The sequence below is a fragment of the Paeniclostridium hominis genome (assembly GCF_014306135.1).
Taxonomy (GTDB): domain Bacteria; phylum Bacillota; class Clostridia; order Peptostreptococcales; family Peptostreptococcaceae; genus Paraclostridium; species Paraclostridium hominis.
The window spans coordinates 403,700-865,072 of record NZ_JACRWD010000001.1 but is presented as its reverse complement, the minus strand read 5'-3'; the positions used below and the strand labels follow the sequence as shown (position 1 = coordinate 865,072).

Below are 461,373 nucleotides of genomic sequence, written 5' to 3'. Positions count from 1 at the left end.
TTAGCTTTTAGATTAAGCATTGCATATCCTAATATATCCCTGGCTATAGCTTGTACAATATTTTCTACCAACTTTCCTCCATAGGTAGTTAACCTTGTTTGTTTTTTACTTACAGAATCTACTCCTTCGTAAGTTATAACGTATTTGTTAAAAGAGTTGTTAAAGTCTACCCTTGGTCTTATGTAAGAAAGTCTTCTTCCTGATGGTAGTTTTATAAAAAGTATGTTTCCTTCATATATAAAACTTATATTTTTATCTATATTTACAACAGTTTTATCTTTGACAGCTTTTATAAAAGCTCTTTCTACTTTTTTCCATAACTTAACAATATTTATATTAGAACTTCTAAAAGCTTTTACAATTTCTATAAGATCTTCTTCACATAAATTCATATTATAAGCACCCATACTAACAAGTGCTCCTACTCCACCTTGATACCCCAAAGCTAATTCTGCAATTTTACCTTTTTGCCTTAGTTCACTTTCTTTTGTTATTTCATTAATATCTACATTAAACATTTTAGATGCACTAGCTTCATAAATCTTTCCATGAGTGTTAAATACATCTAATCTCCATTTTTCATTTGAAAGATAAGCTATTATTCTTGCTTCTATTGCACTAAAGTCTGCTATTATAAATCTGTGATTTTCCTTTGGTATAAAAGTTGTTCTTATTAATTGAGATAATATATTTGAAATGTCTTCGTTATATTTATTATATTTATCTCTACTAGGTAATTTACTTTTATAATCATTACTTATAATACTTCTTACTTCTTCTAAATTACTAAGCTTATTTTGTGGAAGATTTTGAACTTGTACCAATCTTCCTGCCCATCGTCCAGTTCTGTTTGCTCCATAAAATTGAAATAACCCTCTTATTCTTCCATCACTACAAACACATCTTTTCATTGCTTCGTATTTTTTAGTAGAAGTTTTATTTAATTTACTTCGTAAGTTTAAAACTTCTTTTATTTCTTCAAACTTAGGATTATTTAATACTTCTTCACTTTTTAATAGTTGTTCTACACTTTCTTTATTAAGTGAACTAATTTTTAGTCCTAAACTTTTAAGATATAACTTTATTTGATTATTACTCTTTGGATTTTCTACTTTAGTTATAGCTTTAAGTTTTTTTATCAAAGCTTCTTTAAACTCACTATCATATATACAAGCATTTTCTAATAATTTTTTATCTACTAATACTCCTCTATCATTTATCTCTTGATCTAGTTGCCAAAGCTTATTTTCTATTTCTGGAATTTTAACTTTTTCTAAAACTTTTTTTATACTTCTTTCAACTACTACATCATTTATACAGTACTTTTTAAATTCTTCGTATTTTTTAAGTACTTCTAACTTTTCTTTACTATTTTCTTTTGAATTTATTAAAGCTACATTTTTTTCATTCATAAAAAATCTTATTAAGTTTTTGCCTTCTTCTAGTTTTTGTTCTTTTAGTCTTAGAGTTTTAGCCACATTATCAAGTCCATGAGGTAATCCTAAGTATAGAGCGTGAACTTGTGTGCATCTAAACATTTTGGGGCTTAAATTTTTGTTGAAATACTTAGATAAACATACTCTTTCAAAGTTAGCATTGAAAGCTGTTTTTATTATACTTTCATCAAATAAATCTTTTTTAAATTGTGGTGGTATTTTTTCTCCATTTTTTAAGTCTATAATTTTAACTTCTTCATCATTATAGGCATAAGCAATAAGTAGTATTTCAAAGTCTTCTTCAATATATTTATAGACCCCACTTTTGGTAAGGTCTATTTTTGAATAAGTTTCTATGTCAATTGATATAGTTGTCATTATATTAAAATCCCATCATCTTCTACTATGTCAAAATCATCTGCTGCACTACTTCTGTTACTTATTCTTTGCCCATCTCTTAGCTTTTGGATGTTTAAAAGTCCAGCAGCAATACCACAATTTCCACTTTCTATGTGGTTATATGGATAAAAGTTTATACTTACTCTTCCATAGCAGCCGTTATAAAGTTCTTCTGGATTGATAATTTCTTTTAATTCTCGATTAACTACTTGAGGTTTGTATTTAGAATTAGTATTTATATAGAAGTGATTTTTGTATTCTGGTCTTTCTAGTAGATCTCCATCTTTTAAACAAGTTATTAAATCCTCTGGAACTTGTCCACCCCATATATTAAGTCCATTTTTTGTAGCATTAGACATGCCTGTATAAATTTTGCCCATAGTTTCACTATTTTCTTTTGGTATAAGTATAGTTAACCCAAACTTTGGTTCTGAGTCTAGATCGTTTGCTCTAGCTTCAGTTGTATTTACATAATTAAATCTTACTTCCCCTGTTACCACTTTAGTAATAAATTTCATATTTTATCCCCCTTTTAACTTTTTGTTACCTATGGTAACACTTTATATGAATAATTTATTTATAGGTTCATCTTTTAAAGCTCCCCTTATAGCTTTACAAGTTTTCATTCCAGCTTTCATATTTTTATTTAATATTTTAGTAACACTAGTGTGGCAAATTCCAGCCATCCTTGCAAATTCCCTATTTGTAATATCCTTTCTAATTAATACTTCCCTAAAATACTCAACGTTTAACTCCATTTACCCTATCTCCTTAATTAGTTTCTTTACTGATTTTTTTATTAAACAAGTTTATTAATTTTTGTTACCAATTGGTAACATTATATTATCATCTTGGTGATTATTCAGTCAATAGGAATACCTTTTTTTGTCAAATCGTTGAATATAATCACCACTTTGAGTATAATTAACTTATCGTAAATATATGATAATATCATACTTTTATACGTATATACGGAATTTTAGAAATGAGGGCTTTATATTATGATAGGAGAATACTTAAAAACTTTAAGGCTTGAGCGTAAATTATCTCAAAGAGCTTTGGCTGAAAAATCTGGTGTTAGTAATGCTGAAATAAGTAGGATTGAATCGGGCGAAAGAAAAAAACCATCTGAAGAAGTTTTAAGAGCTTTAGCTTTCGTACTTGAAGTAGATTTTAATGATCTTTTAGAAAAGTCTTGTTATTTAAATCTTGAGCCTTCCTTTTATAACGCCAATCTTATAGATAAAACAAATTTCAATATTTATAAAGAACAATGTGAAGATAGATTTATTAGTATTATAACTCCTAGAATTCTTAAAGAAGGATTTAATATGAAATTATCTAAGAAAACTTTTTTAGGTAATATTATAGCTACTAAGGATAATTATATTTGGAGGATTAGATTTATTCCTATCCATGAAAATATAGGAGCTATGGCTAATCGTTATTTAATGGATGTTTATGGATATCTAGCTTGTTATGATGAGTTTAATATTTCTAAATTTACTATTGCTACTAATAATGAAGATGCTTTTAAAAAATTTATAAAGAAAAACCCTGTTAATTTAAATATTTTAATTTCTGTAATGCTTGTTGATTTGGAAAATAATGAAATTGTTGATGAATATATATTTGAAAAAACACCCCTTGTGTTAGACTATCACTCTTAGGGGTGTTTTTTTTATTTACATGGATTAGCTATTTGATGCAGACGTTGCTGAAACCGCAGCCATAGTTGCAACCATACAAGCTATTTCTATTGCTATAATTATGTCTAAGAATATATTATTACTTATAGTATCTACGTTACTTTCTTCTTTTAAATAATCTGCATAAGCCGATGCTACTATAGCCGAGCTTATCATATTTCTATTATTTTTTCCTAATGTCCAGTTACCAAACCCTTTTACTTCCTTTAAACTATCTGATACTTTCTTTATTTGACTTACTAATGTATCTTCATTGCAATCTAATAATGATATAGCTCCTATTAAAGGATATCCGTAGCTATCCATCTTGCAATTTTCTTTAGCCATTAAGTCTTTAAGTCTTATAATTTTATATATGCTTTCATCATTTCTATATTTATCAAAACACATTATATGAGATAAGGCTTGAAGATTATTTGATGGATAAAATCCATTTGATTTAAGATTTTCATAACACTTTTCTATGTAGTTTAAGTCTTTGTCTATATCTTTTGAGTTTATAGCTATAAGTGCTATTCTACAATAATCATCACTTGAAGTTAAAAATGGATGATGCTTTTTCATAAACTCATATACATACTTCATATTATCGATACAGGTATTTATATCTATTTTATTTTTATTTTCATATAATATTATTGCTACAAATGGTAGATAAGTATCATTCCAAAAGCTTTTATTTTTTAATTGTTTATATATATCTAAGATTTCTCTAAAATCATTTTCTGAATTAGTTTTAGTTGATAATAATGTAGCTGTATAGTACATGCTATAACCCCTAAAGTTTGAAAAAATTCCTGTGTTGTCTTTTATTATTTTTAGATTTTCTTCTATCTTTTCTTTATTTGCATGTTGATTTTTAATTGTTAGAGATAAAGCACAGCTATATTGTATCATCCCCATACTCCATGCGCCTTTAACCTCTTTTATTTGTTGGTAGTTTTCTATAAATTGTTCTAGTTTATTAGTTATTATATATTCTTTCATAAGTTCACCCCTTATAATAATTGAATTTTATATTACTTTACCTCTTTAAATACCCCAAATCATTTATTAGAAATATTATTCTTTCTCATTATTTAACAATTATAAACAATATAACAAATAAATTCTACATAAATCAAAATAAAGGAACGAACTAAATCATAAATTTTTTAACTTTTATAAAAAAAGCACTTATACATAATTGTATAAATGCTTTTTTAATTTTTATATACTATATATATCTGAAAATTCTATATCACATCGTTCTACATGCTTAAATTTTCTATCAACATCATATACATTATCATTATCTTCTTTTTTTATCTTAATTGGAATACTAAATACAAATTCTGAGCCTTTATTAACTTCACTATTTACATGTATTTCTCCTCCATGTATTTCTACTAAGTTTTTCACTAGTGATAGTCCAATACCACTACCTTCACATTTTCTATTAAACGAATCATCTACTTGCCCAAATCTATCAAATATAACATCTAGTTTATCCTTTGGTATCCCTACTCCACTGTCTTTTACAGAAACTATTATTTCATCTTTTGTAGAATTAATTTTAACTTTTATAAAACCATTCTCTGGTGTATATTTTATCGCATTAGATAAAAGATTTAACATTATTCTTTCTATTTTATCTGGATCACAATATGTAATAACTTCTTCATCGTTTGTATCAAATATAAGATTAATTTTATTATTTTTTGTATAATCTGCTACAGATAGAGTTATATCCTCAATAATATTTATAATATTTTGATTAGAACATCTAAGCTCATACACTCCTATATCCATTTTACTTATATCTATTAGATTATTTACTAACCTTAATAATCTATATGAGTTTTGTTTTATATAGTTAGTATGTTTCTTTAAATCATTTATTTGTATATTATTTTTCTCTATATTTTTATTAATCACTTGCATAGTCCCCAGTATAATATTTATTGGCGTTCTAAATTCATGAGATATATTTGAAAAGAATTCATTTTTTACAACTTCTACCTTGACAGCTTCTTCTAACGTTCTTTTTTCTTTTTCTATTTCTATATTTCTTGTAATATCTCTTGCCGTTGTAACATATATTTCTTCATCCCCTATATACTCACTACTCCATTCAAGATAAATATATTTTCCATTCTTATGCCTGAATCGAATAATATTTCTAGTAATTTTACATTCTCTAGGATCTAATTTATTTTTCTGTCTAAAGTTTTCTAAATCTTTAGGGTGAATAATATCCACAATTGACATTGATAATAATTCTTCTTCTGTCCATCCTAAAACATCACACCAATTAGGACTTAGTCTTTTAAAATGTTTATCCTTTCCTACTATAGATACTAAATCAACTGAAATATTTAAATACCTTTCTAACTCTTTTTCTGTATATTTACGCTTTTTATTTTCAATAGATACCTCATTTGAAAGTCTGATATTTTTAATTATCATCGCTATTTTATTACATATATATTTCATATACTCGTCGCTATTAAATTTAGGAGCATTACCCTTACTATAGCTTAAACATATCATCCCAATAAATTCATCATATAAATCTATTATATAATTACCACAATAATCCAATTTATCTATACATATATAATCTATGTTTGATAAATTATCTATTTTATCTTTTTTAAATATACAATTAAAATAACTTCTATATTTATCTAAATATACATCGAATTTTTTTAGTGGAATAAATTCTACATTTTCAAGATGTATATTAGAATTTTTTAATTTTATAATAGGTATTAAACCTTCTTTATCACTATCATAAAGTAACATAGAAACACCATCTGCTTTTGTATACTTAAGTATATGTTCTCCAATATTTTTTAATATTTCATTTAAATCTACATTCTTCTTACTACTGCCACTAAAGTCATTTTCAATTGTTACTCTATTATAGTTTTTATATAACTCTTCTGATGTGATTTTTAATAAATCAATATTTTTAGATTTTGCTACAATATATTTAGGTTTTTTATTTTCATCAAATATTGGAGCTTTGTAACTTTCATACCAATGAATATTATCATCATATACTAATTTCTCATTAAATATCTTTGGACTTTTACTTTCAAAAACTTCTCTATTATTTTTTTCAAATTCATTATAAGTATTATATTCCCAATTATCACTGCTATAACTTCCAATAATATCTTCTCTTTTTTTGTCTATCATTTCAGCAAAAGGCTTATTTACGTATAAATACTTTCCATCATCATCTATAACAAATGCGCAAACATTAATATTATCTAAAAGATCCTCTAATATTTCCATCGTATATTGTTTTGACTCTACTTCTTTACCTATAATAAAAATACTTTTATCGTTGTTAAAATTTTCTATGATTATATTTGAATTGATTTTGACTAGTTCATTTGACTTTGAATAAAATTCTAAAGTTTTGTTTATTTCGCCAAATTTTTTTAACTCATTATTAATATTATTATTTTCGCTTATTATTTTACCTATATTTAAGTTTAATATTTCTTCATGATTATAATTTAATCGCTTTAAAAAGCTTTCATTACAAAAAACTATTTCCCCCATACAATTTAACACTATTATATAGTCACTAACCTTATTATATATAGATACCATTTTTATTCCCTTCTTACCCACTTATAAATAATTTACTCCAACCCCTTTATTACATATTTTACCATAATATCCGAGCATATTCTATATATTCTAATTGTTCTCAATTTTAATATTTTCAAATTTTGATACCTTTTTTATACAGTTATCATCTTTTAAAAAGAAGGTATTAGGACGCTGTAATCAATGCATATAAAAATGGAACGCAAATTAATGACGTTCCATTTTTTATCCAATTATGTAAATGGTATTATATAGTATTCTGTTCCTTTACTTTTTTATTTTTATAATTTATTAGAACACTTCGGACAATAAGTAAAGTCTTCTGTAGTTTGGTATCCACATACAGAGCAAACTTTTACACTGTTTTCATAACATCCAAAGTCTAGGTTTTCTGTATCAATGTTTACAGCTTGTCCTTTTTCAATTTTTTTGCCAATTTCTTCGTCTATCTTAGCTATTTTGTTACAGCAGGTAGTTTTGACGTAGTATTCTTTGTTCCATTTTATAATAGGAATAAAGAAGAACATGAAGTACCAGTAAGTCATGTATACTTCAATGTTTGAATATTTGCCGCAGCATTTGCATATGTTAAGTTGTTTGTAGTCTAGTTTCTTTTGACTTTGACTAACTCCCATTATGAAAAACATAATTTATCCTCCTCTTTAAAAAAATCTCCTTACTAATGATTAGAAGGAGATTACTTTTTTATTAACTAATAATAATATCTAAATTTATAATCAAGCCTATTGTTAACTTGCCAAAAATTATATTTATTACTTTATTATAACCCAACATATATATACTTTAAATATAATTAATAATTAAAATTCATATTTCACTCCATAATATCTCAATCTTAATCCAAATTTTAACTTTATTCTTCTTTAAATGTTAAAATCATTTTTAATATTTAAATATTAATACATTTTATCTAAGGGAGGATTTTATGAGATTTGTTGCTTTTCTGTTTTTTGCTTATGGACTATTTTGTATAATCTTAGCTATATCACAACTAAGATACTTTTATAAAAATAAATCTGATAAAAAATTTATAAACTTAAAAAAATATACAAAATCTATGGTTTCTTTATTTTTAATAACAAGTGTTTTATCTATTTCATTAAGCTTTTTAATGTTTTTCAAATCATTCCCTATAACTATTGCTAGTGGATGTTTTATATTAATTTTATCTTATTACACATTTACCCTAGGTCGTATTAATAAAAAATATGGCTTATCTAAAAACAAATAAAAATGAAAAAACAACGAAGAACAAGTTTTATGTTTATAGCGATCTGACAAAACGTTAAAGCCTGCACTTTAGGCTTTACAGTGAAAGAAGATGCTATAAACATAAAACTCCCACTATATCTTGTTCATTAGCTTCTCTCCCATATAATTAATGCCCTTAAAATCCAAATAAATGAATTCTAAGAGCTTTTTAACAGATATTTTAAAATAAAATTTATTGTTCATTTTCTAATATTGACATTACTATCAATGATTCATAATTTCCCTTATAAAGAATACACTCCCTAAGAATTCCTTCTTCTTTGAAACCTTGAGATTTATAAACATTTTGAGCTCTTTTGTTTTTATATCTTACATCTAACCATAATCTATGTGCTCTTAATTCATTAAATGAATATTCTTTAATTAATCTTAACGTCTCTTTTCCAAAACCTTTGCCCTTATCACAAATGACAAATCTTTTAAATTCAATGTTATGGTTAGGATTGTCTAAGCCAGCCATGATTATGTAACCTATAGGTTTTCCTTTTTTACTATCTTCAATTATCAGATGTAATATATCAGAATTCGAAAGTGATTCTAAATGTTGAGTTTTAGACCAATTCCCTATATACTGAGCATTTTCAGATTCATTTTCTGCACCAATTACAAACTCTAAATCGTCATATTGTGTTAATCTCAACTTAATTAAATCAGATTCTTTAATAACTTTTTTCATAAATTCCCCCCTTATATGAAATAGTAATCTATAAACTATAAAAAATCTAATAAATTTTAATTTTAATTTAACAATCCTTAAATTTTTGGTTTATGAGTTAGTTAAATTTCTCAATAAACTCTTTATATGCTTTATACCATTGAAATTTCGAGTATAAAATTACTACAAAACTTCCAAGTGATAGCGTCATATGAAAATAATCTTTTTTAATAAGTAAAAAAACAATACAAATTAAAAATATTATAATTACAACATTTGATAATAAAAATAATCGTTTAAATGATCTAGTTATTTTCTTCAAGTAATCACCCTCTAACTAAAACAATCATGAGTAATTTTTAACACCATGTTATCATATTTGATATTTTCTAAATTTAGATATTTTATTTACCAAGTTTACGTATAATACTTATTTTATATACCCGAGTTATATGCAATAACATATAGCATAGCAAGTGTTATATACATGGTTGCTAATAAACAATAATGAACTACCATATTTATTTTTTTATTTTTTATCCAATATACGCCTGATAAAAAGCAATATATTAAAAATACACCTGCTACAATTATAGGGATATTATATGGGTAATCATAAACTGTTACCGTTGTAGAAAGCTTATATAAATTGTGTTCAAGAATCCAATCGGGTATTTCTACAAAAGATATACCTACAAATCCTACTATAATCCAATCTATCATCTTCCAGTCCTTATACTTACTCATTTGTAAATTCACTCCATTCAAGTTAGTTTATAATCTATATAAATATTTTAGTAGTACTACCATTGGTTAAGTAATAATGTCTATCTGCATATCTAACCACTTGTCATTTGATTTTTAAGATTAGTTAGTAATTATACAAAATTAAATACAAAAAAAGTTGAAAATGGATTAAGATGTGTTTATTTTGGAGTAAAATATAAAATGTTAAATACTATGATTAATTTGGTAAAAATAAAAAATAAGGCTTAATTTAAGCCTTATTCTTTATTTTTATATAGTACTTCTTTATCCATATGTATATATATGGGATTATAAAAACAATATATGGAATTAAAGTTTCTAATGGTGTTAACTTATCTTTTATAATAAAAAATACTCCTGAAAATATTAATAATATACTAATCATACAAACTATGTTGTTTTGGGTTTTTATATAGTCTTCCATTGAAGTTATATTAAACATTTTAGAAATGTAATTCGGTTTCATATTATTTAATAATAAATATTTAATTATATGAAAAATACCAAATGTAATAAGAAATATTCCATAAGTTTTATATGTGAACATATTCTCATCTACTTCCTACTTATAATGTTTCCATATTATTCACAGGATTCACTGTATTTATAGTAGGCTTTATAACAGATACTCCAACTAATGCTATAGCTATACTTCTACTTACGTTTTTCTTTAAATCCATAAAATAGTCCCCCTTTGGTAACTGACTAGTAATTATAGTCTCATACTTAGCCCCTATAGTTTGCCGTCCTTTAATTTATTAAAGTTTGGATTTTTCAAATTGTTAATTAAATTATATTAGGAAAACATTTACATAAAAAGCCTTTAATTTACAGAATTTTTATGTTATTCTAAAAATAACAACATCATTTTAAATTTTACTTTATGGACTAGTTATATAAAAGACAGAATATTATAAAGGAGGAAAAAAATGTTACAATTTAATTTAATGATAATAACATTACTTATATGTAGTGTAATTTTATTAAGTGGAGTAAAAATAATGTTTAACCCTAGATATGCTCAAGTAATAATGTTTATATTTATAACATATAGTCCATTTTCAGATTTAATAGAAGGATATAAACTAGGATACACAGGTATTAGTAGCATAATAATATTTAGTATAGTATTTTTATTAATATTTATTTGGGGATATAGAAAAAATAAACACATATACTCAATACATAATGTTAAAAAAACGGATGTAATAAATATTATTGAGGAATATTTAAAGATAAAAAATATAAAATATGAAGTAAGAGAAGATGAAATATATTTACCAGAGTTTTATAAAACTATATTTATTGATAGTTTAATGAGTATAAGTTTAGATTTTAAAGATATAAAGGATATTGATTTTTACAATGATTTAGTAAAGAAAATTAAATCTGGAATTAAAGAATTAAAACTAAGATATTTTCCCATAGAAGGTATGTTTTATTTAATTTTTACTGGAATTTTGTATTGGATTAAAACTGATTTTTTAGTTAATTTTTTAAAATAATATATTTACTATCTAAACTGTACAAAAAACACCACCTAAAACTAAAAATTGAAGCCCTATCAAAGGGCTTCAAAGACACTTACATAACAAACTAAACTTGTAATGCAAAACGGCAAAGGGTAAAGTTGAAGTTTATATAGCAATCTACCAAAATTACAGATTGCAATCAGAAATCTAGTCACTTAATTTTAGTTCATAAACATATACTATATGCTCTTTTTCTCCAAATTTAATATTTGACTCTTTCACTTTGTTATATCCTAGTGATTTCCAGAATTTATGAGCTAAAATATTTTCTTCAAGAACACCAATACTAAAATAATCTACCCCTATACTTAAAGCATATTTTTTTAAATCATTATGAACTAGACTACCTAACTTGTTTCCCCTTTTATTCGGTGCTAGTAATAATAAACCAATTGACCATGTATTAATCTTAGGATAGTTTTTAAATATATCAATTAATCCGATAAGTTCACTTGATTCATAAATTCCTAAAGTTAAAGAATCTTCAATTGTTTTCTTATCTGTATAAGTAAATAGATCTTTTATATCTTGTTCATTAGCTTCTCTACCGCTACAAATTATATGATAATCTGAACATAAATTATATAACTTTTCTATTTGGGCACTTTGTTCTAAAGATATTTGTTTAATAATATATTTATTATCTAAATTTATTATCATTTAAATTCCCCTCTCTCCCATATAATTAATGCCCTTAAAATCCAAACAAATGAATTCTAAGAGCTTTTTTAACAGATATTTTAAAATAAAGTTAAAACCTTTAGAGTATAAATATATTTTAGGGATTAGTTATTTACTCTAATTAAAATTATAAGTTTACTACAATTAGAATTGTTAAAAACAAAACTATTAATATAGTTAAAATTAATGCAATTATATTAAGTACTTTATTCATTTTTTGATTTGATTTAAATAATTTGCTAATAAAATAATAAATTGCAATACCAACGACTCCGCCAAATGTATTGCCTATTAAATCTGTTATATCAAATGCTCCTATTGCAAATATAAATTGTAATACTTCATATGACAAACTAACCCCAGCTATAGATAGAATTTTTTTCAAAACACTCCACTTATCAGTTATCATACATACATAAATTCCAAAAGGAATAAATACAATCATATTATAAATTATTTCTTTAATATCAATTCTATCATTGACAATCGTAGAATCACCAAACGGTATCAAATTAATACTTCTTGGACTTACTAAATCTTCAAATGAAAAATTCATTTTAAATAATATAATCCATGTTAGTACTAGAAAGTACACAATAAATAATCCAATCGTAAGTTTCCTTTGTTTATTATTTTTTACTTGTTCTATTTTAATCTCCTCCTTACAAAACATTGTTCTTCAATTTATTATAATCTTAATAAAATTGTAAGTCTAATAAAAATATATATTTTAGTGTACATTTGATTAGTTTCATATTCTGATATAATTAAATTATTAAAACATTAGATTATACAGGAGGCAAATTGAAATGGATAATTTATTTAATAATTTTAAGCAAATCGATATAGGTAACTATATAATTAGGAGTATTAATGAAAATGATTATAAAGATATTTATAGTATTTATGGAGATCCAGAGGTTATGAAATATGATATGAATAATTTATTAAAATCGTTAGATGATGCTAAAAATAATATTAAAATAATACATAGAGCTATTTTGAATAAATGGTTTATAAGATTGGCTATTATAGATAAGTACACAAATGAGTTTATTGGAACTATAGCACTTCATCATTTTGAATTTGATAAGAATAAAGTTCAAATAGGTTATAATTTGAAAAAGAATTATTGGGGAAAAGGTATAATGAGTGATGTTTTAAAGTCAACAATTGATTACTTACACTTAAATTCATCATTAAAAGAAATTGAAGCATCTATTTATACTGAAAATATAGCCTCATTAAAATTAGCCAAAAAATTAGGTTTTAAATTAAATAATAGAGAAAGTAATAAATTAATTTTCACAAAAAAAATTAAATAACATTATATACATTTTTTTCATTTTAAATATAATTTCTTAAACTTCAAAAATTAGTCACTAAAACCAAATATATCAAACATTCTTAAAGTACTTTTATATATTAAATAAGAAACCTCTGATACCATATAGTAAACAAAATAAAGGAGGTAACCTATGAAATTCTACTTAGACTTTGGTCATGGTGGCAAAGACCCCGGAGCTCTTGGCAAAAACAACACTAAAGAAAGTGACATAGTCTTAAAAATAGGACTAATAATAAAAGAAATCCTTGAAAAATCAAACGAAAAAGTAATAACAACTCGTGAAAACAACACCTACTACACTCTTTCACAAAGATGCACCAAAGCCAACAAAGAAAACTGCGACTACTTTATAAGCCTTCACATGAATTCATCCACCAACACATCAGCAAAAGGCACAGAAACTTGGGTTTATAATCTAAACAGCAAAATCTCCACACTAGGTAAAAATCTAACTTCAAATATATCAAAAAACTTAAACACACCAAATCGTGGAGTAAAAGAATCAAAAAAGTTCTCAGTCCTAAAAAACACAAAAATGCCAGCAATAATAATAGAAGTAGACTTTATATCTAACCAAGAAATAGAAGACTTATGTAAAAAAGAAGACTACCTACAAAAAGTAGCTAAAACCATAGCTTCTACCCTACTTAACTTTATCAACAAAGAAACACCACCCAAAACTCCACTTTACAAAGTAACCATAGGTGCATTTAAGGATAAAAATAATGCCCTAAAACTAAAAAACGAAGCCATATCAAAAGGCTTCAAAGACACTTACATAACAAACTAAATTTATAATAAAGGCGAATGGTAAAGTTTTAGTTTATATAGCAATCTGACGAAACGTTAAAGCCTTTAATTTTAGGCTTTACAGTGAAGGAAGATGCTATATAAACTAAACTTACCCAAAGCCACCTAGCTTAAAGGAGGAAATTTAAATGAACTCAGAAATTCAATCTCTAATAGCCAATGTAGGATTTCCAATAGCAATCAGTATGTATCTACTGATAAGAATCGAAGGAAAACTTCAAAGCCTAACAGAGAGTATAAATGAACTTAGTAAAAATATAATATCCATGAAAAAATAAAATATTATACTACAACTTTAAAAAGAGCTAGTGAAATTACTAGCTCTTTTAATTACTCTTATTATTTACTTTTCCTATTATTTTTAACAATTTTAACTATGGCTATTAGTATAACCCAAATTTCAAGTCTACCTAATAGCATTCCTATAATTTCTGTCCACAAAATAATTGATGGTGCATTTAATGATGTTATTCCCACTGATAATCCAACGGTTCCTAAAGCTGATGCAAATTCAAACATTGCATCTTGTAGTGGGTAATTATATACTAACATAATAAATACCCCTAAAATAAATACCATTAAATATATAAACGCATAGTTATATACTTCTAAAATATCTGATTTATTTATAAATATTTTACCATCTGCCTTATATACATAATTTCTATATACTTGATGTTTCGGCAAAAACTTATCTTTTATATTCCATATTAACTTTTTAATAATTAAGTAAATTCTATAAAGCTTTATCCCTCCAGATGTAGACCCTGCTCCCCCACCTATAAGCATTGCCACTATCATTATAAGTATTGCAAAAGATGGCCAGTTATTATATGTTACAGTTGAAAATCCTGTAGTTGATAAAGCCGATACAACCTCAAATAATCCAACCCTAATCCCTTTATATAAACTTGTATACAAATCTTTTAAAGAAACAAAAGTAACAAGTGGTATAAAGATTCCTAAAACTAAAAACATAAATCTTATTTCGCCTAATTTTAAAATTTCCTTAAACTTACCTTTAACAAGTAATAAATGAGTTGCAAAACTTGTTGTACCTAATATCATTAATATAATAGTTATCAATTCTATAAAAACATTATCATAATATCCAATACTATTAGCTCTTACAGAAAATCCACCAGTAGATAAAGCTGCAATAGAATGATTTATTGCATCAAATACAGGCATACCAAATATAACATATAGTATTGTTCCAGAAACCACATAACCTAAATATATAGAAATTATAACTCTAGAAGATTTAATTAAGTTTGGAAGAAGTTTATCTGTATGGCCTTCTGAGTTATAAAGTTTCATTCCAAATGTAGATGATAATGCTGATAGCATTACTAAAACAATTCCTACTCCTCCAAAAAATTGCATTATACTTCTATGAATTAAAAATATATGGGGAGCTGATTCTACATCTATAACTGATAGACCAGTTGTTGTCCACCCACTTACAGCTTCAAAATATGCTTGTGTAAAATTTAAATTTTGTCCAATAATAAATGGTATTGCAGAAAATACTGTTGCTAATATCCATCCACTTACTACAATTACTGCATCTTCTCCAACCGATAAAGTTCTTTCTTTATATCCTTTAAATTTTTTTGCTAAAATTAAACCTAAAACTATAGAAATAAACGCTGGAATTAAAAAACTAGGAGCATAAATTAATTCATCTATATAGAATATAATACTTATTAATGGTAATAATAATATAAACCCAGATATTGATGTAAAAATTCCTATATAATAAATAGTACTTCCCCATTGATTAAATCTTTTACATTCCATAAGATTTACCACTTTCTAATACTTTGTCTAATACTTCTCTTTGAACATTTACATCACATAATATTATAAGTTTATCATTAACCATTATTTGTGTATTTCCATTAGGAATAATACTATTATTACCTCTTATTATGCACCCAATTATAGATTTATCTGATAAGTTTAAATCCTTTATATATTTTCCACATAAATTTGAATTATCTTTAACTATTATATCTAGTAGTCTAATTTGTCCATTTTCAATTGGTACAAATTCATAAATATCATTTATTGTAGCCATTTGTTCTATAACATCAGATACTATATAAGTTGCACTTATTGCTCCGTTTATTCCTAAAGCTTTAAAAACTTCTACATTTTTAGGATTTGTAACTGTGGCAAATGTTTTGTCTATGTTATAAATTTTTTTAGCTAATTGGCAAATAGCTAAATTACTAGAATCCTTAGAAGTCATTGCAATTATTATATCTGCATTTTTAGCTCCAGCTTCTTCTAAAATATAATTTTTACATCCATCACCACAAATAATACTACATTCATATATCTCACTTAATTCTTTACAATATTTATAATCTTTATTTACAAAGGTAACTTTATGATTTTTATTTAATAATGACTTTAATAAAAACTCTGCTTTTTTTCTTCCACCTACAATTAAAATATTCATTAATATGCACCTACTTTTCTTATAAAACTACTTATTTTATCATTTTTTATTGATTTAAATGAATTATTATTTTTATTGCTTGTTTCTTTTATACAAAGCAATCTTTCAAATTCATTAATAGTTAAACTAGTAGGTCTAAGAAGTGTTATATTAAAGTCTTTATATACAACTTCCTTGTCATCATCATATAGTCTTGATATAACTTTTTTAGTATTAAAAATAACCTTAGATATCTGAGATATCATAATATTTACATCATCATCATTAGTTGCTGCTACTAGCATAGTAGCTTTATTAATTCCTGCATTTATTAATACATCTATATCAGTTGCATCACCTATAAGTTTAAATCCGCTATATTCTTGTGAAAGTTTTCTAAATGAATCTTCATCTAAATCTATTATAATAACATCTTTTCCACTTAAAGATAATACATTTGCTATGTTAGCTCCAAATCTACTACACCCCGCAATAATTACATACTCTAAATCATCCTTTTTCATTTTCTTACTCCTTAACATAAATATTTATTTCTTATTTTTATGTTAATTATATTAAATAGGGTATAAAGATTGTGTTAAGATAATTATAAATGCATAAAGATTTCATTAATATATTATTCAGCTATAAGTTTATATCCTACACCTATTTCTGTTTTTATATATTCTGGCTGAGCAGGGTCTTTCTCTATTTTACGCCTTATACTTGCCATAAACACTCTAAGTGATGATTGTGTCTCAGTTTCTAAATAATTACCCCAAATTTTACTTATTATAAATTTATGAGTTAAAACTTTTCCAGCATTTTGACATAACAACTCCATAATTTTATATTCTATAGGAGTTAAATGAATATTATTTTTATCAACACTTACCTCATACTTTTCAAAGTCTACTTTTAAGCCTCTTACTTCAAAAACATTATCTTTTTCTTTTGTATTTATAGATAAATTATTTTTATTTCTTAAAGAAACTCTTATTCTAGCTAATAATTCTGGTACACTAAATGGTTTTGTTAAATAATCGTCAGCTCCACTATCTAGAGCATATACCTTCTCCCTTTCATGTTCTCTTGCAGATACTACAATTATTTTTGCACAACTTACTTCTCTAACCCTCTTTATTACTTCTATTCCATCAATATCTGGTAATCCTAAATCCAAAATTATTACATCTGGATTCATAGAATAAACTATAGATACTGCATTAATTCCATTATCTGTTTCTATACATTCATATCCCTGTGTCTCAAGTGATACTTTTATAAACTTGCTAATTGGTTTTTCATCTTCTATTATTAATATTAACGGCTTTAAACTCATATTCTACTCCTTTGTATATGGGATTTTAAATCTAAATGTTGCTCCTCCCATTTTATTATTAAATGCTTTTATATCTCCCTTATGTGCTTCAACAATTGATTTACATATAGCTAGTCCAAGACCTATACCTCGTTTTTCCAAAGATTTTCCCTTACTCTTTGTATAAAATCTATCAAATATATGAGGTAAATCTTCTTCTTTTAATCCACTTCCTTGATCCTCTACTTCAAATTGTATATAATTTTCTACTTTACTAACCTTTACTTTTATTTCTAAGTTTTCTGGTGTATGTCTTATTGAATTATCAATTAAGTTCATAATTACTTGCTCTATTAATAATCCATCTACATTTACGATAATAACTTCATCTGGAAGTTCTACAATTATTTTTCGTTTATTTGAAAACCTCTTTACTCTATGTATAGCTTCTCCCACTATTTCTTCTACTACTTCTAAGCTTTTCTTAATTTCTAATCTATCTTCATCTACCCTAGTTATACTTATTACATTTTCAATAGATCTAGAAAGCCAACTTGCATCGTCATAAATATTATTTATAAGTTCTTTTTTAATTTCTTCATCAATATCTTTATAATTTTCTAAGATTACAGAAGAAGATCCTATTATACCTGTAATAGGAGTTCTTAAATCATGAGAAATTGATCTTAGTAAATTACTTCTTAATCTTTCAGTTTCAGCATTTAAATTTGCTATTCTTGTTTTTTCAAACAAATTTTCTCTTTCAATTGCAAGAGCAACTTGAGTAGCTATTGATTCTAATAAAATTTTTTCATTTTCATCTAATGCTATACCATCAGAACAAGCTACTCCTATTACCCCTAAAATAGAATTTTGACCTTTTATAGGATAATTAAAAACTTTTGTATCTTGGTAAATGTCAGTATTTATACCAGTTTCCCTACCCAAATCAAAGGCTTTTTTAAATGCCTCTATCTCTAATGTAGATTTAAATAATTTATTATCATCTTCATCTTTATAAATATTTACTACTTGATTATTCAAGTTACCATCCAAATCTGATATTGAAGTAGCTATTGATTTGTTTAATATATTCATCAAACTTATATTACATATATCTACTATTTCATTTTTATTTCGTGATTTTAATAAATTCTTTATATTTTTATATAAAATAATTATCCTTTGTTCTCTCATATTAGATAACATAACTTCTTTTTTTATCTTTGAAGTTAGTGTACTTGTTATTATAGATGATATAAGCATAATAATAAATGTTATAGGATAATCAGCCCTATAAGCTAAAAATGTATAATAAGGTTCTGTAAAAAAGAAATTAAATGATAATACTCCTATTATTGAAGCTAATATTCCATATAAGTATCCTTCTGATTTAATAGAAGAAAATAATACTCCTAATAAAAAGATTAAAATTATATTGGATTCATTTAAATCTATTTTCTTAAAAAATAAAGCTACTATAGTAGCTATACACATTATACAAACTATCTTAAATATATTTTTTAAAATTTCTTTTTTTGTATATTTATTTTTACTGTAATTTATAGAAAATATATCATCCTTTATTTTCTCACAACTCATTTTATCCCCCCTTTTAGTAATTTATTATACTAAATTATAAAAGTAATTATATTAAAATACAATATTTGTATTTTTGCATAAAAAAACATTTAAAATAAATATGCACTCTACTTATTTTAAATGTTTTTAATATATCATACTTTAACTAATCTCCCTATATTATTTTTATCATAAACTAAATTATAATTTATTTTATCATTTAAGTTAATTTTATCTCCATAGTCAATATCTTCTGAATTGTAAAAGAAACTACTTATTCTTTCTAAATTTTTACTAGCAGCTTTAAATGTTGGATCTAATGCATATGATGCTCTATAATGTCTTCTTGCTAAATTTAGATTATCTTGTAACTCATACATAATTCCTAAAAGGTTATGCCCTTCTGGCTTAGAGAAATCTTTTATAATAATATTTTGTATATGTTTTTTAGCTGATATATAATCATATATTTTTAAATAATAGATTGCTTTATTCATTTCTTCTTTGTAATAATCAGATTCACAATTAATAGCTAACATATACAACCCTCCTTATCAACTTTTTTATAATTATTAGTATAAGAATTTTCATATTAATATGGTATTAAGATATACAACTAAAAATAAAGATTTTGTTAATTTATATATCACAAAACTGCAATTAAAATGTAAATTAATATAATTACAAAAAAAGAGTTAGTAAAATTACTAGCTCTTTTTTTGTTTAAATGTCATAGTAGCTATAATAAAGCCTATTTATATACTAATTTGTAAAACGAAATTATTTATCTTCTAAAGGGAATTTTTTAATTTTACAAGAATTCTTTATATGATTGTAAATTTTAATATTATTGGGGGGTTTTTATGTTATTAAAGAAAAAAGCGTCAATATTTCTAAGTACTATGTTTATATGTAGTTTAGTTTTAACGGGTTGCAGTTCTACAAATGAAGAAACTAAATCTTCTAAAAAAGCAGATCCTTTTAAAGTCCTTGAAAATGAAGATGCCAGAAAAGCTATAGCTTTAGCTATAGACAAAGAACAAATGACAAATATAATACTTAATGATGGGTCAAAACCTGTTGATAAATTTGTTCCTGATAATCTAGCTTTTAATGAAAAGGGTGAAGATTACAGAAATGTAGCAGGAGAAATGGGTTATTCTCATAATGATGAAGAAGCTAAAAAAGTTTGGGAAAAAGTAAAAAAAGAAATTGGTTTTGATTCTGTAGAATTTGAATTTTTAACTAGTGATACAGAACAAAGTGGAAAAATAGCTGAATTTATTCAAGCAGAGCTTCAAGATGCTTTAGAAGGAGTTACTGTAAAAATTCAGCAACTACCTACTAAATTAAAAACTGAAAAAGGTTCTAATGGAGATTTCCAATTATCAATTGCAGGTTGGGGAGCTGATTACCCAGACCCACTTACTTTCTTAGAAATATATTATCCTGAAGTTGGAAGATATGCTATAAATGTAGGATATAAAGATACAGAATATAAAGATTTAATAACAAAAGCAAAAGGATCTACTACAATAGATGAAAGCTGGGAAAGTTATTCAAAGGCTGAAAAAATATTATTAGATAGTGCTTTTATTACTCCTTTATACCAAAAAGGTGGAGCTTATTTAGAAAAAGAATATTTAAAAGATGTGGTTAATTATTCATTTGGTCCACAAACTTCATATAAATGGGCTAAGTTAAGTAATGGTAAAAAAGAAGTAAATACTACTTCTAGTTCTGATATATCTTCTATGGATACTGCTAAAGCTTCAGATTCTACATCTTTTGAAGCTATAAACAACGTTATGGAGGGATTGGTAAGAGTTGACAGTAAAAATGAATTAATTCCAGGTATGGCTGAAAGTTGGGAAAAATCAAGTGATTCAAAAACTTGGACTTTTAAAATAAGAAAAGATGCTAAGTGGTCTAATGGTGATCCTTTAACTGCTAAAGACTTTGAATATTCATTTATAAGAAATTTAACTCCTGAAACTGCTTGTGAGTATGCTTATGTTATGTATGATATACAAGGAGCTGAAGATTTTAACTTAGGTAAAAATTCAGATTCAAGTACTGTAGGTGTAAAAGCAATAGATGATTATACTTTAGAAATAAAATTAAATAGACCAGTAAATTATTTTGATCAACTTATGGCATTTCCTGTATTCTTCCCTGTAAATAAAAACATGGTTGAAACTTATGGAGACAATTACGGAACTGATAAAGATAAATTAGCTTTTAATGGACCTTTCGTTATGGATAGTTGGAAAATGGAAGATCAATATGGCTTAAAGAAAAATGAAAATTACTGGGATAATAAAACTGTTAATTTAGATAAAGTTAATTTTAAAATAGTAAAAGATATTAATGCAGCTGTAAACTTATATGAAACTGGAGAAGTAGACAAAGTTGCTATAGCTTCAGAACATGTTGATAAATATAAAGATAGTAAAGAGTTTAAAACTATAAAATATGCAACTTGTAATTTCCTTATGGTAAACGGTGGAAACCCTCCTAAAAATAAAAAATAAAAATATTAAAAAGGACTATGATTTTTAATCATAGTCCTTTAAATATATTTTCCCCGACTTCTTCTTCAAACTGCTTAACATATAATGAATAATAATATTTCTTTTGTTTTAATAGTTCTTTATGACTTCCCTTTTCTACTATCTTACCATCTCTAACAACCAATATAATATCTGCTTTTCTTATAGTAGATAATCTATGAGCAACTAAAAAAGATGTTCTATCCTTAAGTAAGTGAGAAATAGCATTTTGAATAATTTGTTCTGTTTCAGTATCTATAGATGAAGTGGCTTCATCAAGTACAAATATTCTAGGATTTGCAAGAACTGCTCTAGCAAAAGATATAAGTTGCTTTTCTCCTGTTGATAAATTAGAACCACCTTCTCCTACCTGAGAATCATAACCTTTTTCCATATTCATAATTATCTTATGAGCTGATACTATTTTAGCTGCATTTTCTACTTCTTCATCAGTTGCATCAAGCTTTCCATAACGTATATTTTCTTTTATAGTTCCTGAAAATAAATGTGGATTTTGAAGAACATAACCAATATTATTGTGTAACCATAACTGAGATCTTTCTCTATAATCTTTTCCATCTATTAATACTTTTCCTTTAGTAGGTTCAAAAAATCTACAAGCTAAGTTTACCAAAGTACTTTTACCTGAACCAGTTTCACCAACTAATGCTAGCGTAGTTCCTGCTGGTATTTTAAGATTAAAGTTTTCATAGATATATTCATCTCCATCAGGATATTTAAAATATACATCTTTAAATTCTATATCACCTTTAATTTCTTCCCAATTTTCTTTTTTAGGATTAAATGAATCTCCATACTTTTTAATTACTTCTTCACTATCAACTATATCCGGAGTTTTTTCCAACAATCCAAAAACTCTTTCTATATTTGCTTGAGTAGCTATAAATTCTGATATGTTTTTAGCTAATTGTTGAATTGGTTCAAATATACTTATTGCATAAGATATAAATGCTGATAATGTACCTATTTCCATTAAATCGTTTATAACTAAGTTACCACCTCTATCAAGAACAAATGCCACAGCTAGTGAACTAAAAAATAGTATAATTGGCATATATATAGCATTTAATTTTGTAGCTCTTATACTTGTTTTATACATTTTATCTGTTATTTTAGAAAAATCCTCTAGGTTTTTATCTTCTATTACAAGTGTTTTAGAAGTAATAGAGCCTGTTATTCCTTCGTTAAATGCTCCCGTTATTTTTGAGTTTATTTTTCTTACATCTCTATTTACATTTAGTATTTTATTTTGAAAGTAAACTGTAAGTATTGCTATAAATGGTACTATTGCTATTACATACATAGCTAGTTTTGCATTTAGCATAAACATTGCTATAAATACTCCTAATACATAAGTAATAGACCAAAACAAATCCACAAGTCCCCATGCTACCATAGACCCGATTTTATTAGTATCACTCATTACTCTAGCTATTATATATCCTACTGGTGTAGTGTTATAATATGAAAATGAAAGTTTTTGCAAATGCATAAAGGTAGCTCTTTTTAAATCCTTACCTATGTTCATTTCTAAATACATTGAAAGCCTTGTAAATATTATTACAAATATTACTTGTAAAACTATGGCTAGTATATATACAATTACAAAATTATTTATTCCTTTTGTACTCATAGGAGTTATAAAATTATCTATTGCATACTTTTGAAATATTGGAAACATTACGTCTACAAATGCAACAAATAAGTTTGCTAATATAGCACATATAAAATGTAATTTGTATTGTTTTAAAAACGGATTTAGCTTTTTCCATATATTTATAGAAAAACTTCTTTTATATTCTTCTTCATCAAAACTCATTATTTTTCACCTCCTGTATCTTCATTTAAGGTGTCTATTACTTCATTTTCTACACTTGATTGCATATCGTAAACTTTTTTGTATAATCCATTTGTTTTTATTAGAGATTCGTGATTGCCACTTTCTATTACTTTTCCATCATCTAAAACTATAATATTATCACAACTAATAAGCGTAGTTATACGATGAGATATTATTATTACCGTACTGTCTTTTACATGTTTTTTTAGTTCATGTCTAATTTTTGCATCTGTTTCTGTATCTACTGCAGATAGTGAGTCGTCAAATACTATTACTGGACTATTTTTTATTAATGTTCTAGCTATGGCTACTCTTTGCTTTTGTCCACCAGATAAAGTTACTCCTCTTTCTCCTACTATAGTGTCATAGCCTTTACTAAAACCTAGTATATTCTCATGAACATGTGAAACTTGAGAAACGTGTTTTATAGATTCAAAGTTTTCAATTTCATCTATTTTAGATGCTATATTTATATTTTGTTTTATAGTTTTTGAAAATAAGAAAGGCTCTTGTAGCACTACTCCTATGTTATGTCTTAAATAATCAAGCTTTATATTTTTTATATTTACTCCATTTATTAATATTTCCCCACAATTTTCATCTAAATTGTATAATCTGTTTAATAAATGTACTATTGTAGATTTTCCAGAACCAGTACCTCCTAAAATACCAAAGGTACTTCCTTTTTTTATTTTAAATGAAACATCTTTAAGTACAGGTTTAGTACCGTAGTAATCAAATTTTACATTTTTAAATTCTATATCACCATTTATATCTGGAGTAATAGCATCTTCATTATCTTTTTCTTCCTCTGCATCTAAAATTTCTTTAATACGATTTATAGATACTCCTGCTTTACCCATTTCTGAAATAATTCTTCCAAGAGACCTTACTGGCCAAACTAGCATAGAGTTATAGAATATAAATGCTAAAAGTTCTCCTAATGTTAATGCTCCTGAAACTGTTTCAAAGCATCCAAATACAACTATAGACATAACTTGAAGTCCTGAAAATAAATCGCCTATACCCCAATAAAAACTTAGTACGTGACCAAGCTTAATCCATAGTCTTGAAAATCCTATATTTTTTTCATCAAATCTTTCAATTTCATAAGACTGTCTACCAAAAGCTCTTACAACTCTTACTCCTGTAAAGTTTTCTTGTACAAGTGTTGATAGCTCACCTTCTGCTTCATCTGCAACCTTAAACTTTTTTTGTATAAGGCTATAAAATATTACAGAATAAGCTATTACTATTAATATAAAAACTACTGCTATTAAGGACAGTTTTACATTCATAGAAAACATTAATGTAAGAGAAATTGTTATTAGAAAAATTATTCTTATAAATTCTAGTAATTGGATTCCTAGAAAGCTTTTTACTACTTCCATATCAGATGTACATCTTTGGATTATATCTCCTGTTGGATTTTTCATATGCCAGCTAAATGGAAGTCTACTTATATGATTGTATAATTTATCTCTTAAGTTTTTTATAGTACCATCTGATGCTTTTGCCATATATACCTTGTAAAAGTAGTTACATATTCCAGATAAAACTGAAAATACTACTCCTATCGTTGCAGGTATATATAAATTTTGTCTTAAAAATTCTCTTCCGCCTAAATTATCTATTGTATTTAACATGTAACTAGGTAAATTAAATGGTGTATTTCCAATTATAGAATCCACTGTAATTCTTATTACTTGTGGAGTAAGGTAGTTAAATATTATTCCTAATATAGTGGTTATTACTGCTATAACAAAATACTTTTTAAGTCCATTTGTATATTCTATTATCATTTTTACTTTGCTTTTATTTTCTTTCATGTGTATCCTCCTTTCTTAATCAAATAAGTTATTGTTATATCTTTAAGTCAATAATAATATATATATAATATTTTATTTCTATATGTAGAAAAAAATACCTTTCTACTCTCTTTTAGGGTAATTTTTATTATAATTTGAATATATTTTAAATAATTATCTAAATTTATTAAACATGAGAAGATATAATATTAAACATTTGTTACAAAAAAAATTTAACCACAATAATCATATAATTTTAATTATTGTGGTTAAACTTTCTAATACTTATATTTAAACTTTTTAATTAGTTTACTCCAACTTCATTCCATGCAGCTTGAACATCATTAGCTTCTTTATCTCCATAAAGGTCTTTTGCTGATTGAATTAAAGCATGGCTAGCATCTGAGAAATTTGATTGTCTTGTTAAATATTTAGTAAGAGCTCTGTAATAAATTTTTTCAGCTTTTTCTTTTCCTAATTTAGTTATAGTATTATATGCTGCTTTATTAGGAATACCACTATTTATATGAACTCCTCCATTATCAAAATCCATACCATAATTTCTATATTCACTCATATGTTCTGGTTGATTATATTTTTTAGGGTCTTTTAAATCTCTTATAGCTGTATTAGGTGTTTTGTATAAATCTTCACCCATTGTCCAGTCATCACTATCTACAAAATATCCAAATACATCTGAAAAAGACTCATTTAAAGCTCCTGGTTGATACTTATAAACTAAGTTAGCTGTTGCTGATGTAACTCCATGTGTAATTTCATGAGCAACAACATCATCTGCTGCTGAGAAATAATTTTCATCAGCTTGGTTACCATCTCCATAAATCATCTCTGTTCCAATCCAAGCAGCATTACTCCAACTTTCACCTGTCTGTGGGTCTGGTACATGTACATAAGAGTATATATCTGACCCTTTATCATCATAACTTTCTCTATTATGAACATCTTTATAATATTTATAAACTTTATCTGCAAAGTAGTGAGCATCTACAGCTGCTTTGTCTTTTTCACCATCAAAATGATTTTTTATATTAGAGATAATACTTCCTACTATGCCATCATTATTAAAGCCTTCAAATGCTGCAGTAGCTATTTTACCTTTATGAGTAGTATCTATTAAATAGTACTTACCTCCATCTTCTGTTATGTTTAAAGGTGATCTAACTTGTCCATTTGCTCCTACTCCAGTTCCTGTTGTTTGAGTTGCATTTTCTATGATATTTTGTTTTTCAACTATATTTCCATTTTCTGCATCTACTTTAATATTCCAATGAGCTGGTTCTGGTACAGTATATGCTATATCTAAACTGTAAATTGCTCTATTGCTTTGTTCATCAACAGCAATTTTAGCTTCTTGCACAACATCTTTTCCTGATAAATTTTTAACTTCATCACGTGATTTTCCTATTGCTTTAAAAGCTAATTCAATAGCTTTATCTTTATCTATTTTAGTTTGGTTTTTGACTTCCAATTTACCTTGATCTAAATCCCCATTTACAAAAACAACTTTACCTGACTTATCAGTATGTATTTTAACTTCTGCTGCGTCGGCAAAATATCCATTAGCTTTAGGCTTTAAAGTATAGTGAGTAAAGCCTAATTCATCTTTTTGTGTATCTACTAATTGATACTGATCAGAGTTATTTTTTATGCTATATTCATCTGATACATTTTTTAAAACATCTTTTAAATCTTTGTCTGATTTCACATTATATGCTTGTGGTAAATCTTCTTTTGTTTGACTATCTGCATAACTTACTGAAGGTGCTAAAAAACTAAGAGTTAATCCTGCTACTGTTAAAATTGCTATATTTTTTTTAATCATTTAAATCCATCTCCCTTGTTAAGTTTTTATTTAGTCAACATTTGATATCAATTCTGTACTTAAGTAATGGCAACTTGTTTCGTTTGTAAATATTAATTAAGTCTTCAGATTGATATTTTTTTACTTTTAATTATAAAAAATAAGATAAATATTTCACAATTAAAAGTAAATTTTAATACAAATATTTTTTATATTAATTGTTTAAACAACAAATTAATACTTTTTAAATTGTATATTTTTATTTATCTTACTTGTAAAAATTGAAAATTAAAGATTTGTTTCAGATTTAAAAGATTTTGTATACAAAATTTTTATTTTGTTACTTAAAACATAATTATGTTGGTTCTTACAATATAAATACTATAAAGAGATAGTTAGATTGTCAACTTTTTTCATAAGTAAATATTTAGAATGCTAACATTTGTATAGATATAATCTATACAAATGTTAGCATTCTAAATATATAATATTAATTCTAGTTATATAGTAAAAACCGTATCAATTACTTGTGATACGGTTTTTCACTCCCCCTACAATATAGGTTGATTATATTTAATTTTTTTATATATAATAAATACTTTTTTGACTTTTGTATTTATTTTTTCTATCGAATAATTTCATCAAAAATAATTAAAAATCGACAATTTATTATATTTTCTATTTATAATAAAGTACTTTTAATTGCTACTTTTAACCTCTTTTACATATTCCCAAGTTTTGCCCTTATCTTTAGATTTATAAAGTAAACTACTATTTCCATTGTAGTCTCCATCAGCTCCTTGCTCTACATTTACATATAAAACTCCATCTTTTTCATAAGGAACCTTAGGAAAATCAAAAGGACTAATAGAATCTCCATTATCTAACTTAACTGATTTATTTTCAAACTCTATCTTATTAAAAGATTTTCCTCCATCTTCCGTACGATATAACTCACCTTCTGAGCCACCATTTCTAGATGCTCCTATAAACCCTATATTTTCATCAATAAAGTATATTCCAGAAGCCTCTCCAGTAGGTCCATTAAATGGATTATCATTTAAAACAAACCAGTTACTACCTCCATCAGTAGTTTGTTGCAATGAATAGAAAAAGCTACCCGTTGCCTTATCTTCTACATTTAACTTATATCTAACTCCATCATACAAATAAAATTCATCATTACTATTTGAATTTCCAGTTGCAATATCAAACTCTTTTTTATTCTCTTTTAACTCATCTTCTTTTTTAGTATTTTGGAACTTAAACCAATATGAATCAATTAATAAATTATATCTAACAGGAGTTATTTCATTTTCTTTTCCTGGGACATATATTGAAACTGTATATCCAACTAGTTTATCTCCAGCTAACTCTATAGGTACTTCATTTCCATTTTTATTAATTAAAACTATCCCTTCTCTATTACTTTCCCAGTTTCTTTTTCCTTTATAAATTAATCCAAACTCACTTGCATTCCATTTGTTAACTGTATTTTTTATAGAAATATACTCAACTGTTTCAAATAAAGGATCAAGCAATTTATCATTGCTATAAGTAGCATTTACAACACCGTTTAATATAAGTTTAATATCTTTTGATTTATTTTTATCATAAGATATTAAATAATTTACTTCTTTTCCATCCTTATCTTTACCATAAATAAAGGTTTCAAAATACGTAATTGTACCATCTTTTTTAAATTTAACACTTAAATCATCTGATATGTATAATTTTTTAGGTAATTCATATCTTTTACTTATATCTTCAAAAATACCTTTTACTCCATATTTATAGATATTATTTTTTTCGAATTTAATATCTCTTTCACTTTGTAATCTTTTTATAACCCATGCAAGTTTCCCACCATAGTTAGTTGCACTTTTATAGATTTTTAATCCATAAAATGAAGTTATTATAATAATGATTATAATCGAAATACATTTCCATGTTTTTGAACTTACTAATTTAGATTTATATTCTTTATTTTTCCTCGCTCTTATTATATAAAAAACAATCATAGTTATAAAAAATACTGCACATGCCACTGTAATATAAATATTATTATTATATCTTCCATACATGCACAAAGTAGTTAGTTCATAACAAAAAATCCAGTATACAATTAATATTATCGGATTAGTTATAAACGACATAGTTATTCTTTTTAATTTATACTTCAATCTATTCCCCCCTAGTTGAATTTATTATGATATATTTTAATTTATTCTATAATAATATATCATAATATTGGAAAATTTGATATAAATTGGCTATTTGAAAACAACTATTAAAAACAAAAGAACCCAACAATTTAACTCATTGGATTCTTTATTAATTTAGAATATATTAATATTTATTTTGATAATTTATTACATATTATTTATTATTTATTATTTTTTATTTGCTTTTGAATTTTCTTAAGTGCCTTTTTAGAACCTCTTTGAATATCTTTTTCTAACTTTCTATCTTCATAGGAAGTAAACAAACTATTAATATCATACCCTTGAGGATATAACTCTTGAGCTTTTAAATGTAATTCTGTTCTTTTTACATTTACTTTTATAAATTCATTTTTATATAAAACTTCAACATTATTAAATTTATCAACTTCTTTATAAACTATTGCAAAATCATCTTTATCTAATAACTTAACTTTATCTCCAACTTGGTAATTAACTATCTCTTTAGTCTCTTCAACAACTTCGTTTTTACCTTCAATCTTACTTCTTTTAACCAATTCTAAATTATAGTTTTTATCCTTCATATAAGCACTAGCTCTTTTTAATACTTTATCTCTTATACCCATCTTTTTAGATATAAATAAAGCATTACTATCTTCTGATTTTCCAATAACAAGCTTGTATAAAGGTTCTAAAGTATCCTTGTCAAACATCATGCCTGCATTTTCAAATTCTTCATGCATATTTGCAAAATTCTTTATCTCACCATAATGAGTAGATGCAATTGTTATACATCCCATTTGATAAAATTCTTCTAGTATTGCAATTGCCAAAGACGCTCCCTCATTTGGTTCTGTTCCACTTCCTATTTCATCAAATATCACTAAAGTTGATTTATTGCTAGCATTCATTATTTCAGCTATGTTTTTTATATGTGAAGAAAATGTACTTAGTGCATTTTCAATACTTTGATTATCACCTATATCTACAAATATATTTTCAAATACGCTTATTTCTGTGTTTTCATCTGCACATATATCAAATCCACATTGAACCATTAATGTTAATAGCCCAACAGTTTTTAATGATAAAGTTTTTCCTCCTGCATTAGGCCCTGTTATTATTAAGCTTCTATATGTTTTTCCTATTTCAAAGTTAAGTGGCACTACACTTCCCTTTAGTAATGGGTGTTTTCCATTTACTATTTTAGTGTATCCTCGACTATTGACCTTAGGAGTTATGCAATGATTATTTAAACTATATTTAGCCTTAGCAAAAACCATATCATATTCAGATATTATTTCTAAATTAAGTTTAATTTGAGCTATTTTTTCAAATATTAGTTCAGTTAAATAAGAAAGTATTTTATATTCTTCTATACTTTCCTCTGATTTTAAACTAACAAGCTCTATGCTAAATTTAGATACATTGGCCGGTTCTATAAAAACTGTGTTTCCTTTTGATGAAGTATCTAAAACAGTTCCATCAACTTCATTTTTGTAAGAAGATTTAATAGGTATTACATACCTATCTCCTCTTTTACTTATTATAAATTCTTGTATATATTTTTTATTGGTACTTGAAGTTATAAATTTATTTAATCTCTCTTTTATCTTAGCTTCACAAACTTCAATATTTTTTCTTATCTTTTTAAGTTCTTTAGAAGCATTTGAATCAACTTTATTATTTTTTATGATATAATTTATTTCACTTTCTATAAAATCGCATTCAGTTATATTTAGTGCATATGAACTTAAATTTGGAGCATAAAATTCCTTATCCAACATAAAGTTTTTTACTTTTTTACATCCTCTTAAAAAGTCTTGAACCTTTGTAAGTTCTGTAGGATCTAAAATCATACCTTTATCTACTTTTTCTATTATAGAATTTATATTAAATAAACCTTCTAATGGTATATGGTTGCTATTTGATAATACATTTCTAGCTTCTTTATTTTCCATTAGCCTTCTTTTTACTACACTTAAATGTTTACTAGGACTTAGTTTATCTATTAGTTCTTTTCCAAGTGAGCTTACACAATGTATTTTTACTAGTTCTTTAAATTCACTTAATTGTAATTTTTCAAAAGTTGTATTATTCATTTGTAAGCCCTCCTAAGTCTAGTGCATTAGTATTTTCAATGGTTTCTTTTTTTATTTTAGATATAATTTTTCTTATGCTAGACTCTGATAAATTATATATACTTACTATCTCTTCTATTGAATATCCATTTGCATATAAATTAAATATATCTTTATTTCTTGTGTAAATAGCTTTTCTTGCTCCATTTTTTGCTCCCCAAGGTATTTTCTCCCCTTTTAACTTTGGTATATATATAACATCCCCTTGGATATATTCTTGCACTTTTTGTAGTAATTCATTTGGTAATAAGTTTTTAGCATTTTTATATTTCAATTTTTTATTCTCCTTTATTTTTAAGTTGTATATTTACAAACTTAACAAATAAGGAGTTATTTTATTTTGTAACTCCTTATTTGTTAAGAAGTACAACTCCCAGCTCTTTATAATTAGTTTTTTTCATAAACTACACTCCTTTTTATATTTTCTTTAATTTATATTATTTCATATAAGTTTTGTTTATTCAATGGCGAAAACTATTATAATTGTTTTTTCCAAATATAAATAAAACACCTGACTTATGCAGGTGTTTTTGTAAACTAAAATATGTATTAAATATTTTAATCTTATTTTTTTATTGGATTTTCAAATGATGGTGGATTGATATCAATCTTTGTATCATGATTAGGTCCTGGGCTTGATAAATCAAAATATAATTTAGAGTCTTCAGTAACTCCGAAATCTCTATTTGAACCTGTATCTTTAATTTTATTTAATGCCTCTCTAAATAAAGCATTATGAGCTTCTTCTCTATTAAGTAAGAAATCTATTGTCTCTCTTACATATTTATCTTCAATTTGTCTGTATAAATATTCATATACAACCTTTGCTCTTTGTTCTGATGCTATGTTTGATAATAAATCTGCAACTAAATCACCTGTTACAGTAACATAATCAGCAGTCCAAGGTGCTCCTGATGAATTTATTAAAAATGGCGATAATCCAGATAATACATGAGTTTCTATTTCTCCAGATTCAACTGAATTGTAGTCAACGTCATGACCATTTAATAAGTTTATTGTTTGGGCTACCATTTCCATATGGCTAAGCTCTTCTGCTGCAATGTCAAGGAATAAATCTTTTATCTCTTTGTCTTTTATTCTAAAACTTTGAGATAAATATTGCATTGCTGCTTTTAATTCACCATTTCCTCCACCTAATTGTTCTTGCATTAAAACAGCATATTGTGGATTAGGTCTTTCTACTTTTACTTCTTTTAGTAAAGCTTTATCATGTTTAAACAAAATGATTACCTCCTTAAACTTTTCTGAAATTATTATTTGTGTAAAAATACTTTTTTATTCTATATGGAATTATTAATTTCTAGATTAGTTTAGAGGTTTATCTTTTCATTTAATATCTAACGATATTCTAAAACATTTTGTAAATATATATAAACATACAAAATATATCTAGTATTAATAATGTAAATGCTATTAAACTAAATTTATATGATAAATTCATAATCATAAATAATATAAATATATTTAAATACCCCATTCCCATTATTATACTTGCTTTATTTATTTCTTTTTTAGTTTTATTTTTTAGTTTATTTTCATCTACTAATGAAATTAAGTTTAATCTTTTTTTAATTCCAATTGAGTAAGCCATACTTAAAATAATTATAGATATAATAATACAAATTATAAATTTAAGCATAATATCCCCCATAGCTACTTCTATATTTTCATAAGCTCTTCTAATTTATCATGTTCACTATCATATTCTATAAATCTTTTTAAATTTTTTATCTTAACATAAAATAAACTTACAATAAAACAAGCAGAAAAAGTCATAATTAATACAACCCTAACTGGCATTAAATCTCCTAAAATTCCTGCTATCAATTGACCAATTGGTGCTAATCCCATACTTATAGTTGAAGTTATAGCCATAACCTTACCTCTTATATTTGCTGGCACAATAATCATACTAGTAGTTGAAAAAATAGTATTCATAATAACATTAAAGAAAAAACTAAAAAATAAACACATAACCAAAACTATATAACTATTAGTAATCATACTTAATAAAAATAATGAAGTACATGCTAAAAGTGAAAAAATAAACACCCTAAATTTTTGTTCTCTTTTTATATTTTTAATTGATAATAATATACTTCCACTAACCATACCCATAGATAAAAACATCATAGCAAAGCCATATCTCTCTGTTCCTAAAAATTTAGTTTCATTAAAATATGGAATTAACAGTATCATACCTGCATTTGCAAAAAAATTTATCATAGAAGAACATATAAACATTTTCTTATATACTTTAAAATCTTTTATAAAATTAAGTCCTATCTTAAAATCTTCTTTAAAAGTTATTTCTTTTTCTTCTCTTTTTAATTTTGGAATAGTTATAAACATTTCAGTAAAAGCTGAAAATAAATATGAAAGCCCATTAAATAAAAACATATAAGGAGCTCCTATTAATACGTAAAGTACTCCTCCTGCTGCATATCCTATCATATCTATTCCAGCTTGTGCTAAACTCGTTACAGAATTAGCTTTTATAAGCTTATCTTCTGGTACTATATCTGGTTTACTAGAATTTATTGCAGGATTAAAAAATGCTGAACATAATCCATTAATAATTCCTACAACAAAAACCATCCAAACTTGAATAAATCCTATTACCCCAGCTATCCCTACAAAGGTTACAACAATACCTCTTATTAAATCAGTTAAAACAATTACTTTTTTTCTATCCCACTTATCTATAAATACACCTGCAAAAGGTCCTAAAATTATCCTTGGCATCATTGTTATTGCACTTAAAAGTCCCATAAGTGATTTAGAACCTGTCATTTCTAAAATCCAAAAATCTAGTGCCATAATGTATAAAACATCGCCTAGCACTGATACTAATTGCCCTTGCCAAAGTAGAAAAAAGTTTTTGTTCCATAATTTACTTTCTAACTTTTTCGTAGTATCCAAGCTATCCCCCCTTGATTATTTTTTCAATATTTTTAAAATTCTTTCATTAAATATATATTCGTTAAATAATATTTACATAACAATTAATAATTTTAATCAATACAAAAATAGTAGATAACATCAATTACTGATACTATCTACTACTTTTATTTATTCTTTGATCTACAATTTTAAATTTTACTTATTTTTAAATATATAATAACATCAACCATATTATTTGAAATATCACCACTAGCTTCACTTGGTTTTACAAAATTATTTCCTAAAGCTATTCCATGTGTAACTCTATCTTTTCCTGTACTAAAAGATGCTATTGCTAAATTCTTACCAATCTCTATTTTATGCGCTCTTTCAGAAGCATTTTCAAGCATATTCCATGTAACTCCAATATTTCCTCCATTGAATTTAGATAAATTTAGTCCTTGTGATGTTGAAGCCATAAATTCATCTTTATTATTTTGACTAATATCAAATGTTAAAATATCCTTATCAGTCTTATTAATACCAATATTTAAATTATCTTTATTATTTTTTATCTCCATTTCACTAGTTAATATATTACTAGATTCTTTCAACTTACCATCATTATATGTTTCTGAAGTAATACTAACTTTGTACTTTCCTTTTTCTAAGTTATTTACATCATAAATTCCTATTGAATTTCCTGTTAACCGCTCTTTTATTTGTTCTTTTGAGTTTTCAGTATCCTTGTTTATAGTGATTTCTTGTTTGTTTGTGCAACCTCCTAGCCCTAATGTCCCTATCATGGCAAATATTATAAAAAGCTTCTTCACAATTTATCCTCCTCAAATTTATGCTAATTTATTTTCTATAAAATTCGACTTATATCTCTAAATATCCTTTTATATTGCAATAAAAAAGATGTAATCTTGTAAATCTACAAAACTACATCTTTTTATTTTTATAAATTTTTACATATTACTTGTAGACTTCTTTTTATTTATTTTTGAAGTTTTTATTAATTTTAATATAAAATAGCTACCAAATAATATCGTATATAAAGTTAATTTTAACATATCAATTTCTTTTCCATTTAAAATTGAAAGTACTATATGTATATAAACTAGTAAATAAAATGGATATGCCCATCTTTGCAATTTCTTCCACTGTGCAAATTTCATTTTACTTCTATACTTTTTAAGTGATGTTTTAAATAGTGGTATCATTATTATAAATGCTATTAACCCAACTATTAAATAAACCACATAAAGTGTTGTTATAGGTTTATGATTTGATAATTTCACCATAAAACGAACTAAATACATTATTACATGTGGGAATATAAGTATAGACCCTAGTATTGCAGATTCTGCTCTTATACTTAATAACTTTTTAGTTATCTTCCATTTAGGATTTAATGCTCCTGCAAACATAACTAATATGAAAAATGCTATTGAAAAGTTTCCTTTCATAGATGCTTTTTCAAATTCACCTATAAATCCGTGTAACTTTACATTTGTTAATAACCTATATATTTCATAGATTATTGTTCCTGCTCCAATTATTGAAGCAATTGTATAAAAAATCTTAGAGTGTTTCTTTATGCTTGATGTAAAAACTAGTGATAAAGCCACTATAAATATTAATGAATAAACTAATCGCATATAAATTCTCCTTTTTTTATTTTTATATTAATTATCATTTTCTAATGATAATTAATATCATTAATTCTATTATATTGTTTTCTTGTTGTCAACACTTCCTTAGAAAATAATTTTAATTAAAATTTTTATAGAAATTTTTAAGCATTTATAATATAATAAGTTGGTAAATAAAATCGGCGATGGAGTTCGCCATTAAACGCACTAGATGCTAATGACTCCTACTCTTATTAAAAATTTAAGAGTAGGAGTCTATTTTTTTGAAGAAAATATATTAGGAGGACAAAACGTGAACGAATTAAAAAAACACATTAAAGAAAGTGAACTAATATCAATCGTATTTTTAAGATGGTTTTTACTAGCATCTATATCAGGAGTTGCAGTTGGAGTTGTAATATCATTTTTCCTAAAAAGCTTACAATGGGCAACTAGTACTAGAGAAGCTAATTCATGGCTATTATACATGCTACCACTAGGTGGAGCTTTTGTAAGTTATTTATACTCTAAATACGGAAAAGATTCAGCAAAAGGAAACAACTTAATAATTGAAAGAATTAATGAAGGTGAAGGTAGAATTCCTTTTAGAATGGCACCTCTTGTATTTTTTGGTACATTTATAACTCATTTATTCGGAGGATCTGCTGGTAGAGAAGGTACTGGAGTTCAAATAGGAGCTAGTTTATCTTCAAAAATAGGTGAGCTTTTAAAATTAAAAGGACTAGATTATACAATACTCATAATAAGTGGTGTAAGTAGTGGTTTTGGTGTTGTCTTTGGAACTCCAATTGCAGGAACAATATTTGGTCTTGAGGTTACTACTATTGGTAAAATGAGATATGAAGCAATAATACCTTGTTTTATATCAAGTTACATAGGAAATTTTATCGCAGAGCTTTTTAAAGTTCAACATAGCCATTATAGTATGGGGGCATCTTTAAATGGAGTTGATATATTTTTTAAAGTTATCTTTTGTGCTGTTTTATTTGGACTTACTAGCAAACTTTTTGCAGAACTTACTCATTCCTTAAAAAAGTTTTTTGCAGCTAAAATACCTAACACATCATTAAAAAGCTTTGTAGGTGGAGTTATAATAATTATAATAGTTTTAATTCTTGGAACTAGAATTTACCTTGGATTAAGTTTGGACTTATTAAGTAATGCATTTAACCAACCAGTTCCTAAAGAATCATTTATGATAAAATTACTTTTAACATCACTTACTCTTTCTGTAGGATTTCAAGGTGGTGAAGTTACTCCATTATTTGTAATTGGAGCAACTTTAGGAAACTTGCTTGCAGGGATGCTTGGGCTTCCTATTGAATTTTTAGCAGGTCTTGGAATGATAGGTGTATTTGCAGGAGCAACAAAAACCCCTATAACATCTTTTGTAATGGGACTTGAATTATTTGGATCAGCTAATATTGGCTTTATATTTATTGCATGTGTGATAAGTTATGTGTTTGCAGGAAAAAGTACTATATATACATCTCAAGATAGAAGCCTGTTAGATTGTAAATAGAATATAAATTTAAAAAGACACAAACTAATTAATAAAGTTTGTGTCTTTTTAAATTTATCTAAGTCCCTAATCTTAGACCCTAATTTTTATAATAAAAAAGAAAACTATACAAATCAAACTTAGATTTTGTATAATATTAATCGTCTTTGACAAAGTCTCATTATCTAGCATGTGAGCTTTCAAAGTATTCTTTTCTCCTTAAGGAGATCTGTTTTAAATCTTAAAGTTGATTTGTTTAGTTTTCCATAATATATATATACCTCGTTTTTCAAAACTTAAACACAATTATATAAATTTTTTTAATTGAGTTCACTAGCGTAGTTAGCGAATGGAAAATATATAAGTTGCAGTGACATTTGAAAGCATATTTTCAGCTTTCATGGAGCAAAACTTATATATTTTCCATAATCACTCACGCTATATAACTCTATTAAAGTTGTTTATTTATTAGTTTTATCAGTAGACCCAAATCCACCTTTTCTTATTTCACCAGTTTCAAAGTCATCTCCATCAGCTAAAAGTATTGGCATAAATATAGCTTGTCCTATACCATCTCCTACTTTAACTTCCCAAGCTTTTTTACCTCTATTAACTAATTTTATAAAGTAATGACCTTCATTAGCTTCACAGTTATAGTAATCTCCATCACCTATACCTACTGTATTTGCTAATTGTATTTGATATTTAAATCCCATACCACTTCTTGGATATAATGCTAACATTTCTCCAACTTGCATATAAGCTTTAAATCCTGTTGGTATAACTATATCTTCACCTGGTTGTAATGTAAAGTTTAATGTACTTTTTATATCATACCCAGCAGCAAACTTAGTTGCTCTTTTAGGTAGAGTTAACTCTTCATATGCTATATGTGCATTTGCTTTTTCAAATTCTTCTTTGCTTACTAATTCAAATCCTCTTATTTTCATTTATGTATCTCCTTTAAAAATATCTTTAATATATAATACCATAATCATTTTTTTATAACAAATTAAAAAAGCCAACTAAAAGTTTATAACTTAAAATTGGCTTTAAAACTTAATTATTTATATTAAATTTTAATATATATTTTCTATTAATTGACTACATTCTTTTTCTATATCTTCTATATACTCATGTATATATATTCCATTTCCACAAGCGTATATATTATTTCTTGAAGTCATAAATTTATCATCAACTTCTGGTCCTGTAGTCTTTGGATTTAGTTTAATACCACTTCTCATAGCTACCAATCCATCTGAAAGCATAGGATTTGCAAATATTAAAGTATCACACTTAACTATTTCTTCTTTATCATCTTTAGCTAACTTAACACTACTTATTCTTCCATCTCCATATATAGCTTCTATACTGTAGTTATCATATATTTTATCAGTTAGACCATAAGTATTAATATCTTTATCTTTAGCTATTATACCTACTACATTTATATTTTTATTTTTTAATTCATCTTTTATCATATATAAAGTTGAATTTCCAGCTATTAAAATATTTTTACCTGGTATCATATTATCCATGCTAAATATCTTCTTAGTCATTCCAACAGTAAGTATTCCAGAACATCTATCTCCTACCATATTTACAGCTTTTCTTGCTCCTTCTTTACCACCATTTGCTAATATTATATTTTTAGCTTTTATCTTTTCTATTCCATTTGTAGGACTTGTACAAAGTACTTCATTATTTTCTTCTATTTTTAATACCATAGTATTTAATTTTATATCTATATTACATTTATCTAGTTCTTTTAATAAAGTTATTTTGTACTCTTTACCTGTTATATTCTTTTCTTTTCCTATGTTATAATTTCCTAGATTTAAAGCTCCACCTAATACAGGATCCTTTTCTATTAATAAAATATTTTCTATTCCTTTTTTATAAGCATCTATAGAACATAAAATCCCTGCTGCTCCACCACCAACTATAATTAAATCATAATCTCTCATGTCATTAATCCTCCTTAAATCCAACAACTGTAGAAGATTTAGAATTTTTATTTACTTCACTTATATCTATTCCTAGTTCTTTACTTAATATCATACTTATAGGTATAATACATCCACCACCTTGGCATCCACCCATCATAGCACGAGTTCTTCTTTTAACTCCATCTATTGTAGTTGCTCCTAATGGTCTTTTTATAGAATCTATAATCTCACCTTCTGTTACAAACTCACACTTACATACCATTTTTCCGTAAGATGGATTTTTAGCTATTAACTTATTTTTTTCTTCTATACTTAATTCACTCATTCTAACCATTTTAGTTCTAGTTTCTTTAAAGTTTTCTTTTTCATTTAAATTAATATTATTAGAAACTAAATTGACTACATACTTAGCAATAGCAGGTGCTGCTGTTAACCCTGGAGAGTCTATTCCTATTACATTTATAAAGTTTTTAGCATCTTTAGCTTCTTCTATTATAAAATCTCCTCCACTAACTTTAGGTCTTAATCCACTAAAAGTATTTAAAACTCTATCTACAGGTATATCTTTCATAGTTTTTTTACTTTTATCTAGTATCTCATCTATACCTTCTCTTGAAGTTTCTATACTTTTACTAGATTTTGCATTTGGACCTACTAAAAGATTTCCATCTACTGTTGGCGTAACTAAAACACCTTTACTTAGTTCACTTGGAACTTGAAATAAAGTTTTTTCGCATAATGTACCTGCTACTTTATCAAATAAGCAGTACTCTCCTTTTACAGGATTTATCTCGTATTTTACTTTACTTACTAAATTATTTAAAAATCCTCCACCTAGACCAGCTGCATTTATAATTATTTTACTTTTTAAAGCAGTTCCATCTTCTAGGCTTATTTCATATACTTCATTTTCCTTTTTTATATCTATAACCCCTTGTCCTAGTATAAATTCAACACCATTTTCAACTGCATTTTCACCAAATGCTAAAGTCATTTCATAAGGACTTACTATGCCAGAACTTTTTACGTATAAAGCTCCTAATACATCTTTGTTTATATTTTTCTCTAAGTTTAATACTTCTTCTTTGTTTAAAATTTCTAGACCTTTAACTCCAATTTCTTCTCCATTGGTTTTAAGTTCTTTTACTCTTTTTAATTCATCTTCACTAAAAGCTAAAACTAAAGCACCATTTCTTTTAAAAGGAAATTGTAACTTACTAGCTAACTCATCCATCATTTCATTTCCTTCTAAGTTAAGCTTAGCTTTTAAAGTTCCTTTTTTCTCGTTATATCCACCATGTATAATACCACTGTTTGCTTTTGATATGCCTTCTGCTATATCTTCATTTTTATCAATTACAGCTATATCTAAATCATATCTTGATAATTCTCTAGCTATAGCACATCCTACTACTCCTGCTCCTATTACAGTAATGTCTTTCATATTAATTCCTCCTTTTGTAAAGAGCTTATCTATAATAAATTGTTAATTTTTTCTTTTTATTTATGTATTCATTATACTCCTTGAATAATCATAAGTAAAATTTATAATTTCAATAATATCAATTAATATTTTTAATAATAAAAATTCGCTTCGCTCATGTCGCCAACGACTTCGTCCGTTGCTCAAAATTTTTTTACGCTTAAAACATAGTACATTGGTGTAACTACTTTTCATAGATTATCTACAAGTTTTTAGTAAGTGTAATTTCCTTAAGCGTAAAAAACCAGCCTAAACTTTATAGTTTATAGCTGGTTTTATTTAAATTATATTTATGCTGTTTTTTTCTTTCCTAATAATTTTGAACCTATTAATATTAAAACTATACTTATAACTATTAATAAACCTAGTTTTAATATATCTAAATCCTTAAAATTTACAGTTAATAAATTATATATTTTAACCATTATACCATCATGCTTTGTGGTATGAAGTGATAATACTGCTATTGCATTATTTAAAAAGTGCATTATCATAGGTATAAATATACATCTACTCTTATAAACTGAATATCCAAGTGCAATACCAAGTATACTTGTAAGTATAACTCTTATAAAGTCTATATGCATAAATCCAAACATTACACCACTAAATATTACTGCCCATATTTGAGCTTTCTTTTCTTTATTATGACTAAGTGATGTAAATAAAAATCCTCTAAAGAATATTTCCTCACATATAGCTGGCATTACTGCTATAGCTAATAGGTTTAAGAAGCCATTATCTATTTTTAAAACATCATTTAAATTTTCAACAATTTGCATATTTTGTGGGAATAAATAAAGTATTAATTGTGTCACAAGGTTAACTATTATAAAAGTTCCAACCCAAAGAATTATCCCACCTAATACTTGTGATATATTAGGTGCTTTTATATTAAGTACATTTTTAAAGTCACATTTAATATACCATCCAAATATTAAAGGTAATGCTATAATCATAACTTGAGTAAGCATTAATCCAGTCATTCCAAACTTAATTTGAATTAGAGTTCCTACATATATTAATAACACTACACCCAAAGCGTATAAAGTAATTCCATCCCCTATTCCAGGCATTGTACCTTTTTTGATGTTACTTCTTTTTTCTAGTAATGAAAAACTCTTACTACTTCCAAATAATATCTCTTCAGAATTAAACATCTTAGAAAGTATTAAAACTGATATTATAACAAATACAAGATTTGATATTAAAACCAAAGCTATTAAACTTATATTACTATTAAATGTTAAAACACTTTTAATAAGTAATGATATATTAACTACTGGTATAGTAGCTGTAAAACTATTTAATGTTATATTAGGTATCATAGATACATAAGAAGGTATCATAACTAATAAAGTTACTGGTGTTATATAGTTTTGAGCATCTTTAAAACTTTTAGCAAGTGAACATACACACATACTTACAGCTGAAACTACCATTGCAAATAAGCATACACATATTAAAGTTATTATACCTGGAATTATCATTTGAGATATATCTATATTAATCATTCCCATTTCACTTGCCATACCTTGGCTAGTTAATAAAAATGCTATAGTTATAAATATAGATAAAATATTTAATATAGCCGAAGCTACTGCACAAAGAGATACTGCCATATATTTACCCATAACTAATTCTAAATTTGTTATAGGAAGAGTAAATAATGTTTCTAATGTACCTCTTTCTTTTTCTCCTGCCATAACATCTATTGCTGGATATATAGCACCCATAAGCAATCCTATTATTAATACAAAAGGAAGTATTTGACCTAGTAAATGACCTGCTAATTCTTCATTTTTAGCTACATCTACAGTTTTATAACTAATAGGTTCTAGAGTTGTTTTAACATCTAATCCACTTTCAGATACTTTTTCTTTAACTAATTCTTCCTTATATTCTTTTAATACATCATCTATTTTATCTTGTGCCATAGATGCTGACTCTTCAGATGAGTCTATATATACTTTAAACTCCTTAATTCCATTTTTTTCAGTCATATCAATATATGCAGCTATTTTACCATCATTTAAATCCTTTTTATAATCTGTAGATTTTACGATTTTAAAATCTCCAGCTTCACTATTATCTTTTTTTCTAGATTTATTGCTATCATCTATAACTTTTGAAAGTATTTTATCTGGTGATTTATTAAAAGCTATATTTATATTTTCTTTTTCCATACTATTCATCGACATCATCATAACTTGAGTCATACCTACCATAAGTATTGGATATAAAAGTATAGGTAATATTATCATCATAAATATAGTCTTTTTATCTCTTAATATATCTAATATTTCCTTTTTAAATATCTGCTTTACTATTTTAGTCCTCAAATAAATCACCTCTTTCACTTGCAAGAGTTATAAATACATCTCTTAAATTGTTAGTATTAGTTTTTTCTTTTAATTCTTTAGGAGTTCCCATTGCTATTACCTCACCTTTGTGAATCATCATTATTCTATCACATAAAGTTTCGGCTTCTTCCATATAGTGAGTTGAGTATAAAACAGTTTTTCCTTTTTCTTTTTCATTTTTCATAAAATCTATTATAGATTTACTACTTATTACATCTAGCCCCAGTGTTGGCTCATCAAATATGTATACTTTAGGTGAATGAATCAAACATCTTGCTATTGAAGTTCTTTGAGTTTGACCTGTAGATAAATTTTCTATTCTATTGTCTATAAAACTTTCCATATCCATTATATCTATTACTTGTTTTATAGATTTTTCAATTTCTTCTTTAGGCATTTCATATAGATTTGCAAAAGTAGTTAATAATTCTCTTGGTGAAAGGCGATTATAAAGCTTTGTATTTCCTGATAAATATCCAATTTCTTTTTTAGCTGCATTTTTATCAATTGAGTAATCATATCCATCTACATTTATACTTCCTGATGTTGGTGTTAAAATTCCACCAAGCATTCTAAGTAATGTAGTTTTACCTGCTCCATTTGGACCTAGTATCCCTAATATTTCTCCTTCTTTTGCTTTGAAAGTAACATTGTTTACTGCTAAAAAATCTTCTTTTTTAGTTTTTAGCTTCGTCAGTCTTTTCTTTTTCTTTGAAGACTCATCTTTTACGACTCTTGTAAAGACTTTACACAAGTTGTTTACTTCTATCATAAACTTCCTCCCCTTGTATTCATTAAAAAAAGTTAAATAAATTTTATATCAACTATATACTTATTGACATTAATTTATAAATATAACTTTTACATTAATACATTATTTTCCTTTATTAATTAACATCTTATCATAAATAAATTTATAAATATAGAATATGGAATGAAATACGATTTATTTGGAGTAAAATAAACAAAAAAGCACTTAATAAATTTATTAAGTGCTTTTTATACTTTATATATAAATGCTTTATTTAAATAAATAATGCTTTTTCACAAGTTTAACTATTTCTTTAGCTTCTTGAGCTTGAGCTCTTGGAACTTTAAATGAAATAGGTGCGTTATATGGTATCCCGTTTTGTCCTATAGTTGTATTACCATCTACTCCAATTTTTATATCTACGTCTAAATCAAATGTAGATGCAGATTCAAAAGATATACTTTTTACATTCTTAGAAGGGAAAAATTTTACTTCTACTTTTTTTCCACTAACCCCTTGAACATCTACTAAATATATTCCATAGTTGCTTAATATTATGGAATCTCTTATAAATGTAAATGCTTGTATTATTTCTTCACCATCAAGTAAGTAATCTTTTATTTTATCCCCTGCTGAATTATCTATTGATCCGTATCCTGCTAACTTATTAAAAAAAGCCATTTTTTAAATCTCCTCCAAAATTAATTATTTGTATATACACAGTATCATAATTTCTTAAAATTTACAATATTTTTAATATTTACTGTTATAAGTTGAAATTCATTGTAAAATCAATCCTTTTTCAATAAAAAACAATCCAATTTTTTTAATTTTTACTAAACTCTAATCTATACAACTTATTTAAAATTTCTTTTACTCATAATTATCTTATATTTTTTAGATATCCAACTTTCTTTTTCTATTATACAATTTCCCGTATTTAATAATCTCATATGATAAGAATATATAGCATATTCACCTAATTTATCTACCAATTTATGATTTACATAAGCTCCCACAAAAGCTCCTATACCTGGAACTAATTGAAGAAGTTTGGCTAAATCTATGTAATCTCTATATTCTTGTTGAAAATTTCTCCAATCAAATTCATTTATATCATCTGATAAAGTATCTTTAAATTCATCAAAATTCTCCATTTTTTTAAATATAGTATTTACATGATTTTGACTTGAAAAAGCTAATTGAAAAATGTTTAATATATATAATCTTTCTTTATAATCTTTTGTATCAAATCCATATATACTAGCAATTTCATAAATAAGTTTTATCTTTATGCTAAGAAGCAATGGAAAATCAGCAAGACCTATTAAAATTCCTCCAGCACCAGTTCCAGCTCCTTCTAACATAGCTGTTTTTTTATATAATTTAATTTTTTCATAAGCAAGTTCATCTCTTTCTTCTAATGAAAGATTTTTTATTGGAGGTTTTGTAGTATATTTAGATCCAAATAAAACTACTTTAGTCATATTTTTTATAGCTGTTGTTACTATGTTGTGATATTTCTCAGGTAATATAGAATTTATTTTATTTTGAGTTTCTTTAGATACTTTATTTATAATAGATGGTTTTTTTCTCATTTTTTCTTTCCATATTTCTAATTCTTTTAATTTTACATGGTTATAGTCATTCATTTTATCACCTATCTTTAATTATCAAAGTTAATTTCAAAATTTTAATATAGTTTATTATACACTTAAATCTTATGAATTTATTATTTAAATATATTAAAAATATATACAAAAATTAAATTTTTAGTTTAGCATTAAAACTCAAGGGGTAATTAACTAAATAGATAATCACAAATTTAAAAGAAAGAAGATGATTTTATGGATATGAATTTCCTAAAAGCTATTCAAAAAAGCACAAAAAAATTACATAGTATGGCTGAGAATACAGGATTCATAAAAAGATTAGTTAGTGGAGATGCTACTACACAAACTTATGGAGAGTATATCTACAATCTTTATTTTGTTTACAAGGCAATAGAGGAAAATCTAGAAAAACACAAGGATAATGAAGTTTTAAAAGAATTTATAATTCCTGAAATTTTTAGAGCAGAGTCTTTATTAAAAGATTCAAAATTTCTATTGGGTGACAACCTTGATTCTATAGAACTTTGTGATTCAACAAAAGTTTTTGTTGCTAGATTAAATGAAATATCTAATATAGATCCAAACTTATTAGTTGCTCATGCTTATACTAGATATTTAGCTGATTTATTTGGTGGTAGAACAATATTTGAGATAATAAAAGGTAAATATAATATAGAAGATGATGGTCTTAACTATTATATGTTTGATAAAATACCTGATTTAAAAGCATTCGTAATGGAATATCATCAAAGACTTGATTTAATAAAATTAAATGATGAAGAAAAAGAAAAATTCTTAAATGAAATTTCTCTTTCATATATTTTCAACATAAGTATTTCTAATGAACTAGAATATATTAGATTTTAGTTTATAAACTTATATTACGACGTACATTATTTTTTAAATTTCAAATTGATAAATTTATAAAAGGATGATTCTAAATTTAGAATCATCCTTTTTAATTTATTTATTATTTATTATCTTACCTGGTATTCCAACTACTGTACTATTTTCAGGTACATTTTTTAAAACTACAGAATTTGCACCAATTTTTGAATTATCACCTATTGTTATCGGACCTAATACCTTAGCTCCAGCGCCAATTATAACATCATTACCAACTGTCGGATGTCTTTTTCCAATTTCTTTTCCTGTTCCACCTAAAGTTGTTCCATGATATATAGTTACTCGATTTCCAATAACTGCAGTTTCACCTATAACAACACCCATTCCATGGTCTATTAATATAGCACTACCAATTTTTGCTCCTGGATGAATTTCTATACCTGTTATAAATCTATTTATTTGTGATATTAATCTAGCTATAAAAAACATTTTGTGTTTATAAAAACAGTGTGCTATTCTATGTGAAATTAATGCATGAACTGATGGATAAAGAAAAAAAACTTCTATCTTAGACCTTGCAGCCGGATCATTTTCAAGTATATATTCAATGTCATCATTTATCTTTTTAAACATATTATCCTCCAATTTTTAGTTTATATTTAAAGTTCAACTAAAATATGTTCATAGATAAATACTTTTCTATTCCATCAGGAGCTATAGTTACTATTTTCTTATCTTTATTTTCTTTTGCTATTTTAATACTTGCAAATATATTCGCTCCAGATGATATACCTACTAACACGCCTTCTTTTTCACCTATTAATTTAACAGTGTTTATAGCATCTTCATCACTTACAGTTACTATCTCATCAATAACACTCATATCTAAGTTCTTAGGTATAAAATTAGCTCCTATACCTTGTATTTTATGAGCTCCACTATAACCTTTTGATATTAAAGGAGAACTTTCTGGCTCCACACCAATGACTTTTATATTTTTATTCATTTCTTTTAAGTATCTAGCAACACCACTTATAGTTCCACCTGTTCCTATACCACATACAAATATATCTATATCCTTAACATCTTCATATATTTCTACAGCTGTTGTTTTGTAGTGTTTATTAGGATTACTTTCATTTTCAAATTGTTTTAATGATTTATAATTATCGTTTGAATTTACAAGTTCTAATGCTTTATCTATTGATGCTTGCATTCCACCTTCGCCTGTAAGTACTATATCTGCTCCATAAGCTTTCATTAAATCTCTACGCTCTTTACTCATAGAACTTGGCATAACTATTATTATATTAAGCCCTTTTATTTTTCCAATCATAGATAAAGCAATTCCTGTATTACCACTAGTTGCTTCTACTATTGTATCTCCTTTTTTAATTTCTCCTTTTTCCATAAGGTCTTCAATCATACCTAAAACTGCTCTATCTTTTATACTTCCACCTATATTGTATTTTTCAAGTTTTAAATATATATTATTTTCTATATTGTTTAATTTAAGTAATGGAGTTTTTCCTATAAGTTCTAAAATATTATTGTATATCATATTGCCCTCCTATGTTTTAGTAATTACATAAAATTTATATTTATAATAAATAGTATTAGCTAATTTTTAAAATTGTTAGAATTTATTTTTATAATATTACTAAACCAATCGACAATTTTCAACAAATATAGAATATTTCTATATTAATATATATTCAAATAGAAATATTCTATATTTTCAATATATTTAGATATTACAAAATATAAAATAAAAAAAGTGTAACCATCTAATATTTATTAGATAACTACACTTTTTTTATTTAGTCATCAAGTTTTATTTGTCCATATTGATCATCATGAGTATCTTTTACTTTAATTTTTTCGTGACTAAATTCTTTTATATCTCCAGTTTTTGCATCTACTTCTATTTCATATTTTGTATCACCTTTTACAAGTTTTCCTTTGTATTCAGGATTATTTCCATCTTTATCTAAATTAAAGCTTTCGATTGTTGCTTTAGGAACTTTATTAAGCATTATATCCATTGCTTTATCTTGACTTATTAATTTGTCTGAACTTTTGTTTCCACTATCTTCTTTTAAAACATTTTGTTCAAACTCAATTACATCTCCTGTTTGAGCATCCACTTCAACTTCATATTTTATATTGTCTTTTACAACTTTAGAATCGTATTTAGGTGAAGAATCTTCATTATCATAAACAAATTCTAATATTTTACCATCTGGCACTTTTTCTAATATAATAGTTTTTGCTTGTTCTTCTGTTAAATATTCAGCTTTATCATGTTTTGCTAAAGAATAACTTACCCCTACTCCACATATAACTACTATCCCTATTCCTATTATTACTGACTTGCTAAACTTCATTGTACTCACTCCTGATAATTAATTTTAATATTAATTTATATACCATTTATTTACATATTTAAACATAATTGTAACTAATGTTTCATAACAATATAACTAATATTGTTTAAAGTGTATTTTTAATATCTTATACAATAGATTAACCCAACTTATATCTATCATTAAAATTTTTATATAAAATAATAAACCAAAGCTTTAAAAGATTAACATTTTTAAAGCTTTGGTTTTATTTTAATTATTGTATTATAAATCCCCTATTTCATCTTCTATTTCTAAATTAAAATCAGATAAATAAGATATATATGTATAAAAAGCTTCCTTAAATCAGTATTATAAAATATTTTCAAGTTCTAAAACTTTTTTTATACAATTATCATCTCTAAAATCTTCAGTTCTTTGATAATCTTTTATTTCAAAATCTGGAGTAGTTTTAAACTCTTCATCGCATATCCCATCTTTATTTAAATACATACAACTTGCCATTCTAGCTATTAAATTACTGTTTTTTAATTTAAATAATACAGGATCTATGCCGCCTCCATCTCCACCAGTAGTTTGCCCTATTATAGTTGCAAACTTATTGTCTTTACAAAACATAGCAAATGATTCAGATGATGAATAAACTTTTTCATCTACAAGTAAATATATATTCCCATTAAACTTTAAATTATTATCTGCTTTTATAGTATAAGATACTTTTTCAAAATTACTAAAATTTTTAAATATTTCTTTTGGTGCATTTTTCTTTACTTCATTTGGTAGATTTTTTATAGGCTCTAATTTTATATTTTTTTTATTTATATAGTTTTTAACTATTTTACTATCATTTCTAAAAATCCTATATCCATTTACATTTATATCACTTTTAATAAGCTTAGATACTATACCTTTCCAATATGTATCACTTCCACCTTTATTTTCCCTTATATCAATAATTAAAGCTTTATAATTTCCTAAAGTTTTAATATAATCTTCAATCATTTTTAAATCTTTTTTTATGGATCCATTTCTTGATGCCATTGATGGCAAGTACATATATCCAACTTCATCTTTAACTACATCTTTTAAAGTTAGCTCCTTTTTTACAAAAATACCTTTTGGTATTTCAATTTTAGAACCAATTAAATTATATCTGTCTACAATTTTTTTATCATCAAGGAAATCGTACCAATTGTTTTTTGAATATGCTTTCTTAAAAGTTTCATATCGTTTTTTATTATCTATTAATTCAGTATGTCTATTGTTTAAGTCAGATATTATTAATGACATTTCTTCTATAAATTCTTCATCATTTTTAGTTTCTTTAATTCTTTTTATATATTTATCTTTATTTTTTAACCAATCTATATTATTAATTCTTTTATTTACATCTAAGTATGGATATCCATCTTTTATAGTATTATATACATACTCAAAATCTCCTACCTTTTTTTTCATTGATAGTTGATTATTATTATAACTACAAGCACTTAATATAAAAACTGTTATAAATATAATTATCAATGGTAATACTTTCTTTTTCATATACTTCACCTCCTTTATAATTTTAGTATTTATTTAATTATTTTATATACAATTATTAATATTACTTTATTTTATATGTTATTTTTAAATATTATAATATAATTATAATTAAATAAAAAGAGTTGAAGTAAGATCTAACTTTGCTCAAACTTCAACTCTTTATTTATCATTTTATTTTTTAATTTAAGTCATTTTTACCTGATAACTTTTTGCTTATAATAGTTAAACTTATAACTGTTATAAATATAAGTATTCCTGGAAATACAGCTAGGTACAATTTATCAAACATATACTTTTGTGCATCTTGTAGCATATTCCCCCATGATGCAAGTGGTAACTGCACCCCTAATCCTAAAAAACTAAGAGCAGATTCAGTTAATATTGCACTTGCTATATTTAAAGACCCTGCAACTAGTATTATATCTTTTAGATTTGGAATTATATGTCTAATTACTATATTTTTATTTTTTATACCCAGTGCCTTTGCAGCAAGACAATATTCATTTTGCTTTATTTTAATAGTTTCTCCCCTAACAACTCTAGCTACATCCATCCAACTTAAAAGTCCTATTATTATAATAATAGTGCTAACACTCGGCCTTAAGAAGCTATTTAAAACTATTAAAACTAAAAAGCTTGGAATACTCATAAGTATATCTATAATTCTCATTATAAAATTATCTATTTTTCCACCTAAATATCCACTAGTTACTCCTACTATCGTTCCGATGATTATAGAAATTATCATGGCAACTATACCTACACTTAAAGAAATTCTTCCCCCATAAAGTGCCCTCGCGAAATAATCCCTACCTAATTCATCCGTACCAAATATATGCTTAATACTAGGAGAACTAAGTTTTTGAGTAGTATCAATTACATTTGGATCTATATTTAAAACAAATGAAAGAGTTACCATAATTACTATTATGCTTAAGATTATTATAGCAAAACCAAAGGATTTATCTTGTTTCATGCTCTTTATTAATTCTTTCATCATATTAAAATCCTCCTTTGTTTGCCCTAACCTTAGGATCAACTACTATATATAATATATCTGCAATTAAGTTTCCTAATATTAAAAACAGTGCAGACATCATAGTTATAGCCATTATCATAGGATAATCTCTAGAAAATATTGAATCTATCATAAGTCTTCCCATTCCCGGCCATGCAAAAACAACTTCAGTAACAAATGCCCCTGTAACAAGTCTTTGAATACTCATACCTAGTATAGTTATTATAGATGTTAATGAGTTTATCAATACATGCTTAAAAAGAACAACTCCTTGTGAAAAACCTTTTGCTCTTGCTGTTATTACATATTGTTTTTTTAATTCTTGTGATACACTAGTCTCAACATAATTAGTAAAAACAGCTATATTGTATAAACTAATAGTTATTACTGGTAAAACTAAGTGTTTAGCCAAATCTAAAAAAGAATCATTTCCTATGCTATGCATACCTCCAGTTGGAAACATTCCTAAATTTACGGAAAATATTCCAATTAATATCATACCTATCCAAAAGGAAGGTATAGATACCCCTATATTGTTTATAATTGCTCCAATTTTACTTATTATTGAATTTTTCTTTACAGCAAATAAAATTCCCATTGGTATAGAAATTGCAATTGATACAATTAAAGAAGTTCCCATCAGTACTAAAGTGTTTTCAAATTTCTCCATTACTTGTTCTGCTACAGGTGCATGATTTATATAAGAAACACCTAAATCACCTGTTAATGTATTTTTCACCCAATTTATATATCTTACATAAACAGGTTTATCTAACCCCATATTACTTTTTATATTTTCAATTTCTTCATAACTCATAAGTGGTGTTATATAAGCATCTGAAGGATCTCCAGGTGCTAATTCTAAAAGTCCAAAAGAAATTATAGATATAATTACTAACATAGGTATTAGTGTCTTAAATCTTTTAAGTATTAACTTAAACATAACCCCTCCAAAATTTTAATAAATTAAAAAAGGAGGTAACCCTCCTTTTTACTATTTTTTAATAATAATTAATCTACATATACTTTTGACCAATCTTCAAACATAAGTACACTCTTAGGTTTTGCTTCCTTCATACCTTTTAACCCTTTTTGTGCTACCATTAAATTTTGTTCATAGTCTATAGTGTAAACAGGAGCATCTTGAGATACTAAAGATTGTATTTTTTCATATATTTCTTGACGCTTTTCTTTATTTAATTCTTTAGCCCCTTCATTCCATAATTTATCAACTTCTGGATTTGAGTAGTTAGTTTGATTGTGGTAAGTACCTGTCTCAAACATACCTCTATATGGGTTAGGCTCTAATCCCCAAGCATATCCATTTACATACATATCACACTCTTTACTATCACTAAATAATACATCAAAGAATGCTTTACTTTCATAAGGAACGATCTCAGCTTCTATTCCTAATTCTTTTAATTGTTGTTGTGCAACTAATGCATAGTTTTTATGTCCAAATCTAGCATTGTTATATCCTATTTTAACTTTATCAACAGTTACTCCACTTTCGCTTAGTAAATTTTTTGCCTTTTCTAAATCATGATCATATCCTTCTACATCTTTTTCTGTATAAAAATCAGCTTCTGGAACTAATATCGATTTAGCTGGTTTAGACTTTTCTTCTCCATATGCAGAATCTATCATTTCATTTCTATCAAATGCATAAGATATAGCCTGTCTAACCTTTTTATTTTTCATACTATCTATATTTTGATTAAATACAATATAATTTAATCTATTTTCGCTATGTGTATAAGTTTGTAATTTATCATTATCTTTAGCTTTTTTGAAAGTTTCTGGGTTAGCTTTCATTAAAGTTAATTCTCCATTATTCATAGCAGCTTCTTGACTTGCTTCATTAGGAACTATTTTTAAAGCTACCGTATCAGCCTTAGGCTCTCCTCCAAAGTAATCTTCATTTTTCTCAAATATTAAGCTTTCCCCTTTATTCCACTCTTTAAATTTGAAAGCACCTGATCCTACTGGAGTATTATTTTTCTCAGATTTAGCTATATCAGCTTCTCCTTCAAATACATGCTTTGGTATTGGTGATACCCTAGACATATTATATAAAAATGCCTCACTTGCAGTTGGTAACTTTATCTTTACAGTTAAATCATCAACCTTTTCAGCCACTACAGGCTCTTCTTCTATAAGTAAATATTGTCTAGCTGGTGAATTTTGTTTTTCATCTAGAACTGTATTTATTGTAAATACTATATCATCAGCTGTTATAGGTTTACCATCATGCCATTTTAAATCTTTCTTTAAAGTTATATTTAATTCCTTACTATCTTTGAAATCTACTTTATCTGCTAAATAATAAGTTAAATCACCTTTTTCGTATGTATATAGTGGTGAATATAATAAATGAGCAGCTAAACTTGCCTCTTTAACGTTTGCAAATGCAGTATTTAAAACATCTGGATCACTTGCTAACGGTAGTACTATTGTTCCCCCAGTTGATTTATCACTTGCTTGTTTATTTTCTCCCCCATTACTACATCCAGTAAATGCTAACATAGTAATTCCTACTAATACCATAGATGCGACTTTCTTAAATTTCATTTTTCCTCCTAATAAACCTTTTTTAAATTATTTTTTGTTATTTTTGTGCATTTTTCCCCTCAATGCTTCTTAATATTACTAAATTTACCATATATCTTTCAATATATATAGAAAAATACTATATACATTTAAATATTCATAGTATTTTTCTATATTTTCCCTTTTTTCATTGATTTTAGAATTTTTTAAAAATAAAATAATTAGATGATATAGTTTTTATTTAAGAAAGGAAATTATCATAATATGAATAGACCATTTGTGGAGTTTAAAAATCTAAAAACTTACTTTCATACTAATAAAGGGGTAGTTAAAAGTGTAAATGATGTAAGTTTTGAAATAAAAAAAGGTGAAACTGTAGGAATTGTAGGAGAATCTGGATGCGGTAAGTCAGTTACTGCCTTATCTCTTATGAGACTTTTACCCTCACCTCAGGGGAAAATAGAAGGTGGAGATATACTATTTGAGGGAAATAGTATACTTTCCATGAGTGAAAAAGAGTTAAGAAAAATTAGAGGTAATGATATATCCATGATATTTCAAGAGCCTATGACTTCTTTAAATCCAGCTTTAACTATAGGTAAACAAATATCAGAAGGAATAATTCTTCATCAAAAAACATCTAAAAGTGAAGCTCAAAAAAAAGCTATTGAGATGATAAAATTAGTTGATATTCCTAGACCTGATGAAATATATAACTCATATCCTCATGAATTATCAGGAGGTATGAGACAAAGAATTATGATTGCTATAGCTCTTTCTTGTAATCCAAAGCTACTAATAGCAGATGAACCAACTACAGCCTTAGATGTAACTATTCAATCTCAGATTCTACAACTTATGAAAGATATAAAAGATAAATTTAACACATCTATAATGCTCATAACTCACGACCTAGGTGTAGTTGCTGAAATGTGTGATAAAGTCGTTGTTATGTATGCCGGTAAAGTAGTCGAAATAGGAAGTGTTTTAGATATATTTAAAAACCCTAAACATCCTTATACTAAAGGTCTTTTAAAATCAAAACCTAGCCTTTTACAAAGCAGTAATAAGTTATATTCTATACCTGGACAAGTTCCAAATCCTATAGAGATTCCTGAATGCTGTTATTTTAGTGATAGATGTGAAAAATCATTTGATAGGTGTAAATCTAGTATACCTTCACTCAAAACTTTAGAAAATAATCAAAAGGTTGCCTGTTGGATTTATGAGGGGGATAATAATGTTAAAAGTTAAAAATTTAAAGAAGTATTTTGAAATAAATCAAGGATTTTTTAATAAAGAAAAAAAATATATAAAAGCTGTTGATGATATATCTTTTGAGTTAAAAAAAGGAGAAACCCTTGCAATAGTTGGTGAATCTGGATGTGGAAAATCAACTACTGGTAAAACAATACTTAGATTACATGAAAAAACAAGTGGTGATGTAATTTTTAATAAAATACATATACATGATATAAGTAAAGAAGAACTTAGACAATTAAGGCCTAAGATGCAAATGATTTTTCAAGACCCTTTTAGCTCTCTAAATCCTAGAATGAATGTTGAAAAAATAATAGGAGAAGCTCTACTTGAACATAAATTAGTTTCAACTAATGAAATTAAAGATGAAGTTTTAGAAGTTGCAAATAGCTGTGGGCTTTCAAGTTATCATTTGCAAAAAAAGCTTAGTGAATTTTCAGGAGGACAAAGACAAAGAATTGGAATAGCAAGAGCTTTAGCTTTAAATCCAGAATTAATAGTTTGTGATGAACCAGTATCTGCACTTGATGTTTCTATTCAATCTCAAATTATAAATTTATTAATGGAATCTCAAGAAAAGTATAACTTATCTTATTTGTTTATATCTCATGATTTAAGTGTTGTCAAACATATTGCAAATAGAGTTGCTGTAATGTATTTAGGTTCTATGGTAGAAATTGCTCCAAAAGATGAGCTTTATAAAAATCCTGTTCATCCATATACAAAAGCTTTGTTATCTGCTATTCCTATACCTGATCCAACAATAAAAAAAGATCGTATTATACTTAAAGGTGATATTCCATCTCCTAGTAATCCCCCTAATGGATGTAAATTTCATACTAGATGTCCTTATTCTATGAAAGTTTGTAAAGAAATAGCTCCTACGTACAAATCAATTGGAGATAATCATCTAGTTGCTTGTCACTTAGTTTAATACTTAAATCATAAAAAATCTAAATAAAAAAGAGCACTCACTTAATCTAAATTATTTTGCTGCTCTTTTTTATTTAATCTATTCAGTTAAAGCTTTTTTAACTCTTCTAATTTCCTCTTTTATATCACTTACAGTATACTCTAAGCATATAAAAGGATTTACTTTATCTTTTTTAAATACATTATGTAATTAAACCTATCATCATTAAAATATAAATGTACATATTCTATATAGTCTTTTAAACCTATTATTCATTTTTCTAAATCTATATTAAAATAAGCTTTTTACAGTGCTTCTTTGATTTAAATCAAAAGATGATTCATGTAATGAGATTATATTATTTAAATTTTTCAACTTAATATCTTCTATTATTTCATAAACAACTTAGAAATTTATCATTACTTTTAGTCTAAATAAAGTAAATCATACTATTATATATAATAATACATACTATATTCTACATAACTCTAATATAGTAATTTTTTGTGCAACCTTCTACTTTACTTTATAAAAATTATGTAAACTTGTTAATAGTATGGATTACTGCTATGAATATGTTAATGATCTATAAAATACTTATTAAAATAGCTCCTTTTGAAGCATATGTACCCATAACTGAGCCTACTTCACTTATAGTTACATCTTTAAAATTATTTTCTTTAACCATAATTTCTTTAACCTTTAAAGCTTTTTCTAAACAATTAGCATGGCCTATTGCCAACACTTTATTTTTATTTTCTCCAACTGATTTTAAAATATTTTCAATTACCTTTTTGATAGAATTATTATCTCCTCTTGCCTTATCAACAGGCTTAACTACTCCATCAATAACCTGTATTATAACTTTAAAATTTAATGCATTTATAAGCTTTCCTGCTAATGGATTTATTCTTCCACCTTTGATTGCATTTTCTAAAGTTTCAAGTGCTCCAAAAAATACTATATCTTTTTTTAATTTTTCAATCTCATTAGCTATTTCATCCAAAGACATTCCTTTTTCTGCTAACTGAGCAGCTTTAACTACTAAAAGTCCTTGACCTATTGATCCACTTTCACTATCTATTATTTTTATATTTTTATTAGAATTTTCTTCTAAAAACATATTTTTAGCAAGTACTGCAGTTGAGTATGTAGCTGATAGCTTAGATGTTATAGTAATTACTAAAACTTCATCTTCATCACAATTATAAGCTTTTGTAAATTTATCAGGTGATGGGCAAGATGTTTTAGGAAGTTCTTTTTCATTAGCCATTCTTTTATAAAAATCTTCATTACTTATTTCTCCATCAACATAAGTATCTTTTCCAAAAGATACATTAAGACCAACTACACCTATGTTATATCTTTCAACTATATCTTTATTTAAATCACACGAACTGTCTGTTATTATTTTTATTTTACTCATATTCTCCCTCTCTTTGCATAAACATATTATCTATTTTATTTTTATCTTATGATTAATTATCAGATTCAATTTTTCAGTCAGTCAGTCGACCGATATTTATTTTAATTGTATCTTCACTTTTACGAAAAGTCAATAACTAAAAATTCTGTAAATTGTTTAGTATTGATAATTACCTTTGTTGACAACATTTTCTTATGCGCTTATAATTGTTTTATTAAAAATAGCAAGTTTTTTACGAAAGGTTGATTCTATGAAACTAAATAATATGTAAGACAATATCTTATTAAACACAACTGAATTAATTATTAAAAACACCAATCTAGCAAATATTACAAAGCCTATAGTATTATTCAAAAGATCAAATTATTAATCTTACATTAGATAAATAGTATAAAATATAAGTAATTTTTATATTTTAAATCAACTTTATATTAAGTAATAATTTATGCTAAAGTTTTAATTCAAATTATATAATATAAAAATATTAAAAAGGAGTGACAACTATGAATAATATAAACTTTTTATATGTATTCTTTGGTATAGCTGCATTTATATTTGGATTTATTCAAATAAAATTTAGTAATTATATTTTTAAAGAAGAGTATTTTGAAAGATTATCAAAAAGACTTGGCAAAATAGACAGAAAAAAAACTATTCAATTTGAGGCCTTAACTATAGTATTAATGGGTGTAGTGTTCTTAATAGGTGGGATACTAAATTTATCAGTTAATACTTTAATAATAGGCATAGGAATAATAGCCATATTATATGCTTTACTTAGAAAAAATTATATAACTATACATTAGTAATATTTTATATGTGGTATTTGATTACATTTATAAGAATTTCTCAAAAATGATTTCTTAATAATACCACATATAAATTTAATTTTACTTATTCTAACTCACCAACTTATCTATTACCTTTTTAATCTTAAATTTCAAACAATTTTTTAATCATTATTCTTCATATCAAAATTATTTTTATACATATATAGTAAATACAAATTAATTAATCATATAATAAATTTTAATATTTAAAATAACTACAATATTTTTACAATTTACAGAACTGTAATAATAATGTTATTTCCAAATTATAGTAAGTTTTTTAACTAAGTGTTATAATTGATTTGCAAATATGACATTAATGTATATTAAATATAAATTTAAAACAGCTGTTCTTGATAATTTTAATTTCAATATTGAAAAATTTAATACCTATTAAATTTAAATAAAGGTGGTAGATTTTGAATGAATAAACAATTTAATATTTTCAAAAAAAGTATTTTAAAAACTATATTAGTTTTTTCATTTATTGGAGTTTCCACTATAGGAGCTTATGCAGCAGAAAAAGCAACAACAACAACAGATTTAAATATGAGACAAAATAAAAACACTAATAGTAAAGTACTAACTATAATACCTAAAGGTGCCGATGTAAATATTTTAGATTTTGATGGTTATTGGTATAAGGTAGAATATAATGGTAAAGAAGGGTACTCTTATAAAAAATTCATAAAAGAATATAAAACACAAGATGATAATTTTAACTTAAATCTAAAAGTGACTGTAGATAAAGGCAGTAATTTAAATATTAGAAGTGGACCTTCAACAAATTATAAAATAATAGGAAAGGCTACAAATGGACAAATACTAAAAACTACAGGAAAAGTTGGATCTTGGTACAAAGTTAACTATAACGGACAAATAGCTTATCTAAACGAAAACTTTGTGCAAGTTTTAAATTCAAAAAATGAAAATAATACTAATAATAAAGATAATGTAGTAATTGATAAAAATTCTGGTATAGTTACTGTATCTGAGCTTAATGTTAGAACTGGTCCTAGCACTAATTACTCTGTTATTTCTCAAGTTAAAAAAGGAGATATTTTAAATATAATTGCAAAAGATACTTCTACTGGTTGGCTTAAGATTCAATTTAAAAATAGTTCTACTGGTTGGGTTTCTGGAAAGTATGTAAACACTACAAACAGTAACAATATAGCTGATAAAAATAATTTATATAATAAATCGAGTATAGAAACTGCTAGTGGGCCAGTATCAGTAAATGCTATTAAACTTAATGTAAGAACCGGTCCTGGTACTAGTTACCCTGTTATTTCTCAAGTAAAAATGGACGATAGCTTAAATGTAATTGCTAAAGATATAGATAATGGATGGCTTAAAGTCCAAGTTAAAAATAGTTCTACTGGTTGGGTTTCTGGAAAGTATGTAACTATTGCTACTAATGATACAGTAAATATTACTTCCAAAGATGTAGTGGTTGCAGATGGTCCAGCACAAGTAACTGTCTCTAAACTTAATGTAAGAAGTGGACCTGGTACTAATTACTCTGTTATTTCTCAAGTAAAAAAAGGAGATATTTTAGCTGTCATTGCATCTGTCACTTCTAATGATTGGCTTAAAATTCAATTTAAAGATGGATATACTGGTTGGGTTTCTGGAAAGTATGTAACTTTACCTGACTTAGAAGCTCTAAATTTAGATATTAATGATCCTATTTTTAAATAGTTGAAATTTATATAAAAAGCGAGATTTTGATATATGCCTTACTTATATTATTAATGGGCATATATCAGTATCTCGCTTTTTATATAGCTTACTTTTTCAATTTAGATAAAGCCTCAGCAAAAGGATTATTAAAACTCTCTTCTTTTTTATTCTGATTTTTTAAATACTTATTAATATCTTTTCTAGAAGCTTTATTACTTTCTTCTTTTTTTCTTTTATTAAAACTGCTTAACTTCTCACGATGACCACAACTACAAACAAAAGTCTTAGCTTCACCTTCACCACGAAGTTCTAACCTCTTATGACAAACAGGACATCTAGCATTAGTAGTCATTGAAACTGTTTTTCTAGTGTTACAATCTCTATCTTGACAGACTAACATCTTTCCTCTTTTACCATTAACTTCAAGCATATATTTGCCACACTCAGGACACTTATTTCTAGTTAAATTATCATGTCTAAAAGTTGCATCACTATTTTTAATATCTTTTACAATATCTTTTGTATAATTTTTCATCTCATTAACAAAAACGTCTTTTTTAAGCTTTCCACTAGATATATCGTTAAGCTTTTTCTCCCATGAAGCTGTAAGTTCCGCTGATTTTAACTCACTAGGAACTAAATCTAATAATTGCTTACCTTTAGAAGTTATAAATATATCTTTTCCTCTTTTTTCAACTAAGAAAGAATTAAATATCTTTTCTATTATATCTGCACGAGTTGCAACAGTACCAAGTCCTTCTTTTTCCATTTGAGCTAGTAAACTAGCTTCATTTAACGGTTTTGGAGGTTGGGTTTTACCACTTGTCATACTAGATTTAGTTATTTTTATAATATCACCTTTATTTAAACTTGGAAGATTTTGATTATCATCATCTTCATCAACATTAGTGTAATTTTCTTTCCATCCAAGCTTTATAACCTTTTTGCCCTTAGCTACAAAAGTCTCATCTTCTATAACTGCTTTAATAGAAGTTTGCTCATATTCAAAAGGTTCACTTAAAACACTTAAAAATCTTTTTACAACTAAATCATATATTTTTATTTCTTTATCACTTAAATCACTTAAAAATACTCTTTCTTCAGTAGGTATTATAGCATGGTGGTCTGTAACTTTAGAGTTATCAACAAATGACTTATTTGTATTTATTTTATTTTTTAATATCTTAGTACAAACTCTTGTATAATCACCTACACTAACGGCTTTAACTCTATCTTTTAAAGTATCAACTATATCCGTACTTATGTACTTAGAATCTGTTCTAGGATAAGTAAGTACCTTATGATGTTCATATAGTTTTTGCATTATAGATAAAGTTTCCTTAGCTGAGAAATTAAATATTTTGTTAGCATCTCTTTGAAGCTCTGTTAAATCATATAGTCCTGGTGAATATTTTTTCTTGTATGATTTATTAACTTCTACTATTTTAGCATTTTTATTTTCTATCTTTTTTAATATGTTTTCTATCTTTTCTTTATTAAAACTATTTTGACTATTATTTTTACTATCTACCCAAGCTAATTTAAACATAGGAGCTTGTAAGCTTATTCCATAGTATTCCTTTGGTTTAAACTTTTGAATTTCTTCTTCTCTTTTATAAATCATATTTACAGCAGGAGTTTGAACTCTTCCACAAGAAAGCTGAGCATTATATTTTGTAGTAAGTGCACGAGTTGCATTTATACCTACTAACCAATCAGCCTCTGCTCTTGCCACAGCTGATTTATATAAGTTTTCATATGACTTACCATCTTTTAAGTTTTTAAATCCTTCTTTTATAGCTTTATCTGTACTAGATGATATCCATAAACGCTTTATAGGCTTTTTAACTTGCGATTTTTCTATTATCCATCTTGCTACAAGTTCACCTTCTCTACCTGCATCTGTGGCTATAACAATACTATCAACATCATTTCTGTTTAACTGTGCTTTTACTGTGTTAAATTGTTTTGATGTTTTTTTAATAACTATAGTTTTTAAATACTTAGGAAGTATAGGTAAATCATTTATATCCCAATTTTTATATTTATTTGAATAACTTTCAGTCTCAGCAAGAGTCACTAAATGTCCAAGTGCCCAAGTTACTATATAATTACTTCCTTCTATATATCCATTTTTCTCTTGTTTACAATTTAATACTCTAGCTAAATCTCTTCCTACAGAAGGTTTTTCAGCTAGTACTAGTGTTTTTCCCATTATTTTTTATTTCCTTTCATAAGTGCTTTAGTATATAATACCATAATTTTATATCATATGTTTAGTGTATAACTATTGTTGTAGTATCTGGAATATTTTCATATATCCACTTAGCATTATTAACATCTAATCTTATACATCCATGGCTTAAAGCTTCTCCAAGTCTTCCATCTATTATATAACTTCCTGTTGAATCATAAAGTATAGAATGATAATAATACCCATCTTTTATTCTAGTTGCATATTTGACCCTGTACTCATCAGTTCCAAAGTATGGTTTTCTTCCATTTACAAAAAATACTCCTGTTATAGTAGGTGTACTTGGTTTTCCTACAGTACTTTCCCATTTATATAAATTAACCCAATTGCCATCATCTTTTTTAAAAACATAAGTGTATTTATTTTTCACATCAGTTACTAACAAATAATCTGTAGGACTCTTAATTTTATTTTCATTAACAAAATCAGTCATATTTTTATAAAAATTAGTATAATCTAACATATTAGGATCATTACCATCATCTGATAAAAAATAATTAAAAACATATCCTGTTTTATCATTGTATATAACTTTGCTCCAATCTCCTAAATTTTCAATAATTTCTACTCTGGATTTTTTAGGTATTGTAGTTAAAATTTTCGAATTAATATTAGCTTTTTCTCTAAGATTTAAATTGCTCCATGGATGCTTGCTAATTGATAATAAATCATTGTGTGCATATCCCAGTTTAGAATTATAACTAATTTTACTCCACTCATCATCAGCTTCAATAACTTCTACCTTAGAATTTTTCGGTATAACTTCTAAAACTTCAGAACTAGTTGATTTATTTTTTCTTAAATTAGTATTTTTAAGCGTATATTTATACAATGGTAACATATCTATTTGAACCAATCTTTTATATATTTCCAAAATAAACCCTTCCTTTTCATCTTTTTATACTAATTTATGTAATTTTATGTATATGTGTTAATTTTATTATATTAAAAAAGCTATATTAAAATAGTAGTTAATTACTTTTTTAATATAGCCTGTATATATCTATTTATTTATAATAAATTCCTTCCAATCCCCTTCTTTAATAGGTAATAACAAATCATTTTTATTAACTTCAGAGTTTTTATTATATTCATAGTAGTAAGCTTTTTCTACACTTCCATCTAAAAGTGTAACTTCAACTTCGCATCTATTATACTCGTTGTTATCTTTATTTGGTATATAATTTTCCATTTCATCAAGTTCAGCTAAAGTAGCTTCAAAATCATAAAGCTCCATTAATTCCCCTAATATTTTATTATCACCTTTTACAACTGCTGGATATCCTTTATTTTCTATGTGTGATAACTCTCCTTTTATATAACCTTTTTTAGAACTAGAAACTTTGCCATCTAAATGTATTTTATAATTAAACATGTCACTTCTTAAACTACCATATACAAATATCTTTTTAATTAACATATTTCTCCACCTATAGCTTTTATATCTTCATTGTATATAGTACAAGCTTCTATAGCAAGCTCTAAGCCTTTAACTATTTCACCTAAACTCATATATGGAGTATTTTTCTTATCTACAACTTGTGCAGTCATATAAGGTATGTGTATAAATCCACCTTTTATATTAGGATATTTCTTGTCTATCATGTATAATATACCATACATTACATGGTTACAAACGAAAGTTCCTGCCGTATTTGAAACTGATGCTGGTATTCCATTTTCATTCATATGTTTAACCATACCTTTTATTGGTAAATTTGAGAAATATGCAGCTTGTCCATCTTCTTTAATTATTTCATCAACTACTTGATTTCCTTCATTATCTTTTATTCTAAAATCATCTAAGTTTATAGCTACTCTTTCTGGAGTGATATCAAATCTTCCTCCTGCTTGACCTACGGATATAACTATATCTGGATTATGTTTTTCTATTGCTTTTTCTATAGCTTCTACTGATTTTGTTCTAACTGTAGGTATAGTTAATTTTATAACCTCAGCTCCATTTATATTATCTCTAACTCTTTTTACAGCTTCTTCAGCTGGATTTATTTGCTCTCCTCCAAATGGATCAAATCCTGTTATTAAAACTTTCATATTATATCCTCCTTTAACTCTATACTTTATATAAATTTGTAGATTAATTATTTATAACCCACTCCTAGTTAGCTAATTAAAATGCAAATGTATACATTACGAATATGTGTAAAGCTAATAATACTATAGCAACTGGTGCTTGATATTTTATTACACTATATTGATCTTTAGATTCTAAAAGTGCAGCTGGTACTATATTAAAGTTTGCAGCCATTGGTGTAAGTAATGTTCCACAATATCCTGCTGTAAGTGCTAATGCTCCTACTATTGCAGGATTTGCTCCTTGTGCTAATACAAAAGGTATTCCTATCCCTGCTGTTATAACAGAGAATGCTGCAAATGCATTACCCATTATCATTGTAAATACTGCCATACCTAAAACGTATGCAACAACTCCAAAGAATCTACTGTCTGCTGGTACTACTCCTGATATCATATTTGATATTACATCTCCAACTCCTGCATTAGTAAATAATACTCCTAGTGCAACAAGTAATTGAGGTAACATACTTGTAGGTCCCATTTGTTGAAGTAATCTTGCTCCATCTTCAGCTGCTTCTTTTGGCTTTGCTTTAGTTATTATAAATGCACTTACAAGTGCAACTACTGCTCCTGCTCCTATTGCAAATTGAGATGAACTTCCATATGCTGAAAGTGACATTGCAACTGCAACTGCAGCAAATGCTAATATTAATGATGGTAAAAATATCTTACTCTTTATTTTTTCTGATTGAGCTTGACTAAATTCTTCACTTGCAACTTCATATTTTGCAAATACAACTTGCTTAGTCAAAGTTAATAAACTTAATAATACTAATATACCTCCAACTAATGCTGATGGTAAAATCTTTCCAAACATAAAAGGTATACTCAATAATGTCCAGAATGCAAATGTTCCATATTTTTTATTATCTCCAATCGTTTTCAATGATTTAAATGCTATAACTAACATTAATACACCCATTAAAACATAAAACGATTCTAGTCCTATATTTATAAAGTTTTGCACTTATGTCTTCCTCCTATTTGCTATATTTTTTGCTTAGTTTTTTATCGAATAAGTAATTTTGTATAGCTGATACTAAAAATGCTATAACAGCCATTATTATACTTGCTTTAGCTATATCTAGCTCGCTTACAGTATAACCAAAACCAGTTAATGTAGATGCTATTAATAATACTCCTGAACTTCCAGAGAATAAATTTTGTCCATAGAAGTTACCATAATTTTCGCTAGCAGCTGATAAAGCTTTTATAGCTTCTTCATCTTTCACATCAACTTTTTTATACTTACTCTTAGCCGCAGCCTGTGCCATTGGCTCAACTAAAGGTCTAACAAATTGAGGATGTCCACTTATTCTTATAGAAAGAGCACCTGCTATTTGTCTAATTATCATATATATAGAAAATACCCCACCTGTTGTTAATTTACCAAGTTTTTGTATTAAGTAAACTGCTCTTTGTTTTAATCCATATCTTTCAAGTATTCCTATTACTGGTAAAGTCATAATAAATAATGATACCGCTCTGTTGTCTACAAACGATTGCCCCAATGTGTTAAGAATTTCAACTATATCCATTCCTGCTACTAATCCTGTTGCTATACCAGCTACTAAAACTGTAAATAAAGTTTCTATTTTTAATACAAACCCTAATATAACAACTAAAATACCGATTAATTTTATCATCTTCTATTTCCTTTCTTTTGTCTTAGATATTTATTGTTGAATTAAATTATATTTACATTTTTTGCATATGTCAATTCTTTTTCGACATTTTTTAAAATTTTTAGATAATTTTTATTATTTTTTATGAATGTTAGTTTTCTAATATTAGTATCATTTTCCCAATTTTAAAATATTATTTTATTTATGAATAATATATTTTTAATTATTCATTTTAATTTTTACAATTAAAATCTAAATATAAAAAAGGCTTATAAATTTTTTATATTATACAAAAACTTATAAGCCTTTAATTTTATAATTCTTCTTCTAGTTCTTTTATTTTTTTGTCAATTTCTTTTATTCTTGCTTTTAACTCATAGCATTTGTTATCTACCTTCATAGCCGAAGTATAGTTCATCTCATTACTATGATACTTTCTCCATAACTCTTCATACTTGCTATGGTGTTTGCTAAATTCTTTCTCTAAGCATTCTCTTTCAATTTTTAATTCGCTTATTTGAGCTTTTATTTTCTTTTTGTTACCTTTAAAAAAATCGAAAAAAAACATAGCCATATATCCCTTCTATTTATGATTAAGTTTATAACTTTCTTTATTTATGTTAACTTTATACCTCATTTTAATTATATGAGTACTATATTTAATATTATAACTGTTTATTATACAGTATTACAAGTAATTTAAATAAGTATAAAGTTTATCAATTCTCAATTATAGTACATGATCTTTTTAATTTTAGACTTTATCCCTTATGAAAAATATAAGCTTGTCATATTTTCTTAACCCTTATTTATCCCTATTTATATATTATATCAATAATTAATTAATTGTTTCTTTAAAATATTGTCATTTATTAAGTATAAATTTGGGTATATTATGTATATTACATAGTAAAGGATGTGTTTTTATGATTATAAATATTAGTAACCCTGCTAAGGAAGAACTTAACAATATGTTTAAAGAATATAATATAAATAACAAATATCTAAGAGTTTATATAAGAGAACTAAGTGCTTGATACGGACCTATATTTAGTATAGCTCTGGATGAGCCTACAGAAAATGATATAGTATTTGAGTCTGATGATTTTAAAATCGTTATTAATAAAGAATTATGTGATAAAATAAGCGTTATCAATATATACTATAAATCAGCTATATCTAGTGATATTTTTAGAGTTTCTACTGATTTGTTGTGGAAAGAAGAATATTATGAAGCTCCTTGGGCTAAACCTTGGTAGATATAAGCTAGTTGTAAATTTAAAATATAAAAAGGATAAAAGTTATAATATAACTATTTATCCTTTCTTATTTTATACATCTAAATATTCTTTTAAAGTATTAATATCATTAAATGGTTTATTACAACTATTACCTTCACATAAATAATAAGTAGTTAAATCATTTATACTTTTATAATCCTTTAAGTACTTACTTACACTACTTAAATTACCTTCTTTTTTTACAACTACATTAAGATTAGGTAAATAATTATTAGTTAATATATTTTGTAAATCTTTTAAATCTTCATCTTCTTTAATTACACAAATTAATTCTTTTGAGTGATATAATTCATACATAAGTGCTAACATAAAAAAACTATATCCTGTTGGTGAATCTATAACACTACTACCATAAATATTTATTTGTTTATAAGCAATATCTTCTAGTTTCTCATCTTTAGTCATTCTAGCTAATTTAATTAAATTATAAGTAGCTACTGAATTTCCTGAAGGTTTAGCTCCATCATATAAATCTTTAGGTCTTGCTATTAAATTTTCTCCATCTTTTCCATATATAAAAAATCCATGATTTTCATTGTCCCAGAAAAGTTCTATAGTTTGATTATTTAAATAAACAGCTTCTTCTAAGTATTTTTCATCAAAAGTAGCTTCATACATGCTTATATATGCCCATGTTAAAAATGTATAATCTTCTAAATAAGCTAAGTGATCTGCATGTTTATCTCTATATCTAGCCAATAATCTACCTTCATCATTAATAAGATTATTTTTAATAAAATTTAAAGCTTTATTTGAATAATCTAAATATTTATCATCTCTTAAAACTTCATATGCATTAGCTAAAGCCACTATCATAAGTCCATTCCAAGAAGTTAATATCTTATCATCTTTATGAAGACTAGTTCTTTTTAGTCGATAATCAAATACTTTTTTTCTTAAATTATTTATTTTTTCATTTTCCTTATGGTAATCTTTGTTATTTATGAGATTTGGTATACTTTTACCTTCAAAGTTTCCATTTTTAGTTATATTATAATATTCATTAAAATACTTTCCATCTTCTTCTCCTAGTATTTTAATTATTTCTATTTGGTTAAATACATAAAACTTACCTTCTTCTCTTTCGCTATCTGCATCTTGTGCACAGTAAAATCCACCCAGTTCATCAGTTAACTCTCTTAATACATAATCTATAGTTTTAATAGCTATATTTTTATATAAATCATTTTTAGTTATTTTGTAAGCTTCTAGATATACTATAATAAGCATAGAATTATCATAAAGCATTTTTTCAAAGTGAGGAACTAACCACTTATTATCGGTTGAATATCTAGAAAAGCCATAACCAATGTGGTCAAATAAACCACCTTTATACATTCCTTTTAATGTAGTTTCTACTATATCAAGAGATTGTTCATCATCTTCTAAATTATAATATTTCATTAAAAACATAAGATTTTGAGGAGATGGAAATTTTGGTGCTCTTCCAAAACCACCATACTTATTATCAAAAGATAATTTAAAAACTTCAATTGCTTTTTCTATTATATCTTTATCTAATTCATCTTCACTTTTATTTATCTCAAAATCTGCTTTTAAAACATTTAATATATTTTCACTTGATTTAAGCAAAGTTTCTTTTTCATTTTTCCATTTAAAATCTATTTGTTCTAATAAATCTATTAAACCTATTCTATTGTATTTTTGATACTTTGGAAAATAAGTCCCGCAAAAGAAAGGTTTTTTATCTGGAGTCATTATTACAGTAAGTGGCCATCCTCCACTGCCTGTCATAGCTTGGCAAAAAGTCATATATACACTATCTACATCAGGTCTTTCTTCTCTATCTACTTTTATACATATATAATTTTTATTTAATATATTAGCTACCTCTTCATCTTCAAAAGATTCATGTTCCATTACATGACACCAATGACATGTGGAGTATCCTATTGAAAGAAATATAGGTTTATCTTCAGCTCTAGCTATTTCAAATGCTTTATCACTCCAACTATACCAATTTACAGGATTATAAGCATGCTGTAATAAATATGGGCTTTTTTCATTTATTAATTCATTAGGTTTTTTATTGATCGACATACAAATCACCTACTTTATAAATTCGTTTTTTATCTCCTTAAGCACATTTTACTGTTATTATGTTTATAAAATATTGATATTATACAAATTAGAAATGATAATATATTTAATTTAAATTTATATCAAATTTGTAACTTTAAAATTTATCTGTGTAAATTTACTTTTTATGGGAATATACTATTATATACATTTATTTAGAAATAACTTGTATAATTATGTACAAAATAATAAAGCAATTATTTTATTTTTTGCTTTATTGAAAGGAGTTTCATTTATGAAAAGAGTATCTTTATTTATAATAGTTAATGCTATCTCTTTATATTTAGTATCTTTATTAATGAATAGCATGTATATAGGTTCATTTGGTGCTTTAATCATTTTAACTATTATATTTGGTGCTTTAAACTTAACAGTTAAACCAATACTTGAGTTTTTATCACTTCCTATAACGTTTTTAACTCTAGGTTTATTTTTATTAATTATAAACGCTATTGTATTAAAATTAGCTTTTGGACTAGTTCCTGGAGTTTACTTATATGGATTTGTCAATGCTATAGGAGCTTCAATATTACTATCTATAGTAAATACTATTATATATAAAATATTAGATTAAAAAAGAAGAGGTAATCCTCTTCTTTTTACATTGCATATTCTTTATTTTCAATTTTAACTTTTTTAATTTTCTTCTTCATAGTATGGTGAGTAAACATAGTAAATATACCACTACCTATTAATACCGCATAATATACAAATCCTCCGTATAAAAATACTGCATACCCCATAAGAGGTTGAGGAAATACACTTTTAAATATAGTGAAAAATGCCAATTCACTTGCTCCAACATTTCCTGGTGTTGGCGCTGGTGATATAGCCATATATAAAAATGCTTGTAATGTCACCATGTATATATATGTGTATCCTGTTAAGTTAAATGCTTTATATATCCAAAATGAAATACTAAAGTAAACACTTAACTGAACTGTAGTTATCACTAAAGTTAATATTAATGCTTTTTTATTTTTTATAAATAAATTTACAGAATAACTATATTCATCTGCAAATTTTTCTATCTTATATATTTTATTTTCTAAAAACTTAAATATCTTAAATCTTGCTAATGCTTTTATAATATACTTTGTTACACTTTTTACTTTTTGTGGATTATATACAACTAGCATTGACATTATTAACCCAAATGAATTAACAGCTATACCAAGTAATATTAAAGGCATAACAGGTTTCATTCCTTTTAGTATAGTTGTATTAAGTATAACTAAAACTGAACAGTAAATAGTAACCACAACTTGATATATTATAGATTTATTCATTATAACTGCTGTTGCTTTACTAACAGGCATTTTACATTTATTTAATACATATATTTGCATAGGTTGACTTCCTGATGCAAATGGAGTTATTAAGTTATAATAAAATCCCATAGTAGCTAACTTAAATCCTATAAACTTTGTATTTACTTTGTGTATACTATCTATTACAATTTTTAAAACTACACCTTCTAAAAGCATATGAACAATTACTGCACACATTCCAAGAAATATAAACTTTTTATCTACCATTTTTACAACTTCACCAAGCATATTTATATCTAAAGTTTTATAAACTAAATAACTTGTTATCCCTAGTATAAACAATAAAAGCCCATATTGTAGTATATTTTTATTTAACGTCTTTTTTTTCTTCATAGGCAACCTCCATCCTTTTAAGTGCCAATTATTTATTCTACTCATTTACTTTTTTACTTAACAACACTATTATACAATATATTTAGTTTATATAGTATTACATATTTATTACTTTTTTGTAATAATAAACAAAAACCTATCTTAAATATAGTTATAACCATATTTAAGATAGGTTTTATATAAATCTTAATTATAATATATTAGATTTTAATACTTCATTCATTGTAGCATTTTCAGACATTAAATTCATTACTTTAACATTTTTACTTAAATCATTTATAAATATAGCTCCTACTAATAAATCATCTTCGAAAAATAACTTCTTATAATTTTCCTTATTATTTAAACTTATACATCCATCATTATCTTTTATATTTCCTATACTAAATATTTTAGTTTCAAATACATCAAGTCCTACTGGATAATTATCTATTTTAAACTCTAATTTATCACCACATGCATTAGCTCCAGCTATTTTACCCATATCTATAGCTGCTGGCCATATAGCCCAAACTATAGAATCTATTTCAGCTACATCTCCACATGCATATATATCCTTTGATGATGTATTCATATATTTATCTACTAATATACCTCTATTAGTTTTTATATCTGTATCTTTAACTATTTGTATATTAGATCTAACCCCTATAGAGAATATAACCATATCAGCTTCTAGTAAACTTCCATCCTTAAATACAACATTTGTTACTTTATTTTCTCCTTTTATAGATTCTACACATTTATCAACTAATAAGTTTAATCCTTTATTTTTTAATATATTTTCTAATTTTATACTTCCTTCTTTATCTAATTGTCTAGATAATAAATTTGGCATAGCTTCTACAACTGTTACATCTTTATTGGCTAGTTTTATTTCATAAGCTGCTTCAAGTCCTAATAATCCACCACCTATTACTACTACTTTATTGGATTTTTGTAAATTATTTTTTATATTATCTAAATCTTTTTTATTTCTTAAAGTATATACTCCATCTAAATCATATCCTTTTATAGGTGGAATGAAATTTGAGCTTCCGTTAGCTAATATTAACTTATCATATTTTATTATATTATCATTGTCTAATTTAATTTCTTTAGCTTTTTCATTTACTTTATCTACATTAACTTCAAGTACTACATCTATATTATTTTCCTTATACCAACCTTCATCTACAATATAAAAATCTTCTTTTTTAATATCTTCATTTATAAAATCAGAAAGCGCTGGTCTATAATAAGTTAATTCATTTTCATTAGTTAGCATAGTTATTTTACAAGTTTTGTTTCTTTTTCTTATAGCATCTGCTGCATAAAATCCTGCTGCACCATTTCCAACTATTACAAAGTTTTCTTTTGTATCATTTCTAAATATAACATTTTCTTCTATAACTTCTACAAATTGATCATGCTTAGCTCCACAAACTGGGCATACATCTGGAGCTTCATCTCCATCAAATATTTCAGAACATATTACACATTTCCATTTTTTAGTTCCTTCTTTTCTAGTATAGGCTCTTATAGTTTTTTCTACAAATCTTTTACCTAAATTTTGAGCTTCATATAAATCTTTTTCAGTTGGCTTAAAGTTTACAACCAAAGGATCCATTGTTTTCATACGAAGTTGAGTTAATCTTTCCATAACATTTGGTATACCTTCTCCACTCCACCCATATGATCCAAAAGCAGTAGCTACCTTAGTTCCATGTACTATAGGATTTAAGTTTACTAGTATATCCCATATAGGCTTTAGTGCATCTCCATTTATTGTAGGTGTTCCAAATAATACACCTTGTGAATATGTTATAGAATTTAATATTTCATCCATAGTATGATTTATAACATCATACATTTTTACGTTGTAATCACTATTTTCTTCTATTCCTTTTTTTATGTTTTCAGCTATTTCTTTAGTATATCCATAAGCACTTACATAACATATAGTTATATCTTTTTTAGGAACTATAATTTCTTTACTACTCCATTTTTCATATATATCAACTATTTCTCTTGGATTTTCAATTAGTACTGGACCATGTCCTGGGCATATCATATCTAATTTTAAATCTCTTATTTTATCTATAGCTTTTAATACATATGGTTTAAACGGTCCCATTATACAGTCGTAATAATATCTTAGTGCATCCATATAATGTTCTTTATTTTCTATTTTAGTGTTTACTACTCCATCACAACTGTAATGACTTCCAAATGAGTCACAAGTAATTAACGTGTTATCTTCTTTTATATATGTGTATATGGTATCTGGCCAGTGAAGTAGTGGAACTGAATAAAATTTTAAAGTTTTGTTTTCTATTTTTATTTCATCATTATCTTCTACTAATATATAATCAAAATCTCCATTAACAATTTCTTTTAAATAGTTAACTGCATTTTGTGACGCTATAACTTTAGCATTTGGAAAAAGTTTTAGTATTCTCTCTACACTACCTGCATGATCTGGTTCTGTATGACTTACAACTATATAATCTATTTTTTCTAAATCTATATTTAAATCTTTAAGTCTTTCTAAATAATTATCAAAGTGTTTAGCTTTTACAGTTTCAAATAGTATAGTTTTATCCCCAGCTTTTAAAACATATGAATTGTAAGTTGTTCCATATGGTGTATACATTATTATATCAAATACTCTTAAGTTATGGTCTAGTGAGCCTACCCAGTATAAATCATTTTTTAATTTAAGTGATTTTAATTTCATAATACCCCTCCATTATTTACTTATTTGTTTATTTATTATTTAACTTATATTGGATATATACCTTCTACTAATGTATTTAAACAACTATTTTAAATATTCTATAAATATTTAAAAATAAAAAAATAGCTTGTATTATTAAAAATAATACAAGCTATTTTTTTATTAATTATAATTTAAATTTGTTATTTATTTAAAATATTAACATATATATAAAGTGTGCTGATATACCTGCAAATAAACCACCTATTGTATGTGATATTATAGCTTTACTTGTAAGTTCTCTTGCATTTAATGCATCCATCATACCTACATGTGTACTTAAGTATCCACTCCAACACATACCCATAGCAGTAAATACAGCTATATCATTTGGTGTTATAACACCTTCAGTTATAAATCTTGGAACTAAAGACATTGCAGCTCCAACGGCACCTAAAGAAGTTATAGGAAATGCCATAGCCTGAGGATCAGTAAATCCAAATAATGGTCCTAATATAAACATTAATTTATCACCTAATGCTGGAAGTAAACCTATACCCTCATAAGCTGCTCCTGTATAAACTTCTGCTCCTGTTTTAGGATCTACTGATGGCCCAAATGTTAATAGCATAACCAATGTACATACAACTAAAACTCCTGGGATTATTGCCATACCTAAGTCAACACCATTTTTACCACCTTCTAGCATTGAGTCTAATATTCTTTGAAATAAGCTACCCTCTCTTATTTCTCTATATTCCATAGCCTCCACTTTTCCAGATGTCTTAACTTCACTCTTTGGATCATAATTATAATACTTTTTAGTAAATGTAAGCATTATTCTTACACTTATTATACTACCTATAATTGCTGCAACATTTCCTATTATTGCAGGACCAACATACTCAGCACCTTGAGTCATCATAAATGTTGTAACTATAAGTCCCATACCGAAAGATGTACCTAAATTACATAGTGCTGGTATTTGATATTTTTTAAAATACTTTGTAAAACTTTTATCATTTGCAAATGCTATTATAGCTGGATTATCTGATAAATAAGTTGTTACTGCTCCTGCTATACTTGCCCCTGGCATATTGTATAGCGGTTTCATAAACATCGCAAATACTTTGTTTAATAAAGATGTTACTCCAAATTCAGAAAGTAATGCACTTAATGCTCCTGCAAGTACGGCTAATGCCATTATTAAAAACACTGTGTTTAATAATAAATCATGAGCTGTATTCATAATAGATTTAAACATTATACCAAGCCCCATTTTACTACCAACAAATCCAAATCCTATTAGCAATACTGCTATGAATACAAATGTTTCTGTACTTACAGCCTTGACTTTTCTTTTTTTACTAGAAATTTCTTCATTAATTATGTCCAATTCCCTATTATTTCCAATCTCCATTTTATTCCCTCCTTAAATCATATAAAAATAATAAAATAATTTTTAAAATAAAATTTTAAATTTGTTTTATATTTAACAAACAGATATAAACAAATTTTTAATAATCTTTTTTTAATTGTACTATATTTTACTATTTATTTCAACTTTTTTGAATTTTTTATTATTTATATGATTTTCTGAAATTTTAAAATTTAGAAAAGGATATATTAAAAATATATAAATTATTATTTTCAACATATCCTTTGATATTATTAAATTAATCCATATATAATTGTACTTATTACTGTCATTATAAAACCTACTATAATCTCATAAGGTATTAATTTAAACCTTTCTCTAATATTCATATTTATACCGCCTGCACTTGAATGAAATAGTGATCCATGAGGTAGTTGTTCAAAAACACTAGATCCTGCATTTATCATAGCTCCTCCACCTACAGGAGTTATACCTACTTTCATTATAGTATCTGCAAATGTTGCTGATGCTATAGTAGCCCCTGCTGTTGAGGATGCTGTTGATAAAGACATAAGTATTCCTGATATTGGTGCTAGTAAAAACTCTGGCATACTAAGCATATTCATAATTTGTATAGTTGTTTGTTGAAGTTCAGAGTTTTTTATTATTCCAGCTAAAGTTCCAGTCCCTAGTAAAAGTATCGCTACTCCAGACATCTTACTTAATCCATAGCCCATATATTCATTAAAGTATTTTAACTTATTCATAAAAACTAACCCTATAAATCCTCCCAAAGGAAGTGCTATTAGTGGATCTACATTTATTTTTGTAAATGTTTGAAGCGATAATAAAAATATAGCACTTAAAGGCCCTATTATAGATGCAAAAAAGCTTGGTAAATCTTCTCTTTGATTTTGCAAATCTTCTTCTTTTATATTTTCACCTTTATTAATTAACATATTTGATAATATTATAGTTATGATAATACCAACAATAGCTGGAATTATATTTGCAAACATTAATTTAGCTAAATCTACATTAAAATTTTCTGAAACAGCAATTGTATTTGGATTAGGAGATATTATATTGCCTGCTTTTCCACCACCTACCATAGCTAATAATATAGACAATTTAGAATAATTTAATTTTTTTCCTATAGATAATGCTATTGGTGATACTGTAATTATTGCTACATCTAAATTTACTCCTACTCCAGCTAAAATCATAGCAGATAAAGCTAGTGCTAACATAGCATGCTTTTTACCTAATATCCTTATTATTTCTTCAGATATCTTATCAACAGCACCTGTTTTTATAAGAACTCCTGCCAATACCCCAGATGTTAATACTCTAAGTATAGAAGGAGATATATCTTTTGCTCCATCCATCATTAAATCTACAGTTTGAACTAAATCAAGTCCTCCTACTATTCCTCCTATAAGTGCCCCTAACATTAAGCTATATACAGGTTGAATTTTTCTAATAATTAATATTATTGCTAAAAACAATCCAATAATAGCTCCAAAAGTACTTACCCTAATGTCCATTTTAATTCCCCCAATTTCCAATTTATGTTAAATATATTTTAATTTTGTTAAATATAATATAACAACATTACCATTTTGTGTCAATCATATTTTTTTGATATAATCTAAATATACTAAACTGTTAAGAAAGGATTTATAAATGGATAATATAGATGTAGGTCAAAAAATTTCCCATATAAGAAAAGAAAAGAATTTAAGTATAAGAGATTTAGCAAAATTAGCAGATGTAACACCTTCTCTACTTAGTCAATTAGAAAGAGGGTTATCAAATCCATCTTTAAACACTATAAAAGCTATATCTAAAGCGTTAGATGTACCTTTATTTACATTTTTTATTGATGAAGTTGATAATAAAGATCTTATAGTAAGAAAAGATAATAGAAAAAAAGTAATTTTCCCAAAAAATAATGATATCGTATTTGAGATTTTATCTCCAGAATCTGCAAATTCAGTAGAATTTGCAATAGTAAACTTAGTAAAAAATTCTACTATTTCAAATGAACTTATGTCTCATAAATCAATAGAATTAGCTTATGTTTTAGAAGGAAAAATTAAAATTTATATAGAAAAAGATGAGTTTATACTAGAGGTCGGAGATAGTGTAACTATACCACCTGGAACTAATCATAGATGGGAAAATCCATTTAACAAACCTGCTAAAATTATTTTTACTATAAATTTTAAATAAAATTATTTTATAAAAATAAAAAGGATTGTATCAAAATAGATTTTTAAATAATCTATTTCGATAAATCCTTTTTTATTATTCTTTACCTGCAGATACTGCAATACTTGATATAAATTTCTTTTGGAATATACTAAATATTATAACCATAGGAATTATAGAAAGTACTGCTCCTGCCATCATTCTAGGATAATGTGTTCCATATTGTCCTACAAATACTCTTAATCCTGCAGCTAATGTTAATTTCTCAGGTGTAGAGTTTACTATTAAAGGCCATAAGAAACTATTCCATGCCCCAAGACCTCCAAGTATAGCTACTGTTCCAAGTGCTGGTCTAACTATTGGTACCATTAGTTTAAAAAATATTGTAAACTGTGAAGCTCCATCTATTATTGCAGCTTCTTCCATATCTCTTGGAATAGATTTAAAATGCTGGCGTAATAAGAATGTATAATATATACTAAAAATTCCTGGTAAAACTATAGCTGTTAATGTATTTAAAAGTCCCATATCTTGTATAATTTGATATTGTGGTATTAAATACATTTGACCAGGAACCATCATAGCTGCCATAAGAATTAAAAATATTGCCTCTTTAAATTTAAAATCAAGTCTAGCAAATGCATATGCTGCTGGAGTTATTATAATTAATTGAAATACTACAGAAGCAACTGTAACTATTATAGTATTTATATAATACTTTGCAAAAGGGAATTCCTTAAATATTTGAGTATAGTTTTCTATTCTTATAGATTCTGGAAATATTTTAGGCGGAATAGCTTCTGCTTCTGCTAATGTTTTTATAGACGTTAATATCATCCATATAAATGGTAATGCTATAAATGCTGCCATAAGTATAAGCCCTACATGTGTTAGTATCTTGGCACTTTTTTTCATTTCCATATTACTCTACCTCCCAAGTCTTATTCATCTGAATAATGAACCCATTTATTTTGTAATTTAAATTGGATTATCGTTACCGTCATTATAATCAAGAATAATATTACGGCTACTGCAGATGCATATCCTTTATCTCCTAATGTAAATCCTAAATCATAGAAATATCTTGTCATAGTTATTGTAGACTCATAAGCTGGACTTCCTTGCTTTATGAGCATAAACACTACATCAAATAATTGGAATGATCCAATTAATGACCATATAACAATAAAGAATATACTAGGCGTTAAAAGCGGTATTGTTATATGAGTAAATTGTTTAAATGATGAAGCTCCATCTATGGATGCTGCCTCATAGTAAGATTCTGGTATAGATTGAAGTCCTCCTAAAAATATCATTATTTTATATCCAAGTCCACTCCATATTATAAATACTATTATTACAACTCTAGCTAAGTTTGGATCTGTAAACCATAACTGACCTTCAAGTCCTATACCTTCTAAGAATTGATTAACTAATCCAAATCTTGAGTTAAACATCCATTGAAATACTAATGTAGAAGCTGATGCCATAGTTACAACTGGTAAAAAGTATATAGTTCTATATATTCCTTTTCCTTTTATGTTTTTGTTAAGTAAGTTTGCTATACATACAGATATTATTACCATAGGTGGTACTGTTATAATAACATATAAAAATGTGTTACCTACAGCTTTATAAAACAATGGATCTTTAAAAATTCTTGAGAAGTTTTCACCTCCTACAAAATTCCAACCTCCAAAAGCATTTAAATCAGTTAAGCTATAAAATAAGTTAAGCATAAATGGTATAAAGTTAAATACTAAAACACCTATAAGTAGTGGAAGTATAAACATATATCCAGTCATATTACGTTTTAAAGCTCTTTTTTTCTTATTTTTTACTTTTTTACTTTCGGGCTTTTCTTTATAAACTTCTGTTTGCAAATTAAATCCCCCCATTTATGTATTTCAAGAGGATGCCTAATTACTTTCAGACATCCTCTTTTAGTTTCTATTTTTTCTCTTTATCTAATACAGACTGCATTTCATTTTGAGAATTTTCAAGTGCTTTATCTAAAGATATTTCATCTTGCATAAACTTAGTCATATTATCCATTATCACTTTATCCCATTTTGATGTTTCAAAACTATTAGGAAGTGGCATAGCATTTTCAGCAACTTTAGACATAACTGCAGTATCTATACCAGTTTTTTCTTTCATAACTTTTCCAAACAATTCTTGGACATTTTTATGTGCTTGTGGAACTAATGCTAATTCAGTATATTTTTTCATGGATTCTTCACTTGATATATAATTTATAAAATCAAATGCTTCTTCTGGATGTTTAGAGTTTGAAGATATAACGTTTCCTAAACCATGTATTACAGTCTTAGATTTATTACCTTCTTTTATAGTTGGTATTTCATATAATTTAAAGTTTCCAGCAACCTTTGCTTGTTCTTTATCGGAATATGGTAATAATCCATATGAACCAGCTTGTAAAACTAATGCTTTTTCTGATTTAAATAATGTTCCAGCTCCAACTTCTAAAGTTACATCACTTGGACTGTGTAAATCACTTTTAACTAAGTCAAAATACTTTTTAAATCCTTCTTTAGTTTCTGTTGTAGTTAGCATCGCCTTTGTTTTATCATCGCTTATTACCTTACCTCCAGCTGATGCAACTTCGTTAAATACTCCTGATTGAGTACTTTCTGTTGGATATGAAGTAAATGGATAAATATCTTTTGGTAACTTAGTTTTAGCATCTTTTAGCCATGCTATCATTTCATCCCAGTTCCATCCTTCTTTTGGCTCAGGTATATTATACTCTTTCATAAGTTTAGTGTTTATCATTAATATGTTGTTATCCCAGAAAGTTGGCATGCCGTATTGCTCACCTTTATAATTATATAAACTACTTATACTTTCTAGATATTGACTCATATCGACATTTTTATCTTTTATATAATCCTTCATGCTAACTAGCATTCCATTATCTGCATATTTATTAAAGTTTACAGCATTCATCCAGTATATATCTGGTGCTGATCCTCCTGCTGCTGCTGTTTCCATTTTAGTCCAGTAATCTGCAAAAGAATATTGTTCTACCTTGATGTCTATATTTGGATTTTTTTCTTCATATTCATCTATTAATGTTTCAACTGCTTCCATATGAGTTTTATCCCATATAGCATACCTTAATTCGATCTTTCCATTTGCACTATCTCCCCCAGATGAGCTGCATCCCGTTAACCCTAATACTAAAGTTAAAATTGCTCCTGTTATGATTCCCCTTTTTAAAAACATAACAATCCCCTTCCATAGTTAAAATACGTCCTTAAAAACGTTTTTTTGAATATTTTACGATTTTCTTAATAATATAGTATAACAAACTAATTTGATTTGTATTTGTAATTTTATCCACTTTTTTTACAATTTTGTGTATTAAGATTTTTTCTAAGCTTTAACTTGCAATTTTTCGATAGCTTCATTCCAGAACTTATCTATATTAACTACTTCTTTATTTAGCCTAGAGTGTTCAGCTGCAAATGCCATTATATGGCTTTCAACAGATTTTGTAGCACTAGTTCTACCTTCTCCACCATTTTCAGCTACTAGCTTAACAAAATCTTGCATTATTCCATAGTCTCCTCCACCATGGCCCCCTTCAACTTCTTCTGGTGTTATAGTTTCTATAGTATTTTTACCAAATTGTTCAAACTTTTTAACTTCTATAGTATTTTTAACATGGTTTCCTCCAACTTCACCATGAGTAAACATTAGCTTTATAGTTCTGTTGCATTCTTCAGTAAATGCAGATAAATTAAATGTAGCTGTTATATCATCTTCAAACTCAAGTATAGTTACCATGTGATCAACTACATTATTATCACACTTATATACACATCTTCCGTATGGACCTGTTCTTAAAGCTTCTTCTAAATTTTCTTTAGTTGGAACTGGATGTACAACCTTTGCAAATATAGGTTTATCTGATAAGTATAATTTTTTAGCAGAATATGGACATTTCTCTTCAACCTTACAATCTAAACATCTATCTGCCATACCTTCTTTAAAATTTTCATCTCTCATATGAGTTAAATGTCCAAATGCTGATATATTGTTACATTTCTTTCCAGTCAACCATAGTAATATATCCATATCATGACAGCTCTTAGCTAATATTAATGGACTTGTCTCATCACTATTTCTCCAGTTTCCTCTAGTAAAAGAATGTGCAAAGTGCCAGTATCCTATATTTTCATTGTGTTGTATACTTACTAGTTCCCCTAATTCTTTACTGTCTACTATTTCTTTTAATTTAGAGAAGAATGTTGTATATCTAAGTACATGACATATCATAAATACTTGGTTAGGATATTTTTTTGCTAATTCTCCTAATTTTACTATATCTTCTAACTTATTTGACATCGGTTTTTCAAGTAATACATGATACCCTTTTTCAAGAGCTATTTTAGTCGGTTCATAATGAGATTCATCATTATTAGCTATTATTATCGCATCTGCTAATCTATCTTTTTCTAATAACTCTTCCCATGTTTTAAATACATTTTCAGAATCTATATTATGTTCTTTAACACATATATCTCTTCTTATATCATGAGGTTCTGCTACAGCAACTACTTTTCCTAACTCCTCATGTTGTTTAAAATATGGTGCATAAGCATGCATACCTCTTGCTCCAGCTCCAATTATTGCAACTGTAATCTTTTTCATTAATTAATACCCCCTTGAATTTAACCCCTCTATACTTTGTTTAATTATATTTTAATACTTTATATAGTATATGTATTTGCACTTTTGTATAAAAGTTTTATACTTTTATACATCGAATTTAGATTAAAATTGTAATTAGTTTTTGATTTTTAATAAATTTTTTTGTAAAATAATATTAGGAAATAGATTTCATAGTTTTAGGGGGATTATACATTGTTTAAACAAACTACTTGTTTATCTTTTGAAAAATACGGAACAATTTTAACTGACCTACCTAATGATATAATTATTTGCGAAAAAAAATCATCACTTGATCTTTTAAATAAGTCAGTTAATAAATTATATTTTTCAAATACTGATTTGCATATTAAATTAAGAGGTGGGGTAGTTCTTATTTTAGTTTCTAATGATTCTAATTTCGGTAACATAGAATCATTTATTTTAAATAGTAAAATAAAACTTAAAAAAGGTATTTATTATAACTTTATACCTATATCTAATAATTGTAGTGTTGATTTATTTGGAGAAAATCCATTTTTAAAATCTATAAATTTAAGCCAACCATATACATATAAAGAAATAGTTCCTACTTTTTCTATAAATAAAATCTATACTAAATTTTATCAAGAAAAACCTATAAATTATTTATTTAAAGGAGAAAAACACGACTTTTGGGAACTTACTTATGTTGATAGGGGAATTCTTTATACCAAAGTTAATGGAGTAGAATATAAATTATCTCAAGGTGATTTATTTTTTTATTCTCCTAATGATTATCATAGTCAGTATACAGACAATAAAAAGTCTTGTTCTTATTTAACTGTAAGCTTTGATATGGATTTTAACGATATTTCATTGATTTCTAATAAAGTATTTTCCCCTACTAAAGAAATCCACACTATAATAAGCAAACTTATGAAAGAACTTAATTCTACTCATCTTTACTGTGATGAGCTTTCAATATGTTACTTAAAAGAGTTGGTTCTTAAAATTCTTAGTATGGATTTTGAAAGTACAATAATAAAACCTGTTAACAAAGTTCAGCAATATTATGATGATACTCTTTTAAATAATATATTACAATTTATAAATGATAGTTTATATGATTACCTAGATATAAAAACAATTTGTGATAAATTTAATATAAGTAGTTCTAAACTTCATTTGTTATTTAAAAAGAACTTAGATACTACAGTTAAACTATATATCAATGATTTAAAATTAAAAAAGAGTAAAGAACTTATAAAAGAATCTAATTATACTATTAGCGAAATATCTGAGATACTTGGATTTAACTCTATACATTATTTTTCAAATAAATTTAAAAAAGTTTATGGATTTTCACCTACTGAATATTTAAGATCTATAAACAAAAATTATTAAAGACTAGGGAATACCCTAGTCTTTAAATTTATATCATTAAGCTGTAGCTTCCTCATCATCACTACCTATCATAGCAGTTAACTTTTTATTGAATCCAAGTAATATGAAAGTACCAACTATTAATATTACAGGTATAGAAATGAATGTTTGCATAAGTCCCATTTTCTCTATTATCATTTGAACATATCCAGCTGCTTTATTTGCAAAGAAAGTAGCACATGCCCAAACCCCCATAAGTAAAGATAAATATTTAGCTGGTGCTATTTTACTTACTAGTGAGTTACCTAATGGTGAGAAACACATTTCTCCTATAGTTTGGAATAAAACGAATAACATTAACCAAATAACACTAGTTTTTACAGTAGAAGGTGCTCCTACTCCTCTTGAAAGTTCAGCAGCTATTACAAATCCAAATGCTACTGCTAAAAATACATATCCTAGTGCTATTTTTTGAGCCATACTTAAGTCACCTTTTTCTCTTTTAGATAACATAGTCCATATAGCTGCCATTATTGGTCCTAAAACTACACATAAAAATCCATTTAATGCAGTTTCTATCCACATTACAGGTATCTCAAAGCTTCCTACATGCATGTTTACATAATCTTTCATATATAAAGTTAATGAAGAACCTGCTTGGTTATAAAATACCCAGAAGAAAATTGAGAAGAATGATAATATGAATATTACTTTTACTCTGTCTTTTTCTTTCTTAGTTAAAGGTCTATCTGGTGATTTTTCTCCTTTAGTGTCACCAGCTTGTTTATCAAGCATTTTTTGAGGATATTTACCAGCTTCTCCTAAGAATTTCATAGTGCAAGTAAATAATAATCCGCCAAGTAACGTAACTATTGCAGCTAACATGAAACATTGTCTAAATCCATATTCAATAACTTGTCCATTTTCTATAACTGCAAAAGTTTTAGTATATAATATACCTATAGTTAATGATCCTATAAATGATCCTAAGTTAACAAATGTATATAATAAAGAAAAGGCTGCATCTTTTCTAGTATTATCATCGTATAATTCCCCAACTAACGCATTTAAATTTCCTTTAAAGAAACCAGTACCTATTGATATTAAAATTATCATTGCATGAACCCACATTACACTTGTTGCAAAATAACCTAATGCATATCCTGCTGCCATTATAACTGATCCTATAATTACACAATATCTAGCTCCTATCCATCTATCACATATCATACCACCAAATATTGGTGCTAAGTAAGTGAATGCTGCTAGGTTTGCTGCTATAGCTGCTGCATCGGCGTTGTTTATTCCTAACCCACCCTGAGATATTGAGTACGATAAGAATAGTAATAATAACGTTTTAGATCCATAGTATGCGAATCTTTCAAACGTAAATGTTAACCCACAAACATATAATCCTTTAGGATGCTTTGTAGGTGCAGATGTTGTTTTTGACATTTATCAAGTCCCCCTTAAATAATATTTAGTTTTATATTAAAGTAGCTTTGCATATACAAAGCTACTTTAGTATACCCTTAGATTAAATTTCTCTAGTATATTCCTTTAACCAATCACACTCTTCTTTAGTTAAGAAAGGTGACACTTTATCATAAACTAATTTATGATAGTTATTTAAGTAATCTCTTTCTTCTCTATTTAACTCATTTACATCTATTGCATCTATGTCTATTGGTGCAAATGTCACAACTTCAAATTCCATGAATTGCCCATATTCATTTTTCTCTGCTTTTTTTGTTATAAGTTCATTTTCTATTCTTATTCCATGAGAACCTTCTATATATATACCTGGTTCATTAGTTGTTACCATTCCTTCTTCAAGAGTTGCTGTTTCTAATCTTTGAGGAACTATTCTCCATCTAAACCCATTAGGTGATTCATGTATTGTTCCTAAAAATCCTACCCCATGTCCTGTACCACATTTATAATCTATTCCTAAATTCCACATTGGTCTTCTTGCTAATATATCTAAATTATATCCTTTAACTCCATATAAGAATTTTGCCATTGATAAATTTATCATACCTCTAACTACAGCTGTAAAATGTTTTTTTAACTCATCACTAATTTCTCCTAACGCTATAGTTCTAGTTATATCTGTTGTACCATCAAAATATTGCCCACCTGAGTCTATTAAAAATAAATCACTTGGTTCTAACTTATAATCTGTTTCAGGTGTCGCACTATAGTGCATCATAGCAGCATGTTCTTTATATCCTGCTATCGTAGCAAAACTTGGTTCTATAAATCCATCTTGTTCACGTCTTAAACTTTCTAATTTTTCAGCTGCACTTATTTCAGATATCTCTACTTTACCTACACTATTTTTTAACCAATACATAAACTTAGTAAAAGCTATCCCATCTTTTAAGTGGCTGTTTCTTATATTTTCTAGTTCAATACTATTTTTTACTGCTTTAAAGTTCATAGTTGGATTAAGTCCATTTATCTTTTTAACTTCATTTGGTAAATTATTATATATTGAATAGTTAACCTTTTCATCATCTAATAATACATTTTCTTTTTCATCTATAGTTTTAACAAATTCATATATATCATTGTAAGGCTTTATTATAACATTCTCTTTATTTAACTCACTTATTATTTCGTCATTTAATTTATTATCATCTATAAATAAATAAACTTTATCCATAGTTATTAATGAATACGAAAGAACAACTGGAGTATATTTAACATCTCTTCCTCTTATATTGAATAACCAAGCTATATCATCAAGAGTTGTTATAATATGAGTTGTAGCACCTTTAATCTTCATTTCATTTCTAAGTCTTATAAGTTTTGAACTAAATGTTTCTCCTGCATATTTTTCATCTAGTAAAAAAGCTTTTTCTGTTGATAGTAATGGTCTATATTCCCAAACTTTATCAACTAAATCATATTCATATTTTATATTTATGTTTTTATCTTTTAAAGCTTCTTGTAGTGCTTTTCCTTCATTTGCAGATATTAACCTACCATCAAATCCTAAGGTAGAGTTATTAGCCATTTTATCACATAAATATTCTTTTGTAGTAGGTACCCCTTCTTCTCCCATTTTAAATAGCTTAATACCTGTGTTTTTTAATTGATTTTCAGCTTGTATAAAATATCTTCCATCCGTCCAAAGTCCTGCTTCTTCCATAGTTACTAGTAAAGTTCCTGCAGAACCTGTAAATCCTGATATATAAGCTCTAGATTTAAAATACTCTCCTACATATTCACTTTGGTGACTATCTGAAGATGGTATTATATATGCATCTATACCATATTCTTTCATACAATTTCTTAATTTCTCCAAATTTCCCCTTAACATAATAAGCCCCCTTATTATTCTACATAATCTTTTTACACTTTTTATTCAATTATATCTTATCATTTCATGAGATCGTTTTCAATATATTCGTATTATTTTTCTTATTTTTTAAAATTTTTATTAAATAGAGAAAATTTACTTGATTTTTTTGTTATTGTTCAAGAGATTTTATAATAAATCAAATAAAAAATAGGTATATAATTTATACAAATTATATACCTATTTAAATTAAATATTTTATGTTATATCTCTCTAGTATATTCTTTTAACCATTCTTTTTCTTCAATAGTTAAGAATGGTGATATTTTATCATAAACCAACTTATGATAACAATTTAAATATTCTCTTTCTTCTCTATTCATTTCTTTCACATCTATAATATCTAAATCTATTGGAGCCAATGTAACAACTTCAAATTCCATAAATTGACCATATTCATTTTTCTCTGCTTTTCTAACAAATAATTCATTTTCCACTCTTATACCATGAGAACCTTCTATGTATATACCTGGTTCATTAGTTGTTACCATTCCTTCTTCAAGTACTGCACTATCAAATCTTTCAGGAACTATTCTCCATCTAAATCCATTTGGAGCTTCATGGACATTTAATAAAAATCCTATACCATGACCTGTTCCACACTTATAATCTATTCCCATATTCCACATCGGTCTTCTTGCTAATATATCTAAGTTATATCCTCTTACCCCATGTAAAAACTTAGCCATTGATAAGTTTATCATACCTCTAACTACAGCTGTAAAATGTTTTTTAAGTTCATCATTAACTTCACCTAATGCCATAGTTCTAGTTATATCTGTAGTTCCATCATAATACTGTCCACCTGAATCTATTAAGAATAAATCTCTTGGTTCTAATTTATAATCTGTTTCAGGTGTTGCACTATAGTGCATCATAGCAGCATGTTCTCTATATCCTGCTATAGTTCCAAAGCTTGGTTCTATAAATCCATCTTGTTCTCTTCTTAAATCTTCTAATTTCTTAGATGCGCTTAACTCAGATATTTCTATCTTACCAACATTATTTTTTAACCAGTACATAAACTTAGTAAAAGCTACACCATCTTTTATATGACTGTTTCTTATATTTTCTAACTCAACCTTATTTTTTTGAGCTTTCATAAACATAGTTGGGTTAAATTCATCTACTTTAATAACTTCATTAGGTATGTTATTTAATATAGCATAGTTTATTTTTGTTGAATCTAATAGTATCTTTTCATCTTTGTCTAAAGTTTTTATAAATTCATAAATATCATTATATGGTTTTATGCATACATCTTCTTTATTTAATTCATTTAATATTTCTTCATTTAACTTAGTTTCATCTACAAATAAATAGACTTTATCTAAAGTTATTAATGCATAAGATAAAACTACTGGATTGAATTTAACATCTCCACCTCTTATGTTAAATAACCAAGCTATATCATCAAGAGTTGTTATAACATGAGCTGTTACATTTTTCTCTCTCATGGCATTTCTAAGTCTTTCTAATTTTGAGCTAAATGTTTCTCCTGCAAATTTTACATCTAGTAAAAATGCTTTTTCAGTTGATAGAGAAGGTCTATCTTCCCATACCTTTCCAACTAAATCATATTCATAAACTATTTTTATATTTTTTTGTGCTAATTTATCTTCTAAATTTGAACCTTCTTTTGCACAGATAACTCTACCATCAAAACCTAATACTCCACCTTCTTTTATATTGTTATATAAGTATTCATCAGTAGTGGGTACCCCTTCTTCTCCCATCTTAAATAACTTTATAGTACTTCCTTTTAATTCATTTTCTGCTTGTATAAAGTATCTTCCATCAGTCCATAGACCTGCTTCTTCCATAGTTACTACTACAGTACCTGCAGAACCTGTAAATCCTGATATAAATTCTCTGCATTTAAAGTAATCTCCAACATACTCACTTTGATGATTGTCTGAAGATGGTATTATATATGCATCTATATTTTTTTCATTCATATACTTTCTAAGCATGGATAATCTTTCTTTTATCATAATAAATCCTCCCCAATTATATTTGATATTTTTAAATGGAATTAAATATTTCTTAAGTTGTATCTAACAATTTGTTATTTATTTGTTTGTATAAATTTTACCACTTTGAGATATCGTTTTCAACAAATTCCAAACTAATTTTTTAATATATATAATTTTTTTATTTATAGTGAAATTTAATTGTCAAAAAGATATAATAGTATAAATATATTTGAAAGGATTGAAATTTTGGATGATTATATAATAAAAAAAGCAAAATCTGAAGATATTGAAAAAATAATAAATTTAATATATTCTACAGAACCTAATCCTACTTATGAATGGGGATATGGTAGTGAAATTGAACAAAAAGAAAAATTAAAAAAGCTCTTAAACTTAAATAATTGTAGATTTAAATTAGATAATATATTGGTTTGTAAATATAATAATGAGTTTTGTGGTATATTACTTTCTTTAGGAGGAAAGCGTATAAAAAAAGAAACACTTATAGCAGATTTACAGTTAATTCAATATGAAAAATCTATATGCCATAAAATCTTATTTACTTTTAATACTTTTTTATATTTATTCTATAAAGAATGTTCACAAAATGATTATTATATATCTAATATAGCTTTACTAAAAAAATTTAGAGGTATTGGATTGTCTGAAAAATTATTAAATACTGCTTATAAATTAGCAAAAGAAGAAGGCTATAATAGAATTTGTCTTCATGCTAATAATGATAAGCTTGTTAACTATTATAAAACCTTAGGATTTTCATTAATTAATTCTAAAACAAAAAAAATGACTAAAGATTTATTATAATCTTTAGTCATTTTTTAATTATTTAATATCAATTTTATTTATATTCTATAATTCCTTTTTCCAAATTATATATATGTTTAAAACCTTCCATTTCAAGTAAATTACACGCAATTATACTTCTATGGCCACTTCTGCAATAAATTATAACACTTTTATCTTTGTAATCTATAATCTCATCTATATCCTGCATCAAGTTTTGTAGAGGTATATTTATAGCTCCATCTATATTTTTTTCATCAAATTCTTCTTTTGTTCTTATATCTATTAATAACGTATCTTTCTCATTTATCATTTCTTTTAATTTTTCATTATCTATATTTATATAATTCATAATTTTCCTCCATAATGTATATAATTTTTATATACCCATAAATTAATTTAATAAAACTAAAAAGAGTAGTAATAATTACTACTCCTTAAATTTCAAGTTAAATCCCATTCTGTCTGTTCCTATTATAGTATTTTCAAATATATCTGTAGCATTATCAATATAGATATTAGGATCTTTTATTATAGGACTAAAATGAGTTAATACTAAAGTTTCTACATTTGCATTTTTTGCAATATTAGCGCTTTCCCTAAAAATCATATGCTTATTTTTAATAGCTTTTTCTATATCATTATCATCTCCATACATTCCTTCACATATTAATAAATCACTATTATCAACAAATTTTATAATATCATCATTAGGTCTTGTATCTGTTACAAAACTTATTTTTATACCCTTTCTAGGCTGTCCCATTACCATATCTTTTGTATATAATTTGCCATCTAATTTTATATCTCTACCATTTTGAAGTTTACTCCAAAGAATTTTAGGTACATCATTTGAAATAGCTTTATTTATATCAAATTTAGCTTTTCTTTTTATATAAAAACTATAAGCTATGCATGGTGATGAATGATCTACTTCTACAGTAGATATTATTATATCTTTACTTATATAATTATTATTTACTATTATGTCTTCTTTAGGTGCTTCTATAATTTTTATTTCATATGGAAGTTCTTTTACTATAACTCTAAAGACTTCTACAGCTTCTTTTATTCCAACTGGACCTATTATAGTTAATGGTTCTAACCTTCCACTATTACCTATAGTTGATAATATACCAGGAAGTCCTATTATATGATCTCCATGTATATGAGTTATACATATATAGTCTATTGACTTAAATCCAGAGTTCGCTATTTTCATAGAAACTTGAGTACCCTCACCACAGTCTATAAGTATTTTTCTTCCTCTGTAATTTATAAGTAGTGATGAAAGATATCTATCAGGAATTGGCATACCTCCACCACATCCTAATAATTTTATATCTATCATAATATATCGCCTCTTTAATATTTTAATTTATGCTATAATATTTTTATTGCTATCACTATAGTATGCATTTTTTACTATGTGATGATAATTTGCTAATGTCTGATTTTTATATGGATTAATCCATATAGATGCTAATTTAAATGTAAATATATCTAATATTAACCAAGGTATAAAACTCAAAGTCAAAATAATATACTCTCCTAATCTTCCTCTCATCATAAGCATACTGTCTCGTAAAACTTCAGTTCCTTTTAATTCTTCATTACATACCATTATATAATATATTTGAGAAAGATAAGTTTGTAATATAAATGATGGTATAAATATTATAATAGCCATTATTATTGGAATTAATGCTTGATTTGGCTTAATTATCATAATTATAGTAGTAGTTAAAGTTACTAAAGATGAAGTCATTAAATATGTTATAAAAGTTCTAACTATATATACTATACCTTGGCGAAATAATTTAACTTTATAACCATAAAATAAATCTAATATGCCTACATTACGTCCTTCTATAGTACAGTTGTAGTGAATATATGCTATACCTAGAAATAATGGTTGAACTATTGTCATCATTATAAACTTTGTAATAGAATTTAATTCATTATTAGATATTAGTTGTATTATAGGTATAATCATTGTAAGTATACTAAATATTAAGTTCGAAAATATTAATATACTAGTTTTACCTTTCATCTGTGATTTTGCCAAGTTTTTTAGTTTAGCTGTCTCCAAAACCTTTTCCTCCCCTGTAAAATATATTGTCCTTATAATTTTAGTGTGTATTTAAATTATATTATATATTTTACTTTTTATCTACTTATCTTTTTTTAAATTGTTATTTTTTTACAAATAGTCAAAATTTTTTCACTTAAAGTACATTTTAAAATTATTTTATCTATATCGAATTAAAATTATTTTCTCCCTTACTTATAGAGAATATTCTAAATTTTTACTAATATACTATTAATAACTTGTTTTTCAAACCAATAAAACGAGGTGAGGTTTTAATGAAAGATTTAACAGTTGGAAGTGAAAGTAAATGCATATTTAACTTTGCACTCCCCATGCTAATTGGTAGTTTATTTCAACAACTTTATAACACTGCTGACAGCGTAATTGTAGGAAGGTTTGTTGGTAAAGATGCAATGGCTGCCGTATCTGGTGCAAATCCTATAATGTTTTTATTAACTTCATTTTTAATGGGTATAACATTGGGATTTTCCATATTAATATCACAATATTATGGATCTAAAAATATTTCCAAAGTTAAAGCCACCATAGATACAACCTATATATTTATATTTATAGCTTCATTTTTTATAACTTTAATAGGAGTTTGTTTTAGCGAAAATATTCTTAAAATCATGAACACACCTAATGAAATATTTGAATTATCTAAAGGATATTTAATAATAATCTTTGCAGGTACTTTGTTTTCTACTGGATACAATTCTGTTTGTGCAATATTAAGGGGTCTTGGAGATTCTACAAATCCTTTATATTTTCTTATAATATCCACTATTTTAAATATAATTTTAGATATAGTTTTTATAATATATTTTAACTTGGGTGTAAATGGAGTTGCATTAGCTACCATAATTGCTCAAGCAGTAGCTTTTATATTTAGTGTTGTCTATCTTAATAAAAACCATGATGTTTTAAAAATAAAAATTAAAAATTTAAAGTATGATTCTGAAATTTTTAAAACTGGACTAAAACTTGGATTACCTTCAGCAATTCAACAAACACTTTTCTCTGTAGGTAATATAACACTACAATCATTAGTTAATAGCTATGGAACTGCTGCTATGGCTGCATTTGGTGCAGGATCTAAAATAGAAACATTTATATCACTTCCTATAATGAATTTAGGTAGTGCAGTATCTACTTTCGTTGCACAAAATATGGGAGCTGGAAAAGTTGAAAGAGTAAAAAAAGGTGTTAAATCTTCAATTATTATGGCTTTGTCTATATCAATATTAGTTATAGTAATATTTTTCTTATTTAAAGAAAATTTAATAAAACTTTTTAATAAAGATTTAGAAGTTGTTGCTATCGGATCTAGATACTTACTTACTATAGGACCATTTTTCGTTTTTATAGGAACTTCATTTATGTTAACTAGTGCTATACGTGGTGCTGGTGCCTCAATATTTGCTATGATAAGTTCTATGATTTCTCTGTGGATAGCCAGAATACCTGCTTCATATTTACTAGCTTCTTTTTATGGAGTAAATGGAATATGGATGGGTATACCTATAGGTTGGTTCGTTGGATTGATAGTTACTGGTATTTATTACAAAAAAGGATATTGGAAAAACAAGGCGGTTGTTAGTATTAATGATAAAGTTGATATTTCGCATAATAAAATTCTAGAAACTGAATTTGCTTCAACTAAATCTGATTAATTTTTAATACTATTTTTAAATATAAATATCTCTTAATTTTAAATTAAGAGATATTTATATTTTCTATATGTATATTTTCTTCTCACTATAATAAGTATATATCAATCAATTTTATTTATATATTAAAATTTGTCAGCTTTTATTTCGAAAAATGCTTTTGGATGAGCACATACTGGACATACGTCTAAAGCTTCATTTCCTTTATGTATATATCCACAGTTTTGACATCTCCACTCTACTACTTCTTCTTTTTTTAAAAATTTATCAGCTTGTAAAGTTTCAAGTAATTCACTATATCTTTCTTGGTGGTACTTTTCTATAGCTCCAACTTCTCTTAATAAAAATGCTATATGATCAAAACCTTCTTCTTCAGCTTCTTTTGCAAACTTTTCATACATAGTTGTCCATTCATAATGTTCGCCAGCCGCTGCATCTTTTAAATTTTCTTCTGTTGTTCCAATCCCATCATGAAGTAATTTAAACCACATTTTAGCATGTGCCATTTCATTATGTGCAGTTTCTTCAAAGAAATCAGCTATTTTATTATAACCTTCTTTTCTAGCTTTTAAAGCGTAGTAAGTATATTTATTTCTAGCTTCGGACTCTCCTGCAAATGCATTCATTAGGTTTACTTCTGTTTTTGTTCCCTTTATGTCCATACTAATCCTCCAAATATTAAAGATATTTATTGGGCAGTGCTTTTTTATCCCTATATATACGGTATTATATACTATCAAATATACCCCGTCAATATAGTAAGCTTTCTTACTACATTATTGTTATTTTCTGTATTTTATGTTTATTTTTGAATATCGAAAAATAAAATCTATTTTAAATAATCAAACAAATTTTATAATTCGAAAAAATCCTCTCCAAATAAAGCAAAACTTTGTAAAGTCATAAATGCTTTAATGTCTATTTTTATATCTTCATTAATTAATTTTTTTGCTTCCTCTTTATTAACTAACATAGGTGTTATATCTTCATCTTCTTCAAGGTATTTAGTACTTAATTCACCTTCACAAGTGCAATAAACTAAACTTGCGCTTTCTTCCGTCATACCAGGAGATAAGTACAGTTGTTTATTACCCAATTTTTTATTAATTTCTAAAACTTTAAGACCAGTTTCTTCTTTTAATTCTCTTTTTACTGCTAATTCTGCTTTTTCATTATTATCAACTAAACCTGCAGGAAGCTCATAAACATAATCATTTAAAGGTACTCTAAATTGTTTAACTAACACTAGACTTTTGCTTTCTTTATGAAAAGCAGCTATCACAACAGCATCTATTTCATCTTTCTTGTTATTAAAATATTTGTCAGATAAAATATCATATCCTTTTCTAGAAGCTATCATCCAATGTTTTTCATTTCCTATCTTATTTTCATATCTTGCATCATAAATACTTAAAAACTTAGTTTGTGCAAGTGGTTTTAGATCTTTGATTTTATTATCTTTCATAATATCAACCTCTTTAAGTATTAATTTACCTATAATTATATATGTTTATTTTTTAAAGTAAACTGCATTTTTAGGATTTATTGTTATTTTTACATCTTCTCCTACTTCATATAAACTATTATTAGAACTTATTTTTATTAAAGTATCATTAATAGAAACATCATAATAAGTGATATCTCCTGCATATACTTTTTTTAATACCTTAGCTTCTAATCCTTCTATATGATTAAAGTTGTGTATATTAATATCTTCTTTTGATATCATGAACTCTATATTTTTCTCATTTTCATTATTATTTAAATCTATACTTATTAAATCGGATTTATATATTCCATCAATTATATTTCCATTTATATAATTTCTTTGGCCAAATATATTTGCAACTTCTTTTGATATTGGTTTTTCATATAAATTTTTAGGTGTATCAAATTGTGCTATTTCTCCATTTATCATAACAGCTATCTTATCACTCATCATTAAAGCTTCTTCTTTATCATGAGTAACCAATATAGTAGTTATATTTAAACTTTTTTGTAGGTTTAATACAAATTCTCTCATTTCGCTTCTTAAATTTATATCTAAACTCGAAAAAGGTTCATCAAGCAATAATATCTTAGGATTTACAGCTAATGTTCTAGCAATGGCAACCCTTTGTTTTTGTCCCCCTGAAAGTTGACTTGGATATTTTTTTTCAAAATCTTCTAATTTAACTAAATTTAAAAGTTCTTTAACTTTATTTTTTCTAGTATTTTTATTTATTTTTTTTATTTTAAGACCAAACTCTATATTCTCAAACACATTCATATGTGGAAATAATGAATAGTCTTGAAATACTATTACTGCTTCCCTATTTTGAGTTTTTGTATTTAAAACTGATTTTTCATCAAATAATATATCTCCACTATCAGGATTTACAAGTCCTGCTATTAACTTTAAAGTTGTACTCTTTCCGCATCCTGATTTCCCTAAAAGTGTTACAAATTCTCCTTGATTTATATCAATATTTATATTTTTAAGTATCTCTATATTATTAAAACTCTTCGTCAAGTTAACAATTTTAACTGATGACATTTTTTTTCTCCTTATCTTTTAAGTAATAACTCTCTAGTGATTTTTCCATCAATACAACTATAACCAAACTTATTATAATAAACACTATACTATATAGAGATGATAGTGTTCTATCTCCACTTTGAATATATGGAAACATTACTAGTGGATAAGTTATTACACTACCTCCACCTATTATTAATGTTAAAAAATACTGACTAAAAGAAATAATAAAACACATACTAGATGCTCCTATTATTCCAGGTAATATTAAAGGAAATGTTACATGCCTTAATATATCTACCTTATTAGCTCCTAGCATACTTGCTTGTATTTCATATTTGTTTCCTATTATTTTATATACATCAGTTATTATCGTTATTCCATACGGTAAGCATGGTAATATATTTATAATTATAACCCCAAATACAGTGTTTGCCATGCCAAGTCTTATAAAGGTTAATTGTATTCCCATAGCTACAGCTATCATAGGAATTATTATTGGAGATAAAATCAATAATTCAACTAATTTTTTCCCTCTAAACTCATATAATGCTATAGCTTTAGCTGCTGGTATACTTATTATTATAGTCAATACTACTACTGCTAACGATATTAATAAGCTATTTAATAATATCTTTATATTTTCAAAGCTTAATATATATTCAAATCCTCTTATAGAAAAGTTAACAGGTATAATTTCAGGAAATACCCAAGAAGATGTTATCGCCCATATAAAAAGTATCGAAAGTGGTAGTATTAATGATAATAAAATGATATTTGTTATTAATCTTCTTAAATTTTTATTCATAACTTCACCTATGATTTGTATTTATATAATTTTTTGAATATATAATCATAAATAATTAAAAGTACAAAACTTATGCTAGCTAATATAGTATTCATAGCCATAGCTATTGGTCTTTGATTTAAGTCCAAACTAATATAGCTTATATATGCATTAACTGGAAGTGCTTTCGGATTTGTTGCTCCTATCAAATAGGGTACTTCAAAAGATCCAAAAGAAAATGCAAATATTATTATAAATGATGAAAGTATAGTAGGCATTATCTGAGGAAGTATTATAAATCTAAATGTTTGATATTTATTTGATCCTAAATTTTTTGATACTTCTTCTAATTTATTATCTATACTTTTTAAAATGTTAAACGTTGTCATAGCAATAAATGGTATACCTTTATATATATACACAAGCATTATACCTATTCCATTTTTATCATTTACCAAGCTTATAAATTCACTAGAGTCTTTTATTATATTCAAATTATATAATACTCTAGACAATATACCAGTTTTTGAAAATATAGCAAAAATTAATAGTACCACTACTATGTGTGGCACTATTATTGGTAAATTTAATAAAAAATATCTAAATTTTGAGAATCTATCTTTAGACATGAAATAAGCTAACACTACACCTGCAATAACAGCTATTATAGAAGATATTAAAGATGTCTTTAAACTTAAAAATAAAGAATCTAAAAACTGCTTATTATTTAGTATAGTTTTATAATAATTTAATGTTATATCTTCTAATCCTATTTGTGGAAAATATCCTAAACTTTGAGATATACAAGTCATTATTCCTATACCCATTATGAAAATCATTAATAAAGTTGCAGGTGCTATAAGTAAATATGGCTTTAACTTATTCATTCTTATTAGCTACCTCATCCATCCAAATTTTCTCTATTATAGGAACTAAACTAGCTTTTATCTCTGGTACTGGATTTTTAATCTTTACTGGAGCATAAAATTTAGATCTATCTTCACTAGGTACTTTGTTTAAATCTAATATAGTCATATCACCCCAGTTTTTAGGATTACTTTTAGAAGCTTGAGCATCTATACTTGTTAGGTAATTTATCAATACCATAGCTCCTTCTTTATTTTGTGCATTTTCAGGTATAGCTAAGAAATGAGTATTAGATATATTCCCTTTATCAAAGTTTATAAATTCACTAGTTTTGCTAAATTCACCTGACTTAATTTTACCTGCAACTTCATTAGGTGAATAACTCATAGTAAAGTAAACTTCATTATCTGAATACATATTATTTAATTGTGGTGTATTTGCAGGATAAGTTTTCCCTTTATTCCATAAATAAGGTTTTATTTCATTTAAGTAATCCATAGCAGGCTTTATAACCTCTTTAACTTTAGCTTCATCTTCTGGTAAATTAGCTACTTTTTCATAACCTACTATATCGTAAATTATATTTCTTACAAAAGCACTACCTGTAAAATCTGGAGGTGCAGGATATGTAAATTTACCTGGATTATTAATTATAGCTTCTTTTAAAGAACTAGTATTTACTATATTTGAATTTACTTTAGCTGAATCCTTTACTACAGTAAATGTTGCTTTCCCCCAAGGTGCTTCCATATTATCTACAGGTGTTCCGAAATCCGTAGTTATATCTTTAGAATTTTTATCTACATATTTATCATAATTTACTATTTTTTCTAAAAATGGACCAAATAAAAGTTTATTATCTTTTGCTGTTTTAAAATTTTCTCCATTTAACCAAACTACATCTATAGTTCCTTTAGAATTTTGAGCTTGCTTTTCTGATATTAATTTATTAAGTATAGTATCTATATCCATACCTACTCTTTTAACAGTTATATTATATTTTTCTTTCATATTAGGTACAACATAATTGTCAAACCACTTATTTAAAACTTCATTTCCTCCCCATCCGTAAAAATTAACAGTAGTTCCTTTAGCACTTTGTGCTATTTCTTCATAACTTTTACTTAAAATTGCATCTTCTGATTTTTTACTACTATTGCTGTTATTACATCCTACTAAAAATACAAGTGACATTGTTATTACCAAGGCAATAATTTTTTTCATGTCAATCCTCCTTTGTTGTTTTTATTATAAATAATATAACCTCCCAGCCAAAATTTATTAAGCTAGGAGGTTATATTTTATTTAACTAATTTATAATCATGTTCTTCAACGCCATCTTCAGCATTGTAAACTTTTTTAAATCCGTTCTTTTCTAATATTTTTGCAGCTTTTTCACTCCTATTTCCAGTTTTACAATAAAGTAAAACTGTTTTATCTTTATAGTCATCTAATTTGCTTAAATTATCATTAAACTCATTATAGTCTATATGCATAGCTCTATCAATATGCCCCATATCATACTCATCTTTACTTCTAACATCTACAACTACTATGTCATCCCCACTAGCTAATAAATCTTCTGTCTCTTTAGCATTTATATTTTCATAACCACTAGCTGCTTTGTTTTCTTCATTAGATTTTTCTTTTGAAGAACATCCAACTAGACTACTTATAGTTAAAGCTAGTACAATACCCATAGTAAAGATTTTAGATTTTTTAGTAAATTTCATATATATACTCCCCTTTTATGTCTTTTTACAAATATTTGTAAATTTCTTAATTTCACAATCAATTATACCAAATTTATACAAGCATTTGTATTGAAAATTCCTATATATAACATAACTATTATAGATATATTCTATAATAAATAAAAAAATCCATTAGCCTAAGCTAATGGATTTAATTACATTTTAAAGTTATACTTACTATTTCTGGTTTACAATTAAATCTTATCAATACTTTCGAGCCACCTAAGCCTTTACTTAATATCATTGTAGTATCATTTTTTTCATATTTACCAAAATCATATTTCGGAAAAAATTCTCTATTAGGAGAAAGTACTCCACCTATTAAAGGCAGCCTTATTATACCACCATGTACATGCCCTGACAAAACTAAATCCGCTCCATAATTTTCATAATCATCAAAGAAAAATGGAGTATGCGCAAGCATTAAATTATAATCAGATTTATCTAACTTACCTAAAGAAGTATCTATAAATTCACATCCGAGCCTTTTTTTCCTATTTTTATAATTTTTAAAGAAATAAGGATAATAATCTAAAGGAACTATAAATCCATAAACGTTTATCTTTGAATTACCCTTATTTAAAGTAACCTTCTCATTGTTTAAGTTTATAATAGGTTTTTTATCTAATTCTTTAAAATAATCTTTATATTCATTTTTATATTTTTTAATTAAAGATTTTTGTTCATGATTACCTATTATGTGATAAACCTTATGCTTTTTAGCTAATTCATCAATAAAATTTAAAGCTACATGAAAGTTTTTATTATCACCTTCAACTAAATCTCCAGTTATAACTACTATATCTGGATTTTCATTTTCAATTTTATTTAATAGTTTTTTATTATTTTTACCAAAACTTTTATTGTGAAGATCACTTACTTGAACTATTTTAAAATTATCAAACTCTTTTGGTATTTTACTATTTTTAACTTCATACCTTGTTGTTTCTAAAGTTTCAGTTTCATATTTATAAAGTAAAGCACTTCCTAAAACTATAGTTGAGCCTATCAAAAATTGAGTAAACATACTATTCCCTCTCTAAATTTATATTAAAATGCATTTTCTAATAATTTAAAATACTTTTTTTCTAATGATTTATATAGTGGTACAGCTATTATAGTTATAACTACAAATTGACCAAATCCTACTTGTAACATTGCTAATATAAGTGGCATTCCAACGAATATATTTAACATAGCTCCTATTATAATTGCATTTATAACTGTTGGCCAAAATGATGCTACTAGTAATGCATATTTATTTCCTTTCATTATTTTACTAGTTAAATAAACTGCATATACACTTAAAAATGTTGCAGTTGTTCCAAGTATTATATCTGGAGCTCCATATGGACCTATTATATTAGCTAAAAAACAACCTATAGTAAGTCCCCATATATAATCCTTTCTTATAAACGGAAGTAATACCATAATTTCTGATATTCTAAACTGTATCGGTCCATAACTTATGGCACCTAAAACTAAAGTTAAAGTTGCATATATAGCTGCAACTAATGCTGTAGTAACTATCTTCTTCGTATTTTTAGTCATATATATTCTCCTTATTGTCTTAAAATTTAAAAAACCGTAGAAAAAAACTACGGTTTTACATCAAAATAATAATATAAAATACTACATTTTAAGACTTAACCATAGTTTTATTTAAAGACAGGAGGCTTTCGAACTGTCTTTTTAAGTTTTAAAGTAATTTATATATTATCAAATAATTTTATTTTTTTCAACTAACTATAATTAATTAAAAGTTTCATTTACTTCTTTTAACATTTCTATTATTTTTATGTGCTGAGGACATACAGCTTCACATTTTCCGCATCCTACACATTTAGAAGCATCGCTTTTTTCATTTATTATATACTTATACATATTATTTTTAACATATTCTATTTCATTAAACATACTAGCATTATTTAGTGCTTCAAAGCAACTTGGGATATTTACTCCCATAGGACATGGAAGACAGTATTTACAGGCTGTGCAATTTACTTTTATCTTAGATTTAAAAGCATTTTTTAGATCCATTAAAATCTTTTTTTCATTTTCAGTGATAGAATTTGATTTTCCATGTTCATCACAAATTTTAAGATTTTCTACTACTTGTTCCATGGTAGACATACCACTAAGAACTATTCCTATTTCTTCTTTATCATATAAAAACTTAAATGCCCATTCAGCTGGAGTTTTCTTAGGTTTTGCTTTATCTATTATTTCTTTTATTTCATCTGATAAGTTATTTACTAACTTTCCACCACGAAGAGGCTCCATTATTATAATTCCCATTCCTTTTTTATGAGCATATTCAATTCCTTTTGTCCCTGCTTGATAATCTTCATCTATATAGTTATATTGTATTTGTGTAAAATCCCAATCATATGAATCTACTATTTTTTCAAATACATTATATTTATCATGAAATGAAAAACCTAAATATTTAACTTTTCCACTTCTTTTTATATCATCTAGAAATTCAAATATATTATTTTTAACTAAATTTTGCCAAAGCTTTTCATCTAAAGCATGAATTAAATAAAAATCTATATAATCAGTTTGTAATTTTTCTAATTGTTTATTTAAATAATTATCCATATCCTCTCTTGAAGTTATATTCCAAGATGGTAATTTAGTAGCTAATTTAACTTTTTCTCTATATCCATGTTTTAATATTTTACCTACTACTATTTCACTTTCTCCATTATGATATGGATATGCTGTGTCTATATAATTAAGTCCATTATCAATTGCATATCTAATCATCTTTGTAGTTTCCTCTGCATCAATTTCATTATCTATTTGAGGAAATCTCATACATCCAAATCCTAATATTGATATTTCTTCATTTGTATTTCCAAATTTTCTATACTGCATATCTATCCCCTCCTAAACTTACTATAATTAAATTATATACTAAAATTTTTATTTAGATGTATTAATTATTGTTTGCTGCATTTATATTTTTAATATTTAATAAATTTAATGTAGTATTTTGTTGTATTAAAACTCAATTTATGATATTATTTAATTACATGACCGCTTAAGCAGTAATGCCGATGTGGTCTTTTTTACTAATTATAAATAAAAGGAGTGATATTAAAAATGGACAGTATTCCATTGCGGATATGTTTGTTTGTTAAATCACTTAGTATAACTTAATAATTGCTTAAATACCTTTATTCAATTATATGTTTAAGCAATTATGTAGATAATACTTAAGTGATTGCTTTTAAAACTGAATAAAGGAGTGATCAAATGATAAGATACTACAAAACAATTGACTCTAAATTAGAGAAATTAAAATCATTTGAAAATGGTTGTTGGGTTAATTTAGTTGAACCTACTACATCTGAGATACTTGAAGTGTCTGCTAATCTTAATTTAGATATAGAAAGTATTAAAGCAGCACTTGATGAAGAGGAACGTTCAAGAATTGATATTGAAGATAATCATATATTAATACTTATAGATATTCCAATAGACGAAAGTGATGCTTCATCTGCGCATTACTCTACTATTCCATTAGGTATAATAATTTTAGATAATACCATAGTTACTGTTTGTACAGCTCAAACTAAAATATTAAATGATTTTATAGTAGGGCATGTTAAGAATTTTTTCACTTACAAAAAAACTAGATTTATTCTTCAAATACTTTATAAAAATGCCAGTTATTATCTTCATTATCTTAGAAGAATAAATAAAATGACGATAGCTATAGAAAAAGAAATTTATAAATCTATGAAAAATAAAGAATTAGTTCAACTTTTAGAATTAGAAAAATCCCTTATATATTTTTCTACATCCTTAAAAGCCAATGAACTTGTTCTTAATAAAATGCTTAGAACTGAGTCTATAAAAAAATATTCAGAAGATGAGGATTTACTTGAAGATGTTATTATAGAAAATAAACAGGCCTTAGAAATGGCTACTATATATGGTGACATTTTAAGTAGGATAATGGATGCATTTAGTGCTATAGTTAGTAATAACCAAAATACAGTTATGCAATTTTTAACATCTATTACACTTATAATGTCAATACCAACCATTGTATCAGGTTTTTTTGGTATGAATGTTGAAGGTTTGCCTTTTTCAACTCATCCAAGTGGATTTTGGATAGTCATCGTAATTACATGTGTTATGTGTTTAATACTTACATTTATCATGTCTAGAAATAAATTATTATAGTTTAGTTGACTTTTTACAAAATTTACATATAATTAAATTATAAAACTAAATTCCCTAGAAGGGGAGTAGCTTACACATTGGTGTTAATTAATCGTCATATCAGTGTTTATCACTCGGTTAATTAGCAAGATTTATCTTGTTAGCAAGACCTTCTAAATGAGTAGAAATTTTCTACTCATTTAGAAGGTCTTTTTTATTTATACTTTAAATTAAAAGGAGATATTGTATGGTTTATTTATTCTTACTACTTGGTTTTTTATTTTTAGTAAAAGGGGCAGATTATTTTGTTGATGGTTCATCTAGTATAGCTACATCACTTAAAATACCATCTTTAGTTATAGGTCTTACTATAGTTGCTTTTGGAACTAGCGCTCCTGAAGCAGCTGTTAGTATTACAGCATCAATTCAAGGTCAAAACGAGATTGCACTTGGAAATATTATCGGCTCTAATATATTTAACCTTTTATGTGTGGCAGGTATGTCAGCTTTTATAAAACCTTTATCTGTAAAAAAGTCTATACTTATAAAGGAATTTCCTTTTCTCGTATTATCATCAATTTTATTATTAGTTTTATCTGATGATTTAATTTTTCAGCAAACACAAAATTCTATATTGTCAACTGGTGATGGATTAGTATTTTTAATGTTCTTTTGTATATTTATGTATTACTTATTAGAGGTTTCTCTAAATTCTAAAAATGAAGCCTTAAATTCTAATAATAATTATGATACTAATATTTATAAGTCTACTATGCCTTTATCTAAATCTGTTGTTTTTTCCGTGGTTGGAATATTAGGTATAGTAATTGGTGGTAAGTTAGTTGTTGACTGCTCTTCTATAATAGCTCTTAATTTTGGAGTAAGCGAAAAAATTATTGGTATAACTATAGTATCTATAGGAACATCATTACCTGAATTTGTAACTTCTGTAGTAGCTGCTAGTAAAGGTGAAAGTGATATAGCTTTAGGAAACGTCATAGGATCTAACATATTTAATATTTTATTCATACTTGGTATATCATCTGTAATTAATCCTATATCTATAGATAATAATCTCTTTTTAGATATATTTATAATGATAATTGTCACAATAATTACTTATATCTTCTCAATTAGAAAAAAAGATATAAATAAGTTTGAAGGAATCATATTGATAATAGCTTATATAGCTTATATGATTTTAGTTATATTTAAAAATTAGTTAAATAAAAAGATATAGGATTTTATCCTATATCTTTTTATTTAAGCAGCTGGCACTGCTTGCTGTTCTGTTGATGGTTGTTGCGTTGCCGGTGGTTGTGTTGCCGGCGGCTGTGTTACTGGTGGTTGTGTTGCCGGTGGCTGTGTTGCTGGTGGTTGTGTTGCCGGCGGTTGTTGTTCAGGTGTTTCTGATGGCGTTTCCGGCGTTATTGGTTGTTGCTGCTCTGGCGTTTCTGATGGTTGTTCTGGTGTTTCCGGTTGATTTTGCTCAGTTTGTTCTGTAGGTTGTTCTTCTTCAGGTTTTGATTCTTCAGGCTTTGGACTTGCACTCATTCCCTGACTATAATTAACATCAACTCCTGAAAATGGTCCTACTTTATCAAAACTTCTTCCGTCTAAATCACTATGTATAGGATTCATAACATCCTTCCATAAAGCCGCCGCTATTTGACTTCCTTTTGCTAGTGATTGATTTCTATCATTTCCTATCCAAACTGATGCTGTGTAGTATGGTGTAAATCCACAGAACCATGCATCAAAATTCCTATTAGTTGTTCCTGTTTTACCTGCTACTGCCATATTAGACATTCTAGCTGATTTTCCTGTTCCACTATTAACTGCACCTTCTAACATTTTAGTCATATAATAAGCTGTATTTTGTGAGTAAACTCTTTTCTTTTCAGGTTTATTTTCAAGTAATACATCACCATTTGATAATTCTATTTTAGTAAATGTTATAGGTTCTACATACACGCCACCATTTGCTATAGTAGCATATGCAGCTGTCATTTCAAGTGGAGAAACACCTGTATCCATACCTCCAAGTGTTGCCGAATAGTGTCTAGCTTCTTTAGCAGTTGTTATACCTACATCCTTTAATGCTTTTTGAACCACTTCCATAGCTTCTTTTTCATTATTTCCTAGCATTGCTGCGCCTTGAACTACTGCAGCATTATATGAATGCTTAAGTGCTTCACTCATTCCTACTCTTCCATGATATGATCCCCCTGCATTTTTAGGACCTGGTTTTCCTTTCCCAAAGTAATTTGGTATAGGAGCATCATTCATTAAAGACTGTGGTGTCATACCTAACTTTTCCATAAGTGGTAAATAAACTGCAAGTGGCTTTATAGATGACCCTGGTTGTCTTGGTTTTATAGCTCTATTATATAAACTATCTCCACCTATACCACGTCCACCTATCATAGCTTTAATTTGACCATTATTATTATCCATAATAACCATAGCAGATTGAGGTTGTAAATTACCATGTTCATCCCTATATGTTCCTGGGAAATTTGAATCATCATTGTATTCTTTTTCAACTAAATCTTGCATAGAAGAGTCTATCGTTGAGTATATTCTAAGACCTCCATTGTATAACATATCTTCTGCTTCATCTTTAGTGTATCCTTCTTTTATTAAAGCTTTTATAACATCTTTTTTAACTAAAGTATTAAAGTATGAAGAATTTTTATTATCTACCTTATCACCTAATTTTATTTTTATTTCTTGTTTTATCGCATCATCATATTCACTCTTTGTTATATATCCAAGTTCTAACATCCTAGACAGTACAACTTCTTGTCTTTTTTTAGATTCGCTATTAAATTCAGCTTTGTATATTACATTTCTTCCTTTTTTTAATGCATCATACGTAAGACTATCAATTTTTCCATCTTCTAATAATTTTTTATACATTTTCATATCATCATCAGTTGGAACATAGTCTTGTGGATATATTATTATTTGAGCATTTTCAATGTCATCAGCTAGTGTTAATGGTGATGTCTTATATGCAGCATATTTACTTGGATATTTAGTTATACCTGCTAACAGAGCACATTCTGCTAAATTTAATTCAGATATATCTTTATCAAAATATTTAGCTGCTGCAGCTTTTACACCCCTAGTACCTTGTCCTAAAGACATTGTATTTAAATAAGCCAATAATATTTCATCTTTACTTAAAGATTTTTCTAACTTAAGTGCATAGTAAAGTTCTTTTATTTTTCTTTTATAAGTCTTTTCATTAGTTAAATATAAATTTTTAGCTAATTGTTGTGTAATTGTACTAGCACCCTGTGCCTTATATCCTAATTTAAAATTTTGTACGACCGCACCAATTGTTCTTTTAAGATTTATACCACCATGTTCATAAAAAGTATGATCTTCTATAGCAAGAACTGCATTTTTCATATTTTGTGGCATCTCATTTGCATCTTTTACTACATATCTAGATTCTTCACCTTGAGTCTTTTCTGTTATTTTTTTATTTGAATCATATATGATAGAGTTTTCTGAAAATATCATATTTTTTGGATCTACATCTGGAGTATTAATTAGTATACCTATAATAAATATACTTACAGCTGCCACTCCACATCCAAATAAAACTAAAAAAGTTGTTGCTATTTTTTTAATTAGGCTACTTTTTTTCTTTTTCTTGTCACTCATATTTTTGTTATTGCCCCCCATCTTAAGTTTTAATATGGGTTTTTAACCCTATAATATAAAACATATTATTTATATTATATACAAAATTTAAATTTCCTTTATATTCTCCCAAATTTTTTTACATATACTACTTATATCTTTACTTTTTCGAGCAATTTTATTTGGGTACCATTGACTTGTAAATAACTTTTTACATGTGCTCTGAGAGTATATATGATATATAAGCATTATAATACCTTTATCTTTATTTGTTCTTATACACCTGAGCACAGCTTGCAATACTTTTATTATCCCTGGATAAGTATATGCATAATCAAATCCATTATGACTCTTACTATCAAAATGCTTTTTTATAATATCTCTATCAACTCCTATTTGAGGCATTCCACTACCTATAACTATAACTCCTAGTAACTTGTCATTAGTAAGATCAACTCCTTCTGAAAAGCGACCTCCTAATACACAAAATCCTACATGAGTATTTTTATTATTTTGAGAGAAATTGCTTAAAAATATTTCCTTACTTTCATTACTCATGTCTTTTGTTTAAACTTGTATTTTATATGTTGATACTTTTTACTCATCATTTTATAAACTAAATCCACATAATTATATTATAAAAAAATACCATGTAATTTCCATGTTTACTTTCAACACATTTCTTGATATATTCTACTATATCCTCACAAGTTTCATATCGTCTATTATAAGTGGTATTTATATTATTTGCAAATATTAACTTTTTTTAATACTTTACTAATATATTAAAATTGTAATTTAATTAAAGCTTTTAAGTTCTTAATTAATACTATGCTCTCTTAAATTTATCTATATATTATTATATAATAATATTAATTATATTTCTATTAACTACCATATTTTGCTAAATACAATTTATTATTTATGGGAATACTAATTGTATAAAATTATATAGGAGGTATTTTTATGAATAATAGCTATTTAAAAAGAAAGGCTATTGAAGAAGCTAAGTATATATATGAAGATTATTTTACAGCATCTAAAACATTAGATACATTCAATTCTGTTCCTGGCATAGAGGTCTATAATGTGCCTAAATATTATCATAGTACATGTTGTCGTTGTCTTAATCCACATCCTCATAATGAAAAAAACTATTTCCCTAATGAAGGTTTCGTATGTGATGATTGCTTAAACAATCAAACTCTTTCTTAAAAATTTAGAGTCCTTGTTAAATTTACTTTTTTAAATTATTATTATATAATTAAATAAATTTGACCAAGGAGATTTGACATGAATATACAAATATATGATTCTGCTAAAAAAGAACTTAATAAATTGATATGTAATAATGAAGATAAAAAATATATAAGAATATTTATAAGAACAATAAGTTTTTGGTCTGATGCTAGAATTCATTTAGCTTTAGACGATTTAAAAGATGACGACCAGTTATTTGTTGTAGATGGATATAATATAGTTATAAATAAAAGATTAGCATCTCAAATGAATAATATATATATATCTTTTGGAGGATTATTAAGTCCAAACGAGTTTAATGTAGATTGCGATTTTAATGAATATTATTAAAAAGAGTGTCAATTGACACTCTTTTAATAATTTAATTAATCTTTTACCATATCTATAAAATTTTCTAATTTATGATAATTACCTAACTTATTTTTATCTTTCACTACATCTATATCTTCAATATCTAATTCTTTAATTTTATTTTTGCCTAGATACCCTCCATTTATAATTAAATACAAAGGGTCATTAGAAACTATATAATTTTTAACTATATTATTATAATTTTTAAAATCACTTTTTTTAAATCTATAATTATTTATATCCACAAATCCTTTATACTCTATACTCTTATTTAAAAAGCTAGTTATATATGATGCATCTATAATATAATCTTCATTTTTTTTAGGTATTAAATTCATATATGCTACTATATAATCTTTTATTAAACTATTCTTTATAATAGGTGGTGCATATTTACCTTTTATATGCTTTGGATTAAGTGTATTAGCCGAATTAAAAGTAACAGTTTTTACATTTTTATAACCTTTATTAACTAAATCATATGTTGCATATTGAGCTAATAATCCACCTAAAGAATGCCCACTTATATATACTTTTGTATCATTATTTACTAATGGTTTTATAAATTCTATAGCATAATCTCTTTGCGGATGCGGCATAAATTGAGTTGTAAAGTTTCCAATCCAATCCATATAGCTTCTAGTTGGCTTATATGAAACTATTAAAGAATTTCCACATCTAAGTGCTATTCCTCCAAAACCTCTTTCTCCATTTTCATATCTAATTACTTTAAAATCTTTTATAGATTTATACTTATCTTTAAAAATCTCTCCTATAGTTTTTCCTATAGGATTTTTTTCAATTATTTTACTTGCAAGATCAGCACTTTCAAATAACATATACTCACTTACATATATATTTTTATTTGATTTAAAGTCATCAATTATATACTCATTACTCAATTCATACTTTAAACTTCTATTATAGTCTTTATATAAAGGATTTGAACCTCTTTTTAACTCTTCTTCATCGCTTAATTTATCATTATCACTATCTTTATTATATTTATCAGTTTTTAATATTTCTTCAAAAGCATCTGGAAGACCATCTTCATCACTATCTATATGCCATTTTGGATTATTTTCATCTAATAAATTTAAAGTATCTAATTTGTTAAACCCTAATGTAAAAAAAAGTAATGGTAATATTAAAAATAATTTATAAATTTTCATAACTACTTATCTATATTACTTTCACTCTTATCTTTTTCATTGTTTAGCATATAGTCTATATTTGATATATAACCTATCTTATGATTATAAATTAAACTTGATCTAACTCCTCCAATTAATTTTCCATCTTGTATAACAGGTGAACCACTCATTCCTCCAATTACTCCACCTCTATATTCTTTAAGCTCTTTATCTTTTACTTTTATTTTTGCCCCATCTTCATATGTTTTTAATATTTCTATTTGATGTAATTTTTTTTCATTAGTAATTGGAGATTTACAATATATATATGCAATTCCTTTTTTAGGCTTAGCTATATCCATAGATTTCTTATCTTCAAATTTATTTTCTTTTAACTTACCTTCTACTCCATAATCACTATATTTACCTATATCTCCTATATAATTTAACTTCCCATCTTCATTTTCTTTTATATGTGGCTTTAATCCTCCAGAATTAAAAAGTGTAGCTTTTATAGAATGTACATATGTTGTTTCAAATACTTGAGTGCTATCAGCAACTTCTGATCCTTTTATATTATGACTAAGTCCTACAAAAGAACCATCTTCTTTAACTGCTGTTATAGTCCCATAAAATTGTTGAGTAAAACTTAAATATATTCCTCTAAAATCTTTACTTGTAAAAATTTGTGAATATTCTTTTTTATCTCTTATAAATCTTACTAACACTTTTTCATTTTCTGATTTGTATAAATCTGTTAAATCATTTAAATTATATCTAAGTTTTTTGTTAATTGAAATTGCAGATAAAATTATATCTTCTTCTTTAAAATCAGTATCTTTGTTCAAAACCATCTGAACTATAGGATATTTTAAATTAAGGTTTACAAAAACTACATCTGCAGATGGCATTAATTTTTCTGCTTTACTTTGCGCAAAACCTAAATTTGTTGATAAAAGTATAGCTATAGCTGTTAATGATATTAGTTTTTTAAATTGTCTCATAGCTTATCCTTTCTTAAACCATTTTAAATTCTTATATTATTTTTATATAAATATGAACTTTTTATTATACTTTTATCTAATTAGGAATATATTTTATTATTTACTAAATATAGGTGGTGATTTTTATTATATTTTCGCCTAATAATCTAAAAGTAAACTTTATTTATCCTAATTCTAAAAAAAGTATTTTAAATAATAGAAAATATACACTTACTTATAATACAGATACTAATCTTTTACAATTAGATATAGGTAATTTTTATAATTATAAAAAAGTTGATTTCGACTTAAGAAATGAAATTTTGGGTGAGTGGATTTTAGTTGGCAAAAATAAATATAATTTATGTTTTTATATTTATATAAAAGGTTATAATCCATATGAAATAAAACAGAAATATAATATGTCTAAACAAAATTTAAGATTAGCAATTGAATATATACTATATACGGATAAAATTTTTTTACAAGAAAATAAATATCTTTTAAACAGTAGTATAATTGTTAAATTCTTTTCTTCATATTTTATGTTTAATTCTTCTGAATACTATGGTTTAGTGAGTGATTATATTAAAAATTTATAAAAAGTGATTTTTTAGGTTTATATTATAAACTAAAGGTTATAATAATCTTACAACTTAATAGAAAATATAATGTCACATCAATAGGTAGGCTAATTCTATGCTAACTTCATTTTGTTTAATTTGACTGTTAATATTCATAGTCTTTTCCATATTACCTCGTAAATTGAAATTTGTATTTTCTATAAGTTTATCTATAATATCAAAAACAATTTGTTTAATTTTTCTTGTTTTGATATTAGTATCTAGCTACAGTTTATTAATTTAAAATTTTGTTAGATACAAAAAGTGGCTTCATTTTTAGTGAAGCCACTTTTAATATAAAAGTTTATTTATACCATGTTGTTTTTAATAATATTGTCAATTACTTTATCTAAAGTCAAATCTTCAGTATCTATATTTTCTAATTCCAATATATAGTCTTCAAATTCAACTTCTACAAATCTATCACCTTTATTATCTGAGTTTATATAATCAATAACTTTATAATCTTTAATTTCTTCTTGTAAATACTCTTTAAGCTCATTATATTCTTCTTCACTTATTTTATTTTTATTGCATCTACAATTAGGACATCCCATAATACTTCCTCCTTTTATTTTTGTATTTCATCTAAATTCATGGTAAGTTGTTCAAATAAAATATTATCTTTTGACTTTTTATTAGTACTTTTTTCTTTTTCTATTAAATTCATCTTTATAAGTAATTTTTTTAAAGAATTTACACTGTCTATAGATATACTTTCATTATTAACAATCATAGCATATCCTACTCCAGTTTTTTTAATACTTAAATTAGGATTATATATCTTTATAGATATTACTTTAGAATTTATATATTCTACAGAAAATGTATTTTTCTTTTTTGAAAATAGTTCTACTAAATTATCTTTTATATTTTTTACTTCTTTATTTTTTACTTTTTTAGCTTTTATAACACCCATTTTTATAAGCAAAGGCTCTAAAGACTTAATATCATTTAAAAATATAGGTCCTCCCTTTAAATTTAAGCAGTAGCCTTTACTAGAGGCTTCTATTTTTATATCCTTTTCATTTATATATATAGATGTTATCTTACCATTAGTGTACTTAACTTCATAAGATTTCTCTATTTTGGCTAATACATTTGTGATTTTATTTGGTAAATACATACAAAATCCTCTTTTATTTTAGTTTTTAAATAAAATATATCATTTATTTTATTTAATTACAATAAAAAGATGATTGTGTATACAATCATCTTTTTATTAATATGTATTAGTTATTTTTTAATTCTAAATAGAAATTAGTTGCTGTTATTTGATAATATGGAACAAGCCATAAAAATCCTATACCAAATGTTAAAATAGATAATATAAACCATCCTACAAAACTTAAGTACAATACAAAATATTCAAATTTATATCCTTTCATCATCCTGATACTTTCTTTTAAACATTCTATAGATGATTTTTCTGGATTTTCAGCTAATATGTAATTTGCTTGTGAAAACATAAAAATTAATATAATACCTGGTATTATAAATAATATCATACCTATACTAATACATATCATTATTATTAAATTCATAAGTAATGATTTTAAAAACACATCAAATCCAGAAAATAAATCTTTAAATTTTGCACTTGAATCGCCTTTACTTAAATTTAAAGAAAATCTGCATATACCAATCTGTACAGGCCCATAAAGTAATATTCCTAATATATTTAAAGCAATACCAAAATTTGATACTTCTACAGATTTAGTAAATTCAACGTTTACTAATTGTAATATAAGAGAATAACAAACAAATGTTATTATAGCTAATATCCAATTATTTTTTAACTGGCTTTTAGCTCTTGTTTTTAGTTCTAGTCTTGAAACCATAACATGCCTCCGTTTTTACTGTATACTATTTTTATAAATCTATAATAACATAATTTTATACCTAATGATATTTATGTAAATTAATTTTATTATTACTATACATATTTTTTTATAAAGATATAGATTATATTTATTATTGCTTATGAAATACATAGTATACTTAATTTTCTATAGTTATATATTTAAATTGTTTATTTTATTTTCTATTTACCCCTTAATTAATTTAAATAAACAAAAATAGGCCTACAATAGACCTATTTTTGTTTATTTAATATATTTTTATTTAAATTTAATGATGTCCGCAACCGTCGTGTGAGCAAGTGTGATTACTTGGAAATTCATTTAATTTATTTTCATTAAATAAATCTATATTTTCTTCAATAGTATCAGCTTGAGCTTTATATACTTTTATTCCCATAGAGTTTAACTTAGATATAGCACCTTGTCCTATACCTCCTACTATAACAGCATCAACAACATTACCTGATAATGCCCTTATAGGTTGACACTTACCATGTTCATGTCCTAAATCACCATTGCTTATTTGAGATAACTCTTTACTTTCTAAATCATAAACTAAAAACATAGGAGCTGATCCAAAATGTCCAAATGGTTTACTTTTTAATCCTTCATTTACTTCTACTGGTATACAAACTTTCATTCTTAAATCTCCCTTCTTTTACAACATTTTTTAATTGATTTACAATTTTTTGTACAATCTGTGCTTATTAAATTTATATTTGAAATTTCTAAAATATTACTATTAATATTTTCTATTGAATTAAAGAAAGCTATACAATCATCAAATACATTTTTGTTTACATGATAAAATACATAATATCCTTCTTTATATCCAGTTATTATCTCAGCTTCTTTTAAAATTTTTATATGTTGTGAAACTGATGAATCAGTTATTCCCAAATACTTAGATATTCCTTTTTGGCATATATCTCGCTTTGAAACTAATAAAAGAACTTTAAGTCTTGTTTCATCACTTAGTGCTTTAAATACTTTAGCTAATTTATTCATATTTACCTCTTTTGATTAAGTAATTACTTAATTAGATTATAATACTCTTAAGTAATTTTTTCAAGGTATCTTTTAAATTTATTAACTTTTTTAGACTTTATATCAAAACTAATATGATTAAATTTAACATTTTGTGGTATATTTTAACATATATGACATAATAAAAAGGAGTGTTAGTTTTGTTAAATTTTAGAGACTTTGGTGGATGTAAATCATCTGATGGAAGATTTGTAAAAAAAGGATTATTTTTTAGATCTGGTAATTTATCTAATTTAAGTAAAGAAGATATACAAATGCTAAAAGATTTAAAAATAAAGGTAGTATTTGATTATAGAGATGATGCAGAAAGCTTAGCTAGCCCATCTCAAGTAGTAGAAAATATAAAATATATAAGAGTTCCAGCTATTCTTACTCCAAATCCAAATGAAGTTAAATTTGGATCAGTTGAGGATATGATATCAAAAATGTTTGATAATAATGAAGCTTTTAATATGTTAAAAGAAACATACTATAACTTGCCAGTTAATAATAAATCTTATAAAAAATTAGTAGAACTTATACAAGACGAATCTAACTTGCCAATTCTTACTCACTGTACAGCAGGTAAAGATAGAACAGGTGTAGGATGTGCAATAATTTTAATGATACTAGGAGTTTCAAAAGAAGAAATAATTAAAGATTATCTAAAAAGTAATCAATCATCAAGTGAAGGTATAAGTGAAATAATGACTGCAAGACCAGAATTACAAAGTATTCCAAAAGAAAAATTAAAATATATATTTGGAGTAAATGAAGAATATATAAATGAAGTTTTCAGAAGAATTACTGATGATTATGAAACTATAGAAAATTACTTATATAAAGAATTTAATTTAACACAAAATGATTTAAAAAATTTAAGAGATAAGTATTTATGTTAAAAAAATTTTAATAAAATAAATAAAGAACCTGTATTTAGCTTAAAATACTTTATGCTAAACACAAGTTCTTTATATTTATAAATTTATCTAATTATAAGTAATTTTAATTTTTTTATTCTTAATATCAACATCTTTAATAAATAGAGAAATATTTCTTTTAGCTATTTCTTCATTTACATAATCAATTCTATTCATTTCTTTATTGTTTTTATATATAACTTTTAAAGGACTATATATATCACACTTAATATCTCTTAATATTTCCTTTAAAGTTTCCATTTTCCAAGACTTAAAATCTTTATTTATATTTTTAATTACATAATCTTTATCAACTCTTTGTATTTTGATATTATGTAAATCCCTTTGAAGTTTATTTATCGTTGAATTATTGCTACCCACATCAAGTATTATAAAATATCCATAATCATATTTACTTCTTATTAACCTTCCATAGGCTTGTTTTGCTTTTATACTTAATTGAGGATAATTAACATCTTCATAAGATAATTTTTTAAAATTTCTTATGGATGAATATAATGGATCATCAATACTTTTATTTGGAAGTTTATCTAATATTACACAAGTTAATCCTTCTCCTTGTATATCAACCCCCTCAAAACAACTTTTAGATGCTAATACTACACATTTTTTACTTAAATCTCTTAATTTATTGATAGAAGTTTTATCTTTAAAAAGCTCTATATTATTTATGTTTAATTTATGAATTAGTTTATCATAGACCTTATCTAATCTATTTTTACTAGTAAACAAAGCTAGTACATGTCCATTGCTATTTATACATATTTTTTCTATTAAATCTGCTGTTTGATTTATAAATTCATCATTTAAAGCATTATACTTAGGAAATTTATCCATAGCTAATATTTTAGTTTTACTTTCATAATCATATATAGATTCTATTGTTCTATCCATAGTTTTATGTTTATTTAAACCTAATATGTTTTTAAAATTATTCATATTATTATTTATATTTAAGGTTGCAGATAAAAATATAACAGTGTTTACCGTACTTAAAAACATACTTTCAAACATTTCAGCTATATCAATAGGAATAACTCTTACATTAAAATACTTATATTCATAATTTATATCTATTATTCTACAATAATTATCTAAATCTTCTTCTATGAAGTTTTCAATAGTAGTTATTGTGCTATCTATATCTGTTGATTTAGCTTTTATTGTATTAAATAAATAAGTATCATCTTCTCCTTCTTTTTCACATTGATCTATTATATAATTTAAATTTTTTAGTATTTTTTTTAAATTAATAATTATATTTTTAAGTTCCTGTCTTATAAAACTTTTTATATCTAATTTATTTTTTAACTCAATATATTTAAGTGGTGCTTTTTGTCTATTTATTTCCCAAGAATGATCATATAAGTCATTTTTAAGAGTTTTACTACATTCATACAATATATTATTTATACTTTTTTTAACAAAAAATATTTTTTCTTGAAGTTTTTTTCTTATGTTTATATCTAACTGCAATTTTCCTGAAACACTTATATAAAACTTATCCATTGTACTAATATTTTTATAGTTTATATCATCGTGAGGATATAATTCATCTACGAGTTTTTCTAATTGTATACTATTAGATTCTAATGTAAAAAAATCATAACTTTTTTCCATTAAATTATGACCTTCATCTATTATTAAGTATTCTAGCTGTTTTTGTTCTTTATATGGCCACTTAGCAAGCAAGGAATGATTGATAACTGTTATATGTTCTTTTGGAAGTTCTTTTATACGATTTTTATAAAAACACTTTTCTATACACTTTTCTGGATAACATATATCAGATTCACATCTTAAATCAATTATCAAATCATTTATATCTTTAAATACTTCTTTTACATTTTTAGGTATTTCTTCTATATCTCCGTACTCACCACTTTGTATAAGTCTTTCAATATATATAAACTGTAATAGCTCATTTTTAGTTTTAAATATTTTATCTTTTTTATATTCATATAACCTTTTATTACATAAATAATTATTTTTACCTTTCATACAACCATAGTTTATTTTATCATATAAATTTAAAGATTTTAAAACTGTTGGTATATCTTTATTTATAAGTTGCATCTGAAGATTTTTAGTATCTGTTGATATTACTATTTTTTTATCATTATAAAAAGATTCCATGATAGCAGGTATTAAGTATCCAACGCTTTTTCCAATTCCTGTTGGAGCTTCTATACATCCTATTTTAGGTGAGTTATTTTCACCTTGAAATACCTCTTTTATAAACTTTGTAAATTCATATTGTTTCGGTCTAAATATATAACTAAAGTTATTAGATGATGTCCATAATTCACTTATTTTTAATAAATTTTCATATGAATTTTTATAATTTGATAAATTAAAATTATGTTTGTTAGAATTATTGCTATATTTAATTTCATAATTTACATATTCTCCATATTCCTTTTCATTATCTATTTCTTTTAAATACTTACTCCATTCCCATTTAGGTAAGTTTGCAGTTTGAAAGTATTGATCTAAATTAAAATATAATTTGTCTAATCTTGATTCTTCATTTTTAAATAACCTTAAAAGTAATGAATTTATTATATTAATGTTTAATATACAATCATATAATGCCCTATTTTGTTTGACCTTGTTTAACTTAGTTATATTTTCTAAAAGATAGTTTATACTATAATCTTTATGATATGGCTCTAAAATCATGGCTAATTGCATAGAGTCTAATAATTCATTTTTATAATTATTGCCTGTGAATATATATTTTTCCATAAAAATTTTTTGAAAATTCAAATCATAAAAAATTATAGGGTAATCTTCTATAAATTCTATCAATTTATTTTTTATTTGATATATAGTTGGCGATTTATCTAACTCTTCCATTTTTAAGTTTTTGCACATACCAAATACACTAGCAGAAACTTCTTCAAATGGCTTTATTAAAGTACTAAATTTTGATATTTTACCATCAGTTACTTTTATAGCTGCTATTTCTATTATTTCAGAGGAATTGGGATTAAATCCAGTTGTTATTAAATTTAAATAAATTACATCTTTTAATATGCTTTTCATTTACATCCTCCTGTTTTTTAGTAAACTAATTATATCACTTTAAATAGTTTACTAAAAGTATCCTAAATTTTAAACTAAAAAAATCCACTTTTAACTATCTTGAATTCAAAACAGTTGAAAATGGATTTTTAACTATTATAAATTAATATATACTTAGTGCATCATACCTATCATAGCACCTATTATATATGGTATTAACCAAATACACCATACAAATATACTGAATTTATGAAATACTTTTTGTTTTTCTTTGTCATCTTTATAAAGTACCCATGTAGCCCATACAGCATGAAATAACATAAGTAAAATAGCAATTGTTCCTGTTATACCATGTATTGTTTGAGCAGTTGATGAAATAGCTATAGTTCCTGATTTAGCTATTTGTCTCATAAGAAAAGTTCCTGTTGTATCACATATTAAACCTAAATAAAATATTATTACATGATTTTTCTTTAATACTTTAGCCTTTCTTTCACTAAATACACCTACTGTATAAAATACTAAAGCTAGTGTTATAGCAGTTATAGCTAATACTAATTTTAAACTCATGTTGTCTCCTCCTTTTAGTTTGTACGCAAACTATTTTTATTTAATCATTATATACCCACTTCAATAAATTGTGAAACAATTATTTTATTTTTTCTTTTATTAATATTAAAGACTTAACAATATCTTCTTTTTCTTCTTCAGTTAAATTATCAAATAAATTTTCAAAGGCTGATTCTATTTTTAGTCTAAAATCTTTTGCAAACTTTAATCCTTTTTCTGAAAATTCTATATATGTATTTCTCTTATCAGATTCATATTTAATTTTTTTTATATATCCTGCTTGTTCAAGCCTATTTACAATCCCTGATACCGTTCCTTTTGATAAATACATTTCCTTGCATAATTGGCTTATATTAATTTTTTTATTGTGTGCAACAAACTTTAACACTATTATTTGTTGATGTGTAAGTCCACTTCCTAATAAACTTGATTCTATTTTATTAATAGATTTTGAATGTATCTCTCTTATTAACATTAATATTTTAAATGAATCTATCATAACTGCCTCCATATTTATTTTTCTTATAAATTATATTAAATACCTTTAGCTATATATTGTAAATAATGTTATAATAAGTTATTAAAAATAAGTAGAGGATTTTAAATATGGAAAATTACATTAAGACTCAAAAAACTTTAACTGACAAAAAAAGATTTACTTTAACTCCAAATTTATCTTCACCGTTTATTTCTCCTGATACTATAATACATATTGGTGAAATAGCAAAAAAATATGGTGGAGTTTTAAAATTAGGATCCAATCAAAAAATTTCAATTATTAATTTGAAAGAAGATTGTTTAAAAGAAATCTCAAAAGAACTACAACTTGATTTAGTTCCTAAGAGTAAATCTTTATTAACTAATATAACATTATGTACTTCTAACTTTTGTAGAATGTCTAAATATCCAACTATAGGTATCTATATGAAATTAGTAAAAAAATTTTATAAAATGGAGCTACCTGCAAAAACTAAAATAGGTATATCTAGTTGTAAAAATTCATGTAATAGTGCTTATACTAAAGATATTGGTATAGTAGTAGATAAAGATGGTAAATTTTTTATAACTATGGGTGGACGTGCTGGTACTAACCCTAAAGCAGGATATACTATTGCTTCTGGATTAAATGAAAATCAAACAATCTTAATACTTAAAACTGCTATTACATATTATAAAACTAATGCTAATAACAAAGAAAAGTTAAGAGATTTTATAGATAGAATAGGTTTAGATTCATTTATAGAAACTTGTGTTAGATAATAAAAATACTGTATTAATTCTAATTTTTATAATTAGAATTTGTATACAGTATTTTTTTTAAAATTTTATCTACTTTAAAGAGTTTCTTCTAATAATATCTAATTCTTCTTCTGTAAAAATCTTGTTTGAAAAAAGCATTAAATATTCTTCGCTAACACTAGAATCAAATACTATTAAATCATCAGTATTTATGCTTATATTTATCCCTTTATCAAATAATTTTTTTATAGGATGATTTTTTATATCATCTATAGCTTTTAAGTATATATTACTAGTTGGACATATATTAAGTCTTATATTTCTATCTTTTATCATATCTAATACATAGTCATCTTCAATTGCTCTAAATCCATGTTGAAGTTCATCTAAATTTAAAGTATTTATAGCATCTTTAACATTACTAGATCCTAAAAATTCACCTGCATGAGCTTTTAACTTAAGGCCCTTGCTTTTTCCATATTCATAATACTTTTTATATCTTTCAAATCCAATTAGTTCTTCATCTCCATATAAATCCATTGACTTAAATATATTACTATCTATAAGTGCTGGTATTATATTTTCTAAATTTTCATCAGTTATACTCTTTGCTATTCCTATTTCAGGTCTAAAATCTATATTTTCTTTATATTTTTCAACTATATTTTTTATACTACTAAAAAATTCTTTACTATCTTCAAATCTAAGTACATCATGACAATCTATACTAGCTTCTAACAAACTTACTCCATCTTCAATAGCGTTTTTTACTGTTTCTTCTATCGTCCATAAAAAATCATCTTTAGTTTTTATATGATTTATATACTCATTAAATATAAAGTCATCTAATCCTTTTATTCCATACATATCTTTAGATGGACTTTTTATTTTCCCATTAGTATATTTATATATATTTTTAAATCTCATTCCTAATCCACCATGATTATGTAGTTCACCTTTAGGTATAGTCTTTAATCCATCTATATCTTTATTCATTAGGTATTCTTTAAATTTTTTGCTGTTTTCCATTTATATCTTCCTCTCATTTACATATATTTTTTCATTATACCATACAATATTTCTCTAGTAAAAAACATGTTGATATTAATAAAAAATATAAAAAACTTAGTGGTACAAATTCTCGCAAATTTTAATATTATAAAATATGCTAGTTAAATCATAGGGGGTGGCATCATGCAACCAATAGTAGATGTAAAAAATCTTACCAAAAATTTCTACAATAAAGAGGGTGAGGTAGAAGTCTTAAAAAACATTAATTTTTCTTTAAATGAGGGTGAAATATTGACAATACTTGGACCATCTGGAAGTGGTAAGTCTACTATTTTAAACATACTTACAAAACTATTAGAACCTACTTCAGGTGAAGTAAATATAAAAGGAAACATTGGATATATGTTTCAAAGGGACCATTTACTAGAATGGAGAAATATTATGGATAATATAACTATAGGCCTTGAAATTCAACATCAAAAAACACCTCAAGCTATATCTAAAATTGAAAATTTATTAAAAACTTATGGTCTATGGGATTTTAGAAATATGTATCCAAAGGAGCTTTCTGGAGGAATGAGACAACGTGTTGCATTAATTCGTACTTTGGCTGTAAATCCAGACATATTACTTCTTGATGAACCTTTCTCTGCACTTGATTATCAGACAAGAATTTTAGTTAGTGATGATATATATAAAATAATTAAAAATGAAAATAAATCAACTATTTTAGTTACACATGATATATCAGAAGCTATTTCAATGTCAGATAAAATTGCCGTACTTTCAAAACGCCCTGCAACTGTTAAAAATATATATGACATAAATTTAAAAATAACAGAAAAAAGAACTCCTATAGTTTCTCGTAGTGCTGAGAATTTTAAGGACTACTTTAACATCTTATGGAAGGAGATTGATTCAAGTGAAACAAAATAACATCTCCAAAAGCCACAGCGAATATTTAAATTCCATAAAAAAAGAAAAACAACTAATTTTCTTATCTCAATTACTGTTACTAGCAGGGTTTATAGCTATATGGGAAATTCTTGCTAGATTAAATATAATAGATGTATTTTTATTTAGTAAGCCAAGCGATATATATAACTTATTTATTAAATATATTCAAAATGGAGAACTATTTAAACACGTACTAATATCTAGTTATGAAACTATAGTAGGTTTAATAATAGGTACAGTACTTGGAATACTAGTAGCCATTTTACTTTGGTGGTCAGAAAGACTTTCTAAAGTATTAGACCCATTTTTAGTAGTATTAAATGCACTTCCTAAAACTGCATTAGCTCCTATCTTAATAGTATGGGCTGGAGCTGGAGTAAATGGCATTATAGTTATAGCTATTACTATATCTGTGGTTGTAACTATATTATCTGCATATAACTACTTTATAAGCGTAGATGAGGAAAAAGTTAAAATGCTTAGAAGCTTCGGCGCTACAAAATTTCAAATACTAACTAAATTAATATTTCCTTCAAATATAGGTAATTTAATAAATCTTACTAAAATAAACATAGGTATGGCTTGGGTTGGAGTTATAGTAGGAGAGTTTTTAGTATCTAGATATGGACTTGGATACTTGATAGTTTATGGTGGTCAAGTATTTAAATTAGATTTAGTGATGATGGGAGTAATAGTTTTAGCTTTATGTGCTCTAGTTATGTATCAAATATTAAATATAATCGAAAAAATTTATAGAATCAGAAGATAATATTTAATATCTATTTGCTTTAATATTCATAATATAACTGAGTTCTTTATTTATTTTCTTTAGTTTGACACTAAATATTATTAATAAATTTGAGCTCAGTTATATTATTTTTAATTTTATAATCTACAAAAAAGTTTATTATATATTACAATACCCTACTATCTCATAGTCATTTGGTATTTTATAATCTTTATTTACATTTCCAAGAGTCCATTTTAAGTCAAACATAGTAGTGTCAATTATTACTCCAAAATATAACATAACTATACCAACATCAATTTTGCCTTCATATTCATTTGCAAACTCATCTTTTCTAACTGCAAGAATTACCATCCCTCCATCAATTATAAATCTCCATGGTTGTCTATTTAATGTAGAAGGTGCCATTCTAGCAAAACTAAATGCATCTAACAATCCTCTTTCCTCTAATATTTCTATACTTGCATCTTTTCCCCATTCATCAAGATATACTATTTTATCTACACCTAATCTATATGAATCTGTATTAGATGATTTAGATTTTACAGCTTCTCCATAACCTAAAGCTATAATTGCTGTAACATCTTTATCCGATACAATTTCAAGTTTTTCTTTTATACAATTACTGTCTTCAAATGTAACCCAACATGAGTCTATTCCTAAATCTCTAGCTTTTAATATTAAATTTTCACCTATGTATCCTGAGTTTTCTATATAACCTCTATTTACTTCTGATAAAATAATAATATAATTTGGCGCTTCTATCATATGTCCATTATATCCTGCTATTTTTTTAAGTTTTTGATATACTTTATCTTTACTAAATACTTTAATATCAATCTTTATTTCTGGTAAAAGCTTCTTAGAATTGTGTATATATTCTTTCATTATTTTAAAATCAGATTCTTTTATTTCTTGGTTTTTAAATTCCCTTACAGATCTTTTATTTGATATAAGATATTTATAATTCATAATATCACCCCTTAATAAAATATACTTACCTTTATCTTATAAGTTTTATACCCATAAAAAATGTAAGTAAACATTTTCATAACATTTATCTTATTTCTTAAATTCTAGTTAATATTTAAATTGTAATACTTATATCACCAATTAACTAAAATTTTAATATTATGTAGTATCTTTAAATTTTAAGGGGTGGTTTTAATGTTTAAAAAATTAACAGCTTTTATATCCTTAGTTACTGGCCTCTCTTTAGCTATGGTTGGATGTACTAGCAGTACTACATCAAATAATAAGTCTAAAGAATTGACTAAACTAACAGTTGCAGAAGTAACCCATTCAATATTTTATGCTCCACAATATGCAGCTATAACTCAAGGTTTTTTTGAAGATGAAGGAATAGAAATAGACCTTATAAATACTCAAGGAGCTGATAAAACTATGGCAGCTCTACTTTCTGGTGAAGCTGATATAGGCCTTATGGGCCCTGAAGCTTCTATTTATGTATACAATAAAGGTAATTCTAATTATGCTGTAAATTTTGCTCAATTAACTCAAAAAGATGGAAGTTTTTTAGTTGCTCGTGAAGGTAGTGATAAATTCTCTTTTGAAGATTTAAAAGGTAAAGAAATCTTAGGCGGTAGAAAAGGTGGAGTTCCTGAAATGACATTGGAATATGTTCTAAAGAAAAATGGTTTAGTTTTAGGTACTAACGCTAAAAACGGAGAAGTAAACGTAAGAACTGATGTACAATTTAATGTTTTAAGTGGCGCTTTCGCTGGAGGTGAAGGAGACTATGTTGCATTGTTTGAACCTACAGCACTAGAACTTGAAAAACAAGGTAAAGGAAGTGTTGTAGCTTCTATAGGTGAAGAATCTGGGCTTATACCTTATACTGCTTATTCTGCACCAGTAGATTATATAAAAGATAACAAAGATTTAATACAAAGATTTACAAATGCAGTATATAAAGGTCAACTTTGGATTCAAAATAATTCTTCTCAAGATATAGCTAATGCTATAAAGCCATTTTTTACAGACTTTAATGAAGATGATTTAGTAGCAGTAATTGAAAGATATAAATCTATAGATGCTTGGTCTCATACTCCATTGCTTGAAGAAAGTAGTTTAAATCTTTTAATGGATGTTATGGAAGAAGCTAAGGAACTTGATAAAAGAGCTCCTTATAATAAGATAGTAAATACTGATTTTGCTAATGAAAGTATAAAATCTTTAAAATAAATTAATTTTTAGTAACATATTTAGTATTTAATTAATATAATTTAGTATATACTAATAATATAGTATATATTGGATTCGACCTTACTATAATAATTACTACTCCGATTTATTATATGGCGGATACCTTTAAAGGAAAAAGATTATCTATTTTAGATAAACTTTTTCCTTTTTTAATTTATTTTAAGTATAAATTTATTATAATATTAAAAAAGGGGGAAATTATTATGAAAAGGATAGATGAAAGGGATATTATATTTTCAAGAGTTAATTATAAAAAAGGCACATCATCATATGAAGATTACTATAATAAAAATCCAGATAAAAAGCTAATCGACGATAGTATAAGATCTAGACCAAACCTTTGTAGTGAAGGCTCTATGACATATAATGAAATTAATTCACCTATGGCATCTTCGGCATTTGAATTTTTATCTGATATTAAACATCTTTGTGAAGGAGAAATTAATAAAACTAAAATAAATGTTGATAAAAATATAATAACTAAAAGGATAAAAGGTTTTGCTCATCATTATGGTGCCAATTTAGTAGGTATTACAAAACTTAAGGATTATCATTTTTATACTAATAGAGGTAGACATGAGGAAAATTATGGAGAAGAAATCAATCCAAATCATAAATATGCTATAGCATTTGCAGTTCCTATGAATAAAGACATGATAAATAGAGGGCCTATGCTTTCTGAAGTTATTGAAACTAGTAAAGCTTATGTAGATGCTTCTATTATAGGTATGATACTTAGCTACTACATAAGGAGTTTAGGATATGACGCTAGAAATCATATGGATTCTAATTATCTTTTAATGCCTGTTTTAATTGCTAAAGATGCAGGACTTGGGAGTATTGGAAGAAATACAATACTTACTACTAAAGATTATGGATCGTGTATTAGATTAGGCGTTGTAACTACTACTTTAGACCTTAAAGAGGACAATCCTATAGACTTTGGTTTAGATGATTTTTGTAGTGTATGTAAAAAATGTGCTTATAATTGCCCTTCTATGTCTTTATCTAAAGATATAGAAAAAAAATCTAATGGAAACTATAATTGGACTATAGATTCAGAATCTTGTTATATAAAATGGAGATATTTAGGTACAGATTGTGGAATATGTATAGCAGTTTGTCCCTTTTCTCAACAATTAGATTCTATAAAGAATGTAGACACTTTTAAAAATAATCTACCTTTAATAACTGAAGTTCTTAAAGAATATAATAAAAAATTTGGCAAACGCCCATTTATACCAGGTAATCCTTCTTGGATGAGATAAGCTTAGCCGTCTAAATAATATATTCAAATATTATTTGACGGCTATATAAATTAATTCTTTTATATCTTCACCACTTTGCAAAATGATTTTCACACCACCCTATTGTATTTTTAAAATCTACTTTTTTATTTTTATGCTTTATGTGTCCATTAATATACCCTATAATTTGTTTTAATTTAGATTTAAAAATTATAATATTGTTAACTTTTGTATGATTTAATATGGGTTTAAATTCTAAATTAACTTCATCACTTTTTAAAGATTTTATATTTATAACTTGATTTTCTTTATTATAATAAAATTTAACATCACTCTTTAATTTATAAATTCTATCATTTATTTTTATAGAATTTTCATTTAATCCTGTTCCATCTGTATACTTAGCTCCTAAATTTACAGATATATAGTCATTATTATCATCTACAAATCCACTAATTAGCCAGTCCCATTCGCACGTTCGCTTCCAAATTCCTCTTCCATAATCTATAAAGCAAGTAGATTTATTTAAGTCATACATATTACTACCTATTCTCAATATTCCATGAGTCTTTAGATTCATATGTTTTGATGTATAATGAAAATAATTATAATCCCATGGAATAAGTACATTTAGTGATTCATAATCTAAATATATACTAGCTGTAATATCTATATTATCCCATTTAAAATCTATACTTAAATTATTGGAGTTTCTTAAAACATTTATAAATTTATGTTTACCTTTATAATATGCATATGAATTAATTCTATCATCTATCATAATAGATTTATTAAATAGATATCTACAAATTATATTTACTCTTTTTTTCCCATTTATTTCATAAAAATCTGAATATATTATAGCTGCATAACCTACATCAACTATAGCAAAGTTAAATATAAATTCATTATTCATCCACATATAGTGATTCCAAGATTTCTTTTTAAAAAAACTTGTATTTATTGTACAATCTTTAAATGGTATGTTGTTCCATCCTACAGCATACCCATTTACAAATCCTTTATTATTACATATAGCCCTGCTATCTTTTACTTGATCCACAAAATTCCCCCTTTATATAAATATAATTATTAAATTAATATATTATTAATTTATATAATTTGTTACAAATTTTTAAATAAAAAAAGACCTATTATAGGTCTTAATAAACTATGCATCTTTATACATATATAAGGCTTCAATTCTAGTAGCATATACATCTTTTTTATCACAGCCAATATATTTTGCATACTTTTCTATTTTTTCCTTTTCTAAATCAACTTCATAACTTAAATTTTGTCCTATATCATTTACATACTTATCCATTAAAGATTCTTTATATCTTTTAAGATCATATCCTAAGAAATTCGCTAATCTATCTATTTCTTTATTAAAATCTCCATCTTCTTTTATAAAAAATTCATATATATCCTGTCTATATGGGTTTAAAGTTATTATTTGGTTTATAACATAGCACTCATTAGTTTTATCTATAAATCCATCTTTATAATTATTAAAAAGTGCATTTGCTTTAACTACATTTTCTTCTTTTATATAACTTGAAACGATATCTACTCCATTATCTAAAAGAGCATCTACTACTGCATAGTGAATATTAAAGCAATTTTTATAAATACAATCTGCTAATTCTATTATTCTCTTTTTATTTTCAATAGATTTTTGAGCTAAACTAATTTTTTTATTTTTATTTTGATATGAATAGTCTTTTGATAGATTTTTAAATACCTCAGAGTAATTTAAATATTTTAGGCAATAATTTTGTGTGAAAAGATGTACATCAATTGTTATAATCCCGTAATTTACTACTATCTCAACACCTTTTTTTATACAATTTCTTATATATTCCTTTCCTAAATTAAGTCCTATTTCATTTATATCTTTTGATATGTAGTTTTTTGAAAATTCTTTTTTAAATTGATTTTTATATATGTCTGCTTGAGTTAAAAATTCCTTTCTAATATTATTGTACCTTACATTTTCCTCAGGAAATCTTATTATAGCTCCATTTATATCAAATTCTTCAACCAAAGAGACCCCTCCTATTTTATATCATTAAAACTAAGATTATATATACTTTGATAAACTATACTATTTTTCCTTCTTAATATTTAAACTTATGCTATTTTTTTATAAATTTTAAACATTTTTTCATTTGCACAGCATACTATAATTATCAACTTTAGACTTTTTATTGATATTTATAAAATAAAGTACTTAATAAATAAAAGAATAAAAAAAGGATGTGCTTAATATCTAGATATCAGCACATCCTTTTTTTATTTAATTATTTTACAGCTTCTAATGCTTTTTCATAATTAGGCTCATTAGTTATTTCGTCTAAGTATTCTACATATATAACCTTATTATTCTCATCTACAACTATAACAGCTCTTGAAACAAGACCTAATTCTTTTATATATAACCCATAAGCTTTAGAAAATTCTCTATCTTTATAATCCGATGCAGTTACTACATTTTCTATACCTGCATTTCCACACCATCTAGCTTGCGCAAATGGTAAATCCATTGATATAGTGTAAACCTTAACATCATTTAATTTAGATGCTTCTTGATTAAATTTTCTAACTTCCATATCACATACTGGTGTATCTATTGATGGAACTGCAACTAATATTTTTTTCCCTTTTATATCACTAAATTTTATAGGGTTTAAATCATTTCCTACTACAGTAAAATCTGGTGCTAAATCTCCTACTTTAACTTGTGTTCCTTCTAATGTTAATGGTGCTCCTTGAAATGTAACTTTCATATTTATATCCTCCTAAGTATTTTTCAACTTTATTTTTTATCTTTATTTAATATTTTATGCAAAATAAAAAGGGCATAAAATATTATACTATTTTTATACCCATACATAGTTTCACTAAACTTTAATAATTATCTATTACTAACTTATTTTTCAATATAATTAACTATATTTGCATTCTCATCTATAACTCCTTCTATTAAAGAAGTTTTACTAACCATAATAGTAGTAACTCCAGGTCCATGACCTAATGTTACACAATCACTGTGAACTATAATGCCTATACTAACAGCACCTTTTAAATATCCTCTTCCATATGTATTATCACAATCTTCAAGTAATACTATATCTCCAAATCTTAACTTATCAAGACCGAGCCTTTTAATTTCCTCAAAATCAGCTGTCATTATATCATAATCACCAGTATATGCATTACTTGATCCTATACCTGAACCCATTAAATATGGTGGTATTTTAGCAACAACTGGAACTTGTATCTTACCATTTTTTTCATATATACCTATTTTCTCAAATAAATTAGGATCTATACTCATTACATGTATATCATCATATCCCTCTAATTTTAACCCTTGTCCATATGCCTTTATCATTATCTTATCATCTATAGCTAAATTTTCTATTGTTTCATCATCAAAATGAACAAGTACATGTTCTATACCCCCATGCATTCCTGTAACATATCCCTTAGCACCTTTAGCATCTCCACTAACAACTTTTGCTTCATTTCCTATACATGAAAAAGTCATCAACGCATTACTCTCTCTATTATCCTCATTTCTTATAGATACCCCTGGTTCTATATGATCTCCAGCTAATCCATATACACAATCTCCTACTTTAACATTATATGATATCCCACCTGTTGATGGAAGTATAACTGGCTTTCCCTCGTGAGTTACTTTATAACTTGATGCTAATGGATGATGTATCTTGCCTTGTACTGACCATTTAACAACCTTATCTTTATTAGTTTGTATCATGTAAAATCCCCCTTATGTTTTTCGTAATCAATATTTTTATTATATAAATTAAAGACCGTCTAATAATATATTATTAAACGGTCTTTAATTTATGCTAATTATTATGTTTAGTTTCAATTTTAGAGTTTATTTTTCTTCCTACTAAAAAAGAAGTTAATACTAATAATGACACAAATATAATTTTCATAGGACTATGGATAAATCCTATTAAATCATTTCCAATATAACTAGCAACTAAAAACATTACTATTCTTCCACTTGTCATTGCAGGTACAAAACTTGTAGCATCTTTACCTGATATACCACAAGCTATAGTGACTAAACATCCTGGTATAAATGGGCAAGAATAAGCAATAAACAAAGTAGCAAATCCTTGTTCTTTTACCCATTTTATAACTTTATCAGTTTTATTATTTTCTATCTTTTTAAACAGTTTAAAATGTCCGCACTTATTTGATAATAAGAAAAGCAGATAAGTTCCTCCGCAAGATCCTATAGTAGATGCTAAAAGCCCAAATCCCCATCCTAACATCATGCTATTTGCAACAACAATCCCCATAAGAGGAAGAGCTGGTATAAAGCTTTCTAGAAAACTTGCAAAAGTGCCTATTATAAATACTAATATGTAATTGTCTCTAGCTAATGTAAATAATGCTTCTATATGTTCCATACCACAATCTCCTTAAGTTGTAAGCAAATTTTAAATTTTACTTAAGTTAAGTTATAAGTTAATATCATTTTACTCCTAATACTTTTTTATATCAATATATATTACATAATTGTAATGTAACTATACTAATTAAATTTATTTAATATGTTTAAGCTTATTTGCTTTTTTAAATATACTTGAATAAAGTTATTATAATGAATATGATATAAATTTTATTTTAAGTCAATCACATAATTAAACCAAACTATATTTTAAGTATCTAGAATAAAAATAAGTTACATCTAAAATAGATAAATAAAAAGTGACAACTCAATTGAGTTGTCACTTTTTATTTACTATATCATAAATATATATTTCACTTTCATTATAATTAGTTCCTGGTATAAAATATGCTAATTTATTTTTATCATTCATGTCTACATATGGAATTCCTCTAATCATAGGTATACTTCCTAATTTGTAAAAATCTATAGAACCATTATAAAAATTTATATCATAAATATCTATAGTACTCTCATTATTTCCAGTATAATAAACTGTTATTAACTTACGTTTATCTTTACTTAAGTACATTTCATCTAGATGTATACCACTAATTGTTTTTTTAGTATTATCTTTTAAATTATATAAAAGCAAACTCTTATCTGATGAATTAATAGTCTCAACTATTAAATGTTCATCATCGATAACCTCAAAATCATATATAAATTTTATGGATTTTATCTTTTTAATTAGCTTACTATTTAAATCATATATACATATTTCATCTTTAGGTATGCTTAATGTATATAATTTTGTTCCATCTTGTGAAAAAGCAATTTTATCTATATATCCATAATTTTTCAAATCAAATTTTTTAGTAATTTTTTGTTCATCTATGTTATATAAAAATAATTTATCTTTTTTATATCCATAAAAACCACTACTATCTGGCATCCATCCTAATAAATTAAAATAATAATCTAAAGTTACTCTACTACCATCTTCTATGTTATATATAACACTATTTAATTTATCTGGTTTTTTACTATCAACAGTATCATAAACTATTATTTCCCTCGAAGGTGATATACTTCCACTATTATACATAGCAAAACCATTACCATTTAAAGTATATAAATTTGTAATACTTTTATCAGCTATATCTATATTATATACATTGATACCTCTTTTATCATTTGATATATGATCACTTATTGCTACTAAATTATCTCCATCAAACTTCATATCTAAAATATAATCTTTTACAGGTATTACAGATTTTAATTTTATAGTTTCATTTTTATTTATATCTTTACTTTTTTTGTAATTATACGTTTCTATATCTAAGTTTACATTTTTAGTGTATTCTTTGTTTGAGTATACACTCATATATATAATAAGCGAAAGAATTCCTACAATAAAAAGTAAAAGTGTTATATTCTTTATATCTTGCTTTACATTTTTTAGCATTACATATATCTCCTTAACTTATTGTAGGAAGTTTTATAGAAACTTTAGTTCCTTTATTAACTTCACTTTTTATATCTATCTTGCCATTGTAACTATCTACTATAGATTTTACAATAGCAAGACCTAAACCAGTGCTACCTAATTCTCTTGATTCACTTTTAGATACTCTATAAAAAGGTGATAATATATTGGCTATTTCATTTTCTTCAATTCCCTCACCACTATCTGTGACAGAAATATCAACATACTTACTATTTACATGAGCCCTAACATATATAGTAGAGTTTACCTGTCCATACTTTATAGAATTATCTATTAAATTTATTATAATTTCTTTTATTTTATCTTCATTTGCTATTATTTTTATCTTTTCTTCTACATCTACATCTATACTCATATTATACTTTTTGGCTTTGTGAGTCATATCTTCGCACATATTTATAATAATATTAGATAAATTTAATTTTTTTAGTTCATAATCAAAATCCTTATTAGTATTTTTTGATATATCTAATAATTGAACTATCATTCTATTTAATCTATTAGATTCTGATATTATTCTATTTATACCTTTATTAAAAAATTCTTCATCACTAAATTGATTATCTTTTATTATTTCACTATATCCAATTATGGTAGTCATAGGAGTTTTTAATTCATGTGTAACATTATCAAAAAATTTCTTTTGCTTTTCTGATAATTCACGTAAATTATCTCTATCATTTTCTATAGTTTTTATCTGCATCTTTATAGTTTCTACCATATTATTAAAATCCGAAGCAAGTATTCCTAATTCATCTTCAGACTTTATATTTATATCAACATCAAAATTTCCATTTGTAATTTCTTTAGTTTTATTTGCTAATTTTTTTATAGGCATAGTTATTTGCTTTGATATTATATATGCAATAATGATGCTTACAGCAAATATAATTATAGAAAATACTAATATTTTTCTAACAAATGATTTAGTTTGTTCAAAAAATGGAGTATAATCACTTACAAATCTTATCATACCTATAAACTTATCATCTTTTAAAATAGGGTAAGAAACATAAACTAACGCTTTATCGTCTTTATACTCTATAGTGTATGATAGTTCTCCATTTCTAGCATTATTTACATCTTTAGTTAATTTAGGAATTTTATGTTTTCCTGCTTTTGGATATACCAATCGGCATCTATTATTATATATATATACAGTTTTATCCAATCTATAAGTTAAATCCCTAGATATATCATTGCTTTCTGCAACAAAAGCAACTTTATTAAATTCCATCTTATTTAACTTAAAATATTGATCTAAATATAAATTTATACTTTTTGTAGTTTCTTTTATTTCATTGTCTATTAAATATTCTACTATTTTATTAAGCGAAGAATTACTATACATTACTATAGAAAATATAACAAAGAATATTATAACCAAGAAAAACATCATAATTTTGTTAGTTATGGATTTATTCATATTTATATTTTATTACTAGACAATTTATAGCCTGTTCCTATTACTGTTTCTATACAATTATACTTTCCAAGCTTTTTTCTAAGCCTTTGAATATGTGTATCTACCGTCCTACTTTCACATTCAAAACTTATTCCCCATATATTATCAAGTAATTGGGCTCTTGTTAGTACTGTGTTTATGTTATCAACAAAATATAAAAGGAGTTCATATTCTTTACTAGTTAAATGTATAATTTCATTATCTACTCTTACTTTCATTTCTTTTTTATTCACTTCTAAACCATTATCTAACTTTACTATCTCTATATCAGTTTTAATATTATCCGATAATAAATTTATTCTTCTAAATATAGATTTAACTCTTGCTATTACTTCCCTTATGTTAAAGGGCTTTGTTATATAATCATCTGCTCCTAATTCTAAACCTAAAACTTTGTCTATAGTATCTGATTTTGCAGTTAGCATTATTATAGGTATAGAATACATAGTTGTAATATCTTTGCATATATCAAGTCCATTCATATCAGGTAGCATTAAATCTAGTATTATTAAGTTAGGTTTAAAACTTGAAATTAATTCAAGTGCTTTTTTACCTGTATCTGCAATTTTAGTTTCATACCCTTCTTTTTTTAAAGAATATGAAAGTATATCTGATATATTTTCTTCATCTTCAACTATTAATATTCTTTTCACTTTTATATCCTTCTTTCATTTATAAAGAATCTACACTAATTCCTTCTATAAATATTTGATGCCATAAACAGAATACAAATATTGTCCAAACTTTTCTTGAGTTATCTTTATCTCCTCTTATATGTTCATCTAGTAAATTTATAGCATATTCCTTGTTTATAATATCATCTGTTTTTGATGTATTTATAACATTTCTTACATATTTTCCTAAGTCATCTTTTAACCATACTCTTATAGGTGTAGGGAATCCTAATTTTTTCTTTTCTACCATATGAGGTGGTACAATATCTTTAAAAGCTTCTCTTAATAGAACTTTTGTATTTTTACTGCTTATTTTTTGATCTAATCTTAAATTTTTAGCAACTTCAAATACTTCTTTATCTAAAAATGGAACTCTAAGTTCTATAGATGATGCCATTGACATTTTATCTCCTTTTAATAAAATGTCGCCTTCTAACCAAGTGTTTATATCAATATCTTGCATTGTTGTTACATAATCATAGTTTTTCTTTTTGCAATCTGCATATAGTGGTTTTAATAAATTGCTATATGTATTATTTTCATCATAACTATGGATTATATTCTTAACTTCTTTATTTTCAAATATTTTAGCATTTCCTATATATCTTTTCTCTAACGGAGTTGTTGCTCTTAATAAATAGTTTTTACCTCTTAATTCTGGCATTTTTGCAAATATTTTATTTAAAGCACGATTCATTCCAGAAGGTAATCCTAAAAATGGTTTAACACTATTATATTCTTTATATATATTGTATCCTGCGAAAAATTCATCTGCACCTTCTCCAGATAAAACAACAGTTACATGTTTTCTAGCTTCTTTTGATAAGAAATATATACCTACACAAGATGGATCTGCTAATGGATCATCTAAGTTATATATAACTTGAGGTAATGCTTTTATATAATCTTTTTGCGTTACTCTTATTTGTATGTTTTCTATATTTAATGCATCTGCTGTTTTTTTAGCTACTTTTAATTCATTATATCCATCTACTTCAAATCCTACAGAGAAAGATTTTATTTTAGGATTTATTTTAGATGCTAAACTAGCTATTATAGTTGAATCGATACCTCCTGATAAAAATGTACCAACTTCAACATTAGATATCATATGATGCTTTACAGAATCATTTAATATATTGTATACATCTTCTTTTGTAACTTCTCTTTTATTTGTAAAATTAGCTTCAAAGTACTTTTCAAATTTTATTTTATTATTTTCTATAGTAAAGCAAGTACCATTAGGAACTTTTTTTATACTTTCCATCATAGTTTTATAATTTGGAACATATTGGAAAGATAAATAATTTTGTAAACTCTTATTGTCTACACTTTTATCTTTTACTATTGGCATTAATGCTTTATATTCAGAAGAAAATGCTATATAATCTTCATTTTCAGTATAGTATAACGGTTTTATACCAAAATGGTCTCTTGCTCCAAATATAGTGTTTGTAGTCTCATCATATATTACAAATGCAAACATACCTCTTAAGTCTTTAACTGCATTTTTACCATTTTCTATATATGAAGTTAATAAAACCTCAGTATCTGAACCTGTTGAAAATTCATATCCTTTTTTTATAAGATCTTCTCTTAATGACTCGTGATTGTATATTTCCCCATTAAATATTATAGTTCTTTCTTTTTTATTAAATGGCTGATGCCCATGAGCTAAATCTATTATACTTAATCTTTTAAATCCAAATCCTACATTATCTTTTACAAAATACCCCGTATCATCTGGTCCTCTATGATGTATTTTTTGATTCATTTCCTCTAATAAATTTTTATCTACTTTTCCTTTTTTATTGTATATAAATACGTGCCCACACATAAACTATCTCCTTTTGTCGTAAATATCCGTAATTCTACTTTTTTCTCGTTTATACCCTAAATTAATTCTATCATAATTGTGTAACAAAATCGTCACATAAATGTAACAATAATGAAAAAACAAATACTTTCAATAAAAAAACTAGAGAATATTCTCTAGTTTTATTTCTTAATTGTGTTTTATATATAAACTCAATTATTCTGCTATAGTTACGTTAGCAGCTTGAGGTCCTCTTGCTCCTTCAACTATTTCAAAGTTAACTGTTTGACCTTCTTCTAAAGATTTGAATCCTTCTTTTTGTATAGCTGAGAAATGTACGAATACATCATCTCCACCTTCTACAGATATAAATCCAAACCCTTTCTCATTGTTGAACCATTTAACTATTCCATTCATCATTTCGGAATCCTCCTAAAACCTTGTTACTAAATTTAACATTTATTAATGTTAAATTTAGTGTAACACACTTATATCTACATTACAATATTTTTATCTGCTATTTTTTAACAAACTTCTTCACTTTCTTCAAATTGGCTATTATATAAAGATGCATAAAATCCTCCATCTTTTAATAACTCTTCATGACTACCTTGTTCTACTATATCTCCATCTTTCATTACTAATATTAAATCTGCATCTCTTATAGTTGAAAGTCTATGTGCTATTATAAAGCTTGTTCTACCTTCCATAAGATTTTCCATAGCTTTTTGTATAAGAACTTCTGTACGAGTATCAACTGAACTTGTAGCTTCATCAAGTATAAGTATCTTAGGATCTGCTAAAATTGCACGGGCAATAGTTAAAAGTTGCTTTTGACCTTGAGATACATTACTAGCCTCTTCATTTAACTGCATATTGTACCCATCTGGAAGAGTTTTTACAAAGTGATGAACATGTGCAGATTTAGCTGCTTCTATAACTTCCTCATCACTTGCATCAAGTTTTGAATATCTTATATTTTCCATTATACTTCCATTAAATAACCAAGTATCTTGTAACACCATACCAAATAAGCTACGTAAATCACTTCTATTAAAATCTTTTATATTGTTTCCATCTATTAATATATCTCCGTCATTTACATCATAAAAACGCATTAATAGTTTAACTATAGTAGTTTTTCCTGCACCTGTTGGACCTACTATTGCTACTTTTTGCCCTGCTTTAATATTAGTTGTAAAATCATTTATTATAATTTTATCTTCACTATATCCAAATTTCACATTTTCAAAACTTACATCACCTTTAATATTTTCAACACTTACAGGTTTATCAATATTTTGTACTTCTTCTTCCTCATCTAAAAACTCAAATGCTCTTTCCGCAGCTGCTGCCATAGATTGCATAATATTAGCAACTTGAGCAGCTTGTGCTATTGGTTGGTTAAAGCTTCTTACATATTGTATAAAAGATAATATATCTCCAACTTCTATAGTTTTTTTAATTGTAAAATATCCCCCTAATATAGATACTAAAACATATCCTATATTTCCTATAAATGTCATCATCGGCATCATCATACCTGATAAAAATTGTGACTTCCAAGCTGAATTATATAATTGATCATTTAATTGATTAAATTCATTTATTGCTGCATTTTCTCCGTTAAAAGCTTTTACTATATTATGTCCACCATATATCTCTTCTACTTGCCCATTTACATGCCCTAAATATTCTTGTTGAGATTTAAAGTGTTTTTGAGATTTTTTAATAATAAATGAAATTATTATCATTGACATAGGAAGCACTAATAATGACACTATAGTCATTTGCCAACTTATAGATAACATCATTATAAGAACTCCTATTACAGTAGTTACTGATGTTATTATCTGAGTCATCGTTTGATTTAAGTTTTGGCTTAATGTGTCTATATCATTTGTTATTCTAGATAAAACTTCTCCATGAGTTCTTTTATCAAAGTAATTAAGTGGCATACGATTTATTTTTTCTGATATTTCTTTTCTTAATCTATAAGATACTTTTTGTGATATACCAGATGTTATAAATGATTGAACATATGAGAAAAGTGCACTAACTACATAAAGTACTAGTAACCCTGTAAGTACCTTACCTATATAGTTAAAGTTAATTCCGCCATTTCCTTCTCCACTAATTTTTCTTACTATTCCTTCAAATAATTCAGTAGTAGCATTTCCTAAAATCTTAGGCCCTACTATTGAAAACGCAGAACTTCCTATTGCAAATACTATAACTATTAGTATCGATAATCTATAAGGCTTTAGATAATCAAAAAGTTTTTTCATAGTGCCTTTAAAATCTTTTGCTTTTTCTGTTCCTCTCATACCACCCATAGGTCCACCGCTTCGACCTTTTGGCATGCTTTTGCTTTCATTACCCATTTGCAAGTTCCTCCTTTGAAAGTTGTGATAGGGCTATCTCATTGTATACTTCACAAGTTTTAAGAAGCTCTTCATGTTTTCCTATTCCAACAACCTTACCTTGGTCTAAAACTATAATTTGATCTGCATTTAATATAGTACTTATTCTTTGAGCAACAATAAGTACTGTTGAATTTCCTGTTTCTTCTCTTAAAGATTTTCTAAGTGCTGCATCAGTTTTTAAATCTAGTGCAGAGAAACTATCATCAAATATATATATTTCAGGATTTTTAGCTATAGCTCTAGCTATAGAAAGTCTTTGTTTTTGACCTCCTGATACATTTGTTCCGCCTTGGGCTATTTCACTTTCAAAACCTTTAGGCTTAACATTTATAAATTCACTTGCTTGAGCTATTTCAGCTGCTTTTTTAATTTCTTCTTCAGTTGCATCTTTTCTACCATATCTTAAGTTGGAATCTATTGTTCCAGAGAATAAAACTCCTTTTTGAGGAACATATCCTATTTTTTCTCTTAGTTTATGTTGATTTGCATCTTTAACATTTATTCCATCTACTAATATTTCACCTTCTGTTACATCATAAAAACGAGGAATTAAATTTATAAGTGTAGATTTACCTGAACCCGTACTACCTATAAATGCAGTAGTTTTTCCTGGTCTAGCTGTAAATGTTATATTACTTAAAACATCTTCTTCTGCATTTGGGTATCTAAAACTTACGTTTTTAAATTCAACTATACCTTTTTTATTTTCATTAAATTCTTTTGCATCTTTTTTATCTTTTATAGATAAATCAGTATTTATTACCTCATCTATACGATCCATAGAAACAACTGCACGTGGTAACATTACTGATACCATTGATATAAGTAAAAATGCCATTATGATTTGCATAGTATATTGTATAAATGCCATCATATCTCCAACTTGCATATTTCCTGAATCTATACTATGACCACCATTCCAAACAATGACAACAGTAATAACATTCATTATAAGCATCATAGTCGGCATCATCATAGACATTGCTCTATTTACAAATAAATTGGTTTTCATTAAATCAGTATTTGCTTTGTCAAATCTTTTTTCTTCATGTTTTTCTGTGCTAAATGCTCTTATTACTAACATTCCAGTAAGCATCTCACGAGTTACTAAGTTAACTCTATCTACAAGTTTTTGTACAGATTTAAACTTAGGCATAACTAATCCAAATAAAAGCAGTACTACAGATACTATTGCAAGAACTGCTACTCCGATTATCCATGCCATTGATGTATTTGTATTTAATACCTTTATAACTCCACCTATAGCAAGTATCGGTGCATAAAATACTATTCTAAGTAACATTACCATAAGCATTTGTACTTGTTGAATATCATTAGTACTACGAGTTATTAAAGACGCTGTAGAGAATTCATCCATTTCTTTATTTGAAAATGATACAACTTTTTCAAATACTTGCTTTCTTAAATTTCTACCAAGTTTTGCTGCTACTCTAGCCCCTAAATATCCTACTGCAACTGTAGCTACCATACTTATAAGAGCTATTCCTAGCATTATTGCTCCAGTTTTAAATATATAATTTGTCTGTAATTTATTTACATTAATACCAATAGCTTTATATTCAGCTTTTACATATCTAATTGCACTTTGACTTATCATGCTCTCTGGCATTTTATCAACTTTTTCCTCAAATCCTGATTTCATTTGATCTAAAGTTTTAGCAGGCATTGCTTTTAGTACTGATATTATATTTGTGTTAGGATCCACTGGTACTCCTGGTGGCATCATCTTTTTTAATATTTGTTCTTTATTTTGCTCAACACCAGAAAGCATTAACATTGATTTTCCCATTATAGGATCTAATTTATTAATTACTTCCTTATTTTTAGTGTTAAGTTCATAAAGTTTTTCGTTAATTTTACTATCTTTATATTCGCCTTTATTTAGTAATTTATAATTTCTCATTACTTCATTTTTATCTTTTTCGCTCATAAACATAGTAATTTTGTTCATTTCACTTTCTCTTATAACTTTTGGAACTGCATTTTTTATTCCACTTTGTTGTATACCAACATTTACTATATCAGATGTATAATCTGGTAAAGATAGGTCGCATGTGGCCTGAATCGCTAAAAGCACGATAATAAGCAACACTGAGCCTATTGAGTTTCTTAAATGTTTAATTAACTTAATCATTTTGCTCGTTCTCCCTTTTTGATATTAATTAGTTATGTTTTTATAATAATTATATTTTTATAATAATTATAAGTCAATAACTTTTTTAAATTGTATAAAGCATTATTTTAGTTTATAATAATAATATAATTATATATTCAAAGGAGTTTTTTTGTATGAGTAATATAGATTTAACTAAGATATCGGATGACTTATTCACTTTACTAATGCAATTAAATAGCAAAGTTTTTAATCAAGATAAAATGGTTAGATGTTCTCCCCTTCCTCAATCTCATGTAAAGGTTATATTCCATCTTTTTAATAATGGTTCATCTTCTATATCTGATATAGCTTCTAAACTTGAAATTTCAAAACCTAATATGACACCTGTTATAGACAAGCTTTTAAGTGAAGGTTTAGTATACAGAAAAGAAGATCCTAATGATAGAAGAATAGTTAGAATAGATTTAACTCAAAAAGCTCATGATATGGCTGTAGAGCATAAAAAAAGACTTAAAGATATACTTTTATCTAAATTGATGACACTTTCAGATGAAGATTTAGTTTCAATGGAAGATTTAGTTTCTAATCTTGCAAAGATAATATCAAAAATAAAATAAAAAGAGAACTCATATGAGTTCTCTTTTTATTTTATTGAATGTGTTTTAATTATTTCTCTTCCTAAGCTTACTTCGCTAACTTCTTTGTTATTAAATATACTAAGCCTAAACTCTAAACTAAATTCTTCAAATTTGCATCTGTATTTATCTAATTGCCATTGCCCACAAGAATTACTTCCAAGTCCATTTTGTTTATAATCTATATTTAATACTATATAATCTCTTTTTACTAAATCTATAGTGTGCTTAGCATACTCTAAATCATTTGATTCATAATAAGATGCACTAAAGTCAAACTTATCATTAGCTACAGCCATAAGACTTATTCCTCTATCATTTCTTAAACTAACCCATGAACAGTCACTTCTATTTCCATTTTCTTGAGGCTTTACATAATTTGTAAATAACTTATCTATATTACTTTCATATACTCCAAATAAATTAGCTTCTTTACTATCAGGATATGATTCTCCTGGACCTCTTCCTTTATACGTTACGATTTCTAAATCTTTATTTATATTCATTTTTACACCTATTCTAGGTATCATATTAGGTGCATTTTCTATTTTACCACTAGGTATACCACTAACTTTAATTAATATATCTCCACTTCCAAATACTTTATATTCATATTTAGATTTATAATGCCAAGATGAGTTCGTTGTACCATTTATAACATCTACATTAAATGTCAATACATTATTTTTTACACTGTATTTAACATCTCTTACAACTTCATGCATTAAGTGCATAAAATATTTTTCTTTATAATCTTTTAATATATGCATGTCATTGTCTATGGGTGCTCTCCAAAAATTAAGCTTTGGACCTTTCTCAACTATTTTATAATTATCTTTGACAATTTCTATAATATTTCCTTTTACCAGATCAAATACAACTTTAAATTCGTCCCCTTTTGCTATTAATTTATAATTATCTTTAATTATTTCTAAACTTGAATTTGGATATATTTTTAATTTTTCTATTTTTATAGGCAATTCAAATTGAGCTGTTGCTAATTCATAATTAGCCTTTGCCCAATTCAAATCATTTTTTAATACATAAGATATATTTAAATAGTAAGTTGCTCCACTAATTTTCTTAAAATCTAAATTATAAGGTATTTTTATTTGTTTAGATTTTTTTCCTGGAATATCAGGCATACTCAATCTACCACTTTTTATGACTTTATTATCTTCTTTTATATTGTATATTAAATCTAGTGTATTTAAATTTTTAAAATCATATCTATTTATAACTTTAATTATTCCATTTTCTAAATCTATACTAATAGTTTCTACAGGCTCTATTACCTTTTTATATTCTAAAAGCCCTGGTGATATACTTCTATCTGGCATTAAAAGCCCATCTATACAAAAATTTGTGTTGTTTGGATCATCGTTAAAATCTCCACCATATTTATAGTAAATTTCTCCTTTCTCATTTACACTTTGTATACCATGATCAAACCATTCCCATACAAATCCACCTTGTAACTTATCATATTTATAAAATAAATTTTGATATTCTTTTAAATTACCTGGTCCATTTCCCATTGCATGTGCATATTCACATAGTATGTGTGGTTTTTTTATATCATTTATTATCTTGTCCATTAATTTATTATCTTCATGTTCTATCCAAGTGTACATAGTACTATAAACCTCAGATACTGGACCGCATTTATCATCTATTTTAAAATCGCCTTCATAGTGTATTATTCTGGTAGGATCTAGTTCTTTGCACTTTTTTGCCATAGACCTAAAATTACATCCAAAAGATGATTCATTTCCAAGTGACCACATCAATATACAAGGATGATTTTTATCTCTTTTAATCATACGTTCAATTCTACTTACATAAGCTAGCTCCCAATTTTTATCATCACTTATCCAAGAGTAATTATCTGTTAATTCAAAACCATGACACTCTAAGTCAGCTTCATCTATTACATACATTCCATATTCATCACATAATTCATAAAAATACTCAGAATTTGGGTAATGTGATGTTCTTATAGCATTTATATTATGTTGCTTCATTAATATTATATCTTTTTCAATCTCATCTTTAGCTACAACCCTTCCATTTTTAGGGTTGTAATCATGCCTATTAACTCCTTTAAGTTTAATTATAACTCCATTTACAGTAAATACTTCGCCTTTTATCTCTATTTTCCTAAATCCAACTTTTTGAGGTATAACTTGAATTAATTTTTTATTTTTATCATATACACTTATAATTAATGTATATAAATTCGGATCTTCAGCTGTCCATTTCAATGGATTTTTAACGATTTTACTAAAACTTAATTTATTTTTTGTATCTAAAATATCTTTAAAAACAGTATTTTTATTTTTATCTAATAATTCAAATTCTAAATTTTGACTGTCAAACATTCTAAATTTTAGATTTACATTTAATATTGCATCTTCATAACTATCATCTAACTCTGTATTTATAGTTAAATCTTCAATTCCATATAAAGGTTCTGTAAAAATTTCTACATCTCTAAATATTCCACTTAACCACCACATATCTTGATCTTCTAAGTAAGTTCCATCACTCCACTGATAAACTCTTACAGTACATTCATTTTCTCCAAGTCTAATATAATTATTAATATCAAATTCAGACTGTATCCTAGCTCCTTTACTGTATCCTACTTCTTTCCCATTTATCCATACATTATACGCCGAATCTACTCCATTAAATTTAATAATTATTCTTTCATTCATCCAAGATTTATCTATATTAAATTTCCTTTTATATATACCTGTTGGATTTTCAGTCGGAACATATGGAGGGTTTATAGGAAAATTATAACAAAGATCTGAATAATGCATGTTACCATATCCTTGTAGTTGCCAATTACCAGGCACTACAATTTCATCCCATGAATCTGTATTAAAATCTTCTTTATAAAAATCTTTTGGTGAATATTCTGGCGCGCCTAAAAACAAAAATTTCCAATTTCCATTTAAACTTTTAAAATTGTAAGTATATTTTTTATCTCCTATTAAAGCTAACTCCTTTGATGGAAAACTTAAAAAATGAGCCCTTGATTCTAATCTATTAATTCCATCTATATGTATATTCTCCCACAATTTCATTTAAATCCCCCTAACTACTAATAAAATTTATCTATATGTTTATAATATTATTTCTATTTAATTTATATATTAATTTGATATAACCTTCATATAAGTTCATTTTTTTCTAAACTTATATTTTTTGTAAAAAAAAATGTCTATAAGTTTTACTTATAGACACTCTTATTATGTTTTATATATCTATTCTACTGTTATAGCACTTACAGGACATCCTTCTTGTGCTTCTACTGCACTTTCTTCTAATTCAGCTGATATTTCTGTATCTACAGCAACTGCTAATCCATCATCATCCATTTCAAATACTTCTGGGCATATTCCTGCACATGCTCCACATCCGATACATATATTTTTATCTACAAATGCTTTCATCTTTAGTTCCTCCAAAATTTTTAGTCAATTATTTTTAATATATTTATTATTTACCTCAAAATAGTTAGTTTTAAACATAAAATATTTTTAGCATTTCTATACACACTATTTAGATTAATTGACAATAAATTTACATAATATTATAATATTACTTAATTTAAAGGTATTATAAGGAAAGGTAAATTATATGAAGCAATCAAATAATATGAAACAAACTATTTTATTAGCTGCATCTGAACTTATAACTAAAAACGGAATTAAAAATACAAGTCTTGCCGATATATCTAAATTTGTAGGCATAAGCAAAGGTACACTCTATTATTATTACTCTTCAAAAAATGATTTAATATATGATATCGCTGATATGCATTTATCTGTAATAACTAGTTCAGTATTAGACTGTGTTCAAAATATCGAATCTACTCATTCAAAGGAAGACTTAATCAGTTCAATAATGGATAAAATATCTACCATAGGCGGAAGAGGTAGAATACATATGTATATTCTTTGTGAAGCTATAACTTCTAATGAAGATCTTAGACATAGAATACGAAATAATTATATAAAATGGAGAGATACCTTAAAGTCAGAAATAGAAAAAACAAATGCTAAAAATTCAGATTCATTGTCTTTTTTATTAGTCTCTATAGTCGATGGATTAGTAGTTCAAAGCCTTCTTAAAACTGAAAAAATCCCTTTTGAAAATATAGCTTCATTTTTAGTAAATCATTGGTATTAAAAAAACTCTAAATATGTATTTAGGGTTTTTTTGTCTTAATTTCTCGAACAAACTTTTTATTATTTTCATATTATATGTAGTACCTAAAGTACAAATATGTTTTATGGAGGTTAATATGGCTAAAAAAGTTTTTATAGATCCAGGTCATGGTGGCAACGATAATGGAGCTTCTGGAGTTAATAATCTATTAGAAAAAAATATAAACTTAGCTGTTTCAAAAAAAGTGTTCAATTTACTAAAAGTTCAAGGTTTAGATGTTTTATTAAGTAGAGATAATGATTCTACACTTTCACTAGATTCTAGAACTAATGCTGCTAATAAATGGGATGCAGATTGTTATATTGCTATACACTGTAACTCATTTGATGGTAATTCTAAAGGTTTAGAAACATATAGTTACACAACTAAAACTAATGATTTAGCAAGTTATATTCATGATGAAATATTAAAATCTAAGTCCTACACTCAAAATAGAGGAGTTAAAACTGCTAATTTCCATGTTTTAAGAAACAGTAATATGCGTTCTTGCTTAGTAGAACTTGCATTTATCGACAATGAATTAGACGCTAAATTATTAAAAGAAAATCAAAATGAATTTGCAGTCGCAATTGCAAGAGGTATATGTAATTACTTAGGTGTAAAATATGATTCTTCAAATCCTGTTCCCTCAGAGAAATCAAATGTTCCAGTTGAAAACTCAAATACATTTTATAGAGTAGTTTGTGGTTCTTTTAATAACCGAATTTATGCAGAAGAAATGGTTGAATCCTTAAAATCCAAAGGTTATAATGATGTATTTATAGATGTATTTGTAAAAAAATAATTTTAATATGAAAAGGGTATCTAATTAGATACCCTTTGGCTTTTTATATAAATTCTATATCTATAGGAACTTGTATTATTATTTGTTTTCTTTGATTCCAAATTTTATAATCTTTTATAATATTCCCTTTTATCTTTTTATACACTGGTCTTACTTTTGTCTTTGATTTGTTAAGTGCATCTTCTTCACTTACTTTTTTATATCCATTTAAATTAATCTTGACATTATAATTTATTAAGTCTATTTCATCTTTTGATAGTACTAAATTATAATTAGTTTTATATTTAATATTATCATGTAAAGTTTCATAATTCCCTTTTACTATATTTTCACTTATTTTTTCAAAATATAAATCATAATAATCAAGTGAATTTATATTTATACTAAATATTACTATTATAACCATACTTACTATAAATATTTTTATAAATTTAAACATACTTTCACCTCTAAAGATAAATTTATCTTTATTGTTTGTAGTTTAATAGTTATTATTTGTATTTTTTTTGTTTAAATTTAAAATCTTTCTCTATTAATTTTAACACTATAAAATCAGATGCTTCTAAAACTATAAGTATTAAAAATAATTTTGGTTTGTTTATAAGTGTTAATATGTATAGTATAGGCGTAGTTACTATAGTAAATAACCCTAGTTTAGCTAAATCACTAAACTTATCATCTATATCTTCATATGATTTTAAAAGGTTATCAAATAATTCATCTATGTTTATATTTTTAGCTATTATCAATAAGTTTATGAAACGATCTATTATTACTACTATCCAAAATATATGACCTAAATAATCGTATAATATAGTATATATAGGTATATATAAAACCTCTCTCCATAAAATTAATTTTAATAAAATTTCATCACCTTTGTTGCCCATACGCTTATGCTCCTTTTTAAATTTCATAAAGTATATTATAGTACAACTTTATATAATAATTCAAATTTATTTACTCTTTATTAATACTTTTGAATTATATCTGATTTAGTGTTATACTATAAATCTAATTTAGTAATAATATATAAAAAAGGAGTAAAAAATGAACAAACTTAAAGACATAAATTTAGATTCAAATTTAGTTAAAGCATTACAAAAACAAGGCATAAACAATTTAAATAAAGTCCAATCTCTTGTTTTTGAAGATATAAAAAATCATAAAGATTTAATAGTACAATCCCAAACAGGAAGTGGTAAAACTCTAGCTTATTTACTTCCTTTATTTGAAAAAATAGATACTACTAAAAGAGAAACTCAAGTTATTGTTTTAGCTCCAACACATGAACTTGTTATGCAAATAGTAAGTCAAGTTAAGTTACTTTCTCAAAATTCTAACATGAATGTTACTACATTACCTTTAATGGGTGAAGTTAATATACAAAAACAAATAAAAAATATAAAAGATATTAAACCTCATATAGTAGTTGGTACTACTGGAAGAATACTTGATTTAATAAAACAGAGAAAATTAAAGGTACATACTGTGAAAACTATAGTTTTAGATGAAGCAGATAATTTACTTGTTGGAAAAAATACAAATACTGTTAAAGATATCATTAAATGTACTCTAAGAGATAGACAATTATTAGCATTTTCTGCTAGTACTAATTCTAAATGCATTGATACATTAAAAGAAATAATGAAAGATCCTAAAGTATTAAATACTACACCTAATACAATAGTTAATAAAAATATAAATCATATGTATTTATTGGTTGATAAAAGAGATAAATTTAAACTTCTTAGAAAATCATTAGCTGCTGTAAATCCTAAAAAAGCCATAGTATTTGTAAATAATGAAGAAAGCATAGAAACTATAAATGAAAAACTAAATTTTCATAATAGAAACTCAGTTTGTATATACGGAAAAATGACTAAAGAAGATAGAAAAAATGCTTTATATAAATTTAAGACAGGTAAAGCTAAGGTCTTAGTTTCATCAGACTTATCAGCTAGAGGACTTGATATTAAAGATGTGACTCATGTGTTTAATTTAGACTTCCCAGTTAGTAGTAGTGAGTATATTCATAGATGCGGAAGAACTGCTAGAGGAAATAACAAAGGAGATACAATATCTATAGTCACTCATAAAGAATTAGGTGCTATAAGAGTATTATCAAAAGAATTTAATATAAATATAAAACACAAAGACTTATTTGAAGGTAAGTTAATAGACTTTAAAAAATAAAAACCCTCTTTATTGAGGGTTTTTATTTTTTATTCTTTTTCATATGTTGATATGCTTTTAAAGTTCCCATTTTAGAGTGTTCAAATGTAAGTCCACCTTGGAAATAAACATTATATGGAGGCTTTATTGGTGCATCTGCACTTAACTCTATAGATGAACCTTGTATAAATGCACCTGCTGCCATTATAACTTCACTATCATATCCAGGCATAGCCCATGGCTCTGGTTTTACATATGAGTCAACTGGTGCAGCTGCTTGTACTCCTTGACAAAATGCTATAACTTCTTCTGCATTATTTAATCTTACACATTGTATTATATCACTTCTTAAATCATCATATTTAGGAAGAACATCATATCCTAATTTTTCAAACATTCTAGAACAGAATATTGCACCCATTAAAGCTTGAGAAACTATATATGGTGCTAGAAAAAATCCTTGTAAAACTGTTCTACTAGTTCCAAATGTAAGTCCACATTCTTTCCCTATTCCTGGAGATGTAAGTCTATATGATATAAGTTCTACTAGTTCTTTTTTCCCAACTATATATCCACCAGTTAAAGCAAGTCCTCCACCTGGATTTTTTATTAATGAACCTGCCATTATATCAGCACCTACATCTGTTGGTTCTTTAGTTTCTATAAACTCACCATAACAATTATCAACCATTACTATAACTTCTGGTTTTATATTTTTTACAGTATCTATAATTTCTTTTATATCAGCTATTGTTAAAGATTTTCTCCAAGAATACCCTTTAGATCTTTGTATCATAACTAATTTAGTTTTATCATTTATTTTTTCTTTTATTCCTTTTAAATCAACTTCTCCATTTTCTAAAAAGTCAACTTGATTATATGTAACTCCAAACTCTTTTAAAGATCCTTTTTCTTCTCTTATCCCTATAACACCTTCTAATGTATCATACGGTTTACCTGTAACTGATAAAATTTCATCCCCAGGTCTTACTATACCTTGTAAACAAAGTGTTAAAGCATGAGTTCCATTAACTATTATAGGTCTTACTATAGCATCTTCTGTATTAAATACTTTTGAGTATATTTCTTCTATTTTTTCACGGCCTATATCATTGTACCCATACCCTGTAGTCCAGTTAAAATGATTATCACTTAAATTAGCTTCTTGCATGGCCTTTAAAACTTTGTATTGATTATATTCTCTTACTTCTTTTATTTCTTCAAATCTGTCTTTTATATCATCCATAACTTCATTAGACAGATTAAATATTTCATCATCTAATTCATAGAAATTTTTTAGTAAATCTTTAGTTTCATTAAGCATTTTATCACCTGTTTCTTATAGTATTAAATTAACATTTGAATTTTATCATATATGTAATATTAGTGCAAGTTTAGCGTATTTCTTACAATAAAATAAGGCCTTTAACTGGCCTTATCTTTATTTTACAAATTGATTTATAAAATTTATCATCATTAATTTAAATATTCCACTATAATCAACTACTTGTGCTATTTTTTGATTATTAGCTGCTTCATGATTAAAATTAGCTATCTTAAAACCTAAATATTCATTATTTTTTTCAATAATATATCCAAAATCTCTTACCTGAGAAATTTCTAAATCTCCCATATCTATGTTTATATCTTTAACCACTTCTTTATTTGCACATAAAATTTCTTCAGTAGATGAACTTGATTCTAATCCAAATACAGTATATAAGCTATTTTTCTCTAGTGCATTTAATAAAGTTTTTTCATTTAGATCACAATTATTTAAAGTTTGATTATCTTCTTTTACAAAAAGTCTATCTGTAAGTGTGCTTTTTCTCATAACTAAAGGAATTAAACTAGAATCTAATTCATCATCTAAATTTTCTCTAGTTGTTTCTATAAATGATTTTAAATCAAACTTTTTAGCTTCTATTTTTAATATATTTAAATTTTCTATATTTTCCTTTGGTATATATTTTACTACATTTTGAAATACATCGTATATATCACATATTTCATATCCTCTTTTTATATAACTTGATTTTACACCATATTCTTCATCAAAATCATTTAAAAGTTTATTTAACTCTTCTTTAGTTTCAACATCTTTTATACTAGTTACTAATGGTATAATCTTATTTGGTTTCATTAAAAACGTTTCAAGAGGTTTTATAATTTCATTAGCTTCATTTATATCTTCTTGTTCAAATGCACATTCTATACCATCTTCAAGAAAAGCTACTTCAACTTCCATTTCATATTCTTCTTCATTTATAGTATTTGAACCAACTGGACATAGTACTATAAGTTTACTTTTATCGTATACATACCCAAACGAATATGATATCTCTAAATTCCTACTCATCTTGCTTCTCCTTAATTTTGTCTAATTTTATATTATTAATTTTCTTATTAATTCTATATTAACAATCTATCTTATTTATTATATCATCTAGTATTATTTATTAAAACCTTAATATGTTTCTTAATTTATTATACATTTATAGGTATTTCATAAATTTATAATATACTTATCTTAAATAATAAAATAGGAATATTTTAATTAAAAAGGTAATGCTGATTCATTTAATGCAACTTTATCATCATTTTTAAATATATCTATTCCATTAAACTGATTCTTGCCCTGTTTTAATAAGTTTATATTATAAGTAATAACTTTAGCTATGTATTTATTTTTACCTTCTTTATCTTTATATTCATCTATTCTAAGTTCTCCTGTAAGAGAAATTAAACTTCCTTTTTTTAATTTATTTATACAAATTTCAACAGCTTCTTTCCACGCTTCAATTTTTATAAAATCTGTTTTTTGATATTTACTATCCTTTTTTATCTTTCTATCAACTGCTAGTATAAAATTAGCAACTGGAATTCCTTTTTCTCCTATATATTTTATCTCTGGGTCTTTAGTTAATCTTCCTACTAAAATAATACTATTCAATACATTCCCTCCTTTATATTATATAAATTTAATTATAGACAGTCATTAGTTCACTTATACAAATATTTTTTAATACAATATTTATATGATATAATCTAAAATATACAAAACTTTGAAGGGTGATTTTTATGAATAAAAAAAATAATTTGTTATCTAAAGTGTTAAATCTACTTGGAATATCTAAAAATCAAATATCTGATGAGATTAGAGTAGCACCTAAAGAATTACCTATAGCTTATATAGATGTTTTAAATGTAGGTATTATAGAGGCTGAACTTTATCCTCATATAGCCCCAAATACAGTAAACAATTTTATTCATCTAGCTAATAGTAATTTTTATAATGGCTTAACATTTCATAGAGTTGTTAAAAACTTTGTTATACAAGGTGGATGTCCTGAAGGATCAGGTATGGGTGGTCCTGGATATACAATAGAAGGTGAGTTTACTAAAAACAAATTTAAAAATGATTTAAAACATACAGAAGGGGTTTTATCAATGGCTAGAAGTCAGTATAAAAATAGTGCTGGTAGCCAATTTTTTATTGTAACTAAATCATCACCCCACCTTAATGGTAAATATGCTGGTTTTGGAAAAGTAATAAAAAACCTTGATTTAGTACATAAAATAGAAGATTTAGGCTCTAAAGGGGAAACATTTATAATAAATTCTATAAAAGTTGATACTAAAGGTATAACTTATAATGAGCCTATAAAATACAAAAAATAAAAAAGCCACAATTTGTGACTTTTTTTATTTTTATATATCTAATTTATTTTTCTTCTTTTTTAAAATATTCAAACCATATATTAACTATTTCTGAAGTTTTTAAACTCTCTAATTTTTTTCTAGTTATTGGATGTCTCCTTACGTTTACAGAATGTAAATCTCTTATTAATTGGCTTTTCATAAAATTTCCCCCCTTAGTTAAATATAAATCTTTTATTAATATATATGTACTTGTGAAAAATTTTATGACTAAATTTATTAAAATAAAAAGAGTCTGTTTTTACAGACTCTTTAATATTACTTAACTATTTCTACTCTACCACTTTCAAAAGCCTTAACAGGTCCTTCTACAACTTTTATAGATTCATTAGATTCTAAATTTGTAAATATAACTGGACTTATTGATGATTTAGCATTGGCTTCTATAAATGGTAAATCCATTTTAACCAATTTATCTCCAGCCTTAACTTCATCACCTACATTTACAAATACTTCAAATCCTTCTCCTTTTAAATTTACAGTATCTATACCTAAATGTATAAGTACTTCTTTCCCCTCTTTAGATTCTATTATTACAGCATGCTTTGTTTCAAAGATTACTCCCACTTTACCGTCTACAGGAGATACTATAATACCATCAGTTGATTTTATAGCAAAACCATCACCCATCATCTTAGTTGAAAATACCTCATCTGGAACTTTAGTTATTTCTAATAATTCTCCATTTGTAGGTGATACTATCCCTTTAGATTCTTCTTGTTTTGACTTTTTAAATATATCAAATATGCCCATAATGTACACTCCTTAGTATTAGATTACGTTTTCATGAACAAAATAAAATTAAATTTAATTACATATATTATTATATAATTATTTTTTTGTAGAATCAAGTAATTTTAATTAATATATGATAACTTTTTCTCAACTTATTTTTAGTAATTAATTGAATATATATTCTTTTATTTTTTAATGCAAAGATATAAAACACTTGACTTTTTTAATTAGTTTTCTTACTTTATTGCAATTTATTTTTCTTATTATTCATTTTTTAAACAATAGATAACATTTTCCTAAACTTTAGATATTGTTTTATGTGTTGATTTATTTTCTTTTTTATTATATAATTTTTAAAAATGAATTTTATTTATATCATAATTTCTTTTTTAAGAATTTAATAAATTATATTTACTTAGGAGGGATTAATTTGAATATTTTTAACAACATAGTTTTATCATTAAATAATTTTTTATGGTCCTATGTTTTAATTGTCTTATTATTAACATTAGGTATTTATTTTACATTTAAAAGTAAATTTGTTCAATTTAGATACTTTAAGGAAATGATAAGGCTTTTAGGTGCACCTTCAGCTTCTGATAAGGAAAAAGGTCAGGTATCTTCTTTCCAAGCCTTTTGTATAAGTACAGCATCTAGAGTTGGTACAGGAAACATTGCAGGTATTGCAATTGCGATTACATTAGGTGGGCCTGGTTCTGTATTTTGGATGTGGTTAGTAGCTTTAATAGGTGGAGCCTCAAGCTTTGTCGAGTCTACACTTGCTCAAATATACAAAGTTAAGGATGAAGAAGGGTTCAGAGGTGGACCTGCTTACTATATAGATAAAGGACTTAATAATAAATTTTTAAGTATTGCTTTTTCTATACTTATAACAATAAGCTTTGGATTTGTTTTTAATGCAATACAGTCAAATACAGTCACAGAAGCTTTTAGAGCTGCCTTTGGTGTTGATAAAATACTTATAGGTGTAATACTTTCGGTATTAACAACTCTTGTAATATTCGGAGGGGTACATAGAGTTGCTAAAATATCTGAAGTTATAGTTCCTATATTTGCAGTAGGTTATATATTAGTTTCACTATTTGTAATAGCTATTAATATAGATAAATTACCTGATATTTTTAAACTTATTATAGAAAATGCCTTTGGATTAAAAGCTATAGCTGGTGGTGGTATAGGTACAACTATAATTATGGGTGTAAAAAGAGGTTTATTCTCTAATGAAGCTGGTATGGGTAGTGCACCTAACGCTGCTGCTGCTGCAACAACATCTCACCCAGTTAAGCAAGGTCTTGTTCAAGCCCTTGGAGTATTTACAGATACTCTAGTTATATGCAGTTGTACGGCATTTATAATATTATGTAGTGATTATGCATCTGCTAATTTATCTGGAATTCAATTAACTCAATTTGCCCTATCTTCTCAAATAGGAGTTATAGGAAATTACTTTATAGCTATTTGTACATTCTTATTTGCATTTAGTTCTATAGTAGGTAACTATTACTACGGTCAATCAAATATAGAGTTTATAAGTACAAGTAAAACTATATTAACATCATATAGAGTATTAGTTGTAGCTATGGTTATATTTGGTTCTTTAACTGCAGTTGATATAGTTTGGAACCTTGGAGATTTATTTATGGGATTTATGGCAATTATAAATCTTTACGCTATAGCTAGACTTAGCAAATTTGCTTTCTTAGCTTTAAAAGATTATACTAATCAAAAAAAATCAGGTATTAAAGAACCTGTATTTAAATCATCATCTATAGATGGATTATCTGGTACTGAGTGCTGGGAAGATTAGAATTTAATTATAAATGAATCTAAAAAAGGATTAACACTAATATATCAGTGTTAATCCTTTTTTATTTAACTTAATTTAAAGATTCTTTTACCAAACCTTTTCGATATGCTAAAAGAAGTAATTTCAAATCATTTATGCTTTCAAGAATATCCTTACCTATATCTGTATCTCTTATATATTTTCTATTTATATTTCTTTCTACAATAGATGTTGTAGATAATATATCTCTTTCTTCAAGTATTACTTGCTCTGTAGTTGTAAAATGTTGATGTGATACTAATTGAAGACTATATGAGTTATATATTAATGTATATCCAGAGATACCAGTTTTTTGTTGATAAGCCCTTGAAAATCCACCATCAATAGCTATTAATTTTCCATTTGCTTTTATTGGATTTTCACCTTTTTTGCATTCAACAGGTACATGTCCATTTATTATATGTGATTCTTTTTTATCTAATTCAAATTCTTCAAATATCATATTGCACATATTTTCAGTATCTCTTAGCTTAAAATATGTATTTTTATTTTCTTTATGAGTCTCTTTTTCATTAATAAAATAGCGTTCAAATGTAGTCATATCATCTTTTCCAAATAAAGGAGATGCACACCCTGTCCATAAATACCACATTATATCCATTCCATACTCTTTTTGTTTATTCCCTTCTCTATAAAGATATCCTTCTCTAGCTAGTGAATCAAATTTATCCATTAAAGATTTCCCGCTATATTCAACATTATCTATTACAAACTTTTTAAAACTTCCATCTTCATTTAAAGGAATACATCCATGGAATAATAAATTAGAATTACATTTAAGATATATACTTCCTTTTGAGAATAAGAATGAAGTATGTTTTTGAAGTTTTTCACTATTTACGAAAGATGATTTTAATTTTTCTATAACAATTTCTTCTTCTTTAGTCAACTTACAAGGATCTTTAGGATCTATAGTTGGGAAATTACTATCTTTAAGTTTATATTCTTTTCCATTTATATTTATAGTAGACGTTTCATAATTTATTTTGTTTAATAAACATCTATGATCCATTTCAAATTCAGGTCTTCTTTTTATTACTTCATTTTCCAATTTGAACTGAATTATAGATATAGCTTTATGCATTTTTGCTATTAAAGATATTTCATTTTTGTTATACTCACCCTCTGATATTTTAGGTAAAAAAGCTTTACATGGATCATCTTTATATACATTTAAAGCAAATGTAGCAAGCGGTAAAATATTTATTCCATAGATATCTTCAACTATATCTAAATTAGCATACCTAGCTGATATTCTAAGAGCATTTGCGATACATACCTTTTGTCCAGCTGCTGCCCCCATCCATAAAATATCATGATTTCCCCATTGAATATCCACACTATGATAATCCATAAGAGTGTCTATTATTATATCAGGTCTTGGTCCTCTATCATAAATATCTCCAATTATATGTAATCTATCTATAACTAATCTTTGAATCAATTTCGATATAGCTATTATAAATTCTTTAGATCTATCTATTTCAATTATAGTATTTATAATTTGTTGGTAGTATTTTTTCTTATGACCAATGTTACAATCTGTGTTTAAAAGTTCTTCTATTATATATGCAAACTCTTTAGGAAGATACTTTCTAACCTTATCCTTAGTATATTTAGTAGACGCATATCTGCATAAATCTACTATTCTATGAAGAGTAACTCTATACCAATCATTTATATTCTTCTCTTCCTTTAATACTATATCTAATTTCTGTTCTGGGTAATAAACTAAAGTTGCTAAAGTTTTTTTCTCACTTTCCATAAGTGAATCCCCAAATAATTCTTCTATTTTTCTTTTAACTACACCTGAACCATTTTTTAATACATGAACAAATGGCTCACTTTCTCCATGTATATCTGATAGAAAATGTTCTGTACCCTTAGGTAGATTTAATATTGATTCTAACTTAATTATTTCTGTTGATGCCTGAGATATAGTAGGATACTGTTTAGAAAGTAAATTTAAATACTTTATGTTATCTCTGCATATTTTTTCTGATATTTCCGCGCTCATTTTTTCACCCCTAAATCTTAACTATTTATTATGTATTTAATTATACCATAGACTTGTTTAGTTATATAAAACTAAAAAGCAAGATTTTTTTATCTCGCTTTTTTTATAAAATTAACAAATCTATTTTTTATTTGTTCTATACCTTCTTTAATTTCAGTAATATTTAATAAAATACTTAATATTAAATAAATAACTGCTCCTACTAAACTACATACAATTAATCCTATTAATATTAAATATTTTTCCTTATGTATAAAATTCTCTCCTATTATAAAAATAAAATCGTATAAATATTTTACAATTACACCCATAATTATAGATGCTATTAAAGTTTTTAAAAATGTATTTATACTACTTTTAATACCCAGTCTGCCTACTTTACGTCTTAAAGATATTATAAGTAAAATAGCCCCAAATATAACAGATATAGAGGATGATAATGCAAGCCCACCTATTCCCATTTTTTTAATTAGTATAATTGAAAAAATTATATCAATAAATACTGCTGCCATGGCATTTTTTACAGGTGTCTTTGTATCTTGTAAAGAATAAAATCCTCTTGAAACTATATCTCTTATTCCAAAAGCCACCATACCAAAAGAATAAAACATTAATGAAGTTGATGTTAAATATGTATCTTTTGCATCAAATGATCCACCTTCAAATAAAAAACTAACTGTAGGTGTTGAAAATATAATCATTCCTATCATAACAGGTACCATTACAATTATAACTATATTTATACATCTTATTAAACTCCACTTAAAAGCCTTTATATTATTTTGACTAGCAAATTTAGAAAGCATAGGATACATAACAGTAGAAATAGATATAACAAGTACTCCTACAGCAAATATATTTAATTTATTAGCATAATTAAGAGCTGTTATACTCCCTGTATCTAATGTAGAAGCTAGTGTTCTATTTATAACACTATTTATTTGATTTACATATGATCCTAAAAACACAGGTAAAATTAAATAAATTATATTTTTTACATTTTCATCTTTTATGTCAACATTTAATTTATGCTTATAACCACTTTTTTTAAGAAATGGTATTTGAAATAAAAGTTGAGCTGCATACGCAAGTAAAGTTATCCATACCATTACATATGAATTCGTAAAACTTCCTATTATTATAGCCAGTATACATATTATATTAAATGGAATTGTAACTAATCCTGATATATAAAACCTTCCATTTGCTAATAAATAAGATGATACTAATCCATTAGTTGCTATAAAAATTATAGAGATTATAAGTATTTTAGAAAATCTAGTTGTAATTTCTAATTCTTCACCCTTAAATCCCATAGCAAAAATTTTCACTATATACGGTGTAAATATACTTCCTATAATTATTGTAAATATACTTAAAATTATTACTATATTTAAAACATTACTTGTAAATTTATTTACTTCGTCCTGTCCCTTTTCTGTTTTTATTTTAAAAAACATCGGAATATAAGTTGTCCCTAATGATGCACTTATTCCTGTAAATAGTACAACTGGTATATTAAGTGCAGTTATATAAGCATCAGTTATAATACTTGCTCCAAAGCTTTTTGCCAATATTATATCTCTAAGAAATCCTGTTACTTTTGATATCAATGTTATAATCATTAATATTACTGCTGATTTTTTAGCCTTTGACATATACTGTTTCCTTCTTTCTTTTATATAGAGCTTTAAATTATAATAAGGGATGCATAAAGCATCCCCTTTATTATACATTTTTTATAATTTTTTTACCACAACATCCACAAAAGTTTGAATCATAGTCTATATCACTTAAGCAGAATTCACATTTTATTGTATCTTTATTTTCTTCTATTTTTTTGCCACACTTGCAACAAAAATTACTATCAACATCTAATACATTCCCACATTCACAAATTTTTTCTTTTTTTAAATCTATATTGCTAACTTCCATAGTAGATTCATATATAGTTTTATCTATTTCAGGTATATTTTTAAATAATTCAACTAAATCTTTTTCAACTATTTCATCTTTCCTTACTTTTTCATAAATATACATTCCTGCATTTATAAAAATTTTAAGTTTATCATTTTGAGCTTTGTTTATAATTTTATTTAATTTATTTATTTCTCTTATATTTTCAACTTTTTCTTTACTTTTATTTATTGCATTTTTTATATTGTTCATGCTAACTCTCCCATTTAAAGCTTTTATTCTTTATTAAGCTTATATCCTAAATATAATATTGCGTAGCTGTATAAAAAAGATATAACAATCCCCACAACGACACTAGAACCTATATATGAATATCCTCCATAATTTTGAACTTCTAATAACGATAAACTACCACTTGTATCTATTTTACTTAAGTAAATCGTGCATCCTATAACAATGGAATATACTAAACTAAAATATTTTATAACACCTTTATTTTTAAATTTATTTTTAATATCATATCCAGATACTATAAGTATTACTAACGTTAATAGTATTATAGCATATATAAATAATTTCATACTTTCATGAACATACAAACTTACATCCCCTATATTAAATATAGATATAATTGTATTTGATATGACTATAGGTACAAAATTAACTAGCTGTAATAAATAAATAGATAACTGTGTTAATTTAATAAAAATAGCTAAATCTTTATTGTCTCCAAATATATTAGTTGAAAATAAACTTATTGTTAAAAATACCAATACTATTAAATACAATACTCCTATTGTCTTTAACGCCTTATTTATAACTTTTAATTTGTTATTTTTAGGTTTTAATTTGTTAAATAAAACCATATATGTAGGTAAAAAGGATATTATTATTCCGTTTAATATACTTTTTATAAAGCTATATTTTATAGCTATAGACATACTATAATATTCACTAATAGGCGACATTATGTATTTTCTCCCTAATATTGAAACAATCCCTAAAATTAATCCGTATATAATACTTAATATAATTGAATCTTTAATTATATTTTCTTTATCTATACAATCTTTTTTTATAAATATAGTACTAGACAAAACTACACAAAGTATAGGAACTATCGAATATATAATAATCCCCATACTTATATTGATATTTGCTACTCCCATAAAAGAATTTACTAATACATTAATAGGTATCAAATTAAGTCCTAATGCTATACTAAACGGATTTAAATACTCATTAATATCTAATCCCATTGCTCCTATCATAATTTTTACAAACCCAGATATAACTATTAATAATATAATAGAACCCATAGCTGTTAATAATTTATTTCTGATATTTATTTTTTCTAAATATCTCTTTATATTCAATTTTATATTCACATCTTTTTCTACACTATTTAAGTTATTATCTGTATATTCCTTAACTTTTGTTATATTAGTTAAATCATTTCCACAACTTTTACAATATATACTATTTTTATTTTCTGATTCACCACATTTAGAACATGTTTTTTTATTTCCAAATTCTATATTAATATTTTCTAAATTAGTTAAATCTCGTCCATCTAATTTACAATAATTTTTACAGCCAAAATTATTTAAACCGCAATTTTCACAACTCATATCTTTCCTCCATAGTTTAAAAATAGCCTTAAGATAATCTTAAGGCTATTATTTATAACTATATTATATCAAAAGGATTTAAATTTACATCACTTTTTACAATATCTATATCAAAATTTTCGTTTATATAGTTAAACATTATATCTGCAAAGACTTTTTCGGTATCAAAATGTCCGCAATCTATAACCTTCATCCCCATATCTAATGTATCTTGTGCATCATGATATTTCATATCTCCAGTTATAAGTACATCACATCCAGCTTTATAAGCTTTTTTTACCATATCAGCTCCAGAGCCTGTAACTATAGCAATTTTAGATACCTCATCATTTAAATTTCCAACCACTCTTAGATATTTCATATCTAATTTATCTTTAAGTATCATGCCTAAACTTTTAAAAGTAATATTTTCTTTTAATTTTCCATATCTTCCAAGCCCTAAAGATTCCCCTTTATTTTCTAACTTATATAAATCATATGCTACTTCTTCATAAGGATGAGCTTTTATCATAGAACTAATTACTTTATCTAAAATTTTTTGAGGAACTATAGTTTCTATTTTTACCTCATGAACACTTTCTAAAGCTCCTTCTTGTCCTATATAAGGATTAGCACCCTCACAAGGTTTAAATCTACCTTCTCCTTCTGTGGTAAACGAACAATCTTTATAATTTCCTAAATGTCCAGCTCCTGAATTTCCTAAAGCTATTCTTACATTATCTATATGAGTTTTAGGAACATATACAGCTAATTTATATAAAGTTTCACTTTTAGTTTTATCTAGTATTTTGACATTTTTAAGTTCTAACATATCTACAAAATAATCATTTAACCCATCAAATGCAATATCAAAATTAGTATGCATAGAATATATAGATATATCATTTTTTATTAATTTATGTATTAATCTTCCCTTTAAATCAGAAGTATTAACTTTATTAATTTTAGAAAAAATAAATGGATGATGAGTTATTATTAAATCCATATTTTTATTTATAGCTTCATCTACTACACTTTCATTTGCTTCTAATACAACCATTACTTTTTTTATATCTCTATCATAATCTCCAACTATAAGACCTACATTATCCCAATCATATGCTAAATTAAGAGGATATTTTTCTTCTATCTTTTTTATAAAAGTCTTAAGTTTCATTATATCAACCCCTTAAGTTTTTTTATAGTATTTATAGTACTATTTCTTTTAGCTTCTATTGAAGATCCATTTTTACCTTCTAATTTGCTTATTATACCTTCATAAGAATTAATCTTTTTATTTATAAACTCATTTAAAAGTTTATCATTATTTTCTATTAACTTACTACCAATTTCATAATATATATCATCACTAACTTCAGTATTTTTCCCTGTGTATTTAGCCACAATTATTTCATATATTCTAAAATCTTCTTTTACTAAAACTTCGTTTAATATTTCATATCCATTATTATAAAGATACTTTCTAAGTTCATTTTGTGCTTGCATCGGTTGAAGTATAAGTTTTTCTACAGTTTGAGAAACACTTTTTTTAGCTTCTAAAAGTTCACTTATTAAAATTCCACCCATACCAGCTATTATAACTTCATCTACCTCATTTTGATTTAAAACTTCAAGCCCTGAACCTAATCTTAAGTCTACTTTATCATCTAATTTATTATGTCTAACTTCTTTTTTTGCATTCTCTAAAGGTCCTTTATTAACATCAGCTAATATTGCATAGTCTATTTTATTATTATTTAAAAGATAAACAGGTATATATCCATGATCAGTTCCTATATCTGCTATTTTTTTCCCTTCATCCACAAGGCTTGCTATTTTTAATAATCTATCTGTTAATTTCAATTTTTATTGTCCTTTCATATATATTTTTGTATATATAAAAATTCGCCTATTATAGACGAATTTTTATATTAATCTAAGTAATCTCTAAGTTTTTTAGATCTACTTGGATGTCTTAATTTTCTTAAAGCCTTAGCTTCTATTTGTCTTATTCTTTCTCTTGTTACATCAAACTCTTTACCGACTTCTTCAAGAGTTCTAGCACGTCCATCTTCAAGTCCAAATCTTAATTTTAAAACTTTTTGTTCTCTTTCATTTAATGAACCTAAAACTTCTTCAATTTGCTCTTTTAATAAAGAATAAGCTGCTGCTTCTGCAGGTGCTGGAGCGTCATCATCTGGTATAAAATCTCCTAAATGACTGTCTTCTTCTTCTCCTATAGGAGTTTCTAATGAAACAGGATCTTGAGCAATTTTCATAATTTCTCTAACTTTATCTTCAGTCATATCCATTTCTTTTGCGATTTCTTCAGGTTTTGGATCTCTACCTAATTCTTGTAGTAATTGTCTTGATACTCTTATTAATTTATTTATAGTTTCAACCATATGAACAGGTATTCTTATTGTTCTTGCTTGGTCTGCTATTGCACGAGTTATGGCTTGTCTTATCCACCAAGTCGCATAAGTACTAAACTTAAATCCTTTTGTATAGTCAAATTTTTCTACAGCTTTTATAAGACCTAAGTTACCTTCTTGTATTAAGTCAAGAAATAACATGCCTCTTCCAACATATCTCTTAGCTATACTTACAACTAATCTTAAGTTTGCCTCAACTAATCTTTGCTTAGCTATTTCATCACCTTCATGCATTCTTCTTGCAAGTTCCGCTTCTTCATGAGGCTTAAGTAAAGGTATTTTACCTATTTCTTTTAGATACATTCTCACTGGATCATCTATACTTATACCTTTAGGTAAAGTTAAATCTATTTGCTCTATTTCCATAGTGTTTTCTTCTTTAGACATATCATCATCGATACTATCATCTATATCTATATCCATATCATCTGAACTAAACTCTATATCTACATCAGCTTTTTCTTCTTTTTTCTGTATTACTTCTATACCTAAGTTTCCTAATGTTTCATATAAATTTTCAACTTGATCTTTATCAAGTTCAGTTTCTGAGAAAGCTTCCATTATCTCCATAAGGGTAAGACTTCCTTGTTTTTTACCTTTTTCTATAAGTGATTTTGCTGTTACTCTTTTAGACTCTTTTTTTGGCGCTTTATTTTCCATGCTCAATCCTCCCTTCATCTATATTTTTTGCAATATTTTTCTTAATTCAACTATTTTTATAGCAATTTCCATAACCTGTACATCTACCTCTTTCGCATTTGAATTATCATTAATTTTATTTGATTCCAATTCTTTTTGCTTCTTTAATAAATTATCTATATCATTTTGAAGCTTGTTTCTTTTCACTTTTTTTATTATCTCTTCTATACTTTTATCATCATTTAAATTTATATTTTCTAATTTTAAAGAATATAAATTGTTAAGATATTCTTCGGATAAGTTTAAACTTTTCAATTTGTCAATAGTTATTTTATCCAATTCTTCATTTTTAATTATAAATTTTAAAATTTCTTTATTTTCTTTTAAAATAAAATTATCTTCATCCAACTTAAGGCCTAATAATTTTCTTACTTCTTTACTTTCAAGCAGCACTCTTATTAAAGTTTTTTCTATAAGTTCATTACCATTATTTATTATTTTAGGTCTTTTATAAGCATTTTCATCTCTTTTTATATTTCTATCATTTTTATATTTTTCATTATATTTAGGTTTATAATTTTTACCGTATATTTCTTGTTTTAAAGATTCTACACTAATTTTACTTTCTGAACTTAAAAAATTTATATAATAGTCTATATCTACAGGACTTTTTAAAGTTTTTATTATTTTACTAGACTCTTTAGTGAACTTTAATCTTTCTTCATCTTTTGATATATCATAATTTTTTTTACATTTAATAATTTTATATCTTATATAATGAATAGCCTCTTTTATAGATCTTTGATATTCACTCAATCCATATTTCCTTATAAATTCATCTGGATCTTTGACATCTTTTAAGTCTAATATTTTTACATTTATACCCGAACTAGTTAATATATCTATAGCTCTTAATGTGGCTTTAACACCTGCATCATCTGAGTCATAAGAAATTATAACTGTATCTACATATCTTTTTAATAAATTCCCTTGTTCTAAAGTAAGGGCAGTTCCAAGTGTAGCACAAACATTTCTTACTCCATATTGATATAAAGATATTAAATCCATGTATCCTTCTACAAGTATCATGGTTCTATCTGATATATTTTTTCTAGCAAAGTTAAGTCCATATAAATTATACTTTTTATTAAAGGCTAGTGTATCAGGTGAATTTAAATATTTAGGAAGAGAATCATCAAGAACTCTTCCTCCAAATCCTATAACATTTCCTCTATAGTCAAATATAGGGAAAATTACTCTATTAATAAATCTGTCATAATATTTATTTCCATCTTTTTTATATGTAACAAGCCCACATTCAACAAGTGTCTCTTTATCATAACCTTTATCGATTAAATAATCCATAAGATTAGTCCATGCCTTAGGTGCATATCCTAATCCAAATTTTTTTATTATTTTATCGTCGAGACCTCTTTTTCTTAAATATTCATACCCATAATTCTTTTGTTTAATTAAGTTTGAAAAATAATATCTAGCAGCTTCTGTATTTAGATCTTGAAACTTCTTTATTTTTTCCATCCTGATTTTAGATTGCTCATCCATATTTGTGTTTATTTCTACTCCACAATCTTTAGCTAATAACTTGACTGCATCCATAAATTCAAGATTTTCAATTTTCATAATGAAGTTTATTACATCTCCACCTTCACCACATCCAAAACACTTATATATTTGTTTTGATGTGTTTATATAAAATGAAGGTGTTTTTTCTCCATGAAACGGGCATAATCCTTTGTAATTTGCTCCCGATTGCTGTACTTTAATGTAGTCTGATATCACCTTAACTATATCAGATCTAGACTTTATTTCTTCTATTTTATCTTTTATATCATTCATATTATCACCTTCTGGTGTAATTTTTTTAACATTACTATTTTACAATATATTAGAAATTTGTCAAATGTTCATTATACATAATTCGACTTTTTTTATCCAATTCCTTCTTTTTTTATAAAAATTTTTTTAAATTTTAATGTTTTATCAAAGTTTTTCTATATAAAAGTGTTACTTTAATATTTTGTATAATATTTATAATTTCAATACTACATTTTAAAATTATTTATTTTCAAAAAATAAAAGAGGCAATAAGCCTCTTAAAATTTTATAATTTTTTTATACTATTCATTAAATCCTCAAATTCTTCAAAATGAAGTGATTGACCTCCATCTGATAAAGCTTCATTTGGATTTGGATGAACTTCAACCATTATTCCATCAGCACCTGCTGCAAATGATGCAATAGACATTGGTTTAACTAGATACCTTACCCCAGTTGCATGACTTGGATCTACTATTATGGGTAAATTAGTTTCTTTTTTTATTATAGGAACTGCAGCTATATCTAAAGTATTTCTTGTGTAATCATTATAAGTTCTTATACCTCTTTCGCACATAATTATATTACTATTTCCGCCTATAGCAATATACTCAGCAGCTCCTATCCATTCTGATATAGTAGAACTTATCCCTCTTTTTAACATTACAGGTTTATCTTGCTTTCCAACTTCACTTAAAAGAGTAAAGTTTTGCATATTTCTAGATCCTATTTGTATTATATCCGCAACTTCGTATACTTTTTCTAAATCTCTAGCATCCATAAGTTCTGTTATAACAGGTAAATTAGTTTCTTTCTTTACAGCTTTTAATATTTCAAGCCCTTCTTCTTTTAGCCCTTGAAATGAATTTGGTGAAGTTCTTGGTTTATATGCTCCACCTCTTAATACATTTGCACCTTTTTGTTTTACAAATTTTGCAGTTTCTAAAAGTTGATCATAACTTTCTATAGCACAAGGCCCTGCCATTATGATTTTATCTTTTGGCATTTCTAAATTTTTAGTTATTTTTATATTTAAATTCTTATCAAATAAGTTTTTTTTCATTACCTATAAACTCCTTTACTTCTTCTCTTTCCTCAGTCGTCAAAGATTTTAGGTACTCATTTATACTTACATTATCTATTTTTAATTTATCATTTAAATCTATAAGTGGTATTAATACAAATGCTCTTTCCTTAATTCTTGGATGAGGAATTTCTAGATTTTCTTCTTGTAAAATTATATCATTAAAAAATAATATATCAACATCTATAGTCCTTGGCCCCCATCTTATTTTTCTTTCTCTATTTAGTTTTTTTTCTACATCTTGGCATACATGTAAAAGATCTTTTGGATTTAGGTCAGTTTCTATCTCTACGCACATATTTAAAAAATCTGCTTGCTCAGTATATCCCCAAGCCTTAGTTTCATATAACTTAGACTTTTTGGATATTTTTATATTGCTATGAGAGTTTAATATGTTTAAAGCTTGATTTAAATAGTTTAATCTATCACCTATATTAGTTCCTAGACCTAAATAAGATTTATTCATTTCTCTTTCTCCTTATTTCTACACCAAAATAATCGTATATGCCAGGCACTGGAGCTTCAGGTTTTTTTACTCTAACCATAACTTCTTGTATTAAAGTAAATTTTTCAAAAACTTCTATAGCTATATTTTCAACTAGTGCTTCTAATAGATTAAACCTCTTATTTTCAACTATATCCTTAACTACTTCATAAACTTCTCCATAACTTACTGATTTGTTCATATCATCAGTTATTCCAGCTTCTCTAGTATCTAAGTATAACTCCATATCAATAAAAAACTTTTGACCTAATATACCTTCTTCTTTAAAAACTCCATGATATCCATAAAACCCCATATTATTTAATAGTATCTTATCCATAATAACCCTACTTTCTATATATAGCATCTGCAACCTTAATAGCTCTTAAATTTTCTAATACATCATGAACTCTTACTATATCTACACCATCTTTTATTCCTATAACCGTAGTAGCTATAGTTCCTTCAACTCTGTCTTTAGGTTCTAAGTTCAGTATATTTCCTATCATAGATTTTCTAGATGTTCCCAAAAGTATAGGATATCCTAATTCTTTTAATTCACCCAGTCTAGACATAACCTCTATATTTTGTTCAAATGTTTTTCCAAACCCTATACCTGGATCTAGTATAATTTTTTCATCACCTATACCAGCATCTTTTGCTATTTTTATACTTTCTATTAAAAATTCTTTTATAGATTCCATTATATCTTTATCATAATCAGTTCCATCTTGGTTATGCATTATACAAACATATGCATTATATTTTGCTATAGTACTTGCCATTTTAGGATCTTTTCTAAGACCCCATACATCATTTATTAAATCAGCTCCAAGTTTTAAACTTTCATTTGCAACCTCAGCTTTATAAGTATCAATAGATACTTTCACATTTAAATTTTCCTTTAAAGCTTTTACAACAGGTAAAACTCTTTTTAATTCTTCATCTGCATCTACTTTTTTATGACCTGGTCTAGTAGATTCTCCTCCTAAATCAATTATATCTGCACCTTCATCTATCATCTTTTTAGCATGATTTAATGCAGTTTCTAAATCAGTATAACTTCCTCCATCAGAAAAACTATCTGGAGTTACATTTAAAATACCCATTACATAAGTTTTTTTACCATAATCAAACATGTAATCTCTCCTATCTCATATTTATTAAACTCATAGCCTCCGCTCTTGCTGCTATATCTTTTTCAAATATACCTCGTACTGCTGAAGTTATAGTTTTTGAACCAGGTTTTTTAACACCTCTCATAGTCATACACATATGCTCAGCTTCTAAAACTACAATTACTCCATATGGTTTTAATTCTTTCATTATTATATCTGCAGTCTCTTTAGTTATTCTTTCTTGAAGTTGTGGTCTCTTTGCCAAATCTTCTATCACTCTAGCAAGTTTAGAAAGACCTGTTAATCTACCCTCTTTTGGTAAGTAAGCAATATGTGCTTTACCAAAGAAAGGAACTATATGATGCTCACAACATGAATAAAATGGTATATCCTTAACTAATACCAATTCTTCATGCTCTTCAGATTGAAAAAGTGTTTTTAAATGTTCACTAGGATCTTTATGTATTCCCGAAAATATTTCTTCATACATTTTTGCAACTCTACTTGGAGTATCTACTAATCCTTCTCTATTCGGATCTTCCCCTATAGCTTCTAATATATCTTTTACAGCATTTTCTATCTTTTTTTTATCTACATTATACATATAACCAGCCCCCCTAATTTAATATTTTGTATTTTAAAGTTTATACTGCTAAAAAAATACATATTCATATACTTTTTTAAGATTATTGTATTCATAACCTTTATAAACATCTTTTGCCAATCTAAATAAGTCTTTTTCATTTTCACTTAAATATTTAAACAATTTTTTGTCTTTAGGTATCCATTTTCCATTTTTAATAAAGTATCCTCTTATTATATCTTTTAGATATATATTAGTCAAAAATTCATATTCATAATTTTCAAAATCAGTTTTATTATGTAACCTAGATATATTGTCATATATAGTATTTTTTAATACTAACATTTCATCTTTAGATATTTTTTCAGGACCTTCATAATACTTAAGTTTTGATGAATTTATAAGTTCATATGCTATATTTTTTTTATCATATATAATTTTTGCATCTTTCATTTCTTTTATAAAAAAATACTCTTTATTTTCTATCATCATTTTTGCATATTCTATAGAAAATTTATTTATATCAAATTCAATTCCATTTAATATCTTTATATCTCTTATTTGATTTTCTATTTGGTGTGAAATTATAAATAAATCAATATCTTTTATTTTCAAATCTTCATTTTCAAAATTAATGTTTTTACTAGATCCAACTAAGAATAAAGCAATGACATCTTCATTATTGATAATAGAATTTAATTGTTCTTTATATATATTTGAAAAATTTTTTATCATTTTAAGTTTCTCCACAAAATATCAAAAACATTATTATAATCATCAAACTTAATATCATTTATATGTGTAACTTTCATAGCACCCATTAAACTATTACTTACAAAACAAAAATCGAAATTGCTAATATTATTTATTTTTATATCAGATTCTACTATATTAATTTCTAATTCTTCACACAACTTCTTAATCCTTCTTTTCATTATCCCATTTAATATTGGTAATTCTTTATTTGGTGTATATATTTGTCTATCTTTTATAAAAAATATATTACTCATAGAACATTCTAGTATTGTATTTTCAGTATCTAAAAATATTGCATCATCGAATCCATTTTTTACTGCATATTGTTTTGTATATATATTTTCAAAATAATTCGTTGTTTTATGTTTATATAAAATACTGTCTCCACGTTTTATTGGAGATATTGATAATTTAAAACCTTTTTCATGCATATTTTCATCATATATTATATCTCTTGTAGATATGTTGTAACCTTCATCAAATAAAGTTAATCTTAATGCTTTATTGTCTATGTTATTTTCTTTTATATACTCCAATAATATTGTTTTTATATTATCTTTTTCTTCTTTTATATTTATATTTAAATCTTTTATAGATTTATATATTCTGTCTAAGTGCATATCTAAATACTTAGGTACACCTTGTTCAATTTTTATAGTTTCAAATAATCCCATACCAAATTTGCTTAATTCACTTTCAAAAGATACTTTATTCTTCATAATAACCTCTTAAAGCTTTCATTATTGATTTTGCTTTATCTAATGTCTCTTGATATTCATCCTCTGGATTTGAATCCCAAGTTATCCCTCCACCTACTTGAAAATATATATCTTCATCTTTTTTTATTAAAGTTCTTATGGCTATATTTAAATCCATATCTCCATTAAAACCTATATAACCTATAGATCCTGTATATACGTTTCTTTGAGTAGGCTCTAATTCATCTATTATTTCCATAGCTCTTATTTTAGGAGCTCCTGTTATAGATCCTCCTGGAAATGTTGCTTTTATCAAATCTATACAATCCAAAGAGTCTTTTAACTCTCCTGTAACTGTGGATACTAAATGACTTACATTAGCATATGGTTCTATAACGAATAATTCTGGAACTTTAACAGTGCCTATTTTTGATACTTTTCCTAAATCATTTCTCTCTAAATCAACTATCATAAGTAACTCAGATTTATCTTTTTCACTATTTCTTAGTTCTTCTTGTAAAGCAATGTCTTCTTCTATAGTGTTTCCTCTCGGTCTTGTTCCTTTTATTGGTCTTGTTTCTATCTTTTTATCTATACACTTTATGAATCTTTCTGGCGAATTTGATAGTATTTGATATCCTTCAAAATTTAAAAATGCAGCAAAAGGCGCTTTGCTGACATCTCTTAATCGCTTATACAGATTATAACTTGATAAATTTGTTTTTCCACTAAATCTCTGAGTTAAATTTGCTTGATATATATCACCTTGTCTTATATATTCTCTTACTTTGTCAATAGATTTTATATATTCTTGTTTTTTAAAGTTAGATGTTAATTTTATTATATTTGCTTCTTCATCACTGTCCTTACTATCTTTTTTAGCGCTAAGTATAATGCATTCTATTTCATTTATAATATTTTTCTCTTTTTCTTTATCTATATCTGGTGTTGCTATGTAAGTTTTATTTTCTAAATGATCTATTACTATAACAAAATTATAAAATCCAAAATACAAATCATATACATTAGTATCATCTATAGCCGTTCTAGGCAAGTTCTCAATATAATTACCTATGTCATAAGACAAATACCCTACAGCTCCTCCTATAAACGGCAAATCTGTTTTATTTTCAACTTTATATTTAGATAATTTTTCTTTTAAATCATCTAATGGATTATTCTTAGTATTTTTCAATTTTACAATATCAAATGGTCTAGAGCTTATAAAGGAATATCTACCTAATTTTTTTTCATCCATGCCACTATCTAATATAAAACTATTTTCTTCATCTTTAAATAAAGTATATATTTCAAATGCATCTAAATTAGTATGTATCTGTTTTAGCATATATTTTCCTCCTTACATTCTCTAGATTTATTTATAAAGTTTTTAAGTATATCATGTCCTTGTTCTGATAATATAGCTTCTGGATGAAATTGTACACCTTCTATATTATAGTTTTTACACTTTATACCCATAATTTCATCATCTATAGTTTTTGCCGTAATTTCAATTTCATCAGGTAAAGTTTTTTCATCTATTATAAGTGAATGATATCTAGTTACATTTAATGGATTATTAAGATTTTTAAATACACCTTTATTTGTATGTTTTATTGAGTGAACTTTACCGTGTACTGGTTGGTTTGCCTTTACTATACTTGCTCCAAATGCATGTCCTATTATTTGATGTCCTAAGCATATACCAAGTATAGGTTTCTTGCCTTTAAAATTATTAACAATGTCTACACATATCCCTGATTCTTTTGGAGAACATGGACCTGGTGATAAAACAATAATTTCAGGATTAATACTTTCAATTTCTTCTATAGTTATTTCATCATTTCTTTTTACTAATATTTCTTCTCCTAATTCTCCTAAAAATTGGACTAAATTATAAACAAAAGAATCATAATTATCTATCATTAATATCATAAAATACCCCCTCTACATTAATAAATTACATACTGATTTATTTTTAATAACATTTATTTTACTACAATTTAATTATATATTTCTTAAGAAATCAATGTCAATATGTACGTTTTTGATGAAATTATCAACAATATGCTATGTATATTTATTAGTATTAAACAAACACTATTATTGAGCATATTATCTATTACTTTATGTATTTTTAGGAGGTTATAATATGAATAAATATATTATAGTAAGATCCGATACAAAATCTATATCATCTCCAATGTCTAAAAAAGAAGCCTTAAAAACCCTTAAGTATTATGGTAGACAAGGCATATCTTACTTGATAATATCTGAAAATAAATTTACAAATTATAATGTCTTAAAAAATTAAATATATAAAAAAGGAGCTAATTAGCTCCTTTTCATCCATCTATACCCTACATTATAATACTTTTCTTTTTTTCCTTTTTTGCTTCTAACATCTATAAGTTCATTTATTTTTTCAATATAACTTTCATCATTTGTAAGCCTTATTAAACTAGTTAAATAATATGCATTTGTACTTTTGGGTATTTTTTTGTTTATGACTAAGTCTATAGCTTTTTTAGCTGCATCAAAGTGTTTTAGATGTGTATGCCCTTTTTCAAACTCTTTTTTCGTATTGTAAGCTATATAACCTTCTTTAACCTGAAATATTATAAACTCTTTTCTTTCATATATTTTATTATACATACACTTCATCCTTTTTAGAAATAGTCTTATTATATAATATTAAATTTTTGAAAAAAGTTTATATATTTACTAATAATTTTTATTTTAATTATAAAGTTCTGATACTGTTACAAATTTATAACCTCTTTTTTGCATTTCTGGTATAAATATATCCAATGCTTCTACAGTATTATTTGTTGCATAGTCATGAAGCAAAATTATATCTCCATTTTTAACATTATCAATTATAGTATTTGCTATGTTTGAAGCACCAGGATTTTTCCAATCTTTTGCATCTACAGTAGTCCATAATACTACTTTATATCCATGTTTTTTAGCTATATTTGCTAAATCACTTTCCTTGTAACTTCCATATGGAGGCCTAAATAATTCAGGTTTTTTTCCTGTTAATTTAATTATTACTTCTTCACATTTTATTATTTCATTTTCTAATTGAGATGTGCTTAAATTTGATATATCCGGGTGATTAAAGGTATGATTTCCTATCTCATGACCTTCTTTGCTAGCTCTAACAAGTGGTTTGCTATACCAATTAGCATGCTTTCCAGCTATAAAAAAAGTTGCTTTTACATTATGTTTTTTTAATACATCTAAAACTTCTTCAGTTTCTTTTGGATGTGGTCCATCATCAAAAGTTATAGCTAAATATTTTTTATCTCTTGGACCATTTTTTAGGAAAATTTGCTCATTTTTGGTGCAAAATGTTTTCGTTGGGATAGCTACTATAAAAAATACAATTATTAAAATTACTGAATATAACTTATACTTTGTAATTTTCATATTTATACTTCCTTTCATGATGTCAATTTATTCACTGTAAAAATTTTGAGTATAATATATATTATAATGCCCACCAAAACTTACTCCTACTCCTAGATTCTCATAATCTCCTAAAATATTTTTTCTATGACCTAAAGAGTTCATCCAAGCTTCATGAGCATATATAGCGCTTATTTGTCCTGCTGCTATATTCTCACCAGCTAAACTGTATATTATATTTTGTTTTTTCATTCTATCAAATGGAGTTTCATTTTTTTTATTAACATGGTCAAAATAATTTTTATCCCTCATGTCTATACTATGCATTAATGAACTTTTACTAGCTTTTTCACTAAATTCTAATCTAGTTAACCCTTCTCTATCTCTTACACTGTTTGTAAGATCGATTATTTGTTTTTCAAAACTTAACTTAAGTTCTTCACTGTATTTTGGATATATATCCTTTACTTTTTCTTCTATTCTTTTATCTATAATTTGATAAGATGTAACTTTATTATCGCAATGTAAATCGTAAAATACAGTTATATATTTATTATCTTTTATAAAAATATCGAATTGATTTTTAGATTCTATTATAAACCTAGTATTTCCCTTTTTTTTATATTCTATAGGTTTATAATTTTCTCGTACATATTTTAATTTATCTTCTAATTTAATATCTCCCATTTCAATAGAATTTATCGAATTGCTATATAATCCAACAACTTTATCATCTTCTATTCCAACCATAACAAAATTATTTTTAAACCTATTATAAACATACCATGTAAAACCATACTCACTATAATCTTTTCTATCAGGTGGTCCAATTTTATTTATTACACTTGATTGACTATCTCCAATTTTTATGTCATAGTATTTTTTTATATTTTGATTTTGTATCATTATAGTTTCCTTAGATTTATTTAAATTTAATTTTTCACTATCTTTATATACCATAATATGTGTCGTTATTAGTAATATAAATATTAATAAATATAATATTTTTTTCAATTTATCACTTCCTTATTACAAATTGACTTTTTATAGCTTTTTAAATTATATACATTTATTAATACTTATATTCTTATAGAGAACTATAAATTTACACAATAAAATAGACCAATCTAAGTAAGATATGGTCTATTTTATACCTGATATAATCTCATCTAAACTTTTATTAAATATAATGGGTTTATCAAACTTCCAATTACCTTGATAGCATATATCATTTTCTATGTAGAAAGTTCCATAACCATGTTTTTTACCATGTCTAAATTCACCTACATATTTTTTATTGTCTGCCCATATGTATATGCCTTTACCATGTGGTAGGTTATTTTTAAACTCTCCTTCATATATAATTCTCCCATTTTCATCATAGCAAGTTCCTATACCATCCATTTTACCATGTTTAAATTCACCTATATACATTCCTCTATTTTTCCACGTATACATACCATGACCTTCTTTTTTGCCATGTTTCCAATGTCCTAAATACTCATCATCACTAACGTAGTGCATCTTTCCTATTCCATCCATTAAATCTTCTTTCCATTGACCTGTATACACACATCCATTAGGCAATTCACATGTACCATTTCCATCTTTCATATCATTTTTAAAGTGACCTACATATTCTAATTCTTTTCCACTTTCTTGAAAAAATTTATAAGTTCCTTTCCCTTCCATTTTCCCATCTATAATTTTTCCTATATATTCATCTCCATTATAAAATGTGTGTATTCTACCTGAAGGTTTTTTATTTGAATTATTTATATTTGAAACACTTATAACTTGTCCACCCTCTAGTGCTAATGATTCTTGTTGGCAGTGTGATGATCTCTTTGATATAAATTTATTAAAAAGACTTATACGTTTTATTTCTTTTTCTATGCTATATATAGTTTTTCTATATGTTTCTATTAAATCCTTATTATTTTGTTCTGTATTCATATAACTACCCCACTACTTTCAAATTATACACTTATATATTACTATTATATATTAAATTTCTACTTTTTTTCCATAATTTCAATAAATTTTAAGATTTTTATATGTCTAATTATAACAATAAAGCATACTAGAAATCTAGTATGCTTTATTGTTATAATTGTTTTTCACGATTCACATTAATCAATACGTTCCGCTCCAAGTAAATAATGCGTACATTATAATAATTTTTATTTTAGACTATAGAGAGGTTTTTGTAATCTATGTATACTATAGCCAATCCGATAGTTAAGTAAATCTAAATATGATATATAAATATATCATATTTAATATTTTATCTATAAAATTATTTTTTATTCATGTTTATAGAAATTTTTCTTTAAATCCTCTACCCTTAACTTCATTTACATCATTTACAGATATAAATGATTTTTTATCATGTCTTAATGCAATCTCTTTTATTTTAGGTATTTCACTAGATGCAACTATACAATATATTATTTTTTTCTTTTCATGAGTATATGCACCTTCTGCTTCAATTAATGTAACACCTCTTATTAATTCTTTCATTATACTCTTTGATATTTCTTCACTTTTATTAGATATTAGCATTACAGATTTCTGAGAATTCATAGCATCTTTAACTATATTCATAGAATATAAGTTAAAAAACATCCCTATTAATGTATAAAGCCCTAATTCTAATCCAAATAATGAAGATCCTAGACATACAATTAAAAAATTCATAAAAAGTCCAGTATCCTTCATAGGTATATTTTTTTTAATCTTAAGTATTGCTGCTATTATATCTGTACCACCTAACGAAGATTTTGCCTTAAACACCATACCTAAGCCTATTCCACCTAGTATACCACCATAAACTGTTTGTAGCAATAAATCATCTACAGCTATATAATCTCCAACATTTTGAGTAAAACCTAAAATAGTTGAAAATAAAACCATATTTATTAAACTTGTTATACAAAATTGTTTTTCTAAAAATATGAATCCTAAAATAAATATAGGGATATTTATTAAAAATGATAAAACCCCAATATTTATATTGCTAACATAGTTTAATGCAACAGATAAACCTGCAACTCCTCCTCCTAATAGATGTGCTGGCTTTAAAAATCCATTAATACCTATCGATGATATAGTAATACCGACTATTATAAATAAGTACCTTAGTAGTATATTCTCTTCTAAAGTATTTCTTACCTCACTCATTATAGTTCTCCCTTCAAAAACAATTATTTAACTTTATTATTTTATAAAGTTTATTAATATAGGTATTAAAATTACAGTTATTGTACCTGATATACCTATAGCTAATCCACTCATAGCACCTTCAATTTCACCTAACTCTAAAGCTTTTGTTGTTCCTAATGCATGTGATGCTGTTCCAAGTGCAATACCTTTTGATACGGGGTGTTTTGTATTTATAATTTTAAAAAGAGGTATTGCTATCATTCCACCTATTATTCCTGTTAATATTATTGCCACTATTGTTACGGATTCTATCCCTCCTAAAGTAGATGTTAATGATATTCCCATAGGTGTTGTTATTGATTTTCCTAATAAAGAATCCATTATCAATTTATCAGATCCAATTAGTTTACTTATAACTACAATACTTGAAAAAGAAACTAAAACTCCAGTCGTTATACCTATTATAATTTCATAGAAATGTTTTTTTAGTAAATTATATTGCTTATATAAAGGTAATGCTAATACTATAGTTACAGGTCCTAAGAAAAAGTTTATAGAATCTCCCCCTAATTTATAGCTATTATATGGTATATTGCATACTTTTAAAAATACTATTATTCCTAAAATAGCTATTAGCAATGGATTAAATATAGCCATTTTAGTTTTATTTTGAATATATGAACCAATACTGAAAAATAATATAGTAATTACTATTCCAAATATAGGTGTTTGTAATACGTTATACATGCCACTAACCTCTCTTACTCTTTATTTTTATCATCTGTTCAACAACTATAGCTGTTACAATCATTACTAAAGTAGTACTTATTAATATTGTTGCAGCTAAAACTAATATATTTGAGCTAATTAAACCTAAAGAACTTATAAGTGAAACCCCTGCAGGGACAAAAAATATAGCCATGTTATCTAGAAAAAAATTGCTAAGTTCTTCTATTGAATCGACTTTTACAACTTTAGATTTTAATAATACAAATAATATAATCATACCTATTATACTTCCAGGTATAATAATTATATTACTTAAAAACGAACTAATGTATTCTCCTATGGCCCATATTGTAAAGATTAAGGCCAGCTGTCTTAATAATTTCATCTACTTTTCTCCTAAATTTATTTTTTTATTTTTTGCAAAATTAAAGGGATATTTTTAATCCCCTTTAACTTCCTTATATATATTACTACTATATCCTTGTTTTTTCAAACTTAATTTTCCTAAATTTATAGCTTAATTTATTAAAATATCTCCATTTTTATCTATGTAGTTATTATTATCTCCATCAATTATCTGTGCATACCCATTTTCAAAATCCGAAACCGATTTCAACGTTGGCAATATTTTTATTTTTCCTTCTTTATTTAAAAATCCCCATAATCCACCTTTTGGCACACACATCCCCCTAGTTAATGAACTCGAACCTATATTAAACCTAGCTAATCCATCATTAAATTCGCAAGCATAATCAAATATCGGTTCAATTACTATTTCACCAAAAGTATTTATGTATCCCCACTTTTCATTTATACATACTGGTGCTAATCCTTCACTAAAAGATTTCGCTCTATCAAATTTAAAATCGATAATCCTATCTCCATTTACATTTATATATCCCCACTTATCATTAACTCTTATTCCTGCTATACCTTGTGAAAAATCAGTTGCTATATCAAACTCAGGTTTTATAACGAAATCTCCATTTTTATTTATATATCCATATTTATTTTTGTTTTCAACTAATGCTAATCCTTCATTAAATTTATTAACATAACTAAATTTAGGCTCTATTGCTATATGTCCATCTTTATTTACATATCCCCATTTTTTATTTAACTTAACTCCAGCCATTCCTTCATTAAAATTTGCAGCTGATTCATATTTAGCATTTATTACTTCATTTAAATTTTTATCTAAAAAACCATATTTCCCATTAATTTTAATCCTTGATAATCCTTCACTAAAATCTGATGCACTATCTAAATGCAAAAATATATTATTATATCCATGTTCATCTAAATATCCAAAGACCCATCTTACAGATTTGTTTATACGTTTTATATATGTTACAACACAATATCCATCTCTAAATCTCTCAGATACATATTTAAACTTAGGTTTTATTTTTATGTTATTATTTTCATCAATAAATCCATATTTTCCATTTCTTAATATAGGGAGAAATAACTTTTTATCTACCATCTCTGACCTCCTTTTTATAAAATTATTAACATCTTTACTAATAATTAATATTATATTTTTCTATTTCCTATACTAATTTTTAAATATAAATTTATATGCACATAAAAAAAGAGCATAAAATGCTCTTTTATCTTTCTTTTAATATAGATTCTACTTTTGAGTTGTTGTACATACTATCTGGATCTTCAGCCCTTAAACTATAAAATGTCTTTTGAGCTTTATCTAAATCGCCTTCTTTATAGTAAATCATTCCAATATTATAATAACTATCATCATAATAATTATCTGATGGTTTATAAGTATTTATATATTTACTATAATACTTTATGGCTTCTTCATTATTATTTTCTTTTTCGTTTATTAAACCTAATTGATATATAGCTTCAGATATATATTTCTTTGTTTTACCATTTTTAAGTACTAATTTTAAATATTTTATAGCTTCTTTGTTATTTCCATCTTCTTTAAATTCCATAGCTTTATTAAATAAATCTTCTTCGTCCCCTACTATAATCTCATCTTTTTTATTATCTTCTTTTTGTGTTTTAGCTTGTTCTAACTCATCTTTAGTCTTATCTAATTTCTCACTAGTTTTATCAAGTTCTTTATTTTTTTCTGTAACCTGACTTGCAAGATGATTTAACTTTTTCTTATTATTTATATATAAAGCTCCTATTGCTATTACTAAAACTACTATTAAAGCATATAATGGAATATGATTTTTAGTTTTTTTACTTGCCTCTTTAGTTTTTTCATCATTAGTAATTTTACTTACTTCTTTTTCAAATAGACTGTTATCTTTATCTACAGCTTGTAATTTATCTAAATATTCATTAGCTTTTTCATTATCACCTAATTTTTCATATATCAAATGCAATAACAAATAAGGTTCTATAAGTTCTGGTTCTTCATTTATTATGTTTTCAAGTATTTGTATACTCTCTTGGTTTAAATCATTATTTACAAATCTTATAGCATGATTATATCTACTTAAAAATATACTAAATTCTTCTGAACTTAATAAATCTACATATTTTCTAGCTAATTGATTGTTATTGTAACATAAACTTTTATAGAAACTTTCAAAAGACTCATCAAAATTACATTTTAAAAATTTTAATAAACCTCTTAAATTTAGTATATCTACATCTTTTGGATTTAACTCTAATGCCTCTTCTACAATTTCAGTAGCACTAGTAATAAAGTTTCTATCTATCATATTTAAAGCTTCATTATACTTTTTGTAAGACTCTAATTTTAAAGCTCTAGTATCTTTAACCTGTCTCTTTGTCTTATGTTTTAAGTTAAGTATAGTTTCATCTTTACTATTAGCTGTTATGTAAGTCTTTTTAAGTGTTTTTAAAGTTTCATTTATCTCTTCATCATCTATATTAAAAAAAGTAGTATCATTGCTATCTTCTTCTATAAGTGATATGTCTATTATTTTTTTATGTAAGCTTTTTATATCACTTTTTATATATAACCTTAATATAGTAATCACCCTCTCTTTTTACTTTATCTATATAATAAAATACCATATTAAATTAATTTAGTCAAAATTATACATATTATAAAAAAATCTTACTTAATTTTTAAGTAAGATTTTTAAAATGCTATTTATTGATTAGTTTCTATTTGCAATTGCTGTTGATTAAATTGCTATTGTTGTACTTGTGACTGATTTACTTCATTTGAAATATCTTGTGTAATAGTTTGATCAGATACAACTTCTGTATTACTATCGCTAGAAGAATTATTTTCTGGTACAAATTGTTGTAGTTTTATTTCTGTATATTGAACTGCATCCATTGTGCCCATAGCTATTACACCTTGTTTTTTAGGATAATAGGATTTGGTTACTTTTTCTCTTTTTTCTAAATTTCCATTATTGTCTTTATATATCCTATATGTAGATACTACATATCCATCTCTTTCTTTTTCTAAAGTAGGATCATCGACTTTTTTTACAGAAGCAACTGAAACTTGATCTTTATTAGTTACTATTTCAATATTTTTTATCTTTTAAACTTCCATAAATCTCACATTTTATTGTATTTCCATAAACAGTATTTTTTGTGTAAATTAGATATTTTAAATTATTTTTAAATACAAAATCTATACTATCATCTGCTACAGCTGCATCTCTTCCCTTAGGTTAATATGACGATGGTATTGTTCTAAATATTCTAATCCTGCATATAATGTAGCATTATATAGTGTTGTAGATACCTGACATCCCCCGCTTCCTACACCTTCTTGAACTACCCCTTGAACTATAACAGGTGCATTTTTATACCCATTATTTAAAGTTCTTTTTTTGTATTTTCATTATACGAGAATGTTTCTCCTGGCATTAAAAGAATATAACTAGTTCTATTAGCAGCTAGTTTTATATTTTGATTTCTTCACGATACACCTTTATCAAACTTAGTTGAATAACTACCAAGAACTGTATCTATATTTTCTAGTTGAGATTTAGTTATCTTAGGATTTTCTTTATTAGTTATAATTTTACAATTTAAATTATGTTTTAATAAATTTCTTTTTATTTCTTTTGAAGTTTTTGATATCTCTATAGTTGCATCTTTAGATTCTCTATTTATATCTTTTGATATTTGATTTAATATTTTTGTTAATTTATTTTTATCATAATATACATCAATGCTAAGTACATTTTTCTTACCACATATAGATTTTAAAGTTTCTAGTAAGTTTTTAAATATATTAGCCTTTTTATTTAATAAAAAAGCATCTTCCACAGTTTTATCTATTTTATAATTAAAGTCTAATTTTTTAGGTTCGATCTTCCATGTTTTATCTTCAAAACTTAAAATTATATTTTTTTCTTTAAATTTGTTTTTTAGTTTATCTTTTGCATCTAATTTAGATAATTTTCCTATATCTAAATTCTATATATATACATTTTTCATTATTTTGTCACTTTTGCTTTCTATAAAATGCAAAAGTGATAACCCCCAACATAATAAGTAAAATTGTAATTCCAACAATATTTAATTACCTTTGCCTAGCTTTCATTATTATATATATCTCCTTAAATTATATTAAAAATAAAAGCGTGCTTTCACACGCTTTCGTTAAATCTTACTAATCTTATCTTCTAATACTTTGTATATTTGCTTTGTATATGGATTTATTAAATAGACTTGCTTAGATTTGAAAAATCCCCTATTTACAACAGCATAATAATAAATATCATTATTTTTTCCTATAAACTTATCTAAAACTTCTTTATCATATAAATATCTTAAAACTTTGTCTCTATCTTCAATCGTTACATGCTTATAACTTTCATCAAGTTCTTTTAATTTTTTCTCTAGTAAACTTTCTGCTGTACTTTTGCTTATAGTAAATTCCACATTACCATCTTTTGTAGCTCTCCAATGTCCATCTCCATAATTATTATTGTATGATTTTTTTGTATCTAAATACGAATATATATTTTTACTTCTAGGATCTATTAAAAATTCATCTATTTTATCTTTTCCTAAAAAAGTTTCTGCATAATAATATTTATGTCCATGAATCATTTGTTGGAATATATTAGCCCTTATATCATTTTTATCCATACCACTTTTTTTGGCTATCAATGCAGTTATTTCATCATTGGTCATAGAATATGTTTCTAGATCTTTTTCAAATTTAGCTGATAATTCATCTAAAGTATCGTCATTTAAATAATATTGTTTTAAATACTCTATGTTTTCTAAAGCCTCTTTGTAATTGCCAGTTTCATTCTCAGTTTTTGCTTTTTCTATATAATAATCATACATATCTTCAATACATTCTTCTTTTTTATCTTGAGCTAAATCATAATATTTTTTATCTTCTGATAGAACTTTATCATAATTTTGTATTGCTTCTTTATACATTTTTTTATTTTGATACTCAACACCTATGTTATAAACTTTTCTAGAGTCTTCTATTACGTCTATTTTTTTTGAATATACATAAATTTCATTTTTCGATATTTTAAGTGTAGATACAGCTTGTATATATCCAATAGCTGTTTTATAATTTATTTTTTCTTGTAGATATAAATCATTTACTCTTTTTGCTTGGTCTATTATATTATCTGCATCTATATAAACTGTATTTAATTCATTTATTATGTTTATAAGAGAAATAAAATAATCTTTACCTATTTCTCCTTTTATATATCTATCCCCATAGTTTATAAGGATTTTATTGACTTTTTTCGATAAATTTTTGCTAAATCTATTCATTTTATTTTCAGAAAACTCTTCTTTAACTTTATTATAATAAGATATTGCCTCAGAATAATTTCTATTTTCTATATACCCTATAAGTTTATTGCTTTCGCTACTTACACTAAAGCTATTTGCACCAAATATTATAAATATTCCTAATAAAATAATTCCTAAAATTGTTAAACAAATTTTTATTATTATCTTATTATTTTTATCTATAGTTTCTATTATTTTTTCAAAAAAAACTTTCATAATCATTCGCTTACCTTCCTTAAACAGTAATATAAATGTTTTATGCTTTATTATATCATATATAATAGGATTATTAACCATATTTTGTAATTCAACTCAAAAAAACAACATTTATCTAATGTTGTTTATAATATAAAAATAATACTAATATCATCTTTGCTCTTGTTTATTGTAAGATATTGTAAATATTTTTTATATTGTATATCTATATTATATCTAGTAAATACATTTTTTCGATATTCCCTTATAGTATTTGTTAAACTTTTATTCAACTCATCATAATTGTTAAAGCTGTTGGTAAACCCATCAGAAAATAACACAATTGAATCTAATTTTTCTAAATTGTTAAAGCTAATTTTTAAATCTATATATTTATATGCATCATCTAGATACATTGAATTTAAAACTCCATTTACTTTGTTTTCCTTATTATAATCTACAATATTAAATTCATTTAAATATTCAACTATATTTCCATCTCCAATTTGTAAATAAAGTTTTATTTTATTTGTAATTAGTACGCCTATAAGAGTAGTTCCATAAAGCACATAATCTATTTTATATACATTAGGTACTTTTTTTCTAAAATGATTTATAACGTACTTTCTCCATCTATTTTGTATAGACACTTGTATATAGTTTTCTTTACTAATATTTTTAATTAAATTATTTAATTCCTCTTCATCAAAATTTGCTATTTCATCATATAAATCAGTTAATATATCAATACATGCATCACAAGCAAACTCTGATCCTTTGTGACTATATTTACACCTATCTATTCCGTGTCCATCTCCTATTGCACAAATAATTCCATTTTCCAATTTTTTATACTTTAAATAATCTTGAGATCCTTTATTTTTAATTTTATTCTTATATCCTACTACACTACTACAAAAAACATCGTAGTTCATATAATCCCTCCTCTACCCTATTATTAATTATATTAAGATAAAGAAAAAAAAGTACAACATACGCCGTACTTTTTAAGATATTTTTCTTCTTCTAATTGTTTCTTTATTTCTTTGTGACCTTTTAGTTGCTGGTCTAATTTTCTTAGATCTATAAACTTTTTTACCAAAAATTCTTTTACAGTCACATAAGACCCAACATGGTGTCAATGTAATAATCATTCCTAAAGCTAATGCAATATAATATCTAAATCCTATGAATACTCCTGTTATTGAGTTTACTACTAATAATACACTCGTAATACTTAGGGATATTACAGATGATAACACAAGTATTCTTAAAATATCCGAAAATGTTTTAACAAATCTTGGCACCTTTTTATTTTTTTGGCTTTTTTTCATGTTTTTGCCCCCTAATATCAACAAATCATACATATATTCTAATATAATAAATATACCAAATTTGTATTAAAATAGCAATTCTTATTAGTAACATTCCTATAAGTTAGTTAATAAATTAAATTAAAACTAACTTTTAAAGGAGTGATTTATTTGCCTTGTCTTCCTAGCTTAGGCTCTAAAGCGCCTAATTTTAGTGCTAATACAACAAGCGGACCAATAAAATTATCTGATTACAAAGGAAAATGGGTTGTACTTTTTTCTCACCCTGGAGATTTTACACCTGTATGTACTACAGAATTTTTATGTTTTGCAAAATACTATTCAAATTTTCAAAAAAGAAATACAGAATTAATAGGACTTAGTGTTGATAGTAACAGTTCTCATTTGTCTTGGCTTGACAACATATATAGAAATACTGGAATCAAAATTCCATTTCCTATAATAGATGATAGAAAAATGGAAATAGCTCAATTATATGGAATGATCTCTGAACCTATGAGTGATTCAGTTACAGTTAGGTCAGTTTTTATAATTGACCCTAATCAGATATTAAGAACTATATTATATTATCCATTGACTACTGGAAGAAATATTCCTGAAATAATAAGAATTATAGATGCACTACAAACATCTGATGAACAAAATATTGTAACACCTGCAAATTGGCTTCCTGGTATGCCTGTTATACTTCCACCTCCAAAAACATACAAGGAATTAACTCAACGCATTAATAGTTGTTCTGAAAATGAAGATTTTATAGACTGGTATCTTTGCTTTATACCAGATAAAAACCCTAATTCAAAAAATTCTAATTTATATGAACCTATGAATTATAAGAAAAAAGTATGTAAATCTAAATCTAGACCTCAAATTTCAGCTCCATCTAGTAATATTGCAGAAAATCCTAACTGTCCAGATTTAGTTAGATTAGTAGGCACATATGTATTAGGTGATCCTTCAAATGTTGATGCTTTTTTACTTGATTTTGTTATTTATGCATTTGCTGAAATAAGACCTGATGGTACTTTATTCATTCCAACTCCTAAATATTTACGACAATTGCTAGCTTTAAGAAAAGATAATCCAGATTTAAATGTTATAGTTGCTATCGGTGGATGGGGGCAAGATGGATTTTCAGATGCTTCATTAACACCAACTTCTAGATATAACTTTGCAAGAGAAGTAAATGCACTTATTAATCAATATGACTTAGATGGTATTGATATTGATTGGGAATATCCTGCAAATAGTGCCGCTGGAATTAAATCTAGACCTGAAGATAAAGAAAACTTTACACTTCTTTTAACTGCTATTAGAGATATTATAGGTCCTGATAAATGGCTAAGTGTGGCTGGTACAGGTGATAGAGCATATATAAATAGAAGTGTTGAAATAGCTAAAATTGCACCTTTAATAAATCACTTTAACTTAATGAGTTATGACTTTACTGCTGGTGAAACAGGCCCTAATGCTCAAAAACATCAATCAAATCTATATGACTCTAATTTATCAATACCTGGTTATAGTGTAGATGCTATGGTTCAAAATTTAACTAATGCTGGAATGCCTTCACAAAAAATAATGCTTGGAGTTCCTTTTTACGGACGTTTAGGAGCTACAATTACAAGATCTTATGATCAACTTAGAAGAGATTATATTAATAAAAATGGATATGAATTCAGATTTGATAAAGATGCTCAAGTTCCATATCTAGTAAAAGATGGGGAATTTGCTATGTCATATGATGATATTCTTTCTATATATATAAAATCTCAATATGTCGTAGATAACTGTTTAGGTGGTATATTCTCTTGGATGTCTCCATATGACAAAGCTAATATACTTGCTAGAGCAATGAATCAAGGTATTAATGATCCTAATGAATTAAGAAGAGAAATAGAAGAAACTTACGGTCCTAACTTTTTAAACTAAAAAATAGTATATCAAATGATAGACTGTTTTTTATATTTTTAAAATTTTAATTTTTATTTTAATTAATATTTACATTTTTATTTTATATGATATAATAAATTTATTAAATAAACAGAATATAACTAATGGTAGAGGTCGCATTATTAAATATTACTATTATTGAGGAAAAGCACCTGTGAGATAATAGGAAAGGTAATAATGCCGAAATATATAAGTTTTGCTTTGAGCTTATATGTTGGGGTTATGTATAATATGCATAACACTGTCACTTTATGTGGAGAGCTATCTTTAGATTACGTTATTATATTTATATAATAATCTCAGGTCTAGAAGTATCTCTTTGTCTTCTAGACCTTTTTTAGTACTATGCTCCATTTTAAGTTATATTCTTATAAATTATTGGAGGTTATTATGTTAAAAAGAGAGAAAAGACAAGCTTCATTGGGCGATTCACTTTTATGCATAGGTGTTTTAGTATTTTTATTATGCATATCATTAACTAAATTAGGTGTTTCCGCTCATATACCATTAGCTTTAGGCGGAATATTTAGTGGTTTTATAGCTGTTTTTAAGCTAGGATTCACATGGAAAGAAATTGAAGAAGGTATATTATCTACTATAAATTCTACGATGCAAGCTATAATTATTCTTTTAATTGTAGGTATGTTAATTGGTACATGGATATTATCTGGTGTTGTTCCAAGCATGATTTATTGGGGATTAAATATATTATCACCAGGAATATTCTTAGTTGCTACAACTATAATATGTTCTATAGTTTCTATATCAACAGGTTCTTCTTGGACTACTGCAGGTACTATAGGTATTGCACTTTTAGGTATAGGTAGTGCACTTGGAATTCCTAAAGAAATAATAGCTGGTGCTATAATTTCTGGAGCATACTTTGGGGATAAGATGTCTCCTCTTTCAGATACTACAAATTTAGCTCCAGCTATGGCAGGAACTGATTTATTTACTCATATAAAGCATATGTTATATTCAACAATTCCTGCATATTTAATAGCGCTTATTATATATGCAGTTATAGGTTTTAAATATGCAGGTCAAGCTATAGATAGTAGTCAAATTACACAAATTCAACAAGCATTATCAGCAAGTTATAATACATTATCACCATTATTATTATTAATTCCAGCAGCTGTTATAATAATGGTAATTTTAAAAGTACCTGCTGTTCCAGGTCTTATAATAGGTACACTACTTGGTGGATTAGTAGCTATAGTTTTCCAAGGAGCTTCTTTTAAAGAAGTATTAGAGGTTGCTCAAGTTGGTTATACATCTAATAGTGGTATGGTCTTTGTCGATGAATTATTATCTCGTGGTGGACTTAATAGTATGTTAGGTACAGTATCACTTATGTTATGTGCTTTAGCTACTGGTGGTATACTTGAAAAAACTGGTATGTTAGAAGCTTTAGCTACTGCAATATTAAAGTTTGCAAAAGGAACTTTAGGGTTGGTTGCTGCAACTATATTTACTTGTATAGGAACTAATCTAGCAGTTGCTGATCAATATTTAGCTATAGTAATGCCTGGAAGTATGTATAGAGAAGCCTTCAAAAAACAAGGTTTAGCTCCTGAAAATTTATCACGTGCATTAGAGGATAGTGCCACTATAACTTCTCCACTTATTCCTTGGAATACATGTGGAGCTTACATGAGTGCTACTCTTGCAGTTGGATCATTTGCATTTTTACCATACGCATTTTTTAACTTGATATGTCCTATAATATCATTAACTTTAGCTGCTACGGGAATTGGTATAACAAAATTATCAAACCAATCAGATGTAAAGGTTGAAAAAGAAGAGTCAATTGCATAATAAAAGGATGGTTTTAACCATCCTTTTATTTTTTATATCCTATAATAGCTGCCCCTAATGCTCCTATTATTTGAGTATCCTCAGCTATATATATTTTCTTATTTAAACTCTCTTCAATCATATTTACAAGCACACTACATTTTGCTACCCCGCCTGTAAATGCAATTTCATCTAATATATCAATTCTAGATAACATTGATTTTGACCTATTTGCTATAGATTGTAATATACCTGCTGCTATAGATTCTTTAGATACACTTTTTGCTAATAGACTTATTATCTCTGATTCTGCAAAAACTGTACACATACTTGATATTATTTCAGGCTCAGCTCCTTTTGCTAAATCATCTATACTGCCAACATCGGTTCCTAACAAATTAGATGTCACTTGTAGAAATCTACCAGTTCCAGCTGCACATTTATCATTCATTATAAAATTAGATACATTTCCATCATTATCTAAATTTATTACCTTACTATCTTGTCCACCTATATCTAAAATAGTTTTTATGTTGTTGTTTAAAAAATGGATTCCCTTAGCATGACATGTTATTTCGGTTACTTTTTTATCTACAAAATCCATACTAACTCTTCCATATCCAGTTCCTATAACTTTTTTTATATCACTTTTTTCAATATCTTTAGTTAGTTTATTATAAACTTCGAGTGATGCACACTTAGGGCTCCATCCTGTTGGTATTATAATTTTTTTTATTATATTATTACCATCAAACAAAACTCCTTTAGTTGCTACAGAACCTGAATCTATACCTACACTGTACATAAAGTCCCCCTAATTTTAATCTATCATTTCTATAAATGCTTCAAATCTTGTTCTTAGTTGCTCTGTATCTGATTTTGAATAATCAGTTTCTATAGCCATATATGGCTTATTTTTAACTTCATTTACAAATTTTTTAATTCTATAGCTCTCTACATTAAATGTATGACATGCTTGTAATACAACATCTATTACTCCATCTATTTTATATTCATCTATTAACCTATTTAAAAGATCTATTCTTGCATCATTATTAACTATGCATGAACATGCTATATTTATGTATTTTTTAGCTATAGCATCTATCGGATCAGGATTATTTTCATCTACTAATTCATCATTAGATCTTATCCCTCCACAAGTTTCAAATGCAACTACAACTGCTCCACTATCTTCTATAGTTTTTACTATTTTTTCACTTACTCCACCTATTGGACATCCAGTTATTAGGATTCTTGGCTTATCCTCACTTACTGGTCTTTCTCCTTTTTCATATTTGTCTTTTATTGATACTATCATATCTTTTATACTATTTTTTAGTTCATCTCTATCAAATTTAAATCCAGAGTTATATAATACTTGGTGCATATCATATCCATTCATTGGTGGTGGAACTAACTTACCTAATTCATAAAACTCTTTTAATAATTTTCTTTCTTCATTTTTATCTTTTATAGCTTCTTTTAAATCTTCATCAGTTATTTTTACTGAGAATCTGTTTTCTAAATCTTCTTTTAAAACTTTAATTTCATTTTTCCAAAGTTCATATGCATATTTGCCATTTCTACTATTTGGAAGTTGCATTAAATGTAAATCTTTTATTTTTGCTAATTCTTCATACATTTTTTTCTTTCCATCACATGTTGTTTCTCCTATTAGTAAATCTGAAAAATAAAAGTATGGGCAAGTATCTGTTATAGCATGTCCAAAACTAGATTTAATAAGTGGACAAAGATTTCTCGGTAAAACCTTTTCAGCTTCTGGTATTGGCTCTTCACTTACTCCGCATACACCCACAGTTACAGCTTTAGCAGCCATAGGTATTTCAACTGGCGTAAATGCACAAAATACACCTACTAACTTTTTACCACTTTCTTTTAACTCTTTTGCTCTTATAAATCCATTTCTTCTAGCTTCACTAAATTCTTCGAATTTTTCTGGTAATGATATCATTGTCTTTCCCCCAATAACTATAATGATTTACAATGAAATTTTAACATATACCCTCTTTTTATGTACAATAGTAAAAAACTATACATTTTATATTAATTATAGCTTTTTACTATATATTTATCTTCTTATTATTATAAATACCATATATCCTATATAAATTAAACCTAGTATAATTCCTTCAATCTTATTCACTTCTTTTTTAGTAGTAGCAAATATATAAGTTATTATAGATATTATAAACATTATAAACATATCTATAAATACTACAGGATGAACTGCTATAGGGTTAATAAAAGCTGATATTCCCAATACAAATAATATATTAAAAATATTTGATCCTACTATATTTCCCATTGCTATATCACTCTCACCTTTTTTAGCTGCAACTACACTAGTTACTAACTCTGGCAAAGATGTTCCTACAGCGACTATTGTAAGTCCTACTAAATTTTCGCTCATTCCAAAAGCTAATGCTATATTAGTTGCACTCTTAACAACTAGATTTCCACCTAAAATAATTCCTATTATACCAATTAAACTTATTAATACACTCTTTAGTATAGATGATTTAGAATCTCCTTGTTCTACTTTCATTTCTTCTTTTGAAGTTATAGCCATTTCTAAAAGATAATACATAAATATTGAAAATAGTGCAAGTAACATAAGTCCATCTGACTTAGTTAATTCATTTTCACTATATCCTTGAAACCTCACATCGTGAGACAATATTAAAAGAACTAATGACGATAATAAAATAAAAGGAAATTCTTTTAATATTGTGGTCTTTTGAACTTTGACAGGTCTTATTATAGATGCAATACCAACTACAGCTAACAAGTTAAATATATTAGATCCAACTACATTGGCTATGGCAATATCATTATTTCCACTTAATGCAGCTGTTACACTTACTGCAGCCTCTGGGGCACTAGTTCCAAATGCTACAATAGTAAGTCCTATTACTATTGTCGGTATTTTTAAAGATTTTGCTATTGAAGATGTTCCACTAACAAAAAAATCTGCACATTTTATAAGTACTATAAATCCAATTATAAGCAGTAAAAAACTCATATAAATTCTCCTTTTTTATATTTTAGATTTATATTAACCATATATATATTTATTTATAACTTTATTTAAAATCATATAATAAATTGTACTAATACAATTTTTTTATTTTGTATAAATATGTTAAATATAATATTTCCATAGTAATATATAATTATAAATTTTATTAATGGAGGTTTTTGTATGATAAAAAAAGTTGCTGCTATTCATGATTTATCTGGAATTGGAAGATGTTCTTTAACTGTTGCAATTCCCATATTATCAGCTTTAAAAATACAATGTTGTCCTTTTCCAACAGCTATATTATCAAGTCAAACAGGCTATCCAAAATATTCATTTTTAGATTTAACATCTGAAATGGTTTCTTATAAAAAAGTCTGGAATGAACTTAACGTAGATTTTGATTGTATATATAGTGGATTTTTAGGATCTGAAGATCAGATTGACATAGTATCTGACTTTATAAATGATAATAAAAATTCATTAGTTATAGTAGATCCAGTAATGGGTGATAATGGATATCTATATCCAATATTTAACAAAACCATGTGTAATAAAATAAAAAATTTAGTTAAACACTCAAATATAGTTACCCCTAATATAACTGAAGCTCTGATATTAACAGAATCAGACTATACTCAAATTAACCTTTGTAAAGATGAACTTATATCATTAGCCAAGAAGGTATCTGATTTAGGTCCTAGTAAAGTTGTTATAACCGGTATAATTTTAGATAATAAAATTCATAATTTAGCATTTGATAAAAATTCAAATGAAGTTTATTTTACATCTACTGATTTTAACAATATATCTTATAGTGGTACAGGTGATTTATTTACGTCTATACTAACTGGCATGATATTAAATGGTCATTCCTTAAAATATAGCGTTGATATTGCCAGCCAATTTATACATAAATCTATTTTATATACATCAAAATTTAATGTCGACAGAAATGATGGTGTTATGTTTGAAATGTTTTTAAGTGATTTAATATCTCATATTTAATATTTAGGTATCTTCAAATAATTTTTTTATTTAAGATACCTAATTTTTATATACTTTATAAATTTAGTAGGCTTTTTTTAAAAAATCATAATTAACTGTTAATTTAAATTTATTATTATTTATTATTATTTTATATCCTCTTAAATAAATTTTTTTTAAATCTCTTACTATATTTGGTTTATTATCTATAAAATTAAATTTATGATTATTTATATCATCATAACTGTATATATTATTTAAAATATTTAACTCTGACTTTAGATTTTGTTTAGTCTGAAGATTTTTAACATTCTTTTCATACATATTATCAAATTGTGTTTGGTATAAATCTAAATATCTTTCATTATATAATATAAATTTATCTATTATAGTTTCTTTTAAACTTTTATCTTCTATACTTTTATAATTGTAATTTAAATAAAGTAATATATATCTTGAGTCAACTTTATTTTCTATAAATCGATTTAATTTATTATCTATATAGTAATCATCACAATACCCATTTATATCAATATTGCTATATAAAATAACAAGTAACAATATTAATAATATTTTTTTCATTTTCTTCTCCTTTCTATCTTTAAATACTTGTTTATATATTGTCTAAAAATTTACTTTTGTATCCTATTTTTTCATAGATTATATTTATATAAATTGTAAAAAATATATTTAACGTTTAATAAATAGAGGTGATAATATGAATAATGCACATAAAAGAAATTCTTTTTTTATCATTGCTATATTTATAATAGCTGGTTTTTTAATAAGTGGAGAGTTTGACATATTTGATAAAATAAAAACCCAAATATTAAATCCTAGTTCAAATACAACCGAATACAACTGGTATTTTAATCCTAGAGAAGATAAAAAACAACCAACACCTATTAAAGAAGCTTCTTTCTTTAAAAAATATGGTGCCTATTATGTGGGGGATCCCAATGAAAAAGTAATATACCTAACTTTTGACGCAGGTTATGAAAGTGGTAATACAGAAAAAATATTAGATACTTTAAAAAAACATAATGCACCTGCAGCTTTCTTTGTTGTAGACCATTATTTAAAAACAAATCCAGAATTAATAAAAAGAATGGCTAAAGAAGGACATTTAGTTTGTAATCATTCAAAAAGTCATCCATCAATGGCTGGCATAACTGATTTTGAAAAATTCAAAACAGAAATAATATCAGTTGAAGAAAGATATAAAGAGATAACTGGTAAAGATATGCCAAAATTCTTCAGACCTCCTATGGGAAAATTTAGTGAGCAATCACTTAAATATACTCAAGATTTAGGATACAATACTATATTCTGGAGCTTTGCATATGTAGATTGGTATGAAGATAAACAACCTTCTCATAACGATGCTAAAGAAAAAATATTCTCAAGAACACATCCAGGAGCTATAGTTTTACTTCATCCTAATTCTAAGACAAACACAGATATATTAGATGAAGTTATAACTCATTGGAAAAAAGAAGGCTATACTCTAAAAAGTTTAGATAACCTTACAAAGAAAAATAATTCTATAAATAATAATTCAAAATCTATAAAAAGTAATTAAAATAAAAAAGCAGATATAAAATTTTATATCTGCTTTTTTATTTTATGCATCTAATAAAACTAACTTTCCGTTATAAGTTCCTATCCAGTATGGTTTATATATGCTTTTAATATCTATAACTTTTATATCGTGAATATGTCCCTTATTATTAATAATTATGTTTTTAAGTAATTTTAGTATTTCATTTTTCATACTTTCTAGCATACTATCTTCATCCATGTTAGATTTTTTTATATATTTTTTAGATATATTTATCCTAGATGTTTTAGGAATTTTAGTTATAGATTCTGAAAATCCCGTATGAGTATTTACTAACATAGTAATTTTATTACTACTTTTATCTTGTTTAAATATATGTTTTCCCTTACTCTTAAGAGTTACATCATATGTAATAACTTTATATTCTATATATTGAAGCTTTGTATTTTTTATTCTAGGATTTAATTGAACTACCTTGCTCATTAAAGGTACTTTATCTCTTTCAATTTTTTTCATATCACTTTTTTGTACTTTAACTTCAATAGCATCAATTAACATGATTTTCCTCCCACAGATATATTTTAGTCTTTATATATTATATTAAAGTCTTTATATATTTAATATATATGTAATCTAAAATCTATATAAATATATAAATTAAAATTTCCTTTTTTATAGTATTATTTAATTTTTATTTAAATTGCTAATATTACTGTGTTAATTTTTACATTTTTAATATACTTTATTAATAAGTTTTATATTTTTTTGAATTATTTAACACGAATTTTGTAATGAATTTTGATAAATATAATAATTAAATAATATGTAAAGGATTGATTGTCATGAGATTTTTTAAACATATATTTACAGTACTAATAATAGTTATTTTTATAACTCCATATAGCTATTGCTTAAATAATACAAGTTCTAAGTTGCCTAAAATAACTATTGTTTCACCATATAATGCTCAACAATATATAATTTCTAAGCCAACTATAAAAGCTACATTTAGCAGTAATGATATAGATAAAAATTCTATTAAACTGTATTTAAACTATAAAGATGTTACTAAAGATTGTTTAATAAATAATAATTCTATATCTTATAAACCTAAAAAGAAATTAAAAAGAGGTACTCAAATAGTAAAAATACAAGTCAATGATTTAGAGAAAAATAAATCAAGTTTAGAGTGGTATTTTAATGTAGGTACACCTAATTACAATCATTATTATGGACTGATTCATTCTCATACATCAAATAGTGATGGTCATGGTAGTTTTGAAGATGCTTATTATAGTGCTAAATTTAATGCAAAATTAGACTTTTTTGCTATAACTGAACACTCTAATATGCTAGATAATGACGTAAATTCTAAATTAAATGATGCTTCTAATAGTAAAAAATGGAATAATTTAACTAAAGTAGCTAATGATTATAATTCTAATGGTAAATTTCTAGCTATTAAGGGATTTGAAATGACTTATCCATATGAAAATATAAAAAATCCTATAGGTCATATAAATATATTTAATACTCCAGGTTTTATATCCACAAATAATAGTTTATATTCTGATTTAAATAATTTTTATAAAGCTATTTCTAAAGAGGATAATATTATAGCTCAATTTAATCATCCATGTGATACATTTGGAAGGTTTAACAACTTTAAATATGATTTAGATGCTGATAATGTTATCTCTTTGATAGAGGTAGGTAATGGATATAAAAAAGATATTAATAAAAATAGATTAGCATTTGATGAATATCAAAAAGCTTTAGATCTAGGCTGGCATCTAGGACCTACTGCCAATCAAGATAATCATATAACAAATTGGGGAGTTGCAAATGAATTTAGAACCGTAGTTTTATGTACAGATTTAAATGAAGGCGCATTTTATAATTCTTTAAAAAATATGAGAGTTTATGCAACTCAAGATAAAAATATAAAAATAGATTATACTATAAACGATGAAATTATGGGCTCAACTATAAAAAATTCATCTAATTTATACTTTAATATTAGTGTAATAGATAATGATATTAAAGATAAGATAAAAAAAATTGATGTCATATCTAACAACGGCAAAATTATAGCATCTAAAGATTTTAATTCTAATTTAGCTAAACTAGAATTTAAACTAAATAACTTAAAAAATTCTTATTATTACATTAAAGTTTATCAAAATGATAATAAAATTTCAGTAACTGCTCCTATTTGGATTGAATTTAATAAAAAGTAATGATGAAAGATTATCCTTTCATCATTACTTTTATATAAACGCCTACGCCATTGGTAGTATCAGTTGTTATTACATGTGATAATGCACCTATTATTTTTTTATTTTGAACTATAGGTGATCCACTCATACCTTGTACTATTCCACCATATTTTTTTAATAATTTTTTATCTATTATTTTAAAATTAAAACTTTCAATATTTCCATTATCATTTTTATTGACTTTAGTTATTTTAATTTTATATCTTTTATTTTTTTCGTTCTGATTGTGTTTCATAATAACATATGCAGGACCTTCTTTAATATCTTTTTCATCTGCAACCTTATATGTTTTTTTCTCTTTTAAATCTGAATTAAAATTTACTTTACCACTAATTCCATATTCATCTATTTTAAATATATTACCTTTTGATTTTGGTATTTTATTTCCATTTATATTTCCAACATATTTTTTTGCAGATTTATTTATAGATACTATATTTGAATCGTAAATTTCACCTTTATTATTTAATATAGTTTTATTATTATAAAATTCTATATTATGTCCTACAGCCTTAAATTTATAATCATTAGGATTTATATATGTTAACGTAGCTGTGTAAGGAATTTTATCTATTAAATTAATAGGATTTATTTGATACTTGTCTAAGTTTACAGTAATTAAATTATCATTTCTCAATAAATTTAATTTAATTTTGTCTTTTTCTTTCATAGTAATTAGTAACTGTATTAAATCTTGTTTAGATCTTATTTTAACATTTTCTTGATTAAACATTTTTCTCACTATATCTCCACTTACACTTTCTACTAAATCATAATTTTTAAGCAAAGAATCCTTGCTAACTCCAAATATTATTACTTTGTTAGTATTTAACTCAAGATGTAAAAGTTCTCCTCCTATAATAACTTCCTTAGGTATTTTTTCATTTTTTTGCATTGAATAAGCATCATTTGGTAATAATATTATTAACATAGTTATAATAAAAAAAATAAAAAATTTAATGTCCTTAGATGATTTCATATAGTGTCACCTTCTTAAGTCAATTTAGTGTTTGTAATGTTATTATTAGCTTAAATATAGTTTTATATAATGGTTACTATTTTACATAATTCCCATAGTTATATTTACCTACTAAAAATAAAAAGCCATCTTAATTTTAAGATAGCTTTTACATTATATTATATCTAAGTGTCCATAATTATTTTCTATAACTATGCCTTTACTTTTGAAATCTATACTATTTTTAAATAAAGGTCCATCAATTACAAATGTATGATATTCGCCATTTTCTCCACAAGCATCAGCACCAGTAGATTTTATTTCTTCAACCACACTTTTAGTAAGTTTTTTTCCTAATAAATCTTTACTTAGATATTTTAAGTTTACAGTCTTTATTATAGTTGTAAAACCACTATCTATAAATTCATAAACCAATGATTCTCTGTTTTCTTGCCATAATGGAAATTCTGCTTTAAGGCCTGCTTTTTCACATCTTTCTATATCCCATTTTTTATGATTTTGTATATCTATATCTCCAAATGCACAAATTTGGGCTCCCATTTTTTTTGCTTTTAAAAGTGCCTTTTCAAATTCTTCCTCATACTCACATACGTCACATTCTACTTTCAAAAGTGGTATTTCTAAACTCTCACTAACTTTTTCTAGTAATTTATTAGTTATTCCATGAGTCCATGATTTATCAATGTCTTTTTTTATTGTTGTTAAAAGTGCTAATGGTTTATATCCTTTTTTTATCATTCTATATAATGCTAATGTGCTGTCTTTTCCTCCACTAAATGACATAATAAATTTATTATTCATCTGTTAAACCTCTCTTAATATGTATTTTAGTTTTATTTTATCATATATGCTTATTTTGCCAAATATATATCTTAGATATATATTAACTTACTATAAAAAATGTTCCTATAAACAATAATATCGCACCTATATACTTATATAAATGCATAGATTGTTCTTTTAAAACTACTATATCCATAAAAAAACCTATAAGAATTTGAGAAACTACGATAACAATTAATGTATTAGATAATCCTAATCCTGGTATAGCTTTAGTTGTAAAATATATTATAAATCCTCCAAATATACCTCCCAGTAAAAACTTAGGACTTATAGAACTTAAATCTAACAATGAATTCGTATTACCTGTTAAAAAAATACTTATTAAAAAAAATATTGCACCTACAACCAAGCTTATAAATGTAGCTATAAGTGGAGATGTGTTTTTTCCTAATTCTCCATTTATAAAAGATTCTAATGCAGTTGATCCACCTGCTAATACAGCAAATAATATAGCAACTATCTGTGACAAATAACTCCCTCCTTTGTATAATAAAATTTTATGATACAAGTCCTTTTTGCATTACAAATTTATATAAAATTTAAATAAACTATTTTATACTTATTAAATTTTTGTTATAATCACTTTAATAATTAAAGAGGTGATAGATATGAATATAAATTTTAGCTTTAATAGCTTTAATAAAAAAGAAAATGCAAATAACTTTATAATTTTAGGAATAATTCTGTTAGTAGTTGGAACTATATCTTTATTATTTAGAAGTGTAGGTATTAAATTATTATCATTTGGTTTAGGTGCTATTACTTTATTTTTAGCATATTTAAATCTAAAAACTATAAATGAGCTTAAAAGATATGAATCAAAGGAAAATATAAAACCGTATATAGATAAGCAAATAATACTTCTAATTGTAGCTATACTATTTTTTGTATTCCCTCAAAAAGTACAAGGATTTTTTTCTTCTATACTTGGTGCATTTCTTGTTGTAAATCAACTTATGCTACTAATTAAAGGAAAAAATAATCCTTATATAAAATTCAATGGATTTAATGGATTTTTATTAATCTGCGGATTACTATTAATAGTATCTCCCTTATTTTTATCTGGATTTATAGCTACATTCTTATCATTAATATTGGTTTTAATTGGTTTCCAATTATTATCTATTGGAAATAGATTAAAAAAATTATAAAAGTGGTACCTTATATTAAGGTACTATTTTTTATTTTTTAAATAATTACTGATTTGTGCATAAATATTTTTTATGATAATATTGTATAGTAAATTTAATAATAACTAAAGAAAAGGTGATTAACTTGACAAATTTTAAATATGCCTTTGATAATAAAAGGTATCATACATGGAATTATTACCTTAGAAATACTTTCGGAGAAAAAGTGTTTAAGGTATCTATAAATGCTGGTTTTTCTTGCCCTAATATAGATGGGACTATTGCTTATGGAGGATGTACTTATTGTAGTAAACAAGGATCTGGAGATTTTGCTGGAAACCCAAATGACAATTTAATTAAGCAATTTGAAGATATAAAACAAATGATGCACAAAAAATGGCCTAATGCAAAGTATATTGGTTATTTTCAAGCCTTTACGAATACACACGCTCCTGTAAATGTATTAAAAGATAAATATGAAACAATACTTAATTTAGAAGACGTTATAGGATTATCTATATCTACTAGACCTGATTGTCTTCCTGATGATGTTTTAGAGTACTTAGCTGAACTTAATAAAAAGACTAATCTTTGGGTTGAGTTAGGACTGCAAACTATCCATGATAAAACATCTAAAATTATAAATAGGGGTCATGATTATAATACATTTTTAGAAGGTGTTGAAAAATTAAAAAAACATAATATAAAAACAGTTGTTCACATTATAAACGGACTTCCTGGTGAAGATTATAATATGATGATGGAAACAGCTAAAGCTGTAGCTGACCTTGGAGTTCATGGAATAAAAATTCATTTACTTCATGTTTTAAAAGGAACTCCTATGGAAAAAATGATTGATAATAATACACTTACATTAATGGAAAAAGATGATTATATAAATTTAGTTTGTGACCAACTAGAAATACTTCCTCCTGAAATGATTGTTCATAGACTCACTGGTGATGGTAAAAGAGATGAAATGGTGGGTCCTATGTGGAGTTTAAAAAAATGGGAAGTTTTAAACGCAATAGACGATACTATGCGTGATAGAGATTCTTACCAAGGAATTAAATATAAAAAGGCTTAATAATTAATTATTAAGCCTTTTTATTTATACTCTTACTGGTTCTAACTCATTCTCATTTACACTATGTTTAATTTTTTTGGATTTAGGTTTTTTAATTGCTATTAATGCTGATAATACCATAAATATAACCCCTATTAATTTTCCAACAGAAAATGATTCACCTAAAATTGTCCATCCTATAATTACTGATACTATTAACTCTGTTGAAGCTAAAATTCCAGCAATTGATAAATCTATTCCTGTTGATATTCCATTTAAATAAAATATATATGCAGCAGCTGCTGGTATAATACCTAACCCTAACATAATAGTAAGTACACCCATATCATTTGCATATGAAATTAATTCAAAAGGTTTTGCTAGAGGTATCATTAATATAGATCCAATTAAAAATCCATATATTAATAATGTTATACCTTCACATTCTTTAAGTGCACCTTTGCTTATTATAGACATACAAGCATATGTTATAGCAGACATTATTCCTAGTAAAATACCATTCATATTAAGTTGACCTAAATTTAAACTTCCACCTGTAACAGCCAATATTGCTCCCATAAAACAAACAGCCAGTGATATTATTTTAATTTTATTAAGTCTTTCCTTGTATATTACTATAGATAAAAAAGTTAAAAATAAAGGTGAAGTGTATAAAAGTACTGCAGATGCTGATACTCCTATAGAATCTATAGAATTAAAATAACACATATTAAACCCTGCTTGACTTACTATACCTACCATTATACAATAAGCTAAACCTTTTTTGCTTATTTTAAGTGCACTTGGCATTTTAAAACAACTATAAATAAATAATACCAAAAATCCTAAAAATAATCTTAAAAATGCTACCTGTTCTGGAGTTAATCCATATCCTAATAAAGAATTTGCAAATAATCCGATAGTAGCCCAACAAACTCCTGCAACTACTACAAATAAATACCCTTTACTTTTTTGATTCATTTTCTTACCCCCTTTTATTAAGTTATTCTACTTTTTTATTAAAGCAATTCTCATGCCAATATAAATTCACTTTATATACGTTGAAATCTCATATAAGTTCAATACTCTAAATATATAATAAGTCTAATTTGACTTATATATCAATTTAATTCAAGTTGATTTCGACTTATATATTTATAAATCCACAAATCTCAATTAGATATTAAGTTGATTTTGACTTATCACTATACTATAATAAAGTTAATTTATACATAATAGTAATTTTGGGGGTATTTGAAATTGATATATGATAATGACTTCTTTGAAAAAATACTTGAAGCTTCACATGATGAGATATTTGTATGTGATAAAGATGGATATATGGTTTATTGCAATAAAGCATTTGAATCTAATTATGGAATTAATAGACACGAAATGATAGGTAAAACCGCTATGTTTTTAAACGAAGCTGGTTACTCAAATCAAACACCAATTCCTTATGTAGTTAAACATGGAAAAAAAGTATCTATGGAGCAAAAAACTATAACTGGAAAATCACTTATAATAACTGCAACGCCTGTATTTAACAAAAATGGTGATATAGAATTTATAGTTGAAAATTCTAGAGATATAAGTGAATTAAATGCCATAAAAAATAGTCTTAAACATACTAAACATCAGCTTAAAGAATATAAAAACAAAATAGATTCTTTAAGTAATTCTCAATCATTAATATATAATGATACTACTATAAAGGGAAATAGTATGAAATCAATTTTAGAGATATCTAAAAATGTAGCTAAAACTAATGTTAACGTTTTATTACTCGGTGAATCTGGATGTGGAAAAACAACACTAGCTAAGCATATCCACTTAAATAGCCCTAGAGCTAATAAACCATTTATAACTATAAACTGCTCTACTATATCTCCAAATTTACTTGAATCTGAATTATTTGGATATGAATCAGGAGCCTTTACTGGAGCCAATTCAAAAGGTAAATTAGGACTTGTTGAATTAGCTAATGGAGGTACATTATTTTTAGATGAAATAGGCGATATTCCATCTGAATTACAATCAAAATTTTTACAACTTATACAAGATAAAACTTTTATATCTGTTGGAGGAGTAAAAACTAAAAAAGTAGATATAAGATTTATATCTGCTACTAATGTAAATTTATTAGATTGTGTAAATCAAAAAAAATTTAGAGAAGACTTGTATTATCGTATAAATGTTGTAGAACTAAAAATTCCTCCACTTAGAAATCGTAAAGAAGATTTATTAGAACTTATTTTTCATTTTTTTAAAAAATACTCTAAATCTTTTAATTTAAATAAAACTATGTCTACAAAAGTTATAAATACTTTATTAAATTATGATTATCCTGGTAACATAAGAGAACTTGAAAATATAATTCAAAATATATTAGTTACTTCAAATTCTGATACAATAGATATAGATAATTTGCCAAAATCAGTTTTAAGTCATGATAGTTTAATAAAAAATGATGATAACAGTTCATTAGATATATTAATGAATAACTATGAAAAAATATTAATAGAAAAAGCCTATGAAAATCATCCTAGTTCTTATAAACTTGCTACAGCTCTAAATATATCTCAATCTAGGGCAAGTAGACTTATTCGAAAACATATAAATAAAGAAATAAAGTAGGTTTAAATTCAAACCTACTTTATTTCTTTATTTACAACTATTATAGAAATTTACCATCATATCTTCTTTAATTTCCATATATTTATCTTCATAACCTAATTTTTTAAGTATACTTAAAGAAAATTCTATAGCTGTAGCTGGCCCTCTACTAGTTATTATATTACTATCTTCAACAACTACTTTATCTTCTATATAATCTAATTTATTTTTATCTTTTATAAATCCAGGATATGATGTGCATTTTTTATTTTCTAATATACCAAAGCTTTCTAATGCTTCAGGAGCTGCACATATAGCTGCTATTATTTTTTTATCTTCATTAAAATTTTGAACAAGTTCTTTTACCTTTTGATTATCACGTAAATTATATGCTCCTGGCAATCCTCCTGGTAAAACTACACCATCATATTCACTTATATCTATAGTATTTATATTTACATCAGCTTTAACTTGTATATTATGTGTTCCTTTTACATAATCATTATCCATTGAACACATATCACATTTTACATCTGCCCTTCTTAATACATCTACAACTGTCAAAGCTTCTATTTCTTCAAATCCATCAGCTAATAAAACTAATATTTTTTTCATAAATTCCTCCTATTTGTTAAATTTCTTTATTTATATATTTTATTTTTGTAATAGCATCACTTACAGAGTTAGCAATATAGTTAGCACTTTCTTTAACTTGTTTTCTAGAGTTTATCATTGCAAAACTATATTTTGTAGTTTTAAGCATACTTATATCATTTGGAGAATCTCCAATTGTAGCTACTTCATCTAGACTTGCTCCTAATATTTTACATACCTTTTTTATAGCTTCATGTTTTGACACTCCTTTAGGTACTAAATTTAGAGTATGCTCTGATGAAAAATATATATCTAAAACTTCATCAAATTCTTCTTTTAAAAATAACTCTAGTCTATATAACTCTTCTATATCTTGAGAAACTATTCCTATATTTCCTACTAAATTATCGTAAGTATCTTTATTTGAAAATTCTTTATCTACTATATACTCATTCGTATAAATTTTAAAGAAATCATTTTCTTCTAATAAAACAACTTTTCCATTAAACTTAAAATACATAGTTGCTATATCTGAATCAAACTCAGCTATTACTTTTTTTACTATATTATCATCTATAGTTCCCTTAAAAACTAAATTATGATTACTATCATATATATATGAACCATTTTCACATATATAATATCCATTCATATTTATATCATTATTTGTCATTCTTACAGCTTGAGAAAATATCCTTCCTGTAGCTATATTAAATACAATGCCTTCATTTTCAATATTTTCTATAGAATTAGCATCTTCTCTTGATATTCCATTGTGGTATAATGTTCCATCTAAATCACAAAATATATATTTTATCATTTGTCTACTCCTTTTACTTTAAAAGTTCTAATCTAAGTAAATTTAATGCTTCATTAGTGGCTCTACTTCTTATTTTATCTCTACTTCCTGAAAAATTACATTTTTTAACTTTAACATCTCCATTTATGTAAATACCTATATATACTAATCCAACTGGTTTTTCATCAGTACCGCCTCCTGGTCCTGCAACTCCTGTTGTAGAAAGTCCAATATTTGTATTTAAGTTTTTAGCTATACCTACAGCCATCTCTATGGCTGTTTCACTACTAACTGCTCCATATTTATCTAGAGTTTCTTTTTTAACACCTAATCTATTCATTTTGGCCTCATTAGAATATGTTACACATCCTTCAATAAAACTTTGTGATATACCTGGATAATCGATAAGTTTTGATGAAACCATACCTCCAGTACAAGATTCACTTACAGCTATAGTCATATTATTTTTAACTAATAACTTAGCTACAGTTTCTTCTAAAGTAGTATCGTCATATCCATATATATATTTACCAACTCTATCTTTAATTTTTTCCTCTATAGATTTTATTAAATCATTTGCTTTTTCATCATCTTTAGACTTAGCAGTTATTCTAAGAGTAACTTCATTTTCTTTAGCATATGGGGATATAGTTGGATTACTTTGACTATTAATAATATCAATTAATTTCTCTTCTAATTCAGATTCTCCTATACCAATAAATCTTAAAGTTTTAGATACTAGTTTGTAGTCAGTTAAACTTTGTAAATAACTTTTAACACTATTATTAAACATAGGAATCATTTCTTTTGGTGGTCCTGGAAGTAATATTATCATTTTATTTTCTTTTTTTAATATTACACCTGGAGCTGTTCCATTTGGATTATCTAGTATAATACAATCTTTCGGGAAGTAAGCTTGCTTTTTATTATTTTCAGTTGGTTTTAGTCCTAATTTTTCAAAATAGGATTTTATATTTTCCCATAAATCACTATAAAAAACTAATTCTTGGTTAAAATATTTAGCTGCAATTTCTTTTGTTATATCATCATTAGTAGGTCCTAATCCACCAGTAGTTATTACTATATCACTTCTTTTAAAAGCTTCTTCTAATAAATTTAATAATCTAGTTTCATTGTCTCCTACTGTTTCTTGATAATAAACTTCTACTCCAATACTAGCTAACTCTTTTGCTAAAAATTGAGAATTTGTATTAACAATATCCCCTAATAATATCTCAGTTCCTACTGTTATAATTTCTGCTTTCATATCTTCACCTTTTTCTAAATAGATTTATACCCTAATATTAACATATTTAAATTAATATTGTCTTATACTTTTATTTAAGATATTTATATAAATTTTATTTTATTTATATAAAAAATTATATACTTTATTAAAAATATTAAAACTCATTATACTCTTATTTCCAAGGAAATCAGCTAATTAAACTATACTTTATAGGTATCTATATAAAATTTTATTTTTACATTTTTTCTACTGCATATGCTAAATTTATGTATAAATAAAAAATTGAGGAGTTTAAACTCCTCAATTTTTTATTTATACAAACTTATATTCTAAATTATTAACCATGTTATTTATAATATTTTCACTTATATTTTCATTGCTTAATTTATATGCTAATAAACAAGATCCCATATCAGGGCCTAGTATAGGCTTTATAAATTTTATATTATATTCATTTAAATGTTTTTTAAGTGGCGATAATATTAAATCTCCACTTTTAAATACTCCTCCTGAATATGAAACTAATATATCACCATCAAATTCTAATTCATTTATTATCATTTTAACAAGTAAACTAAGCTCATAGCCTGCTTCATTAAATATACTTAATGCATTTTTATCATTTAAAATTGCACTTTCAAAACATAATTTAGAAAACTGTGCAATTTGAGTTCTATCTTTTTTAATATCATTTAAAACATAATCAATTATATCAAAATCATCATTTATGTTTAATTTTTCTTTTATATTTTTATAAATCAAACCTCTTTCAATTCTTTTATCAGCTTCTTTTGAAAACATCTCAATAGTTTTTTTACCTATCCAATATGCAGAACCTTCATCACCAATATAATCTCCCCAGCCTCCACATCTAATAGTCTTACCTTTTGAATCTTTACCAAGAGCAATAGATCCTGTCCCACTTACTATATTTATTCCTTCTTTACCTGCTAAAGATCCAGCTAAACCTACTTCTACATCATTTCCTACTTTAAACTTTATCTCTTTTAATATTTTTTTTACAATATTATCTATATTTGTTGCTACACTTTTTACTTCACCATATCCTGGTAATCCTAGAAAAACACTTTCTATATCATCTTTTGATACATTTGATATTTCTAAAATTTTATTAAATCCCTCATTTAGTACATCTTCAACTCCAGTAAATCCTATTTGTTCATAGTGTGTTGTTTTAGTTTTATACTGTGCTATTTTATAACCTTTTTTATCTATCATAGTAAAGGTCGTTTTAGTTCCGCCTCCATCTACACCGATATAATACATAGATTCTCCCCCTATATTTGTATATTAAACATTACAAACATACTCATATACTTTGATTTCATCTATAAACTTATTTATATCTTCTAAATTTACATCTCCTGTTGATATATGCATTGCATTTGACATCCCACAGGCATTTGATAGCTTTAAAGTATCTTTTAAATCATATCCTTTTAAAGTGCCTAATGAGAAACCAGCTATACTAGAATCTCCACTTCCAACAGGGTTTACAATTTTTATATTAGGTATTTCTACTTTGTATACAAAATCTTTATTTACTAAAACCATTCCATCCTTGCCCATAGATACACAAACATTTTCCACACCTTTAAGTAATATACTCCTAGATATATTTATAATATCATCTACATTTTTTATTTTAACTTTACTTAAATTTTCAAGTTCATCAATGTTTGGTTTAATAAGATAAGGTTTCGAATTAATACCTAATTTTAGGCTTTCTCCGCTACTATCTAATATAAATTTTATATTTTTTTGCCTACATAAATTTCCTATTCTTAAGTAATAGTCCTTAGGTAACCCTTTAGCTAAACTTCCTGATGCAACTAGTATTTCAGTTTCTTCTAAAACTTCACTCAAATAATTTTCAAATTCATCAATTTCTTCTTTAGTTATATTTGGCCCACTTTCTAAAATCTCAGTACTTTTATTATTTGAATCTATTATATTTAAACAGATTCTAGATTCTTCTTTTATTTGTGTGAAATTATTTTTAATTCCTATTTTATCTAACTCTGATTTTATATATTTGCCGTTAAATCCACCTAAAAAACCTATACAATTTACATCTTCCCCAAGTTTTTTTAAAACTTTAGCTACATTTAATCCTTTTCCGCCTGCTGTTGGATTAACAAAATTGGCTCTTTGCACAGAGCCAATTTCAAATTTATCTAATTTATATAATCTATCTATAGATGGATTAAATGTTATAACTGTTATCATTTGCTTTATTTTCACTCTTACACATTTTTATTTTTTCAACTACTACATCATACATAGCATGTTTTGCAGGTACTAAATATTGTCTTGGATCTGAGGCATTAGGATTTTCATTAAAATATTCTTTTATAGCATTTGAAAAAGGTATTTTAAGTTCTGTAGCTATATTAACTTTACAAATTCCTTTTTCTATCGCAGTTTGAACTGCTTCATATGGAACCCCTGATGCCCCATGAAGCACAAGCGGAACATCAACTAAACTTTTTATTTTTTCCAATCTTTCAAAATCTAATTTAGGTTCACTCTTGTATAAACCATGTGCAGTACCTATAGCTACTGCTAATGAATCTACTCCAGTTAATTTAACAAATTCATAAGCTTCATTTGGATCCGTTAAAAATGAATCTTTTTCATCTACTTTTAAATCATCTTCAACTCCACCTAACTTTCCAAGTTCTGCTTCAACTGTGGCCCCGTACTCATGTGCAAAATCAACTACATCTTTAACAATATCAACATTTTTCCTAAATTCATATTTTGATGCATCAATCATAACAGACTTACAACCAAGTTTTATTATATTTTTTATATCTTCGACATTTTCATGATGATCTAGGTGAAATGTTAAAGGTATATCATTTAACTTACTCCCTTTTTCTATTATAGATAAAAGGTAATTTTCATTTGCATACTTAACTGTCGATGGAGTCGCTGCTAATATCACAGGTGATTTTAAATCACTAGCTGCTTGAAGCACTACTTGTATAGTTTCTAAATTGTGTATATTAAATGCAGGTATTGCATAACCTTCTCTTTGAGCTTTTAATAACATTTCTTTAGTTGATATTAAACTCATATTATTTCCTCCTTCTTATAAATTATAAATTACTACACCTTGAACAACCCTATTAACCTCACCTGTTGGACATGGATTATCCGGCGTTATTCCTAAGTTTTCTGATTTTAAAAATGATAATATCTGTCCAAAGACAATTTGCTGAAGTGGAAGTAATGCTTCATTACCTACTGTATAATTTATTTTTTCTAAATCAAATGCATAATCTGCTTTTTCTTTTAAACTATTTTCTATATCACACCCTACCAGTACAACTTTGTCACCTTTTCTATGTGCTAAAATTTCTTTAGCTAAATCTATATCATATAATCTAGTATATTTATCATTTGATATATAAATTGTAGTTATGCTTTTATCATTTATAACAGATTTTGGTCCATGCCTAAAACCTAAAGGTGTATCATAACTTGCATTAACTATTCCAGCTGTTAATTCTAAAACCTTTAAAGCACTTTCTCTAGCTATACCTTTACTAGTTCCTGATCCTAAATAAATTATTCTTTCAAAATCTTCATCTGTTAAATTAGATATTTTATCTATATTATTTTCTATAAATCTTTCAACAGATGCTGATAAATTTTCAACATCTTTAGTAAAATCATTTATATTGTTTATGTTAAAAATTCCTATACAGCTTAGTACCATAGTCGTAAAGCTGCTAGTCATAGCAAATCCTAAGTCATTAGTTTGTGGTGGCATAAGAAGCAATAAACTTTTTTCATCTTCTCTAGTATTTAATGCTAACTTGCCATTTTCATTACAAGTTATTACAACTTGATAAAGCTCATCTACAAGTTCATTGGCTAAATTAACAGCATGAACACTTTCTGGGGAATTACCAGACCTTGCAAAAGATATTAAAAGTGTTGGTATATCTTTTATAAAATAATTTTTGGGGCTTGCTACTAAATCTGTTGTAGCTATAGCTTCTACTTTTTTATTTAATATCTTAGTTAAGTAAGGTTCACATGTTTCTCCTGCAAATGCAGATGTACCTGCTCCAGTTAATATAATTCTATAATTATCTTTAGATAAAAATTCTTCTAAAAATATTTTTATATTATTTTTATTATTGTATAAATTTTTTACAGCTTCTCTCCATGTACTGGGTTGTTGAACTATTTCTTTTGCTGTATTTATCCCACTACAATCTTCTAATCTTTTTAATTCCATTCCTAAAAGTTTTTTAGACATAGTTTATAATCATACCCCTTCTTATTGATTATTTATACTAATATTGTATTGTTTTACATTTAATATGTATTTGTAATTTTGTACTCACGTTTTGTACTTTTGTATGTTTGTTAATATGTTTTATACAAATTTTTTTATTATATACATATTTATTGAATAATTAATAAAATACTAGTCAATCATTTTAATAATATTAATTTAGGAGGACTTTTATGCTATATTTATTAACCTCAGGTAAAGCAAATAGACAAGATAAAAATTATATTGTCGGTAACGAACTGTTGAAAAAAATTGATTTTATATTAAATAATTCTTCAAATATTAATAATGCTAATAATAATTTTAATACAATAAATAATAACCTTTCTAAGAATATATATAAAAAAAATAAGAGTTAGATTACAAAAAATAATCTAACTCTTATTTTTTTACTTATATTATAATATTACTAGGAGGATTGTTATGAAATTTTTAACACTTTATTTTATTATTATGTCTATTATAACTTTTTTACTTATGTACATAGATAAAAACAGAGCAATTAAAGGTCAATGGAGGATACCAGAAGCTACACTTATAAACTTTTCTATTTTAGGAGGTGGGATAGGTACATATATGGGAATGTACATTTTTAGGCATAAAACTAGACATCCTAAGTTTACTATATCTATACCTATAACAATAATACTTAACTTATTTTTATACTATATATTGTTAAAATTTATAATATAAAAAGGATATGAAATTAATCATATCCTTTCTATACCTTATCCAAATAAACTTAATAGTATACCTGCTGCAACAGCAGATCCTATAACTCCTGCTACATTAGGAGCCATAGCATGCATAAGTAAGAAGTTACTTGGATTTTCTTCTTGAGCAACCTTATGAGCAACTCTAGCTGCCATAGGTACTGCCGAAACACCTGCTCCACCTATAAGTGGATTAATTTTATCTTTAGTGAACTTATTCATTAACTTAGCACAAACTACCCCTGATCCTGTTCCTATACTAAATGCCACTATTCCAAGAGCAAATATTTTTATAGTTTGACCACTTAAAAATATTTCCGCTTCTGCTGATGCTCCAACAGATAACCCTAAAAATATAGTAACTATATTCATAAGTGCATTAGTTGCAGTATCTGATAATCTATCTGTAACTGTACATTCCTTAAGTAAATTCCCAAACATAAGAAGACCTATTAATGTAGCTGCCGATGGTAGTAATAATGATACAACAATTGTTACTACTATTGGAAATATTATTTTAACTTTTTTAGATACTGGTTTTGATTGTGTCATTACTATACTTCTTTCCTCTTTAGTTGTTAGTGCTTTCATTATTGGTGGCTGTATAATTGGAACTAATGCCATATATGAATATGCTGCAACTGCTATAGGTGCTAATAAATGTGGAGCTAATTTTGTTGTTAAATAAATTGCAGTAGGTCCATCTGCTCCACCTATTATTCCTATAGAAGAAGCTTCAAGACCTGTAAATCCTAAAACTAATGCTCCTATAAATGTAAAAAATATACCAAATTGAGCTGCTGCTCCTAATAATATACTCTTTGGATTCGATATCATAGGTCCAAAATCGGTCATAGCTCCAACACCTAAAAATATTAGTGGTGGAAATATACCAAGCTTACATCCTTGATATAAATAATATAGTAACCCCCCTGGAGATTTTGTCGCAATTGATCCATTAATTGAATCAGTTGTTAGCGAAAGATCACTTATTGAGGATACTGGTGTATTCATAGCACCTGCTAATGGAAGATTTGTAAGTAACATACCAAAAGCTATAGGCACTAATAGTAAAGGTTCAAATCCTTTTGCTATTGCTAAATATAATAATACACAAGCGATTAAAATCATTACAATTTGTCGCCAGTCCATATTAACAATACCCATTGATTGAATAAAATTATTAATAACTTCTCCCACGGGTAAGTCCCCCTTTTAAAATTTTCTAGTTTAACCTATAGTTATTAAAACATCTCCTACACTAACAGATGCTCCTTTTGATATATTAACGGATTTAACTGTTCCATCAGAATTTGCCATTATTTCATTTTCCATCTTCATAGCTTCAAGTATAAGTAATACTTGACCTTTTTTTATATTATCTCCGACTTTAACACGAACATCATTTATAGTTCCTGGCATTGGTGCTAAAATACTTCCACCTGAAACTGCTCCTGCTTGTGGATTATGTTGTTGTTTTGGCGCTGTTTGTGGTTTTGGTTGTATTGTTTGATTATTTGCTTGAGGTCTTGTAGTTGATACTTCTATTCCTAACTCCTCAACCTCTACTTCATATGTATTTCCATTGACAGTTATATTATATTTTTTTATCATAGTAAATTTCCCCCTGTTTTACTTACTTAGTAGTATTTTTGGCCATTCTTTCCCAACTTGTTTTAGTATTATTACTTCTTTGTATTTTTCTAACTACTATATTATTAGTGCTATTTCCTGTTGTTGCTGCTATTGCAGCTGTTATTACAGATACTAATTCCCCTAAATCTTCATTATTATTAACGTCTTTTATTTCATCTTCTTTCTGTTTTATAAGTTCTATATTATCTTCTTTAACTTTTTTACTTCCATCTCTTTGTAATATAGTTATAATTAAAGCTATTACAACTAAAACAATAAAAACTACTGCCATTGAAAGTACTGCAACACTAACACCTGCTAATAACTTTTCGCCCATTGAAAGTGTTGATGAAGGATCTTTTACCGCTTCTAGTAATTGGCTAATATTCATAATTATTCACCTTCCTATAAAGGTATATTTCCATGCTTTTTAATCGGTCTATCTTCACGCTTTGATGCTAATGTATCTATTGCATCTGATATTCTTATTCTAGATAATGAAGGCTCTATTACATCATCTATATATCCTCTTTCAGCTGCTTTGTACGGAGTTGCAAATTCATCTGTATATTCTTTTATTTTTAATTCTCTCATTTCTTTAGGATCTTTAGCATTTTTAATATCATTTTTAAATATTATATTAGCCGCGCCACTTGGTCCCATAACTGCAACTTCTGCAGTTGGCCATGCTAAAACCATATCTGCGCCTAAATCTTTTGAACACATCGCAAGATAAGATCCTCCATATGCTTTTCTTGTTATTAATGTTATTTTTGGTACAGTGGCTTCACTATATGCATAAAGCATTTTAGCACCATGACGAATTATACCTCCATATTCTTGAGAAGTTCCTGGTAAAAATCCTGGAACATCTACTAAGCTAAGTATTGGTATATTAAAGGCATCGCATGTTCTTATAAATCTTGATGATTTATCTGAAGCATTTATATCAAGTGAACCTCCCATTACTTTAGGTTGATTTGCAATTATTCCTACACTTTCACCATTTATCCTAGCAAATCCTGTTATTATATTTTGAGCAAAGAATGGTTGCACTTCATAAAAATCTCCATTATCTATTATTTCATATATTATTTCTTTCATATCATAAGGCTTATTAGAAGCTTCAGGTATTATATTATTTAAAATGTCATTTTTTCTATTTGGATTATCTTCACACTCAACTATAGGTGCTTTTTCTGAGTTGTTTGAAGGTAGGAATGATAATAGTTTTCTTATTTGATTTATACAAGCTTCATCATTTGAAGCTATAAAGTGAGCTACTCCAGAAGTTGTATTATGAGTTGAAGCTCCTCCTAGTTCTTCAGCAGTTACTTCTTCCCCTGTAACAGTTTTAATAACTTGTGGTCCTGTTATAAACATTTGACTTGTTTGATCTACCATGTATATAAAATCAGTTAATGCCGGTGAATAAACAGCTCCCCCTGCACAAGGTCCCATTATTGCAGATATTTGTGGAACTACACCTGACGCTATTGTATTTTTATAAAATATTTCTCCGTATCCAGCTAATGCATCGACCCCCTCTTGTATTCTGGCTCCTCCTGAGTCATTAAGACCTACTACAGGTGCCCCTAGTTTTAATGCAGTATCCATAACCTTTCCGATTTTTTTAGCATGCATCTCCCCTAATGATCCTCCAAGTACTGTAAAGTCTTGAGCAAATGCACATACTAATCTTCCATCAACTTTTCCATATCCTGTAACTACCCCTTCTCCTGGTATTTCTTGTTTTTCCATACCAAAATTTATACATCTATGTTTAACGAAAGCATCTAGTTCTACAAAAGAATTTTCATCAAATAATTTGTTTAATCTTTCTCTTGCTGTTAATTTTCCTGATGCATGTTGTTTATCTATTCTCTTTTGTCCTCCCCCTTCTTCTATTTTTCGTCTTTTTTCATAAAGTAAATTCAATTTTTCTTGTGACATAAAACCACCCCCAAAGATTTTATTTTCTAGTTATTTTCTTTCACTTAATTCTAATAATACCCCATCAGTTCCCTTTGGATGGCAAAATGCTATTTTTGCATTTCCAGCTCCATATCTTGGCTTTTCATCGATCATTTTATATCCTTTCTCTTTAACATCTTCTATAGCTTTTTCTATATCATCAACTCTAACAGCTACATGCTGTATGCCTCCACGTCCACCGTTTTTAGCTATGAATTTAGCTATTGGTCCATCCTCACAAGTAGATTCTAACAACTCAAGTTCTGTATCTCCAACTGGTAAAAACGCAACTTTAACTTTTTGATCTTCAACAACTTCCGTACCTTCACATTTAAGTCCTAAAACATCTTCATAAAATTTTAAAGTTTCTTCTAAATTATTTACAGCTATTCCCACATGATCAACTCTTAATATATTCATACTACTTCCCCCTTAAATTATCTTGTAATTTTTTCAAATAACATATTGCTTATAGAATATGGGTCTGTTTCTTTAGTTATAGTCTTATATAATAATTCGTCAACTTCTTTTGTGTATTCTAAGTTTTTAACTAATTTATATACTTTTTTTTGTACTAATTCTTTGACCTCCATTCTATTTCTTTCTAATCTGTTTTCATTTAATTTACTACTTTCCTCTAAAAAACTTTTATGTTTTAATATATTTTCAAAAGTCTCTTCTATTCCATCCCCACTTTCAGCTATAGCTAAACTTACAGGTGGTCTAAAATCCCAATTTTTTTTAAAATCTAGCATCATCTCTATTTCTAAAGAAGTTTTTTTCGCACCATCTTTATCAGCTTTATTTATAACAAATACATCAGCAATCTCCATAACCCCAGCTTTTATAGCTTGTATATCATCACCTAGTCCTGGAACCATTACCATAAGTGTTGTATCTGCAGTTTTTACTATATCAATTTCCGATTGACCTACACCTACAGTTTCTATGAATATGTAATCACATCCATAAGCATCAAGCACTTTTATGGCTGCATGAGTTGCATTTGAAAGCCCGCCTAAACTTCCTCTAGTACCCATAGATCTTATAAATACATCTTTATCTGTATTTAAATCATTCATTCTTATCCTATCTCCAAGTATAGCTCCTTTAGTAAAAGGACTAGTTGGATCTATTGCTATGATACCTACTTTTTTATTTTCTTTTCTTATTAATTTTACTAACTTATCAGTTAGAGTAGATTTACCTGCACCAGGAGGACCTGTTATACCTATAACATAAGCCCTTCCAGTGTGTTTATATATGTCTTTTAAAGCCTCTTCATATCCCGGTTGTTCATTTTCTACAATAGTGATAAGTCTAGCACAATCTCTTTTTTTACCTTCTAGTACCCTTCTCACTATATCTTTCATAACTTCTCCTTTTTAAGCTAATGCTCTTTTAAGATTTTCTTTTATAAACTCGATAGTTACTGATGTTGGAGTTCCTGGAGTAAATATTTCAGCAATTCCTTTTTCCTTTAAGTAAGGAATATCATCTTCTGGTATTACGCCTCCTCCAATTACTAATATGTCATCAGCTTCTTCATTTATTAATAATTCTACAACCTTTGGTAATAAATGATTATGAGCTCCTGATAATATACTCATAGCAACTACATCTACATCTTCTTGTATAGCAGCTGCTACTATTTGTTCTGGAGTTTGACGAAGTCCTGTATATATAACTTCCATACCAGCATCTCTTAATGCTCTAGCTATTACTTTAGCACCTCTATCGTGGCCATCTAATCCAGGCTTTGCAACTAATACTCTTATTGGTCTCATATAAATTTCCTCCTTATATCATAACCGCTTGTTTGTATTCACCAAATTCTTCTCTCATAACACCACATACTTCTCCTAATGTAGCATATTCTCTTACTGCATCTAATATATATGGCATTATATTCTCATCAGAATTACAAGCTTTTCTTAAAGCTTCTAAAGTCTCTTTAACTTTATCATTATCTCTTCTTTGTTTAAGTTCTTTTATCTTTTCTTTTTGTCTTTCTCCAACCATAGGATCAACTTTTAATAGACCTTTTGGCGCTTCTTCTTCTATTTCAAACTTGTTAACTCCAACTATTATTCTATCTTTATTTTCTATTTCTTTTTGATATTTATATGCACTATCCATTATTTCTTGTTGTATAAATCCTTTTTCTATTGCTTGTGGAGCTCCACCTAATTCATCTATCTTTTCTATTAATCTTAAAGCTTCTTTTTCTATCTGATTAGTTAAACTTTCTACATAATAAGAACCTGCTAGTGGGTCTATGCTATCTGCTACACCGCTTTCGTGTGCTACTATTTGTTGTGTTCTAAGTGCTACTCTTACTGAATCTTCTGTTGGAAGTGCTAGTGCTTCGTCTTTTGAATTTGTGTGTAGTGATTGAGTACCTCCAAGTACTGCTGCTAATGTTTGAATTGCAACTCTAACTATGTTGTTTTCAGGCTGTTGAGCTGTTAATGTACATCCTGCTGTTTGAGTGTGGAATTTAAGTGCCCATGATTTCGGATTGGTTGATTTAAATCTTTCTTTCATAACTTTTGCCCATATTCTTCTTGCTGCTCTAAATTTAGCAACTTCTTCTAATAAATTGTTGTGTGCATTAAAGAAAAATGATAATCTTGGAGCAAAGTCATCAACATTTAAACCTGCTTGTATGGCTGCATTGACATAAGCTATACCATCAGCCAATGTAAATGCTACTTCTTGAACTGCATTAGAACCTGCTTCTCTTATATGGTAACCTGATATACTTATAGTGTTCCATTTTGGTACATTTTTCGAACAGTATTCAAATATATCAGTTATTAATCTCATTGATGGTTTTACTGGAAATATGTAAGTACCTCTTGCTACGTATTCTTTTAATATATCATTTTGTATAGTTCCTCTTAATTTATCAGGAGTTACCCCTTGTTTTTCGGCTACTGCTATATACATAGCTAAAAGTACTGATGCTGGTGCATTTATAGTCATCGATGTTGATACCTTATCTAGTGGTATTCCATCAAATAATATCTCCATATCTGCTAGTGAATCTATACAAACACCAACCTTTCCTACTTCACCTTCAGATATAGCATCATTTGAATCATACCCCATTTGTGTTGGAAGATCAAATGCTACTGAAAGCCCCATAGATCCTTGATCTATTAAATATTTATATCTTTTATTTGATTCTTCTGCTGTAGCAAATCCAGCATACATTCTCATAGTCCAAAACTTACCCCTATACATAGTAGGTTGAACTCCTCTTGTAAATGGGTATTGTCCTGGATAACCTAAGTCATTTTCATAATCAAAATCTACATCTAATGGTGTATATAATCTTTTCATCTCTTGTCCTGTATCAAATTCAAATCTTTCTTTTCTTTCTGGAAATCTAGATATAGATTTACTAACCTTACTTTCTTCCCATTTTTCAAATCCAGCTTGAATTTCTTCTTTTTTACTAGACATTTTAAATCCCCCTATTCTTTTATCTCTAAAGTAATTTTAAAATAATTTTCATTAGAGATTCTATACATTAATTAATATAAATTTTAAAGTAAATTTATAAGCTTTTTATATATTTACTTCAAAATAACTAAAAAAATTCCCCTTTTAAATATCTCTCCACTAAAATTATTACATATATATCATATACATTGCAATCGTTTTTACCAACCTTTTACACCCTATGCATAATGGGCTTTAAAATTTGAAATTTTCAAAATTTAATCTTTCATACTGTTAAAATATAATTTATCAAATACTTGTTAAATCAACTTGTAAGTTATGATTTTTTACTAATTGATTTATATATCATGCAACTATTTCTTATTTTTTTTCATTGATTACTAAAAATTTTTTTAATTATTTTTTATTCTTATTAATACTTTATTATTTAATATTCATATTCTATTGAATAAAAGTATCATCTTGATATACAATATATCTAAAAAACTAAAATATAAGGTGATGACATGTTTAAAAATTTAACTAAAGTTGAAATATTAGATTTATTTAAAGATTCTAAATATACAATAAAAAATTATGATAAAGAAAGCATAATTGCACTTGAAGGTCATCCATGTACATCTATTGGCTTGGTGCTTAAAGGTGGTGTTGATATTAAAAGATTTTTACCTGGAGATAAAGTAATACTGATTTCATCATTTTCTGTGGGTAATTTATTTGGAGAAGTCATAACTTTTTCTGATGTAAATATCTATCCTGCTACAGTTGTTTCTAACTCTAAAAGTGAAGTTATGTTTATAGATAAATATGATTTTATAGATTTTTGCTCTAACCATAAAGAAATATTAGTTTCTTTTTTAAATGATATAACTAATAAGATAATAGAACTTAATAAAGCTGTTAAAACTGTTTCTTTTACAAGTATTAGACAAAAAATCGCAAGTTTTTTATTGGATGAATATACATCTCAAAAAAGTAATTTTATAAAAATGCCTAAAACTAAAACAAAATTGGCTGAAAGCTTAGGCGTTCCTAGACCATCTTTATCTAGAGAATTTATTAATATGAAAAATGATAATTTAATTGAATATACTAATGATTACGTAAAGTTACTTGATATAGATAAACTTAAAAATATATTAATAGAGTAGGAAATTCCTACTCTATTTTTTATTTCAATATATTTTCAATTTTCATAGATGCGTAATTTAAAACTGATTCAACATTTCCATTATCTTTTCCCCCACCTTGGGCTAAAACTTTACTTCCTCCTCCCCTTCCATCTACTAATTTTATAGAATCTTTTAATAAATCATTCATATTTAATTTGTTAAGATTTTTAGATGATGCAAATATAAAACTTGATTTATCATCAGCTTTGACTCCCATTAAAGCTATAGTATTATCATTTTCTACTAACTTAGAAACTACTTTTGATACATATTTTACATTTTCATTTTCATAAATCTTTCTAACTAAAGAAACTTCACCTAATTTATCTGCAGAATCTGTCATTTCCTTAACTTGATAATTAGATATTTTATCTTCTATCTTTTTATTTTTATATATGACTTCATTTAATTTATCATTTAAGCTTTGAATTCCTTTTATAGCTTCTTTATCACTACAACTTAAATATCTACATATTTCATTTAAATATCTATCTTTTTCTATGCTGTAATCTATAGCTCTTTTGCCAGCTAAATACTCTATTCTTATAGCATCTCTACACTTTTCAAATCTTTTTATTTTTATCATTCTAAGAGATAATGTTGATCTTGGATGAACTCCACAACATGCATTTATATCTAAATCTCCTATTTTTACAACTCTTATTTGTTCATTTGTTTTAGGTAAATCTCTTCTTAATCCCATTTTTTTAAGTTCTTTTCTATCTGGAGTTAAAAATTCCACCATTATGTCCTTTTCAATTATTTCATTTGCAAATTCTTCAGCTTTTCTTATTTGTTCTTCAGTCAACATCCCTTGTATATCTACAGTGCTAAATTCTTTTCCCAAATGAAACCCTACAGTATTTGCATTAAATAGTTTAAAAAAACATCCAGAAAGTACATGTTGTCCAAAATGTTGATTCATCCCATCTTCTCTTTTTTCCCAATCTATACTACACTTTACTTTATGTATCTTTATAGGCTTAGTTTTTGTAACATGATAAACTATACCATTTTCTTCATATACATCTATAACTTCATGATTGTCAATTTTTCCACTATCACAAAATTGTCCTCCTCCACCCGGGAAAAATGCAGTTTTATCTAATTGTATATGAAAATTTGAATCTTTTTCCTTTATATCGATTATTTCTGCTGTAAATTCCTTTATATATTGATCTTTATAATATAATTTTTCCATATTTATCTCCTTTTTCTAAAGTTAAACCATAATTTCTATCATAAGTATAAACTAAAATCCACATATGTATCAATGTGGATTTTAGTAATATAACTATTCAATTCCTAATATTTGAATTCCTTGTTTATCACATTTTATATGCAAAGGAAAATTTGGTCCTCTTTCACCATCTATATCTGTTACTATGTCTTCTTCACAGTTTATATAAAGCTCATCAGTTTTAAAGTATATTATTTCATTATACTTATCTATAGGTGCACCTTTTATAATATCTAAAATAAGCGGAATAGTCTTTGGTATTGGCATAGCTTTAAATATTATAACATCTAATAAACCATCATCTAGCATAGCATAATGTGCTAAACTTATATTTCCTGCAGTTCTCCCATTTAGTATTAATATTAAATACATATCCCCTTCATATTCTAACTCTTTTGATTTTACACTTACACTAAATTTTCTAAGATGAAGTGCATCTTCTATTCCTTTTATAATATATGATACTCTTCCTATTGAATTTTTTAAATTTTCATCTACCCTTTGTGACACATCCGTAAACATACCAGTACTTGCTATATTTACAAAATAATCTTTATTTATTATACCTAAATCTATAGACTTAGGCTTAGAATTTATTATTTTATCTATTGCTAAATTAATATCTAGTGGTATATTAAGTACATTAGCAAAATCATTTGCTGTTCCTGTTGGAAGTATTGCTATAGGTAAATTGATATTATTTTTTTTCATATAATTTACTAATCTATCTATACTTCCATCTCCTCCAGCCACTAAAATATATTCATAATTATCATTTATATCTTCTAGTCCATTTTCCATTGTATTATTTTTAGATATTCTATATGGAACCACTATATATCCATTATCCTGAAATTTTGATATTATATCATCTAGCTTATAGATTATTTTTTTATCTCCTGAATTTGGATTGTATATAAATTTTATTTTTTTCATCTACATCACCACTTTTCAATATGTATGTTATCTAGTCTTATATCTATTTTAATATTATGTTTCTTTATAATCAAATATATTATATAAATATGTTTCTTATTCTTTAATAATTTCAAGTGTCACATTTATATTTTAATCATATATTATAATTATAAAGGAGGTACTATGCCTAAAAAAACAAATTATTATAATAATTGTAATACTTTTGCAAATCAATATATGATTTTAGTAGCTATATTTGCATCAATAATATCTCAAGAAATAGATGAAGATGAAAACTTAGGAATATTAGGATCATTTTTAGTAGCTCTTGGTGAAGAATTAGCTTTAGCTTCTGAAATAAGGATATCTTGTAAGGCTAAGTTAGAAGAAGAAAATAATACAGAATCTAAAATTTTAGATACATTTGATAGATCTTACATAAAAAAAAGAAAAAAAATTAAAAGAAAAGTTTTAAAAAAATAAGATGTGGTTAAATAAAGCTACATCTTATTTTTATTTAAAATTCCTATATAATCTAAAAACTGTTATAATAGTTTAGTAAATTAAAATAACAATAAGGGTGGTAACATGAATTTAATTACATTAGAAAATATAACAAAGAGTTACTCTGAAAAAATACTAGTTAATAATATATCTTTAGGAATAAATGAAGGTGACAAAATAGGTTTAATCGGTGTAAACGGTACTGGTAAATCTACTTTGCTTAAAATAATAGCAGGTGTAGAAGAAACAGATAGTGGAAATATAACAAAACCAAATAAAGTTAGGATAGAATATCTTCCTCAAAATCCATATTACGACGAAAGTGCCACAGTTTTAGAACAAGTCTTTAAAGGAACTTCAAGTGAAATGAGGCTTCTTTGTGATTATCAAAAAGTATTAGATAAATTAAGTTTAGAATATAATGATTCTTTAAATAATGAATTGATAAAATTACAAGATAAAATTGACAGCCTTAAACTATGGGATTTAGAAAGTGAAGCAAAAACTGTATTAACAAAACTTGGTGTTAATAATTTTAATCAAAAAGTAGCTGAACTATCAGGCGGTCAAAGAAAAAGAATTTCATTAGCTTCTGCTCTTATAACTCCATGTGAGTTATTAATATTAGATGAGCCTACAAACCATCTAGATAATGATACGATAAATTGGTTAGAAGAATATTTAAATAATAAAAATATTTCACTACTTATGATAACTCACGATAGATACTTTTTAGATAGAGTTACTAATAGAATAATAGAACTTGATAGAGGTAAACTTTTTAGTTATGATGGCAACTACTCAGTTTTTCTTGAGAAAAAAATAGAGAGATTAGCCTTAGAATCAAGTATGGAGCAAAAAAGACAAAATTTAATAAGAACTGAACTTGCATGGGTAAGACGAGGCGCTCGTGCTCGTACAACAAAACAAAAAGCTAGACTTCAAAGATTTGATGAACTTGTAAATGATGTACCTACTTATAGAAAAGATAATTTAGAAATTTCTACTGCATCTAGTAGATTAGGTAAAAAGATAATAGAAATTCATAACATATCTAAATCTTTCGGTGATAAAAAAATTATAAATAATTTAGAATATGCTCTTTCTCGTACTGATAGAATAGGTATTATTGGTAAAAATGGTATGGGTAAATCTACTTTAATAAATATATTAAATGGTAAACTTAAACCTGATAGTGGTCATATTGAAATAGGAGAAACTGTAAAAATAGGATGCTTCTCACAAGATGATTCTCATATGAATCTTGATATGCGCGCTATTGACTATGTAAAGGAAGTAAGTGATTATATAGAAACTTCTGATGGACAAAAAATAACTGCATCTCAAATGTGTGAAAGATTTTTATTTGATGGAGCTATGCAATATACTCATATAAGAAAACTTTCAGGTGGAGAAAGACGTAGACTTCATCTTCTTAGAACATTAATGAGTGCACCTAATGTTCTTCTTTTAGACGAGCCTACCAATGATTTAGATATTGAAACTCTAAATAGATTAGAAGATTATTTAGATGAGTTTCCTGGTGTTGTTATATGTGTTTCTCATGATAGATATTTCTTAGATAGAATATGTAATAAGATATTTGCTTATGAAGGTCTTGGAAATATTAATATATACACAGGAAATTACAGTGAGTACCTAGTGTATAAAGAAAGTCAACCTATTCAGATAGAAAATATTGAGGTTAAACCATCTTCTAACTCTGTAAAGAAAGAAAAACCTAAAAATAATAAAAAACTAAAATTTACTTTTAATGAACAAAGAGAGTTTGATACTATAGATGATGATATAGCTTTACTTGAAGATAAAATACAATCTATTGATGATAATTTAGATAAGTATTCAACTGATTTTACAAAGCTTCAAGAAATGCTTGATGAAAAAGCTTCTTTAGAAAAAGATCTTGAATATAAATATGAAAGATGGGAATATTTAAATAATTTAGCCGATGAGATAGAAAAATTAAAAAATAATAATTAATATAAAAAACTATATGTTTAGATTTTTTAAACATATAGTTTTTTATATTATATACTTAAAATATTGAAACTATTAAACATCTTATCTATTACATTTTTATACTGTTCTTCCAAAAATTCATCTACATTTATTTTAAATTCATATATTCCATTTTTACCAACTGTCATTAAAGTATAACTTATTATGCCATCTAGAGCTCTTGTTTTTACAATCTTTCCACTAATTTTTTCATTTTCGTATTCTATAATTTCATCTATATTCAATATATGATTTATGATTGAATCTATAGAAATTAAATCTACACATTCACTTGGTATTTCTATTAAAAATCCTTGAGTTTTTATATTATATAACTCAAAATTTTCATCTTTTTCTAAAGTTATGGTATCAAAACACTTATCATTTATAGTATCTATTTTCTTAAAATGATTTGGTATTTCAACTTCATATCCCAAATTGCTTTTTATAATATCATACTTAAAATCATTTGTATTTTTAATAAAATTGTTTTGTTCATTTCTTATTTTTCTTAAGTAATATGATGATTTTTTAAATCCTTCTTCATATGCTTTTAAAAAATATTGCTTTGATTTTTCAATTTCTTTATTTTCTAAAAGTTCAACTGCTTTTTCATAATTAATAGACAAAAACATCCCTCCAAAACATATGATTATTACCATTATATACTATGCTTTATTTTTTATTAAAATTCTTTTAGATTAATTTTCTTTAAATTCTTAAAACTTTTTATAAATTTTTTATTGACAATATCTATATTTTCTATTACGATAATATAAACTAAATATTAAAAATTCTGTGAAAAAGAGAGTAGCTTAAGTGAATTTTATAGAGAGTTAAGGATGGTGGAAGCTTAACATTGAAATTTAAGTGAAGAGAGCTTTGGAGAATATAGTTTGAAACTAAGTATGACTATAGGTTTTCTCGCCTTAAGAGATTAAGTGGATAGAATTTTATATTTATTCTATCAACCAGAGTGGTACCGCGGAAAATATTCGTCTCTTGGCTTTTAGCCAAGGGACTTTTTTAATTTTAAATATAAGTGCATTTATATTAAATTTACAATTTAAATACTTAAAAGGAGATATTGTTTTATGGAGAAAAATATTGATATTTACAATGAAAATAAATCAAGTAGTTTTTTAAAGTTTTTAATACCATCATTAATTGGGTTACTTTTATTTGTAATACCACTTCCCTATGGTAAATTTGTACCTATTGAAGGTATATCTTCTATAAATATAGGTATTGGATTTTTAGCTGAACTTCTTAAAATTTCATTTGCAAATTATCTAGATCATATAGCACTTGTAGTAATTGTTTGTTCTGCTATACTATCTATTTTAAGTAAATTCATAAATATAAAAAATGATTTTTTAAAAAGTGTTTTAGATGTGCCTTTATTTTGGTTATCATTTAGAATATTAGGGGCTTTATTTATTTCTATGACAGTGCTTGGTTTTGGTCCAGAATTTATTAAATCTGAAGTTACTGGTCAAACTATATTAGGTGTTTTACCTAGCCTTTTAGCTATATTTTTAGTTTCTGGATTCTTATTACCTTTAGTTGTTGATTTTGGACTTATGGATTTTGTAGGAACTTTAATATCTAAGTTTATGTATAAAATTTTTAAAGTTCCTGGACGCGCTGCAGTAGATGCTATCTCATCTTGGTTAGGAGATGGTACTTTAGGTATTATGATAACTAATACACAATATAAACAAGGTTTTTATACTGCAAAAGAAGCCTGTATAATATCTGTTTGTTTCTCATTAGTATCATTACCATTTTCTACAGTTATAGCTGATCAATTAGGACTTATGAATCTCTTTGTTCCATTTTATGGAACTGTGTGTATAGCATCATTAGCTTGTGCTATTATAATGCCTCGTATATATCCTCTAGCAAAAATTAAGGATGAAACATATCAAAATGTAGATCATCTAAAAGAAGATTTAATACCTGAAGGTGAAAACGTAATAGATTTTGCTTTATCTAAAGCTTTAAATAGAGCAGAAAATGCTCCTTCTTTAGAAGTAATAATAAAAAATGGATTTAAAACTGTTATAGATATGTATTTAGCTTTACTTCCTCTTGTTATGGCATGGGGAACTTTAGCACTTGTTGTTGCTGAATTTACTCCAATATTTAATTGGATATCTTTCCCTGTAGTATTTATACTAAAACTGCTACAAATACCTAATGCTGTAGAAGCTGCTCCAGCTGTTTTAGTTGGATTTGCAGATATGTTCCTTCCATCTATAATGGTTTCAGCAGATACTTTTGATATATTAACTAAATTTATAATAGGGGCTTTATCTATAACTCAACTTATATATTTAACAGAGACTGGTGCAGTTATACTAAAGTCAGATATACCTTTTAACTTAAAAGATTTATTTATAGTATTTTTAACTAGAACTTTAATATCACTACCAATTATAACATTATTAGCTAGACTTATATTAGCATAAAAAAATGGTCCTACATGGACTATTTTTTTATGCTAATATATTAAATTAATTTGGTTATAATTACTATATAATATTAATTCTGTATTACATATTTTAACTTTAATATTGACTTTTAACTTTAAAAACATTATAATTTAAATTCATTAGAATTCTTACTTTTGGAGGTGAATATTATATTGAGAAATATACTTGGTATATTCAAAAAAGACGTAAAGGATATATTTACTAACTATGCAATGCTTATTGTTGTAGGAGCACTTTGTATATTACCATCTTTATATGCATGGTTTAATATAAAAGCATCTTGGGATCCATATGGTAGTACTAGTAATATATCAGTAGCTGTTGTAAATAATGATAAAGGTACTACCGTAAAAGATAAGCACATTAATATAGGAGATGAGCTTGAAAAAAACTTAAGAGAAAATAGTGATTTAGGATGGAAGTTCGTTAGTAAAAAGAAAGCACTAGATGGTGTTAAGGATGGTTCATACTATGCTTCAATAGAAATTCCAAGTGACTTTTCAAAAGATTTAACTTCTCTTATAACTTCAGATGTTAAAAAAGGAAAGTTAATTTATACAGTTAATGAAAAAATAAATGCTATAGCTCCTAAAATCACTGATAAGGGAGCTTCAACAATACAACTACAAATAAATCAAACTGTTGTTGAAACTGTAAGTCAAATTTTATTTGAAGCCTCTAATGAATTAGGTATAGAACTTGAAGGTCAAATTCCAAAATTAACTGATATAGAAAACTCTTTAGTTGAGATTCAAAGCAAATTTGGTGATGTAAATAAAACATTAGATTTAGCATCTGATGGAGCTAATAAAGTTCAAGATTTAGTTAAAGACATAAAAAAGGATATTCCTTTAATAAAAGAAACTTTAAATAAATCTAAAAGTTTATCATCTGATGTTAAAGAGTTTCTGAAAAACTCTCAAAGTAGTATAAATAGCATTACTCCAATAATAAAAAATGATATATCTGTAATTAATGATATAGCTAATTCTGTTGTTAATACTGCAAATACATTAAATAATTCTATTAGTAATGGTACTGATGATGCTCTAACTTTAGCAGATAGTTTATCTACTAAGTTAAATAATTTATCAAATGTAAATAAATCATTAATAGAATTTTTAAATAAGTTAAATTCACTTACACCAAATCATCCTTTAACTAATACTATAAACAAGTTAAAAGATATAGATTCAAGTGTGACACAAGGAGTTAACTCTTTAAATAGTTTAAAAGGTCAACTTCAAAGTGGTCAAACACCTGCATCTGGTGCACTTGATAAAGTTTTAAAAGTAGGAAATGATATAAAAGGTATTACATCTAATTTATCTAATAATTTTGATTCTGCAATTTCTGCTCCTATAAATAATATCTTTGAAAAAGGATATTCAGTTAGTGATAATGTAATCAAAACTTTAGAAGATGCTGAGTCTAAATTACCTAAAGCTGAAAGTATATTAGATACGGCTTTTTCACTGTCTGACAAAGGTATTGAAGGAATAAATTATGCAAAAGAGAAATTGCCTAAAGTAGAAAATATAGTAGACGAACTTACAGATGCTATAAAGAAAGTTAATAATCAAGAAGACTTAAATGATTTAGTAAAATTACTTAAAAACGACATAGTAAAAGAAAAGAACTTCTTAAAAGAACCTGTTACTGTTAATCAAAATAAATTATACCCTATAGAAAACTATGGTTCTGCTATGACTCCATTTTACACTGTTTTATCTTTATGGGTTGGTTTACTTTTATTATCTTCACTTTTATCAGCTGAAGTTCATGGAGATTATAAACCATATCAAGTATACTTAGGTAGAGGTCTTACTTTTACCACTATTGCTGTAATTCAAGCACTAATAGTAAGTTTAGGAGACATATATATACTTGGTGTTCAATCTGTAAATCCAGTTCTTCTTGTATTAGGTTCTGTATTTACAAGTATTGTATTTACTTTTATAGTATATTCTCTTTTATCTGTGTTTGGAAATATGGGTAAAGCTATGGGAATAATACTTTTAGTTATTCAAGTAGCTGGTTCAGGTGGGACATTCCCAATTGAAGTTACTCCTAAGTTTTTCCAAATGGTAAATCCATATTTACCGTTTACTTATGCAATATCTATGTTAAGAGAATCAATAGGTGGGATTTATTATCCTGTATTATATAAAGATATAAGCATCTTATGTATATATATAATAGTTTCATTATTAATTGCATTACCACTAAAGAAACCTATAAATAAAATTTATAAGGTATTTAATGGTAAATTTAGTGAAAGTGGTCTTTCAGAACACTAAAAAAGAGATAGGATTAATCCTATCTCTTTTTTAATAATCATATTCAGTTGTATTTTCGCACATAATTATATTTATCTTTTTATTTAGTATATTCTTGTAAGATAATAAAAGTTCATTTAATTCTGCATCAACTAAATTTATTTTACCCTTACTTATTAGGATTACTTGTTCTTGATCTATTATTACTTTTATATCATTATGGTCGTTTTTTATATATGTCTCTACACAAGCCTTTGGTTTTATTTTTTGACTATATTTATCATAAAATCCTATACTATTTTTTATATCATCAAAATTCGAATTATTTATTTCATTAAAATCTATATTATTATAATCTATACCAAAGTTTTTTAACTGGCTATCTATTTCAGACGAGTCCATTCCATATCTCTCCATAAATTTCTTTTGAATATTAATAAATTTTTCTTGAGATATATTATTTTCCTTCATATAATCCATTATCTTTTTAGAAAATTCAACCATACTTAATTTTCCTGACATAACAGAACTATAAAGACTATATATATATTGTTCAAATTTATCAACATCAGAATCTTTTACTTTGTTCTTCAGTTTATTAAAATCTATTATTCTATCATCTGACATATCGATACCTCCTGATTAACATTTAGCTTTTAACCTTATTACTATTATATTCTAATAAAGTTTACATGTCTACAGTCTGAAATTTAGTGTATATTATATTCTTATATTAGTCTAAATAAAATTTATATAATAAATTAATATATAAAAAATAGCGAGAAAAAGCTCGCTATTTTTCACTTATATTAATTTATTATTAGAATTCTGCATTTCTTGGAGTTCTTGGGAATGGTATAACGTCTCTTATGTTTGCCATACCAGTCATATACATTATAATTCTTTCAAATCCTAATCCAAATCCTGAGTGAGTAGCTGTTCCGAACTTTCTAAGTTCTAAGTACCACCAGTAATCTTCTTCATTAAGATTCATTTCTTTTATTCTTTCTAATAATACATCGTATCTTTCTTCTCTTTGAGAACCACCAACTATTTCTCCAACACCTGGAACTAAAAGGTCCATAGCTCTTACTGTTTTTCCATCTTCATTCATTCTCATGTAAAATGCTTTTATATCCTTTGGATAATCAGTAACAAATACTGGTGCTTTAAACACTTGTTCTGTTAAGTATCTTTCATGTTCTGTTTGAAGGTCATCTCCCCATTTTACTGGGTATTCAAATTCATGTCCTGATTCTTGTAACATTTCAACAGCTTTAGTATAAGTTATTCTAGTAAATTCAGAATTTACAACATTATTTAATCTATCTATTAATCCCTTATCTATAAAGCTATTGAAGAATTCCATTTCTTCTGGAGCATTTTCCATAACATAGTTTATTACATATTTTATCATATCTTCTGCAAGTTCCATGTTATCTTCTAAATCTGCAAATGCTATTTCAGGTTCTATCATCCAGAATTCTGATGCATGTCTTTGTGTAAATGAATTTTCAGCTCTAAAAGTTGGTCCAAAAGTATAAACATTTCTAAATGCAAGAGCCATTATCTCAGCATTTAATTGACCACTAACTGTTAAATTAGCTTCTTTTCCAAAGAAGTCTTTAGAATAATCTATCGCACCTTCTTCATTTTTAGGTATATTATTTAAATCCATAGTTGTTATTCTAAACATTTCTCCTGCACCTTCACAGTCACTTCCTGTTATGATTGGTGAATGTGCATACACAAAGTTTCTATCTTGGAAGAATTTGTGTATAGCATATGCAGCTAAACTTCTTACTCTAAATACTGCAGAGAAAGTGTTACTTCTTGGTCTTAAATGAGCTATAGTTCTTAAGTACTCTAAAGTATGTCTTTTCTTTTGAAGTGGGTATGAACTATCTGATTCACCTTCTATTTCTATTTTAGTAGCTTGTATTTCTACTGGTTGTTTAGCACCTTCTGTAGATACTAATTCACCTTCTACTAATATAGATGAACTTATTGGAAGTTTTGTTATTTCTTTAAAGTTTTCTAACTTATCTTCAGCTATTACAATTTGCATATTTTTAAAGAAACTTCCATCATTTAATTCTATGAATCCAAAGTTTTTAGAAGCTCTAGATGTTCTTATCCATCCAGCTACTTTTACAGTTTTTCCGATATATTCTTCTTTATTTCTGTAAAGTTGTTTAATTTCAGTAAATTCTCTTTGCATTTTATATCCTCCTATAAATTTTATTTTAAATATAAAAAAGCCCTTCATCCCTAAAAGGGACGAAAGACTATTACTCTCGCGGTACCACCCTAATTGCCTAAATAGGCCACTTAGCTAAGCTTTGCTTAATGGTCTATAACGGGACCTTCCGTCTAAGCCTACTCTTTAATTAATTTCGGTTAGAGACTCCGAGATGTTCTTCAACATAAATTTCGTATTGAGCTCTCACCATCCTCAACTCGCTTTAACTACCTTTTATATTTACTCTTCTCTTCAATGTCTTTATAGTTATTATTTGAATTATTTACTAAGATTATACCAACTTATATTTTTTAAGTCAACGATTTATTTTTTATAAAATTTATATATTTTAAAATTTTTTATCAAATATGTTTAATTTATATTTTTTTATTAATAATTTTAATTAGGAGGTGTTTTTTTGAAATACTTATTAATTTTTGTATTAGTATTATTATTTATAGGTCCAAGTGCTAATGAGTGTACCTCTTTTTCTCAAGCTTTAAAATCAGGTATTTACAACTATATAACTTGTTTAGATACTTCCGTTGATTATTTAGTTAAAAATGTATCTATTTTTAATAAAATTTCTGAAATTCCATATAAAAATGCCTATGATAAAATTATGGATAATAGACATCTTGTAAAACACTTTGTTGAATATGGCCAAAATTTAGATGATATAATTAAATCTTATAATACTAATATAGAAAATATCGAAGATTTTAGAAAAGTTGTGTATAAGAAAAATCCTGATATAGTATCTAAGGATTATAAATTAAAGTCAGGTGAATATATACTTATTCCAAGTGAATAAAATGATTCATAAAAATAGATACCTAATAATTTTTATAAAATTTTAGGTATCTATTTTAAATTATAATCTACTTCCGTTGTCAACCCAGTCTTTAGCTTCTTCTACATTTCTTAGTGAAGGAATTGATACATTGCTTTCTGCCCTTAAATCTTCAGTTCCAGACCAAGCAGCAGTATATTCATTTTTTACTGGTCTATTAGATTTTAATCTTTTGTTATCTGACCCATTTAATGCTTTACATTTTTCATTTTCCAAGATAATTCACCTCTTTTCTTTTGTATTAGTTTTTACATTCTAAGTTATAAAATACACATTATTCAAAATTATTTGCAATTGCTGTAATAGTATCTTTTAAATTTAAAATTCCATATCCTTGAGATATGTTTGGATAAGTATATATATCCTTTTTCGTGGCTCCAAGCATTAGATAGGTTTTTAATTGTTGTGTATATAAAGACCCTTGATAAAACTCATATTGATCTTTTATATACTGAATAATTAGTGCTAAAACTCCACTAACTATAGAGGCACTAACTCCCGTTCCTATTGATGTATTATAACTATTATTTTTATAAGGAGCTATTATATCCACTCCTGCTGCAACTATGTCTGGTTTTATTCCTCTTTTCTTTATAGGACCTTTTGATGATCCTATCCATATGCTATCAGTTTTATCATTGTAAGCTCCTATGGTTATCACGTTTTCCGGAGCTGCATACATCGTTATTGTAGACGTAGAAGCTGGGTCTGAAAATCTAGTTTCCTGTGACATTATATTTTTATTTGGTAAATAAACATCATATATTCCTTCTATAATAAATTCTGGAATTAATCTTAAAGTCCATATACCTGGTTTAATGTCGTATAGATTTATATTTAATTCTTGATATCCAGATTCTAGCCAAGGATATACAAATCGCATCTCATAAGTTGTATTTTCTAAATTAAATCGTCCTTTATATACATAATAATCTGGAGAATACATAATTTGATAGCTAAGCTCTCCTGATGGTGAGATTATTAATGCACCTATTTTATCTGGTCCACTAGTTACTAAATTTATATCTAAATTTATTTGTTCTCCTACTTGAATTATTATATCTTGCTTTTGATTTACATTTGATAATACGCCTTCATAATGAATATCTGTATTTCCTTCATTTCCAGCCCCACTAACTACAATAATTCCTGATTCTACTATTTCGTTAAATGTTTCTAGCATTGTTAATTCTATTATAGACTTTGATGCTAAACCTATAGTTAGATTTATTATAATAAATTTACGCTCCCTTTTAGCTACATCTAAAACATACTTTATTCCAGCTAAAAAATCTGATTTTTGATAATTTATTTTTCCTGATGCATAAGTATCTCTATATTCTCTTAATTTCACAACTACCAATTCACTATCAATAGCAACACCTTTATATTGAGAATTTAATTTTCCCTTGCCTGATGATATTCCTGCAGCTATAGTACCAGTTCCAATTTTATCTTCACTTAATGTGTTATCATTTTCAGATATAGCTTTATTTATATCTTCTCTAGTAAATTCACTTCCAAATATTAATCCATCTGGAGGTGTTTTTTTGTCACTTTCTTGATCCCATATTGATACTATTTTAGTCGTATTATCATCATTTCTAAAATCTGGATGCAAATAATCTATGCCTGAATCTATTATTGCTATTAATACATCTTTTCCAGTAGTTGTTATATATGGGTTTTTATATATATAATCCGTTCCTGATGAATCCGTTACACTTACACCTTGTTCTATATCATTGGTTACCTCAATTAGAGAACTCATAGGTACTGACCTTTGCCACCATGCAATACTTATAATTTCATTTAGTGTATTTTCATAAAAATCAATAGGAACATATATAACTAATAAATTATCATTTAATATCATAAATCTTTCTATTGAATTATTTCTTAAATCATTAGTTACATCTTCTATACTTCCTTGGTAAATTATAAGATAGGATTTCTCCAAAATAAAAATTCCTCCTATTTATATATTATTTTAGTTGATCAAAGGATCCTCTTATATCTAACTCTCCATAACCATAAATTTCATTTGGATATGTTATTCCTTGAATTCTTCTAGCTCCCCCATGAAGGTAAGTTCTAACCATGGTAGTAAATGCCTTTTGAGTGTAATACCTATCGGCTAAAGTATACTGAAAATATAAAGCTACTGCTCCTGTAACATGAGCGGCTGCTACTGCTGTTCCTGTTATGGTTGCATAACTATTTCCAGGATACGTTGAAATTATATTTACCCCAGGTGCAACTATATCTGGCCTTAATAATCCATTTATAGTAGGACCCCTCGATGAAGAAGGCCATATACTATTATCAATAATATTGTATGCACCTACAGAAATTACATCATTATATGTTGATGGATAATTTACAGTTTGAGAAGGGATTGAATCTCTAAATTTTGTTCCAGGATTTATTAATGCTTTATTTGGTAGATAAGCATTGTATATTCCATTGGTTATATATTCACCTCTTAATCTTATTTTCCATATACCTTTAGTTGCATTTTTTAATGTTATTGTTACTTGCTGCTGACCTGAGTAAGCAGTTGGATATCTATAAGTTATCACATACCAAGTTGCTTCTAAATCAAATATACCTGTTATCTCATTGAAATTTGATACTTTTATAAATTTACTTATTTCTCCACTTGGTGATATAACTGCCACACTCGCTTTATCAGGCTTATTCATCCATATATTAATATCTAATAAATCTTCATCTTCAAATATTTCTAATTCTATATCTTGTTCTTCTCCTATAAAGTTAAGTCTTCCTGATGTATGTGTTTGAGTATTTCCTTCATTTCCCACTGGAGAAACTAAGCATAAACCTCTTGTAAATAGTGGAGTGTCTCTTAAAATACGCTCAGTAGCACCTACTAAATTATTACTTCCTAAAGATATATTTATTACTAAAGGTATTTTTAATTCGTAAGCTTTTTCATATGCATATTGTATAGCAGCTTCTAATATTGCGTTATTATAATTTCCATTTATTTTTTTTAATTTTACGACTATAAGTTCTGCATCTGGTGCTATTCCAGCATATTGACTATTTATATTTCCAAGACCTGCACATATACCACTTAACATTGTTCCAATACCATCTTCATCTTTTGATAAAGTAGTGTCATTATTTGCTATAGCTTGATTTATATCTTCTCTAGTATACTCAGTTCCAAATTTATACCCACTAGGTGGATTTTCATCCTTAGTTTGATCCCATAAAAATACTATTTTAGAAGTTTTATCTGGATATATAAAATCTTCATGTAAATAATCTATTCCTGAATCTATTATTGCTATTAATACACCTTTCCCAGTAACAGATATGTTTAAATTATTTTGTAAAAAATTTGCACCTATTTCCTCTCTAGCTATAATACCATTTTCAGTACCCCTTGTTATAGTGCTTAATTGATTCATAACTGCAGTCAACTCAAAAAATTGTATTGATTTTACTGGAATTAATTTTCTAAATTTTTGGTTATCTCTAGTATGTAATCCTAAAATTGATTCATTATCACTAATTTCATAATAAGTATATTCTAATCCAATAGATTCAAGTTCTTCTTTAAAATTTGGTCCATGTACTACTTGGAATAAGGTTATTAAATCGTATGGTAATTCTAATCTTAAATTTCTAGTTTTTTTTTTCTCTTTTTTCTATAAATTAAATCATAGCTTTGATTGAATTGACCCATGTTGACTAGGTTAACATTAGATAGGTCTAACATTCCAAATCCCATAGAATTATTTGGATATGTATATAAAGCATTTCTTTTAGCTTCTTTTATTAAAAATGCTCTTATTTTTTGAGAATAAAAAAATAAATCATTTCTATTAACAATTCCCCACTCCATTAAAAGTGCAACTACACCTGTAACATGTGGTGTAGCCATACTAGTTCCACTTAAAGCTCCTACACTACCTCCTGGAAGTACTGATAATATATCTTCTCCTGGTGCTAATAAATCTGGTTTAAGCACATTTTTGCTAATATCTCCTTCTCCAGAAAATATAGATACTATATCCGTTCTTGAATTAAAACTTCCAACAGTTATTACCTTACTTGCAGTTCCTGGTACAGTTACTGTTAGATTTTTATTTGCTTCTAAAAATCTTGTATCTCTACTTATACCTTCCGATGTAGGTAGATATATATTAACATTTCCCATTACTATATTTATTGGAGTAAAAACTAACTTCCATATACCTGGGCTAATATTATTATCTGAACTCATTTGAATTGTAAGTCTTCTAACAAGTGAGTATGGTGAAATTGGATAAAAATACCCTCTTATCCTAGTACCTCCTAGTACATTTCTAATCTCACCTGATGTTAAGGATATCTCTTGACTTCTTAAGTTAGAAGGATTAACTATATATAAACTAAATTCATCTGTAAAATCTGGCCATACATTTACATTTAATATTTTCTCATTTTCTCCAACTACAAATTCTACTTCTACCTGTTGATTATCTAATTGTATATTTCTATGACCACCTTTATCAGCATTATTTCCTGCTGCTACAACTATATTATTTTTCCAAAATGATGTCATATCATCTATATATTGTTCAAATAATGATAACCCTCTATGTGAGCCTTCATTACTTCCATAGCTTATGTTTATGGCTACTGGCATGTTTAACTCTAGTGCTTTATCCAATATGAATTTAATAGCTCTCATAAATTCTGTACTTCTTGAAAATACATCTGTTTGAATACTTCCAACTCTTACAACTATTAAATTAGCTTCATTTGCTACTTGGCATGCAATACCTGATACATGTGTACCATGTGTACTAGTTGGAGATATAGGTATGTTAATTTCTCTTTTAATAGCTTTGTTTATATCTTCATTTGTATATAAGGTTCCATGTGTAAATCCTTCGGGTGGATTTCCTGGAAATGATTGATCCCAGTAATAAAGTATCTTTGAATTACCTTGTTCGTCTTTAAATATATCTAAATTATAATCTATACCAGAATCTATAATTCCAATTATAGTTCCTTTTCCAGTTAATCCATTTGTATTTTTAAATCTTGATATTCCTGTTCTTGAAAAACTTTGAACATCTTGTGTAGTTAAAATAAATGGTCTTTCTACGTATTCAATTTGAGGATAATTGACCAAGTTATCAATTGATTCAATACTATCTGAAGTTATTATTGCATAGTTATATCCTAATAATTCTACAGATACACCTAACTCGCTTGCAACTATAGAAATATCTCCATTATATCTAACTATTACTTCATACTCTATAAAAAACACCCCCTTAAAAATTAAAGACGATTTTAATCAAATTTATTTAACATTTGTTTCCATTATTATATATATTCATAATACTTTTATTGTATAATACATATATTGATTTAATTTTTATTAAAGGGGTGTGTGTATTTGAAAGATAAAAAGATTAATTTAGGAATTGTTTTTACTATTTTTGTATCTTATATACTTATAAAACTTATAGATAACTATAAATACTTTTTAGATATATTCAAATTATTAGTATCACTGCTTAATCCATTTATTATAGCTTTTATACTAGCTTATATTTTTATACCTATTGTTGTTTTTTTAGAATCTAAATTAAAAATAAAAAGAATTTATGCATTGATTATAACTTATGTGTGTTTAATACTTATAATAGCTTCATTCATATTCTTTACTATTCCAATTATAGTAAATAGTTTAGCTGATATAATTGATAAACTACCTATTTATTCAGCAAAAACTCAAGATTTCTTAATTCATCTTGGCAATAACTTAGAAAATATAGACCCTAATAAATTAAAAGAAATTGGAGATAAAGCATTCTCTTTTATGCCTAAAGTCAGTAATTTATTTATTGGATATTTAGGTCAAATATTTGCAACTACTTTTTCTATTTCTAAATTTATTGTACAGTTTGTGTTAGCCTTTATAATTTGTTTTTATATTATACTTGAAAAAGAAATCTTTTTCTCTTTTTATAAAAAAGTATTATATATTACCTTTGGTAAAAAACATGCTAATTTTGTGTTAAACTTTGGTCATACTTTAAATAATAATATTGGAAAATACTTTACAGGAAAAATGTTAGACTCTTTTATAGTAGGAATTTTATCAAGTATAGGACTTTATTTTATTGGATCTCAATATTCTTTACTCTTTGGTATCTTAATAGTTTTTATGAATATGATTCCTTACTTTGGACCTGCAATAAGCATGACTACTATTGTTTTAATTAATTTATTTTACAACCCTAGTATAGCTTTATTTTCATTAATTTATTTAATACTAGTTCAACAAATTGAAATTGCATTTATAGAACCTAAAATAGTTGGTGGTCAACTTGGTCTTAATCCATTTTTAACTATATTAGCAGTCACTATTGGCGGAGGATTCTTTGGAATCCCTGGAATGATACTTTCAGCTCCTTTTATGGGAGTTTTAAAAATATATTTAGGTAACTATATAGATTATAAATATAAATCGATAAATAAGTAAAAAAGCATGTTTTAAACATGCTTTTTTATTACAATTTAGTAACCTTAAGTAACAAGCCTGTAACTGTTATAATATAAAGAATTTATGGTAATATTTATATATAAATAATTTATATATTTGAAAAGAGGTAATGATATGAAAAAGTTAGTTGTTGTTTTATTTGTATTATGTAGTGTGTTATTTATAACTAATCCTATTTTAAAATCTTCATTTGCAAACAATGAATCAAAATTAAATAATAAGGTCACATCTAGTAATGATGATAATTTAGATAAAACTAAACCTCCTAAGACATTAGAAACTAATTTAATCAGCACTAATGAAAAATCTAATATAGAAGATATTAAAGTAAAAGAAAATAATACTTCTAATGATATAAGTTCTAAAGATACAACTAATAATAATTTAGAAGAAACAAAAGATACAACTAATAATTTAGATAATACTAATGAACAAAGTTTTGATTCTAAAGAATCTAATTCTAACGAACAAATTAATGTACCTAAAGAAGATAATTCAAATGAATGTGTTACTAAAGCTGAAGAAACTGTTTCTAATGAACAAATTTCTGCTTCACAACCTTTAACTATGGACGAAGCTTTAAAATTATTAATGGATATGAACCCAAACTTAGTATATGAATACAAAGGTGATGAAAATAAATTTACAGTATTAAAAAATAAAGGTTTATCTGGATATGTTTTTCTTCCTAAAATAGATACTGATTTAGGATATTTCGTTGATAAAAATACATCTAGTATATACTATTTCCATCCAAGTGGATATTTAGAAAAAATAAAATAATAAAAAATCCTGAGAATATGGTAATTAACCTAATTCTCAGGATTTTTTATTTATAATTCTTCTTCTGGTTTTGTCTCTTGTTTTATATTTGTTACGTTTAATATATCACTATTTTGACTAGCTCCTTGTGATGAATTTGCTACAACATATATATCTAAATCTACATCTTCACCTTCATTTAGAGGAATTGTAATTTTATTATCACTTATTCCATATTGATATAAAGTAAACCCTCCATCTTTTGATGTTTTATTGTTTCTTATATAAATACTGTATGTGCAGTCAAACTTATCTAGTTTATTCCATGAAATACTTATACTATTGTCTTGATTTATACCTCCATTTAAATTTTCAACTTTATAATTTTCTATTTTATCTAGATTTTTATATTTTTCTCTGATTTTTACAATCTTACTCTTTTGTGTATATTTTCCATCACTCTTTCCTATCACATATAAATCTATACTAGGATCTTGTATATCTTTTAGATTTATTGTTATAGTAGTTTTCACTTTCTTAGATTCATTTAATTCTTCTTTATTTACATTAATTGATTTAAATAAATTAAAATCATTATCTCCATTAGAGTTATTTTTTAGATATACTTCATACTCTGATACATCTTCTAAATAATCCCATGTAAGAGTTATTTCTAAGTTATCTCCAACTATATTAGAATATGATTGTAAGTTTTTAATTTCTTTAAATTCAGTTTCTTCTTTTAAAACATTTATTGTTATTATTTTACTTTTATTTCCACATGTAACTTTAATTTTTTCAGTTCCTTCTCTAAGCCCTAATATTGTTCCATCACTAGTAGGTATAGTTATTGATCTAGATATCGGTAATTTAAATCCTAATAATTCATATTTTACCTTAGGATGTTTTAGATTTTTAGGAGATGTTTCAACATTTACATCAATTTTTTTCTCCTCATTTATGCTTATATTAATGTTGTTATTTGCATATATGTTTGAAACTTTCGCTTGTATATTAAATTTATACTCTTTTACTTTATCTCCTGATTTTATGTATAACTTAGAACTACCTACTCCTATAGCTTTTAAAGTATTATTTTCTACCTTTAAAACATCCTCATTTGATATTTCATATGTATATTTTTCTTTTTCTTTAAAATCAAAATCAACATCAACACTTACATCAATAGAAGTGCTATCTCCTACATATTTAAGCTCGCCTATATCTACATCTAACTTTTCTACTTTAGGTTTAACTACTCTTATAGTAGTTTTTCTTATTATTCTGCCATCTTTAGTTATCATAAGAGCAGAATATCCTTCTTTAATACCAGTTATTGTATTTCCTTTTATAGATAAAACATCATTATTTGATGCTTGGTATCCAATTTTAGGTTTTGATGCATATGGTGGTATAATTATATAATCTCCACTATTTACTTTTATAGAATTACCTAATTTAATTACATATTCATCTATATTTTGAATATAGTTTCCTTTTGATATTCTTAATTCTACTCCTTTTACTAGTGGACTTATTATTCCATATTTGAAAAGAAAATACTGACCTGTAAGTGTTATAAAAATAGCTACAACAATAAAGTATATTCTATTTTTTTTCTCCCTCCAAAAATTCATAAAGCCACTTCCTTATTAATTTAAAGGACTGCCTATATTTGACAGTCCTTTATTGTTTATTTCTTATTAAAATTATATACTATAATACATAATTTTAAAACTATTTAGAAATATTTTCTATTTTATTGTCATTAACTAACTTTATTATCTATATTTAATAACTGCCTATCATTCATTTTATCATTAAAATAAGATATTATATCACTTCTTTTTATTATTCCTATAAATATATTTTGATCATCTACTACGGGAATAAAATTTTGGTTTATAGCTAAACTTATTATATTTTCCATATCAGAATTTATAGATACCGTTTTATAATCATTATATTTATCAATGTTTTTTATATCTATATTCTCTAGTGATTTTAAGTTAATATCATCTTGCTTATCTTCAAATCTACTTTTAATTTTCCAAAGTAAATCTCCTTCTGTTATAGTAGCTACATACTCTCCTTTTTTATTTATTATTGGTATTGAGGTATACCTATGGTACTCCATTTTTTCCATCGCTTGTCTTATTGTGTAATAATCATATACGTACTCAACTTCAACTTTAGGGGTAATAAAAAATAATATATTCAATTTTTTCCCTCCATTTTGCATAACTGTATTATTCAAATAAATTATATAAATCATTTGTGAATACAATATGAATTTTTAAAGAAATTTTTCTAATATTATAAAAGCCCACAGTAACTATTCACTGTGAGCTTAAAAATTATACTATGCACTAACTTTACTTGATATTAAAAGTTCATTTGCAACATATGCTACTAAATCAACTGTTCTACATGAATATCCCCATTCATTATCATACCAAGCTACAACCTTAACCATATTTCCATCATTAACCATTGTTGATAGCCCATCTATTATAGAAGACTCTGAAGTTTGCTTATAATCTATAGAAACAAGTGGCAAATCTGAATATCCTAATATTCCATATAACTCTTTTTTAGAAGCTTTTTCTAAAGCATTATTTATTTCTTCTGCTGTAACATCTCGACTTACTTCACAAACTAAGTCAACTAATGATACACTAGGACTTGGAACTCTAACAGCAAACCCATTTAACTTACCTTGTAAATTAGGTAAAACTTTAGCCACTGCTTTTGCTGCCCCTGTTGTTGTAGGTATCATAGAAACACCAGCACTTCTTGCTCTTCTAAGATCTTTATGTGTTTTATCTAGTATTTGTTGATCATTTGTGTAAGCATGTATAGTTGTCATTAAGCCTTTTTTTATTCCAAACTCTTTATCTAAAACTTTAACTACTGGAGCTATACAATTTGTAGTACAAGAAGCATTAGATATTATGTGGTGTATGTTATTATCATATTCATTTTCATTAACACCCATAACTATAGTCTTGTCTTCATTTTTTCCTGGTGCTGTTATTATTACTTTTTTTGCTCCTGCCTTAATATGCTTTTGAGCATCTTCTCTTTTAGTAAATTTTCCAGTAGATTCTATAACTATATCTATGTTTAAATCTTTCCACGGTAGGTTTTCTGGATCATTTTCCTTTAACACCTTTATCTTACTTCCATTTATTATAATATTTTCTTTTTCATCCGTTTTTACTTCTCCTCTAAATACTCCATAAGATGAATCATAAGTAAATAAATGAGCTAACGTTTTAGCATCACTTCTAGCATTTATAGCTACTATTTCAATGTTGTTAAAATCATTTTCCTTAATTATTCTTAAAACCATTCTTCCTATTCTTCCAAATCCATTAATTGCAACTCTAGTTTTCATTATTGAGTCCTCCTAATTTATATATCAATTTATAGTATGTTTTATTATTTTATTTAGTGTATACTTTTTATCACTTTATATTAATATATATAACACTTTTTATGTGTATAGGTCAATACTTTTACATAAAATATGTATAAAATGACAAAAAAGGATTGCTTGATTTTTATCAAGCAATCCTTTTACTTAGAATTTTCTTCAATTTTTTTATTTAGTCTAGCTAGCATATTTTTTGAAAATTTAGCAGTATCTTCTGGTACTCCAAGACTTGTTGCAAGTATCGTATAACACTGTATAGCCCTTTTATAATCTTTTTTACCTGTATAGGATTTAAATGCTTCTTCTGATAAGCCTTTACATGCTTTTTTCATTCTTTCATATCTTCTTTTCAAATCTATTCCTCCTATGAAAATAGTATATATTTATATATATGTTTAGCTATGTACTATTTCCACTAAAAATAGATTTTAATTATTTCATGATATCTTCTAAGCAATCATAAAATGTATCTACAATATTTTTAGCATAGGCCTTTAAATCTTTCTCTGAGTAACTAAAGGTATATGAATTACTGTATTTCTCAAACATACTTAAATCATTCCAAGAATCCCCTATAACAAATACATTATCTTCTTTTACTCCATAACGCTCTAATACTTTAGAAATACCACTTCCTTTAGATGTATTTCTAGGAACTATATCTATAAAAGATAAATTTCTATATACAGATACTTTATCTGAAAATTTATTTTTTATATCTATTTTTTTATTTTCAGCTTTATTTATACATTCATCTTTTATATCAATCCCTACTATATTTGCACAGTATTTATTTTTATAAAAATCTTCTTCTTTTAACTTAATAATATTCATTTTATTAGATATATCTGATGAACTTATAACAGGATGTGTATTATATCCATCTATTATGTACAAATTTTCTTCATTTGCAAAATAAAAGTTATATAAACTATTGTCCCTTGCTTCTTCAAATAATAACTTTATAGTATCATCATCCATATATTCATTATGTAATGGATTAAAGTCTTTGTCTAAAACTATAGAACCATTACAAAGTACAAATTCATCTACTTCCATATCATACTCATCAAATAAATGCTTTATTCCCCCTAAATTACGACCTGTGCATAATAAAAATATATTTCCTTCTTCCCTAAATCTCTTTATATATTCTATACTTTTTTTATTTATCTCTTTATTTACATAAAGAGTTCCATCCACATCGGATGCTAGTAATTTTTTCATATATCCTCCCCATAATTTTTATTTATTTAAATAATACTCCATTACATTTTTAACTTTAATAGCAGGTATATGACTTCCTCCTCTGTCTTTTACATTTTCTATAATCATTGATATTGCTAATTTCCCTTTTTCAGTATCAACTGCTGCAAACCATCCATTTTCAGTTCCATTAGTATCATCTTTACTTTTCTTTATTTCTGCTGTTCCAGTTTTTCCAGCTATATTAATTCCATTAATTTTAGCAATATGACCTGTTCCATCTTCATCATTTATTACTGATGAAAAACAATCTATAAGCGTCGGTAAATTTTCTTTTTTTATAGCTGATTTATATACTTTTGCTTCATATGGCTTAGTTATATCAAGTTTTGGCATCATTATTTTACCATCATTACCTAAGGTAGAATATATCATAGTCATATCTAAAGGTGTTATTAAAACTTGTCCTTGACCATACCCTGTATCAGCAAGTAATGATTTATTACTTAACTTTCCATCATTAGATATTTGTGATTTTTGTATAGGATATCCAAATTTTATATTCTCTCCTATTCCAAAATTTTTAGCTCCTTTTACAAAATTTTCTCCACCTATTTCAACTGCAGCTTTAGCAAAATATATATTATCTGATAATTTAGTTGCATCTTTTAAATTCACTGGTCTACCTGGATCTGTTACCCTTGTTACATTATATTCATTCCATGTCTTACCTTTTATATCTATAGCTTTACTAGGATCTATTACTTTATCATCAAGTCCTATAGATGCAGTTACAAGTTTCATTGTTGAACCTGGAGAATATGCATTTTTAAATCTTCTCTCTAATTGCGCATTTGAATTTGCTTCCCATTTAGCTTTCTCACTTTTAGTTATATATGTAATATAACTATTTGGGTCAAATGAAGGCGAACTTACCATAGCCAATACCTCTCCAGTTTTAGGATCTGTAGCTACACTTGCACCTTTTTCTCCATCCATTTGTTCATATATCTTCTTTTGTAAATCAAGGTCTATAGATAATTTTATATCTTGGCCATTTTTTGCTTTTTTTTCTGCTATAACATCTTTTTTACCATTAGCTCTTAAGATATATATTTTACCTCCATCTATGGCTCTTAATTTATTTTCATATACTTCTTCTATTCCACCTACACCTATTTTACTATGCTCATTATATCCTTTATCTTTATTTTTACTAAGTTGTTCTGAAGTTATATTACTTGTATAGCCTATCAAACTACCTATAGCTTCTCCTCCATTATATATCCTTTGATTATTAATTGTTATAATTTGAATTCCCGGTATCTTTAATAATTTATCTATTTTCTCAGTATCTGAACTTAATAAATCCACTATACACACAGCATGCTCTGGATTTTTATTTTTAGATATCTTATTTTCAATATTTTCTTTACTTATATCAAGTATTTTTGCCATTTCTTCTATTTTACTAGCTTCGTTTGAATCATTGAATTTTTTTATACTTATTTGTACTTGTTTTAATTGACCCTCACCTGCTAATACATTCCCATTCCTATCATATATAGTTCCTCTTTTTCCTTTATAGGCATCACTTTCAATCCCTATTTTATCTCCTTTTTTAAGTTGAGGTAAAATTAAGCTATAATTCCATACAACTTTATATTCTCCATCTTCTTTTACAAATTTAATTAGTGCATCTGTTGAATCTATTTCACCTCCAATAGTATCCATACTAACTTTTATATTAAAATCTTTACCTTCTTCTATACCTTCATCAGTTTTAGATATTTTTATATTATTAGCTTTTATAAGATTATAATCTTTTTTATATTCATTTATAAAGTCTTCTTTATTTATATCTTTTTTAGATTGTTTTGACAACATAGAATACATTTTCCCAAAATCTTTATTCTCCCATGATTTAGTATAATTATTAAATGCACTTTCTAATTTAGATTTAGATGTACATCCAACCATAAATACAATACTTAATAGTATTATTAAATTTGTAATTATTAATTTTTTATTGATTGTTTTCAATATTATTCCCCCATCCAATTAATATTATTGTTTATATTATAACATATTTTTCCATACCGAAATTATATGCATGAATAATATATACCCATATAAATGCATATAAAAAGAAGTACTTAAAATTAAGTACTTCTTTTCTAATTATATTAATACAGATTCATTTTCCTCATTCTTATCTTCATCATTATATATTAAACTTATTATTTTTCCACTTATAGTTACAGCTATAAGGGAAAATAATATTTGTTTAAAATCTAAATACACTAAAGATAGTAGTAAAACTATACAATCACTTATTAAATATATATGGTTAACTTTAAGTGGAGTAAATTTATTTCCTATAAGTGCAATAACATCATCTCCTCCAGATGCTCCTCCACCTCTTATAACTAGACCTACTCCTATTCCTACTCCTATTCCTGCTAATACACTTGCCATTAACATATTATTTTCAAAACTAGGGATTAAAAATCCAATACTTTCCCATAAATTGTATGTTGTTGAAAATGTAATTGTAGATAGTACTGAATATAATAAAAATTTTTTCCCAAAAAACTTTGTTCCTAATGCAAATAAAGATAAATCAATTATCAAACTTGAAAATGATGGTGATATATCAAATACATTTTTTATTAATAATAATAAACCTAAAACTCCACCTTCTGTTATATTATTTTGATAATTGAAATTATAGCTTCCAAATGCTAATATAGTTGCTCCCAACATAATAATTCCAATACGTTTTAACTCTGACCGCAAAGTATCACTCCTATTTATTTCTAAATTTATATTCTTATATACATTATATATATTTATACACTATAATTCACTTATTTTTATATAATTTAATATAAAAGAAAAAGGATATAAAAATTATCATTATTTCTATATCCTTTTCTTTTTAATTTTTTTCCTTTTAACTTTTTTTCTTTTTTTATGTCTTAATGGTCCAGATTCTAAGGAAACATCCACAGCTTCATTAGCTTCTGCTTCCTCTAAAATTTCTTCTTCACCTACTACCTGACTACCTTTTACTGCTATTTGTTCATATCCCCTCTTAGTTCTTAATAATGCTAAATCCCCTGATACCTGTGTCAAAAACACAATAAAAAAATCTAAATCCTCATCAGTCAGTTCACATGAGATAGCATAAGCTAAAGTAGAAGACAGAATTACAAAGTCTGCATATGTATAGTTTGATAATCCCAAATTCAATTTATTATTTTGACATATGGATTGGCTACATTTATTAATATTTGCTACTTTATTTTGATTCTTATCCATAAATCACCTCTTTAAAGCAACTTATAATATTATAGATATGCGCAACTTTGTATATTTATTAATGTATAATTTAAATACTCAATTTTTTATTTAGCTAGTATTTCAATTCCTTCTTCAGTAACTAAAATCATATGTTCCCATTGAGCTGAAAGTGAACCATCATCAGTATATGCAGTCCACTCATTTTCTGCATCTATATATAAATCATATCCACCTTCATTTATCATTGGCTCTATAGTAAATATCATTCCTGGTACTAATATCATTCCCTCATTTTTAGCTCCATAGTGGAATACAAACGGATCTTCATGGAATTGAAGCCCTATACCATGTCCGCCAAAATCTCTAACTACTGAATATCCATTCTTTTCTGCATGTTCTTGTATAGCTGCTCCTATATCACCTATATGCCCCCAAGGCTTAACAGCTTTCATACCTTCTTCTAGGCATTCTTTAGTAACCTCGACTAATCTTTTAGCATTTTCACTTACATTTCCTATCATAAACATTCTAGATGCATCTGAATAATACCCATTATATATAGTTGATACATCTACATTTATTATATCTCCATCCTTTAATACTATATCTTCGCTAGGTATCCCATGACATATTTCAGAGTTTATAGATGTACATACACTCTTTGGAAATCCTCCATATCCAAGTGGAGCTGGAATAGCACCTTGAGATATAGTATAGTCATGAACTATTTTATTTATATCTTCTGTAGTCATTCCTGCTTTTATATTTTTTTCAACTTCGTCTAATACTGCATTATTTATTTTAGCACTTTCTTTTATTTTCTCTATTTGTTCTTTATTTTTTATAATATCATGTGTTGGAACTTCATAACCTAATTTTTTTAATTCATTTAATTTATTATCAAATTCCATATGGCATTTTTTATATTTTTTTCCACTTTTGCACCAACAATCATCATTTCTATTTAAATTCATAAAATCATCTCCTTACTTATTCTATACTTGATTATACTACGTTAAGTTAATAAATGCTAATATATTTAAAATAAAAAATATCCTATAATATATTTACTTATAGGATATTTTTTATACTATTATCTTATTTAGATATTATTTTTACTATATTATAATTATTATCACCACTTATCTTACTTTTTTCCTTATGGTAATCTTTATATATTATAGCTATAGTAAAGAAAATACATCCAAATACTAATTTATATATTAAAGTTCTTTGATTGAGATTTATTGATACAAAGTCTCCAATTAGTATACCAATTATGGCAAGTATTATAGGTTGTATAATATTTATATATATTAATTTTATAGCTTTTATTTTTTTAAATTCTACACATACTTCTTGCCCAATCTTTGCATCTATATTATTATTAGCAGTTATTATTTTTTGATTATTACAGTAAAATTTACTTTCTTTGCTATCATTTAGTTTTATACTAGCACTATTTTCATTTGAATCTATAACAAATCCTATTTTTTTCATAAATATTCCCCCAATTTTGGCTAGTGCTTTGCCTTTATTATATTTTATGATAGATTAATAGAACTTGTTACTTTATAAAACAAAATAGCGTACATAGTACGCTATTTTATAGTTATTTATCTTTGAAAACTATTTTATTAACCATAATAATTAAAAATGGTATTACTATATATAACATAGTTGTTGCTGCTGAAACTACTCCAGAGTCATTTACAAGTAAAGTTACTATAGCTCCTGCACACATAGATATTAATGCTTTTTTTGCATATACACATTCATCCATTAATCCTTTAAATACTTTAGAATATAATATTTTAATTATTATTATACTTAAAATACCTATATATATTATATTCACCCAATCACTATTTTGCATAAGTTGAATATTCATAGATATTTTTCTTGTAAAAGTTTCTATTATGGCACTAGGTCCATTAGTTAATATTTGATTAACAAATAAAGATAAATGAGATTCAGATCCACTTAGTATATCTAAAGCTGCAAATCCTAAAACTACTGTTCCTGCACCAACTAGTATAAATATTGATTTTTTTAAGTCTATTTTTATATCAAATATAAGCATTGTAAATAGTATTAATGCAACACTCTCAGATATAGCTGCTCCAACATTTGCGCCCATAGATGGTGATGCACTTAAAAATAATATTATACATGAAATTATAGGAACCATTATCTTTGAAAGTTTATTATTTACAAGGAGTATTGTCATAGATATTATAGACGAACCTATTATTATTCCTTGATATTCATTTCCTATACCATAGTATCTAGCTCCTACTATCGCATCGTATGATAGTATACTATTTTTCATTAAATAAGACCCTAAAAGTGCATCTAATGTTATAGCTATTATTGATATAGTAGCGTAAAATCCTACTTGTTTATTATCTTCTTTAAATATTAATTTTCCTAAAACATATATCACTATAGATATAGCTATTATTGATATATATATACCTAACTGAGTATTAAAATTAAGTATAGGTGCCAATAAAAATGCTAGTGGTAGTATAAGTCCAAACTTAATTAATTCTTTTAATATATTAAACATTTTATTATACTTTTCTTTAAATTTTCTTTTAATTGGTTTTTTAAATACTAATAAACCTATAATTAATATTAGTATTATAGACATAGAATTTATAAAAGAATGTATTATATTTCCTCTTACATCAGATATACTTACTATTTTTTTATACTCATTTTCTATAAAGCTTTTATTATCTTTCATTTTAATTGTTTCTAATGGTCTACCAACTATATTCTTAGATGATAAATTATAATCTGCAAGTATACCAGCTGCAATATCTATATTACCAATTATACCATCTCTTCTAGTTGTAGCTGATGTTAATAACCCTTTACCACTACCATCAAATTTTACAACCGGGGATAATCTTCGTTTATTTTTATAATCTATATCTTTAGGAAAAGCACTTATTATATATACTTTATCATTTTTGCTTATACTATTAAAAAGCTCTTTTAAGTACGAACTAATATTTTTATGTATTTTACTTTCCATTTTTGCATAAGTATTTTCATTTAAGTATTTTTTATATAAATCTAATCTATATGTATCTCCTAACTCTACAAATAATACATCACTTTCATTGTAATATTTTTTAGTTTCATTTTCTAACTTCTTATAATCAGTACTTATTCCAAATGGCATTTCATCATTTTTTTTATTTATTTTATCAACATTTCCAATATCTACTCTTCCATAGTTGTCCATAGCCATAGCTGCTATATTTCTATTTAGGTCTTTAGGCTCTATTCCTGTATCAGCATTTCCTAAAACTGAAACCTTTTTATTTTTATCACTTAGAGTTTGTCCTAACTCTCCTAATATAGATCCATATTTTCCATTTTCTAAGTTGTCATTTATAGATAAATTTATATCTGTATCATTTACACCTTTAGCTTTTTTGCCTGTGGCACTTTCATATAAAACTCGATTTTCTTTATCTACATCTTTAAATCCTTTAAAATCATCACTATAAGTATTTACTCTTCCTCCAGCCCCTATAGTTGCATATGACCTTTTATCATCCGTACCTTGGTCACCTCTTACATTCATTAAGGCGATATATCCTCGATTTTTCAGTTCATTTTTTAGCGCTGGTATTTCTAAAAAGTCAGAAAGATTGCTTCTATTCATATTTATAACAATAGTTTTATGATTACTATTTGCAAATGCATTTATTGGCGTCATACAAAGTATCATTATACAAACTAAAACTAAAGATGATATTTTTTTCTTCACGTCTCCACCTCCAAATATATATAAATTAATTATAAATTATATTTAAGTTTTACACTATAGTATTACCTTAAATAAATAAAAAATTCTATGTTAAATTTGTGTAAAATAATTATAGGGAGATATTTTTATTTTAAATATCTCCCTATACCTTAATATCTATAAAACTCTTTTAGCTTTTACAAAAGTTTTTTGCCAATATGATGAATTCGCGTTAGTAACTTTTACAACGTCTCCTTCTTGCGGCGCATGTATCATTTGTCCATTTCCTATATATATACCTACATGTGTAACTCTACCACTACCATCAGTACTTGAGAATATTAAATCTCCAGGTTGTAATTGTGATTGACTTATAGTTGTACCTACATTAGCTTGTTCTCTTGATGTTCTTGGCATTTTTATTCCATTTTGTCCATATACATAACATATTAATCCTGAACAGTCAAAAGTATTTGGTCCTTCTGCTCCCCATACATATGGTTTACCAAGTTGAGCACGAGCTGTGTTTACTATAGCTTGAGCTTTATTAGTATTTGTAGATTCATTACTTGAGTTTCCATTGTTTGTAGATCCACTATTTGAATTTCCTGATGTACTTATATACTGAGAACTAGCCCATCCTACTTGTCCATTTGATAATTTAATTTTATACCATCCATTTGAATTATCTAATATTTCCACAGTATTTCCTTTATATACTTTTCCTATTATACCATTACTAGTTGATGGTCCACTTCTTACATTTAATGCACTTGCTGTTACTGTTGCTTTTTTTCCACTTGATGGAGTTTCTGTGTTTGTATTATTATTTGTATCCCCTGATAAGCTTAAATATTTACCACTTACCCATCCTATTTTTCCATTTGATAACTTAACTTTATGCCATCCACCTGAACTTTGTATTATCTCTACAGTATTTCCTTTGTAAGCTGTTCCTATTACACCATCATTCGTAGATGGTCCACTTCTTACATTTAGTGCACTTGCTGTTACTGTTGCTTTTTTTCCACTTGATGGAGTTTCTGTATTTGTATTATTGTTTGATCCAGAATTATTTGATCCACCTGATAAACTGATAAATTCAGCACTTGACCAACCAACATGTCCACTTGGAGTTTTTACTTTATGCCATCCATTTGAACTTTCTAATATATTTACAGTTTGTCCTCTATATACCTTAGTTACCTTACTGTGATTTGTTGATGGTCCTGTTCTTACATGTAGTGCATCTGCTGTTACTGTTCCTGACTTACTTGTTGATGAAGTATTAGAATTTGATTCTCCTGATACATTTATATATTTACCGCTTCCCCATCCTATTTTTCCATTTGATAACTTAACCTTATACCATCCATTTGATGTTTCTAATATTTGTAAAGTATCTCCTTTATATACATTTCCTACTATTGAATAACTAGTAGATGGTCCACTTCTTATATTTAATGCACTTGCCGTTACTGTTCCTGTTTTTGTATCAGCAAATACCGATGTTCCTGATAGTACTATACCTAAAGATGTTACTGATATAGCTGTTGCAATCTTTCTATCAAACATACTTGATCTCCCTTCATTAACTATACTAACTTTTAATAAATTTTCAAAATTTGTATTTTTTTTGTAACCTTTAAGTCATATAAAACTCATATATTTACATTATATATGTATATTATACCTTTAATATGAATTTTTTGTGAATTTATGAATATTTTTCTATATTTTATATGAATTTCCGATTCTATTATATATTATAACTTACTTTTAAAGTATTTTTAACACATATGTTAAATTTTTACATAAAAAAAATAAACAGTGCTAGATAAATTTGATCTAGCACTGTTTATTTTAAGCTTTTATAGTACTTTTAATTGTATTATTACTTCTAATTTCTTTAGGCATTAAATTCCATATGTAAACTGATAATCCAAAATCCAGCATACTATGAATTATAGTTCCTATTCCAACTAAACCTAAAACTGATATCATAAACCCTTGTTCATAGTATCCATTTGACAATCCATCCCCAAAATAAAATGGTACTACTATTAAAACTTCACCAACTGCATGTATAAGTCCCAAAATAAATGAACATAATAATGACGATTTTACACTTTTTATAACTTCATTATTTTTCTTTAAATATATTGATCCTATACTTACAAACCCTAAATGACTAAGTGCTCTAAGCACAACAACAACTGGAAATCCTCCTAATAAAAATCCTATTGTCGTTCCTAATGTAACAAATATTGCAGTAGATGGCGAAATAAACATAGCTATAAATATGGCAATATGGCTAGCCAATGTAAATGATGCAGGTTCTAATATTATTTTAATTGGCGAAAACATAGGTATTATAATCCCCAATGCACATAATAAAGCTGATATGACAATAGATTTAGTACTTGACTTACGATTCATAATAAATTCCCCCATACAATTATAATTATAAGTGTCTTTACACTCTTAATTACAATTGTATAGTTAGTAATTATTTATGTCAACTCTATAAAGCATAACCTTTTTCTTTCAAATTATTTAAAACACTATTTAATATATCTTCATTTTCACACTTTATAGTATGTAAATGTATTCCATCAGTTAATTGTGACAACGGATTAACTGAATTTTCATTTAAACTTTTCATAAACTCACGAACATCTCTTCTTGATGATAAATGTAAATCTCCTGTTAGTTGACCATAAACACTATGTTCAACTATAACATTTACAACTGTAGCACCTTCGTCAACTATTAAGTTTAATTCATCTTCTGTACAATCCCTTGAATGTTTACATGCTATTGTTTTAACTATATATCTATCATCTAAATTTTTGTTAAGTATATATCCTTTTGGTGTAGATATTATATCTATTCCTGATGCTCTAATTAGTGCAACATCTGAAACTATAACTTGTCTACTTACTCCTAATTCTTTAGATAGTTGTGATCCATTAACTGCCTGTGTTGAATTTTTTAAAATATCTAAAATTTGATTCCTTCTATCTTTGGCATTCATAATATAAAACCTCCTTATTCAATTATATTTTATATTATATAGTAATTTATATATCATTAAAAACATAAATAAAAAAGCCTCTAATATTTGTTTATATCCGAGACTTTTTAATCATCAATTAAATTTTTAATTATATTATCTATGTATTCTTCATCTTTATCTATCATATATTCTCTTATTAATGGTTCTATATCTCTTTTTATAACTTGCCTATACCAACTATACACTTGATATTCGTCTACTTTCTCATTAATCATAAAATAGCTTTGACCTATTTTGTATCTCTTTCCAAGTTTATTATCTTCTTCTATAGTTTTATTTAAATACATCATCTTACATACTACTTTATCTGCCATCTCAACACCTATATAATTTCCAAGATAGTTTCTTAAATCCATATTTTCAAAAACAGGATCTATATCAATAAATCCAAATCTTCTTCTTAGTGGGTATGATATATCTTTTAGTGTATTATCTGATGTATTTAAAGTTCCTATAATATATACATTTTCAGGTATATAAAAGCTTTCATCACACTCACTGTATAAAAGCTTTATAGAATTTTCTTTTCCTCTTTTATTATTTTCTATTAGCATAGTTAATTCCCCGAAAATTTTATTTAAATTACCTCTATTTATTTCATCTATTATAAAGTAATGCTTATGTTCTGGATATGTTTGTGCTTTTTTTATAAAATCATAAAATATACCATTTTTTATATAATCTTCTCCATTTTTCCCTCGCCTATATCCTCTTACAAACTCTTCATATGTATAATATTCATGAAACTGTACCATTTCAATATTGGAGTTATCTCTATTACCTTGATGAAAATAGCAAATTCTTTTTGCAATGAATGTTTTTCCAACTCCCGAAGGCCCTTGTAATATTATATTTTTCTTTTGTTCTAAATTAAATATTATATCATCTAAAACTTCTTCATCCATAAATACTTCTCTTAGAAGTTCTGTCTTAGTATATCCAAAATTACCAGTAAAATTAAATATTGCATCTACATACTTTTCAACTATTTTCTCTATAGATGATTTAAACTTCAAAAATGCATGAAAATATAATTTTCTATATTCCATAAGTTCACTAAAATTATCTACATCTATTTCAAAACCCATTCTAACCCAATCTTTATTTTGTTTTCTTTCACTTATACCTATTTCATAACCTATTTTTCTTGATATAGATTCATTTTTTTCATAATATATATCTTTTATAAATTGGGCCCCTTCAGAATCTCTTGATTCTATATATATACCTAATTGTTGCTCTTTTCTAAAATATTTAAATACATAGTATATGGGTTGGCCTAGTATTTTACCACTAGAAAAGTAATCTCTTTGTTGGCTATAACTTATATCTACATTAGCTTTATTTTCTATATCTAAAGATAATTTTGTTAAAAAATCTATAACTATGTCCTTAGCCATATTAATCACTCCTCCCAATTTATATATTATACCTTACTAAAATATATGATTAGTTTATTACATATATGATTATGTTTACCACTAATTTTTATAATAACATCTTTAGATTATTTTATATTATAATTAATACATAATATTATATATTTTTTTGGAGGGTTTATGCTTATAATAATTTTTCTTTGCTTTGGAGGATTTTTAGCTGCTTTTATTGATTCGATAGCTGGAGGTGGAGGTCTTATAAGTATGCCCGTACTTTTAATGTCTGGACTTTCTCCTCATTTAGCACTTGGAACTAATAAGTTTGCTGGTGCTTTTGGGTGTTTTTCTAGCGCTTATAGATACAAAAAATCTGGGAAAACTAATAATGAATTACTAAAAAAACTTATTCCATTTACAATTTTGGGGTGTATATTAGGTGTTAAATGTGTTTTATCTATAAGTGATACTATTTTAAACATATTAGTCTTTATAATGATTTTAGCAGTTGCAATATATACATATTTTAAAAAAGACCTTGGATCTGAAAACACATTTGAATCACTTACTAGTAAAAATATTAAATTAGGAATAATCATGGCATTTTCATTAGGATTTTATGATGGATTCTTTGGTCCTGGTACAGGAACCTTTTTAGTATTTGCTCTTATTAAAATATATGGATTTGATTTTTTACATGCATCAGCTAATACTAAAATATTAAATTTTACTAGCAATTTTACAGCACTTATATTGTTTATGTTTAATGGTCAAATACTTTATAATATAGCTATATTTTATGCAATATCTATGGTTATTGGTGGATATGTAGGTGCTAAAGTTGCTATAAAAAAAGGCTCAACTTTAATAAAGCCTATATTTTTAGTTATGGCTATTGGAGTAGCTATAAAGTTGATATATCAATCTGTATAAATAAAAAATAAGCTATATAGTAATTTACTATATAGCTTATTTTTTATTTATATATTTATTTTACTTCTATTATATATACTTGAGTCTGAGGTGGTATACTCATAGTCATTGCATTAGAATGATAAGCTATAACTTTATCTCCGATATTTAAATCTTTAATAGTTAATTCATTATATTCACAATCAAGTATTAAAGTTTGGTCACTATAAATTAACCTAGTAAATGTATATATATCACACGGATTTGTTGCTATAGTTATAAACTTATATGGTTGACCTTTAATGTCTTGTATATCTACTATATTTCCTATTTTATAAGATGCATACTTCATATCAATCCCTCCTTGGGTTTAATCATCTTTTATATAATATGTTCCTTATATTTATTTGTTAATGCTGATATCTATATAAATATTTTTTTCAATCTTTTATTAAATAAAAAACAGGTGTAATGATTAAATCATTACACCTGTTTTTTATTTAATAAGTTCCTTTTTTACCTATCTTATCATATAACTTCTCATCTCTAGTTTTAGTTGAACCTGAATTTCTAGCTCCTATTTTTTTACCATCTACTATTCCTATTTCAGAACCATGTTCAAATAATATCTTTCTTTTTTCTGCATTAGTTTTTTTTCTATCTTTGTGTCTGTTTTTATTATTATCCATAATAAATCCTCCTAGATGATAAATATATTTCATATTTAATTTGTCCAAAAACTAAATTGATATTCTAATTATAAATTAATTCTTTATTTTTAATATACCTAGTTATCTTCATATTATTTTTTTCATCTACTTCAAATCCATATTTTCTGTATATTTTATTTAGATTCTCTTGACTTATTATAGGCTTATAAGGTATTGCGACCCCTTCTATTTTTTTTATATAGTTAAATGTATAATCTTCAAAATAATGATTATACAAATCTAATTTCATATTTATTTTATTAGCTATATAATCTAAATTTTTTAGTAATATACTTCCGTATCCATGGTTTGGCTTCCCTGAAGAAAATTCTTTTATATACAAAACACCTTCATCGTTCATATTGTAGTAAGCACAGTCCATATATGTATCTCTTGTATTTCCAGTAATTACTCGTATATCTATTTTCATAAATATTTCTATTTCACTTTTTGTTAATTTTATCATCAAACAAATTAATCTATTGTATATATCTTTTCTAGTTTCAAATATTATATCTTCATCTGTATTTATATATTTTTTAACTCTTTTAGTTAATTTTACATAATAATTATATGTATTAACAATTTGTGAATTTTCATTATTAATATCTTTTGTGGATATAGTCTTAAATTTACTACTTTTTATAGATTTTATATCTTTTTGTTGTAAATTTTTTTTCATTTCATCTATTTTAGATAATAAACTTTTCATAAACCCTCCACATATAAAAATTTCTTTATTAGTTTTTATATGTGAAAAGTGATACTTTATTACTAATTTTATTATATATTTATATATATTATTAAACTTATTATATTTAGTAAATAAAGAATTATTATAAATCCAATTAAAGTCATACATTCTGTATTTATTTTACTATCTAGTGATATATTTAAATAAAAGTAGCTACCTTTAATAAAGATAGCTACTTTTATTTTTTTATAATATTTTTATAACCTTGCATGGATTTCCTACAGCAACACAGTTAGCTGGTATATCTTTTGTTACAACACTTCCAGAGCCTATAACTACATTATCCCCTATGGTTACTCCCGGGTTTATTATGGCTCCTCCTCCAATCCATACGTTATCTCCTATAGTTACAGAAGCTCCATACTCAATACCTGAATTTCTAAGTTTTGCATCTATTGGATGATATGCCGTATAAATTTGAACATTTGGTGCTAACATAACATTTTTTCCGATTTTAATTTCACAAACATCTAGCATTATACAATTAAAGTTAGCATAAAAATTATCTCCTATATAAATATTAGATCCATAGTCACATTTAAAACTTGGCTCTATATAAATATTTTCTCCAGTAGCTCCAAATAGATTTTTTAATAAAACCACTCTCTCTTCATCATCTTCTTCTGTAGTTTGATTAAATAATCGAGTTATTTTTCTAGCATATTTTCTTTCTCTAACAAGTTCTTCATCTGATGCTATATAGGCTTTTCCACTTAACATCTTCTCTTTTTCAGTCATATAATCCCCCTTTTATTAAATTTTGTACATTCTGCATTCCCAAGGTTTTAGCTCAAGCCTATTTGTTATTTCATGTTTTTTCACTTCTAAATTAGATATTACTAAATTCTCATACTTTAATTTAATATCTTTATAATTATACATAACTTTTTCATTAGACATATTTGTAATTATTATAAATTCGTCACTTCCTAAAACTCTTTTGTATGCATATATATTTTTATCATCTTCTAATATTAACTTATATTCACCATAAATTAATGCTTCATTTGACTTTCTTATCTTTATCATAGCTTTATAAAAGTTAAGAATTGAATTTTCATCATTTATTTGATTTCTGACATTTATAGTTTTATAATTTGGATTTACATTTATCCATGGATTGTTTTTGCTAAATCCACCAAAATCACTATCATCCCATTGCATAGGAGTTCTTGAATTATCCCTTGATAATCTCCAAGCTCTTTTTATAAGATTTTCATGACTTTCTCCAGATTCTAACCCTAAATAATAATTATTTTTAGTTTTTACATCATCATAGTCTTCTATATTTTCAAATTCAACATTAGTCATACCAATTTCTTGTCCTTGATATATAAAAGGAGTACCTTCTTGCATAAAGTACATAAGACCTAAGCATGTTGAACTTTCATACCAATATTTTTCATCATTTCCTAACATAGATACAATTCTAGGTATATCATGATTTTCTATAAATAAAGCATTCCACCCTATATTGTGTAAATTGTTTTGCCACTTAGATAATACTTTCTTAAACTTAACTAAATCTAAAGATTTATCCATATTGTTATTCCATAAATCTAAATGTTCAAATTGAAACACCATGTTAAATTTACCTTCCTCTTCAGATACCCACAGGTGAGCATCCTCTGGAGTTACTCCATTAGCTTCTCCAACCGTCATTACATCATATTTACCATAAGTATTATCTTTTATATCTTTTAAATATTCATGTATACCCTCTACATTCATATGCTTATCAAAAGAAGAAACATACTTTAGATTATTAGGATTTGGCATATCTAAAAGACCTTCCTCTTTATTTATATGGCTTATGGCATCAACTCTAAATCCATCTATTCCCTTATCTAACCACCAGTTCATCATCTCATAAATAGCACTTCTCATATCTTTATTCTTCCAGTTTAAATCTGGTTGTTTTTTAGTAAATAAATGTAGGTAGTATTGATTAGTTTTTTCATCTTTTACCCAAGCTGATCCTCCAAATATACTTTCCCAGTTATTTGGTTCTTTATCTTCTTTACCATCTCTCCATATATACCAATCTCTTTTTGGATTATCTTTTGAAGATCTTGATTCTATAAACCAAGGATGTTCATCACTAGTATGATTTATTACTAAATCAATTATTAATCTCATACCTCTTTTATGAACTTCTTCTAATAAGTCATCAAAATCTTTCATATTCCCGAACTCTTTCATTATATCCTTATAATCACTTATATCATATCCATTGTCATCATTTGGAGATTTATAAAAAGGAGATACCCATATAATGTCTATTCCTAATTCTTTTATATAATCTAATTTTTCTATTATTCCCCTTAAATCTCCAATTCCATCATTATTTGAATCGTAAAAGCTTCTTGGGTATACTTGATAAGCTACAGCTTCTTTCCACCAAACTTTTTTCATATATGTCAACCTCCATAACTTATATTTTTAATTTATATTTATACACACTTCTACTCCGTAATGATCTGATACTACTTTTTTATTTATCCCATTAAATATAACATTAGAACTTTCAACATCAATTTTTTTATTAGAAAGTATTAAGTCTAATCTTAAGTCAAGTTTATTTTCCTCCCATCCTGCAATTTTACCTTTAACTGTAATTCCTTCATCTTTAACTTTAGAAATCTTATATGTATCAAAAAATTCATTGCATAGATAATCATAACCTTCGCCTTTTATATTTGCATTATTATTAAAATCTCCCATTAAAAAAACTAATCTTTCATCTTTAGTTTCATTAATAAGTTTTTTTACTTGTTCCTTAAAAGATTCCTCCTCATCATTCCACCATCCTAAATGGCAAGATAAAAATCTAATTTCTTTTGATTTATAAATAACATCTATCCCTACTATTTTTCTTGTTTTCCAAAAATCAAGTTTTGCTGAATTTGTAACATAAAAGCTTTCTTTATTAACTATAGGAAGCTTTGTCATAAGACAAAGCCCCTCTTCATAAATATCATATCCTATATGTGCTACATCCCAATAAAATTCATACTGATTATTACCTAATTTTTTTAATTCATTTTGTAATAGCAATGCAAAATTGTCACTTTTAACATTATCATATACTTTATCTTTTTCTATTAATTGGCTTACCTCTTGTAAAGCTATTACATCATAATCTTTTTCATTAATAGTGTTTGCTATATATTTTATTTTTTCAATTTGATTTTCTTCTTGCCATGAATGGCAATTTAATGTTAAAAGTCTCAATTTTCTACGCCCCCAACATGTCTAGTATATTTGATTTTAAAACATCCGCCTTAGGTCCATATATAGCTTGAACCCCTCTATCTTTAACAATTAATCCTAAAGCTCCTAATGCTTTCCATTCTTTTTCATTTCCAACTAAACTAACATCTTTTACTGTTACTCTTAAACGTGTCATACACGCATCTACATCTTCTATGTTGTCTGCTCCCCCAAGTAAATTAATTATTTTACTTGATAAAACATCTTGTGCCATATTTGTATCAACTTTTTTATTATCCTCTTCATTACCTTCTTCTATATAATTACCTCTACGTCCTGGTGTTGCAATATTAAACTTCTTGATTAAGAAATTGAATATTCCAAAGTTTAATAAGAAAAATACTGCACATGATATAAAGAAGTTAACTAAATCCATAGTAAGTCCTGCTTTTATCATCATTGGAGTACGAGTTAAAAATTCTATAAACCCAAATGCATGAACCCTTAAGTTGATTATATCTGCAAGTGCAAATCCAAGTCCAGTAAGTACTGCGTATACTAAATATAAAACTGGTGATATAAACATAAACATAAATTCAATTGGTTCTGTTACTCCTGTTAGGAAACACGCTAACATAGCTGAAATAAATATAGGTTTATATTTTTTTGCTTTATCTTTATCTACATTTTTATACATTGCAAAAGATATACCTGCAAGTGATGCAGTTGATAATATAACTTGACCTGCTTTAAAACGAGCTGGAGTTATACTTGTTAATAAATGATTGTATGCTGAAGTATCTCCCGAAGCTTTTAAATTTATTAAATCTGTTATCCATGCAAGCCATAATGGATCTTGACCTGCAACAGTAGTTCCAGCAGCCGCTCCTGTTGCTATTTGATATACTCCACCTAATTCCGTATAATTCATAGGAACTGTTATCATGTGGTGAAGTCCAAATGGTAACAATAGTCTCTCAAGAGTTCCATATACAAAAGGTGCTAATACTGGAGCTGTATCTTTAGAAGATGCAATCCACATACCAAATGCATTTAATGCACTTTGTGCAAATGGCCAAACTATAGCTAAAACAATAGCCCCCACTACTGACCCTAAAATTACAACAAATGGTACAAAACGTTTTCCGTTGAAAAATGCTAAAGCTTTAGGCAGTTTATCAAAGTTATAGAATTTGTTGTAAAGAACTGCTCCCATAAAACCTGAAATTATACCTACAAAGACCCCCATATTAAGAGCTGGTGCACCTAGTATAGATGTAAAATAATCTTTTACTAAAAGTGTAGATCCTGTTAATGATGTTACTGTTGCATTTGGATCTAATAGCATATCTGATGTAACACCTAGTATAACTCCAGTTATACGATTTATTAATATAAAAGCAATTACTGCTGCAAAAGCTCCCCCTGCACGCTCTTTCGCCCAAGATCCTCCTATTGCTACTGCAAATAATATATGTAGGTTACCAATAATTCCCCAACCTATGTCTTCTACAACTTTTGCAGTTGTCATTATAAAATGGGCATCTGATGACATACCTATAAGTTTACCTATAGAAACCATAAGCCCCGCAGCTGGCATTACTGCTATAACTACTAAAAGTGCTTTTCCTAGCTTTTGCCAGAAATCAAAAGATATTAGTTTAGTTTTACTACTCATTATAAATCCCCTTTCTTTTATGCAACCGATTGCATTATTTTTTAAAAAAATATATTACTTCACTTCGCTAAATTAATTTTTATGTGTTTATTATACCACTTTATGAAAATGTTTTCAAGAATTTCACCCTATTTATTTTTATACTTTCAAACTTTAGGCAATCGATTGCATATAATAAGCCACATATGCACATATGTGGTTTATTATATAAATGATTCTCTTTCAATAAATTCAGTTTTTACAATATAGTGGTTGTTTATAGCGCTATTATTCTCTAACTTATCAATCAAAAGTTTAGTTGCATAATATCCTAATTCATCTGCATTAATATTTACCGATGCTAGCGGTGGATTTTGATATTTATCTAATTTCGTATCATTAAATCCAACTAAAGATATATTTTTTATATTTTTTTCATTTAATAATTTTCTAACTCCAAATGCTAATAAATCATCAGTAGTTATGATTGCACTTAAGTTATTATTTATAAATAATTTTTCCATACAAATATAGCCTTCTTCTTCAGTAAAATCTTTGCCATGTATTATAAGGTTTTCATTTAAATTTATTCCGTTTATTTCTAGAGCCATAGTATAACCTTTTAGCCTGTCTTTAGACATATTTAAATTTTCAATAGCTCCAATAAAACCTATATTTCTATGTCCCCTTTGAACAAGTTTGTTTACAATATTGTAAGTAGCTTGAAAATTATCATTATCCACCCATAATACATCATTAGAATCTTCTGGTCTTCCAATTACTGAAAAAGGAAAATTAATTTTTTTTAAGTAATTTATACTTTTATCATTTTCCTCTGATCTTAATAGTATTATTCCATCTATTAATTTTGCATCAATAATATCTATTATGCTATCTAACTCTTTTTTATTTTCTTTTGTAAAGACGTAAGTTATATAATATCCCTTACTTTGTGCATAAATACTTATTCCCTTCATTGCATTTAGAAAAAATGAATTATCAAGAAATTCTTGTGCTTCATTTGGCAAAATTACACCTAAAATTCTAGTTTTATTATTTGCTAAACTTCTAGCTATAGCACTTGGTTTATAATTTAATTTTTTTATTGCCTTATGTACTTTTTCTTTCGTTTCATCACTTATTTTTGAATTATTTGATAGAACTCTAGATACAGTAGACGTCGCTACCCCAGCTTCCTTTGCCACATCTTTTATTGTAACTTTCATAACGTTAAATTTCCTTTATATTTTTATTTACCCTTTTTTATTTTCTTTTATTATATCACATTAAATTTATAATCCTATAATTTCATTATATAATTATAGCCTTAAACTATATAGTTTAAGGCTAATTAAAACTTAATGAATTATTTCAGCTTCTATACTTATTCTCTTTAATCTTTTCCATATATTATGTATTTTAGTGTCATTGTAAAGTTTTGAAACTTTTATTAATGCTGTGTAACAATCATATACATCATATTGTATATAACTTCCAAAATTATCTTTTATAGTTATTATTTCATTTTCTTCATCTAAAAATCCATCTTTGATATCGATTTCATAATCAAAATTCTCTTTTAATATTTCATCTACCTCTAATAGTAATTCATATGATTCTTTTAATAACTCCAACTTATTCCCCAATGTTATAAATCTCCTTTCAAGATGTCTTTTATGTAGATATTATAACTCAGAATCATTGTCGTTTTTTGTCATTTCGTGTTTGTACCAATATTTACATATTAAATAATAAAGGGAGTATACCACTCCCTTTTAATAACTATTTACCCTTAATATTTTCTTTAACCTTCTTACCTACATTAACCCCTGTACTTATAGTTTCTTTAGCAATATTTCCTACGCCATTTAATACATCTTTTCCTACATTTAATCCAGTATTTATAGTTTCTTTACTAATATTACCTGCTCCATTTATTACTTCTTTTCCTACATCTGTTACAGGTTTAGTAACTTTTTTAATATTTTCTTCAACTTTTTTCTTTCCCATTATATACATCTCCTGTACTAGTATATAAGTAGAATATTCTACTTATATACTAGTATGTAGTATTTTGAAGTTTGGTTACAAATTTAAAATATATAAAACCTTTTATTTTAATATGAAAGAATTTCTATTTAAATAAATCTATCAACTCTTCTTTACTCAACTTATTTAGTGTTTTGGAATTAGAAAGCTTATCATCAATTATATCTTCTATAAGTTCTTTTTTACTTTCTTGTAAATTTATAATTTTTTCTTCTATAGTATCTTTTGATATTAATTTTATAACTTCAACTACATTTTCTTGTCCTAATCTGTGAGCTCTATCACTTGCTTGATTTTCAACAGCTATATTCCACCATGGATCAAAATGTATAACCATATCTGCACTAGTTAAATTAAGACCTGTTCCTCCTGCTTTTAATGATATTAAAAATACTTTAATTTCATTATTTTTATTAAATTCATTTACTAATTTTATTCTATCTTCAGATTTTGTTTTACCATCTAAATACATATATTTTATATTATTTTTTTCTATTTCATGTGCTATAAGTTTTAAGATACTAGTAAATTGCGAAAACAAAAGTATCTTTCTATTGTTTTCTATAGCATCTTTTAATATATCTATACAAATATCAATTTTAGAGCTTTTTCCACTGTAATCTTTTAGTAAAATTCTAGGATGAAGACATAATTGTCTTAGCTTTGTTAAATAAGAAAATATAGTTATTTTATCATTTTCATCTTTGTTATTTTTAATTTTTTCTAATACACTTTTGTTATAGATATCATATATTTTCTTTTGTTCTTTATTTAACTCTACAATAAATTTCTTTTCTATTTTATCAGGTAATTCTTTAATAACCTCTTTTTTAGTTCTTCTCAATATGAATGGTTTAATTAAATTTTTTAATTTATTTGTATTATCAGAGTTAATAAATCTATTTTTAAATTCTGTCTTATCATATAAGTATCCTGGCATAATAAAGTCAAATATAGACCATAACTCTAATAAATTATTTTCTATTGGTGTTCCCGTTAGTGCAAATCTTACCTTAGAATTTATACACTTAATAGTTTTAGTTATTATTGCATCTGGATTTTTTATATTTTGAGCCTCATCTATTATACAATAATCAAATATTTTATTTTTATATTTTTCTAAATCATTTCTTATTGTTGAATATGTAGTTAATATAACATCATATTTATTTGATTTGTCAATTATTTCTTCTCTTTTTTTCTTATCCCCATGAACTATTCCCAATTTTATATTAGGTGCGAATTTATCAAATTCACTTTTCCAGTTATATATAAGTGAAGTTGGAGTTATTATTATACTCTTTGAATTTTTGTTGTTCATAATAAAAGCTATCGTTTGGAGAGTTTTTCCAAGTCCCATCTCATCAGCTAATATTCCCCCGAATTTATAATAACTTATATTATTAAACCAATTAACACCTTCTTTTTGATAATATCTTAATATGTCTTTTAATTCATTAGGTATATTAAATTCATATTTTTTATCATTATCAAATTTACTTGTTATTCTTTCTATATATTCTTTTCCAGTTATAAAATTTATATTATTTTCCTTTATATAATTATCTATGTATATAGCTTTGTTACTTTCAATCTTAATGTTATCAATTTCATCTGATGTTTTAATTATATCTATTAATTCTAGAATGTCTTTAATATCTTTATTATGCAAATCTAAATATGTTGATTCTTTTATCTTATATAGTCGTTTATTTTCCTTGAATGCATTGTATATATCAATATATCTAGATTTATTAAAATTACCTATTTTAAAAGAAAAGTTTAGATTATTATTTTTGTCATTATATATGCTTGCACTAATTTTTACATCTACATAATTTATTTCGTTAGCATTAAATTTAGGTGCTTTAGCATTTTTTTGTAACTTATTTTTTGCTAAATCGTCTATACATTTAAAAACTGTAGCTACCATATGCTTGCATATAAATGTATTATTTTCACTACTTTTACTCAACCAATCATTGCAGTCACAACTTGTATTTACAAGCCTATGTGTCTTATCATTAACCACAACCAGCGTAGTATTTAGCTCATTATAAAAGTCATTAGCTACTGTAGCATAAAAATTTATATTGTCATTTTCTTTTTTTATATAACTATTGCTGACTAAATTATTTTTATACATCATAACTCCAGCATTATGCCTATTTTTTTCAGTATTATTTTCGATAATTGTTTTTAAAGTGCTTATTTTCAAAATTATCACCTCCATTTATATTATAAAATATATAAGACCTGTATATATACAGGTCTTATATGTTTTATCTAACTTATCTATTTTTTATATGTTTTTTTATTTTATCTAAATTTAAATATAAATATAAATTCTTAGATGCATTATCTGATTCTCCACTTATTGTATCTAGGTTATTTAAAAATAAATTATTATATACCTCATATTTTAATGAATTTGTATTATGTTTTTTATTTTTATTTTCCATAAATACAACCCTTTCATATTATCGAGTATTTTATAATTTATTTTACGCTATAGCATCAATAATATACAATTTGTAAAAACTTACTTTACATTTATATTTAGTTTTTAATAGTTTAGAATTAATGTAAATTTTTTACAAACGAAAAAAGCACCTAAATAATAGGTACTTTACTAACTGGCGGAGAGGGTGGGATTCGAACCCACGGCCCCTTTCGGAGTCACTGGTTTTCAAGACCAGCTCCTTAAACCACTCGGACACCTCTCCGTATTCCATTAACTTATGTATATAATATATCATATATTAGTGTTTTTTGTAAATACTTTTTTATAATTTTATTATTAATTTATTTAAAAAGCGAATACTTTAATTAGTATCCGCTTTTAATTATATTTGCTCTACATTAGATTCTACATATTTATTTTCATCTTCTATATTAGGATTTACAGGAAGTATTATTACAAAATTACTACCTTCTCCAACTTTACTTTCTACATAGATTTCACCTTTATGAAGTTTAATTATATGATTAGTTATAGTAAGGCCTAATCCACTACCACCTTTAACTTCATTGTTTAAATCCACGACTTGACTAAATCTATCAAATATAACTTTATGATATTTTTCATCTATTCCAATTCCAGTATCTAAAACACTAATCATGACTTTATCTTCTAAATCTTTAATCGTTATAGTTATATTTCCACCTTCTGGTGTAAATTTAGCCGCATTTCCAACTAAATTAACAATACACCTTTCTATTTCATGACTATCACACATTATTGTTTTTTCTTCTATTTCTGGATCTATTATTAAATGTATTCCTTTTGTCTTTACATAATCTATTAAAGTTAAAGCAGTTTCTTCAACTAAATATACTATATCGGTTTCTTTTAAAGAAATAACATACATATCATTTTGCAACTTAGTACTATCTACTATATTGTTTATAAGATTTAATAATCGTTTACAATTTCGCTGTGATACATCTATATAGTGACCCAAGTTTTGTTTTTTTATATCTCCATCTTTTCTTATCAATCCATTTATTAATTGATTAGTACTACTTATAACATTTAATGGTGTTCTTAATTCATGAGATAAATTCACAAAATAACTATTTTTATTTCTCTCTAGTTTTATATTTTTATTTAATAAAATTGTGTTTCTTTCCATTTCTTCTCTTAGCCTTAAAGTTTTCTTTTGTACTAATCTATCTAATCTTTTAACTTTATTTTTATGATTTATTATAAATATAATTATTGCTAATATATATATAACACAAGCATATCCACTTAACCAAAATGGAGGTTTTATAGTAAACTCAACTTGTTTTTCATCACTTATATTTCCACTTGAATCTATAGCTTTAACTTTAAATGTATATTTTCCTGGCGGTAAATCATTATATGTAACATGATTATCCTTAGTTCTTACAACATTTTTGCTTGTTCCTTCTAGACTATATTCATATGTTGTATTTTGAAAACTTGAATAGTTTGATGTAAAGAATTTGATAGTTATAATATCAGTATTTTCATTAAATTTCATTTTATCTATATTACAATACTCTTTGTTATTTATAATAAATCTATCAAATATTAAGTTAGGCTTTTCTCCTGATTTTATTATTTTATCTGGATAAAATGAATTTAGTCCGTTTACTCCTCCAAAGAAAAACTCTCCTTTATTATTTTTATAAGCAGCATTACCATTAAACTCATTTGATTGAAGCCCATCTATTACACCTAAATTTTGTACCTTATTATTAGTTGTATCTATTTTAGATATTCCTTTATTAGTACTTATCCAAATATTATCTTTATTGTCTACTAATATACCATATATAGTGTTATTTGCTATTCCATCTTTTGTTGTATACCTTTTGAACTTTTTAGTTTTTTTATCAAATTTGTTTAGTCCATAACTTGTACCTACCCAAATGTTTCCTTTACTATCTTCATTTATATATCTTACATGGTTATTACTTATACTATTTTTATCGCTTTTGCTATATTTATAATTTTTAATAGTTTTATCTTTTGTATTAATAACACTTAATCCTTGTTGTTCTAAAAAGCCTAAGTAATAATTTCCTTCGCTATCTTCATATATATGCCTGACGTACCTGTTTGGAGCTTGACCATTATTTATAAATTCATTTATATCTATAAATTCTTCAGTTTTTGGATTTAATATATTTACTCCATCGGGAGTACCTAACCATATATAGCCTTTACTATCTACTAATATATCTGTTACTTTTTCATCTAATAATCCATCTTCTACATTATAATGTTTTAAAACATTGTTAGATTTGTCAAGTTTTATAAGCCCATCATCAGTTGCTATATAAATTATATTACCTTTTCCAGTTATATCATTTATAGAATCACTTATAAACTCTTCATTTGTAGTTGAATTTATAAATTTAGATTTATTATGTTTTTTATCTATTATATTTACACCTTTTGAATTAGTTCCTACCCACAAATATCCATCATCATCTTCATATATACCATGAACTATATTTTCATTTAATAAATAATCCTTATCTAAACCAGCCTTATAATGTTTAATTTTACTTTCTGTATCAAACATACTTATACCTGAGTATGTTCCTACCCATATAATCCCTTCACTATCTTCCATTAAACTTTTTATATTATTATTAATTAAACTATTTTTATCATATACTTTATGTTGATATGTATAAAAATTATCTTCTTTTTTATTGTATTTTGCAAGACCATTAGAAGTTCCAATCCATATATTACCTTTGCTATCTTTTGTTATTGCCCCTATACTAGAACTAGGTAAAGACTTTGAATCAGATGAACTGTGTTTATACTTGGTTATTTCATTAGTTTTCATATTTATCTTTGATAAACCTGAATTAGCATTTCCAACCCATACATATCCATCTTCATCATCACAATATATGTTATATACATCGCCTTCTCCTACAGAATTCTTTTTGCCATTTGCAGGATAACTGTTAAGTATTTTAAAGTCTTTAGATACTTTAATAACTCCTTTTTTAGTTCCAATCCATATATTCCCTAAATTGTCTTCGTCTATTGAATACATAAACTTACATATTAAATCTTTTTCTTGACCTAGTACTTGTTTGAATTTATTTTCTTTTTCATTATAAACGTTTAATCCATTAGATGTTGCAACTATTATTTTATTATCTTTACTAAGTATTACTTCTGTAGCATTATCACTAGATATTAAATTATTTTCTTCTGTATAATTTATAATTTCATCAGTGTCGGGATTTAGTTTATTAACTCCCTTAGACGTGGTTATCCATATATTTCCATAGTTATCTTCAGCTATGTCTGTTATATGGCTATTACTTATACTATTTTTCTCTTCTTCATAATTATAAACTTTAAAATCATATCCATTGAATTTATTTAATCCATCATTAGTCCCTAGCCATACATAACCCTTACTATCTTGAAATATTACATCTATAGTCGATTGACTTATACCTTGTTCTATATTTGCATTGTTAAAATTTATATGCTCAAAATCTGCATATATATTAACTCTTGAATACAAAAAAACAATAATATTAATCACAATAAACACATTAAATCTTTTTAATAAACTAAATTTGCCCATACACTTTCCTTTCAACCCAAATCCCAATTAATCTAATTCATTGTAATATAATAAGATATTAATTTCAAATTTATTTTAAAATTTAACCTTAGTATATTAATATAATTCATATATATCTGAAAATTCTAATTCAATTTTTTGAACATCAACTTTATAATCTTTACTTTCATCTTCTACTGTATCCCCTAATAATTTCTTATTTGGTAACAAAATTTCAAATTCAGTCCCGTTTTTACCATCACTTTCTAGATATATTTCTCCCCCATTTAACTCTATTATAGACTTAACTATGCTAAGTCCAATTCCACTTCCTTCATTCATTCTATTTAAAGACTTATCTGCTTGTACAAATCGTTCAAATACTAAATCTTGCATATGTAGTGGTATACCTATACCATTATCTTCAACTATTATTTGTACCCACTCTTTATTCACATGTATATCTACAAATACATGACCATTTGGTTTTGTAAATTTTATAGAGTTAGATAATAAATTTAACATTACCCTTTCTATCATCTCAGGATCACATTTAATTATAAGCTCTTCTATGTCTGTATCAAATAATATATTTATATCTTTTTGCTTTGCATAACTTATAACAGACATTGTTATTTCCTCTATTAATCTTACAATATCACAATTTACTATATTAGGTTTTGTACAACCCACATCTATTTTAGTTATATCTACTATATTGTTTATAAGTCTTAACATTCTTTGACAATTTACCTTTAGACTTTGTCTATATTTACCATAATATTTTCTAAAATCTTCTTCATCATTACATATTTTTAAATCTAATAATTGCACAATTGAATAAAATATATTTAAAGGAGTTCTTAATTCATGACTTATATTCGCGAAAAATTCATTTTTCACTTTCTCATGATTTTTCATCTTTTCATATTCCATAATATATTTTTCCATTCTATGTTCTTCAGTTACATCCGTAAATGTTACTACCAATTTTACAGATTTGCCTTCTATATCTTGTTCATTAGAATCACCTATAATTTGTGTACTATTATCTAGTACAGTTTGTGCACTACAATCAATTATATTTTTTCCTGAATTTAATTCTATTTTTCCATTCCAGCACCCTTCATTTTTCATGCTTAGCTTGATATTTTCTAAAACTTCTTCGTTTATAGTTGAAATGCTATATTTTATTTTATCTGTTAATTTTTCTTTATCATACTCTTCATCTTTAAAAAAGTATGATTTAATTTTTTTATTAGAATAAATTATATTCCCTTCCAAATCACATATATATATACAACTTTGCTTATTTTCCTCTACTAAATTATAAAATATTTTTATTTCCTCTTTTAATTCTCTTTTTTTCTTTACACTTATTATAAGCTCTAAAAATAAACCTACTATAATTGTTATGAATGCCATATATGTTATAGATGTAGATATAAGTTTTATATCTATTATAGGTTTATTAGCTCCTGTAATGGCATATATAGCTTTAATCCAAAGCATTAATATACTAGCACCTATTACTGAATATGTATAATCATTTTCTTTAATGCCTTTTCTTAAAAATATAAAACTTGTTATTGTGTATATAATAACTAATAAAAGATTATATCCTATAAAGAAATTAGTATCTTTATTCATAGGAAATATAATGCTTTCACGGTCTAAATATCCAAAACATATTGCACCTACGAAAACTAAATTTATAACTAAAAGTTTATTATCCATTATAAGCTTTCTAGTTTTTTTAAATGGAAAAGCTGTTATTAAAATTATAACTATTCTCATTATAGATGTAGATATTGCAATATACCCTTTCATACTCATAATAGTATTTTCTAATGTTAAATTATCAAATATCCCTAAAACAATATCTACAAAAAATATAATGTACATTAACGATATTATAAAAAGTTCTTCTTTCTTACTACTACTATAGCAAAGTAAGCAACTTGTAATTGCTAAAAAAGAAAGTAATATATTAAAAAATCTTATAAAATATTCTGGTTTTATACTGTTGTTTAAATCAAATTTAAATAAAAATATCAAAACAAACATATATAATAAGACTAGACATGCTGACATACTTATAGTTAGTACAGTTGCCAGTTTATTTTTATCATTAATCTTAAGTTTTTGATTTACTCCTACCATATTTATCTCCCCTATCAATTATTATTACAAACTATATCATTATTATTTAAAATAGTCTATATTTTCGACAATAAAAGACAGACTCTTACAAGTCTGCCTTTTAAAAATTTATTTATATATTTGATCTTATTGCCTTTGATAATTGATCAGGACAAGAAGTAGATTTTGTTCCACAAGGTATTCCTTTTAACTTTTTAGCTACTTCATCAGCTTTTTTACCTATAACTAATGATCTTATTCCAATTAAATTTCCCGCACATCCTCCAACAAATTCAACATCTTTTATTATATTATTTTCATCTATTTCTAAATTAATTTGTTTACAACAACACCCTGAAGTTTTATAGCTTATTTTCATGTTCATTCTCCTTAATGTACAAATATAAGTCTTTCAAATATATTATATTAATCTGGTGTTGTTTTTGTTACTATTTGTATTATTTATCACTTTTACTTTTTTCTAAAAGTTCTTCTACTTCATAATGGTTTGGATGTATAAAAGAGTATGGTGTTTCATCTGTTAATTCTTCTATAGCTCCTCCTTCAAATAATTCTTCATATGGTGTATTTTTTGGTATAAATAATTTTTCATATGAATTTGTTTCAATTTTTTTATATTCTTTATCTTGTTTTTTCATGATATTACCTCACTTTTTCGTTTGTTGCAATTATTTTACTCATATTTTTATTATATATAACTTTTACCCATTATTCTTGTTTATAATAATAAAAAAGCTATAAAACTAAAAAAAATTTAAGTTTTATAGCTTTATTTAATATTATATACTAACTAACTTGATTAAGTTCCATAGCATCGTCCTTACTTAATCCCGCCTTAAACATAGTTACTGCTGTATAACTTACAACAGCTACTACTAGCCATTTTAACCAATATACTGGCATATTAGTAACAAATAAAAGTGCTAAAATAGATCCTACTACACCACCTATAGTTATTCCCATAGATATTTCTCTTTCATAAGCTTGTTCTTTTACAAATTTAATACTAGCTATTGGTCCAACAAATGCACAAGCTCCCATCATTATAGGAAATGCTGCCTTTGGATTCATTCCTAATAATGCAACCATAGCCATACATGGAGCATATAAACCTATACCAGCTGTCATAAGTGCTCCTAATACGAAGTTTCCAGCTATTCCTATTGCTAATTTAACTCCACTAAGTCCCATAGCATCTCCACCTGATGGCATCAATTCGAATTGTCCTAATACTATTAATATAGCTGTACCTACTAAAGCAATTCCCATAGTTAGCTGAACTTTCTTTTCTGGTAGTTTAGATATTATGCCAGCTCCTACCCAAGAGCCAACCACAGCAGCTATTATCATGCTTATTAAAGTTAATAAATCAACTTCTATTGAATTTAATGACATAAATGCTTGAACAATCATTGGTAATGTATGTGCAACATTTAATGTTCCTGGTAATACTTTATCTGGGACATGTATATTTTTATTTAATTTTAAAATTCCTGTAGTTGTTGCAAAAGATCCTACCCCTATAGCATCTAAAAAATCTGTTATAAATCCTATAAATATACCTGTTTTAAGTATACCTTGTTTGTTTTTGTCTTGGTTTTTTCTAAAATCCTTTACATAAACTGTTGAAAAACCTGCTGTTATTACTGCTAATAATCCTAAAATTGCCTTTACCATTTTGCCTCTCCCTTTTAAAAATTTATTATGACTATCAAAGTATAACACGCTAGGATAACATTTTCCACACTTTTTTCACTATTATTTAATATTTTTATAAATATGAAATTAATCTAATATTTTATTAATAGTTTTTAAATATCTATAAATTTCTAGATATTTGTATAAATGTATTTCTTAAATTTAATACTCCATATCCTTGAGATACATTAGGAAAATCATAAATTTCACTTTTAATTGCCCCAAGCATTAAATATGTTCTTAAAGGGTCTGTAAATAATGATAGTTTTGGTACACCACTTTCCTCTTCTAAATATTGCATAATAAGTGCAAGTACTCCGCATACAATAGAACTACTTACTCCTGTACCTGTAGCAGTATTGTAATCTCCATTTGCATAAGTTGATATAATATCAACTCCAGGAGCTATTATATCAGGATTTATACGATTTCCACGTATACTTCCTTTTGATGATCCTATCCATAAACTGTTAGTTTTATCATTATATGCTCCAATTGTTATAACTTTCCTAGATAAAGCAAATTCTGTTATGGTTCCCATAGAAGTTGAATCTGTAAATCTGGTATTTGCGGATATTATATTTTTATTAGGAAGATATAAGTGATATTCTCCGCTTATTATAAATTCAGGCTTTAGCCTAATATTCCAAACACCTGGTTTTATATCTGTTAAAGTTATTTCTAATGCTTGTGCACCTGTTTCTAACCATGGAAATCTGTATACTACTCTATATCCAGTTTTTTCTATAAAGAATCTTCCCGTATATATTTGATCATCTGGAGAATATACTATAGTTTGACTTACATCTCCAGACGGAGATATTATTTGTAGTGATATTTTATCTGGCCCTGTACCTCTTAACACAATATCTAAGTTAGTATTTTCTCCATTTTGAATTACTACATCTATATAATCTTGAACATTCTTAAGGTTATTATAATAATGTATGTCTGTGTTTCCTTCATTTCCAGCGCCGCTTACTAATATAATGCCTGATCTGTCTAGCTCTTCAAATATTTCTAATATAGATGCTTCTACTCTAATACCTGATTTTGTACCTACTGTTAAATTTATTATCATATGTTTTTTCTCTTTTTTTGCTATGTCAAGAACATATTTAATAGCTGCTAAAAAATCAGATACTGTATAACTTATTTTTCCTGGATAATAAATCCCTTCATATCCTCTTAATTTTACAACTACCAAATCTGCGTCTTTTGCAATTCCTCTATATTCAGGATTTACATTTCCTCTTCCTACTAAAATTCCACAAGCCATAGTACCCGTTCCAGTATTATCTACACTTAATGTAGCATCATTTTCTATTATTGCATTATTTATATCTTCTCTTGTAAATTCACTTCCAAATATCATACCTTCTGGAGGTCTTTTAGTATCATTTTCTTGATCCCATAGATAAAGTATTTTGCTTGTATTATTTTCATCTATTAAATCTCTATGCAAGTAATCTACTCCGGAATCTATAACAGCTATTAATATATCTTTTCCAGAAATATTAATATATGGATTTGTTTCTATATAACTAGTTCCTGCTGCATCTGAAATGCTTTCTCCATTTTCTACATTATTAGTTATCTGCATAAGAGAACTCATAGGGTCAGATCCACTCCACCATTTAATTTCTCTTATATTACTTAGTACAGTTTCATCAAAATCAAGAGGGACATATATAGCTGAAAGCTTATCATTTAAAATAATATATTTTTCTATATTATTTCTACTAAATGCACTTATTATATCTCCTTTATAAATTAAGTAAAAAGACTTTTCTGTTTTATCCACATCTTTGCCTCCTATTTTAATTGATCAAACATTCCCTTAAAATTTAGTAAGCCGTAACCAGTAATATTGTTTGGATATATTGCATCTCCAATGCTAACTGCTCCGCCTTGCATAAATGTTCTTATCATTTGCATAAACCCTTTATTTGGATATCTATTTTGGCCAATAATATATTCAAAAAATAATGCTATAGCACCTGATGCATGTGCTGCCGCTGCTGAACTTCCAGTTATTGTTGCATAACTATTATTAAGATGTGGACCTATTATATTTACTCCTGGTGCTACAACATCCGGTTTTTGCCTATTTTCCATATTAGGTCCTCTTGATGAAGATGGCCAAAGACTTCTAGTTATAGAGTTATATGTTCCTATAGTTATAACATCATCTTGTACAGAAGGATATGTTATTGTAAAATTTGGATTAGATTCATTAAATTTTGTACCCTCATTTAAAAATACGCGATTCTCTAAATATACATTATACTGTCCTCCAGTTATATAAGCACCTTCTAATCTTAATCTCCATATCCCTCTTTTTGCATTTGTAAGATAAATTGTTGTATGTTCTTGACCTGAATAACTTGTTGGATATGAATATCTTATGGAATAACCCGTTGCTTCTAAATCAAATATTCCACTTACTAAGTCATAGTTTGATAAATCTACTATTTTACTTTCTTCTCCACTTGGAGATATTATAAGTAAATTTACTCTGTCTGGTCTACTAAGCCATACTTCTATCATTAAACTTTTTTCTTCTTCTTCAATTTGTATTCCTATGTCGGTTGTCTCTCCTTGTCTTGTTAAAATCCCAGATACATGTGTTTGTGTATTCCCTTCATTTCCTGCACCAGTTACTATACATATTCCATTTGAAAAATATGTATCTCTACTATTTACTCTACTTGCATATCCAGCTAAACCAGTACTTCCCATTGACACATGTACAACTGTTGGTAAATTTAGTTCATCTGATTTTTTATATACATATTGAAGTGCAGTAAATAACATTGCACTATTATAATATCCATTTATTTTCCCAATTTTAACAACTATAAGTTCAGCTCCTGGTGCTATACCTTCATATTCTCTATTTATATTTCCTAATCCTGCACATATTCCGCTAATCATAGTCCCCTGTCCTTCTTCATCTATAGATAAGGTACCGTCTTTTTCTTGTATAGCTTTATTTATATCTTCCCTTGTATATTCTGTACCTATAAAAAATCCTTCTGGTGGATTTCCTTCTTTTGATTGATCCCATAAATAAAGTATTTTACTAGTTCCATCTGGATATATAAAATCTTCATGCAAATAATCTATTCCTGTATCTATTACAGCTATTACTGTACCTTGACCTGTTAATTGTACATTAGGATTATTTTTAAAAAAATTAACTCCTATTTCTTCTTGTGCCGTTATTCCATTTTCGGTTCCTCTTGTTATAGTTGATAAAGATGCAACTCTTACAACATTTTCAATAATTAGGACAGAATCTAATTGTAAAATTGCCTCTACATTTGCTTTAGTTAAAGCTGTAAATAACATAAGAGTTCTAGTTGTACTTAATCTTATCATTTCATAATCTATTGTTAAGTTTTCTACCTCTTGAGCAAAAGCTTCAGTATGTGTTACGAATATAGAATTTGATATGCTTTTGTCTGTTTGTATATCTCTATTTAAATTAAAGTTCTCATATTCTATAATACTCACCCCTTATAAAATTTTAAAACTGTAGATATTACTAGTATATTATTCAACTATGGCTGTGTATGTATATCGTTTTAACTATATCCATATCACAAATTCTTGATAAAAAAATATAATAAACTAGACATTATATTTAGGATGTGATTTTATTGGCTAATTTAAGTTTATCGAAAGTTAATTTAAGTATAGAAAAACCTTACACAGCTACTGAGCCTGTAAGGTTTAGAAGATATACTATAACTCACTTAGAAGATCCTGCAATAGTAGATTTATCTATTTCACCTTACTTTTATAATCTTGATTTATTTACTACAAGTACAGATTTAGTTTATGCTCAATGGTATTGGTTTTTTGGAGATATATATCAACTTACATTTTTTGTTTTTATAGGCAACTACCCTTATGATGTAGCAAAATATAGATATGAAAAGTATTTAGAGTTATTACCACTATCTATTAGCGCAGTAGTCAATGGCGATAGAGCATTTTTAAATAATAGAAAAATATTATTTGCTACTCCTATATTTGTAAGGTTTATATCTTCTTATCCAGCTTTTAATAAAACTGTACCTTATGGATTTGTTAAAGATTATGTTAATGATAATGTGGAAGTTATAACAAAAAAAGGTGTATAAATTTATACACCTTTTTTTGTTATTTGAATATACAAGTAGCTCTATCTAATATACCTGTAAAGTATGCTATAACCATTCCATAATTAGTTATAGGTATATTTTTTTCCTTGCATATATTTATTTTATTTAATACACTTTTTCTATTTACCATACATGCTCCACAGTGAATAATAAGGTCATAATCTTCTATGTTTTCCTTAAAATCATAAGAAATACTATATTCAATATTAAGTTCTCCACCTGCTATTTTCCTTAGCATATTAGGGATTTTCACTCTACCTATATCTTCATGAGATACATTATGAGTACAGCTTTCACATATAAGTATTTTATCTCCTGGCTTTAGAGTGTTTAATTTCTTAGTTCCTTCTAAGAAATCATTAAGTTCACCCTTTTGTCTTGCAAATAATATTGAAAAGCTAGTTAAATTCATATCTTTAGGAATAATAGATTCTACTTCTTTAAAAGCTTGTGAATCTGTTATCACTAAGTCTATATTTTTTATATCATTAAGTGCGTCTTCAAGTTCTGTATCTCTTACTACATAAGTTTTTATGCCATGATCTAAACAATCTCTTATAACTTGAACTTGTGGTAGTATAATTCTCCCCTTTGGAGCTTCTGAGTCTATCGGAACTACTAAAATCACTTTAGAACCATAAGGTAATAAATCTCCAACTATAGGTTTATCTTCTTCCTCTTGTTCTAAGTATTTTATGAGTTCTTTTTTTAAATCATCTATACCTTTATTTTCTTTAACTGATATAAATATCGGACTTTCAAATAATTTTTTTATATTATTAACTTCTTCTTCATTTAATATATCTAATTTATTAACAACTACTACATGATTAACATTATACTTATTTGATTCTTTTTTCCAAGCTTTATATGTATTAATATCTATATTATTACCATCAACTACATATATAGCAAAATCTATTCTTTTTAAATATTCATAACTTTTTTTAACTCTAACTTCTCCAAGTTCACTATTATCTTCAAGACCTGCTGTATCTATTAATAATATAGGACCAAATGGTATTAATTCCATAGCCTTTTGAACTGGATCTGTAGTTGTACCTTCAATACTTGATACTAACGATATTTCTTGACCCAATATAGCATTCATCAATGAAGATTTACCACTATTTGTATTTCCGTATATACCAATTTGTTTTCTATTTGCATTTGGAGTAGTGTTCATATATACCTCCTATAAGTAGAAATCTCTTTCTCCTTTTTTCATTTTTTCCATACTTTCTTTAGTGTATGTTTTTAAATCTTCTCTTTGAATTTTTTCTGTTTCATTTTTTATTACTTCTTGAGCTTTGTTGTATAATTCTTTATCTCCATAATCTAGAGTAAATTCATGTAATGTCATAAGCGCATTTGGCTCACAAACATATTTTATATTACCAGATTTAGCAAGTTGCATAAATCTATCTCCAGTTCTTCCTTTTCTATAACAAGCTGTACAGTAACTTGGTATATATCCATCATCTAATAACTCTTTTAAAATCTCTATAGGACTTCTTTCATCACTAGTTTTAAATTGTTTACTTTCATTTCCTGCTTCTCTTTCTTTATATCCTCCAACACCAGTTGATGATCCTGCTGATATTTGACTTACTCCATATTTTAATAATTCTTTTCTCATAGCTGGTGTTTCTCTAGTTGATAAGATAAGCCCTGTAAATGGTACAGCAATTCTTAAAATTGCTACTATCTTTTTAAACATTTTATCATCTAATAAATGTGGATAGTTTTCTAAAGTTACGCCTGTTGCAGGTTGAAGTCTTGGAACTGATATTGTATGGAATCCCACTCCATATTTTTCTTCTAAATGAGCATTATGCATCATAAGACCTAAAACTTCAAATCTAGGATCGGCTAATCCAAATAAAACTCCCGCTCCAACGTCATCAATTCCAGCTTCCATAGCTCTATCAAAAGCAGTTAAATGATATTCATAATCTCCTTTTAGTGATTTTGGATGCATTTTTTCATAAGTTGGTTTATGATAAGTTTCTTGGAATAATATATAAGTTCCTATTCCTTTTTCATGTAATTTTTTATAATTTTCAACTGTTGTTGCAGCTATATTTACATTAACTCTTCTTATTTCTCCATTAGCATTTTGAGTTTTATATATAGTATCTAAACATTCTAAAACATAATCTATAGGAGCATTGCTTGGGTCTTCTCCAAGTTCAAGTGCTAATCTCTTATGTCCCATTTGCTCTAGTATTCTAACTTCTTCTGCTACTTCTTCCATTGTTAATCTTCTTCTACAGAAGTTATTATCTCTTCTATATCCGCAGTAAACACAGTTGTTTACACAGTAATCACTTACATAAAGTGGTGCAAATACAACTATTCTTTTTCCATATATATCTCTTTTTATTTCACCTGCTAAAGAATATATTTCTTCTAAATCTTTTTCATCTTCTGCTTGTAATAATATAGCTATATCTTTATATGATAATCCTTCTTTTTTCTTTGCTCTATTTAAAACTTCTTTTATTTCTTCATTTGAAGGATTTTTTGTTTCTTCTAAAATATTATATATTTCTTCATGATTTATAAACATAACTTAATCTCCTTTATTATTTTCTAAACTCAGGATTATCTCCTCTACTTACTTCTACTTCATATCCTGCTTCATTTATCTTTTGTTCTATCATAGTTCTATACTCTGCATCTTCATCTAATATATATGCTTTATTATCATATAGAGAATATTTTTTTCTAACTGACATTGGCGATAAATTCGGCATTATGACATTTCCTCCAGCTTTTAACCCTTCTTCTCTTCCTTTTGGGTCTATACTTGAAAGTGCAGTTGTAGCTGGTAGCAATACTTTTGGAAGTAATAATCTAACAATAGCCAAACATATAACTGTTTTTTCTAAACTACCGTGTTCATAATTTCTAAGAGGTGTATCTTTATGAGGTATAAAAGGACCTATTCCACACATTGCAGGCTCAAATTCTTTAACGAACCTTAAATCATTAACTAAATCTTCATTAGTTTGTCCTGGTATACCTACCATAAATCCAGCACCTGATTGATATCCTATGTCTTTTAAATTCTTTAAGCAGTTTCTTCTTTTTTCAAAAGGCTCACCTGGGTGTATACTTTCATAAAGTTCTTTACTAGCACTTTCATGTCTTAGTAAATATCTATCTGCTCCTGCATCATACATTTTTTTATAAGAATCATAACTTCTTTCTCCTAGTGAAAGAGTTATTGCATTATCTGGAAACTCACTTTTGATGGCTTTAATTATCTCTACCATCTTATCATCTGTAAAGTATTCATCTTCACCACCTTGTAATACAAAAGTTTTATATCCTAGCTTATCACCTTTTCTAACACACTCTAGTATTTCATCTAGTGTTAGTCTGTATCTATCTGCATTTTTATTGTGTCGTCTAAGTCCACAGTACAAACAATTCTTTTTACAAAAACTTGTAAGCTCTATAAGACCTCTCATATAAACTTTATTTTTATAATATTTTTTTCTGGTTTCATTAGCTCTTTTAATTAATAATTCTTTTGAATTTTCATCTATATTGTCTAATAAATACAATAATTCTTCCTTACTTGCATCATTTGTTTTATATAATTTTTCTATAATATTTATAACATCCATATATTCACCTCGATTTTAATGGTTGTATAATTAATACCCAAATATAATATTTAAAATATTTTAAATATTATATTTGATTATTAATTTTTAATAATAATTAAATTTATTCATCTTTATATATTTTTATTAATGAAATAGATTTTTATTATCTAAGGTAAAGTAGTTATAACATTTTTTGTAAATATTATAACTACTTTACCTTTAGATTAAATAAGCATATCTTAACCTATATCACTTAAATTACTATCTTTATCTAGTCCTAACATATCATGTTTAGATTCAAAACTAGTATGTAAAAGCTCATGTGATAAATGAGATAACGGTTCTTTAAAGAATTCTTTATATACATTTATTACATCTGGGTTTTCATAACTACATTTTATTTTTATAGTTTTATCTTTATCGTATAATCCTTCTATACGTTTTAATCTCATTTCATTTGTAATTCTAGCTTTCATTTTAGGTTGTCCAGCTCCACCTATACATCCACCTTTACAAGTCATCACTTCAACAAAGTCATATTCAACTTCTCCTGCTTTTAGCTTTTCTATTAAAGTTCTAGCATTTGCAGTTTCTTGTACAGCTGCTAATCTAAGAGTTTTATCTCCTATAGTAACAGTAGCTTCTTTAACTCCTTCAAGTCCTCTAACTGGAGTAAAGTGTAAAAACTCTTTATGTGGATTTTCATGAGTTAGTATATTGTATACAGTTCTAACCGCAGCTTCCATAACTCCACCACTATTACCAAAGATTAAACCAGCTCCACTTCCAAGACCTAATATATTATCAAATTTTGAACCTTCTAAAGCATCAAAATCTATGTTTTCTTCTCTTAACCATTTAGCAAGTTCTTTAGTTGTTAATATTATGTCATTATCTCTCATATCTTCAACATTATTAAATTTAGCTGAACTGTTCATTTCAGGTCTAAGTATTTCATATTTTTTAGAAGTACATGGTGTTATAGTAACATTTACTATTTTTGATGGATCTATATTAGCTTTTTTTGCAAAATATGTTTTTATAACAGTACCTTGTATACCTATTGGACTTTTAGTTGTAGATAAGTTTGGTATTAATTCTGGGTAGAATGTTTCTGCAAACTTAACCCAAGAAGGACAACAGCTTGTAAACTGTGGTAATTTGCTATTACCATTTATAATACGACTTACTAATTCACTAGCTTCTTCCATTATTGTCATATCAGCACCAAAAGTTACATCAAATACATAATCTCCACCAAGCTCTCTTAAAGATTGCACCATTTTGTCTTCAACATATGAACCTTCTTCCATGTTAAATTCTTCACCAAGTGCTACACGAACAGCTGGTGCAGTACTAAATACTACAATTTTGTCAGGATCATTTATAGCTTCTTTAACTCTGTCTATATCTTCAACTTGTGTTATAGCTTTTTTAGGACATGCTTGCACACATTGCCCACAATTTATACATATTGCTATATCTCCAGTTTTTTCTAAATCAAAGTAGCCTGCAACTCCTATTTCATTTGCACAAACCCTCTTACATAATCCACATTTTATACATTTGTCATAATCTATTTGTATAGATGGATTATCTAACTCTACTGGGACTACCTTTTCTGTAAATAAGTGTTTCATGTTAATTGCTCCTTTATTGTGATTTAATTCATAAAGTATTAAAGAAACATTTAATTGTAATTTTCGACAATCAAACGCTTAATATGCTTATACCCATTTTTTTAACTTTGTATCATATTTTAAACATTATTTTTTATAAAAAAATACCGCTTACTCCTAAACTCATTGGAATAAGCGGTATCCTTAAATATAATTTTTTTATTATTTATTTTCTTCTATTAATTTTTCTATAGTTTCTCTACATCTTGCACCTTGACATGGTCCTGTTGTTGCTCCTGTTGCATCTTTAACTTTTTCTACAGTATTTGCTCCATTTTTTATAGCATCTACTATAGTTTCTTTTGTTATTCCTTTACATAAACATACTTTCTCTGACATAATAAACCTCCTACTAAATATGTATCATATTTTCCTTTTTTATATTATACCCAATTATTTTAACTTTAAATATTTTTATATTATAAAAATTAATAAAGTATGAACATATTTACTATAAGTTTCATAATTTACTATAAGTTAAAGTTTGTAAATAAGGGGGAAATATATATGGATTGCTTTAAAACTAAGGAAGGTAATTCTATAGTTAGAGTTTTTCATGCATCACCTAATGCACCAACAGTTGATATTTATATAAATGGGGATATTTTCGCACCAGAACTAGGTTTTACAGGTATGTCTGATTATTCATATCTTGAGGAAGGAATGCATACAATAGAAATTCGTTCTATGGGAGATTCTACTACAACTATACTAACTAAAATGATAGACGTTCCTGATGATAGAATATTTACTATAGCTATTGTTGGCAATTTAGATAATTTAGAATTTATACTAATAGAAGATGATATAGATGAAATTCCTTCTCCTAAAGAATCTACTGTTAGAGCAATTCATTTATCTCCTGATTCACCTAATGTTAATGTATTTGCTAATGGAAATTCTTTATTTGAGAATTTAGAGTTTAAAGGAAATTCAGATTATACTAAAGTTCCTTCTGGTGCTTATTCTATGGATGTTACTTCAAGTAATACAGGAGATATAGTTTTATCAGGAAACTTAAACCTTAAAGCTAATAGAATATATACAATATATGTTATAGGTAATCCACCTAGCTTAGGTTTAATTCAATCAGTAGATGTAAATTCTTATCTTTGTAGATGATAAAAAGGGTATCAATCCCCTTTTTATCTTAAACTTTTAATTACTAAGTTAATTAATTCTATAATATTTTTAGATATATATAAATCTTGTTTTGAAGCCCAAATTAAGTATATTTTTAATTCTTCCCATTTTAAATTTTTATCTATATTTACTTTATATATATTATAGATTTCATTTATTTTATCTAAAACTTCATGTTTTTTATCTTCACTCATATTTTTATTCTGTAACAAAATTTCTTCTATATTTTTTATAAAACTATCTATGGTAATACTATTATATATATACTCATTTATTATTTCATCTCTTTTAACTATAAGTTTATCAGTTATATTTTCAAGATCTTTTTTACTATAGTTCCATACTCTATCATTTTCTATAGCTATATTATCTATTTTGTCATTATACTTATCAATAATTTCCTCTAGTACTATAACTATTTCTAAGTAATTATTCATTCTTAAGACTTCTTCACATCTTTTTATATCTGAATTTAGATTTATTAATAATTCACTCAAATTTTTTCCTTCTTTCTACATAGAATTTAATTTATATTATATCATTATTATAGTTTTAATTATTAAGTTATATTAATATTATATTAATGATTATTTTAAGGGGGATTTATATGAGTAAATGTAAATTAGCTGTTATACAAATGCATATAGAAGATAAAAAATCTACAAATCTCAAAACTTTAAATAGTATTTTACATAATGCTTTAAAAGAAGATGTAGATATGGTTTTATTGCCTGAAATGTTTTGCTGTCCTTATGTTACAAGTAAATTTCCTTTATATGCTGAGCCTGAAGGTGGAAATACTTATAGATACTTATCTAATTTAGCAAAAGTTAATAATATATATTTAGTTGCTGGATCTATGCCTGAAATTGATTTAGATGGAAAAATTTATAATACTTCTTATGTATTTGATAGAAATGGAGATTTGATTGGAAAGCATAGAAAAATACATCTATTTGATATGCAAATAGGAGATACTTATGTAAATGAATCTAATACTGTTAGTCCTGGTGAAAATATAACTGTATTTGATACTGAATTTGGAAGATTTGGTTTATGTATTTGCTATGATTTAAGATTTCCTGAAATATTTCGTATGATGGTAGACAGTGGTGCTAAAGCTATCATGGTTCCTGCTGCTTTTAATATGAAAACAGGTCCTTCTCACTGGGAATTATTATTTAGATGTAGGGCTGTTGATAATCAGGTTTATACTATAGGCTGTGCTCCTTCTACAAACTACAATGATACGTATATATCCTATGGAAATTCTATAGCTGTTTCACCTTGGGGAGACATTATTAATAAGTTAAATGGTGATGAAGGTTATTTTGTTTGTTATATAGACTTTGAATATATAAATAATTTAAGAAAGGAACTTCCTTTACTTGAACATAGAAGATGCAATTTATATAAATAAAAACTACTTAAAATTTTGATTTTAAGTAGTTTTTATTTTAATTTTTAATTTTCTTTATACTCTGCTCCAGCACCTACTTTAGTTACTTGAACTGCAATCATTTCACTATCTCCATTAGTTATTTCATGCCATTGCCCAGCCTTTACAAATACGCTATTTCCTACAGTAACATCAGTAACATCATCTTCCACAGTCATTTTTCCACTGCCTTTAAAAAAGAAAAATATTTGCTCTCCATGTGGATGTCTATGAGCTTTTAATACTTGAAAAGGTTTAAAAAAGTAAACTTCAGATGTTATATCTTCACCTTCAAATACTGGTATTTTAGGTACAACATTATCATTGTACTCTTCTAAACTTCCATCTAAAAAATGTTTTTTATTTTCCATACAAAAACCTCCTTTATATATCATAATCTTATTTATATTTCCTTTTTTAGTGATATAATATTCATTAGATAATATTTGTTAAATTAGTGTAAACACCTATTTAAAGTAAAAATAAAATATTTAAATATTTTAATATATTTATTGAAATTTTTTGGAGGAATTATGGAAAAATCACATACTATGCCTATATATCAAAAAATTGCTCTTGATATAGCTAATAATATATATGTTGGGAATATAGCTGAAGGCACTACACTTCGTGGTCGTTCAGCTCTTGCTGCTAAATATAATGTTTCACCTGAAACTATCAGACGTTCTGTAAAACTTCTTGAAGATATTCAAGTTGTTCAAAGCATTAAAGGAAAAGGTATAATTGTTTTATCTTCTAGTAATGCTGAGTCTTTTTTAAAAAAATACCAAAATATAACTAATATATCTTCTTATAGGTCTGATTTATCTTTTCTTCTTAACAGTAGAGCTAAGTTAGAAGCTCAAATATTGGAAACTATGAACAAGATAGTAGATTACTCAAGTAGATTATCTACCATCAATCCACTAGTTCCTTTTGAATTTGAAATAAAATCTAATTGTAAGTTTATTGGTATGACTGCTGGGCAAACTAATTTTTGGCAAAATACTGGTGGTACTATAGTTGCAGTTAAACGTAATGGTGAACTTATACTTTCCCCTGGACCTTATATTGAGTTTATAGAAAATGATGTTCTTATGGTTATTGGAGATGTTAATATACATACTTCTGTTCCAATGTTTTTATATGGAGATGAAGAATATAAAGATTAATTAAAAATTTACTTTAATAACTACTTAATTTCAAAATATATAAGAAAAAAAAGGGGGGGATATTTTTTATGTATACATACATTTATGTTAAGTCAAAGGCTAGTTCAGTTTTTAGAATCTCTGACCATAGAGAATTAATAGATAAGTATAGTAGAGAAGGTTGGAGATTTGTTAGTGCTATTCCAAGTGATTTTGAACTTAATGGAAAGATAAATGAATTTGACTTAGTCTTTGAGAAAAAAGTTAAAAAATAATATTTTTATAAATTTAATAAACAAAAAGAGTATCTTAAATTTAAGATACTCTTTTTATATTAATAAACTTCTTTTTTTCTTGGTATTATAGGTTGTTTATATTTTTTTTCAACTCTATATTCTTTATCTATTGCTTTTTTTATTATTTTAGCTTTTTCTTCTTCTAATTTAACTTCTTCTTTCAATGCTTTTGTTATAGAAACTATACTTATTAGCATTATTATTGCAAAAGGAAAAGCTGATACTATTGATACTGTTTGTAATGTTTCTAACCCTCCTGATATTAATAACACTACTGCTAATAGAGCTTGTATAACTCCCCATGTTATTTTCTTTTTATTGCTTGGGTTTAAATCTCCATCAGAGGTAAACATCCCAAGTACATATGTTGCTGAATCCGCAGATGATACGAAGAATGTACATAGTAAAATCATAGCTACTACTGATAGTACTTTACCAAATGGATAATTTAAAAAGACTTTAAATAATGCTGTTTCAGTTACCATTGTTGCACCTTTTGCAAAGTCTAATCCTAAATTCATTCCTAATGTTCCAAATACAGCAAACCATATTATACAAGCTAATGCTGGAGCTAGTGTTACTCCTATTATAAATTCTCTTATTGTTCTACCTTTTGATATTCTCGCTATAAATATTCCAACAAATGGTATCCATGCTATCCACATTGCCCAGTAAAATACTCTCCACTGTGCTACCCATTTACCTGATTGGTCAATATATAAACTTTGAGATATAAAATTTTCTAAGTATAATCCTATTCCGTTTGATAAGTTTGATACCATATCCATAGTTGGTCCTATGATTATGGCTCCTAATAAAAGTGAAAATGCTAAAGTTAAGTTTATATTAGATAGTAGTTTTATTCCTTTGTCTAAACCACTAGTTGAACTTTTGATATATAGTATTGTTGCTATAGCTATTATAAGCATTTGTACATATATAGTATTTTTTATACCAAACATATACTCAAGACCACCTGCTATTTGCATTGTTCCCATACCTAGAGATGTTGCTATTCCTGTTACAGTTGTAAATACCGCTAATATATCTATTGTCTTACCTATTTTACCTTTTACTCCTTCTTCTCCTAATATAGGTAAAAACACACTACTTATAAGCCCTGGTGCATCTTTTCTAAACTGAAAATACGCAAGTGATAATCCCATTATTGCATATGCTGCCCATGGAGTTAATCCCCAGTGCATAAATGATTGTTGCATTGCAAAATTTATAGATTCTTGACTTCCAGGCGTTAATCCTATAGGTGATACCATATGTTTTAATGGCTCTACTGCACCAAAAAATACTAATCCTATTCCCATTCCTGCTCCAAATAACATTGAAAACCATGATAAGTTACTAAATTCCGGTCTATCTGTATCTTTACCAAGTCTTATGTTTCCATATTTACTAAAAGCTAAAAATACTGCAAATATTACTAAGGCAAGCATTACTAATAAGTATACCCAGTTAAAATTGCTTACTATTAAGTTAAATCCTTTATTTGATACTTCTTTAAACATGTCTGGTGATATTAATCCAAATATCACCACCATACTGGTCAGTACTAATGATATTTTAAATACGATATTATTTTTCATATTATTCCTCCTATTTTATTATTTATATTTTCAAATCAAAGTAACAACTTTGTTAATGCATTAAGTTTTTTCTTGAAGCAACTTGATTGTAACATAGAGTTGTTTCTTTTGCAAATCGAAGTCCTTATTTATCTCCTCTAAATTAAAGATTTTTTACTTAAAACAATAAAAAAAGCTATCTTATTTTTTAATAGTAAAAAGGTATTCAAAAGCAGATGATATCAATGTATACATTCTACCTTTTAGTTTATTTTTACTATTTTTAAGATAGCTTTTTAAATATTTTTTATTTTTATTAAATTTTATTAATAAAAGCTTAGTACAGATGTATAATTAGGATCACTGTATAAATGATCAAAGTATCTGTGAGTTGAAGTATATCCTATTCCAAATCTTTGCTCTTTTTCATTTACAATTTTGTATTGATCAATAGCTTTTTTAGACTTATCTTTTTCTTCTTTAGTCTCTGATTTGTAAATATCTCTTTTGTCTTTAGGTATATATTCTAAATATTCAGGTTTGATAAAATATCTAGCATCTGCTACTTTATGTTCATCACTAAGCTTTTTTAGAACTTGACCATTTTTTCTATGCATTATATGATTATCATATCTATAGTGATGGGCTACTTGAGTAACATCTCCTAGTTCTTTTTCAAATTTTAATATAGTTTTTTCCATAAGGTCATAATGAGTACCTGGTTTTTCAGCTTCATCTGCAAGTATTACTATATTACTGTCTTTAACACCTAATTCATGTAAAGCAGCTTTAAATTCATTGTTTCTAAGAATTTCTTTTTCTTTTCTAGTTATACCTTTAAATCTAGGTATTTGATTAAAAACATTAACGCCTGATCCATCTGAAACTAGTACAACATATACATTATTAGCACCACATTGTTTTACTGCGTCTGAAATAGCACTCACACCCCATAAAATTTCATCATCTTGATGTTGAGGGTAAAATACAACATGATCTTTAAATCTTTTGCGTAATGTTTTTTCACTTTGAGTATTTTGAGTGTTTAAAGTCTTAATTGTAATTCCTACAACCAAAATTAAAAGTATGCTAAAAATTATTTTAATGTTTTTATTTTTCAAATTGTCACCACCTAGTATTTTATTTTTTGTCGAAAACGGTCATATTTTTGTACTAAGTGTATATATTAGCATAATTTTCTATATAAATACAGACTGTAGATAATTTTGACACAAATTTGTTACATTTTACTTTAAAAATCTCTAATTAAAGAAGTTTTATAGCTTTAGTTGTCTTTACTTTTCTTTCTAGTGATTCTTTGAATTTTTGTTTAACTACTTGTGTATATACAAGATCTATTATAAAAAACTGAGCTAACTTAGATGATATAGATCCAGTTTCAAGTAAAGTTTCTTGAGATATATAACCTAAATTGACATCTGATATACTTTTTAAATTTGATTCTTTATTTTCTGTTATAGAAATTACATCTACATTATTTTCTTTAGCCATATTAACAGCTTTTATAATTTCTTTCGTCTCACCTGAGTGAGATATAGCTATTACTAAATCACCTTTTTCCATAATAGATGCCATCATTATCATAGTATGGCTACTATCAAAACTACTACAATTTAAACCTATTCTCATAAATTTGTAATTAGAATCCTGTGCTATTATTCCTGAATATCCAATTCCTATAAAATATATTCTTCTAGCATTAATTATTAAATCTGCACATTTACATATATCTTCATTTTGTATTATATCTACAGTTTTACTTAGTATATTTATATTTGAACTTAATAACTTCTTAGCTGTTTCAGAAACTGGTTCATCATTCTCTATATTATTATTTATAATATTTTCTTTTTTATTACTAATTGTAGATACTTCTTTAGTAAGAGTTACTTTAAAATCTTGAAGACTTGAAAATCCCATCTTTCTTGCAAACCTTGTTATAGTTGATTCTCCTAGGTTACTTTCTTTTGCTATTTGTGAAATAGGCTTATAAGAAAAGTTATCTAAATTATTTTTTATATAATCTATAAGTAGTTTATCCGATTTTGTGGCTTTAAAATCTGGTGTTTCTAATTTTTCTAATATATTCATAATATCATTCTACCTTATCCCTTTTTTGTAAAAAGTTGTATAATGCACCTAACATACCTGCATCATTTTTTTGTTTTGCAAACTCTAATTTCGTATTTTTATATATACTTTCTATTAATGTATTTTTAAGTTCTTTTTCTATTTTAGGCTTTAAAAATTCTTCTTGTGCCATTATTCCTCCACCTAGTATTACTACTTGAGGATTTATTATATAACATATATTTGATATTCCAATTGCTAAATCTTTTACCATGTTATCTATTTCTTCTAAACAATCTTTGTCATTTTCTTTTGCTAATTCAAATACTATTTTACCATTTAAATCCATATAGTTCATGTTCTTTTTCTTTGCTATCCTCTTAATTAAGCTACTAGTAGATGCTCTATCTTGAAAACTTTTTCCATTTATATATATATATCCGACTTCTCCTGCACTATTGCTAAAACCTGGTATTAGTTTGTTATCTATTATTATACAACCTCCAATTCCAGTTCCAATAGTTAAGCACACTGAAGAATTAGAGCCTTTTCCAGCTCCTAGCCACATTTCTCCAAGGCCTGCACAGTTTACATCATTTTCAACTTCACACAATATATTAAATTCTTTTTCAACTTCTTTTTTTATTTCAATTCCAGTATAATTTGGTATTAAATCTTCAAGTGCATATAATATTTTACCTTCTTTTGAGTCTACCATTCCTGCCGTAGATATTGCAATTCCACTTATATCATAGTCTTTTTTATATTCTCTTATTATTGATTTTATCTTTTGAAGTATTCCAGTTCCACCTTTTTGAATAGCTTCTGTAGGCATACTATTTTTAGTTATTATATTTCCATCTTCTTTTATAACTGAATATTTTATAGATGTTCCTCCTACATCTATGCAAATAAAGTTTTTCATGTTAATTCCCCCAATTGTCGTTAAATTTATATGTAATCATTTTGTAATTTTTCTAATTTATATATATATTCTCTGTATTTTTCTAAGTCTATAGTATCTTTTAATTCTATATCTTTTTTATTATCATTGTATTTTAAAATATTATCACTTAAATCTCTTCCTAATATATTTAAACCTATTTGAGAGTAATGAACATCATCTATAGTTAGATTTTCATCATGAAAAGTCATTGCTCTATTACTTCCTAAGCTTAAAATATCACACTCTTTACATGCTATAAATTGAGCTGCTGCTATTTTTTTTGTTCTAGTAAAGTAATCTTTGTGACCTAGCCAATAACCTGTTAAACTTACAAACATTTTATCAATATTACATTCATCTTTTAATCTATTGGCAATATCTTTTAAATTTTCTTTGTAATATATTGGGTCACTTCCGTATTTTGCATCACTTTCTCCTTGTATCCATATTACATATTTGTTTTTTATTTCATATTTTTCACTTATTAACTTAACACCTTTGTTAAATTTAATTATAGCATCATCTAAAAACTTATTTGCATCATGATTCCAATTTTTTATTCTTGATCCATCTTTAGCTTCATGAATAAAGCACACTTTATTTTTTGTAACTTCATTCCATCTATTAGAAAAAGCAGGTGCTATAGTTCCACATCCTTCAGATTTTTCAAGTTCACATCTCATTTTTATAATTTCATTATTACCTAAATACTCAAAGCAGTTTTCATTTGGGATTTCACTATCATCTTTATCTCCAACTCCCCTTGCATTACTTTGACCTATTAATAAAAATACATCTATATTTTGCATATATCCTCCTAAAAAATTAAGGAGAATAGAAAACTATTCTCCTTTTTTACCTATCTAATTATTACTTTAAAGATAGCTTTCTTTATATTTTGTGGTTTATCAACTTCTATTGCTGTCATATGAGCATCTTCTGGAAAACAAATAAGAAAATCTCCTTTGTCTAAATCAACGTATGAATTATTTTTACCTTCAAGAGGTAGAAAATCTCTTTCTTCTTCATATTCCTTTTGATTTAAGTTCTCTATAAAGTTTAAATCTATTCTTTCACATCCATCTAACATAAGATGAATATCTATATACTTTTTATGAGCTTCCCAAAATCTATCTTCTCTTTTACAAGTTTCGTATTCTACTATATTTACAAATATATCTTCACCATCAATTTCATAGCTTCCTTTATCATAATCTAAAAGATTATTATCTTTTGCATATTCAAAACATCTAATTATATCTTTATTCAAATTTGAATAGGTTTTTACATGATTTACATTACCAAATATCATATTATTTCCCCCTAAGCTTCATAGTGTACTGTTGCTTCTTCTGTAACCTTTTCTTTTACATTGCTTACTTTTATTTGAATTAAACTAACTATTTGACCAACAACCACAGATGTAGTTATTGTTATTAGTGAGTATGCCCAAGAAGTTACGTCTGGTACATTGTACTTTAAGAATACTACAAGTATAGCTGATACTATAAACCCTACATATGCACCTAATTTAGTAGCTTTTTTACTAAATGCTCCAAGTACAAATATTCCAGCTAAAACTCCAAGCACTAATCCCATAAAACTATTAAACCATTCATATGCTGATTTTATTTCTCCATTTGCAAGTATCATAGAAACTCCTATAGCTACAATACCTACTCCTAAAGATATATATTGTGCTATTTTAGTTTGCTTTTCAAAGCTCATATCTTTAGATATAAGTGTTTGTATATCTAATGTCCAACTTGTTGCTACTGAGTTTAGTCCAGTTGATAATGTTGATTGACTTGCTGCATATATTGCTGCTAATAATATACCTGTAATACCTACTGGTAATTGATATGCTATATATGATGCAAATATTTGGTCTTGCTTAACAGTTTGAGCTAGTTCTGGATTTTGAGTGTAAAATACAAATAAACAAGTTCCTATTAAATAAAATACTGTTGCAAGTCCCATAGATAGTATTCCGTTTCCATAAGTCATTTTCTTTAATTGTTTTACATCTGTTGTTGTAGTAAATCTTTGAACTATATCTTGACTTGATATATATGATGAGAATGTATTAAGTCCAGCACCAACAAATATTATAAATGCACTTGTTGAAAATATATTTGGATTAAACATTACTTCATTATTAGCTAAGAATTTTTTTCCATCTGTAAGAGTTGACATAACTTCCCCAAATCCTCCATTAATATTACTAATTAAGAAGAATAGTGTTCCTGTAACCCCTACTATAAGTACAACTCCTTGTATAAAATCTGTCCACAAAACTGATTTTAAACCACCTGTATATGAATAAATTATTGCAATTACTCCCATTACTATTATAAGTACATTTACCGAAATCCCTGTAAGGTCTGCTAAAACTACTGATGGCAAGTACATGATGATTGACATACGACCTATTTGATATATTATAAACATTAAAGCTCCTAAAACTCTAAGACCTTTACTTTTATATCTTATTTCTAAGTATTGATATGCTGTATCTAAATCAAGTCTTGCATATAATGGTAAGAAATATCTTATTGTTAAAGGTATTGCTATAAACATTCCAAGTTGTGCAAACCATAATATCCAAGTTCCACCATATGAGTTACCTGCAAGTGATAAAAAAGATATTGGACTTAGTAATGTAGCAAATATAGATACTGAAGTTACCCACCAAGGAATTGTTCCATCACCTTTGAAGAACTCTTTTCCCTTCATTTCCTTCTTTGAGAAGAATAGTCCAGCTAGTAACACTGCTAATAGATAAATTGCTAGTACGGCAAAATCGATGCCTGTAAACCCTACCATATTCATGTCCCCCTTATATTTAAGGCTATCAAAATTTAATTGATAGCCCATTATTAATATTGTTAAACACTAAGCATTTACTTTATCTAATTCTTTTACAAAATATTTATTATACATTTCTTTAGCTTTTTGTTTCATTTCTTCAGTTGCTTCTTTCATAGGTTGTCTACAATATCCTGCTTCTACCCCTTGTTCTTCAAGTATTAATTTTATAGTTTGATATAATCCATTTCCTAATATATCAGTTATTAAATCATTTGTTATGTGTTGTATTTCTCTAGCTTCTTCTATTTTATTATTTTTAGCTAGTTCAAATATTTGCTTAGCTCTAACACCATTTACATTAAATGTTGAACCTATAGCACCATCTACTCCTAAAACAACTGCTGGTAACATCATTTCATCAAATCCTGCATATATTAACTTGTCTGGGAATCTCTTTCTCATTCTTTCTAGTAAGTAGAAATCTGCTGCTGTAAATTTAACCCCTATTATTTTTTCATTTTCAAATAACTCAGCAAACTGGTCTAAACTCATATTTACACCAGTTAAAAATGGTATAGAATATATTATCATTTTATTATCTACTGAATTTACTATTGTTTCATAGTAGTGTTTGATTTCCTCAAAATCAAATTTATAATAAAAAGGTGTAACAGCACTTAATGAATCATATCCTAATTCTGTAGCAAATTTAGCAAGTTCAACTGCTTCTTTTAAGTTAACTGATCCTACTTGTGCTATTAATTTAATATCGTTTTTAGCTTCATCTTTAGCTATTTCAAATATTCTTTTCTTTTCATCAGTTGATAACATAAAGTTTTCACCTGTTGAACCACCTACATATAGACCATCTACCTTACAAACGTCTATATTATGTCTTACTATTTGTCTTAACCCCTTTTCGTTTATATTTCCATTTTCATCAAATGATACTAATAAAGCTGAATAAATCCCTTTCATGTTCTTATCCTCCCATATTTTATTTTGATTTTTAATATTTTTAATTTTTAGCTATTGCTTTTGTAAACTTTTCTGTTATAAGTTGTGGTCTTGTAATAGCTGAACCTACTACTGCTGAATATGCCCCTATACTTAATGCTTTAGCCAATTCTTCAGGAGTATTTATTCTTCCTTCTGCTATTATAGGTATATCTAGTTCTTTTACTAATTTTTCTATTAAATCAAAATCTGGTCCTTCTAATTTTTTTGTATATGGTGTGTATCCTGATAAAGTAGTTGATATACAGTCTACTCCATATTCATAAGCTTTAATTGCTTCTTCATAATTTGATATATCTGCCATAACTAATACATTATTTGATTTTATGTAATTTATAAGTTCTTTTAGATTTTCATTATTTGGTCTATTTCTATTTGTAGCATCTATTGCTATCATCTCACAGTTTGTATTTAGTAGTTCATCTATTTCTTTTTTTGTTGGTGTTATATATATTGGTGAGTCTTCATAATTTCTTTTTATAATCCCTATTACTGGTAAATTTGTTACTTTTTTTATTTCTATAATATCTTCTACTCCTTGTGCTCTTATAGCAACTGCACCTCCTATTTTAGCTGCATTTGCCATTTTACCCATTATGAAAGAACTATGTAGTGGTTCATCTTCTAGAGCTTGACAAGATACTATTAGTTTATCTTTTATAATATCTAGCATTTATTTTCTCCCACCCTTTATGAAATTTATTTTCTTTGTTTATATTTTTATAATACACGAAAACGTTATCCATTGCAATAAATTTTCATTTTATTTTTATATATTTTTTTATTTTTATGGATTTTTTATAGAAAAAAAGAATGATTTGTCCTTATTTTGGTGTGTTTAATTTGAGATTTAATGATATTCAGAAAATTTATTTCATAATTTTACCAAATAAATTTTCTGAATATGGTAATTTTATTTCATTTATATTTATTGACTTTTATTTTTTCTTATCTTTATTTATATAGTTAACTCTATTTTGTTTTTTTCTACTTATTTTGCTCCATTGATTCTTTCTTTTTTTATAGCCTATAAAACCAGTTATTCTATACCAAGAACACAACTGCCTGTATCCAAAGCTTTCAAGTACCGCAAAAAGCATTAATTTTAGTAATGTAGCTAGACTTGGTATATGTTTAAACATATAATTTTCTAGAATTATTGATGTTATAGATATTATAACACTATAAAAAATGTATACTATTAAGAAAACAACTAAAAACTCCATATTAAGAAGTCCCGCAAAATAAGATACAAGTATTAAAATCAACCCAAATACATCTATAATACAAGAGAATAGTTCATACACTACAAAGTATAAAAAGGAAAATATACCGACTATCCCATACTTTGGATTTAAAAATATATATTTATGATTTTTCAAACTTGTAATAAGTCCTATATGCCAACGCCTTCTTTGTCCGCTTAAATCCTTTAAGGTTTCTGGTACTTGTGACCAACATATAGCTTCATGTTCGTATTTTATATTGTAAGGTATTTGATTTTTTCTATAAAAAGAATGTAGTTTTACTACAAGGTCCATATCTTCTCCAACTGTATCTGTATCGTATCCTCCTATATTTAAAACTGAATTTTTCTTAAAAAGTCCAAAAGCTCCAGATATTATTAAATTCCCATTAAAACTATTGAACCAAACTCTAGTAGTCAAAAATACTCTATAGTATTCAATAGTTTGAAATATTGTAATAAATTTTTTTGGAGGTAATACTTTTATTATCTTACCTTTATCTAAAACAACTTGATTAGCAACCTTTATATTTCCTCCAACAGCAATTGTCGTATCATCTTCCATAAATGGCATTACAATATTACTTAACGAATCGGTTTGAAGAATGGAGTCTGCATCTAGTGATGTAAATAGTGGATATTTAGATATATTGATGCCCATGTTTAGTGCATCAGCTTTACCTCCATTTTCTTTTTTTACTAATGTAAGCTTTATTTTATCGTTTATTGTACCTTCATATATATACTCTTCTTTTTTACATTTTACTAGAGTCCTTATAGGTCTTGGAACTCTTTTTAAATTAAAATCCTCTATTACAACTTTAGATGTATTATCCTTAGAACCATCATCTATTACTATTATTTCATATTCCGGGTAATCTAAATATGACAGTGATTTTATACAGTCAATGATCATCTTATCTTCATTGTATGCAGGTACTAGTATAGATACAGGTATATAGTTGTCATCACTTTTTAGAGATAGCTCATTTAAGTATTGTTTTCTACGTTTTTCTTCATTTAATTCTAATACAGCAAATATAGTAGATATGAAAAACAATATAGCATATATCAATACATAGTACATAAAAAACATATTCATATAGTCTATTATTAATTTTAACATTGATATTCTACCTCTGCCTTTCCTGATCTTCTTAGATATTCATCATAAGATATCTTATTGTTTACAAACATGGCATAAAAAAGTATGTCTTTTACATATTCATCACTTTCTAATAATAAATCATATATTAAGTTGTAATCAGCAAACCTAAGTATAGTCATCGCTGAATTATATCTTACATACCAGTCTTTATCGTTTATACTTTTTACTAATGCATTTTTACTTTCTTCACATTTGTAATTTTTAAGAGCTGTTGCACAAACAGCTCTATATTCCCAGTCTTTACTGTTTAAAAGTTCTATTATTTTATCTTTAGCTTTTTCATACTTTATACTAGAAAAATATCTTATTATACTTATATTTACTTCTTTGCTTATATCTTTATCTAAATAATTTAGTAATTTGTATTTAGCAAATTCGGTTTTATTATTTTTAAAATGATCCACGATTACCTTTTGTACATCTTCATTAAATGTTTCAAACTTGGATATTAAATATTTGTCTAAGGAGAACTTGTCATTCCCAAATTGATTTAATATATCTGTAAAAACTTTATTATTTGTATATTTACCTTCCTTAGAAATATACTCAATTGCACTTCCAAAGGTCTTTATATTTCCTATTTTAGCTATTGATTCTAAGGACAAAACTCTTAAATACATAGATTTAGTATTTAAGCAACTAAGTAAAAATTCACTTATTTCATAATTACTAATTCTATACTCTCCAAGAAGTTTAGCTAAATAAGCTTTTAGTGTTTTATCTTTTCTTTTGTACCTTTTGATACTTTTTATAATAATATCTTCAAAGTTTTCCATGTATATTTTTGTGTATTTATGATTTTCTTTATCTTTATTAAATTCCTCTAAGGTATCATTAAAAACTCTATTGTAAGATTTTTTGTTTAATTTTTCTCTAATATAAGCTATATCCATTTTAGATATAGCTTCATTAGATTTTACATAATTTAGTTGTTTTAAAACCTCAGCTTTAAATGCTGGTCTTATTTTTTCTAACTTTTTATTAAATCTGAGATTAATCCTATTTTTCACTATCATATACATAATAGAACAGAAACTTATATACATGAAAAAGCTTAATATTATATATATATTAGCTATATTTTTCATAATATTTCCCTCTTTATTTTTTATTTAACTCATCTTTTACTATATAGTAAGATTGTTTTAATCTCTCATGGTATTTAGGCATCATCCATCCATCTAAATTATAAGTTACACTATTTAATCTACTTAATGTTTTCTCTTCTTCTTTTAGTGTAACTCCAACCTTTATATCATCTATCTTTAAAGGCTTGGTTTTAAATTCTTTGTAAAAATCATCTTCTATTTGTTTAGTTGAAGGATCCATAAAATTTAAAAGCCCCCATGGTATACGAACTTCTACATAGTTATCTCCTATATAATAATCCGCAACCGAGTTAAAGTCTTTGCTATTTGGATTTGCGTTTCCTTTAACTAGTTTTCCAGTTTCATAAGTTAATTTTTCTTGTGTTTGTTTTAAAGACTCAACATACATTTTAGGTCTTGTTGCTATAAATATAGGTGAAAAATAATCCATATTTGGCGTATGATCCATTAAGTCCGGTCTTTGTTCATATAAAGTTTTATTTTCATAAAAATTAAATCCATTATAATATTCATGAACTGCCACCATGGAATTATTTAAATCATTTATTCTTATAATAAAATCTACAGGATTATTAAAGTTTAAGTTATACTGTGTACTTTTAGTTGATCCTGATTTAGGTGTTGCATCTAAGTCTATATATATATCATCTTTTTTTAAGTCTATTTTATTTTTTGATTTAACCATGAAATATAAATATTTTTCATCACTTTTTAAAGATAAGCTTAAATCATTGTTTTTACTTACAACATCTTTTTCTTCCCAATCATTTAAACTATCATCTGGATAAGGTGTAGTTTTTAACTTCCCTGGTTCAAATGTCATAAGCCCAAAGTTTTGGCTATAAGTTTGTGCATCACTCCAGTAAGCTGATCTATCTAATATCTTAGAATCTCTTGTGTTCCATGATGATGCATACCAACTATCTTGAAACTCAAATATAAAACAACCCGCTATCCCTGATGATTTTATAGCTTTATATACTTCTACCAAAGCTTCCCCTTGTTCCTTTTCAGTTATATAGCCTTTATTTATATCCTTATTAAAATCTCCTCCAGATCTACTAGAAGGTATTCCAAATTCGCCTATTATTACAGGTATTTTATGATAATCTCTTATCTTTTTAAAATACTCACCAATATTATCTTGATATTCTTTTACATCTGTGTATGATGGATATATATTGTAAGTAGCTATTACACCAGTTTTTAATGATCTTTTAGATTTTATATTCTCAACATTAAAATAATCTTTTATACCATGATCTGTAGTGTCTTTAGTTGATAATATACTTTTATTAATACTATTTGTACTACTACTTGATATATAATGGGCAGCTGATCCTATAAAACTTATTAAACTTTGCTTTTTATAAGTTTTAAATTCATAGCTTACTGCATAATCTCCCATTTTTGCCATATAAGATTCAAATGAGGATGCCTTATAATTTGTATATAAATATTTACCGTTATATGGAACCTTCTTATTCATAAGTTCTGTGTATATTAAGTCATGCTTTGCAAACTCTATACCTAAGGTATATCCTATTACATACTTTGAAACATCAGTTGTATATCCTTGAAATATATCTTGTTTATTAAGGTTATATGGATTTCCATGTACAGAATCTATAACAGTCTTTATATTATCTTTAAAAGATACTTTTATTTTTTTACCTTGAGGGTCTTGTCCGTTTTTTAGTAAAGTTTCATTAAAGTATATACCTTGCATTAAATATATAGGAGTTTCTTTATCTTTGTTAAACTCTTCTAAAGCACTATAAAAGTTTTCATTCATTAAATTTGGAACCTTTATACAGTTTGCTCCCATATCATAGATATCTTTTATCCATCTTTTATATTCTTCTTCAGCTACTTTATTTTCATTTGGAAACGCTCCGGGTTTAGTTGAGTTTAAATCTACTCCTACTATTTCTAACTTTTCCCACTCATTATTTTTAACTATATAGATATCTTTTCCTTGGGTCTTAGTAAAGTAGGTGTTATCATCTGGTGTAGATTTATTTGAAATACTATTTCCTATTGAATTTATAATTAATATAAATATTACTATACAAATAGCTAAAAATCTCTTCATATCATTTCACTCCTATTAACTTGCCCATTTACTAAGACTATCTATATTTTGATCCATCCACTTGCCTCTATTTATAATAAATTTTTTCATTAAATCTATTTCTTTATCATAAGATTTAGCTTTACCGTGGGTAGATTTTATTAAGTGTTTATTTTTTTCAAGGAAGTCTTTGTATTTACTACTATCAGAAGAATATTCTCTTGATATCGACTCATTTTCTTCAAATACCGAAGCTTGATTAGCTAGGCTTATAGGCCATTTACTAAAGTTTCTATCAACTGAATCTCCTAATATATTTGTAGCTTTATCTATTTCTTCTATTAAGTATTTATCACTTAAGTAAGTTTTTCTTAATTCCTTATATCTTCTAACTACTTTGTCAGCAAACTTTTTATCTTCCATTAATTTATCAAACCAAGGTCTTTGATTCATAAAAAAGCCTTCGTATTCAAATGGATCACCAATATCTTCTGTATGGTTTCCTAGTGATTGGTTAAAGTCCCATACTGGTCCTGCTTTCATTTTGTCATTGTAATCCTTATAAAAATAAGTACTATATATTCCTGCATCTGTATTTTTGAAAAACTCATTTATAATGTAAAAGTCTACGAATGAATTTGTATCAATATATTTTTCATATCCTACAAGTGGGTCATTAAACTTATCTGAGTAAAGCATTCTTTCAAATTCATTTATATAGTTTTGAATATATTCATATTTTTTAGGTGTTAAATCCTTTTTAGGATATTCTATATTAATACCATTATTGTAGATATATGTTTCTTTTCCATATGTGTCTATTGGTATATCTCCAGGTTTTTGTCTATCTTTTGCAAGTATAAAGCTTGTTTCATCTCTATTTTCTAATGTTTTAGTTATATCTACTCTATCTTCTCCCCTGTTGATTTTTTCAATCATCATATAAACACCTTGGTAGTCTTCTTTTTTTATATTATTACTACCATCATCTAATACAAATACTTCACAAAATCTTACCTTAGGGGCATATCCCATTATATGACTTGAAGCATTTAAGGTTATATAATTTCTCATAAGCGATTTATCTGCAAAAGGTGCATTTAAAACCCAACTAGCATCTTTTGGCATTCCTAAAATACTTTCTTCTTTTTCTTTGCCTTTTTTATTTAAAAGTTTTATACTAAACTGCTTTTTAGGATACTTACTAGTACTGTTTCCCCTTACTTTAAAGCTAGCATAACTTACAGTTTGAGGTTCCATTTTTAAATTATTTAACCCATTTTTATTATCATATATTTGAATCTTTCCAGTAGTTTCTTCACCTTTTTTAATAGTATTTTTATTTGTATCTATAACTACTATTGGAAGATTATAATTTTTATTTAGTAAGTTGCCTTCGTAGTAATTTGTAAGTGGATTTACTTTTTTATGTTCTTTTTTTAATAATTCTTTTTGGTTGCTTGAATACGCTACAACTACTAATGCTAAAAATAAAAACATAACTGCTACAAGACTTCTAAATATATCTTTTATCATAAAGTATCACCTAACCTATAGTTTCTCCGTTTTGTGCTACTATGTTTACCGTATTTACACCTTCTATGTTGTATAAGTCATTTATTATATTTTTATCTTGATTGTTTTTTATTTTTATTTGATAAATTATTTCCATATTATTTCCTACAGAGTTTTTAGCTCTTAATTGACTTCCTTTAAAAGAGCTAAATACACATCTCATTATCTCTTCTTCTTTATCTCTTAATCCCCTTATAATAAGAATATATCTATCTTCTTTTCCAAATCCACTAAAGCTAAACATAAGAAGTACGAAGAATAAAAATAGCGAACCAACTATTGCTATCATATAGTTTGCACTACCTACACTAAGCCCTATTACTATACACCAAAATATATATCCAGTATCCCTTGGGTCTTTTATAGCTGTTCTAAAACGAACTATGGATAAAGCCCCAACCATACCTAAAGATAGTGCTATGTCACTACCTATAACTATCATAACCATTGTAGTTACTAGTGTTATCATAACTAATGATACGTTAAATTTTCTGTTATACATTACTCCACTAAAAGTTATTTTATATGTCCAAAATACTACCATAGATAGTATTAGTGCTATAAACATTGTTTCTACTGCACTACTTGCAGTTATAGTCCCACTTTGGGATGTTAAATATTTATATAATGTTTCTTTCATTCTGTCACTTCCTTATAACATATAATTTTCAAAGAATCGTCTTGAACTACAATACTTACTAAGAGATTGATTAGTTGTATCAAGTCCAGTTAAAGCTTGTGATATCCAACAAAATAGCTCTCCATCAAATTTAACCTCAAGTAGTGCATTGTAGTAATCAACTATTGGACTCATTACTACATCTTCACTAAACATATCAAAATCAAATTCATTAGATTTTATATCACTATCTAAAGTAACTCTTATATTGTTTTCATTGTGTATATAAGCTCTTCTTGTGTAATCTACAAGTACTACTGGCTGATATTGGCCTATAGTCATAATATTATAAGCTGATTTAGCTGTATCATTATCATATTTAAGCAATACGCTGTAATCTTTGTTTATAAGTGCTATAGCATCTTCTTTAGTTATTGTAGTAGTTTCTTTTCTTTGATTTATATTCATTTTTCTTTTTATTTCAAGTTTTACTGAATTTGTTTTAGTATCATATATCCTTAGACGAATTTTCTTTCTTATTTCTTCTCCGTTCATCTTCGCAAAATAATCATCATTATCAATACTATCAAAATATAAGCTTCTTATTCTATATCCGTATTCTTTATTGTTAGGGTCAGGGGTCAATACGTTTTTGAACAATTCGTTTACTTTATAATAATCCATTTCACCTATTGGATATTTAAGTTCTCTTCTGTTAACTATCAATATATTACCCTCCTTTTTTAGTGATTATATTTTTACAAAATATATATATATATATATTTTAGCACAATTGTCATTTAAATTTCGACAGTTTCAGACATTTAGCAATATATTACCATATAAAAAAAGATATACCATAATTAACAAATTTATTGTTATGTGTGGTATATCTTTATATTTCATTTCATTTATAAATTTATCTTTTTATATATTGTTCTATCTTATATGGAATAAAAGGTTTTTTACCATATAAAATTGCATTTGTAGGACATCTGTGAATACATTTTTCACACCCTATACATTTATTAAAAAACTCTATTTTTTTATTATTCATATATATGTTTTTAGTTGGACATTCATTTTCACATATCTTACAGTTTATACATTTTTTTTCATCTACTGAAAAGTTTCTCTTTGCATATTTTCTAGCATAAATTAAAAATCCATCATATACCATTTTAAAGGCAATTGTGCTTTTTTTATAATTTATATCGCTTCTTTTGTCATTTATAAAATCTTTTACTATTTCATCTACTCTATTTGGAGCTAATTTTAATACATTTAAAATTTCTTCATCTTTTTCCCTTTTAAAAAATCTATGGTAATAATTATTTGGCATTTTTATAGATGTATTTATAACTACATCTAAGCCTTTTTTCTTAAGTAATTTAGCTAAGTATATTCTACTTGGACTATGCTTATCCCCTGCTAATGTGTGATATACTATACATTTTTTAGGTTCATTGGGAATATTTTTTATTACCCAATCTGTAAGTATTTTAGGTACCATTTCAGCGTGAATTGGTCCTCCAAATATGTAAAAATCATATTCTTTATTGAGCTTTTCTGTCTTTTGTATATCTATAATTTCTATATTTATATTTTCTTTGTTGAATCTTTCTTTAAAAAGCTTAGCTACATACTTTGTGTTTCCTGTTCCTGAAAAAAATATAACAGCTCCATTTTTTAGCATTTTATCACTTCCTATTTATTTTAAATACTATTTTATTAATTTAAGTAAAAAGAGTATTGATTTAATCAATACTCTTTTATTGTATATCCAATTGAAGTTTGACTAAATGCGTCATACAAATGTAGTACTTAACTATATTTATCATATTGTTTATCAAATACTTTATAAACATCGGTGGTGAAAGCAGTATAAGTGTAGATATTGAATTTACTATAACCTCATACATATATAGCCTCCAAATTATATGTTTATAAATTATATGAAAACTTTAATCTAAATATTTAACTTGTTTATAAATTTTCACTAAAATTTAATAAGCTTACTTTAATTTCTTCAACTCTTCTATTTTCAATTTTGGCTACTGTGAATTTAACATCTTCTAATATTACTACCTCATTTTCATTTGGTATCTTTCCTAAAGTTGTTATTAAATATCCATTTAATGTGTCATAATCTCCAGGTTCTATATCCATGTTAAATCTATCGTTAAAGTCATTTACACTTAAATAACCTTTAACTATATAGTTTTCTTCATCTATTTGACTTATATCTTCATCTATATCATACTCATCTTCAATGTCTCCCATTATTTCTTCTACTAAATCTTCCATAGTAACTATACCAGAAAATCCGCCATACTCATCAAATAATACTGCTAGATGAATTTTAGCTTCTTTTAAAACCTTAAATAAATCATTAGTTCTTTTGGTTTCTGGAACGAAATATGGTTTGTGAAGTATGCTTTCTATGTTTATATTATCAAAGCCTACTTCTCTAGCTTTTGCTAATAAATCTCTTACGTATAATATACCGATAATATTATCTATATCGTCTTTATAGACTGGTATTCTTGAATAATTTAATTCTAGTATTTTATCTAATACATCTTTAAAATCATCATCTATATCTATTAAGAAAGTATCACTTCTTGAAGTCATAATTTCCTTTGCTAGTCTATCATTAAATTCAAATACTTTACATAACATTTCTTTTTCATCGTCATCTATTAAACCATCTTCTGTAGACCTGTGTATTAATGCTTTTATTTCCTCTTCTGATACAGTATCTTCTATATCAGAATCATTATTTCCAGTTAACTTCAATACAAGTCCTGTTGATAGTGAAAGTATTTTTATAAATGGTTTAGCTATTATAGATATAAAATATATTGGTTTTACAGAATGTAGTGCTATACTTTCTGATTTTTTAAGTGCTATTCGCTTTGGAACTAACTCACCAAATACTAGTGTGAAATATGAAAGTATTATAGTTATAACTACCATTGATATTTCATTAGTATATGGTATATTTAGTGGCCTTAAAATATTTGCTATATAAGTTGATAAACCAGTAGCTGCAGATGCACTTGAGAAAAATCCAGCTAGTGTTATACCTATTTGTATAGTTGATAAGAAATTACTTGGCTCTTTAATAAGCTTATATAATAATTTTGCATTTTTATTACCTTCCTCACTTAAAGCCTTTACCTTTGACTTATTAACTGATACTATTGCCATTTCTGCAGATGCAAAAAAAGCATTTATAGCTGTTAGTATAGCTATTAGAATTAATTTCGAGAGTATACCCCCGGGGTCTGAATCTAAATTATCCATATTTTCCTCCTTAAATTTTTTTCTTTATATTATATATATTTTAAGAGTGTAGATTATGTCTACACTCTTATTAAAATTTATTTAATTAGTTTCTTTTTATAAGTTTGCTAGCTTCCATTAATAAAGTAGAAGTTACTGCTAAACCAAGTGATATCATTAAATTTGTAAAGTTAAAGCTATCTGGCATTGTAAATACTTCTCTCATAAATGGTAGCAATGTTAATGAAAACATTCCTAAACATACTATTACTGCACCTAATACATACTTGTTGCTCTTAAATCCTAATTCAAACACTGTTTCTGAATTTGATCTTGCTGCAAATGTTTGAAGTATTCTAGATAATGTAAGTGTAGCAAATGCCATTGATACACCAAGTTCTGCTGAATGTTTCATACCGATTAGTTGAGCTGCTATTGTAACTAAACCTATTATAAATCCTCTAGTTGTAACAAATCTTATAGCATCTTTTGAGAATATATTTTCATCTTTATCTCTTGGAGGATTTTTCATAACACCTTTTTCAGGTTTTTCAAGGCCAAGTGCTATTGCTGGTAGTGAGTCTGTTACTAAGTTTATAAATAATAATTGTATTGTTGTAAATGGATTGGGGAGTCCTGCAAATACTGCAAATAATATAGCTATTATTCCTCCTAAGTTTCCTGAGAATAAATACATTATTGATTTTTTAATGTTTGTATAAACTGTTCTACCTACTTCTACTGCTTTAACTATTGTTGCAAAGTTATCATCTACTAATACCATATCTGATGCATCTTTTGCAACTTCTGTTCCACTTCCCATACCTATACCGATATCTGCTTGTTTTAGTGCTGGTGCATCATTAACTCCATCACCTGTCATTGCACAAACTTTACCTTTATTTTGCCAAGCTTTTACTATTCTTATTTTGTTTTCTGGTGAAACTCTTGCATATACTGATATGTGTTCTAGATTTTTATCTAGTTCTTCTTCACTTAAAGCATCTAATTCGCTGCCCGTAAGTGCCATATCGCCTTCTTCAAATATACCTATGTCTGTTGCTATTGCTTTTGCTGTTGTTTTATGATCTCCTGTTATCATAACAGTTTTAATACCAGATTTTTTTGCATTTTCAACTGCTTCATAAACCTCTTCTCTTGGTGGGTCTATCATTGCAGTAAGTCCGATTAACGTTAAATTATCTTCATCTTCAATTGAAGGTACAAAGCTTTCATCCTTAACTTTTTTAGTTGCAAATGCTAAAACCCTTAAAGCTTTATTTGAAAAATCTTCGTTCATTTTCTTGTATTCATTTATTATTTCATCATTTACTTTAACTACTTCATCACCAACTAATGCATATTTACATCTACTAAATATTACATCTGGTGCTCCTTTAGTAAACATTACTACTTCATCTTCTACTTTGTTAATAGTTGACATTAATTTTCTATCACTATCAAATGGTAATTCATTTAATCTAGGATTTATTTCTCTTATTTCTTTGTAATCAAATCCTTTTTTGTTAGCGTAGTGCATAAGTGCTACTTCTGTAGGATCTCCTATTTCAATACCTTCATTTGTCAAATCTGAGTCATTACAAAGTGAACAACCTAATATTAAATAACTTTCTTGAAGTGATATTGCTTTTGCTGCTGCAACTTCTTCATATTCATTATTTGCTAAAGCTGTTTTTGGGTTGTATATATAAGTATCTACAACAGTCATTTTATTTTGAGTTAATGTTCCAGTTTTGTCTGTACATATAACACTTGTAGAACCTAGTGTTTCAACTGCTGGTAACTTTCTTATTATAGCTTGTTTTTTAGCCATAGAGTTTGTTCCAACTGCTAAAACTATTGTAACTATTGAAGATAGAGCTTCTGGTATTGCTGCAACTGCTATTGCTATTGCAAACATAAATGAATTTACTAAATCTCCACCTCTAATAACTTCTACACCAAATATTAATGCCGCTAATATTACTATCCATATACCTAGCTTTTTACTAAATTCGTCTAATTTAACTTGAAGTGGTGTTTGTTTACTTTCTGCATTTTCTAGTAAATTTGCTATTTTACCCATCTCTGTATCCATAGCAGTTTTTGTTACTACATATACAGCTCTTCCGTAAACTACCATTGAACCACTAAATACTAAGTTCTTTTGATCTCCAAGTGCTACTTCTTCATTTATTACATCTTCATGTTTTAATACTGGTTCTGCTTCTCCAGTAAGCATACCTTCTACTACTTTAAGATTTTGCGATTCTATTACTCTACCATCTGCCGGTACATAATCTCCTGCTTCTAATATTACTATATCACCAGGAACTATATCTCTTGAAGGGATTGTAACCTTTATGCCATCTCTTATAATTTTTGCATTTGGAACTGATAATTTTTTAAGACTTTCAAGTGATCCTTCTGCTTTTTTAGTTTGAACTACTGATAATACAGAATTTAGTGTTATAACTGCAAATATTATTAAACTTTCTGTACCTTCTCCTAAAAATGCTTGAACTAACGCTGCTATTAATAAAATAATTACTAATGGATCTTTAAAAGTTTCTAAAAATAATTTCCAAGTTGGAGTTTTATCCTTTTCTTTTAGTTCATTGTATCCATGTTTTGTTAGTAAGTCTTTTGCTGTGTCTGAGCTTAAACCATCTAAACTAGTCTTTAATTGATTTAGCGTTTCATCGATACTTTTTTTATAAAACATACTTAACCTCCGATAAAATTTTATTTAAATAAAATAGACCTCCAAGCAAACTTTATTATAAGTAAAATTTGCTTGAAGGTCTTGCTAACAAGGTTTTATCTCGCTAATCAACCGGGATTTAATATCCGAAATTGACGATTGATTATCGCTTAAAAGCGAAAGCTACTCCCCTTCAAGGAGCACTTATTTATTTATACAATTATTATATACTTTTAATTGATTTTTGCAACACTTTTTTAATTCATTTAACTTATATTTAACATTTCTAACTAATTTCTAAATTGGAATATATTTTCATAATTTACACATAATACTTAATAAATCTTAAAAGGTAGGTATTTTTTATGGATAATAAAAAAGTTAATATATTTAAGTGGTTACTTTATATTACATATATAGCTTCTATAATTTATTTTTTATTTACAGGTGAAAAAGGTAAAGCTTTTATAAGCTTTATTAGCTTAGTTATAGCTTTTATTTTAAGTAAATTATACTTTAAAAACTTTTTAGTTATAGATAAGCCTTTATATATATTTGGTAATTTATTTATTGTTGCATCTTTTTTAATAGGCTCTTGCTATAGAATGTATGATTTTTTTAAACCTTATGATAGTTGCCTTCACTTTTTATCTGGTTTTATAACTGTTAAAATATGTTGGAATATATTTAAAGTTATAATGGTTGCAATGCCAAGAAATATAGTTGACAAATTGTTGTTTTTTACTGTTATATTTTTCTTTGCAATGGGAGTTTCAGGAGTTTGTGAAATAGCTGAATACTTACTTGATGTATTCTTTAAAATGGGAACTCAATCTGGTGGACTTAAAGATACTATGCAAGATATGCTTTATGCTTTAGCTAGTGTTTTACTTATGATGATTTATTATTTTAGAAAATATAATAAAAATATAAAAAGACTATAAAACTCACCGTAAAAAAGAAAAAAGAATGCCTACGTAAGCTTAGTGAAGGCATTCTTTTTTAATATATGATTATTCATTTATTGGTTTTTTAAGTACTGCTAAAAGTATCATTCCAATTACAGAACCTACTAATATTGCTCCTAAGTATGCTAGAGGATGACCAACAACTGGAACAACAAATATTCCTCCGTGTGGTGCTCTTAAAGTTACATTAAACATCATACTTAGTGCTCCTGCTACTGCTGAACCTACAACACAAGCTGGTATAACTTTTATAGGGTCTGCTGCTGCAAATGGTATAGCCCCTTCTGTAATAAATGATAATCCCATTACATAGTTAACTTTACCTGATTCTTGTTCTTCTTTAGTAAATCTATTTTTAAAGAAAGTTGTAGCAAGTGCTATAGCTAAAGGAGGTACCATACCACCTGCCATAACTGCTGCCATTATTTCATATTGTCCTGACTGAAGTGATGCAACACCAAATACATAAGCTGCCTTATTTATTGGTCCACCCATGTCTATTGCCATCATACCACCTAATATTAACCCAAGTATTAATTTAGAACTTGTTCCAAGTCCATTTAAGAAACTAGTTATACCTAAGTTTATTGCTGCTACTGGAGGTATTACCACAAAATTCATTATAATACCTATTAAAAGTGTACCAAATAAAGGATATAATAAAACTGGTTTTATACCATCTAGTGATGCTGGTAATACACTAAATACTTTTTTAAGTCCAACTACTAAATATCCTGCTAAGAAACCTGCAAGTAATGCTCCTAAAAATCCTGAACCACTTGCATTTGCCATAGCACCACCTACAAAACCTACTACTAAAGCTGGTCTATCAGCTATACTATATGCAATGTATCCTGCAAGTACTGGTAACATAAATCCAAAAGCAACGTCCCCTATAGATTTAAAGAATGCAGCTATTGGTGTATTTGAACCAAAGTTTGCTGGGTTTATAGAGTAATTATCTAGTAAAAATGCTAGTGCTATTAATATCCCTCCACTTACAACGAATGGTAGCATATTTGATACACCGTTCATTAAGTGTTTGTATACTTTTCTAAGTGCTGTTTCATCATTTGATTCTTCACTTGATTCTGTGTTTCCACTATGATTGTATATTGGTGCATCTCCATTTTGTGCTTTAGTTATCAACTCTTCTGCTTTGTGTATTCCGTTAGCAACTTTAGTTATTATAACTTTTTTTCCGTTAAATCTAGCCATATCAACTTTTTTATCAGCTGCTACTATTATACATGTTGCATTTTCTATTTCTTCTTTAGTTAAAACATTTTTAGCACCAGATGAACCATTAGTTTCTACCTTTATGCTAACTCCCATTTTTTCAGCTTGTTTATTTAAACTTTCTGCTGCCATAAAAGTATGTGCTATTCCTGTTGGACAAGCTGTAACAGCTAGTACTGTTGGATATTTTGAAGAACTACTTTCTTTAACTTCTACAACTTCTTCTTTTTCTTCTTCTGGAAACTTTTCCTTTTCTTTGTAATCTATTAGGTTTAAAAACTCATCTACATTTTGAGCATTCATTAATTTTTCTCTAAACTTTTCGTCCATAAGTATTGTAGATAATCTTGATAATACTTCAAGATGAGTATTGTTAGCTCCTTCTGGTGCTGCTATCATAAAGAATAAATGTGATAGACTTCCATCAAAAGATTCATAATCTACACCTTTTTTTGAAACTGCTGCACCTAAACAAGCATTTTTAACTGCTTTAGTTTTAGCATGAGGTATAGCTATTCCTTCACCTATACCTGTTGTACTTTGATTTTCACGAGCTATTATAGCTTCTTTGTATTCTAATCTATCATTTAAATTTCCACTATTATTTACTAAATCTACTAATTTATCTATAGCATCCATTTTATCTTTTGCTTTTAAGTCAAGACTTATAGATCTTTTATCTATTAAATCAACTATTCTCATAATTTATCTCCTTTCTATTTTTATTTCATCTATTAACTTATATATATCTTCTTTTGTTGCTAAATCATTTGAAAATGCTGTTGCTCCTCCACTAGCTGCTCCTAATTTTAAAGCTTTTTCATAATTATTTGAATTTAAGTATCCAGCTATAAACCCTGCTACCATAGAATCTCCTGCTCCTACTGAGTTTTTAACTTCTCCTTTTGCTACATTACTTGTAAAAACTTCTCCATCTTCATTTATTAGTAATGCCCCATCTTTTCCCATAGATACTAATACATTTTTAGCACCCATTTCTTTTAGCTTTTTAGCATAAGTTATTATGTCATCAATATTTTTAAGCTTAACATTAAATAATTCTTCTAATTCATGATTATTAGGCTTTATTAAAAATGGCTTATGCTTTAACACATTCATTAATAAATCTTTAGTAGCATCTACTACTATTTTTACATTTTTATTTTCTAACCTTTTCATTATATTTTCATAAAGACTAGAGTCTAGTGTTTTAGGTATACTTCCTGCTAAAACTAATATATCGTTTTCTTTTAGACTATCAAGTTTTTCATATAATTTATTTAAAGATTTGTCATCTATATTTGGTCCTTGACCGTTTATTTCTGTTTCTTCATTACTTTTAACTTTAACGTTTATTCTAGTAAATCCATTTTCTAGATTTATAAAATCTTCTTCTAATCCTTTATTTATTAAAGTATCTTTTATATATGCTCCAGTAAATCCACTTACAAAACCTAGTGCTCTACTTTTATATCCTAATTCTTTTAATATTAATGATACGTTTATTCCTTTGCCTCCTGGATATACGTATTCTTCATTTGTTCTATTAACTTCACCGTTTTTTAAGTTATTTAATTTTATTACATAATCTATAGACGGGTTAAGTGTTACTGTGTAAATCATGTTATCACCTCGTTAGTGTTATCTTATATTCTTATAATACCTTTGAATACATTTTCCTAAAAGTCAAAAAATTTCTCTTAGTTAAAAGAGAAATTTATCGATTATATTTATTTAGTTATTTAAACATAGCTATAAACTTATCATATTTTTTAGATTCACATATGCTTATTACTTTTGCTATTGAGTCTATTCTTTTATATATATTTGAAAATAAATCTTCATAATTTATAATGCTTTCCTTTTGAAGACAAAGCATTATAACTAATCTTACATCTCCAATTTCCCATGGTATGCTTTTTTTAAGTATACCTATTGCTATAGCATTTTTATAAACTTGTCCAGTTGCTCCATGAGGAATTGCTACCATATTTCCGATTTCTGTTGTAGCTATATTTTCTCTTTCTATATAAGATTTTTTCATTTCTTTATCTATATACTTTTTTTCAATTAACTTTTCTGACATATATTCTATTACATCGTATTTATTATCAAAATCTAGGTCAGTAAAAAATAAATCTCTATCAAATATTTCAGATAAATTTATGTTGTAATATATGTTTCCTGTATCTAAAAACTTTTCTATTATCTTTATTTCTTTATCATCTAAAAATGGTGATACATTTATTACAGGAACATTATCAACTTTTATAGGTACAGTAGCTATTATAAAATCTACGTCTAATAATCCAACATAATCTATCAAATATGATGGTATAACTTTTAGTATTTCTAATCTTTTATCAAATTTTGCTTCAAGTTTTGCTTTTATAAGCATAGAAGTTCCAACACCTGATGCACATACTATTATAGCTTTTGATATTTTTTTATTTTCTTTATAATTTGTTCTTTGTAGTGCTCCACCTATATGTATTGCTATATTTGCAGTTTCATTTTCATCTATTTCTAAATTTAATTCTTTTTCTAAAGTGTTTTTAGCTATATTTGCTAAATCAAATGCTAGTGGATACTTCATTTTTATATCATTTGCTATAATACTTTTATTATTTATATTAAGTTCTTTTTTTATACAAAAATTACTTATATGCTTATATAAAAATTCTTTAAATATATCATCATTACTTAAATCTATAGATGTAGCTAATTTTAAATTTTTAGTAAATTTATCTATAGAATTTAATATTTTATTTTTATAATCCTTATTTTCTTCTTTACTAAATTTATCTTTATAATATTTTATATAATTTTTTATGTACTCTTTATAATTTATATTATCTTCTAAGGATAAGGATATTAATATGTAGTTAAAAATATTATTAAATTCATAATCTGTAAATATAATGTTCTCTTTTTCTAAGTTATATAATATTTCTGATCTTATTAAAGGTATGCTCTCCTTTATATAATCACTAAAAAAGTCTTCAAGTTTTATATCATTATAATTTAAACTAACTTCTAAAATACATTTTTTAAAATTATTTATATCACCATCAATACCTATACCAAGTTTATGCTTTGATACTATTTTTAAATTATATTTTTCAAGTATGGATTTAACTTCTTTTAAATCATTTTTTATAGTAGATAAGCTAACATACATTTCATTTGCTAGACTTTCTATTTTTAAAGTTTTATTTTTGTATAATAATAATACACGCTTTAATATATAACTTACTCTATTAACATCACTATTTAATTCATCTTTTATTTCTTTTATAGATTTTATATCTCCAACTAATTTATATCCAATACCTCTTATTGAGTCTATTTTTACTTTTTCAAGTGTAGAATTTATATTTTTCACTTCTACTTGTATCGTTTTTGTAGAACAACCTATTTCTTTAGCTAGTGCTTTACTACTTATAGGTTGTGTACTATTTTTTAGTATATCAATTATTTTAGCTTGTCTTTTATTTAAAATATATTCCAAAATTATCAACCCTTATCTAAATTGTTTATAATTTTTATTTTACTATATACACTGTTATTCTTTCAATTATTAAAGCCTTTAAGTTAAATTTATTAAAATATTACAAATTTTTAAGTTTTAAATTTTAATATTTAATGGTATACTCATTAAATATTAATCAAACCAAAAATTTAAAGGAGGATACATGAAAAAATATTTAGATGAATTTTCAAAATCCATAAGATATATAATTCCTGTTGTAGTGTTTTTTATAGGATTTATTATCTATCAAAATTTCAATAATATATTGAAATTTATTACAACTAATGTCCAAATAATTTCTGGGGTTTTAACTCCATTTGTTATTGGTTTTTTAATTGCTTACATACTTAATAAACCTATGGTTTATCTTCAAAAAAAGTTTAAACTTGGTCGTGGTGTTAGTGTAGCAATAATTTATGGAATATTATTGGCTATGTTAGTTTTTGTATGGATATATATAGTTCCAATTATTCAAAAAAATATAGCAGATTTATATTCATTTATGCCTCATGATATGAAAGAAGTTGAAAGTATAATTAATTCTACACTTTCAAAATTTAAAATAAATGTAAAAAATCCTACTTCTGCTTTACAAGTAAAAGATTTTATGTCAAATTCAGTAATCCCAACAGTTACATCTATTGCAGGACTACTTAGTCAAACACTTTTAGAGTTAATAGGTTTAATAGTAACTTATACTGTAAATATATTCTTAGGAATAGTAATTTCTATATATTTACTATTATCTAAGGAAAAAAGCATTAAAATAGCTGATGATTTATGCGAGTGTATTTTCGGTAAGTTTTACTTAAAATCAAAAGAATTCGGTAGAATTCTTGATAAGAATATAGGTTCTTATATAATTGCCAAGTTTTTAGATTCTTTAATTTATGGTACTGTTTGTACTATAATACTTGTTTTATTAAATTCTCATTATCCAGTATTTGTGGGGATAATAGTTGGTATAACAAATATGATTCCATTCTTTGGGCCAATTATAGGTACTATAGTTGCAACTTTTATAAATCTATTCTTCTCTTTTGAAAAAGCGGTTATAGTTTTAATTGTTATGATTGTCGTTCAACAATTAGAAAGTGCAATACTTGAACCTCATTTTGTTGGAAAACAAGTTGGAGTACCACCTATACTTACAATACTTGCAGTAACACTTGCAGGACAATATACAGGTTTTCTTGGAATGATGTTATCTGTTCCTATTATGGGAGTTGTTATAATCTATGTTAATAGATTTATCGAAAAGAAAAAATCAAATATTATACAATCTGAAAAATAAATAAATTAAAAAGAGCCTTTATATAAGGCTCTTTTTTAATTTAATCCATTTATAAGCAACTTGTATGCTCTAGATTTTACATCTTCAATTATTTTTTTATCTTCATTTTTAATACATATTGTGTGCCCAAATCCAACAACTACACTTTCAAACACCATAATTTGATAATCTTTATCTTCTTGCTCTTTTATGATATTTTCTGATACTCCAATTAATAATAATTCGTTTATAACTTTTTTTAATAAATCATATCTTTTATTAATATAATCTTTATTTTTTTCTAATATTTCCTTAAATTCATAATGACTTAAATTGGAAAATAGTATATTGCTAAAAGAACTATAATCTGTTGTGCTTTTTTCAACTATATCTAATATAATATAAAATTTATCTTTAAAGTTATCTCCAAATTTTATTTTTTCTATGTTTTCATAAAGCTCTATATCCATATTATAAAGAAAGGCTTTTTCTAAAATTTCTTCTTTAGATTTAAAGTAATCATAAATAGTTCCTTTTCCAATTCCAGCTTCTTTTGCAATATCAGCTACTTTTACTGTGTGAAGCTTAATCCCTTCATGTAAAAGTTTATTTACTGCATTAAAAATTAATATTTCTTTTTCAGAGTGAGTGTTATTTGCCACTACATCTCCTCCTCATCAATTATGTTTGGTTTTAATTCTTTTTTATTAAGTATATCATACATAGCAGGAACTACAAATAATGTTAAAACTGTTGCATAGCTAAGTCCACCTATTGTAACTATTGCCATTGGCTGAATCATATCAGCTCCTGTACCTATTCCCATTGCTAAAGTTAAAAGTCCAAGTATTGTTGTAAGTGCTGTCATAAGTATTGGTCTTATTCTAGTTTTTCCAGCTAATATTAATGCACTTTTTTTGTCAATCCCATTAAGTCTTAACTGGTTAACATAGTCAATAAAGACTATACCATTATTAACAACTACTCCTGCAAGCATTAAAAATCCTAGCATTGATATCATACTTAGTTCAAAATTTGTTATTAAAAGACCTAAAAATCCTCCTGTAAATGCAAGTGGAATTGTAAATAATACTATAAATGGTGATAACAATGACTGAAATTGTGCAACCATTATTAAGTAAATAAATACTATTGCCAGAGAAATCATTTTTATTAAATCACCAAAAGCACTATCCATAGATTCTTTTTCTCCACCCATTTCTATACTATATCCATCAGGTAATTTGTAATCCTTTAATTTAGATTCAATTTCTTTACTTACAAGTCCTATATTATGCTTATCATCTATTGATGATGTTACTGAAATATTTCTCACTTGATTTTCACGATTTATTGAGTTAAGACTTTCTACTTCTTCAATACTTGCTATATCACTTAACTTAACTTCAACTTCTTTATTGTCTTTTGTTCCTTTTATTTTATAATTACTTAAACTCTCTCTACTTAATGTATCTTTTTTATCATCTACTACAATTACTGGATATTCATTTGAACCAACATTTAATGTAGTTGAAGTATTTTCATTTTTTAATTTGTTTGATACTTCTTGATAAACTTGTGCAACTGTTAAAGAGTAATTCATAGCTTTTTGTTTATCAACTATAATTTTTGTTTCTTTATTGTTTTCTCCTAGACCATTATTTACTTCAGTTGTACCTTCTGTTTTTTCTAATATTTTAGCTACATCTTTAGCTATATTTTTTAATTTATCTAAGTTATCTCCTTTTACTATTATATTTATCCCCGAACCACCTAATGCTGACATATCCATATTTGAGGAATTAACTTTTATTTTTGCATTTAAATCTTTTGTTTTTTCAATTATTATATTTGCAACTTCTTTACTTGATAATTTCTTATCTTCTTTTAACAATACATAAAAAGATACATTGTTTTTGCCTTGACTAAACATAAAGCTTTCTCCACTACTTTGAAGTGCTCCTACAGTTTCTACATCTTTTATTTCTGTAATTTTATCAATTATGGTTTCACTCATATCTCTTGTATCTTTTTTTGTTGATTTTTTTGGCATTTCTAAACTTACAGATAGCTGTGTACTATCAATTTCAGGCATTAATATAGTTCCTTTAGATATAATTAAAAATCCACTTCCTAAAAATAATACTAATGACCCAAATAATACTATAAACTTATGTTTAAGACTTACTTTAAGTAATTTTTCATATAAATTAACGAATTTATCAAATAATTTATGTTCTTTTTTAGTGTTTACATTAAGCATTTTTGATGACATTGCTGGAACTAATGTAAGTGCTACTATTAAACTTGCCAGTAATGAGTAGGCAATAGTAAGTCCCATATCCTCAAACAATTGACGAGATAGTCCATGTGTAAATACTATTGGTAAAAATACACATACTGTTGTAAGTGTAGATGCAAATATTGCTCCTGCAACTTGGTTTGCACCTATTACTGATGCTTTTTTAGCACTCATTCCTTCATTTCTTAGTCTATATATATTTTCAATAACAACTATACTATTATCAACCAACATTCCAACTCCTAATGCTAGTCCTGATAAAGATATAATATTCATTGTTACATTACTAAAATACATCATAGTAATTGCAAATAAAACACTTATAGGTATACTAAATGCTATTACTATAGTTGGTTTAATACTTTTTAAGAATACAAATAATATAACTATTGAAAGTATTCCACCTAATATAAGATTACTTAAAACCGATTGTATAACTATATCAATATAAACACCTTGATCTTGTAAAGGCGTTATATGCATATCTTTATTTTGATTAGTCAGTTCTTTTATAGTTTCATTTATTTTCTTTGAAACTTCTGATGTTGATGCTGTACTTTGTTTTTGGAAAGATAATATTATTCCATCATTTCCATTTATTTTTGCATAAATTTTATCTTTATTATTTGCAAGTTCAACATTTGCTACATCTTCAACTTTTACTTTTCCTAATCCATCAATATTAAGTAGTTCTAAGTCTTTTAAATCTTCTATACTACTTACTTTATCACCTATTTTAACTATGTATTGTTCTTCACCTTCATTTATGTAACCTGCTGGCATAGCAAAGTTTTGAGCAGATAAAATTTTACTTAAATTTTCTTTTGTTATGTTTTTACCTAAATCTGCATTTTTATAAGCTTCTTCTTTTGCTTTTTCAAGTTCTTTAGATGATTTTTCAATTTCAGCTTCACTACTTGAAAGTGATTGTGATGCTTTGTTTAGTTCTGAATTTAGTGTAGCTTTTCCAGCTTCTAATTGTTTTTCTTTATCATTTAATTCTTTTAATTGGTTATTTAAAGATGACTCCTGATTATTAATTTCACTAAGCTTTTCATCAAAAGTTTTAATACCAGATTCAAGTAAAGTTAAACCTTCTTTTTGCTCATCACTTACTGGTATATTGTTTTCCTCTTGATTTTTAATCATTTGTTCTAGTTCATCTTTTTTGTTTAATAATTCACTTTTTTGATTTTCTAATTCATTTTTTCCACTTGATAATTGACTAATTGCACTTTGAAGTTGTGATTTTCCTGTTTTTATAGCACTACTTCCTTCATTAAGTTCTTTATTTTTTTCTTCACTTTGCTTTTTAAGCTCAGCTTTTCCTTTTGCTATTTCAGCTTTTGCTTTATTTAATTCATCTTGTGAAGATTTCATTTTTGAATCAATAGAGCTTTTTAACTTATTATTAAGTTTTTCAATTTTACTATCATCTAAAGTCATTTTTATGCTTTCTTCTAATATTCCCATTGTATCGACTGAAGCTACTCCATCAATTCTTTCAAAGCTTGGAATTACTTCTTTTTTTACTATTTTAGATGCTTCTTTTATGTCTTTGTTATTAATATCGATACTAGCTACCATTATAGGCATCATATCTGGATTCATTTTCATAAGTGTTGGTGTAGATACTTCATCGGCTAATTGACCTTTTACTAAGTCTACTTTTCCACTTAAATCAATCATTGCACTGTCCATATTCATGTCTTGACTAAATTCAAGCATAATCATACTTGAGTTTTCACTTGATACACTATTAATATTTTCAATCCCATTAGATGTTGCTAAAACCTTTTCCAAAGGTTTAGTAACAGATTCTTCTACTTTTTCTGGACTTGCTCCTGGATATGTTGTCATTACTATAACATAAGGCAAGTCTATTTTTGGAAGTAAATCTGTTGTCATTTCTGTAAAGGATACTCCCCCTAAAATAATTACTAGTATTACAGATACAAAAACTGTAAATGGCCTTTTTACACTAAATTTTGAAAACATATATATTTCTCCCCATATTTATAATGACCGACCAGTCGGTCGGCAATTTAAAGTGTAGCATTTACAACTACTTTTCGCAATATTTTTAATTTTTTATTTTAAAATAAAAAAGCAAAAATTAATTAATATAATTTTATAACAAATTAAAAGTAGGTGTGAACCTAATCACACCTACTTTTGATTTATCTATTAGTATGGAATGTTCTATTTATAATGTCTAATTGTTGTTCTCTTGTAAGCTTTGTAAAATGTACTGCATAACCAGAAACTCTTATTGTTAATCGAGGATATTCTTCTGGTCTTTCCATTGCATCTTCAAGCATAGCTCTATCAAATACGTTTACATTTAAGTGATGTGCTCCTTGTCCAAAATATCCATCTAACATTGCAGTTAGGTTGAAAACTCTCTCCTCTGCATCCTTTCCTAAAGCTGCTGGAATTATAGAGAAAGTATTAGATATTCCGTCTTGAGAATACTCATACGGCAATTTAGCAACAGATGATAATGAAGCCAATGCACCACTAATATCTCTTCCATGCATAGGGTTAGCTCCTGGTGCAAATGGCTCTCCAGCTTTTCTACCATCAGGAGTATTTCCAGTTTTCTTTCCATAAACAACATTAGAAGTAATTGTTAATATTGATTGAGTAGGATATGAATTTCTATAAGTCTTATTTTGTTTTAATTTATTCATAAAGTTTTTCACTAAATCTATAGCTATATCATCTACTCTATCATCATTATTACCATACTTAGGGTAATCTCCTTCTACTTCAAAATCTACAGCAATACCTTGCTCATTTCTTATTGGCTTAACTTTTGCATATTTAATTGCTGATAGAGAGTCAACACATACAGATAACCCTGCTATTCCACAAGCCATAGTTCTAAATACATCTCTATCGTGTAATGCCATTTGTAAAGCTTCATATGAATATTTATCATGCATATAGTGAATTACATTAAGAGTGTTTATATATAAATTAGCTAACCAATCAGTAAACAAGTCAAACTTTTCAATTACTTCTTCATAATCTAGATACTCTGAAGTTATCGGTTCAAATTTAGGACCCACTTGAGTACCTAATTTTTCATCAACTCCACCATTTATTGAATAAAGAAGTGTTTTCGCTAAGTTCACTCTAGCTCCAAAGAATTGCATTTGCTTTCCTATTCTCATGGCAGAAACACAACATGCTATTCCATAATCGTCACCCCAATATGGTCTCATAAGATCGTCATTTTCATATTGTATAGAGCTTGTATCTATTGAAACTTTAGCACAGAAATCTTTAAATCCTTTTGGTAAAGAATTTGACCATAAAACAGTTAAGTTTGGCTCTGGAGATGGTCCTAGAGTATATAATGTGTGTAAAACTCTAAAAGAGTTTTTTGTAACTAATGTTCTACCATCTATTCCCATACCTCCTATTGATTCTGTTACCCATGTTGGGTCACCTGAAAATAAATCATTGTACTCTGGAGTTCTAAGAAACTTAACCATTCTTAGCTTCATTACAAAATGATCCATTAATTCTTGAACTTCTTCTTCTGTTATTTCACCATTTTTTAAATCTCTCTCAAAATATATATCTAAGAATGTACTAGTTCTACCTAAACTCATTGCCGCTCCATTTTGATCTTTTATAGCTCCTAGATAAGCAAAATATAACCACTGAACTGCTTCTCTAGAGTTCTTTGCAGGTTTAGATATATCAAATCCATAACTTTCAGCCATTGTTTTTAAAGCTTCTAATGCTTTTATTTGATCTGAAATTTCTTCTCTTAATCTTATAGTGTCCTCATCTATTACATTTACATCTAAACTATTTTTTTGACAAATTTTATCTTCAATTAATCTATCAACTCCATATAATGCAACTCTTCTATAATCTCCTATTATTCTACCTCTTCCGTATGCATCTGGTAATCCAGTTATAATACCTGATCTTCTTGCTGCTCTCATTTCATCAGTATAGGCATCAAATACACCTTGGTTATGTGTTTTTCTATATTTAGTAAAAATTTCTTTTACATCTTTATCTAACTCAAAGCCATAAGCCTTACAAGATGATTCTACCATTCTTATTCCACCATAAGGCATTATAGCTCTTTTTAAAGGTTCATCAGTTTGAAATCCTACAACAACCTCTTTTTCTTTATCCATATAGCCTGGTTTATAAGCATCTATTGCTGATACAGTTTTCGTATCTACGTCTAAAGTTCCTCCATTATCTCTCTCTTTCTTAAATAAATCCATCATCTCATCTATTAATGAGTTTGTGTTTTCTGTTGCTTTAGCTAAAAAAGAATCATCGCCTTCATATGGAGTATAGTTTAATTGTATAAAGCTTCTAACATCTATTTCCTTAATCCATTTACCTTCTTTAAAGTTTTTCCAAGCTGTATTGTTCATTTAGTTACCTCCTATATAGATTTCATATATCTTATAAACTCATTTACTTTATTACTTACCGTTATAATAGAATTTATACTGTACATATTTATTTTGGAATAATTTGATTGTTTTATCCTGTCAATTATTAATATAATTGGTCATTTTTAACCAACCTATTAGATACAAATTTTCATAATTTATTTTGTTTTTAAAAATAAATAAAGCAAGGTATTTTCCATTAATATTTGAAAAATACCTTGCTTTAATTTATATTTTAATCTAACAATACTAACTTAATTGATGACTTTCTTCTTTTAATTTTTTAACTTTCATTGTAAATAATATAGTAAATAATATTGCTACTAATACTCCTATAATATTTGATATTCCTGCATGTAATCTAAATCCTTCTGGTGCTTGCATTATATATGAAACTGTTACTGCTGTCATAAATATTGCAGGTACTGTACTTATAAAGTGATTTTTGTTTTCTTTTGCTAAATATGCTGACCCTGTCCATAACATTATCATTGCTAATGTTTGGTTAGCCCAAGAGAAGTATCTCCATATTATGTTAAAATCTATAAATGTTAATGCAACACCAACTATAAATAGTGGTATAGATATCATAAATCTATTTTTTATACTACTTTGATCTATCTTCATAGCATCTGCTATTGTAAGTCTTGCACTTCTAAATGCTGTATCTCCACTTGTTATAGGACAAACTACAACTCCAAGTACTGCAAGGAATCCACCTATTGGTCCCATTAAAGTATTAGATATTGTATTTACTACTGTTGCAGGTCCTCCTGCTGATAAAATTACATCAAGTTGTGGTACTCCACCAAAGAATGCCATAGCTGCTGCTGCCCATATTAAAGCTATTATACCTTCTGCAACCATTGAACCATAAAATACTCTTCTAGTTTCACTTTCTTTTTCAACACATCTAGCCATCATAGGTGATTGTGTAGCATGGAATCCTGATATTGCTCCACATGCTATTGTTATAAATAAAAATGGGAAAAGTGGTTGACCTTCTGGGTGTAGATTTTGAAGAGTTATATCTGGTATATGATAACCTTGGAAAATAAGTCCTCCTGCAACCCCTAATGCCATTATTAAAAGTGCTGCTCCAAATAATGGATATATTTTACCTATAACTGTATCTACTGGTAAAACTGTTGCTGCTATATAATAAATTACTATTATTGCAACCCAAACTTTTGCATCTAATGATGTTAATGTTGTAAGTAATGCTGCTGGACCTGTCATAAATACAGTACCAACTAATACTAAAAGTACAACAGTAAATACTCTCATTACTGTTTTTGTTGAATTTCCTAAATATCTACCAACTAATTCTGATGCTGAATCCCCTTTGTTTTTCATTGATAAATATCCTGATAAGAAGTCATGAACTCCTCCTGCAAAGATACATCCAAATACTATCCATAAAAATGCTGCTGGTCCAAATAGTGCTCCTTGTATAGCACCAAATATCGGTCCAAGTCCTGCTATATTTAGAAATTGTATTAGAAATATCTTTCTCCATTTCATTGGAACATAGTCTACACCATCTTCCATAGTAATAGCTGGAGTTTGTATTTCATCGTTTATTCCAAACGTTTTTTCTACAAACTTCCCATAAGTATAATACCCAATTATAAGTAATGCTATTGACCCTAAGAAACTTACCATATCAGTCTCACTCCCTTTAATTAAATATAGATGATTACTTTTTATATTATTCTTTCTACTTTAATAATAGACCTTATCGACATTTTTTTGTTTCTTATTGAACTAAATGTATATATTTATGAATAAAATGCATAAATTCATACATCAAATGCATTTTTATTAATTTAATAAAAAAAGGAACTATCATTTTCTAGATAGTTCCTTTTTAATATTACTATACTTCTTTTGCTATGGATTTTGATATAAACTTAGAATTAATTATATTTTCTTTTAGTTCAATAACATCTACTAATATCAACTTACTAAGTTTATCTTCTAATTTATCAAAATAATTTTTAATATCTTCCTTAGAATTTTCTTTATTCATTAGTAAATCAATATCATAAAATAGTTTTAGTTTATCTTTAGCTGTTTTATTATATTCTCTAAAATTATTTGTTAAAAATCTTATCTCATTCATAAATATACGTTGATTGTATAAAAAGTCATTTATATCACTAGATAATAAAGTAGAATTATTTACATTTATTTTTTTGTTAATAAACTCATTTACAACCAACAGCTCTTTTAATTCATCATCTGATTTTATATTTCTTACTCCTAAATCATATAACTTATTAACTATTTTTTCATTAAATTTAATTGATTTTTCAATATCACATTTTGTAACACTACTCATTTTATATGGTAATATAACTTTGTTTGCATATAAAGCTATTACTGTACCTAATACCACAAAAGTTATTCTTTGAATAGATAAATCAGTTATATCAGTTCCTATTGATGCTGCTCCTAGTGCAGATATAGTTGTACATATCATTTGATATTTATATTTACTTTGGTAATTACTAATATATCCAACTAAAAGAATAATAATAGCTCTCCCTGAAGTATTAGTTATTATAGAAAATACAATTTCAAATATAATAAGACCTACTATAGTTCCTAAAATTCTTTCTTTTCCTTTAGTTTTGCTAGATTCAAGATATGGTTGAACAATAGAAGATAAACTAAAAACTAGCCATTTACCATGTTCTATATTAAATGCACTAACTATAAATACACCTATACTTGTAACTATTGCTCCTCTAAGTGCAAATGTAAACTTAAGAGATTCTTTGTTCATATTTAATTTTAAATCATTTAATCTATCCATTATATTTGCAACAAAATAATTATTATATATTTGTTTAACACTATTTTCTTTTGTATCTTTTAAATCTTTTGCTAATAAACTTACTGCATCTTGTAGTTCAAGTATTAAATAATAATTCGAATCAATATGTTTATCTTTATATGAAAAGTTTTCTAGATTTTTTAATATTTCATCAGTGGTTATTTTTTCATCTACAAAGTCATTTATACTTTTTAATTTATCTAAAATTTCATTTAAAACTTTGTTGTATCCACTATTTGAGCTTTTATCATCATTTATTTTTCTAAGAGTTAAATTTATACTTTCTAAAAATTCACTTATAAATAAAGCTTGTATAATTTTTATAGGAAGCTCTATATTTTTATCTATTCTTTTATAAATATCAGTTGATAAGTTTTTAACGTTATTATATATTTTTGTGTTTAAATTAATTATTTCATCTGATTTTTTATTATTTATTACTAATGATATTTCTTCATTTATAGATTCTATAGAACTTTTTATAATACTTTTAGATTGCTTTTGTAGCTTATTTTTATTTACTAACATTTGTAATGCCATTATTGATAATCCACAAACTGCAAATGCTAGTAATCTAGTTGGTAATTCGTTTATACTTATAGGTGTATATAACATAAATAAATACGCTAGTGTAAAAGCTATATATGTAGGTTTTTTAGTATTGTATGTAAATTCATATAGTACAAAGAATATAACAATAAAAGTTATTATAAGCCCTAGTAATGAATTTGTTGATGCTATATATGAAAAAGTTCCTATTCCTACTTCAATTCCTACAAAATATATTGTGTTTTTTATTGGATTTATTGTGTAATCTGTTCCTAGTAAAGATAATGCTGCTGTAACTCCTACTACTCCAACTAATGTGTTTTCATCTCCAAATATAGATTTAAATGCTATTATTATAGAAACTATAGCTAAAAACATTATGGTTGTAGGTATTATTTTTTTCTTGTCCATAATAAAATCTCCTTTAATATTTTGTTAAATTCCAATATTAAATTTCATACCACTTTCATAGCTTTTTAAACTTAAGTAAAGTAATACCTTAAATTTTGTATATAATAATAAAAAAAGGAGTAACTTTTCGTTACTCCTTTTTATCATAAGTTATTATTTTTTCTTTTTAGATTTTATTTTCTTAAAAACTCCTACACCAGCTACACATCCAGCTCCTAAAACTCCAAAACCTATTACTGAATCTTTTTTGCTTTGTTTTTTACCTTCATCGTATTTTGCTTGTATTTCAGATTTTATTAGTTCAAACTTTTTATCAATACTTAACTCTTTATTTTCATGACCCTGGTCAAAACTTGCTTGTAAGATGTCATTTCTATCTTCATTACCCTTTTTGTAACCTTCTTCATAACTAGATTTATATGATGATTCTATATTATTATTAGGTTTATTTAATAAACCATCATTATATCCTTTAGTTTTATATTCTTCGTTTTTAAGTTGTGTATATTTTTCTTCATAAGCTTTTTTATAAGCATCTATGTAAATAGAATCTGTGTTTTCTTCGAATTTTCTGTCTTTTTTATTTTCTTCACAATCTTTTATTGCAAGATTAGTATATTGTTTTATTTTGTTTTCTTTGTATTCTTCATTTCCTTTTTCAAAGTTTTCTTCATATGATTTTACTACTGTTTCTTGTTTGTATATATTATCATGCTTGTTTTCTTTTCCGTCTTTGTATCCTTTTTCTTGTGCTTGTTGTATTTCTTGTTCTATTTTAAGTTTCCCTTTTTCAAAGGCGTAATTATAAGCTTGTCTATATTCTGATTCATAGCTACCAGAGTAGTTATATTCATTGTTGTTTTTCATATTGTAACCGTCACTATAACCTGCATTTGAGCCTTTTTCTATTATACTTTGTTTTGATGGTCCACTAGGTACTGACTTTTTTTGTGAAGCGCTTGAACTTTGAGAAGTACTTGAGCTTTGAGTTGATGAAGATGAAGTTGAACTTCCTCCTTGATATGGACAACCGTTAGTGTGTAGATGTGCTGGGTGTCCTCCACAATGATAGTGATATGGTCCTAATCCTGACTTATTTTTATTGTCTCTATGACCTCCAGATGCGTCCGTTCTTCCTGGATGTGCATCTACTATTAGTGCTTGAGAACATATCATAAGTGCTGATGCAAATATTATAAATCTTTTTTTCATGTGTTGCTAAATCCTTTCTTGTTTTTTGCCTCAATCATTTTACCATTTTTTGGTTATAAATTTAAGTATTTTTATTCTGCATTTTTCGACATAAAAAAGAGCAGCTTTATATCTGCTCTTTTTTATCTAAAGTTTTCTTGTGTATTTATATTTTGGGTAATTGCTACATCCAAGAAAATCTCCATATTGTCCTTTTCTTTCAATTTTTTTCTAAGTTTCCCTAAAAAATTAGCATTCCAAACAAGGTCGCTAGTACAAGGGCTATAACTACTCTTTCGAACCATATTATGACCATATCTTTTATCTTAAAAGGTATATCAGTAGATAGCATACAAGGAATAGATGCTGAGAAAAATAATATAGATGATATAGAAATAACACCCACTACATATCTAGTTAATAAATTTAAACTTTCACCTATTAAAGTAGCTGGTAAAAACATTTCTACTAAACTAAGTGTACATGCTTTAGCTACTAATACTGGACTTTCAATACCTAATAAGCTAAGTAAATAAGTTACAGGATATAATACATATCCAAGTACATCAAATATAGGTGTGTACTCTGCAAGAACTAAACCTATAAGACCTACACTTAATATAGTAGGTAGTATACCCGTAGTCATCATAACTCCGTCTATTAGATTAGACTTTATACAACTTAATAATCTAGGTGCATTTTCTGCTACCTCCATACCTTCTTGTATAGCATGCTTAAGTCTATCAGATTTTATTTCTTCTTCTTTTTTACATATTCCATTATAATACTCATCTTTTATTTTTGAAGTAGGACCAATACGTATAATTATTGCAGTAGTTATAAAGGTTATTACTAGCGTAGACCAAAAATACATATTCCACATATCCATAAGTCCTAAAGTTTTTGCTACTATAATCATAAAACTAGCCGATACAGTAGAGAATCCTGTAGCTATTATGAATGCTTCTTTTGCACTATACTTACCTTCTTTATATACCCTATTAGTTATTAAAAGTGCTAATGAATAACTTCCTACAAAAGATGCAACAGCATCAATTGCTGATTTACCAGGTGTTTTAAATATTGGTCTCATAACAGGTTGCATTAATACTCCAATAAACTCTAATAGCCCATAGCCTATTAAGAAAGATAAAAACATAGCCCCTATTGGTACAACCAAGCCTACAGGTACAGTTAGCTTATGATATAAAAATGGAATAATACTAGGCTTCATAATAGATTGTGGACCTATGTTAAATACTGCCATTATAGCTACAAATATACCAAGAAACTTTAATATTGAAAATGTAAAAGTTATCTTATCTTTATTATATGTCTTTTTTATAAATGGTAAAAGTCCTCCAGCAATTACTATTGCAAATATATAGAATGTAGTAAACGTTGGAAAATAATCCTTTATTATATTTACCATATGATCTAATGGTATAGTTTTCTTTCCCATTAGCTCTACTGGTATGAAAAACATAGAAATACCGATTAGACTAAATACTATCAATTTAAGTATATTTACAGGTTTATATGATTTTATTTCCTGCATTTTTAATCTTATCTCCTTCACTTTATATTTCTACATTATATTAGTGATAAATAAAAAATAGACTGTCTAAATAAATACATACTATTTTTTATATGTATTTATTTATGGTTTATATCCAAACTGACCTAAAAAAAGAGTAGCTTATGCTACTCTTTATCTGTGTTTTAGGTAAACTAGATGTTTTTCTATTTTTTCATTGTTTTTTATTGTTACTTCGTATTCGTTGTAGTGTGCGTTGTGTGGTTTTGTGTATTTACATTCTAGTACGTTTTCATTGTCTTCTAGTTGTAGTAGTTCTGTGTCTTTTAGAAATTTTCTATTTATTAATCTCATTAATTCTTCCAATGTAATCCCCCTTTTCTAATTAATAAGCACTCTGTTTCTTCATATTCAGTTCCATCTGAAATAACAGATAATAACTCTAAGATAGATTATCTAAAAAATATTTATAACGAATAGTCAAATAAAATGATTAAATTTTTATAAATCAGTTGATTTAGATGGTATACTATCTATAGCTCAACTTGTATATAAAAAGCTCATAATATACTTATTTGCACATGATGCTTCTAATACACTTAATTCTTTTCTTAAGTGTATTACTAGAACAAAGATATTTTATAATTCATGGCTATTACCTATTGCTTTGATAAATATTCTTACATCAATTTTGGCTATGTTAATTGAAGATAATAGTGATTTTTAATAAAATATGAACAGGAGATGAGGATAAATATATGGAACCTACAAACATACTAGATAAAATTTCTGATGGGAAATTATATGATATTGAAGATATAGTAAAAGCAGACACATGTGGTTGTGATGGATGTAATGACTGTTGCTTAGATGTTGGAGATCTAGTGGTTCTTACACCTTTTGATGTATATGAAATAGTAAATTATTTAGGTGTTAAATTTGATGATTTATTAGGAGATAAGATTGAACTTATCCAAAATAATAAAATTTCACTACCATATTTAAAGATGCAAGATAATAATAAATGTAGTTTTTTAAATGAAAATGGCAGATGCATAATCCATTCTAAACGACCAAATATTTGTCGTATGTTTCCTCTTGGAAGAGTGTACCAAGATAATGATTTTAAATACTTTTTACAAATAGGCAATTGTCCTAAAGAGGATTTAAAAGATGTTAAGGTCAGCGATTGGATCGGAATTGAAAACTATCATGAAAATAAAAGATTTATTTTAGAGTGGTATAAACTTACTAAGGCATTAGCTTTTCGTTTAAAGTTTGTGAGAGATGAAAAAGAAATTGAGGAAATTAATCAAATTCTATTAGATAGCTGTTATCGTATTAATATAGAAGAAGAAGAGAATTTTTATTCTGTATTTCTACAGTGTTTACCTGATATAAAAAAGAGATTAGGAATTATTTAAATTTTTAATACCCCCTACCTCGTAAAACACGAGAGGGTTATATAGGGTATAGTGTTTCACTATACCCTCTTATTAATAAATTATCCTTCATTAAAATATAATACGATTTAATTATAAATCTTAAAGCTTATCATGTCCATTTAACTATATATCTCTAAAATGACTATTTTTTCAATAACATGGTAGTTATTTATAAATATTTTAGAATACAGTGAGAACAATACTTTAGATAAAGGAAATGAAAGAAAGTTATATAATGATAGATTTGATGATAATTTAATTTTGAAAAAAAACTTAGTAATAAAAAATGAGTTTATATAACATATAAACTCATTTTTTATTTAACTAATTCATTTCATATGATTTTAATATATATTTTTGGACTTCATCTAATTGCTTCATATCTGTAAATCTTATTTCTAAATTTCCAGTTCCATAGTGTCCTATATTTGTTACATCTCTTGTAAATCCATTTACTAATTTTATATCATTTAAATTTGCTTTAGTATATATAAGTACTAAATCAGATTTAGGGTGTATTTCTACACATGCAAAGTTTTTAATTCTTTTAAATCCAAAATAGTTTTTAAGCTTCTTTTCTTGAACATCATCACCAAGGCTCATTATAAAGTCTTTTAATATATAGTATCTATTTTTCAACTCACTATTGGCATCTTCTAAATAGTCTTCCACTGTTTTATATTTATATTTAGTTGAATTATCTGTATTTACTATAGGTTTATAATCATCACTTACAGTGTTTGTATGTACCATCTCTAGTAAAAGTAATTCTTCTTTGTAGTTTTTATATTTTATAAGATCTATATTTCTATTTATTTGTTTTACTGCATGAATATCATACTTAGTAAAATCATTTGCTATACATATAAGTCTTGGGCTTGACCATTCAATATTTTCACGATATTTTGATCCTAGTTTTTCCATAACTAACAGCTTGAACTCTGCTTTATGATCTAGTAACCAATCTAGGTAGTATAGACCTTGATTTATTACATTTTCATTTATAGATCTTTTGTATTCTATAATGACAGGACAGTTATTTTCATCTATTCCTAATGAATCGATTCTTCCGTTATGTACTTTTCCTGTTGAGTATTCTGTTGCTAAGAATTTTACTCCTAAAAATACTTCCATGTTTTCTTCTATAATATTTTGTAGATGTTTTTCAAGTTGCATAGAAGTTCCTTCTATTTCTTCTACTTCATCTTTTATTTTAAATAATTTTATATCACCCATACTTGCTCCTTTAGTAACTAGCTAAAAATATTCATAAAGCTTTTATCCTAGCTGTTCTATCCATTTTTCTATACTATTATCTATTTCTTCTATTGATCTATCTATTCTAATAAATAATCTATCCAATGCAAATTTTGCTCTTTTTTCTTCATACTTATACAAATATATAATATTATGAAATTCGCAAGCTAAGCTTTGAAACATACTTAAAAATTTATCAAAATCTTTTGTTCTAGATTTGCCGAAGTTTGTGAAATTATTATATATTTGATTAATATCATTATTATGATTATCTACAATATTTTTAAATTTTTTAAAGTCCATACATATAAAACTATCCTTTATTTCTCTATATATGGATTTTAAATTTTTAAATTCTATATTATTATCATTTAAAAGCTTACTATCTTCTTCAAACACATTTTTATCATACCACTCTCTATTGAAGTTCACTCCTTTAGTATAATGCCAGTAAATATTATCTTTTTCTAAAGTTCCGATAGGCATTGGTCTATTTTTTTCATCAAGATTTGCATTGATCCATTGTGCTCTAACTGTCCAATTGCTCATAATAGTATCTTCTTCACTTGAAGAAACAAATACCCAGATAACATCATATTCATCCTGTTGATCATATATAACATCATAGACAATTTCTTTTATTTTCTGTATAGCAATCCTATCTTTTAATTCAATCTTAATACTAATTCTCTTAGCTAGTGCGTGTGAAACATCATCTTTTTCAATTACTGAATAAAGTTCTTTCTTATTGTAATTTTTTTCTTTATATGTTTCTCTTATATAACTTGCAAAGCTTGGAAGTTCAGGATATATAGTAGATTTATTTATATTATAAGCAATATCTAATTCTTCTTTAATCTTTTCTTTATATTCAAATGGAATTCTTATTATACAACTCGCTTCATCTTTATCAATATTTTGTATACTTTTTTCTATCTTTCCATCATGTATATTGTTACTACATATTATAAAAGTTCCTTTTTGTTCGTATAGCCTTTCATTTGTATTACTTAATTCTTGATTAAATTTTATAAATCTATTTTCTTTTATTATTTTGTTTATTTCAGTATCCGTAATTTGATTTTTATAAATTTCTTCATATTTTTTAGATATATTTTTGATATCATAATTATCTATAATAGATAATAGCGATAAAACATTAGCCTCTTTACTATATAAATCATATGATTCTTTTTCAAATACAAAAACCTCTGCATCTTGCTTGTTGTTTGTATCTTCAATAGCAAAATATAAAGCTATAAATGGATCTATTGTAATATCTATTAACCTAGTTGGTATTCCGTAATGTTGCATTTTAGATAACTGTTCTACTGGATATTTATACCCTTCAAATTCTTTTTGCTTGATTTTCAAAGTTTTTTTTATTATTAGATTTTCATTATTAACATATCCATGATCTCTTGAAAGACTACAACTTATATTATATGTTTTATCTGCTTGCCCTCTATAAAAAACCCTCTCTTTATTTTTAAAATTTTCTATCATCGTTTTATATTCATCAAAACTAACTATTTCATGCTCTCTCTTAACCATAACATATCACCCCTATATAACAAACCAGTTCCTAATTTTTCCAATTATTCTATTTAATTTTATCATTTATTGTAGTTTATTTAAATATGTAGTTATATTATAGACATCATCAAAGTCAAAATAAAAATTCTTATGTTTATAGAAATAGACTTTATATCAAATGCAATTTCTTTATCAATACTAAAATCTAAAATAAAAAAGAGTAAGAATTCATTCTTACTCTTTCAATAAATAAAGTATCTTTTAATTAACTTCTTCTATTATTAAATTACTATCCCATTTTTCTTCATAACTACATTTAAATTTAGGCGTTATTTTTCTACATACAAAGTCAAACTTATTATTATTTTCATTATACTCATAAGTTATTAATATATATTCTTTAGCTTTAGATATATACTCTGGTAACTTCTGTTTAAGAATAACTTTAGCTTCACTTTTATCTTTTTCATTAACTGATCCTAGCATTTGTATTAAATGTAAATTTTTTCTCTTTTTATCTTTTTTAACTTCTTGGTATCTACTTTCTCTCATAACAAAATATAATCTTTGATCATATGTATTATATACCACTATTTGATTCCAATATCCTCTCTTTACCAATAGTGTTTTATATATATCTTCTTTAAAATTATCATCTATATTTGTATTTATAAAATCCCACCTTATACCTGGATCTCCATTTCTAGTTGTTAATCTATAATGATTATGAAAATCTATCATATCTTTATGATATGCTTTTTTTACACTTTTTGTTATAAGACTTATATCAACTTTTCTTCTATCCATAAACTTCCCCCTATTTATATTAATATATTTATTATATTTTTATATAAATAGATAGGTTACTTGTACTTTTAAGTTTTTATATAAAAAGGAGAGTGATATTTCACTCTCCTTTTACAAGTTTTATAATTCTCCATTAAATGCTTTTTGCATAAGTGAATTAAAGTTATTTTCTAATTCTTTTAAACTACTTTCCATTTTAAATTTCAATTTGTCCACTTGGTGAATAAATGCTGTAAACTCCTTTTGAATTTCAATTGGTGGAATTATTAATTCTAATTTTTCTATTTGTTGTTTCGTGATAGCTTCTCTCGTTGCCCCTCCACTTGTTGCAATATCCCACAATAATCTTTGATAACTTATATTTGTAAGTTGATATGATAAAAAATTTGGAAGTATTTTTTCATTTTTGCAACGTATTATAGCAACATGTTGATTCACTCTTGCGGGTATATATTCATTAGGTACAATACAGCATCTTGCTACAGATGCCCCAGTAATATTTAAAAGCACATCATTTTCTTCTATAGTTACATTTTTTAGTTTTTCTGCCTGTTCATCATCTATAAATGCTAAATCCTTATCTATAAATTTATTATTATGAACATTCATACTTCTAATTAAAGAAATACCTTCTTCTTTATAGCTAGAATTACCACCTTTTGGTGTTGCTCCTGAACCTATCTTTAAAGTAATATCTCTGCAAAGTAATTTTTGCCATCCTTTAGAGTTTAAAACTGGATCACCAAATATCTCGATAAATCTTGATTTAACTAATTCATCTAATGATTCTACTTGATATTTTCTTTTATCTATTAACTCCTGTGCTTTATCTAAAATATTAGCTATTTCTTCTTGTTTTTCTAAACTAGGTACTGGTACTTTTAGCTCCCTTAAGTTTTTTAATGAAACAAAAGACTGTGTCCCTCCTCTTTTATATCGTTCTAATTGTCTTATTACATAACTAGATTTTAATAAATAATAAAAATACTTGCCATCTACTAAATCATTATTTGACAACTTAAATAAAGCTACATTTTTTATAGCAAATTTAATATTAGTATCTACTAATACTGGGTTTCCTACTGTTCCTATCATAGGCATAAGTATATCTCCATTATCAACAGATGACCTTTTATTTATATTTTCAAAATCTTCTTTTGATATATAGCTTATATTTTCAAAATCTATTTTATTATTCTTTATATTTTTAGATGTAATTAATGGATAGCCTCTATCTATGTACTTTGGGGAATCATGAGTTCCATCTCTTACATCTATAATTTCCGAACACTTTATATTATTAAATATCATTGTATTTCTCCTTATAAATTGTTATTTAAAATTCCCATATCAAGTAATATCAACTTAGCGAAGTGATATAATAGTTGACTGACGAAACACTTAAGATATGCAATATTTCGTGTGAAGGAAACAACTATTATATCGCGAGCGACCATCGTCTAACGAAGTATCCCCCTAAGCTCAGAAAGACCTCTGCTAATCTCTTCCTCAAGCTTTTCAAGCTTCTCCATTATTACCTCTGGATCTTCATAAACAACTTCTTCATACTCTATCTCTTTATACTTATTAATACTTAAATCATATCCATTATCAACTATCTCTTTCTTATCAACAAAGAACCACTTATCTTCCTTACTTGGCTCTAAGTTTTTATCATCCATACACTTTTTAAAGCTCTCTATAATATCAGGTATATCATTAGCTTCTATCTCATTTCTCTTATCATCTAAGCTATACCCATCAGCTTGCATATCATATAACCATACCTTATCAGTTTCTCCACCTTTAGTAAATATAAGTATTCCCGTAGAAACCCCAGCATAAGGTTTAAACACACCACTCGGCATAGATATAACAGCTTTTAATTCACATTCTTCTATAATCTTTTTTCTAACATCCTTATGAGCTTTAGAAGAACCAAATAACACTCCATCAGGAACTATTACAGCACCTCTACCACCCATATCAAGGATTCTATCTATAAGTGCTAAGAATAATAATTCTGTCTTTTTAGTTTTTACAACACTTCTTAAACTTTTGTTTATATCTTGCTCATCTATACTTCCTTTAAAAGGAGGGTTAGCAAGCACTAAAGAATATTTATCTTCTTCATCATATTGACTAGATAAAGCATCAACTTGAGTTATTTGAGGATTTTCTATACCATGAAGCATTAAGTTCATAGCCGCTATTCTAAACATAGATGGGTCAAATTCTGTTGCATTAAACATTTTATTTCTATAATGATCCCATCCTCTTTCATCTATTAAATCACCTATTTTATCGTGTAAAATTCCTTCTTCATCAGTAAATACACTTTCTTTATCTGTATATTTTCTAAGTATGTACTCACTAGAACTAACTAAAAATCCTGCTGTACCACAAGATGGGTCTGTTATAACATCTTCTATAGTAGGATCCATTAGTTCAACCATCATATTTATTATGTGTCTTGGAGTTCTAAACTGACCATTAACTCCTGCTGTTGCTAGTTTTGATAATAGATATTCGTATAGATCTCCGTTTGTATCATTATCATCTAAGTTTATACTATTTATTAACTGAACTGCTTCGTATAATAAAGTTGGTTTTTGAATTAAAAACACAGCATCTTTCATTTGATTTGCAAATATACTATCTTCATCTGAATATGTTTTTAAAAATGTAAATACTTTATCTTGCATATTTTTAAACATTTCTTCTGAATTGTAGTTTGCAAATTCTGACCATCTTAAATTATCTGGTTTTACATCTAATCTATTTCTATCATTTTCATCCATATTTTCTACATATCTTTCAAATACTGTTTTATATGGTCTTCTTATTCTTGCTGCTTTCTTTTCTTTTGCAATTTCCGCATCATCTAGTTTTTTTATAAATAATAGATATGATATTTGCTCTACGACAGTTAGGGGGTTAGATATCCCCCCTGACCAAAAGCTATCCCATAATCTGTCTATTTTACTTCTTATTTCTGAATTAAGCATGTACTTCCTCTCTTTCTAATTATGCATATATATTGTCTTCTGCTTCTGTTTTATATGGCTCTATCAGGTCAAATACTTCATCTTCAAGCTTTCCTGTAAATATACCACTTATGCCATCTTTACTTAAAGTAGTATACTTGCCTTCAAATAAAGATGCAAATGAAATTCCTTTATTTTTAAGTATATCATCTTTTATCATTTTAATCATATTCATTTGTTTAACACTAATTTTTGAGTGATGTTCATTTATAAACTCGTCAAATTTAGCTGTTAATTCTTCTTCATCAACACCTACAAACTTTCTAATTATACCTACTAAATCTTCTTTACTTACCTTAGATTTTTCGGCTAATTCATCTATACTAAATTCTAACTTTCCAGAGTTAAATATATCATAAATCATATCTAATTCCTTACTTGTTATACTTTTTCCTTTTCTTATTTTTTGAATAACAAGGTTCATATTCATTTCTTTTTCTAAGGCAGCTTTTACTCTTTCTACATATGCATCAACATTTACCTTAGCATAATCATCACTTGTATCAATATCTTTTATAATTAATTCACTATCTTTTATATCTAGCTCTACAAATGTTTTTTGATTTTTAGATTTATATTTCATTAAATCTCTTAAAAGAACTCTTATTTCTTCTATCTCTTTATAATTTAAATCATTCCATTTTTCAATTTTTAACAACTGTTTTATATAATCTCTAGTTGAATTAAATTGATTCATATTTGTATTAAGTCTAGATAAATTGTCAATTACCTTAGCTACATGAGAAATTATATTTACATCATCATTAAGTTTTAATATTTGCATTTTATACATAGCATTATCAAATAGTATAGCTTCTCTTTGACCATCTGTATCTATCCATCCCATAAGAGGAGCTATGTTTTTCATTAACTTATCAATTAAGTTTTTATTTATATTTTCCCATACATTATAAGGTTTTAATGAATCTATAAGTTTTTTATTTTTTCTTATTTCTACTGATCTTTCTGGTAATGCATTTATATCATCTCTTATTAATTTTACTAGATCTTTAACCTCTTCTTCTAGACTTTTATTTTTTAATATTTCAAGAAGTTTTACTCTATACTCAAATCTAATTTGCTGTGATGATTTACTTTCAACAGGAATTATACCATCTGGTTTCTCATCAAAGAATTCAAAGTTTTGCCAATGGTCAAATATGTAAAACTCTTTTTTGTCCATTCCTTCTCCGAATAAGTTAGGACATAATCTTGTTCCTCTTCCTATCATCTGTAAGAACTTAACTTTTGAGTATATTGGTTTTGCAAATACTAAGTTCACTACTTCTGGAACATCTATTCCTGTATCTAGCATATCTACTGATATAGCAATTCTTGGTCTATCTTCTTCTTTAAATCTTTTAAGTACTTCATCTTTATTTGTTACAGCAGAATGTATTATACAAGCTAAATTTCCGTTATATTGAGGATACATTTCATCAAATAGTTTTTGAAGTAATGTTGCATGATTTTTATTTTTTGCAAATATTATACTCTTTCCTATATCATCTTTTACTTTAATACCATTATCCATTAAGTTTTTTAGTATTTTTCTATTTGTATCCTTATTAGTAACAAACTCTTCTAGTGCATTTTTATCAAAGTCTACTTTTTCCTCATCTAATCCATCTTCTTCTAATTCTCTTTTTTGCTTTTCACTTAAATTATTCCACTTTATACCTTTTCTTAAAAATTCTGTAGTAGCATCTTTAGCTTTGTATTTTAAAAGATATGGTGGTTTATGAGTTACAGCTTCCTCATATCCATAAGAGAATGTAGGATCTGTATCATCACAATCAAATAGTTTAAATGTATTTCTATTTATAAATCCTACTGGTGTTGCAGTAAGTCCAACTAAATAAGCATCAAAGTAGTTTAAGATATCTCTATATACCTTATATATACTTCTATGAGATTCGTCACATATTATAAGGTCAAAAAATCCTACGCTAAAAGCATGATAATAATTTATCATGGTTTGATAAGTTGAAAAATATAAAACTGATTCTCTATCTTCACTTGTTTTTGCAGTTAGCCTTATCTGTGGAGTATTTGGCATAAATGTTTTAAAACTACTTTTATCTTTCATAGCTTGATTTACAAGTTCATCTCTATCTGCTAAGAATAATACTCTTTTTGCATAGTTTGCTTCTATCATCCCTTTTGTAAGTCCTATTACAGTCCTTGTTTTTCCGCATCCTGTAGCCATTACAATTAGTGCTTTTCTATGACCATTTTCAAATTTTTCAAATACACTTTTTATACCTTCTATTTGATAGCTTCTTCCACTTATATTTGTATCAATCTCTACGCTACTAAGTGATTTTCTATTTTTATGCTTAAACATTTCATATTCTAAATCTTCTAATGTATAAAATCCCCAAACCTGTCTTGGAGCACTGTATTTATCATCCCACATATATGTTTCATATCCATTTGTATAATATATTATAGGTCTTATGCCTTTCATTTTCTCTATTCCATCAGCATAAGCTTTAGCCTGTTCTTTTCCTACATGTGGATCTACTATAGTCTTTTTAGCTTCTATTACTGCTATAGGATTATCTTTTTTATCAAGTAGTACATAATCAGCAAATCCTACTTTGCCATCTATCCCTTTATAATTTTCTATTTTATACTCTTTTACTACACTGCTTCCATTTACTTTCCATCCAGCTTGTTCTAATAGTACATCTATTAATTTCTTTCTAGTTTCAGCTTCATCTAAGTCTAACATATCTTCTACTTGTTTAAGCTCTGTATAATTACTTATAATAGAAGTTTGTTTTGTCTCTTCTTTTACTTTTATTACTTCTTCTTCATTTACTAGTTGTACTTTTTCTATTTCTTGTTGATAATCTTCTAGTTTATATACCTTTTTAGCTTTAGTTGTTGGCATTTTAAATTTTAAAGGTAATATAGACTTATCTTTAGTAACATTTATATAAAACCAAGCACTCACTTTGTGCATTGCTATTAAAGCTTCTTTAGCTTTTTGTTTATCATCCATAGCCTCATGCATTGCTTTATTACCATGAAGTCTTACTATATTAAACCAATCTGGTATAGATGTGTTTATATTTAAAGTTCTAAGTTTTTTTATTTTATCATCTTGATTTGCAAATCTATCCATTTCTACTTTTAAAACAACTAACAATAAATCCATTAGTTGTTCCCCTAACATTCTAGTTTTTAACATTGTAGCGTTAGGATCAGTAAGTATGTATCTTTCCGCTTGCTCACCTAACTTTTTTAAATTAGGCCATTTTTCTAAAAAATTAAAGTTTGACACTCGTAACCCCTCCATAATTAAAATTATTAAATAATAAATATAATATACGTCCTTTTATTATTTTATTTTACATTATTTTCCACAAAATTATAATATTTACTATGTAAAATATGTATCTAATAGAGTTGATTATATATTTTTAAAATATGAACATCGAGTCATAATACTTCAAATAAATTTTTCAAATACTAAAGCCCCTAAAAAATCCTGCAATTACTTTATAAGTACTCATATGTACTGATCAGAACAATAAACTGCAAAAAGGGTAATTTAAAAATAAATTAAATGCCGTAAAAGTAAAAAATGAAGCCTATCAAAAGGCTTCAAAGATACATTTATAATATAAACCTATACATCGTATTTTACAAGGTATTGGGTTTCAATTTTTTAATATATATTATTCTAGATATCAACATAAATAGGCATATGTAAATATATAATCCACACTGATATATTTTATTTTGTTTCAAACCAATCCGTAGTCACAACTACACTATTAGCGCCATCCTTATAAGGCATCATCTCTAATTTTTGCTTAGCACCAGGACTAAAGTTGTCTAGTATTACATAATCGTCGCCTATAACAATTCCATCATCATCTTTATACTGTACTTTATATGACACTGATTTATAATCTATTTTAGAAGTATTTTCTACTATTCCTGAAAATACAGTTTCTCCAAATCCATCAGTAGATTTTTCAAAAACTGTCTCTCTAGCTAATTTATCTGCAAATACTTGTGCCTCATTCTCCTTATTTATAACTGTAGCTTGTTCTTTAAAATCTTTATACGTTTGTTGATGTGCATCTTTCACTTTTATTTTATAATCATCAACCATAGATATTAATGCTGGCTTTCTTAATTTATCAGATTCTTTCAAGTACTTATCCATTAACTCTATATCGTTTGTTTTGTTTGCTTCTATTTGTTTTTTAACTCCATTTATATAATCATTGCCTAATTTCTTTAAATCTTTATCTTCAACATTTTCAAGATTAGTTTTCATAATATTTATCTCTTCTTCCAAGATTTTTGTAGTCTCTTTAACATACTGTTCTTCTGTATAGTTCATACTATTTGTAGCTTTCTTTTCTAGTTTATCTTGTTCATCCCATCTTTTATTTATAGCTTTTTCAAAATCTGCTATAAAAGAATCATCTGTTTTTACAACAGTATTTTGTTTACCACTAGTTTCTTGGTTATTGCATCCCACAATTCCTAATGTTATTGTACTTATTAATATTAGACCTAAAACCTTATTTTTTAACCCCATTGAACTTCCCCCCATAAATTTCACTATATATTTAATTTTAATAACTATTACTGATTTTATCCACTATAATTTATATACTTATTGGTAATTTTTTATAACCTCCATATTAGTGTATAAATTTTTTAAAAATATTAGAATTAAAGATCTTGGTAAATGTTTCAACTGTAAAAAAGAAACACATTACTAAGATATTTTAAATAATCGATGTGTATGTAGTGAAGAATGCTATAACCTGTTAAGTAATGCCTATGCTAACAAAGTAAACAAAATTATGAATAATGTTTCAGATACAATAGATAAAAGAATTGAACTTAGACAAACTTTTACTAAAGAATTTAGATTTACTATAAAAGAAAAACTAAAATTTGGGATAGAATATATGTTACTTATTCCACAATAAGTTCTAGATTGTATTAAAAAGAAAAGCAAAAAATGATTTATACATAATAAATAACTCCTTATATATATCCTTCCTACTTTTATTATTTATTATTTATAAATTTTTAAATTTATAATGAGCCCTTATATTTATATTAAGAGCTCATATATTAGTGTATTAATAATTTTAATTTTTATGTATTTTATATTTGTGAGTATATAATTATATATTTTACTTAATTCGTACTCTTATATTAGAGAATATTATAATTAATTTATTGGATATTTTCTCTAATATAATTAGTATCAAAGTATCTTCCATTGTCAGTTAGCATATTGTTCATATCTAATACAGCATGAACACTTGAACTTGGTCTTTCTACTGTTATATCAATTGTAGATATATCTGATTTAATATTATCTAAACACCAATCTGTATATGCGCCTATTGCATTTTCTTCTGCATCCACATATGGATGATCTTTGTCCTCTTTTATATTTATAACTAATGTAGATCCATTTTTACTTACATTAACAATAGAGCTGTCCTCAACCTTTGATACATCATTTTTAACAGTCTCTACATCTGTAGCTCCTTTAGTTTCTTCTAACGATTCTCCCTTAGGTAAATCTATTGGCTCTTCTAAGTTGTTAACAAACTTAAAGCTACTATAATCTCCTGGATTAATATTTATTGCATCTGCTAATTCTCCATTAGGAGCATATAAAACAGATCCCATATCGTATCCTTTGCCTATATGCTCTTTATCTGTATAAAAACCAATAGTTAATGCATTAACTTTATGGTCTTTTGTATATTTTAAAGCTTCTTTTTGAGCTATTTTGTATAATTTGTCTAGTGAACAATTTTCATCAACGACAATGTGCATAGTTTCTCTTACTGTGTTGCCTATATTCGTATCATCTATAAGCTCTATGCTATAATTCCCTAAATCTTCATCGCTTGTTTTTTGTTTTTCTTCAACACTAGATACATTTGTTTCTTCTACTTTCGTAATATCTGTTTTTTGTGCTTCTTTTTTAGAACATCCTATCATTCCTATGCTAAGTGATGCTATTAATAATGTTAATATTTTTTTGTTTAACTTCATACATTTACCTTTCTTACTATAATTTAATTCTATTTTTCTTGTTTTCAGTATATACAGCAAAATATATTATACATCTTTACTTTGTCGAATTTTGTAATTTATTGCATTTTAAGTTTATATATTCCAAACAAAGAGAAGGTATAGTGAAACACTATCCCCTCTAAAATACCTTCAAATTTACTTTTTTATAAATACTGCTACATCTATAATATTTTTTTCAAATACTGTATTATCCAACTTCACACCTCCTATGCTAATATTTCCTAAAAAATAAATTCTAGGAGGTAACCTTATGAAATGGTATTTAGATTTTGGCCATGGAGGCAAAGATCCTGGTGCTTTAGGATCTAAAAACACAAAAGAAAGCGACACAGTATTAAAAATAGGTATGCTAGTTAAATCTAAACTTGAAAAACACTTTGAAAAAGTAATAACAACTCGTGAATCAGACACCTTCTATTCCTTAGAATACAGAACCAATAAAGCTAACAAAAATTCATGTGACTACTTTATTAGCATCCACATGAACTCATCTACAAATAAAACTGCCAAAGGAACAGAAACTTGGGTATATGACTCAAACAGTAAAATATATAATTTAGCTCAAAACCTATCATCAAATTTATCAACTAATCTAAAAACACCTAATCGTAATGTAAAAGAATCTAAAAAATTCTTCGTACTTAAAAATACTAAAATGCCAGCACTAATTATAGAAATAGACTTTATATCTAACCCAGAAATAGAAAGCCTATGTGTTAATGAATCTTATATAAAAAATGTAGCTGATACAATAGCTTCTACACTACTTTCATTTATAGGAAAAGATGACTATTTAGTAACAGACGATACAGAAAGTTCGAATTTTTATAAAGTATGTATAGGTGCCTTTAAGGATAAAAACAATGCCATTCGCCTTAAAAATGAAGCTATTTCAAAAGGCTTTAAAGATACCTATATAATTTAATCAAATAACTCCTTAAAATATTTTTTCAAATACTTTCTTTGAAGGCTCAAACACCTATCCCCTATAATTATCTTAACAATACAAAAGGAGGTGAAACACATGGCTGTTAGTGAAACTAAAAATCCATCTGCTTTAAAAATAAAGCTAGATTGTGGGCTTAATGATGATGGTAAAACTATTGTAAAATCTAAAACTTACTCTAACTTAAAATCAGATACATCAGCTCAAGATACATTAGATGTTGCAAGAGCTATTTTATCTTTACAAGTTCATGATGAACTTGAGATAAATAAGCAAGATAATACTATCTTGAATTAGTTATCTAATAAATTTATGTGAAAGGAGGTGTTTTCATGGAAACTACAAAGAAATTAGTAATGTCTTTTAAAAGTACTTTAGGGAGAGTTGTTTCTATATCAGTTGATGATCCTAGGGAAGATGTAACTGAAGCTGAGATAAAAACAGTTATGGATATGATAGTTGAAAAGAATATATTTGCTCCTAATGGAGCTGATATAGTAGAAACTGTTGAAGCTAAGATAGTTGTAACAGATACTACTGAATATGACTTAGTTGTCTAATCTTAAAGGAGGGTGTTTATTCATCCTCCTTTTATCATATCTTGAAAGGAGGTATTTTTTATGAATTCAGAAATCCAAACACTAATTGCTAATGTTGGCTTTCCTATTGCTATTAGTATGTATTTACTTATTCGTATAGAGGCTAAGCTTTCTGCTCTTAGTGATAGTATTAATGAATTGAGTAAAAATATTAATATCATGAGTATTAAATGAGATAGTATATACTAACTATAATATCTTTTGTAGTCTAGTTATTTATGAATACATAAATAACAAAAGGTGGGACTTTATATCCTACCTTTTAACTAACAAATACTTATAGTTATATAACATTACCTGACCTTATATCTCTTATTTTGTGATTTGTAAGGTTTATAATATCTATAGCTTTCTTATTTTCTTCAATGTCACTTTTAAGTTCCTCTGAAATATCGTTTAATACATCTAATGAAGAATTATAATAATTTGTTAACTGTAAACTAAGACTATTAAATACTTCTTTTTTCATATCTTCTAAAGTCTCAAGTATCTCTTGTTTTTTACCTTGTAATTCCTTAAATTTTTTCTCTTCATTAAATCTTGAAATAATATTTTCTAATATTTCTATAGCTGAAAATATTACAGGTATTACTTTAACAAGCTTCGATACGTTTCCGGCCATCTTTGCAGCTTGCCATGGTTTAAATTTGTATCCAACTTTTTTACCTAATCCATATATTGCTTTATGGTATACTTCTTTTCCTATATTAGTTGGAATAGGTATCTTATTAATTACTCCTATATTTAAAATATTAGATTCTTTTATTTTTACATCATTTAAATCTACATCCATACTACTACCATTATATGAATCTATATAATCATATGAATTCATTCTTATTTTTTTCTCTATATTTCTATATTCCTTTTCAATTGATTTGTAAAAATATGACTCTTCTTGTTCATTTTTTACTTTCTCTATATTAGCTTTGTATAACTCTTTAAAATCAAGTATATTTTTTTCTATAGATGAGTCATAAAACTCACCTATAACTGTATCTATATTTTCTTCTGATAAAATAGATAATTTATCTGTTTCAGCTGGTGAATTAACATTATTTACAATTCTTATGAAGTTATCTTCAAACATATCATTTACTTTTTTTCTTTCACTAGATATTAAAGTATTACATCTTAATGTCATATTTTCAACTATATCACTATACTGTAATGATATATTATTGTTTAATTCATTTAAATTCTCATAATATGCTTTAATATCTATTAAATCATTTTTAACTATATCAATATATTCGTTTATTCTATCATATAGTCCTAGGTAATTAGTCCCTTGCTCACATTTACTTATAAAATAATCAAATATATTCTCAAAATTTTCAAAATAGCTTAATTCTTTACAATATTCTTCCTCCCAAAATTGCTTAGCTACTTCAATATCTACTCCATCTCCAACTGAATATGGGTCTGCACTTATTGCTACCATTGGTATATCTCTTTCTACACCAAGTTCATTTAATATACGCTTAACCTCTGCAAACTTAATATTACATATGTCATTATATTCTTCTTCTAACTCTATACTTCTTCCCGTTTGATCTAATCTATTGATTACTACTATAAATCTTTCTTCCTTATTTAAATCTTTTAATAGTTTCTTTATTATAGGTCTATGGTTTTCAAGTATTAATCTATCTGCTTCACATACCCATACTACAAGGTCTGATTTACTCATATAATTTTCAGTTATGCTATCATGTTGATTTTGAGTAGATTTCAATCCTGGTGTATCAATTATATCAATTCTATTCCACTCTACTTTATGTATATCTGCAGTCATTGGATTTGCATCAGTCTCTAAATTAATCCCAGTAAGCCTCTTAATTATTGTAGATTTTCCTGAACTAAAAGTTCCCAAGAATGACACAGTAAGCTTTTTATCTGCTTTTAATAAAACTTCTGCACTTTCAATTTCAACCTTTAAATTGTATACAGATTCTAAGTTTAGTCCTTTAGTGATATTCACTATTTCTTTGCTTCTTTCCACATATTGGATTATTTTTTCTTTCATTATAATATTACACCCCAAGTTCTATATTGTAATTATATTTTATTTGTAAAGCTATTTTTATTTCGTCTAAGTTAACTTGACTATAATTATAACTTTTATTTATATAAATCTTTAAAACGTCTCTTTCATCATCAATCGATATCGTGTTGACAGTAACTAATTTTTGGGTAGCATTTTCAATAATATTTTTTATATATACTTCTTTATCGTCATTATCTAGTATAAAATATGTGTATTCATCTTGAAGTATATGGTCTATTCTACATCTCATATTTTCTAAATTTTTGATATCTTCTTCACTCTTACATCCTACTATAGCGTAACGTCCTGGTTTTCTAATTACAGAATTAACTTTTATAGACTTATCTGATATTAAATCAATAACTTCTTGATATAATTTCCTATCTACTTCAAACTTTATATCACTCATTTCTGTACAGAACTTCTTTAAAATTACACTTCCATTTTCTGATGATTTATACATTTCTTCTAATGGATTAGCGATCTGGTTTCTTATATTATCTAATATATCTTTAAATCCTGTTAAAACTTCATTTTTATTTTTATCTTTATATCCATTCCAAAGTTTTCTTTGTATTTCTTTCTCTATACTATTGCATTTTTTTGTAAGCAATTCTATAGCTTCTTTTCTCTTCTGATTTCTTTTCATATTATTTTCAGTTGTCGTATCTCTAGATTTTCCTAATAGTTTCGATAAAAACGTTTTCGCAACAGCTATAGCAAATCCTAAAAACACATTAACTCTAACTGCAATTCCTTCTATAATCGTAGCTATAGTTTCAAATGCAAATATAAGATTGCTCTTAAACTTATTATTTTTAAATTCTTCTAGAGCATTTTTTATTAACTCTGTTATATCCTCAACATTTATAAATCCCTTAAGTTCAAGTTCCATACTCTTCTCAAATTCATCTAATTGATTTCTAAGCCTCTCTTCCACTTCTTTTGAAATTTTAGGAATTATATCTTTTGAAATTTTAAAATTGAATTCATTGAATAATTCTTTAAGTTCAGTATCTATTTCTTTACTATTATTAGCAAACGCTCTGTCTATTATTTTTATACCCTCATTTTTTAATGATTGTACACATCCTAAGTTCGATTGTATTATATATCTTACTTCTTCTCCTTTTTTACCATATTCTCTAGTTTCTCCAAATTCATACTTTATACTTTTAAGTCTCTTTTTTAAGAATTCTTTACTTTCATAAAAAGAATTCTTATTTTTATTTGATTCTATTATAACGTTATATAGATAAATAGATAGAGATTCATATATATTCTTAGTTTTTAGTATATTACATTCATTCTTTATAATAGCATTTATATTGTATTCTAACTCTTTAAAATTACTATATTCTAATATATTTTCTAAATTTTTAAATTTTTTCAAACTCGAACTTTTACTCTTATGTAAATCTTCTCTAGATTCATCTATATCATTGTTTTTTCCAAAAAACGCAAGTTGGGCATTTATAGCTACTATTTTAAAGTTTTTTAACTTTAAATCATTTTTTAATATGTTCTCTGCATAATCAATTATTTTTTGTGTTGGTTTAAAATCTTTTATATTAGTAATGTTAGGAGGAGCACTTTTTTGATTTATAACTAATATAAATGGTAAGTTATTCTCCTTTACCCATTCTGCAATTTTTTCAACTTCTGATATCTCAGGTGGCTTATTTGCACAGACAAATATAGCTAAATCAGTTTTTTTGATTTCTTCTTTAGCCAATATCTCAAACTCCTCTCCACCTTCAAATCCTGGTGTATCTAGTATTCTTAATCTTCCAAAATTTGATGATGTAACAACCTTAGTTGTATTCTGCTTTCCAGTTCCTATACTATTACCCCTATTAGAGTTAGTAAAAGTTTCTATTATAGTGCTTTTCCCTGCATTTGTTATCCCAAAAAATGATATTGTAAAATATTGGATATTTTCTTCTTTTGCTCCTTTTATCGAAGTTATATCTGTTTGAAAATTATTTTTTAATTTATATATCATATTTGTAAATTCATCAATTTGATCTTTTATCTTGCTACGTTCTTTTAATTCCTTATTATTATTATCCTCATAATTTTTTTTTAATTTTTTTACGTCAGATTCTGTATATTTAAATAAACTTTCAATTTTATTTATAATTGAACTAAAATCTTCTATGAATTTTATATTTTGTTTATATGATATATCCAATGCTTTTTTTATTTCACTATCCACCATTAACCTCCATTTTTTAATATTTAATGACTATATGTTATATAACTATATTATATAACAAAATAATCCAATTTCATCACTCAAAAACTAAAATATACTAACTTGTTTAATAATTATTACATTTTTCTCATATAATATAAATTTAATATTATTTTTATTAGTTAGATATCTTTTACTCATTTCAATCATACTTCTGCCATTCACTAGTATCTAACATATTTTCAACGCGCTTTTATAATTTTGTAGTAACAGAAAAATTATGGACATAATTCTAATGCAATTTATAATTATGCTATTTTTTAAGAGAACAGGTCTTCCCCTGTTCATTTTTTTATCCATAAATCCTATAATTCATCTTCCTACCCTTCATTTTTACCAAATAATCCTTACTCATCTCAATTAACCTACTCCCAATAGCCTCATCACCAACAACTACAAAAGTCATATCACGACATCTATCACACCTATAGCTTTGTGTTTTCCTCAAGGAACTTTCTAAACTCTTCAAGTTCTTCTTCTGTTGGCTTTCTATACAAACCTTGCTCCTCTTTATCAACACTTCTCTTATAGTATCCATTGCTTTAAAATCCCATTAACATAACCCATATTACATGATCCATTATTTGTATCAATTTCTATAGCTCTTTTAAATAATCTAACATCTATCGTTTCATTAACTCCCACTAACCAATCACAAGCAATACCATTAATAAGATCTATATTTTCTTCAAAAATTTTAGCATAATCACCTATATTATTTTTTACATACATACCTACAGTATTTTTTTCATCTTATTCTTTTTCTTTTTGTTTTTCTTTTTCTTTTTATTTTTATTTTTCTTTTTCTTTTTCCCCATAGTGGTCCTTCAAATTAGAATCAACTACAGGTATGGGTATAGATACACTATCTATAGTTGTATCAAAATTTAAACTTCAGTATCTATACTGTATCCATACATATCACAAATAGTATCTTCACAATAAACAATCTTTACATACTCCTCAAATCTTAAAATAAAAAGGTTATACCTTAGAAGAAATGGCAAAGGATTTAAATACCACTAAGGTTACACTTTCTAGATATGAAAATGGTACAAGAGAGCCTAAAAGCGAGACTCTTAACCAATTATCAGATTATTTTAATGTTTCAATAGATTATTTATCCGGAAAAACTGATGCAAAAACACCTAAGACTAAGGATGAAATTATAGATGTAAAAAAGGCAATTGAAGAAATAAAAGATGAACTTGAAAATAGTAATTCTTTAATGTTTGAAGGGGAATGTTTAAGTGAATAATTTTATTTTGGGTATTTAAAAGGTGTCTAGTATTTAGACACCTTGCTTTTTAGAGAAAAACGACCTTATATGGTTATTTATGATTTTCTTAGTTTTATTGCCTTTTATTATAATTTAATATACATTTACCAATCACAATTAACTTATATTAAATTATATCTTTGTAATAATTCTTCAATTACAGTTCCTGAAATTTCTTTCTTAACTATATCTAATTTAATTTTATCTAATAATGGTAACTTAATATCTTTTAGTTTTTTACCATCTAGCATCTTAGAAGTTGAATCAAGCAACACCCTAATATCATAACAAGAATTAAATACCTCAGGAACTCCACGATCAACATCAAGTAGTGTATATACAGCCTCCATAGCAGTTCTTACAGAATACTCTGTTGTAAATACAGTATCACGAACAGTATCTGCAAATTGACCAATAAATGCAAAGTTAACAGCTTTATCTGGTACTACTTTTGGTCTATCTCCAGCTGTTCTTGGCATAAAGAATGAAGTAATGTATGGCATCATACATGGAATACAATGAGCAGAATTTTTTGCCATCTCAGGAATTTCATCTACTGGAACTCCTAAATGATATAGCCATTCTTGAGTAATTTCATAACCTGTACATTCTTTCATTGGTTTTTTTATGAAATCTCCATCTACATCAGTAAATAATCCATAAACCCATACAACAAGCTCATTATCTGGTTGTGATTTAAAATGTGGTTGTCTATTTAAAGTATAACTCATTAGCCAAGATGAATCTTTAACTGTAACAATTCCTCCTGTAACAACTTTTCCACTAAATGGATTACGTTTACATATTTTTTCTATATATGGTGGAATCTTATTATCTAAAGTAGTTATAGTAGCAGATTCCCAATTAGTTTTATTTATATCAGTACAGAATTTATCAGGTCTACCAAAAGAAGAATCTTGTGCTGCTATATTTCTCCAAAGTCTCCAGCACCCTCCTTCAGTAGTATTTAAAACTGGTACATGATTATCATCACCTAAAGATGAATTTTCTGTACAGCTACCATTTGTAATAAATACTAAGTCATCTTCTACTAAATCAATAGTTTCTTCTTTTCCATCCTTAATGCAAACAATTTGTTTTGCTATCTTTTTATCTTTTGTTATTTCAAATTTCACATTTGTAACAGTTGTATTATATTGAAAATGAACTCCATTAGATTCTAGGTATTTAACCATTGGTAAAATTAATGATTCATATTGATTATATTTTGTAAATTTTAAAGCTGTAAAATCAGGAAGTCCACCAATATGATGAATAAATCTTTGAATATATCTTCTCATTTCAAGGGCACTATGCCACTCTTCAAAGGCAAACATAGTTCTCCAATATAGCCAAAAGTTTGATTCATAGAATTCTTTTGTAAATACATCTTCAATTTTTTTATCATATAAGTCTTCTTCTTTTGCCATAAATAATTTTATTATTTCCATAGATGCTTTTTCTGTTAATCCAAATTTTCCATCTGTGTGAGCATCTTCTCCACGGTTAACTGTAGCCCTCATTAAAGAATAATTTGGGTCTTTTTTATTTAACCAATAAAATTCATCTAATACAGAAACTCCTTCAGTTTCTATTGAAGGTATTGATCTAAATAAATCCCATAAGCATTCAAAGTGATTTTCCATTTCACGTCCACCACGAATAATAAATCCTTTCTCAGGATCATTAATTCCGTCACAAGCACCACCTGCTATGTCCATTTCTTCTAATATATGAATATGTTCGCCTTTCATTTGTCCATCACGAACTAAAAAACATGCAGCAGCTAAAGATGCTAACCCAGCTCCAACTAAATATGCTGATTTTCTATCCACACCTTCAGGTTTTTGTGGACGTGCAAATGCTTCGTAATTCCCATTACTATAATACATATAAATCATCCCCTATACTTTTTAAAGCTTATTTATTGTAAAAGCTTTAGTAATTTATTTATTAATATCATATTCCCATTTAAGATTTTATTATATAGACAATATTTAAGCTTTGTAAAAATTTTAAACATAACTATAAATCTGTAAAAAAATTAGACAAATAATAATATTTGTCTAGTTTATATTTTCTATTTATTTTTGTACTAATCCCATTTATCTGTTCTGTATCGCTCTAAAGCCTCTTCTATATTTCCACAAATCAATGTATTCAATCGCCTAATAATATCTTTAGGGTTTTCTTTCATTCCTTTTTTAATCCATTCAAGGACAAGGCCTACAAATGCATACTTATAAAAATCTGCAATAAATTCTTTATCTTTTTCCCTAACTACCATATCTTTTGCCTTTTCTTCTACTACTCCCATAAGAAGTAACTGTACTTCATTATATAAGTAACGTTCTAGATGTTCTCTACTTACAGAGTTGAATGTATTTAATACAAAAGATTTATTCTCTAGTATGTAGTCAAATATATGTTCAAATCCCTGTTGCCAAGTATCATATGTCTTTTTCCCATCTAAGGCTCTTGTTGCTTCATATGTGTAAACCCAATCTAGTAAATCGTAAATATCCTTGAAATGATAATAAAAGGTCTGCCTATTTACTCCACAATCTTCTGTTATATCTATTACTTTTATTTTTTCCAATGATTTTTGGGCTAACATTTTTTTCAAAGATGCAGCAAATGATTTTTTAGTCATTTGAGACATATGTATCCCCTCCATTATTTTAAACTTATAAAATTTCTATTTATACATCCTTCTTATCAAATATTTCTTACACTTTAATTATTTTTCATTAGAATATATAGTTCCACCAATTAATTTTTCTTCTTTTTCTAAATAAGCTCCAAATCTTGGATTTATTGCTTTGAAAAATAGATTTATAAAATTTAATAATACAAAGAATACTACATATGTTGCTATAAATATTTCTATATTTCCTAATAATTCAAATACATTTCCTATTATTTTATAACCTATTTTTCCAAAATATGTTGATAATTTAAAAGCTGCTAATGTTGCAATTGCTAATGGGAATGTAAATGCTGCATATGTTGGTTTAAATCCTTCTTTGAAAAGTTTTAGTATATATCCGTATACAACTACTAAAAGTATTAATCCAGTTATTATTAACCAAGTTAGCATATATATATTTGGATTTGGATCTATAGTTAATATCCCAACTATTCCAAGTGGAGCTGGTGAGCAAATTATACCAACAGTAGGTAATTTTTTATCATCTAGTATCTCACTTTTAAATACTATATAAAGAACTACTGGTAATAATAATGTGTAAAATATAAATCCAAACATAAGCATAAAGTTTGCTATTGGTGGAATTATTCCTCCCATTCCTTTACTTGCCACACTTCCTGTTATCATACCTGTATATATGATAAAACAAGTTGGCATTATATTATTAAAGTTCTTTTCTTTAATTCTTATTATTGTATAATATACTACAATAGCATAATGATATACTACTGCTCCTAACCATAAAGCACTACATACAGTTGGAAATTGTGGATAGAAAAATCCAGAAACTAACCAAGTTACCATGCCCATAGTTGGATAAAATGTTCCTGTAACCGGATCTCTTAATTCTTTTAACATTACTTTTGGAAATCTTATAACTCTCATTAACATTAACGAAAGCATTATTATTGCTATAGTTATTGCAATTGGTTTTAGATAACCGATATCTTTAATTAACCAGCAATTACTAAGTGTTATAAATGCCAAACATGTGCCACTTATTCCTATGTGTAAATTTTCAAGCTTATCTAAATATCTAGTCATACTAACCACCCTCTAATTTGTTATTGATCTATTTTTAATATTTATTTAAATATTTTTTATATTTATCTATGCTGCTATAAAGTAAAATTCTTCCATAGCTCCTAATTTAATTAATTCCCTCTATAAATCACTTTGAAACAGTTCATATTTAAAATATTTTTCAAATACTTTCTTTAAAGGGTTGGCTTCGGGATAAGTAGTTAGAGTTGTTTCATTCACACAAAGACCAAAGAGCGGTCTTTAAGTGTTTCTTCAACAATCTCTAACTACTTCCCCTTCGCCTTTTGTGTGCTACTTTTTTTGGAGATTGTAAGAGATGAGGTATTTTTATGAATTCTTAAATCTAAATACTAATATCAATAGGAAAGCTTCAGACTTTATCTTATAGTATTAATGAACTTAGTAAAAATGAGAGTTAAATAAAAAGTTATTTATATAATCACTAATAAAAAAAGACAGGCTTTCGTAACCTGTCTTTTTTATATGTTAATTAAACAATATATTATTTAATTAACTATTTTTTCTTAAATTCCTTGTTATCTAAGATAATAACTCCTGATTTATCTTCCTTTGCTACCTTTTTTGTGTGATTTACAAGTTCTACAATGTCCTTGTATGATTGTTTTGCTCCTTTTACAAGCAATGGTACTCCTATAAAATCAATTTTTAACCACCTAGAAAACAATCCACCAAAGGTCATTGGTAATGGAACCGTTGGGGATGTATTTGAAAATATAATTTTTTCATTTAATACCTTTTGTTTATGAAGCATAGATGCTAAGTTATATAATCCTGGAATCAAAACCTTTGAACGTCCCCTTCCTACAGTATATACTTCGTTTCCATCTTTATCTCTTCCATGATAAAAAAGTTCTCCACGATTTCCATATACTAACTTATTAAAGTTAGATAAATTCAATATTTCATCCTTAGTTGGTTCTCGAGTTGCATCCAGTATTTCTAAGTGATAAGCACTTGCTAAAATAGATGAGTGGGTTCCTCCATAACAATTATATATGTATATCATTAAAATCACCTAATTTCTTATTTTTGCTTTATTTTAATAATTGTAGTATATACATTAATCATTGGAGTTAAACAACATCTTATACTAATATTTAAAATCTAAAAGCTTATTTTTTAATTGATTTTCAATATTTCTTAATTCTGCTTCAGCTTCCATACGTTTTTGACGTCCTTGTGTTTGTATATTAAGTATTTCATCAAGAGTTGAAATTAATGACTCATTAGTAGCTTTAAGTGTTTCAATATCAACAATTCCTCTTTCAGATTCTTTTGCAGTTTCTATAGTTGAAGTTTTTAATATTTCTGCATTTTTACGTAAAAGTTCATTTGTCATATCTGTTACTTCTCTTTGAACTTTTGCAGCATTAGCAGCGTGAGCAACTCCAAGTGCTAAAACCATTTGATTTTTCCAAAGCGGAATAGTATTTATAATTGTAGATTGTATTTTTTCAGACATTAATGAATCATTATTTTGAATTAAACGAATTTGAGGAGCCATTTGTAAAGAAATCATTTTAGTTAATTCTAAATCGTGAATTTTCTTTTCAAATCTATTGCAAAGAGCCACAAAATCATTTAATTCTTGAGCATCCTGAGGATTTCCACTATTTCTTGCTTTTTCTTGTAATCTAGGAAGTTCTTCCTTTTCTAGTTTTTGAAGTTTCTTTTTCCCAGCTAATATATACATAGAAAGCTCTTTAAAATATACTTTATTTATTTCATACATTTTATCTAGCATGGCAATATCTTTTAAAAGCTGTATTTGATGCGATTCAAGAATGTTACACATTTTACCAATATTATTTTCTACATTCTCATATTTTATTTTCATTTGGGAAATCTTATCCTTCCCTTTTTTAAAGAAACCTAAAATTCCTTTTTTCTCTTCGGATTCTTCAAAGTTCTTTAATTCATAAACTACACTAGATAGTACTTCCCCAATTTCACCTAAATCTTTAGTTTTTACATTATTAAGTGCTGACTGTGAAAAATCAGAAATTTTCTTTTGAGCACCTACCCCATATTGTAAAATAGAATTTGAATTATTTATATCTATTTTATCTACAAATTGATCAACCATCTTTTTTTCTTCTTCTGTAAGTTGGATTTCATCAATTATTTTTTCTTCTTTCTTTTCTTCTTTTACTCCTAAATCAAGAACTTCCTCTTGAAATGGTTGAAAAGTTAATTCTGGTTTTATATCAATAGACCCTTCTTTAAATTCATCACTCATTTTTTATGCCTCCCTTTTGTTTAAAACTTACTTTTTAAAATCATTTTCTGCTAGCCCCTCTTGTTTAAATAATGTTTTAAGAACAGAAATATCTGTAGAAATATCTAAAACAACATCTTCAAATAAATCATCTAATAAATTTTCAAAAGCGCTATTAATAAGGTCAATACTCTTTTCAATTTCAATCTTAGCATTTTCTATATTCTCGCCTTGAACTAATTGATTATTCATATCTTTGTATGAATTAATTAATTTTATAGTAATAGGAAGATAATGATTTATAAATTTATTAACTTCTTGTATCTTATTAGGGTTTTTTTCAACCTGAATTAAGATTTGGTTTGAAATATTTCCTAATTTATCTAACTTTATAGCTATTTCTTCTTTATAAAGATCATTTCTTATACTTTTTATTTGTTCAATATAATTTCTTCCTATTTTAATAGTAGATTCTACTTCATCTTTTTCTAAATTTTCTATTTCTTCATTTAATTTTTCATTATCAATTTCTTTAGCTATTTGTTGCTTTTTTAAATTTAAATAGTCATTATAAACTTCATCATTTAACATAAAATAAGTTTTTTCTTCATCTATATGACCTTCTAAGAACATACCTAAATTAATCATTTTACTTAGGTCTTTAACAACAAAACTATCTTTCTCTTTAGCAAATTTTGCTAGGTCATTAATTAAGAAATAATTATTGTCCTCAATAAATCTTACATACTTCTTAAAACGTTTTACTCTTTTTCTTAAAGTTATTCCCCTTAATAATAAACCTAAACTTACTACAAAGAATAAAAATGCAACTCCCAAAATAATATTGCTACCTATGATACCAAATAATAGTTTAAATATTAAAAATATAAGCGCTGAAGAAGCAAAAGTTAAACATCCAATCGCGCCAAATATTATATAAAGTATTCCCGATATACTTCCAGCTGGTTTTTTACTAATATATTTTGATATATCATTTTTAGCTTTTTTATTTAAACGCATATACTTTTCACTATATCCATTAAACTTTGATTTAAATTGGTTTAAGGTATCCTCAGTTTTATCGTTAATATCTTTTTTCAAATTAGCAAAATCTATTGCTTTAATTGCATTGCTAACTGTAGACATAATTTGATCTTCTAAATTAGAAAAATCTTTTTTATCCATTATCTTGCCTCCAGATTATTTTTCTTATAATTAACATAACTCTAGATATATACTACCCCGTTATTTTAATATTTTAAATCTATTATATCTTATAATTTAGCTAATTGTAACTACTAACTTAAAAATACACTTTTAGTATTAAAGTCAAATATTATATAAAAAATAGCCCTAGGCAATCTATATAAGATTTATTAGTTCTGTTAGGTTTTTCCATTGTGATTCCTTTGAATCAAGATAATAAAAGTTTTTTGTTCCTTCTTTGCGTACATTTACAATTTCTGCTTCTTTAAGTATCTGCCTTTCGTTTATTTGTTTAAACTATTATAGGATTTAAATATTTTAAAATTTCATTGGGAAAGAATTTGTTTACCATTAAATTTTTATTAATAAAAATGGTTTTATTATATACTCAATTTATCTTAACACAATATGTATTTAAAATAAAAAAGGATTAAGTTGATACCCACTTAATCCTTTTTTATATGATAATTATTTTAATAGTGAAATTTTTGTATCAATTACTTCTGGCTCTCTTTTAAATAAGAATTCACCTTTTCTAACAGAACAATTAACTCCAACTCTTTCTAATATTGCATCAAATTCATCTTTTGCATTTAATACTATGAAGTTAGCATCTTTACCTTCTGCTATACCGTATTTATCTTGTATATGAAGAGTTTTAGCACCATTTACTGTAATTAGGTCTAGGGCATTTTTAATTTCTTCAAATGACATCATTTGGCAAATATGAATTCCTGCATCAAGAATGTTCATTAAGTTTCCATTTCCAAGTGGATACCAAGGGTCTGAAATTGAATCTTGTGCAAAACAAACATTGATACCAGCATCATTTAATTCTTTAACTCTTGTAAGTCCTCTTCTCTTTGGATATGTGTCATATCTTCCTTGTAAATGAATATTTTCAGTTGGGCATGATATAAAATTAAGTTTTGATAATGCTAGAAGTTTAAATAGTTTAAAAGTATATGCATTATTATAAGAGCCCATAGCACAAGCATGACTTGCTGTTGTAAGTTCTCCTATTCCATTCATATAGGCTTCAGCAGCTAATAGTTCAAGGAATCTTGATTGTTCATCATCTGTTTCGTCACAGTGAATATCAATTAACTTGTTATATTTCATAGCAAGTTCTACAGTTTTTTTGACAGATTTTTCTCCCATTTCTCTTGTAAATTCAAAGTGAGGTATAGCCCCTACTACATCAGCACCCATTTTTAATGCTTCTTCTACTAATTTATCCCCATCTTTGTATGAATACATTCCCTCTTGAGGAAATGCTATGATTTGTATATCAACTAAATCTTTTACTTCTTCTTTTAATTCCATAATTGCTTTTAAACAAGTAAGCTTTGGATCTGTTACATCTACATGTGTTCTAAGATATTGAGTTCCATATAAAATCTCTTTTTTTAGTGCAATTTTTGCTCTGTCTTTTATTTCATCTTTTGTCATCTTTGATTTTGTCTCAGACCATCTTTGAATTCCTTCAAATAAAGTTCCTGTTCCATTAGTTGCACCATCCATACGAGCTGTATATACATAATCTAGGTGAATATGTGGGTCAACATAAGGTGGAACAACTAGATTTCCTTCTAAATCATAAGTCTCTACATCTTTATATTTTTGTAAAAGATTTGGACCTATCTCTTTGTATTTTCCATTTTCAACAAGTAAATCAACTAATGTTTCATTCCCTTTTAATCTAGCATTTTTAAATAATTTTGCTTTCATTTTAATAATCTCCCTCCTATTATTTTTAATATTTTCTTAGTTACATCCAAAGTCTAACATGAAAATATACACTAGTCATTGTACTAATCATCCAATAATCTTTTAATATGACTGTGCACATAAAGACCATATTTTTATATATTTATTTGTATTTTTTGCACATTGTATTATAATATTTCCTGAGTATATACTAATAGTGCAATGAAGCTTCTCGAAAATAAAAAAAGTTCATTGTATAAAAGCCTTAATAAAAACTTTTCAACTAAAAAGGGGGACGTTATTATGTACGAAAAATTTAAAATGAGAAACATGACATGGCAAGAATTTGCTAAGAAAAAAGATGATGTAATTATATTACCAATAGGTGCTACAGAGCAACATGGTCCTCATCTACCTACTTGTGTAGATGCTGTATTAGCAGAGGAGTTTGCTTATCGTATAGCTGAAAAAATTAATGGTGTAGTTGCTCCAACTCTTTCATATGGATATAAATCAAAACCATTAAGTGGTGGAGGCCCATTATTCCCAGGAACTATTGATTTAAACGGAGCTACATTACAAGCTTTAGTAATGGATATAATTGATGAGTTTGTTCGTGATGGATTTACAAAAATATTTATATTAAGTGCTCACTTTGAAAATGAAGCATTTATTGTGGAAGCTATGGACTTATGTTCTGCAAAATATGGAGATAAAGTAAAACTTCTTCTTACTAACTGGTGGGATCCAATGTCACCTGATGTAATCGATAAAGTATTTGATGAAGTCCCATTCCCAGGATGGGCTCTAGAACATGCTGCTGTTACAGAAACATCATTAATGATGTATTTTGCACCAGAACTTGTTAGAGAGGACAAAATATTAGATACAGAAAATGCTACTCCAGCAACTTACTTTAGATATCCTATACAAAAAGATATCGTTCCTGAAACTGGAATACTTGCATCAGCTAAATCATCTTCAGCTCAAAGAGGTAAAATAATTGTAGATGACGTTGTTCCAAATATCGTAAAAATAGTTGAAGAGGCATTTAAGTAAATCATTTAGAAAGAGATAGGTACATTTATGAAATTAAAAGGAATAGTACTAACAATGCTATCCTCTATTACCTTTGGTTTTGCCTTTACATTAGGCCCTATGACCTATGGTGCTGGAGGAAGTAATCCTGTAACATTAACTTTTTTAAGAAACTTTTTAAGTTTACCCTTTTTATTACTAATAGTTTTATTTTTAAAAATTGATTTAAAAGTAACAAAAAGTCAACTTAAAAACTTAATCATATTAGGATTTGTAGGAAATGCAATAACAACATTAATGCTAAATATAGCTTTTGCTCATGTGGATGTAGGAATAGTTACTCCAATTCACTTTACTTACCCTGTATTTGTAACACTTGGATGTGTACTATTCTTTAATGAAAAACTAAGCAAACAAAAGATTATAGCATTAGTTATAGCTATGTGTGGTATAGGATGTTTCTTTATTCAATCATTAAATTCTGCTTCTTTTAGTTCATCTACATTGCTTGGATTAATTTTAGCAGTAGCTTCAGGAGCATTTTATGCATTCTATATTATATTTATGGATAAAAGTGGTCTAAAAGGTGAATCTCCATTTAAAATAACATTCTATGTAGCAATCGCTTCAAGTATAGGTATGTTTTTCTATGGTATTTCTACCAATGAACTTGTTTTATCTTCTCTTACAACTAAATCATGGATTATATCTTCAGTATTTGCATTTTTATGTACAGTTGTTGCCCTATCACTGTTACAAGTTGGTATAAAATATATTGGAGCAAGTGAGGCAGCTGTTATAAGTACTTTTGAACCTATAACAAGTGTAATATTTGGAGTGTTATTATTAGGTGAAAAAGTAACACCTCTAAAAATTATTGCCTGCATATTAATTTTTGCAGGAGTATTAATATTATCTTTTGCAAAAGAAAATACAAAAGATGACCCACCAGAACCTAATATAGAATTAGAAGTTTAAAAATAAAAAATCCCTATGTATTTATAGGGATTTTTTATTTTTAAGATTAATAAATTCATAAATTAATATACTATTAAAAAGTTCTAAATCTATCATTGCATCATCTAAATCTATGTTCAAAAGTTCCTTGATTGTTGATAATCTATAAATCAATGTATTTCTATGTATAAAAAGTTCTTGAGAAGTCTTTAATAAATGTCTATTATTTTGGAAATAACATTTTAAAGTTCCCATTAAATCCATTCCATGATTTTTATCATATTCTAAAATAGGACCCAAGTTTTCATAACAATACCTTTGAATTTCTTTAATATCAGAAAGTTCTACTAACCACCTAATAATTCCTAATTCCTTATACTTAATAATTTTTAAGTCCTTATGGTATATATCAATCATAGATAAAGCTTTAAAAGCTTCTTTATAACTTATTTTTATATCAGAATTTGACTGTCTTATACGACTAAAGCTTAAGCTATTTTCAACTTCTGGATATTTAGAACTTACAAGGTTAAAAACAGCTTCTACTGCTTCTATTGATTTTTCACCTTCATTATAATCATTGGTAAATATTAAAAACATTAAGTTATTTGCGTATTCCATAGGAATTAAAGTTTGATTTTCTGTATTTATTGCTTCTTCTAATGAATGAATTATATGTTTGTTAATTTGTTCTAAATCATAGGAAACATTGGATGGCTTTTGCATTTTAAATATACATACATAGTGAAAAGGCCTTAATTTTATATTATAAAATTCTGCTAAAGCATGTATATCTTCTTGTAGATGATCTTGAGAAAATATAATTGATTCTAAAAAACGCTTTGCATTCTTTTTTTCTTCTTGCTTTTGTTCTAATTTAAATAAGATTTCTTGTGTAATATCTATTAATTTAATATTCCAAGGCATTACAATTACAGGAAAATCCTCTTCATTTGCCTTATCTATTACATTCTTAGGTATACTGTCTATATCTTTGTCATCAATTAAAATTACAATTCCAGAAAGCTTTTTATGAATACATTCTTCTATTAATGATAAAAAACTATCATCATCTTGTCTTATATCTGTGTAAATAACAAATATCAACTCTTCACCATAAAGCCACTGTGAAATAGACTCTGTAGTTCTTACGTAAGGCCAAGAAATTTCACGGTTTAATCCCTTTTCCCCAGCCAGTAATTTTGCTTTTGAAAAATTTTTAAGTTGAAATAAATCCCTGCAACAAATAGCCATAAACCCCATTCCCTCTTTCTTGATTTAAAAATAACTGTCTTTTAAATTATATTATAAATTTTAAACTGATACAATTTATAATGTTTTATTATTGAGATTTTATAAGAAAAAATCCAATTTTAAATAATTGAAATTAGCCTTAAAAAATGTTATGCTATCAAAAGAAATTAAAAAAATGTCGTTACTGTATATACTATCAATTATAAAATTGAGATTGATTATATATTAAAGAGCTTATTTTTATAGGCTCTTTTTATATCTTATTAAGAATCAGACCTTTAGGTCGTTGGCGACGTGAAGTAATTTACAGACACGTAGCTTAAGCAAAACGAATTTTTTTAAATGATAAAGAGAGGTAATTATATGATAAAAATTGACAACTTGTCCTACTCGCTTCCACAAAAAGACCTATATAATAAGGTTTCATTTACATTAGAAGAGGGGCAACATTGTGCTTTTATAGGAGCAAGTGGTAGCGGAAAAAGCACACTTATAGATATAATAATGGATCCCGAAAAATATGTATTTGATGGTAAATTAGAAATGAATCCAAATTTAAGAATTGGATATGTAAGTCAGTTCTCACAACTAGACAAACTAAAAGAAACTACAGTTTTTGAATATATAGCACAAGAGTTTATCAAGCTACAAGATGAAATAGCATCTATTTGCAGTGAAATGGAAAACTCTTCTGATATTGATACTTTACTAGAAAAGTACCAAGAAGCTTTAGATGCATTTGATGCAATTGATGGTGATGATTATGAAAGCAACATTAATAAGAAACTAAATCTTGCAAATTTAACTAAGCATAAAGATAAAATGATATCTGAACTTAGTGGTGGAGAATTTAAACTTATTCAAGTTATTAAAGAAATGCTTAATAACCCAGATTTAATGATTATGGATGAGCCAGATGTGTTCTTAGATTTTGAGAATCTTAACGCTCTTAAAGATTTAATTAATTCTCATAAGAAAACACTTTTAGTTATTACACACAACAGATATTTATTAAATCATTGTTTTAATAAAATTATCCATCTTGAAAATACAGAGCTACAAGAATTTGATGGCAGATATATTGATTACAACTTCTCTCTTCTTCAAACTAAAATCGAGTTACAAGAAATGGCTATTGCTGATGAAGAAGAAATTGCAAGAAATGAAGCTTTAATCGAAATATTAAGAGAAAAAGCAACCTATAATGCTGAAGCTTCTAGAGGTAGAGCTCTAAAAGCTAGAGTTAAAATCCAAGAAAGATTAGAAGCCAAAAGAATTAAAGCACCATTTGTAGATATTAAACAACCATATATCAATTTAGAGACAAATAATGAAATTGAAGAAACTATTGCCCTAGAAGCTTGTGATTTTTCTATATCATTTGATGAAGTTCTTTTAGAAAATGTTAACTTCGAGATAAAATCTACTGATAAAGTAGCTATTGTTGGTACAAACGGTGTAGGAAAAACTACTTTATTAAAAGAAATATTTAAAAATAATAATGAATCTATTAAAATAAATGAAAACATTAAGCTAGCTTACTTATCACAAATGCAAAGTGAGGTAGTAAATGAGTCTAATACAATACTTCAAGAGTTCTATGATGTTGGATTTGAGACTTATGGTGAAATTAGAAAATATGTTTCAAGATATGGTTTTGATTCAGATATACTTACACAAAAGATTGAATCTTTATCTGGTGGAGAAAAAAATATACTTCAATTGGCGAAGGTTTCTGCTAGTAAAGCAAATATGTTACTAATGGATGAACCTACAAGCCACTTAGATATTTATTCTCAAATGGCTCTAGAAAAAGCCATAGCTAATTACAAAGGTGCTATTTTAATGATTTCTCATGATTATCATTTTATAGTTAACTGTGCGGATTATGTTTTACTTATTGAAGATAAGACAGTTAGAAAAATGAGCATGCGTAAATTTAGAAAGATGATTTATGCTAATCATTTTGACAAAGATTATCTGCAAATTGAAGAAAAGAAAAAGTCAGTTGAGATGGAAATAGCTTCTGCTTTAAAGGATACTGATTTTGAACGTGCAAAAACTTTATCTACAAAGTTAGAAGAGTTAATTAAATTACTTTAAATAAATAACCCCCTTAGAATTGATAGGCTTGTCAATTTTAAGGGGGTTATTTTTTTAATTAAAAGCTATATCTCACTAAACTCCGTTATTTATGATACGATTCTCCATAACTTCCTCTATAGAGAATAATTTTTATTTATACTTTATACTGTAACAATTTAAATATATTACTTTACGAAGCATTATTTTTACTTCATATATGTATTAACCAATTCATAACATCTTTCTTTCGTAAGTCTAGCTAATGAACCATTATAAACTACATAATACAATGAACCTCCTCTATTTTCACTTGCTTCATTTTCTGCTGTTTTATCTCTATATTCTATCCAACTACGTTGTTTACTTTTTAGCTCATTCATTTCACTTTCTGTAAGTTGAGTCTTCAATAAACTATAAATCTCATTTAACATATTATCCCATCTCTTTAATCTTGTATATTCTGCTTCTACCAACTCTCCATTTGTACCATTTTTATATAGATAATCTAAGTCACTCATTCCTTTTTCTGTTGAGTTAAGCTTATTTATATATTCATCCTTATAGCTATGTTTTACTGTTTCTACATCCTTTGTTGTATCTTTATTTTTATCTTTTTTAGCTATATCCTTGGTTGCATCTTTATTTTCATCTTTTTTAGCTATATCCTTGGTTGTATCTTTATTTTCATCTTTTTTCTCTATATCCTTGATTGTATCTTTATTTTTATCTTTTTTAGCTATATCCTTGATTGTATCTTTATTTTCATCTTTTTTAGCTATATCCTTGGTTGTATCTTTATTTTCATCTTTTTTCTCTATATCCTTGATTGTATCTTTATTTTTATCTTTTTTAGCTATATCCTTGATTGTATCTTTATTTTCATCTTTTTTAGCTATATCCTTGGTTGTATCTTTATTTTCATCTTTTTTCTCTATATCCTTGATTGTATCTTTATTTTTATCTTTTTTAGCTATATCCTTGATTGTATCTTTATTTTCATCTTTTTTCTCTATATCTTTCTTCTTATCCTTTGATATTTCAGGTTTTTCAGTTAACCACGTTGCTTCTTTTCCACAGTTTGAGCAAAGCTTTGTTTCTTCTTTTGACTCTTTACCACAATTGTTACAATATGCTGCAGTTGCAACTTTTTTACTCTGTTTTTTTTCATCTTTAGCACATCCAGTTAGCACTAGTGCCATTATTAAACCTATTGATATAATTACCTTTTTCATTTTTTATCTCACCTCTTAGTTATTATGCTTTACTTTTTATTTAATGTGTTATATACACCTAATTCAGTTATTATTATAATATTTTCTATTTGTTACTTTTCGCAATTTAAATAAACGTTTTCTATATAAACCCCAACAAATATAGCACCCTAATAATTAATACAACAAAATCTAGTAGGATTACTATCTATTAGAACTTAATAATTTTTTATATTCAGAAGTCTGAAAATCTAACGGATTTATTTATAAATATTATTGTAATTTTCATAACTTACAATAATAAGTAAATTATTAAAATACCTAAAATTCACTATCTCAAAGACAATATTAACATCACTTTTACTAACACTTACCTTAAACAAGTCATCAATCAAAATAACCTTAGCATTTTTATACCTATCCTAACTCAATAGTATCATTTAACTCATTTATTTCATTTTTATCTTTTTTATTTAATTTATCTATATCTATCTCTTTTATTGATTTTTTTGCTTCATCATATTTTTTCTCTTTTATTAACTCTTTTATATGTACTATTTCTTTATCTATTTTATCATGTTGATTTATTTTAGCTTTTAAATTATCTATATCATTTTTCATAGAATCTTCTATAGTTTCCTCGTCTATTTGATTCATAATTTTATTAGCATCATCTATATTGCCTTTTTCAAATTCATCATTTGCTTTTTTATAATTGTCTATTAAAGCTGTTAATCTTTTTGCTTCTTCATTACTACTTTCTTTGTCTAATGCACTTTTAAATGAAGCTAAGGCTTTATCATATTCTTTATTAGCCATTTCCATTTTACCTTGTTCTATTGCCTTTTTAGATTTACTATTTTCACAACCTACTAAGCTTATCACTAATAATATTAAAGTTAAAATTATCCCTATTTTCTTCATTTAAGTTCACCCCTTTTTACTTTTATTAAATTCTAGCCTATTTATATATTTACCACATTTTTCAAATTATCAATCTTAAAAATTTTATATATGATAAATATTAAAATATATAAGAGGGCATAGTAAAATACTATACCCTCTTAATAACTAGTTCTCTATATTTTTTATGTAATTTATATTATTATTTTTCTTTCCTTCTTTTGATCCATGTGTATATCCAATAACCTCAAAGTGTTTAGCAAATTCTTTAGCAAACTCTTCATAATGACTACATCTACCTCTTATACAAGTTGATATATGCATCACTTCAACATCTGCTTTTTTAAGCTTTTCAATCTTTACATCTAAGCTTCCTACTGGATCTTTATCGCATCCATTACAAGTATTAAAAGCTACTAACTTACTTCCATCTTCCTTATATCTTTCAAAAGAATCTTCACTTGAATTAAAAGTTCTTAAGCATCCATTAGCAGTACACTTTCTAGAAACTTCCCCACATACGTATATTGCAATATTTTTCATTTATTTCCTCCTGTGCACCAATTTCAAACATTGTATCTCTCACTATATATTTTTCATAATGATATAATTTCCTATCTATTATAGTATAATTTAACTAAATATTGCGTATCATAGGGTACGCTTTTTTAATATTTTTTAAATTTATAATTATCTTAAATAATAGTTTATTCTACTTGCATTTATAGATATTTTGACTAAAATATCACAAGAGTGATACAATATTCAGTGTAAACGTTTTTAAGGGTAAAAAGGATGGTGATGGGAATTGATTTTAAAAAACAAGAAATACAAATACTTTTTCGAACTTATCATTTTAGCACTAGGATGCTTTATAATGTCCGTTGGGCTTAACATGTTCTTAGAACCATACATGATAGCATCAGGTGGACTTACTGGTCTAGCAATAGTCCTTAAAAATCTTTTTAATACTCCTTTGTGGTTTATAAACTTAGTTTTTAACATACCTTTATTTATATTTGGTATTAAAATACTTGGTAAAAAAGATGCTATAAAAACATTAATAGGGATTTTATTACTTACATTTTTCTTAAAAGTCACAGAACCACTAACTTCAGCTTTTCAAACTACTGATATACTACTATCTTCAATTGCAGGTGGTATAGTTGTTGGTATAAGTCTTGGAATGTTATTTAGGGTAGATGCATCTACTGGTGGAACAGAGCTTGCTTGTCTTATCTTAAATAAGATATTTCCTTTTATATCTATTTCTGTGTTTATGTTTATAATAGATGGTGTTGTAATAGCTTTAGCAGGTATTGTTTCTAAAAATATTCAAATAGCTTTATATGCTATAATTTCTTTATACGTTTCAGTAAAAATTTGTGATACCATTGTTGAAGGCTTTGATTTTTCTAAATCTTTTATAATTGTAACAAATCATCCTGATGAAATTTCTGATTCAATTATGAAAAACTTAGAAAGAGGAGTTACTTTCTTGGAAGGTCGTGGAGGATATTCAAAACAAAGAAAAGATGTTTTATTAGTAGTAGTTTCTAGACGTGAGGAAGTTCTTTTAAGAAAACTTGTCAATGAAATAGACCCTCTAGCCTTTGTTATAATAAACAATGCTTATGAGGTACTTGGAGAAGGATTTACTAGAAAAGTTTAAAATTTATATAAAAAATCAAGGCTATCATCTTTATAATAGCCTTGATTTTTTTATAAATTAAATTATATTATTTGTCTGCTTATTTCACTTATTTCTTTCACTAAATCAATCTCAAGAATTTTTACCATATCTTCTTCAAAGAAAACATCCTTATAAGACTTGCAACCTACTACAAAAGGTATTCCTAATTTTCTAAATAAAAATATTTTAGACTCTTCATTATATAATTCATTAAAACCATTATTTATTACCGATACAACTTGTTTTAATTCTTCCATAGTTATAACAGATTTAATTAAGTACTTTTCTATTATACTTAGTATTAATAGTTCCTTTTTCCCTATTAACTTAGCTTTAGTGATTTGTTCAAAAACATTTTTAGTACTTTCACATATTGCATTCTTTGCCATAATTATATCTATATCAAATTTTTTATCACTATCAGATTTAGCAAACATATTTGCCATGTCATCTAAAGATATTTCATCCTTCATTGATAGTATATATTCTATTCTCTCTAATATCTTATCCTTAGGTAGGTAAGTTTCTTGACCTGTAAAACTTGATTTTTTTATAAACCACTCTTCAGGTATAATTTTTTTTCTTTTCCATCTATATAATTGTCCATAAGAAATATTAGTAACTTCTAGTAATTCCTTTTTAGATATTAAATTTTCTTCCATAATTCCTCCTTAAACTCTACTACTACTTACTACTGTAGAATCAGATGAAACTTCTAATACGTCATTATATTCTACATTATCAACATTACATTTATTAATCAACTTAATTTCCTTACCTCTTATATTTTTCACATTAGATTTTTCTAAATATATAATATCTCCTTCTATTAAGTTACAGCTTAAAGTCCCCATTTTATCAAATAAAGTAACAGGCTTAAAAATTCCTTTAGGCTTTTTCATAACTTCTATAATACTTGCTCCAATTTCATTACACTTACATCTTCCCCTTGGAGTTATAATTACTACTTCTGCATTTAATAATCCATTGCAAACAATCTTTCCATATACATTTAGATTTTCTGATTCTATATTTTTATCTACTTTTAAATCTCCATAAGATTTTATATACTTAGCATTTATACTTTCTTTGCAACTTAGAGAGCCTTTAATTGTAACATTGTTACACTCCATATTATAAAAAGACTCCATTTCTCCAGTTACAACTAAATCTTTTATTTTACAAGTTCCTTTTACAACTAAGTCACCCATTACCTTAACACTATCACAAATTAAATCTCCATCTATCCTAACACTACCCATTACTTTAAAATCCTTACATTTTAGAACACCTTTTGTCTCAAAATTTCCAGTTACTTTTAAACTTTCAAAATCTAAATTACCATCAAAATTGCAATCCCCAAGTATTTTCACTTTATTTGCAACTATGTTACCTTCAGATTTTCCATCTCCTATAATCTTTATATCGTTATATTCACCTTCACAGATAAATCCATCACCTAACAGCTTTATATTTGCTTTTTCCATTTTTTCCTCCTATATTTTATCTACATTATCAATTTTAGATAATTCATTTATATCAATGCTTTCGCTATATTCTACTTTATTTATTTTACAGTTTTCACCTATTATAATATTTTTACCTCTTACTATATCAACATCACAGTTTGATAACTTTATATTGTCACCTTCAATTACTTTAATATATGCGTGGTTGTTTTTAATTCTTTTAGGTATAAATATTTTAAATATATTTTTTGATTTTTTTTCACCACATATTTCTATATTAGTTGCTCCTATTTCACCGATTCTTGATTCTCCTTCTGTAAATAAGTAAAAATCTTCACAATTTATAAGACCATCACATATAATATTTCCTTGTAAATCTATCTTTTCACTTTCAATATCTTCTTTTACCTTTATGCAACCTTCTCCAGAAATCTTATGAGATTTTATATTTTTTTCAATAGTTGCAACTCCTGCTACATTTATATCTTGTGCTTTTAATGATTCACTACTTTTTAATACACCTGATACTTTAAATTCTTCACACTGTATATTTTTACTATTTTTTAATACACCTGATACATCAAGCTTATTGCATATTATATCTCCTTTTAATGAATATACTCCTGATATATTCATATCTTCAAACTTTCCACCACCGCTACTTCCTACTCCATCTAAATTTATAGAATGTAATTTATTATCCATATTAACTCCTTTCAAAATACTATCTATTTATATTTTAACTTTGTAACAATGTTTTATTTAATATATTCATACTATCAAAACAATGTTACACTGTCAATCATAATAAATCTTATATATATCTTATGACGTTTTACATTTATAAAAAACACATTGATAAAATTATCAATGTGTTTTCATAAATTTTAATTTATAATCTCTATAGCTTTTTCTAAAAGTTCATCTCTACCTTCTTTTACTCCCTGTATAGTAGGCTCTATATAAATATCTGGTTTTATTCCTACTCTTTGAGTTTGTGATTTATCTGGATTATAAATTCCAACTCCTGTGATAAGAGTATTTATACCACCTGGTAAACTAAAACTAGTTACATTTCCATCTGTACCAATAGAATCACTACCTATCACCTTAGCATTAGGTGCATTTCTTAGGGACATAACTGTAAACTCTGATTGACTTTGGCTACGTTCATTCATAAGTATCATCACTTTACCTTTGTAATAATTTTTATTATTTGAACCAACTTTTAAATCTTCATATAGTATAAATTCTCCTGGAACTGATTGATTAGGCACTGATGTTTTTGCAAAAGTAACTTCTTTAGGCATAAGATATTTACCTAGACTATATACAATAAAATCAGATGGATAATATCTTAAATCTACAATAAGACCTTTTGTATCCATAAACTTATCCATTATTTTATCAATTTCACCTTCTTCTAATTCCCCTGGGTTAATATATCCTATATTTTTATCTATTAGTTTGTGTGAATCTTCATCTATATCAAACATATTTATATCAGGGTAGCACTTAACATTTTGTGTTATCTTATTATCATCTCTTTTAATAGTAAGGTTCATACTATCTTTTGAGGTTGCAAATAATTCATACTGTAATCTATTTACTATTGCTGATTTCTTTGAAAGTGATGCATATTTAGATTTTTCTTTTATTACTTCAAATATATCTTTATCATTAATTTTTAATACAATATCCCCTTTTTTAAGCTTACATTCCTTTTCATACTTAGGTAATACATTTTTTATAACAATCTGATTTTCTATTAATCCAAATTCTATTGGTGCATATTTATCTCCCCTATATTTATCTAAAGTACCATTAGTATCAGAAACCATTGCATGTGGGTCGTGTATTTTTGTTGCAAGTCCTTCTACTGCTAGCTTATATTCTAATTCATCTTTAGTTTCTATAAATTTAGGTATAAATTCAGTTAAAACACTATCCCAATTTTCTTCTATTATATCTTTGTACGGATAATAATACTCAATTATATTCCAATATCTAAATAAGCTAAGTAATTTATAACCACTATCATCATATTTCATATTATTATATGCTTTTTCATTTTTAAAATCTGAGAAAGGAGAGTCTTTAGAATAAGAAACATAAGCTTTAGCTCGTTTGGATATATTAGTATTTGATATTTTAATTAATAAATCACCTAAATTTTTATCTATATACTTTTCATCTTTTATCCAAGCTAAATCTCTTTTTAGCATAACTTCCTTATCTTTATCATTTTCTGCGTTTTCTTTTACTTTTCCTAATTTCATAATCCAATAATATAATATTTTATCTGTATCATTTGAGTTTTTTGAAGCTAATATATCTGGAGTTATTCTAAACAGTTCATAATCCCAATTTACTGACCCAGAAACTACTTTTGGATGATAGTATTTTACAAGTCCCCAAACTTTACATAATTTCTTTAGATTTTCAACTTGATTTTTATTTAAGTTTTCAATTTTTATATTGCTTCCATTATCAAATTCTCTATCAAAATCTCTTTTGTCCATAGCTGAAAATATAAGTGCTATTATAATAAAAATACCTATTACAATTGGCATTAATGTTTTGATTTTTGAATTTTTTATTTTTTCTTTATCCATGCTTTATCCCCTTTATTTTCTAGGTTATTTGAAATACTTGCAAAAAAATTATATACTTTAACAACTTACATATACTTTTCATTTTAAATTACTAGATTGTATATCTTATTTGATATATTAACATTTCGATATTTTTCAATATAATCCTCTAAAATTTTGTTATTTTCCAATTATATCTTTACTAAAGATGTCGTATTTAAGTTAGAGGATATGCTTAATAAAATTTAACTAGGCTTTAGTGATGGTATAGCGAAATACTATACCATCTTTTATTTTTAAAATTTCAGTCATAAGATAAAAATCAATGTGATATATATGTAATATAGAGATATAAATATATCACATTAACGGAGGGATTTATTTATGAAATGGGTAAACAAGTATTCATTTTTATTTGCTTTATTTGGCTTTTTTGGCTTTAAAGAATTAAATGGTGAACCACTAGGTCTCATAAATTTTGCTTTCTTTGGATATTTTTCTCACATTTGGTGGTATAAGCTAGGTGATGTTGAAGATGAACGCTTAATTTATAATAAACATAAAGCAGGTTCTATAGCATTTTATACAGGCTTTGTCCTAGCAGTTGTATCAAGTGTATTAATTAATCTATATACAGTAGATTTATTAACACTTTATAGATTGCAAATATTAATACTAGCACTTACTTTTGCAATATCAATGAATTTATGGGCATTTTTAACTTACAAATTTGATACAGGGAACTAAAAATTATGACAAAGTTTATTAGTAATTTAAAGAAATATCGTCAATTTAATGAATTAACTCAAGAAGAATTAGCTACTAGAGTTAATGTACGAAGAGAAACTATAGCTCGTTTAGAAAATGCTAAATACAATCCTTCACTTGAATTAGCTGTAAGAATTTCAAAGGAGTTAAATACTCCCATTGAAAAATTATTTATTTTTGAATTTTAAATATCGCAATATATTAATCAGTTATAAATTAAAGCAAACTGTTATTCCAGCAAATGAAAATCCAGGATTTTCAGCTCCAGGTACAGCATCTCCATATTGTTATCAAATTGTCTTTGAGAAAAAATGCCCTTAAAGTCCAAATACATGGATTTTAAGGGCATTGATTTTATTTTTCTAAATGTATTTTTAGAAAAGAGTTTATTTTATATATTTAACCAGTATCTATTAAATTCTACTCCATTAGAATCAATTTCTTTAGACTCTAAAACTCCACCATTATTTAATATTATTTTATTAGACCCTATGTTGCTTTCATCACATGTAATCAAAATTCTATCTAGGTTAATATCTTTGCAAAATCCTATAACTTGCTCTAACATTTTTGTTCCAATACCTTTTTTTCTTTGGCTGGGACATACATAACATCCTATATGTCCAACTCTAAATTTTAAATAATCATTAAGCTCATGTTTTACACTCATCTGCCCAACTATATTATTTGTATTAGTATCTACAGCATAAAATATAGTATATGGAACAAAACCTTTTGGTAAATTTATTCCATTTGAATAATTCTCATATTCTTGTACTGTTTTATTAAAATCATTGTCTATTAATTTAAATACTTCAGGTAAATCTTGAGATTCAAGCAAGAAATCCCTTAATTTAATCTCCATACTATTGCTTAGTTTTACTAACTTTATTCCCATATAACCCCTCCTTTCTAATAAGACTAATTTAATTTTTCATTAAATTCAATCTAAAATTAAGCTAGTAGTTAAATTTTTATTTTGAAGATAGTTATATAAAACTTGTACTTTTTTAAAGTTTAAGTAGTATTTTATAAAGTAAATTTGAAATTTCTTTCTGCTGTATAGATAATCCATTTTCTAGCCATTCTACTAACACTCCTACAATTCCAGAAACTATAAATGTGGATTCAATTTTATTTAATTCAGAAACCTCTTCGCATAAACAACTTTCTAAAACTTTTTTATTAAAAAAGGACTTAACTTTTTTACCATTAGAATCTTGCTGTATTAAAAATAAAAAAATATCTTTATTTGCCTCAACATACTCTGTAATATTTTCTAATATTATCTTAAGGTTTGTTGGATCACAACTCGGGTATGACCTATCAAACATTTCCTCAAGTTCATTGTACAATTCTTCTTCTATATGCTCATATAAATCATATACATCCTTATAGTGTAAGTAAAATGTCCCTCTTCCTAATTCTGCTTTTCTAGATATTTCAGCTACGGTTATTTGATTTAAATTTTTTTCTTTTATAAGGGATATAAAGGCATTTCGAATAGACCTTTGAGTTTTAATTACTCTTTTATCTTTCATATTTTATAAATTCCTCCTTGATACTGAACACATTTTACTTAAGTGTCTAATATTAAACACTTAAGATAATATCGCACATAGAATTAATGACTATTTTAAATTATAATGAACATGTGAATTTAAATCAACACGTGTTCATTAAGAGTTAAAGTTTTAAAAATATATTTAAGGAGATATGATTATGATTTTATATTTTACTGGAACAGGTAATAGTCGATATGTAGCCCGTAAAATTGCCGAAGAAATAAATGATGAAGTTGTATCAATAAATCAACTTATAAAACAAGAAAGTACAGATGAATTAATATCTAAAAATAAACCATTTATATTTGTATGTCCTACTTACGCATGGAGATTACCAAAAGTGGTTACAGAGTTCATTAGAAAAACGAAATTCTCTGGAAATAATAAAGTTTACTTTATAATGACTTGTGGTGAAGATACAGCAAAAGCAATAAACTATATTCAAAAGCTATGTGATGATAAAGGATGGGAACTAAAAGGTATGGCAGAAATTAAAATGCCAGAAAATTATATAGCTTTATTTCCTGTACCAGATAAGGAAACAGCAAAACAAATAATTGAAGAAGCAGATAAACTAATATATAAAATTGCATCCGATATACGTAATGAAAATAATTTTAATATTGTTGCCCCTAGTGGTTTAAATGGAACAATAAAAAGCGGTATAACAAATATAGCCTTTTATAAATTTATTGTTCATGCAAAAGGATTTTACTCTACTAATCAATGTATTGGATGTGGGAAATGTGTAAATTTATGCCCACTAAATAATATTATCTTAAAAAATGAAAAACCAACTTGGAAAAATAAGTGTACTCATTGTATGGCATGTATTTCTGGTTGTCCTACTAAAGCTATTGAATATAAAAATAAAACACAAAATAAAGAAAGATATTACTTAAAATAATACCTTTAATTTTTTAAGATTTACATTCAATTGACTATAATAGAAAGAATCTAAAAAAGTGATTGAAGTGTTACTAAATGAAATTAATTATAACTATTCATTAAATTTTCATTTACGTTATATTAACAAATAAAAATAGTGTATCTATTGAAATTACTTACTTTTACTAGATACACTATTTTTTAAATTTAACTGAAACAAATAATACTTATATTAATTTAATTGTCCTAAATCTATTGTAAATTCATCTCCAATTTTTTTAAAATCATCATTCATTTTGCCACTTTTATCATCTTGTTTTGCCGCATACAAACCTAACTTTAATTTTGTTGCTTTCTTATCTAAATTTTTCTCTAAATTATTAAATATAAATACACCTTCATTTTCATCTGTTCTTTTTAGATAAAACCCAACATCATTACCTAAATCATCATGTCCAACTAATTTTAAATCATAATCTACATACTTTTTATTATGAATATCTCTATCATAAATTATTTTAGTACCTAAATCGTTAGTTCTATATTCTTTTAATTTTATGGTCTCATCCTTACCTAACTTAAAAGATTGATTTAATTTTATAGTTTTAGTATTAGCAGCAAGTTCATCTCCGTTTGTTTTAAATTCAAATACCCATTTTCCATTTATTGTTTTCTCTTTATTATTTTCAATATAAAATGGATTAGAATAAACTATTTTTACATCTAAGTCACCTTTTAACTCAGAGCCTATATTATATGTCATTACTTCTTCCACAGTATTTTTATCAATCCCAATAGCACTACCACTTCCACCTTCTATTTTAAGTTCACCATTTATATAAATCTTTGGAATACTTAAAATACTAGCATTTTCAAGTTCTTTTTTATATTCATATCTAGTAGATAGTGTAAGTTCATCTCCATCGATTATAACTTCATTTAAAGTTATTGTAAGTCCATTCTTAGTAATAGACTTCCCTACTACAGTTTTGTAATTGTCTAAATTTGATTCTATTCCTAATGTATTTTTTATATCATATATTGCTTTATGCATACTTGCATAAACAGGTCGGTTAAATACCAATAATCCACCAACTACAACTAACCCAGATAATCCTGCAACTAATATTTTTTTCTTAGATTTTTTTCTATTATTTAATTTAGATTTAACTTTTGACTTTATTAATTCTTTATCTACTTTAACTTCTTCATAATTATCTATATCAAATTTTACATCATTAAATATTTTATATTCATTCATATAATTTAATCCCCCTTATTTACCCATACTTTCTCTAATTTTTTTCCTACCTCTAGATAATCTACTATATAAGCTAGATATAGTTATATTGTTTTCTTTGGCTATTTCTTGAGGATCTTCTTCTCTTAAATAATATTTTTTAAAGATATCTTTATCTTTTTCATTTAAATGTTTAAAAATATCTTCCAAATCTTGTTTTATTTCAAGACTAAGTAAATTCTTATCTATGTAATAAGTATCTTCGTTTATTTCAGATGTATTAGCTGTTGATAAGTATTTCTTTTTATAATTAATAGCTTTATATTTAGCTATAACGCAAATCCAATTTTTAAAAGTATTTTTATCTTTTTCAAAATACTCAATATTATCCCAAATAGCTAAAAACACATCACTTACACATTCTTCTTCATAGTTTTTTAATTTACCTAAATTAGTTCTTACAATAGATGCTATAAGTCCACTATATTTATCTATTAGCATCTCTATTCCCTCTTGCTTTCTCTTTTTTATATATTTAATAATCAATTTATCTTGCAAGTTACTCCCCCCCCTATTTAAATCCATTTACTACTTGTAAAAGCTTTTACATTTACAAATACAATTTTAAAAGTAAAAACCTTGCACTTTTATGAAAATTTATTTAAATTTTTAAAACTTATATAAAAAACCCCTAGAATTTACTTCTTTAAATTCTAAGGGCTTTAATTTTACTATAAATATTTATAAAGTAAAATAACTAATTAATTTAATATATTTACTTTATTAAGAAACAAGCATCCAGTTATACAAGAAAAACTCTCCTAAAACAGCTAATGTAAGATATATAATAGCTTCATTTTTAGATATAGAAATAGTCATTTTATTTGTATTAATAGTAGTTTCACTTTTAGATATAAAAGCATATTTTTCACTTATACTATTAAATAAACTACTTACACATACCCATATGAAATACCCCAAAACAGCACCTAAAGAGTTCATCATTAAATCATCAATATCCGTAGCTCTATGATTGAATAATTGACAAATCTCAATTGCTAATGAAAAACCTAATCCAGTATAAAATACTTTAACAGTATTTCTAAACTTTTCCCAAATCAAAGGAAGTAAAAATCCTAAAGGCATAAACATAATAATATTTAAAATATACGTCCTAATACCCTCTGAGTTAAATGGTATTAATTTTATTTCTTCTATTCTAATAATTCCACCATATTGCCCTATATCCCATACACTACCAATTCCAGCTACACTAAATGCTAAGTAAATATAAATTAAGAAAATATAGACCCATATTAAATGTGGTATTAAATATGTTTTTTCTTTTAAATCTTCTGATTTTACAGCTATTATTTGATATATTAAACAAGGTATGATTACACAAAGAAGTGGATAAATTATCGACATAATCATAATTTCTCTCCTTTTAAATTTAATTTGTTTTCTACTATGATAATAGCATTATTTTAGCTTTATAAATCTTAAGATTTTCTTACTTTTTCTAAAGTTAAAATAACAAAATAAAAAACCATTAAAATCAAATTTAACGGTTTTCATTAAATAATATATAAATTATTAGTTTAAGTATAAAATAAGTTAGAGTTTTGATGTATTATCCAAACTATAAGGGGAGCATACATAAAAAGGCACAGTAATCGTTGCCATAGACCTTCTAATGCAAATACTGTATTTTTAAACTTAGGCTTTTCTCCTATAACAAAAAAAATTAAAGAAATTAAACTCAAAATAAAAAATACAGATAAAATATGTCCAAGTAAAAGCTCTCCCCTTTTAAATTCTAAAATTGCAATAAACATTGGTGCAAATTGAAGCGCTAAAAATCCTATAACCGAACCTATACCATGTATTTTAGATGAAAAAGTAATATCTTCTTTTTCTCATTTAATGGGAAAATACCTGATATTATAGCATCACAAATTCCATACAATAAAATTAATATAAATACAGTGATTGCTAATACAAAATTTTCATTACTATAATATAAAAAAACATTGTATCCCAATAAGCAAATACCTATCCCCGAAATTATCATCCAAAAATTATATACAGTTCCCAAAGGGCTATTTTTACAACCTAATATACTCATTACCATTTTACTATGACTATATCCTTTATAAGGAATAGCAATGAAATACGGTATAATTAAATCCATAATCATAATAATTAAAAATAATATATTATTCAAAATATCCCCCCTGACAAAATACACTAATTATTAAGTTAATTATAGCAGAACTTTAAAATTAAAAATGTCGATTAAAACAGATCTTTTAATTAATCAAAAAAGTAATAATCTAATTTTAAAACTGTATCAAAATTGTAAATCAACAAACAATAAAAATAAATTAATTAAAAATACAATGTGATGAGAGGTAAAATAATGTTTAAGCCTAAAAGAGTTATATTTGAAAAAGGAACATTAGACACAGATATTGGTAAAAATATTTATAACAAAGTAAAAAACAACCCAAATATTGAAATTATAAATACTAGTTCTAATAAAATTAAAAGTAATATTCCTGGAGATAACTTATATGAACAGTATAGGTCTGGAAAAGAAACATTAGTTGTGGGTTTTCGGAAAGGTTTAAAATTTCAAACATGTAAACCATCAGCAAACTATCAATTACCATTAGTTAGTGGATGTATGGGAAGATGTGAGTATTGTTACTTAAATACACAATTAGGCGACAAACCTTTTGTAAAAGTATTTGTTAATACAGATGATATTTTAAAAAAAGCAAAACAATATATAGATGAAAGATTGCCAGCCATAACTATATTTGAAGGCGCCGCAACATCAGACCCTGTTCCACTTGAACCTTATACTAATTCTCTAAAACAAACTATAGAATTTTTCGGTAAAGAGGAAAAAGGAAGATTTAGATTTGTAACTAAATATAATGATATAGATAGCTTACTAGATTTAAATCACAATAATCATACTGAGATTAGATTTAGTATAAATACACCTAGAATAATCTCCACTCATGAACATCATACAGCATCTGCTGGTAAAAGAATTGAAGCTGCTATTAAGCTTGCAAAAGCTGGATATAAGATAGGTTTTATAATAGCTCCTGTATTTCTTTATGAAAATTGGCAGGATGAATATAGAGAGTTAATTAAAAGTATAAAGGAAAAGTTGCCTAAAGACTTTAATGAACAAATTATATTTGAAGTTATATCACACAGATACACAACTAAGGCAAAAAATAGAATACTTGAAATATTCCCTGAAACTACTTTACCTATGGAAGATGAGGATAGAAAATTTAAATATGGTCAATTTGGATATGGAAAGTATGTTTATAATAAAGAACAATTAGCTCAAATGAAGGACTTTTTCCTTTTAGAAATAAAACATGTATTTCCTAATAGCATTATAAAGTATGTAATCTAATAATTATTAATTTAAAATAAAAAGAGTAATAATTTAAATGATTTCGCACTAAAATTATTACTCTTTTTATTTTTCTAACAATAGTTATTATTAAGTAAATATCCTTAAATATAATTTATAATACATCTAAATTAATTATAATTTTATTACATTTTTCACATCTAAGACATTTTATACGTGGATTACTACTTAGCTTTTTCATAATACTAATATAAAAATTTGCGTTTTTTCTTATTAATAACAAATCCCTCTATAAAAAGACCTACAAAGAATATAAGAAATACTATTACTAATACTTTAAAAGATAAATGAAAAAACAATTTATCTAAAGTTGAAAATACTCCAAAAATAATTAAAGTAATTCCATTTACAAGTTGCATCTTATAAAATAAATCTATATACCCATCTTTATCTTTTACATTTCTCTCTGGATCCCAACCCATATAATTTATTTTCTTAGTTTTTTTAATTTTTTCCCCGAATTTATAATCCAAATTCCCGTTAAAATTCCTAAAATATCCATTTATATTTCCTCCCTTAATATAATTCATATTATATCAAATATATAAATTAACATTTTAAATTTGGACTAAAATCTATAATTTATGGACTAAAATATAATTATTTTAAAGTATTCCTAAAATCTTTTTTCCAATCATCTAAACCTTCTTTATCATAAATTAAATTATATAATAAATAAAATTAAAGGTCTTAACTCAATTTAAGACCTTTTTTCATTATCTTCTTACTATAAGGTATATATAAAATTGCACCTATTAAACATGTTGTTACTTCTGTTATTGTAAGAGACCAAACTAATCCATGAAGTCCAAAGTAATAATGAAGTACTATAACCATAGGTATGTATAAACAACCTTGACTAATAGCCATTATACCTGTTGCCATACCTTCTCCTGATGCTTGGTATATTGTCATAAATAAAGTTGTCATACCATTAAATAGTGCTGATACTAACATTGCTACTAATATATATGCTCCTATTGAAAGAACAGATGGATCATCTGAAAATGCTTGTATAACTTGTCCTCTAAATATATAAACAATTCCTACAAATACTACTGCTATTGAAATTATAAATATAGAAGAATATTTTATCCCTTCTTTTAAACGAGTTATATTTTTATTAGAAAAATTATAAGCTATAAGTGGCATAACTCCTAAAACTATACCCATAGAGAAAAACTCTGGTAACTGAACTATTCTAACAGCTATACCAAAGCTTGCAACTACACTATCTCCATACTCCATAGCAAAATTATTTAATAATAAAGTAGTTACAATCATAAATGCACACTGAATTAATTCATATACACCTATTTTATATATTTCAATTTGATCTTTTATACTTATTTTAAAATGATACAAAAATCCTTTCAAATTTTCACTCTTAGTATTTAAATACCAAACATAATAAGCACTAGATGCAATGTTTGCAATTACCATAGATAAAGCAGCTCCATATACATGAAGGTCAAGCACTAGTATAAATAATATATCAAGTATAATACTAAATACTACACTTACAAACATCCCATACATAGATTCTTTAGAAGCACCTTCTGACCTTACTATTTGCTCAAGTGCAAAATTTAATATAAGCGCAAATCCACCAATAAACAATGTAGTTGAATATTGTCTTGTATAATTTAATGTGTTTGAATCTGCTCCTAATAATTTAACAATTGGATTCATTAATAAACAAGCAACTACTGCTATTAATATACCTAAAATAATACTTCCATAGAAAGTATATCCTGCTACTTTTTTAGCTCTATCTACTTCATTTTGCGCAACCAACCTTGTTACAAAAGTTCCTCCACCTACACCAAACATATTTCCAAATGCCATTAAAACTGTAAATATAGGAAGTCCTAAAGTTATTGCACTAAGCATTGCTGTATCATGTACTAAGCCTATAAAATATGCATTTATAACATTGTAAATTGTTCCTGCTGACATACCTATCATCATAGGTATTGATAAATGAGCTATTGCCTTTTTTATTGGCTCATCTTTTAAATACTTCATATTTGATTGTGTATTTTCCATGTTTACCTCCCTTACACAAATGTATAATATCTAATTATTAGAGTTTTAACATTTTGAATATAAAATTACACACTACAACTAAACCTAATATTAGTTTTGTAGTATGTTGAAATATATGTTTTTTAGTTTAATTATATACATTCATATTGTTTCATATTTAATTATTAGAGTTCTAACTGTTTAATTTATTATATTCCTATCATACATCTATGTCAACTATTTAATAAAATTTTTCATACCAATATAAAAATAAAAGTAGTGATTTATCTAAAAATCACTACTTTTATTTTAAGTTATTATTAACTTTTATAAGTATATTTTTAAATGATTCTTTTTCTTCATCAGTAAGACAATCAGTAATATCGTTTTCAATTTCAATAAACATCTTATCAAATGTTTCTATAAGATTTACTCCCTTTTCTTCTACATAAATATTTTTTTGTCTTTCGTTATTAGATGGAATCTCTCTTCTTATATACCCCTTTTTTTCAAGTCCTTTTAACATACTAGTAATACTAGCAGTAGTTCTTCCAAAAGTATCTGCTAAATCTCTTTGAATTAGACCTTTATCTTGATGTTCATAAATATATTTAATTATTCTACCTTGTTGTGCATTTAAGCCTAATTTATTTATTTTTTTATCTGATGAAAACATTAATTTTCTTGCTATTGTACTAATCAAATTTGTAAAAATAGTATTTTCATTCACTCTTATCACCTCATTTTATATATCATATTAACAATTAGAATTCTAATTGTCAACATGACAGTTATTTTTCATCAATTGTATTTCTAGTATTATCTTTCAAATCAAATAGCTTAACATAATTTTTTTAGTTTTAACGCAGAATAAGTTTTTAGATTTGTATAAATTAGATTAGTGAAGGTATAGTGAAATACTATACCCTCTTTAATTTTATTAATTTCGAAATTATAACTTATATATAGAAAAATAAGGCTTAAATAAGCCTTGTTTCTAAAAATTTTTATTAATTACTTGTCCAATAAAATAAAAAAGAAATTCTATAAAATTAAACTCTTTAATTTCATAGAATTTCTTCTTTATTAAAAATTACACTTGAAATCCTAAGTATATTTCAAATATAGCAGAAACTATAAAGTATATACCTATGATATATGGTGATGCAAGTAATGTTAATATAGGATTTGCTAAAATAAATAATCCTAATAAAACAAGTATTATATAATATAGAGTTTTAAGATTAAATCCAATCTCTTTTCTTTTAATTGAAATTATTATTAAGTAAATACCTCTTATTACTGCCCATATTCCATAGAATAATATTAATGTTTCAGTTGTTGCTATAGGTGTTAACCAAACAATTAACCCAAATACTATGTTTATAATACCAGTAAATATGTAATATCCTTTGTCAGCAGATTTAAAGGCTCTAACTATATCGAATATACCTATTATAACTATTAAAATACCTGCTATAGTTGTAAAGCTAAAATATGATTCTATAGGATTTATAAAAAATAAAACCCCAATAATCCCAAATAGAATTCCTTGTAAAATTAATGTTGATTCTAACTTTGATTGATTCATAATTCTCATCTCCTTGTAAAAATATATTCCCTAAAAATAATCAAATAAACACAAAAAACTAATTTTTTAACTTTATAATCATTTAATTTTAAAATATATATCATAAAAAAAATTTATGCATAAAGCATTTTTAAATTTATTATTTTAGTGATAATTCAGATAATAAAAAGAGTGTATTCTTTGAAATTACTTTATTTCAAGAATACACTCTTTTTATTTTTCAAACTCATTATAAATCTTTTTACACGCCAATCTACAAATAACTAATTTATACTTCTCATTAATCAGCTTTTAACTTAGAGATATATTAAATTTTTATAATTTATCTATAACAATATATTTTTTTCTAATAAAATAATATAAAATAAGCATTCCAACTATCATCGAAATTAAACATACTAACGCAATATCTTTATCTTTTATTAATAGCCCTGTAACAATAAATATTAATCCTAAGACTGTAGTGTATATATTATCTAATTTAATTATTTTCGCTCTATCTATATTTCCAAATTTCTTCTCTAATTTATTAAAATATTTTTCACTATAAGAACATTTAAATATCAATCTAGCAAATCCCCCTACTAAATTAACTATTCCTATCATTATACAAGTAAAATTCCAATAATCCATATTTTGTCTCCTCTACTTATTATAATAATCTATTTTCAACAATTGTAATACTATAAAAAAATATACTATGTAAATACATTATCTCCTCTTATAATTAGAATCATTTCTAATCTACAACTTAAATAAAGGATTTTAAAACTTAAAATCTAATTACTTCAATAAAAAGGAAATGTGAATATGAAAATTAATGAATGTGTATTTTGCAAAATAATAAAAAAAGAAGCTCCTTCGCATATTATTTATGAAGACAAAGAAATATGTTGCTTTTTAGATATAGACCCAATAAACGAAGGTCATGTACTGATAGTTCCTAAAAAACATATACATAACATAGATGAAGTAGATGATAAAATACTACTTAAGATTCTAAATCTTTCAAAAAAGCTTACAAAAGTATTTAAAAAAACTTACAACTGTGACGGCTATACCATTATGCAAAATGGCGGAATCTTTACTGACTTTGGACACTACCACATGCACATATTCCCAAGATACAAAAATGATAAATTTGGATGGACTTGCAAAGAACTTACAAACCCTGAAAGTCTTGAAAATGTAAAAGAAAAACTACAAGTAGAGTTAAAATCAATAAAATAGAAAAATAGTTATATAATTTATATTAAATTAATAACTATTTTTTTAGATATTATAAAAGCACCTATACTACTTCAAGATGCTTTTATAATAGTATTAATTTGTTGTAATATATTTATCATCTGGAACAAATTTTACAGTAACACGACTTAAATCTATTTTAGTTCCTTCTTTTAATTCTACATTTTGTTGCTCTCTTTGATAGAAATTCGAATCTCCAATAGTTCCCATTATTAAATTTACCTTAAAATTTGAAGATTGAACATTTCCTCCACCTTTTACAGCAAATAAGTCATATACTCCTTCTGGAATATCTGTACCTACCAAATAAGTGCCATTACCCAATGTAACACTTTTTGCATCTAATTCAGCTTGTCTTTTCTCTTCTTCTTGATTTTTCTTTTCTTGAGCTAATCTTTCTTGTTCTATTTTATTCTCTTCTTCTTTTTTAGCCGTTTCTATTTTCATAGCCTCTTTTTCCGCCTCATTCATCTTAAAATATGGTTCAGCAGAAGCAAGTTTTGTATTTAAACTCTCTATTTCTGCCTCTTTATCTTTTACATCATTCTCTAATTTTAAAATCTTATCCTCCAGTCCATCATGTTCTCTAACTGCACACATTGGTACTATTAAGTTTGCTAAAAATATACCTATTGCTACTACAATAATTGATTTAAATTTCATAAATCCTCCTAAATTTTATAAATGTATAATATCAAAACCCATTATATATTATGTCTTTTGTCGAATTTAGCAATATTGTGCAATTTTTGTAATTTTTCTTATTTTATTGTATATTCTTAAATAAAAATAATTATTTTAATAAAAAAGTATACCTAATGTAATTATTTCAATAGGTACACTCTTTTTATTATCCTAACTATTATTATTTTTGATGAACTAATATAAAATTTTTCGTTTTTTCTTATTAATCAGTATTGCCTCTATAAAAATAAATATCTTTATAGTCTAAAATTTAATCTAGGTTTTAATCCACTGCAATTATTAACTTTTTAACTTATTTGATTAAAAGGGCGAAGGCATGAGATTTAGAGTTTGTTGAAGTAACACTTAAAAATCAACCTTTGGTCTTTGTGTGGATGAAATGATTCTAAATCTCATACCGAAGCCCCTTTTAAACAGCCTTATCATTAAACAAACTTATTCCTGATAACAAACATATTGCCCCGGAAAGAAATAATTTTAGCCAATTCATAGAAAGCCAAAACTCACCCCCAAGTACTACATCAGGAGACGTATTAAATTCATCAACATAAATTGCTAAATTCCAAAATAGTTTAAGCGATATTATTAAGCAAATAAAACTTAATACAAATATACTTATTTTTAAAGTTTTTTCTTTCATATTCTCTACCCCATTTCATTTATAAATTAGATTTTTAAAAATGCCCTACAATAATTATAAATTATAAGAGCATATAATTTAAAGAAAATTCCAAAAAAAGGAGGAATTTTAACTATATACAAAGAATAAAAACCATTAAAGCTCTATAAAAATACAAAAATGGGGGATGAAAAATTGTATAAACTAGACATTCGTGAAGATTTTTACCTAAATGATGAAAAGGTAAAAATAATATCAGGTGCTCTACACTACTTTAGAGTAGTACCTGAATACTGGGCTGATAGACTTGAAAAGCTAAAAGCCCTTGGATGTAACACAGTAGAAACCTACATACCATGGAACTTCCACGAAGTAAAAGAAGGTGTATTTGAATTTGAAGGTGCAAAAGACATAGCAAAATTTACTAAACTAGCTGGAGACCTTGGACTTTATGTAATTTTAAGACCTAGCCCATATATCTGTGCAGAATGGGAATTTGGTGGACTTCCAGCATGGCTTTTAAAACACCCTAATATTCGTGTTAGAAGTAACTGCGAAATTTTCTTAAATGCTGTCGACAAATACTACAAAGAATTATTTAAAATTATCTATCCGTTACAATCAACTCAAGGTGGACCTGTCATAATGATGCAAATTGAAAACGAATACGGCTCCTTTGGAAATAACAAAACTTATTTAAAAAACTTAAAAAATATGATGATTAAATATGGCTGTGAAGTACCTTTATTTACATCTGATGGTGCTTGGAGAGAAGTTTTAGAAGCAGGAACTATACTAGATGAAGACATTTTACCAACAGTAAACTTTGGCTCTCGTACAAAGGAACAATTTGGTTATTTTTCAGAATTTTTAAAACAAAAAAATATAAAAAGACCTTTAATGTGTATGGAATTTTGGCTTGGTTGGTTTAGTAACTGGGGAGATGAATTTAAAAGAAGAGATGCAGATGATGCAGCTAATGAATTAAAACAAATACTTGATATGGGTCATGTTAACTTTTATATGTATCATGGTGGAACAAACTTTGGATTTTACAATGGTTGTTGCTATCGTGATGAAATACGTCCACAAACTACAAACTATGACTATGATGCTTTGTTAAATGAACATGGTGAATTTACTGATAAATATTATAAATTTAAAGAAGTAATAAAAAATTACACTGACATCCCTGAAGTTAAGTTTAGCACAGTTATAAATAAAGTTTCTTACAATGATATAAAACTTAAAAACAAAGTTAGCTTATTCTCTACTTTAGACAAACTTGCAAAACCTATATACAGCGAAGAAACATTAAATATGGAAGCTCTTGACCAAAATTACGGTTATATACTATACCGTTCTAATATTGGTAAAAGAAATGACTTAGAAAGATTTAAATTAGTTGGAATGGATGATAGAGCTCAAGTATTTATAAATGAAAATTATCACTCTACTTTATACAAAGAAAAGTTTGTAAGCCAAAATCAAACTCTATCTTTAGATAAAGAAGATGATAACATACTAGATATTTTAGTTGAAAATGTTGGAAGAATAAATTATAGCCCTAACTTGCTTTCACCAACTCAAAGAAAAGGTATAAAAGGTGGAGTTATGATTGATATACATCTTCATATGGGATGGGATCATTACTGCTTAGAACTTGATAACATAGATAAGGTTGATTTTAGTGGATACTATAAAGAAAACACTCCAGCCTTTTATGAATATGAATTTGAAGCAAACGAAATTGGAGATACATTCTTAAATACAGAAGGCTTTGGAAAAGGTGTTGCATTTATAAACAACTTTAACTTAGGAAGATTTTGGGATATAGGTCCTACTAATTATTTATATATACCTGCTCCACTAATTAAACCTGGCTTAAATAAAATAGTTATCTTTGAAACAGAAGGAAAATACAAAGATACTATATCACTAGATGATAAACCTAATTATTTATAATTTAAGTTTATATTAATTTATTATTTTGGGAGGAGATTTGCAATGGTTTTAAAGAAGTTTATGAAAAAATCAATTTTAGCAAGTACTTTAATTACATCAATGTTTGCATTTACAGGGTGTAGTTCATCAGGGGATGGGGATAGTGATAAAATTTCACTAAGATACTCAATATGGGATAACACTCATAAAAAAGCAATTGAAACTTTAATAGCAAACTATGAAAAAGAAAATCCAAATGTGGATATACAACTAGAAATAATTTCAAATGGTGATTATTGGACTAAGATGGAAACTGCTGCTGCTGGTGGTTCTGCTCCTGATATATTTTGGGTTGATGCTAGAAGATTTGGAACATATGCAAAATCAGGTATGCTTGTAGGAATGGATGATTATATAAAACAAAATAAAATTGACATGAGCCAATACTTAGAAAGTATAACAGGAATATATAATTTTGATGGAAAACAATATGCAATGCCAAGTTTCTGGGATGATAATGTACTTTTATTGAACACAAAAATGATGGAAAAATACGGTATAGAGAAACCTAAGAAAGATTGGAACTGGCAAGAAATGCTAACTTGGTTAGAAGGTGCAAAAGCTAAATTACCAAAAGATATTTATCCATTTACTTCAAGTACAGTAGAATATACTCAACTTGGAATATTTAACGGTGTAGCTTTAGCTGGAGGACAAATTATAAATGAAGATAAAACTAAAGCTTTAATAGATACTCCAGAAACTAAAAATGGATATAAAACTTATCTTGATTTAGTAAAAAGCGACTTACACAGTCCATTTGATGTAACTGTTGAAACAGGTGCAGGTACTTTATTTAAATCAGAAAAAGCCTTAGCTTACCAAGCAGGTTCATATTCACTTTTAACATTCTCAGATAAAGAACAAGCACAAGTTGCAGGAAACTTTGAAATATATCCAGTTCCTACTATAAAAGAAGGTGTTAAAACTAAGTCTGTAATACATGGTGTTGGAAATGTTATATCTGCTAACTCTAAACACCCAGATGAAGCATTTAAATTTATAAACTATATGTCTAGTGAAGAATCTATGAAAACTTATACAGAATTAGCTTTAGTTTCTCAATCTCATAAAAATGTTCAAGATTTATATGGTAAAGTAATGAAGGAAAAAACTGGTCTTGATGTAAGTGTAGTATATGATGTTGCAAAAGATGCAATGCCACTTCCAAATAGTGTTGATACAGCTAAATGGGATAAGATTATAGTTGATAATATAAGTTCATATGTTCAAGATAAACAATCTTTTGATGATATGATAAAAAATACTCAAAAAGGTATGCAAGAAGTTTTAGATAAAGAAAATCAAGGTAAATAATATTAATAAAAAATCCAGTAGAGTTAATCTTTACTGGATTTTTTTAAACTTGCAAAACTGTAACTTTATCGTAAGCCAAATCGATAGTTTCTAAACTTAACCTAATATAAAATAAAAATATATAAACAGTAATTATTTTATAATTATATAAGGGAGATGACAAAATGAAAATTTCAAAAAATAAGATAATATCATTAGTTCTAGGAGTTACAGTTTTAGCAGGTGGTTTCTTTTCATTTAAAGCTTTTATGGGTGAAAACTATCCATATAGACTGGTTTATATATCAGAACAAGGAAATCCTAATGAAAAATTACAAAAAGAAGCTATCAATAAAGTTTTTAAAGGTACAGATATGAAAGAAACTAACTTTGATATGCTTGAAGTAGATGATAAAGGTACTGTGGTTATTGACCAAACAGAGTACAATAAATTAGCTAAAGAGAAAAACCTTAAGGAAGTAAATCTTACAGATGATGAAACAATGATTATACCTAGATATGACGGTTTAAAGAACAAGAAATACTTAGATGAACAAAAAGAAAAAAAGGAATTTAAAGTAAAAGATATGACTTTAAAGGTAAAAGGCGTTCTTAATAATAAAATCCTAATTACAGGCCTTTTTAAGAATCAACTTGTAGTTAGCGACAAAACTTATGATAAAATATCTAAAAACAGTAAAACACTAGACATAAGTGGGTATAACTACGAAGCTAATCCAGATATTAAAAATAAAGTTGCAAGCTTATTTAAAAATAAGTTATTCTCAATAAGTGAAGGAGATAGATTATTTTATCTAATTGGAAAAGATAATTTAATAGAAAACTAATTGATATAAAAATTAATAAATAACTGTACTTTAAAGTACAGTTATTTTTATATTTATAATAAAATTTTATTTCACTTTGTATTTATTATATATAATTTTATAATTTAAAATCAAAGCAACTATCATAAATGGTACAAGTATTGCTAAAGTCAGACTTCCAAAATCTTCTTCTAATATTGGAATTAGTAAAAAAGATAACCCATAACAAATCCACATAATTCCATTAGCTTTATTGTATGCCTTAACATCACTTATTTCTTCACTACTTACAGTACTTCCCGCCCAAAAATACATAGGAGTTTTTCTTTTTAATGAATATATACCTAAACAAATAAAAATAAAAGTTACTGGCATAATACTTGTGTATACAATTAGTTTATCTTTAGGTTCATATAAAAATTTTTCCTCATTAACTTTTAAATTTTCTTTAATATTATATTTATTTATTAAATCATTATGAGTTTTTACTGTTTCATTGCTTTCTTTATCATTGTATATAACCATCTTTCCTTTACTTATAATTTTTATATATGGTTTACTTTTGTTGTAAACATATACAGATGCTTTTTTATCTGTATCTACCTGACAAATTGCTCTTGTATAAGTAAAAGTATTAGTTCCATTAATTTTATTTCCAATATTAACATCTTCTAAAAGCTTAACACTTTCAATATCTTCTATTTTTATTGACTCTCCATTAATTGTTATTTTATCTTCTTTAAACTTCATTTTATGACCTGTAGTATCTATATTTAAAAATACTACCAAAAATACAGTCATAACTATCATAATGCCTACTACTATTTTTTCAGCCTTATTCATATAGTATCTCCCTTTATATAATATTTTTAGTATATTATATCAGTTTGACTTTAATGTATATGTCGTTTTGTGTATTATATATAATAAAAAAATGAGGAACCTATTTATTCCTCATTTTTCATATATCTTTTTAGTTTATAATTTTTCAACTACAGAAAGATATAAATTAGCAAATTCTCTTTCATCTATAATTTCATAGTCAATATGCTTACCTAGTTCTTTAATCATATTTTCTTTACTTTTTTCAACAGCTTCAATTAACTCCTCTGTTAAAGTTCCAAGCATAACTAAATAAACAGTATTACTACTGTATTCTCTTAAACATCTTTCTAAATCTCTTATTGTATCTTCTACATTGATCTCTTCGCTATAATTTTTACAAATTACAGGAATTTCTATTGGTCTAGAATTTAATATAGGATTTTTAATTTCTAGTAACATATCCCAATCATCTTCAATTTCTCTAATTATAACATCAGCTCCATCTATAGCACTAAATACCTTTGAAACTAATATATCAAAATCTTTTGATTTCCAATCGTTAGCCAGCAATTTTACAACATCAGATACTAATTTTTCACGTGTTCTTTCAAGTTCTATTTGTAAAATAGATTTCACATTAAAATCTGGTTCTTCCCAAATTTTATGAACTATAAAATAATTTATTTCTTCTATAGTATCTTCATTGTATATTTCATAATGACTTCCTCTTTTTGTCATATCATGTTTAAATATTTTACTATTGTAATTTGAATCTATATTCACTTCATTGTTTGTTATAGGTTTACAATAAATTATATGATTAAAGTCATCTTGTTCTCCATCAAAATCATATATACTACCATTAACTTCAACTACTTTTACCACCATAAATTTACGAAGTGGTCTTTCTAATTGAACTATTAATATATCATCTTTTTTAAGTTTTTCTAGGATAAACTTAGCCTTTCTCCATGCTATTTTTTCTTCATCTGTTTTTTCTTCTTTATTTGCTAAAACTCTTAAATCATTCCCTTTTTTGCTCCATCCAAATCTCAATCTACCCTGTCTGATTTCATCAATCATCCAGTCTTTTTTACCACTGTTTAAAGCTAATATTTTGTAGTAATTTCCCATATCCATATCCCCTTTTATATGTATTTCTATTTACTTATAATAATATCACTTTATATTGATTTGAATATGGTTTTTAAAAATGTTCATTTTTTCAAAATTTTTTTATTATTATAATGATTCTCTATATATTTTTTAACAAGCTCCTTAGTTAAACTATTCTTAGTTAATATAACTTTTTATACAGTATCTATAATTATCTGTCTTCCTTGATTTTAACACTCTAATCTCTTTATACTATATCCCTTATTTTCTAAATTCTTTAAAATACTATACTTTCCAAAAAAGTGATATGTACCAATAGCTGCAGCATACCTTTTATTTTCCTTAGCAAGCTTATCTATCTTATCTGCAATATTTCTATTTCTTTCTTTGTTTATTTCGTTTTCTCCAATTGCTTCAGTTTCTAAAAAATAAGTTTCATCTCCTTTAATATAAGCGTCTACAATATTATTAAAGTGGTTTGTAGAATTTTTAAAAATAACATCCTTACTTTCAAAATTATTTACAAAAGATTTTAAATCTTTTTCATCAGATTCCAATACCATTGATTGTATTTTATGATTTTCTAATTCTATTACAACTTTACCCTTGGATTTATAATTGTTAATCAAAAAACCTTCCGTGCCTAATGTTTCCATGTTTGCTTCATTAGCAATCATTGCATTTACAACGTCTGAAAATCCTGAAGGAGTAAGATTTTTTACATCACCATAATTTATATCTAGTTCTTTAAGTATCTTATCAAACTTTTCTTTTTCTTTATTTGATAATAAATCTTTTATCTCCCCTTCTTTTAAATACATTTTTTCTTTTGCATCTTTAACTACTTCCTTTTCATTATTTTTATCTGTTACATCTACTTCAACCGCTAATGCCTCTGTTTCATTCATAATTTTATTTAATGTTTTATTCTCATAATTTACTCCACTTTTTCCAGGGTGTAGTGTTCCTATTAAATATATAGACTTTTTATCCTTACTAGCTTCCCATATAAATCCCTTAACTTTATTAGTACTTATAGCATTATAAAGTATAAATATAATAGCCAAACCTAACCCTATGCTAATAAATCTTTTTTTCATATCTCTTTATTTCCCCCCTATTTCTTCTTATTAAATTATAAATCAAAAGAAATAGATTCTCTATAAAAAAGTAAAATTAAAAACCCTAGGAAGTACTTTTATACCTAGGGTTTTTATATATTTTAACTAAGCTTCTTCTGATGATGAATCATCCTCATCCTCAACAAGACTACTTAACTTCTTATCAAATATGAATAATGCTGCAGCTGCAACAAACATTATAATTGGAATTGTAGTATAAACTTTAATCATATTAAATTGAAGAGTAAAGTCATAAATATATCCATATCCTTTACCAGCTAAGAAAGTGGCAAATGTCCATACTCCCATTAAAACAGCTAACATCTTTTTAGGTGCATACTTACTTACAAATGAATTTCCAAGTGGTGAGAAAAACATCTCTCCTAAACTTAAAAGCACTGCAAATCCAATTAACCAACCTATACTAGCTTTAAATGCCTCTGAAGCTCCTATTCCTCTTGAAAACTCGGCTCCAACAAGCATGAAAAATGAAAATCCTAAAAATATTAATCCAAAGGCAGTCTTTTTAAATAAACTCATATCCCCTTGCGGTCTTTTAGAAAGTTTTAACCAAAGTCCAGCAAGAACTGGTCCTAATGCTATACAAACTAAACCATTTAAAGAGTCAAACCAAACGATAGGAACTTCAAATCCTCCAATATTTAAATCCACATATAATTTACCATAATCATAAACTGCAAGATAAGCTAAATACCAAAATACCCAGAAAAGTACAGAAAATACAGATACAAGTATTATAGCCCAAACTCTTTTTTTCTCAATAATTGTTAAAGGAGTTTTGTCTTTAGTTTCAACTTTCTCAGCAACTACTCCTTCTTTGAATGGTCTTTTTCCTGCATTGCCTAAAAATCTCCATCCTATAATAAACCATATCCCACCTATTACACATAAAATTGATGCAACTAAAAAACATTGAGAAAATCCAAGCACTCCATTATGAGCAAATGTTTTCGCATATAATATACCAACTGCTGTAGTTCCTACAAAAGATCCTATATTAACAAAAGAATATTGTACTGAAAAGGCTGCATCTAGTTGTTCTTTATCATCAAATAATTGTCCAGCTACAGCTGAAACGTTGCCTTTAAAAAATGCAGTCCCAATTGAAACTAAAGCTATCATAATACCTATCATTAAAGTTGAATCAGCTATTGAACCTAAGTAATAGCCTATCGCCATAATAAACATTCCAAAAGGTATAGTATATCTAGCTCCTATCCATCTATCTGATATATACCCCCCAATTATTGGTGAAAGATATGTAAATGCAACAAGATCAGCTTGCATCTTTGCAGCTTCTCCTCTACTTATACCAAGACCTCCTGTTAGTACAGTTGCAGTAAGAAATGCATAAATTAAAAACTTTGAAGAATAATATGCTGCTCTCTCAAATGAGAAAGTTGTCGCACAAAAATAAAATCCTAAAGGAAATTTATTCTTCTTCTTTTCTACTGTTGTACTCATAACCCTAAACCCCTTTCGATTGTGATAGTAATTTTTATGTATATCATTATCCAAACTCTTTCTTGTGAAAGATATGGTGATATTTCTATAAATCGTTTTCTTTAAATATTTATATCCCTCTTTTTTATTTCTTCCCTCAAGGTAAATGGTAGCACAACGCATATTCACACGCAATACATTTTTAGAGTAATTTCGATATTATATGTTTTATTTCTACGAATTTTTACATAAACTTTATATTATAAAATAAAAAAATCTGTACCAAATTATATTTGATACAGATTATATATTTTAACTTAATTATCTATTATACCTCTGAGTAATTATACATTCTTTCATAAGCTAGTGCTAAAGTTATCATTATTTTAGGATATAATGCCATAATTACTGGTGTCATAATACCTAATAATATTAATATCATAGTATAATTTAGCGCATTAACTGCATGGTAAAAAATCAAAACTCCAAATAGTAATAATACTCCTTGTGGAATAAATCCAAACATTAACTTAAATGATTTAATTCTATTTTTTTTCATGACAGCCCTGTAAGTTTTAAATATATCTTTCTTATTAAAATTATTTTGATTATCTAATGCAATAAATGGAAGTATGAATGTTTCTGAGAAGATAATAACATTTATACTAAATATGAAAAATACAAGAAAAACAGTAGATATCAACATAAAGTAAAATTGTACTTTAAAAGAAGCACTACCACTATTACTTGAAATCTCTGCTAATAAACTAAATGCTCCCACAAAAACTATTGCAGAGATTAAGATTCTTATTAAATTTAAAACTATATACCATAAAGATTGAATTGCAAAACTTATCAATTTAGCAACTAAATATTTATCTATTAAGTTAAGTCTAGATTTTATTGATTCTTTATTAAAAGGTTCATTTCTTATCAAATCTAGCGATAAAGAGCACAATATAAAATCAGAAAATACAGTAACAATCATCAAACTTATTCCTATACTCATAATATCTAACAATTGCCTATATCCCATATATTCCCCACCATCTAACTTAATAGATTTCATTATAATGCCTACAATATTTTTTATTATTGGATTTAGTATAATAAATAATATTGCCATAAAAATCATCGTTATAAAAAATGTTTTATTTACTACATTTTTATTATTTTTTATTACTTCTTTCCCCTTTAAGCGTAATTCTTTATTTCCCATTTAAATCCCCCTCTAATTTACATTTATAATATATATAAATTATACCATTGCTTAATGTAAATTTATATTGGTATACATATTATCTACTCTTGGAGCTATAAAAATCACTTACAAAGAGAGCTTGACAAAAAATAATTTAGTTGTTAGTGTTATAATCACATTATATAAAATATTCAAAAATGGGGGAAATAATTGTGAAATTAACTAATATAGCAATTATAATAGGGATGCTACTTTTAAGTTCAACAGGCTGTACTCAAAGTAATCAACTTGGTGATAAATCAAAAGTAACTATATCTGATAATACTAGAAAAACTGTAAAAAAAGATATACAAGTTCTAGAGGTTAAAGTTGACTTAAAGCAACAAAATAAAAAAGATTCAAATACTACCTCTTATTTGCAAGAAGAAGTTAAAGGTGGTTTAGATTTAGGTACAAAAAAGACTTTTAATATAGATTTAAAAAAAGGAGAGTCTTTAAGAATTGATACAAAAATAGAATATCCAATTACAGTTATGTTAAAAGATAATTCTACAGGAGAATATGTATATAATAATACCCAAACACCTAAAGAAAATTCTATATTTATTGATAGTGTTGATAATGACGGTAATTATGAATTAATGGTAGACTTTAATGAAATAAAGAAATTTAATTTTAGTTTGTATATAGTTAATTAATAAAAAAAGAAATATTAATCTTTAATACTTCTTTTTTCATTAATTAAATTTAAAACAGGCACTAAAATACTTAAATTATGGACTAAGATTATTTAATATTAATCCATTAATATCTCTAAAAACTTTTCTTTATTATTTAAAAATGAATGTGTAATTTGATAATGTTCTGTTTCTTCATATTCAACTTCATTTATTCTATCATCCTTTATTTCATAGATAACCGCATCAGGATATGCCATTAAAATAGGTGAATGAGTAGCTATTATAAACTGACAATTTAAATCTACCAACTCTTTAATCCTTGTTAGCATAGCCATTTGTCTTGATGGAGATAATGCCGCCTCAGGTTCATCTAAAATATAAATACCTCTTTCTCCAAACTTATTTAAAAATATAGAAAAAAATGACTCTCCATGTGATTGTTCATGAAGAGATACACCTCCATAAGAATCTATAATTCTCCTTCCAAGTACCTCTTTATCTAGCTCGTCTATATTTGATGCCAAATTATAAGTAGTTTCTGCTCTTAAGAAAAATCCATCTCTTGGCTTTTTAATTCCCTTTACCACATTTATGTATTCATTTAAATTTGAATGACTATCCTTAGTTGAAAAATTAAAGTTTTTAGTCCCTCCCTCTGGGTTAAATCCATAAGCAACTGCGACAGCTTCTAACAAAGTAGACTTACCTGTTCCATTTTCCCCAACTATAAAAGTTACATTATTATGAAAATCTAATTTATTTAATCCTTTCATAACAGGTAAATCAAATGGATACTGATTTGTATTCGTAATACTCTCTCTATCTAAAGTTATATATCTTATGTACTGATTTATTTTATCACCGTTCATATATCCTACCTCCTAATTTACCCTATATAATATTATTATATATACATATTATAATCCATAGTAATGTATTGTATAATTATATTAGAGTAAATGATTCAAAATCAAAGACATTTAAACTAGAAAACTAATATTTTTTATATATAAAGGGGTGTATAAAATGGGAAATAGTGAAACTTGTCCAAAATGTGGTTGTACAGAAATAGCAGAAGGCAAACAAAATGGTTATGCAAGAATATATCCAGTGGATAATATATTTGGAATGGGCTCAAATGTAATATATGAGATATGTACTAATTGTGGTTATATATTATGTATGCGAGTTGAAAAACCTGGCAGATTTAAATAAAACTAAGAAAAGTCTACTAATTTAATTAGTAGACTTTCACTATAAAGTTTCTACATTTATTTAAAACAAAGTAAAAATGCTAACCGAAGTTAGCGAAGGATGAATATATAAGTTGAAGCGACATTTACAAGCATCTTTTTAGCTTGTATGGAGCAAAACTTATATATTCATCCAAGCGCCCCTCAATTAGCATTATATACAATGTTTTAATTCATGATCATATCCATCATTTAAATTTAAACTTTCCATAGATTTTGCACTAACAACATCAACACCAGTTCCTAAAACATCCTTAACAATAACATCTCCAACACTAACTGGAGCATTAACCTCAACATTATCTAAAAGCTTCATAATATCAAACATAAGCTCCTTAGGAACAGAATCATTAGTCTTAACAGGAAGTAAATTTAAATAACCTCCATTTAACTTAACAGTAGTAGTTATAACCCTTCTAGGATTTGTAACTTCCTCTACTCCATATTTAGCTCCTCTTTTACAAGTATTTCCTTCAACTTTATATTCACCATCAACTTTACTAACAACTAAAGAACATCCCATTGGACAAACAGTACAAGTAATATTTCTCATGACTAAGCCTCCTCAACACTTACAGTTATATTTCCTTTAATATCCTTAAATAAATCTTTACTAATTTTTATATTTTCCATCTCTGAAGGTATCATATGAAGTCTTTTCTTTTCTAAAATTACCTTGTCATCACTTCTTACAACTAACTTTTTATTTTTATAAATTTGTCTAACTCTCATAAATAAGTTAACATCTTCATTATTATCCACGTTTACACTTTGTGGAACTATATATATAATTCCTTCTCCTGCAACAGTTTTTACTTCATTACCTTTATTTAGCTTATTTAAAGAATAAAGTGCTGCATTTTTACCTGCTATTTTACTTTCTTTAGTAACAAAGTCTACTAAATCATGAACATGAACAACATTACCACAAGCAAACACTCCATCTACATTAGTAGCCATAGAATTATTAACTATAGGTCCACTAGTTTTTTTATCTAAATTAACACCAGCTTCAACACTTAACTCATTTTCTGGTATAAGTCCTACTGATAAAAGCACTGTATCGCAACTTATGTATTCTTCTGTTCCTTTTATAGGATTTCTATTTTCATCTAACTTACAAAGAGTAACTCCTTTAACTCTTTCTTTTCCATCTATGTGAGTTATTCCAGTGCTTAGCATTAAAGGTATATCAAAATCATCTAAACACTGAACTATATTTCTAGTTAAACCACTTGAATGTGGATTTATTTCAACTACAGCTTTTACCTTAGCTCCTTCAAGTGTCATACGTCTTGCCATTATAAGACCTATATCACCAGAACCATATATAACTATTTCTTTTCCTACCATATAACCTTCCATATTAGAAAGTCTTTGAGCTGCACCTGCATTATAAACTCCTGCTGGTCTATACCCTGGTATGTCTATTGCTCCTCTTGTTCTTTCTCTACATCCCATAGCTAAAACTATTGCATCTGCTTTTATATTTATAATTCCTTCTTCACCTAAAGCTTCTATAGTCTTATCTTCACTTATATTTAAAACCATTGTATTTAACATATAGTCTATTTTTTCTTCTTTAACCATTTCAATAAATTTATGAGCATACTCAGGTCCTGTTAATTCTTCTTTAAATTCATGTAATCCAAAACCATTGTGTATACATTGGTTAAGTATACCGCCTAGTTCTCTATCCCTTTCTATTATAAGTACATCTTTTGCACCATTTCTCTTAGCTTCAACTGCTGCACCTAAACCTGCAGGTCCTCCTCCAACAACTACAACATTATATTTCAACTAACTCACCTCTTAATTCTTTTGATTTTCCTACTACTGCATTAGAGTTTTCATAGTCTTTTAATACATCTTCAACATCTATATTAAGTTCCCTAGCTAATATTTCTATTACCTTAGGTCCACAAAATCCACCTTGGCATCTTCCCATACCTGGTCTTACTCTTCTTTTAACTCCATCAACTGTTCTAGCTCCACATAGTGAATTTATTGCATCTACAATTTCACCTTCTGTTACGCTTTCACATCTACAAACTATTTTTTTGTATCTTGGGTCTTTTTTCATTATTTCTTCTTTTTCTTGTGGGCTCATTTTTATAAAAGGTTTGTTTTTCTTTCTTTTTGGTTTAAAGTTTAATTTTTCATTTAAATTTAAACCTTCTTCTTTAAGAATTTCTACAACGTATTTTGCAACTGCTGGTGCTGATGCAAGACCTGGTGATTCTATACCACCGACGTTTATAAAGTTTTTACATTTATCTGAAGCAAATATCATGAAATCCCCTGTATTTGGAGTTGCTCTAAGACCTGCAAAACTTGTTATTGTTTTTCTAAAATCTATATTTTCTATAGTTTTTCTTGAACTGTTTACTATTTCACTTATTCCTTCTCTTGATGTTGATATATCTTCTTTGTCATCAACAACTGTAGCGTTTGGTCCAACTAATAAATTTCCATGTACAGTTTGAGTAACTAAAACACCTTTTCCTTTTTCACTTGGACATTGGAATAAAACATGATTTGCAATTTTACCTTCACTCTTATCTAATATCTTATATTCACCTTTTCTAGGTATTATAAAGTATTCATCTCCACCTATCATGTTATTTATTTTATCAGCATACACTCCTGCTGCATTTATAACGTACTTAGCTTTTATATCATCTTTATTTTTTATTTTTATATTAAAATAATCATCTATCTTTTCTATATCTACAACTTCTGATTCTAGTTTTAAATCTACTCCGTTTAACATAGCGTTTTCCATAAGCGCTATATTTAAATTGAAAGGACAAACAATTCCTGCACTTTCACAAAGTAGAGCCCCAACCACATCTTTATTAACATTAGGTTCAATCTCTATTACTTCTTCACGGTTTAATATTTTAAGTCCTGTTGCTTTATTTTCAAGTCCTCTTTCATATAAAGCTTTTACATGTTCCATTTCTTCATCATCAAATGCTAAAACTAAAGAACCTATTTGTTTAAAATCTACATCTAAATCATCACATAAATCTTTGTATAAACTATTTCCTTTAACATTTAGTTTAGCTTTTAAGCTACCAACTTTCGCATCATATCCACCATGTACTATAGCACTGTTTGATTTAGTAGTTCCTTGGCAAACTTCAACACCTTTTTCTATTACTACAGTTTTCAAATTATATTTTGATAATTCCCTTGCTATAGAACTACCACTTATACCTGCACCGATTATTGCTATATCATACATAATTTTGCCTCCTTGAAAAAAAATAGAGAGACCCCCCCTATACATTGTATAGAAGGCTCTCTCATCTCTTAGCCATAATATTTCATTTTTAATCTTTTTAAATCGTTTTCCTAACTTGTAACTCTATTGTATCATAAACAATTTTATTTGTCATTAATTTTTTACACTTGCTAATTCTTTTTCAAATTCTTCATCTTCTTTAGCCCATAAAAGTGATCTTTCTACTGCCCTTTTCCATCCTTTATATAGTACTTTTCTCTTTTCTTCACTCATATGTGGTTCAAATTCTCTTTCTATTGTTACAGATTTCTTTATATCTTCCTTATCTTTATAAAATCCTACAGCAAGTCCTGCAAGATATGCTGCTCCCATTGCAGTAGTTTCAAGTACTTTAGGTCTATTTATGTTAACATTTAGTATATCTGATTGAAATTGCATCAAGAAGTTATTAGCACTAGCTCCACCATCAACTTTAAGATTTTTTAAGTTAAGACCTGAATCTTCTTGCATAGCATTTAATACATCTTTAACTTGATATGCAATTGACTCTAATGTAGCACGAACTAAGTGAGCTCTATTTGCCCCACGAGTAAGACCCATAATACATCCTCTAGCATACATATCCCAATAAGGAGCTCCAAGTCCTGCAAAAGCTGGTACTACATATACACCATTAGTATCTCCTATACTTTGAGAATAAAACTCACTTTGCTGAGCATCAAATAAAATTCTAAGTTCATCTCTTAACCATTGTATAGCTGCTCCTCCTATGAATATACTACCTTCAAGTGCATACTCAACTTTTCCATCTACACCCCAAGCTATAGTTGTTAATAATCCATTTTTAGATTCAACTATTTTTTCTCCTGTATTCATAAGCATAAAGCAACCTGTTCCGTAAGTGTTTTTAGCACACCCTTCTTCAAAACAAGTTTGACCAAATAAGGCAGCTTGTTGGTCTCCTGCACATCCTGCTATAGGAATTTGAGCTCCTGCTAACATATGTTCATCAGTATGTCCATATATATAACTAGATGGTTTTACATCTGGTAACATACTCTTTGGTATATCTAGTATTTCTAATATTTCATCATCCCATTTTAATTCTTTTATGTTGTATAACATAGTTCTTGCTGCATTTGAATAATCAGTTACATGGACTTTACCACGAGTTAAATTCCATATTAACCAAGTATCTACTGTTCCAAATAATAACTCTCCATTTTCAGCTTTTTCTCTGGCACCTTCAACATTATCAAGTATCCATTTTATTTTAGTTCCTGAAAAATACGCATCAAGTATTAATCCTGTTTTTTCTTTTATTTTTTCTTTATATCCCTTAGCTTCTAACTCATCACATATTTGAGATGTTCTTCTGCATTGCCAAACAATTGCATTATATACTGGTTTTCCTGTACTTTTTTCCCAAACTATAGTTGTCTCTCTTTGATTTGTTATACCAATTCCACAAACTTGTTCTGGCTTTATACCGTTAGTTTCTAAAACTTCTCTCATTACACCACTTTGACTACCCCATATTTCCATAGGATTGTGTTCTACCCATCCTGGTTTTGGATAAAATTGAGTAAACTCTTTTTGTGATGTTGCAACTAAATTACCTTCCTTGTCAAATAATATAGCTCTTGAACTTGTAGTTCCTTGATCTAATGCCATCATATATTCTTTCATATTGTTTGCCTCCAATGATTATTTATTTAAACTTTGATGATATATATTCTATTTCATGTATCTTTTTATTCCTTTATCAAATACAAAACCTGCTAAAACTGCTCCTATTATCGGTCCAACTATTGGTACCCAAAAATACATATTAGGTCCTAGTGCACCACTTTTCCAACCTGCTATAACTGCAAATAATTTTGGTCCAAAGTCTCTTGCTGGGTTCATAGCAAATCCTGTTAAAACTCCAAAGCTAGCTCCTATTATAGCTATAGTTATACCTATAAAAACTGGTGCTAAATTTGACATAGGTTTATTTGAGTTTTTCTCTTCTCCTACTGCTAGTATTACAATTACCAATAGCATAGTTATAAACGTTTCTACAAGTAGTGCATCAAATGAATTTAATGCTGCATTTGGATATGTAGAAAATATTGAAGCTGTTTTAAGTCCATCTGCACCTGCTCTTACTATGTTATGAGTGCTTTCAAATGATGTAAACAACTTATTAAACAATAAATAAACTGTTGCTGCTCCTGCAAAACAACCTAATATTTGAGATATGATATATGGAATTATCTTATTTTTTGGAAAATCCCTATGTACTGCTAATGCAATAGTTACAGCTGGATTTATATGAGTTCCTGATACAGCTCCAGTTACATATATGGCTATTGTAACTGCTAGTCCCCAAATTATACCTATTTCCCACTGTGAAACACTTGCTCCACTTAAAACCATAGATGCTACTGCTCCACATCCTATAAATATTAATATCCATGATCCAATAAATTCAGATATACACTCTCCTAGTAGTGTCTTCTTCAACTCAAATTCCCCCTTTGATATTTACCTTTAGCTAATTAGTTAAAAAAACAGAGAGCACCTATAGTTTTATAGGGCTCTCTTGTCTCTAGCCAGTATTAATTTAATTAAATGCTATCACGAAAACATTTTCCAGTCAATAAGATAACTTGTTAGATATTTAATAAACTAATTTTTTATAATATTTAATTTTTATTATGTTTTTAAATTACCATATATCAACATCTGTAGTAGATATAGCCATTGCTCCTGACGCTAATCCATTTATTATTTCTTCTTTGCTATCTATAAGTCCACCGCATATTATAGGTATGTTTGGATATGTTTTATTCATTTTTTTAATTACTTTTTGAATTACTCCAGGCATGACTTCAATTGCATCAGGTTTTACCTTTCTTAAACTTTCAATTGCATTTTCAAGTGACATTGAATCTATAAAGAAAAATCTTTGGACAACTTTTAAATCTAGCTCTATTGCTCTTTTTACTATATTTGTCTTAGTAGTTATAATTCCATCTAAGTTTAATTCTTTTTTCATATAATCTACAGCTATAGGACTTGATGATATTCCCGTAATCATATCAATATGTACAAATACTTTTTTATTATGCTTATGTAAAAATTCTATTTTATCCTTTAAACTAAGAATATCTTCATTTAATAAAAATACAATATCTCCATCCGAATTTGCAACATCTTCAAGGTGCTCATCATTTTTTATTGCACAAATTATAGGATTTAATTCTAATAAGTCTTTCATATATGCCTCCACCTTTTGCTTTTTTAAATTAATTATATCACTTTTTTTAAGTAAACTAAAATCGATTTCATTGTTATATTTTTGCCATAGTGCATATTTAAAGTTATTACAAATATTTCACATTAATTTGTTATTTTTTTATTTATTTAATTTATCATAAAATTATTAACTAAATATTAATAATAATTTTAAAATAAAATCAATTTAAATATAGATTAATCTTAAGCTATAAGTTAAAATAAAAAGAAATTTAATAATTTAAAAATAAGATATATAAAGGGGATAAACTATATGAAAATTTTTAAATTTAAGGTAATATTACCATTAATAATAATTGTATTATCATTAGGATTTGTTGGGTGTGAAAAAACTGAAAATTCTAAAGAAGATTCTAATGAATCAAAAATAAGTGTGGATAAACTTTTAGAGTATAAAGATTCTTATGTAGGAAATAACTCAGCTATAGGTAATATTATTTCAAACTTACCTGCTAATATATACAATAAAAAATTTGAGTTACAAACAAAGTCAAAACCTTATGAAATAAACATAGATTATAAAGACTTTGAAGATACATATGTTAAATTTGAAGATAATACATCTATAACAATTCCTTTTTCTGAAGCAATTAAAAAAAATGCTATGATTTTACTTTCACTTGTTAAAAATGTAGATATAATTAATTTTAATTTTGATAATGGAACAGGTATTACATATAAAAGAGATGAGTTAATCGATGCTCATAAGAATGAGTATGGAGTTAATTTAGAAAAAATAACACAGGATAAATCATCATTAGAAAACTTTATAAAAAGCGATATAAATTAATATAAGCCACTATGTAAAAATAGTGGCTTATTACTATTTTACTAAATCAAATTTCATTTGTTGGTCATATAATAAATTCATACTATTATCTGTATATGTTGATACTTTTTTTATATATTTTATTTTAGAAGTATTTTTTTTAGAATTTCCTATATCAAATATAGTTGTATGTCTACCTGTATGTCTATCTAAAGATTCTTTTAAATGTATATCAAATTGTATTTCCTTATCATTTTCGTCAAAGAAATATAAATGAGGGTAACCTCGTACTACACCATCTTTATAATAAGTGTATCTTATTTCTTTATCTGTAATTTTAATATCTTCTATAACTACTTTTCCATATTTGCTAGTTTCAAATACTATTGGCAAATTGTCTATACCTTGAGTTTTTAACATCTTATCTTTTGTATTCTCATCATAAGATATAGGTACTAAAGTCAATGATTTTGTATCTTTGTCTGCTTTTAAGAATTCGTATGAATTAGTTGCTATTCCAGTTCTAGGGTCAACTCCAGTCTCTCCTTTATCTAATACATCTAAAGCTTTGCCATTTTCATCAAATAATGCAAACCTATTTCCCATAATAGGTTCCCAGTATTCAAAAGATTTATTAATTTTTTCATTAATTAATATCTTATTAGCTAATGGAGATATAATCACTTTTTCTATATTTACTTTATGTTTTACATTTATCTTCTTACCCTCATAATCAAGAGTTTCCTTAAATTTAAAATTCTTATTTACTTTATAATTATGAGTTTTAGAAATAGATTTTGTTTTATCTATTTTAGTAGATATTTTCCAATTACCCTCTTCTTCAAATATTTCGTTTACATGAAATTCAATTTCTTCATTATTTTTTATATCTGTATAACTTACATCTATTTTTTGAATTCCTTTTAACTCCTTATCTGATATATAGGTTGCTTCTTTCTCTATAAATCCGTCTGGTATTATATTCTTACCACCTATATATGCAGTGCATATAGTTGGACTTGCAAAGTAAGGTTCTTTATAATGTTCATTTATTTCTTTTATATTTTTATCACTTTTTACAGTATAAAATACAGTTATGTAATTATCATCAACAGATACACTATCTATTGTAAATTCTATTCCTTTATCATTTACAGTTAAGTTTAAATCCTTGCCTAAGTTTTCTAAATCAGCTTTGTCAGATTTGTATAAAGATTTTTCATTATGACTAAAATAATCTACTATTTCTTGTATCATAGGTATTGAATCCGCTATAGCAGGATTTGTTAAACTTACTCCGATTACCCCTGTCCCAATTATTAAACTTGTAAATGATGCAATCATTATCTTTTTATACTTTCTTTTCTTCTTATAATCTATACCTTTTTTTATTGCCTTCTTAGTTAATTCATCTATACTCTCTGGAATCTTTATCTCATCAAATTTACTCATTATTTTTCCTCCTTCAATATATCATATAACTTTTTCTTAGCTCTTCTTATATATGATTTAGCTGTATTTTCATTACATTCCATAATTTGTGCAATTTGCGATATAGTCAAGTCTTGAAAGTATTGAAGTATTACTGGAGTTTTATATTTTTCTTCTAAAGAATCTATTGCATCATATAAATCTATATTTTCTTCTATATTTGAATAAGAAATTTCTCCTATAAAATCTTCTACTTGTTCATCTTGAAACTTACTATAATGTCTATGTTTTATATTTACATTGTTAATAAGTATCTTTGTTAGCCAAGTTTTAAAGAAATTGGGATTTCTTACCTTTGAAATATTTATGTATGCCTTATATACTGTTTCTTGATAAATATCAAGTGCATCATGTTCATTTTTAACATATAAAAATGCAGTTTTATAAAGGTATTCCTTATATGTATTTATAAGTTTTCCAAAAGATTCATCGCACCCCTCTTGTGCTTTATTCACTAATTCATATTCCCTATATTCTTCTTTCTTTTTATTTAAAAATCTTATTTTCTTAATAGCTATGTTTTCAATCATTTTATCCTCCCCCATAACCACGATTACATATATTAGATTCATAAAGCACTTATATAGTTGCAAAGTTTTATTATTTTTTTACATAAAAATAAACTCTATTTAAATAGAGTTCATTTTTATCTTTGGCTATACAATTTTAATAAAGTTTTATAAATTCTTCAAGTAATGTGCTAGCATTTTTTGCTGCTATTGGTAAAAACTCTTCATATGATAAATCAGCTTCTCCATTAGCTTTATCTGATATTGAACGAAGTATTACAAAAGGTACTTTATTTAAATAAGCAACTTGTGCCATTGAAGCTCCTTCCATTTCAACTGCTGCTACATCACCAAAGTTTTTCTTAATTTTTTTAGCTACTTCACCACCAGCTACAAACTGATCCCCTGAAGCAACACGGCCTTTAGTTATATGTATATCAGAAACATTTTCAGCTGCCTTTTTAGCAGTATCTATCATATTCTTATCTGCTTTAAAGAATGTAACCCCAAGTCTTGAAATCTCTCCTAATGGATCTCCAAAAACTGTTGTGTCAAAGTCATGTTGAACTGCATCCGTAGATATTACTATATCCCCTTGATTTAGCTTTGAATCCATAGTTCCCGCAACACCTGAGTTTACAAGAGCATCTACATTAAACTTATCTATTAATATTTGAGTACATGCTGCCATGTTTACTTTTCCAACTCCTGAACGAACTAATACTATGTTTTTACCATCCATTGTACCATTATAAAATTCCATCCCAGCAACATTTACTGTTTCTTTTATATCCATTTTCTTTTTTAGTATTTCTACTTCTTCTTCCATCGCCCCGATTACACCTAATACTTTTTCGTCTTTTACCTGTGCTTTTGATTCACACGCCACAAGCATTGTAACTGATAATCCCAATACCGCACACATCACTAATAATTTTTTCATAATATGAAACCACCTTCTTGTCAATTAACGAACATTAATCCGTCTTCTTTATTTTTCGTACCTTACATTAACATTTATATCATATGCGTTCGTATATATCAATAACATTTTTTAATTTTTTTATATTTTAGTTCGTATTTTATGTGAAATTATAATATCTTGTATTATATTTTTAATTACGTATATCCTATTTTATAAACCCAATAAATGAAATGATGTATTCTATGAGTAAATTAATAAATCAAAATGCAAAACAAGCTTTAAATATGCTAAAGATGGAAATTGCCAATGAACAAGGATACAACTATAATCCAGTTAGTGATAAAATTGAAAGTAACGCTCCTCAAAATACGCTAGAAGGAATATCAAAAAATGTTCTTGCTGGGGAGCAGGTTGGAGGAGCTATGACTAAATCGTTAGTTTCTAAAGGTGAAGAAATTCTTTTACAAATGTATAATAATAAATAAATTTACTTTTAAATTTATACAATTTGCAATCACCAGTACAAAAATGATTAAACTACCTATTATAATCATTACATCCTAGATTCTTACTTTAAAATAATACTTAAGAAAAGTTACTTATACCCAATAAATTGCTATAATCCAATTTAATAAAATAAAAAACAGGAACAGCTATTGCTGTTCCTGTCCTTAACAGAAAACAAACTCAACACAGAAAGGAATCTGTATTAAAATTTGTTTTTAGTATATCATAATAATCTTGAATTTTCAATTATATTCCATAAATGTAATCACTAAAAAAATGCTATATTTTTAATTACTAAAATATAAATCTCAATGACAATATTTCTTTCTATAGTAAAAGTAGAATAAAATTTATACTAATTGTCAAAGTTTAGGTAATATGGAATTTTTTTATTTTGATATAATATTTAATATAAAATACATACTAACTTTATAAAAGGAGGAAATATAATTGAACGATATTTTTAAAAAGGAATACAAAATAAATATTTTTAATGTTGACTCTGAACATAAATGCAAATTTTCATCCTTAGTTGATTTCTTGTGGGATGTAGTTATATCTCAATCTGATTATTTAGGAGAAACTAAAGGAGGATTTGTTCAAAATCAATGTATTTGGGTACTTTTAAAGTATGATATAACTATATATGAATACCCTAAATTTAGAGATACAATAACTGTTGATACCAAAGTATTAGGTTCAAAAAAGTTTTATGGTTATAGACAAAATACTATAAGAAATTCTGAAGGAAAAGTTATAGGTGAAGCTTTTTCAACAGCTATACTAATAGACTTTGAAAAAAGACGTCCTATGAGAATATCCTCTACTCAAAGTGAAATATACGGACTTAATGGAGAATTAGCTGAAGTACCTACTTTAGATGATCTACCTAAAATTCAAAAAGAGGATTATAAAAAATATTATCCTGTTAGATATAGTGATATAGATTCTAATGGTCATGTTAATAATGTAAAATACATGGAAATGGCAGTAGATACTTTACCAAGATATATTTTAAATGAATATAATTTATTTAATATTAAAGTACTATTTAAAAAAGAAACAACTGATGGAGATACATTACATATTTCATCTGAAGTAATTGATAATGAAAGTGGTGATATTACTACAATTCATAATATTACAAGTAACAATGGAAATCTTCTTACAAAATTGCAATTTATATGGAAGAAAAAATAAAAAAGTTTTATCTACTAAATTAAAAATATAATTATATATTTAATTAACAGTGATAAAAGAAATCGCTGTTAAACTTTCTTGTGATAGATAAAACTAAAGTGTACCTATAACAAATCCAACTAACATATATTATTTATTAATTATTGGTTAAAATAAAATAAGTATTAAATATTTTGGATAAAGGAGATATTGTATATGGAATTCTTACATGGTCAAGAAACTCTTAGCATAATTGGCTGGATACTTCGTGCTGTCATTGCTTTTTTCTTTTTGCTAGCTATTGCAAAACTATTAGGGCAACGTTCCATTTCTCAACTAAGACTACTTGATTTTGCTATTACTTTAGTAATTGGAAATATTATTGCCCATCCGTTATCTGATGAAAAACTTGGATTAGAAGGATCAATAATTACAACTCTTGTATTAGTTGTACTATATGTTAGTGGAGTATTTATCATTTTTAAATTTCCATCCCTTAGAAAACTTGTTAGTAATTCTCCAATTACAGTTATTCAAAATGGTGAAATACTTTATAATGGTTTAAAAAAAGCAAGAATATCAATTGATGTGTTATTAGAAGAGTTACGCGAAGAAAAAGTAGATGATGTGAAAAAGGTAGCATTAGCAACATGGGAACCTGATGGTAAGATTTCTGTTTTCCTACATCCAGAATATGAACCAATTACTCCTTCATCTTTGGGTATAAAAATAGAACCTTTTGACTTTTCAAAAACAATTATTAAAGAAGGTAAAATTAATTTCAATGAACTAAAAGCACTTCATAAAGATGAAAGTTGGGTTATTTCCAAATTAGAAAATTTATATCAAACCGAGGTAAGAAACGTCTTGCTTGCCACACTTGATAGTAAAGATAACATAAAAGTTTTTTTATATAAATAATTCATCGAGGCATAAACATATCTACTTGTGTAAAGATTAGTTTAAGCCTCTTTTATTCTAAAATTCACTTTAAATTATTCAAGGCTAATCACTTAAAATATATTCTTTGGTTGGCTTTTTAGCAAAATTATAATTATTTACGAGTTAATTTCCTTTTGTAAAAATAAGCTAACTTCTTTTGGATTTTTCAATACTACTATCTTATCTTTAAATTCTTGTTCTATGTTTTTATAATGATTACTCTTTTCTTTAGTACGCCCTTCATGAAGAATCCACCAAATAAATTCTAAATCCATTTTCTCTATACATCCCTTAGCCATATCTTCACGAGTTGTGTTTTTATTCTTAAAATATCTTTTTAATGCTCTATACATGCAAATTCTCCGTGGAAAATTAAGAAAAATTATTTTATCAGCTTGTTCTAATCTTTCTCTTTGATAAAATCCACTATAATTTCCATCAATTACCCAGGAGTCATTTTTCATAAAATCCCAAACTATCAAACGACCTTCATCTTTATCACGCATAACCCAATTAGGTAAAAAATTCACTGTATCAAGAAATAAAACGGGTATATTATAATGTTTTGCAAGTTGTCTAGAAAGTGTTGATTTTCCACTTCCGCTATATCCAATTATTGCAATCTTCATTTTAACCCCCTCCATATTAATCTAATCAGATTTAATTATCTATATATAATCTTATTAATAAAGTAGTTACTATTATCATAACGCCTATACTATATATAGTAATTCAATTACCTCTTTAATACATCTATATAAATACCTATCGATAAAAATAGCCTCAAAATTAACTATAACAGTTATCTTGAGACTATTTTTTTATCTTATAAAGATATTACCATATTCATAAGTTTATTGTTTCTCTTTATAAACTCATCTAATTCCTTAGCATCTAATTCTTTATTAGCAAGTAAAGCTATATCTACTATTTGATTACAAATTAAAGATAATTCTTCTTTTTTACTTTCATCATCTTTTAAATTAATAAGCTTTTTAATTATTGGACTATTGTCATTTATAACTAAAGTTTTTTCTTCTTCAAAACTCATTCCAAAGTCCATTCCAGCAAATTGAGACTTCATTTCAGACATTCTTCTTGATTGTTCTGATACTAAAATTATAGCTGTAGTATCTTCACTTTTTAAACTCTCTACTGAGTATGCTTTAACTTTATCTTTAACTAAATCTTTAAATAAGTTTTCTATAGCAGTTTTTTCTTCTTTGTTTTCATCATCTTTTTTATCTTTTAAAACATCAGATAAATCAGCATCTATTCTATTGAAAGTAACTCCCTGGTTTTTAAATTCAATAAATGATACAAAGTGATTATCTATACTAGAATCTAGTACCACTGCATCAAGTCCATAATCTTTAAATAGTTTTATATATTGAGATTGTTGCTCTTCATCACTTACATAGAACACTTTATTTTCATGTTTTTCTTTACAGTTTTCTAAATAATCATTAAGAGTTACATATTCATTATTTATAGTTTTAAATAATATAATATCTTTTATTTTATCATAGAATCCTTCATCTTTTAAGCATCCAAATTTAATGAATACTTGTATGTCATCCCAGAATTTTTCATAGTTTTCTTTTTCATTTTTGTATAGTGATTTTAATTTATCTGCAACTTTTTTAACTATATGCTTAGAAATTTTACTTACATCTTTATCATTTTGTAAGAAACTTCTAGATACATTTAATGGTAAGTCTGGGCAGTCTATTACACCTTTAAGTAATAGTAAAAACTCTGGTATAACTTCTTTTATATTATCTGCAACGAATACTTGGTTGTTATATAATTTCACCTTACCTTCTATAAGCTCAAACTCATTTTTTAGTTTAGGGAAGTATAATATTCCTTTTAAGTTAAATGGATAATCTACATTTAGATGTATCCAAAATAGTGGTTCATCAAATGTTTTAAATACTTTTTTATAAAACTCTTTGTATTCTTCATCAGTACAATCTTTTGGTGATTTTAACCATAAAGGTTTTGTATCATTTAAAGGTTTTATATCTTCATCTTTTTCTTCTTTATCACTAACTTTTAAGTATATATCTACTGGTAAGAATGAACAGTATTTGTCTATTGTATCTCTTACTGTATACTCACCTAAGAACTCTTTGCTTTCATCATCTAAAAATAGAGTTATAGTTGTTCCTCTTGTTTTTCTTGTATCACTTAAACCTATTTCATACTCTGTTTGACCTTCACTTATCCATCTTACAGCATCATTATTTTCTTTGTATGATAGTGTGTCAATTTGAACTTTTTTAGCTACCATGAAAGCTGAGTAAAACCCTAGTCCAAAGTGTCCTATTATATCACTTTCTTCACTTATTTTGTCTTTATATTTATTAACAAAATCTTCAGCTCCCGAAAAAGCTACTTGGTTTATATATTTTTGAACTTCTTCTTCAGTCATACCTATACCATTATCTTCAAATATAAGTGCTGAGTTTTCTTTATCTATAGTTACAGTTATTTTATATTCTTGATCTTTATTATTTTCTATTTCCCCTAAAGAAACTAATTTCTTGTATTTGTTTATTGCATCACAGCCATTACTTATAAGTTCTCTTATAAATATATCTTTATCAGAATATAACCATTTTTTTATTATTGGAAATATATTTTCTGTATGTATTGATATGTTTCCTTTTTTATTTTCCATTTTATCTCCTCCTAAGTTTACCTTTTTAAAATAGATATCGGGATAAAATTGTCCCCCATATTTATTATTGTAGCACCTTCATTAGCACTGTCAAGGTTAGAGTGCTAATTTAATTATTTTTTCTTTCTATTTATAAATAATCCTACCAATGAAGCTAGTCCTATTCCCATATAACCTAAAACTCCAGTATCTCCTGTTATTGGATTTAAGTAATTCTTATTTGATTGTTCTAAAGTCTCATTACTATTTAAGTTATTATTTTCATTGTTACTACTACTGTTATTACCTATATTATTATTTTCATTGTTACTGCTACTGTTATTATCTACATTATTATTTTCACTGTTACTACTACTGTTATTATCTGCATTATTGTTTTCATTGTTACTGCTACTGTTATTATCTGCATTATTGTTTTCATTGTTACTGCTACTGTTATTATCTACATTATTATTTTCATTGTTACTACTACTGTTATTATCTGCATTATTGTTTTCACCGTTACCACTACTGTTATTACCTACATTATTGTTTTCATCGTTATCACTACTGTTATTATCTACATTATTATTTTCACTGTTGCTACTACTGTTATTTATACTTTCATTATGTTGATGTTTTTCAATTACATTTAATATCAATTTTTTAGTAGTTGTTTTACCTTGTGAATCTGTCAATGAATATATTACTTCATACTTTCCTGCTTCACTTATATTTGTTTCACTACTTCCATTCATATTTTTTATAGTGTATTTTACATCACTTATATTTAAACTTTTGTCTTCTTTGTCTTCCGCTTTAGATACAAAGTCTAATAAATTTACTTTTTCTCCACTATTTATAGTTGCGTCATTTGTTTTTAATTCTAATATTGGAGCATCATTTAATATAGATTCTTTTTGATTTACTATTACTGTTCTTTTTACTGTGGTCGTATTTCCATCTTTATCTGTTACTGTATATGTTAATTCATATTTTCCTGGCTTATTTGTATCTACAGTACCTGTAACTTTGATATCTTTAGTTATATTTCCATCTTCAGTATCAGTAGCAGTTACTCCTTTCATTGGGTCGAACTTAGTTCCTTCTGTTATACTTATATTGTTTGCTCCACTTATTACTGGTTTGTCGTTACTTTTTACATTTACAGTTATAGTTTTTGTTACTTTTGCTCCTTGACTATCTATTACTTCATATACTACTTTATATGTCCCCACTTTATTTGTATTTACTGTATCTTCTATCACTTTTATCTTGTCTGTTATGTTCCCATCCTCTTTATCTGTTGCCGTTACACCTTCCATTGGATTAAATTTTTCTCCAACTTTTATTGTCTTATCGCTTGCATTTATTTTTGGAACACTATTTATATCTACCCATTTTATATTTACTATTACTATTCTTTTTACTGTGGTCGTATTTCCATCTTTATCTGTTACTGTATATGTTAATTCATATTTTCCTGGCTTATTTGTATCTACAGTACCTGTAACTTTGATATCTTTAGTTATATTTCCATCTTCAGTGTCAGTAGCTGTTACACCTTTCATTGGGTCAAACTTAGTTCCTTCTATTATACTTACATTATTTGCTCCACTTATTACTGGTTTGTCGTTACTTTTTACATTTACAGTAATAGTTTTTACTACTTTTGCTCCTTGACTATCTGTTACTTCATATACTACTTTATATGTCCCCACTTTATTTGTATTTACTGTATCTTCTATAATTTTTATCTTATCTGTTATATTCCCATCCTCTTTATCTGTTGCCGTTACACCTTCCATTGGATTAAACTTTTCTCCAACTTTTATTGTCTTATCGCTTGCATTTATTTTTGGAACACTATTTATATCTACCCATTTCATATTTACTATTACTATTCTTTTTACTGTGGTCGTATTTCCATCTTTATCTGTTACTGTATATGTTAATTCATATTTTCCTGCCTTATTTGTATCTACAGTACCTGTAACTTTGATATCTTTGGTTATATTTCCATCTTCAGTATCAGTAGCTGTTACACCTTTCATTGGGTCAAACTTAGTTCCTCCTATTATACTTACATTATTTGCTCCACTTATTACTGGTTTGTCGTTACTTTTTACATTTACCGTAATAGTTTTTACTACTTTTGCTCCTTGACTATCTGTTACTTCATATACTACTTTATATGTTCCTACTTTATTTGTATTTACTGTATCTTCTATAATTTTTATCTTATCTGTTATATTCCCATCCTCTTTATCTGTTGCCGTTACACCTTCCATTGGATTAAACTTTTCTCCAACCTTTATTGTCTTATTACTTGCATTTATTATCGGTATTTCATTTTTTATAAGTACTATTGGTTGAGTTACATTCCCTGAAAATTCAGAATTTGCCTTACCAATATTTACATTCTTTGAAAAAGAATAATTCTCACTATTACTATTTATATCTTTCCAGAAAATTTTATTAGTATTTTTATCATATAATCCATTTCCAGAAATATTTGACGGAGCTATTTTATCTCCCATTTTATCAGTTACTATGTTATCAATTTCTATAGATCCTAATTGTTTTGCTTCTTTTGATTTCAATTTTATATTTTGATTATCTAATTGTAAAAAAATTAAATGATTTAAGTTAACTATAGGACTTATATTACTTATTTGATTAACTCCTAAGTTTAAAAAACTTAATTTAGTTAGTTTTTCTAAAGAATTTATATTACTTATTTGATTATTATTTAAATTCAAAGAACTTAAGTTAGTTAAATTTTTTATAGAATTTATATCATTTATCTTATTATCACTTAAGAATAAACCTGATAAATTAGTTAAACTTCCTATAGAGCTTATATCACTTATTTGATTATAACCTAAAAAAAGCATTTTTAATTTAGTTAAGCTCTCTAAGGGTTTTATATTACTTATATTATTAAAATCTAAATGCAAATAATTTAAGTTAGTTAAATTACCTATAGAGCTTATATCACTTATTTGATTATCAGTTAAGTATAATTTTGTCAAATTAGTTAAATTACTTATTGGACTTATATCACTTATTTTGTTTTGATCTAAATACAATTCAACCAAGTTTGTTAAGTTTGCTATAGGACTTATATCACTTATTTGATTTCTATTTAAGTACAAAGTAACTAATTTTTTTAAGTTTGATATTGGACTTATATCACTTATCATATCTGCATCTAAATATAAGTAAGTTAATTTAGTTAATTTAGATATAGGACTTATATCACTTATTTTTTCTCCATTTAAATGTAAGCTAGTTAAATTTATACAATATTGTAGTCCATCTAAATTCGATATATTTGACTCATGTACATTTAACCTTTTTAAGGATTCTAATTCAGACTTACTTATATCTGCATCCAAATCTTTCTTTCTTAACTGTTCATTTATCGCTCTTTTTAAATTTATATCTTTAATATCAATTATCTCACGCTCTTTAATTTTTTCATTTATATCTTTATCATTGTTATTTACTACGGGTTTGTCTTCAAGATTTATACTATCATCTTTAATTTCATTTTTAGTTTTAGTGTCTATATTTTCAGGATTAGAAATTTCTGTAGATGGTTCAATTTTTTTATCCATAGAAACTGAATCTAAAGATTCTTCTTTTTTTAAATTAGTGCTAGTTTCATTTTTATTATTAGATTCTATTTCATCTGCTAATGCATTGACCATCATTGATTGCAAAATCACTGTTGTTGTAATTACTCCCACAATCGTCTTTTTAACATTATTTTTTTTACTCATTATATTGCCATTCTCCCCTTGATTTCTTAATTTAAATAAAATTTTATCAAACTAAATAATTCCAAATTATGTAAATATTTATCGTTTGATATTTTTACCCCAAAATTTTATTTTAAATCTCAAAAATCGCAAAAAAATATGAGTAGCATATGCTACTCATATTTATATAACTACTTATATTGTGATATCTCCATAAGCTTTGCATGTACAACCATACGAGCACCTTCATACTCATAACTACAAGTAGATAAAGTCAAAATTTTATCTTTTGGCGTTACTTTTAGTTTAGATTTCACAATAGATTTATTTTCTATTTTATTTAAAAAGTTTCTATATTCATTTTCAGTTTTAAAATTAGTCTCATTATAATTATCTTTTAAATCCGTTGTATATGCGGAAAATACCTCATAAGTCAATTTCTTACCTTTTGGAGTTAATATAGTTATTTTATTATTTTCATTAAAAAATTCTTTTTCGTTAAATTTATCCAACTGTGCAAACATAGTATCATTCTTCATAGAATGACCATATAAAATAGTATTTTCATCATTGAATTTATTATTTCTAAAATCTAAAAAAATTGATCCTGATGCTAAATAATTTTTATTTATATCCTTATCAAGGTAATAATTATTATCTTTTCCTTGAAGAATTGGATAGTTTATATTTGTATTATCAATATTTAACCATCCTCTATAATCTTTATTTATATAAGATAAATCTAAAGTTTCAGTATTTTTTTCTATGTTCTTATCTTTTATCTTCTGAATTTCTTTGTATACATTATCTGCTTTCTTATAGCTTATTATTTTTTCAACAATCTTATATGAACTAAATAAAAATACTATTACTAAAAATATATTTATTAAAGTTCTAATTTTATTTTTTTTCATTAATTTAATCACTCCCAATATGGTGGTCGATTTAGTATTTTAGGTAACTTTGTACTAGAATCACCTATTGCTGTATTAATTTGCGATTGAGTAATAAAAATACAATATGATAAATTTGCACCTCTTATATCTGCATCTCTCATATCTGCACCAATTAAATCTGCTTTACTTAAATCAACATTTCTAAGATTTGTGGCAATAAGAAATGCGCCTCTTAAATTAGCTCCTTTTAGATTAAATTTTCTTAGATCTGAACCAATACAATCTAATCCTTTAGGTATATTTTTACTTTTATTTTCTCCATAACAAGATTTTTTTCTAACAATTTCACTAGTATCAGAAAGCAATATATTAACTTTATCTTGATGTGACATTACATCCAGTTCTATAAGAGATTTGCAATCTAAATAAGTAAGTCTTTCTGTTTCTTCTATCATAACCCTAATTTTATCATGTATAGACTTATTTTCTTTAAGTGAAATTGCTTGATTTAAATACCAAAGCATTTCATGAAGTTGTCTCATAATTAAAAAAACATCAAACATTTGATTTTTAGATTTTACTTCTTTTCTCCAATCACGTCCATTGTATGTAACTTGAGATACTTTTTGACCTGCTCCAAAACACTCATATGCACTACACCCTTTAAGACCTTTTTTCCTAAGACTTTCATGAATAGAACATCTAAAATCAGATTGTAAATTTATACAAGGAGTTCCGGCAACTTTATCATTTGGAAACCCTTCCGATTTTGAAAAATATAGTGAAACACAACAAAGTCCAAAGCATTTTTCACAGTCAGATCTTAAATTTTCATATACTTCTTTGCGACTATCTAAATATATCATATTTATCTACCCCATTTTTTAGTAAATACTTTTAATTTATTAATTTTATCATTATATTTAATAAATATTTTTCTAATGTATTCATTAGTATATATTAGTTATAAAATTATGTCCACATTCTTAATTAATACTCCTATCTATGTCCTAGGCTTAATATATAATTTTTAAATGTATTCTCATTAATATAACAAATCTCATAAAATGTTGCTAAAATATAATATAGGAGGGGATAAAATGGAGTTTGATAATAAAGATAATATAAGAAATTTAATAATACAAAAAGCTTCTGAACTTTTTCTTAAACAAGGATATACAAAAACTACTATAAGGCAAATTGCTGATGCTTGTAATTTAGGTCGTGGTCATCTTTATTATTATTTTAAGAAAAAAGAAGAAATAGTTTTATATTTGTACAAAAATTTAATAGAAAAAATCTATGCTTATATAATTAATCATCCTAATAAATATATTGACCCACTGCTTAGCTATGCAATAACTCAATATATATACATAAAAGTAATTGCAACAAACGATGATTTTTTTAGAATGTATATAGAAGCCTCGGAAATTTACTCTATTAGAAAAGAATATCTAAAAACTTTATCTGATATCTTAAATTCTAACTTAAAAAAATTAGATTATGACTTTAAAAAACAAGATATAAACTTAAGTCTTATAATAGGCTCTGCCGGTGAAGATACTCTCTTACGTAGATTTTATAAAAAAGACATAGACTTAAATCTTGATGAAATAATTGAAAGTACTATAAAAACAAGATTATTATTACTAAATATAAACCATGAAAAAGTAAATGAAATAATTCTTAAAACAAAAGAAGAAACAAAAAATATAAAGATTTTTGACATAATAAAAAGTATAAATATAGTTGACATATAGGTTGTACTAATCCTACAATCTATCTGTATAATAATTTGGGCATGCCTAATATTTTAAGGGGGAATAGGCTATGAGGGGATTGTCAAAGCAAATAGCTAAAAAAAGCAAATTAATATTAGTAATAGCTATATTATTACTAATCCCATCAGCAATTGGTTTTTTAAAGACAGACATAAACTATGATATTTTAAGTTATTTACCTAATGACCTATCGACAACACAAGCAGAAGAAATTTTAAAAGACAATTTTGATTGTGGTTCACTTGCTATGTTAATAATTGAAAACATGAAAGATAAAGATGTATCAAAGCTAAAAGAAAAATTAACCACAGTTGAAGGTGTAAATGACGTTTTATGGATTGATGATTTTTTAGATTTATCAGTTCCAAAAGAAATGTTACCTAAAGATATAAAAGACCTCTTATACACAGAAAATTCGACTTTGATGGTTATAAAATTAGAAGAAGGTTCAGCGGCACTTAAAACTTTAAATGCTGTTGAAAAAATTAGAAGCATAACAGGTGAACAAGCATTTCTCAGTGGTATGGCAAGCATAATAAAAGATACCAAAGACATTTCAGATAAAGAAACTCCACTATACGTAATTGTTGCAGTTATATTAACTTTAATAGTTTTAACTTTTACAATGGACTCCTTTGTTACACCGTTTATATTTTTAATAAGTATAGGTTTTGCTATAATCTACAACTTTGGAACTAACATAATCTTTGGTGAAATTTCATACATAACCAAGGCTTTAAGTGCAGTTTTACAACTTGGAGTTACTATGGATTATTCAATATTTTTACTTCACAGGTATGATGAAGAACGCGAAAAGTACGATAATCATATAGATGCAATGGCAATAGCAATACAAAATACCACGACTTCAGTTTTTGGAAGTTCTCTAACTACAATAGCAGGATTTTTAGCACTTTGTTCCATGGACTTAGCCCTTGGAATGGATATGGGATTAGTTATGGCAAAAGGAGTTTTGCTAGGAGTTATTTGTACTGTTACAGTACTTCCTGCTTTAATATTAATCTTTGATAATCAAATTCATAAATACAAACACAAACCAATTTTACCTACATTTAAAAAATCATCTCAAATAGTTGTAAAGAATTACAAATTACTAGTGGTTTTATTTTTAATATTATTTATACCTTCAATAATAGGTTCAAACAATGCAAAAGTATATTATAACCTAGATGAATCTTTACCTGATGACTTTCCTTCCATAGTTTCAACTAACAAGTTAAAAAATGATTATAATATGAATAGCACAAATATTATTTTAATTGAAGATTCTCTTAAAACTTATAAGGTTGAACAAATGGTTAAAGAAATAGAAAGTTTAGATGGTATAAATTCTGTGATTGCACTTGAAAAATTTATAGGCCCTTCAATAGTTCAAGATATAATACCTAAAGATTTAATAAAATCTGTAAAATCAGGGGGATATGAACAACTCTTAGTAAATTCAGAATATAGAGCAGCAACTGATGAAGCAGGTGTTCAAATAGATAAGTTAAATAAAATAGTTTATAAATATGATAAAGATGGACTTGTAGGAGGAGAAGCTCCTTTAACAGATGACTTAATAAAAATTGCAGATAGAGATTTTAAGATTGTAAGTCTAGTTTCAATAGTAGCAATATTTATAATTATAGCTGTAGTATTTAAATCAATATCACTACCTATAATATTAGTTTTAGCAATCGAGTCAGCAATATTTATCAATTTGGGCATACCTTATTATACAGGTACAGTAGAACCATTTATAGCTTCTATCGTAATAGGAACTATACAACTTGGTGCAACAGTTGATTATGCAATACTTTTAACATCTAGATATAAAGAAGAATTAGCTATAAATAGTAACAAGTTTGATGCTATGAAAGCTTCAATTCAAAGTAGTGCAAGGTCTATAGTTACAAGTGCTTTATCCTTTTTCTCTGCTACAATAGGCGTTGGACTTATATCTAAATTAGAAATGATAAGCGCATTATGTGACCTTATGGCAAGAGGTGCTATAATCAGTATGTTTATAATCATTTTTATGCTTCCTGCAATTTTATTAGTTTGTAACAAGTTTATTATAAAAACTAGCAAAAACTTCGTAGTTTCAAAATCTATAGATTTAAATAAGGGGGAAATATAAATGAGAAAACTTAACTTACCTAAAAAATCGGTAGCTACTTTAACAACACTAATGATATTTTTTAATACTGGTATTTGTTTTGCTGATACAAAAAAAGAAGAAACTGTATACTCAATATTAAAAGATAATGGAAATGTTGAAAAAACAATAGTATCTACTTGGATAAATTCAGACAAAAAGCTTGGCCAATTTACTGACTTAAGCAATTTAAAAAATATAACTAATGTTAAAGGTGACGAAAAACCTACTATAAATAAAGAAAATTTAAACTGGAATATAAATAAAGAAGACTTATATTACAAGGGTGATAGTAATAAAGAGCTTCCTATTGATGTTGATATAAAATATGAATTAAATGGCAAAGAAGTTAACCCTAAAGATATTAAAGGGAAATCTGGTAAGTTCAAAATAACTATTAAACTAAAAAACAATGAAAAAAGAATTAAAAATATAAATGGTAAAAATAAAGAATTATATGTTCCATTTTTAACAGCTACAGAAGTATTACTTCAAAGAGATAATTTTAAAAATGTAAAAATAAATAGTGGCGAAATTGTTGATGATGGTAAAAATTGTAGTGTAACTTTTGCGTCTTTCCCTGGCTTAAAAGAATCTCTAGATTTAAGTAAAGATATTAAAAATTATTTAGAATTAGAAGATACTTTAGTTATACAAGGAGATACCAAAAAATTTGAAATGCCAAATATAATAATTCTTGCTTCCCCAAAACTTCCAGACCTTAAAAATATAAATGAAAATTCAACTTTAAATGATTTATCAAAAGCTTTAAATAACCTATCAAAAGGTGGAGATGAGCTTTTAGCTGGCTCTAAGAAATTATTAGATGGAAATAATGAGTTAAATTCTAACTTTGCTAAATTTGACCAAGGTGTTAAGGCTTTAGACAAAGGCTCTAACGATTTAAATAATGGTATAAATAAATTAAATGATTCTGCTCCAACTTTAAATAAAGGAGCAAAAAGTATTAATAACGGACTTAGTCAATTAAATGCTTCTCAAGGAAAAGTTTCAAATGGTGTTGATGCTTTTGTAGAAAATACAAATAAACTTTTTGAAGCTTATTCTAATATTAATTCAGGTATTTCAAATGCTAGTGATGGTGCTAATGCCCTTAAAGAAGGCCTAAATAATGGTAGTTCTGGTGTTGATTCTTTAATAGCTTCAACTAATAATATAGACCAAATATCAGGTGGTTTAAATAATATAGCAAATGCTTTAAGTGAAATAAACCCAGAATTTGCTGAACAATTAAGATCAATGTCCAATTCTTTAAGTCAAGTTTCTCAAGGTCAAAGAGATGGTTTAAATAATTTAAAAACAGGAATTAACAATGCAGTTGGAGGTGCTAATAATTTAAGTTCAGGACTTTCAAACTTAAAACATGGCTCATCTGATTTTAATTCTAATTTTAAATCATTAGTAAATGCAGGTTCTACACTTAGTGGAAGTCTTAAAAAACTATCAGATGCAACTAACCAATTAGAAAATGGAAGCAAACAACTTGTAGCTGGAACTGATGAATTAAGCAAAGGTTCAAATCAATTAGCAAGAGGCTCAAAAACTTTAGCTGATAGTACTAAAGTTTTAAATGATAATTCAAGCAAATTACTTAAGGGAACTAAAGGTTTAGCAAAAGGCTCAAATGATTTATACACTGGAGTTAACAAATTTAAAAAAGAAGGTCTAGATAAACTTTATAAAGAAGGAAATACAAAACTATCTGATATACAAGGACTTCTAGATGTAAAAGATGAAATAGTGAAATTATCAAAAGAATATAATAACTTCTCTGGGTTAAGCAAAGATATGAATGGTAGTGTTAAGTTTATAATGAAAATAAATGATTAATTTTTATTGTTAGATTTTAAATTATATATATAAAGGGCTAAATAAACTAAAGTTTAATAGCCCTTTTTACTATTTCCATATTTAAATATCTGACATTTCTAAATTTACAATTTGAATATTATCTATAATACTTGAACTTTCATAATCAAGAATATCTTTTTCTAAATTTATAGGTAAGTATACTCTAAATTTAGAACCTTTATTTACTTCACTTTCTATCTCAATTTTACCACCATGAATTTCTACAATCTCCTTTACTATACAAAGACCTATTCCACTACCTTCATTTTTTCTTGTATATAAATTTTCTACTTGATAAAATCTATAAAAGATATAATTTAATTTATCACTTGGTATTCCCTCCCCGTCATCTGCTACTTCTATAATTATATTTTCAGCCTCTGTCCAAATAGATAAATTTATATTCCCATTTTCATGTGTAAATTTAATTACATTTGATATTAAATTTAATATAACTCTTTGAATTTGAAACACATCTATAGCTGTGTTTATTTCCTCTTCTTTTGTATCAAATATCATTTTAATATTTTTTCTTTTAGCAAAGCAAAGGCTTGATTCAAATATATTTTCTATAACACTTACTATATTACACCTTTCTAATTTTAACTTAAACATACCTGATTCAGCTTTAGTTATATCAATTATATTGTTTGGTATTTTTAATAATCTATATGAATTTTTATTAATATTTTCTATTTTTTCTAAAAGATAATCACTATTTATTTTTTTATTAGCACTACATTCTAAAACTCTAATGGTCCCTAGTATTATATTTATAGGCGTTCTTAATTCATGACTTAAATTAACTATAAAATCAGATTTTAACTTTTCTCTTTCTAAAGCTTTTTGTTTTTCTTCTAATTCTTTTTCTTTTATTTTTCTATGTTTAGTTGCAATTTTAATTATTACTAAAATTACTATTATTATTAATATTAACAATTTCATCCATATAGGAATTAAAATTTCAAAAAATTCTTTATTAATTACATTAACATCTTTATCTACAAAAAAAGAATTTATATTATATTCATATATACTTTTATAATCAACATAAGCTTTTGCAATTGGCTCTGTAGTATTTTTAATATCTTCTATACTAACTCCTTTTCTTAATTTAACTAACATATCACAAGCTATTTCACCAAGTTCTTCTCCTATATCAATATGCCCTCCAACTATACCTGCATTCATATAAGTCTGGTCATTAGAGTATATAGGTGCATTACTATATTTTTTTATTTCATCTACTATATATTTAGGGTTTTTATATGTTTTTGAACTTATACTTTGAAATTCACCTGCTATAATATTTACTGTATTATCTGAGCTTTCTATTTTTTTAATTGGCTAATTATATCCTCTATATAATTACCTTTTATATACTGTATATTTATATTTTCTTTTAAATAGTTCTTTACTAATCTTTCTATTTCATATTTTACTGAATCTCCATACTTAGAATCTTCAACTATTAAATTTATATTTTTCAATTTAGGGTTTAAGTCATAAATTAAATTGATTAAATTTAAACTATCATCTTCGTGATAAATCCCTGCTATATACGACTTTTCTTCTTTAATTCTACTTATTTTACTGTCTACTCCACTAAATACCAGTGGAAGTTTATAAAAATTACTTTCTTTATTTAATACTTCTGGACTAAAAACATCATAAGCTTCATCATCTACTGTATATATAGCATCAATACTTCCCTTTGCATATTTTTCATTTAACATATTTTTAAATGATTTTATATACTTTTTATTATTATTTTTAAAATCTAAATACTCAATATTAAAGTTAATGTCTCTTTCATTATTATTTTCTATATATGATAATAAACTATTGAATATACTAGATTCCCATATATGAACTTGATGATATGAATTTAAAACTAATACATTAAATCCTTTATCTTTAGTATTATTTGCATGTATTTTATTAATTAACTTACATTTACTAATTGTAAAAATACAACTCAAAATTAATATTAATATATATTTGTTTTTTCTTTTTAAACCCTCTATTGTCAAAAACCTCCACCCCTAATGTATATTAAAACTAGCCTAATTCCCTAATTATATATAAAATTCTACACAATTTATTTTTTCCCTTTAGTTTTTGTAAAATTTTATATTTTTGAATATTTTTTTAAACTATATCTATAAATAAAAAAGCATAGAATATATTTTAAAATATATTCTATGCTTTTTTATCATATTTTTAATTTATAAATTTTTTAATGAATCTAATTGCTCTTCTAACTCAAAATCTTTATGATTTTGTTCTAGTATTTTCTTACCTAATAATTCTTTATCCATTAGTTCTTCATCTTTTTTTATCTTTTCATATTCTTTTTCTTTTGAATCCTTGTTCAACTTGAACATCTCCAATCTGTAGTAATTTATAATTATAAATATACCCTTAATCTTTAAGTCAAATCTTAAATTGATATTTATTCTTTTAGTTTTAAAATAAAAAAATTAATTTAAAGTATATCTTCTTTATTTATATTCAATAAAATTTTAGATACTATAAAAAGTACAGGTAGTTCTATTAATGGTCCTATTATAAGTGCAAGTGATATCAGTGGTTTATTAGGAAATGTCGCTACAGCTATTGCAAGAGCTATAGGTGAATTTCTAGCTAATGTAGTTAAATTTAAAGATACATTATCTTCATGACTTAAATTTAGTTTTCTTCCTACAAATTGGCCAACAATTAAATTTATTATAAAAAATAATAATACAGGTATTAATAATTGTAAAAGTATCTGAGGATTTTTAAGAAGTATTTTTCCTTGTGATGCAAACATAAAGACTATAGCTATATTTAAAAAGTAACCTTGGTAATCGCAGGCTTTTGAAACTATATTTTTCTCAAAGTAATCTATTCCCTTTTTACTTATAGACAACTTTCTATATATTAAAGCTCCAAAAAGAGGTATTATCAAGCTTACAATTACTCCTTTTAAAAGATTTAAAACATCCATTTGAACACTTGATTGTCCAATTAAGAATACATAAACTGGAAGTAAAATTAATTGAAGTATTAAATTTAAAGGTAAAATAGATGCTCCTAATGCTACATTTCCTTTAGCTATTCCAGTAAAAATTAAATACCAATCAGTACACGGTGTTACCATAAGCATTACAAAACCTATTAATAAATCTGAATTATTACCTAAAAATACTCTTCCAAGTATAAATACTAATATAGGTGTCCATATAAAATTTATACAAATAGATGTTAATGTAAACTTCATATTTTTAAATGATTTAGTTATATCTTTTATTGGAATTTGTATAAATACTAAAAATAACATTGCCATCAAAGAAGGCATTATTAAATATTCTGAGTATGCTTGAATTAAATCTATCTGACCTAATATTATTCCTATAAAAACCATAAATAATATTATAAAACTTTGAAATTTATTCACATTTTCCATAATATAAGCTCCTTTCATATTTTATATTATAGCATAAATGAAATTGATTATCATTTTTTATTTTTTAAACCATAAATTAAATATAAACTAAAAAGATGTAGATTTTAAAAACTACATCTTTTTAGTTTATATTTAATTTAAAGTTCTTTAAATCATCAAGTTCTAAAGGTTTACTATAAAAATACCCTTGTATATAAAATTTACTAGATGAAGTATCTTTTATAAAATCAACTTGAGACTTTTCTTCTACTCCTTCAATTATTATATTTTTTTCTTTCATACAAGATAAATAATCAAAAATTTCTATAACAGTTTTACTAATAGCTGTTTTGTGAATGCTGTCAATAAAATATTTATCCAGTTTAACAGTATCAAATTTAAATTGGCCTAGTATAGATATATTTGAATACTCTACTCCAAAATCGTCTAGTGCAACTAAAAATCCATATTCCCGAAGCTTTTCTATATTTTCCTCTACTTTTTTTTGATTCTTATACGAATTGTTTTCAGTAATCTCTATACATATAGATTTCTCTTTTATATTTGAATTTTTTATTATTTCTTTAAATTGTTCTAATATGTTATCATCTTCAACTTCTTTTAAAGACATATTCATAGAAATGTAAAACTCTTCTGATAGATTATCAATTTTTTTAATTTCTTTATAATCTCTTATTATTTTTTTAAGTATCCATATAGATACTTCACCCATCATATCATATCTTTCAATATTATCTATAATTATACTTGGCATTATAAGTTCATTATTTAATTTACATCTAATTAATGCTTCAAATCCTACAATTTCATTTTCCTTGGGATCTACTATTGGTTGATAATGTATTACATAGTTATTTTCTTTCATATATTTTCTAATTTTTCTTTTATTTGTACATTTTCTAATTTTAGGATAAATATTAAATGTAAAAATAAATGCAAATAATATTAATATCAATATCTTAAAAATCACATTTATAATCTTTATATTAATACTTTCTTTCTTAAGCTTTTTGCTACAAAATTTATATATCATACTTTCATAGTAATGTTTAGAAAATATATCATTTTTATAATCTTTTAATTTTAATAAAGCTATACCATTTTCATATTCTTTTTTATTATTTCCAGTTATTTTATATAATGTTATTAATTTATCCAAAGAAATTTCTATATATTCTAATTCTAATTTTTTTTGTGCTGAATTTATAATATTAATATAAATATTTATTGCTTCATTATATCTCTTTTCTTTTGTATATAATTTAGCTAAAGACGTATAGTACATAAATTTTTTATTTTTGTAAAAATTTTCATCGTCATTATCTATAAGATATTTTGCTTCTTTTAAATATTTGTTAGCTAATTTAAAATTTTCTTTTTCTATATAATATTCAGCCTCTACTATTTTTTCAACTGTTTTTAAATCATCAAGTTTATTTTCATCTATATATTTTTCATAATCTTCTATTTTATTTAAATAATTTATAGCCTTTTCATTATTTTCTAATATACTTTCTATTTCTGCTAAATTTATAAATTTATAAAAAATCAAATCGACTTCTGATTTTTTATTTTTTATTTTAATATTTTTATTAAAATCCATTATTTCTAAAGCAAGTTTATATTGTCCAGTTTGTTTTGCTACTAATGCCATTTCTATAATTGCCTTATATAATTCTTCATCATTACCTAAATTTTCAGCTAAATCTACAACACTTAAATTATTTTCCATAGAATAAACATATTTAGATGAAATTTTATTTAATTTTGCTAATTTTTTATAAAAATAAAGTTTTGATTCTTGATTTAATAGATATTCATAATCTTTAATCTTATTATAACTTTTTAAAGCTAATTCTTTTCCTTTTTCTGTATCTATTAGATTTTCAAATGTCTCCCAAATTATATTTTGATATTTACCATATTGATTTTTATCTAAACTTTCAAAGCTATCTTGTGCATAATCTATAGCTTTATCTATATTTTTATTATTTTTAGCATCTTTAGATAAATAATAGTAACTATAAACTTTTGCAAAACTATTAGTCTTTTCATTCAAGCTATTTATTGTCTTTTCAAAGTATTTTTTAGCTAAATTTTTATTATTATCATAATTTAAATTAATATAACCTAAAATAAAATAATCATTAGATTCCTTTTTACTTTGTTTATCAATTTTATTTTTAACTTGTTTAAAAAAAGCTTCACTTAATTGTTCATTATTTAAATAATGTTTTTCTATATTTTTTACTATATATTGATTTTCTTTACTTATATAAATTTTTGTAATAAAAATTAATACGATAATTATTGGTATTATTAGATAATACTTTGATAGTTTTTTTATTTAAATCCTCTCCCCCATTAAGATTTTTTAAATATTATTTATTAATATTATATTAATTTAAAACCTGTCACAATCCCCCTTAAAACTTTTTGTAATTTTACTATAATATTAAGTATCATACTATTAAATTATAACAAAATAAGACTACATTAATGTAGTCTTATTTTAAATTTCTATAATATGAAAAATCCTGCAGCGATTATAAAATAAACAGATAATAATTGTACACCTTCAAGCCAGTTTGATTCTCCATCATTAGATACTCTATTTACTATAAGTACTGAAACAATTAAAGATACTAACTCAAATTGATTAAATACTATACTCATAGGAGTAAATAGTAAACTTAAAAATATTAAAACTGGTGCAACAAATAATATTATTTGTAAACTTGAACCAATTGCAATTTCAACTGCCACATCCATTTTATTTTTCATAGCCATAACAATAGCAGTAGAATGTTCTGCTGCATTTCCTATAATAGGTATTAATATTATACCTACAAAGAATTCACTTAAGCCTAAAGTTGATGTTATAGCATCTACTCCACTAACTAAAAATTCACTTTCAATAGCTATTAATACAGTTGCAAAAGCCAATACTAATATAGCTTTTTTAAGTGACCACTTAGCTTCCCCTTCTTCCTCATGATCTATTAAATATATATCTTTGTGAGTAAAAAATGAAAATACTAAACTTAGTATGTATATAATAAACATTATAACAGCTACCATAACACTTAAACCTTCATATCTTGTATTTAGTAGATTAGCCTCTATTGTATGTGTAAATATTGCAGGTATACAAAGCCCTATAACAGCAAATAACAACATACTTGAAGACACCTCTATTACTTTTTTATTAAAGGTTTGATTTTTGTATTTTAATCCTCCAAACAACATACTAGCCCCAAGTACAAGTAGTATATTTCCTATTACAGAACCTGCAATAGATGCTTTTACAACATCAAATAATCCAGCCTTAAGTGCAAAAAATGATATTATAAGTTCTGTTGCATTTCCAAAAGTCGCATTTAAAAATCCACCTATTTTAGGTCCAGTGTAAAAAGATATTTCTTCTGTTGCTTCTCCCATAAGTCCAGCTAATGGTATTATTGATAAGGCTGCTAAAACAAACATCACTGTAGGTGGCAAATGCATAAATTCTCCTATAATACTTATAGGTATAAAAATCAATAAATACTTTAAAACTTTCATAATCCACCTCTATATAATTAGATTTCTAATTTATTATATTCTTATAATATTTTTTTGTCTAGTTTTCAGTATTTAGTATCTACCCTTTTAATATAAAAATAACAATTAATTTAATATCTTATGTAATTTTTTATAGTGCCTAAAACTAACATTATAGCACTCCAAAATAAAGCACTAGATGTAAATGCAGCGTATTCATTTAAATTATGTATTTCTAAAATTCCTAGTGTAAAAATTGCTACAATTAAAGAAATTACCCTTGATATATTTTTATACTTAGATACTTTCTTTAATTCAATTGGATTTTTTATATCGTTAACTGGAGATAGTATAAACACTCCAACAACACTTAGTATTGTAAAAGTTCCAACTAAAGATTTATAAGTAGTTATATCTTCATAGTCACTTATATATATAGTTAATATAAATATACCTAAAAATAATGCTAAACGTATTATGTAATTTTTGTTTTTGTATCCATAAGCACATTTTCTTATTAGTACATAACATAATAAAAGTATTATTCCTTGAATTACTTTGTTAAAAAATAAACCAACTAATATCACAGATACCACACTTACTACTAGATATATCAAAGCTTTAATATTAGCTTTATACAATTTATACTTTTTTTCATCCATTACCATATTCACTATAAAAAAAGATGCTATTTTATCAGTAAGTGATTCAATCATATTCCCTCCTTTGAATAACTGTTTATAGTTATTCTATATAATTAAATTCATAGATTTTATAACTTATTTTGATTTAAATATATATTAAATTTTTACATAAACCCCTATATGCAATTTAATAATACTGAATCTCCAAATTACATCTTAATAAAATGGAAATATTTCCTATAAATATTATATAATTTCTAAGATTTTTTTTCAAAAATAAATTTACATATTTAAAATAATATTTAAAAATAAGATTAAATATAATTTTTAAATAAAAAAGACTGTTAACTAACAGTCTTTTTTAAGGGAATATTTATTATACTTTTATAAGGGATTTTTAAGGGGTCAAGAGGAACTCATGTAGTTCCCTATTTTGATGTCTATAGCTTAAAATAATTTAATCTTTTTTATATTTTGTCAACTTCCTACTGATTTGTTGTTATTTGTCTAATATTGTTGTCTATGTATACAATATATCACGATTTTTTATTAGAATCTATATTATAAAAATTTTTTTATATAAAATTTATTTTTTATAATATAAATTCCAATAAAAAAGTACTCTAAATATTAATTTTATTTAGAGTACTTTTTATTTGTTAGTCTATAAATGTAGTTACATCTTCTAATGGCTTTCTAGGTGGTTGAGCTGGTTGATTATCTTCGGCAACTCCTAAAGCTATCATAGACATTAATTCATATCCTGGCTTTTCAAATCCTATAAGCTTTTCTATTTCAGTTTTAGCATGAGTAGGACCTGTCATATAGCAAGTTCCATATCCCATTTCAGTTGCTGCTAATAAAAAGTTTTCAACTGCTGCTCCTATACTTTGAGCTCCTGATTGTGGTGATACTAAAACATCTAATACTTCTTTTGGAGCATTATTTTCTTTTAATATCTTATATTCTATCATTTTATATTCGCATCCATAAACTAATACTACTACTGGAGCATTTTTAAAACATGTATAATAATTTATTACACTCATATGTATTTTTGTATCTTTTTCAGTTTTAGCTAATTCCCCTATTTTTTCATGACTCTTAGTTACTATATCTGCCATTTCATTTATTATATCTTTATTTTGAAGTACAACAAAATGCCAATTTTGTTGATGTTTTGCAGATGGAGCAAAAGTTGCTGCCTTTAATAATTCCATTATATCTTCTCTTGGAATCTTAGTATCCTTGAACTTTCTTATACTTTGACGGTTATATATAAAACTTAAGTCTGTCATTATTTTGTCTCCTTTATATAACTAATTTATTTTCAAATTAATTATATAAATAAAATAGTTTTATGTCAAACTATTTTTTTATTATTTATTTTAGTATCATTTTCATTAACTTTAATATAATCTATTGTATGAATATTTAAATAATGATATTATATGCAAATAAATAAATTCTATGTATATGAAAGGGGATATTATGACACAGGATATGACTACTGGAAATCCAGTAAAATTGATTTTATATTTCTCTATACCATTACTTATAGGGAATATTTTCCAACAATTTTATAGTATGGTTGATACTATAATAGTTGGAAAATTTTTAGGTGTTAAAGCTCTTGCTGCCGTTGGTTCTACAGGTTCTATGGTATTTTTAATAATCGGATTTGTATTAGGGCTTACATCTGGCTTTTCTGTTTTAGTTTCACAAAGATTTGGGGCAAATGATGAAGAGGGAGTAAAATATGCAGTAGGTAGTGCTATTATATTATCTATTATTATGGCAATTTTAATTACTATTGTAAGTATGGTTACAGCTAGCCCACTTTTAAATGCGATAAAAACTCCTAGTGATATAATAAATGATTCTTATGCTTATATAATAGTTATTTATGGTGGCCTATTTGCAACATTTTTTTATAATATGATATCTAGTATACTTCGTGCACTTGGTGATAGTAAAACACCATTATACTTTTTAATTGTTGCATCTATTTTAAATATAATACTAGATTTAGTGTTTATAGTTAATTTGTCCATGGGAGTAGCTGGTGCAGCTTATGCTACTGTTATATCCCAAGGTTTTTCAGGAGTTTTATGCTTAATTTATACAGCTAAGAAATTTCCTATATTAAAATTAGAAAAAAAACACTTTAAATTTGATATAAACTATTTTAAAAAGCACTTAAACATAGGAATTCCAATGGCTCTTCAATTTTCAATAACAGCTATTGGTGCAATAATACTTCAAGGTGCTGTTAATAAATTTGGTTCAACTGTTATCGCTGCACATACTGCTGCTTCTAGGGTTGAGCAACTTGTTATGCAACCTAGTGTAACATTTGGCGTAACTATGGCTACTTACTGTGCTCAAAATCTTGGTGCTTCAAGTATAGAACGTATAAAAGAAGGAGTTAAGAAGTGTACTATAATAAATATAGGTATTGGTATTGTTTCAGGAATTATACTTGTAGTATTTGGAGAAAGCTTTGTTAAATTATTTATATCCGATGCAGACCCTGATGTTATTGCTTATTCTATGAAGTATTTAACTACAGTATCATTTTTCTTTATACCACTTAGTTTAATATTTATATATAGAAATTCACTTCAAGGAATGGGGTATACTTTCACACCTATGATGGCTGGAGTTTGTGAACTTGTGGCAAGAACTGTGGTTTCATTTACTCTTCCTTTAGCAATTGGTTATACAGGTGTTTGTTTAGCAGGGCCTTTTGCTTGGATTGCAGCTTGTATACCTTTAATGATTGATTATTTTAGAAAAATTAATAGCCTAAATGCTTCAGAGTGTTGCTCTATAAATGCATAAAAGTCAAAACTATAAAAATCTATTACTTTTTATAAAACAAAAGAAGTATTGAGCTTACATAACTCAATACTTCTTTATTATTTTATTAAATTAAAATTCTATATCAGAAAATTCTAATGCAGTCTTTGAATTTGTTGTATCATCATAATATAATTCACAATTTACTACTTCTTCATCTTCTAATACATTTATAGGTAGTCTAATTACAAACTCACTACCTTCATTAACCTTAGACTTAACTTCTATATCTCCTCCATGCAAGTTTGTAAATATTTTGACAAGAGATAATCCAATTCCACTACCTTCATTACTTCTTATCATTGTATCTTCTACTTGTGCAAATCGCTCAAATATTTTTTCTAAATGACTTTCATCTATTCCAATTCCATTATCTTTCACAGAAAGAGTTAATATATTTTCTATTTTATCAACATAAACATTTACATATATGGTCATATTATCTTTTGAAAACTTAATTGCATTTGAAATTAAATTTAAAACTATTCTTTCTATCTTGTCTGGATCTACGCTCATTATAAATTCTTCATCACTTGTATCAAATATTATATTTATATTTTTACTAGTTGCATATGGTATAACTGACATGGTAATACTTTCTAATAAAAGGATAATATCTATATTTTTTAATTTTAAAGTCATAAAACCTGAATCCACTTTCGCAATATCTATGATATTATTTGTAAGTCTTAGTAACCTGTTACAGTTTTGCTTTATTATATCTATTTTTTCATTATTGCTTTCTGAATAATCATTTTTTACTTTTTTCATATTTATATCTAATATTTGATTGGCCGACATTATTACAGCTACTGGAGTTCTTAATTCATGACTTATATTTGATATAAAATTACTTTGAGATTTGTTCATATTTTCAGCTAGCTCTTTTGCTTTTATTAATTCTTTTTCATAATGTAGTTTTCTTATTGTATATAATATAAATGAAATCACTACTATGACTAAACTTATTATTAACCCCACGCTAGTATATATTATTTCTCTATATCTATATATAATATCCATAGGTGTATTTATTATCTTAGAGTCTTTTGGTAAGTCTTTTTTTCTTATTTTATTAGCTTTTAATTGATCATAGTCGAATATAAATTTATTTATTTTATATCCATCAATAATTTTTTCCTTAGGCTTTTTCCCTTGAAATATGTCTTTAGCCATCAATCCTGCTATTTTACCTTGGTCGTAGTGACTTACTACTCTTCCCCCAACAAAACCACATTGAGTACCATAATCCATAACTGAATATATAGGTACATTTGCATTTTTCTTTATAAGTTCATAAGATTCTTTTATAGATTTTAGATTTCCCATTTTATCTACATAAGAATATATTACTAATACTACATCATTATTATCTAAATTTTTCAATTTTTTTCCTAGCTCTTCAAATGTCATATTGTATAAAGACATACTTGTAAAATTAATATGTTTATTTTTTTCACGCATTTTTTTAAAATCATATTGATCATTCAAATGATTTGATGATGCATCTGATATAACATTTATATTTTTTCCTTTATGCAACTTATCTATTAATTCTATATTTTCTTGTATAGAACAATCTTCTGTAACCCCATATATATTTTCTTCTTTTTTAGCTTTTTTAATTCTATCAGGTGAGCTCGCACCTAAAAATACAATTGGAGTATCTTTAAATAATTCTTTTTTATACCTTAATCCAAATTCAAGTGCTTGATCATCTGCTAAAATTATAACATCATATTTTTTATTATTTTCTAGCTTATACTTAAGCAATTCATAAAATTTATTAACGTTTTCTTCATCTAAAAATCTTCTTGAATCCATATACTCCATTTGTATATTAACATCTTTTTCTATTCCATCTTTTATGCCCTCCAACTGATCTGAAAAAGTTTCATAATTAGGACTATACGAACTTATATATAAAACGTTTTTCCAACTTTTATATTGTTGTGCACTTACTATGTTAAAAGATGTTAAATAAAACATAATAGTTAAAAAAGTAAATAATAATTTACCCCCATACCTTCGCATCTTTCTCCCCCAAATCTCCCCAGTTTTTATATTTATCTTTGTTTAAATAACTACTGTTAAGTAATATTATATCAATTTTTACAACTTATTTGTTCAAATTTTATTTTAATATATCAATTTTTTATAAATAAAAGCATTGAACTATAACTTAGTTCAATGCTTTATCTTTTTACTTTTTGCTATTGTATTCTTTAATTAATTGTTCTTCTCCCATTTGTACTAATTTTTTGCTCATCATAGCACCTAAACTTCCAGCCATAACACCATTTTCATAAGAGGTTCTATTAGCACCATTTACATTAAAACTTGAAATTCCTAACTCTCCTGCGATTTCTAACTTCATTTGATTTAAAGCTTCTTTTGCATTACTTACTAAAGGCTTTTTTGTCATTTTATTTCCTCCTTGAGATATTTTCATATATAGTTTTTGCAAAATAACACTTTATTATTATGAATTTAATTCTAGGAAAACTCTATTTTGACAAATTTTTATACTCTTATATCTTATAAAACTTGCATGCTAGAATTATATTGTATTACTTTTTACTTATAAATATTCCTCTATAGCTTCTCTAGCTAATCTATCAGCGATATCATTATATTTGTTAGAACTATGTCCCTTAACTTTAATAAAAGTGATATCCATATCCTTACTATACTTTTCTATATATCTAACATAATCTTGAGTATACTCATTTTTAGCTTGCCAACTTCCACTAGCCCAAAGTGCTATATTTTTTAAGTCATGATATATGCATACCTTTTTTAATTTTTTCTCATGAGCTAATTTGATAGCATATTTAGAGGCTTCTATTTCGCCTACAATATTCCATTGATCCCACTTATCATGGCCTGCAACTTTAAATTCACACACACTATCATCTTTAAAATCAAGTACAACAATTCCAGAACCAAATGTTTTTGATACTCTATCATAACTTCCATCAACAAATGCCACAAAATCAAAATCATTTTTTATATCATCTGGTTTTATGTATTTTTCAAAATATTTAACTTTTGCGCTGCTTCTTATAGGCTTTAACTCACTTTCTTTATTAACTTTATCTGTTATTTTAGTTTTTATGCTTTTCTCTTTACTGATTTTAACTTCCTTTTTAATACCTGTAAATTTTTCAGCTTCTTCTAATGTTTTAAAACTTTTATATATAGCTCCTGGAAATTTATTAACTTGTTCTTTACATTCATCCCAAGTATTATAGATACCAGGCTTTTTTCCAACTTTTACTGCATAATATTTATTACTCAAATCAGATTCTCCTATCTTTAGTTTCTTTATAATTTAATATTATTATGAATTAATATATTTATCAAATAATTTTAATATGATTTATTTTTTTCTTTTTCTCTATTGACTTTTTAATTGAAAACAATTATCATTAAATCAAGGCAAGAATAAATAATAATCAATATCAATTAAGCAACCAGATTAATTTCATAATAAGCCTAAATTTATTAAATATTGTATATTTCCTAAGACAAGCAAACGGCAAAAAGGACTGTCCTCCAAACTAACAGTCCTTTTTGTTTTTTTGTTATGTATATTTATAAATTTATTAAACTTTTAATACACTTTTTATCAATATAATTTTTTAATATACTTCATTTAAGATAAAAAAAAATCTTAAATAAACTATTGACATTTTAATTGAAAATAATTATCATTAAATTAAAGTGATTGATAATAAATTTCAATCTCATATATAGGAGGAAATAAATATGAAAATTATATATTGGAGTGGAACAGGAAATACCGAATCTATGGCAAACCTTATAGGAGAAGGAATATCTAGCCAAGGTAAAACAGTAGAGTTATTAAATGTAGAAAAAGTAAATATAGATAATATAAAAAATGAAGATATACTAATTCTAGGTTGCCCCTCTATGGGTAATGAAAATCTAGAAGAAGTTGATTTTGAACCATTTATAGAATCCTTACAAAATCTAGGAAATGGTAAAAAAGCTTGCCTATTCGGTTCTTACGGATGGGGGGATGGAGAATGGATGAGAAATTGGGAAGACCAAATGAAAAATTACGGATTTGAACTTCCTCTAGAATCTGTAATAGTAAATGAATCTCCTGAAGGCGATGATGCTACTAGATGTGTTAAATATGGCGAAGATATCGCTAATTTATAAATATAAATTTTAAATTTATAAAATTAAGCCATAAATTTTATAAGTCAAAATATGTATCCTAAAAATAGTATGTTCAAAAAATAGAGCCTCTTTTTGGCTCTATTTTTATATTTCCTAATTAAAATAATGTAAAAATTAATTTAAATAGATTTATATTATTTATCTTGTTTTATATAATTAATTTAACTTTTGTTTATCATATAAATTTTTAGCATATATAGTAAATCCACCTATTATAATTGCACATATAAACACATACGCTTCCACTCCCATAAAACCTACGTTAAATACTCTAGATAATATTATAATCGGAAAATTAACTAGTGTATGAATAAGTATCCCTATAAATAAATACCTTATATGATTTTCTCTAACTCCATATAAAATAATTATAGATAACCCTATGTGTATAACCATAGCACATAATCTCTCAAATCCTACTATAAAAACATCTGTGGCAGTAATTCCTAAATTAAATCCATTTCCTACTAATATTCCAATTAATATAACAATACAAGAGATCCCTGTAATTAATATAGCTTCTATTCCTCCATGACCAAAGCCAAAGGCTATCCCATCACTATAAGTTCTATTATTTTTTAATATATACTTAAATGCAATATATCTTCCAATCTCTTCAACTAATCCTGCTGTTAATGCTAAAAATATAGCACTTAGCCATGTATTTAAAAACATATTTTCATACCATTTCATTTTTGGAAAAACGAAACCTATAAGTGGTAACCTAATTACTATTTGTGTTATAAAAAATATTAATATTCCTATAAAAAAACTTTTAATTCTCTTTTTATCTTTAATTACAAAGTAAGCTAAACTTCCTAAGGGTATTAAAAAGCATATTCCTATACTTAATATTAAAGCTAATATAATTAGCATGTTCATTTTTTTCACCTCTATATTGTTATTTTTATAAATTATAAGCTTAAGTTATTATAATATCAATACTTATTTTGCAACTTAAATTTCCAAAAAATACCTTAAAATTCAAAAAAAATTAATAGAGCTACTTTAAAATATTAATATTTTAAAGTAGCTCTATTAATTATTTAACATATACGCTAGATACATATCCATATTTGCCATCAAACTTTATCTTATGCCAATCAAATTTAGTATCTATAACTTCTACCTGTTGCCCTTTTTCTAAACGTCCAATAGCTTTAAAAACACAACCTCTTCCACTTCTAACACTAACACCATCTTCTAAAGAAATTGCTTTATTTGTGTTAATTTTAGTTTTTATACTTTTATCTATATTTAGTTGATCTGTTATCCCATTAACTATACCATTTGCTATCTTATTTTGGTACTCTTCTGTAGTTAATTTATGACCTTCATCATTACTAGATATAAATCCGCATTCTACAAGTACTGCTGGTATTTCATTATCTCTTAAAACTTGTAAATTACCTTTTTTAAATCCTCTGTTGTTTCCATTAGTGTAATTTAATAAACTATTTTGCATCTTTTGTGCAAAATTCTTATCTGATTCATTGTAATAAAATGTTTCTAATCCTTTTGCATTTGTATCATCTGCTGAGTTTTGATGTATAGATACGAATACATCTGCACCTGATAAGTTTGATTTTTTAGCTCTTTCTCTTAGTGATACATATTCATCACTTTCTCTACTTGTTTCCACATCTATTCCAAGCTTTTTAAGCTTTTCTTCAACTTTATTAGCAATTTGAAAATTTATTTTATCTTCCACTCTATCCATATATGATGAACCATTATCCCTTCCACCATGGCCTGCATCTATAAATACTTTATAGTTATTTGCATTGGCTACTGTAAGAGTCGACATAAATGCTGTTGATAATACTAAAGCCGCAACACTTTTTTTAATAGTCTTAATCTTCAAAAAATTCCTCCTTTTTAACCTTTATGTAATATTTACTCTACAGATTATTATACATATTTTATTATTTTTTTCAATACTGTATACAATAAATTGTAAATATTTGTCTATTTATATATATTTCATCTTTTAAATATTTAATCTTTAAAAATATTTTGCACAAAAAAACGAGCTCCTTTTTTAAAAATGAGCTCATTTTTTAATTTTATACAATTGTCAAAAATTAAAATATCAACTAACAATCATAGTTTCCTTTTTCATAACATTTATTTGGTCTACATATTTTACTTGAATGTTTGCAGCAATCTTCTTCCCATGGAACCAATATGGGATGACTACAATTATCTCCAAAACATTCAACAATATTATGAAGTGCACATTCTAGCCTATCTAATAAGTCATCTATGCCCTCTTGGTCTTTTATAGCATTATTTACATTACACAAAGATTTATCTTGAGATGTTTGAGCTTTTTCTAAATTTTTAACTATATTACATAAAGATTTTATAGCATCTTCTAAAGCTTTTTGTATTTTCTCTAAATCATTAGCCAATTTACATACATCATTTTCAATTTTACTTAATGCATTTTTTACATCTTCTTGATTTTCTTTAGCATAATTTAAGTGATCACCTAAATTATCATTTTTATTTCTTATTCTATCTAAGATTTCTTTAGCTTCGCAAATTTCTCTTTTACATTTTTTGGATTCATAGCAGTTATCACTACATTTGTAATAGCATACGTTATCCCATTTTCTACTACTGATATTTCCACATTCACTCCACACTTTGTTTTTGCAACTCATAAAATTTCTCACCCTTTATTAAAGTTTCAGAGCTATGCCTCTGTAATATATATTATGACTGCATCTATAAATTGTGACTTTTTTAGCTTTTATATCAATTAGTAAAACTTTTTATAAAATAGTGTAATACAAAATAAATCATTCAGTTTTTATATGTAATATTCTCTCTATAATATACACACATCCTCTAAAACCAATATATGGTGTGTCTGAGCATATACTAGCTTTATCTAAGTTTGTATTAGTAACTTGTAAGTCCATTTTTGAATCATGATACATATCTATACTTTGACCATCACCTAAAAGTATTAACAGTTCTTTATTATTTAGATAATCCATTCTCTCTAACTTTGTAGCATTTAATTCATCACATATAATTTTATGTAGTATTTCTTTTCTATCAACTTTAAGTCCTAATTCTTTTAGCATATCACTCATACCTGTAACAGTATCCATATCTCCAAATACTGCACAATCTTTACTTTCTTCATAAAAGTATAGTTTTCTTTTCATATTAAACATACATTTTTTTACATGGTGTATTTCTTTATTGTACTTGTCTTCATCTAGTTCATAGCCATCTATTTTTTTTGTAGCTTCTACAAATTTAATAGTATTTTTTAGCCCATATAGATTTTTATAAATGTATGGTATATTACACTTTTCATGCATACACTGTGCTGCTTTTAAACCTTCTTTTCTAACTACTATATTTAAAGATGCTTTTCCTGCATTTTCAATATCTTCTATACTCGAATCAGCTGTAAATATTGTATTTACATCTTTATTAAACAATTCTTTCATAATTCTTTCTAACTCTTTAACATCTGATACGTAGTTATACTTATCTATATTAAACCCTAATATATTATATTTATTAAAATCTTTATGATTACTTTTAACTATTTTATTAGCTAAAATTTCTAATGCCTCTTCAACCCCTACATTATATTCATCTTTTAATCCACCAGTAGTTATAGGTATTAACTTTGCAGTTATATTGTCTTTTAAACTTTCACAAATATTTAATATATTATTTTTTATTATAGGATCTTTAGTTAATATCATAATAAATATATATTTAGTATCTGTATTTTTATCTATTTCTATTATAGCTTTTTCAAGCCTATCATACTCCTCAAAATTAATATCACCTTGTTCTATATTAATATAGTGTACTTTTGCTTCATCTTCACCATTTAAATTCCCTTCATTTTTTTCTTTACAGTTAGTATTTTTAACTGGTTCAAACTCAACAACACAAGCATCTTTTATAGATGATAATGTCCATATTATACCTACTTCATCATTAGCTACTGGGAAATGTTTATAAACATTCATACATAATACCTCCCATATTGTTGTTTTAATTACCAATAAATTTGACTAAATCTTTTACTATAGCTAGATTATATTTTGCCTACATATGGGTTATGTCCTTTTTAGTAAATTTTATTTAAGTGGTTTATTTTATTTGTATAATCTTCTATTTTTAAAATTTAGGTATATTACCCCAAATTATTCAAAAAGTCTACAATTTTAAAAGCCATCATTGGAGTGTTTTCATATATAAGCCTTTTTGCTTTTAGTAATAAACTTATCCCAAGAAAACTTTATCCTCTTTGCTGGATTCGGTTTTATTTTATTTTATACCCAATATTTTTGGTATTAATCTTAAAATTTTTTTAATTTCATATTTAAATATCACATAATTTATACACAAAATATTGTAGTAAATAAGCTTTCAAACTGTACTTATGAATAAAAACTATTTTTCAAAAAAATAAGAAGAGTACCATACTCTCCTTATCTATAATTTAATATTAATAATTTTAATTTTCTCATCAACGATGATTTTAGTAATTTAATTCAATATTTAAAGCTATCCAAATGCTTACAAAAATCATTAAATTCTTTTATATCTTTTATATTTTGTAAATCACAAATTCCAATCATATACTTACTATATTTATGATATAAAAATTGAACTTTATATATCTCACATTCACTAAATCCATCCTTAAAAGAATATGAATAAGGTATAAAATCATTTAAATTACTTTCAAAATACTTTATTTTAGCAAAGCAAAGTTTATGTATTTGAAAAACCATGGCAAGTGCAGTGTGCCTTTCTACAAACTTTTGTGAAAAATATTCAATAGGCTGATATTTATTTTTTGGATGTCTATATTCCCAATTAGAACTAGAATTTAAATGGAGCCTATATTTTTGTATAACTTTTAATTTTTGTTCATCTAATTTAGATTCTATTGAAGTTGATTCCAAAACAATACCCCCCTTTGATTTTATTATATCAACTAATTTTGCACTTATAAACAATAGCTTTATTCATATAGATTATTTCTATTATATATAATAGAAAAATTATAAAATACTATAATAAAAAAATAGGTATGAATTGAATAAATTCAAATTCTACCTATTTTCAAATTTCTTATTTAAAACTTTCTTCAACAGCAACAGCTATTGCAACTGTAGCTCCAACCATAGGATTATTACCCATTCCTATAAGTCCCATCATTTCAACGTGTGCTGGAACAGAAGAAGAACCCGCAAATTGTGCATCTGAATGCATTCTTCCCATAGTATCAGTCATACCATAAGAAGCTGGTCCTGCTGCCATATTATCAGGATGAAGAGTTCTGCCTGTACCTCCCCCAGAAGCTACTGAGAAATATTTTTTACCTTCTTGATAACACTCTTTTTTATAAGTTCCAGCTACTGGATGTTGGAATCTTGTTGGGTTAGTTGAATTCCCTGTTATAGAAACATCAACTCCCTCATGATGCATTATTGCAACACCTTCTCTAACATCATCACATCCATAGCATCTTACTTTGCTTCTTTCTCCTTTAGAGAAAGCTTTTTCTCTTACTATTTTTAGTTCTCCAGTATAATAATCAAACTCTGTTTGAACATATGTAAATCCATTAATTCTAGATATTATATAAGCTGCATCTTTTCCAAGACCATTTAATATAACTCTTAAATCTTCTTTTCTAACTTTATTTGCTTTTTCAGCTATTTTTATAGCACCTTCTGCTGCTGCAAAAGATTCATGTCCTGCTAAGAAAGCAAAACATTTAGTTTCATCTCTTAAAAGCATTCCACCTAAATTTCCATGTCCAAGTCCTACTTTTCTATCATCAGCAACAGAACCTGGAATACAAAATGCTTGTAAGCCTTCACCTATAGCTTCTGCTGCATCTGCTGCTTTCATACATTCTTTTTTTATAGCTATTGCTGCTCCTAATGTATATGCCCAGCAAGCATTTTCAAATGCTATGTTTTGAGTATCCTTAACTATTTGATAAGGGTCAAATCCCTTTGATTTGCAAAGTTCTCTGCATTCTTCTATAGAATTAAATCCGTATTTTTCAAGTACAGGAGTTATTTGATTTATTCTTCTTTCATAACTTTCAAATAAAGCCATTTAAGTTCACCTTCCTTTTTTTTATTCATGTCTTGGGTCTATAACTTTAACACCTTCATTAAATCTACCGTATGTAGATTTAGCTTTTTCTAGTGCTTCATTAGCTTCCATACCCTTAGATACCATTTCCATCATTTTCCCAAGGTGAACATACTCATATCCTATTATTTCACTATCTTCATCTAAAGCTACTTTAGTTATATATCCTTCTGCCATTTCTAAATATCTAGGTCCTTTTTCAAGACTTCCATACATAGTTCCAACTTGACTTCTAAGTCCTTTTCCTAAATCTTCAAGTCCAGCACCTACTGGTAAGCCTCCTTCTGAAAATGCTGTTTGGCTTCTACCATATACTATTTGTAAGAAAAGTTCTCTCATAGCAGTATTTATTGCATCACATACTAAATCAGTATTTAATGCTTCTAATATGGTTTTCCCAGGAAGTATTTCAGATGCCATAGCAGCTGAATGTGTCATTCCTGAACATCCTATTGTTTCAACTAACGCTTCTTGTATTATCCCATCTTTAACATTTAATGTTAATTTACATGCTCCTTGCTGAGGTGCACACCAACCTACACCATGAGTTAATCCTGATATATCTGTTATTTGTTTCGCTTTTACCCACTTACCTTCTTCAGGTATTGGTGCTGGTCCATGATTAGGGCCTTTGTTTATTTTACACATATTTGTGATTTCTGTTGTGTAAATCATAAGAAAGCTCCTTCCTCGGCATAATTTTTTAATATTTTATAAATCATCTACATCTTGTATTGGTCTGATTTGTTTTCCTTTTGGACAACCTGTATAATGTCCATCTGGATCAGACTCACTTGTGTTTTCCTCTAAAATAGAGTTTACAACTGAACTTATTCGTTGTTTTTTCTCATTAAAACTCTCTTTTTTAATATTTCTTTTGATATTGTTTTCCTTCATATTAAATCACCTCATAATTAGGATTACCAATAATATAAATATTAAAAACTTAATAGATGAAAACCTAATACGTATTTATTATATTACTATGTTAAATTTAAATCAATGTCAGTTTTATAATACCTAATATTCATATTTTTCTACCTTTTTTGATATATCTATATTTCATGATTTTTCAGTAAATTATAATTAAAATTAAAAGTAGCATAAAAATGCTACCTTCAATTAATATTTATTATGATTTTAACATCCCCAATTATGATTACACTTACAAGAGTGATCACATGTATGTTTGTCATCCTTACATTCTATTTTCCACTCACAATCATTTATACTACATCCACATTCTTCTTTATGGCATTCTTTAAAACATTGAACGCTTGCTTCCAAGCAATCTTTAGCTTGTTTCATTAGTTCTTCACCTTGTCTTGATAACCTTTTATACTCTTCCCACAAGCAATTAGCTCTTGAACATTCTTCTATTGATTGTTGTTTAAGTCTCTCTGCTCTTTGTTGTGCTTGTCTAGCTTGTTGAGCAATTCTATTAGCTCTTTCTATTATACAATTAGCTTGTTCACATTTTTCTCTTGATATTTCTTGAAATTTACTACATTCACAGCAATCATTATCATGTTTTTTGTTACATCCTTGGTTAAATTTATTACACTTTTTTTTGCAATTGTTTGACATAACATTCACCCTTTATATTTTTTCTGATATGATATATTAAATATCAATATCTTAATAATATATATGTATTATTTCTACAAAATGTTATATCAACTATATTTATTTTTACTAATTATTTTTGAATAGCTTTTATCGGATCTAATTTAGATGCTTTAAATGCTGGTATCATACCAAATATAACTCCTGTTAATATAGATGTACTTACTGCATATACAAATCCTTTAAAAGATAATATAGCTTTAAATGGTAACTTATTAGATATATATCCTACTAAAATAATTCCCACAATTATTCCTAATATTCCTCCTACTATAGTTATAAATGTAGATTCTATTAAAAATTGAGTCATTATATTTCGAGGTTTTGCACCTATAGCTCTTCTTATACCTATCTCTCTTTGTCTTTCAATAACAGACATATACATTATATTCATTACACCTATTCCTCCAACAAATAAGGATACAAGTGTTATAATCTTTACAAATTTATCTATACTTGAAGTCATATTTTCAAGTTCCATATAAGTACTATCCATATCTTCAGTAATGTAACTCCCATCTAAATCAGGATGTAATTCTTGTAGTTTCATAGCTACATTATTAGCAACTTCATATGTATCATATCCTGGAGATACCAATATGTCTATACTATAAATTTCGTTATTTCCATAATTATACTTATTAACAAGTTTTTCAAATACTTTTTTAGGCATTAATGAAGTTTGATATCCCATATCTCCCATACCATAAATCATATTAATTTGATTTGCAGTTTCTTGTGTTTGTTCTTTTAAAACTCCTACAATTTCATATATATCCCCATCAATATTAATTCCATTTCCTACAGCATCTTCTGGATTATCAAATAATTCTGTCGCATTTTGCATAGTTATTAATATAACTTTTCGTTCATCATCATCATATCCAAAATTTCTTCCATATATTACATCTACTTTTTTATCACTTTTATAAGAATTTATATCTATAAAAGTTGATTTTTTATCAACATATGCTTCAAATCCATAAGAACCACTCATTTGAGATTCATCACTAGTAGGCCTAGCCATCTGAACTCCCTCCATAAAAGAAATTACTTCTATATCTTGTTGAGTAAATGGTTGTAAAAAAATTGAATAGTCCATCATGCCATAATTGGAAGGTTCAAACCTTATAGTAGTTTTTTTCTTATTAACTTTATCCGTAGATTCTTTCATCTTAGCTTCAAGACCTGCTCCAATTGAAGTAACTAATATTACAGATGTTATTCCTATTATTATCCATATCATAGTTACAAAAACACGAAGTTTATGTGCTTTTAAGTTTACCAGTGTATTTTTTATTAAGTTCATGGCTACACCCCCTCAATTATAACACCATCTTTTAACTTTATAAGCTTTGTAGCATATTCTGTTAAATCAGCATCATGAGTAACCATTATTATAGTCTTTCCTTGATTGTTTAACTTTTTTAATAAGTTCATTATCTCAATACCTGTATCACTATCTAGTGCTCCCGTTGGTTCATCTGCAAATATTATTTGAGGATCATTAACAAGAGCTCTAGCTATAGCAATACGTTGTTGTTGACCTCCTGATAATTGAAGTGGTCTTTGTTTTGTCTTATCTAAAAGACCTACTAATTCTAAATTTTTTTCAATTCTTTCTTTTCTTTCTTCTTTAGAGTATTTATTATTATATATCATTGGTAATTCAACATTTTGATATATATTTAATGTTTCAACTAAATTAAATTGTTGAAATACAAATCCAATATTAGTATTTCGAAATATTGATCGTTTATTTTCACTTAAATTAGTTACGTCTTCACCCTGAAATAAATAACTTCCTTCATCAAATTTATCTAAAAATCCCAATATATTTAAAAGAGTAGTCTTTCCACTTCCTGATTTACCCATTATCATTACAAACTCACCTTGTTTTATAGATAAGTTTATAGATTTTAAAACATGTAATTTCTCTTTTCCTACTTTATAATATTTTTGAATTCCTTTAAGCTGTATTACATTTTTCAAATTATTCACCCTCGCCTTCAACTGAAGTTTCTTTGCTTGGATAAATACTTTCTCCTTCTTTTATAGTTTTATCATCTGCATATCTTATTACTTCATCATTTTCTCCTACACCCTCAGTTACTACTGCAAATTCATCATTAGTTTCTTCTGTTTTTACCTCTTGCTTATATACTATTCCATCTATAACCTTATATAAAAATCTCTTCTCATCTTCTTGAATTAGTGAAGTGTATGGAACTTTTATTTTTTTATTAGAAACCTCTATCGTATTTTGAACATGAAATCCATTTTTTACATTTGTTAGATCTTGATTTTCTAAAAAATTTATTTTTATATCATAATAAGACATATTTTGATTTCCCATGTTTTCAATTCCACTTTGATTTGTTGAAGGCCTGTCTCCTATAAATGTAATTTTACCTTTAAACTTTTCTTTTGTTGAATATACTAAAATTTCCATTTCTTGATTTAAACTTAATTTTGATAAATCTTGCTCACTAGCTTGTCCCTTTATATAAAAATCTTCTGATTCTAAGGTCATAATAGATGGAGTTTGATTTTCTCCCTGTGATTGCTCATTTATATATACTTTACCACTAAATGGAGCATGTACTGTTGAATATGCTTTATCTTCAAGTTTTTTTAATTGTCTATTTAATTGTTCTATCTCTGATTCAACAGGTTTTTTTAACAATTCATCTTCTATATTCTTTTTTTCATTTTCTTTAACTTTTATTTGTTCTTTTAAGTCTTCTACTTCTGAAATAGCACTTTTATTTTTACAAGAAAATAAAGCTGACCCTTTTTCTACTTTTTGTCCATCTTCTACTTTTATCTCATCTAATTCTCCCTTATCTCCATCTATAAAAAAATCTTCCGATTTATTTGGAATAACTTTTCCATTTACAAATATTTTTTCCTTACCTGGTACAGTGTATATCTCAGGAGTTGCTTCACCTACTTCTCCTCCATCTGAATTTTTACTTTTAAATACGACAAATCCACTTATACAAAGAGCTATTATTACTATTGACCCTATAATAGCTTTCTTTTTACCCAATTTTATATTTTTTTTCAAAAAAATCCCCCCATATTGCCTTATTTTGTCTTTTTACAAATTATATTATATATTAATAGGCATACGTTGTCATCTAATAAAGATTAAAATTTAATTACAACATCTTAACCTTTATTATTCAAGTTTTTCATAAAAAAATGAGGGTATCACCCTCATTAATTTTCAAATTCAGTATTTTTAACTCTCCATTTTATTAAGTTTATATATAACCAAAATCCATATATACCAAAAGTTATTATAGTTAATATCCACCACTTAATATATTCAAAAAATAGTTCTGTTCCGCTTCCTACAAATTTTAATCTTCTTCCATCTATTATAGTATTATCTATTTCCCAACTGTATTTTAGGCACATAGCCCATGGTGTAGCTATTCCTAGTGTACAAAAACTTATTAATGCTGCTAATATATTAATACCAATTAATCCTAATAAGCTACCTTCAAATCTTGATTTCATACTTAATCCTCCATTAATACTTTTTTAATATTATACATATTAATGATTGTAAAGTACATAAACTAAAGTTTAAATTAACCTTAAATTAATCTTAAATAATTTTTTATTTTTACTTAATTATATTTTCTTATAAATAAAAAAGCTATATAAAACGCATTTGCATTTTATATAGCTTTTTTACTTTAATTAGTTCTCTTCAATTATTCCATATCCTAAACCATTTCTTTTATATACTGTACTTATCTTATCATTTTCTGAATTTCTAAACATATAAAAGTCATGTCCTAAAAGTTCCATTTGTAGTATTGCCTCTTCACTACTCATAGGCTTAATTGAAAATTTTTTAACTCTTTTTATTTTGATATCCTTTTCTTCTATATCATTATCAAAATCATAATCTTCTATATTTTCAAATCTAATGCTTTGACTATTGTGTTTTCTATTTTTAATTCTAGTTTTATATTTTCTAAGTTGTTTATATAACTTATCATATACAGTATCTATAGCAGAATATAAATCTTTTTGGCTATCCTCAGCTCTTATTATATGTCCTTTTACTGGTGCTATCGTTACTTCTATCTTTTGGCATTCTCTTTCAGCACTTATTGTAACTTTAATATCTGTATCTATATTTAGGTACTGTTGCAACTTCTCCATCTTACTTTCTATTTTAGCTTTTATACTTTCTGTAGGTTCAATGTTTTTGCCAATTACTCTTATGTTCATAAGTAGTACCCCCTTGTTATAAAACAATTATTAAATACTTAATTTATTTGTTATCTTGTATTTAATTTAAATTAATTATATACCTAATAAATCATATTTTCTATTCTATTTTTTATAATTTTTTAGTGGTATAATAGTAAGAGTGGGGTAATTTTATACTTTACTCTAAGCATAATAAAAAGCTGTATATAATACTTAATAATAGTATTATATACAGCTTTTATATTTATTGAATTAATTAGTAGCTGCTATTTCATCCATTACTGAATTTTCATATTTAGCTATCCATGCTTTTCTTTCTAATTTTAGTATATTAGCTATTTTAGAGTACTCTTCACTAGTGTAATAATTTCTTGGATTATATTTATTTATATCTATACCTTCAACCTCTACAGGCACCATATATCCCCATTCATTATCTTTTATCCACTCAATGTTATCTCTTGCTATTTCTTTCATTATAGTAGTAGATACTTTTATAGTTAACTTTTCTCCTTCAAAGTTTTCTTTTGCACCAACACTTCCTGTATTTAATATGAAACATTCCATATCAGGATTATTTTGTAGTATTTCTTTAAGTTTCATACCTTCTTCTATTTCAGGTCCCATTATAAATGGATTAGTTCCTACGCATCTTTTTGATTGACCAGCTTTAGTTGGGTCTCCAGCCGAAGTTTCTATGGATTCACCTAACATAAATGCATCTAATGCTTGCTTAGGATCTAGTTTTACTACAGGTGGTACTATATCATTTCTTCTAGTTATAAATATTATTTTATTTGCTTTTTCTAAGTCTACAGTATCATCTGTTGTATCTATTTCTTCTCTTAATATAACACCTCTACCATTTGATGTAAGACTTGTATCATAAAAATCAACTTTTCCATTTTCATCTACTTTTATGTTTTCTAAAGCTGCATTTTCGCTAGTTGCTGCTTTGTATAAAACACTTTGTTGATCAGGGTTTAACCCTTCTGTTTTTATATAAAATCCATTTTCAGTACCTACACAGTATCCATTTTCATCCATGAATACAACATCATCTTGTCTTACTATAGCTTTTTCTTCACCAGTTAGTTCATGATCATGTATAGTTAAGGTAGTCTTACCTGTTCCACTTAATCCAAACATTATAAATCCTACATCTTTTAGATTATTATTTTTATCATAAACTCTAAGAACTTTACTACCAGCATGGAATCCTAATCCACCTGCTTGTTTTACTTTATACATAGCCATTCTTAAAAAAGATTTCTTAGATTCTCCAAAGTAATCACTACCTAGTATAAATGTTACTCCCGACTCTGGGTAAGCAAACATTATTCTTTCTGGCCACTCTGGTACATATATACTTACTAAATCTGGATTTTCTGCATCAGTTGGATTGAATAATGTATTATTCCACATGTGAGCTATTCTAGCATAATTTTTTGAAATATATAGTCTACAGTTAAATGAAAATTTATCATTCATTCCCATTTTTCTATCTACTCTTATCATTTCCTTATCTTTTATATATTCAAAAACCTTAGCTGCTATTTCGTCAGCTTTAGCTTTAGTTATTTCCATTTGATCTACACCTGTTTCTATTTCATCAACTATATAAGTATTTTTAGCACTTCTATTTCTAACTTTACTTACATAGCTAGCACTTTTAAACTCAGTTGTCATTTCCATATGATTTGCTAAATCTCTTAACTCTCTTCTCGTAGGATTTGCTATAACCTTACCAAATAATTCATCATTTATATTATTTATATTAAACATAATTCCCCCTCCAAGTTTATTTAGTATATCATTTTTGCATTATTAGTATATCATAATAATTCAAAAAGTCTACTCTTTAAAAAAAAATATTTACATTTTATTCTACACCTTTTATTTTAAAGTGTAAATAAAATAAAAATAGAGCCTATATTATAGACTCTATTTTTTAATTTAAAGTAGTGTCAAACTTTAAATATATATTTACTTAATAATAAACTTTAGTATTTTACATATTTAAAGTAGATACTATCATATACATAGTTATAACTAACCCCATCCATCCGATAATTGATAATGCCCTAATTAAAACCTTTGAATTCACAAAATCCCCTCCCTAATTCATTAGATGCTTTATAACCTCATTTGGTATAACAAACTCTACTACTCCCATAGACCCTGGTCCTACCTCATATTTATCAAAACTAATAACAAGCTCTTTATTTTCATTTATATAAAATTGCTGATCTTTTTTTATAGATTTAAAATTAATTTCAGGATCAATTTCTTCATCTAGCCAATAATATTTATTTTCATCTTTTTTCATTTGATCTTTCATTTGTTGTTTTATATTTTCACTTATAACTTTTATATAATCATCATTTTTAAATATGCCTTGTAGCGTTAATATAGTTTGATTATGTTTATCTATATTATAGAATTTTCTCTTAGTATCAGATGAACCTTCCGCAGAATAATTATAAATAACAAGTGATAATATATCATCATTATCAGTTTGGATCTCATACCAAGACTTAACTTCTTTATTTCCTATTTTACCAACTTCTTTTAATGATTTAATTTCCTCTAAATATTGGTTATACATCTGTTTACCTTGCGTTTCAAATTCCTTGTTCAATTTATATTCTAACTCTTTATTATCTAATCCATTTATATTAGGAACTTTTATAGATGCCTCATATCCATTTTCTTTTATTTCATAGTTTGAAAAGTTAATTATTTTTACAACACTTCCTATTACGGGAATTTGTTCTAAGTTTTCTGCAAATACTGGACTTATATTAACAGCTCCAATTATTAAACATAAAGACGCTGCTGTAATTAACCATTTTTTTTGATTTTGTTTATATGTTTTTTTAGATTCTATAGCATCATTTACTACATATTTCAATCTTTCTGGGATAGGAATGTTGTCATATTCCACTTTCAATTCATCAATTTTATTTTTATTTTTCATAAATTATATTCTCCTTAATAATCCTCAGTTTTTATTTTTATCCTAAGCCGTCTTAGTCCCTTATACAATTTTGTTTTTACAGTATTAATGTTTTCTGATAAAACATTAGCTATATCTTCAATTTTCATATCCTCAAAATACCTTAAAACGATTATAATTCTATAATCTTCAGGTAATATATCTAGTGCTTTCTCAAGGTCTATATCATGATATCTATCGTGCACTTCATGTTCATTTATAAATTGTTCTTCAGTCAGACTTATATATTTATAATTTTTTCTTATATAGTCTATAGAACTATTTATTAAGATTTTATAAAACCATGATTTAACAACTTCTATATCTTTAAGTGAATCTATTTTATAAAGCGCCTTACATATAGCATCATGTACTATATCTAATGCATCATCTTCATTTTTTACATAACTATATGCTATTTTATAGAAACTTTCTTGATTATTTACTATATAGTCTTTAACTTTAGCTTCTTTATTTTTTTTATTTGAGCTCAATAATTTCATTTAAATGTAGAAGCCTCCTTTCCTCTTCATATATATAGACGATTTATCCATATCAAAAAGTTTTAACTTTTTCATTTTTATAATATTTTTTTATTTTAATACAAAAAGGTATCCTACCATAGGATACCCTAAAACATATAATTTTCATATTGTTTAAATACTTTTTTCTATAAACTATAATTTTTTCAAATATCTTAACAAAATCCTATCTGTTTCAATTATTTCCAAGGTAATTTTCACCTTATAAAAACTATATACTCTCCTAATTTATAGATATATTTTTAAATAACTTAACTCCTTTAGTTTTTATGAATTTCCATAAGATTAAATCAATTATTAAAGTTATGATTGTACTTAGCACATGGATATACTCAAATTAAAATATATTTGTTGTATATAACAAATATATTAGGTAGCCAAGGTAATTAATATTTTTATAAAAAAAAGGAGAGTTCATACTCTCCTTTTAATCTATCCCATAACCTTTTTAGATTCTTTAGATTTTTTAACATGTTTAATTTCATAAAATGTAAATAATCCAAATCCTACTACTGAGAATACTAAAGGCCCACCTATCATAGTGATAGTCTTTGACATACCTTCTGGAGAAGATAATGCTGGTTCTATAATAGTAAATATATTTGCAAATCCTATTATAGCAGTTACAATTACAGATGCTATCATCGCAGCTCCATAAGATTTATATACAACAAATGGCTTATCTAATTCACCTTTTAATTGCTTTTTCTTAAATACAGGGAATGCTGCAGATAAGAACATATATGGTATTGTCATTGCAACATTAGTCATTAAAGTTAATATAGCAAAGAACTCTGCTGCATTACTTCCACCAAATGAAACTATAAGTATCATAGCTACAACTAGTATAGCTTGAACTATCATTGCATTTATAGGCATACCATTTTTTATCTCTCCTAATTTACCAGGCCATACTTCTTTTGGTGCACCTTGTATTAAAGTTTTTAAAGGTGAATAACTTAATGTAAAGAATGCTCCAGTTAATGATAAAAACATAGATAATCCAACAAATCTAGCAGTCCATGCTCCTATTGCTAAAGAAGTAGTTTCAGCAAGACCTAAACCTTGACCTATTTTAAATCCTAAGTTACTCATTAGTATATAAGTAGCATTTGCCATATTAACATGTTCTCCGCCTAATACTTCAGACCAGTTAGTAAACATACCACATGCAAATATTCCAAGTGCATATCCTACAGATATAACTATTGCTGAAATTGCAAGCCCTTTAGGGAAAGTTTTCTCTGCATTTTCAGTTTGATCAACAAGACCACCTAAAACTTCTAATCCTCCAAATGCAAACACTGCAAATGTTAAGAATGATAATATAGCAAGAGGTGTTTGATAATTTGGACTTGGTGAGTTAGTAAAAGATTGAGCAATATTAGTTATAGGTTCTGCTAATTCCCCAGTTAAAGCAACTACTAGCATACCTCCACCTAATAATACAATATTAAGTAGTGTAACTGCAGTACCACCTACTGATGTTACTTTACTTATTTTATCTACTCCTTTTGATCCTACAAATGTAACTACACATATCCATATAGCTCCTAATATACCTAATGTCTTAACTGAATCTAGTCCAAATATTGTCCAAGTTGCTGTTTTATCAGACCCAAATATTGCATTAGATAATGGAATCCATAAACTAGATGATACACTTACCATCCATATCATATACGATGCATACCACATGAATGTTCCTATAAAAGCATATTTAGCTCCTACAGATTTTTCCATCCATGAATACATACCTCCACTTTCTTTTTTAAATGCAGATCCATACTCTGCCATCATAAATGCATAAGGTATAAAAAATAGTACGGCACTTAATACGTACCAAGGTATTGCTGAGTATCCCATCAAGTAGAATGCTCTTGGCATGTTAGAAAACCCAAATACTGATGTAAATATCATTAGTATTAATGGTACTAACGTAAGTTTCTTAGTATTATTACTTGGTTTAGACATGTTAATCCCCCTTGAATATATTTATGATTTCTTTTTATAAATTAATAACAAAATTGTTATTAATTTATCATCCCCTTTCATTTCAAAGAATAACACCATTTTTCTTATTTTTCAATATTGTTTAGATTTTATCAAAAATTCATACTTTATTTATTTTTAAAAACAATCAGATAATTGAAAAATTTATTTAAATCTAAATTATAGTGTATTTTTCTACATTTTTTAAGTATCTAAATATATTTTTTATCATTTTTATGGATTACATTGTTTTTTCTACATTATTTTCTCTTTTTATTTATTTTAAAGAACTAAATTTAAAATCATATAATTTAATATCTTTTATTTTTTATTAAATATTTTTTATTCGTCATTTTTTTTAAACATAAATTCTATATAAATACTTTATTTTCAAATTAATTTTGTTGCAATTTCATTATATTCTTTCAAATATCTATAAATTTAAATATAAAAAATTTAAATATTTTTTAATTTTTTTATATTAACTATTGATTTTTTATAGATTCCTAAATATAATTATTTTTAATAAAGAACGAATTTTAAAACAAGGAGATTAAATTAGTATGATTAATATAAACTTAACTAATTCTTTACAAGTTAATAACTTTTATTTTTATTGGCTATTATAGTTAAGTTTGTATTTATGGTATATATAAATAATCATAGATACAAACACAAAATTGTTTGTATCTATGATGGCTAATTTTAGCTTGTACTTAAGGCCACATAGATAATGCTATGTGGCTTTTTTATCCTAGGCAAATAAGGTCACATAGTGTACACTATGTGGCCTTTTTGCATATAAAATTATAATTAATTAGAAAAGAGGTCAAATTATGAATAAAAATAAAGATATATTAATAATAGGATTCGCCTTATTTTCTATGTTCTTTGGAGCTGGTAATTTAATATTTCCTCCATACATAGGATTAACATCTGGTAACAACTGGTTAATAAGTTTCTTAGGATTTATATTAGCAGATGTTGGGATAATATTAATGTCTATTATAGCTGTTGCAAAAGCTGGCTCATTACAAAATGTTATAGGAAGAGCTGGTAAGAAATTTGGAATTGTATTAGAAGTTTTGATGATGCTTTGTCTTGGTCCCATATTAGTTATACCAAGAACTGGTGCAACAACTTTTGAAATGAGTATTTTACCATTGTTTAACAATATCAATCCATATATATTTTCAATAATATTTTTTGCATTAACTCTCATACTTACTATAAAACCAACTAAAGTTATGGATATAATAGGTAAATTTTTAACTCCAGTATTATTATCAGCTTTATTATTTTTAATAATAAAAGGTATTTTATACCCTATTGGTGATTTAAATAAAGTTAACTCTAATGATTTATTTATAACTGGTGTTACTCAAGGATATCAAACTATGGATGCTTTAGGTATAGGTGGTGTTGTAGCACTTGTTATGACATCATTTATTAATAAAGGCTATAAAGAGAAAAATGAAAATATAAACCTTACTATAAAAGCTTCTTTAATAGCATGTACTGGCCTTACTATAGTTTATTGTGGATTAACATACTTAGGGGCCACTGCTTCAACTTTATACGATAGTAATATATCTCAAACTACTTTGCTCATAAATATAACAAGTGCTATTTTAGGTAATTTTGGAACTGTACTTTTAGCTATAATTGTAGGATTTGCATGCCTTACTACATCTATAGGTCTAACATCAGTTACAAGTAAATACTTTGAGGACTTAACTAATAAAAAGTTAAAATATGAATATATAGTAATCTGTATCTGTACTTTTAGTGCCCTAGTTTCAAACCTTGGTGTTGATAAAATAATACAAATAGCTATTCCTATATTAAGTTTAATTTATCCTGTTTCTATAGTTTTAGTTGTTATGAATATATTTAAAAATATTTTCACTAAGGATATAACTTTAAAAGGCGCTGCTTATTCTACTCTAATAATTAGCTTACTTACAATTATAGATAGTTTTGGTATTAATATAAATATAATTCATAAACTACCTTTTTCTAGTTTAGGATTTAATTGGGTTATTCCTGCTATATTAGGTGGATTACTAGCTACTTTATTATTTGATGATAAAAAAGCAAATAATTAAATTACTTTGATTTTTAAAATTAAAAATGGCTGTACATTAATACAGCCATTTTACTAAAAATCTTTTATACTTTTCATTTCATATTTATCTAATTGTTCTCTTAATATAGACTTATCTATGTTTAATTTTAAATCATCTAAAGTTATATCTAAATCTATATCTGTTTTTATAGTAGCTAACTTTTTAGACATAAAAGCATTTTCTTTTTCTGAAATTAATTTCTTCATAGGATTTCTAATACCTAACTCATTTTTCCACTCTGTAGCAAGTATCTTTAACCCTTTATCATCTAGTCCATCTATAGACTTATAGATATCTTCTAAAGTGTCATATTTCTGAAGTAGAGGTATACTTGTTGTATCTCCAAGACCCTTTATTCCAGGTATGTTATCTGATGTATCTCCTGATATAGCCTTATAATCTATAATTTGTGACGGTTTTAGATTCTTTACCTTTTTTAAAAGGTCTACACTATATTCAAAAGTGTTATTAGGAAGATTAAAATGTTTTAAATCTATATTACATATCTCTGCTAATGAACTTGCTTTTGATGTATTCATCCACACTGTAGTGTTATAGTCTACCAATTGTAAATAATCTTCATCTTTAGTGTATAAAGCTACTGGTATATTTTCTTGAAATTTTTTAGCCAAGGTACCAGCAAAATCATCAGCTTCAAATACATTTTCATAATTATCACTAGGCTCAGATATAAATACCTTAACTCCTATAGTTTCAAGTATTTCTCTTAATAAATCATATTGCTCTTTTAGTGGAACTTCTATAGGTTTTCTTGTACCTTTATAATCATCATATATTAATTTTCTAAAAGTCATACGAGTAGAATCTAGACATACAGCTATGTGAGTAGGTTTTTGCTGTTTTATCATAGATAACATA

At 26.1% G+C, this 461,373-nt stretch carries 430 protein-coding genes, 1 tRNA gene, 3 pseudogenes, 3 riboswitches and 2 other annotated features (2 of these 439 only partly in view); of the genes and pseudogenes, 93 read left to right on the top strand and 341 right to left on the bottom strand.

Annotation, left to right across the window (positions count from 1 at the left end; genetic code table 11):
- The 3 genes in view from H8891_RS04125 to H8891_RS04115 are tightly spaced (at most 42 nt apart) and all read right to left on the bottom strand, a layout consistent with a single transcriptional unit that may run on beyond the window.
- Positions 1 to 1,814, bottom strand: partial view of a DNA polymerase gene (locus H8891_RS04125; RefSeq protein ID WP_187005306.1) — the 5' portion only. 166 nt of this gene lie to the left of the window's left edge; only the first 1,814 of its 1,980 coding nucleotides appear in the window; it begins with the start codon at positions 1,812 to 1,814; its stop codon lies beyond the left edge, outside the window.
- A complete protein-coding gene (locus H8891_RS04120; protein WP_187005305.1) occupies positions 1,814 to 2,353 on the bottom strand; it encodes a DUF2815 family protein in 540 nt (179 codons plus the stop codon). Before H8891_RS04120 ends, H8891_RS04125 begins: the two co-directional genes overlap by 1 nt.
- A gap of 42 nt (positions 2,354 to 2,395) precedes the next feature.
- The gene (locus H8891_RS04115; protein ID WP_147544752.1) at positions 2,396 to 2,593 is read right to left on the bottom strand and encodes an XRE family transcriptional regulator; all 198 of its coding nucleotides are present in this window, start codon (positions 2,591 to 2,593) and stop codon (positions 2,396 to 2,398) included.
- A gap of 243 nt (positions 2,594 to 2,836) precedes the next feature.
- Between H8891_RS04115 and H8891_RS04110 the strand changes: the two genes are divergently transcribed.
- A complete protein-coding gene (locus H8891_RS04110) occupies positions 2,837 to 3,505 on the top strand; it encodes a helix-turn-helix domain-containing protein (RefSeq protein WP_187005304.1) in 669 nt (222 codons plus the stop codon).
- Positions 3,506 to 3,529: 24 nt separating this feature from the next.
- Here the strand turns inward: H8891_RS04110 and H8891_RS04105 are convergent, their stop codons facing one another.
- From H8891_RS04105 to H8891_RS04095, 3 genes are all read right to left on the bottom strand, one after another.
- Positions 3,530 to 4,531: a DUF4003 family protein gene (locus H8891_RS04105; RefSeq protein WP_187005303.1), complete on the bottom strand. Its 1,002-nt coding sequence runs from the start codon at positions 4,529 to 4,531 to the stop codon at positions 3,530 to 3,532.
- 222 nt (positions 4,532 to 4,753) lie between these two features.
- Positions 4,754 to 7,174 (bottom strand): ATP-binding protein, encoded by a 2,421-nt coding sequence (locus H8891_RS04100; protein WP_187005302.1) that lies wholly within the window; start codon positions 7,172 to 7,174, stop codon positions 4,754 to 4,756.
- Between the two features lie 260 nt (positions 7,175 to 7,434).
- Positions 7,435 to 7,788, bottom strand: coding sequence for a zinc ribbon domain-containing protein (locus H8891_RS04095; RefSeq protein WP_276510616.1), 354 nt, complete (start codon positions 7,786 to 7,788; stop codon positions 7,435 to 7,437).
- Between the two features lie 311 nt (positions 7,789 to 8,099).
- Here H8891_RS04095 and H8891_RS04090 point away from each other — a divergent pair, with 311 nt between their 5' ends.
- On the top strand, positions 8,100 to 8,405 hold the full coding sequence (locus tag H8891_RS04090) for a hypothetical protein (protein ID WP_187005300.1): 306 nt from the start codon (positions 8,100 to 8,102) through the stop codon (positions 8,403 to 8,405).
- A 213-nt stretch (positions 8,406 to 8,618) separates the two neighbouring features.
- Here the strand turns inward: H8891_RS04090 and H8891_RS04085 are convergent, their stop codons facing one another.
- From H8891_RS04085 to H8891_RS04075, 3 genes are all read right to left on the bottom strand, one after another.
- The gene (locus H8891_RS04085; RefSeq protein ID WP_187005299.1) at positions 8,619 to 9,122 is read right to left on the bottom strand and encodes a GNAT family N-acetyltransferase; all 504 of its coding nucleotides are present in this window, start codon (positions 9,120 to 9,122) and stop codon (positions 8,619 to 8,621) included.
- Between the two features lie 414 nt (positions 9,123 to 9,536).
- Positions 9,537 to 9,848 carry a hypothetical protein gene (locus H8891_RS04080; protein ID WP_187005298.1) on the bottom strand — a complete coding sequence of 104 codons (312 nt, stop codon included), beginning with the start codon at positions 9,846 to 9,848 and terminating at the stop codon, positions 9,537 to 9,539.
- Between the two features lie 250 nt (positions 9,849 to 10,098).
- Positions 10,099 to 10,335 (bottom strand): hypothetical protein, encoded by a 237-nt coding sequence (locus H8891_RS04075; protein ID WP_187005297.1) that lies wholly within the window; start codon positions 10,333 to 10,335, stop codon positions 10,099 to 10,101.
- 227 nt (positions 10,336 to 10,562) lie between these two features.
- A riboswitch (cyclic di-GMP riboswitch) is annotated at positions 10,563 to 10,649 on the bottom strand.
- A gap of 149 nt (positions 10,650 to 10,798) precedes the next feature.
- Here H8891_RS04075 and H8891_RS04070 point away from each other — a divergent pair.
- A complete protein-coding gene (locus H8891_RS04070; RefSeq protein WP_187005296.1) occupies positions 10,799 to 11,374 on the top strand; it encodes a hypothetical protein in 576 nt (191 codons plus the stop codon).
- 174 nt (positions 11,375 to 11,548) lie between these two features.
- Here the strand turns inward: H8891_RS04070 and H8891_RS04065 are convergent, their stop codons facing one another.
- Positions 11,549 to 12,061, bottom strand: a complete 513-nt coding sequence (locus H8891_RS04065) for a GNAT family N-acetyltransferase (RefSeq protein WP_187005295.1) — start codon at positions 12,059 to 12,061, stop codon at positions 11,549 to 11,551.
- Between the two features lie 148 nt (positions 12,062 to 12,209).
- Positions 12,210 to 12,755 (bottom strand): VanZ family protein, encoded by a 546-nt coding sequence (locus tag H8891_RS04060; RefSeq protein WP_187005294.1) that lies wholly within the window; start codon positions 12,753 to 12,755, stop codon positions 12,210 to 12,212.
- Between the two features lie 136 nt (positions 12,756 to 12,891).
- Here H8891_RS04060 and H8891_RS04055 point away from each other — a divergent pair, with 136 nt between their 5' ends.
- The 3 genes from H8891_RS04055 to H8891_RS04045 all read left to right on the top strand — a co-directional run bounded on the left by H8891_RS04055 (position 12,892) and on the right by H8891_RS04045 (position 14,518).
- Positions 12,892 to 13,407, top strand: coding sequence for a GNAT family N-acetyltransferase (locus H8891_RS04055; protein WP_187005293.1), 516 nt, complete (start codon positions 12,892 to 12,894; stop codon positions 13,405 to 13,407).
- Positions 13,408 to 13,560: 153 nt separating this feature from the next.
- Positions 13,561 to 14,220, top strand: a complete 660-nt coding sequence (locus tag H8891_RS04050) for an N-acetylmuramoyl-L-alanine amidase (RefSeq protein WP_187005292.1) — start codon at positions 13,561 to 13,563, stop codon at positions 14,218 to 14,220.
- Between the two features lie 148 nt (positions 14,221 to 14,368).
- Positions 14,369 to 14,518: a YvrJ family protein gene (locus H8891_RS04045; RefSeq protein WP_147544777.1), complete on the top strand. Its 150-nt coding sequence runs from the start codon at positions 14,369 to 14,371 to the stop codon at positions 14,516 to 14,518.
- Positions 14,519 to 14,579: 61 nt separating this feature from the next.
- On the opposite strand, the gene H8891_RS04040 is transcribed toward H8891_RS04045, so the two are convergent.
- From H8891_RS04040 to H8891_RS04015, 6 genes are all read right to left on the bottom strand, one after another.
- Positions 14,580 to 16,043, bottom strand: coding sequence for a TrkH family potassium uptake protein (locus H8891_RS04040; RefSeq protein WP_187005291.1), 1,464 nt, complete (start codon positions 16,041 to 16,043; stop codon positions 14,580 to 14,582).
- A complete protein-coding gene (locus H8891_RS04035; protein WP_187005290.1) occupies positions 16,033 to 16,710 on the bottom strand; it encodes a potassium channel family protein in 678 nt (225 codons plus the stop codon). Before H8891_RS04035 ends, H8891_RS04040 begins: the two co-directional genes overlap by 11 nt.
- A complete protein-coding gene (locus tag H8891_RS04030) occupies positions 16,710 to 17,213 on the bottom strand; it encodes a potassium channel family protein (RefSeq protein WP_187005289.1) in 504 nt (167 codons plus the stop codon). Before H8891_RS04030 ends, H8891_RS04035 begins: the two co-directional genes overlap by 1 nt.
- Positions 17,214 to 17,326: 113 nt before the next feature.
- Positions 17,327 to 18,031 (bottom strand): response regulator, encoded by a 705-nt coding sequence (locus H8891_RS04025; RefSeq protein ID WP_187005288.1) that lies wholly within the window; start codon positions 18,029 to 18,031, stop codon positions 17,327 to 17,329.
- A 3-nt stretch (positions 18,032 to 18,034) separates the two neighbouring features.
- A complete protein-coding gene (locus H8891_RS04020; protein WP_187005287.1) occupies positions 18,035 to 19,612 on the bottom strand; it encodes a DUF4118 domain-containing protein in 1,578 nt (525 codons plus the stop codon).
- Positions 19,613 to 19,746: 134 nt separating this feature from the next.
- Entirely contained in the window at positions 19,747 to 20,130 is a 384-nt protein-coding gene (locus tag H8891_RS04015; RefSeq protein ID WP_187005286.1) for a hypothetical protein, read from the bottom strand.
- A gap of 324 nt (positions 20,131 to 20,454) precedes the next feature.
- Here H8891_RS04015 and H8891_RS04010 point away from each other — a divergent pair, with 324 nt between their 5' ends.
- Complete coding sequence (locus H8891_RS04010) at positions 20,455 to 22,125, top strand: ABC transporter substrate-binding protein (protein ID WP_187005285.1); 1,671 nt, start codon at positions 20,455 to 20,457, stop codon at positions 22,123 to 22,125.
- A 28-nt stretch (positions 22,126 to 22,153) separates the two neighbouring features.
- Here the strand turns inward: H8891_RS04010 and H8891_RS04005 are convergent, their stop codons facing one another.
- The 11 genes from H8891_RS04005 to H8891_RS03955 all read right to left on the bottom strand — a co-directional run bounded on the left by H8891_RS04005 (position 22,154) and on the right by H8891_RS03955 (position 36,526).
- A complete protein-coding gene (locus H8891_RS04005) occupies positions 22,154 to 23,983 on the bottom strand; it encodes an ABC transporter ATP-binding protein (RefSeq protein WP_207723550.1) in 1,830 nt (609 codons plus the stop codon).
- Complete coding sequence (locus tag H8891_RS04000) at positions 23,983 to 25,833, bottom strand: ABC transporter ATP-binding protein (protein WP_187005284.1); 1,851 nt, start codon at positions 25,831 to 25,833, stop codon at positions 23,983 to 23,985. The genes H8891_RS04005 and H8891_RS04000 overlap by 1 nt, the downstream gene beginning before the upstream one ends.
- 283 nt (positions 25,834 to 26,116) lie before the next feature.
- The gene (locus H8891_RS03995) at positions 26,117 to 27,655 is read right to left on the bottom strand and encodes a M4 family metallopeptidase (protein WP_187005283.1); all 1,539 of its coding nucleotides are present in this window, start codon (positions 27,653 to 27,655) and stop codon (positions 26,117 to 26,119) included.
- Positions 27,656 to 28,332: 677 nt separating this feature from the next.
- Positions 28,333 to 29,817, bottom strand: coding sequence for a WD40/YVTN/BNR-like repeat-containing protein (locus H8891_RS03990; protein ID WP_243207758.1), 1,485 nt, complete (start codon positions 29,815 to 29,817; stop codon positions 28,333 to 28,335).
- A gap of 203 nt (positions 29,818 to 30,020) precedes the next feature.
- The gene (locus tag H8891_RS03985; protein ID WP_187005282.1) at positions 30,021 to 31,919 is read right to left on the bottom strand and encodes an endonuclease MutS2; all 1,899 of its coding nucleotides are present in this window, start codon (positions 31,917 to 31,919) and stop codon (positions 30,021 to 30,023) included.
- Positions 31,912 to 32,232, bottom strand: coding sequence for a CD3324 family protein (locus H8891_RS03980; protein WP_187005281.1), 321 nt, complete (start codon positions 32,230 to 32,232; stop codon positions 31,912 to 31,914). The genes H8891_RS03985 and H8891_RS03980 overlap by 8 nt, the downstream gene beginning before the upstream one ends.
- A gap of 290 nt (positions 32,233 to 32,522) precedes the next feature.
- Positions 32,523 to 33,200, bottom strand: a complete 678-nt coding sequence (locus H8891_RS03975) for a manganese catalase family protein (protein WP_187005280.1) — start codon at positions 33,198 to 33,200, stop codon at positions 32,523 to 32,525.
- A 127-nt stretch (positions 33,201 to 33,327) separates the two neighbouring features.
- Positions 33,328 to 33,618 (bottom strand): hypothetical protein, encoded by a 291-nt coding sequence (locus tag H8891_RS03970; RefSeq protein ID WP_147544808.1) that lies wholly within the window; start codon positions 33,616 to 33,618, stop codon positions 33,328 to 33,330.
- A gap of 20 nt (positions 33,619 to 33,638) precedes the next feature.
- Positions 33,639 to 34,901, bottom strand: coding sequence for an MFS transporter (locus H8891_RS03965; RefSeq protein WP_187005279.1), 1,263 nt, complete (start codon positions 34,899 to 34,901; stop codon positions 33,639 to 33,641).
- 170 nt (positions 34,902 to 35,071) lie between these two features.
- On the bottom strand, positions 35,072 to 35,695 hold the full coding sequence (locus H8891_RS03960; RefSeq protein ID WP_187005278.1) for a Tim17/Tim22/Tim23/Pmp24 domain-containing protein: 624 nt from the start codon (positions 35,693 to 35,695) through the stop codon (positions 35,072 to 35,074).
- Positions 35,696 to 35,833: 138 nt separating this feature from the next.
- Positions 35,834 to 36,526: a ferric reductase-like transmembrane domain-containing protein gene (locus H8891_RS03955; protein WP_187005277.1), complete on the bottom strand. Its 693-nt coding sequence runs from the start codon at positions 36,524 to 36,526 to the stop codon at positions 35,834 to 35,836.
- 166 nt (positions 36,527 to 36,692) lie between these two features.
- Positions 36,693 to 36,754, top strand: a riboswitch (Fluoride riboswitch).
- Positions 36,755 to 36,812: 58 nt separating this feature from the next.
- On the opposite strand from H8891_RS03955, the gene H8891_RS03950 reads away from it, so the two are divergent.
- Complete coding sequence (locus H8891_RS03950; RefSeq protein ID WP_187005276.1) at positions 36,813 to 38,042, top strand: chloride channel protein; 1,230 nt, start codon at positions 36,813 to 36,815, stop codon at positions 38,040 to 38,042.
- Positions 38,043 to 38,482: 440 nt separating this feature from the next.
- Here H8891_RS03950 and H8891_RS03945 read toward each other — a convergent pair whose 3' ends face one another.
- From H8891_RS03945 to H8891_RS03915, 7 genes are all read right to left on the bottom strand, one after another.
- Positions 38,483 to 38,971: a dCTP deaminase/dUTPase family protein gene (locus tag H8891_RS03945; RefSeq protein WP_147544814.1), complete on the bottom strand. Its 489-nt coding sequence runs from the start codon at positions 38,969 to 38,971 to the stop codon at positions 38,483 to 38,485.
- Between the two features lie 129 nt (positions 38,972 to 39,100).
- The gene (locus H8891_RS03940) at positions 39,101 to 39,991 is read right to left on the bottom strand and encodes an NAD(P)/FAD-dependent oxidoreductase (protein WP_187005275.1); all 891 of its coding nucleotides are present in this window, start codon (positions 39,989 to 39,991) and stop codon (positions 39,101 to 39,103) included.
- A 4-nt stretch (positions 39,992 to 39,995) separates the two neighbouring features.
- Positions 39,996 to 41,417 (bottom strand): NAD(P)/FAD-dependent oxidoreductase, encoded by a 1,422-nt coding sequence (locus H8891_RS03935; protein ID WP_187005274.1) that lies wholly within the window; start codon positions 41,415 to 41,417, stop codon positions 39,996 to 39,998.
- A gap of 329 nt (positions 41,418 to 41,746) precedes the next feature.
- The gene (locus tag H8891_RS03930) at positions 41,747 to 43,798 is read right to left on the bottom strand and encodes an ABC transporter permease subunit/CPBP intramembrane protease (RefSeq protein ID WP_187005273.1); all 2,052 of its coding nucleotides are present in this window, start codon (positions 43,796 to 43,798) and stop codon (positions 41,747 to 41,749) included.
- A complete protein-coding gene (locus tag H8891_RS03925) occupies positions 43,788 to 44,591 on the bottom strand; it encodes an ABC transporter ATP-binding protein (protein WP_187005272.1) in 804 nt (267 codons plus the stop codon). The genes H8891_RS03930 and H8891_RS03925 overlap by 11 nt, the downstream gene beginning before the upstream one ends.
- 249 nt (positions 44,592 to 44,840) lie before the next feature.
- On the bottom strand, positions 44,841 to 45,251 hold the full coding sequence (locus H8891_RS03920) for a PH domain-containing protein (RefSeq protein WP_147544819.1): 411 nt from the start codon (positions 45,249 to 45,251) through the stop codon (positions 44,841 to 44,843).
- A gap of 176 nt (positions 45,252 to 45,427) precedes the next feature.
- Positions 45,428 to 46,222, bottom strand: coding sequence for an EcsC family protein (locus H8891_RS03915; RefSeq protein ID WP_187005271.1), 795 nt, complete (start codon positions 46,220 to 46,222; stop codon positions 45,428 to 45,430).
- Positions 46,223 to 46,417: 195 nt separating this feature from the next.
- Here H8891_RS03915 and H8891_RS03910 point away from each other — a divergent pair, with 195 nt between their 5' ends.
- Positions 46,418 to 47,050 carry a biliverdin-producing heme oxygenase gene (locus H8891_RS03910; protein ID WP_243207757.1) on the top strand — a complete coding sequence of 211 codons (633 nt, stop codon included), beginning with the start codon at positions 46,418 to 46,420 and terminating at the stop codon, positions 47,048 to 47,050.
- Positions 47,051 to 47,146: 96 nt separating this feature from the next.
- Here the strand turns inward: H8891_RS03910 and epsC are convergent, their stop codons facing one another.
- From epsC to H8891_RS03875, 7 genes are all read right to left on the bottom strand, one after another.
- A complete protein-coding gene (epsC, locus tag H8891_RS03905) occupies positions 47,147 to 47,662 on the bottom strand; it encodes a serine O-acetyltransferase EpsC (RefSeq protein ID WP_187005270.1) in 516 nt (171 codons plus the stop codon).
- Between the two features lie 37 nt (positions 47,663 to 47,699).
- Entirely contained in the window at positions 47,700 to 48,590 is an 891-nt protein-coding gene (cysK, locus tag H8891_RS03900) for a cysteine synthase A (protein WP_187005269.1), read from the bottom strand.
- 259 nt (positions 48,591 to 48,849) lie between these two features.
- Positions 48,850 to 49,416 (bottom strand): PepSY domain-containing protein, encoded by a 567-nt coding sequence (locus H8891_RS03895; RefSeq protein ID WP_187005268.1) that lies wholly within the window; start codon positions 49,414 to 49,416, stop codon positions 48,850 to 48,852.
- A 330-nt stretch (positions 49,417 to 49,746) separates the two neighbouring features.
- Positions 49,747 to 50,940, bottom strand: a complete 1,194-nt coding sequence (locus H8891_RS03890) for a S41 family peptidase (RefSeq protein ID WP_187005267.1) — start codon at positions 50,938 to 50,940, stop codon at positions 49,747 to 49,749.
- A 178-nt stretch (positions 50,941 to 51,118) separates the two neighbouring features.
- Positions 51,119 to 51,940: an ABC transporter permease gene (locus H8891_RS03885; RefSeq protein ID WP_187005266.1), complete on the bottom strand. Its 822-nt coding sequence runs from the start codon at positions 51,938 to 51,940 to the stop codon at positions 51,119 to 51,121.
- 1 nt (position 51,941) lies between these two features.
- Entirely contained in the window at positions 51,942 to 52,901 is a 960-nt protein-coding gene (locus H8891_RS03880) for an ABC transporter permease (protein ID WP_187005265.1), read from the bottom strand.
- Positions 52,902 to 52,969: 68 nt separating this feature from the next.
- On the bottom strand, positions 52,970 to 54,532 hold the full coding sequence (locus H8891_RS03875; protein WP_187005264.1) for an ABC transporter substrate-binding protein: 1,563 nt from the start codon (positions 54,530 to 54,532) through the stop codon (positions 52,970 to 52,972).
- Between the two features lie 243 nt (positions 54,533 to 54,775).
- Here H8891_RS03875 and H8891_RS03870 point away from each other — a divergent pair, with 243 nt between their 5' ends.
- Complete coding sequence (locus H8891_RS03870; protein WP_187005263.1) at positions 54,776 to 55,765, top strand: ABC transporter ATP-binding protein; 990 nt, start codon at positions 54,776 to 54,778, stop codon at positions 55,763 to 55,765.
- Positions 55,752 to 56,705: an ABC transporter ATP-binding protein gene (locus H8891_RS03865; protein WP_243207756.1), complete on the top strand. Its 954-nt coding sequence runs from the start codon at positions 55,752 to 55,754 to the stop codon at positions 56,703 to 56,705. Before H8891_RS03870 ends, H8891_RS03865 begins: the two co-directional genes overlap by 14 nt.
- A gap of 565 nt (positions 56,706 to 57,270) precedes the next feature.
- Here H8891_RS03865 and H8891_RS03860 read toward each other — a convergent pair.
- Positions 57,271 to 58,110: a DegV family protein gene (locus tag H8891_RS03860; RefSeq protein WP_187005261.1), complete on the bottom strand. Its 840-nt coding sequence runs from the start codon at positions 58,108 to 58,110 to the stop codon at positions 57,271 to 57,273.
- Between the two features lie 503 nt (positions 58,111 to 58,613).
- Here H8891_RS03860 and H8891_RS03855 point away from each other — a divergent pair.
- Together H8891_RS03855 and H8891_RS03850 are read left to right on the top strand one after the other, a co-directional pair.
- Complete coding sequence (locus tag H8891_RS03855; protein WP_187005260.1) at positions 58,614 to 58,916, top strand: hypothetical protein; 303 nt, start codon at positions 58,614 to 58,616, stop codon at positions 58,914 to 58,916.
- 447 nt (positions 58,917 to 59,363) lie between these two features.
- Positions 59,364 to 60,644: an SH3 domain-containing protein gene (locus tag H8891_RS03850; protein ID WP_187005259.1), complete on the top strand. Its 1,281-nt coding sequence runs from the start codon at positions 59,364 to 59,366 to the stop codon at positions 60,642 to 60,644.
- Between the two features lie 88 nt (positions 60,645 to 60,732).
- Here H8891_RS03850 and H8891_RS03845 read toward each other — a convergent pair whose 3' ends face one another.
- The 8 genes from H8891_RS03845 to H8891_RS03810 form a co-directional block, all read right to left on the bottom strand.
- Positions 60,733 to 62,841 (bottom strand): DNA topoisomerase III, encoded by a 2,109-nt coding sequence (locus tag H8891_RS03845; protein ID WP_187005258.1) that lies wholly within the window; start codon positions 62,839 to 62,841, stop codon positions 60,733 to 60,735.
- Positions 62,842 to 62,902: 61 nt separating this feature from the next.
- Positions 62,903 to 63,754: a L,D-transpeptidase family protein gene (locus H8891_RS03840; RefSeq protein ID WP_330604940.1), complete on the bottom strand. Its 852-nt coding sequence runs from the start codon at positions 63,752 to 63,754 to the stop codon at positions 62,903 to 62,905.
- A gap of 129 nt (positions 63,755 to 63,883) precedes the next feature.
- Positions 63,884 to 64,300, bottom strand: a complete 417-nt coding sequence (locus tag H8891_RS03835) for a gamma-glutamylcyclotransferase family protein (protein ID WP_187005257.1) — start codon at positions 64,298 to 64,300, stop codon at positions 63,884 to 63,886.
- Complete coding sequence (gene pcp, locus H8891_RS03830; protein WP_187005256.1) at positions 64,294 to 64,935, bottom strand: pyroglutamyl-peptidase I; 642 nt, start codon at positions 64,933 to 64,935, stop codon at positions 64,294 to 64,296. The genes H8891_RS03835 and pcp overlap by 7 nt, the downstream gene beginning before the upstream one ends.
- Positions 64,936 to 65,011: 76 nt before the next feature.
- Positions 65,012 to 65,944 carry a 5-oxoproline transporter, DUF979 family subunit gene (locus tag H8891_RS03825; protein WP_187005255.1) on the bottom strand — a complete coding sequence of 311 codons (933 nt, stop codon included), beginning with the start codon at positions 65,942 to 65,944 and terminating at the stop codon, positions 65,012 to 65,014.
- A 13-nt stretch (positions 65,945 to 65,957) separates the two neighbouring features.
- A complete protein-coding gene (locus H8891_RS03820; protein ID WP_187005254.1) occupies positions 65,958 to 66,623 on the bottom strand; it encodes a DUF969 domain-containing protein in 666 nt (221 codons plus the stop codon).
- A gap of 292 nt (positions 66,624 to 66,915) precedes the next feature.
- Positions 66,916 to 67,176, bottom strand: a complete 261-nt coding sequence (locus H8891_RS03815) for a hypothetical protein (RefSeq protein WP_147544841.1) — start codon at positions 67,174 to 67,176, stop codon at positions 66,916 to 66,918.
- Between the two features lie 757 nt (positions 67,177 to 67,933).
- Positions 67,934 to 69,964, bottom strand: coding sequence for a thioredoxin domain-containing protein (locus H8891_RS03810; RefSeq protein ID WP_187005253.1), 2,031 nt, complete (start codon positions 69,962 to 69,964; stop codon positions 67,934 to 67,936).
- 274 nt (positions 69,965 to 70,238) lie between these two features.
- Here H8891_RS03810 and H8891_RS03805 point away from each other — a divergent pair, with 274 nt between their 5' ends.
- On the top strand, positions 70,239 to 70,577 hold the full coding sequence (locus H8891_RS03805) for a phage holin family protein (RefSeq protein WP_147544845.1): 339 nt from the start codon (positions 70,239 to 70,241) through the stop codon (positions 70,575 to 70,577).
- A gap of 25 nt (positions 70,578 to 70,602) precedes the next feature.
- On the opposite strand, the gene H8891_RS03800 is transcribed toward H8891_RS03805, so the two are convergent.
- The 4 genes from H8891_RS03800 to H8891_RS03785 form a co-directional block, all read right to left on the bottom strand.
- Complete coding sequence (locus tag H8891_RS03800) at positions 70,603 to 71,667, bottom strand: lysylphosphatidylglycerol synthase transmembrane domain-containing protein (protein ID WP_187005252.1); 1,065 nt, start codon at positions 71,665 to 71,667, stop codon at positions 70,603 to 70,605.
- A 190-nt stretch (positions 71,668 to 71,857) separates the two neighbouring features.
- On the bottom strand, positions 71,858 to 74,386 hold the full coding sequence (locus H8891_RS03795) for an FAD-dependent oxidoreductase (protein ID WP_187005251.1): 2,529 nt from the start codon (positions 74,384 to 74,386) through the stop codon (positions 71,858 to 71,860).
- 190 nt (positions 74,387 to 74,576) lie between these two features.
- Positions 74,577 to 75,785 carry a CD0519/CD1768 family membrane protein gene (locus tag H8891_RS03790; RefSeq protein ID WP_187005250.1) on the bottom strand — a complete coding sequence of 403 codons (1,209 nt, stop codon included), beginning with the start codon at positions 75,783 to 75,785 and terminating at the stop codon, positions 74,577 to 74,579.
- Positions 75,786 to 76,036: 251 nt separating this feature from the next.
- Positions 76,037 to 77,290, bottom strand: a complete 1,254-nt coding sequence (locus tag H8891_RS03785) for a GntP family permease (protein ID WP_187005249.1) — start codon at positions 77,288 to 77,290, stop codon at positions 76,037 to 76,039.
- A gap of 139 nt (positions 77,291 to 77,429) precedes the next feature.
- Between H8891_RS03785 and H8891_RS03780 the strand changes: the two genes are divergently transcribed.
- Entirely contained in the window at positions 77,430 to 77,978 is a 549-nt protein-coding gene (locus H8891_RS03780) for a helix-turn-helix domain-containing protein (protein WP_187005248.1), read from the top strand.
- Between the two features lie 75 nt (positions 77,979 to 78,053).
- Here the strand turns inward: H8891_RS03780 and H8891_RS03775 are convergent, their stop codons facing one another.
- The 4 genes from H8891_RS03775 to H8891_RS03760 form a co-directional block, all read right to left on the bottom strand.
- On the bottom strand, positions 78,054 to 78,878 hold the full coding sequence (locus H8891_RS03775) for a carbohydrate ABC transporter permease (protein WP_243207755.1): 825 nt from the start codon (positions 78,876 to 78,878) through the stop codon (positions 78,054 to 78,056).
- A 20-nt stretch (positions 78,879 to 78,898) separates the two neighbouring features.
- Entirely contained in the window at positions 78,899 to 79,840 is a 942-nt protein-coding gene (locus H8891_RS03770) for a carbohydrate ABC transporter permease (protein ID WP_207723546.1), read from the bottom strand.
- A 67-nt stretch (positions 79,841 to 79,907) separates the two neighbouring features.
- A complete protein-coding gene (locus tag H8891_RS03765; RefSeq protein ID WP_187005247.1) occupies positions 79,908 to 81,206 on the bottom strand; it encodes an ABC transporter substrate-binding protein in 1,299 nt (432 codons plus the stop codon).
- A gap of 150 nt (positions 81,207 to 81,356) precedes the next feature.
- On the bottom strand, positions 81,357 to 82,637 hold the full coding sequence (locus tag H8891_RS03760; RefSeq protein WP_187005246.1) for a Gfo/Idh/MocA family protein: 1,281 nt from the start codon (positions 82,635 to 82,637) through the stop codon (positions 81,357 to 81,359).
- A gap of 213 nt (positions 82,638 to 82,850) precedes the next feature.
- On the opposite strand from H8891_RS03760, the gene H8891_RS03755 reads away from it, so the two are divergent.
- Positions 82,851 to 84,020 (top strand): helix-turn-helix domain-containing protein, encoded by a 1,170-nt coding sequence (locus H8891_RS03755; protein ID WP_187005245.1) that lies wholly within the window; start codon positions 82,851 to 82,853, stop codon positions 84,018 to 84,020.
- A gap of 36 nt (positions 84,021 to 84,056) precedes the next feature.
- Here H8891_RS03755 and H8891_RS03750 read toward each other — a convergent pair whose 3' ends face one another.
- The 3 genes from H8891_RS03750 to H8891_RS03740 all read right to left on the bottom strand — a co-directional run bounded on the left by H8891_RS03750 (position 84,057) and on the right by H8891_RS03740 (position 89,363).
- Entirely contained in the window at positions 84,057 to 85,454 is a 1,398-nt protein-coding gene (locus tag H8891_RS03750; protein WP_147544863.1) for a peptide MFS transporter, read from the bottom strand.
- 82 nt (positions 85,455 to 85,536) lie between these two features.
- A complete protein-coding gene (locus H8891_RS03745; RefSeq protein ID WP_187005244.1) occupies positions 85,537 to 87,327 on the bottom strand; it encodes an aminopeptidase P family protein in 1,791 nt (596 codons plus the stop codon).
- Between the two features lie 242 nt (positions 87,328 to 87,569).
- The gene (locus H8891_RS03740) at positions 87,570 to 89,363 is read right to left on the bottom strand and encodes an aminopeptidase P family N-terminal domain-containing protein (protein WP_187005956.1); all 1,794 of its coding nucleotides are present in this window, start codon (positions 89,361 to 89,363) and stop codon (positions 87,570 to 87,572) included.
- A gap of 225 nt (positions 89,364 to 89,588) precedes the next feature.
- Here H8891_RS03740 and H8891_RS03735 point away from each other — a divergent pair, with 225 nt between their 5' ends.
- Positions 89,589 to 90,167 carry a GNAT family N-acetyltransferase gene (locus H8891_RS03735; protein WP_187005243.1) on the top strand — a complete coding sequence of 193 codons (579 nt, stop codon included), beginning with the start codon at positions 89,589 to 89,591 and terminating at the stop codon, positions 90,165 to 90,167.
- 34 nt (positions 90,168 to 90,201) lie between these two features.
- Here H8891_RS03735 and H8891_RS03730 read toward each other — a convergent pair whose 3' ends face one another.
- The 3 genes from H8891_RS03730 to H8891_RS03720 all read right to left on the bottom strand — a co-directional run bounded on the left by H8891_RS03730 (position 90,202) and on the right by H8891_RS03720 (position 92,238).
- The gene (locus H8891_RS03730) at positions 90,202 to 90,498 is read right to left on the bottom strand and encodes a rhodanese-like domain-containing protein (protein ID WP_147544871.1); all 297 of its coding nucleotides are present in this window, start codon (positions 90,496 to 90,498) and stop codon (positions 90,202 to 90,204) included.
- 78 nt (positions 90,499 to 90,576) lie between these two features.
- Entirely contained in the window at positions 90,577 to 91,497 is a 921-nt protein-coding gene (locus H8891_RS03725) for a ribonuclease Z (protein ID WP_187005242.1), read from the bottom strand.
- 27 nt (positions 91,498 to 91,524) lie between these two features.
- The gene (locus H8891_RS03720) at positions 91,525 to 92,238 is read right to left on the bottom strand and encodes a DUF975 family protein (protein ID WP_187005241.1); all 714 of its coding nucleotides are present in this window, start codon (positions 92,236 to 92,238) and stop codon (positions 91,525 to 91,527) included.
- 275 nt (positions 92,239 to 92,513) lie between these two features.
- Here H8891_RS03720 and H8891_RS03715 point away from each other — a divergent pair, with 275 nt between their 5' ends.
- Complete coding sequence (locus tag H8891_RS03715; RefSeq protein ID WP_187005240.1) at positions 92,514 to 93,914, top strand: MATE family efflux transporter; 1,401 nt, start codon at positions 92,514 to 92,516, stop codon at positions 93,912 to 93,914.
- 122 nt (positions 93,915 to 94,036) lie between these two features.
- On the opposite strand, the gene rbr is transcribed toward H8891_RS03715, so the two are convergent.
- From rbr to H8891_RS03665, 10 genes are all read right to left on the bottom strand, one after another.
- Positions 94,037 to 94,573: a rubrerythrin gene (gene rbr / locus H8891_RS03710; RefSeq protein WP_147544880.1), complete on the bottom strand. Its 537-nt coding sequence runs from the start codon at positions 94,571 to 94,573 to the stop codon at positions 94,037 to 94,039.
- A gap of 191 nt (positions 94,574 to 94,764) precedes the next feature.
- Positions 94,765 to 95,376, bottom strand: a complete 612-nt coding sequence (locus tag H8891_RS03705) for an NUDIX hydrolase (protein WP_147544882.1) — start codon at positions 95,374 to 95,376, stop codon at positions 94,765 to 94,767.
- 45 nt (positions 95,377 to 95,421) lie between these two features.
- On the bottom strand, positions 95,422 to 96,447 hold the full coding sequence (locus H8891_RS03700; protein WP_187005239.1) for an ABC transporter ATP-binding protein: 1,026 nt from the start codon (positions 96,445 to 96,447) through the stop codon (positions 95,422 to 95,424).
- The gene (locus tag H8891_RS03695; protein ID WP_187005238.1) at positions 96,434 to 97,237 is read right to left on the bottom strand and encodes an ABC transporter permease; all 804 of its coding nucleotides are present in this window, start codon (positions 97,235 to 97,237) and stop codon (positions 96,434 to 96,436) included. Before H8891_RS03695 ends, H8891_RS03700 begins: the two co-directional genes overlap by 14 nt.
- Before the next feature lie 8 nt (positions 97,238 to 97,245).
- Positions 97,246 to 98,103, bottom strand: a complete 858-nt coding sequence (locus tag H8891_RS03690) for an ABC transporter permease (protein WP_187005237.1) — start codon at positions 98,101 to 98,103, stop codon at positions 97,246 to 97,248.
- Positions 98,096 to 99,307: an ABC transporter substrate-binding protein gene (locus tag H8891_RS03685; RefSeq protein WP_187005236.1), complete on the bottom strand. Its 1,212-nt coding sequence runs from the start codon at positions 99,305 to 99,307 to the stop codon at positions 98,096 to 98,098. The genes H8891_RS03690 and H8891_RS03685 overlap by 8 nt, the downstream gene beginning before the upstream one ends.
- Before the next feature lie 77 nt (positions 99,308 to 99,384).
- Complete coding sequence (locus H8891_RS03680) at positions 99,385 to 99,816, bottom strand: rhodanese-like domain-containing protein (protein ID WP_187005235.1); 432 nt, start codon at positions 99,814 to 99,816, stop codon at positions 99,385 to 99,387.
- Between the two features lie 172 nt (positions 99,817 to 99,988).
- Positions 99,989 to 100,864: a metallophosphoesterase gene (locus tag H8891_RS03675; RefSeq protein WP_187005234.1), complete on the bottom strand. Its 876-nt coding sequence runs from the start codon at positions 100,862 to 100,864 to the stop codon at positions 99,989 to 99,991.
- Positions 100,865 to 100,887: 23 nt separating this feature from the next.
- Positions 100,888 to 101,388 (bottom strand): QueT transporter family protein, encoded by a 501-nt coding sequence (locus H8891_RS03670; protein ID WP_187005233.1) that lies wholly within the window; start codon positions 101,386 to 101,388, stop codon positions 100,888 to 100,890.
- Positions 101,389 to 101,589: 201 nt separating this feature from the next.
- Positions 101,590 to 102,720, bottom strand: coding sequence for an aldo/keto reductase (locus H8891_RS03665; RefSeq protein ID WP_187005232.1), 1,131 nt, complete (start codon positions 102,718 to 102,720; stop codon positions 101,590 to 101,592).
- Between the two features lie 381 nt (positions 102,721 to 103,101).
- Between H8891_RS03665 and H8891_RS03660 the strand changes: the two genes are divergently transcribed.
- Both H8891_RS03660 and H8891_RS03655 read left to right on the top strand, forming a co-directional pair.
- On the top strand, positions 103,102 to 104,037 hold the full coding sequence (locus H8891_RS03660; protein WP_147544901.1) for a magnesium transporter CorA family protein: 936 nt from the start codon (positions 103,102 to 103,104) through the stop codon (positions 104,035 to 104,037).
- A gap of 226 nt (positions 104,038 to 104,263) precedes the next feature.
- The gene (locus H8891_RS03655; RefSeq protein WP_187005231.1) at positions 104,264 to 105,238 is read left to right on the top strand and encodes a calcium/sodium antiporter; all 975 of its coding nucleotides are present in this window, start codon (positions 104,264 to 104,266) and stop codon (positions 105,236 to 105,238) included.
- A 41-nt stretch (positions 105,239 to 105,279) separates the two neighbouring features.
- Here the strand turns inward: H8891_RS03655 and H8891_RS03650 are convergent, their stop codons facing one another.
- Together H8891_RS03650 and H8891_RS03645 are read right to left on the bottom strand one after the other, a co-directional pair.
- A complete protein-coding gene (locus tag H8891_RS03650) occupies positions 105,280 to 107,694 on the bottom strand; it encodes a transglycosylase domain-containing protein (RefSeq protein WP_187005230.1) in 2,415 nt (804 codons plus the stop codon).
- Between the two features lie 87 nt (positions 107,695 to 107,781).
- Positions 107,782 to 108,231, bottom strand: coding sequence for a helicase C-terminal domain-containing protein (locus H8891_RS03645; protein WP_187005229.1), 450 nt, complete (start codon positions 108,229 to 108,231; stop codon positions 107,782 to 107,784).
- 408 nt (positions 108,232 to 108,639) lie between these two features.
- On the opposite strand from H8891_RS03645, the gene H8891_RS03640 reads away from it, so the two are divergent.
- Together H8891_RS03640 and H8891_RS03635 are read left to right on the top strand one after the other, a co-directional pair.
- Positions 108,640 to 108,888: a hypothetical protein gene (locus tag H8891_RS03640; protein WP_187005228.1), complete on the top strand. Its 249-nt coding sequence runs from the start codon at positions 108,640 to 108,642 to the stop codon at positions 108,886 to 108,888.
- 78 nt (positions 108,889 to 108,966) lie between these two features.
- A complete protein-coding gene (locus H8891_RS03635) occupies positions 108,967 to 109,263 on the top strand; it encodes a hypothetical protein (protein WP_187005227.1) in 297 nt (98 codons plus the stop codon).
- 35 nt (positions 109,264 to 109,298) lie between these two features.
- On the opposite strand, the gene H8891_RS03630 is transcribed toward H8891_RS03635, so the two are convergent.
- Together H8891_RS03630 and H8891_RS03625 are read right to left on the bottom strand one after the other, a co-directional pair.
- Positions 109,299 to 110,456, bottom strand: coding sequence for a lipase family protein (locus H8891_RS03630; RefSeq protein ID WP_187005226.1), 1,158 nt, complete (start codon positions 110,454 to 110,456; stop codon positions 109,299 to 109,301).
- Positions 110,457 to 110,458: 2 nt separating this feature from the next.
- Entirely contained in the window at positions 110,459 to 111,421 is a 963-nt protein-coding gene (locus H8891_RS03625) for a SpoIVB peptidase S55 domain-containing protein (protein WP_147544915.1), read from the bottom strand.
- Between the two features lie 113 nt (positions 111,422 to 111,534).
- Between H8891_RS03625 and H8891_RS15675 the strand changes: the two genes are divergently transcribed.
- The gene (locus H8891_RS15675) at positions 111,535 to 112,002 is read left to right on the top strand and encodes a staygreen family protein (RefSeq protein WP_195365940.1); all 468 of its coding nucleotides are present in this window, start codon (positions 111,535 to 111,537) and stop codon (positions 112,000 to 112,002) included.
- Between the two features lie 329 nt (positions 112,003 to 112,331).
- On the opposite strand, the gene H8891_RS03615 is transcribed toward H8891_RS15675, so the two are convergent.
- The 5 genes from H8891_RS03615 to H8891_RS03595 all read right to left on the bottom strand — a co-directional run bounded on the left by H8891_RS03615 (position 112,332) and on the right by H8891_RS03595 (position 114,893).
- Positions 112,332 to 112,580 (bottom strand): hypothetical protein, encoded by a 249-nt coding sequence (locus H8891_RS03615; protein WP_147544919.1) that lies wholly within the window; start codon positions 112,578 to 112,580, stop codon positions 112,332 to 112,334.
- 14 nt (positions 112,581 to 112,594) lie between these two features.
- Positions 112,595 to 113,149 carry a hypothetical protein gene (locus tag H8891_RS03610; RefSeq protein WP_187005224.1) on the bottom strand — a complete coding sequence of 185 codons (555 nt, stop codon included), beginning with the start codon at positions 113,147 to 113,149 and terminating at the stop codon, positions 112,595 to 112,597.
- Between the two features lie 106 nt (positions 113,150 to 113,255).
- Positions 113,256 to 113,864 (bottom strand): DUF975 family protein, encoded by a 609-nt coding sequence (locus tag H8891_RS03605; protein WP_187005223.1) that lies wholly within the window; start codon positions 113,862 to 113,864, stop codon positions 113,256 to 113,258.
- A 289-nt stretch (positions 113,865 to 114,153) separates the two neighbouring features.
- Complete coding sequence (locus tag H8891_RS03600) at positions 114,154 to 114,525, bottom strand: NifB/NifX family molybdenum-iron cluster-binding protein (protein ID WP_187005222.1); 372 nt, start codon at positions 114,523 to 114,525, stop codon at positions 114,154 to 114,156.
- A 2-nt stretch (positions 114,526 to 114,527) separates the two neighbouring features.
- Complete coding sequence (locus H8891_RS03595) at positions 114,528 to 114,893, bottom strand: ArsR/SmtB family transcription factor (protein ID WP_187005221.1); 366 nt, start codon at positions 114,891 to 114,893, stop codon at positions 114,528 to 114,530.
- A 179-nt stretch (positions 114,894 to 115,072) separates the two neighbouring features.
- Here H8891_RS03595 and H8891_RS03590 point away from each other — a divergent pair, with 179 nt between their 5' ends.
- On the top strand, positions 115,073 to 115,813 hold the full coding sequence (locus H8891_RS03590) for a tyrosine-protein phosphatase (protein WP_187005220.1): 741 nt from the start codon (positions 115,073 to 115,075) through the stop codon (positions 115,811 to 115,813).
- 87 nt (positions 115,814 to 115,900) lie between these two features.
- On the opposite strand, the gene H8891_RS03585 is transcribed toward H8891_RS03590, so the two are convergent.
- The 3 genes from H8891_RS03585 to H8891_RS03575 all read right to left on the bottom strand — a co-directional run bounded on the left by H8891_RS03585 (position 115,901) and on the right by H8891_RS03575 (position 119,948).
- Positions 115,901 to 118,900, bottom strand: coding sequence for a helicase C-terminal domain-containing protein (locus H8891_RS03585; RefSeq protein ID WP_187005219.1), 3,000 nt, complete (start codon positions 118,898 to 118,900; stop codon positions 115,901 to 115,903).
- 153 nt (positions 118,901 to 119,053) lie between these two features.
- Positions 119,054 to 119,449 carry an HsmA family protein gene (locus tag H8891_RS03580; protein WP_147544934.1) on the bottom strand — a complete coding sequence of 132 codons (396 nt, stop codon included), beginning with the start codon at positions 119,447 to 119,449 and terminating at the stop codon, positions 119,054 to 119,056.
- A 79-nt stretch (positions 119,450 to 119,528) separates the two neighbouring features.
- Complete coding sequence (locus H8891_RS03575) at positions 119,529 to 119,948, bottom strand: MarR family winged helix-turn-helix transcriptional regulator (protein ID WP_243207754.1); 420 nt, start codon at positions 119,946 to 119,948, stop codon at positions 119,529 to 119,531.
- 107 nt (positions 119,949 to 120,055) lie between these two features.
- Between H8891_RS03575 and H8891_RS03570 the strand changes: the two genes are divergently transcribed.
- Positions 120,056 to 120,709 carry a nitrite/sulfite reductase domain-containing protein gene (locus H8891_RS03570; RefSeq protein WP_187005218.1) on the top strand — a complete coding sequence of 218 codons (654 nt, stop codon included), beginning with the start codon at positions 120,056 to 120,058 and terminating at the stop codon, positions 120,707 to 120,709.
- A gap of 69 nt (positions 120,710 to 120,778) precedes the next feature.
- Here the strand turns inward: H8891_RS03570 and H8891_RS03565 are convergent, their stop codons facing one another.
- Entirely contained in the window at positions 120,779 to 121,717 is a 939-nt protein-coding gene (locus H8891_RS03565) for an amidohydrolase family protein (protein ID WP_187005217.1), read from the bottom strand.
- 165 nt (positions 121,718 to 121,882) lie between these two features.
- Here H8891_RS03565 and H8891_RS03560 point away from each other — a divergent pair, with 165 nt between their 5' ends.
- Together H8891_RS03560 and H8891_RS03555 are read left to right on the top strand one after the other, a co-directional pair.
- Entirely contained in the window at positions 121,883 to 122,635 is a 753-nt protein-coding gene (locus H8891_RS03560) for an ABC transporter ATP-binding protein (RefSeq protein WP_187005216.1), read from the top strand.
- The gene (locus tag H8891_RS03555; protein ID WP_187005215.1) at positions 122,622 to 123,425 is read left to right on the top strand and encodes an ABC transporter permease subunit; all 804 of its coding nucleotides are present in this window, start codon (positions 122,622 to 122,624) and stop codon (positions 123,423 to 123,425) included. The genes H8891_RS03560 and H8891_RS03555 overlap by 14 nt, the downstream gene beginning before the upstream one ends.
- Before the next feature lie 138 nt (positions 123,426 to 123,563).
- On the opposite strand, the gene H8891_RS03550 is transcribed toward H8891_RS03555, so the two are convergent.
- Entirely contained in the window at positions 123,564 to 124,376 is an 813-nt protein-coding gene (locus H8891_RS03550; RefSeq protein WP_187005214.1) for a nitroreductase family protein, read from the bottom strand.
- 195 nt (positions 124,377 to 124,571) lie between these two features.
- Between H8891_RS03550 and H8891_RS03545 the strand changes: the two genes are divergently transcribed.
- Together H8891_RS03545 and H8891_RS03540 are read left to right on the top strand one after the other, a co-directional pair.
- Positions 124,572 to 125,609 carry an ABC transporter substrate-binding protein gene (locus H8891_RS03545; protein WP_187005213.1) on the top strand — a complete coding sequence of 346 codons (1,038 nt, stop codon included), beginning with the start codon at positions 124,572 to 124,574 and terminating at the stop codon, positions 125,607 to 125,609.
- A gap of 224 nt (positions 125,610 to 125,833) precedes the next feature.
- Positions 125,834 to 126,898 (top strand): 4Fe-4S dicluster domain-containing protein, encoded by a 1,065-nt coding sequence (locus tag H8891_RS03540; RefSeq protein ID WP_187005212.1) that lies wholly within the window; start codon positions 125,834 to 125,836, stop codon positions 126,896 to 126,898.
- A gap of 67 nt (positions 126,899 to 126,965) precedes the next feature.
- Here H8891_RS03540 and H8891_RS03535 read toward each other — a convergent pair whose 3' ends face one another.
- From H8891_RS03535 to H8891_RS03480, 12 genes are all read right to left on the bottom strand, one after another.
- Positions 126,966 to 127,940 carry a DUF2804 family protein gene (locus tag H8891_RS03535; RefSeq protein ID WP_187005211.1) on the bottom strand — a complete coding sequence of 325 codons (975 nt, stop codon included), beginning with the start codon at positions 127,938 to 127,940 and terminating at the stop codon, positions 126,966 to 126,968.
- Between the two features lie 108 nt (positions 127,941 to 128,048).
- Entirely contained in the window at positions 128,049 to 128,927 is an 879-nt protein-coding gene (locus H8891_RS03530) for a kinase (protein WP_187005210.1), read from the bottom strand.
- A 256-nt stretch (positions 128,928 to 129,183) separates the two neighbouring features.
- Positions 129,184 to 129,669 carry a thiol peroxidase gene (gene tpx / locus H8891_RS03525; protein ID WP_187005209.1) on the bottom strand — a complete coding sequence of 162 codons (486 nt, stop codon included), beginning with the start codon at positions 129,667 to 129,669 and terminating at the stop codon, positions 129,184 to 129,186.
- Between the two features lie 143 nt (positions 129,670 to 129,812).
- Positions 129,813 to 130,667 carry a DUF4438 domain-containing protein gene (locus H8891_RS03520; protein WP_187005208.1) on the bottom strand — a complete coding sequence of 285 codons (855 nt, stop codon included), beginning with the start codon at positions 130,665 to 130,667 and terminating at the stop codon, positions 129,813 to 129,815.
- A 94-nt stretch (positions 130,668 to 130,761) separates the two neighbouring features.
- On the bottom strand, positions 130,762 to 131,337 hold the full coding sequence (locus tag H8891_RS03515; RefSeq protein WP_147544958.1) for a TVP38/TMEM64 family protein: 576 nt from the start codon (positions 131,335 to 131,337) through the stop codon (positions 130,762 to 130,764).
- 321 nt (positions 131,338 to 131,658) lie between these two features.
- The gene (locus tag H8891_RS03510) at positions 131,659 to 132,789 is read right to left on the bottom strand and encodes a hypothetical protein (RefSeq protein WP_187005207.1); all 1,131 of its coding nucleotides are present in this window, start codon (positions 132,787 to 132,789) and stop codon (positions 131,659 to 131,661) included.
- Positions 132,790 to 132,802: 13 nt separating this feature from the next.
- Positions 132,803 to 134,257, bottom strand: a complete 1,455-nt coding sequence (locus H8891_RS03505) for a HAMP domain-containing sensor histidine kinase (RefSeq protein ID WP_187005206.1) — start codon at positions 134,255 to 134,257, stop codon at positions 132,803 to 132,805.
- Positions 134,258 to 134,259: 2 nt separating this feature from the next.
- Positions 134,260 to 134,949 carry a response regulator transcription factor gene (locus H8891_RS03500; RefSeq protein ID WP_330604941.1) on the bottom strand — a complete coding sequence of 230 codons (690 nt, stop codon included), beginning with the start codon at positions 134,947 to 134,949 and terminating at the stop codon, positions 134,260 to 134,262.
- Positions 134,950 to 134,968: 19 nt separating this feature from the next.
- Positions 134,969 to 136,807: an asparagine synthase (glutamine-hydrolyzing) gene (asnB, locus tag H8891_RS03495; RefSeq protein WP_187005205.1), complete on the bottom strand. Its 1,839-nt coding sequence runs from the start codon at positions 136,805 to 136,807 to the stop codon at positions 134,969 to 134,971.
- Positions 136,808 to 137,002: 195 nt separating this feature from the next.
- Positions 137,003 to 137,206, bottom strand: a complete 204-nt coding sequence (cspD, locus tag H8891_RS03490; protein ID WP_147544968.1) for a cold-shock protein CspD — start codon at positions 137,204 to 137,206, stop codon at positions 137,003 to 137,005.
- A 104-nt stretch (positions 137,207 to 137,310) separates the two neighbouring features.
- On the bottom strand, positions 137,311 to 139,170 hold the full coding sequence (locus H8891_RS03485; protein ID WP_330604942.1) for an ABC transporter ATP-binding protein: 1,860 nt from the start codon (positions 139,168 to 139,170) through the stop codon (positions 137,311 to 137,313).
- Positions 139,163 to 141,367 (bottom strand): ABC transporter ATP-binding protein, encoded by a 2,205-nt coding sequence (locus tag H8891_RS03480; protein WP_187005204.1) that lies wholly within the window; start codon positions 141,365 to 141,367, stop codon positions 139,163 to 139,165. The genes H8891_RS03485 and H8891_RS03480 overlap by 8 nt, the downstream gene beginning before the upstream one ends.
- A gap of 155 nt (positions 141,368 to 141,522) precedes the next feature.
- Here H8891_RS03480 and H8891_RS03475 point away from each other — a divergent pair, with 155 nt between their 5' ends.
- The gene (locus H8891_RS03475) at positions 141,523 to 141,966 is read left to right on the top strand and encodes a MarR family winged helix-turn-helix transcriptional regulator (protein WP_187005203.1); all 444 of its coding nucleotides are present in this window, start codon (positions 141,523 to 141,525) and stop codon (positions 141,964 to 141,966) included.
- Between the two features lie 26 nt (positions 141,967 to 141,992).
- Here the strand turns inward: H8891_RS03475 and ebgA are convergent, their stop codons facing one another.
- Positions 141,993 to 145,079 (bottom strand): beta-galactosidase subunit alpha, encoded by a 3,087-nt coding sequence (gene ebgA / locus H8891_RS03470; protein ID WP_187005202.1) that lies wholly within the window; start codon positions 145,077 to 145,079, stop codon positions 141,993 to 141,995.
- Positions 145,080 to 145,259: 180 nt separating this feature from the next.
- Positions 145,260 to 145,448 (bottom strand): ferredoxin, encoded by a 189-nt coding sequence (locus H8891_RS03465; RefSeq protein WP_187005201.1) that lies wholly within the window; start codon positions 145,446 to 145,448, stop codon positions 145,260 to 145,262.
- A gap of 205 nt (positions 145,449 to 145,653) precedes the next feature.
- Here H8891_RS03465 and H8891_RS03460 point away from each other — a divergent pair, with 205 nt between their 5' ends.
- Positions 145,654 to 146,187 carry a TetR/AcrR family transcriptional regulator gene (locus tag H8891_RS03460; RefSeq protein WP_243207753.1) on the top strand — a complete coding sequence of 178 codons (534 nt, stop codon included), beginning with the start codon at positions 145,654 to 145,656 and terminating at the stop codon, positions 146,185 to 146,187.
- Between the two features lie 115 nt (positions 146,188 to 146,302).
- Complete coding sequence (locus H8891_RS03455) at positions 146,303 to 147,010, top strand: N-acetylmuramoyl-L-alanine amidase (protein ID WP_187005200.1); 708 nt, start codon at positions 146,303 to 146,305, stop codon at positions 147,008 to 147,010.
- Between the two features lie 43 nt (positions 147,011 to 147,053).
- Here H8891_RS03455 and H8891_RS03450 read toward each other — a convergent pair whose 3' ends face one another.
- Both H8891_RS03450 and H8891_RS03445 read right to left on the bottom strand, forming a co-directional pair.
- A complete protein-coding gene (locus H8891_RS03450) occupies positions 147,054 to 147,449 on the bottom strand; it encodes a hypothetical protein (RefSeq protein ID WP_187005199.1) in 396 nt (131 codons plus the stop codon).
- A 52-nt stretch (positions 147,450 to 147,501) separates the two neighbouring features.
- Entirely contained in the window at positions 147,502 to 147,900 is a 399-nt protein-coding gene (locus tag H8891_RS03445) for a hypothetical protein (protein ID WP_187005198.1), read from the bottom strand.
- Positions 147,901 to 148,060: 160 nt separating this feature from the next.
- Between H8891_RS03445 and H8891_RS03440 the strand changes: the two genes are divergently transcribed.
- The gene (locus H8891_RS03440; RefSeq protein ID WP_187005197.1) at positions 148,061 to 149,206 is read left to right on the top strand and encodes a DEAD/DEAH box helicase; all 1,146 of its coding nucleotides are present in this window, start codon (positions 148,061 to 148,063) and stop codon (positions 149,204 to 149,206) included.
- A gap of 22 nt (positions 149,207 to 149,228) precedes the next feature.
- On the opposite strand, the gene H8891_RS03435 is transcribed toward H8891_RS03440, so the two are convergent.
- From H8891_RS03435 to H8891_RS03425, 3 genes are all read right to left on the bottom strand, one after another.
- Positions 149,229 to 150,509: a methionine gamma-lyase family protein gene (locus tag H8891_RS03435; RefSeq protein ID WP_187005196.1), complete on the bottom strand. Its 1,281-nt coding sequence runs from the start codon at positions 150,507 to 150,509 to the stop codon at positions 149,229 to 149,231.
- Positions 150,510 to 150,626: 117 nt separating this feature from the next.
- Positions 150,627 to 151,544: a hypothetical protein gene (locus tag H8891_RS03430; RefSeq protein ID WP_187005195.1), complete on the bottom strand. Its 918-nt coding sequence runs from the start codon at positions 151,542 to 151,544 to the stop codon at positions 150,627 to 150,629.
- A 198-nt stretch (positions 151,545 to 151,742) separates the two neighbouring features.
- Complete coding sequence (locus H8891_RS03425; RefSeq protein WP_187005194.1) at positions 151,743 to 152,138, bottom strand: single-stranded DNA-binding protein; 396 nt, start codon at positions 152,136 to 152,138, stop codon at positions 151,743 to 151,745.
- Between the two features lie 128 nt (positions 152,139 to 152,266).
- Between H8891_RS03425 and H8891_RS03420 the strand changes: the two genes are divergently transcribed.
- Positions 152,267 to 152,866: a peptidylprolyl isomerase gene (locus H8891_RS03420; RefSeq protein WP_187005193.1), complete on the top strand. Its 600-nt coding sequence runs from the start codon at positions 152,267 to 152,269 to the stop codon at positions 152,864 to 152,866.
- Positions 152,867 to 152,909: 43 nt separating this feature from the next.
- Here the strand turns inward: H8891_RS03420 and H8891_RS03415 are convergent, their stop codons facing one another.
- Positions 152,910 to 153,047 (bottom strand): DUF2639 domain-containing protein, encoded by a 138-nt coding sequence (locus H8891_RS03415; RefSeq protein ID WP_147544996.1) that lies wholly within the window; start codon positions 153,045 to 153,047, stop codon positions 152,910 to 152,912.
- A 116-nt stretch (positions 153,048 to 153,163) separates the two neighbouring features.
- Complete coding sequence (locus H8891_RS03410) at positions 153,164 to 153,658, bottom strand: PTS sugar transporter subunit IIA (protein WP_147544999.1); 495 nt, start codon at positions 153,656 to 153,658, stop codon at positions 153,164 to 153,166.
- 412 nt (positions 153,659 to 154,070) lie between these two features.
- On the opposite strand from H8891_RS03410, the gene H8891_RS03405 reads away from it, so the two are divergent.
- A complete protein-coding gene (locus H8891_RS03405; protein WP_187005192.1) occupies positions 154,071 to 155,468 on the top strand; it encodes an alanine/glycine:cation symporter family protein in 1,398 nt (465 codons plus the stop codon).
- 70 nt (positions 155,469 to 155,538) lie between these two features.
- Here H8891_RS03405 and H8891_RS03400 read toward each other — a convergent pair whose 3' ends face one another.
- The 17 genes from H8891_RS03400 to H8891_RS03320 form a co-directional block, all read right to left on the bottom strand.
- On the bottom strand, positions 155,539 to 157,524 hold the full coding sequence (locus H8891_RS03400) for a fructose-1,6-bisphosphatase (protein ID WP_187005191.1): 1,986 nt from the start codon (positions 157,522 to 157,524) through the stop codon (positions 155,539 to 155,541).
- A gap of 89 nt (positions 157,525 to 157,613) precedes the next feature.
- Entirely contained in the window at positions 157,614 to 159,182 is a 1,569-nt protein-coding gene (murJ, locus tag H8891_RS03395; RefSeq protein ID WP_187005190.1) for a murein biosynthesis integral membrane protein MurJ, read from the bottom strand.
- 70 nt (positions 159,183 to 159,252) lie between these two features.
- The gene (locus H8891_RS03390; protein ID WP_187005189.1) at positions 159,253 to 159,693 is read right to left on the bottom strand and encodes a zinc ribbon domain-containing protein; all 441 of its coding nucleotides are present in this window, start codon (positions 159,691 to 159,693) and stop codon (positions 159,253 to 159,255) included.
- Between the two features lie 23 nt (positions 159,694 to 159,716).
- On the bottom strand, positions 159,717 to 161,072 hold the full coding sequence (locus tag H8891_RS03385) for a zinc ribbon domain-containing protein (RefSeq protein ID WP_187005188.1): 1,356 nt from the start codon (positions 161,070 to 161,072) through the stop codon (positions 159,717 to 159,719).
- 58 nt (positions 161,073 to 161,130) lie between these two features.
- The gene (locus tag H8891_RS03380; protein WP_187005187.1) at positions 161,131 to 162,228 is read right to left on the bottom strand and encodes a Nif3-like dinuclear metal center hexameric protein; all 1,098 of its coding nucleotides are present in this window, start codon (positions 162,226 to 162,228) and stop codon (positions 161,131 to 161,133) included.
- A complete protein-coding gene (locus H8891_RS03375) occupies positions 162,228 to 162,914 on the bottom strand; it encodes a tRNA (adenine(22)-N(1))-methyltransferase (protein ID WP_187005186.1) in 687 nt (228 codons plus the stop codon). Before H8891_RS03375 ends, H8891_RS03380 begins: the two co-directional genes overlap by 1 nt.
- 68 nt (positions 162,915 to 162,982) lie before the next feature.
- On the bottom strand, positions 162,983 to 164,146 hold the full coding sequence (gene rpoD, locus H8891_RS03370) for an RNA polymerase sigma factor RpoD (protein WP_187005185.1): 1,164 nt from the start codon (positions 164,144 to 164,146) through the stop codon (positions 162,983 to 162,985).
- 18 nt (positions 164,147 to 164,164) lie between these two features.
- Positions 164,165 to 165,982 carry a DNA primase gene (gene dnaG, locus H8891_RS03365; protein ID WP_187005184.1) on the bottom strand — a complete coding sequence of 606 codons (1,818 nt, stop codon included), beginning with the start codon at positions 165,980 to 165,982 and terminating at the stop codon, positions 164,165 to 164,167.
- A 265-nt stretch (positions 165,983 to 166,247) separates the two neighbouring features.
- Positions 166,248 to 167,024: a 3-deoxy-7-phosphoheptulonate synthase gene (aroF, locus tag H8891_RS03360; RefSeq protein WP_187005183.1), complete on the bottom strand. Its 777-nt coding sequence runs from the start codon at positions 167,022 to 167,024 to the stop codon at positions 166,248 to 166,250.
- Entirely contained in the window at positions 167,005 to 167,511 is a 507-nt protein-coding gene (gene folK / locus H8891_RS03355) for a 2-amino-4-hydroxy-6-hydroxymethyldihydropteridine diphosphokinase (RefSeq protein ID WP_187005182.1), read from the bottom strand. The genes aroF and folK overlap by 20 nt, the downstream gene beginning before the upstream one ends.
- Positions 167,504 to 167,869 carry a dihydroneopterin aldolase gene (gene folB / locus H8891_RS03350; protein WP_147545023.1) on the bottom strand — a complete coding sequence of 122 codons (366 nt, stop codon included), beginning with the start codon at positions 167,867 to 167,869 and terminating at the stop codon, positions 167,504 to 167,506. The genes folK and folB overlap by 8 nt, the downstream gene beginning before the upstream one ends.
- A 7-nt stretch (positions 167,870 to 167,876) precedes the next feature.
- Positions 167,877 to 168,668 carry a dihydropteroate synthase gene (gene folP, locus H8891_RS03345; protein WP_187005181.1) on the bottom strand — a complete coding sequence of 264 codons (792 nt, stop codon included), beginning with the start codon at positions 168,666 to 168,668 and terminating at the stop codon, positions 167,877 to 167,879.
- A 10-nt stretch (positions 168,669 to 168,678) separates the two neighbouring features.
- Positions 168,679 to 169,251, bottom strand: a complete 573-nt coding sequence (gene folE / locus H8891_RS03340) for a GTP cyclohydrolase I FolE (protein WP_147545027.1) — start codon at positions 169,249 to 169,251, stop codon at positions 168,679 to 168,681.
- A gap of 48 nt (positions 169,252 to 169,299) precedes the next feature.
- Positions 169,300 to 169,965, bottom strand: a complete 666-nt coding sequence (locus H8891_RS03335; protein WP_187005180.1) for a hypothetical protein — start codon at positions 169,963 to 169,965, stop codon at positions 169,300 to 169,302.
- Positions 169,962 to 170,705, bottom strand: a complete 744-nt coding sequence (locus H8891_RS03330; RefSeq protein ID WP_187005179.1) for an aminotransferase class IV — start codon at positions 170,703 to 170,705, stop codon at positions 169,962 to 169,964. The genes H8891_RS03335 and H8891_RS03330 overlap by 4 nt, the downstream gene beginning before the upstream one ends.
- Complete coding sequence (gene pabB, locus H8891_RS03325; protein ID WP_187005178.1) at positions 170,695 to 172,032, bottom strand: aminodeoxychorismate synthase component I; 1,338 nt, start codon at positions 172,030 to 172,032, stop codon at positions 170,695 to 170,697. The genes H8891_RS03330 and pabB overlap by 11 nt, the downstream gene beginning before the upstream one ends.
- Positions 172,026 to 172,619, bottom strand: a complete 594-nt coding sequence (locus tag H8891_RS03320; protein WP_187005177.1) for an anthranilate synthase component II — start codon at positions 172,617 to 172,619, stop codon at positions 172,026 to 172,028. Before H8891_RS03320 ends, pabB begins: the two co-directional genes overlap by 7 nt.
- A 217-nt stretch (positions 172,620 to 172,836) precedes the next feature.
- Between H8891_RS03320 and H8891_RS03315 the strand changes: the two genes are divergently transcribed.
- Positions 172,837 to 172,998, top strand: a complete 162-nt coding sequence (locus H8891_RS03315) for a hypothetical protein (protein ID WP_187005176.1) — start codon at positions 172,837 to 172,839, stop codon at positions 172,996 to 172,998.
- Between the two features lie 20 nt (positions 172,999 to 173,018).
- On the opposite strand, the gene H8891_RS03310 is transcribed toward H8891_RS03315, so the two are convergent.
- The 16 genes and pseudogenes from H8891_RS03310 to H8891_RS03230 form a co-directional block, all read right to left on the bottom strand.
- Complete coding sequence (locus H8891_RS03310) at positions 173,019 to 173,339, bottom strand: hypothetical protein (protein ID WP_147545042.1); 321 nt, start codon at positions 173,337 to 173,339, stop codon at positions 173,019 to 173,021.
- An 84-nt stretch (positions 173,340 to 173,423) separates the two neighbouring features.
- A complete protein-coding gene (locus H8891_RS03305; RefSeq protein WP_187005175.1) occupies positions 173,424 to 174,119 on the bottom strand; it encodes a polysaccharide deacetylase family protein in 696 nt (231 codons plus the stop codon).
- Between the two features lie 27 nt (positions 174,120 to 174,146).
- A complete protein-coding gene (locus H8891_RS03300) occupies positions 174,147 to 175,112 on the bottom strand; it encodes a CAP domain-containing protein (RefSeq protein ID WP_243207752.1) in 966 nt (321 codons plus the stop codon).
- A gap of 129 nt (positions 175,113 to 175,241) precedes the next feature.
- Positions 175,242 to 176,054 carry an MORN repeat-containing protein gene (locus H8891_RS03295; protein WP_187005174.1) on the bottom strand — a complete coding sequence of 271 codons (813 nt, stop codon included), beginning with the start codon at positions 176,052 to 176,054 and terminating at the stop codon, positions 175,242 to 175,244.
- Positions 176,055 to 176,414: 360 nt separating this feature from the next.
- On the bottom strand, positions 176,415 to 177,281 hold the full coding sequence (locus tag H8891_RS03290; protein WP_147545049.1) for a YitT family protein: 867 nt from the start codon (positions 177,279 to 177,281) through the stop codon (positions 176,415 to 176,417).
- 36 nt (positions 177,282 to 177,317) lie between these two features.
- A complete protein-coding gene (locus tag H8891_RS03285) occupies positions 177,318 to 178,010 on the bottom strand; it encodes an LrgB family protein (protein ID WP_187005173.1) in 693 nt (230 codons plus the stop codon).
- Positions 178,011 to 178,014: 4 nt separating this feature from the next.
- Entirely contained in the window at positions 178,015 to 178,377 is a 363-nt protein-coding gene (locus H8891_RS03280; RefSeq protein ID WP_147545053.1) for a CidA/LrgA family protein, read from the bottom strand.
- A 132-nt stretch (positions 178,378 to 178,509) separates the two neighbouring features.
- Positions 178,510 to 179,478: a WG repeat-containing protein gene (locus H8891_RS03275; RefSeq protein ID WP_187005172.1), complete on the bottom strand. Its 969-nt coding sequence runs from the start codon at positions 179,476 to 179,478 to the stop codon at positions 178,510 to 178,512.
- 127 nt (positions 179,479 to 179,605) lie between these two features.
- Positions 179,606 to 180,979: a tetratricopeptide repeat protein gene (locus H8891_RS15560; RefSeq protein WP_187005171.1), complete on the bottom strand. Its 1,374-nt coding sequence runs from the start codon at positions 180,977 to 180,979 to the stop codon at positions 179,606 to 179,608.
- A 158-nt stretch (positions 180,980 to 181,137) separates the two neighbouring features.
- On the bottom strand, positions 181,138 to 181,296 hold the full coding sequence (locus H8891_RS03265) for a hypothetical protein (RefSeq protein ID WP_187005170.1): 159 nt from the start codon (positions 181,294 to 181,296) through the stop codon (positions 181,138 to 181,140).
- A 187-nt stretch (positions 181,297 to 181,483) separates the two neighbouring features.
- Positions 181,484 to 181,621, bottom strand: a pseudogene (locus tag H8891_RS15670) (VanW family protein); the annotation flags it as partial.
- Positions 181,609 to 181,871 (bottom strand): annotated as a pseudogene (locus H8891_RS15665) (VanW family protein). The pseudogenes H8891_RS15665 and H8891_RS15670, both read right to left, overlap by 13 nt.
- 12 nt (positions 181,872 to 181,883) lie before the next feature.
- Entirely contained in the window at positions 181,884 to 182,282 is a 399-nt protein-coding gene (locus H8891_RS03245; RefSeq protein WP_330606212.1) for a peptidoglycan binding domain-containing protein, read from the bottom strand.
- Between the two features lie 291 nt (positions 182,283 to 182,573).
- Positions 182,574 to 183,965: a UbiD family decarboxylase gene (locus H8891_RS03240; RefSeq protein ID WP_187005169.1), complete on the bottom strand. Its 1,392-nt coding sequence runs from the start codon at positions 183,963 to 183,965 to the stop codon at positions 182,574 to 182,576.
- Between the two features lie 119 nt (positions 183,966 to 184,084).
- Positions 184,085 to 184,873, bottom strand: a complete 789-nt coding sequence (locus tag H8891_RS03235) for a protein phosphatase 2C domain-containing protein (protein WP_187005168.1) — start codon at positions 184,871 to 184,873, stop codon at positions 184,085 to 184,087.
- A 72-nt stretch (positions 184,874 to 184,945) separates the two neighbouring features.
- Complete coding sequence (locus H8891_RS03230) at positions 184,946 to 185,272, bottom strand: hypothetical protein (RefSeq protein ID WP_187005167.1); 327 nt, start codon at positions 185,270 to 185,272, stop codon at positions 184,946 to 184,948.
- 141 nt (positions 185,273 to 185,413) lie between these two features.
- Here H8891_RS03230 and H8891_RS03225 point away from each other — a divergent pair, with 141 nt between their 5' ends.
- A complete protein-coding gene (locus tag H8891_RS03225) occupies positions 185,414 to 187,204 on the top strand; it encodes a peroxiredoxin (RefSeq protein WP_334298950.1) in 1,791 nt (596 codons plus the stop codon).
- A 121-nt stretch (positions 187,205 to 187,325) separates the two neighbouring features.
- A riboswitch (Lysine riboswitch) is annotated at positions 187,326 to 187,497 on the top strand.
- A gap of 118 nt (positions 187,498 to 187,615) precedes the next feature.
- Positions 187,616 to 189,046, top strand: coding sequence for a Na+/H+ antiporter NhaC (gene nhaC, locus H8891_RS03220; protein ID WP_187005165.1), 1,431 nt, complete (start codon positions 187,616 to 187,618; stop codon positions 189,044 to 189,046).
- A 25-nt stretch (positions 189,047 to 189,071) separates the two neighbouring features.
- On the opposite strand, the gene H8891_RS03215 is transcribed toward nhaC, so the two are convergent.
- From H8891_RS03215 to H8891_RS03205, 3 genes are all read right to left on the bottom strand, one after another.
- A complete protein-coding gene (locus H8891_RS03215; RefSeq protein WP_187005164.1) occupies positions 189,072 to 189,830 on the bottom strand; it encodes an acyl-CoA dehydratase activase in 759 nt (252 codons plus the stop codon).
- Positions 189,831 to 189,845: 15 nt separating this feature from the next.
- On the bottom strand, positions 189,846 to 191,000 hold the full coding sequence (locus H8891_RS03210; protein WP_187005163.1) for a double-cubane-cluster-containing anaerobic reductase: 1,155 nt from the start codon (positions 190,998 to 191,000) through the stop codon (positions 189,846 to 189,848).
- A 117-nt stretch (positions 191,001 to 191,117) separates the two neighbouring features.
- Complete coding sequence (locus tag H8891_RS03205; RefSeq protein WP_187005162.1) at positions 191,118 to 192,071, bottom strand: calcium/sodium antiporter; 954 nt, start codon at positions 192,069 to 192,071, stop codon at positions 191,118 to 191,120.
- Positions 192,072 to 192,251: 180 nt separating this feature from the next.
- Here H8891_RS03205 and H8891_RS03200 point away from each other — a divergent pair, with 180 nt between their 5' ends.
- Entirely contained in the window at positions 192,252 to 193,076 is an 825-nt protein-coding gene (locus H8891_RS03200) for a pyridoxamine kinase (protein WP_187005161.1), read from the top strand.
- A gap of 63 nt (positions 193,077 to 193,139) precedes the next feature.
- On the opposite strand, the gene H8891_RS03195 is transcribed toward H8891_RS03200, so the two are convergent.
- The gene (locus tag H8891_RS03195; protein WP_187005160.1) at positions 193,140 to 193,637 is read right to left on the bottom strand and encodes a hypothetical protein; all 498 of its coding nucleotides are present in this window, start codon (positions 193,635 to 193,637) and stop codon (positions 193,140 to 193,142) included.
- A 136-nt stretch (positions 193,638 to 193,773) separates the two neighbouring features.
- Between H8891_RS03195 and pdaA the strand changes: the two genes are divergently transcribed.
- Positions 193,774 to 194,637 (top strand): delta-lactam-biosynthetic de-N-acetylase, encoded by an 864-nt coding sequence (gene pdaA, locus H8891_RS03190; protein WP_187005159.1) that lies wholly within the window; start codon positions 193,774 to 193,776, stop codon positions 194,635 to 194,637.
- Positions 194,638 to 194,679: 42 nt separating this feature from the next.
- Here pdaA and H8891_RS03185 read toward each other — a convergent pair whose 3' ends face one another.
- Positions 194,680 to 195,174, bottom strand: coding sequence for a hypothetical protein (locus H8891_RS03185; RefSeq protein ID WP_187005158.1), 495 nt, complete (start codon positions 195,172 to 195,174; stop codon positions 194,680 to 194,682).
- A 284-nt stretch (positions 195,175 to 195,458) separates the two neighbouring features.
- On the opposite strand from H8891_RS03185, the gene H8891_RS03180 reads away from it, so the two are divergent.
- Positions 195,459 to 196,856 carry a CehA/McbA family metallohydrolase gene (locus tag H8891_RS03180; RefSeq protein WP_187005157.1) on the top strand — a complete coding sequence of 466 codons (1,398 nt, stop codon included), beginning with the start codon at positions 195,459 to 195,461 and terminating at the stop codon, positions 196,854 to 196,856.
- Between the two features lie 10 nt (positions 196,857 to 196,866).
- Here the strand turns inward: H8891_RS03180 and H8891_RS03175 are convergent, their stop codons facing one another.
- From H8891_RS03175 to H8891_RS03165, 3 genes are all read right to left on the bottom strand, one after another.
- Positions 196,867 to 197,826, bottom strand: coding sequence for a SpoIVB peptidase S55 domain-containing protein (locus tag H8891_RS03175; RefSeq protein ID WP_187005156.1), 960 nt, complete (start codon positions 197,824 to 197,826; stop codon positions 196,867 to 196,869).
- 201 nt (positions 197,827 to 198,027) lie between these two features.
- A complete protein-coding gene (locus H8891_RS03170; protein ID WP_147545093.1) occupies positions 198,028 to 198,675 on the bottom strand; it encodes a Dph6-related ATP pyrophosphatase in 648 nt (215 codons plus the stop codon).
- An 82-nt stretch (positions 198,676 to 198,757) separates the two neighbouring features.
- Positions 198,758 to 199,186, bottom strand: coding sequence for a DMT family transporter (locus tag H8891_RS03165; protein ID WP_187005155.1), 429 nt, complete (start codon positions 199,184 to 199,186; stop codon positions 198,758 to 198,760).
- Positions 199,187 to 199,325: 139 nt separating this feature from the next.
- Between H8891_RS03165 and H8891_RS03160 the strand changes: the two genes are divergently transcribed.
- The gene (locus H8891_RS03160) at positions 199,326 to 199,868 is read left to right on the top strand and encodes a DUF308 domain-containing protein (RefSeq protein WP_187005154.1); all 543 of its coding nucleotides are present in this window, start codon (positions 199,326 to 199,328) and stop codon (positions 199,866 to 199,868) included.
- 124 nt (positions 199,869 to 199,992) lie between these two features.
- Positions 199,993 to 200,934, top strand: coding sequence for a TIGR01212 family radical SAM protein (locus H8891_RS03155; protein WP_187005153.1), 942 nt, complete (start codon positions 199,993 to 199,995; stop codon positions 200,932 to 200,934).
- Positions 200,935 to 200,958: 24 nt separating this feature from the next.
- Here H8891_RS03155 and H8891_RS03150 read toward each other — a convergent pair whose 3' ends face one another.
- Complete coding sequence (locus H8891_RS03150; protein ID WP_187005152.1) at positions 200,959 to 201,894, bottom strand: DMT family transporter; 936 nt, start codon at positions 201,892 to 201,894, stop codon at positions 200,959 to 200,961.
- A gap of 279 nt (positions 201,895 to 202,173) precedes the next feature.
- On the opposite strand from H8891_RS03150, the gene H8891_RS03145 reads away from it, so the two are divergent.
- Positions 202,174 to 203,550 carry a sigma-54 interaction domain-containing protein gene (locus H8891_RS03145; protein ID WP_187005151.1) on the top strand — a complete coding sequence of 459 codons (1,377 nt, stop codon included), beginning with the start codon at positions 202,174 to 202,176 and terminating at the stop codon, positions 203,548 to 203,550.
- Positions 203,551 to 203,577: 27 nt separating this feature from the next.
- On the opposite strand, the gene H8891_RS03140 is transcribed toward H8891_RS03145, so the two are convergent.
- The 7 genes from H8891_RS03140 to H8891_RS03110 form a co-directional block, all read right to left on the bottom strand.
- Positions 203,578 to 204,144 (bottom strand): DJ-1 family glyoxalase III, encoded by a 567-nt coding sequence (locus H8891_RS03140; protein WP_187005150.1) that lies wholly within the window; start codon positions 204,142 to 204,144, stop codon positions 203,578 to 203,580.
- 16 nt (positions 204,145 to 204,160) lie between these two features.
- A complete protein-coding gene (locus H8891_RS03135; protein WP_187005149.1) occupies positions 204,161 to 204,943 on the bottom strand; it encodes a Cof-type HAD-IIB family hydrolase in 783 nt (260 codons plus the stop codon).
- Positions 204,944 to 204,956: 13 nt separating this feature from the next.
- Positions 204,957 to 206,189, bottom strand: a complete 1,233-nt coding sequence (locus H8891_RS03130) for a competence/damage-inducible protein A (RefSeq protein WP_187005148.1) — start codon at positions 206,187 to 206,189, stop codon at positions 204,957 to 204,959.
- A 294-nt stretch (positions 206,190 to 206,483) separates the two neighbouring features.
- On the bottom strand, positions 206,484 to 207,458 hold the full coding sequence (locus tag H8891_RS03125) for an N-acetylglucosamine kinase (protein ID WP_187005147.1): 975 nt from the start codon (positions 207,456 to 207,458) through the stop codon (positions 206,484 to 206,486).
- Between the two features lie 24 nt (positions 207,459 to 207,482).
- Positions 207,483 to 208,436, bottom strand: a complete 954-nt coding sequence (gene pfkB / locus H8891_RS03120; protein WP_330606124.1) for a 1-phosphofructokinase — start codon at positions 208,434 to 208,436, stop codon at positions 207,483 to 207,485.
- The gene (locus H8891_RS03115; RefSeq protein WP_187005146.1) at positions 208,399 to 209,274 is read right to left on the bottom strand and encodes a tagatose bisphosphate family class II aldolase; all 876 of its coding nucleotides are present in this window, start codon (positions 209,272 to 209,274) and stop codon (positions 208,399 to 208,401) included. The genes pfkB (H8891_RS03120) and H8891_RS03115 overlap by 38 nt, the downstream gene beginning before the upstream one ends.
- Before the next feature lie 15 nt (positions 209,275 to 209,289).
- Positions 209,290 to 210,468, bottom strand: a complete 1,179-nt coding sequence (locus H8891_RS03110) for an SIS domain-containing protein (protein ID WP_187005145.1) — start codon at positions 210,466 to 210,468, stop codon at positions 209,290 to 209,292.
- A gap of 212 nt (positions 210,469 to 210,680) precedes the next feature.
- Here H8891_RS03110 and H8891_RS03105 point away from each other — a divergent pair, with 212 nt between their 5' ends.
- Both H8891_RS03105 and H8891_RS03100 read left to right on the top strand, forming a co-directional pair.
- Complete coding sequence (locus H8891_RS03105) at positions 210,681 to 210,866, top strand: hypothetical protein (RefSeq protein ID WP_187005144.1); 186 nt, start codon at positions 210,681 to 210,683, stop codon at positions 210,864 to 210,866.
- Positions 210,867 to 210,930: 64 nt separating this feature from the next.
- On the top strand, positions 210,931 to 211,200 hold the full coding sequence (locus tag H8891_RS03100) for a DUF1294 domain-containing protein (RefSeq protein WP_187005143.1): 270 nt from the start codon (positions 210,931 to 210,933) through the stop codon (positions 211,198 to 211,200).
- Between the two features lie 35 nt (positions 211,201 to 211,235).
- Here the strand turns inward: H8891_RS03100 and H8891_RS03095 are convergent, their stop codons facing one another.
- The 8 genes from H8891_RS03095 to H8891_RS03060 form a co-directional block, all read right to left on the bottom strand.
- On the bottom strand, positions 211,236 to 212,387 hold the full coding sequence (locus H8891_RS03095; protein ID WP_243207797.1) for a sodium ion-translocating decarboxylase subunit beta: 1,152 nt from the start codon (positions 212,385 to 212,387) through the stop codon (positions 211,236 to 211,238).
- A 63-nt stretch (positions 212,388 to 212,450) separates the two neighbouring features.
- Positions 212,451 to 212,834: a biotin/lipoyl-containing protein gene (locus H8891_RS03090; protein ID WP_207723541.1), complete on the bottom strand. Its 384-nt coding sequence runs from the start codon at positions 212,832 to 212,834 to the stop codon at positions 212,451 to 212,453.
- Between the two features lie 22 nt (positions 212,835 to 212,856).
- A complete protein-coding gene (locus H8891_RS03085; protein WP_147545123.1) occupies positions 212,857 to 213,246 on the bottom strand; it encodes an OadG family protein in 390 nt (129 codons plus the stop codon).
- Between the two features lie 14 nt (positions 213,247 to 213,260).
- Complete coding sequence (gene mmdA / locus H8891_RS03080; RefSeq protein WP_187005142.1) at positions 213,261 to 214,808, bottom strand: methylmalonyl-CoA decarboxylase subunit alpha; 1,548 nt, start codon at positions 214,806 to 214,808, stop codon at positions 213,261 to 213,263.
- A 30-nt stretch (positions 214,809 to 214,838) separates the two neighbouring features.
- Positions 214,839 to 215,249: a methylmalonyl-CoA epimerase gene (gene mce / locus H8891_RS03075; RefSeq protein ID WP_187005141.1), complete on the bottom strand. Its 411-nt coding sequence runs from the start codon at positions 215,247 to 215,249 to the stop codon at positions 214,839 to 214,841.
- A 17-nt stretch (positions 215,250 to 215,266) separates the two neighbouring features.
- Positions 215,267 to 216,202: a methylmalonyl Co-A mutase-associated GTPase MeaB gene (gene meaB / locus H8891_RS03070; RefSeq protein ID WP_187005140.1), complete on the bottom strand. Its 936-nt coding sequence runs from the start codon at positions 216,200 to 216,202 to the stop codon at positions 215,267 to 215,269.
- Between the two features lie 12 nt (positions 216,203 to 216,214).
- Positions 216,215 to 216,616: a cobalamin B12-binding domain-containing protein gene (locus tag H8891_RS03065; protein WP_147545130.1), complete on the bottom strand. Its 402-nt coding sequence runs from the start codon at positions 216,614 to 216,616 to the stop codon at positions 216,215 to 216,217.
- Between the two features lie 13 nt (positions 216,617 to 216,629).
- Positions 216,630 to 218,300 (bottom strand): acyl-CoA mutase large subunit family protein, encoded by a 1,671-nt coding sequence (locus H8891_RS03060; RefSeq protein WP_187005139.1) that lies wholly within the window; start codon positions 218,298 to 218,300, stop codon positions 216,630 to 216,632.
- Between the two features lie 506 nt (positions 218,301 to 218,806).
- Between H8891_RS03060 and H8891_RS03055 the strand changes: the two genes are divergently transcribed.
- The gene (locus H8891_RS03055; protein WP_187005138.1) at positions 218,807 to 219,451 is read left to right on the top strand and encodes a Crp/Fnr family transcriptional regulator; all 645 of its coding nucleotides are present in this window, start codon (positions 218,807 to 218,809) and stop codon (positions 219,449 to 219,451) included.
- Positions 219,452 to 219,470: 19 nt separating this feature from the next.
- On the opposite strand, the gene H8891_RS03050 is transcribed toward H8891_RS03055, so the two are convergent.
- Together H8891_RS03050 and H8891_RS03045 are read right to left on the bottom strand one after the other, a co-directional pair.
- Positions 219,471 to 220,673, bottom strand: coding sequence for an alanyl-tRNA editing protein (locus H8891_RS03050; RefSeq protein ID WP_187005137.1), 1,203 nt, complete (start codon positions 220,671 to 220,673; stop codon positions 219,471 to 219,473).
- A 93-nt stretch (positions 220,674 to 220,766) separates the two neighbouring features.
- Complete coding sequence (locus H8891_RS03045; protein ID WP_147545138.1) at positions 220,767 to 221,648, bottom strand: YegS/Rv2252/BmrU family lipid kinase; 882 nt, start codon at positions 221,646 to 221,648, stop codon at positions 220,767 to 220,769.
- Between the two features lie 165 nt (positions 221,649 to 221,813).
- On the opposite strand from H8891_RS03045, the gene H8891_RS03040 reads away from it, so the two are divergent.
- Both H8891_RS03040 and H8891_RS03035 read left to right on the top strand, forming a co-directional pair.
- Complete coding sequence (locus tag H8891_RS03040) at positions 221,814 to 222,113, top strand: hypothetical protein (RefSeq protein ID WP_187005136.1); 300 nt, start codon at positions 221,814 to 221,816, stop codon at positions 222,111 to 222,113.
- A gap of 105 nt (positions 222,114 to 222,218) precedes the next feature.
- Positions 222,219 to 224,135: an ABC-F family ATP-binding cassette domain-containing protein gene (locus tag H8891_RS03035; RefSeq protein ID WP_187005135.1), complete on the top strand. Its 1,917-nt coding sequence runs from the start codon at positions 222,219 to 222,221 to the stop codon at positions 224,133 to 224,135.
- Positions 224,136 to 224,182: 47 nt separating this feature from the next.
- Here H8891_RS03035 and H8891_RS03030 read toward each other — a convergent pair whose 3' ends face one another.
- Complete coding sequence (locus H8891_RS03030) at positions 224,183 to 224,782, bottom strand: hypothetical protein (RefSeq protein WP_187005134.1); 600 nt, start codon at positions 224,780 to 224,782, stop codon at positions 224,183 to 224,185.
- A 160-nt stretch (positions 224,783 to 224,942) separates the two neighbouring features.
- Positions 224,943 to 225,159 (top strand) — a binding site (T-box leader).
- An 88-nt stretch (positions 225,160 to 225,247) separates the two neighbouring features.
- On the opposite strand from H8891_RS03030, the gene H8891_RS03025 reads away from it, so the two are divergent.
- Both H8891_RS03025 and H8891_RS03020 read left to right on the top strand, forming a co-directional pair.
- On the top strand, positions 225,248 to 226,627 hold the full coding sequence (locus tag H8891_RS03025) for a YjiH family protein (protein WP_207723157.1): 1,380 nt from the start codon (positions 225,248 to 225,250) through the stop codon (positions 226,625 to 226,627).
- 176 nt (positions 226,628 to 226,803) lie between these two features.
- Positions 226,804 to 228,951, top strand: coding sequence for a YhgE/Pip domain-containing protein (locus H8891_RS03020; protein WP_147545146.1), 2,148 nt, complete (start codon positions 226,804 to 226,806; stop codon positions 228,949 to 228,951).
- 30 nt (positions 228,952 to 228,981) lie between these two features.
- Here H8891_RS03020 and H8891_RS03015 read toward each other — a convergent pair whose 3' ends face one another.
- On the bottom strand, positions 228,982 to 229,557 hold the full coding sequence (locus H8891_RS03015; protein WP_147545148.1) for a DUF3867 domain-containing protein: 576 nt from the start codon (positions 229,555 to 229,557) through the stop codon (positions 228,982 to 228,984).
- Between the two features lie 193 nt (positions 229,558 to 229,750).
- Positions 229,751 to 231,151 carry an asparagine--tRNA ligase gene (gene asnS / locus H8891_RS03010; protein ID WP_147545150.1) on the bottom strand — a complete coding sequence of 467 codons (1,401 nt, stop codon included), beginning with the start codon at positions 231,149 to 231,151 and terminating at the stop codon, positions 229,751 to 229,753.
- 52 nt (positions 231,152 to 231,203) lie between these two features.
- Positions 231,204 to 231,437, bottom strand: a binding site (T-box leader).
- Positions 231,438 to 231,590: 153 nt separating this feature from the next.
- On the opposite strand from asnS, the gene H8891_RS03005 reads away from it, so the two are divergent.
- On the top strand, positions 231,591 to 231,986 hold the full coding sequence (locus H8891_RS03005) for a hypothetical protein (RefSeq protein WP_187005133.1): 396 nt from the start codon (positions 231,591 to 231,593) through the stop codon (positions 231,984 to 231,986).
- Between the two features lie 60 nt (positions 231,987 to 232,046).
- Here H8891_RS03005 and H8891_RS03000 read toward each other — a convergent pair whose 3' ends face one another.
- The 4 genes from H8891_RS03000 to H8891_RS15555 form a co-directional block, all read right to left on the bottom strand.
- Positions 232,047 to 232,241 carry a CDIF630_02480 family spore surface protein gene (locus H8891_RS03000; protein ID WP_147545154.1) on the bottom strand — a complete coding sequence of 65 codons (195 nt, stop codon included), beginning with the start codon at positions 232,239 to 232,241 and terminating at the stop codon, positions 232,047 to 232,049.
- A 58-nt stretch (positions 232,242 to 232,299) separates the two neighbouring features.
- Positions 232,300 to 233,985, bottom strand: coding sequence for a bile acid germinant receptor pseudoprotease CspC (gene cspC / locus H8891_RS02995; protein ID WP_187005132.1), 1,686 nt, complete (start codon positions 233,983 to 233,985; stop codon positions 232,300 to 232,302).
- Between the two features lie 25 nt (positions 233,986 to 234,010).
- Positions 234,011 to 235,465 (bottom strand): S8 family peptidase, encoded by a 1,455-nt coding sequence (locus H8891_RS02990; RefSeq protein WP_187005131.1) that lies wholly within the window; start codon positions 235,463 to 235,465, stop codon positions 234,011 to 234,013.
- Between the two features lie 209 nt (positions 235,466 to 235,674).
- A complete protein-coding gene (locus H8891_RS15555) occupies positions 235,675 to 237,321 on the bottom strand; it encodes a S8 family serine peptidase (protein WP_187005130.1) in 1,647 nt (548 codons plus the stop codon).
- Positions 237,322 to 237,450: 129 nt separating this feature from the next.
- On the opposite strand from H8891_RS15555, the gene H8891_RS02980 reads away from it, so the two are divergent.
- Positions 237,451 to 238,542, top strand: coding sequence for an AI-2E family transporter (locus H8891_RS02980; protein ID WP_187005129.1), 1,092 nt, complete (start codon positions 237,451 to 237,453; stop codon positions 238,540 to 238,542).
- 135 nt (positions 238,543 to 238,677) lie between these two features.
- Positions 238,678 to 239,346 (top strand): hypothetical protein, encoded by a 669-nt coding sequence (locus H8891_RS02975; protein ID WP_187005128.1) that lies wholly within the window; start codon positions 238,678 to 238,680, stop codon positions 239,344 to 239,346.
- Between the two features lie 50 nt (positions 239,347 to 239,396).
- Here the strand turns inward: H8891_RS02975 and H8891_RS02970 are convergent, their stop codons facing one another.
- The 15 genes from H8891_RS02970 to H8891_RS02900 all read right to left on the bottom strand — a co-directional run bounded on the left by H8891_RS02970 (position 239,397) and on the right by H8891_RS02900 (position 255,524).
- A complete protein-coding gene (locus tag H8891_RS02970; RefSeq protein WP_187005127.1) occupies positions 239,397 to 240,962 on the bottom strand; it encodes a hypothetical protein in 1,566 nt (521 codons plus the stop codon).
- 131 nt (positions 240,963 to 241,093) lie between these two features.
- Positions 241,094 to 241,546, bottom strand: coding sequence for a CBS domain-containing protein (locus H8891_RS02965; RefSeq protein ID WP_187005126.1), 453 nt, complete (start codon positions 241,544 to 241,546; stop codon positions 241,094 to 241,096).
- Between the two features lie 141 nt (positions 241,547 to 241,687).
- A complete protein-coding gene (gene gap / locus H8891_RS02960; protein WP_187005125.1) occupies positions 241,688 to 242,725 on the bottom strand; it encodes a type I glyceraldehyde-3-phosphate dehydrogenase in 1,038 nt (345 codons plus the stop codon).
- Between the two features lie 182 nt (positions 242,726 to 242,907).
- Positions 242,908 to 243,117 carry a hypothetical protein gene (locus tag H8891_RS02955; protein WP_147545170.1) on the bottom strand — a complete coding sequence of 70 codons (210 nt, stop codon included), beginning with the start codon at positions 243,115 to 243,117 and terminating at the stop codon, positions 242,908 to 242,910.
- Between the two features lie 79 nt (positions 243,118 to 243,196).
- Positions 243,197 to 243,991, bottom strand: coding sequence for a Cof-type HAD-IIB family hydrolase (locus H8891_RS02950; protein ID WP_187005124.1), 795 nt, complete (start codon positions 243,989 to 243,991; stop codon positions 243,197 to 243,199).
- Positions 243,992 to 244,009: 18 nt separating this feature from the next.
- Positions 244,010 to 246,013 (bottom strand): penicillin-binding transpeptidase domain-containing protein, encoded by a 2,004-nt coding sequence (locus H8891_RS02945; RefSeq protein WP_243207751.1) that lies wholly within the window; start codon positions 246,011 to 246,013, stop codon positions 244,010 to 244,012.
- Positions 246,014 to 246,151: 138 nt separating this feature from the next.
- Entirely contained in the window at positions 246,152 to 246,769 is a 618-nt protein-coding gene (locus H8891_RS02940) for a YitT family protein (RefSeq protein ID WP_243207750.1), read from the bottom strand.
- Positions 246,770 to 246,895: 126 nt separating this feature from the next.
- Complete coding sequence (locus H8891_RS02935; protein ID WP_187005123.1) at positions 246,896 to 247,294, bottom strand: hypothetical protein; 399 nt, start codon at positions 247,292 to 247,294, stop codon at positions 246,896 to 246,898.
- An 86-nt stretch (positions 247,295 to 247,380) separates the two neighbouring features.
- A complete protein-coding gene (locus H8891_RS02930) occupies positions 247,381 to 248,250 on the bottom strand; it encodes a methionyl aminopeptidase (protein WP_187005122.1) in 870 nt (289 codons plus the stop codon).
- 124 nt (positions 248,251 to 248,374) lie between these two features.
- Positions 248,375 to 248,776: a SoxR reducing system RseC family protein gene (locus H8891_RS02925; protein WP_187005121.1), complete on the bottom strand. Its 402-nt coding sequence runs from the start codon at positions 248,774 to 248,776 to the stop codon at positions 248,375 to 248,377.
- A gap of 112 nt (positions 248,777 to 248,888) precedes the next feature.
- Positions 248,889 to 251,066: a hypothetical protein gene (locus tag H8891_RS02920; RefSeq protein WP_187005120.1), complete on the bottom strand. Its 2,178-nt coding sequence runs from the start codon at positions 251,064 to 251,066 to the stop codon at positions 248,889 to 248,891.
- A gap of 156 nt (positions 251,067 to 251,222) precedes the next feature.
- The gene (locus H8891_RS02915; protein ID WP_187005119.1) at positions 251,223 to 252,620 is read right to left on the bottom strand and encodes a C40 family peptidase; all 1,398 of its coding nucleotides are present in this window, start codon (positions 252,618 to 252,620) and stop codon (positions 251,223 to 251,225) included.
- A 288-nt stretch (positions 252,621 to 252,908) separates the two neighbouring features.
- Complete coding sequence (locus tag H8891_RS02910; protein ID WP_147545180.1) at positions 252,909 to 253,484, bottom strand: hypothetical protein; 576 nt, start codon at positions 253,482 to 253,484, stop codon at positions 252,909 to 252,911.
- Positions 253,485 to 253,569: 85 nt separating this feature from the next.
- Positions 253,570 to 254,082: a transcription repressor NadR gene (locus H8891_RS02905; RefSeq protein WP_147545182.1), complete on the bottom strand. Its 513-nt coding sequence runs from the start codon at positions 254,080 to 254,082 to the stop codon at positions 253,570 to 253,572.
- A 107-nt stretch (positions 254,083 to 254,189) separates the two neighbouring features.
- The gene (locus H8891_RS02900) at positions 254,190 to 255,524 is read right to left on the bottom strand and encodes an AAA family ATPase (RefSeq protein ID WP_147545184.1); all 1,335 of its coding nucleotides are present in this window, start codon (positions 255,522 to 255,524) and stop codon (positions 254,190 to 254,192) included.
- Between the two features lie 159 nt (positions 255,525 to 255,683).
- Here H8891_RS02900 and H8891_RS02895 point away from each other — a divergent pair, with 159 nt between their 5' ends.
- Positions 255,684 to 256,433 (top strand): sulfite exporter TauE/SafE family protein, encoded by a 750-nt coding sequence (locus H8891_RS02895; RefSeq protein WP_187005118.1) that lies wholly within the window; start codon positions 255,684 to 255,686, stop codon positions 256,431 to 256,433.
- Between the two features lie 55 nt (positions 256,434 to 256,488).
- Here the strand turns inward: H8891_RS02895 and H8891_RS02890 are convergent, their stop codons facing one another.
- The 20 genes from H8891_RS02890 to H8891_RS02795 form a co-directional block, all read right to left on the bottom strand.
- Entirely contained in the window at positions 256,489 to 256,764 is a 276-nt protein-coding gene (locus H8891_RS02890) for a hypothetical protein (protein WP_147545188.1), read from the bottom strand.
- 148 nt (positions 256,765 to 256,912) lie between these two features.
- Complete coding sequence (locus H8891_RS02885; protein WP_187005117.1) at positions 256,913 to 257,101, bottom strand: hypothetical protein; 189 nt, start codon at positions 257,099 to 257,101, stop codon at positions 256,913 to 256,915.
- Positions 257,102 to 257,165: 64 nt separating this feature from the next.
- Positions 257,166 to 257,834: a hypothetical protein gene (locus H8891_RS02880; protein ID WP_187005116.1), complete on the bottom strand. Its 669-nt coding sequence runs from the start codon at positions 257,832 to 257,834 to the stop codon at positions 257,166 to 257,168.
- A 228-nt stretch (positions 257,835 to 258,062) separates the two neighbouring features.
- Positions 258,063 to 258,614, bottom strand: a complete 552-nt coding sequence (locus H8891_RS02875; protein ID WP_187005115.1) for a sugar O-acetyltransferase — start codon at positions 258,612 to 258,614, stop codon at positions 258,063 to 258,065.
- A 15-nt stretch (positions 258,615 to 258,629) separates the two neighbouring features.
- Entirely contained in the window at positions 258,630 to 260,291 is a 1,662-nt protein-coding gene (locus H8891_RS02870) for a glycoside hydrolase family 13 protein (protein WP_187005114.1), read from the bottom strand.
- Between the two features lie 27 nt (positions 260,292 to 260,318).
- A complete protein-coding gene (locus H8891_RS02865; RefSeq protein ID WP_187005113.1) occupies positions 260,319 to 261,110 on the bottom strand; it encodes an endonuclease/exonuclease/phosphatase family protein in 792 nt (263 codons plus the stop codon).
- A gap of 4 nt (positions 261,111 to 261,114) precedes the next feature.
- Positions 261,115 to 262,767: a PTS transporter subunit IIBC gene (locus tag H8891_RS02860; RefSeq protein WP_187005112.1), complete on the bottom strand. Its 1,653-nt coding sequence runs from the start codon at positions 262,765 to 262,767 to the stop codon at positions 261,115 to 261,117.
- Between the two features lie 203 nt (positions 262,768 to 262,970).
- On the bottom strand, positions 262,971 to 263,972 hold the full coding sequence (locus H8891_RS02855) for a LacI family DNA-binding transcriptional regulator (RefSeq protein ID WP_187005111.1): 1,002 nt from the start codon (positions 263,970 to 263,972) through the stop codon (positions 262,971 to 262,973).
- Between the two features lie 132 nt (positions 263,973 to 264,104).
- The gene (locus tag H8891_RS02850) at positions 264,105 to 264,392 is read right to left on the bottom strand and encodes a hypothetical protein (protein WP_187005110.1); all 288 of its coding nucleotides are present in this window, start codon (positions 264,390 to 264,392) and stop codon (positions 264,105 to 264,107) included.
- Between the two features lie 136 nt (positions 264,393 to 264,528).
- Entirely contained in the window at positions 264,529 to 264,756 is a 228-nt protein-coding gene (locus tag H8891_RS02845; RefSeq protein ID WP_207723160.1) for a hypothetical protein, read from the bottom strand.
- A gap of 124 nt (positions 264,757 to 264,880) precedes the next feature.
- A complete protein-coding gene (locus tag H8891_RS02840; RefSeq protein WP_243207749.1) occupies positions 264,881 to 267,013 on the bottom strand; it encodes a DEAD/DEAH box helicase in 2,133 nt (710 codons plus the stop codon).
- A gap of 73 nt (positions 267,014 to 267,086) precedes the next feature.
- A complete protein-coding gene (locus tag H8891_RS02835) occupies positions 267,087 to 267,257 on the bottom strand; it encodes a hypothetical protein (RefSeq protein WP_187005108.1) in 171 nt (56 codons plus the stop codon).
- Positions 267,258 to 267,432: 175 nt separating this feature from the next.
- Positions 267,433 to 267,521, bottom strand: a tRNA-Ser gene (locus tag H8891_RS02830).
- Between the two features lie 120 nt (positions 267,522 to 267,641).
- Positions 267,642 to 270,827 carry a ligand-binding sensor domain-containing protein gene (locus H8891_RS02825; protein ID WP_243207748.1) on the bottom strand — a complete coding sequence of 1,062 codons (3,186 nt, stop codon included), beginning with the start codon at positions 270,825 to 270,827 and terminating at the stop codon, positions 267,642 to 267,644.
- 159 nt (positions 270,828 to 270,986) lie between these two features.
- Positions 270,987 to 273,032, bottom strand: coding sequence for a sensor histidine kinase (locus tag H8891_RS02820; RefSeq protein WP_187005106.1), 2,046 nt, complete (start codon positions 273,030 to 273,032; stop codon positions 270,987 to 270,989).
- A gap of 112 nt (positions 273,033 to 273,144) precedes the next feature.
- Positions 273,145 to 273,390: a TIGR03905 family TSCPD domain-containing protein gene (locus H8891_RS02815; RefSeq protein WP_147545208.1), complete on the bottom strand. Its 246-nt coding sequence runs from the start codon at positions 273,388 to 273,390 to the stop codon at positions 273,145 to 273,147.
- A 79-nt stretch (positions 273,391 to 273,469) separates the two neighbouring features.
- Positions 273,470 to 273,670, bottom strand: a complete 201-nt coding sequence (locus tag H8891_RS02810) for a hypothetical protein (protein WP_187005105.1) — start codon at positions 273,668 to 273,670, stop codon at positions 273,470 to 273,472.
- Positions 273,671 to 273,818: 148 nt separating this feature from the next.
- Entirely contained in the window at positions 273,819 to 274,709 is an 891-nt protein-coding gene (locus tag H8891_RS02805; protein WP_187005104.1) for a sulfite exporter TauE/SafE family protein, read from the bottom strand.
- Positions 274,710 to 274,851: 142 nt separating this feature from the next.
- Positions 274,852 to 276,534, bottom strand: a complete 1,683-nt coding sequence (gene cspC, locus H8891_RS02800) for a bile acid germinant receptor pseudoprotease CspC (protein ID WP_187005103.1) — start codon at positions 276,532 to 276,534, stop codon at positions 274,852 to 274,854.
- Positions 276,535 to 276,545: 11 nt separating this feature from the next.
- Positions 276,546 to 278,249: a S8 family serine peptidase gene (locus H8891_RS02795; RefSeq protein WP_187005102.1), complete on the bottom strand. Its 1,704-nt coding sequence runs from the start codon at positions 278,247 to 278,249 to the stop codon at positions 276,546 to 276,548.
- A gap of 146 nt (positions 278,250 to 278,395) precedes the next feature.
- On the opposite strand from H8891_RS02795, the gene H8891_RS02790 reads away from it, so the two are divergent.
- The gene (locus H8891_RS02790) at positions 278,396 to 278,881 is read left to right on the top strand and encodes a staygreen family protein (protein ID WP_187005101.1); all 486 of its coding nucleotides are present in this window, start codon (positions 278,396 to 278,398) and stop codon (positions 278,879 to 278,881) included.
- 19 nt (positions 278,882 to 278,900) lie between these two features.
- On the opposite strand, the gene hydF is transcribed toward H8891_RS02790, so the two are convergent.
- The 5 genes from hydF to H8891_RS02765 all read right to left on the bottom strand — a co-directional run bounded on the left by hydF (position 278,901) and on the right by H8891_RS02765 (position 284,540).
- Complete coding sequence (gene hydF, locus H8891_RS02785; RefSeq protein WP_187005100.1) at positions 278,901 to 280,088, bottom strand: [FeFe] hydrogenase H-cluster maturation GTPase HydF; 1,188 nt, start codon at positions 280,086 to 280,088, stop codon at positions 278,901 to 278,903.
- A gap of 9 nt (positions 280,089 to 280,097) precedes the next feature.
- Entirely contained in the window at positions 280,098 to 281,474 is a 1,377-nt protein-coding gene (hydG, locus tag H8891_RS02780; protein WP_187005099.1) for a [FeFe] hydrogenase H-cluster radical SAM maturase HydG, read from the bottom strand.
- 16 nt (positions 281,475 to 281,490) lie between these two features.
- On the bottom strand, positions 281,491 to 282,540 hold the full coding sequence (gene hydE / locus H8891_RS02775) for a [FeFe] hydrogenase H-cluster radical SAM maturase HydE (RefSeq protein ID WP_187005098.1): 1,050 nt from the start codon (positions 282,538 to 282,540) through the stop codon (positions 281,491 to 281,493).
- 221 nt (positions 282,541 to 282,761) lie between these two features.
- Entirely contained in the window at positions 282,762 to 284,162 is a 1,401-nt protein-coding gene (locus tag H8891_RS02770; protein WP_187005097.1) for a [FeFe] hydrogenase, group A, read from the bottom strand.
- Positions 284,163 to 284,363: 201 nt separating this feature from the next.
- On the bottom strand, positions 284,364 to 284,540 hold the full coding sequence (locus tag H8891_RS02765; protein WP_147545228.1) for a (2Fe-2S)-binding protein: 177 nt from the start codon (positions 284,538 to 284,540) through the stop codon (positions 284,364 to 284,366).
- Positions 284,541 to 284,708: 168 nt separating this feature from the next.
- Between H8891_RS02765 and H8891_RS02760 the strand changes: the two genes are divergently transcribed.
- Positions 284,709 to 285,323, top strand: a complete 615-nt coding sequence (locus H8891_RS02760) for a DUF4397 domain-containing protein (RefSeq protein ID WP_187005096.1) — start codon at positions 284,709 to 284,711, stop codon at positions 285,321 to 285,323.
- 23 nt (positions 285,324 to 285,346) lie between these two features.
- On the opposite strand, the gene H8891_RS02755 is transcribed toward H8891_RS02760, so the two are convergent.
- A complete protein-coding gene (locus H8891_RS02755) occupies positions 285,347 to 285,841 on the bottom strand; it encodes a hypothetical protein (protein WP_187005095.1) in 495 nt (164 codons plus the stop codon).
- 110 nt (positions 285,842 to 285,951) lie between these two features.
- On the opposite strand from H8891_RS02755, the gene H8891_RS02750 reads away from it, so the two are divergent.
- Complete coding sequence (locus H8891_RS02750; RefSeq protein WP_187005094.1) at positions 285,952 to 286,764, top strand: carbon-nitrogen hydrolase family protein; 813 nt, start codon at positions 285,952 to 285,954, stop codon at positions 286,762 to 286,764.
- Between the two features lie 44 nt (positions 286,765 to 286,808).
- Here the strand turns inward: H8891_RS02750 and H8891_RS02745 are convergent, their stop codons facing one another.
- Positions 286,809 to 287,153, bottom strand: a complete 345-nt coding sequence (locus H8891_RS02745) for a cupin domain-containing protein (protein ID WP_147545236.1) — start codon at positions 287,151 to 287,153, stop codon at positions 286,809 to 286,811.
- Positions 287,154 to 287,315: 162 nt separating this feature from the next.
- Here H8891_RS02745 and H8891_RS02740 point away from each other — a divergent pair, with 162 nt between their 5' ends.
- Together H8891_RS02740 and H8891_RS02735 are read left to right on the top strand one after the other, a co-directional pair.
- Positions 287,316 to 287,954 carry a TrkA C-terminal domain-containing protein gene (locus H8891_RS02740; protein ID WP_187005093.1) on the top strand — a complete coding sequence of 213 codons (639 nt, stop codon included), beginning with the start codon at positions 287,316 to 287,318 and terminating at the stop codon, positions 287,952 to 287,954.
- 68 nt (positions 287,955 to 288,022) lie between these two features.
- Positions 288,023 to 288,208 carry a DUF4177 domain-containing protein gene (locus H8891_RS02735; protein ID WP_147545240.1) on the top strand — a complete coding sequence of 62 codons (186 nt, stop codon included), beginning with the start codon at positions 288,023 to 288,025 and terminating at the stop codon, positions 288,206 to 288,208.
- Positions 288,209 to 288,267: 59 nt separating this feature from the next.
- On the opposite strand, the gene H8891_RS02730 is transcribed toward H8891_RS02735, so the two are convergent.
- From H8891_RS02730 to H8891_RS02640, 19 genes are all read right to left on the bottom strand, one after another.
- Complete coding sequence (locus H8891_RS02730; RefSeq protein WP_187005092.1) at positions 288,268 to 289,830, bottom strand: BCCT family transporter; 1,563 nt, start codon at positions 289,828 to 289,830, stop codon at positions 288,268 to 288,270.
- Between the two features lie 305 nt (positions 289,831 to 290,135).
- Positions 290,136 to 290,930, bottom strand: coding sequence for a PIG-L family deacetylase (locus H8891_RS02725; protein WP_187005091.1), 795 nt, complete (start codon positions 290,928 to 290,930; stop codon positions 290,136 to 290,138).
- A 145-nt stretch (positions 290,931 to 291,075) separates the two neighbouring features.
- The gene (locus tag H8891_RS02720) at positions 291,076 to 291,921 is read right to left on the bottom strand and encodes a MurR/RpiR family transcriptional regulator (RefSeq protein ID WP_147545246.1); all 846 of its coding nucleotides are present in this window, start codon (positions 291,919 to 291,921) and stop codon (positions 291,076 to 291,078) included.
- Between the two features lie 4 nt (positions 291,922 to 291,925).
- The gene (locus H8891_RS02715) at positions 291,926 to 292,825 is read right to left on the bottom strand and encodes an ROK family protein (protein WP_187005090.1); all 900 of its coding nucleotides are present in this window, start codon (positions 292,823 to 292,825) and stop codon (positions 291,926 to 291,928) included.
- A 26-nt stretch (positions 292,826 to 292,851) separates the two neighbouring features.
- Positions 292,852 to 293,655 (bottom strand): sialate O-acetylesterase, encoded by an 804-nt coding sequence (locus H8891_RS02710; RefSeq protein ID WP_187005089.1) that lies wholly within the window; start codon positions 293,653 to 293,655, stop codon positions 292,852 to 292,854.
- 50 nt (positions 293,656 to 293,705) lie between these two features.
- Positions 293,706 to 294,158, bottom strand: a complete 453-nt coding sequence (locus H8891_RS02705; protein WP_187005088.1) for a YhcH/YjgK/YiaL family protein — start codon at positions 294,156 to 294,158, stop codon at positions 293,706 to 293,708.
- An 11-nt stretch (positions 294,159 to 294,169) separates the two neighbouring features.
- Positions 294,170 to 295,672, bottom strand: a complete 1,503-nt coding sequence (locus tag H8891_RS02700; RefSeq protein ID WP_187005087.1) for a sodium:solute symporter — start codon at positions 295,670 to 295,672, stop codon at positions 294,170 to 294,172.
- A 69-nt stretch (positions 295,673 to 295,741) separates the two neighbouring features.
- On the bottom strand, positions 295,742 to 296,635 hold the full coding sequence (locus H8891_RS02695; protein ID WP_147545257.1) for an N-acetylneuraminate lyase: 894 nt from the start codon (positions 296,633 to 296,635) through the stop codon (positions 295,742 to 295,744).
- 40 nt (positions 296,636 to 296,675) lie between these two features.
- Positions 296,676 to 297,347, bottom strand: coding sequence for an N-acetylmannosamine-6-phosphate 2-epimerase (locus H8891_RS02690; protein ID WP_187005086.1), 672 nt, complete (start codon positions 297,345 to 297,347; stop codon positions 296,676 to 296,678).
- Positions 297,348 to 297,612: 265 nt separating this feature from the next.
- Positions 297,613 to 299,046 carry a glycosyltransferase family 2 protein gene (locus tag H8891_RS02685; protein ID WP_187005085.1) on the bottom strand — a complete coding sequence of 478 codons (1,434 nt, stop codon included), beginning with the start codon at positions 299,044 to 299,046 and terminating at the stop codon, positions 297,613 to 297,615.
- Positions 299,040 to 300,176 carry a HEAT repeat domain-containing protein gene (locus H8891_RS02680; protein WP_187005084.1) on the bottom strand — a complete coding sequence of 379 codons (1,137 nt, stop codon included), beginning with the start codon at positions 300,174 to 300,176 and terminating at the stop codon, positions 299,040 to 299,042. Before H8891_RS02680 ends, H8891_RS02685 begins: the two co-directional genes overlap by 7 nt.
- A 13-nt stretch (positions 300,177 to 300,189) precedes the next feature.
- Positions 300,190 to 302,292: a hypothetical protein gene (locus H8891_RS02675; RefSeq protein WP_187005083.1), complete on the bottom strand. Its 2,103-nt coding sequence runs from the start codon at positions 302,290 to 302,292 to the stop codon at positions 300,190 to 300,192.
- Positions 302,293 to 302,307: 15 nt separating this feature from the next.
- Positions 302,308 to 303,807, bottom strand: coding sequence for a CotH kinase family protein (locus tag H8891_RS02670; RefSeq protein ID WP_187005082.1), 1,500 nt, complete (start codon positions 303,805 to 303,807; stop codon positions 302,308 to 302,310).
- 10 nt (positions 303,808 to 303,817) lie between these two features.
- Positions 303,818 to 304,486, bottom strand: coding sequence for a DUF4956 domain-containing protein (locus H8891_RS02665; protein ID WP_147545269.1), 669 nt, complete (start codon positions 304,484 to 304,486; stop codon positions 303,818 to 303,820).
- Positions 304,487 to 304,498: 12 nt separating this feature from the next.
- Positions 304,499 to 305,191, bottom strand: a complete 693-nt coding sequence (locus tag H8891_RS02660; protein WP_147545271.1) for a polyphosphate polymerase domain-containing protein — start codon at positions 305,189 to 305,191, stop codon at positions 304,499 to 304,501.
- Between the two features lie 193 nt (positions 305,192 to 305,384).
- Positions 305,385 to 306,161 (bottom strand): EFR1 family ferrodoxin, encoded by a 777-nt coding sequence (locus H8891_RS02655; RefSeq protein ID WP_187005081.1) that lies wholly within the window; start codon positions 306,159 to 306,161, stop codon positions 305,385 to 305,387.
- 76 nt (positions 306,162 to 306,237) lie between these two features.
- Positions 306,238 to 306,387 (bottom strand): hypothetical protein, encoded by a 150-nt coding sequence (locus H8891_RS02650; protein WP_187005080.1) that lies wholly within the window; start codon positions 306,385 to 306,387, stop codon positions 306,238 to 306,240.
- Positions 306,388 to 306,451: 64 nt separating this feature from the next.
- Complete coding sequence (locus H8891_RS02645) at positions 306,452 to 307,774, bottom strand: hemolysin family protein (RefSeq protein ID WP_187005079.1); 1,323 nt, start codon at positions 307,772 to 307,774, stop codon at positions 306,452 to 306,454.
- 85 nt (positions 307,775 to 307,859) lie between these two features.
- Positions 307,860 to 310,478: a cation-translocating P-type ATPase gene (locus H8891_RS02640; protein ID WP_187005078.1), complete on the bottom strand. Its 2,619-nt coding sequence runs from the start codon at positions 310,476 to 310,478 to the stop codon at positions 307,860 to 307,862.
- Positions 310,479 to 310,822: 344 nt separating this feature from the next.
- On the opposite strand from H8891_RS02640, the gene H8891_RS02635 reads away from it, so the two are divergent.
- Entirely contained in the window at positions 310,823 to 311,401 is a 579-nt protein-coding gene (locus H8891_RS02635) for a hypothetical protein (protein WP_187005077.1), read from the top strand.
- 69 nt (positions 311,402 to 311,470) lie between these two features.
- On the opposite strand, the gene H8891_RS02630 is transcribed toward H8891_RS02635, so the two are convergent.
- From H8891_RS02630 to H8891_RS02620, 3 genes are all read right to left on the bottom strand, one after another.
- On the bottom strand, positions 311,471 to 313,366 hold the full coding sequence (locus H8891_RS02630; protein WP_187005076.1) for a PTS fructose transporter subunit IIABC: 1,896 nt from the start codon (positions 313,364 to 313,366) through the stop codon (positions 311,471 to 311,473).
- Between the two features lie 3 nt (positions 313,367 to 313,369).
- Positions 313,370 to 314,287 carry a 1-phosphofructokinase gene (gene pfkB, locus H8891_RS02625; protein ID WP_187005075.1) on the bottom strand — a complete coding sequence of 306 codons (918 nt, stop codon included), beginning with the start codon at positions 314,285 to 314,287 and terminating at the stop codon, positions 313,370 to 313,372.
- Positions 314,288 to 314,402: 115 nt separating this feature from the next.
- Positions 314,403 to 316,175: a BglG family transcription antiterminator gene (locus H8891_RS02620; RefSeq protein ID WP_187005074.1), complete on the bottom strand. Its 1,773-nt coding sequence runs from the start codon at positions 316,173 to 316,175 to the stop codon at positions 314,403 to 314,405.
- A 184-nt stretch (positions 316,176 to 316,359) separates the two neighbouring features.
- On the opposite strand from H8891_RS02620, the gene H8891_RS02615 reads away from it, so the two are divergent.
- Positions 316,360 to 317,490, top strand: a complete 1,131-nt coding sequence (locus H8891_RS02615; RefSeq protein WP_187005073.1) for an AI-2E family transporter — start codon at positions 316,360 to 316,362, stop codon at positions 317,488 to 317,490.
- Positions 317,491 to 317,525: 35 nt separating this feature from the next.
- Here the strand turns inward: H8891_RS02615 and H8891_RS02610 are convergent, their stop codons facing one another.
- From H8891_RS02610 to H8891_RS02570, 9 genes are all read right to left on the bottom strand, one after another.
- On the bottom strand, positions 317,526 to 318,131 hold the full coding sequence (locus H8891_RS02610) for a TetR family transcriptional regulator (RefSeq protein WP_187005072.1): 606 nt from the start codon (positions 318,129 to 318,131) through the stop codon (positions 317,526 to 317,528).
- Positions 318,131 to 321,769 (bottom strand): efflux RND transporter permease subunit, encoded by a 3,639-nt coding sequence (locus H8891_RS02605; protein ID WP_187005071.1) that lies wholly within the window; start codon positions 321,767 to 321,769, stop codon positions 318,131 to 318,133. Before H8891_RS02605 ends, H8891_RS02610 begins: the two co-directional genes overlap by 1 nt.
- Positions 321,770 to 321,951: 182 nt before the next feature.
- Complete coding sequence (pflB, locus tag H8891_RS02600; RefSeq protein ID WP_187005070.1) at positions 321,952 to 324,186, bottom strand: formate C-acetyltransferase; 2,235 nt, start codon at positions 324,184 to 324,186, stop codon at positions 321,952 to 321,954.
- Between the two features lie 270 nt (positions 324,187 to 324,456).
- A complete protein-coding gene (locus tag H8891_RS02595; RefSeq protein ID WP_187005069.1) occupies positions 324,457 to 325,872 on the bottom strand; it encodes a carbon starvation CstA family protein in 1,416 nt (471 codons plus the stop codon).
- 214 nt (positions 325,873 to 326,086) lie between these two features.
- Entirely contained in the window at positions 326,087 to 328,009 is a 1,923-nt protein-coding gene (locus H8891_RS02590; protein ID WP_187005068.1) for an FUSC family protein, read from the bottom strand.
- A 153-nt stretch (positions 328,010 to 328,162) separates the two neighbouring features.
- The gene (locus H8891_RS15195; protein ID WP_243207747.1) at positions 328,163 to 329,221 is read right to left on the bottom strand and encodes a YHYH domain-containing protein; all 1,059 of its coding nucleotides are present in this window, start codon (positions 329,219 to 329,221) and stop codon (positions 328,163 to 328,165) included.
- Positions 329,222 to 329,347: 126 nt separating this feature from the next.
- Entirely contained in the window at positions 329,348 to 329,425 is a 78-nt protein-coding gene (locus H8891_RS15660) for a topoisomerase DNA-binding C4 zinc finger domain-containing protein (protein WP_187005943.1), read from the bottom strand.
- A gap of 16 nt (positions 329,426 to 329,441) precedes the next feature.
- A complete protein-coding gene (locus H8891_RS02575; protein ID WP_207723537.1) occupies positions 329,442 to 330,758 on the bottom strand; it encodes a YjiH family protein in 1,317 nt (438 codons plus the stop codon).
- A 153-nt stretch (positions 330,759 to 330,911) separates the two neighbouring features.
- A complete protein-coding gene (locus H8891_RS02570) occupies positions 330,912 to 331,091 on the bottom strand; it encodes a hypothetical protein (protein WP_243207746.1) in 180 nt (59 codons plus the stop codon).
- Between the two features lie 404 nt (positions 331,092 to 331,495).
- Here H8891_RS02570 and H8891_RS02565 point away from each other — a divergent pair, with 404 nt between their 5' ends.
- The gene (locus H8891_RS02565; RefSeq protein WP_187005066.1) at positions 331,496 to 332,161 is read left to right on the top strand and encodes a YkgJ family cysteine cluster protein; all 666 of its coding nucleotides are present in this window, start codon (positions 331,496 to 331,498) and stop codon (positions 332,159 to 332,161) included.
- Positions 332,162 to 332,506: 345 nt separating this feature from the next.
- Here the strand turns inward: H8891_RS02565 and H8891_RS02560 are convergent, their stop codons facing one another.
- From H8891_RS02560 to H8891_RS02530, 7 genes are all read right to left on the bottom strand, one after another.
- Positions 332,507 to 333,418, bottom strand: coding sequence for a DUF5655 domain-containing protein (locus tag H8891_RS02560; RefSeq protein WP_187005065.1), 912 nt, complete (start codon positions 333,416 to 333,418; stop codon positions 332,507 to 332,509).
- A gap of 42 nt (positions 333,419 to 333,460) precedes the next feature.
- The gene (locus tag H8891_RS02555; RefSeq protein ID WP_187005064.1) at positions 333,461 to 334,993 is read right to left on the bottom strand and encodes an FRG domain-containing protein; all 1,533 of its coding nucleotides are present in this window, start codon (positions 334,991 to 334,993) and stop codon (positions 333,461 to 333,463) included.
- Positions 334,994 to 335,236: 243 nt separating this feature from the next.
- Positions 335,237 to 335,782 carry a DUF5986 family protein gene (locus tag H8891_RS02550; RefSeq protein WP_187005063.1) on the bottom strand — a complete coding sequence of 182 codons (546 nt, stop codon included), beginning with the start codon at positions 335,780 to 335,782 and terminating at the stop codon, positions 335,237 to 335,239.
- 120 nt (positions 335,783 to 335,902) lie between these two features.
- Positions 335,903 to 337,093: a restriction endonuclease subunit S gene (locus H8891_RS02545; RefSeq protein ID WP_207723535.1), complete on the bottom strand. Its 1,191-nt coding sequence runs from the start codon at positions 337,091 to 337,093 to the stop codon at positions 335,903 to 335,905.
- 149 nt (positions 337,094 to 337,242) lie between these two features.
- The gene (locus H8891_RS02540; RefSeq protein WP_187005062.1) at positions 337,243 to 338,790 is read right to left on the bottom strand and encodes a type I restriction-modification system subunit M; all 1,548 of its coding nucleotides are present in this window, start codon (positions 338,788 to 338,790) and stop codon (positions 337,243 to 337,245) included.
- Positions 338,791 to 338,809: 19 nt separating this feature from the next.
- Positions 338,810 to 342,121, bottom strand: coding sequence for a DEAD/DEAH box helicase family protein (locus H8891_RS02535; protein ID WP_187005061.1), 3,312 nt, complete (start codon positions 342,119 to 342,121; stop codon positions 338,810 to 338,812).
- Positions 342,122 to 342,577: 456 nt separating this feature from the next.
- A complete protein-coding gene (locus tag H8891_RS02530; RefSeq protein WP_187005060.1) occupies positions 342,578 to 343,396 on the bottom strand; it encodes an FxLYD domain-containing protein in 819 nt (272 codons plus the stop codon).
- 271 nt (positions 343,397 to 343,667) lie between these two features.
- On the opposite strand from H8891_RS02530, the gene H8891_RS15430 reads away from it, so the two are divergent.
- On the top strand, positions 343,668 to 343,796 hold the full coding sequence (locus tag H8891_RS15430) for a hypothetical protein (protein ID WP_276510602.1): 129 nt from the start codon (positions 343,668 to 343,670) through the stop codon (positions 343,794 to 343,796).
- A 253-nt stretch (positions 343,797 to 344,049) separates the two neighbouring features.
- On the opposite strand, the gene H8891_RS02525 is transcribed toward H8891_RS15430, so the two are convergent.
- Complete coding sequence (locus tag H8891_RS02525; RefSeq protein ID WP_187005059.1) at positions 344,050 to 344,886, bottom strand: hypothetical protein; 837 nt, start codon at positions 344,884 to 344,886, stop codon at positions 344,050 to 344,052.
- 292 nt (positions 344,887 to 345,178) lie between these two features.
- Between H8891_RS02525 and H8891_RS02520 the strand changes: the two genes are divergently transcribed.
- The 4 genes from H8891_RS02520 (at position 345,179) to H8891_RS02505 (ending at position 346,647) form a co-directional block, all read left to right on the top strand.
- Positions 345,179 to 345,853 (top strand): N-acetylmuramoyl-L-alanine amidase family protein, encoded by a 675-nt coding sequence (locus H8891_RS02520; protein ID WP_187005058.1) that lies wholly within the window; start codon positions 345,179 to 345,181, stop codon positions 345,851 to 345,853.
- A gap of 99 nt (positions 345,854 to 345,952) precedes the next feature.
- Positions 345,953 to 346,171 carry a DUF1659 domain-containing protein gene (locus H8891_RS02515; RefSeq protein WP_187005057.1) on the top strand — a complete coding sequence of 73 codons (219 nt, stop codon included), beginning with the start codon at positions 345,953 to 345,955 and terminating at the stop codon, positions 346,169 to 346,171.
- Between the two features lie 35 nt (positions 346,172 to 346,206).
- Positions 346,207 to 346,434 carry a DUF2922 domain-containing protein gene (locus H8891_RS02510; RefSeq protein WP_187005056.1) on the top strand — a complete coding sequence of 76 codons (228 nt, stop codon included), beginning with the start codon at positions 346,207 to 346,209 and terminating at the stop codon, positions 346,432 to 346,434.
- Positions 346,435 to 346,494: 60 nt separating this feature from the next.
- Positions 346,495 to 346,647, top strand: coding sequence for a YvrJ family protein (locus H8891_RS02505; protein ID WP_187005055.1), 153 nt, complete (start codon positions 346,495 to 346,497; stop codon positions 346,645 to 346,647).
- A 109-nt stretch (positions 346,648 to 346,756) separates the two neighbouring features.
- On the opposite strand, the gene H8891_RS02500 is transcribed toward H8891_RS02505, so the two are convergent.
- The 4 genes from H8891_RS02500 to H8891_RS02485 form a co-directional block, all read right to left on the bottom strand.
- Entirely contained in the window at positions 346,757 to 348,502 is a 1,746-nt protein-coding gene (locus H8891_RS02500) for a dynamin family protein (RefSeq protein WP_187005054.1), read from the bottom strand.
- 7 nt (positions 348,503 to 348,509) lie between these two features.
- Positions 348,510 to 350,741 (bottom strand): GTPase, encoded by a 2,232-nt coding sequence (locus H8891_RS02495; protein ID WP_187005053.1) that lies wholly within the window; start codon positions 350,739 to 350,741, stop codon positions 348,510 to 348,512.
- A 331-nt stretch (positions 350,742 to 351,072) separates the two neighbouring features.
- Positions 351,073 to 351,318, bottom strand: a complete 246-nt coding sequence (locus H8891_RS02490; protein WP_187005052.1) for a hypothetical protein — start codon at positions 351,316 to 351,318, stop codon at positions 351,073 to 351,075.
- Complete coding sequence (locus H8891_RS02485) at positions 351,306 to 351,512, bottom strand: hypothetical protein (protein WP_187005051.1); 207 nt, start codon at positions 351,510 to 351,512, stop codon at positions 351,306 to 351,308. The genes H8891_RS02490 and H8891_RS02485 overlap by 13 nt, the downstream gene beginning before the upstream one ends.
- A gap of 259 nt (positions 351,513 to 351,771) precedes the next feature.
- Between H8891_RS02485 and H8891_RS02480 the strand changes: the two are divergent.
- Positions 351,772 to 352,038 (top strand): annotated as a pseudogene (locus H8891_RS02480) (helix-turn-helix domain-containing protein); the annotation flags it as partial.
- Between the two features lie 143 nt (positions 352,039 to 352,181).
- On the opposite strand, the gene H8891_RS02475 reads toward H8891_RS02480, so the two are convergent.
- The 7 genes from H8891_RS02475 to codA all read right to left on the bottom strand — a co-directional run bounded on the left by H8891_RS02475 (position 352,182) and on the right by codA (position 360,989).
- Entirely contained in the window at positions 352,182 to 353,951 is a 1,770-nt protein-coding gene (locus tag H8891_RS02475) for an oleate hydratase (protein WP_187005049.1), read from the bottom strand.
- A gap of 203 nt (positions 353,952 to 354,154) precedes the next feature.
- Positions 354,155 to 354,721, bottom strand: coding sequence for a TetR/AcrR family transcriptional regulator (locus tag H8891_RS02470; protein WP_187005048.1), 567 nt, complete (start codon positions 354,719 to 354,721; stop codon positions 354,155 to 354,157).
- A 78-nt stretch (positions 354,722 to 354,799) separates the two neighbouring features.
- On the bottom strand, positions 354,800 to 355,813 hold the full coding sequence (locus H8891_RS02465) for a TDT family transporter (protein WP_187005047.1): 1,014 nt from the start codon (positions 355,811 to 355,813) through the stop codon (positions 354,800 to 354,802).
- 514 nt (positions 355,814 to 356,327) lie between these two features.
- The gene (locus tag H8891_RS02460; protein ID WP_187005046.1) at positions 356,328 to 356,840 is read right to left on the bottom strand and encodes a DUF3189 family protein; all 513 of its coding nucleotides are present in this window, start codon (positions 356,838 to 356,840) and stop codon (positions 356,328 to 356,330) included.
- A gap of 84 nt (positions 356,841 to 356,924) precedes the next feature.
- Positions 356,925 to 358,073 (bottom strand): toxic anion resistance protein, encoded by a 1,149-nt coding sequence (locus H8891_RS02455; protein ID WP_187005045.1) that lies wholly within the window; start codon positions 358,071 to 358,073, stop codon positions 356,925 to 356,927.
- A gap of 27 nt (positions 358,074 to 358,100) precedes the next feature.
- The gene (locus tag H8891_RS02450) at positions 358,101 to 359,237 is read right to left on the bottom strand and encodes a 5-bromo-4-chloroindolyl phosphate hydrolysis family protein (RefSeq protein WP_187005044.1); all 1,137 of its coding nucleotides are present in this window, start codon (positions 359,235 to 359,237) and stop codon (positions 358,101 to 358,103) included.
- Positions 359,238 to 359,726: 489 nt separating this feature from the next.
- Positions 359,727 to 360,989, bottom strand: a complete 1,263-nt coding sequence (gene codA, locus H8891_RS02445; protein ID WP_187005043.1) for a cytosine deaminase — start codon at positions 360,987 to 360,989, stop codon at positions 359,727 to 359,729.
- 282 nt (positions 360,990 to 361,271) lie between these two features.
- Here codA and H8891_RS02440 point away from each other — a divergent pair, with 282 nt between their 5' ends.
- Together H8891_RS02440 and H8891_RS02435 are read left to right on the top strand one after the other, a co-directional pair.
- Complete coding sequence (locus H8891_RS02440) at positions 361,272 to 362,027, top strand: creatininase (protein WP_187005042.1); 756 nt, start codon at positions 361,272 to 361,274, stop codon at positions 362,025 to 362,027.
- A 27-nt stretch (positions 362,028 to 362,054) separates the two neighbouring features.
- Positions 362,055 to 362,984: a DMT family transporter gene (locus tag H8891_RS02435; protein ID WP_187005041.1), complete on the top strand. Its 930-nt coding sequence runs from the start codon at positions 362,055 to 362,057 to the stop codon at positions 362,982 to 362,984.
- Positions 362,985 to 363,005: 21 nt separating this feature from the next.
- On the opposite strand, the gene H8891_RS02430 is transcribed toward H8891_RS02435, so the two are convergent.
- Entirely contained in the window at positions 363,006 to 364,217 is a 1,212-nt protein-coding gene (locus H8891_RS02430) for a PucR family transcriptional regulator (RefSeq protein WP_187005040.1), read from the bottom strand.
- 363 nt (positions 364,218 to 364,580) lie between these two features.
- On the opposite strand from H8891_RS02430, the gene H8891_RS02425 reads away from it, so the two are divergent.
- A complete protein-coding gene (locus H8891_RS02425; RefSeq protein WP_187005039.1) occupies positions 364,581 to 366,320 on the top strand; it encodes an ABC-F family ATP-binding cassette domain-containing protein in 1,740 nt (579 codons plus the stop codon).
- 188 nt (positions 366,321 to 366,508) lie between these two features.
- Here the strand turns inward: H8891_RS02425 and H8891_RS02420 are convergent, their stop codons facing one another.
- The 3 genes from H8891_RS02420 to H8891_RS02410 form a co-directional block, all read right to left on the bottom strand.
- Positions 366,509 to 367,534: a lysozyme inhibitor LprI family protein gene (locus H8891_RS02420; protein WP_187005038.1), complete on the bottom strand. Its 1,026-nt coding sequence runs from the start codon at positions 367,532 to 367,534 to the stop codon at positions 366,509 to 366,511.
- Between the two features lie 396 nt (positions 367,535 to 367,930).
- Positions 367,931 to 368,437, bottom strand: a complete 507-nt coding sequence (locus tag H8891_RS02415) for a hypothetical protein (RefSeq protein ID WP_187005037.1) — start codon at positions 368,435 to 368,437, stop codon at positions 367,931 to 367,933.
- Positions 368,438 to 368,584: 147 nt separating this feature from the next.
- Complete coding sequence (locus H8891_RS02410) at positions 368,585 to 368,959, bottom strand: CGGC domain-containing protein (protein WP_147545378.1); 375 nt, start codon at positions 368,957 to 368,959, stop codon at positions 368,585 to 368,587.
- Between the two features lie 265 nt (positions 368,960 to 369,224).
- Here H8891_RS02410 and H8891_RS02405 point away from each other — a divergent pair, with 265 nt between their 5' ends.
- Complete coding sequence (locus H8891_RS02405) at positions 369,225 to 370,088, top strand: YitT family protein (protein ID WP_276510601.1); 864 nt, start codon at positions 369,225 to 369,227, stop codon at positions 370,086 to 370,088.
- A 62-nt stretch (positions 370,089 to 370,150) separates the two neighbouring features.
- On the opposite strand, the gene H8891_RS02400 is transcribed toward H8891_RS02405, so the two are convergent.
- The 4 genes from H8891_RS02400 to H8891_RS02385 all read right to left on the bottom strand — a co-directional run bounded on the left by H8891_RS02400 (position 370,151) and on the right by H8891_RS02385 (position 374,193).
- Positions 370,151 to 370,771: a DUF4004 family protein gene (locus H8891_RS02400; RefSeq protein ID WP_187005035.1), complete on the bottom strand. Its 621-nt coding sequence runs from the start codon at positions 370,769 to 370,771 to the stop codon at positions 370,151 to 370,153.
- A gap of 9 nt (positions 370,772 to 370,780) precedes the next feature.
- Positions 370,781 to 371,596, bottom strand: a complete 816-nt coding sequence (locus tag H8891_RS02395) for a polymer-forming cytoskeletal protein (protein WP_187005034.1) — start codon at positions 371,594 to 371,596, stop codon at positions 370,781 to 370,783.
- 9 nt (positions 371,597 to 371,605) lie between these two features.
- Positions 371,606 to 372,283, bottom strand: a complete 678-nt coding sequence (locus H8891_RS02390) for a hypothetical protein (RefSeq protein ID WP_187005033.1) — start codon at positions 372,281 to 372,283, stop codon at positions 371,606 to 371,608.
- 182 nt (positions 372,284 to 372,465) lie between these two features.
- Positions 372,466 to 374,193, bottom strand: a complete 1,728-nt coding sequence (locus tag H8891_RS02385) for a S41 family peptidase (protein WP_187005032.1) — start codon at positions 374,191 to 374,193, stop codon at positions 372,466 to 372,468.
- A gap of 363 nt (positions 374,194 to 374,556) precedes the next feature.
- On the opposite strand from H8891_RS02385, the gene H8891_RS02380 reads away from it, so the two are divergent.
- A complete protein-coding gene (locus tag H8891_RS02380) occupies positions 374,557 to 374,919 on the top strand; it encodes a DUF3796 domain-containing protein (RefSeq protein ID WP_187005031.1) in 363 nt (120 codons plus the stop codon).
- Positions 374,920 to 374,924: 5 nt separating this feature from the next.
- Positions 374,925 to 375,128 (top strand): helix-turn-helix transcriptional regulator, encoded by a 204-nt coding sequence (locus H8891_RS02375; protein ID WP_187005030.1) that lies wholly within the window; start codon positions 374,925 to 374,927, stop codon positions 375,126 to 375,128.
- Between the two features lie 203 nt (positions 375,129 to 375,331).
- Here the strand turns inward: H8891_RS02375 and H8891_RS02370 are convergent, their stop codons facing one another.
- Both H8891_RS02370 and H8891_RS02365 read right to left on the bottom strand, forming a co-directional pair.
- Positions 375,332 to 375,838 (bottom strand): GNAT family N-acetyltransferase, encoded by a 507-nt coding sequence (locus H8891_RS02370; protein ID WP_187005029.1) that lies wholly within the window; start codon positions 375,836 to 375,838, stop codon positions 375,332 to 375,334.
- A 112-nt stretch (positions 375,839 to 375,950) separates the two neighbouring features.
- Positions 375,951 to 376,481, bottom strand: coding sequence for a TetR/AcrR family transcriptional regulator (locus H8891_RS02365; protein WP_187005028.1), 531 nt, complete (start codon positions 376,479 to 376,481; stop codon positions 375,951 to 375,953).
- A gap of 181 nt (positions 376,482 to 376,662) precedes the next feature.
- Here H8891_RS02365 and H8891_RS02360 point away from each other — a divergent pair, with 181 nt between their 5' ends.
- The gene (locus H8891_RS02360; RefSeq protein ID WP_187005027.1) at positions 376,663 to 377,412 is read left to right on the top strand and encodes an EFR1 family ferrodoxin; all 750 of its coding nucleotides are present in this window, start codon (positions 376,663 to 376,665) and stop codon (positions 377,410 to 377,412) included.
- A 213-nt stretch (positions 377,413 to 377,625) separates the two neighbouring features.
- Here the strand turns inward: H8891_RS02360 and H8891_RS02355 are convergent, their stop codons facing one another.
- The 5 genes from H8891_RS02355 to H8891_RS15420 form a co-directional block, all read right to left on the bottom strand.
- On the bottom strand, positions 377,626 to 378,654 hold the full coding sequence (locus tag H8891_RS02355) for a DUF4179 domain-containing protein (protein WP_187005026.1): 1,029 nt from the start codon (positions 378,652 to 378,654) through the stop codon (positions 377,626 to 377,628).
- 15 nt (positions 378,655 to 378,669) lie between these two features.
- Positions 378,670 to 379,191 (bottom strand): sigma-70 family RNA polymerase sigma factor, encoded by a 522-nt coding sequence (locus H8891_RS02350; protein ID WP_187005025.1) that lies wholly within the window; start codon positions 379,189 to 379,191, stop codon positions 378,670 to 378,672.
- Positions 379,192 to 379,416: 225 nt separating this feature from the next.
- A complete protein-coding gene (locus H8891_RS02345; RefSeq protein WP_187005024.1) occupies positions 379,417 to 380,067 on the bottom strand; it encodes a VanZ family protein in 651 nt (216 codons plus the stop codon).
- Positions 380,068 to 380,234: 167 nt separating this feature from the next.
- A complete protein-coding gene (locus tag H8891_RS15655; protein ID WP_408637158.1) occupies positions 380,235 to 380,501 on the bottom strand; it encodes a hypothetical protein in 267 nt (88 codons plus the stop codon).
- Positions 380,502 to 380,509: 8 nt separating this feature from the next.
- Entirely contained in the window at positions 380,510 to 380,860 is a 351-nt protein-coding gene (locus H8891_RS15420) for a DUF998 domain-containing protein (protein WP_276510600.1), read from the bottom strand.
- Positions 380,861 to 381,055: 195 nt separating this feature from the next.
- Here H8891_RS15420 and splB point away from each other — a divergent pair, with 195 nt between their 5' ends.
- A complete protein-coding gene (gene splB, locus H8891_RS02335) occupies positions 381,056 to 382,078 on the top strand; it encodes a spore photoproduct lyase (protein ID WP_187005023.1) in 1,023 nt (340 codons plus the stop codon).
- 115 nt (positions 382,079 to 382,193) lie between these two features.
- On the opposite strand, the gene H8891_RS15650 is transcribed toward splB, so the two are convergent.
- The 6 genes from H8891_RS15650 to H8891_RS02310 form a co-directional block, all read right to left on the bottom strand.
- Complete coding sequence (locus tag H8891_RS15650; protein WP_408637157.1) at positions 382,194 to 382,280, bottom strand: PF20097 family protein; 87 nt, start codon at positions 382,278 to 382,280, stop codon at positions 382,194 to 382,196.
- Positions 382,281 to 382,284: 4 nt separating this feature from the next.
- The gene (locus tag H8891_RS02330) at positions 382,285 to 382,629 is read right to left on the bottom strand and encodes a hypothetical protein (protein ID WP_187005022.1); all 345 of its coding nucleotides are present in this window, start codon (positions 382,627 to 382,629) and stop codon (positions 382,285 to 382,287) included.
- A 160-nt stretch (positions 382,630 to 382,789) separates the two neighbouring features.
- Positions 382,790 to 384,148 (bottom strand): MATE family efflux transporter, encoded by a 1,359-nt coding sequence (locus H8891_RS02325; RefSeq protein WP_187005021.1) that lies wholly within the window; start codon positions 384,146 to 384,148, stop codon positions 382,790 to 382,792.
- A gap of 283 nt (positions 384,149 to 384,431) precedes the next feature.
- Positions 384,432 to 384,830 (bottom strand): MarR family winged helix-turn-helix transcriptional regulator, encoded by a 399-nt coding sequence (locus H8891_RS02320; protein ID WP_330606111.1) that lies wholly within the window; start codon positions 384,828 to 384,830, stop codon positions 384,432 to 384,434.
- Positions 384,831 to 385,220: 390 nt separating this feature from the next.
- Complete coding sequence (locus H8891_RS02315; protein WP_147545413.1) at positions 385,221 to 385,718, bottom strand: HdeD family acid-resistance protein; 498 nt, start codon at positions 385,716 to 385,718, stop codon at positions 385,221 to 385,223.
- 315 nt (positions 385,719 to 386,033) lie between these two features.
- Positions 386,034 to 386,351 (bottom strand): hypothetical protein, encoded by a 318-nt coding sequence (locus H8891_RS02310; RefSeq protein ID WP_187005020.1) that lies wholly within the window; start codon positions 386,349 to 386,351, stop codon positions 386,034 to 386,036.
- A gap of 177 nt (positions 386,352 to 386,528) precedes the next feature.
- Between H8891_RS02310 and H8891_RS02305 the strand changes: the two genes are divergently transcribed.
- Positions 386,529 to 386,948, top strand: coding sequence for an HIT family protein (locus H8891_RS02305; RefSeq protein ID WP_147545417.1), 420 nt, complete (start codon positions 386,529 to 386,531; stop codon positions 386,946 to 386,948).
- Positions 386,949 to 387,041: 93 nt separating this feature from the next.
- On the opposite strand, the gene H8891_RS02300 is transcribed toward H8891_RS02305, so the two are convergent.
- Both H8891_RS02300 and H8891_RS02295 read right to left on the bottom strand, forming a co-directional pair.
- Entirely contained in the window at positions 387,042 to 387,629 is a 588-nt protein-coding gene (locus H8891_RS02300) for a hypothetical protein (protein ID WP_187005019.1), read from the bottom strand.
- A gap of 451 nt (positions 387,630 to 388,080) precedes the next feature.
- Positions 388,081 to 388,311, bottom strand: coding sequence for a hypothetical protein (locus H8891_RS02295; RefSeq protein ID WP_187005018.1), 231 nt, complete (start codon positions 388,309 to 388,311; stop codon positions 388,081 to 388,083).
- A gap of 174 nt (positions 388,312 to 388,485) precedes the next feature.
- Here H8891_RS02295 and H8891_RS02290 point away from each other — a divergent pair, with 174 nt between their 5' ends.
- The 3 genes from H8891_RS02290 to H8891_RS02280 all read left to right on the top strand — a co-directional run bounded on the left by H8891_RS02290 (position 388,486) and on the right by H8891_RS02280 (position 392,438).
- The gene (locus H8891_RS02290) at positions 388,486 to 390,255 is read left to right on the top strand and encodes a glycoside hydrolase family 35 protein (RefSeq protein ID WP_187005017.1); all 1,770 of its coding nucleotides are present in this window, start codon (positions 388,486 to 388,488) and stop codon (positions 390,253 to 390,255) included.
- Positions 390,256 to 390,297: 42 nt separating this feature from the next.
- Positions 390,298 to 391,611 (top strand): ABC transporter substrate-binding protein, encoded by a 1,314-nt coding sequence (locus tag H8891_RS02285; RefSeq protein WP_187005016.1) that lies wholly within the window; start codon positions 390,298 to 390,300, stop codon positions 391,609 to 391,611.
- Between the two features lie 164 nt (positions 391,612 to 391,775).
- On the top strand, positions 391,776 to 392,438 hold the full coding sequence (locus H8891_RS02280; protein WP_187005015.1) for a hypothetical protein: 663 nt from the start codon (positions 391,776 to 391,778) through the stop codon (positions 392,436 to 392,438).
- A gap of 66 nt (positions 392,439 to 392,504) precedes the next feature.
- Here H8891_RS02280 and H8891_RS15115 read toward each other — a convergent pair whose 3' ends face one another.
- The 5 genes from H8891_RS15115 to H8891_RS02255 all read right to left on the bottom strand — a co-directional run bounded on the left by H8891_RS15115 (position 392,505) and on the right by H8891_RS02255 (position 398,162).
- Positions 392,505 to 393,260 (bottom strand): hypothetical protein, encoded by a 756-nt coding sequence (locus tag H8891_RS15115; RefSeq protein WP_207723531.1) that lies wholly within the window; start codon positions 393,258 to 393,260, stop codon positions 392,505 to 392,507.
- 135 nt (positions 393,261 to 393,395) lie between these two features.
- Complete coding sequence (locus H8891_RS02270) at positions 393,396 to 394,376, bottom strand: hypothetical protein (RefSeq protein WP_187005014.1); 981 nt, start codon at positions 394,374 to 394,376, stop codon at positions 393,396 to 393,398.
- Positions 394,377 to 394,588: 212 nt separating this feature from the next.
- The gene (locus H8891_RS02265; protein WP_187005013.1) at positions 394,589 to 395,458 is read right to left on the bottom strand and encodes a TraB/GumN family protein; all 870 of its coding nucleotides are present in this window, start codon (positions 395,456 to 395,458) and stop codon (positions 394,589 to 394,591) included.
- 126 nt (positions 395,459 to 395,584) lie between these two features.
- A complete protein-coding gene (locus H8891_RS02260) occupies positions 395,585 to 396,964 on the bottom strand; it encodes a peptide MFS transporter (protein WP_187005012.1) in 1,380 nt (459 codons plus the stop codon).
- A gap of 307 nt (positions 396,965 to 397,271) precedes the next feature.
- Positions 397,272 to 398,162, bottom strand: a complete 891-nt coding sequence (locus H8891_RS02255; protein ID WP_187005011.1) for a hypothetical protein — start codon at positions 398,160 to 398,162, stop codon at positions 397,272 to 397,274.
- Positions 398,163 to 398,356: 194 nt separating this feature from the next.
- On the opposite strand from H8891_RS02255, the gene H8891_RS02250 reads away from it, so the two are divergent.
- A complete protein-coding gene (locus tag H8891_RS02250; protein ID WP_187005010.1) occupies positions 398,357 to 398,842 on the top strand; it encodes a hypothetical protein in 486 nt (161 codons plus the stop codon).
- A 98-nt stretch (positions 398,843 to 398,940) separates the two neighbouring features.
- Here H8891_RS02250 and H8891_RS02245 read toward each other — a convergent pair whose 3' ends face one another.
- Positions 398,941 to 399,693: an AAA family ATPase gene (locus H8891_RS02245; protein ID WP_187005009.1), complete on the bottom strand. Its 753-nt coding sequence runs from the start codon at positions 399,691 to 399,693 to the stop codon at positions 398,941 to 398,943.
- A gap of 157 nt (positions 399,694 to 399,850) precedes the next feature.
- On the opposite strand from H8891_RS02245, the gene H8891_RS02240 reads away from it, so the two are divergent.
- The gene (locus tag H8891_RS02240; RefSeq protein ID WP_187005008.1) at positions 399,851 to 400,039 is read left to right on the top strand and encodes a transcription initiation factor TFIIIB; all 189 of its coding nucleotides are present in this window, start codon (positions 399,851 to 399,853) and stop codon (positions 400,037 to 400,039) included.
- 192 nt (positions 400,040 to 400,231) lie between these two features.
- Here H8891_RS02240 and H8891_RS02235 read toward each other — a convergent pair whose 3' ends face one another.
- From H8891_RS02235 to H8891_RS02210, 6 genes are all read right to left on the bottom strand, one after another.
- Positions 400,232 to 400,630 (bottom strand): DUF1667 domain-containing protein, encoded by a 399-nt coding sequence (locus H8891_RS02235; RefSeq protein ID WP_187005007.1) that lies wholly within the window; start codon positions 400,628 to 400,630, stop codon positions 400,232 to 400,234.
- A 2-nt stretch (positions 400,631 to 400,632) separates the two neighbouring features.
- Positions 400,633 to 401,877 (bottom strand): NAD(P)/FAD-dependent oxidoreductase, encoded by a 1,245-nt coding sequence (locus H8891_RS02230; protein WP_187005006.1) that lies wholly within the window; start codon positions 401,875 to 401,877, stop codon positions 400,633 to 400,635.
- Complete coding sequence (locus H8891_RS02225; protein ID WP_187005005.1) at positions 401,867 to 403,327, bottom strand: NAD(P)/FAD-dependent oxidoreductase; 1,461 nt, start codon at positions 403,325 to 403,327, stop codon at positions 401,867 to 401,869. Before H8891_RS02225 ends, H8891_RS02230 begins: the two co-directional genes overlap by 11 nt.
- Positions 403,328 to 403,480: 153 nt before the next feature.
- Entirely contained in the window at positions 403,481 to 405,016 is a 1,536-nt protein-coding gene (glpK, locus tag H8891_RS02220) for a glycerol kinase GlpK (protein WP_187005004.1), read from the bottom strand.
- A 48-nt stretch (positions 405,017 to 405,064) separates the two neighbouring features.
- A complete protein-coding gene (locus tag H8891_RS02215) occupies positions 405,065 to 405,835 on the bottom strand; it encodes an MIP/aquaporin family protein (RefSeq protein WP_187005003.1) in 771 nt (256 codons plus the stop codon).
- 205 nt (positions 405,836 to 406,040) lie between these two features.
- Positions 406,041 to 406,592, bottom strand: coding sequence for a glycerol-3-phosphate responsive antiterminator (locus H8891_RS02210; protein WP_187005002.1), 552 nt, complete (start codon positions 406,590 to 406,592; stop codon positions 406,041 to 406,043).
- A gap of 291 nt (positions 406,593 to 406,883) precedes the next feature.
- Here H8891_RS02210 and H8891_RS02205 point away from each other — a divergent pair, with 291 nt between their 5' ends.
- Positions 406,884 to 407,420, top strand: coding sequence for a DUF4825 domain-containing protein (locus H8891_RS02205; protein WP_187005001.1), 537 nt, complete (start codon positions 406,884 to 406,886; stop codon positions 407,418 to 407,420).
- Between the two features lie 33 nt (positions 407,421 to 407,453).
- Here H8891_RS02205 and H8891_RS02200 read toward each other — a convergent pair whose 3' ends face one another.
- The 3 genes from H8891_RS02200 to H8891_RS02190 all read right to left on the bottom strand — a co-directional run bounded on the left by H8891_RS02200 (position 407,454) and on the right by H8891_RS02190 (position 410,342).
- Positions 407,454 to 408,851 (bottom strand): DUF4179 domain-containing protein, encoded by a 1,398-nt coding sequence (locus H8891_RS02200; RefSeq protein WP_187005000.1) that lies wholly within the window; start codon positions 408,849 to 408,851, stop codon positions 407,454 to 407,456.
- A complete protein-coding gene (locus H8891_RS02195) occupies positions 408,851 to 409,420 on the bottom strand; it encodes a sigma-70 family RNA polymerase sigma factor (RefSeq protein ID WP_187004999.1) in 570 nt (189 codons plus the stop codon). Before H8891_RS02195 ends, H8891_RS02200 begins: the two co-directional genes overlap by 1 nt.
- Positions 409,421 to 409,556: 136 nt before the next feature.
- Positions 409,557 to 410,342: a 5'-methylthioadenosine/adenosylhomocysteine nucleosidase gene (locus H8891_RS02190; RefSeq protein ID WP_330604944.1), complete on the bottom strand. Its 786-nt coding sequence runs from the start codon at positions 410,340 to 410,342 to the stop codon at positions 409,557 to 409,559.
- Positions 410,343 to 410,566: 224 nt separating this feature from the next.
- On the opposite strand from H8891_RS02190, the gene H8891_RS02185 reads away from it, so the two are divergent.
- The 3 genes from H8891_RS02185 to H8891_RS02175 all read left to right on the top strand — a co-directional run bounded on the left by H8891_RS02185 (position 410,567) and on the right by H8891_RS02175 (position 412,931).
- Positions 410,567 to 410,809 (top strand): small, acid-soluble spore protein, alpha/beta type, encoded by a 243-nt coding sequence (locus tag H8891_RS02185; RefSeq protein ID WP_243207745.1) that lies wholly within the window; start codon positions 410,567 to 410,569, stop codon positions 410,807 to 410,809.
- A gap of 472 nt (positions 410,810 to 411,281) precedes the next feature.
- Positions 411,282 to 412,031 carry an acyl-[acyl-carrier-protein] thioesterase gene (locus tag H8891_RS02180; RefSeq protein WP_187004997.1) on the top strand — a complete coding sequence of 250 codons (750 nt, stop codon included), beginning with the start codon at positions 411,282 to 411,284 and terminating at the stop codon, positions 412,029 to 412,031.
- A 195-nt stretch (positions 412,032 to 412,226) separates the two neighbouring features.
- Positions 412,227 to 412,931: a DUF421 domain-containing protein gene (locus H8891_RS02175; RefSeq protein ID WP_187004996.1), complete on the top strand. Its 705-nt coding sequence runs from the start codon at positions 412,227 to 412,229 to the stop codon at positions 412,929 to 412,931.
- 137 nt (positions 412,932 to 413,068) lie between these two features.
- Here H8891_RS02175 and H8891_RS02170 read toward each other — a convergent pair whose 3' ends face one another.
- From H8891_RS02170 to H8891_RS02150, 5 genes are all read right to left on the bottom strand, one after another.
- Positions 413,069 to 413,581 carry a DNA topology modulation protein gene (locus H8891_RS02170; protein ID WP_187004995.1) on the bottom strand — a complete coding sequence of 171 codons (513 nt, stop codon included), beginning with the start codon at positions 413,579 to 413,581 and terminating at the stop codon, positions 413,069 to 413,071.
- 197 nt (positions 413,582 to 413,778) lie between these two features.
- A complete protein-coding gene (htpG, locus tag H8891_RS02165) occupies positions 413,779 to 415,638 on the bottom strand; it encodes a molecular chaperone HtpG (RefSeq protein WP_187004994.1) in 1,860 nt (619 codons plus the stop codon).
- 113 nt (positions 415,639 to 415,751) lie between these two features.
- Positions 415,752 to 419,405 carry an immunoglobulin-like domain-containing protein gene (locus tag H8891_RS02160; protein ID WP_187004993.1) on the bottom strand — a complete coding sequence of 1,218 codons (3,654 nt, stop codon included), beginning with the start codon at positions 419,403 to 419,405 and terminating at the stop codon, positions 415,752 to 415,754.
- 170 nt (positions 419,406 to 419,575) lie between these two features.
- Positions 419,576 to 420,298, bottom strand: coding sequence for a class B sortase (srtB, locus tag H8891_RS02155; protein WP_187004992.1), 723 nt, complete (start codon positions 420,296 to 420,298; stop codon positions 419,576 to 419,578).
- 8 nt (positions 420,299 to 420,306) lie between these two features.
- Complete coding sequence (locus H8891_RS02150) at positions 420,307 to 421,146, bottom strand: pentapeptide repeat-containing protein (RefSeq protein ID WP_187004991.1); 840 nt, start codon at positions 421,144 to 421,146, stop codon at positions 420,307 to 420,309.
- 234 nt (positions 421,147 to 421,380) lie between these two features.
- Here H8891_RS02150 and H8891_RS02145 point away from each other — a divergent pair, with 234 nt between their 5' ends.
- The 3 genes from H8891_RS02145 to H8891_RS02135 all read left to right on the top strand — a co-directional run bounded on the left by H8891_RS02145 (position 421,381) and on the right by H8891_RS02135 (position 426,076).
- A complete protein-coding gene (locus H8891_RS02145; protein ID WP_187004990.1) occupies positions 421,381 to 422,043 on the top strand; it encodes a TetR/AcrR family transcriptional regulator in 663 nt (220 codons plus the stop codon).
- A gap of 70 nt (positions 422,044 to 422,113) precedes the next feature.
- A complete protein-coding gene (locus H8891_RS02140; protein WP_187004989.1) occupies positions 422,114 to 424,207 on the top strand; it encodes an efflux RND transporter permease subunit in 2,094 nt (697 codons plus the stop codon).
- A complete protein-coding gene (locus H8891_RS02135) occupies positions 424,208 to 426,076 on the top strand; it encodes a methyl-accepting chemotaxis protein (RefSeq protein WP_187004988.1) in 1,869 nt (622 codons plus the stop codon).
- A gap of 81 nt (positions 426,077 to 426,157) precedes the next feature.
- On the opposite strand, the gene H8891_RS02130 is transcribed toward H8891_RS02135, so the two are convergent.
- The 8 genes from H8891_RS02130 to H8891_RS02095 all read right to left on the bottom strand — a co-directional run bounded on the left by H8891_RS02130 (position 426,158) and on the right by H8891_RS02095 (position 435,033).
- Positions 426,158 to 427,288 carry a sensor histidine kinase gene (locus H8891_RS02130; RefSeq protein WP_187004987.1) on the bottom strand — a complete coding sequence of 377 codons (1,131 nt, stop codon included), beginning with the start codon at positions 427,286 to 427,288 and terminating at the stop codon, positions 426,158 to 426,160.
- A gap of 140 nt (positions 427,289 to 427,428) precedes the next feature.
- Complete coding sequence (locus tag H8891_RS02125) at positions 427,429 to 428,130, bottom strand: hypothetical protein (RefSeq protein ID WP_187004986.1); 702 nt, start codon at positions 428,128 to 428,130, stop codon at positions 427,429 to 427,431.
- A 195-nt stretch (positions 428,131 to 428,325) separates the two neighbouring features.
- The gene (locus tag H8891_RS02120; protein ID WP_187004985.1) at positions 428,326 to 428,475 is read right to left on the bottom strand and encodes a hypothetical protein; all 150 of its coding nucleotides are present in this window, start codon (positions 428,473 to 428,475) and stop codon (positions 428,326 to 428,328) included.
- 110 nt (positions 428,476 to 428,585) lie between these two features.
- Complete coding sequence (locus tag H8891_RS02115; RefSeq protein ID WP_187004984.1) at positions 428,586 to 429,548, bottom strand: arsenic resistance protein; 963 nt, start codon at positions 429,546 to 429,548, stop codon at positions 428,586 to 428,588.
- A 121-nt stretch (positions 429,549 to 429,669) separates the two neighbouring features.
- On the bottom strand, positions 429,670 to 431,607 hold the full coding sequence (locus tag H8891_RS02110; RefSeq protein ID WP_187004983.1) for an EAL domain-containing protein: 1,938 nt from the start codon (positions 431,605 to 431,607) through the stop codon (positions 429,670 to 429,672).
- Between the two features lie 461 nt (positions 431,608 to 432,068).
- The gene (gene cax / locus H8891_RS02105; RefSeq protein WP_187004982.1) at positions 432,069 to 433,112 is read right to left on the bottom strand and encodes a calcium/proton exchanger; all 1,044 of its coding nucleotides are present in this window, start codon (positions 433,110 to 433,112) and stop codon (positions 432,069 to 432,071) included.
- Positions 433,113 to 433,222: 110 nt separating this feature from the next.
- On the bottom strand, positions 433,223 to 433,807 hold the full coding sequence (locus tag H8891_RS02100) for an accessory gene regulator B family protein (protein WP_187004981.1): 585 nt from the start codon (positions 433,805 to 433,807) through the stop codon (positions 433,223 to 433,225).
- Positions 433,808 to 434,394: 587 nt separating this feature from the next.
- Complete coding sequence (locus H8891_RS02095; protein ID WP_187004980.1) at positions 434,395 to 435,033, bottom strand: nitroreductase family protein; 639 nt, start codon at positions 435,031 to 435,033, stop codon at positions 434,395 to 434,397.
- Between the two features lie 193 nt (positions 435,034 to 435,226).
- On the opposite strand from H8891_RS02095, the gene H8891_RS02090 reads away from it, so the two are divergent.
- A complete protein-coding gene (locus H8891_RS02090; RefSeq protein WP_187004979.1) occupies positions 435,227 to 436,579 on the top strand; it encodes an MATE family efflux transporter in 1,353 nt (450 codons plus the stop codon).
- Positions 436,580 to 436,669: 90 nt separating this feature from the next.
- On the opposite strand, the gene H8891_RS02085 is transcribed toward H8891_RS02090, so the two are convergent.
- The 3 genes from H8891_RS02085 to H8891_RS02075 form a co-directional block, all read right to left on the bottom strand.
- A complete protein-coding gene (locus tag H8891_RS02085; RefSeq protein ID WP_187004978.1) occupies positions 436,670 to 438,631 on the bottom strand; it encodes a sensor histidine kinase in 1,962 nt (653 codons plus the stop codon).
- 169 nt (positions 438,632 to 438,800) lie between these two features.
- Positions 438,801 to 439,022 carry an alpha/beta-type small acid-soluble spore protein gene (locus tag H8891_RS02080; protein ID WP_187004977.1) on the bottom strand — a complete coding sequence of 74 codons (222 nt, stop codon included), beginning with the start codon at positions 439,020 to 439,022 and terminating at the stop codon, positions 438,801 to 438,803.
- A 156-nt stretch (positions 439,023 to 439,178) separates the two neighbouring features.
- A complete protein-coding gene (locus H8891_RS02075; RefSeq protein ID WP_187004976.1) occupies positions 439,179 to 439,898 on the bottom strand; it encodes a ribonuclease H1 domain-containing protein in 720 nt (239 codons plus the stop codon).
- Between the two features lie 470 nt (positions 439,899 to 440,368).
- Between H8891_RS02075 and H8891_RS02070 the strand changes: the two genes are divergently transcribed.
- Positions 440,369 to 440,788 (top strand): flavodoxin, encoded by a 420-nt coding sequence (locus tag H8891_RS02070; protein ID WP_187004975.1) that lies wholly within the window; start codon positions 440,369 to 440,371, stop codon positions 440,786 to 440,788.
- 177 nt (positions 440,789 to 440,965) lie between these two features.
- On the opposite strand, the gene H8891_RS02065 is transcribed toward H8891_RS02070, so the two are convergent.
- From H8891_RS02065 to yjeM, 18 genes are all read right to left on the bottom strand, one after another.
- Complete coding sequence (locus tag H8891_RS02065) at positions 440,966 to 441,691, bottom strand: YhfC family intramembrane metalloprotease (RefSeq protein WP_187004974.1); 726 nt, start codon at positions 441,689 to 441,691, stop codon at positions 440,966 to 440,968.
- 160 nt (positions 441,692 to 441,851) lie between these two features.
- The gene (locus tag H8891_RS02060; RefSeq protein ID WP_187004973.1) at positions 441,852 to 442,673 is read right to left on the bottom strand and encodes an N-acetylmuramoyl-L-alanine amidase; all 822 of its coding nucleotides are present in this window, start codon (positions 442,671 to 442,673) and stop codon (positions 441,852 to 441,854) included.
- A 232-nt stretch (positions 442,674 to 442,905) separates the two neighbouring features.
- On the bottom strand, positions 442,906 to 443,478 hold the full coding sequence (locus H8891_RS02055; RefSeq protein ID WP_187004972.1) for a hypothetical protein: 573 nt from the start codon (positions 443,476 to 443,478) through the stop codon (positions 442,906 to 442,908).
- Positions 443,479 to 443,616: 138 nt separating this feature from the next.
- The gene (locus tag H8891_RS02050) at positions 443,617 to 444,819 is read right to left on the bottom strand and encodes a nitrogenase component 1 (RefSeq protein WP_187004971.1); all 1,203 of its coding nucleotides are present in this window, start codon (positions 444,817 to 444,819) and stop codon (positions 443,617 to 443,619) included.
- Positions 444,820 to 445,347: 528 nt separating this feature from the next.
- Positions 445,348 to 445,764: a hypothetical protein gene (locus tag H8891_RS02045; protein WP_187004970.1), complete on the bottom strand. Its 417-nt coding sequence runs from the start codon at positions 445,762 to 445,764 to the stop codon at positions 445,348 to 445,350.
- Positions 445,765 to 445,933: 169 nt separating this feature from the next.
- Complete coding sequence (locus tag H8891_RS02040) at positions 445,934 to 446,932, bottom strand: GGGtGRT protein (RefSeq protein ID WP_147545510.1); 999 nt, start codon at positions 446,930 to 446,932, stop codon at positions 445,934 to 445,936.
- Positions 446,933 to 446,953: 21 nt separating this feature from the next.
- Complete coding sequence (locus H8891_RS02035) at positions 446,954 to 447,646, bottom strand: iron-sulfur cluster assembly scaffold protein (protein ID WP_187004969.1); 693 nt, start codon at positions 447,644 to 447,646, stop codon at positions 446,954 to 446,956.
- Between the two features lie 36 nt (positions 447,647 to 447,682).
- The gene (locus H8891_RS02030; protein ID WP_187004968.1) at positions 447,683 to 447,868 is read right to left on the bottom strand and encodes a hypothetical protein; all 186 of its coding nucleotides are present in this window, start codon (positions 447,866 to 447,868) and stop codon (positions 447,683 to 447,685) included.
- A 243-nt stretch (positions 447,869 to 448,111) separates the two neighbouring features.
- A complete protein-coding gene (locus tag H8891_RS02025; RefSeq protein WP_147545514.1) occupies positions 448,112 to 448,558 on the bottom strand; it encodes a hypothetical protein in 447 nt (148 codons plus the stop codon).
- 112 nt (positions 448,559 to 448,670) lie between these two features.
- Positions 448,671 to 449,906, bottom strand: a complete 1,236-nt coding sequence (locus H8891_RS02020) for an ABC transporter permease (RefSeq protein WP_187004967.1) — start codon at positions 449,904 to 449,906, stop codon at positions 448,671 to 448,673.
- Between the two features lie 2 nt (positions 449,907 to 449,908).
- Positions 449,909 to 450,589, bottom strand: a complete 681-nt coding sequence (locus H8891_RS02015) for an ABC transporter ATP-binding protein (protein ID WP_187004966.1) — start codon at positions 450,587 to 450,589, stop codon at positions 449,909 to 449,911.
- A gap of 1 nt (position 450,590) precedes the next feature.
- Complete coding sequence (locus tag H8891_RS02010) at positions 450,591 to 451,667, bottom strand: efflux RND transporter periplasmic adaptor subunit (RefSeq protein WP_187004965.1); 1,077 nt, start codon at positions 451,665 to 451,667, stop codon at positions 450,591 to 450,593.
- Between the two features lie 155 nt (positions 451,668 to 451,822).
- Positions 451,823 to 452,125, bottom strand: a complete 303-nt coding sequence (locus H8891_RS02005) for a DUF898 family protein (RefSeq protein ID WP_187004964.1) — start codon at positions 452,123 to 452,125, stop codon at positions 451,823 to 451,825.
- A gap of 186 nt (positions 452,126 to 452,311) precedes the next feature.
- Complete coding sequence (gene hpf, locus H8891_RS02000; protein WP_187004963.1) at positions 452,312 to 452,851, bottom strand: ribosome hibernation-promoting factor, HPF/YfiA family; 540 nt, start codon at positions 452,849 to 452,851, stop codon at positions 452,312 to 452,314.
- A gap of 234 nt (positions 452,852 to 453,085) precedes the next feature.
- A complete protein-coding gene (locus tag H8891_RS01995; protein ID WP_187004962.1) occupies positions 453,086 to 454,618 on the bottom strand; it encodes a phosphoenolpyruvate carboxykinase (ATP) in 1,533 nt (510 codons plus the stop codon).
- A gap of 334 nt (positions 454,619 to 454,952) precedes the next feature.
- Positions 454,953 to 455,813, bottom strand: coding sequence for an anti-sigma-V factor rsiV (locus H8891_RS01990; protein WP_187004961.1), 861 nt, complete (start codon positions 455,811 to 455,813; stop codon positions 454,953 to 454,955).
- A gap of 14 nt (positions 455,814 to 455,827) precedes the next feature.
- Complete coding sequence (locus tag H8891_RS01985; RefSeq protein WP_187004960.1) at positions 455,828 to 456,334, bottom strand: RNA polymerase sigma factor; 507 nt, start codon at positions 456,332 to 456,334, stop codon at positions 455,828 to 455,830.
- 471 nt (positions 456,335 to 456,805) lie between these two features.
- On the bottom strand, positions 456,806 to 458,347 hold the full coding sequence (gene yjeM, locus H8891_RS01980; protein ID WP_187004959.1) for a glutamate/gamma-aminobutyrate family transporter YjeM: 1,542 nt from the start codon (positions 458,345 to 458,347) through the stop codon (positions 456,806 to 456,808).
- 854 nt (positions 458,348 to 459,201) lie between these two features.
- Here yjeM and brnQ point away from each other — a divergent pair.
- Positions 459,202 to 460,473 (top strand): branched-chain amino acid transport system II carrier protein, encoded by a 1,272-nt coding sequence (gene brnQ, locus H8891_RS01975; RefSeq protein WP_187004958.1) that lies wholly within the window; start codon positions 459,202 to 459,204, stop codon positions 460,471 to 460,473.
- Positions 460,474 to 460,526: 53 nt separating this feature from the next.
- On the opposite strand, the gene H8891_RS01970 is transcribed toward brnQ, so the two are convergent.
- Positions 460,527 to 461,373 carry the 3' portion of a 5'-3' exonuclease gene (locus H8891_RS01970; RefSeq protein WP_187004957.1) on the bottom strand. The gene runs 413 nt beyond the window's last position, so 847 of the gene's 1,260 nt are visible here — the last part of the coding sequence; its start codon lies off the right edge, out of view; it ends in the stop codon at positions 460,527 to 460,529.

Excerpts from the sequence above, each read along its gene's own strand:
- H8891_RS02685 (WP_187005085.1), bottom strand. The coding sequence starts at position 299,046 with ATGTTAAAATTAATAATAGACTATATGAATATGTTTTTTATGTACTAT.
- H8891_RS03085 (WP_147545123.1), bottom strand. The coding sequence starts at position 213,246 with ATGAATATTAGCCAATTACTAGAAGCGGTAAAAGATCCTTCATCAACA.
- H8891_RS02765 (WP_147545228.1), bottom strand. The coding sequence starts at position 284,540 with ATGTCAGAGAAAGTATGTTTATGTAAAGGAATAACAAAAGAAACTATA.
- brnQ (WP_187004958.1), top strand. The coding sequence starts at position 459,202 with ATGAATAAAAATAAAGATATATTAATAATAGGATTCGCCTTATTTTCT.
- H8891_RS03850 (WP_187005259.1), top strand. The coding sequence starts at position 59,364 with ATGAATAAACAATTTAATATTTTCAAAAAAAGTATTTTAAAAACTATA.
- H8891_RS03690 (WP_187005237.1), bottom strand. The coding sequence starts at position 98,103 with ATGAATAAGTTAAAGCCATATTTACTTATAGCACCTGCAACTTTATTA.
- H8891_RS02020 (WP_187004967.1), bottom strand. The coding sequence starts at position 449,906 with ATGAACTTAATAAAAAATACACTGGTAAACTTAAAAGCACATAAACTT.
- H8891_RS03805 (WP_147544845.1), top strand. The coding sequence starts at position 70,239 with ATGAAAAGAGTATCTTTATTTATAATAGTTAATGCTATCTCTTTATAT.
- H8891_RS02100 (WP_187004981.1), bottom strand. The coding sequence starts at position 433,807 with ATGATTGAATCACTTACTGATAAAATAGCATCTTTTTTTATAGTGAAT.
- H8891_RS01985 (WP_187004960.1), bottom strand. The coding sequence starts at position 456,334 with ATGAAATTATTGAGCTCAAATAAAAAAAATAAAGAAGCTAAAGTTAAA.
- H8891_RS03510 (WP_187005207.1), bottom strand. The coding sequence starts at position 132,789 with ATGCTAAAAAATGTAAAGCAAGATATAAAGAATATAACACTTTTACTT.
- H8891_RS02370 (WP_187005029.1), bottom strand. The coding sequence starts at position 375,838 with ATGGGAATAAAGTTAGTAAAACTAAGCAATAGTATGGAGATTAAATTA.
- H8891_RS03855 (WP_187005260.1), top strand. The coding sequence starts at position 58,614 with ATGAATAATATAAACTTTTTATATGTATTCTTTGGTATAGCTGCATTT.
- hydG (WP_187005099.1), bottom strand. The coding sequence starts at position 281,474 with ATGTTTATAAATCATGAAGAAATATATAATATTTTAGAAGAAACAAAA.
- H8891_RS03115 (WP_187005146.1), bottom strand. The coding sequence starts at position 209,274 with ATGAGTTTAATATCAACTAAAGAAATGTTATTAAAAGCTCAAAGAGAA.
- H8891_RS02080 (WP_187004977.1), bottom strand. The coding sequence starts at position 439,022 with ATGACAAAAAAGCCTTTAGTAAGTAATGCAAAAGAAGCTTTAAATCAA.
- H8891_RS02065 (WP_187004974.1), bottom strand. The coding sequence starts at position 441,691 with ATGAACATGCTAATTATATTAGCTTTAATATTAAGTATAGGAATATGC.
- H8891_RS03915 (WP_187005271.1), bottom strand. The coding sequence starts at position 46,222 with ATGAATGACTATAACCATGTAAAATTAAAAGAATTAGAAATATGGAAA.
- H8891_RS03630 (WP_187005226.1), bottom strand. The coding sequence starts at position 110,456 with ATGAAAATTTATAAATTATTTTTAATATTACCATTACTTTTTTTTACA.
- H8891_RS03925 (WP_187005272.1), bottom strand. The coding sequence starts at position 44,591 with ATGATAGAAGTAAACAACTTGTGTAAAGTCTTTACAAGAGTCGTAAAA.
- H8891_RS02035 (WP_187004969.1), bottom strand. The coding sequence starts at position 447,646 with ATGATTTACACAACAGAAATCACAAATATGTGTAAAATAAACAAAGGC.
- H8891_RS04010 (WP_187005285.1), top strand. The coding sequence starts at position 20,455 with ATGTTATTAAAGAAAAAAGCGTCAATATTTCTAAGTACTATGTTTATA.
- H8891_RS02950 (WP_187005124.1), bottom strand. The coding sequence starts at position 243,991 with ATGAAAAAATTACTAGCATCCGATGTGGATGGAACTCTTTATGTAAAT.
- H8891_RS03130 (WP_187005148.1), bottom strand. The coding sequence starts at position 206,189 with ATGAAAGCAGAAATTATAACAGTAGGAACTGAGATATTATTAGGGGAT.
- H8891_RS03415 (WP_147544996.1), bottom strand. The coding sequence starts at position 153,047 with ATGAAAAGCCAATTAATAAGAGATTTACATTCTGTAAACGTAAGGAGA.
- H8891_RS03455 (WP_187005200.1), top strand. The coding sequence starts at position 146,303 with ATGGCTAAAAAAGTTTTTATAGATCCAGGTCATGGTGGCAACGATAAT.
- H8891_RS03290 (WP_147545049.1), bottom strand. The coding sequence starts at position 177,281 with ATGAGTGAGGTAAGAAATACTTTAGAAGAGAATATACTACTAAGGTAC.
- H8891_RS15430 (WP_276510602.1), top strand. The coding sequence starts at position 343,668 with ATGAATAATGTTTCAGATACAATAGATAAAAGAATTGAACTTAGACAA.
- H8891_RS02440 (WP_187005042.1), top strand. The coding sequence starts at position 361,272 with ATGTACGAAAAATTTAAAATGAGAAACATGACATGGCAAGAATTTGCT.
- cax (WP_187004982.1), bottom strand. The coding sequence starts at position 433,112 with ATGAAAGTTTTAAAGTATTTATTGATTTTTATACCTATAAGTATTATA.
- H8891_RS02195 (WP_187004999.1), bottom strand. The coding sequence starts at position 409,420 with ATGATTGAAAACATAGCTATTAAGAAAATAAGATTTTTAAATAAAAAG.
- H8891_RS03015 (WP_147545148.1), bottom strand. The coding sequence starts at position 229,557 with ATGTCAGATGATAGAATAATAGATTTTAATAAACTGAAGAACAAAGTA.
- rpoD (WP_187005185.1), bottom strand. The coding sequence starts at position 164,146 with ATGGAAAATAAAGCGCCAAAAAAAGAGTCTAAAAGAGTAACAGCAAAA.
- H8891_RS03475 (WP_187005203.1), top strand. The coding sequence starts at position 141,523 with ATGAGTAATATAGATTTAACTAAGATATCGGATGACTTATTCACTTTA.
- H8891_RS03440 (WP_187005197.1), top strand. The coding sequence starts at position 148,061 with ATGAACAAACTTAAAGACATAAATTTAGATTCAAATTTAGTTAAAGCA.
- H8891_RS02135 (WP_187004988.1), top strand. The coding sequence starts at position 424,208 with ATGAGAAAACTTAACTTACCTAAAAAATCGGTAGCTACTTTAACAACA.
- H8891_RS03865 (WP_243207756.1), top strand. The coding sequence starts at position 55,752 with ATGTTAAAAGTTAAAAATTTAAAGAAGTATTTTGAAATAAATCAAGGA.
- H8891_RS02245 (WP_187005009.1), bottom strand. The coding sequence starts at position 399,693 with ATGAACGGTGATAAAATAAATCAGTACATAAGATATATAACTTTAGAT.
- H8891_RS03835 (WP_187005257.1), bottom strand. The coding sequence starts at position 64,300 with ATGTTAATTAAAAAGATATTTGTATATGGTAGTTTAAGAAGTGACATG.
- H8891_RS02845 (WP_207723160.1), bottom strand. The coding sequence starts at position 264,756 with ATGGGAAAGAAAAAAGTTGAAGAAAATATTAAAAAAGTTACTAAACCT.
- H8891_RS02265 (WP_187005013.1), bottom strand. The coding sequence starts at position 395,458 with ATGAAAAAAAGATTTATTAGCATAGGGTTAGGTTTGGCTATTATATTT.
- codA (WP_187005043.1), bottom strand. The coding sequence starts at position 360,989 with ATGAAAGCAAAATTATTTAAAAATGCTAGATTAAAAGGGAATGAAACA.
- H8891_RS02205 (WP_187005001.1), top strand. The coding sequence starts at position 406,884 with ATGAAAATTTTTAAATTTAAGGTAATATTACCATTAATAATAATTGTA.
- H8891_RS03140 (WP_187005150.1), bottom strand. The coding sequence starts at position 204,144 with ATGAAAAAAATATTAGTTTTATTAGCTGATGGATTTGAAGAAATAGAA.
- H8891_RS03910 (WP_243207757.1), top strand. The coding sequence starts at position 46,418 with ATGGATATGAATTTCCTAAAAGCTATTCAAAAAAGCACAAAAAAATTA.
- H8891_RS04085 (WP_187005299.1), bottom strand. The coding sequence starts at position 9,122 with ATGAAAAAAGTTATTAAAGAATCTGATTTAATTAAGTTGAGATTAACA.
- H8891_RS02485 (WP_187005051.1), bottom strand. The coding sequence starts at position 351,512 with ATGTATGTAAAAAATAATATAGGTGATTATGCTAAAATTTTTGAAGAA.
- H8891_RS03105 (WP_187005144.1), top strand. The coding sequence starts at position 210,681 with ATGCTATATTTATTAACCTCAGGTAAAGCAAATAGACAAGATAAAAAT.
- gap (WP_187005125.1), bottom strand. The coding sequence starts at position 242,725 with ATGAAAACTAGAGTTGCAATTAATGGATTTGGAAGAATAGGAAGAATG.
- H8891_RS03635 (WP_187005227.1), top strand. The coding sequence starts at position 108,967 with ATGAATATACAAATATATGATTCTGCTAAAAAAGAACTTAATAAATTG.
- asnS (WP_147545150.1), bottom strand. The coding sequence starts at position 231,151 with ATGCAAAGAGAATTTACTGAAATTAAACAACTTTACAGAAATAAAGAA.
- folP (WP_187005181.1), bottom strand. The coding sequence starts at position 168,668 with ATGTTTGATTATGGTAAAAAAACTTATGTAATGGGTATTTTAAATGTA.
- H8891_RS03890 (WP_187005267.1), bottom strand. The coding sequence starts at position 50,940 with ATGAAAAAGAAAGTATTACCATTGATAATTATATTTATAACAGTTTTT.
- H8891_RS02900 (WP_147545184.1), bottom strand. The coding sequence starts at position 255,524 with ATGGCTAAGGACATAGTTATAGATTTTTTAACAAAATTATCTTTAGAT.
- H8891_RS02570 (WP_243207746.1), bottom strand. The coding sequence starts at position 331,091 with ATGAGATTAATAAATAGAAAATTTCTAAAAGACACAGAACTACTACAA.
- H8891_RS03675 (WP_187005234.1), bottom strand. The coding sequence starts at position 100,864 with ATGTTTACTCAATTTTTGATAGGCTCAACTATAGTTTTAGGAAGTGCT.
- folB (WP_147545023.1), bottom strand. The coding sequence starts at position 167,869 with ATGGATAAGATACTATTAAATAATATGGGGTTTTATGGATATCATGGA.
- H8891_RS03660 (WP_147544901.1), top strand. The coding sequence starts at position 103,102 with ATGATAAGATACTACAAAACAATTGACTCTAAATTAGAGAAATTAAAA.
- H8891_RS03295 (WP_187005174.1), bottom strand. The coding sequence starts at position 176,054 with ATGAATACAGAACAAAATAATAAGGATTTAATAGAAACATATAGAAAA.
- H8891_RS02715 (WP_187005090.1), bottom strand. The coding sequence starts at position 292,825 with ATGAAAAACTTTATTTGCATAGATGTAGGAGGAACATCTATAAAATAT.
- H8891_RS03195 (WP_187005160.1), bottom strand. The coding sequence starts at position 193,637 with ATGAAAAAAATATTATTAATATTGTTACTTGTTATTTTATATAGCAAT.
- H8891_RS02145 (WP_187004990.1), top strand. The coding sequence starts at position 421,381 with ATGGAGTTTGATAATAAAGATAATATAAGAAATTTAATAATACAAAAA.
- H8891_RS03560 (WP_187005216.1), top strand. The coding sequence starts at position 121,883 with ATGCAACCAATAGTAGATGTAAAAAATCTTACCAAAAATTTCTACAAT.
- H8891_RS03625 (WP_147544915.1), bottom strand. The coding sequence starts at position 111,421 with ATGAGACAATTTAAAAAACTAATATCATTAACAGCTATAGCTATACTT.
- H8891_RS02975 (WP_187005128.1), top strand. The coding sequence starts at position 238,678 with ATGAAAAAGTTAGTTGTTGTTTTATTTGTATTATGTAGTGTGTTATTT.
- pdaA (WP_187005159.1), top strand. The coding sequence starts at position 193,774 with ATGAATAATGCACATAAAAGAAATTCTTTTTTTATCATTGCTATATTT.
- H8891_RS03435 (WP_187005196.1), bottom strand. The coding sequence starts at position 150,509 with ATGCTTAATGAAACTAAAGATTTACTAAAAAATTTCTATGAATTAGAT.
- H8891_RS04035 (WP_187005290.1), bottom strand. The coding sequence starts at position 16,710 with ATGAATATTTTAATTGTAGGTGGAAGAAAAAAAGCAGAGTTTTTATTA.
- H8891_RS04105 (WP_187005303.1), bottom strand. The coding sequence starts at position 4,531 with ATGAAAGAATATATAATAACTAATAAACTAGAACAATTTATAGAAAAC.
- H8891_RS04050 (WP_187005292.1), top strand. The coding sequence starts at position 13,561 with ATGAAATTCTACTTAGACTTTGGTCATGGTGGCAAAGACCCCGGAGCT.
- H8891_RS02240 (WP_187005008.1), top strand. The coding sequence starts at position 399,851 with ATGGGAAATAGTGAAACTTGTCCAAAATGTGGTTGTACAGAAATAGCA.
- H8891_RS03570 (WP_187005218.1), top strand. The coding sequence starts at position 120,056 with ATGGAAAATTACATTAAGACTCAAAAAACTTTAACTGACAAAAAAAGA.
- H8891_RS03025 (WP_207723157.1), top strand. The coding sequence starts at position 225,248 with ATGGAGAAAAATATTGATATTTACAATGAAAATAAATCAAGTAGTTTT.
- H8891_RS04060 (WP_187005294.1), bottom strand. The coding sequence starts at position 12,755 with ATGTTTTGTAAGGAGGAGATTAAAATAGAACAAGTAAAAAATAATAAA.
- H8891_RS03420 (WP_187005193.1), top strand. The coding sequence starts at position 152,267 with ATGAATAAAAAAAATAATTTGTTATCTAAAGTGTTAAATCTACTTGGA.
- H8891_RS02555 (WP_187005064.1), bottom strand. The coding sequence starts at position 334,993 with ATGGTTAAGAGAGAGCATGAAATAGTTAGTTTTGATGAATATAAAACG.
- H8891_RS03305 (WP_187005175.1), bottom strand. The coding sequence starts at position 174,119 with ATGAAAATTACAAAGTATAAGTTATATTCAGTAATTTTAATAATTGTA.
- H8891_RS03705 (WP_147544882.1), bottom strand. The coding sequence starts at position 95,376 with ATGAAAGATAATAAAATCAAAGATCTAAAACCACTTGCACAAACTAAG.
- H8891_RS03485 (WP_330604942.1), bottom strand. The coding sequence starts at position 139,170 with ATGGGTAATGAAAGCAAAAGCATGCCAAAAGGTCGAAGCGGTGGACCT.
- H8891_RS03680 (WP_187005235.1), bottom strand. The coding sequence starts at position 99,816 with ATGAAATTTACTAAAAAATCTAAAATCTTTACTATGGGTATTGTACTA.
- H8891_RS03035 (WP_187005135.1), top strand. The coding sequence starts at position 222,219 with ATGAATTTAATTACATTAGAAAATATAACAAAGAGTTACTCTGAAAAA.
- H8891_RS03215 (WP_187005164.1), bottom strand. The coding sequence starts at position 189,830 with ATGTACAGTGTAGGTATAGATTCAGGTTCTGTAGCAACTAAAGGAGTT.
- H8891_RS03210 (WP_187005163.1), bottom strand. The coding sequence starts at position 191,000 with ATGATATCATTACCAGAAAAATTCGAAGAATTTAGTGAAGCTAGAAGA.
- H8891_RS02490 (WP_187005052.1), bottom strand. The coding sequence starts at position 351,318 with ATGGATACTATAAGAGAAGTGTTGATAAAGAGGAGCAAGGTTTGTATA.
- H8891_RS03505 (WP_187005206.1), bottom strand. The coding sequence starts at position 134,257 with ATGAATAAATCCATAACTAACAAAATTATGATGTTTTTCTTGGTTATA.
- H8891_RS03595 (WP_187005221.1), bottom strand. The coding sequence starts at position 114,893 with ATGAATAAATTAGCTAAAGTATTTAAAGCACTAAGTGATGAAACAAGA.
- H8891_RS02475 (WP_187005049.1), bottom strand. The coding sequence starts at position 353,951 with ATGTATTATAGTAATGGGAATTACGAAGCATTTGCACGTCCACAAAAA.
- H8891_RS02820 (WP_187005106.1), bottom strand. The coding sequence starts at position 273,032 with ATGGTAGGAGTAAATCAAAAACTTAAGATTAATGATAAAAATAAACTG.
- H8891_RS03515 (WP_147544958.1), bottom strand. The coding sequence starts at position 131,337 with ATGGAACATATAGAAGCATTATTTACATTAGCTAGAGACAATTACATA.
- H8891_RS03920 (WP_147544819.1), bottom strand. The coding sequence starts at position 45,251 with ATGGCTTTTTTTAATAAGTTAGCAGGATACGGATCAATAGATAATTCA.
- H8891_RS02365 (WP_187005028.1), bottom strand. The coding sequence starts at position 376,481 with ATGAAAGATAAAAGAGTAATTAAAACTCAAAGGTCTATTCGAAATGCC.
- H8891_RS02500 (WP_187005054.1), bottom strand. The coding sequence starts at position 348,502 with ATGAAAGAAAAAATAATCCAATATGTGGAAAGAAGCAAAGAAATAGTG.
- H8891_RS03275 (WP_187005172.1), bottom strand. The coding sequence starts at position 179,478 with ATGGTAGATAAAAAGTTATTTCTCCCTATATTAAGAAATGGAAAATAT.
- H8891_RS02990 (WP_187005131.1), bottom strand. The coding sequence starts at position 235,465 with ATGAATCAATTAAGCACTATAACAAGGGGTACTGAAAATGGTATTATA.
- H8891_RS02595 (WP_187005069.1), bottom strand. The coding sequence starts at position 325,872 with ATGGTAAGTTTCTTAGGGTCAATAGCATTACTTATAATTGGGTATTAT.
- H8891_RS02170 (WP_187004995.1), bottom strand. The coding sequence starts at position 413,581 with ATGAAGATTGCAATAATTGGATATAGCGGAAGTGGAAAATCAACACTT.
- H8891_RS02420 (WP_187005038.1), bottom strand. The coding sequence starts at position 367,534 with ATGAAAAAGGTAATTATATCAATAGGTTTAATAATGGCACTAGTGCTA.
- H8891_RS04070 (WP_187005296.1), top strand. The coding sequence starts at position 10,799 with ATGTTACAATTTAATTTAATGATAATAACATTACTTATATGTAGTGTA.
- H8891_RS02450 (WP_187005044.1), bottom strand. The coding sequence starts at position 359,237 with ATGGATAAAAAAGATTTTTCTAATTTAGAAGATCAAATTATGTCTACA.
- H8891_RS02005 (WP_187004964.1), bottom strand. The coding sequence starts at position 452,125 with ATGAAATCAAGATTTGAAGGTAGCTTATTAGGATTAATTGGTATTAAT.
- pcp (WP_187005256.1), bottom strand. The coding sequence starts at position 64,935 with ATGAAAGTTTTAATAACAGGATTTGATCCATTTGGAGGAGAGCAAATA.
- H8891_RS02025 (WP_147545514.1), bottom strand. The coding sequence starts at position 448,558 with ATGTCAAACAATTGCAAAAAAAAGTGTAATAAATTTAACCAAGGATGT.
- H8891_RS03040 (WP_187005136.1), top strand. The coding sequence starts at position 221,814 with ATGCCTAAAAAAACAAATTATTATAATAATTGTAATACTTTTGCAAAT.
- H8891_RS03060 (WP_187005139.1), bottom strand. The coding sequence starts at position 218,300 with ATGTCTAGTAAAAAAGAAGAAATTCAAGCTGGATTTGAAAAATGGGAA.
- H8891_RS03580 (WP_147544934.1), bottom strand. The coding sequence starts at position 119,449 with ATGAGTTTAAAATTAGTATTAGCTATAACTGCTATAACACTAGCTTTA.
- H8891_RS02515 (WP_187005057.1), top strand. The coding sequence starts at position 345,953 with ATGGCTGTTAGTGAAACTAAAAATCCATCTGCTTTAAAAATAAAGCTA.
- H8891_RS03895 (WP_187005268.1), bottom strand. The coding sequence starts at position 49,416 with ATGAAGTTTAGCAAGTCAGTAATAATAGGAATAGGGATAGTAGTTATA.
- H8891_RS03265 (WP_187005170.1), bottom strand. The coding sequence starts at position 181,296 with ATGGGCACAATGGATGCAGTTCAATATACAGAAATAAAACTACAACAA.
- H8891_RS02540 (WP_187005062.1), bottom strand. The coding sequence starts at position 338,790 with ATGCTTAATTCAGAAATAAGAAGTAAAATAGACAGATTATGGGATAGC.
- H8891_RS03445 (WP_187005198.1), bottom strand. The coding sequence starts at position 147,900 with ATGGGCAACAAAGGTGATGAAATTTTATTAAAATTAATTTTATGGAGA.
- H8891_RS03795 (WP_187005251.1), bottom strand. The coding sequence starts at position 74,386 with ATGAAATTAAAATCACTTAAATTAAAAAATGATTTATACTGGGTAGGC.
- H8891_RS02210 (WP_187005002.1), bottom strand. The coding sequence starts at position 406,592 with ATGAAAGACTTATTAGAATTAAATCCTATAATTTGTGCAATAAAAAAT.
- H8891_RS02050 (WP_187004971.1), bottom strand. The coding sequence starts at position 444,819 with ATGAATGTTTATAAACATTTCCCAGTAGCTAATGATGAAGTAGGTATA.
- H8891_RS02095 (WP_187004980.1), bottom strand. The coding sequence starts at position 435,033 with ATGACAGACTTAAGTTTTATATATAACCGTCAAAGTATAAGAAAGTTC.
- H8891_RS04075 (WP_187005297.1), bottom strand. The coding sequence starts at position 10,335 with ATGAAACCGAATTACATTTCTAAAATGTTTAATATAACTTCAATGGAA.
- H8891_RS02305 (WP_147545417.1), top strand. The coding sequence starts at position 386,529 with ATGAAAATTAATGAATGTGTATTTTGCAAAATAATAAAAAAAGAAGCT.
- cysK (WP_187005269.1), bottom strand. The coding sequence starts at position 48,590 with ATGATATACAATAATATTTTAGAACTTATAGGAAAAACTCCATTACTT.
- H8891_RS03845 (WP_187005258.1), bottom strand. The coding sequence starts at position 62,841 with ATGGGAAAAACACTAGTACTAGCTGAAAAACCTTCTGTAGGAAGAGAT.
- H8891_RS02525 (WP_187005059.1), bottom strand. The coding sequence starts at position 344,886 with ATGAAGTTAAACAAAAAAATATTAACATTATTAATAGCATCACTTAGC.
- H8891_RS03815 (WP_147544841.1), bottom strand. The coding sequence starts at position 67,176 with ATGGCTATGTTTTTTTTCGATTTTTTTAAAGGTAACAAAAAGAAAATA.
- nhaC (WP_187005165.1), top strand. The coding sequence starts at position 187,616 with ATGTTAAAAAGAGAGAAAAGACAAGCTTCATTGGGCGATTCACTTTTA.
- H8891_RS03540 (WP_187005212.1), top strand. The coding sequence starts at position 125,834 with ATGAAAAGGATAGATGAAAGGGATATTATATTTTCAAGAGTTAATTAT.
- H8891_RS03095 (WP_243207797.1), bottom strand. The coding sequence starts at position 212,387 with ATGGGTATTGTTAATATGGACTGGCGACAAATTGTAATGATTTTAATC.
- H8891_RS02430 (WP_187005040.1), bottom strand. The coding sequence starts at position 364,217 with ATGGCTATTTGTTGCAGGGATTTATTTCAACTTAAAAATTTTTCAAAA.
- H8891_RS02670 (WP_187005082.1), bottom strand. The coding sequence starts at position 303,807 with ATGATAAAAGATATATTTAGAAGTCTTGTAGCAGTTATGTTTTTATTT.
- H8891_RS02925 (WP_187005121.1), bottom strand. The coding sequence starts at position 248,776 with ATGAAAAAAATAGGATTTGTTATAGATTCAAATGAAAATAGTGCTAGT.
- H8891_RS02375 (WP_187005030.1), top strand. The coding sequence starts at position 374,925 with ATGACAAAGTTTATTAGTAATTTAAAGAAATATCGTCAATTTAATGAA.
- H8891_RS04065 (WP_187005295.1), bottom strand. The coding sequence starts at position 12,061 with ATGATAATAAATTTAGATAATAAATATATTATTAAACAAATATCTTTA.
- H8891_RS03820 (WP_187005254.1), bottom strand. The coding sequence starts at position 66,623 with ATGATAAAATTAATCGGTATTTTAGTTGTTATATTAGGGTTTGTATTA.
- H8891_RS02505 (WP_187005055.1), top strand. The coding sequence starts at position 346,495 with ATGAATTCAGAAATCCAAACACTAATTGCTAATGTTGGCTTTCCTATT.
- aroF (WP_187005183.1), bottom strand. The coding sequence starts at position 167,024 with ATGAAAAAAAACTTATTTGATAAGAATTTAAATATAAAAATAACTAAA.
- H8891_RS04095 (WP_276510616.1), bottom strand. The coding sequence starts at position 7,788 with ATGGGAGTTAGTCAAAGTCAAAAGAAACTAGACTACAAACAACTTAAC.
- H8891_RS04115 (WP_147544752.1), bottom strand. The coding sequence starts at position 2,593 with ATGGAGTTAAACGTTGAGTATTTTAGGGAAGTATTAATTAGAAAGGAT.
- H8891_RS02915 (WP_187005119.1), bottom strand. The coding sequence starts at position 252,620 with ATGTTTGATAGAAAGATTGCAACAGCTATATCAGTAACATCTTTAGGT.
- H8891_RS03610 (WP_187005224.1), bottom strand. The coding sequence starts at position 113,149 with ATGTATTTACCAAATAAAATCACAAATGTATTAGCCAAAATAGAGAAA.
- H8891_RS02295 (WP_187005018.1), bottom strand. The coding sequence starts at position 388,311 with ATGAAAGAAAAAACTTTAAAAATAAGTATATTTGTATTAAGTTTTATT.
- H8891_RS02545 (WP_207723535.1), bottom strand. The coding sequence starts at position 337,093 with ATGATATTTAATAATATAAAGTGTTCGGAAATTATAGATGTAAGAGAT.
- H8891_RS02225 (WP_187005005.1), bottom strand. The coding sequence starts at position 403,327 with ATGTATGATATAGCAATAATCGGTGCAGGTATAAGTGGTAGTTCTATA.
- H8891_RS02665 (WP_147545269.1), bottom strand. The coding sequence starts at position 304,486 with ATGAAAGAAACATTATATAAATATTTAACATCCCAAAGTGGGACTATA.
- H8891_RS02615 (WP_187005073.1), top strand. The coding sequence starts at position 316,360 with ATGAAAAAATATTTAGATGAATTTTCAAAATCCATAAGATATATAATT.
- H8891_RS02710 (WP_187005089.1), bottom strand. The coding sequence starts at position 293,655 with ATGCAAAATATAGATGTATTTTTATTAATAGGTCAAAGTAATGCAAGG.
- H8891_RS03055 (WP_187005138.1), top strand. The coding sequence starts at position 218,807 with ATGTTTAAAAATTTAACTAAAGTTGAAATATTAGATTTATTTAAAGAT.
- H8891_RS02260 (WP_187005012.1), bottom strand. The coding sequence starts at position 396,964 with ATGAGTACAACAGTAGAAAAGAAGAAGAATAAATTTCCTTTAGGATTT.
- H8891_RS04000 (WP_187005284.1), bottom strand. The coding sequence starts at position 25,833 with ATGAAAGAAAATAAAAGCAAAGTAAAAATGATAATAGAATATACAAAT.
- H8891_RS03985 (WP_187005282.1), bottom strand. The coding sequence starts at position 31,919 with ATGAATAATACAACTTTTGAAAAATTACAATTAAGTGAATTTAAAGAA.
- H8891_RS02530 (WP_187005060.1), bottom strand. The coding sequence starts at position 343,396 with ATGGGGTTAAAAAATAAGGTTTTAGGTCTAATATTAATAAGTACAATA.
- H8891_RS02395 (WP_187005034.1), bottom strand. The coding sequence starts at position 371,596 with ATGGAAAAAGCAAATATAAAGCTGTTAGGTGATGGATTTATCTGTGAA.
- H8891_RS03200 (WP_187005161.1), top strand. The coding sequence starts at position 192,252 with ATGATAAAAAAAGTTGCTGCTATTCATGATTTATCTGGAATTGGAAGA.
- H8891_RS02745 (WP_147545236.1), bottom strand. The coding sequence starts at position 287,153 with ATGGAAAATAAAAAACATTTTTTAGATGGAAGTTTAGAAGAGTACAAT.
- H8891_RS02330 (WP_187005022.1), bottom strand. The coding sequence starts at position 382,629 with ATGAATTATATTAAGGGAGGAAATATAAATGGATATTTTAGGAATTTT.
- H8891_RS03875 (WP_187005264.1), bottom strand. The coding sequence starts at position 54,532 with ATGAAATTTAAGAAAGTCGCATCTATGGTATTAGTAGGAATTACTATG.
- H8891_RS03955 (WP_187005277.1), bottom strand. The coding sequence starts at position 36,526 with ATGCGATTAGTTTATTCATTAATATTTATAGTGGCTTTATCACTAGTT.
- H8891_RS03575 (WP_243207754.1), bottom strand. The coding sequence starts at position 119,948 with ATGATAGATTCATTTAAAATATTAATGTTAATAAGAGAGATACATTCA.
- H8891_RS02410 (WP_147545378.1), bottom strand. The coding sequence starts at position 368,959 with ATGAAAAATATTGCAATATACGTATGTGGGGAAGTTTCTAGAAAGTGT.
- H8891_RS03125 (WP_187005147.1), bottom strand. The coding sequence starts at position 207,458 with ATGTATTATATCGGTGTAGATGGAGGCGGAACTAAAACGACCTTTACT.
- H8891_RS03110 (WP_187005145.1), bottom strand. The coding sequence starts at position 210,468 with ATGTCTAAAAAACTTTTAGGAATGGAATTAAAAAGATTAGAAGATTGT.
- H8891_RS03585 (WP_187005219.1), bottom strand. The coding sequence starts at position 118,900 with ATGAAAAGCATATTAAAAGATGTAATTTATTTAAATTTAATAACAACT.
- H8891_RS03700 (WP_187005239.1), bottom strand. The coding sequence starts at position 96,447 with ATGTCATCAGTTAAAATTGTTAACTTGACGAAGAGTTTTAATAATATA.
- H8891_RS03880 (WP_187005265.1), bottom strand. The coding sequence starts at position 52,901 with ATGTTTAAGTTAATACTTAAAAGATTTAAGACACTAATACCTATGTTA.
- rbr (WP_147544880.1), bottom strand. The coding sequence starts at position 94,573 with ATGGACATAAAGGGAACAAAAACAGAAGTAAACCTAATGAATGCATTT.
- H8891_RS04055 (WP_187005293.1), top strand. The coding sequence starts at position 12,892 with ATGGATAATTTATTTAATAATTTTAAGCAAATCGATATAGGTAACTAT.
- H8891_RS02810 (WP_187005105.1), bottom strand. The coding sequence starts at position 273,670 with ATGAAAAAACAAGATAAAGAATATAAAAAAATTGAAACAAATTCATAT.
- H8891_RS03450 (WP_187005199.1), bottom strand. The coding sequence starts at position 147,449 with ATGTTTAAATTTATAAAAATATTTATAGTAAGTATGGTTATAATAGTA.
- tpx (WP_187005209.1), bottom strand. The coding sequence starts at position 129,669 with ATGAAAGTTACATTTCAAGGAGCACCATTAACATTAGAAGGAACACAA.
- H8891_RS03800 (WP_187005252.1), bottom strand. The coding sequence starts at position 71,667 with ATGAAGAAAAAAAAGACGTTAAATAAAAATATACTACAATATGGGCTT.
- H8891_RS02140 (WP_187004989.1), top strand. The coding sequence starts at position 422,114 with ATGAGGGGATTGTCAAAGCAAATAGCTAAAAAAAGCAAATTAATATTA.
- H8891_RS02735 (WP_147545240.1), top strand. The coding sequence starts at position 288,023 with ATGTATACATACATTTATGTTAAGTCAAAGGCTAGTTCAGTTTTTAGA.
- H8891_RS02855 (WP_187005111.1), bottom strand. The coding sequence starts at position 263,972 with ATGAAAGTTACAATAAAAGATGTGGCAAAGGAAGCTGGGGTAGCGACG.
- H8891_RS03430 (WP_187005195.1), bottom strand. The coding sequence starts at position 151,544 with ATGAGTAGGAATTTAGAGATATCATATTCGTTTGGGTATGTATACGAT.
- H8891_RS03545 (WP_187005213.1), top strand. The coding sequence starts at position 124,572 with ATGTTTAAAAAATTAACAGCTTTTATATCCTTAGTTACTGGCCTCTCT.
- srtB (WP_187004992.1), bottom strand. The coding sequence starts at position 420,298 with ATGAAAAAAAATAAAATTAGAACTTTAATAAATATATTTTTAGTAATA.
- H8891_RS03565 (WP_187005217.1), bottom strand. The coding sequence starts at position 121,717 with ATGGAAAACAGCAAAAAATTTAAAGAATACCTAATGAATAAAGATATA.
- meaB (WP_187005140.1), bottom strand. The coding sequence starts at position 216,202 with ATGAAAGATATAGTGAGAAGGGTACTAGAAGGTAAAAAAAGAGATTGT.
- H8891_RS04045 (WP_147544777.1), top strand. The coding sequence starts at position 14,369 with ATGAACTCAGAAATTCAATCTCTAATAGCCAATGTAGGATTTCCAATA.
- H8891_RS03810 (WP_187005253.1), bottom strand. The coding sequence starts at position 69,964 with ATGTCGATCAATAAAAAACCTAATGAATTAATAAATGAAAAAAGCCCA.
- H8891_RS02885 (WP_187005117.1), bottom strand. The coding sequence starts at position 257,101 with ATGGATAATAATAAAAACAGACACAAAGATAGAAAAAAAACTAATGCA.
- H8891_RS03335 (WP_187005180.1), bottom strand. The coding sequence starts at position 169,965 with ATGATAAAAAATTTTTCAAATATATATAAAGAACAATTAAATTCTATT.
- H8891_RS03605 (WP_187005223.1), bottom strand. The coding sequence starts at position 113,864 with ATGGTTTCAAGACTAGAACTAAAAACAAGAGCTAAAAGCCAGTTAAAA.
- H8891_RS02750 (WP_187005094.1), top strand. The coding sequence starts at position 285,952 with ATGAGTAAATGTAAATTAGCTGTTATACAAATGCATATAGAAGATAAA.
- H8891_RS01990 (WP_187004961.1), bottom strand. The coding sequence starts at position 455,813 with ATGAAAAATAAAAATAAAATTGATGAATTGAAAGTGGAATATGACAAC.
- H8891_RS03640 (WP_187005228.1), top strand. The coding sequence starts at position 108,640 with ATGAATAATAGCTATTTAAAAAGAAAGGCTATTGAAGAAGCTAAGTAT.
- H8891_RS02385 (WP_187005032.1), bottom strand. The coding sequence starts at position 374,193 with ATGGATAAAGAAAAAATAAAAAATTCAAAAATCAAAACATTAATGCCA.
- H8891_RS03935 (WP_187005274.1), bottom strand. The coding sequence starts at position 41,417 with ATGAAAGACATTACTGTAATAGGAGCAGGAGTAGTAGGATGTGCTATA.
- H8891_RS02860 (WP_187005112.1), bottom strand. The coding sequence starts at position 262,767 with ATGAGTAGTAAAACTAAACTAATATCTTTTGATTTCTGGCAAAAGCTA.
- H8891_RS04030 (WP_187005289.1), bottom strand. The coding sequence starts at position 17,213 with ATGAAAAAGGATGATTTAGAGTATGTAATTATTGCGGGGTGTAGTAGA.
- H8891_RS02630 (WP_187005076.1), bottom strand. The coding sequence starts at position 313,366 with ATGAGAATAGTTGATTTAATAGATAAAAGATCTATAAGTCTTGACTTA.
- hydF (WP_187005100.1), bottom strand. The coding sequence starts at position 280,088 with ATGAACACTACTCCAAATGCAAATAGAAAACAAATTGGTATATACGGA.
- H8891_RS02655 (WP_187005081.1), bottom strand. The coding sequence starts at position 306,161 with ATGCTAAAAAATGGAGCTGTTATATTTTTTTCAGGAACAGGAAACACA.
- H8891_RS03170 (WP_147545093.1), bottom strand. The coding sequence starts at position 198,675 with ATGAATAATAAATTTATTATGTCATTTAGTGGAGGAAAAGACAGCACA.
- H8891_RS02700 (WP_187005087.1), bottom strand. The coding sequence starts at position 295,672 with ATGGTAGGGTTTACAGGCATCGATTTTGCCGTACTAGCAATTTATCTA.
- H8891_RS03385 (WP_187005188.1), bottom strand. The coding sequence starts at position 161,072 with ATGAGTTGTGAAAATTGCGGTTTAAATAATTTTGGCTGTAAAAATTAT.
- H8891_RS02085 (WP_187004978.1), bottom strand. The coding sequence starts at position 438,631 with ATGCGAAGGTATGGGGGTAAATTATTATTTACTTTTTTAACTATTATG.
- H8891_RS02355 (WP_187005026.1), bottom strand. The coding sequence starts at position 378,654 with ATGAATGAATATAAAATATTTAATGATGTAAAATTTGATATAGATAAT.
- H8891_RS02510 (WP_187005056.1), top strand. The coding sequence starts at position 346,207 with ATGGAAACTACAAAGAAATTAGTAATGTCTTTTAAAAGTACTTTAGGG.
- H8891_RS03135 (WP_187005149.1), bottom strand. The coding sequence starts at position 204,943 with ATGATAAAATATATATTTTGTGATTTAGATGGAACATTATACCACAAT.
- splB (WP_187005023.1), top strand. The coding sequence starts at position 381,056 with ATGTTTAAGCCTAAAAGAGTTATATTTGAAAAAGGAACATTAGACACA.
- H8891_RS03665 (WP_187005232.1), bottom strand. The coding sequence starts at position 102,720 with ATGCAGTATAGAAAATTTGGAAATACAAATGAAGAAATATCAATATTA.
- H8891_RS02300 (WP_187005019.1), bottom strand. The coding sequence starts at position 387,629 with ATGAAATTTAAATCAATTATTGTAGTAGCAATAGGTATATTTTTAGCA.
- H8891_RS02645 (WP_187005079.1), bottom strand. The coding sequence starts at position 307,774 with ATGGATAATTTAGATTCAGACCCCGGGGGTATACTCTCGAAATTAATT.
- H8891_RS02325 (WP_187005021.1), bottom strand. The coding sequence starts at position 384,148 with ATGGAAAATACACAATCAAATATGAAGTATTTAAAAGATGAGCCAATA.
- H8891_RS03175 (WP_187005156.1), bottom strand. The coding sequence starts at position 197,826 with ATGTTAATAATATTATTACCAAATGATGCTTATTCAATGCAAAAAAAT.
- epsC (WP_187005270.1), bottom strand. The coding sequence starts at position 47,662 with ATGTTTAAAAAGATAAATGATGACATTGAATATATACTTGAAAATGAT.
- H8891_RS03315 (WP_187005176.1), top strand. The coding sequence starts at position 172,837 with ATGAATAAATATATTATAGTAAGATCCGATACAAAATCTATATCATCT.
- H8891_RS04015 (WP_187005286.1), bottom strand. The coding sequence starts at position 20,130 with ATGTTAGCTATTAATTGTGAATCTGATTATTACAAAGAAGAAATGAAT.
- H8891_RS04090 (WP_187005300.1), top strand. The coding sequence starts at position 8,100 with ATGAGATTTGTTGCTTTTCTGTTTTTTGCTTATGGACTATTTTGTATA.
- H8891_RS03205 (WP_187005162.1), bottom strand. The coding sequence starts at position 192,071 with ATGAGTTTTTTACTGCTTATAATTGGATTTATAGTACTTATAAAATGT.
- H8891_RS03520 (WP_187005208.1), bottom strand. The coding sequence starts at position 130,667 with ATGATACAAACTAATAAAGATAAGGTTGTTAAATGGTCAGTACAAGGC.
- H8891_RS02890 (WP_147545188.1), bottom strand. The coding sequence starts at position 256,764 with ATGAAGTATGCATCTTATAAAATAGGAAATATAGTAGATATACAAGAC.
- asnB (WP_187005205.1), bottom strand. The coding sequence starts at position 136,807 with ATGTGTGGGCACGTATTTATATACAATAAAAAAGGAAAAGTAGATAAA.
- H8891_RS02090 (WP_187004979.1), top strand. The coding sequence starts at position 435,227 with ATGACACAGGATATGACTACTGGAAATCCAGTAAAATTGATTTTATAT.
- H8891_RS03330 (WP_187005179.1), bottom strand. The coding sequence starts at position 170,705 with ATGAAGAATAAAGTATCTTTTGAAAGTGAATTAAGCAAATTTGGTATG.
- H8891_RS02425 (WP_187005039.1), top strand. The coding sequence starts at position 364,581 with ATGATAAAAATTGACAACTTGTCCTACTCGCTTCCACAAAAAGACCTA.
- H8891_RS03860 (WP_187005261.1), bottom strand. The coding sequence starts at position 58,110 with ATGAGTAAAATAAAAATAATAACAGACAGTTCGTGTGATTTAAATAAA.
- H8891_RS02470 (WP_187005048.1), bottom strand. The coding sequence starts at position 354,721 with ATGTCTCAAATGACTAAAAAATCATTTGCTGCATCTTTGAAAAAAATG.
- H8891_RS02970 (WP_187005127.1), bottom strand. The coding sequence starts at position 240,962 with ATGAATTTTTGGAGGGAGAAAAAAAATAGAATATACTTTATTGTTGTA.
- H8891_RS15650 (WP_408637157.1), bottom strand. The coding sequence starts at position 382,280 with ATGAAAAAGCTAAGTAGTAATCCACGTATAAAATGTCTTAGATGTGAA.
- H8891_RS02070 (WP_187004975.1), top strand. The coding sequence starts at position 440,369 with ATGAAAATTATATATTGGAGTGGAACAGGAAATACCGAATCTATGGCA.
- htpG (WP_187004994.1), bottom strand. The coding sequence starts at position 415,638 with ATGGAAAATAAAAAAGGAAACATATCAATACATACAGAAAATATATTT.
- H8891_RS15115 (WP_207723531.1), bottom strand. The coding sequence starts at position 393,260 with ATGAATAAGGCTGAAAAAATAGTAGTAGGCATTATGATAGTTATGACT.
- H8891_RS02255 (WP_187005011.1), bottom strand. The coding sequence starts at position 398,162 with ATGGGAAATAAAGAATTACGCTTAAAGGGGAAAGAAGTAATAAAAAAT.
- H8891_RS02835 (WP_187005108.1), bottom strand. The coding sequence starts at position 267,257 with ATGGAAAATAAAAATAAAAAACATAATACAAATTCATTAAAATATGAG.
- H8891_RS02360 (WP_187005027.1), top strand. The coding sequence starts at position 376,663 with ATGATTTTATATTTTACTGGAACAGGTAATAGTCGATATGTAGCCCGT.
- H8891_RS02815 (WP_147545208.1), bottom strand. The coding sequence starts at position 273,390 with ATGAAAATAAGCTATAAAACTTCAGGGTGTTGTTGTAAACAAATTAAT.
- H8891_RS03100 (WP_187005143.1), top strand. The coding sequence starts at position 210,931 with ATGAAATTTTTAACACTTTATTTTATTATTATGTCTATTATAACTTTT.
- pfkB (WP_187005075.1), bottom strand. The coding sequence starts at position 314,287 with ATGATTTACACAGTAACACTTAACCCGTCTATAGATTATGTAATAAAA.
- H8891_RS03410 (WP_147544999.1), bottom strand. The coding sequence starts at position 153,658 with ATGGGCATATTTGATATATTTAAAAAGTCAAAACAAGAAGAATCTAAA.
- H8891_RS03785 (WP_187005249.1), bottom strand. The coding sequence starts at position 77,290 with ATGGACATTAGGGTAAGTACTTTTGGAGCTATTATTGGATTGTTTTTA.
- H8891_RS02770 (WP_187005097.1), bottom strand. The coding sequence starts at position 284,162 with ATGAAACACTTATTTACAGAAAAGGTAGTCCCAGTAGAGTTAGATAAT.
- H8891_RS02270 (WP_187005014.1), bottom strand. The coding sequence starts at position 394,376 with ATGGGAAATTACTACAAAATATTAGCTTTAAACAGTGGTAAAAAAGAC.
- hpf (WP_187004963.1), bottom strand. The coding sequence starts at position 452,851 with ATGAACATAAGAGTAATTGGCAAAAACATTGAACCTACAGAAAGTATA.
- H8891_RS03045 (WP_147545138.1), bottom strand. The coding sequence starts at position 221,648 with ATGAAAAAAATAAAATTTATATACAATCCAAATTCAGGAGATAAAAAA.
- H8891_RS02635 (WP_187005077.1), top strand. The coding sequence starts at position 310,823 with ATGGATAATAAAAAAGTTAATATATTTAAGTGGTTACTTTATATTACA.
- hydE (WP_187005098.1), bottom strand. The coding sequence starts at position 282,540 with ATGGATGTTATAAATATTATAGAAAAATTATATAAAACAAATGATGCA.
- H8891_RS03885 (WP_187005266.1), bottom strand. The coding sequence starts at position 51,940 with ATGATGAAAGAATTAATAAAGAGCATGAAACAAGATAAATCCTTTGGT.
- H8891_RS03645 (WP_187005229.1), bottom strand. The coding sequence starts at position 108,231 with ATGAGTAATGAAAGTAAGGAAATATTTTTAAGCAATTTCTCTCAAAAT.
- H8891_RS02380 (WP_187005031.1), top strand. The coding sequence starts at position 374,557 with ATGAAATGGGTAAACAAGTATTCATTTTTATTTGCTTTATTTGGCTTT.
- H8891_RS02640 (WP_187005078.1), bottom strand. The coding sequence starts at position 310,478 with ATGTTTTATAAAAAAAGTATCGATGAAACGCTAAATCAATTAAAGACT.
- pflB (WP_187005070.1), bottom strand. The coding sequence starts at position 324,186 with ATGAACAATACAGCTTGGAAAAACTTTAAAGAAGGTAAATGGATTAAG.
- H8891_RS03600 (WP_187005222.1), bottom strand. The coding sequence starts at position 114,525 with ATGAAAGTTTGTATACCAGTAGAAGTAAATGAAGGATTAAAAAGTAAA.
- H8891_RS03230 (WP_187005167.1), bottom strand. The coding sequence starts at position 185,272 with ATGAAAAAAAGCCAAAAAAATAAAAAGGTGCCAAGATTTGTTAAAACA.
- H8891_RS03650 (WP_187005230.1), bottom strand. The coding sequence starts at position 107,694 with ATGAGTGACAAGAAAAAGAAAAAAAGTAGCCTAATTAAAAAAATAGCA.
- H8891_RS03090 (WP_207723541.1), bottom strand. The coding sequence starts at position 212,834 with ATGATAAAAAAATATAATATAACTGTCAATGGAAATACATATGAAGTA.
- H8891_RS02185 (WP_243207745.1), top strand. The coding sequence starts at position 410,567 with ATGAGTAAATTAATAAATCAAAATGCAAAACAAGCTTTAAATATGCTA.
- H8891_RS03685 (WP_187005236.1), bottom strand. The coding sequence starts at position 99,307 with ATGAAAAAAATTATTGCCTTGGTAATAACAATGTCACTTGTATTTTTA.
- H8891_RS02200 (WP_187005000.1), bottom strand. The coding sequence starts at position 408,851 with ATGAGTAAATTTGATGAGATAAAGATTCCAGAGAGTATAGATGAATTA.
- H8891_RS02935 (WP_187005123.1), bottom strand. The coding sequence starts at position 247,294 with ATGGATAAGAATCAAAATAAAGTAGCAAATATTAATAAATGTAGCCAA.
- H8891_RS02400 (WP_187005035.1), bottom strand. The coding sequence starts at position 370,771 with ATGGAAGAAAATTTAATATCTAAAAAGGAATTACTAGAAGTTACTAAT.
- H8891_RS02870 (WP_187005114.1), bottom strand. The coding sequence starts at position 260,291 with ATGAAAAAAGTTTGGTGGAAAGAAGCTGTAGCTTATCAAGTATACCCA.
- H8891_RS02805 (WP_187005104.1), bottom strand. The coding sequence starts at position 274,709 with ATGGTAAAGGCAATTTTAGGATTATTAGCAGTAATAACAGCAGGTTTT.
- H8891_RS04025 (WP_187005288.1), bottom strand. The coding sequence starts at position 18,031 with ATGAGTTTAAAGCCGTTAATATTAATAATAGAAGATGAAAAACCAATT.
- H8891_RS03280 (WP_147545053.1), bottom strand. The coding sequence starts at position 178,377 with ATGAAATTATTAAGACAGCTGGCCTTAATCTTTACAATATGGGCCATA.
- H8891_RS03730 (WP_147544871.1), bottom strand. The coding sequence starts at position 90,498 with ATGAATTATATAAATATAGATAATGAAAAATTAAAAGAAATGATAAAT.
- H8891_RS02310 (WP_187005020.1), bottom strand. The coding sequence starts at position 386,351 with ATGGATTATTGGAATTTTACTTGTATAATGATAGGAATAGTTAATTTA.
- folK (WP_187005182.1), bottom strand. The coding sequence starts at position 167,511 with ATGAATAAATCTTATTTAGGTCTAGGAACTAATATAGGTGATAGATTA.
- H8891_RS02590 (WP_187005068.1), bottom strand. The coding sequence starts at position 328,009 with ATGGACAAGAAAAAAATAATACCTACAACCATAATGTTTTTAGCTATA.
- H8891_RS02680 (WP_187005084.1), bottom strand. The coding sequence starts at position 300,176 with ATGAAAAATATAGCTAATATATATATAATATTAAGCTTTTTCATGTAT.
- H8891_RS03655 (WP_187005231.1), top strand. The coding sequence starts at position 104,264 with ATGGTTTATTTATTCTTACTACTTGGTTTTTTATTTTTAGTAAAAGGG.
- H8891_RS02740 (WP_187005093.1), top strand. The coding sequence starts at position 287,316 with ATGGAAAAATCACATACTATGCCTATATATCAAAAAATTGCTCTTGAT.
- H8891_RS03480 (WP_187005204.1), bottom strand. The coding sequence starts at position 141,367 with ATGATTAAGTTAATTAAACATTTAAGAAACTCAATAGGCTCAGTGTTG.
- H8891_RS04040 (WP_187005291.1), bottom strand. The coding sequence starts at position 16,043 with ATGGAATGTAAAAGATTTAATCAATGGGGAAGTACTATTTATTATATA.
- H8891_RS03235 (WP_187005168.1), bottom strand. The coding sequence starts at position 184,873 with ATGAACTACGATGTTTTTTGTAGTAGTGTAGTAGGATATAAGAATAAA.
- H8891_RS03745 (WP_187005244.1), bottom strand. The coding sequence starts at position 87,327 with ATGTTAAGGGGAAATTTGGAGAAATTAAGAAATTGTATGAAAGAATAT.
- H8891_RS02465 (WP_187005047.1), bottom strand. The coding sequence starts at position 355,813 with ATGACTAGATATTTAGATAAGCTTGAAAATTTACACATAGGAATAAGT.
- H8891_RS03725 (WP_187005242.1), bottom strand. The coding sequence starts at position 91,497 with ATGATAGATATAAAATTATTAGGATGTGGTGGAGGTATGCCAATTCCT.
- H8891_RS02760 (WP_187005096.1), top strand. The coding sequence starts at position 284,709 with ATGGATTGCTTTAAAACTAAGGAAGGTAATTCTATAGTTAGAGTTTTT.
- H8891_RS02880 (WP_187005116.1), bottom strand. The coding sequence starts at position 257,834 with ATGAAAAGTTTATTATCTAAAATAGATGAAATGAAAAAAAATTTACAA.
- H8891_RS03695 (WP_187005238.1), bottom strand. The coding sequence starts at position 97,237 with ATGAATAAAAATTTAAGAAGATTAATAACAAATATCATTTTATTATCA.
- H8891_RS03320 (WP_187005177.1), bottom strand. The coding sequence starts at position 172,619 with ATGATATTAATGATAGATAATTATGATTCTTTTGTTTATAATTTAGTC.
- H8891_RS03465 (WP_187005201.1), bottom strand. The coding sequence starts at position 145,448 with ATGAAAGCATTTGTAGATAAAAATATATGTATCGGATGTGGAGCATGT.
- H8891_RS02040 (WP_147545510.1), bottom strand. The coding sequence starts at position 446,932 with ATGGCTTTATTTGAAAGTTATGAAAGAAGAATAAATCAAATAACTCCT.
- H8891_RS02115 (WP_187004984.1), bottom strand. The coding sequence starts at position 429,548 with ATGGAAAATGTGAATAAATTTCAAAGTTTTATAATATTATTTATGGTT.
- murJ (WP_187005190.1), bottom strand. The coding sequence starts at position 159,182 with ATGTCAAAGGCTAAAAAATCAGCAGTAATATTAATGATTATAACATTG.
- H8891_RS02650 (WP_187005080.1), bottom strand. The coding sequence starts at position 306,387 with ATGTATGAGGTTATAGTAAATTCAATATCTACACTTATACTGCTTTCA.
- H8891_RS02055 (WP_187004972.1), bottom strand. The coding sequence starts at position 443,478 with ATGAGTTGCAAAAACAAAGTGTGGAGTGAATGTGGAAATATCAGTAGT.
- H8891_RS01995 (WP_187004962.1), bottom strand. The coding sequence starts at position 454,618 with ATGTTTAATATAAATAATATAAATGATGAATTATTTGGTAAGGTTATA.
- H8891_RS02030 (WP_187004968.1), bottom strand. The coding sequence starts at position 447,868 with ATGAAGGAAAACAATATCAAAAGAAATATTAAAAAAGAGAGTTTTAAT.
- H8891_RS03550 (WP_187005214.1), bottom strand. The coding sequence starts at position 124,376 with ATGAATTATAAATATCTTATATCAAATAAAAGATCTGTAAGGGAATTT.
- H8891_RS02565 (WP_187005066.1), top strand. The coding sequence starts at position 331,496 with ATGGAACCTACAAACATACTAGATAAAATTTCTGATGGGAAATTATAT.
- H8891_RS02315 (WP_147545413.1), bottom strand. The coding sequence starts at position 385,718 with ATGAATCAATCAAAGTTAGAATCAACATTAATTTTACAAGGAATTCTA.
- cspD (WP_147544968.1), bottom strand. The coding sequence starts at position 137,206 with ATGATGAATGGAATAGTTAAATGGTTCAACAATGAGAAAGGGTTTGGA.
- H8891_RS02605 (WP_187005071.1), bottom strand. The coding sequence starts at position 321,769 with ATGTTTTCAAAATTTAGTGTAAAAAGGCCATTTACAGTTTTTGTATCT.
- H8891_RS02675 (WP_187005083.1), bottom strand. The coding sequence starts at position 302,292 with ATGAAGAGATTTTTAGCTATTTGTATAGTAATATTTATATTAATTATA.
- H8891_RS03310 (WP_147545042.1), bottom strand. The coding sequence starts at position 173,339 with ATGTATAATAAAATATATGAAAGAAAAGAGTTTATAATATTTCAGGTT.
- H8891_RS02160 (WP_187004993.1), bottom strand. The coding sequence starts at position 419,405 with ATGAGTAAAAAAAATAATGTTAAAAAGACGATTGTGGGAGTAATTACA.
- H8891_RS03050 (WP_187005137.1), bottom strand. The coding sequence starts at position 220,673 with ATGGAAAAATTATATTATAAAGATCAATATATAAAGGAATTTACAGCA.
- folE (WP_147545027.1), bottom strand. The coding sequence starts at position 169,251 with ATGTATAATGTAGATAAAAAAAAGATAGAAAATGCTGTAAAAGATATA.
- H8891_RS03065 (WP_147545130.1), bottom strand. The coding sequence starts at position 216,616 with ATGAGACCAATAAGAGTATTAGTTGCAAAGCCTGGATTAGATGGCCAC.
- H8891_RS03615 (WP_147544919.1), bottom strand. The coding sequence starts at position 112,580 with ATGGGATGTCCTAATTGTAGATGCAATAAAAATAAAATAAGTGAAGAA.
- H8891_RS02730 (WP_187005092.1), bottom strand. The coding sequence starts at position 289,830 with ATGAAAAATAATATCGTATTTAAAATATCATTAGTACTGACCAGTATG.
- H8891_RS02435 (WP_187005041.1), top strand. The coding sequence starts at position 362,055 with ATGAAATTAAAAGGAATAGTACTAACAATGCTATCCTCTATTACCTTT.
- H8891_RS02695 (WP_147545257.1), bottom strand. The coding sequence starts at position 296,635 with ATGAAAGGGATTTATTCAGCTTTATTAGTATCATTTGATGAAAATGGA.
- H8891_RS02720 (WP_147545246.1), bottom strand. The coding sequence starts at position 291,921 with ATGAATATATTAGAAAAATTAGAAACACCAGATTTTAAAGCCACAAAA.
- H8891_RS02895 (WP_187005118.1), top strand. The coding sequence starts at position 255,684 with ATGCTTATAATAATTTTTCTTTGCTTTGGAGGATTTTTAGCTGCTTTT.
- H8891_RS03180 (WP_187005157.1), top strand. The coding sequence starts at position 195,459 with ATGAGATTTTTTAAACATATATTTACAGTACTAATAATAGTTATTTTT.
- H8891_RS03780 (WP_187005248.1), top strand. The coding sequence starts at position 77,430 with ATGGATAATATAGATGTAGGTCAAAAAATTTCCCATATAAGAAAAGAA.
- H8891_RS04005 (WP_207723550.1), bottom strand. The coding sequence starts at position 23,983 with ATGAGTTTTGATGAAGAAGAATATAAAAGAAGTTTTTCTATAAATATA.
- H8891_RS03760 (WP_187005246.1), bottom strand. The coding sequence starts at position 82,637 with ATGAAAAAGATTACAGTTGCAATAATTGGAGCTGGAGCAAGAGGTATG.
- H8891_RS03380 (WP_187005187.1), bottom strand. The coding sequence starts at position 162,228 with ATGAAACTTAAGACTTTTATAAAAAAGATAGAAGAAAAATATCCTCTT.
- H8891_RS03970 (WP_147544808.1), bottom strand. The coding sequence starts at position 33,618 with ATGCTTAAATTTATAATTTGTATTATTATATCTATAATTATTTTAAGT.
- ebgA (WP_187005202.1), bottom strand. The coding sequence starts at position 145,079 with ATGAAATTGTGGGAGAATATACATATAGATGGAATTAATAGATTAGAA.
- H8891_RS03670 (WP_187005233.1), bottom strand. The coding sequence starts at position 101,388 with ATGACTAAAAATACGAAGAAGATAGTTACTACAGCATTAGTTGCAGCT.
- H8891_RS02235 (WP_187005007.1), bottom strand. The coding sequence starts at position 400,630 with ATGAGAAATATTACTTGTACTGTTTGTCCAATGGGATGTTCTTTAGTT.
- H8891_RS02190 (WP_330604944.1), bottom strand. The coding sequence starts at position 410,342 with ATGAAAAAATTATTAGTGATGTGTGCGGTATTGGGATTATCAGTTACA.
- H8891_RS02575 (WP_207723537.1), bottom strand. The coding sequence starts at position 330,758 with ATGCAGGAAATAAAATCATATAAACCTGTAAATATACTTAAATTGATA.
- H8891_RS03400 (WP_187005191.1), bottom strand. The coding sequence starts at position 157,524 with ATGAGCGCGGAAATATCAGAAAAAATATGCAGAGATAACATAAAGTAT.
- H8891_RS02930 (WP_187005122.1), bottom strand. The coding sequence starts at position 248,250 with ATGAATTTAAATAGAAATGATGATTGTTGGTGCAAAAGTGGAAAAAAA.
- yjeM (WP_187004959.1), bottom strand. The coding sequence starts at position 458,347 with ATGTCTAAACCAAGTAATAATACTAAGAAACTTACGTTAGTACCATTA.
- H8891_RS02415 (WP_187005037.1), bottom strand. The coding sequence starts at position 368,437 with ATGAAGAAAATAGGGATAATTTTAACTTTAATATTATTAGTGATAAGC.
- H8891_RS03790 (WP_187005250.1), bottom strand. The coding sequence starts at position 75,785 with ATGGAGATTGGAAATAATAGGGAATTGGACATAATTAATGAAGAAATT.
- H8891_RS02550 (WP_187005063.1), bottom strand. The coding sequence starts at position 335,782 with ATGGATAGAAGAAAAGTTGATATAAGTCTTATAACAAAAAGTGTAAAA.
- H8891_RS03940 (WP_187005275.1), bottom strand. The coding sequence starts at position 39,991 with ATGAGAGATTATGATTTAATTATAGTTGGTGGTGGAGCAGCAGGGATT.
- mce (WP_187005141.1), bottom strand. The coding sequence starts at position 215,249 with ATGAATATATTAAGAGTTGATCATGTGGGAATAGCTGTAAATAATTTA.
- H8891_RS02285 (WP_187005016.1), top strand. The coding sequence starts at position 390,298 with ATGGTTTTAAAGAAGTTTATGAAAAAATCAATTTTAGCAAGTACTTTA.
- H8891_RS03870 (WP_187005263.1), top strand. The coding sequence starts at position 54,776 with ATGAATAGACCATTTGTGGAGTTTAAAAATCTAAAAACTTACTTTCAT.
- H8891_RS02905 (WP_147545182.1), bottom strand. The coding sequence starts at position 254,082 with ATGAATGCCAAAGATAGAAGGAATCAAATTTTAGATATTTTAAAAAAT.
- H8891_RS03460 (WP_243207753.1), top strand. The coding sequence starts at position 145,654 with ATGAAACAAACTATTTTATTAGCTGCATCTGAACTTATAACTAAAAAC.
- H8891_RS03775 (WP_243207755.1), bottom strand. The coding sequence starts at position 78,878 with ATGGAAATGAAAAAAAGTGCCAAGATACTAACACATGTAGGGCTTATA.
- H8891_RS02690 (WP_187005086.1), bottom strand. The coding sequence starts at position 297,347 with ATGCTAGATATTATAAAAGATAAACTAATAGTATCTTGTCAAGCTCTA.
- H8891_RS03995 (WP_187005283.1), bottom strand. The coding sequence starts at position 27,655 with ATGATTAAAAAAAATATAGCAATTTTAACAGTAGCAGGATTAACTCTT.
- H8891_RS03390 (WP_187005189.1), bottom strand. The coding sequence starts at position 159,693 with ATGAACAATATAAAAAATGCAATAAATAAAAGTAAAGAAAAAGTTGAA.
- H8891_RS03185 (WP_187005158.1), bottom strand. The coding sequence starts at position 195,174 with ATGTTAATTGATGCTATTGAAGTTAAAGTACAAAAAAGTGATATGAAA.
- H8891_RS02280 (WP_187005015.1), top strand. The coding sequence starts at position 391,776 with ATGAAAATTTCAAAAAATAAGATAATATCATTAGTTCTAGGAGTTACA.
- H8891_RS03150 (WP_187005152.1), bottom strand. The coding sequence starts at position 201,894 with ATGAATCAAAAAAGTAAAGGGTATTTATTTGTAGTAGTTGCAGGAGTT.
- H8891_RS02345 (WP_187005024.1), bottom strand. The coding sequence starts at position 380,067 with ATGATTATGTCGATAATTTATCCACTTCTTTGTGTAATCATACCTTGT.
- pabB (WP_187005178.1), bottom strand. The coding sequence starts at position 172,032 with ATGCTAAAACAGATACATACTAATTTAGATGCATTTGAAATATATACT.
- H8891_RS04120 (WP_187005305.1), bottom strand. The coding sequence starts at position 2,353 with ATGAAATTTATTACTAAAGTGGTAACAGGGGAAGTAAGATTTAATTAT.
- H8891_RS02520 (WP_187005058.1), top strand. The coding sequence starts at position 345,179 with ATGAAATGGTATTTAGATTTTGGCCATGGAGGCAAAGATCCTGGTGCT.
- H8891_RS02455 (WP_187005045.1), bottom strand. The coding sequence starts at position 358,073 with ATGAGTGATGAATTTAAAGAAGGGTCTATTGATATAAAACCAGAATTA.
- H8891_RS02175 (WP_187004996.1), top strand. The coding sequence starts at position 412,227 with ATGGAATTCTTACATGGTCAAGAAACTCTTAGCATAATTGGCTGGATA.
- H8891_RS02150 (WP_187004991.1), bottom strand. The coding sequence starts at position 421,146 with ATGATATATTTAGATAGTCGCAAAGAAGTATATGAAAATTTAAGATCT.
- H8891_RS02875 (WP_187005115.1), bottom strand. The coding sequence starts at position 258,614 with ATGACTGAAAAAGAGAAGATGTTAAGTGGAAAAGCCTATATAGCATCA.
- H8891_RS02390 (WP_187005033.1), bottom strand. The coding sequence starts at position 372,283 with ATGGATAATAAATTACATTCTATAAATTTAGATGGAGTAGGAAGTAGC.
- H8891_RS02910 (WP_147545180.1), bottom strand. The coding sequence starts at position 253,484 with ATGAATCGTAAGTCAAGTACTAAATCTATTGTCATATCAGCTTTATTA.
- H8891_RS03945 (WP_147544814.1), bottom strand. The coding sequence starts at position 38,971 with ATGAAAATAAGAGGATTTGAATTAGTAAGCAAAGAAGAATTTGAAAAA.
- H8891_RS03240 (WP_187005169.1), bottom strand. The coding sequence starts at position 183,965 with ATGATTATGAAAGTTTTTTTTGAAAAAATAATAGAAACTATAGATAAA.
- H8891_RS04110 (WP_187005304.1), top strand. The coding sequence starts at position 2,837 with ATGATAGGAGAATACTTAAAAACTTTAAGGCTTGAGCGTAAATTATCT.
- glpK (WP_187005004.1), bottom strand. The coding sequence starts at position 405,016 with ATGAAAGAATATATGATGGCATTAGATCAAGGAACTACAAGTTCAAGA.
- mmdA (WP_187005142.1), bottom strand. The coding sequence starts at position 214,808 with ATGTCACAAGAAAAATTGAATTTACTTTATGAAAAAAGACGAAAAATA.
- H8891_RS03750 (WP_147544863.1), bottom strand. The coding sequence starts at position 85,454 with ATGTCAAAAACAACATCTGCACCTACAAAGCATCCTAAAGGATTATAT.
- H8891_RS04080 (WP_187005298.1), bottom strand. The coding sequence starts at position 9,848 with ATGAGTAAGTATAAGGACTGGAAGATGATAGATTGGATTATAGTAGGA.
- H8891_RS03160 (WP_187005154.1), top strand. The coding sequence starts at position 199,326 with ATGAATATAAATTTTAGCTTTAATAGCTTTAATAAAAAAGAAAATGCA.
- H8891_RS03285 (WP_187005173.1), bottom strand. The coding sequence starts at position 178,010 with ATGTATAACGTATTACAAACACCTATATTTGGAATAGTAATTACTATA.
- dnaG (WP_187005184.1), bottom strand. The coding sequence starts at position 165,982 with ATGAATGATATAAAAGATAAAATAGAAGAAATAAAGTCTAGATCTGAT.
- H8891_RS02130 (WP_187004987.1), bottom strand. The coding sequence starts at position 427,288 with ATGAATGCAGGTATAGTTGGAGGGCATATTGATATAGGAGAAGAACTT.
- H8891_RS03765 (WP_187005247.1), bottom strand. The coding sequence starts at position 81,206 with ATGTTTTTAAAAAGGGGAATCATAACAGGAGCAATTTTAACTTTAGTA.
- H8891_RS02705 (WP_187005088.1), bottom strand. The coding sequence starts at position 294,158 with ATGATATTTGGTAATGTAAATCATGTAAAAACCTATTCAAATTTGAAT.
- H8891_RS02460 (WP_187005046.1), bottom strand. The coding sequence starts at position 356,840 with ATGATATACATATATAATTGTTATGGAGGAACCCACTCATCTATTTTA.
- H8891_RS04020 (WP_187005287.1), bottom strand. The coding sequence starts at position 19,612 with ATGAGTTGTGAGAAAATAAAGGATGATATATTTTCTATAAATTACAGT.
- H8891_RS03715 (WP_187005240.1), top strand. The coding sequence starts at position 92,514 with ATGAAAGATTTAACAGTTGGAAGTGAAAGTAAATGCATATTTAACTTT.
- H8891_RS15195 (WP_243207747.1), bottom strand. The coding sequence starts at position 329,221 with ATGAAAAAAAGATTTATAATATTTGCATCAGCACTTATGATATGTTCT.
- H8891_RS02560 (WP_187005065.1), bottom strand. The coding sequence starts at position 333,418 with ATGGGTGATATAAAATTATTTAAAATAAAAGATGAAGTAGAAGAAATA.